At 54.1% G+C, this 458159-nt stretch carries 432 protein-coding genes, 2 tRNA genes, 4 pseudogenes and 2 riboswitches (2 of these 440 cut by a window edge); of the genes and pseudogenes, 209 read left to right on the plus strand and 229 right to left on the minus strand.

Annotation, left to right across the window (positions count from 1 at the left end):
- Positions 1-2522, minus strand: partial view of a DNA translocase FtsK 4TM domain-containing protein gene (locus tag ACUVOF_RS00285; protein WP_447042460.1) — the 5' portion only. 703 nt of this gene lie to the left of the window's left edge; the window shows 2522 of its 3225 coding nt (coding positions 1-2522); it begins with the start codon at positions 2520-2522; the stop codon falls past the left edge of the window.
- Between the two features lie 131 nt (positions 2523-2653).
- Between ACUVOF_RS00285 and aat the strand changes: the two genes are divergently transcribed.
- From aat to infA, 3 genes are all read left to right on the plus strand, one after another.
- Positions 2654-3400: a leucyl/phenylalanyl-tRNA--protein transferase gene (gene aat / locus ACUVOF_RS00290; protein ID WP_447042461.1), complete on the plus strand. Its 747-nt coding sequence runs from the start codon at positions 2654-2656 to the stop codon at positions 3398-3400.
- A gap of 42 nt (positions 3401-3442) precedes the next feature.
- On the plus strand, positions 3443-4177 hold the full coding sequence (locus tag ACUVOF_RS00295) for an arginyltransferase (RefSeq protein ID WP_447042462.1): 735 nt from the start codon (positions 3443-3445) through the stop codon (positions 4175-4177).
- Positions 4178-4308: 131 nt separating this feature from the next.
- Positions 4309-4527: a translation initiation factor IF-1 gene (gene infA / locus ACUVOF_RS00300; protein WP_007111068.1), complete on the plus strand. Its 219-nt coding sequence runs from the start codon at positions 4309-4311 to the stop codon at positions 4525-4527.
- A gap of 123 nt (positions 4528-4650) precedes the next feature.
- Here infA and clpA read toward each other — a convergent pair whose 3' ends face one another.
- From clpA to ACUVOF_RS00315, 3 genes are all read right to left on the minus strand, one after another.
- Entirely contained in the window at positions 4651-6927 is a 2277-nt protein-coding gene (clpA, locus tag ACUVOF_RS00305) for an ATP-dependent Clp protease ATP-binding subunit ClpA (RefSeq protein WP_447042463.1), read from the minus strand.
- Positions 6928-7067: 140 nt separating this feature from the next.
- Positions 7068-7376, minus strand: a complete 309-nt coding sequence (gene clpS / locus ACUVOF_RS00310) for an ATP-dependent Clp protease adapter ClpS (protein ID WP_447042464.1) — start codon at positions 7374-7376, stop codon at positions 7068-7070.
- Between the two features lie 247 nt (positions 7377-7623).
- On the minus strand, positions 7624-9858 hold the full coding sequence (locus tag ACUVOF_RS00315) for an NADP-dependent isocitrate dehydrogenase (RefSeq protein ID WP_447042465.1): 2235 nt from the start codon (positions 9856-9858) through the stop codon (positions 7624-7626).
- Between the two features lie 177 nt (positions 9859-10035).
- Here ACUVOF_RS00315 and ACUVOF_RS00320 point away from each other — a divergent pair, with 177 nt between their 5' ends.
- The 9 genes from ACUVOF_RS00320 (at position 10036) to ACUVOF_RS00360 (ending at position 19024) form a co-directional block, all read left to right on the plus strand.
- Positions 10036-10647, plus strand: coding sequence for a pseudouridine synthase (locus ACUVOF_RS00320; RefSeq protein ID WP_447042466.1), 612 nt, complete (start codon positions 10036-10038; stop codon positions 10645-10647).
- Positions 10644-11084, plus strand: a complete 441-nt coding sequence (locus ACUVOF_RS00325) for an NUDIX hydrolase (protein ID WP_447042467.1) — start codon at positions 10644-10646, stop codon at positions 11082-11084. The genes ACUVOF_RS00320 and ACUVOF_RS00325 overlap by 4 nt, the downstream gene beginning before the upstream one ends.
- 100 nt (positions 11085-11184) lie before the next feature.
- Positions 11185-12330, plus strand: coding sequence for a tRNA 2-thiouridine(34) synthase MnmA (mnmA, locus tag ACUVOF_RS00330; protein WP_447042468.1), 1146 nt, complete (start codon positions 11185-11187; stop codon positions 12328-12330).
- The gene (hflD, locus tag ACUVOF_RS00335; RefSeq protein WP_447042469.1) at positions 12327-12968 is read left to right on the plus strand and encodes a high frequency lysogenization protein HflD; all 642 of its coding nucleotides are present in this window, start codon (positions 12327-12329) and stop codon (positions 12966-12968) included. Before mnmA ends, hflD begins: the two co-directional genes overlap by 4 nt.
- Positions 12969-13090: 122 nt before the next feature.
- The gene (purB, locus tag ACUVOF_RS00340; RefSeq protein WP_447042470.1) at positions 13091-14476 is read left to right on the plus strand and encodes an adenylosuccinate lyase; all 1386 of its coding nucleotides are present in this window, start codon (positions 13091-13093) and stop codon (positions 14474-14476) included.
- A gap of 35 nt (positions 14477-14511) precedes the next feature.
- Positions 14512-15702: a JmjC domain-containing protein gene (locus ACUVOF_RS00345; protein ID WP_447042471.1), complete on the plus strand. Its 1191-nt coding sequence runs from the start codon at positions 14512-14514 to the stop codon at positions 15700-15702.
- The gene (locus tag ACUVOF_RS00350) at positions 15702-16142 is read left to right on the plus strand and encodes a GNAT family N-acetyltransferase (protein ID WP_447042472.1); all 441 of its coding nucleotides are present in this window, start codon (positions 15702-15704) and stop codon (positions 16140-16142) included. The genes ACUVOF_RS00345 and ACUVOF_RS00350 overlap by 1 nt, the downstream gene beginning before the upstream one ends.
- A gap of 507 nt (positions 16143-16649) precedes the next feature.
- Positions 16650-18248: an isocitrate lyase gene (locus tag ACUVOF_RS00355; protein ID WP_447042473.1), complete on the plus strand. Its 1599-nt coding sequence runs from the start codon at positions 16650-16652 to the stop codon at positions 18246-18248.
- A gap of 305 nt (positions 18249-18553) precedes the next feature.
- On the plus strand, positions 18554-19024 hold the full coding sequence (locus tag ACUVOF_RS00360) for an outer membrane lipoprotein (protein ID WP_113270397.1): 471 nt from the start codon (positions 18554-18556) through the stop codon (positions 19022-19024).
- 77 nt (positions 19025-19101) lie between these two features.
- Here ACUVOF_RS00360 and ACUVOF_RS00365 read toward each other — a convergent pair whose 3' ends face one another.
- Positions 19102-19383 carry a hypothetical protein gene (locus ACUVOF_RS00365; protein ID WP_447042474.1) on the minus strand — a complete coding sequence of 94 codons (282 nt, stop codon included), beginning with the start codon at positions 19381-19383 and terminating at the stop codon, positions 19102-19104.
- Positions 19384-19561: 178 nt separating this feature from the next.
- Here ACUVOF_RS00365 and ACUVOF_RS00370 point away from each other — a divergent pair, with 178 nt between their 5' ends.
- Positions 19562-20044 (plus strand): FKBP-type peptidyl-prolyl cis-trans isomerase, encoded by a 483-nt coding sequence (locus tag ACUVOF_RS00370; RefSeq protein WP_447042475.1) that lies wholly within the window; start codon positions 19562-19564, stop codon positions 20042-20044.
- An 83-nt stretch (positions 20045-20127) separates the two neighbouring features.
- Here the strand turns inward: ACUVOF_RS00370 and nikR are convergent, their stop codons facing one another.
- Positions 20128-20529 (minus strand): nickel-responsive transcriptional regulator NikR, encoded by a 402-nt coding sequence (gene nikR / locus ACUVOF_RS00375; RefSeq protein ID WP_447042476.1) that lies wholly within the window; start codon positions 20527-20529, stop codon positions 20128-20130.
- A 132-nt stretch (positions 20530-20661) separates the two neighbouring features.
- Here nikR and ACUVOF_RS00380 point away from each other — a divergent pair, with 132 nt between their 5' ends.
- Genes ACUVOF_RS00380 through ACUVOF_RS00400 form a run of 5 tightly spaced genes read left to right on the plus strand, consistent with a single transcriptional unit; the run spans position 20662 to position 25509 of the window.
- A complete protein-coding gene (locus ACUVOF_RS00380) occupies positions 20662-22266 on the plus strand; it encodes an ABC transporter substrate-binding protein (protein WP_447042477.1) in 1605 nt (534 codons plus the stop codon).
- Entirely contained in the window at positions 22257-23237 is a 981-nt protein-coding gene (locus ACUVOF_RS00385) for an ABC transporter permease (protein ID WP_447042478.1), read from the plus strand. The genes ACUVOF_RS00380 and ACUVOF_RS00385 overlap by 10 nt, the downstream gene beginning before the upstream one ends.
- Positions 23234-24034: an ABC transporter permease gene (locus tag ACUVOF_RS00390; RefSeq protein ID WP_447042479.1), complete on the plus strand. Its 801-nt coding sequence runs from the start codon at positions 23234-23236 to the stop codon at positions 24032-24034. The genes ACUVOF_RS00385 and ACUVOF_RS00390 overlap by 4 nt, the downstream gene beginning before the upstream one ends.
- A gap of 34 nt (positions 24035-24068) precedes the next feature.
- Positions 24069-24902, plus strand: a complete 834-nt coding sequence (locus ACUVOF_RS00395) for an ATP-binding cassette domain-containing protein (protein ID WP_447042480.1) — start codon at positions 24069-24071, stop codon at positions 24900-24902.
- Complete coding sequence (locus ACUVOF_RS00400) at positions 24895-25509, plus strand: ABC transporter ATP-binding protein (RefSeq protein WP_447042481.1); 615 nt, start codon at positions 24895-24897, stop codon at positions 25507-25509. Before ACUVOF_RS00395 ends, ACUVOF_RS00400 begins: the two co-directional genes overlap by 8 nt.
- On the opposite strand, the gene ACUVOF_RS00405 is transcribed toward ACUVOF_RS00400, so the two are convergent.
- From ACUVOF_RS00405 to ACUVOF_RS00420, 4 genes are all read right to left on the minus strand, one after another.
- Positions 25506-26696, minus strand: a complete 1191-nt coding sequence (locus ACUVOF_RS00405; protein ID WP_447042482.1) for an MFS transporter — start codon at positions 26694-26696, stop codon at positions 25506-25508. The genes ACUVOF_RS00400 and ACUVOF_RS00405 overlap by 4 nt on opposite strands.
- Before the next feature lie 35 nt (positions 26697-26731).
- Positions 26732-27256, minus strand: coding sequence for a C40 family peptidase (locus tag ACUVOF_RS00410; protein ID WP_447042483.1), 525 nt, complete (start codon positions 27254-27256; stop codon positions 26732-26734).
- A 199-nt stretch (positions 27257-27455) separates the two neighbouring features.
- Positions 27456-29921, minus strand: a complete 2466-nt coding sequence (locus ACUVOF_RS00415; RefSeq protein ID WP_447042484.1) for a DUF1266 domain-containing protein — start codon at positions 29919-29921, stop codon at positions 27456-27458.
- 167 nt (positions 29922-30088) lie between these two features.
- Positions 30089-30331 (minus strand): GlsB/YeaQ/YmgE family stress response membrane protein, encoded by a 243-nt coding sequence (locus ACUVOF_RS00420; protein ID WP_035555944.1) that lies wholly within the window; start codon positions 30329-30331, stop codon positions 30089-30091.
- 137 nt (positions 30332-30468) lie between these two features.
- Between ACUVOF_RS00420 and ACUVOF_RS00425 the strand changes: the two genes are divergently transcribed.
- The 5 genes from ACUVOF_RS00425 (at position 30469) to ACUVOF_RS00445 (ending at position 35898) form a co-directional block, all read left to right on the plus strand.
- A complete protein-coding gene (locus ACUVOF_RS00425; protein WP_447042485.1) occupies positions 30469-31338 on the plus strand; it encodes a D-hexose-6-phosphate mutarotase in 870 nt (289 codons plus the stop codon).
- A gap of 59 nt (positions 31339-31397) precedes the next feature.
- Complete coding sequence (locus tag ACUVOF_RS00430) at positions 31398-31589, plus strand: hypothetical protein (protein WP_113270384.1); 192 nt, start codon at positions 31398-31400, stop codon at positions 31587-31589.
- Positions 31590-31649: 60 nt separating this feature from the next.
- Entirely contained in the window at positions 31650-33053 is a 1404-nt protein-coding gene (locus ACUVOF_RS00435; protein WP_447042486.1) for a YcjX family protein, read from the plus strand.
- Entirely contained in the window at positions 33050-34096 is a 1047-nt protein-coding gene (locus ACUVOF_RS00440) for a YcjF family protein (protein WP_447042487.1), read from the plus strand. The genes ACUVOF_RS00435 and ACUVOF_RS00440 overlap by 4 nt, the downstream gene beginning before the upstream one ends.
- A 161-nt stretch (positions 34097-34257) precedes the next feature.
- Complete coding sequence (locus ACUVOF_RS00445) at positions 34258-35898, plus strand: BCCT family transporter (protein WP_447042488.1); 1641 nt, start codon at positions 34258-34260, stop codon at positions 35896-35898.
- A 66-nt stretch (positions 35899-35964) separates the two neighbouring features.
- Here ACUVOF_RS00445 and ACUVOF_RS00450 read toward each other — a convergent pair.
- Positions 35965-36214: pseudogene (locus ACUVOF_RS00450) on the minus strand (IS481 family transposase); the annotation flags it as partial.
- A 382-nt stretch (positions 36215-36596) separates the two neighbouring features.
- Here ACUVOF_RS00450 and ACUVOF_RS00455 point away from each other — a divergent pair.
- The gene (locus tag ACUVOF_RS00455; RefSeq protein ID WP_447042489.1) at positions 36597-38240 is read left to right on the plus strand and encodes an L-lactate MFS transporter; all 1644 of its coding nucleotides are present in this window, start codon (positions 36597-36599) and stop codon (positions 38238-38240) included.
- Between the two features lie 133 nt (positions 38241-38373).
- Here ACUVOF_RS00455 and ACUVOF_RS00460 read toward each other — a convergent pair whose 3' ends face one another.
- The 8 genes from ACUVOF_RS00460 to ACUVOF_RS00495 form a co-directional block, all read right to left on the minus strand.
- Entirely contained in the window at positions 38374-39495 is a 1122-nt protein-coding gene (locus tag ACUVOF_RS00460; RefSeq protein ID WP_447042490.1) for an ABC transporter ATP-binding protein, read from the minus strand.
- A gap of 36 nt (positions 39496-39531) precedes the next feature.
- On the minus strand, positions 39532-40410 hold the full coding sequence (locus ACUVOF_RS00465; protein WP_447042491.1) for a carbohydrate ABC transporter permease: 879 nt from the start codon (positions 40408-40410) through the stop codon (positions 39532-39534).
- On the minus strand, positions 40403-41332 hold the full coding sequence (locus ACUVOF_RS00470; protein WP_447042492.1) for a carbohydrate ABC transporter permease: 930 nt from the start codon (positions 41330-41332) through the stop codon (positions 40403-40405). Before ACUVOF_RS00470 ends, ACUVOF_RS00465 begins: the two co-directional genes overlap by 8 nt.
- A gap of 81 nt (positions 41333-41413) precedes the next feature.
- A complete protein-coding gene (locus ACUVOF_RS00475) occupies positions 41414-42691 on the minus strand; it encodes an ABC transporter substrate-binding protein (RefSeq protein WP_447042493.1) in 1278 nt (425 codons plus the stop codon).
- A 119-nt stretch (positions 42692-42810) separates the two neighbouring features.
- Positions 42811-44022, minus strand: a complete 1212-nt coding sequence (locus ACUVOF_RS00480) for an AGE family epimerase/isomerase (RefSeq protein ID WP_447042494.1) — start codon at positions 44020-44022, stop codon at positions 42811-42813.
- Between the two features lie 63 nt (positions 44023-44085).
- A complete protein-coding gene (locus tag ACUVOF_RS00485) occupies positions 44086-45504 on the minus strand; it encodes an ATP-binding protein (RefSeq protein ID WP_447043212.1) in 1419 nt (472 codons plus the stop codon).
- Between the two features lie 92 nt (positions 45505-45596).
- Entirely contained in the window at positions 45597-46322 is a 726-nt protein-coding gene (locus tag ACUVOF_RS00490) for a response regulator (RefSeq protein WP_447042495.1), read from the minus strand.
- A 116-nt stretch (positions 46323-46438) separates the two neighbouring features.
- Positions 46439-47236, minus strand: a complete 798-nt coding sequence (locus ACUVOF_RS00495; protein ID WP_447042496.1) for an HAD family hydrolase — start codon at positions 47234-47236, stop codon at positions 46439-46441.
- A 161-nt stretch (positions 47237-47397) separates the two neighbouring features.
- Between ACUVOF_RS00495 and ACUVOF_RS00500 the strand changes: the two genes are divergently transcribed.
- On the plus strand, positions 47398-49338 hold the full coding sequence (locus tag ACUVOF_RS00500; protein ID WP_447042497.1) for an exoribonuclease II: 1941 nt from the start codon (positions 47398-47400) through the stop codon (positions 49336-49338).
- A 101-nt stretch (positions 49339-49439) separates the two neighbouring features.
- On the opposite strand, the gene ACUVOF_RS00505 is transcribed toward ACUVOF_RS00500, so the two are convergent.
- From ACUVOF_RS00505 to ACUVOF_RS00515, 3 genes are all read right to left on the minus strand, one after another.
- Entirely contained in the window at positions 49440-51065 is a 1626-nt protein-coding gene (locus ACUVOF_RS00505) for a methyl-accepting chemotaxis protein (protein WP_447042498.1), read from the minus strand.
- A gap of 182 nt (positions 51066-51247) precedes the next feature.
- On the minus strand, positions 51248-52366 hold the full coding sequence (locus ACUVOF_RS00510; RefSeq protein ID WP_447042499.1) for an extracellular catalytic domain type 1 short-chain-length polyhydroxyalkanoate depolymerase: 1119 nt from the start codon (positions 52364-52366) through the stop codon (positions 51248-51250).
- Positions 52367-52404: 38 nt separating this feature from the next.
- Entirely contained in the window at positions 52405-52821 is a 417-nt protein-coding gene (locus ACUVOF_RS00515) for a CopG family transcriptional regulator (protein ID WP_447042500.1), read from the minus strand.
- 261 nt (positions 52822-53082) lie between these two features.
- Between ACUVOF_RS00515 and ACUVOF_RS00520 the strand changes: the two genes are divergently transcribed.
- Positions 53083-54201, plus strand: a complete 1119-nt coding sequence (locus ACUVOF_RS00520; protein ID WP_447042501.1) for a glycosyltransferase family 4 protein — start codon at positions 53083-53085, stop codon at positions 54199-54201.
- The gene (locus tag ACUVOF_RS00525) at positions 54179-55204 is read left to right on the plus strand and encodes a lysylphosphatidylglycerol synthase transmembrane domain-containing protein (RefSeq protein ID WP_447042502.1); all 1026 of its coding nucleotides are present in this window, start codon (positions 54179-54181) and stop codon (positions 55202-55204) included. Before ACUVOF_RS00520 ends, ACUVOF_RS00525 begins: the two co-directional genes overlap by 23 nt.
- A gap of 79 nt (positions 55205-55283) precedes the next feature.
- Here the strand turns inward: ACUVOF_RS00525 and sucD are convergent, their stop codons facing one another.
- From sucD to sdhC, 9 genes are all read right to left on the minus strand, one after another.
- A complete protein-coding gene (gene sucD / locus ACUVOF_RS00530; protein WP_113270370.1) occupies positions 55284-56156 on the minus strand; it encodes a succinate--CoA ligase subunit alpha in 873 nt (290 codons plus the stop codon).
- Positions 56156-57322: an ADP-forming succinate--CoA ligase subunit beta gene (gene sucC / locus ACUVOF_RS00535; RefSeq protein WP_113270369.1), complete on the minus strand. Its 1167-nt coding sequence runs from the start codon at positions 57320-57322 to the stop codon at positions 56156-56158. The genes sucD and sucC overlap by 1 nt, the downstream gene beginning before the upstream one ends.
- Before the next feature lie 177 nt (positions 57323-57499).
- Positions 57500-58939 (minus strand): dihydrolipoyl dehydrogenase, encoded by a 1440-nt coding sequence (gene lpdA / locus ACUVOF_RS00540; RefSeq protein WP_447042503.1) that lies wholly within the window; start codon positions 58937-58939, stop codon positions 57500-57502.
- Between the two features lie 122 nt (positions 58940-59061).
- Positions 59062-60654 (minus strand): 2-oxoglutarate dehydrogenase complex dihydrolipoyllysine-residue succinyltransferase, encoded by a 1593-nt coding sequence (odhB, locus tag ACUVOF_RS00545; RefSeq protein ID WP_447042504.1) that lies wholly within the window; start codon positions 60652-60654, stop codon positions 59062-59064.
- A 38-nt stretch (positions 60655-60692) separates the two neighbouring features.
- Complete coding sequence (locus ACUVOF_RS00550; RefSeq protein WP_447043213.1) at positions 60693-63527, minus strand: 2-oxoglutarate dehydrogenase E1 component; 2835 nt, start codon at positions 63525-63527, stop codon at positions 60693-60695.
- A gap of 384 nt (positions 63528-63911) precedes the next feature.
- Positions 63912-64622, minus strand: coding sequence for a succinate dehydrogenase iron-sulfur subunit (locus tag ACUVOF_RS00555; RefSeq protein WP_113270366.1), 711 nt, complete (start codon positions 64620-64622; stop codon positions 63912-63914).
- Positions 64623-64649: 27 nt separating this feature from the next.
- A complete protein-coding gene (gene sdhA / locus ACUVOF_RS00560) occupies positions 64650-66422 on the minus strand; it encodes a succinate dehydrogenase flavoprotein subunit (protein ID WP_447042505.1) in 1773 nt (590 codons plus the stop codon).
- Positions 66423-66426: 4 nt separating this feature from the next.
- Positions 66427-66774: a succinate dehydrogenase, hydrophobic membrane anchor protein gene (gene sdhD, locus ACUVOF_RS00565; protein WP_113270364.1), complete on the minus strand. Its 348-nt coding sequence runs from the start codon at positions 66772-66774 to the stop codon at positions 66427-66429.
- Positions 66768-67145, minus strand: coding sequence for a succinate dehydrogenase, cytochrome b556 subunit (gene sdhC / locus ACUVOF_RS00570; protein WP_447042506.1), 378 nt, complete (start codon positions 67143-67145; stop codon positions 66768-66770). The genes sdhD and sdhC overlap by 7 nt, the downstream gene beginning before the upstream one ends.
- Before the next feature lie 500 nt (positions 67146-67645).
- On the opposite strand from sdhC, the gene gltA reads away from it, so the two are divergent.
- The gene (gltA, locus tag ACUVOF_RS00575) at positions 67646-68932 is read left to right on the plus strand and encodes a citrate synthase (RefSeq protein ID WP_447042507.1); all 1287 of its coding nucleotides are present in this window, start codon (positions 67646-67648) and stop codon (positions 68930-68932) included.
- Positions 68933-69638: 706 nt separating this feature from the next.
- Here gltA and ACUVOF_RS00580 read toward each other — a convergent pair.
- The 3 genes from ACUVOF_RS00580 to gltX all read right to left on the minus strand — a co-directional run bounded on the left by ACUVOF_RS00580 (position 69639) and on the right by gltX (position 71473).
- Positions 69639-69714, minus strand: a tRNA-Glu gene (locus ACUVOF_RS00580).
- A 68-nt stretch (positions 69715-69782) separates the two neighbouring features.
- A tRNA-Ala gene (locus ACUVOF_RS00585) sits at positions 69783-69858 on the minus strand.
- Between the two features lie 133 nt (positions 69859-69991).
- Positions 69992-71473: a glutamate--tRNA ligase gene (gene gltX, locus ACUVOF_RS00590; RefSeq protein ID WP_447042508.1), complete on the minus strand. Its 1482-nt coding sequence runs from the start codon at positions 71471-71473 to the stop codon at positions 69992-69994.
- Between the two features lie 313 nt (positions 71474-71786).
- Here gltX and ACUVOF_RS00595 point away from each other — a divergent pair, with 313 nt between their 5' ends.
- Positions 71787-72311 carry a helix-turn-helix domain-containing protein gene (locus ACUVOF_RS00595; RefSeq protein WP_447042509.1) on the plus strand — a complete coding sequence of 175 codons (525 nt, stop codon included), beginning with the start codon at positions 71787-71789 and terminating at the stop codon, positions 72309-72311.
- A gap of 5 nt (positions 72312-72316) precedes the next feature.
- Here ACUVOF_RS00595 and ACUVOF_RS00600 read toward each other — a convergent pair whose 3' ends face one another.
- Entirely contained in the window at positions 72317-72943 is a 627-nt protein-coding gene (locus ACUVOF_RS00600; protein ID WP_447042510.1) for a hypothetical protein, read from the minus strand.
- A gap of 147 nt (positions 72944-73090) precedes the next feature.
- Here ACUVOF_RS00600 and ACUVOF_RS00605 point away from each other — a divergent pair, with 147 nt between their 5' ends.
- The 3 genes from ACUVOF_RS00605 (at position 73091) to ACUVOF_RS00615 (ending at position 77347) form a co-directional block, all read left to right on the plus strand.
- On the plus strand, positions 73091-73897 hold the full coding sequence (locus ACUVOF_RS00605) for a sulfite exporter TauE/SafE family protein (protein ID WP_447042511.1): 807 nt from the start codon (positions 73091-73093) through the stop codon (positions 73895-73897).
- A 325-nt stretch (positions 73898-74222) separates the two neighbouring features.
- Positions 74223-75746 carry an alpha/beta fold hydrolase gene (locus tag ACUVOF_RS00610; protein WP_447042512.1) on the plus strand — a complete coding sequence of 508 codons (1524 nt, stop codon included), beginning with the start codon at positions 74223-74225 and terminating at the stop codon, positions 75744-75746.
- Positions 75747-77014: 1268 nt separating this feature from the next.
- Positions 77015-77347: a hypothetical protein gene (locus ACUVOF_RS00615; RefSeq protein ID WP_447042513.1), complete on the plus strand. Its 333-nt coding sequence runs from the start codon at positions 77015-77017 to the stop codon at positions 77345-77347.
- A gap of 44 nt (positions 77348-77391) precedes the next feature.
- Here the strand turns inward: ACUVOF_RS00615 and ACUVOF_RS00620 are convergent, their stop codons facing one another.
- Both ACUVOF_RS00620 and ACUVOF_RS00625 read right to left on the minus strand, forming a co-directional pair.
- Complete coding sequence (locus ACUVOF_RS00620; protein ID WP_447042514.1) at positions 77392-78441, minus strand: phage portal protein; 1050 nt, start codon at positions 78439-78441, stop codon at positions 77392-77394.
- Positions 78438-80216, minus strand: coding sequence for a terminase large subunit domain-containing protein (locus ACUVOF_RS00625; RefSeq protein ID WP_447042515.1), 1779 nt, complete (start codon positions 80214-80216; stop codon positions 78438-78440). Before ACUVOF_RS00625 ends, ACUVOF_RS00620 begins: the two co-directional genes overlap by 4 nt.
- 147 nt (positions 80217-80363) lie before the next feature.
- On the opposite strand from ACUVOF_RS00625, the gene ACUVOF_RS00630 reads away from it, so the two are divergent.
- From ACUVOF_RS00630 to ACUVOF_RS00680, 11 genes are all read left to right on the plus strand, one after another.
- On the plus strand, positions 80364-81182 hold the full coding sequence (locus tag ACUVOF_RS00630; protein ID WP_447042516.1) for a GPO family capsid scaffolding protein: 819 nt from the start codon (positions 80364-80366) through the stop codon (positions 81180-81182).
- Positions 81183-81197: 15 nt separating this feature from the next.
- On the plus strand, positions 81198-82214 hold the full coding sequence (locus tag ACUVOF_RS00635) for a phage major capsid protein, P2 family (protein ID WP_447042517.1): 1017 nt from the start codon (positions 81198-81200) through the stop codon (positions 82212-82214).
- 3 nt (positions 82215-82217) lie between these two features.
- Positions 82218-82880 (plus strand): phage terminase small subunit, encoded by a 663-nt coding sequence (gene gpM / locus ACUVOF_RS00640; RefSeq protein WP_447042518.1) that lies wholly within the window; start codon positions 82218-82220, stop codon positions 82878-82880.
- 137 nt (positions 82881-83017) lie between these two features.
- Positions 83018-83491 carry a head completion/stabilization protein gene (locus ACUVOF_RS00645; RefSeq protein WP_447042519.1) on the plus strand — a complete coding sequence of 158 codons (474 nt, stop codon included), beginning with the start codon at positions 83018-83020 and terminating at the stop codon, positions 83489-83491.
- Positions 83488-83700, plus strand: coding sequence for a tail protein X (locus ACUVOF_RS00650; RefSeq protein ID WP_447042520.1), 213 nt, complete (start codon positions 83488-83490; stop codon positions 83698-83700). The genes ACUVOF_RS00645 and ACUVOF_RS00650 overlap by 4 nt, the downstream gene beginning before the upstream one ends.
- Before the next feature lie 45 nt (positions 83701-83745).
- Positions 83746-83949: a hypothetical protein gene (locus ACUVOF_RS00655; RefSeq protein ID WP_447042521.1), complete on the plus strand. Its 204-nt coding sequence runs from the start codon at positions 83746-83748 to the stop codon at positions 83947-83949.
- Complete coding sequence (locus tag ACUVOF_RS00660; protein ID WP_447042522.1) at positions 83939-84424, plus strand: lysozyme; 486 nt, start codon at positions 83939-83941, stop codon at positions 84422-84424. The genes ACUVOF_RS00655 and ACUVOF_RS00660 overlap by 11 nt, the downstream gene beginning before the upstream one ends.
- Positions 84421-84843, plus strand: a complete 423-nt coding sequence (gene lysB, locus ACUVOF_RS00665) for an Rz-like lysis system protein LysB (RefSeq protein WP_447042523.1) — start codon at positions 84421-84423, stop codon at positions 84841-84843. The genes ACUVOF_RS00660 and lysB overlap by 4 nt, the downstream gene beginning before the upstream one ends.
- Positions 84743-84988 carry an Rz1-like lysis system protein LysC gene (gene lysC / locus ACUVOF_RS00670; protein ID WP_447042524.1) on the plus strand — a complete coding sequence of 82 codons (246 nt, stop codon included), beginning with the start codon at positions 84743-84745 and terminating at the stop codon, positions 84986-84988. The genes lysB and lysC overlap by 101 nt, the downstream gene beginning before the upstream one ends.
- On the plus strand, positions 84951-85445 hold the full coding sequence (locus ACUVOF_RS00675) for a phage tail protein (RefSeq protein WP_447042525.1): 495 nt from the start codon (positions 84951-84953) through the stop codon (positions 85443-85445). Before lysC ends, ACUVOF_RS00675 begins: the two co-directional genes overlap by 38 nt.
- The gene (locus tag ACUVOF_RS00680; protein ID WP_447042526.1) at positions 85435-85893 is read left to right on the plus strand and encodes a phage virion morphogenesis protein; all 459 of its coding nucleotides are present in this window, start codon (positions 85435-85437) and stop codon (positions 85891-85893) included. Before ACUVOF_RS00675 ends, ACUVOF_RS00680 begins: the two co-directional genes overlap by 11 nt.
- A gap of 71 nt (positions 85894-85964) precedes the next feature.
- On the opposite strand, the gene ACUVOF_RS00685 is transcribed toward ACUVOF_RS00680, so the two are convergent.
- Both ACUVOF_RS00685 and ACUVOF_RS00690 read right to left on the minus strand, forming a co-directional pair.
- Complete coding sequence (locus ACUVOF_RS00685; protein ID WP_447042527.1) at positions 85965-86327, minus strand: helix-turn-helix domain-containing protein; 363 nt, start codon at positions 86325-86327, stop codon at positions 85965-85967.
- 38 nt (positions 86328-86365) lie between these two features.
- Positions 86366-86623, minus strand: coding sequence for a type II toxin-antitoxin system RelE family toxin (locus tag ACUVOF_RS00690; protein WP_447042528.1), 258 nt, complete (start codon positions 86621-86623; stop codon positions 86366-86368).
- Positions 86624-86772: 149 nt separating this feature from the next.
- Here ACUVOF_RS00690 and ACUVOF_RS00695 point away from each other — a divergent pair, with 149 nt between their 5' ends.
- Genes ACUVOF_RS00695 through ACUVOF_RS00740 form a run of 10 tightly spaced genes read left to right on the plus strand, consistent with a single transcriptional unit; the run spans position 86773 to position 92053 of the window.
- Complete coding sequence (locus ACUVOF_RS00695) at positions 86773-87324, plus strand: phage baseplate assembly protein V (protein WP_447042529.1); 552 nt, start codon at positions 86773-86775, stop codon at positions 87322-87324.
- Positions 87324-87674 (plus strand): GPW/gp25 family protein, encoded by a 351-nt coding sequence (locus ACUVOF_RS00700; RefSeq protein WP_447042530.1) that lies wholly within the window; start codon positions 87324-87326, stop codon positions 87672-87674. The genes ACUVOF_RS00695 and ACUVOF_RS00700 overlap by 1 nt, the downstream gene beginning before the upstream one ends.
- Complete coding sequence (locus ACUVOF_RS00705; protein ID WP_447042531.1) at positions 87671-88567, plus strand: baseplate assembly protein; 897 nt, start codon at positions 87671-87673, stop codon at positions 88565-88567. The genes ACUVOF_RS00700 and ACUVOF_RS00705 overlap by 4 nt, the downstream gene beginning before the upstream one ends.
- Entirely contained in the window at positions 88564-89289 is a 726-nt protein-coding gene (locus ACUVOF_RS00710) for a phage tail protein I (RefSeq protein WP_447042532.1), read from the plus strand. The genes ACUVOF_RS00705 and ACUVOF_RS00710 overlap by 4 nt, the downstream gene beginning before the upstream one ends.
- Complete coding sequence (locus ACUVOF_RS00715) at positions 89286-89813, plus strand: phage tail-collar fiber domain-containing protein (RefSeq protein ID WP_447042533.1); 528 nt, start codon at positions 89286-89288, stop codon at positions 89811-89813. The genes ACUVOF_RS00710 and ACUVOF_RS00715 overlap by 4 nt, the downstream gene beginning before the upstream one ends.
- Entirely contained in the window at positions 89810-90169 is a 360-nt protein-coding gene (locus tag ACUVOF_RS00720; protein ID WP_447042534.1) for a hypothetical protein, read from the plus strand. Before ACUVOF_RS00715 ends, ACUVOF_RS00720 begins: the two co-directional genes overlap by 4 nt.
- Positions 90162-90413 carry a hypothetical protein gene (locus ACUVOF_RS00725; protein WP_447042535.1) on the plus strand — a complete coding sequence of 84 codons (252 nt, stop codon included), beginning with the start codon at positions 90162-90164 and terminating at the stop codon, positions 90411-90413. The genes ACUVOF_RS00720 and ACUVOF_RS00725 overlap by 8 nt, the downstream gene beginning before the upstream one ends.
- Positions 90413-90778 carry a hypothetical protein gene (locus ACUVOF_RS00730; protein WP_447042536.1) on the plus strand — a complete coding sequence of 122 codons (366 nt, stop codon included), beginning with the start codon at positions 90413-90415 and terminating at the stop codon, positions 90776-90778. The genes ACUVOF_RS00725 and ACUVOF_RS00730 overlap by 1 nt, the downstream gene beginning before the upstream one ends.
- A complete protein-coding gene (locus tag ACUVOF_RS00735) occupies positions 90775-91554 on the plus strand; it encodes a hypothetical protein (RefSeq protein ID WP_447042537.1) in 780 nt (259 codons plus the stop codon). Before ACUVOF_RS00730 ends, ACUVOF_RS00735 begins: the two co-directional genes overlap by 4 nt.
- A gap of 19 nt (positions 91555-91573) precedes the next feature.
- Entirely contained in the window at positions 91574-92053 is a 480-nt protein-coding gene (locus ACUVOF_RS00740; protein ID WP_447042538.1) for a hypothetical protein, read from the plus strand.
- 41 nt (positions 92054-92094) lie between these two features.
- On the opposite strand, the gene ACUVOF_RS00745 is transcribed toward ACUVOF_RS00740, so the two are convergent.
- A complete protein-coding gene (locus ACUVOF_RS00745; protein ID WP_447042539.1) occupies positions 92095-92688 on the minus strand; it encodes a hypothetical protein in 594 nt (197 codons plus the stop codon).
- Positions 92689-92957: 269 nt separating this feature from the next.
- Complete coding sequence (locus ACUVOF_RS00750) at positions 92958-93554, minus strand: hypothetical protein (RefSeq protein ID WP_447042540.1); 597 nt, start codon at positions 93552-93554, stop codon at positions 92958-92960.
- A gap of 167 nt (positions 93555-93721) precedes the next feature.
- Here ACUVOF_RS00750 and ACUVOF_RS00755 point away from each other — a divergent pair, with 167 nt between their 5' ends.
- The 5 genes from ACUVOF_RS00755 (at position 93722) to ACUVOF_RS00775 (ending at position 98576) form a co-directional block, all read left to right on the plus strand.
- Positions 93722-94906 carry a phage tail sheath protein gene (locus ACUVOF_RS00755; protein WP_447042541.1) on the plus strand — a complete coding sequence of 395 codons (1185 nt, stop codon included), beginning with the start codon at positions 93722-93724 and terminating at the stop codon, positions 94904-94906.
- 21 nt (positions 94907-94927) lie between these two features.
- Positions 94928-95440: a phage major tail tube protein gene (locus ACUVOF_RS00760; RefSeq protein ID WP_447042542.1), complete on the plus strand. Its 513-nt coding sequence runs from the start codon at positions 94928-94930 to the stop codon at positions 95438-95440.
- A gap of 70 nt (positions 95441-95510) precedes the next feature.
- Entirely contained in the window at positions 95511-95816 is a 306-nt protein-coding gene (locus ACUVOF_RS00765; protein WP_447042543.1) for a phage tail assembly protein, read from the plus strand.
- A gap of 17 nt (positions 95817-95833) precedes the next feature.
- Positions 95834-96004, plus strand: coding sequence for a GpE family phage tail protein (locus tag ACUVOF_RS00770; RefSeq protein ID WP_447042544.1), 171 nt, complete (start codon positions 95834-95836; stop codon positions 96002-96004).
- Positions 95994-98576, plus strand: coding sequence for a phage tail tape measure protein (locus ACUVOF_RS00775; RefSeq protein WP_447042545.1), 2583 nt, complete (start codon positions 95994-95996; stop codon positions 98574-98576). Before ACUVOF_RS00770 ends, ACUVOF_RS00775 begins: the two co-directional genes overlap by 11 nt.
- On the opposite strand, the gene ACUVOF_RS00780 is transcribed toward ACUVOF_RS00775, so the two are convergent.
- On the minus strand, positions 98573-99055 hold the full coding sequence (locus ACUVOF_RS00780) for a hypothetical protein (protein ID WP_447042546.1): 483 nt from the start codon (positions 99053-99055) through the stop codon (positions 98573-98575). The genes ACUVOF_RS00775 and ACUVOF_RS00780 overlap by 4 nt on opposite strands.
- Here ACUVOF_RS00780 and ACUVOF_RS00785 point away from each other — a divergent pair.
- Positions 99054-99497, plus strand: coding sequence for a phage tail protein (locus ACUVOF_RS00785; protein ID WP_447042547.1), 444 nt, complete (start codon positions 99054-99056; stop codon positions 99495-99497). The two genes, ACUVOF_RS00780 and ACUVOF_RS00785, sit on opposite strands and share 2 nt — an antisense overlap.
- Entirely contained in the window at positions 99494-100486 is a 993-nt protein-coding gene (locus ACUVOF_RS00790) for a phage late control D family protein (protein ID WP_447042548.1), read from the plus strand. The genes ACUVOF_RS00785 and ACUVOF_RS00790 overlap by 4 nt, the downstream gene beginning before the upstream one ends.
- Positions 100487-100526: 40 nt before the next feature.
- Here ACUVOF_RS00790 and ACUVOF_RS00795 read toward each other — a convergent pair whose 3' ends face one another.
- From ACUVOF_RS00795 to ACUVOF_RS00805, 3 genes are all read right to left on the minus strand, one after another.
- A complete protein-coding gene (locus ACUVOF_RS00795) occupies positions 100527-101609 on the minus strand; it encodes a ComEC/Rec2 family competence protein (RefSeq protein WP_447042549.1) in 1083 nt (360 codons plus the stop codon).
- Between the two features lie 9 nt (positions 101610-101618).
- A complete protein-coding gene (locus ACUVOF_RS00800; RefSeq protein WP_447042550.1) occupies positions 101619-102230 on the minus strand; it encodes a hypothetical protein in 612 nt (203 codons plus the stop codon).
- A 101-nt stretch (positions 102231-102331) separates the two neighbouring features.
- Positions 102332-102682: a hypothetical protein gene (locus tag ACUVOF_RS00805; protein ID WP_447042551.1), complete on the minus strand. Its 351-nt coding sequence runs from the start codon at positions 102680-102682 to the stop codon at positions 102332-102334.
- 115 nt (positions 102683-102797) lie between these two features.
- Between ACUVOF_RS00805 and ACUVOF_RS00810 the strand changes: the two genes are divergently transcribed.
- Positions 102798-104105 carry a Y-family DNA polymerase gene (locus ACUVOF_RS00810; RefSeq protein WP_447042552.1) on the plus strand — a complete coding sequence of 436 codons (1308 nt, stop codon included), beginning with the start codon at positions 102798-102800 and terminating at the stop codon, positions 104103-104105.
- Positions 104106-104112: 7 nt separating this feature from the next.
- On the opposite strand, the gene ACUVOF_RS00815 is transcribed toward ACUVOF_RS00810, so the two are convergent.
- The 3 genes from ACUVOF_RS00815 to ACUVOF_RS00825 form a co-directional block, all read right to left on the minus strand.
- Entirely contained in the window at positions 104113-105324 is a 1212-nt protein-coding gene (locus tag ACUVOF_RS00815) for an HNH endonuclease (protein ID WP_447042553.1), read from the minus strand.
- Positions 105317-105886 (minus strand): hypothetical protein, encoded by a 570-nt coding sequence (locus ACUVOF_RS00820; RefSeq protein ID WP_447042554.1) that lies wholly within the window; start codon positions 105884-105886, stop codon positions 105317-105319. The genes ACUVOF_RS00815 and ACUVOF_RS00820 overlap by 8 nt, the downstream gene beginning before the upstream one ends.
- Positions 105887-105952: 66 nt before the next feature.
- Entirely contained in the window at positions 105953-106618 is a 666-nt protein-coding gene (locus ACUVOF_RS00825) for an XRE family transcriptional regulator (protein ID WP_447042555.1), read from the minus strand.
- A 93-nt stretch (positions 106619-106711) separates the two neighbouring features.
- Between ACUVOF_RS00825 and ACUVOF_RS00830 the strand changes: the two genes are divergently transcribed.
- From ACUVOF_RS00830 to ACUVOF_RS00885, 12 genes are all read left to right on the plus strand, one after another.
- Complete coding sequence (locus tag ACUVOF_RS00830) at positions 106712-107008, plus strand: hypothetical protein (RefSeq protein WP_447042556.1); 297 nt, start codon at positions 106712-106714, stop codon at positions 107006-107008.
- 57 nt (positions 107009-107065) lie between these two features.
- Positions 107066-107272, plus strand: coding sequence for a hypothetical protein (locus ACUVOF_RS00835; protein WP_447042557.1), 207 nt, complete (start codon positions 107066-107068; stop codon positions 107270-107272).
- 25 nt (positions 107273-107297) lie between these two features.
- Positions 107298-107501 (plus strand): hypothetical protein, encoded by a 204-nt coding sequence (locus ACUVOF_RS00840; protein ID WP_133731170.1) that lies wholly within the window; start codon positions 107298-107300, stop codon positions 107499-107501.
- A gap of 38 nt (positions 107502-107539) precedes the next feature.
- Positions 107540-107743, plus strand: coding sequence for a hypothetical protein (locus ACUVOF_RS00845; protein WP_447042558.1), 204 nt, complete (start codon positions 107540-107542; stop codon positions 107741-107743).
- Positions 107743-108003, plus strand: a complete 261-nt coding sequence (locus tag ACUVOF_RS00850) for an ogr/Delta-like zinc finger family protein (RefSeq protein ID WP_447042559.1) — start codon at positions 107743-107745, stop codon at positions 108001-108003. Before ACUVOF_RS00845 ends, ACUVOF_RS00850 begins: the two co-directional genes overlap by 1 nt.
- A gap of 45 nt (positions 108004-108048) precedes the next feature.
- Positions 108049-110715 carry a toprim domain-containing protein gene (locus ACUVOF_RS00855; protein ID WP_447042560.1) on the plus strand — a complete coding sequence of 889 codons (2667 nt, stop codon included), beginning with the start codon at positions 108049-108051 and terminating at the stop codon, positions 110713-110715.
- 11 nt (positions 110716-110726) lie between these two features.
- Entirely contained in the window at positions 110727-111125 is a 399-nt protein-coding gene (locus ACUVOF_RS00860) for a DUF7673 family protein (RefSeq protein ID WP_447042561.1), read from the plus strand.
- A 3-nt stretch (positions 111126-111128) separates the two neighbouring features.
- Positions 111129-111353 carry a TraR/DksA family transcriptional regulator gene (locus ACUVOF_RS00865; protein ID WP_447042562.1) on the plus strand — a complete coding sequence of 75 codons (225 nt, stop codon included), beginning with the start codon at positions 111129-111131 and terminating at the stop codon, positions 111351-111353.
- Complete coding sequence (locus ACUVOF_RS00870) at positions 111334-111624, plus strand: hypothetical protein (protein ID WP_447042563.1); 291 nt, start codon at positions 111334-111336, stop codon at positions 111622-111624. Before ACUVOF_RS00865 ends, ACUVOF_RS00870 begins: the two co-directional genes overlap by 20 nt.
- Positions 111621-111878 (plus strand): pyocin activator PrtN family protein, encoded by a 258-nt coding sequence (locus tag ACUVOF_RS00875; protein WP_447042564.1) that lies wholly within the window; start codon positions 111621-111623, stop codon positions 111876-111878. The genes ACUVOF_RS00870 and ACUVOF_RS00875 overlap by 4 nt, the downstream gene beginning before the upstream one ends.
- Before the next feature lie 156 nt (positions 111879-112034).
- A complete protein-coding gene (locus tag ACUVOF_RS00880; RefSeq protein WP_447042565.1) occupies positions 112035-112382 on the plus strand; it encodes a nucleotide pyrophosphohydrolase in 348 nt (115 codons plus the stop codon).
- Between the two features lie 3 nt (positions 112383-112385).
- Positions 112386-113477 (plus strand): DUF3883 domain-containing protein, encoded by a 1092-nt coding sequence (locus tag ACUVOF_RS00885; protein ID WP_447042566.1) that lies wholly within the window; start codon positions 112386-112388, stop codon positions 113475-113477.
- 8 nt (positions 113478-113485) lie between these two features.
- On the opposite strand, the gene ACUVOF_RS00890 is transcribed toward ACUVOF_RS00885, so the two are convergent.
- Entirely contained in the window at positions 113486-114544 is a 1059-nt protein-coding gene (locus ACUVOF_RS00890; protein WP_447042567.1) for a tyrosine-type recombinase/integrase, read from the minus strand.
- A gap of 101 nt (positions 114545-114645) precedes the next feature.
- Between ACUVOF_RS00890 and dusA the strand changes: the two genes are divergently transcribed.
- The gene (gene dusA, locus ACUVOF_RS00895; protein WP_447042568.1) at positions 114646-115683 is read left to right on the plus strand and encodes a tRNA dihydrouridine(20/20a) synthase DusA; all 1038 of its coding nucleotides are present in this window, start codon (positions 114646-114648) and stop codon (positions 115681-115683) included.
- 51 nt (positions 115684-115734) lie between these two features.
- Here dusA and ACUVOF_RS00900 read toward each other — a convergent pair whose 3' ends face one another.
- Complete coding sequence (locus ACUVOF_RS00900) at positions 115735-117207, minus strand: catalase (RefSeq protein ID WP_447042569.1); 1473 nt, start codon at positions 117205-117207, stop codon at positions 115735-115737.
- A 205-nt stretch (positions 117208-117412) separates the two neighbouring features.
- The gene (locus ACUVOF_RS00905) at positions 117413-118444 is read right to left on the minus strand and encodes a succinylglutamate desuccinylase/aspartoacylase family protein (protein WP_113270354.1); all 1032 of its coding nucleotides are present in this window, start codon (positions 118442-118444) and stop codon (positions 117413-117415) included.
- Positions 118445-118658: 214 nt separating this feature from the next.
- Here ACUVOF_RS00905 and ACUVOF_RS00910 point away from each other — a divergent pair, with 214 nt between their 5' ends.
- The gene (locus ACUVOF_RS00910) at positions 118659-119270 is read left to right on the plus strand and encodes a TetR family transcriptional regulator (RefSeq protein WP_447042570.1); all 612 of its coding nucleotides are present in this window, start codon (positions 118659-118661) and stop codon (positions 119268-119270) included.
- 75 nt (positions 119271-119345) lie between these two features.
- Positions 119346-120275: an alpha/beta fold hydrolase gene (locus ACUVOF_RS00915; RefSeq protein WP_447042571.1), complete on the plus strand. Its 930-nt coding sequence runs from the start codon at positions 119346-119348 to the stop codon at positions 120273-120275.
- A gap of 96 nt (positions 120276-120371) precedes the next feature.
- Here the strand turns inward: ACUVOF_RS00915 and ACUVOF_RS00920 are convergent, their stop codons facing one another.
- From ACUVOF_RS00920 to ACUVOF_RS00935, 4 genes are all read right to left on the minus strand, one after another.
- Positions 120372-121058 carry a hypothetical protein gene (locus ACUVOF_RS00920; RefSeq protein WP_447042572.1) on the minus strand — a complete coding sequence of 229 codons (687 nt, stop codon included), beginning with the start codon at positions 121056-121058 and terminating at the stop codon, positions 120372-120374.
- Positions 121059-121227: 169 nt separating this feature from the next.
- A complete protein-coding gene (locus ACUVOF_RS00925) occupies positions 121228-124416 on the minus strand; it encodes an efflux RND transporter permease subunit (RefSeq protein WP_447042573.1) in 3189 nt (1062 codons plus the stop codon).
- On the minus strand, positions 124416-125684 hold the full coding sequence (locus tag ACUVOF_RS00930; RefSeq protein ID WP_447042574.1) for an efflux RND transporter periplasmic adaptor subunit: 1269 nt from the start codon (positions 125682-125684) through the stop codon (positions 124416-124418). The genes ACUVOF_RS00925 and ACUVOF_RS00930 overlap by 1 nt, the downstream gene beginning before the upstream one ends.
- A gap of 77 nt (positions 125685-125761) precedes the next feature.
- The gene (locus ACUVOF_RS00935) at positions 125762-127228 is read right to left on the minus strand and encodes a TolC family outer membrane protein (protein WP_447042575.1); all 1467 of its coding nucleotides are present in this window, start codon (positions 127226-127228) and stop codon (positions 125762-125764) included.
- Positions 127229-127568: 340 nt separating this feature from the next.
- Between ACUVOF_RS00935 and ACUVOF_RS00940 the strand changes: the two are divergent.
- Positions 127569-127764, plus strand: a pseudogene (locus ACUVOF_RS00940) (cyanase); the annotation flags it as partial.
- 20 nt (positions 127765-127784) lie between these two features.
- Here ACUVOF_RS00940 and ACUVOF_RS00945 read toward each other — a convergent pair.
- The 12 genes from ACUVOF_RS00945 to ACUVOF_RS01000 all read right to left on the minus strand — a co-directional run bounded on the left by ACUVOF_RS00945 (position 127785) and on the right by ACUVOF_RS01000 (position 140389).
- Positions 127785-128627, minus strand: coding sequence for a fructosamine kinase family protein (locus ACUVOF_RS00945; RefSeq protein ID WP_447042576.1), 843 nt, complete (start codon positions 128625-128627; stop codon positions 127785-127787).
- A gap of 61 nt (positions 128628-128688) precedes the next feature.
- Positions 128689-129642, minus strand: a complete 954-nt coding sequence (gene tal / locus ACUVOF_RS00950; RefSeq protein ID WP_447042577.1) for a transaldolase — start codon at positions 129640-129642, stop codon at positions 128689-128691.
- Between the two features lie 51 nt (positions 129643-129693).
- Positions 129694-131181, minus strand: a complete 1488-nt coding sequence (gene xylB, locus ACUVOF_RS00955) for a xylulokinase (protein ID WP_447042578.1) — start codon at positions 131179-131181, stop codon at positions 129694-129696.
- Positions 131181-132668 carry a mannitol dehydrogenase family protein gene (locus ACUVOF_RS00960; protein WP_447042579.1) on the minus strand — a complete coding sequence of 496 codons (1488 nt, stop codon included), beginning with the start codon at positions 132666-132668 and terminating at the stop codon, positions 131181-131183. The genes xylB and ACUVOF_RS00960 overlap by 1 nt, the downstream gene beginning before the upstream one ends.
- A gap of 72 nt (positions 132669-132740) precedes the next feature.
- Positions 132741-133376: a nucleoside/nucleotide kinase family protein gene (locus ACUVOF_RS00965; RefSeq protein ID WP_447042580.1), complete on the minus strand. Its 636-nt coding sequence runs from the start codon at positions 133374-133376 to the stop codon at positions 132741-132743.
- Positions 133377-133383: 7 nt separating this feature from the next.
- Positions 133384-134169: an L-iditol 2-dehydrogenase gene (locus ACUVOF_RS00970; RefSeq protein ID WP_447042581.1), complete on the minus strand. Its 786-nt coding sequence runs from the start codon at positions 134167-134169 to the stop codon at positions 133384-133386.
- Entirely contained in the window at positions 134166-134882 is a 717-nt protein-coding gene (locus tag ACUVOF_RS00975; protein ID WP_447042582.1) for an HAD family hydrolase, read from the minus strand. The genes ACUVOF_RS00970 and ACUVOF_RS00975 overlap by 4 nt, the downstream gene beginning before the upstream one ends.
- Positions 134879-136030 (minus strand): ABC transporter ATP-binding protein, encoded by a 1152-nt coding sequence (locus ACUVOF_RS00980; protein ID WP_447042583.1) that lies wholly within the window; start codon positions 136028-136030, stop codon positions 134879-134881. The genes ACUVOF_RS00975 and ACUVOF_RS00980 overlap by 4 nt, the downstream gene beginning before the upstream one ends.
- A 12-nt stretch (positions 136031-136042) precedes the next feature.
- A complete protein-coding gene (locus ACUVOF_RS00985; RefSeq protein ID WP_447042584.1) occupies positions 136043-136909 on the minus strand; it encodes a carbohydrate ABC transporter permease in 867 nt (288 codons plus the stop codon).
- 29 nt (positions 136910-136938) lie between these two features.
- The gene (locus ACUVOF_RS00990) at positions 136939-137829 is read right to left on the minus strand and encodes a carbohydrate ABC transporter permease (RefSeq protein ID WP_447042585.1); all 891 of its coding nucleotides are present in this window, start codon (positions 137827-137829) and stop codon (positions 136939-136941) included.
- A gap of 69 nt (positions 137830-137898) precedes the next feature.
- On the minus strand, positions 137899-139218 hold the full coding sequence (locus tag ACUVOF_RS00995; RefSeq protein WP_447042586.1) for an ABC transporter substrate-binding protein: 1320 nt from the start codon (positions 139216-139218) through the stop codon (positions 137899-137901).
- Positions 139219-139438: 220 nt separating this feature from the next.
- Positions 139439-140389 carry a sugar-binding transcriptional regulator gene (locus ACUVOF_RS01000; protein ID WP_447042587.1) on the minus strand — a complete coding sequence of 317 codons (951 nt, stop codon included), beginning with the start codon at positions 140387-140389 and terminating at the stop codon, positions 139439-139441.
- Between the two features lie 127 nt (positions 140390-140516).
- On the opposite strand from ACUVOF_RS01000, the gene ACUVOF_RS01005 reads away from it, so the two are divergent.
- Positions 140517-140828 (plus strand): NGG1p interacting factor NIF3, encoded by a 312-nt coding sequence (locus ACUVOF_RS01005; RefSeq protein ID WP_447042588.1) that lies wholly within the window; start codon positions 140517-140519, stop codon positions 140826-140828.
- A gap of 27 nt (positions 140829-140855) precedes the next feature.
- On the opposite strand, the gene ACUVOF_RS01010 is transcribed toward ACUVOF_RS01005, so the two are convergent.
- Positions 140856-141413, minus strand: coding sequence for an NUDIX hydrolase (locus ACUVOF_RS01010; protein ID WP_113270331.1), 558 nt, complete (start codon positions 141411-141413; stop codon positions 140856-140858).
- 94 nt (positions 141414-141507) lie between these two features.
- Here ACUVOF_RS01010 and ACUVOF_RS01015 point away from each other — a divergent pair, with 94 nt between their 5' ends.
- From ACUVOF_RS01015 to ACUVOF_RS01025, 3 genes are all read left to right on the plus strand, one after another.
- Positions 141508-142179, plus strand: coding sequence for a CoA pyrophosphatase (locus ACUVOF_RS01015; protein WP_447042589.1), 672 nt, complete (start codon positions 141508-141510; stop codon positions 142177-142179).
- Positions 142176-142844 (plus strand): 2OG-Fe(II) oxygenase, encoded by a 669-nt coding sequence (locus tag ACUVOF_RS01020; RefSeq protein ID WP_447042590.1) that lies wholly within the window; start codon positions 142176-142178, stop codon positions 142842-142844. Before ACUVOF_RS01015 ends, ACUVOF_RS01020 begins: the two co-directional genes overlap by 4 nt.
- Before the next feature lie 287 nt (positions 142845-143131).
- Positions 143132-143545: a PRC-barrel domain-containing protein gene (locus tag ACUVOF_RS01025; RefSeq protein WP_447042591.1), complete on the plus strand. Its 414-nt coding sequence runs from the start codon at positions 143132-143134 to the stop codon at positions 143543-143545.
- A gap of 140 nt (positions 143546-143685) precedes the next feature.
- Here ACUVOF_RS01025 and ACUVOF_RS01030 read toward each other — a convergent pair whose 3' ends face one another.
- Positions 143686-144108, minus strand: coding sequence for an OsmC family protein (locus ACUVOF_RS01030; RefSeq protein WP_447042592.1), 423 nt, complete (start codon positions 144106-144108; stop codon positions 143686-143688).
- Positions 144109-144346: 238 nt separating this feature from the next.
- Here ACUVOF_RS01030 and ACUVOF_RS01035 point away from each other — a divergent pair, with 238 nt between their 5' ends.
- Positions 144347-145252 carry a DMT family transporter gene (locus ACUVOF_RS01035; protein WP_447042593.1) on the plus strand — a complete coding sequence of 302 codons (906 nt, stop codon included), beginning with the start codon at positions 144347-144349 and terminating at the stop codon, positions 145250-145252.
- Here the strand turns inward: ACUVOF_RS01035 and ACUVOF_RS01040 are convergent.
- The 6 genes from ACUVOF_RS01040 to ACUVOF_RS01065 form a co-directional block, all read right to left on the minus strand.
- Positions 145206-146054, minus strand: coding sequence for an MOSC domain-containing protein (locus ACUVOF_RS01040; RefSeq protein WP_447043214.1), 849 nt, complete (start codon positions 146052-146054; stop codon positions 145206-145208). The two genes, ACUVOF_RS01035 and ACUVOF_RS01040, sit on opposite strands and share 47 nt — an antisense overlap.
- Before the next feature lie 71 nt (positions 146055-146125).
- Positions 146126-147121: a gluconate operon transcriptional repressor GntR gene (gene gntR, locus ACUVOF_RS01045; protein ID WP_447042594.1), complete on the minus strand. Its 996-nt coding sequence runs from the start codon at positions 147119-147121 to the stop codon at positions 146126-146128.
- A gap of 79 nt (positions 147122-147200) precedes the next feature.
- The gene (locus ACUVOF_RS01050) at positions 147201-147728 is read right to left on the minus strand and encodes a gluconokinase (protein WP_447042595.1); all 528 of its coding nucleotides are present in this window, start codon (positions 147726-147728) and stop codon (positions 147201-147203) included.
- Between the two features lie 13 nt (positions 147729-147741).
- Positions 147742-149022, minus strand: coding sequence for a TRAP transporter large permease (locus ACUVOF_RS01055; RefSeq protein WP_447042596.1), 1281 nt, complete (start codon positions 149020-149022; stop codon positions 147742-147744).
- Positions 149023-149024: 2 nt separating this feature from the next.
- The gene (locus ACUVOF_RS01060; RefSeq protein ID WP_447042597.1) at positions 149025-149627 is read right to left on the minus strand and encodes a TRAP transporter small permease; all 603 of its coding nucleotides are present in this window, start codon (positions 149625-149627) and stop codon (positions 149025-149027) included.
- Positions 149628-149698: 71 nt separating this feature from the next.
- Positions 149699-150772, minus strand: coding sequence for a TRAP transporter substrate-binding protein (locus ACUVOF_RS01065; protein ID WP_447042598.1), 1074 nt, complete (start codon positions 150770-150772; stop codon positions 149699-149701).
- 238 nt (positions 150773-151010) lie between these two features.
- On the opposite strand from ACUVOF_RS01065, the gene ACUVOF_RS01070 reads away from it, so the two are divergent.
- Positions 151011-151454 (plus strand): MarR family winged helix-turn-helix transcriptional regulator, encoded by a 444-nt coding sequence (locus tag ACUVOF_RS01070; protein WP_113270320.1) that lies wholly within the window; start codon positions 151011-151013, stop codon positions 151452-151454.
- A gap of 134 nt (positions 151455-151588) precedes the next feature.
- Positions 151589-152023: an organic hydroperoxide resistance protein gene (locus tag ACUVOF_RS01075; RefSeq protein ID WP_447042599.1), complete on the plus strand. Its 435-nt coding sequence runs from the start codon at positions 151589-151591 to the stop codon at positions 152021-152023.
- A gap of 4 nt (positions 152024-152027) precedes the next feature.
- Here the strand turns inward: ACUVOF_RS01075 and ACUVOF_RS01080 are convergent, their stop codons facing one another.
- Positions 152028-152732, minus strand: a complete 705-nt coding sequence (locus ACUVOF_RS01080; protein ID WP_447042600.1) for an aspartate/glutamate racemase family protein — start codon at positions 152730-152732, stop codon at positions 152028-152030.
- A 151-nt stretch (positions 152733-152883) separates the two neighbouring features.
- Between ACUVOF_RS01080 and yghU the strand changes: the two genes are divergently transcribed.
- A complete protein-coding gene (gene yghU / locus ACUVOF_RS01085; RefSeq protein WP_447042601.1) occupies positions 152884-153756 on the plus strand; it encodes a glutathione-dependent disulfide-bond oxidoreductase in 873 nt (290 codons plus the stop codon).
- Between the two features lie 88 nt (positions 153757-153844).
- On the opposite strand, the gene ACUVOF_RS01090 is transcribed toward yghU, so the two are convergent.
- The 13 genes from ACUVOF_RS01090 to ACUVOF_RS01150 form a co-directional block, all read right to left on the minus strand.
- Positions 153845-154159, minus strand: a complete 315-nt coding sequence (locus ACUVOF_RS01090; RefSeq protein WP_113270316.1) for a DUF6693 family protein — start codon at positions 154157-154159, stop codon at positions 153845-153847.
- Between the two features lie 100 nt (positions 154160-154259).
- Positions 154260-154781 (minus strand): DUF421 domain-containing protein, encoded by a 522-nt coding sequence (locus ACUVOF_RS01095; RefSeq protein WP_447042602.1) that lies wholly within the window; start codon positions 154779-154781, stop codon positions 154260-154262.
- A 98-nt stretch (positions 154782-154879) separates the two neighbouring features.
- A complete protein-coding gene (locus tag ACUVOF_RS01100) occupies positions 154880-155200 on the minus strand; it encodes a hypothetical protein (RefSeq protein ID WP_447042603.1) in 321 nt (106 codons plus the stop codon).
- Positions 155201-155249: 49 nt separating this feature from the next.
- Positions 155250-156254: a lipid A deacylase LpxR family protein gene (locus ACUVOF_RS01105; RefSeq protein ID WP_447042604.1), complete on the minus strand. Its 1005-nt coding sequence runs from the start codon at positions 156252-156254 to the stop codon at positions 155250-155252.
- Between the two features lie 205 nt (positions 156255-156459).
- The gene (locus ACUVOF_RS01110) at positions 156460-156999 is read right to left on the minus strand and encodes a YaeQ family protein (protein ID WP_447042605.1); all 540 of its coding nucleotides are present in this window, start codon (positions 156997-156999) and stop codon (positions 156460-156462) included.
- Positions 157000-157045: 46 nt separating this feature from the next.
- On the minus strand, positions 157046-157756 hold the full coding sequence (locus ACUVOF_RS01115) for a glutathione S-transferase family protein (protein WP_447042606.1): 711 nt from the start codon (positions 157754-157756) through the stop codon (positions 157046-157048).
- A gap of 50 nt (positions 157757-157806) precedes the next feature.
- Positions 157807-158424 (minus strand): LysE family translocator, encoded by a 618-nt coding sequence (locus ACUVOF_RS01120; RefSeq protein ID WP_447042607.1) that lies wholly within the window; start codon positions 158422-158424, stop codon positions 157807-157809.
- Positions 158425-158551: 127 nt separating this feature from the next.
- The gene (locus ACUVOF_RS01125; protein WP_447042608.1) at positions 158552-159325 is read right to left on the minus strand and encodes an enoyl-CoA hydratase-related protein; all 774 of its coding nucleotides are present in this window, start codon (positions 159323-159325) and stop codon (positions 158552-158554) included.
- Positions 159326-159442: 117 nt separating this feature from the next.
- A complete protein-coding gene (locus tag ACUVOF_RS01130; RefSeq protein ID WP_447042609.1) occupies positions 159443-160291 on the minus strand; it encodes a 3-hydroxybutyryl-CoA dehydrogenase in 849 nt (282 codons plus the stop codon).
- A gap of 39 nt (positions 160292-160330) precedes the next feature.
- Positions 160331-161959: an acyl-CoA synthetase gene (locus ACUVOF_RS01135; RefSeq protein WP_447042610.1), complete on the minus strand. Its 1629-nt coding sequence runs from the start codon at positions 161957-161959 to the stop codon at positions 160331-160333.
- A gap of 158 nt (positions 161960-162117) precedes the next feature.
- On the minus strand, positions 162118-163905 hold the full coding sequence (locus tag ACUVOF_RS01140; protein ID WP_447042611.1) for an acyl-CoA dehydrogenase: 1788 nt from the start codon (positions 163903-163905) through the stop codon (positions 162118-162120).
- A gap of 165 nt (positions 163906-164070) precedes the next feature.
- A complete protein-coding gene (locus ACUVOF_RS01145; RefSeq protein ID WP_447042612.1) occupies positions 164071-165444 on the minus strand; it encodes an MFS transporter in 1374 nt (457 codons plus the stop codon).
- A gap of 156 nt (positions 165445-165600) precedes the next feature.
- The gene (locus tag ACUVOF_RS01150; protein ID WP_447042613.1) at positions 165601-166245 is read right to left on the minus strand and encodes a class I SAM-dependent methyltransferase; all 645 of its coding nucleotides are present in this window, start codon (positions 166243-166245) and stop codon (positions 165601-165603) included.
- A 40-nt stretch (positions 166246-166285) separates the two neighbouring features.
- On the opposite strand from ACUVOF_RS01150, the gene ACUVOF_RS01155 reads away from it, so the two are divergent.
- The 4 genes from ACUVOF_RS01155 (at position 166286) to ACUVOF_RS01170 (ending at position 168502) form a co-directional block, all read left to right on the plus strand.
- Positions 166286-166669, plus strand: coding sequence for a VOC family protein (locus ACUVOF_RS01155; RefSeq protein ID WP_113270304.1), 384 nt, complete (start codon positions 166286-166288; stop codon positions 166667-166669).
- A 142-nt stretch (positions 166670-166811) separates the two neighbouring features.
- The gene (locus tag ACUVOF_RS01160) at positions 166812-167201 is read left to right on the plus strand and encodes a DUF4870 family protein (protein WP_447042614.1); all 390 of its coding nucleotides are present in this window, start codon (positions 166812-166814) and stop codon (positions 167199-167201) included.
- Position 167202: 1 nt separating this feature from the next.
- On the plus strand, positions 167203-168138 hold the full coding sequence (locus ACUVOF_RS01165; protein WP_447042615.1) for a lysophospholipid acyltransferase family protein: 936 nt from the start codon (positions 167203-167205) through the stop codon (positions 168136-168138).
- 13 nt (positions 168139-168151) lie between these two features.
- A complete protein-coding gene (locus tag ACUVOF_RS01170) occupies positions 168152-168502 on the plus strand; it encodes a DUF4870 family protein (RefSeq protein WP_447042616.1) in 351 nt (116 codons plus the stop codon).
- A gap of 8 nt (positions 168503-168510) precedes the next feature.
- On the opposite strand, the gene ACUVOF_RS01175 is transcribed toward ACUVOF_RS01170, so the two are convergent.
- Both ACUVOF_RS01175 and ACUVOF_RS01180 read right to left on the minus strand, forming a co-directional pair.
- Positions 168511-169920: a mannose-1-phosphate guanylyltransferase/mannose-6-phosphate isomerase gene (locus tag ACUVOF_RS01175; RefSeq protein ID WP_447042617.1), complete on the minus strand. Its 1410-nt coding sequence runs from the start codon at positions 169918-169920 to the stop codon at positions 168511-168513.
- A gap of 51 nt (positions 169921-169971) precedes the next feature.
- Positions 169972-171543, minus strand: a complete 1572-nt coding sequence (locus ACUVOF_RS01180) for an alkaline phosphatase (RefSeq protein WP_447042618.1) — start codon at positions 171541-171543, stop codon at positions 169972-169974.
- A 223-nt stretch (positions 171544-171766) separates the two neighbouring features.
- On the opposite strand from ACUVOF_RS01180, the gene ACUVOF_RS01185 reads away from it, so the two are divergent.
- From ACUVOF_RS01185 to ACUVOF_RS01195, 3 genes are read left to right on the plus strand one after another with little or no spacing between them, the layout of a single operon-like run.
- A complete protein-coding gene (locus ACUVOF_RS01185; RefSeq protein WP_447042619.1) occupies positions 171767-173374 on the plus strand; it encodes a glucan biosynthesis protein in 1608 nt (535 codons plus the stop codon).
- Entirely contained in the window at positions 173364-174179 is an 816-nt protein-coding gene (locus tag ACUVOF_RS01190; RefSeq protein ID WP_447042620.1) for an FkbM family methyltransferase, read from the plus strand. Before ACUVOF_RS01185 ends, ACUVOF_RS01190 begins: the two co-directional genes overlap by 11 nt.
- Before the next feature lie 31 nt (positions 174180-174210).
- Entirely contained in the window at positions 174211-174984 is a 774-nt protein-coding gene (locus ACUVOF_RS01195) for a creatininase family protein (protein WP_447042621.1), read from the plus strand.
- Between the two features lie 113 nt (positions 174985-175097).
- Here ACUVOF_RS01195 and ribA read toward each other — a convergent pair whose 3' ends face one another.
- Positions 175098-176201, minus strand: coding sequence for a GTP cyclohydrolase II RibA (gene ribA / locus ACUVOF_RS01200; protein WP_447042622.1), 1104 nt, complete (start codon positions 176199-176201; stop codon positions 175098-175100).
- Between the two features lie 332 nt (positions 176202-176533).
- Here ribA and ACUVOF_RS01205 point away from each other — a divergent pair, with 332 nt between their 5' ends.
- Positions 176534-177145 carry a RibD family protein gene (locus ACUVOF_RS01205; RefSeq protein WP_447043215.1) on the plus strand — a complete coding sequence of 204 codons (612 nt, stop codon included), beginning with the start codon at positions 176534-176536 and terminating at the stop codon, positions 177143-177145.
- A 105-nt stretch (positions 177146-177250) separates the two neighbouring features.
- Here ACUVOF_RS01205 and ACUVOF_RS01210 read toward each other — a convergent pair.
- The 4 genes and pseudogenes from ACUVOF_RS01210 to ACUVOF_RS01225 all read right to left on the minus strand — a co-directional run.
- Positions 177251-178138: pseudogene (locus ACUVOF_RS01210) on the minus strand (lysylphosphatidylglycerol synthase transmembrane domain-containing protein); the annotation flags it as partial.
- Positions 178139-178142: 4 nt separating this feature from the next.
- Positions 178143-180107, minus strand: a complete 1965-nt coding sequence (locus tag ACUVOF_RS01215) for a glycosyltransferase (RefSeq protein WP_447042623.1) — start codon at positions 180105-180107, stop codon at positions 178143-178145.
- Entirely contained in the window at positions 180104-180502 is a 399-nt protein-coding gene (locus ACUVOF_RS01220) for a 6-pyruvoyl trahydropterin synthase family protein (RefSeq protein ID WP_447042624.1), read from the minus strand. Before ACUVOF_RS01220 ends, ACUVOF_RS01215 begins: the two co-directional genes overlap by 4 nt.
- A 34-nt stretch (positions 180503-180536) precedes the next feature.
- Positions 180537-181520, minus strand: a complete 984-nt coding sequence (locus tag ACUVOF_RS01225; RefSeq protein ID WP_447042625.1) for a zinc-dependent alcohol dehydrogenase — start codon at positions 181518-181520, stop codon at positions 180537-180539.
- Between the two features lie 361 nt (positions 181521-181881).
- Here ACUVOF_RS01225 and ACUVOF_RS01230 point away from each other — a divergent pair, with 361 nt between their 5' ends.
- From ACUVOF_RS01230 to ACUVOF_RS01240, 3 genes are all read left to right on the plus strand, one after another.
- The gene (locus ACUVOF_RS01230; protein WP_447042626.1) at positions 181882-182610 is read left to right on the plus strand and encodes a CDP-alcohol phosphatidyltransferase family protein; all 729 of its coding nucleotides are present in this window, start codon (positions 181882-181884) and stop codon (positions 182608-182610) included.
- A 158-nt stretch (positions 182611-182768) separates the two neighbouring features.
- On the plus strand, positions 182769-184106 hold the full coding sequence (locus ACUVOF_RS01235; protein WP_447042627.1) for an erythromycin esterase family protein: 1338 nt from the start codon (positions 182769-182771) through the stop codon (positions 184104-184106).
- A 58-nt stretch (positions 184107-184164) separates the two neighbouring features.
- Positions 184165-184818, plus strand: a complete 654-nt coding sequence (locus tag ACUVOF_RS01240; protein ID WP_447042628.1) for a phosphoribosyltransferase — start codon at positions 184165-184167, stop codon at positions 184816-184818.
- A gap of 207 nt (positions 184819-185025) precedes the next feature.
- On the opposite strand, the gene ACUVOF_RS01245 is transcribed toward ACUVOF_RS01240, so the two are convergent.
- The 5 genes from ACUVOF_RS01245 to dctP form a co-directional block, all read right to left on the minus strand.
- The gene (locus ACUVOF_RS01245) at positions 185026-185355 is read right to left on the minus strand and encodes a four-helix bundle copper-binding protein (protein WP_447042629.1); all 330 of its coding nucleotides are present in this window, start codon (positions 185353-185355) and stop codon (positions 185026-185028) included.
- Between the two features lie 200 nt (positions 185356-185555).
- The gene (locus ACUVOF_RS01250) at positions 185556-186026 is read right to left on the minus strand and encodes a GFA family protein (protein ID WP_447042630.1); all 471 of its coding nucleotides are present in this window, start codon (positions 186024-186026) and stop codon (positions 185556-185558) included.
- A 439-nt stretch (positions 186027-186465) separates the two neighbouring features.
- Positions 186466-187785, minus strand: a complete 1320-nt coding sequence (locus ACUVOF_RS01255) for a TRAP transporter large permease (protein WP_447042631.1) — start codon at positions 187783-187785, stop codon at positions 186466-186468.
- A complete protein-coding gene (locus tag ACUVOF_RS01260; RefSeq protein WP_447042632.1) occupies positions 187786-188298 on the minus strand; it encodes a TRAP transporter small permease subunit in 513 nt (170 codons plus the stop codon).
- A gap of 74 nt (positions 188299-188372) precedes the next feature.
- Positions 188373-189437 (minus strand): TRAP transporter substrate-binding protein DctP, encoded by a 1065-nt coding sequence (dctP, locus tag ACUVOF_RS01265; protein ID WP_447042633.1) that lies wholly within the window; start codon positions 189435-189437, stop codon positions 188373-188375.
- 417 nt (positions 189438-189854) lie between these two features.
- On the opposite strand from dctP, the gene ACUVOF_RS01270 reads away from it, so the two are divergent.
- From ACUVOF_RS01270 to ACUVOF_RS01315, 10 genes are all read left to right on the plus strand, one after another.
- Positions 189855-190790, plus strand: a complete 936-nt coding sequence (locus ACUVOF_RS01270) for a 4-hydroxyproline epimerase (RefSeq protein ID WP_447042634.1) — start codon at positions 189855-189857, stop codon at positions 190788-190790.
- A gap of 79 nt (positions 190791-190869) precedes the next feature.
- Positions 190870-191808, plus strand: a complete 939-nt coding sequence (locus ACUVOF_RS01275) for a dihydrodipicolinate synthase family protein (protein ID WP_447042635.1) — start codon at positions 190870-190872, stop codon at positions 191806-191808.
- Between the two features lie 14 nt (positions 191809-191822).
- Entirely contained in the window at positions 191823-193127 is a 1305-nt protein-coding gene (locus tag ACUVOF_RS01280) for an NAD(P)/FAD-dependent oxidoreductase (RefSeq protein ID WP_447042636.1), read from the plus strand.
- A gap of 133 nt (positions 193128-193260) precedes the next feature.
- A complete protein-coding gene (locus tag ACUVOF_RS01285; protein WP_447042637.1) occupies positions 193261-193938 on the plus strand; it encodes a GntR family transcriptional regulator in 678 nt (225 codons plus the stop codon).
- Between the two features lie 346 nt (positions 193939-194284).
- Positions 194285-195097 carry an ABC transporter substrate-binding protein gene (locus ACUVOF_RS01290; RefSeq protein ID WP_447042638.1) on the plus strand — a complete coding sequence of 271 codons (813 nt, stop codon included), beginning with the start codon at positions 194285-194287 and terminating at the stop codon, positions 195095-195097.
- 70 nt (positions 195098-195167) lie between these two features.
- Positions 195168-196946 (plus strand): cis-3-hydroxy-L-proline dehydratase, encoded by a 1779-nt coding sequence (gene lhpI, locus ACUVOF_RS01295; protein WP_447042639.1) that lies wholly within the window; start codon positions 195168-195170, stop codon positions 196944-196946.
- Between the two features lie 3 nt (positions 196947-196949).
- Positions 196950-197615 (plus strand): amino acid ABC transporter permease, encoded by a 666-nt coding sequence (locus tag ACUVOF_RS01300; protein WP_133729941.1) that lies wholly within the window; start codon positions 196950-196952, stop codon positions 197613-197615.
- Positions 197616-197625: 10 nt separating this feature from the next.
- Positions 197626-198291 (plus strand): amino acid ABC transporter permease, encoded by a 666-nt coding sequence (locus ACUVOF_RS01305; RefSeq protein WP_447042640.1) that lies wholly within the window; start codon positions 197626-197628, stop codon positions 198289-198291.
- Positions 198284-199006 (plus strand): amino acid ABC transporter ATP-binding protein, encoded by a 723-nt coding sequence (locus ACUVOF_RS01310; RefSeq protein WP_447042641.1) that lies wholly within the window; start codon positions 198284-198286, stop codon positions 199004-199006. Before ACUVOF_RS01305 ends, ACUVOF_RS01310 begins: the two co-directional genes overlap by 8 nt.
- A gap of 8 nt (positions 199007-199014) precedes the next feature.
- Positions 199015-200043 (plus strand): trans-3-hydroxy-L-proline dehydratase, encoded by a 1029-nt coding sequence (locus tag ACUVOF_RS01315; protein ID WP_447042642.1) that lies wholly within the window; start codon positions 199015-199017, stop codon positions 200041-200043.
- Positions 200044-200203: 160 nt separating this feature from the next.
- Here ACUVOF_RS01315 and ACUVOF_RS01320 read toward each other — a convergent pair whose 3' ends face one another.
- Positions 200204-201163 carry a LysR family transcriptional regulator gene (locus ACUVOF_RS01320; RefSeq protein WP_447042643.1) on the minus strand — a complete coding sequence of 320 codons (960 nt, stop codon included), beginning with the start codon at positions 201161-201163 and terminating at the stop codon, positions 200204-200206.
- 107 nt (positions 201164-201270) lie between these two features.
- On the opposite strand from ACUVOF_RS01320, the gene ACUVOF_RS01325 reads away from it, so the two are divergent.
- Positions 201271-202212: a sodium-dependent bicarbonate transport family permease gene (locus tag ACUVOF_RS01325; protein WP_447042644.1), complete on the plus strand. Its 942-nt coding sequence runs from the start codon at positions 201271-201273 to the stop codon at positions 202210-202212.
- Here ACUVOF_RS01325 and ACUVOF_RS01330 read toward each other — a convergent pair.
- Entirely contained in the window at positions 202185-205367 is a 3183-nt protein-coding gene (locus tag ACUVOF_RS01330; protein WP_447042645.1) for an efflux RND transporter permease subunit, read from the minus strand. The genes ACUVOF_RS01325 and ACUVOF_RS01330 overlap by 28 nt on opposite strands.
- Before the next feature lie 6 nt (positions 205368-205373).
- The gene (locus ACUVOF_RS01335; RefSeq protein WP_447042646.1) at positions 205374-206558 is read right to left on the minus strand and encodes an efflux RND transporter periplasmic adaptor subunit; all 1185 of its coding nucleotides are present in this window, start codon (positions 206556-206558) and stop codon (positions 205374-205376) included.
- 398 nt (positions 206559-206956) lie between these two features.
- Between ACUVOF_RS01335 and ACUVOF_RS01340 the strand changes: the two genes are divergently transcribed.
- Positions 206957-207916 carry an AraC family transcriptional regulator gene (locus ACUVOF_RS01340; RefSeq protein WP_447042647.1) on the plus strand — a complete coding sequence of 320 codons (960 nt, stop codon included), beginning with the start codon at positions 206957-206959 and terminating at the stop codon, positions 207914-207916.
- A 153-nt stretch (positions 207917-208069) separates the two neighbouring features.
- On the opposite strand, the gene katG is transcribed toward ACUVOF_RS01340, so the two are convergent.
- Positions 208070-210271 (minus strand): catalase/peroxidase HPI, encoded by a 2202-nt coding sequence (gene katG, locus ACUVOF_RS01345; protein ID WP_447042648.1) that lies wholly within the window; start codon positions 210269-210271, stop codon positions 208070-208072.
- Between the two features lie 518 nt (positions 210272-210789).
- Between katG and ACUVOF_RS01350 the strand changes: the two genes are divergently transcribed.
- From ACUVOF_RS01350 to ACUVOF_RS01360, 3 genes are all read left to right on the plus strand, one after another.
- Entirely contained in the window at positions 210790-212442 is a 1653-nt protein-coding gene (locus ACUVOF_RS01350; protein WP_447042649.1) for a sodium:solute symporter family protein, read from the plus strand.
- A 72-nt stretch (positions 212443-212514) separates the two neighbouring features.
- Positions 212515-212646, plus strand: a complete 132-nt coding sequence (locus ACUVOF_RS01355) for a putative transporter small subunit (protein WP_447042650.1) — start codon at positions 212515-212517, stop codon at positions 212644-212646.
- A gap of 217 nt (positions 212647-212863) precedes the next feature.
- Positions 212864-213031 (plus strand): CCGSCS motif protein, encoded by a 168-nt coding sequence (locus tag ACUVOF_RS01360; RefSeq protein WP_447042651.1) that lies wholly within the window; start codon positions 212864-212866, stop codon positions 213029-213031.
- Positions 213032-213288: 257 nt separating this feature from the next.
- On the opposite strand, the gene ACUVOF_RS01365 is transcribed toward ACUVOF_RS01360, so the two are convergent.
- From ACUVOF_RS01365 to ACUVOF_RS01410, 10 genes are all read right to left on the minus strand, one after another.
- Positions 213289-213609: a lysozyme inhibitor LprI family protein gene (locus ACUVOF_RS01365; protein WP_447042652.1), complete on the minus strand. Its 321-nt coding sequence runs from the start codon at positions 213607-213609 to the stop codon at positions 213289-213291.
- A 148-nt stretch (positions 213610-213757) separates the two neighbouring features.
- Positions 213758-214177, minus strand: a complete 420-nt coding sequence (locus ACUVOF_RS01370; protein ID WP_447042653.1) for a GFA family protein — start codon at positions 214175-214177, stop codon at positions 213758-213760.
- Between the two features lie 147 nt (positions 214178-214324).
- Positions 214325-214666: a DUF1905 domain-containing protein gene (locus tag ACUVOF_RS01375; RefSeq protein WP_447042654.1), complete on the minus strand. Its 342-nt coding sequence runs from the start codon at positions 214664-214666 to the stop codon at positions 214325-214327.
- A 61-nt stretch (positions 214667-214727) separates the two neighbouring features.
- Positions 214728-215492: an SDR family oxidoreductase gene (locus tag ACUVOF_RS01380; RefSeq protein ID WP_447042655.1), complete on the minus strand. Its 765-nt coding sequence runs from the start codon at positions 215490-215492 to the stop codon at positions 214728-214730.
- Positions 215493-215765: 273 nt separating this feature from the next.
- Positions 215766-216128, minus strand: coding sequence for an iron chaperone (locus ACUVOF_RS01385; RefSeq protein WP_447042656.1), 363 nt, complete (start codon positions 216126-216128; stop codon positions 215766-215768).
- Positions 216129-216193: 65 nt separating this feature from the next.
- Positions 216194-216616 carry an MAPEG family protein gene (locus ACUVOF_RS01390; RefSeq protein ID WP_447042657.1) on the minus strand — a complete coding sequence of 141 codons (423 nt, stop codon included), beginning with the start codon at positions 216614-216616 and terminating at the stop codon, positions 216194-216196.
- A gap of 122 nt (positions 216617-216738) precedes the next feature.
- Complete coding sequence (locus tag ACUVOF_RS01395; RefSeq protein ID WP_447042658.1) at positions 216739-217161, minus strand: VOC family protein; 423 nt, start codon at positions 217159-217161, stop codon at positions 216739-216741.
- Between the two features lie 81 nt (positions 217162-217242).
- Entirely contained in the window at positions 217243-217926 is a 684-nt protein-coding gene (locus tag ACUVOF_RS01400; protein ID WP_447042659.1) for a DUF899 domain-containing protein, read from the minus strand.
- Positions 217927-218075: 149 nt separating this feature from the next.
- Positions 218076-218864, minus strand: a complete 789-nt coding sequence (locus tag ACUVOF_RS01405; RefSeq protein ID WP_447042660.1) for an aminoglycoside adenylyltransferase family protein — start codon at positions 218862-218864, stop codon at positions 218076-218078.
- Positions 218865-218949: 85 nt separating this feature from the next.
- Complete coding sequence (locus tag ACUVOF_RS01410) at positions 218950-219354, minus strand: VOC family protein (protein WP_447042661.1); 405 nt, start codon at positions 219352-219354, stop codon at positions 218950-218952.
- Between the two features lie 325 nt (positions 219355-219679).
- Between ACUVOF_RS01410 and ACUVOF_RS01415 the strand changes: the two genes are divergently transcribed.
- The 6 genes from ACUVOF_RS01415 to ACUVOF_RS01440 all read left to right on the plus strand — a co-directional run bounded on the left by ACUVOF_RS01415 (position 219680) and on the right by ACUVOF_RS01440 (position 224622).
- Positions 219680-220168 carry a TspO/MBR family protein gene (locus ACUVOF_RS01415; protein WP_447042662.1) on the plus strand — a complete coding sequence of 163 codons (489 nt, stop codon included), beginning with the start codon at positions 219680-219682 and terminating at the stop codon, positions 220166-220168.
- 148 nt (positions 220169-220316) lie between these two features.
- Positions 220317-221555 (plus strand): permease, encoded by a 1239-nt coding sequence (locus ACUVOF_RS01420; RefSeq protein ID WP_447042663.1) that lies wholly within the window; start codon positions 220317-220319, stop codon positions 221553-221555.
- 168 nt (positions 221556-221723) lie between these two features.
- On the plus strand, positions 221724-222545 hold the full coding sequence (locus ACUVOF_RS01425) for an aldo/keto reductase (protein WP_447042664.1): 822 nt from the start codon (positions 221724-221726) through the stop codon (positions 222543-222545).
- A gap of 37 nt (positions 222546-222582) precedes the next feature.
- Positions 222583-222996 (plus strand): hypothetical protein, encoded by a 414-nt coding sequence (locus ACUVOF_RS01430; protein ID WP_447042665.1) that lies wholly within the window; start codon positions 222583-222585, stop codon positions 222994-222996.
- Between the two features lie 112 nt (positions 222997-223108).
- The gene (locus ACUVOF_RS01435; protein ID WP_447042666.1) at positions 223109-223942 is read left to right on the plus strand and encodes an aldo/keto reductase; all 834 of its coding nucleotides are present in this window, start codon (positions 223109-223111) and stop codon (positions 223940-223942) included.
- A complete protein-coding gene (locus ACUVOF_RS01440; protein WP_447042667.1) occupies positions 223939-224622 on the plus strand; it encodes an MFS transporter permease in 684 nt (227 codons plus the stop codon). Before ACUVOF_RS01435 ends, ACUVOF_RS01440 begins: the two co-directional genes overlap by 4 nt.
- 469 nt (positions 224623-225091) lie before the next feature.
- Here ACUVOF_RS01440 and ACUVOF_RS01445 read toward each other — a convergent pair whose 3' ends face one another.
- Positions 225092-225988, minus strand: a complete 897-nt coding sequence (locus ACUVOF_RS01445) for a DMT family transporter (RefSeq protein WP_447042668.1) — start codon at positions 225986-225988, stop codon at positions 225092-225094.
- A gap of 167 nt (positions 225989-226155) precedes the next feature.
- Between ACUVOF_RS01445 and ACUVOF_RS01450 the strand changes: the two genes are divergently transcribed.
- The 3 genes from ACUVOF_RS01450 to ACUVOF_RS01460 all read left to right on the plus strand — a co-directional run bounded on the left by ACUVOF_RS01450 (position 226156) and on the right by ACUVOF_RS01460 (position 230089).
- Positions 226156-227037, plus strand: coding sequence for a helix-turn-helix domain-containing protein (locus ACUVOF_RS01450; protein WP_447042669.1), 882 nt, complete (start codon positions 226156-226158; stop codon positions 227035-227037).
- A gap of 164 nt (positions 227038-227201) precedes the next feature.
- Positions 227202-227564: a hypothetical protein gene (locus tag ACUVOF_RS01455; RefSeq protein ID WP_447042670.1), complete on the plus strand. Its 363-nt coding sequence runs from the start codon at positions 227202-227204 to the stop codon at positions 227562-227564.
- A 347-nt stretch (positions 227565-227911) separates the two neighbouring features.
- On the plus strand, positions 227912-230089 hold the full coding sequence (locus ACUVOF_RS01460) for a TonB-dependent siderophore receptor (protein ID WP_447042671.1): 2178 nt from the start codon (positions 227912-227914) through the stop codon (positions 230087-230089).
- 248 nt (positions 230090-230337) lie between these two features.
- Here ACUVOF_RS01460 and ACUVOF_RS01465 read toward each other — a convergent pair whose 3' ends face one another.
- Positions 230338-230883 carry an invasion associated locus B family protein gene (locus ACUVOF_RS01465; RefSeq protein WP_447042672.1) on the minus strand — a complete coding sequence of 182 codons (546 nt, stop codon included), beginning with the start codon at positions 230881-230883 and terminating at the stop codon, positions 230338-230340.
- 112 nt (positions 230884-230995) lie between these two features.
- Positions 230996-242410: an autotransporter-associated beta strand repeat-containing protein gene (locus tag ACUVOF_RS01470; protein ID WP_447042673.1), complete on the minus strand. Its 11415-nt coding sequence runs from the start codon at positions 242408-242410 to the stop codon at positions 230996-230998.
- A 394-nt stretch (positions 242411-242804) separates the two neighbouring features.
- Here ACUVOF_RS01470 and ACUVOF_RS01475 point away from each other — a divergent pair, with 394 nt between their 5' ends.
- The gene (locus tag ACUVOF_RS01475; RefSeq protein ID WP_447043216.1) at positions 242805-242942 is read left to right on the plus strand and encodes an integrase core domain-containing protein; all 138 of its coding nucleotides are present in this window, start codon (positions 242805-242807) and stop codon (positions 242940-242942) included.
- Positions 242943-243295: 353 nt separating this feature from the next.
- Here ACUVOF_RS01475 and ACUVOF_RS01480 read toward each other — a convergent pair whose 3' ends face one another.
- The 3 genes from ACUVOF_RS01480 to ACUVOF_RS01490 form a co-directional block, all read right to left on the minus strand.
- The gene (locus ACUVOF_RS01480; RefSeq protein WP_447042674.1) at positions 243296-244507 is read right to left on the minus strand and encodes a DcaP family trimeric outer membrane transporter; all 1212 of its coding nucleotides are present in this window, start codon (positions 244505-244507) and stop codon (positions 243296-243298) included.
- Between the two features lie 38 nt (positions 244508-244545).
- Positions 244546-245817, minus strand: coding sequence for an Nramp family divalent metal transporter (locus tag ACUVOF_RS01485; protein WP_447042675.1), 1272 nt, complete (start codon positions 245815-245817; stop codon positions 244546-244548).
- A gap of 102 nt (positions 245818-245919) precedes the next feature.
- On the minus strand, positions 245920-246837 hold the full coding sequence (locus ACUVOF_RS01490) for a dihydrodipicolinate synthase family protein (protein ID WP_447042676.1): 918 nt from the start codon (positions 246835-246837) through the stop codon (positions 245920-245922).
- Between the two features lie 269 nt (positions 246838-247106).
- Between ACUVOF_RS01490 and ACUVOF_RS01495 the strand changes: the two genes are divergently transcribed.
- Positions 247107-248111 carry a LacI family DNA-binding transcriptional regulator gene (locus tag ACUVOF_RS01495; protein WP_447042677.1) on the plus strand — a complete coding sequence of 335 codons (1005 nt, stop codon included), beginning with the start codon at positions 247107-247109 and terminating at the stop codon, positions 248109-248111.
- Between the two features lie 168 nt (positions 248112-248279).
- Here the strand turns inward: ACUVOF_RS01495 and ACUVOF_RS01500 are convergent, their stop codons facing one another.
- The 5 genes from ACUVOF_RS01500 to ACUVOF_RS01520 all read right to left on the minus strand — a co-directional run bounded on the left by ACUVOF_RS01500 (position 248280) and on the right by ACUVOF_RS01520 (position 251463).
- Positions 248280-248660, minus strand: a complete 381-nt coding sequence (locus ACUVOF_RS01500) for an Ltp family lipoprotein (RefSeq protein WP_447042678.1) — start codon at positions 248658-248660, stop codon at positions 248280-248282.
- Between the two features lie 268 nt (positions 248661-248928).
- Positions 248929-249294 (minus strand): cupin domain-containing protein, encoded by a 366-nt coding sequence (locus ACUVOF_RS01505; protein WP_447042679.1) that lies wholly within the window; start codon positions 249292-249294, stop codon positions 248929-248931.
- A 51-nt stretch (positions 249295-249345) separates the two neighbouring features.
- The gene (locus ACUVOF_RS01510; protein ID WP_447042680.1) at positions 249346-249858 is read right to left on the minus strand and encodes a hypothetical protein; all 513 of its coding nucleotides are present in this window, start codon (positions 249856-249858) and stop codon (positions 249346-249348) included.
- 88 nt (positions 249859-249946) lie between these two features.
- Positions 249947-250147, minus strand: a complete 201-nt coding sequence (locus tag ACUVOF_RS01515) for a tautomerase family protein (RefSeq protein ID WP_447042681.1) — start codon at positions 250145-250147, stop codon at positions 249947-249949.
- A gap of 202 nt (positions 250148-250349) precedes the next feature.
- Positions 250350-250508: riboswitch (TPP riboswitch) on the plus strand.
- A gap of 316 nt (positions 250509-250824) precedes the next feature.
- A complete protein-coding gene (locus ACUVOF_RS01520; RefSeq protein WP_447042682.1) occupies positions 250825-251463 on the minus strand; it encodes a substrate binding domain-containing protein in 639 nt (212 codons plus the stop codon).
- Positions 251464-251518: 55 nt separating this feature from the next.
- Between ACUVOF_RS01520 and ACUVOF_RS01525 the strand changes: the two genes are divergently transcribed.
- Positions 251519-252247 carry an NADP-dependent oxidoreductase gene (locus tag ACUVOF_RS01525; RefSeq protein ID WP_447042683.1) on the plus strand — a complete coding sequence of 243 codons (729 nt, stop codon included), beginning with the start codon at positions 251519-251521 and terminating at the stop codon, positions 252245-252247.
- On the opposite strand, the gene ACUVOF_RS01530 is transcribed toward ACUVOF_RS01525, so the two are convergent.
- On the minus strand, positions 252214-253191 hold the full coding sequence (locus tag ACUVOF_RS01530; RefSeq protein WP_447042684.1) for a LysR family transcriptional regulator: 978 nt from the start codon (positions 253189-253191) through the stop codon (positions 252214-252216). The two genes, ACUVOF_RS01525 and ACUVOF_RS01530, sit on opposite strands and share 34 nt — an antisense overlap.
- A gap of 118 nt (positions 253192-253309) precedes the next feature.
- Between ACUVOF_RS01530 and ACUVOF_RS01535 the strand changes: the two genes are divergently transcribed.
- Entirely contained in the window at positions 253310-253549 is a 240-nt protein-coding gene (locus tag ACUVOF_RS01535) for a hypothetical protein (RefSeq protein ID WP_447042685.1), read from the plus strand.
- 209 nt (positions 253550-253758) lie between these two features.
- On the opposite strand, the gene ACUVOF_RS01540 is transcribed toward ACUVOF_RS01535, so the two are convergent.
- Complete coding sequence (locus ACUVOF_RS01540) at positions 253759-254790, minus strand: aldo/keto reductase (RefSeq protein ID WP_447042686.1); 1032 nt, start codon at positions 254788-254790, stop codon at positions 253759-253761.
- Between the two features lie 5 nt (positions 254791-254795).
- On the minus strand, positions 254796-256010 hold the full coding sequence (locus ACUVOF_RS01545; protein ID WP_447042687.1) for an MFS transporter: 1215 nt from the start codon (positions 256008-256010) through the stop codon (positions 254796-254798).
- 109 nt (positions 256011-256119) lie between these two features.
- Here ACUVOF_RS01545 and ACUVOF_RS01550 point away from each other — a divergent pair, with 109 nt between their 5' ends.
- Positions 256120-257043 (plus strand): LysR family transcriptional regulator, encoded by a 924-nt coding sequence (locus ACUVOF_RS01550; protein ID WP_447042688.1) that lies wholly within the window; start codon positions 256120-256122, stop codon positions 257041-257043.
- 153 nt (positions 257044-257196) lie between these two features.
- Here ACUVOF_RS01550 and brnA read toward each other — a convergent pair whose 3' ends face one another.
- The 4 genes from brnA to ACUVOF_RS01570 all read right to left on the minus strand — a co-directional run bounded on the left by brnA (position 257197) and on the right by ACUVOF_RS01570 (position 258793).
- On the minus strand, positions 257197-257466 hold the full coding sequence (gene brnA, locus ACUVOF_RS01555; RefSeq protein WP_447042689.1) for a type II toxin-antitoxin system BrnA family antitoxin: 270 nt from the start codon (positions 257464-257466) through the stop codon (positions 257197-257199).
- On the minus strand, positions 257456-257719 hold the full coding sequence (locus ACUVOF_RS01560) for a BrnT family toxin (RefSeq protein WP_447042690.1): 264 nt from the start codon (positions 257717-257719) through the stop codon (positions 257456-257458). Before ACUVOF_RS01560 ends, brnA begins: the two co-directional genes overlap by 11 nt.
- 132 nt (positions 257720-257851) lie before the next feature.
- Positions 257852-258313, minus strand: a complete 462-nt coding sequence (locus tag ACUVOF_RS01565) for a bifunctional diaminohydroxyphosphoribosylaminopyrimidine deaminase/5-amino-6-(5-phosphoribosylamino)uracil reductase RibD (protein WP_447042691.1) — start codon at positions 258311-258313, stop codon at positions 257852-257854.
- Positions 258314-258397: 84 nt separating this feature from the next.
- On the minus strand, positions 258398-258793 hold the full coding sequence (locus ACUVOF_RS01570) for a VOC family protein (protein WP_447042692.1): 396 nt from the start codon (positions 258791-258793) through the stop codon (positions 258398-258400).
- A gap of 278 nt (positions 258794-259071) precedes the next feature.
- Between ACUVOF_RS01570 and ACUVOF_RS01575 the strand changes: the two genes are divergently transcribed.
- Positions 259072-259233 (plus strand): tyrosine-type recombinase/integrase, encoded by a 162-nt coding sequence (locus ACUVOF_RS01575; RefSeq protein ID WP_447043217.1) that lies wholly within the window; start codon positions 259072-259074, stop codon positions 259231-259233.
- Here ACUVOF_RS01575 and ACUVOF_RS01580 read toward each other — a convergent pair.
- Positions 259173-259361 (minus strand): tautomerase family protein, encoded by a 189-nt coding sequence (locus ACUVOF_RS01580; protein WP_447042693.1) that lies wholly within the window; start codon positions 259359-259361, stop codon positions 259173-259175. The two genes, ACUVOF_RS01575 and ACUVOF_RS01580, sit on opposite strands and share 61 nt — an antisense overlap.
- 205 nt (positions 259362-259566) lie before the next feature.
- Positions 259567-259724: riboswitch (TPP riboswitch) on the plus strand.
- A 90-nt stretch (positions 259725-259814) separates the two neighbouring features.
- On the opposite strand from ACUVOF_RS01580, the gene tenA reads away from it, so the two are divergent.
- The 3 genes from tenA to ACUVOF_RS01595 all read left to right on the plus strand — a co-directional run bounded on the left by tenA (position 259815) and on the right by ACUVOF_RS01595 (position 264470).
- On the plus strand, positions 259815-260498 hold the full coding sequence (tenA, locus tag ACUVOF_RS01585) for a thiaminase II (protein ID WP_447042694.1): 684 nt from the start codon (positions 259815-259817) through the stop codon (positions 260496-260498).
- Between the two features lie 28 nt (positions 260499-260526).
- The gene (gene thiC, locus ACUVOF_RS01590) at positions 260527-262437 is read left to right on the plus strand and encodes a phosphomethylpyrimidine synthase ThiC (protein ID WP_447042695.1); all 1911 of its coding nucleotides are present in this window, start codon (positions 260527-260529) and stop codon (positions 262435-262437) included.
- A 323-nt stretch (positions 262438-262760) separates the two neighbouring features.
- A complete protein-coding gene (locus ACUVOF_RS01595) occupies positions 262761-264470 on the plus strand; it encodes a hypothetical protein (protein WP_447042696.1) in 1710 nt (569 codons plus the stop codon).
- A 138-nt stretch (positions 264471-264608) separates the two neighbouring features.
- On the opposite strand, the gene ACUVOF_RS01600 is transcribed toward ACUVOF_RS01595, so the two are convergent.
- The 4 genes from ACUVOF_RS01600 to ACUVOF_RS01615 form a co-directional block, all read right to left on the minus strand.
- The gene (locus tag ACUVOF_RS01600; protein WP_447042697.1) at positions 264609-264794 is read right to left on the minus strand and encodes a CsbD family protein; all 186 of its coding nucleotides are present in this window, start codon (positions 264792-264794) and stop codon (positions 264609-264611) included.
- 135 nt (positions 264795-264929) lie between these two features.
- Positions 264930-266024 (minus strand): DUF2955 domain-containing protein, encoded by a 1095-nt coding sequence (locus ACUVOF_RS01605; protein ID WP_447042698.1) that lies wholly within the window; start codon positions 266022-266024, stop codon positions 264930-264932.
- A 19-nt stretch (positions 266025-266043) separates the two neighbouring features.
- Positions 266044-267105, minus strand: a complete 1062-nt coding sequence (locus ACUVOF_RS01610; RefSeq protein WP_447042699.1) for an HlyD family secretion protein — start codon at positions 267103-267105, stop codon at positions 266044-266046.
- Between the two features lie 189 nt (positions 267106-267294).
- Entirely contained in the window at positions 267295-268215 is a 921-nt protein-coding gene (locus ACUVOF_RS01615; protein ID WP_447042700.1) for an EamA family transporter, read from the minus strand.
- Between the two features lie 215 nt (positions 268216-268430).
- On the opposite strand from ACUVOF_RS01615, the gene ACUVOF_RS01620 reads away from it, so the two are divergent.
- The 5 genes from ACUVOF_RS01620 to ACUVOF_RS01640 all read left to right on the plus strand — a co-directional run bounded on the left by ACUVOF_RS01620 (position 268431) and on the right by ACUVOF_RS01640 (position 273463).
- Positions 268431-269615 carry an acetate/propionate family kinase gene (locus ACUVOF_RS01620; RefSeq protein ID WP_447042701.1) on the plus strand — a complete coding sequence of 395 codons (1185 nt, stop codon included), beginning with the start codon at positions 268431-268433 and terminating at the stop codon, positions 269613-269615.
- Complete coding sequence (gene pta, locus ACUVOF_RS01625; RefSeq protein ID WP_447042702.1) at positions 269612-271792, plus strand: phosphate acetyltransferase; 2181 nt, start codon at positions 269612-269614, stop codon at positions 271790-271792. The genes ACUVOF_RS01620 and pta overlap by 4 nt, the downstream gene beginning before the upstream one ends.
- Positions 271793-272047: 255 nt before the next feature.
- Positions 272048-272362, plus strand: a complete 315-nt coding sequence (locus ACUVOF_RS01630; RefSeq protein ID WP_447042703.1) for a PAAR domain-containing protein — start codon at positions 272048-272050, stop codon at positions 272360-272362.
- 184 nt (positions 272363-272546) lie between these two features.
- Positions 272547-273107, plus strand: a complete 561-nt coding sequence (locus ACUVOF_RS01635; protein ID WP_447042704.1) for a tlde1 domain-containing protein — start codon at positions 272547-272549, stop codon at positions 273105-273107.
- Positions 273104-273463 carry a hypothetical protein gene (locus tag ACUVOF_RS01640; RefSeq protein ID WP_447042705.1) on the plus strand — a complete coding sequence of 120 codons (360 nt, stop codon included), beginning with the start codon at positions 273104-273106 and terminating at the stop codon, positions 273461-273463. Before ACUVOF_RS01635 ends, ACUVOF_RS01640 begins: the two co-directional genes overlap by 4 nt.
- 125 nt (positions 273464-273588) lie before the next feature.
- Here ACUVOF_RS01640 and cyoE read toward each other — a convergent pair whose 3' ends face one another.
- The 6 genes from cyoE to ACUVOF_RS01670 all read right to left on the minus strand — a co-directional run bounded on the left by cyoE (position 273589) and on the right by ACUVOF_RS01670 (position 279602).
- Positions 273589-274512 carry a heme o synthase gene (gene cyoE, locus ACUVOF_RS01645; RefSeq protein ID WP_447042706.1) on the minus strand — a complete coding sequence of 308 codons (924 nt, stop codon included), beginning with the start codon at positions 274510-274512 and terminating at the stop codon, positions 273589-273591.
- The gene (cyoD, locus tag ACUVOF_RS01650; protein ID WP_447042707.1) at positions 274470-274799 is read right to left on the minus strand and encodes a cytochrome o ubiquinol oxidase subunit IV; all 330 of its coding nucleotides are present in this window, start codon (positions 274797-274799) and stop codon (positions 274470-274472) included. Before cyoD ends, cyoE begins: the two co-directional genes overlap by 43 nt.
- Before the next feature lies 1 nt (position 274800).
- Positions 274801-275412, minus strand: a complete 612-nt coding sequence (cyoC, locus tag ACUVOF_RS01655) for a cytochrome o ubiquinol oxidase subunit III (RefSeq protein WP_447042708.1) — start codon at positions 275410-275412, stop codon at positions 274801-274803.
- Positions 275412-277454: a cytochrome o ubiquinol oxidase subunit I gene (gene cyoB / locus ACUVOF_RS01660; RefSeq protein ID WP_447042709.1), complete on the minus strand. Its 2043-nt coding sequence runs from the start codon at positions 277452-277454 to the stop codon at positions 275412-275414. The genes cyoC and cyoB overlap by 1 nt, the downstream gene beginning before the upstream one ends.
- Positions 277455-277457: 3 nt before the next feature.
- Entirely contained in the window at positions 277458-278501 is a 1044-nt protein-coding gene (gene cyoA, locus ACUVOF_RS01665) for a ubiquinol oxidase subunit II (protein WP_447042710.1), read from the minus strand.
- A 333-nt stretch (positions 278502-278834) separates the two neighbouring features.
- Positions 278835-279602 (minus strand): DeoR family transcriptional regulator, encoded by a 768-nt coding sequence (locus ACUVOF_RS01670; protein ID WP_447042711.1) that lies wholly within the window; start codon positions 279600-279602, stop codon positions 278835-278837.
- A gap of 414 nt (positions 279603-280016) precedes the next feature.
- On the opposite strand from ACUVOF_RS01670, the gene ACUVOF_RS01675 reads away from it, so the two are divergent.
- The 8 genes from ACUVOF_RS01675 (at position 280017) to ACUVOF_RS01710 (ending at position 288187) form a co-directional block, all read left to right on the plus strand.
- Positions 280017-280796: an outer membrane protein OmpK gene (locus tag ACUVOF_RS01675; protein WP_447042712.1), complete on the plus strand. Its 780-nt coding sequence runs from the start codon at positions 280017-280019 to the stop codon at positions 280794-280796.
- A gap of 168 nt (positions 280797-280964) precedes the next feature.
- A complete protein-coding gene (locus ACUVOF_RS01680; RefSeq protein ID WP_447042713.1) occupies positions 280965-282248 on the plus strand; it encodes a NupC/NupG family nucleoside CNT transporter in 1284 nt (427 codons plus the stop codon).
- 84 nt (positions 282249-282332) lie between these two features.
- Positions 282333-283130: a deoxyribose-phosphate aldolase gene (deoC, locus tag ACUVOF_RS01685; protein ID WP_447042714.1), complete on the plus strand. Its 798-nt coding sequence runs from the start codon at positions 282333-282335 to the stop codon at positions 283128-283130.
- A complete protein-coding gene (deoA, locus tag ACUVOF_RS01690; RefSeq protein ID WP_447042715.1) occupies positions 283130-284485 on the plus strand; it encodes a thymidine phosphorylase in 1356 nt (451 codons plus the stop codon). Before deoC ends, deoA begins: the two co-directional genes overlap by 1 nt.
- Positions 284482-285726, plus strand: a complete 1245-nt coding sequence (locus ACUVOF_RS01695) for a phosphopentomutase (protein ID WP_447042716.1) — start codon at positions 284482-284484, stop codon at positions 285724-285726. The genes deoA and ACUVOF_RS01695 overlap by 4 nt, the downstream gene beginning before the upstream one ends.
- A gap of 11 nt (positions 285727-285737) precedes the next feature.
- Complete coding sequence (deoD, locus tag ACUVOF_RS01700; protein ID WP_298967901.1) at positions 285738-286463, plus strand: purine-nucleoside phosphorylase; 726 nt, start codon at positions 285738-285740, stop codon at positions 286461-286463.
- A gap of 56 nt (positions 286464-286519) precedes the next feature.
- Positions 286520-286927, plus strand: a complete 408-nt coding sequence (gene cdd / locus ACUVOF_RS01705; RefSeq protein WP_447042717.1) for a cytidine deaminase — start codon at positions 286520-286522, stop codon at positions 286925-286927.
- A gap of 135 nt (positions 286928-287062) precedes the next feature.
- The gene (locus ACUVOF_RS01710; RefSeq protein ID WP_447042718.1) at positions 287063-288187 is read left to right on the plus strand and encodes an aminotransferase class V-fold PLP-dependent enzyme; all 1125 of its coding nucleotides are present in this window, start codon (positions 287063-287065) and stop codon (positions 288185-288187) included.
- 83 nt (positions 288188-288270) lie between these two features.
- Here ACUVOF_RS01710 and ACUVOF_RS01715 read toward each other — a convergent pair whose 3' ends face one another.
- Together ACUVOF_RS01715 and ACUVOF_RS01720 are read right to left on the minus strand one after the other, a co-directional pair.
- Positions 288271-288960 (minus strand): CBS domain-containing protein, encoded by a 690-nt coding sequence (locus ACUVOF_RS01715; protein WP_447042719.1) that lies wholly within the window; start codon positions 288958-288960, stop codon positions 288271-288273.
- A gap of 203 nt (positions 288961-289163) precedes the next feature.
- Positions 289164-290594, minus strand: coding sequence for a hypothetical protein (locus tag ACUVOF_RS01720; RefSeq protein WP_447042720.1), 1431 nt, complete (start codon positions 290592-290594; stop codon positions 289164-289166).
- A 126-nt stretch (positions 290595-290720) separates the two neighbouring features.
- Here ACUVOF_RS01720 and ACUVOF_RS01725 point away from each other — a divergent pair, with 126 nt between their 5' ends.
- Entirely contained in the window at positions 290721-291776 is a 1056-nt protein-coding gene (locus tag ACUVOF_RS01725; protein WP_447042721.1) for a J domain-containing protein, read from the plus strand.
- Positions 291777-291890: 114 nt separating this feature from the next.
- Entirely contained in the window at positions 291891-292322 is a 432-nt protein-coding gene (locus ACUVOF_RS01730) for a hypothetical protein (protein WP_447042722.1), read from the plus strand.
- Here ACUVOF_RS01730 and ACUVOF_RS01735 read toward each other — a convergent pair.
- Positions 292239-294737: a mechanosensitive ion channel domain-containing protein gene (locus ACUVOF_RS01735; RefSeq protein WP_447042723.1), complete on the minus strand. Its 2499-nt coding sequence runs from the start codon at positions 294735-294737 to the stop codon at positions 292239-292241. The genes ACUVOF_RS01730 and ACUVOF_RS01735 overlap by 84 nt on opposite strands.
- Before the next feature lie 143 nt (positions 294738-294880).
- Between ACUVOF_RS01735 and ACUVOF_RS01740 the strand changes: the two genes are divergently transcribed.
- Together ACUVOF_RS01740 and ACUVOF_RS01745 are read left to right on the plus strand one after the other, a co-directional pair.
- Entirely contained in the window at positions 294881-295891 is a 1011-nt protein-coding gene (locus ACUVOF_RS01740) for an amidoligase family protein (RefSeq protein ID WP_447042724.1), read from the plus strand.
- Between the two features lie 42 nt (positions 295892-295933).
- Positions 295934-296614: a gamma-glutamyl-gamma-aminobutyrate hydrolase family protein gene (locus tag ACUVOF_RS01745; protein WP_447042725.1), complete on the plus strand. Its 681-nt coding sequence runs from the start codon at positions 295934-295936 to the stop codon at positions 296612-296614.
- Between the two features lie 26 nt (positions 296615-296640).
- On the opposite strand, the gene tpx is transcribed toward ACUVOF_RS01745, so the two are convergent.
- Positions 296641-297141, minus strand: a complete 501-nt coding sequence (tpx, locus tag ACUVOF_RS01750; RefSeq protein ID WP_447042726.1) for a thiol peroxidase — start codon at positions 297139-297141, stop codon at positions 296641-296643.
- 207 nt (positions 297142-297348) lie between these two features.
- On the opposite strand from tpx, the gene ACUVOF_RS01755 reads away from it, so the two are divergent.
- Positions 297349-298065: a glutamine amidotransferase gene (locus ACUVOF_RS01755; RefSeq protein ID WP_447042727.1), complete on the plus strand. Its 717-nt coding sequence runs from the start codon at positions 297349-297351 to the stop codon at positions 298063-298065.
- 27 nt (positions 298066-298092) lie between these two features.
- Here the strand turns inward: ACUVOF_RS01755 and nfi are convergent, their stop codons facing one another.
- From nfi to ACUVOF_RS01770, 3 genes are all read right to left on the minus strand, one after another.
- On the minus strand, positions 298093-298779 hold the full coding sequence (gene nfi, locus ACUVOF_RS01760) for a deoxyribonuclease V (protein ID WP_113268843.1): 687 nt from the start codon (positions 298777-298779) through the stop codon (positions 298093-298095).
- A gap of 157 nt (positions 298780-298936) precedes the next feature.
- Complete coding sequence (locus ACUVOF_RS01765; RefSeq protein WP_113268842.1) at positions 298937-300652, minus strand: DEAD/DEAH box helicase; 1716 nt, start codon at positions 300650-300652, stop codon at positions 298937-298939.
- Positions 300653-300743: 91 nt separating this feature from the next.
- Complete coding sequence (locus ACUVOF_RS01770; protein WP_113268841.1) at positions 300744-300932, minus strand: hypothetical protein; 189 nt, start codon at positions 300930-300932, stop codon at positions 300744-300746.
- Positions 300933-301184: 252 nt separating this feature from the next.
- Here ACUVOF_RS01770 and ACUVOF_RS01775 point away from each other — a divergent pair, with 252 nt between their 5' ends.
- A complete protein-coding gene (locus ACUVOF_RS01775) occupies positions 301185-301385 on the plus strand; it encodes a CsbD family protein (RefSeq protein ID WP_447042728.1) in 201 nt (66 codons plus the stop codon).
- A 64-nt stretch (positions 301386-301449) separates the two neighbouring features.
- A complete protein-coding gene (locus ACUVOF_RS01780; RefSeq protein ID WP_447042729.1) occupies positions 301450-301938 on the plus strand; it encodes a PRC-barrel domain-containing protein in 489 nt (162 codons plus the stop codon).
- Positions 301939-302098: 160 nt separating this feature from the next.
- On the opposite strand, the gene ACUVOF_RS01785 is transcribed toward ACUVOF_RS01780, so the two are convergent.
- Together ACUVOF_RS01785 and ACUVOF_RS01790 are read right to left on the minus strand one after the other, a co-directional pair.
- Positions 302099-303091 (minus strand): glutathione S-transferase family protein, encoded by a 993-nt coding sequence (locus ACUVOF_RS01785; protein WP_447042730.1) that lies wholly within the window; start codon positions 303089-303091, stop codon positions 302099-302101.
- Between the two features lie 89 nt (positions 303092-303180).
- Positions 303181-304104: a LysR family transcriptional regulator gene (locus ACUVOF_RS01790; RefSeq protein WP_447042731.1), complete on the minus strand. Its 924-nt coding sequence runs from the start codon at positions 304102-304104 to the stop codon at positions 303181-303183.
- A 441-nt stretch (positions 304105-304545) separates the two neighbouring features.
- Between ACUVOF_RS01790 and ACUVOF_RS01795 the strand changes: the two genes are divergently transcribed.
- The gene (locus ACUVOF_RS01795) at positions 304546-306285 is read left to right on the plus strand and encodes a peptidoglycan DD-metalloendopeptidase family protein (RefSeq protein WP_447042732.1); all 1740 of its coding nucleotides are present in this window, start codon (positions 304546-304548) and stop codon (positions 306283-306285) included.
- A gap of 129 nt (positions 306286-306414) precedes the next feature.
- Here the strand turns inward: ACUVOF_RS01795 and ACUVOF_RS01800 are convergent, their stop codons facing one another.
- On the minus strand, positions 306415-308049 hold the full coding sequence (locus ACUVOF_RS01800; protein ID WP_447042733.1) for a L,D-transpeptidase family protein: 1635 nt from the start codon (positions 308047-308049) through the stop codon (positions 306415-306417).
- Positions 308050-308155: 106 nt separating this feature from the next.
- On the opposite strand from ACUVOF_RS01800, the gene ACUVOF_RS01805 reads away from it, so the two are divergent.
- The 8 genes from ACUVOF_RS01805 (at position 308156) to ACUVOF_RS01840 (ending at position 316953) form a co-directional block, all read left to right on the plus strand.
- On the plus strand, positions 308156-308878 hold the full coding sequence (locus ACUVOF_RS01805; protein ID WP_447042734.1) for a murein L,D-transpeptidase catalytic domain family protein: 723 nt from the start codon (positions 308156-308158) through the stop codon (positions 308876-308878).
- 171 nt (positions 308879-309049) lie between these two features.
- Positions 309050-310180, plus strand: coding sequence for a CZB domain-containing protein (locus ACUVOF_RS01810; RefSeq protein WP_447042735.1), 1131 nt, complete (start codon positions 309050-309052; stop codon positions 310178-310180).
- 174 nt (positions 310181-310354) lie between these two features.
- A complete protein-coding gene (locus tag ACUVOF_RS01815) occupies positions 310355-311374 on the plus strand; it encodes a patatin-like phospholipase family protein (RefSeq protein ID WP_447042736.1) in 1020 nt (339 codons plus the stop codon).
- 358 nt (positions 311375-311732) lie between these two features.
- On the plus strand, positions 311733-313085 hold the full coding sequence (locus ACUVOF_RS01820) for an MFS transporter (RefSeq protein ID WP_447042737.1): 1353 nt from the start codon (positions 311733-311735) through the stop codon (positions 313083-313085).
- 82 nt (positions 313086-313167) lie between these two features.
- Complete coding sequence (locus ACUVOF_RS01825) at positions 313168-314448, plus strand: nitrate- and nitrite sensing domain-containing protein (protein ID WP_447042738.1); 1281 nt, start codon at positions 313168-313170, stop codon at positions 314446-314448.
- Positions 314449-314556: 108 nt separating this feature from the next.
- Positions 314557-315243 carry an SDR family oxidoreductase gene (locus tag ACUVOF_RS01830; protein ID WP_447042739.1) on the plus strand — a complete coding sequence of 229 codons (687 nt, stop codon included), beginning with the start codon at positions 314557-314559 and terminating at the stop codon, positions 315241-315243.
- A 154-nt stretch (positions 315244-315397) separates the two neighbouring features.
- Positions 315398-316390 (plus strand): LLM class flavin-dependent oxidoreductase, encoded by a 993-nt coding sequence (locus tag ACUVOF_RS01835; protein ID WP_447042740.1) that lies wholly within the window; start codon positions 315398-315400, stop codon positions 316388-316390.
- 59 nt (positions 316391-316449) lie between these two features.
- The gene (locus ACUVOF_RS01840) at positions 316450-316953 is read left to right on the plus strand and encodes an N-acetyltransferase family protein (protein ID WP_447042741.1); all 504 of its coding nucleotides are present in this window, start codon (positions 316450-316452) and stop codon (positions 316951-316953) included.
- 149 nt (positions 316954-317102) lie between these two features.
- On the opposite strand, the gene ACUVOF_RS01845 is transcribed toward ACUVOF_RS01840, so the two are convergent.
- Positions 317103-317666, minus strand: a complete 564-nt coding sequence (locus tag ACUVOF_RS01845; protein ID WP_447042742.1) for a DUF1415 domain-containing protein — start codon at positions 317664-317666, stop codon at positions 317103-317105.
- Positions 317667-317741: 75 nt separating this feature from the next.
- Positions 317742-318428 carry a GntR family transcriptional regulator gene (locus ACUVOF_RS01850; protein WP_447042743.1) on the minus strand — a complete coding sequence of 229 codons (687 nt, stop codon included), beginning with the start codon at positions 318426-318428 and terminating at the stop codon, positions 317742-317744.
- Between the two features lie 179 nt (positions 318429-318607).
- On the opposite strand from ACUVOF_RS01850, the gene ACUVOF_RS01855 reads away from it, so the two are divergent.
- The 9 genes from ACUVOF_RS01855 (at position 318608) to ACUVOF_RS01895 (ending at position 329726) form a co-directional block, all read left to right on the plus strand.
- Complete coding sequence (locus tag ACUVOF_RS01855) at positions 318608-319192, plus strand: chromate transporter (RefSeq protein ID WP_447042744.1); 585 nt, start codon at positions 318608-318610, stop codon at positions 319190-319192.
- Positions 319189-319719 (plus strand): chromate transporter, encoded by a 531-nt coding sequence (locus ACUVOF_RS01860; protein ID WP_447042745.1) that lies wholly within the window; start codon positions 319189-319191, stop codon positions 319717-319719. The genes ACUVOF_RS01855 and ACUVOF_RS01860 overlap by 4 nt, the downstream gene beginning before the upstream one ends.
- Positions 319720-319842: 123 nt before the next feature.
- The gene (locus ACUVOF_RS01865) at positions 319843-320835 is read left to right on the plus strand and encodes a Bug family tripartite tricarboxylate transporter substrate binding protein (protein WP_447042746.1); all 993 of its coding nucleotides are present in this window, start codon (positions 319843-319845) and stop codon (positions 320833-320835) included.
- A gap of 57 nt (positions 320836-320892) precedes the next feature.
- Positions 320893-321363 carry a tripartite tricarboxylate transporter TctB family protein gene (locus ACUVOF_RS01870; RefSeq protein WP_447042747.1) on the plus strand — a complete coding sequence of 157 codons (471 nt, stop codon included), beginning with the start codon at positions 320893-320895 and terminating at the stop codon, positions 321361-321363.
- 13 nt (positions 321364-321376) lie between these two features.
- Positions 321377-322891: a tripartite tricarboxylate transporter permease gene (locus tag ACUVOF_RS01875; RefSeq protein ID WP_447042748.1), complete on the plus strand. Its 1515-nt coding sequence runs from the start codon at positions 321377-321379 to the stop codon at positions 322889-322891.
- Between the two features lie 46 nt (positions 322892-322937).
- Positions 322938-324545: a gamma-glutamyltransferase family protein gene (locus ACUVOF_RS01880; protein ID WP_447042749.1), complete on the plus strand. Its 1608-nt coding sequence runs from the start codon at positions 322938-322940 to the stop codon at positions 324543-324545.
- Between the two features lie 156 nt (positions 324546-324701).
- On the plus strand, positions 324702-326549 hold the full coding sequence (locus tag ACUVOF_RS01885; RefSeq protein WP_447042750.1) for an ABC transporter ATP-binding protein: 1848 nt from the start codon (positions 324702-324704) through the stop codon (positions 326547-326549).
- Positions 326550-326714: 165 nt separating this feature from the next.
- A complete protein-coding gene (locus ACUVOF_RS01890) occupies positions 326715-328391 on the plus strand; it encodes a methyl-accepting chemotaxis protein (protein WP_447042751.1) in 1677 nt (558 codons plus the stop codon).
- Between the two features lie 138 nt (positions 328392-328529).
- Positions 328530-329726, plus strand: coding sequence for an EAL domain-containing protein (locus ACUVOF_RS01895; RefSeq protein ID WP_447042752.1), 1197 nt, complete (start codon positions 328530-328532; stop codon positions 329724-329726).
- Here ACUVOF_RS01895 and ACUVOF_RS01900 read toward each other — a convergent pair.
- On the minus strand, positions 329687-331948 hold the full coding sequence (locus ACUVOF_RS01900; protein ID WP_447042753.1) for a response regulator: 2262 nt from the start codon (positions 331946-331948) through the stop codon (positions 329687-329689). The genes ACUVOF_RS01895 and ACUVOF_RS01900 overlap by 40 nt on opposite strands.
- 18 nt (positions 331949-331966) lie before the next feature.
- Positions 331967-332482 carry an oxidoreductase gene (locus ACUVOF_RS01905; protein WP_447042754.1) on the minus strand — a complete coding sequence of 172 codons (516 nt, stop codon included), beginning with the start codon at positions 332480-332482 and terminating at the stop codon, positions 331967-331969.
- A 169-nt stretch (positions 332483-332651) separates the two neighbouring features.
- On the opposite strand from ACUVOF_RS01905, the gene ACUVOF_RS01910 reads away from it, so the two are divergent.
- Together ACUVOF_RS01910 and ACUVOF_RS01915 are read left to right on the plus strand one after the other, a co-directional pair.
- Positions 332652-333365, plus strand: a complete 714-nt coding sequence (locus ACUVOF_RS01910; RefSeq protein ID WP_447042755.1) for a response regulator transcription factor — start codon at positions 332652-332654, stop codon at positions 333363-333365.
- A 311-nt stretch (positions 333366-333676) separates the two neighbouring features.
- Positions 333677-333925 (plus strand): hypothetical protein, encoded by a 249-nt coding sequence (locus tag ACUVOF_RS01915; protein WP_447042756.1) that lies wholly within the window; start codon positions 333677-333679, stop codon positions 333923-333925.
- A 51-nt stretch (positions 333926-333976) separates the two neighbouring features.
- Here the strand turns inward: ACUVOF_RS01915 and ACUVOF_RS01920 are convergent, their stop codons facing one another.
- From ACUVOF_RS01920 to rhmD, 7 genes are all read right to left on the minus strand, one after another.
- Positions 333977-334708: an aldehyde dehydrogenase family protein gene (locus tag ACUVOF_RS01920; RefSeq protein ID WP_447042757.1), complete on the minus strand. Its 732-nt coding sequence runs from the start codon at positions 334706-334708 to the stop codon at positions 333977-333979.
- Positions 334669-335412 carry an aldehyde dehydrogenase family protein gene (locus tag ACUVOF_RS01925; protein ID WP_447042758.1) on the minus strand — a complete coding sequence of 248 codons (744 nt, stop codon included), beginning with the start codon at positions 335410-335412 and terminating at the stop codon, positions 334669-334671. The genes ACUVOF_RS01920 and ACUVOF_RS01925 overlap by 40 nt, the downstream gene beginning before the upstream one ends.
- A gap of 105 nt (positions 335413-335517) precedes the next feature.
- Positions 335518-336315 carry an aldolase/citrate lyase family protein gene (locus tag ACUVOF_RS01930; protein WP_447042759.1) on the minus strand — a complete coding sequence of 266 codons (798 nt, stop codon included), beginning with the start codon at positions 336313-336315 and terminating at the stop codon, positions 335518-335520.
- 21 nt (positions 336316-336336) lie between these two features.
- Positions 336337-337620, minus strand: coding sequence for a TRAP transporter large permease (locus ACUVOF_RS01935; protein ID WP_447042760.1), 1284 nt, complete (start codon positions 337618-337620; stop codon positions 336337-336339).
- A complete protein-coding gene (locus tag ACUVOF_RS01940) occupies positions 337617-338096 on the minus strand; it encodes a TRAP transporter small permease (protein ID WP_447042761.1) in 480 nt (159 codons plus the stop codon). Before ACUVOF_RS01940 ends, ACUVOF_RS01935 begins: the two co-directional genes overlap by 4 nt.
- A 49-nt stretch (positions 338097-338145) precedes the next feature.
- A complete protein-coding gene (locus ACUVOF_RS01945) occupies positions 338146-339120 on the minus strand; it encodes a TRAP transporter substrate-binding protein (RefSeq protein WP_447042762.1) in 975 nt (324 codons plus the stop codon).
- A gap of 74 nt (positions 339121-339194) precedes the next feature.
- Positions 339195-340379 (minus strand): L-rhamnonate dehydratase, encoded by a 1185-nt coding sequence (gene rhmD / locus ACUVOF_RS01950; RefSeq protein ID WP_447042763.1) that lies wholly within the window; start codon positions 340377-340379, stop codon positions 339195-339197.
- Between the two features lie 250 nt (positions 340380-340629).
- On the opposite strand from rhmD, the gene ACUVOF_RS01955 reads away from it, so the two are divergent.
- Entirely contained in the window at positions 340630-341565 is a 936-nt protein-coding gene (locus ACUVOF_RS01955) for a LysR family transcriptional regulator (protein ID WP_447042764.1), read from the plus strand.
- Positions 341566-341668: 103 nt separating this feature from the next.
- On the opposite strand, the gene arfA is transcribed toward ACUVOF_RS01955, so the two are convergent.
- On the minus strand, positions 341669-341818 hold the full coding sequence (gene arfA, locus ACUVOF_RS01960) for an alternative ribosome rescue factor ArfA (RefSeq protein ID WP_308338276.1): 150 nt from the start codon (positions 341816-341818) through the stop codon (positions 341669-341671).
- 110 nt (positions 341819-341928) lie between these two features.
- Positions 341929-342747, minus strand: a complete 819-nt coding sequence (gene dkgB / locus ACUVOF_RS01965) for a 2,5-didehydrogluconate reductase DkgB (RefSeq protein ID WP_447042765.1) — start codon at positions 342745-342747, stop codon at positions 341929-341931.
- 93 nt (positions 342748-342840) lie between these two features.
- Between dkgB and ACUVOF_RS01970 the strand changes: the two genes are divergently transcribed.
- Positions 342841-344100: an MFS transporter gene (locus ACUVOF_RS01970; RefSeq protein WP_447042766.1), complete on the plus strand. Its 1260-nt coding sequence runs from the start codon at positions 342841-342843 to the stop codon at positions 344098-344100.
- Between the two features lie 21 nt (positions 344101-344121).
- On the opposite strand, the gene ACUVOF_RS01975 is transcribed toward ACUVOF_RS01970, so the two are convergent.
- The 4 genes from ACUVOF_RS01975 to ACUVOF_RS01990 all read right to left on the minus strand — a co-directional run bounded on the left by ACUVOF_RS01975 (position 344122) and on the right by ACUVOF_RS01990 (position 350334).
- Entirely contained in the window at positions 344122-345843 is a 1722-nt protein-coding gene (locus ACUVOF_RS01975; protein WP_447042767.1) for a protein kinase domain-containing protein, read from the minus strand.
- Positions 345844-345912: 69 nt separating this feature from the next.
- Positions 345913-346722 (minus strand): formate/nitrite transporter family protein, encoded by an 810-nt coding sequence (locus ACUVOF_RS01980; protein ID WP_113268810.1) that lies wholly within the window; start codon positions 346720-346722, stop codon positions 345913-345915.
- A gap of 38 nt (positions 346723-346760) precedes the next feature.
- Complete coding sequence (gene cobA, locus ACUVOF_RS01985; protein WP_447042768.1) at positions 346761-347660, minus strand: uroporphyrinogen-III C-methyltransferase; 900 nt, start codon at positions 347658-347660, stop codon at positions 346761-346763.
- A complete protein-coding gene (locus ACUVOF_RS01990) occupies positions 347620-350334 on the minus strand; it encodes a nitrate reductase (protein ID WP_447042769.1) in 2715 nt (904 codons plus the stop codon). The genes cobA and ACUVOF_RS01990 overlap by 41 nt, the downstream gene beginning before the upstream one ends.
- A gap of 742 nt (positions 350335-351076) precedes the next feature.
- Here ACUVOF_RS01990 and ACUVOF_RS01995 point away from each other — a divergent pair.
- From ACUVOF_RS01995 to nirD, 3 genes are all read left to right on the plus strand, one after another.
- A complete protein-coding gene (locus tag ACUVOF_RS01995) occupies positions 351077-352384 on the plus strand; it encodes an NAD(P)/FAD-dependent oxidoreductase (protein WP_447042770.1) in 1308 nt (435 codons plus the stop codon).
- Between the two features lie 17 nt (positions 352385-352401).
- A complete protein-coding gene (gene nirB, locus ACUVOF_RS02000) occupies positions 352402-354909 on the plus strand; it encodes a nitrite reductase large subunit NirB (protein WP_447043218.1) in 2508 nt (835 codons plus the stop codon).
- A gap of 71 nt (positions 354910-354980) precedes the next feature.
- The gene (gene nirD, locus ACUVOF_RS02005; protein ID WP_447042771.1) at positions 354981-355382 is read left to right on the plus strand and encodes a nitrite reductase small subunit NirD; all 402 of its coding nucleotides are present in this window, start codon (positions 354981-354983) and stop codon (positions 355380-355382) included.
- A gap of 69 nt (positions 355383-355451) precedes the next feature.
- On the opposite strand, the gene ACUVOF_RS02010 is transcribed toward nirD, so the two are convergent.
- A complete protein-coding gene (locus ACUVOF_RS02010; RefSeq protein WP_447042772.1) occupies positions 355452-357242 on the minus strand; it encodes a gamma-glutamyltransferase family protein in 1791 nt (596 codons plus the stop codon).
- Between the two features lie 130 nt (positions 357243-357372).
- Here ACUVOF_RS02010 and ACUVOF_RS02015 point away from each other — a divergent pair, with 130 nt between their 5' ends.
- From ACUVOF_RS02015 to ACUVOF_RS02025, 3 genes are all read left to right on the plus strand, one after another.
- Positions 357373-358155, plus strand: a complete 783-nt coding sequence (locus tag ACUVOF_RS02015) for a GntR family transcriptional regulator (protein ID WP_447042773.1) — start codon at positions 357373-357375, stop codon at positions 358153-358155.
- 75 nt (positions 358156-358230) lie between these two features.
- Positions 358231-359268: a TAXI family TRAP transporter solute-binding subunit gene (locus ACUVOF_RS02020; RefSeq protein ID WP_447042774.1), complete on the plus strand. Its 1038-nt coding sequence runs from the start codon at positions 358231-358233 to the stop codon at positions 359266-359268.
- A gap of 61 nt (positions 359269-359329) precedes the next feature.
- On the plus strand, positions 359330-361270 hold the full coding sequence (locus ACUVOF_RS02025; protein WP_447042775.1) for a TRAP transporter permease: 1941 nt from the start codon (positions 359330-359332) through the stop codon (positions 361268-361270).
- Positions 361271-361359: 89 nt separating this feature from the next.
- On the opposite strand, the gene ACUVOF_RS02030 is transcribed toward ACUVOF_RS02025, so the two are convergent.
- Positions 361360-362196: an alpha/beta fold hydrolase gene (locus ACUVOF_RS02030; protein ID WP_447042776.1), complete on the minus strand. Its 837-nt coding sequence runs from the start codon at positions 362194-362196 to the stop codon at positions 361360-361362.
- 179 nt (positions 362197-362375) lie between these two features.
- Between ACUVOF_RS02030 and ACUVOF_RS02035 the strand changes: the two genes are divergently transcribed.
- Positions 362376-363311, plus strand: a complete 936-nt coding sequence (locus ACUVOF_RS02035; protein WP_447043219.1) for a cation diffusion facilitator family transporter — start codon at positions 362376-362378, stop codon at positions 363309-363311.
- Between the two features lie 22 nt (positions 363312-363333).
- Here ACUVOF_RS02035 and ACUVOF_RS02040 read toward each other — a convergent pair whose 3' ends face one another.
- On the minus strand, positions 363334-364503 hold the full coding sequence (locus ACUVOF_RS02040) for an MFS transporter (protein ID WP_447042777.1): 1170 nt from the start codon (positions 364501-364503) through the stop codon (positions 363334-363336).
- Positions 364504-364640: 137 nt separating this feature from the next.
- Here ACUVOF_RS02040 and ACUVOF_RS02045 point away from each other — a divergent pair, with 137 nt between their 5' ends.
- Positions 364641-366029: an aminotransferase-like domain-containing protein gene (locus tag ACUVOF_RS02045; RefSeq protein WP_447042778.1), complete on the plus strand. Its 1389-nt coding sequence runs from the start codon at positions 364641-364643 to the stop codon at positions 366027-366029.
- Between the two features lie 3 nt (positions 366030-366032).
- On the opposite strand, the gene ACUVOF_RS02050 is transcribed toward ACUVOF_RS02045, so the two are convergent.
- The 3 genes from ACUVOF_RS02050 to ACUVOF_RS02060 all read right to left on the minus strand — a co-directional run bounded on the left by ACUVOF_RS02050 (position 366033) and on the right by ACUVOF_RS02060 (position 370120).
- Positions 366033-367523: an alanine/glycine:cation symporter family protein gene (locus tag ACUVOF_RS02050; protein ID WP_447042779.1), complete on the minus strand. Its 1491-nt coding sequence runs from the start codon at positions 367521-367523 to the stop codon at positions 366033-366035.
- A gap of 191 nt (positions 367524-367714) precedes the next feature.
- A complete protein-coding gene (locus ACUVOF_RS02055; RefSeq protein WP_447042780.1) occupies positions 367715-369292 on the minus strand; it encodes an aldehyde dehydrogenase (NADP(+)) in 1578 nt (525 codons plus the stop codon).
- A gap of 72 nt (positions 369293-369364) precedes the next feature.
- A complete protein-coding gene (locus tag ACUVOF_RS02060; RefSeq protein ID WP_447042781.1) occupies positions 369365-370120 on the minus strand; it encodes a FadR/GntR family transcriptional regulator in 756 nt (251 codons plus the stop codon).
- 628 nt (positions 370121-370748) lie between these two features.
- On the opposite strand from ACUVOF_RS02060, the gene ACUVOF_RS02065 reads away from it, so the two are divergent.
- Complete coding sequence (locus tag ACUVOF_RS02065; protein ID WP_447042782.1) at positions 370749-371066, plus strand: NIPSNAP family protein; 318 nt, start codon at positions 370749-370751, stop codon at positions 371064-371066.
- An 8-nt stretch (positions 371067-371074) separates the two neighbouring features.
- On the opposite strand, the gene ACUVOF_RS02070 is transcribed toward ACUVOF_RS02065, so the two are convergent.
- From ACUVOF_RS02070 to ACUVOF_RS02155, 18 genes are all read right to left on the minus strand, one after another.
- The gene (locus ACUVOF_RS02070) at positions 371075-372757 is read right to left on the minus strand and encodes a thiamine pyrophosphate-binding protein (RefSeq protein WP_447042783.1); all 1683 of its coding nucleotides are present in this window, start codon (positions 372755-372757) and stop codon (positions 371075-371077) included.
- Between the two features lie 101 nt (positions 372758-372858).
- On the minus strand, positions 372859-374376 hold the full coding sequence (locus ACUVOF_RS02075; protein ID WP_447042784.1) for a tripartite tricarboxylate transporter permease: 1518 nt from the start codon (positions 374374-374376) through the stop codon (positions 372859-372861).
- Positions 374376-374846: a tripartite tricarboxylate transporter TctB family protein gene (locus ACUVOF_RS02080; protein ID WP_447042785.1), complete on the minus strand. Its 471-nt coding sequence runs from the start codon at positions 374844-374846 to the stop codon at positions 374376-374378. The genes ACUVOF_RS02075 and ACUVOF_RS02080 overlap by 1 nt, the downstream gene beginning before the upstream one ends.
- Positions 374847-374915: 69 nt before the next feature.
- Entirely contained in the window at positions 374916-375899 is a 984-nt protein-coding gene (locus ACUVOF_RS02085) for a Bug family tripartite tricarboxylate transporter substrate binding protein (RefSeq protein WP_447042786.1), read from the minus strand.
- Between the two features lie 214 nt (positions 375900-376113).
- Positions 376114-377439 (minus strand): enolase C-terminal domain-like protein, encoded by a 1326-nt coding sequence (locus ACUVOF_RS02090; RefSeq protein WP_447042787.1) that lies wholly within the window; start codon positions 377437-377439, stop codon positions 376114-376116.
- A 52-nt stretch (positions 377440-377491) separates the two neighbouring features.
- Positions 377492-379060 carry a galactarate dehydratase gene (garD, locus tag ACUVOF_RS02095; protein WP_447042788.1) on the minus strand — a complete coding sequence of 523 codons (1569 nt, stop codon included), beginning with the start codon at positions 379058-379060 and terminating at the stop codon, positions 377492-377494.
- Positions 379041-380603, minus strand: a complete 1563-nt coding sequence (locus ACUVOF_RS02100; RefSeq protein ID WP_447042789.1) for a tripartite tricarboxylate transporter permease — start codon at positions 380601-380603, stop codon at positions 379041-379043. Before ACUVOF_RS02100 ends, garD begins: the two co-directional genes overlap by 20 nt.
- Before the next feature lie 17 nt (positions 380604-380620).
- Positions 380621-381064, minus strand: a complete 444-nt coding sequence (locus ACUVOF_RS02105; protein ID WP_447042790.1) for a tripartite tricarboxylate transporter TctB family protein — start codon at positions 381062-381064, stop codon at positions 380621-380623.
- 117 nt (positions 381065-381181) lie between these two features.
- A complete protein-coding gene (locus tag ACUVOF_RS02110) occupies positions 381182-382237 on the minus strand; it encodes an ABC transporter substrate-binding protein (RefSeq protein ID WP_447042791.1) in 1056 nt (351 codons plus the stop codon).
- A gap of 95 nt (positions 382238-382332) precedes the next feature.
- Positions 382333-383247 carry a 5-dehydro-4-deoxyglucarate dehydratase gene (gene kdgD / locus ACUVOF_RS02115; RefSeq protein WP_447042792.1) on the minus strand — a complete coding sequence of 305 codons (915 nt, stop codon included), beginning with the start codon at positions 383245-383247 and terminating at the stop codon, positions 382333-382335.
- A 192-nt stretch (positions 383248-383439) separates the two neighbouring features.
- Positions 383440-384450, minus strand: a complete 1011-nt coding sequence (gene yiaK / locus ACUVOF_RS02120) for a 3-dehydro-L-gulonate 2-dehydrogenase (RefSeq protein ID WP_447042793.1) — start codon at positions 384448-384450, stop codon at positions 383440-383442.
- Between the two features lie 80 nt (positions 384451-384530).
- Positions 384531-386039: a tripartite tricarboxylate transporter permease gene (locus tag ACUVOF_RS02125; protein ID WP_447042794.1), complete on the minus strand. Its 1509-nt coding sequence runs from the start codon at positions 386037-386039 to the stop codon at positions 384531-384533.
- A 15-nt stretch (positions 386040-386054) separates the two neighbouring features.
- Entirely contained in the window at positions 386055-386570 is a 516-nt protein-coding gene (locus ACUVOF_RS02130) for a tripartite tricarboxylate transporter TctB family protein (RefSeq protein WP_447042795.1), read from the minus strand.
- Positions 386571-386584: 14 nt separating this feature from the next.
- Positions 386585-387535, minus strand: coding sequence for a tripartite tricarboxylate transporter substrate binding protein (locus ACUVOF_RS02135; RefSeq protein ID WP_447042796.1), 951 nt, complete (start codon positions 387533-387535; stop codon positions 386585-386587).
- A gap of 36 nt (positions 387536-387571) precedes the next feature.
- Positions 387572-388912, minus strand: a complete 1341-nt coding sequence (locus ACUVOF_RS02140; RefSeq protein WP_447042797.1) for an enolase C-terminal domain-like protein — start codon at positions 388910-388912, stop codon at positions 387572-387574.
- A gap of 361 nt (positions 388913-389273) precedes the next feature.
- Positions 389274-390035 carry a metallophosphoesterase gene (locus tag ACUVOF_RS02145; protein WP_447042798.1) on the minus strand — a complete coding sequence of 254 codons (762 nt, stop codon included), beginning with the start codon at positions 390033-390035 and terminating at the stop codon, positions 389274-389276.
- A gap of 719 nt (positions 390036-390754) precedes the next feature.
- On the minus strand, positions 390755-391306 hold the full coding sequence (speG, locus tag ACUVOF_RS02150) for a spermidine N1-acetyltransferase (RefSeq protein ID WP_447042799.1): 552 nt from the start codon (positions 391304-391306) through the stop codon (positions 390755-390757).
- A 75-nt stretch (positions 391307-391381) separates the two neighbouring features.
- Complete coding sequence (locus tag ACUVOF_RS02155; RefSeq protein ID WP_447042800.1) at positions 391382-392593, minus strand: NAD(P)/FAD-dependent oxidoreductase; 1212 nt, start codon at positions 392591-392593, stop codon at positions 391382-391384.
- A 119-nt stretch (positions 392594-392712) separates the two neighbouring features.
- Between ACUVOF_RS02155 and ltaE the strand changes: the two genes are divergently transcribed.
- A complete protein-coding gene (ltaE, locus tag ACUVOF_RS02160) occupies positions 392713-393720 on the plus strand; it encodes a low-specificity L-threonine aldolase (RefSeq protein ID WP_447042801.1) in 1008 nt (335 codons plus the stop codon).
- Here ltaE and ACUVOF_RS02165 read toward each other — a convergent pair.
- Positions 393717-394334: a LysE/ArgO family amino acid transporter gene (locus tag ACUVOF_RS02165; protein ID WP_447042802.1), complete on the minus strand. Its 618-nt coding sequence runs from the start codon at positions 394332-394334 to the stop codon at positions 393717-393719. The two genes, ltaE and ACUVOF_RS02165, sit on opposite strands and share 4 nt — an antisense overlap.
- 132 nt (positions 394335-394466) lie before the next feature.
- On the minus strand, positions 394467-396467 hold the full coding sequence (gene fhuB / locus ACUVOF_RS02170) for a Fe(3+)-hydroxamate ABC transporter permease FhuB (protein WP_447042803.1): 2001 nt from the start codon (positions 396465-396467) through the stop codon (positions 394467-394469).
- 175 nt (positions 396468-396642) lie between these two features.
- On the opposite strand from fhuB, the gene ACUVOF_RS02175 reads away from it, so the two are divergent.
- The 3 genes from ACUVOF_RS02175 to fhuF all read left to right on the plus strand — a co-directional run bounded on the left by ACUVOF_RS02175 (position 396643) and on the right by fhuF (position 399447).
- On the plus strand, positions 396643-397572 hold the full coding sequence (locus ACUVOF_RS02175) for a siderophore-interacting protein (protein WP_447042804.1): 930 nt from the start codon (positions 396643-396645) through the stop codon (positions 397570-397572).
- A 195-nt stretch (positions 397573-397767) separates the two neighbouring features.
- Entirely contained in the window at positions 397768-398535 is a 768-nt protein-coding gene (locus tag ACUVOF_RS02180) for an ABC transporter ATP-binding protein (RefSeq protein WP_447042805.1), read from the plus strand.
- Between the two features lie 123 nt (positions 398536-398658).
- Positions 398659-399447: a siderophore-iron reductase FhuF gene (gene fhuF, locus ACUVOF_RS02185; RefSeq protein WP_447042806.1), complete on the plus strand. Its 789-nt coding sequence runs from the start codon at positions 398659-398661 to the stop codon at positions 399445-399447.
- 6 nt (positions 399448-399453) lie between these two features.
- On the opposite strand, the gene ACUVOF_RS02190 is transcribed toward fhuF, so the two are convergent.
- The 5 genes from ACUVOF_RS02190 to ACUVOF_RS02210 all read right to left on the minus strand — a co-directional run bounded on the left by ACUVOF_RS02190 (position 399454) and on the right by ACUVOF_RS02210 (position 406298).
- A complete protein-coding gene (locus tag ACUVOF_RS02190) occupies positions 399454-401106 on the minus strand; it encodes a multidrug ABC transporter permease/ATP-binding protein (RefSeq protein WP_447042807.1) in 1653 nt (550 codons plus the stop codon).
- Between the two features lie 196 nt (positions 401107-401302).
- Entirely contained in the window at positions 401303-402391 is a 1089-nt protein-coding gene (locus ACUVOF_RS02195; RefSeq protein ID WP_447042808.1) for a DUF1513 domain-containing protein, read from the minus strand.
- Between the two features lie 3 nt (positions 402392-402394).
- Positions 402395-403420 (minus strand): imelysin family protein, encoded by a 1026-nt coding sequence (locus ACUVOF_RS02200; RefSeq protein WP_447042809.1) that lies wholly within the window; start codon positions 403418-403420, stop codon positions 402395-402397.
- Positions 403421-403443: 23 nt separating this feature from the next.
- Positions 403444-404892: a di-heme oxidoreductase family protein gene (locus ACUVOF_RS02205; RefSeq protein WP_447043220.1), complete on the minus strand. Its 1449-nt coding sequence runs from the start codon at positions 404890-404892 to the stop codon at positions 403444-403446.
- A gap of 95 nt (positions 404893-404987) precedes the next feature.
- On the minus strand, positions 404988-406298 hold the full coding sequence (locus tag ACUVOF_RS02210; RefSeq protein WP_447042810.1) for an imelysin family protein: 1311 nt from the start codon (positions 406296-406298) through the stop codon (positions 404988-404990).
- 206 nt (positions 406299-406504) lie between these two features.
- Between ACUVOF_RS02210 and ACUVOF_RS02215 the strand changes: the two genes are divergently transcribed.
- Positions 406505-407368: a LysR family transcriptional regulator ArgP gene (locus ACUVOF_RS02215; protein WP_447042811.1), complete on the plus strand. Its 864-nt coding sequence runs from the start codon at positions 406505-406507 to the stop codon at positions 407366-407368.
- Between the two features lie 249 nt (positions 407369-407617).
- The gene (locus tag ACUVOF_RS02220; protein WP_447042812.1) at positions 407618-409498 is read left to right on the plus strand and encodes a diguanylate cyclase; all 1881 of its coding nucleotides are present in this window, start codon (positions 407618-407620) and stop codon (positions 409496-409498) included.
- Positions 409499-409501: 3 nt separating this feature from the next.
- Here the strand turns inward: ACUVOF_RS02220 and ACUVOF_RS02225 are convergent, their stop codons facing one another.
- Both ACUVOF_RS02225 and ACUVOF_RS02230 read right to left on the minus strand, forming a co-directional pair.
- Entirely contained in the window at positions 409502-410059 is a 558-nt protein-coding gene (locus ACUVOF_RS02225; protein WP_447042813.1) for a cytochrome b, read from the minus strand.
- Positions 410060-410229: 170 nt separating this feature from the next.
- Positions 410230-411102 (minus strand): LysR substrate-binding domain-containing protein, encoded by an 873-nt coding sequence (locus ACUVOF_RS02230; RefSeq protein ID WP_447042814.1) that lies wholly within the window; start codon positions 411100-411102, stop codon positions 410230-410232.
- Positions 411103-411203: 101 nt separating this feature from the next.
- On the opposite strand from ACUVOF_RS02230, the gene ACUVOF_RS02235 reads away from it, so the two are divergent.
- Complete coding sequence (locus ACUVOF_RS02235) at positions 411204-412082, plus strand: DMT family transporter (RefSeq protein WP_447042815.1); 879 nt, start codon at positions 411204-411206, stop codon at positions 412080-412082.
- Here the strand turns inward: ACUVOF_RS02235 and ACUVOF_RS02240 are convergent.
- Positions 412044-412595 (minus strand): NUDIX domain-containing protein, encoded by a 552-nt coding sequence (locus ACUVOF_RS02240; protein ID WP_447042816.1) that lies wholly within the window; start codon positions 412593-412595, stop codon positions 412044-412046. The two genes, ACUVOF_RS02235 and ACUVOF_RS02240, sit on opposite strands and share 39 nt — an antisense overlap.
- A gap of 175 nt (positions 412596-412770) precedes the next feature.
- Complete coding sequence (locus ACUVOF_RS02245) at positions 412771-414216, minus strand: hypothetical protein (protein ID WP_447042817.1); 1446 nt, start codon at positions 414214-414216, stop codon at positions 412771-412773.
- Positions 414217-414536: 320 nt separating this feature from the next.
- On the opposite strand from ACUVOF_RS02245, the gene ACUVOF_RS02250 reads away from it, so the two are divergent.
- Together ACUVOF_RS02250 and ACUVOF_RS02255 are read left to right on the plus strand one after the other, a co-directional pair.
- Complete coding sequence (locus ACUVOF_RS02250) at positions 414537-414917, plus strand: septal ring lytic transglycosylase RlpA family protein (RefSeq protein WP_447042818.1); 381 nt, start codon at positions 414537-414539, stop codon at positions 414915-414917.
- A gap of 228 nt (positions 414918-415145) precedes the next feature.
- Positions 415146-416150 carry an NADP-dependent oxidoreductase gene (locus ACUVOF_RS02255; protein ID WP_447042819.1) on the plus strand — a complete coding sequence of 335 codons (1005 nt, stop codon included), beginning with the start codon at positions 415146-415148 and terminating at the stop codon, positions 416148-416150.
- A 204-nt stretch (positions 416151-416354) separates the two neighbouring features.
- Here ACUVOF_RS02255 and ACUVOF_RS02260 read toward each other — a convergent pair whose 3' ends face one another.
- The gene (locus tag ACUVOF_RS02260) at positions 416355-418409 is read right to left on the minus strand and encodes a TonB-dependent receptor family protein (RefSeq protein WP_447042820.1); all 2055 of its coding nucleotides are present in this window, start codon (positions 418407-418409) and stop codon (positions 416355-416357) included.
- A 152-nt stretch (positions 418410-418561) separates the two neighbouring features.
- Between ACUVOF_RS02260 and ACUVOF_RS02265 the strand changes: the two genes are divergently transcribed.
- Positions 418562-418735 (plus strand): YqaE/Pmp3 family membrane protein, encoded by a 174-nt coding sequence (locus tag ACUVOF_RS02265; protein WP_113268771.1) that lies wholly within the window; start codon positions 418562-418564, stop codon positions 418733-418735.
- A gap of 79 nt (positions 418736-418814) precedes the next feature.
- Here the strand turns inward: ACUVOF_RS02265 and ACUVOF_RS02270 are convergent, their stop codons facing one another.
- Entirely contained in the window at positions 418815-419294 is a 480-nt protein-coding gene (locus tag ACUVOF_RS02270; RefSeq protein WP_447042821.1) for a nucleoside deaminase, read from the minus strand.
- A gap of 48 nt (positions 419295-419342) precedes the next feature.
- Positions 419343-420608, minus strand: coding sequence for a dicarboxylate/amino acid:cation symporter (locus tag ACUVOF_RS02275; RefSeq protein WP_447042822.1), 1266 nt, complete (start codon positions 420606-420608; stop codon positions 419343-419345).
- Positions 420609-420921: 313 nt separating this feature from the next.
- On the opposite strand from ACUVOF_RS02275, the gene ACUVOF_RS02280 reads away from it, so the two are divergent.
- Entirely contained in the window at positions 420922-421299 is a 378-nt protein-coding gene (locus ACUVOF_RS02280; RefSeq protein WP_447042823.1) for an Atu4866 domain-containing protein, read from the plus strand.
- A 71-nt stretch (positions 421300-421370) separates the two neighbouring features.
- On the opposite strand, the gene ACUVOF_RS02285 is transcribed toward ACUVOF_RS02280, so the two are convergent.
- A complete protein-coding gene (locus ACUVOF_RS02285) occupies positions 421371-422276 on the minus strand; it encodes an NAD(P)/FAD-dependent oxidoreductase (protein WP_447042824.1) in 906 nt (301 codons plus the stop codon).
- 471 nt (positions 422277-422747) lie between these two features.
- Here ACUVOF_RS02285 and ACUVOF_RS02290 point away from each other — a divergent pair, with 471 nt between their 5' ends.
- A complete protein-coding gene (locus ACUVOF_RS02290; protein ID WP_007111402.1) occupies positions 422748-422954 on the plus strand; it encodes a cold-shock protein in 207 nt (68 codons plus the stop codon).
- A gap of 144 nt (positions 422955-423098) precedes the next feature.
- On the opposite strand, the gene ACUVOF_RS02295 is transcribed toward ACUVOF_RS02290, so the two are convergent.
- Both ACUVOF_RS02295 and ACUVOF_RS02300 read right to left on the minus strand, forming a co-directional pair.
- Positions 423099-423965: a putative RNA methyltransferase gene (locus ACUVOF_RS02295; protein ID WP_447042825.1), complete on the minus strand. Its 867-nt coding sequence runs from the start codon at positions 423963-423965 to the stop codon at positions 423099-423101.
- 36 nt (positions 423966-424001) lie between these two features.
- Positions 424002-424931, minus strand: a complete 930-nt coding sequence (locus ACUVOF_RS02300; RefSeq protein WP_447042826.1) for a DMT family transporter — start codon at positions 424929-424931, stop codon at positions 424002-424004.
- Between the two features lie 97 nt (positions 424932-425028).
- Between ACUVOF_RS02300 and ACUVOF_RS02305 the strand changes: the two genes are divergently transcribed.
- A complete protein-coding gene (locus ACUVOF_RS02305) occupies positions 425029-425964 on the plus strand; it encodes a LysR substrate-binding domain-containing protein (protein WP_447042827.1) in 936 nt (311 codons plus the stop codon).
- A gap of 326 nt (positions 425965-426290) precedes the next feature.
- Positions 426291-426470 (plus strand): hypothetical protein, encoded by a 180-nt coding sequence (locus ACUVOF_RS02310; protein WP_447042828.1) that lies wholly within the window; start codon positions 426291-426293, stop codon positions 426468-426470.
- Position 426471: 1 nt separating this feature from the next.
- Here ACUVOF_RS02310 and ACUVOF_RS02315 read toward each other — a convergent pair whose 3' ends face one another.
- From ACUVOF_RS02315 to ACUVOF_RS02335, 5 genes are all read right to left on the minus strand, one after another.
- Entirely contained in the window at positions 426472-427215 is a 744-nt protein-coding gene (locus tag ACUVOF_RS02315; RefSeq protein ID WP_447042829.1) for an alpha/beta hydrolase family protein, read from the minus strand.
- A gap of 95 nt (positions 427216-427310) precedes the next feature.
- Positions 427311-429068, minus strand: coding sequence for a mechanosensitive ion channel family protein (locus ACUVOF_RS02320; protein ID WP_447042830.1), 1758 nt, complete (start codon positions 429066-429068; stop codon positions 427311-427313).
- A gap of 188 nt (positions 429069-429256) precedes the next feature.
- Positions 429257-429817 carry a GDYXXLXY domain-containing protein gene (locus ACUVOF_RS02325; RefSeq protein WP_447043221.1) on the minus strand — a complete coding sequence of 187 codons (561 nt, stop codon included), beginning with the start codon at positions 429815-429817 and terminating at the stop codon, positions 429257-429259.
- Positions 429810-430904 (minus strand): DUF4401 domain-containing protein, encoded by a 1095-nt coding sequence (locus ACUVOF_RS02330; protein WP_447042831.1) that lies wholly within the window; start codon positions 430902-430904, stop codon positions 429810-429812. Before ACUVOF_RS02330 ends, ACUVOF_RS02325 begins: the two co-directional genes overlap by 8 nt.
- Positions 430901-431878 (minus strand): DUF2157 domain-containing protein, encoded by a 978-nt coding sequence (locus ACUVOF_RS02335; RefSeq protein WP_447042832.1) that lies wholly within the window; start codon positions 431876-431878, stop codon positions 430901-430903. The genes ACUVOF_RS02330 and ACUVOF_RS02335 overlap by 4 nt, the downstream gene beginning before the upstream one ends.
- Before the next feature lie 258 nt (positions 431879-432136).
- Between ACUVOF_RS02335 and msrP the strand changes: the two genes are divergently transcribed.
- The 3 genes from msrP (at position 432137) to ACUVOF_RS02350 (ending at position 435661) form a co-directional block, all read left to right on the plus strand.
- Positions 432137-433153, plus strand: coding sequence for a protein-methionine-sulfoxide reductase catalytic subunit MsrP (msrP, locus tag ACUVOF_RS02340; RefSeq protein ID WP_447042833.1), 1017 nt, complete (start codon positions 432137-432139; stop codon positions 433151-433153).
- On the plus strand, positions 433153-433770 hold the full coding sequence (msrQ, locus tag ACUVOF_RS02345; protein WP_447042834.1) for a protein-methionine-sulfoxide reductase heme-binding subunit MsrQ: 618 nt from the start codon (positions 433153-433155) through the stop codon (positions 433768-433770). Before msrP ends, msrQ begins: the two co-directional genes overlap by 1 nt.
- A gap of 97 nt (positions 433771-433867) precedes the next feature.
- Positions 433868-435661 carry a S8/S53 family peptidase gene (locus ACUVOF_RS02350; protein WP_447042835.1) on the plus strand — a complete coding sequence of 598 codons (1794 nt, stop codon included), beginning with the start codon at positions 433868-433870 and terminating at the stop codon, positions 435659-435661.
- A 60-nt stretch (positions 435662-435721) separates the two neighbouring features.
- On the opposite strand, the gene ACUVOF_RS02355 is transcribed toward ACUVOF_RS02350, so the two are convergent.
- Positions 435722-436300, minus strand: coding sequence for an NAD(P)H-dependent oxidoreductase (locus tag ACUVOF_RS02355; RefSeq protein ID WP_447042836.1), 579 nt, complete (start codon positions 436298-436300; stop codon positions 435722-435724).
- Between the two features lie 186 nt (positions 436301-436486).
- Between ACUVOF_RS02355 and ACUVOF_RS02360 the strand changes: the two genes are divergently transcribed.
- On the plus strand, positions 436487-437389 hold the full coding sequence (locus ACUVOF_RS02360; RefSeq protein WP_447042837.1) for a LysR substrate-binding domain-containing protein: 903 nt from the start codon (positions 436487-436489) through the stop codon (positions 437387-437389).
- 93 nt (positions 437390-437482) lie between these two features.
- Here ACUVOF_RS02360 and ACUVOF_RS02365 read toward each other — a convergent pair whose 3' ends face one another.
- On the minus strand, positions 437483-438322 hold the full coding sequence (locus tag ACUVOF_RS02365) for a helix-turn-helix transcriptional regulator (protein WP_447042838.1): 840 nt from the start codon (positions 438320-438322) through the stop codon (positions 437483-437485).
- A 140-nt stretch (positions 438323-438462) separates the two neighbouring features.
- On the opposite strand from ACUVOF_RS02365, the gene ACUVOF_RS02370 reads away from it, so the two are divergent.
- Positions 438463-439629: an MFS transporter gene (locus ACUVOF_RS02370; protein WP_447042839.1), complete on the plus strand. Its 1167-nt coding sequence runs from the start codon at positions 438463-438465 to the stop codon at positions 439627-439629.
- A gap of 68 nt (positions 439630-439697) precedes the next feature.
- On the opposite strand, the gene ACUVOF_RS02375 is transcribed toward ACUVOF_RS02370, so the two are convergent.
- The 3 genes from ACUVOF_RS02375 to ACUVOF_RS02385 all read right to left on the minus strand — a co-directional run bounded on the left by ACUVOF_RS02375 (position 439698) and on the right by ACUVOF_RS02385 (position 442260).
- The gene (locus tag ACUVOF_RS02375) at positions 439698-440594 is read right to left on the minus strand and encodes an NAD(P)/FAD-dependent oxidoreductase (RefSeq protein WP_447042840.1); all 897 of its coding nucleotides are present in this window, start codon (positions 440592-440594) and stop codon (positions 439698-439700) included.
- 148 nt (positions 440595-440742) lie between these two features.
- On the minus strand, positions 440743-441192 hold the full coding sequence (locus ACUVOF_RS02380) for an Rrf2 family transcriptional regulator (protein ID WP_035576985.1): 450 nt from the start codon (positions 441190-441192) through the stop codon (positions 440743-440745).
- A 132-nt stretch (positions 441193-441324) separates the two neighbouring features.
- Entirely contained in the window at positions 441325-442260 is a 936-nt protein-coding gene (locus ACUVOF_RS02385; RefSeq protein ID WP_447042841.1) for a LysR family transcriptional regulator, read from the minus strand.
- Positions 442261-442399: 139 nt separating this feature from the next.
- On the opposite strand from ACUVOF_RS02385, the gene ACUVOF_RS02390 reads away from it, so the two are divergent.
- The 4 genes from ACUVOF_RS02390 to ACUVOF_RS02405 all read left to right on the plus strand — a co-directional run bounded on the left by ACUVOF_RS02390 (position 442400) and on the right by ACUVOF_RS02405 (position 445653).
- The gene (locus ACUVOF_RS02390; protein WP_447042842.1) at positions 442400-442792 is read left to right on the plus strand and encodes a RidA family protein; all 393 of its coding nucleotides are present in this window, start codon (positions 442400-442402) and stop codon (positions 442790-442792) included.
- 377 nt (positions 442793-443169) lie between these two features.
- Positions 443170-443913, plus strand: coding sequence for an SDR family oxidoreductase (locus ACUVOF_RS02395; protein ID WP_447042843.1), 744 nt, complete (start codon positions 443170-443172; stop codon positions 443911-443913).
- A 67-nt stretch (positions 443914-443980) separates the two neighbouring features.
- Positions 443981-444508 (plus strand): TetR/AcrR family transcriptional regulator, encoded by a 528-nt coding sequence (locus ACUVOF_RS02400; RefSeq protein WP_447042844.1) that lies wholly within the window; start codon positions 443981-443983, stop codon positions 444506-444508.
- Positions 444505-445653 carry an MFS transporter gene (locus ACUVOF_RS02405; protein WP_447042845.1) on the plus strand — a complete coding sequence of 383 codons (1149 nt, stop codon included), beginning with the start codon at positions 444505-444507 and terminating at the stop codon, positions 445651-445653. The genes ACUVOF_RS02400 and ACUVOF_RS02405 overlap by 4 nt, the downstream gene beginning before the upstream one ends.
- Positions 445654-445787: 134 nt before the next feature.
- Here ACUVOF_RS02405 and ACUVOF_RS02410 read toward each other — a convergent pair whose 3' ends face one another.
- Entirely contained in the window at positions 445788-446681 is an 894-nt protein-coding gene (locus ACUVOF_RS02410) for a LysR family transcriptional regulator (RefSeq protein WP_447042846.1), read from the minus strand.
- A 109-nt stretch (positions 446682-446790) separates the two neighbouring features.
- Between ACUVOF_RS02410 and ACUVOF_RS02415 the strand changes: the two genes are divergently transcribed.
- Positions 446791-447627, plus strand: a complete 837-nt coding sequence (locus ACUVOF_RS02415; protein ID WP_447042847.1) for an SDR family oxidoreductase — start codon at positions 446791-446793, stop codon at positions 447625-447627.
- 75 nt (positions 447628-447702) lie between these two features.
- Here the strand turns inward: ACUVOF_RS02415 and aroQ are convergent, their stop codons facing one another.
- The 4 genes from aroQ to ACUVOF_RS02435 all read right to left on the minus strand — a co-directional run bounded on the left by aroQ (position 447703) and on the right by ACUVOF_RS02435 (position 450890).
- Positions 447703-448326: a gamma subclass chorismate mutase AroQ gene (aroQ, locus tag ACUVOF_RS02420; protein ID WP_447042848.1), complete on the minus strand. Its 624-nt coding sequence runs from the start codon at positions 448324-448326 to the stop codon at positions 447703-447705.
- Positions 448327-448439: 113 nt separating this feature from the next.
- Positions 448440-449363: an AraC family transcriptional regulator N-terminal domain-containing protein gene (locus ACUVOF_RS02425; protein ID WP_447042849.1), complete on the minus strand. Its 924-nt coding sequence runs from the start codon at positions 449361-449363 to the stop codon at positions 448440-448442.
- Between the two features lie 136 nt (positions 449364-449499).
- A complete protein-coding gene (locus ACUVOF_RS02430) occupies positions 449500-450423 on the minus strand; it encodes an NADP-dependent oxidoreductase (protein WP_447042850.1) in 924 nt (307 codons plus the stop codon).
- Complete coding sequence (locus ACUVOF_RS02435) at positions 450420-450890, minus strand: ester cyclase (RefSeq protein WP_447042851.1); 471 nt, start codon at positions 450888-450890, stop codon at positions 450420-450422. The genes ACUVOF_RS02430 and ACUVOF_RS02435 overlap by 4 nt, the downstream gene beginning before the upstream one ends.
- A gap of 104 nt (positions 450891-450994) precedes the next feature.
- Between ACUVOF_RS02435 and ACUVOF_RS02440 the strand changes: the two are divergent.
- Positions 450995-451180: pseudogene (locus tag ACUVOF_RS02440) on the plus strand (LysR family transcriptional regulator); the annotation flags it as partial.
- A gap of 18 nt (positions 451181-451198) precedes the next feature.
- Entirely contained in the window at positions 451199-451900 is a 702-nt protein-coding gene (locus tag ACUVOF_RS02445; RefSeq protein ID WP_447043222.1) for a LysR substrate-binding domain-containing protein, read from the plus strand.
- Positions 451901-452002: 102 nt separating this feature from the next.
- Here ACUVOF_RS02445 and ACUVOF_RS02450 read toward each other — a convergent pair whose 3' ends face one another.
- Positions 452003-452767 (minus strand): SDR family NAD(P)-dependent oxidoreductase, encoded by a 765-nt coding sequence (locus ACUVOF_RS02450; RefSeq protein WP_447042852.1) that lies wholly within the window; start codon positions 452765-452767, stop codon positions 452003-452005.
- Positions 452768-452962: 195 nt separating this feature from the next.
- Here ACUVOF_RS02450 and ACUVOF_RS02455 point away from each other — a divergent pair, with 195 nt between their 5' ends.
- From ACUVOF_RS02455 to ACUVOF_RS02465, 3 genes are all read left to right on the plus strand, one after another.
- Positions 452963-453901 (plus strand): helix-turn-helix domain-containing protein, encoded by a 939-nt coding sequence (locus ACUVOF_RS02455; RefSeq protein ID WP_447042853.1) that lies wholly within the window; start codon positions 452963-452965, stop codon positions 453899-453901.
- A gap of 254 nt (positions 453902-454155) precedes the next feature.
- Complete coding sequence (locus ACUVOF_RS02460; RefSeq protein WP_447042854.1) at positions 454156-454908, plus strand: DeoR/GlpR family DNA-binding transcription regulator; 753 nt, start codon at positions 454156-454158, stop codon at positions 454906-454908.
- Entirely contained in the window at positions 454901-456037 is a 1137-nt protein-coding gene (locus ACUVOF_RS02465) for an MFS transporter (protein WP_447042855.1), read from the plus strand. Before ACUVOF_RS02460 ends, ACUVOF_RS02465 begins: the two co-directional genes overlap by 8 nt.
- 106 nt (positions 456038-456143) lie before the next feature.
- Here the strand turns inward: ACUVOF_RS02465 and ACUVOF_RS02470 are convergent, their stop codons facing one another.
- On the minus strand, positions 456144-458159 hold the 3' portion of the coding sequence (locus ACUVOF_RS02470) for an efflux RND transporter permease subunit (protein WP_447042856.1). Its footprint extends 1038 nt past the window's final position; 2016 of the gene's 3054 nt are visible here — the last part of the coding sequence; its start codon lies beyond the right edge, outside the window — the gene reads right to left on this strand; it ends in the stop codon at positions 456144-456146.

Raw genomic sequence — 458159 nt, forward strand, 5'->3', positions numbered from 1 at the left:
ACTTCCCACGGCTGAGGCTCCCAAAGCGGGTCCGCTACCTGAGCACCGGCGCGCTCGGCTTCATCCAAGCGGCCATTGAAGCCAGCGATATTACGCACCCCCATAGCCGCCATTAGCTTGTAACGGCGCTCCATTTCGGCCACGCACCAGCGCAGGCTGTTAGCCGCCTCTTTCATATCGGTCACCACGGGCGCCAGCAAATGAGGAATGCCGTCGTAGACAGACAGCTCCAACATCTTTGGATCGACCATGATCAACTTCAGCTCGCTGGGCTTCGCTTTGAGCAGCATCGAAATCAACATGGCATTAACACCCACCGATTTACCTGACCCGGTAGTACCAGCCACCAGTAGGTGGGGCATTTTACCCAGGTTGGCCACGACGGGGCTGCCGCCAATATCCTGGCCGAGCGCCATGGTTAGCGGCGACGTTTCCTGCTGGTAACGGTCGGAATCGATGACTTCGCGCAGGCGAATCATGGCGCGATTGGGGTTAGGTATTTCAATCCCTACTGTAGGGCGCCCTGGAATAACCTCCACTACACGCACACTCTTCACCATCAGTGAACGTGCCAAGTCTTTCGCCAGGTTGCTGATTTTTGAAACTTTGACACCCGCAGCAGGCTTAATCTCAAAGCGCGTGATAACCGGCCCAGGCCAGGTATCGACGACTTCGGCTTTGACCCCGTATTCACGCAGCCGCACCTCCAGCAGTTCAGCCATATCGGCCAATTGCTCGTCGGTGTAATTCGGCTGATGTGGCTCTGCAGGCGTTAGTAGTTGCAGGCTCGGCACCTCGCCTTCGGGTTCGTCCATGGTTTCAAAGGCAGGGCGCTGGCTCTGCAAATGCTCCACGGTCCAAAGTGTGGGCCCTTCATCGGCTTCTGACGTGCTCTCATCGGGCGCAAAGGTGGGTTCCTGTCGCGCTGCTGGTGTGGGCGGCGGTGTAGGGATTGAGCGCGCTTCGCCAGCTCGGTCTGCCTGGTATAGCTCGTCGTCCATTTCCTCATCGTACACTTCTTCATCGTCCCAAACGGGCTCAGGGACAACCTCAGCGACACGTTCAGGTTTACGTGCGGGCACTGGCTGAGACACAGATGATTCAGGCTCGCGTATACCGGGGTGTGGCTCGCCGGTAAGTGAAGGCTCACTACGGCGTTCAACCGACGCATCCTGAAGGTACTCTGTCTTAACAGGCGCTTCGGTCTTAACAGGCGCTTCGTCGCTGACAAATTCGTCCCTGACAAAGAAGCTACTACTTGCAGCGGGTGCCGATGACTCTTCTTGGCGTGTTGCACGCAGAGGGAAGGAGGTATCGTGCTCCTTAGGCTCTTCAGTAGGCTCAGGCGTTACCGGCGGTGTGTCAGCCTGCACAAAGGCATTTTCCCGCGGCATAGACGGCGCTACGCTTGCAGTCTCTTCCTCCGGCTTATTGGCTGGCGGCACTGGCGTTTTTTCAGGCGCTTTGATCGATGGCTCGACGTCAGGGGCGGGTGTTTTAGGCGGCACGTGCTTATTGCTTGAAAACGCTGCAGCTTCCCAAGGAATCGAGGTATCGGTAGCTTCGTGACCTTCTACAGTATTGCCTGAGTTATCCATGGCGCTGTCATCAAGCGGCATGGAGAAGCCCGGTTCACGCCGTTCACGCCCACCGCTGTTTTTACTCACCGATTCAGACGCAGGCTGAGCCGCCACCGGTTCCACGTCAGGTTTAACGACAGCGGGTTCGGCTTTAGTTTTAGCATTAGCTTCAGGTGTAGCCTGAGCTTTCGGTGCAGGCTGGGCGGCTTTAGCCGCTGCACGCTGCGCAGCTCGCATCCGCCTGGCTTGCCGACGTGCCGCTAGCCAACCGCCCAGGCGACAAATCCGCTTGCCGATTTCATCCGCCACCTGCAGCCATGACATACCGCTAAAGAGCGGAAAGCCGCTTAGAATCAATGCCGCAGCGATTAGCCCTACGCCACCACTACTTACCAGCGGCCTAAGCGCGCCAACCAACCCTTCTCCTAAAATACCGCCCGAAGCGTAGGGAAGCATGCTATCAGGATGATAAAAGTGCAGCGCGCCTAACATGGTGGTGCCAAAAATAAGCAATACTAACCCACCCGCGTGCACGGCAATCGCAACAGGGTCGAGTTCAAAGCGCACTTGGCGTGAGCGAATCAACCACCAGGCGGCGAAACCAAACATACCCGGCCACCAAAGCGCACTGGCACCAAGCAGCGAATAGAGCACATCTGCTAACCAGGCTCCCACCTGCCCCATCCAGTTACGTATACCTGTTTCCGGCCCCTGGTAAGACCAGCCGGGATCAGAGGGGTGGTAGCTGAATAACGCTAATAATAAAAACACACACAGCGCAAGCAGTATCACCACTACGCCTTCGCGCACGGAGCCTTGTAAGCGCAGGCCAAAACGACGAGCCTTATCCTTCGCGGCGTTAACGCGCGCAGAAGAAGCCGATGATGGTGTTTGACGCGCGCTACGCTGCGTTCGCTTGTTTACTGCTTTAGTCACTTTCAAGCGAGTCTCCCTTTACACCTCAATGGCGTCTTTAATCCACTTGCGAGTTTGCATGATACCGAGCATCCTTTCGCCGTCACAGAGCCTCTCGTTAAGCGCTCAGTACAAGAACGTCGTATCAGGAGCAAATAATGCTACCTTGGCTTTCCTCGCCATATCCTAGCTTTCCATCTACATCTAAGGCCCTGAATTCTCCCAACGGCCTGCTGGCTGCCGGTGGAGAGCTTTCCCCCGCCTGGCTGGTAGAAGCCTACCGGCAAGGAATATTTCCATGGTTCAGCGACGACGACCCCATTTTATGGTGGAGCCCCGACCCGCGCATGATACTCCTACCTGAACAATTTAAGCAGCGTCGTAGTCTAACAAAACGAATTCGCCATGGTGGCTTTCATGTCACCTTGGATCAACACTTCAACCAAGTTATTCAAGCCTGTGCTGCACCACGTGGTGAGGAGGCTGGTACTTGGATAACTGACGAAATGCACGACGCCTACAGCCTGTTACATACGCTGGGCATTGCCCACAGCATTGAAATTCATCAAGACGGTCACTTGGTAGGCGGACTTTATGGCATCGCCATGGGCCCGGTGTTTTTCGGCGAATCCATGTTTTCCCGGGTACCAGATGCTTCTAAGGTGGCACTGGCACACCTAGCCAGAGCCATGCGCGAACATGGCGGTAAACTCATCGACTGCCAAATGCATACCCCCCACTTAGCTAGCCTGGGCGCTATTACAGTCGCCCGCGAGGCATTCATCAACTATCTTAAGGACTGGTTGCCCGACAAGGCGTTCACCTTATCATCCATTGAGGCACCGGCTGTTCCCGCGTCGCTCTGGCTGAATGCGATCGCCGCCGAGGGTAACGCAAAAGGATGAATTCATTCTGTTTCAACCATTTTTACAACGAGGAGGCAAGCTGTGAGCAGTAACACGCCGCGTCGCCCGGTGCGGGATTTGCGCTTCTTCCTTACCGTGCCTCATGCTTGTAGCTACCTACCCGGCAGGGAAGCAACGACGTTGTTTCTCGACCCTCAGGAGTCCCCCGTGCCTGGGGTCTATGACTCGCTGGCCTTGTTAGGGTTTCGGCGCAGCGGGCGCCACCTTTATCGCCCTCACTGTGAAGGCTGCGACGCCTGCAGATCGGTGCGCATTCCGGTTGAACAGTTTGCAGCCAATCGCACTCAGCGTAAAATTTGGCGGCGCAATGCTGATATTAATATCCGCGTCATGCCCGCTCACTTTGCGCCACGTCACTACGCACTTTATGCTGACTATATTCACCAACGCCACGCCGACGGGGATATGTATCCACCCAGCCGTGAGCAGTACCGCACCTTTCTTACCCTTGATGAGCCCTATGCGCATCTTATGGAAATGTACCTCGACGACGACTTGGTCGGGGTAGCTGCTTTTGACCAGCTGGAGCATGGGCTTTCGGCAATCTACACATTTTTTGCCGTTAGTGAAGAGCTGGATAAGCGCTCATTAGGCACCTTTGCTATCCTTCAGCTCATTGAGCTCTGCCGAGAAAATGCGCTGCCGCACCTATATTTAGGGTATTGGATCGAAGAGTGCCGTAAGATGCGCTACAAACAGGCTTTTGCGCCGCTGGAAATGCTCGATGGGCGCCATTGGCGACAGTTAATTCGTTAAACACGTCAGCTTTTTTGCCTTGGCGGCGGGCTTACGGCACAATATAGCGCTGTTTATTGAGCGCTTACCTAGCGGCACTCAAATTCTAACCGATTGTGATATTACTAACTCATCAGTGAGGAAATGCCTATATGGCACGCGAAGATCATATTGAAATGGAAGGCGTCATCGTCGATACCCTTCCGAATACCATGTTTCGTGTTGAGCTGGAAAACGGTCACGTTGTTACCGCTCACATCTCCGGCAAAATGCGCAAAAATTATATCCGCATTCTGACTGGGGATAAGGTAAAAGTAGAGCTGACGCCTTACGATCTCTCCAAAGGCCGTATCGTTTACCGCTCGCGCTAAACACGACCGTACGCGCTAACGTTGCTCTCGCTAAAACAACAACGCCCCGTCGAAGACAGGGCGCTGCGTTTTACGGCAACCACTATAATCAGGTGGTCGGCTCAGGCGGTCTTAGCGCCCTTTTCAGGGCGCATCGGCCATTTCAGCTTCTGTCGAAAGGTGTAATTCCCCCTCTTCCAGGCTGACATGAACAATCCCGCCGTGCTCTGCCAACTCGCCAAACAATATCATCTCGGCTAATGGCTTCTTCAGCTTCTCTTGAATGAGGCGCGCCATTGGGCGTGCACCCATGTCAGGATCGTAGCCTTTGTCGGCCAGCCAATCCCGCGCCATATCGTCCACATCCAGTTGAACACGTTTCTCATCCAGTTGCGCCTGCAGTTCGATCAAGAACTTGTCGACCACATTGCGCACCACAGAGACCGGTAACGCATGGAACTGGATAATGCCATCCAAACGGTTGCGGAACTCGGGCGAGAAGGTGCGACGAATCACTTCCATCGCATCAGTTGAGTGGTCTTGATGCTGGAAACCAATCGAACGGCGCGATGCCTGCTCAGCTCCGGCGTTAGAAGTCATGATGACGATAACGTGACGGAAGTCGGCTTCGCGCCCGTTATTATCCGTCAAGCGACCATGATCCATCACTTGCAACAGCAGGTTAAAGACTTCCGGGTGCGCCTTCTCAATCTCGTCCAACAGCAGCACACAGTGAGGTTGCTTAGTGACCGCTTCAGTTAACAGACCACCCTGGTCATAACCCACGTAACCAGGAGGCGCACCAATCAAACGCGATACGGTGTGACGCTCCATGTACTCGGACATATCAAAGCGTACCAGCTCAATGCCCATGATATGCGCAAGCTGCTTGGCCACTTCGGTTTTACCCACACCTGTCGGCCCGGCAAACAGGAAGCTACCGACGGGTTTGTCAGGCGATTTAAGCCCTGCCCGCGAAAGCTTAATGGCCGCAGAAAGGCTATCAATCGCTTCATCCTGACCAAAGACCAGCATTTTCAGATCACGGTCGAGCTTTTCAAGCAGCTTGCGATCGGAGCTTGAAACACTCTTCGGCGGAATACGCGCAATCGACGCCACCACGGCTTCCACTTGCTCAACGTCGATCGTTTTGGCACGCACTTCCGGCGGCAACAGACGCTGATGAGCACCCGCCTCATCAATCACATCAATCGCCTTGTCGGGCAGGAATCGATCATTGATGTAGCGATCTGCCAAACGCGCCGCACTTTCTAACGCGCCGTCGGTATATTTGAGCTCGTGGTGCTCTTCAAAGCGTGAACGCAAGCCTTTGAGGATCTTAATGGTGTCATCCACAGACGGCGCCAACACATCCACTTTTTGGAAGCGGCGTGCCAGGGCGCGATCTTTCTCGAAGATCCCGCGGAATTCTTGGAACGTTGTCGAGCCAATACAGCGCAGCTCGCCCGAGGAGAGCAGCGGCTTGAGCAGGTTAGACGCATCCATCACACCACCGGAGGCGGCACCGGCACCGATCACAGTATGAATCTCATCAATGAAGAGTACTGCGTTGGGCTGCTTGCGTAGTTCACTCAGCAGGCTCTTAAGGCGTTTTTCAAAATCACCGCGATACTTTGTGCCGGCCAGCAGCGCGCCCATATCCAGCGAGTACACCACCGCATCGGCGATGACATCAGGCACGTCTTCTTCGACAATTCGCTTGGCCAAGCCTTCGGCAATCGCGGTCTTACCCACGCCTGCCTCACCCACCAAGAGCGGGTTATTTTTACGCCGCCGCGCCAAAATTTGTACCACGCGCTCAAGCTCATGATCACGACCAATCAGCGGATCAATTTTTCCTAGCCGCGCCTGTTCATTCAAATTGGTGGCGTAGCCAGTAAGCGGATGCGCAGCGCCTTCACTGCCTCCCTCTTCTGCGTCTTCGCTTTCAGATGAGGACGGGGAAGGTGACGGACCGTGCCCAGCCACTTTAGAAATACCGTGGGCAATATAATTAACCGCATCAACGCGGGCGACACTTTGCTGTTTAAGGAAGTAAACCGCCTGACTCTCCTGCTCGGAGAAGATGGCTACCAGCACATTTGCACCGGATACCTCGCTTTTACCTGATGACTGGACGTGAAATACAGCACGCTGTAAAACGCGTTGGAAACCAAGCGTAGGCTGTGTTTCTCGATCACCCTGGCCTTCTGGGATCAGCGGGGTAGTCGAGTTAATAAAATCCTGCAGATCGGACCGCAGCTTGTCGAGGTTAGCCCCGCAGGCCTTCAGTACGTCTACCGCTGAGGCATTATCCAGCAACGCTAGCAGCAGGTGCTCAACGGTCATAAACTCATGGCGCTTGGAGCGCGCCACGGTAAAGGCCGTGTTCAGGGTCATTTCAAGTTCTTTGCTCAGCATGGCAGTCCCCTTTTCGCTACTACCTAGGGCGTATCGCCACCTAGGGCTTGACGTCGGATCAGTTTAATCGATCAATACTCTCAACATCGGGTACAAATGGCACGGTTGCAAGCCTCACCGCCAATTATTTCTCAACGTTTTTAATTGGCAGCCTCAATATCACTTATTAACGGATGCTCACACTCCCGGGCGTACTCGTTTACCTGATAACTTTTGGTTTCCGCTATATCGCGAGTAAACACGCCGCAAGTGCCCTTTCCTTGGGTATGTACCGCGAGCATGACCTGGACGGCCGTCTCGCTATCCATGTTGAAAAAACCTTGCAGTACTTCAATGACGAATTCCATCGGCGTGTAATCGTCGTTATGAAGCACCACCTTATAAAGTGGCGGCTGCGCCAGCGCTGGTTCCGCCGGCTGCACCGCTATATCATCATCTTCATCGGGCATACCAGGTCGCGTCATTCCCGCGTAAGCAGGCAAGTTGACCCAATATGAACTCTCTAGGTTGGACATAAGCAGCACGGTTGGTTGTCTCAAAGCTGACCGATAAAAGGGCCTAGATAAAAGACTCCTTTCTAAGACGCCCAAGATCAGCAAGGGTTCATGGAAAGTTCAAAATATCACACTGCAAAAGACATAAAACCCCCGCCCGCCAAGCGGACGGGGGTGACAGGGCTCATCAAAGAGTTCGCTGTTAGCCTTTCGCGACCAGTGCCAACGTTTCGTTAAGCGTTTTACTGGGACGCATCACTTTGCCCGTTAACGCATGGTCAGGGTGGTAGTAACCACCAATATCGGTAGGCTGGCCCTGCACACTATTAAGCTCATCGATAATGGTCGCTTCTTTGGCCTGCAACTGCTCAGTTAAGCGTCCAAATAGCGATTTCATCTCGCTATCGTCATTCTGTTCAGCCAAGGCTTCTGCCCAGTATAGCGCTAAATAGAAATGGCTACCGCGATTGTCGATTTCACCAACTTTGCGCGAAGGTGACTTGTTGCTGTCCAGGAACTTACCGTTAGCTTGATCAAGCGCTTTGGCCAGCATTTTCGCACGGGCGTTATCGAAAGTGCTGCCCAGGTGTTCAAGCGAGGCTGCCAAGGCCAGAAACTCCCCCAACGAATCCCAACGCAGGTGGTTCTCTTCCAACAACTGTTGAACGTGCTTGGGCGCTGAACCGCCCGCGCCGGTTTCGAACAGGCCACCGCCATTCATCAACGGTACGATTGAGAGCATTTTGGCGCTGGTGCCGAGCTCCATGATCGGAAACAGGTCGGTCAGATAATCGCGCAGTACGTTACCGGTGACGGAGATGGTGTCTTCGCCCTTACGGATACGCTCAAGCGAGAAACGCATCGCCTCTTCCGGCGCCATGATGCGAATATCCAGGCCATCAGTATCATGATCTTTCAAGTAGCGTTCTACTTTCTTGATCAACTGGGCATCGTGGGCGCGCTGGGCGTCCAGCCAGAAAATAGCAGGCGTGCCACTTTCGCGAGCACGATTCACGGCCAGTTTCACCCAATCGCGAACCGGAGCATCCTTGGTTTGGCACATACGCCAGATGTCGCCCTGCTCAACGCCGTGTTCAAGTACGACGTTGCCGTCTGTATCCGTAACACGCACCGTGCCGTCGGTGGGAATCTGGAACGTTTTATCGTGAGAGCCGTACTCTTCCGCTTTCTGCGCCATCAGGCCAACGTTAGGAACGCTACCCATGGTGGTCGGATCAAAGGCGCCGTGCTGCTTGCAGTCTTCGATCACGGTTTGGTAGATGCCTGCGTAGCAACGATCCGGAATGACCGCTTTGACGTCGTGAAGCTGGTCGTCGGCGCCCCACATTTTGCCGGAGTCGCGGATCATCGCTGGCATGGATGCATCGATAATCACATCGCTGGGTACGTGCAGGTTGGTAATACCCTTATGGGAGTTCACCATCGCCAGACGTGGACGCTCGGCATATAGCGCCTGGACGTCATTTTCAATCTCGGTTTGGCGCTGTTCCGGCAACGACTTAATCGCCGAGTAAAGGTCACCAATACCGTTATTGGGATCAAAGCCCGCCTGCTGCAAATCATCCGCATATTTGCTCAGCACGTCCTGATAAAATTCGCTGACCACCATGCCGAACATAATCGGATCAGAGACTTTCATCATGGTTGCTTTCAGGTGCAGCGAAAACAGCACGTCTTTGGCTTTCGCATCAGCGACTTCATCGGCCACAAAACGACGCAGCGCGTTACGGCTCATCACAGCACCATCGACCACTTCGCCTTCAAGCACAGACGTTTTCTGTTTAAGAACCTGGGTGCTGCCGTCTTTAGCCACCAACTCAATTTTAAGATCAGTGGCTTTTTCAATCAGTGCCGACTTTTCACTACCGTAAAAGTCACCTTCACTCATGTGCGCGACGTGGGATTTAGAATCGCTGCTCCACTCGCCCATACGGTGCGGGTATTTGCGGGCGTAGTTTTTAACCGACAGCGGGGCGCGGCGATCAGAGTTACCTTCCCGCAACACGGGATTAACGGCGCTGCCTTTGGTTTTGTCGTAACGCGCCTGAATGTCTTTCTCTTCATCATTTTTCGGCGCTTCCGGGTAGTCAGGAAGCTTGTAACCTTGCTGCTGTAGCTCTTTGATCACCGCCTTTAACTGGGGCAGTGAGGCACTGATATTGGGTAATTTGATGATATTAGCTTCTGGGGTCTTGGTCAGTTCACCAAGCTCTGCCAGATGATCGCCGATCTGTTGCTCTTCACTCAGGTAGTCGGGGAACTGAGAGATGATCCGAGCGGCCAGAGAAATATCACGCGTCTCTACCTGAATACCTGCAGAATCGGTGAATGCATCAATAATCGGCAACAGGGAGTGTGTCGCGAGCGCAGGGGCTTCGTCGGTGAGCGTGTAGATGATCTTCGGCGTTTTGGTCATTTTTGCGTTAACCTCTCTTGTCACTAAAATTGCAAGGAACCTGATTGCAAGGAATCTTGAGCGGAGCGCGAACTCAGCGATGTGCGCCCCAGCAGCTAGGCCGGAGTATACCAGCGCTGCACTTCATGCGCATGAGGGATGTACCGACACGCCAAGGGCAAAGAGTAACGAGATGTCATGAGCAACCTCTATTTATTGCACAAGCCTTTTCACGTATTGAGCCAGTTTAGTGACCGCGAAGGACGCCAAACGCTGGCTCACTATATTGATGTAAAAGATATTTATCCTGCCGGGCGGCTTGACTACGATTCTGAAGGCCTGCTGCTGCTCAGCGATGACGGCGAATTGATTCACCGCATTTCTCACCCGCGCCACAAGCAGCCCAAAACCTACTGGGCCCAACTCGAAGGACACATAGATGACGCAGCACTAAAGGCGCTGCGCCAGGGCATTGTGCTTAAAGACGGCCCAACACAGCCAGCCAAGGCGCGCAGGATAGCACCACCCGTTACCGCAACGCGCCAACCGGCCATCGACCCCAAGCGGCATCCATCGACCAGTTGGCTGGAGCTAACCATCAGTGAAGGCCGTAACCGCCAAGTAAGGCGCATGACAGCGCATGTCGGCTTTCCCACGCTGCGTTTGATTCGCACGGCGATTGGACCCTGGCGGTTAGATGATTTAATGCCTGGCGAGTGGCGTAAAGAAACATTACACGCCCCCCGGCCTGCCAATACGCACTCCCGTCAACGAGCACGACCCACCGCCAAACGCAGGAAGCCATTATGAACCTTATTCACAGCACGGCGGCCTGTGTTATTCAGCAGGGAGAACGCTACTTAATGGTGGAAGAACAGCGCGGTGGACCCACCAGTGTGTTTAACCAGCCCGCCGGGCATATCGAACCCGGCGAAGGCCCCATTGAGGCTGTTCTGCGTGAGGTTCAAGAAGAGACTGCCTGGCAGGTATCGCTCACCAGTTACCTTGGGCTGTATATTTTTCATACCGTTGGCGGGCAAACGTTCCATAGCCACGGCTTTATTGCCGAGCCACTTACCCCGCTCAACCTCCCTCTTGACCCCGATATCGTCGCCACGCACTGGCTTACACTTGAGCAGATTCGTGCCTTGGATCAACAGGCGCGGCTACGTAGCCCGCTAGTACTCAAACGTATCGAAGATGCTCTCAGCGGGCCTCGTTACCCCCTCAGTGTGATTCGTGAGTGATGTACTCAAAGCAAGCCCCTATCGTGTATAATCACCGCCCAATTGCACGTTGCTTTTTTGCACAGCGTTTTTTTGCACATTACTTCTACTGAGGATGCCTATGCCATCCACTACTGTGCCCAGCACTAACGGCAAAGTGATTGTCGGTATGTCCGGCGGCGTCGACTCATCCGTTTCTGCTCTTCTCCTCATGCAACAAGGCTATGAGGTGGAAGGCCTGTTTATGAAGAACTGGGATGAAGACGACGGCACCGAATACTGTACGGCCAAAGAGGATCTCGCCGACGCCGAGGCCGTTTGCGCCAAACTGGGCATCAAGCTGCACACCGCCAATTTCGCGGCAGAGTACTGGGATAACGTTTTCGAGCACTTTTTAGCCGAATACAAGGCAGGACGCACGCCCAACCCGGACATCCTGTGTAACCGGGAAATCAAGTTCAAGGTCTTCCTTGAGTACGCTGAAATGCTGGGCGCCGATAAAATCGCGACCGGGCATTACGTTCGTCAAGGGCAGGTTAGCCAGGGCGATGACGATGTTCGCCCACGTCTGCTTAAAGGGCTGGATGGCAACAAAGATCAAAGCTATTTCCTGCATGCGGTGCCGGAAGCCGCCATTGCCCGCACGCTGTTCCCCGTGGGTGAACTGGAAAAGCCTGCTGTGCGCGCGCTAGCCGAACAGTACGAGCTAATTACCGCCAAGAAAAAAGATTCCACCGGCATCTGTTTTATCGGCGAACGGCGCTTTCGCGACTTCCTGCAGCAGTACCTGCCCGCCCAGCCCGGCAAAATCGAAACACCTGAAGGAGATGTGATTGGCGATCATATGGGGCTGATGTACTACACCCTGGGCCAGCGCCAGGGGCTAGGCATTGGTGGGCTCGCCAACTACTCGGAAGAACCCTGGTACGTGGCAGCGAAGGATCTTGATCGCAATGTGCTCATCGCCGTGCAGGGTAAGCATGATCAACTGCTCTATTCAGATACGTTGGCGACTGAGGCGATGGATTGGGTGGCTGGCGAGCCGCCGGCTCAACAAGGCCGCTTCACTGCCAAGACACGCTACCGGCAAAGCGACTGCAGCTGTGAGATGCGGGTCCTGCCCGACGGCGGCGTTGAGGTCACGTTTGACGATCCCCAGTGGGCCGTTACCCCCGGTCAATCGTTGGTACTTTACGATGGCGACATTTGTTTAGGCGGCGGCGTGATTCGCGCCACTTGGAAAAAAGCCGCGGAGGCTGCTGCATGAATCCGACGACCCCGATTCATCGCGCCCCCGACTCGCCAGCAGCCCGCCAGGCGCTAGCCCTGGCAGGTGTCTTTCAAGCCGCCAGCCTGGTTGACGAACTCGCCCGCACGGGTCAGGTCGACCCGCGCGCCTGGGAAACACTGATTGAAGCCACGGTGGATACCAACCCCGAAAGCTTTGAAGCTATCTATGGTGGGCATCCCAATAATTTACGCCGCGGTCTGGATACTTTAGAAGCGCTGGTGGGACGTAAGCAGGCGAACCCCGTCGTACTTCGCTACGGTTTTTCGCTACTCCTGCTGATGAATAAGCTACGTACTAATAGCGACATGATGGATTCGCTCGGGCAACAGCTAACCCGTATTCAAGGCCAGGCCGAGCACTTCGGCACCACCCATGAAAATGTGATTGCTAGCCTAGGAGAGGCGTATCAAGAGACGATCTCCACTTTTAAAACCCGAATCGTGGTACAAGGCGACCCATCGCTGCTGCAAAGCCGCATGATGCCCGAGCGCGTGCGAGCCTGTTTAATGGCGGGTATTCGCTTTGGGTTATTGTGGCACCAGCAAGGCGGGCGTCGCTGGAAGCTGGTGTTCCAGCGCAAAGCGCTGCGCCGTGCGCTCGATAGCCTCAGCTAGATGCGCCCGTTCTCTCTCGCCTCATCTTGACCGACATGTTCTGGGCTAGCCTTATGTTGAACAGTCTGTTTTGAACAATCTATTTTGAACCATCTGCTCTCGAACTATCTGGAAACCATGCCATGCAACTCTCTGCTTTGACCGCTCTTTCTCCCGTTGACGGCCGCTACGCATCTAAAGCCGCCGCCCTGCGCGAACATTTCAGTGAATTCGGCCTGATTCGCGCCCGCGTGATTGTGGAAGTTCGCTGGCTGCAGCGTTTGGCCGAGCACAGCCAAATTACCGAAGTGCCGCCCCTCTCCGCGGAAGCCACGGCGTTTCTTGAGCGGTTAATCCGCGAGTTTTCGGTCACCGATGCCGAGCGGATCAAAGAAATCGAGCGCACCACCAATCACGACGTCAAAGCGGTTGAGTACTTCTTAAAAGAGAAGATAGCCGATCAGGCCGAGCTGCATGCGGTCACCGAGTTCATTCACTTTGCCTGCACCAGCGAAGATATCAACAACCTCTCCTACGGCGTGATGCTCAGCGACGGCCTTAACGCCATGCTGCCCACCATGCACGAAGTGGCTGACGAAATTGCCAAGCTGGCGATTGCCCATGCCGCCCAGCCGATGCTGTCGCGCACCCACGGTCAAACGGCTACCCCTACGACCTTGGGCAAGGAAATGGCCAACGTGGCCTATCGCCTCAAGCGACAGCTCAAGCAAATTGAAGCGGTGGAAGTGCTCGGCAAAATCAATGGCGCCGTGGGCAACTACAATGCCCACCTGACCACTTACCCAGAGATCGACTGGGAAGCCAATGCGCGCACCTTTGTGGAAGGCTTGGGGCTTACGTTTAATCCCTACACCACCCAGATTGAGCCCCACGATTATATCGCCGAGCTGTTCGATGCCATTTGCCGTTTCAACACCATTCTGATCGACTTTGATCGCGACGTATGGGGCTATATCTCGCTGGGCTACTTTAAGCAGCGCACGGTTGAGGGCGAGATTGGCTCCTCCACCATGCCGCATAAAGTCAATCCGATCGATTTTGAAAATTCCGAAGGCAACCTGGGTCTGGCCAATGCGGTTCTCAGCCATCTTGCCCAAAAACTGCCTATCTCACGCTGGCAGCGCGACCTGACCGACTCCACTGTGCTGCGCAATTTAGGGGTCGGCTTGGCTTATGGCTTGATTGCCTATCACGCCAGCCTGAAAGGCATCAGCAAGTTAGAAGCCAACCCCGAGCACTTAGACGCTGACCTGGATAATAGCTGGGAAGTGCTTGCCGAGCCGATCCAAACGGTAATGCGCCGCTACGGCATCGAAAAGCCCTATGAAAAACTCAAGCAATTGACCCGTGGCAAGCGCATTGACCAAGCGGGATTTGCTGCATTTATTGATACACTGGAACTGCCCAGCGAAGTCAAAACCGAGTTGAAGGCGCTCTCACCGGCCAACTATATTGGTAATGCCCAAGCGCAAGCCGAAGCACTCACACAACAGCTAAACGCTCTATAATTTCAATTGCTGTGACCACGACACCAGGATACGCCATGAACCATCACGATAAGCCGCTAACCTTGCTGGGCGATCTCACCGCTGCAGACTTCCTGGCCAATTACTGGCAGCAAAAGCCGCTGCTGATTCGTGGCGCAATACCGGATTTCATTAGCCCCATCGAGGCGGATGAGCTGGCGGGGCTCGCTTGCGAACCTGGCGTAGAGGCACGTTTGGTAGAGGAAGAGGGCCCGGATGGCCCTTGGCAGGTCTCCCACGGCCCCTTCGATGAAGCCACCTTCGAGCGGCTACCAGAAACCAACTGGAGCTTACTGGTTCAGGCGGTGGACCATTATGTCCCCTCGGTGGCTGCGCTAATGGATGAGTTTGATTTCCTTCCGCGCTGGCGGCTCGATGACGTAATGATCAGCTATGCACCTCCCGGTGGTAATGTGGGCGCACATATCGACCAATACGATGTCTTTTTACTCCAAGCCAGCGGTCACCGCCGCTGGCAATTGGGGGGCAAACTGACGGAAGATGCACCGATTATCTCAGGCATTGATCTACGTATTCTGAAAGAATTCACTGTCGAGCCTGACTCCGACTGGGTGCTTGACCCCGGCGACATGCTTTATCTTCCCCCCGGCTGGGCGCATCACGGCGTTAGCCAGAGCGATGATTGCATGACCATCTCGGTTGGTTTCCGCGCACCTTCCGCCGACGAAGCTATTACCTCTTACGCGGACTACTTGGGCGAGCAACTTCCTGCCTCAAAGCGTTACAGTGATGCAGGTATGGCGCCTGCTCAGCATACCGGCGAGCTGGATGACGCCGCCGTTGAGCGTATGCGTCAGCTAATTATGTCGACGCTTGATAACCCAACCCAAATCGCCCAGTGGTTTGGCCGGGTAATGACCCAGCCTAAATATGTCGATCAAGTGGTACCACTTGAAACGCCGCTAACCGAAACGGCGCTTGTTGCTCAACTACAAGAGGGCGAACCGCTCTATCATATGCCTGGCTCACGCTTTGCCTGGCGTAGCAACGCCAGCGGCACCACCCTATTCGTCGATGGTGATGGCCACGCCTGCTCGCCTGAACTAGCTCAACGCCTCGCCGACACCGCCCCGCTCTACGCCGACGAGCTGGAACTTGATGGTGCAGCGGCGCTTATTACACAGTTAGTCAATACCGGCAGCTTAGGCTTTATGGGCGATGAAGGTGATGACGACGAGGCGTATTAATGGCGATTACCCACATAAGTGTTGGTGACTGGGAGACACTCGGCCCGGCGGCCAGCGAGATCCGCCGAAAGGTGTTTATCGATGAGCAGAACGTGCCACAGGAAGAGGAGTGGGACGGGCTGGACCCCGAGTGTCTGCACTTTCTGGCCATGCTTGATGGGCAGCCAGTGGGCACCGCGCGCCTGCTGCCCGATGCACATATTGGCCGTGTCGCGGTGCTTGCTAACGCCCGTGGCACTGGCATTGGCGTACTGCTTATGCAAGCCGCCATTGAGGCGGCCCGCCATGCGGGCCATTCCAAGGTGGCCCTCAGCGCGCAGGTGCAAGCGCTGGCGTTTTATGAGCGGCTGGGCTTTGTTGCCCACGGCGATGAGTTTTTGGATGCGGGCATCCCTCACCGAGAAATGACACTTTCGCTTACTCCATTGCAAGTTAACTAAAAGCAGGATCGGAATTAGCTTGAAGCGGGGGTCTTTCGCCATGGATGGCGAAAGTAGCGCCCATGGAAGGGTTCACAGCGCCCCCGCAGAGAGCTGTTCCGATCCGACTGCTCTTAAAACGACATAGCACTGCCCCGGCAGTGCTTTTTTATGCCCCTCTTATAACCCCCTCTGACGAAAAACCACTACACAAACCCACCGATTTCTCCCCTCGCTGTAGTCGGGTTACAACCCCCTGTGACCCGAAGTGTCAATTGTTGAATGCGCCATCCTCGTGGATAGTTATTGCATTGCAGCGTTAAGGCGATTGGGTCGATATACCTAGCCCGCAACGCTGTAGCAGGTATCTCTAGTCATGCTGTGTCTGGGCGCCAAGACGATTGGTTAAGAGACGATAAGGCTAGAGACACAGCCACAGAATTCAATGATGCTAAACACAGCTTCGCAGGTGCAGCATAAGCAAGTGCTGATTTGCGAAACTCACTCCAGACCAAAGAGGGTAAGCTCATGTCAGGACTGCTCGAAGATATCAAAGCCATGGCGCAACTGCGCGAAGCACAAGCTGGCAAATGGGAAGCTATTAAACCTGAATACGCCGCCCGTATGCGCGCTCAAAACCGCTTTCACACCGGCTTGGACATTGCTCGCTACACCGCCAAGGTAATGCGCGAAGACATGGCTGCTTACGATGCTGATACCGCACAGTACACTCAGTCGCTGGGTTGCTGGCATGGCTTTATTGGTCAGCAGAAGCTTATTTCGATTAAAAAGCATTTTGGCACCACTAAACGTAGCTACCTTTATCTTTCTGGCTGGATGGTCGCTGCGCTTCGCTCTGAGTTCGGCCCGCTGCCTGATCAATCAATGCACGAAAAAACCTCTGTCGCCAACCTGATCGAAGAGCTCTACACCTTCTTAAAGCAAGCCGACGCATGGGAGCTTAACCATCTGTTTCGTGCTCTCGATGACGCCAAAGAGGCTGGCGATAGCGGCAAAGAGCAGGAACTGATCAGCAAAATCGATAACTATGAAACCCATATCGTGCCGATTATTGCTGATATTGACGCAGGCTTTGGTAACGCAGAAGCCACTTACTTGCTGGCCAAGAAGTTTATCCAAGCGGGTGCCTGCTGCATCCAGCTGGAAAACCAGGTTTCTGACGAGAAGCAGTGTGGACATCAGGACGGTAAAGTCACCGTACCCCATGAGGACTTCCTGGCCAAAATCAACGCCGTACGTTATGCCTTTCTGGAACTCGGCATTGAAGATGGCGTTATCGTGGCGCGTACCGACTCGCTCGGTGCTGGTTTGACGCAAAAAATTGCCGTCACCAATGAGCCAGGCGATCTGGGCGATCAGTACAACAGCTTCCTGGATGGCGATGTGATTGAAAACGCCGCCGATATCAATAACGGTGACGTGGTCATCAAGCAGAACGGCAAACTGGTTAAACCCAAGCGCCTCGCGTCAGGCTTATACCAGTTCAAACCAGGCACTGGCGAAGACCGCGTGATTCTTGACTGCATCACCAGCCTGCAAAACGGCGCAGACCTGCTGTGGATCGAAACCGAAAAGCCCCACGTTGGCCAAATCGCCAGTATGGTTAACCGAATTCGCGATGTCGTACCGGATGCCAAACTGGTTTATAACAACTCACCGTCGTTCAACTGGACGCTGAACTTCCGTCAGCAGGTGTTCGATGCGTGGCAGGAAGAGGGTAAAGATGTCTCGGCTTACCAGCGTGACAAGCTAATGAGTGCCGAATACGACGACACCGAACTTGGCCAGTTGGCTGACGAATGGACGCGCAATTTCCAGCGCGACTCTTCTCGCGAAGCGGGCATTTTCCACCACTTAATCACCCTGCCGACCTACCATACTGCCGCCCTGTCTACCGACAACCTGGCGAAAGGCTACTTCGGCGACGAAGGAATGCTGGCTTATGTAAAAGGCGTACAGCGCCAGGAAATTCGCCAGGGAATCGCCACGGTACGCCACCAGGATATGGCGGGCTCCAATATCGGTGATGACCATAAAGAGTTTTTCCACGGTGACGCCGCGCTCAAGGCTGGTGGCAAAGATAACACCATGAACCAGTTTGGCTAATGGCTAGGCCTTATAGGGCCTAACACACCTAACCAACTCTGCAACAGGAGGCCTCTCGGCCTCCTGTTTTGCTTGCCTCATATATTTGCACACTGTTTTCTTAATACGCTGTTACACTCTCGGTTAAGCTATTCCTAGCTATTTATTTTGACAGCTTTGATCTTTTCAGACGTTTGCTGGTCAAAAATGTTAACATCAGTTATCTTTAACGAACACCGTTCTATAACTGCTACCGTTCCACTGACTGCCATGCGGATGGCCGTGATGGGAACGACAGTAAACCAATAAATGCCCTGGAGGTTTTAATGAAACGTCTTCTTCTACCGGCTGTAGCCTTAAGCATTCTCACGCTGGCTGGGTGTGCTAACACCTCGGGCTACTCGGGTGATGTCTATCGCGGCAGCCAAGCAAAGACGGGCCAAAGCGTTACTTACGGCACTATCGTGGCGATTCGTCCGGTACAGATTCAAGCTGAAAGCCGTGCTGGTGGCCTGTTGGGCAGTGGCGGCGGCGCCGTTATCGGTGGTCTTTTAGGTAGCCAAGTGGGTGGCGGCTCAGGCCGTCAGCTAGCCACGGTTGCAGGCGCCCTGGGTGGTGCGGTGGCAGGCACAGCAACGGAAGATGCCGCTAACCGCGTCGATGCACTAGAAATGGAAATACGTCGTGATGACGGCACCGATGTGGTCGTTGTTCAGCGTGCAGACCGACAGTTCCAGGCCGGTCAGCGAGTACGCTTGATTGGTAACGGCGCCAGCATGAGCGTAGCGCCGTATTAATTAGCTGTTTGTTAGCGCCTTAATGCAAAAAAGCCCGGTCATTTTATAAATGACCGGGCTTTTTAATAAACATTAATTTAGCGGTGAGTCTTGTTGCCTGCCCAGCTGACCAATGCCATGACGCCCCAGCCAATTAAGCCCAGCAGTAAAACCACCAGTAGCATATCTACCGGCTGAACCAATGTGGTCGCCCCCAATATGGCGAGCGTTATCACCCATAAGTAGCGGTTATTACCATGGCTTTTTAGGAAGCTGGGCAATAGCTTATCCAACCCCTGACTGACCCCACTATTCCAGCGCTGATAAACAAAGTAAGCAATCAGGCAAAACGCGATAAGCCAAATAATCAATACTGTCATAACGAGCTCCCATGGAGGATAGGGCAAAGGGAAAAAATGATGGACGTAGGGTATCTCTGGTCATCCTGGTGCGCAACACCGTCAAAGGTGGTGGATAGGAAAAAGCGCCGCTACCCCCTGACAAGTCGGCAAACACGCGTTACCATATTGGGACATGCACTCACCGAAAGGTTATTCCATGCAAATTGCGCAAAACTCGGTTGTCGCGTTCCACTACACCTTGACTAACGATGAAGGTGAAGTGCTGGACAGTTCTGAAGGCCGTGAGCCGCTAACCTATCTCCATGGTGCCGGTAATATTATCCCGGGCCTTGAGAAAGAGCTGGAAGGCCATGCAGCTGGTGAAAAGTTGAACGTTAGCGTTTCGCCGGAAGAAGGTTATGGCGAGCTGCAAGAGCAGCTAATGCAAGAAGTACCGCGCGATGCGTTCCAAGGCGTTGAAAGCATTGAGCCGGGCATGCAGTTCCAAGCCCAGACTCAAGGTGGCCCGCTGATGGTTACCGTGAAGAAAGTCGAAGGCGATACCGTCGTTGTTGACGGCAATCACCCGCTCGCAGGCCAGAAGCTCAACTTTGATGTTGAGATCGCTGAAGTACGTGAAGCGAGTGCTGAAGAAGTCGAGCACGGCCATGTACACGGCGAAGGCGGCGTTGAGCACTAAGAGGCTCTCGCTACCAACCAGAAAAGGTGACCTACGGGTTACCTTTTTATGCGTTACCGTTTTATGCCCTAACGGTAACGCCCTTACTCATCGGGTATCAGCACTAGCTGCCCATGACGAACGCTTCGCGACGACGTAACTTCAGCGGCAAACTGTTTGAGCGCGTTCCCCTGCCCTTTAAGCAACGCCACTTCCAGGCAGCTATCGGCGTTAATATGCACATGCAAGGTCGAAAGCGTGAGGTCATGATGATCATGTGAGTGACGCGTTAAGCGCTTGGATAGCTCGCGAGCGGCATGATCGTAGACATATACCAGCGCCCCCATGCAAGGCGCCTCCGGTGCAACTTCTTCTCTCACTTGCTTTAAACCACTGCGGGTCAAGTCGCGAATCGCCTCTGAGCGGTTTTGATAGCCACGCTCTTTCATCAACGCATCGACGTCTGCCAATAGCTCTTCATCAAGCGTCACCGTTATGCGCTGCATTCAACCTCCTGTGCTGATTAACTTTCCTGTTCTGTTTAACCTTCATGCGCTGATTAACCTTCATGTGCTGCCTGTACCGCCAGTATGATGTTATTCTAAAAACATCATACTCGTAGCATAAAGGATCAAGCGATGGCTGTGCCAACTCGGCCTATCTTACTGGGTATTGCGCTAAGTTGCTTAGCCAGTAGTTGTCTACTCATCGCTAGCAACGCACAGGCAAAAGAACAGCTAATTTTGGCGATTGGCGGCGAACCCGAACAGGGCTTTGATCCGCTGTTGGGCTGGGGGCAGTACGGCAATCCGCTGTTTCAATCGACATTACTCTCACGAGACAACGATCTTTCACCACAACCAGAGCTGGCCACTGAGTGGTCACTTTCTGAAGATCGCCTCACCTGGACATTGGCCCTGCGCGACGACGCACGCTTTTCCGATGGAACCTCACTGACCGCGGCTGATGTGGCTTACACGTTCAATACAGCGGCGCAGGCGGGTGGTCGTGCAGATCTTAGTGCACTTGCTGAAGCAGCAGCTGTAGATGAAAAGACTGTCACGCTTCGCCTCCACTCCCCGCGCATTACTTTTATTGATCAGTTACTGACCCTTGGCATCGTGCCCCATGCCAAGCGTAAAAACGGCTATAACGATGCCTATGGTCGCCACCCCCTGGGTTCTGGGCCCTACCAGTTGGTCGAGTGGCAGGAAGGCGAGCAGTTAATTGTTGAACGCAACCCATATTTCTATGGCCCTTCCCCCGCTTTTGACCGCCTGGTATTTCTGTTTACCGGCGAAGACGCCACGCTGAGTGCAGCTCATGCCGGTCAGGCAGATATTGCCGCCATTCCACCAGCATTGGCGGCCAATGTGCCGGCACACATGCAGCGCGTAATCATGCAGAGCGTCGATAACCGCGGCATTCTTTTTCCCATACAGCCGAGTAATGGCGAGCATGCGGCCTCTGGCGCGCAGATTGGTAACGATGTCACGGCAGATCCCGCCATCCGTCAGGCGATCAATTTAGCCGTCGATCGCGATATGCTGGTTGACGTGGCCCTGCACGGTTTTGGTCGCCCAGCCTTTGGCCCGGCCGACGGGCTTCCTTGGAGTAGTGATGAAGAGCGCGTAGATGCACCTGATCTTGCCCAAGCGAAGGATATACTCGATACCGCTGGCTGGGAGTTGCACGACGATGGCCTGCGCTATAAGGAGGGCCTGCCCGCTCGCTTTCGGCTTACCTACCCCTCAAGCGATACCACCCGGCAACTGCTCACCGAAGTGAGCGCCGAGATGGTTCGCCCACTGGGCATCGAGATGCAGCCAACGGGCCGCCACTGGGATGACATCCAGCGTCATGCCTTACACCAAGACGCTATTCTATTTGGCTTTGGTAGCCACAGTTCTCAAGAGGTTTACTACCTTTTCCACAGCCAGCACGCCGGCAACGGTTACTACAATAGCGGCTTTTACGCCAACCCCGAGGTGGACGCCCACCTGGATGCCGCCCAGGCAGCGCCTAATACCGAACAGGCCAACCGCCACTGGCAGGCCGCTCAGTGGGACGGCACCACCGGTTACGGCTTGCGAGGAGACGCTAGCTGGGCCTGGCTGGTCAATCTGGAGCATGTCTATTTTGCCGACACTTGCCTGGATGTAGGCGAGCTGGGCGTAGCACCCCACGGCCATGGCTGGCCCATCACGGCCAATCTGCTTGAGTGGCGCTGGACATGCGATTGATACCGAGCATTGCTAAGCGCCTAGGCCGCCTGGTGCTGGTACTGCTGTGCGTCGCGCTGGTGTCGTTTGGGCTCATGATGGTCTCACCCATTGATCCGGTGGATGCCTATTTAGGCCCACAGGTGGCTCAGGTCAGCCCCGAGCAGCGCACGCTGATTGCCGAGCGCTGGGGATTTGATGCGCCTCCCGCCGTACAATTTAGCCACTGGCTGCGTCAATTGGCGAGCGGTGACCTGGGCTGGAGCCATGTGTATAACCAGCCGGTTAGCGAGGTGATCGGCCAGCGTTTTCAACGCTCCATTGTGCTGCTGGCAGGCGCGTGGCTCGTCTCGGCACTGTTGGGGTTTGCACTGGGCGTCATGGCGGGTGCAAAAGAAGGCTCGCCGCTGGATAACGTGATCAGCACCTACGCTTATTTAACCGCTTCCACGCCTGCCTTTTGGCTGGCCATGCTCGCCGTGCTGCTGTTTTCAGTCACGCTGGGGTGGGCACCTACCTGCTGCGCTGGCCCGGCCGGTGTGTTGGATCAAGATGTCACCCTCGCCACACGACTGCATCACTTAGTGCTACCGGTCACCACACTGGCGCTGCTGGGGATCGCCAACATTACCCTGCACACCCGCACCCGAATGCTTGCTCTCATGCGCTCAGACATTGCGATCCACGCCTTCGCCCAAGGCGCCAGCCGATTCGATGTCGCCTGGCGGCACGGCCTCCGTCACGCCAGTTTACCGGCGGTAACGCTAGCGTTCGCAACACTGGGGGAGCTTTTCGGCGGCTCTATTCTGATCGAGCAAGTATTTGCCTACCCTGGCTTGGGGCAAGCCACCGTGGCCGCGGGCCTGCGCAGTGATATTCCGCTGCTGCTGGGGATTGCCCTGTTTACCGCCCTGTTTGTCAGCATCGGCAACCTACTTGCCGATACGCTGTATGGTGTTATCGACCCACGCCTTACGACAGGTGGTTCATGACCGCTGCCCAGCCGCGCCTACGCGCAATGCTCAGCCTGAGCATCACCGCTGTGTTTATCGTAGCGCTTATCGCCAGCCAGTGGCTGTTGGCCGATACCGCTCAACGGATGCAGTTTGACGCTCGCTTGGCCCCGCCGAGCCTTGAACACTGGCTGGGCACCGATGCTCTAGGCCGGGAACTATGGGCGCGCACCCTGGCCGGGTTGGCCCTCAGTTTTTGGGTGGGCTGCCTGGCCGCGCTGCTGAGCACTTTGATTGCGCTGAGCTTGGCGGCGCTAGCCACGCTCTCGGCACGGCTGGATGCGCTGGTGAGCCTACTGATTGATACGCTGCTGAGTGTCCCACATCTGATTCTATTGATGCTGATCGCCTTTGCGCTGGGCGGTGGCACCCAGGCAGTGATCATTGCCGTGGCGGTGACCCACTGGCCAAGCCTTGCCCGAGTGCTGCGCGCCGAACTGTGGCAGTTGCGGCAAGCCCCCTATGTACGCATTTCGCGAGCGCTCGGCAAGTCGCGCTGGTTTTTGCTCCACGGCCACCTACTTCCCCATCTGCTTCCTCACTGTCTGGTGGGTGCCCTGCTGCTGTTCCCCCACGCCATTTTGCACGAAGCCGCCTTGACCTTTCTGGGCTTCGGCTTAAGCCCCAGCCAACCGGCTATTGGCGTACTGCTGGCCGAGGCAATGCGCTACTTGAACGGCGGGTACTGGTGGTTAGGAGTATTTCCGGGTTTAGGTCTGTTACTCATGGTGCTGATGTTCGAGCGCCTTTCCAGCCACCTGCGCCGTGCGCTTTAACGCTATTAAGCAAACCATTGATGGGAGGCAGACCGTGTTCACGATTGACCAGCTATCGCTACAGCTACCCTTGTATGCTTCCTGGTGGAAGCGTGAATGGGCCACCTGCCTGGATGACGTTTCACTGGCGTTTGCCACGGGCGAAGTTCACGCCCTGGTCGGCGCCTCAGGGGCGGGTAAAAGCTTATTGGCTTACGCGATGATGGGCCTATTGCCCGCGCATGCCCGTCTAACGGGACAGCTTTACTATCAGGACACGCTGCTGGATGAGTCACTTCATCGTCGGCTTCGTGGCCGGGAACTGGCGCTTATTCCCCAGGCACTCAGCGCCCTGGACCCATTGGTGCGTACCCAGCGCCAAGTGGCCTGGGCAGCCCAGCGCGCTGGCCACTCATCAGCGCACGCGTGGCAAGCGTCTCAGCAGTCCCTCGATCACTATCAGCTACACGGACGTGCCCAGCAAGCTTATGCCCATGAGCTTTCCGGCGGCATGGCCCGTCGTGTATTAACGGCCATGGCGCATGTGAGCCAGGCCCAGCTAGTGATTGCCGACGAACCCACTGTGGGCCTTGACCCGCACCAGCGCCAGCGTGTTTTGGATGCGCTGCGCGGACTCACTGACCAAGGCAAAACTGTGATATTAATTACCCACGACTTGCGCCACGCCCTGCCAATTGCTGATCGCGTTACCATTATGCGTAACGGCAAGCCAGTCGAGACCGCATCAGCTTCTGCCTTTCAAGGCCAAGGCAGCTCGCTAAGCAGTACTTATTCTCAGGCATTGTGGTTAGCGCTGCCGGACAATAACTTTTCGACCCACGCGGATAGCCAAGTTCAACAGACTGAACAGGAGTCCACCGTTGCTTGAAGCGCGCCAGCTGAATTTTCACTTTGCACCCAAGGTACCGCTACTCCAGGACGTTTCGCTAACGCTTGCTGCAGGTCAGTGGCTGGGGTTAAGTGGCGACTCCGGCGCGGGCAAATCGACGCTGGGCAAACTGCTGGCAGGTTATTTAACACCGCAAGTGGGCGATATCACTCTGGATGGCGCAGCGCTGCCAAAAAACGGCGTGCAGCCGGTACAGTGGCTGCCGCAATCACCGGAACTGGCGGTGAACCCACGCTGGCGAGTCGGTAAGATACTGCGTGAAGGATGGACGCCTTCTGACGCCCAGTGCGAAGCGTTTGGCGTGCACACCCATTGGCTTTCGCGCTTCCCCCATTCACTCTCCGGGGGAGAGCTACAACGAGTGTGCGTAATGAGAGCGCTAGTACCCGGGGTGCGCTTTCTGGTCGCTGATGAAATCTCGACAATGCTCGACCCGATTACTCAGGTTGAGCTTTGGCAGGCGTTAAAACGAGAGGCGGAACAGCGCCAGTTGGGCGTGCTGGTGATTAGCCACGACACCGCTCTGCTGGAACGCCTCTGCCCACAGCGCTACCACTTACGCGAGGGTCAGCTGAAGCGCGTCTAGCTAACCGCTTGGCGACGCTCAAAACGCCACAGCCCGAAGGCAATCATTAGCGTCATGCTAAGCAGCAACCATGATCCAATGCTCACACCCGGCCAGCCGGCCCAGCGCCAGAACGGCTCCAGCCAAAAGCCGCCTAAACTGGCGCCCACGTAATAAAACACCAGATAGAGCGCCGACGCGCTGCCCCGGGCGCCCTGGGCATACCGCCCCACCCAACTGGAGGCTAATGAATGCGCCAGGAAAAAGCCGAACGCATTGACGCTTAAGCCGACGATAATCAGCACGAGAGAATCAAATAGCGTGATGGCCGTGCCCAGCATTAAAATCATCACCCCTATCATCATGCACGCAGCGGGAGAAAACCGCCCCGCCAAACGCCCGGAAATCATTGAACCGAAGGTGCCGCCTAAGTAGGTCAAGAAAATCAGCCCTAAGCCACTCGCGGCCAGTTGATACGGCGCATCTACTAGGCGGAAAGTGATATAGCTGTACTGGTTGATAAAAATCAGAAAGTTGATGCCACCCAAACAGTAGGCCGCGAGTAGGACTGGGCTGCGTATATGACCGAGCAGGTCCCCTACAGCTTTACGCAGCTCGAAGCGCTGGGGAGCAAAGGCACGGCTAGTGGGCAACAGTTGCCAAAACACCACGCAGCCAATCAGCGTTATTAACCCTACCGACAAGAAGGCCGCCGTGGGGCCGCCCACTTCAGCGGCGGCACCGCCCACGATTCGCCCGCTAATACCGCCGAGAGAATTCGCGCCAATATAGAGGCCCACAGCACTTAACAAGGCAGGTTTATCAAACTCATCGCCCATCCAGGCGATAGCTACTGCTGGCAGCCCGCCCAGCACGAAGCCCTGCAGAAGGCGCAGCAGCAGTAAGCTTTCAAAAGTGGGCGCGAATGCCAAGGCAATGGAACAGCCGCCTGCCATCAGCAAGGTAATTCGCATTATGCCTTCACGACCGATGGCATCCGAGAGTGGGCCGAATACCAGTAGCGCCATGGCTAAGGAGAGCGTTGACACTGACATGAGCAGGCTGACGCCCAGGGTTGAAACATCGTAGGTCTCCTTTAACCCTGGCAACAGCGGCTGCGGTGCATACAAATTAATAAAAACAAGAAAAGAGCCAAGGCAAAGCGCCAAGGTGGCGCGCCACCAAGCGCGCGTTTTGGCTTCGATCATGCCATTCCTATCTTTCGTAAGGCCAGGTAGTGCGGCTAGAAAACACGCCTGCTTAGCTGGGCTAAATGGGTTGGCTCCAGGGCACGACGCGCCTGCCAGTAGTAACGCTGCCAGTAACTGTTATCTAAGCGAGAGATAATGACCCCTTTTGAGGTCGAGGCGTGAAGAAAATAGCCATCGCCCATGTAGATGCCTACGTGGTTATAACGACCCGGCGGGCGGAAGAACACCAGATCGCCCGCCTGCAACTCTTGGCGGTCGATCGAGCGTCCCTCGTGTACTTGGCCACGGGTGGAGCGCGGAAGCTCTAAATTAAACGTATCACGATAAACATTGCGAACCAGGGCCGAGCAATCAATCCCTCTTTCTGACGTGCCGCCAATCCGGTAAGGCGTCCCTGCCCAGCGTTGATGCTGTGTCAGCAGCGCCTCTCGAACCACTGTTGGTGGTGGCACTTGCATGCTGCGCAGTTGCGCATTGATGGGATCCATTGGGGACATTTGCGGGTTAGCCCCCATGCCCGGCAATGTCATCGAGAAGTAATTCTCGGGGGCTTGCATATTGCTCTCTCGGGTAGAGCCTGCGCAGCCAGCGACCAATGCAATTAAACAACAAACACTTACAACACGGACAGCGGTCACAGCGGGGCGTGGCAACGCAACCATGCGATTAACCTCGAGACATTGATAAGAGGGCGGTACGACAAAATTATTTTTTCTAATCACGACTATAAGCTAGTTATCCTATGTTTGGCGAGCCTCAATGTAAGGTGCGTTGATCGCCCGGCAATGTATCAATATGTAGCGGCGCAAAGTGGCGTGGTTTATTGCCGGGAAAATCCAGGCTAGCCCACGGCCCAGCCAAGACAGGTGCGCCACATACCCACGCCACCAGCGCCTGACGGAAACCCGCTAAAAAGCTTTCTCTCCCAGGGGTTTCGCCCATAAAAAACGAGAAGCCTGCGTACATCCCCATGGCATACTCCTGCCACCCGGCATAGTGGTCAGCGGCTAACTGGTAAGCGCTATCCAGCACCTTCGCGAAGGCAACGCTATCCAGCCAGCCAAGCTGCCGTGCTGCAATTGCCAGATCGACCAACTGGGCGATATCCCAGGCCGCCATATCTACTTCATTACAGCCATCCTCGTTATCACGTACCCGGCGTAAGCGAAGCAAATGATGGCGTTCGTCTTCAGCGCAGTCGCCGGACTCGAGGATAGCGATCTCGGCGCCTAATCGCTCCTTGTTAAGCGTATAGGGAGCGTAATTAATCTGATACTCCTGGCGATCCCCCGACTCGAGCATATAGGTCAAAAACTCCTGCATATCCTCGGCATTGCTCAAGTGGTAGTGGCTATCGACCCACTCGCGGATCTCGGCGCACTCCCGTGCACTCTCAGGTTGAGGTTCACTCCATACGGCACTGTTCAGCGGCCCTACCAGTGACATGGCGGTGAAGTGGCTCAATGTGGGCCGGTGACCAGGCTCACACCAAGCGTCGTGACGCCAATCCAGCCAGTGAAACAGGCTGCCAGGGTCCTCAATGTGCCAAATAATTTCATTGATGAGCGACGTGTGTTCTGGCTCTGGTAAACAACTTTCCCATGCAAACCATGCGTCAAGCAGGCGCTTTGCATTGGGGTAAAAACGACATAGGCAGCTACGCAGCGCGCTGGCGTACTCCAATAGCGGTGCCCGATCCAGTAGCCCGCTGTCCAGCGACATATGCAGATAGAAGGCAAATTTTTCAGCCATATGGATCGTCGCCGCATGCCGGCTTACACCCTTAATGGCATTGCGCTGCTTAAGCTCTTCCGGGGTCGGCTGGCCAAACCAGCTTTGCGAGGGTGGCAAAACACCGTGTACCGCATCAGCTGCCAATTGATTAAGGTGATGTGCCTGCGCAGGTAGCCAGTAGCGTGCCAGTGCACTGGCCCCCTCGTCCGCATGTAACCCCAGCGACTCCTGTAAGTAGAGCGCCGCGTCGGCACGTTGTTCTTCAGGCAGGGTAGCCAGCGGGTCTATCTGGCGTAGCATCGCATCTGGCTCGCGTACGCTGGCCAGTGCCAACAACCAGTGGTGAGACGTATTACGCCATTGACGAATGCGCGTTTGAGAAGCCTTACGTGTGGCGTTATCTAATAGCTCACCTGGCGGACACATCCAGGGGCTATGTGCACTATGCAGCAGTAGTTGATGCCGCTCACTGGGTGTTTTACCCCGCCGATCGATACCGTCAAACAGGCTCTGCCCCCGTTCGTAGGCGTTAAGGACAGCGTACCAGTCATGGTAGCGGCGACTCATCAAATCAGCAGCGTGCCCTGCCAAGTCATCAGCTTCTTCCTGACTGAGCCAGCCACAGCAGGCACCCGCCCAAGCGAGCTCAACAAGCCGCAACCAGTCCCAGGCCGCCCATTCTAGCGGCTCGCCCTGGGTAACGAACTTAGTTAACACCGGTGCATAGGGCGACTCATTCACCACACTGCGCTGCCATTCCATACGCTGGGCATTGTCCATGTTCAATAGCTCGCGGGCTTCGATATCCCAACGCTGGCGCTCCCCCTGAGCGCCTAACCAGAGCATTACGCCGAGCAGTGCATCACGATCACGAACATCCCATACGTGGGCCAGCCATTCTATGGCCTCTGGCCAGTCAGCCTGGCGGGCAGGATAGACAATAATCGGCCGAAACAATGCGCATAGCCGCCAACTTTGCGCCTGGGGCTGCTGGGGCCATAGCGGGGCGGGGGCAGGAAGCTTCGCTAGGGTATTGCCGAGTGTTTCCCATGTAATGCCTTCGCCATCGGTTTCGAGAGTCGCCAACGCCTGGCAGGCATCGATAAAGCGATCGTCGGCGCCAATTTCCCAGCCGCGGATGCCCAAGGCACGCCGCAAATCCGCCAGCCACGCACGCAAATCGCTATAATCACTGGTGATTCTTCGGGTTACATGGTGCGCCCAACACCGTGCCTGATCGGCCCCTAACCAACCCGCAGCACCGGCCAAAGCAGCCCATTCAAGAGCGCCTAGCAGCCGATCGGCATGGCCTGGGGGTGCCCCTAGCCCGTGAAACAGCTGTTCGGCCAGTTCACCCCGGCTGGTAATCCCCAGTTGCAGCAAGCGTTGTTCCGCTGCGCCTGCATCGACCGCCAGCGGATGAGGAGTAAATGCCCAATCACACAGCACAAGCTGTTGGGCCCACCAGGCATTTAACGCGTCGATCAAGAGGCACCTCGAAAAAGCACAGTATCACCACCAGCTAAGAGCCAGAATAAAGCCGCCTAGTGTAACGGAAAGTTGCGCGAACACCGATAGCCTGAGGCATCCCAAGGCTAAAACGACAACCGCCCGGCCAAGGCCGGGCGGTTGTCATACGGTTAGCGGCTAAACAGCTAGGCTTTTTTAACCTTACTAATCACCCACAAGAGCACCACAGCACCCACTGTCGCAGTGACTAGCGAACCGATAAAGCCACCGGAAGAAAGGCCAAGAAGGCTGAACAAAAAACCACCCACGACCGCACCAACGATACCGACACCGATATTACCCAGGATGCCAAAACCGCCGCCACGCATGATGTTGCCAGCAATCCAACCAGCCAAGCCACCAATGATTAACCATGCAATAAAGCCCATATAGTCTCCTTACTATTTAAATTAGGGTTTTTAGTCACGTGTTTTACCTACCAGTCGTGCTTGTTCTACCATAGCACACAGCGCTACTGTTCGGCGCCTACCGGCATCGATGCTTGGCAACTCTTAAAGGAAAATTCATGATCCCCGACTCGCTCAAACAATTGCTTAAAAGCACTGACGGTCAACAAACGGCCAAGTGGGAAGGCCGTGATGTCGTGCTTTTCAACATGCCTTGGGGCGAATTGGCGATCAGCCTGCAAGGCGCTCAAGTACTGCATTTTTGCCCCCAAGGCGATACTGACTGGCTCTGGCTGACCCCAACGCCCCAGGCGATGCCAGGCGCTATTCGTGGAGGTATCCCCCTTTGCTGGCCGTGGTTTGCCGACGAACGTTATGCCGATGAAAGCCCCAACCGCGATGGTCCCTTTCATGGCGTCGCCCGCCACGCCGAATGGCGCCTGGACGCTGTTGATGAGCATGCCGAAGGAATTGAAGTCCACCTTTCCCCCGAGCAGCGCCTACACACTCAGCTGACTGCACGCTTGGTGATACAAGCCAACGCCCAGCGGTTAAACGTAGAGTTGATTAGCGAAAACATCGGCGAAACGCCGGTCAAAACCAGCGGAGCGCTGCACACCTACTTAGCCGTTGCCGATATTCATCAGTGCCGCCTGGAAGGTCTTTCCGGCGCGCGTTATCTCGACAAACTACGCGATTTTGCGGAAAGCGAACAGCAAGGCACGCTGGCAGTCCAAGGCGCTATTGACCGTATTTACCACACCAATGAAGCGGTACTACTCAGCGATGGGGAGCGCAGCCTGCGCATCGGTAAGCAGTCCAGTGATTCCACGGTGGTATGGCACCCTGACAGCGTATTGCCCAAAGACACACCGGCAGACGCAGCGCGCCACTTTATCTGCGTAGAAGCTGCCAATACGCGTTTGGATCCCGTGTGGCTCGTACCCGGTGCTCAGCACTTGCTAGGCACTACCCTCAGCCGCGGTTAACCTTCGGTTCATCAATGCTTTGTTAATATGCGTTCATTCACAAGCGCTCAGGAGATCCGATGGACCCACAACAATGGTTAGAGGCGGCGACACTGGCTTTTAATTTAATCGGTATGGTGGTGTGCTTGGTTGGCCTTACCCTGGCGCAAAAGATGGCGCGTCGCTGGCCTGGCTATATATTGGCGGGGGTAGGGTTTTTGATTGCCATGCTACCGGTCCTTTCGCAACTAATATTAATGTTACGCCAGTGATGTTCATTCTGCCCTTATCGCTTTAAAGACTGGGACCGGAAACACAGAGGGATCGATAGGATGCGCCAGCCGTTAAGTCGCGAACTGAGCAATTTGTTAGAGAGGGGACGGGATCGCCAATTGCGCTTAGCGGTAACCGGCCTTTCTCAAGCAGGTAAAACCGCTTTTTTAACCTCACTGGTCAACCAGCTACGCCATGCAGGCGTTGAAGCGCGCCTCGACTTACTGCCTGCCGCGCGTGAAGGCCGCCTACTTGGCGCCCAGCGCCTTAACCAGCCCGACCTGGGTGTGCCACGCTTTCCCTACGACCCCGGCATGGCCGCCCTACGCGATACCCCGCCACGCTGGCCGGAACCTACCCGCGGCATTAGCGAACTACGCTTGCAGCTACGCTATCGCCCTGCCCGCAGCGGCTGGCTAACGCCTGAAATTGCCCACCTTACCCTCGATTTGTTCGATTACCCCGGCGAATGGCTGCTCGATTTACCCCTGCTACAGCACGACTTTTACAGCTGGAGCCAAGCCCAGGCGCTCCATGAAGGCGAACAACGCCGAGGTCTGTTTAGCGAGTGGTTAGCGGCGGTGGAACCACTCGACCCCGCGGGCGAGGCCGATGAAGCCCAGCTCGCCACCCTGGCTGAAGATTACGCGCAAGGATTGCGACGCGCCAAGCAAGCCGGTTTTTCCGACCTACAGCCAGGGCGTTTTTTGCTACCCGGCGAGCTGGAAGGCGCACCGGTGCTGCAGTTTTTCCCGCTGCCACAGCTGAATGGCTCTCACCACAGCACCTCGAAAGAAGCGCTGGAAGCACTGCCTGCCAACAGCCTTTACGCCACCCTGGCCGCCCGCTTTCGCTATTACCAACAGCAAGTGGTCAAGCCCTTCTATCGCGATCACTTCCGTCGCTTTGACCGACAGATCGTACTGGTAGATGTGCTCGGGGCACTGAATGCCGGGCCGGAGCGTTTTGAAGATCTTTCCCGTGCACTGCGCCAGCTGATGCACAGCTTCGATTACGGCAAACGCAGCCTGCTGACCCGCCTGTTCGCGCCCAAAATTGATCGCCTTGCGATTGCTGCCACCAAAGCCGATCACGTCACCCCCGACCAGCATGGCAACGTGGTTCAGCTGCTTGAAGCGCTGCTGGCAGAGCCGCTCAAAGACCTGCGCTTTGCCAACGTGCCGGTTAAAGCGCTCTCTCTAGCATCGATTCGTGCCACCGAAGCCCGCGAGGTAACCCACGAAGGTAAGCGTTCACCAGCGCTACGTGGTACCACCCTGGAAGGCGAAGACGTGCTGGTGTACCCAGGCGATGTACCCGCACGGCTTCCCACTGCTGATTTTTGGCAACAACAAGGCTTCGACTTTCCCGGCTTCCGCCCGATGCAAACCACCTCGGAAGCGCTGGATCATATTCGCATGGATGCCGCCATCGACTGGCTGATTGGAGATAAACTGACATGACCACCCCACAGCCACGCCGTCATTTTACGCTGGATGATCAGCAGGAAGCCGCTGACACTGAGACTTCTCTGCGCCATCGCGAAGCCTTTGCGGGCACCAGCGAGCACCAGCCGCTGACGCCCCTTCCAGAAGACAAAGCCTTACCCGCTGCCAGTTTAGGTGCCCCGCGCAAGCGCCGTTGGGGACTACTATTCGCCCTAATAGGCGGTGCCGGATTGGGTACCGCTGAGCTGGTCACCGGCATTCCAGATGCGCTGGCGGAGTCACAGTGGCTCAACATGGCTTGGCAGCTGTTCGGGATCAGCCTGATCGGCCTAGGGGGAATTTCACTACTCAAAGAGCTAGGACGTTTGCGCCGCCTAAAACGTCACGACAAACTACGCGGTGACCTTGCCGAGCTGCCACTGCGCTCGCCTAAGCAGGCCCACGCGATGGCTGAACAGCTTAAGCGCCAGCTCAAACTCGCCGACGATGACCCACACTGGTTGGCCTTTCAGCGCGCCAGTCAGCCTCACCATAGCGGTGAAGAAATCCAGACGCTATTGCGTTACCACCTCCTAGCGCCGCGAGACCGTGAGGCCCAACGCTTGATTACGCGCATGTCGGGGGAAACCGCGATTATGGTAGCCATCAGCCCCTTAACGCTGGTGGATATGGCACTGGTGGCATGGCGCAGTTTGGCAATGGTAGATCGGTTATGCCGCCTTTATGGTCTTGAACTGGGCTATGCCAGCCGCCTGCGACTGTTCCGCAATGTACTGCATAACATGGCGTTTGCCGGTGCCAGTGAACTGGCCGCCGACGCCAGTATGGACATGCTTTCGCTTGATTTGGCTGGACGCCTTTCTGCCCGCGCCGGACAAGGGTTGGCCACCGGGCTGCTTAGCGCACGTCTGGGCCTGCGCGCCCAACGCCTCTGCCGCCCGGTGCCGTTCACGCTCGATGAGCAACCCAAGATCGCCGACTTACGCCAAGACCTATGGCGACAGATCAAGCGACTCGACAAAGAGACGGTCCCTCAGGAACGCGATCATCGACAATAAAAAACTTCATCAGCGTCAACCTAATCAGCCAACGACGAATTTCTGTCGCTAGCGAGTCACTGCCGCTAGAAAATCTCTGCTGGCAGTAAGTTGGGATTCAACGTTAGTTGGCGTCATCATTAGAGACCGACATGGCATCCTCCAATAATGAGAGGTAGTTTATGAACAACCCCAGCGACCCCGAGACGTCCTCCGTGTCTAGCGACATGCAGACCGACTATGTCGTCGGTCAGGACAATATCAAGGGAAATTTTGGTCCCTTCGGTTTTGACATTCATAACCGCGTATTTGTTGTATCAGCCCTTGCTTCGACCCTCTTCATCGTTCTCACGCTATTGTTTCCAGAACGTGCAGGGAGCACTTTCCAATCCATCGTCGCCTTTTCGACAGGAACGCTGGACTGGTATTTCATGATCCTGGTGGATTTTTTCATTCTGTTTTGTTTGGCGTTAGTCATCCTGCCCCATGGATCGGTCAGGCTAGGTGGGCCTGACGCTCGCCCAGAGCACAGTTACCTTTCTTGGTTCGCGCTGTTGTTCACCGCGGGCATAGGCATTGGCTTGTTGTTCTTTGGCGTGCTGGAACCGGTTTATCACGCCAACGTCTCACTTCCCCTTAATGTCACATCCCCGTTCGGCGATAACGGCGAGCTAAATTCAGCGGCTATTCCAGAGGCCAGCGCGATGGGGCTTGCGGGCACCTATCTCCATTGGGGCATCCATGGCTGGGCGGTGTATGTCGTCATGGCGCTAGGGCTGAGCATTTTCACCTATAACAAGGGCCTCCCTTTCTCGATTCGCTCGGCATTTTTCCCCATTCTCGGTGAGCGTGTCTGGGGTTGGTGGGGACATGCGATTGATATTCTCGCAGTGTTTTCCACCCTCTTTGGGCTGGCCACATCGCTCGGGCTTGGTGCACAGCAAGCCAATGCAGGGATGAATTTTGTCTTTGGGCTGGAAGTGAGCACGACCACCCAGGTCATTGTGATTGTGCTGGTGACGGCGGTGGCCCTAGTCTCCGTTTGGCGTGGGCTTGAAGGGGGTGTGAAGAAGCTCTCCGAAATCAATATGGTGCTCGCTGTATTGTTCTTCTTTTTCGTGCTGTTTGCGGGCCCTACGCTGATAGCCCTAACCGGGTTCTGGTCAGGGCTAACAACGTATGTGACTGAGTTCTTACCTTTATCGGCGCCCTTCGGTCGCGATGATGACGCCTATCGCCAGGCCTGGACGATTTTCTATTGGGCTTGGTGGGTCAGTTGGGCACCTTTCGTCGGTATGTTTATCGCCCGGGTATCACGGGGGCGCACGGTACGTGAATTCGTACTCTGCGTGTTGCTGGTTCCCAGCCTGTTTATCTTTATCTGGATGGGCGTCTTCGGGTCAACTGCGCTTGAACAGCTGTATGCTGACCCCGCTGGCAGTCTGGTTAAAGAGTATGTGATCGATAACTATAGACCCGAGCTGTCGCTATTCGGCATGTTAAACGAGCTGCCGTTGACGGGGTTGATGTCGACGCTAGGTATCATTCTGGCGCTGATTTTCTTCGTCACCTCCTCTGATTCCGGTTCTCTGGTGATCGATACCATCACCGCCGGCGGCAAAATCGACGCTCCACGGCCCCAGCGCATGTTTTGGGCGATTGTCGAGGGCCTCATTGCGATTGTGTTGCTTATCGGCGGGGGCCTGACAGCGCTTCAAGCGGGGGTAACCGCGACTGCGATTCCTTTCTCCATTGTACTGTTGCTGATGTGCTACTCGATCATCAAGGCGCTCAATGGCGAGCTGCGGCTTATACGCAGTTGAAATCTCGCCATGCACAGGAAACATCGCCTCGGAAGCGACTCCGAGGCGGATCCCGTTCACCGCTCATCAGACGCGGTATGGACTTGCATGATTAATTACACGTTTCCAACATAATCCGGGTCTATCAGTCAGCCACTGCTCCAGTGCATCAACCAGGGTCTGGTGGTGCAAGGACTTTTGATTGATATGGTGGTTATACAGCCCGTTATAATGTTTAAGCGTGGTTTCCAGATCTCCCGAGAGTCAGTCGAACCGATGCGTGTTGAGTATGTCAGCTTATGCGTCCATTGAAGCGGTCAACCATACCATTCGTTTTATGCACGAGGCGACCTTGCATCTAGCAGGCATCAATACCCACTGAGTTATGGTTTTCCCCACCCATAAAGTCGACTCTTATGGATAGTGGCTGATTGCTGACTCTATCGTCACTTCCATTACCTTATCGATGCTTTTCTTGGTACCCGTTGATTCTCCAAACACACGCTATTCATCGATAGATGTACATCTAACTCAACGACTTATATTTTAAGCGTTAGCTCCAAACTCAATATGCACAATACTTCATATAGCTTTCGGCTACTAGTCGCGCTAAGTTTAAATTAGCTCAGCGAGAGCTTTAAAAAAGTGTGCTTACAATTATGAATAACATTTCATAATTAACAGTAAGTAAAACTAAAACAACAATTAGAGAGTTTAAAATGAGTGACTCCATAGCGCTTACTCGGCGCGCAGGCTTTTTTGATCGCGAAAATACGATTGCCAAGCCAAGCTTTAATCGTTGGCTGGTTCCGACCGCTGCTTTAGCCATTCATTTGTGTATCGGTATGGCTTACGGTTTTTCTGTTTTCTGGCTACCTATGGCTAACCTTATTCCTGCCACAAATATCGCCACAACCTGTAATAACATCAGCATTTTACAAGCTCTCACCACTACATCGTGTAATTGGGCGGTGAGCCATGTTACCTACACCTTCGGCATCTTTATTGCGATGCTGGGCATTTCAGCCGCTCTTTGGGGGGGCTGGCTTGAGCATGCGGGCCCTCGAAAAGCAGGCGCAATTGCCGCTCTATGCTGGGGAGGAGGCATGGTATTGGGTGGCATTGGCGTCATGACACATCAATTATGGCTGCTTTACCTGGGGTGCGGTGTCCTTGGAGGTATCGGACAAGGCCTTGGCTATATAACGCCAGTATCTACCCTGATCAAATGGTTTCCAGATCGTCGCGGCATGGCAACCGGCTTTGCCATTATGGGATATGGCGGCGGCGCCATGGTGGGGGCACCGCTAGCCGTATGGTTGATGGGTATTTTCTCAAGTGAAAATAATCCCGGCGTCGCGCAAACGCTGATCATCATGGGTATTATCTATTTTTTAGTCATGAGCGCTGGGGCAATGGGGTTTCGCGTTCCACCGAATGGCTGGAAGCCACAAGGTTGGGAACCCTCTTCATCACAATCAACCAACTCCATGATCACTCAAGGCCATGTGCATCTGAGTAAAGCTTGGAAGACGAAACAGTTTTGGATGATATGGTGTGTTCTCTTTCTGAATGTGACAGCGGGCATTGCGGTTATCTCTATGGCAAGTCCAATGCTTCAAGATGTTTTCGGTGCGGCCCTACTGGGAGTAGAGGATACTGGTGCGGCCATGAACGCTACTCAGAAAGCAGCGATTGCTGCGGCCGCGGCTGGATTAGTGGGATTAATCAGCCTATTCAACAGTGTCGGGCGCCTTTTCTGGGCATCCCTTTCAGACAAGCTTGGTCGTAAGAATACCTACTATGTTTTCTTTGTGTTAGGAATTGTCACCTATTGCCTACTGCCCACCTGGGGGCATATGGGGCTGGCAGGCATGTTTGTCATTTCGATCTGCTTGATTATCAGCATGTATGGCGGCGGATTTGCCACGGTGCCAGCTTACCTCGCCGATATTTTCGGTACACAAATGGTAGGTGCTATTCATGGCCGACTACTGACTGCCTGGACTGCCGCTGGTCTGATTGGCCCTATCATTATCACGCTGATTCGCGAAGCCCAGCTAGCCGCAGGCGTTGAGCCAGCGCTAGTTTACGACCGCACATTGTATATTATGGCAGGTTTACTGCTTGTGGGTTTGATATGTAATCGTTTGGTCAAACCGGTAGACGAGTCGCTTCACATGACGAAGCAAGAATTAGTCCAGGAACGTGCAATGCAGCGTGACACAGGGGTAGACAACAACGCTCAAGAAGCCGCCCAAGGAAGTTTTGGCATTACGGGTGTATTGGCTTGGCTTGCAGTGGGGGTTCCTTTTTTGATTGGGCTTTACATTGCTTTAACAAAAGCGGCGGCCTTGTTCTAAAAGGTATATTACTGGAGATATGTAGTTTCATCTCCGAAAAGAGTTTCCATGATGTCAACGAGGTTTCCTCACTTTGTGATCGCTCGCTGACATCATTGGTGGGCAGGGACGCTGATACCTATTATTCAAGTGATTAGGCAATACGCTGCTCGGTCTTGGCATCAAACAGGATCGCCCGCCCCATATCGACCCGCAGCGATAAGCGCTCTCCTGCCGCCACCGCGCATTTAGGCCCGACGCGGGCGGTTACTTCCTGCTCTCCCAGCGGTAGGCGCAACAGCATATCCGCCCCGGTAGGTTCTACCACCGCCACATTAGCGCTCAGCAGCGTTCCTTCGGCTTGAGCCGATAAACGCACATCCTCTTCACTGAAGTGCTCTGGGCGTAGGCCAAGAATCACTGGCTGGTTAAGCCGTTCAGCCATCTCTGCAGCGATTCGCTCCTGCGGCCAGGGCAGCACCAAATCATCCTCGCCCGGCGTAGCAATCCGCAGTTGATAACCGCCGTTGTTATCTTCGAGGGTAGCGCGAATAAAGTTCATTGATGGCGACCCCATAAAGCCCGCCACGAACATATCCACCGGGTTGTTGTAAACCTCGTCCGGCGTGCCGAGCTGAAGAATATGGCCGTCGCGCATTACCGCAATGCAGTCGGCCAGGGTCATGGCTTCGACCTGATCGTGTGTCACGTAAACAATGGTAGTGCCCAAGCGCTGGTGGAGCTTTTTGATTTCGGTGCGCATATCCAAGCGCAGTTTGGCATCCAGATTAGAAAGTGGCTCGTCGAACAGATAAACCTTGGGCTCCCGCGCCAACGCCCGCCCCATTGCCACGCGTTGACGCTGCCCGCCGGAAAGCTGGGCGGGCTTGCGATCCAATAGATGGGTAATCTGCAACAAATCTGCAACCCGCTCTACCGCCTGCTCACGCTCGGCTTTGGGCACCTTGCGCATTTCCAGTCCGAAGCTAATGTTCTGGCGCACGGTCATGCTCGGGTAGAGCGCGTAGGACTGAAAAACCATGGCGATATCGCGATCTGCGGGAGTACGCCAGGTCACGTCTTCGCCATCAATGTAGATGTTACCAGAGGTCACCGGCTCTAACCCGGCAATGGCGTTCATCAACGTCGACTTGCCGCAGCCTGAAGGGCCGACCAGAATCAGAAACTCGCCGGAATCGATTGAGATGCTGACGTCTTTGAGCACCTGCTCGCTGCCGAACTCTTTGCGCACGTTGTGGATTTCTAACGCTGCCATAATGTAAATCCTATTTTTGTTAGGCTTTTAAAATAACTAACCTTTAACCGAGCCTGCTGTCAGCCCGCGCACAAAGTATTTTCCCGCCAGCACGTACACCACCAGCGTGGGCAGCGCGGCAATCATCGCCGCCGCCATATCCACGTTGTATTCGCGAACGCCGGTAGAGGTATTCACCAGGTTATTGAGCGCAACGGTGACCGGCTGGGTGTTATGGGCTGAAAACGCCACACCAAACAGGAAGTCATTCCAGATTTGAGTGAACTGCCAAATGACCGAAACCACGATGATGGGTGCGGAAACTGGCAGCAGGATGCGCCAGAAGATGCGAAAAAAGCCCGCGCCATCCAACTTCGCCGCCGATACCAGCTCGTTAGGAATGCCCACGTAGAAGTTGCGGAAAAAGAGCGTGGTAAAGGCGATACCAAAGACCACGTGCACTAGAATCAAACCGGCGCGGGAACTGGAAATCCCCAGCCAGCCGAGGGTTTGCGCCATCGGCAGCAGCACCACCTGGAAAGGAATAAAACAGCCAAACAGCATCAGTGCGAAAACTAATTCAGAGCCTTTAAAGCGCCACTTGGTCAGCGCGTAGCCGTTCAGGGCACCGATAGTAGTTGAGATCAGCACAGCCGGAATGACGATGGCAAAGGAGTTCCAAAAGTAACCCCCTACCCCATCGCAGCGCATTCCCGTGCAGGCTTCACCCCAGGCTTTTGTCCACGGCGCCAAGGTCGGGTTATGTGGTAGCGATAACAGCGTGCCAGCGCTGATTTCGCTCAGCGGTTTCACCGAGGTCATCAGCATTACAACCAGTGGTAAAATATAGAACAAGGCTGCGAGGATCAGCACGCCGTATACCGCCAGTCGACTGACGCGCGCAGCTAGCGTTTGACGACGAATCACATTAGCCATGCCGGCGGCTCCTTAATTCGGAGTAGAGATAAGGAATCAGAATGGCCAATACACCGCCCAGCATTAACATGGCACTGGCAGAACCCAGGCCAATTTGCGAGCGGTTAAAGGCGTATGCATACATGAAGGTAGCGGGGAGATCTGTAGCATAGCCTGGCCCACCGCCGGTTAGCGCGACGACCAGATCAAAACTTTTGATCGCGATATGCGCCAGGATCATCACGGCGCTAAATACTACCGGCCGTAGGCATGGCATCACCACGCGCCAATAAATACGCGGCAAACTGGCACCGTCCAACTGGGCGGCTTTTACAATACTATCGTCAATGCCCCGCAACCCTGCTAGAAACAGCGCCATGACAAACCCCGAGGCTTGCCATACGGCTGCAATCACCAGGGTATAAACCGCCATTTGCGAGTCAACCAACCAATCAAAGCGAAACGATTCAAAGCCCCAACTGCGAACCATCGCCTGAATGCCTAAGCTGGGGTTAAGTAACCATTTCCAGACCACACCGGTAACGATGAACGACAGCGCCATGGGATAGAGGTAAATGGTCCGCAGTGCCCCTTCCTGACGGATTTTCTGGTCAAGCAGCATGGCCAACAGCGCGCCGATCACCAGACAAATCAACACGAACAGCGTGCCAAAAATCATCAGGTTGGTAGATGCCACCCACCAGCGTTCGTTTTGCATCAACCGGGCATACTGACCAAAGCCGACAAAGTCATAGCTGGGCAGCATGCGCGAGTTGGTTAACGAGAGCACGAACGTCCACAGCATGAAGCCGTAAACAAAGAACAGCGAAATGGCAACCGACGGGGCCAGTACAAGCCGCGGCAACCAAGCCTGCAGCCCACCCGAGGTCGCCGCACGCGGGGCGGCATGCCCAACGCGCGGAGGAGTTGCAGTGTTTTTCATGGAGAAACGTCCTCGCCAGAAAGCGGTGGCGCCGCCGACGCGGCGGCGCCTGTCATCGCCTGTAATCGTTGCGAATAAACGTTAGAACGAGGCTGCTTCAGCCGCGTTGACCAGACGCTCAGCGGCTTCTTCCGCCGGCATCTCCTCGTCGTTGAAGTAGTTAGTCACGACATCAAAGATAGCCCCCTGGATGTCGGAACGGACTGCCATATTGTGGGCCAAGCTGGGCACTAGACCACCCTCTTCAGCGGTACGCTGGAAGTCACTGAGCGACTGCTGGGCGCAGCTATCGAACTCGCTCATGTCCAGATCAGGCCGCGCAGGAATGGACCCCTTCACCTTATTGAAGGTCTCCTGAAACTCAGGTTCAAGCATCAGGCGAGCGAGTGTTTGCTGTGCTTCCTGGACGTCTGGCTCAGTGACTCGGAACATCGCAAAGCTATCGATGTTGAACGTAAAGGCATCTTCAGTGCCTGGTGCTGCTACGCAGAGGTAATCTTCCCCGGCGGTCATTCCGGCCGCGGTGAACTCACCCTTGGCCCAGTCCCCCATCAATTGCATGGCCGCATCCCCATTGATGACCATGGACGTAGCGATGTTCCAGTCACGCCCTGACATGCCATCATCCATCAGCTCACGGAGCTGCTTGAAGGTCTCGAGCGCCTCGATCATGGTGTCGCTCTGGATTGCCTCGGCATCGAGTTCGACGAATGCTTGACGGTAAAAGTCACTGCCTCCCAAGCTGAGCACCACGCTTTCGAAAATGGTCGCGTCCTGCCAGGGCTGACCGCCATGAGCAAGTGGAACATAGCCCGCTTCACGCAACTGCTCACCGACTTCAAACATCTCATCCCAAGTGGTGGGAACCTCTACACCAGCATCGGCGAACACCTCAGGATTAGCCCATAACCAGTTGACCCGGTGCACGTTGGCCGGGACTGCCACGTAATTACCCTCGTAACTCATCATGTCGGCAACGACATCCGGCAACAATTCATCCCAGCCGCCTTGCTCAGCCACTTCATCAAGATTACCAAGCAGGCCCAGCTCGCCCCACTCCTGGATGGATGGTCCATTAATCTGCGCTGCCGACGGCGGGTTGCCCGACATTGCGCGTGACTTGAGTACCGTCATGGCGCTATCGCCTGCACCGCCAGCCACCGCAAAATCCTCCCAAGTGTGGCCTTCCGCCTCGACGAGATCCTTCAACACGCCGACGGCCTCAGCTTCACCGCCGGAAGTCCACCAGTGCAACACTTCAACTTTACCTGCCTGTGCCTGAGTTGCAGACATAGCGGTAACAACGGCCAGGCCGAGCAGTGTCTTATGAAACGAAGGGAATGGTATGAATGAACGCATAGAGCGTATCTCCGATGTTGTTAGTATATTGTCGGCCGTACAAGAGACGACCAGAGATAACCATATCCCATTCACTACAAACGCAGGGTTACCTAGTAATGGATAATATTGCGTGGTTATTACAGACTTGAAACATTCCGCAAGGTCGTGATGACGTCGTAGCAAGCTCCCATGGTATGGTAGTCAACTTTCCCCGCTGGGCTCTTCTCATCGGAATAACGTCGATTATCCGGAGTCAGAATGCGATACCAGGCACCGTGGTGGTGATCGATCATATGCGACCAGCTAAATACCCATAGCCGCTCATACCACTGCCAGAATTTCGGTTCACCTGTGCGCTGGCCGAGCATTGCTGCGCAGGCTAGGCTCTCGGCCTGAACCCAGAAATACTTATCCGCGTCGAATATGTTCCCTGTTAGATCCAGGCCATACACCAACCCACCGTGCTCGGGATCCCATCCGGCCTCTACACTGGTAAGAAAGAGTCGGCTGGCGGTGGGCAGTAGCCAAGTATCTGGCGCTCGACGCTCCAACATCAACAGCAGTTTGGCCCACTCGGTCTGATGGCCCACCTGATAGCCCCAGGGGCGGAATAGGTGGCGAGGATTGTCGCGGTTATAATCCATGTCTCGCCGCCACTGTCGATCATAATGCTCCCAGATCCAGCCTCCCTGCTCGGGCTTATTGGCACTTGCTGCGTCGTGCTGCACGGAATCTAGGCAAAAGGCTCTAGCAAGCTGTAGCGCACGCTCAAAAAATACTTGGTCGCCCGTCGCATCGTAAGCGGCAATTAGCGCTTCGCAACTATGCATATTGGCATTCTGGCCACGATAGGCCGACACCTGCCAGTCTCGATCCGCCTCGTCAGCATAGCGCTGCCACTGCGCTTCCCAGAAGCGGCTCGTCTGGAGTTCGTACACGCGATACAGGCCTTCACGCGCCTCTTCTATGCCAGCCTTAAGTGCCGTCGCATAGGCCAGTAGCACAAACGCCAAGCCATAGCAGTGGTTGGTGTCGTCCTCGACGCTCTTTCCGTCAAGCGTCCAAGCGTAGCCATGATAGTCGGGCTGGAAATGGAAGCGTTCGATAAATGTTAGGCCATGTCGCGCCCAGTCTAGATACTCAGGACGATTGAAGTGCTCGGCATAGCGGGCATAGGTAAAGACATAGCGAGCGCTGGAAACCAGATGGCGGTGGCTTCGGTTATAGATCTCGCCATCGTCACGCAGATAATGAAAGAAGCCACCCTTGGAATCGATGGCCCGAGGGTGATAGAACGCCATCGTTTTGCTGATGTGAGCTTGGAGTGAGTCGATATCGTAGAAATCCATATGCTAATCCTTGGAAGCGATAAACTTCTAACCTAACCGATATCTGCAGCCAAGCCATGTTTCCTAATGCTGCAAAGTATTGCCCTGTTCTCGGTGTGGCAGGCTTAGGGAGACAACCAACCCACCTTTAGGATGGTTGGAGAGCTGAATATCGCCGCCGTGGGCACGTGCAATATGCCGAGCAATGCCCAGCCCCAGCCCACTGCCGCCGGTATGTCGGCTGCGCGACGGCTCGAGGCGGACAAAGGGCGAAAACACTCGCCCTAGCTGTTCATTGGGAATTCCAAAGCCATGATCGCGAATACGTAGGGTGATCACGTTGTCCTGGTCAATTAGCTGCACTTCGGCCTGCTTGCCATAGAAAACTGCGTTCTCAAGCAGGTTGGCCAGACAGCGCTTAAGTGCCAACGGTTTAGCGATCAACGGTGCAACTGGATGACGGGTTTTCTCAATAGTTACTCGTCCGCCCTGCAGGCTAAGTTCTTCAACCAGCTCTTCAAGCAGCGCTACCAGGTCGACGGGCGCTGGCTCCTCGTGCAGATCCAATCCCTTCACTGAGGCCAAGGCGCCCTTGACCAGGCTGTCCAGCTCATCCAAAGAAGCGCAAAAGCGCTCGCGCTGGTGGGCATCATCAAGCATCTCGGCGCGCAGGCGCATACGGGTTAAGGGCGTTTTTAAGTCATGGGAAATAGCCGAAAAAAGCCGCTCACGCTCTTCGATTTGCTCACGAATGCGCCGCTGCATTCGATTAAACGCAATCACCGTGGCGGCGACCTCCTTGGGGCCGCTCTCTTTCAGCGGCGGCATATCCAGGTCGTCGCCCAACTGATTCGCCGCTCGGGAAAGCCGCGCCAACGGCCTTGTTACACTGGTAATGCCCCATAGCGAGAGCGCCAGCACGCTAAGGAGCACCAGCAGCCCTACCAGCAAACGCTCCTCAGAGAGCCAGCGATAGCCGCTAAAAATATCCGGCACACCTAGCAGCGTCGCAACGTAAAGCCAAGTGTCCGGAGCAAGCTCTAACTGAACGACTAAAATCGGCGGAGAGAGCGGCTCCATCAGTAAGCTGTGCTGTCCCCAGCGCGGTGGCAAGTCGTAGAGCAGTACTTCATTATTGAGTACCCTGAGGTTTTCAGGGCGAGAAAACTCAACAATTACATCATCGATATTGAGCTGCTGAGTGAGCACCGAGCGCACATTATTCACCACCACCTCTTTTTCCGGACCCGAGCCGATATCGTCGATGGTGAGCCTGCGTTCGTTGACGCTAACAAAAAAGCGCGTACCGCCCATATTACGCAGTTGATCCAATACGATATGGCGGTAGTCAACGGGCAATGAACGGAAAAACTTCATGGTGGAGGCGATGCTAAACGCCATATTGGTGGAGAGCTCATCTAATTGAGCCAAGTGACTGGAACGTACTTGGGACGTCCAAATAGCATAGCTTGCCCCTTGGGCAACCAGCACACCAGCGATCATGATAATCACGAAGCGTCCGCGCAGCGAAGCCGGCAGCCAGCGGGCCACTCGCCTGGATAAGCGTCGTCTGGTCTCAGCCCACACCGTCCGGCTCACGTTAATGCATCGACCTGAGCGGTTAACACGTAACCCGCGCCACGCACCGTTCGAATTAGCTGCGAGTGCTGAGCGTCTTCACCCAACCGTTGGCGCAGACGACAAACATGAACATCAATGGAGCGATCAAGCGGCGGTGCATCGCGTCCTCGGGTAAGCGCGTAGAGATCATCCCGAGTGAGTACCTTCGCCGGGTGCTCTAAAAACACCTGCAATAGCTGAAAATCAGCCCCTGAAAGCGCGGCGCGCTCGCCCTGAAGGTCAATCAGCTCCCGGGTCATGCGGTCGAGCTGCCAATTACCAAAACTGACCCAGCGCGCCTGCCCGGCGGGCAGTGCAGGCGGCGCACTGCGAGTACGGCGCAGTACCGCTTTGATGCGCGCCAGTAATTCACGAGGGTTAAACGGCTTGCCCAGGTAGTCATCGGCACCCAGTTCCAAACCGAGAATACGGTCGGTCTCATCGGCGCTGGCGGTGAGCATAATGATCGGCACATCGCTGTGCTTTCGGACATCGCGGCAGATGGTAAAGCCGTCGTCCCCGGGCAGCATTAAATCGACAATCAACAGATCAGGGGTGTGTTCAGCGCGCAGCAAATGCAGCGCTTGGGCACCGTCCGCCGTAAATACCCGGTAACCGTGGCGCCCCAGGTAGTCGGCGAGCAGTTCACAAATTTCCGGGTCATCATCGACCACGATTAAAGTAGCGGGGGTTGTCGTCATCGCAGCAGGTTTAGCCCTACACTATTGTCGTTATTGGGCTTTGATGATGGTGGAGGCGCTAAATAGTAGCAATACCGCTACGACCAAGGTTGCATTAGCAGCGTGAACTACAGCGCTTAAAGCCCAAACCGCTCGCGCAACAACACAGCCACGGCCGCTTCGCCGTGATGGCCTATCTGGCGCGCGGCACTCAGATGCCCGGCCATCTCTGGATGCGAGTTCAGCATAAAGTGCGGCTCGCCCACTAGGCTCAACATCTCGACATCGTTGAGATTATCGCCAAAAGCCAAACAATGTTCAGGCGCAATCGCAATACGTTTGAGCAGGGCCGACAGCGCCACTCCCTTGTTAACACCCCCCGCCATAATTTCCAGCGAATCGCTGGTTGAGTAGGTTACGTGCAGCGAGCCGTCACTGCTCTCCCGGATCGCAGTCTCGATCTTGAAAAGCGCATCAGGATGCCCGCCGTAAAGAATCTTGCCAATACCCTCGGTAGGCATCTTCTCGGGAGGCACCACCTGATAGACAAAGCCTGTGGCGGCGTGCATTTCCAGGTGGCTCGGCGACTCGGCATCAATGTACCAAGCGTCATCCAGATACAGACTCAAACGCACACTGTCTGGACGTGGCAGTTGAATCAAGGCCGCTGCCTGCTGGGGGTCTACATGGTTGGCATCCAACAACTGATCGTCAGGGTCGTGGGTATAGGCACCATTACTGCTGATCAGATGAGCGGGCACGTCGAGCTGATCCCTGAACACACGCATGTCAGCATAGTGGCGACCCGAGGCGAGCACTAACTGATGCCCGTGGTTCACCAGCGTTCTCAGTACCTCAATAGTGTCTGCGTGTAATCGATGGTCGCTGCCCAGCAACGTGCCATCCAAGTCAGAAACAATCAGGCGGGGTGTCATAGTGCGCTCCATCGGCATGGGTATTTAGCTTAACCGATTCTTTCGAGCGCATGTAAGCCTTTGACGCGCCGTCACCAGCGTCAACTTCCTATAGCGGCAATTGGCGTGGCAAGCGGGAATCCGTATAGTGGCACCCTAACTCTCGCCAACTGATTGAGCTCATGCTTCAGAATAACGCCATGCTTGCCCAGCTCAAGCAACAGATTCGTCAAACCACCCCCCGTGCTGAAGGGGTGATCAAAGCCACCGACAAAGGTTTCGGTTTTCTCGAAACCGACGACGGTGAATCCTATTTCGTGCCGCCGCCCGCCATGAAGCAAGTGCTGCACGGTGACCGTGTGGAAGCGGTTATACACGAAAACGGTGACAAAAAATCGGTTGAGCCTGAAAAGCTGATTGAAGCTGGGCTGGATCGATTTGTTTCCCGCGTTCAGAAGCGCGAAGGTCGTCTGGCCGTGGTGCCGGACCATCCGTCGATTAAAAACGTTATCAAGGCGAGAATTAAGAACAATCTTGATGAAGAGAGCATTGCTGACGGCGATTGGGTCGTTGCACGCTTGGTGCGTCATCCGCTGAAAGCCGATGACCGCGCCTTCTTTGCCCAGATTGATGAACTGGTCGCCAAAAGCGATGACCCGGCAGTGCCGTGGCGCGTCACACTTGCCCGCCATGCGCTGGAGCAAGAGTGCCCCGATGCAGGTACCGATTGGCCGCTGCTGGATGAAGGCCTGACTCGTGAAGACTTAACCGCCACACCCTTCTTCACTATCGACGGTGAGAAGACCCGCGATATGGATGACGCGCTGCACATCGCACCTCGCGCTGAAGGCGGCTGGCAGTTGAGTGTCGCAATTGCCGACCCCACCGCTTATGTGGCAGAGGGCCATGCAGCAGATTTAGAAGCCCGCACTCGCGCCTTTACCGTTTACCTGCCCGGCCAGAACGTCACCATGCTGCCGGAGCAGTTGGCAGATGATCTCTGCTCGCTGTGGGAAGATAAAGAGCGCCCCGCACTAGCGTGTACGCTGGATATCAATGCCGACGGCAGCCTTGGCGAGTATCGCTTTTTTGCGGCGAACGTTAAGTCTCACGCCAAGCTCGTTTACGATAACGTCTCCGATTGGATCGAAGGCCAAGGTGAATGGGCCCCGGCGGATGATATTGCCGAGCAGTTGACTGCGCTGCGTGATTTGACCGAAGCGCGTACCGCTTGGCGCAACGAACACGCGCTGGTGTTTAAAGACCGCCCCGACTATGTATTTGATCTTGATCCTGCTGGCAACGTATTGGCCGTGCGCACCGAAGAGCGCCGCATTGCCAACCGCATGATCGAAGAGTCGATGATTGTGGCTAACGCCTGCTGCGCGGACTTCCTGGCTCAACACATCGGTCACGGTATCTTTAACGTGCACCGCGCGTTCGAGCCAGAGAAAGCCGAAGCTGCCCAGGAATTCCTGGCAGGTCAAGAGATCGTGGTCGAACGCGAAGCGCTGACCGAGCTTGCCCGCTACACCGAGCTGAAGCGTGCACTGGAAAGCCGCGACGACGCCTGGCTGGATGCGCGCCTGCGCCGCTTCCAGGGCTTTACCATGATGTCCGCCCAGCCCGGCCCGCACTTTGGCTTGGGCCTGGCCGCCTACGCGACTTGGACTTCACCGATTCGTAAGTATGGCGATATGGTTAACCACCGCCTGATCAAGCGCGTGCTGAAAGGCGAACAGGCGCCCGCCGAAGCCACCCAGCAGCTCACCGAGCAACTGACGGAGCGTCGCCGCCTGAACCGCATGGCCGAGCGTGACGTGAAAGACTGGCTCTACGTGCGCTACCTAACGCCTGCGGCACAAAACCAAGACACGTTTGAGGCCGAAATTATGGCTATCAATCGTGGTGGTATGCGTGTGCGGTTAGTGGAAAATGGCGCGACGGCCTTTGTACCTGCCCCGTTGATGCACAGCGATCGTAGCAAGGTCGTGATTGACGACAAAGAAGGGCGTATCCAGATCGAAGACGTAGAGCGTTACAAGCTGGGCGATTCGCTTCGTGTCGCATTGACCGAAGCACGCGAAGAGACTCGCTCGCTGGTGGCAAAGCCGGTTGAGTGAAGCCTGCTGGTAAACTGAATCAGCCGGCGGCATAAATAACGCTGGCCGATAAACAACAACGGCGCCCTGGAGGCGCCGTTGTTGTATCTGTCAGTCGCTGATTAAAACGCCGCCTGTACGGTTCTCGAAGGTAAGGCCATGGCGGGCTTGTGTGCCGATAGCTGGTTTAGTTTCGCGTCATCAATTTGAAATGCCGCCACCAGCTCGCGAAGACGCCCAGCCTGCTCCTCGAGGGAAAATGCAGCCGTCGTCGACTGTTGAACCAACGCACTATTCTGCTGCGTCGTTGAGTCCATTTCAGTAATCGCGGTATTAATCTGCTCGATGCCACTGCTTTGCTCGCGAGTAGCTGAAGACACTTCGGCCATCAGCAGGGCGAGGCGCTGGATCATCGTTTCCGTTTCGCCGATCGTGGTTGCCCCTCGCTCCGCTTGATCAGAACACAGCTTTATTTTGCTACGCGTATCATCCAGCATGTTGCGAATCTCGTTAGCTGACGTGGCACTGCGGCTTGCCAGCGAACGTACTTCAGTTGCCACCACCGCAAACCCACGGCCCTTCTCACCCGCACGCGCCGCTTCCACGGAGGCGTTCAGGGCCAGAATATTGGTCTGAAAGGCGATCGCATCGATGGCTTCAACAATCTTGTTCATACTGAGTGAGGCCGCGGTTACTTCACGCATCAAATCCACGCTTCGCGACACCTCTTCACCGCCACTGTGCATCTGCTGTGACGCATTATGGGCCAGCGTATCGGCCTCTTTGGTTGAGTCACTGTTCTGGCGGACCGTAGCCGTCATCTCCTCCATGCTGGAAGCCGTTTCCTGCAAGGCAGCCGCTTGCTGCTCAGTACGAGCGGCGAGCTCCTGCCCCCCTTGGGCAATCTCATTAGCCCCGTTCAAGACATTTTCGCTTGAATCACGTAATGAGGCGACCAGCGTCGTAAGCTCTTGGCTCATATGCGCCATAGAGCTTAATAGCTGCGCGGTTTCATCACGTCCGGTGAATACAATATCGAGGCGTAAATCACCTTCCGCTACACGCTGGGCGACCTCAACAGCTCTGCGTAACGGCAGTACGATACTGCGCGTAATGGCAGTAGCCAACGCCACAGCCATTACCAACGCCACCCCAGCAAAGATACAAAGCTGCCAAAGGGTCGCTCTATACTCTGCGTTTATCGTCTCATTGGCGGTTTTAACACCCGCATCCGCCACTAGACTGATTTCGTCCGCCAATTCTGCCAGCCGATAGATACTTTCTTTATATTCACCAAGCGCCAGGTTGGCCTGGGAAGTATCGGTGATACTGCCACGCTCAATCTGACGGTAAACCGTCATGAAGCCATCAACGTAGCCTCGAAGAACTTCTTGGGCTTGTTGGTACAAAGACGCCAGACTATTTTGTTCGGAAAGCTCTCCTCCCGCCTCAAAGGTCGTCTGAATTTCCTCGATAGTGGTAACCCAACGTTGCTGATAGTCCGCGACCCGCTCAGGACTATCGATATTGATAAAGATATCCTTTTCAAAGCGTCGCGCTTGCAGCGAAAGGCGCTGGATTTCCGCTGCGTTGCTCGCTAACGCTACATCCGTGTCCAAGGTTCTCTGGGCGGTATTTTTAGTAACGGTGATTCCCATCACCCCTGCTATTAAGGTCCCCAGGAGAAATAGCGAGACCAAGCCAAAAGCCAGCGCGAGCCGTGTACCGATCTTGAACCTTGAAAGCATAGCCACATCCTAATAAGTAAGAGAGCTAAGATTTTAGGTAACAAGAATGAAAACTGTAACTCAACCTTTGCAAACTATTGTCAACTTTTACACATAATCAAAGAGTATCTCCTATCCCTGCGCATCTCACTGCGCTAACTTTCTGACAGACTAGACATAACCTGAGCGGATATCAGCCAGTTCTATGACACTACTTGTCGATGCTGACAGAAGAACCGCAGCATTTCCCGGGTAGCGTCAGGTCCTTGAGGGTCGGTATAGCTTCCTTGGGTACTGCCGCCTGACCAAGCGTGGCCCGCTCCGTGAATGCACCACTGCTCTAAGCTTGGCTTACCCGAAGCATCCCGGTGAGTGGTACAAGTGTAGCCGTGGCCATTGGCTACTTTCCCTTTCTCTACCGTCGCCCCTGCTTGGCGCGATGTGCGGTACTGGGCAGCCACACGTTCCGCATTGCTGGGGTGCACGGTGGTGTCGCGGTCGCCATGAAAGATAATCGCTGGCACGTCGGATGCCCAACTAGCGCCTTTTGCTTTACCTCCGCCAAGAGGCCCTGTGCCACCCTGCATGGCACCCAACGCATCGGGAAGGCTCTGCGCCACGCCATGTGGTAGCCCAGAGTGTATGCCCACTGCCGCAAACAGATCTGGATAAGTCATCGCCAACGTGGTCGCCATGGCCGCACCTGCCGATAGCCCTGCTACATAGACTCGGGAGGCATCTAGCTCATGGCTCTCAATGATATGGCGAGTCATACCGGCAAGAATCGCCGGTTCACCGCCCTCGCGCTGCTGGTCTTCGGCTTTGAACCAGTTCCAGCATTTAGAGTGGTTGGCGGACATCGGTTGGGCTGGATAGAGCACGCAACACAGCTGCTCTTCGGCCAGCCGGTTCATATTGGTTCCGGCGGCAAAGTCATCGGGATTCTGCGTACAGCCGTGCAGCATGACCACCAGCGGTAGCGCCTGCCCGTGATAACCGCTGGGAATATACAGCTTGTAGTCACGCGCGCCGGCATGGTTAGAAAAATGTCCGAGAGTGAAGGTACCCGTGCTCGTTTGACGAGCATGGCCAGGCTGAGAAGCTGATGCCTCTGACGCTGGCTTTATTATCGGTTCTTCTTCATCGATGACCTGACAAGTTCCATCGAAAGTTTGGCCACCTCGGTAAGCAGTATCCGGTGCTTCCTCATGCCTTACTTCAGGCATGCCGCCCTGAAGCAAGGCCATGGCTTCTTGTAATCTGCCCGCGCGGGTGAGTCGCGTTGCTTCTTCCATTCGCTTCGACATAGTCGCGTCGATCATGGTCAATGTCCCTATTAAGTAATTCAGTAATGTTTAAGTCAGTGGATGCGATCGGCCAGAGCAGCCTTAACCGCTTTACTAGCGTGCAGCGCACCCAGCACCACTACCGATTCAATGGTGTCACGAGCAAGCTCCGGTGTGACGTCATCGGCAATGCTGGCCATGCCCAAGACTTGTATCTGCAGCATCTCGCCCGCCGACTTGAGAGCTTCCAAGTCCGTACGGCTATAGTGTTCTAGCCCCAGTACAAACGCCTTGCGGGTAACGGTTTCTTTAACGACCTCGGCATGGGTCGACAACTGGTTACGAATAGCAGTGCGGATCAGATCGGTTCGATTGGAATAGAACCCTTCCTGAACCAGCAGATCGATCTGCCCCAGGTCGACCACCCCGAGATTAATGGTGATCTTCTCGCTGGAATCACCGCCCTTACGGCGCATTTCATGCACGCTCATGTGTCTTTCCTCGCTGCGCTTAGTAACCGGGCACCTTTTGATGCGGTTTAAAACATCTTTCAACGCTCATTAAAATATCTGCCAACGCTTATCAAACATCTGAACAGAATCCATATACCATCCATATGGATGTTATATTAATCCAGCTCGGCCAAGAGTCAACAAATAAGCAAAAATAAAAGGCTCGGCTCAACTGTCGCTGAACTGACTTATTTCTCCTTTATGGTGAAACGATGACAGTCTTTATGGTTGGAGATCAGCTTGCACATTGCCGATGTGACGATGTTCCACGCGCCCGCCAGCGGCGGTGTGCGAACCTATCTACAGGCCAAGCACCGCGTTTTTTCACGCCTTCCACAGCTGCGTACCAGCCTGCTGGTGCCGGGAGCGGAACGCGATAGCTTGGGCGACCACCACACCTTACCGGCGTTACATCTACCGTTGGGTCAGGGCTACCGTTTTCCGCTGCGAGGGGCACCATGGCGCGATGCTCTGATTGATTTAAAGCCTGATCTTATTGAAGCTGGTGACCCGTACGTAACCGCTTGGGCCGCACTCGCAGCAGGTCAGCGGCTCGGCGTGCCGGTGGTAGGTTTTTATCACTCCGATCTCCCGCGCTTGATGGGCGATCGCTTTGGTCACTACGTTGAGAAGCGCTTAGCCCGCTATGTGGCGGAACTCTATCGCCAGTTTGATAGTGTACTCGCGCCCTGTAACGCGATGGCCAATCGGTTGCGCGGCTGGGGCGTCGAGAATGTGCGTGTTCAACCCCTTGGTGTTGATTTAACGCAATTTCACCCTCAGCAGCGTGATCCTGCTTTTCGCCAGACAATGGGCATCCCCAGCGATAAAAAGTTACTGACCTTTGTGGGCCGCAACTCACGCGAGAAGAATATTGATGTACTGCTTGCAACGATGCGCAAGCTAGGCAGCGATTATCACTTGCTGCTGATGGGCCCGGGCATGCCCCATCACGTACCCAGCAATGTCACTGTTGTGGATCGCTGCTGTGGTGTCCATGAGGTAGCTAAAGCACTGGCCAGTAGCGATGCCTTGCTGCATGCCGGCACCCGGGAAACCTTTGGTTTAATTGCCCAAGAAGCCATGGCGAGCGGAATCCCAGTGGTCGCCGCTCGCGCTGGGGCGCTGGCAGAAAACGTGCCGCTGGGCGCTGGCATTTTATGCAAGCCCCTGGACCCCGTGGCCATGGCTGACGCGTGTAGAGCGCTATTCAGTAACGATGTCGCCGCCAGTGGGCACTACGCACGTCGTTACGTGGAGCGCCATTTCAATTGGGATAGCGTCATGCACTCACTGCTTGAGCACTATCAATCTCTTTGTCATGGCAGCCAACCCTATGCTCTCCCCCAACATCGCTAATCAGCGGCAGTTGTTAAAGTGGCGGCCAGTGCATGGACTGATGATTGCCCTGGCGCTTATTGCGCCACTGGTGCTCACCGCATGGCTGGGTGGCGATGAGGCACTGCAGCGCGTCAAACACTTCCCGCTCGGGTTGTTACTGTTGATGCTGGTAATGGCCTTCCTGTGTTGGAACCTTAATGCCGCAAGGCTACGTTTGATGCTGAACGGCCGTGCCGGCAGGCTCGGCCAGCGCGGCGCCCTGGGCATTGAGTTGGCGTCCAAGTTTGCACTGTGTGCCACCCCAGGCGGGAGTGGCGGCGCGGCCACCCTACTGTTATTGCTTGCCCAGCGCGGTTTCCCGCCAGCGAAAGGAGCAGCCGTGTTTCTGGTCGATCAAGGCTGCGACTTACTTTTTTTCCTGACCATGCTGAGTGGCCTGGTGCTCTTTTCACTGGTCAGCGATACCCAGTGGCCTCATCAATCATTAGTGCAATGGGCCCTGGTTGGTTTAGCCTTTATGGCAGCACTGGTCAGTGTGGTAATGCACTATTTGCCAAGCCTATTGCGGTCACCCAGTGTAAAAACGGCATGGCCGAGCCGCTATCGGCGCCGCTGGCTCGCGCGGCGCTTATTACGCTGCCGACATGCGTTAAGAGTGACACTTAAGCTGCCGCGTTCGACGCTATTCATGATGCTGCTACTGACCGCTACGCATTGGCTAATGCGCTATAGCTTGCTCTATTTAGCAGTGCTGGGGGTAGGCGGGCACGCAGACTGGATGTGGACATTTTTAACCCAAATGCTGGCGATGGCGGCTAGCCAGTTTAGCTTTTTACCCGGCGGTGCGGGGGCTGCTGAGGTGGGTGTGGGCAGCTTGTTATTGCCTTTAATGGGCCGTGAACAGGCTGCCGCAGCAGTGCTGGTTTGGCGGTTAGTCAGCTACCACCTTTACCTGACGGCAGGCGCACCGCTGTTTTTGCTATATAGCTACCGACTGCCGCATCGCTCACGGACACAATAACCGTTAAGGATGACCGTTTAGAAATGAATAAGGGCGCCCCGAGGGGCGCCCTTATAGCGTGCAGCTAAACGTCAATAGCTTACCAGCCAGTGACTTCTTTCAGCGCATCGCCGATTTCAGCCAAAGAACGTACGGTTTTAACACCGGCGTCTTCCAGGGCAGCAAACTTCTCGTCAGCGGTGCCTTTACCGCCGGAGATGATCGCGCCCGCGTGGCCCATACGCTTGCCAGGAGGTGCAGTCACACCGGCAATGTAGGAAACCACTGGCTTGGAAACATTGGCTTTGATGTAAGCCGCTGCTTCTTCTTCCGCCGTACCACCGATTTCACCGATCATGACGATCGCTTCGGTTTTCGGGTCCTTCTCGAACATCTCAAGGATGTCGATGAAGTTAGAGCCCGGAATCGGGTCACCGCCGATGCCGACACAGGTAGACTGGCCAAAACCGTGATCAGTCGTCTGCTTAACGGCTTCATAGGTCAAGGTACCTGAGCGCGATACGATACCGACGCGGCCCGGCTGGTGAATGTGACCCGGCATGATGCCGATTTTGCATTCACCCGGTGTGATAACACCCGGGCAGTTCGGGCCGATCAGGCGTACGCCCAGCTCGTCACACTTCACTTTAGCTTCGAGCATGTCTAGCGTAGCGATGCCTTCGGTGATGCACACAATCAGCTTGATGCCAGCAAACGCCGCTTCAAGGATTGAGTCTTTACAGAACGGCGCCGGTACGTAGATAACGCTGGCGTCCGCACCGGTTTTCTCTACCGCTTCTTTCACGGTGTTGAAAACGGGCAGACCGAGGTGCTCCTGGCCGCCTTTACCCGGCGTAACACCACCGACCATTTGCGTACCGTAGGCAATCGCCTGCTCGGAGTGGAACGTGCCTTGGCCACCGGTGAAGCCCTGGCAGATGACCTTGGTGTTCTTATCGATCAGGATGCTCATTACTTGCCCTCCGCCGCTTTAACGACCTGCTGAGCCGCGTCGGTCAGACTGGTAGCCGCGATAATATTCAGACCGCTAGACGCTAGTTTTTCAGCACCCAGCTCGGCGTTGTTACCTTCCAGACGTACGACAACCGGTACGTTGACGCCTACTTGCTCAACGGCACCGATAATGCCTTCAGCAATCATGTCGCAACGTACGATACCGCCGAAAATGTTAACCAATACGGCTTTAACATTGTCGTCAGAGAGGATGATTTTGAACGCTTCAGCCACGCGCTCCTTGGTGGCGCCGCCGCCGACGTCCAAGAAGTTAGCAGGCTTGCCACCGCTCAGGTTGACGATGTCCATGGTACCCATGGCCAAGCCAGCGCCGTTCACCATGCAGCCGATGTTGCCATCGAGCGCGACATAGTTGAGTTCCCACTTCGCCGCATCGGCTTCACGCTGGTCTTCTTGCGAAGGATCGCGCATCGCCTGCAGGTCAGGGTGACGGTATAGCGCGTTGCTATCCAGACCCAGCTTGGCGTCGAGGCAGTGCAGATTGCCTTCTTCAGTGACGACCAGCGGATTGATTTCCAGCAAGGCTAGGTCTTTGTCGTGGAACAACTGAGACAGACCTAGGAAAATCTTGGTGAACTGCTTGATCTGGTCGCCTTTCAGGCCCAGCGCAAAGGCCAGTTCACGCGCTTGGTACGGCTGTGCGCCGACCAGCGGATCGATTTCAGCTTTGAGAATCTTTTCCGGCGTCTCTTCTGCAACCGTCTCGATCTCTACACCACCTTCGGTAGAGGCCATGAAGACCACACGACGGGTAGTACGGTCGACCACAGCACCGAGGTACAGCTCATCGGCGATGTCAGTGCACGTTTCAACCAAAATCTTGGCAACCGGCTGACCTTTTTCGTCAGTCTGGAAAGTGACCAAGTTTTTGCCTAACCACTTTTCTGCAAACGCTTTGGCTTCAGCCGGATCTTTAATCAGCTTAACGCCACCCGCTTTACCACGGCCACCGGCGTGCACCTGGGCTTTAACAACCCACATGTCACCACCGATTTTTTTGCAAGCCTCTTCCGCTGCTTCGGGCGTGTCGACGGCAAAGCCTTTAGACACTGGTAAACCATAGTCGGCAAACAGCTGTTTACCTTGATACTCGTGAAGATTCATCGATTCATGCCATTGGTTGCATGTGACTCGAACGATGATCAGTTTTCTTTTAAGAGCAGTCTTACAAGAACGGTCTTAAAAGAACTGGTCATCCCCGTTCTTTCGATCTTTGTGTATTACTACAAAGCCGAAAGTGTTGCGCCACCCATAGGTGGCGCTTCGTTGTTGCTGACTGAATTACTTACGCTTCTTACGGTTGGCCATATGAATCGCGTGGCCTTCCACCGCAAGCGCTGCTTCATGAACAGCTTCCGACATGGTCGGGTGCGCGTAGCAGGTCAAGGCCAAGTCTTCGGCGCTAGAGCCGAACTCCATGGCGATCACACCCTGGGCGATCATCTCGCCAGCGTGTTGGCCTACGATGTGCATGCCGAGAATACGATCAGTTTCCGCATCGGCGATAATTTTGGCACTACCTTCGGTGGCGTTGTTAGCCATCGCGCGGCCACTTGCCGCGAACGGGAAGGTGCCGGTTTTGACTTCGATACCTTTCGCTTTGGCGTCTTGCTCGGTCATACCGACCCACGCCACTTCCGGATAGGTATAGATGACGCTAGGAATAGTATCGTAGTTCATCTCGGCCTTATGGCCAGCGATGATATCAGCCACCATGATGCCTTCTTCAGACGCTTTGTGCGCCAGCATCGGGCCGCGTACACAGTCACCAATGGCGTAAACGCCCGGCACGTTGGTACGGCACTGATCATCGACAAAGATGAAGCCACGCTCGTCCAGCTCAATGCTAACGCCGTCGGCAATCACGCCTTTGGTGTACGGGCGACGACCGACACAAACGATAAGTTTGTCGAAGGTCATCTCCTGCTCACCGTTGGCATCGGTGTACTTAACAATGACTTCTTCACCGTTAGTTTCCGAGCCGGTAACGCGCGCGCCTAGCTTGATATCGAGACCCTGCTTCTTAAGCAGCTTTTGTGTCTCTTTAGCAACGGTGGCGTCGACCATCGGCAGGAAGGAATCCATGGCTTCCAGCACGGTCACTTCAGAACCCAAGCGATTCCATACACTGCCTAGCTCAAGACCGATAATGCCAGCACCAATCACACCCAAACGCTTCGGCGTTTCGGTGAATTCAAGCGCGCCGGTAGAGTCAACGACCAAGCCTTCGGTTAACGGGGTCGGTGGGATTTCCACCGGCACAGAGCCCGCAGCGATAACAATGTTGTCGGCATCATAGGTGGTGGCATTGCCGTCCTGGTCGGTAACTTCGACCTGCTTGCCAGACACCACTTTACCGGTACCTTCGATAGCGGTAACGCCGTTGGCCTTGAACAAGCCTGAGATGCCGCCGGTCAAGTTCTTAACGATCTTGTCCTTGCGTGCCATCATTTTGGTAACGTCCATGGAGACGTCGCCGGCCTGAATACCCATGTCATCGAAGTCGTGCTTGGCTTCGACGAACTTGTGTGACGCTTCAAGCAGTGCTTTAGACGGGATACAACCTACATTCAAGCAGGTACCACCGTGAACAACATTGCCTTCTTTACCAATCCATTTTTCAACACAGGCTGCTTTCAAGCCCATCTGTGCAGCACGGATGGCGGCGACATAACCGCCAGGGCCGGCACCAATAACGATCACATCAAACTTATCAGCCATGTTGGCTCCTTTAGCTTGCTGGCCTCCCCCCATTTTAACGTAAACCGGGCGGGAGGCTGTGTGCGAGTGCAGTTAAATCCTGGTTAAGCAGTAGCGTACTCAATAAAGATGACGCTTATACTTTAGACATCCAGCAGTAAACGTGCCGGGTCTTCCAGCAATTCTTTCAAGGTAACCAAGAATTGGACGGCGTCTTTGCCGTCGATCATACGGTGGTCATAGGAGAGCGCCAGATACATCATCGGGCGAATCTCGACCTTGCCGTTGACTGCCATCGGACGATCCTGGATTTTGTGCATGCCCAGAATGGCGGTTTGCGGCGGATTGATAATCGGTGTCGACATCAAAGAACCAAAGGTACCGCCATTGGTGATGGTGAAGGTACCACCAATCATGTCGTCCATGCCCAGCTTACCGTCACGACCACGCTTGCCGAAATCGACAATTTTGCGTTCGACGTCAGCAATTTTCATGCTGTCCGTGTCACGCAGTACCGGCACGACCAAGCCACGGTCAGTGGAGACAGCAACACCGATATCCTGGTAGCCGTGATAAACGATGTCGGTACCGTCGATAGAGGCGTTGACGTCCGGGAAGCGCTTGAGCCCTTCAGAAGCTGCTTTTACAAAGAAGCCCATAAAGCCCAGCTTGATATCGTGCGCTTTTAAAAACGTTTCTTTGTATTGAGCACGCAGGGCCATGATTTCGGTCATGTCCACTTCGTTGTACGTGGTCAGCATCGCTGCTGTTTGCTGCGCCTGAACCAGACGCTTGGCGATGGTTTGACGCAGACGGCTCATCGGTACGCGCTTCTCGATGCGCTCGCCTTCGGCCGCCGGGGCTGCAGCCGATTTCGCCGGTGCAGCCGATTTGGCTGCTTTCTTGGCGGAACCGTCTTTGACCGCTTTCTGAACGTCTTCTTTCAAGATGCGGCCACCTTTGCCGGTGCCCTCAATCTTGGAAACGTCCAGATCGTGCTCAGCGACCATTTTGCGTGCTGCCGGGGCAAGAATTTTATCGCCCACTTTTTCATCGGCGCCATCGTCACCGGCATCGCTGTTGGATGCGGGAGCTGATGAAGTGTCGCTTGTCTGATCGCTGCCACCACCTTCAACAAAGGTTGCCAGTAGCGCTTCGGATTCTACCTGGCTACCCTCTTCGGCTTTGATTTCAGCCAGGGCGCCATCGGCCGGTGCAACCACTTCCAGCACCACTTTGTCGGTTTCGATGTCGGCCAGCACGTCATCACGCTTGACCGCTTCGCCGACTTTTTTGTGCCAAGTGGCCACGGTGCCTTCCTGGATTGACTCAGGGAAGCTGGGCGCTTTCACGTCGTGCTGCTTGCCGCCACCGTTACCGTTACCGTCACTGGCAGGCTTTTCTTGCTTCTCTTCAGACGCCTTTGCGTCAGGCTTCTCTTCGGTTTTTTCAGCACTGTCATCGCCAGAAGATTTCTCTTCTTTGCTGCCCGCCGCACTGCCTTCGCCGATTTTACCCAGCACCTGCTCAGACTCGACGGTATCGCCCTCTTCGACCATCACGTCGGTCAGGGTACCCGCTTCCGGTGCGACGACTTCCAGCACCACTTTGTCGGTTTCAATTTCAACAATCAGCTCGTCACGCTCAACGCTGTCACCCGGCTTTTTATGCCACGCCGCCACTGTGCCTTCGGCAACGGATTCCGGAAAGGTTGGCGCTTTGATCTCAGTAGCCATGTCGTTTCCCTTATATGTTCTCTAAATCCAGTGGCCGCTTATAAATTGAAAGCGTCTTCCACCAGCTGGCGCTGCTGTTCAGTATGGACGGACATATAGCCAGCTGCTGGTGCAGCAGAGGCAGGACGTCCTGCAAATTTCAACTCACGTCCGAGGCCGTCTTTCAGCATATCGGCCACTGCACGCATATTGTGCTGACTGGAGTACCAGGCGCCCTGATTCAGCGGCTCCTCCTGACACCACACGATATCCTCTACGTTGGCATAGCCTTGCACCGCTTCCAGAAGCTCTTCTTTCGGGAAGGGATATAGCTGCTCAAGACGTAAAATTGCCGTGTCATGGCGCTCATTCTCAGCGCGCCACGCAGCCAGGTCGTAATAGACCTTGCCAGCACAAAGCACCACGCGTGTGACCTTCTCCGGCGCAAGATCCGCTTGGTCAGCAAGCACCATGTGGAACTTACCGTGGGCTAGATCTTCGAGGCTCGACGTCGCTTCTTTATGACGCAGCAGCGATTTAGGTGTCATCACAATAAGCGGCTTACGCAGCGGACGAATCACCTGACGACGCAGTAGATGATAAATCTGCGCAGGTGTGGTCGGTACGCAGACCTGCATATTGTGCTCGGCACACATTTGCAGGAAGCGCTCCAAGCGCGCCGAAGAGTGCTCAGGACCCTGGCCTTCATACCCATGTGGCAATAGCATGGTTAAACCACATACCCGGCCCCACTTGGTCTCACCCGAGGAGATGAACTGATCCACGACGACCTGGGCACCGTTAAAGAAGTCCCCGAACTGGGCTTCCCAGATCACCAGATCATTCGGCGCGGTGGTTGAGTAACCATACTCAAACGCCAGCACGGCTTCTTCCGATAGAAAGGAGTCATGAATGGTGAAACGCGGCTGACCATCGGACATGTTCTGAAGCGGCACATAGGTAGAGCCATCTTTCTGGTTATGCACCACCGCATGGCGGTGGGAGAAAGTGCCGCGCCCCACGTCTTGCCCGGTAATCCGTATCGGATGCCCCTGATCCAGCAGCGTGGCGTAGGCCAACGTTTCAGCAAAACCCCAGTTAAGCGCTAAGCCACCGGCCTGCATTTTACGGCGATCTTCGTAAATCTTGGCTACTTGACGCTGCACATCGACGCCGTCCGGCACTTCACACATGCGAGCGGCCAATTGCTGCAGACGCTTCATATCCATCGTCGTATCGGCGTCGCCGGTCCATTCGTGGCCCAGGTAAGGTGCCCAGTCAACGAATAGAGAGGCATTGGGCTCTTGCACCAATGCGTTGGCAACGTGGTTGCCTGCGACGAGATCATCGCGATAGGTTTCGACCATCGCTTTAGCGGACTCTTCAGAGATCACGCCCTGCTCGACCAGGCGCTGGGCATACAGCGAGCGCGCAGAAGGGTGATCTTTGATCTTGGCGTACATCATCGGCTGTGTGCCTGACGGCTCATCAGCTTCGTTGTGGCCACGACGACGGTAGCAAACAAGATCAATCACTACGTCTTTTTTGAACTGCTGGCGATAGTCGAGAGCCACTTGAGTAGCGTGCAACACTGCATCCGGGTCATCGCCATTGACATGGAAAATAGGCGCTTGAACCATCTTGGCAATGTCAGTGCAGTATTCGGTAGAGCGTGCATCTTGTGGGTGCGATGTGGTGAAACCCACCTGGTTGTTGATCACGATATGAATTGTGCCACCGGTTTTATAGGCACGTGTTTGAGACATCTGGAATGTCTCCATCACCACGCCTTGACCGGCAAACGCCGCATCGCCGTGAACGTTAATCGGCAGCACTTTGCTGCCCTCTTCGTCGTTACGACGGTCCTGACGGGCGCGCACCGAGCCTTCCACGACAGGCGCTACGATTTCCAGGTGCGATGGGTTAAACGACATCGCCAAATGGACTTCGCCACCCGGGGACATGACGTTTGAACTGAACCCCTGGTGGTACTTCACATCGCCTGAGCCGCGCTCAATAACTTTCTTGCCGTCAAACTCATCGATCAAGTCAGCTGGGTTTTTACCCAAAATATTGACCAATAGGTTTAGACGCCCACGGTGCGCCATACCGATGACCACTTCCTTGGTGCCATAACCACCAGCACGTTGGATCAGTTCATCCATCATCGGCACAAATGTTTCACCGCCTTCGAGGCCAAACCGTTTGGTACCTGGGTACTTGGATGCCAGGTAATTCTCCAAACCTTCAGCCGCCGTCAATCGCTCCAGTACGTGTTTACGCACATCGGCGCTGAAATCAGGCGCACTGCGTACCGACTCAAAACGTCGCTGCAACCAGCGCTTCTCTTCGGTATCAACGATATGCATGATTTCGCAACCGATAGAGCGACAATAAGTGCGCTCCAACGCATCAACGATGTCACGCAGAGGCGCTTTGTCGATACCTAAAAAGAAAGAACCGGTTTGGAACTCGGTATCCAAATCAGCTTTTGAGAGCTGATGAAAGGACAGATCGAGGTCGGGGACGGGGGTGGGATTACGCAGTCCTAGCGGGTCGATATTGGCCTTTTGATGGCCACGAAAGCGGTAGGCGTTAATCAGCTGCAGGACTTTCACCTGCTTCTTGTTTTCCCCGCTATCGGCAGCGGCGACTACACGGCCCGGACGACTTTCGCGCCCCAACTGGTAGAACTGATCACGGACTGGGCTTAGTGGAACATCGTGGGAGGCACTGCCCTCGGGGCGCGGCAATTCATCAAAATAGCTGCGCCATTCATTAGGGACAGACTCAGGATCGGCGAGGTACTGCTCGTAAAGCGCTTCCACGTAGTGAACATTACCGCCACTAACGTGTGAGGAACGCCACATCAACTCCATTATGCCTTGTTGCATCTCTCGGTCACCCTGCACTGATGGGGTGGTATCGGTATCGTCGCAAACGTGCGGCGACATCGCTATTGCCCTGCCGGCGGGGCGGGACATTTGCCGGCGGTGCCGGCCAACGGCCGGAAACCCTGTTCGTCTAGCTATTCTTCATCTAACACTTTTCTTCATTAACACTTTATGCCACATCTAGCGGTCATAAGGTGTTTCGTCTTCAGTTCATGCTCGAAAGCCGGTACCCCAGGCACCGGCTTTCAAACTTGTCTGACCAGCGGTGCGACGCGACGCCGCACCACGTGACAAACCCTATGATAACAAGCGAAGCCTCATGATTTAAGTGGCATTATCAACCAACTTAAGTGGCACACGCATTTTTACTAAGATGTCAGCGGCTTAGGTAGCATCAGCGAGTAACATTTCGCGAATTTTACCGATCGCCCGCGTGGGATTGAGCCCTTTTGGACAAACCGCCACACAATTCATGATGCCACGGCAGCGGAATACCGAGAACGGATCTTCCAGGTCGCTCAAACGCTCGCGGGTAGCCGTATCACGAGAATCGGCCAGGAAGCGGTAAGATTGCAGCAGACCCGCCGGACCCACGAATTTCTCCGGGTTCCACCAGAATGACGGGCAAGACGTTGAACAGCATGCACATAGAATACACTCATACAAGCCGTCTAGCTTGTCGCGCTCTTCCGGCGATTGCAGGCGTTCAATGGCCGGCGCTGGCGTATCATTCTGCAAGTAAGGCTGAATACGCTCGTACTGCTTATAGAACAAGCCCATATCAACGACCATATCGCGGATAACCGGCAAGCCCGGCAACGGGCGCAGCACCAGCTTGTTGTTTTTCACAACATCTGACAACGGCGTAATACATGCCAAGCCGTTTTTGCCGTTCATGTTCATGCCGTCTGAACCGCAAACGCCTTCACGGCAGCTGCGGCGAAACGCCAAACCACTGTCTTGTTCTTTCATCATATGAAGAACATCCAGCACCATCACATCGCGGCCTTTGGTATCGACCTGAAACTCCTGCATGTAAGGCGCGGAGTCGGTTTCCGGATTGTAACGGTATACGGATACCTGAAGGTTGGACATTTTGACTCCCTCTCGTCAATGCGGCGTTTAGTAGGTACGAACCTTAGGCTCGAACGTATCAACAGTTTTCGGCTTAAAGTTAACGTCGCGCTTCTTCAATTCTTTCGTTGCTGGGAAGAAGAGCGAGTGCTTGAGCCAGTTGACATCATCACGGTCTGGATAGTCGTAGCGTGAGTGCGCACCACGGCTCTCTTTACGCTCCAGGGCAGCGATCGCCGTCGCTTCTGCCACTTCCATTAGATTATCAAGCTCTAATGCTTCTACACGTGCGGTGTTAAAGGCGTTGGACTTGTCAGGCAAGTGGGCGTTAGCGATACGCTCACGCAGTAGCGCTAGCTTATCGACGCCTTCCAGCATGTTTTTCTCTTCACGGAATACGCCGAAGGAAGTCTGCATGATTTCCTGAAGCTCGGCTTTCAGTTCAGGAATGCTTTCGCCGCCTTCAGACTCGTTCCAGCGCGTGATCCGCTTCATGGCGAATTCGATATCCGACTCAGAAGCATCCAGGTACTCAATGCCTTCGTTCAGCGCGCCTTCGATAAACATGCCAGCGGCACGACCGAATACCACTAGATCCAGCAGTGAGTTACCACCCAAGCGGTTAGCACCGTGCACAGATACACACGCTGCTTCACCACAGGCAAACAGACCGTTAACGATATGGTCGTTGCCGTTTTCGTCCATGGTAATCGCCTGACCGTGAATGTTGGTCGGAATACCGCCCATCATGTAGTGGCAGGTCGGTACGACCGGGATCGGATCCTTGGCCGGGTCAACGTGAGCAAACGTCTTGGAAAGCTCGACGATACCGGGCAGGCGTTTACCAAGCACTTCTTCACCCAAGTGATCGAGTTTCAGGAAGACGTGATCGCCTTTCTCGCCGCAACCACGACCTTCCAGAATTTCCATCACCATCGAACGGGCGACGACGTCACGGCCCGCCAAATCTTTGGCGTTCGGCGCATAGCGCTCCATGAAGCGTTCGCCGTCTTTATTGATCAGATAGCCACCCTCACCGCGACAACCTTCGGTGACCAGCGTGCCCGCACCATAGATACCGGTCGGGTGGAACTGCCACATTTCCATGTCCTGCATCGGAAAGCCAGCACGTAGCGCCATGCCGATACCGTCGCCGGTGTTGATCAAAGCGTTAGTGGTTGAAGCGTAAATACGGCCTGCACCACCGGTCGCCAATACCGTGGCCTTGGATTTAACGTGAACCACTTCACCTGTCTCGATGCACATGGCAATACAACCCACCACGTCACCGCTGGCGTTTTTGACCAAATCAACCGCATACCATTCATTGAGGAACACGGTATTGTTCTTCAAGTTATTCTGATAAAGCGTGTGCAACAGTGCGTGACCGGTCCGGTCAGCCGCCGCACAAGTACGTGCCGCCTGGCCACCTTCACCAAAATTCTTGGACTGACCACCAAACGGGCGCTGATAGATGCGGCCGTTGTCAAAACGCGAGAACGGCAGGCCCATGTGCTCGAGTTCAAATACCGCTTTCGGCCCTTCGGAACACATATACTCAGCCGCATCCTGGTCAGCGATATAATCGCCGCCTTTAACGGTGTCATACATGTGCCAGCGCCAGTCATCATTCGGATCGTCGGAAGCAATCGCACAGGTAATACCACCCTGGGCAGAAACGGTATGCGAGCGGGTCGGGAAAACTTTCGATAACACGGCCGTCTTTTTACCGGACTTCGCCAGTTCCAGTGCGGCTCGCAGGCCAGAGCCACCACCGCCAACGATAATGGCGTCGAACGTCAGGCTACGCAGATTAGACATGTAATCAAGCTCCCCACAAAATTTGAATGCCCCACACCAAGTACACGAAAATGCCCAAAATAATGACAGCTTGGGCACCCACGCGCAGGCGGGTGGACTTGAGATAGTCGGTAGTGACGGTCCACAGGCCAATCCAGGCGTGCGCGGCTAAGGCGATAAAGGCCAATAGCGAGAAAATGCGCATCCACGTCTGGTTGAAAAGGCCACTCCACGCGTAGTAATCGAGGTCTGGATTAAACAGCAGGAAGGCAACGATAAAGACCGTATAAAGCGCCAAAATGACAGCGGATACGCGCTGCATCAGCCAGTCAGAAAGCCCACTACGGCCAAAACTTGTAATGTTGGTTACCATACCCAAACTCCTGCCAAAATAATCAGAACAGCACTGACCACGACGGTGATTTGCGCTTTTTGCACGCCGCCTTCAAGGGTTACGCCAATGTCAGCATCCATCAGCATGTGTTTAACACCTGCTACAAAGTGGAATGCCAAGGCGGACAACAGACCCCAAGCAATGAGCTTAGCCAAAAAATTATTGGCCAACGCATCGCTAACAGCGTCGAAGCCCGCCGGAGATGACAAGGATTTACCCAGCGCCCAAAAAGCGAAAATCAAGCCAACGAACAGGATGACACCCGTGATGCGGTGTGTGATCGACGTCAGCGCCGGCAGTGGGAAATGTATTGTAGAAAGATCTAGGTTTACGGGTCGTTTGCTATTCACGGCTTTGTACACACTCTCTTGGCCCGCTCTGCGACAGGTCGGGCATGGCCCGAGCGGACGGTGGTTGCTGGAAGGGGCTCGGCCGTTGCCAAGTCGGGCACGACCACCTATCTGCCGGTCGCGCGCCGTGGATTATAAGAACCTTCGCCCTCGCTTACAAACCGAACTCAGGCCTAACACGACTATGGTGCAAGAAAATTGTCGTCATACTGAGTCGATTTTGCGCTGCAGCATAGCTATAGTAGAAGTAGACCAGCAATTTGATAAGCCTGTTAACATATTATGTTAGCCTATCGACAATTTTTAAGCATGCTTCCATCAGGTAGGCTTTCACATCATATACAAAACCACTCATAACAAAAATATCTGTACAACTTGCAGCTAGCGATTAGGCTAATTGACAAAATGTCGCACACTTCTATAGTGGGCAAGCCTTTTCGCCGGCGCGGTATGCGCAGCAACGACTTTACGTCCCAACCCGAATTCGAAAGGAGGCCAGCATGGCTGACAGGAAAGCGACATTGACGGTAGACGGTCTGGATAAACCGATCGAGCTACCCATGTATTCCGGCACACTTGGCCCCGACGTCATCGACGTACGCGGCTTAGGCGCTGAAGGCCTGTTCACCTACGATCCCGGCTTTATGGCCACCTCTTCCTGCCAGTCTGCCATCACTTATATTGATGGTGGCAAGGGCGTGCTGCTACACCGCGGCTATCCCATCGACCAGCTGGCCAAAGAGTCTAATTTCGTAGAAGTGTGCTACACCCTGCTGTTTGGTGAGCTACCTAACGACGAACAGTACGCCGACTTTGAATCGCGTATTCGTAACCACACCATGGTTCACGATCAAATTAATAACTTCTTTAAAGGGTTCCGCCGCGATGCGCACCCGATGTCCATTTTATGCGGCGTAGTGGGTGGCTTAGCGGCCTTCTACCATGACCACATGGACATTACTCAGGAAGAAGATCGTGTTATCAGTGCTATTCGCCTGATTGCCAAGATGCCGACACTGGCGGCGATGTCGCATAAATATAATGTGGGCCAGCCCTTCAACTATCCGCGCAACGACCTGAGCTATGCAGAGAACTTCCTCTACATGATGTTCAGCAACCCGTGCGAAGAGTACAAAATCAATCCGGTATACGCGAAAGCTATGGACCGCATCTTTATGCTGCATGCGGACCACGAGCAGAACGCCTCAACATCGACCGTACGCCTGGCAGGTTCGACGGGCGCCAACCCATTCGCCTGTATCAGCGCAGGTATCGCGGCACTTTGGGGCCCCGCTCACGGCGGTGCTAACGAAGCCGTACTCGCCATGCTTGACGAAATCGGCGAAGATTCGGAAGAAAATATCCAGCGCTTTGTCGATAAAGCCAAGGATAAAGACGACCCGTTCAAGCTAATGGGTTTTGGTCACCGCGTTTATCGAAACTTTGATCCGCGCGCCAAGGTAATGAAAGAGACCTGTGATGAAGTGCTTGCAGAGCTCGGCATGGCCGACGATCCGCAGCTTAAAATTGCCAAACGTCTTGAGCAAATTGCCTTGGAAGATGAATACTTCATCGAGCGCAAGCTCTACCCGAACGTTGATTTCTATTCGGGTATCATTCTAAAAGCGATGGGTATCCCCACCAATATGTTTACCGTGATTTTTGCGGTATCGCGCACCATTGGCTGGATCTCTCACTGGAACGAAATGCTCAGCGAAAGCTACAAAATCGGTCGTCCGCGTCAGCTCTATGTGGGCCACGACCAACGTGACTATCCGACAAAATAAAATCAACGGCAGCATGGTTGATTGCATTTCAAGAGGCCGCCTACGGGCGGCCTTTTGCGTAGAGGCTGTTCAACGTAAAACCATTAAAGCCTCAATGCGTCGATACACGCCTTAACGATCTTATCAACACCCAAGGATGCCTTGCGTAAGAGTGCCTCGCAGAAAGCCTCTTTACGTCCGCTCTGCCGACAGCCAGATGGCTCTGTTGAATAGCTCAATAGCTCCGTTGAACAGCCCTGTTAAATAGCTCTGCTGAATAGTGCCTTTAACAAGCCTTTTTTAGCTTAGCCCTAGACTATATGGCTATCATCAAAACGCCTGAGCAGGTCCTAATAACGCTTGACTTTTTTGCTTCCCGGCCTGGATCAGGGTTTTCCACACTATCTGTGGATAACCCTGTTCACAACCACTTCAAAACGTCCCGTAATCGCCATGGACAGTGGGCCAGCCTTAAATTGGTCATTTTTTGATCTAACGTAAACCATTGTTTTTAAACGATTTAAGTTCTGTTCAAGATTTTTTGCGTCAACAACAAAGGGTTGTGCACAACCTCAAGGCCGGAGTGGCAAAAGTGGACAAGTCAAGCATAAAATCGTCTAGAAAATGGCGATTTGTAGCTTTTCTGTAAATGGCAGGAATGCGAAAAAACTAGCAAATGAGAAATCTCATTACTAGAAAATCAAACGGGAAAGGAATCACTAAATGATGGCGTCCCATAGGGGGTTCGAACCCCTGTTACCGCCGTGAAAGGGCGGTGTCCTAGACCACTAGACGAATGGGACGTATGAAAATCAATCACAAGCGCGGCTTCACGAACAACGACTCACAAGCTTTCAATCGCTATGCGAATTGGTGGAGCCTAGCGGGATCGAACCGCTGACCTCAACACTGCCAGTGTTGCGCTCTCCCAGCTGAGCTAAGGCCCCACATGTCGCGAAGACGGAGCGTATAATACTGATTGTGCTGATCTTCGTCAATAAAAAAAGCGCCTATTTACACTACAAACTGCCTAGAGAAAATAGACGCTTTTGTAATCGCTAGCGCTTCGGTAAACCGCGTTTACGCAATTTCACGAAATTCCTTCTCAAAGCGCTTAGCCTGCTTTTTGGAAACACCGCCCAATACCTCTACAGCACTTCGCAATCGTGCTCGGGTGACATCAGAGCCAAGAATCGCCATCGCATCCATTACTGAGGTGCTAGACGTACTACCGGTAATGGCAATAAACACTGGCGCCAGAAACGTCTTCATTTTTAAATCAAAGTGCTCAGCCAGGAGCTTTACTTCATGTAAAAGCGCGTCTTTATTCCAAGCCGAAACACCTTCAAATCGCCAGACCAGGAACTGGAGCAGCTTTACCAACTCATCTTCTTCAAGCTTCACGCTATCAAAGGACTCTTTTGTCAGCACTGGTAAGCCCGAGAAAAAATGCCCTGCCAACGGCATGACCTGGGAGAGCGTTTCTACCCGTGGCCGTACCTGTGGCAATATCTGCTTAACGTAGGCGTCATTGAAGGCCCACTCCCGCAGCGCGCTCAACAGCGCACCGTCATCCAAATCTTCACGAATATAGACGCCGTTCAGCCAAGTCAGTTTTTCCAAGTCAAACACAGGCCCACCTAACGAGACACGCTGAACATCAAATTCAGCCATCATTTCTTGTAGGCTAAATTTTTCGCGCTCATCGGGCATCGACCACCCCATTCGCCCCAAATAGTTGGTCACGGCCTGGGGCAAAAAACCCATCCGCCGGTAGTAATTGATGGAAGTTGGGTTCTTGCGCTTCGAAAGTTTGGATTTATCCGGATTGCGCAGCAGCGGCATATGGCAAAGTTGCGGCATTTGCCAACCAAAATATTCATACAGCAGTTGGTGCTTAGGTGCCGAGTTAATCCACTCTTCGCCACGCAGTACGTGGGTAATAGCCATCAGGTGATCGTCAACCACATTGGCTAAATGGTAGGTAGGCATGCCGTCCGATTTAAGCAGAATTTGTGCATCGACCTGTGCCCACTCCACTTCAATCGTGCCGCGTAGCATGTCGTTAACCACACAAACACCCTCGGCAGGCACGTTCATACGCACCACGTAAGGCCAGCCTTCTTGCTCACGGCGAGCTTGTTCCTGCTCATCAAGCGACAAGTCTGCGGGCTTCAAAGCCAGCTGCAACCCCGCTGCTTTGCGTGCCTCACGCAGCTCATCCAACTCTTCACTGGTGCGATAACACTTAAATGCATATCCGTTATCAAGCAGTTGCTGGGCATATTGGGCATAAATATCGCCACGCTCGCTTTGCCGATAAGGGCCATGCGGCCCACCCACATCGGGACCTTCATCCCACTCAAGTCCCAGCCAACGCAGCGAATCGAGAATCATCTGCTCCGACTCAGGCGTAGAGCGCACCCGATCAGTGTCTTCTATACGGAGGATAAATTGGCCGCCATGCTGACGCGCAAAACATAGATTAAAAAGCGCGATGTAAGCCGTACCAACGTGGGGGTCCCCTGTCGGAGAAGGTGCGATGCGAGTACGTACGGTCATGAAAACGTCCTATTGGCAAAAATGCATGGCGATATTATACGCACCTTAAGCGTAACCAACAGCGCCATACAGGGAACAACTTCTGCTAGAAAGCGTCAGAGAAATTAGCTCAACGTTATTTTGTCCAACAATGCGCGCTAAAGCACAATCGCTTAATATGGCTCTGCAACATCACCTTGGGGGCATACCCCATGATCGAGCCAAACGAAAATTGCATGTTCAAAGAGCCACTATCCTATACTGGAAGAAATTCTATAATGTCTATAGTGGAAGTCATTCACGAGCTCTTTAGCTCATTCATCAGGAAGACGAAATGGAATCGCTAGGCTCACGTATCAAGCAACTCCGGCTTAGGGCCAAGCTCAACAAAGCTGCCCTTGCTCGCAAAGTTGGCGTGTCAGATGTCACCATTTCCTATTGGGAATCCGGAGCGATCAAACAGATCGGTCATGAACGCCTCGTTGCGCTCGCTGACGCCCTCGACTGTTCCCTAGCCACACTATTGGAAGGTGATAGCGCCCCAGAGCTATTAACGTTGACCCATGCCGGCCCCCTCCCGTGGGAACAGGTACAGGCAACAACCATTAAAGTGCCCAGTCATTTACCGCTGAACATTGACTGGAAAGCGCCATGCGTAATGGCAACACCCGGAAAAGGCACTGACTTTTCGCCCATTAGCGCAGGTGACTTACTGCTGCTTGGGCCAACGCTCGTGTTTCACAAAGCGGGCCATTATCTAGTGCAACGCGACGATCGCTTCGTGATTGAGCACTTGACTAAAGCCCCAAGCGACACCGCTATTCATGCAGTACTGTTAGCCCATTGGCATCCTGCCTAAAGCGTCTACCTCCCCGGACTCTCTAGCACCTCCACCTGGTCACGCGTTTGTCTTGGCTCACTCCCAACCAAGAAACGCCGTGAGTAGGTGGCCACTTGGCCCAGCCCATGGCGGGATTGGCTTACCAGCTCTCCCGCCAGATGCTGGCCTTTGTGGCCAATACGCGCTTGCACGGCTTCCGGCTGCACGCTTCCTTCGGAAACCTCAACCTGCACGACATAGCCACCATCTGGTAAACCACTGCCCGGGCCAAAGGGCCCCGCTGCGAACATGCCATCCTCTATACGTGTCCGCTCGCGCCAACGCACGCTACTAATCTCACGCTCGACTATAATTTGCACTAATGTCTCGTCGGGTAAGTTACTTTCGCCCTCTACCATTAGGCGCCGATCACTACGTAGCGATACGTGTGCCGATATCTCGACAGCAAGTGGCGCGACTTCTTCCGCTTCCTCAACTTCCACCTCCTCAACGTCTGCTTGATCAGCTGCTGTTTCAGCAACCGAAGGTTCAGAGGCTGGCGCTTGCTCGGTGGTTGATGCCGGCCCACTCGACTCCTGTGTTTCACCACAGCCTGCCAGTAGCGCAACGGACAACGTCAACACCCCAACACGACTTATTACTTTGCGCATACATACTCCAGAACGTTACCTGATCTGCAGCTTACCACTGCATAGCCGCCGCCACAGTGGAATACTCTTCTTCTGCCCCGCCACGCCCCCCACTTCCGGTACAATGTGGTTATCATGCTAACAACACATTTTTAGAGGGTAGCGACTTTGGATATCATTTGGTGGTTGGCGTATATAGCACTGGGCGGCTTTGTTGGACTGATGGCAGGCTTACTGGGGATCGGCGGTGGCGGCATCATGGTGCCAATTTTAACGTCACTTTTCGTACTACAAGGTGTTCCCCACGAGCACCTAGCCCACTTGGCCTTGGGGACGGCTATGGCAGCGATCATTCCCGCCTCCACCGCCAGCCTGTTTTCCCACCATCGGCACGGAGCGGTTCGTTGGGACATTGTTCGATTTATTACCCCCGGCATTTTAGTGGGCACGTTTTTGGCCACCTTTATCGCCGCGCTAATCCCCACCCGAGGCCTAGCCATCTTTTTTGCCTGCTTTATGGTGTTAATGTCGCTTCAAATGCTGGCAAATATTAAGCCCAAACCGAGCCGTGGCCTACCTGGCCCAGTGGGCGTAAGCGGTGTGGGCCTGGGCATTGGCGGTATTTCAGCACTCGTGGCCATTGGCGGCGGCTCACTGACAGTGCCCTTCTTAACGTGGTGCAACGTAAAGCTTCCCCGCGCGATCGGTACCTCGGCAGCCGTAGGGCTACCGATTGCTGTCGCCGGGGCGCTGGGCTACGTGATCAACGGCTGGTCTACCGAAGGCCTGCCCAGCACAGCGCTCGGCTACGTTTACCTACCTGCCCTACTGCTAATGGCGCCCTTCAGTATCCTAACCGCCCCCATCGGCGCAAAGCTCGCCCACAAGCTGCCTGTCGCCCTACTCAAGCGAGTATTCGCGTTTATGTTGATGGGGTTGGCACTACAAATGGTGTATGCGGTGTTTACGGCGTGAGGGTGGCGAGCAAGGGTCACAAGGCCTTCGGACTAGCCAGTGCACGTTAAATGAAAGGCTCAAATGAGATCGTTTAACTTAAATGCAGTGCTGGAACGATACGCTGGAGCACACTTCGCGAGCCGGTCAAATCAGGGGTTTGATAAGGCGATAGCGAGTATAAAAGTTACTTTAAAAAAGCGAGCAAACTGTCGAATGGCGTCCCTCCACAGCAACAGAGTAAAATGGGTCAAGCGCCATGATTTAATTATTCCTATAGTGAACCTACGGTACAGCTTTTGCCGTCTTTCTCGCCAACAAATTCAACTGTGAGTGGAGAGATGTTATGCGCCCAAAAAAGCAAACTGCATACGTTAGCCTATGCTTTATGGCTGTCCTAGGCGCTGGTGTTGCTCATGCAGAAACCAGTGATGATTCCATACCTCGGTTGGAAAGCGCCTCCTGTGCCACACAAGCGCTTGAAGACCTCAATGCCAGTTGCTACACCTTCTATGGTCAAGAAAACTGGAACGCCCCAAACGGGAATACGATTGAGCTTCCCGTAGGTGTCATCGAACCAGAGACTGAAAATGATGCCGATGAAGAAAGCGATCCTGTGGTCTTTTTTCCCGGCGGCCCGGGGTACTCTATTCTCGGCAATGCTGATTACATTGAGCAACTGCGTAAGGATATTGGCAACCGCTCGTTAGTCGTGTTTGATCCTCGCGGCTTTAAGCATGCCACCCCTTCATTGGAGTGCCCTGACTACGCAGCCGTATCCCCGTACCACAATATTATTCACACACCGGCGCTAACAGCGTCGCTTGATCCTATGGAGCGGATGCAACACATCACCAGCGAAGTGTCCGACTGCTACCAAAAGCTTGAAGATGAAGGCATTGAAATAGCCCAATATACAGAAAGCGCAACTGCACGAGACGTTGAAGAGATCCGTAGTCTGCTTGATTACGATAACGTAAATATTTTCGGCTCCTCTACCGGGAGTGGCACAGCGCTGTCTTATGTTCGCTATTATCCTGATAGTGTGAGAGCCGCTATTCTTGGTTGGCCCTGGTACACCAGCCTTCGCAATAGAGCACCGTTAGATGAATTCTATACACTAAAAAGCAAGTTTACTGATGTTTTAGCCATGTGCGTTGAAGACAGCGAAGCTTGCCGAGAACAGATCCCAGCATGGTTCTTGGCCATTGATAGGGCGCGCCGCGCACTGGACGACAGGCCTTACATTGCCCAGGTTGAATCAGACGGCGAGCAGAAAACCCTATATTTTGACGGTGCTGCTTTCCTCGACACCCTCTACCTAATGCTGCCGCAATACTATGATGAACTGCCTCGCATTGTTTCCGAAGTGCGTGAGGGGGACTACTCATCGCTACATGATTTCTTCATGATTGATGATTACAACCCGGTTACCGAAGCACCCAACTATGCCATGGGCGCGTTCCTGGCTCAGGCCTGTAACGACATGGGGACAAACCGCCCAACGCCACAAGACTCAATAGCTGCCGTGCAACGTGAACCCGCCATTATCGGCTTTGAGCCAATTTGGCTCTGCGCATGGTGGGGCGTAGATGGCGACGTGCCACCCGAGCATAACGACATTGTATCGGCTGAAACGCCCGCACTGGCGATACATGGCCAGATGGACCCTTGCTGCGGTACGCGCTGGAGCGAAGCGCTATCCGATACGATGCCTAATCTCCAGGCCATCGAGATGCAGGCCATGGGGCATAGCCCGGTCAATGAGTGTCGATCCACCGTGATTAACGAATTTCTTGGCGACCCACTCGCACAAGTGGACACCAGCTGCAAAAACGAAGTACCGCTAGCCGAATGGCAGTTGGAGTAGTTCACGCACTTTGCGCCTCATACGAACCTAAAGAAATGCTCACAGCCCGCTTCGGCGGGCTGTTTTATGGCTTACCACACCCTGAAATGTAAACCTCCCCTCAGCGCCGCTAACACTCTGCCATCAGTCCCGCACGCTATATGCGTAAATTCACCTCTTCTGTGAACGTGCACAGGTATCACTATGGCACTAGAACAATACCATCAGGGCTGACGTGTTGCGGAAGTCAATGAGGGTCACGCTCCTTACTTTCTCTGCAGACTGTTGGTCTGGGCTGAAAGGCCTTTTTTGCGTACAATTGCGCATCAATAAACTCTCGCTTCTATTACGTCTTCACAGTGGGTTACTTTCACTTATTTCAAGACATAACTCATACCGCATCTATAAATTGCAAGTGATTGATATGACAAATCAAAGCCCCGCAAATGCGGCTCGCCGGTTTTCGGTTGCACCGATGATGGATTAGACCGAAACCCCGCCGTTAAGCCTCTCGTTAAGAATAAGTACCAAATTTGTGCCAACTAAATAGCGCTTTTGTTCTGTTTCCCTTTTGCTTACAGATCCGCGAGTGACGCGTGTGCGTGCGCATCATGCGTGAAGGTGCGCCAGAATGTTTGGGGGTCTCGGAAAAAGGTAATAAAGGTAACCAATCTCGAAAATACACAGTAAGCCACTGAAATATATATAATTAAAACAGTCGTTCAAAAGGTAATAAAAAGGTGATCAATAGGTAACCACATTACCTTTTAAATAGGTAAATTCTTATTTTTATAAATCCTATTATTTTCAGTCACTTACTTTAATATTACCTTTTAGTCACCTTTTATTACCTTTTAGAGGTAATCTTAAAATAAGTAAAAACATAAACTTATAGACGAATATCGGCCAAATTACCTAGATTACCTTTTTCCGAGACCCCCATGCTTTCTGAGAGATTTTCCCGTGGCCTCCTTGTCCGGGATTACTACATTGATTTCGCAAGATTCCGCATGAGAAAGCTCCCCTGTAACAGGGCTATAAAGCCCAGTACCGGCGCGGCTTGGTAGCTAGTGCATGGGTGCATAAAAACACACAGGTTTAGCGCGCAGGCGGGGCGGGGAGTCGACGGCGCGACAAGCGATAACATACAACACCTTTCAACACTCACATCGACCTATGCGAAAGCTGGGGAGTTGTGCTCTTGAGGAATTGCAAGGAAGGCACTATATGTTAAATAGGTGCCGTCGGCGGGCGGTGTAACGTGGGCATAGCAAGAAAAGGGGTTTTGCATGGACGAAGTGACAAAGGATGGGAAAGTTACATCGAAGGGCAACTCTGTGCACCTTCATAACCTTTCTGAAACCGATAGGCTTGTTGATGACTGGGGATCTGAGGGCGCTGCGGCCATTCTTGGTAAAACCGTACGTGATAATTACGATTCCAGCTTCACCAATGAACACGCTGAAGGTGTGATTCGATTTTCTCGGTTTAGCCGTAAACATGACATGAAAGCTGCAATTGAGTCTACAGAGGCTTATGCGGCTAATCAGGCTAACATTGTGATTGAAGAAAGTGGGCTGGATTTTAACATCAATGAATCTACTGCATCCGATAAGGAGTAGTTTGGTGAAACTTGGGGCTCACAGAGCCCCATTAGAAAGGCCTGTTAAACGATTCCTAGCTCATACCCCTTGAACCGAATCACCTCCTCCCCCAACACATCATTGATTTCACTAAACACCGCCTGCACCGGCTCTAGCTCATTAGTCACGAACACCTTGGCGGCTTTCTCCACGTCGCCAAAGCCACCGGTGTTGTTGGGGATGATGCCCATCAGCTGCGGGGGGATGCGGTGGCCGGCTAGCTGGTCATCGCGGGTGATATTTTTGATCGCCGCGAAGTCATCTTTGGCGGCAACCTCGCTGATCGGGATGATCTGGATGCCGTCTTTCTTGCCGTTGGGGCTATACAAAAACAGGTTGCGGAAGTTGCCCACGCCCTTCGACTCTTTTAGCGCCGTGCGCATGGCGTCGATATCTTCCTGGTTGTGGGCAGCGTCGGAGACGTACATCACGAAGCCCGCATGGGAGCCGTTGAGGTAATACTTGCGGCGGAACAGCGTGGCGTTTTCGTTGAGGTAGATCGACTGCAGCGCGCCCAGGTAATCCGGCACGCCGTAAACCTCCTGGTTGATGTCCGGTTCCAGCAAGTGAATGATGCTGCCCTCGTCGAACTCACTGCGATCGGACCAGTTAGGCACCCAGAAGTAGCGGCTAAGATCCGCCCCTCGGCGCACGTACTTGGCCCGCGCTGGTTTGAGTGCCAACAACCGGCCCAGTCGGCCAAAGATCCGCTCCAGGTAGCAGTTACCAAACACAAAGTAGTCAGTGGCCAGCGCGCTAAACGCCTGACGGCTGAGTAGCGGATGAGGAATAAAGGAGCGCACCAGGATATTGCGCTTCACTTGTATAGCCGAACCATGGTGCGCCGTGGCGCGGTAGGTCTGGGCCAGCGCGGGGAAATCCACCGGCGGCTCGTACCACTCATTGCCCAGCATCCAGCAGCCGGTGTAGAAAAAATCATAGCCATCGATCACCGGCGTCGGCTCGCCAAAGCTAAATGCCTCGGCTTTGGCAGGCGCGGCCGTGGTGTCGCTGTTTTTCACGTAAGCGGGCACTCGCACCCGCGGCTTTGGCGCTGCTGCCGCTTCGCTCATCCGTACATCTCCATTAGGGAACGGCCCGTGCCATGATCGACCGGGCCATCGAGTGGCTCATTGTGTAAGGCGTGCATGGTTGCCCACGCCAGGTCAGCGTGGCCGGTCTGGTTGTTGCGCCCGGCGGTGTAGGTCATCTGGCGTCCGGAAGCCGTCAGCTCCCGGCGGATCGCCATAAAGGACTGGGCGAGATCCACCCAACCAGCATCGAATTCAAGGCGCCCTTTATTGATGATCTGCTGCGCCTGCATCACCAGGCGCGACTTCATTTCCGGGGTATAGCGGTAACGGGTGACGGTGGGGAAGAACTTCGCCACCAGCTGGGCCACGGCTTCACCCAGGCCCGAGGTGTCGATGCCGATGAACGTCACGTTATAGCGCCGCGTCACGCTGCGAATAAACTCCGCCTGGGCCTCATAGTCGCGGCCCTTGATCCGGTGGCGTTCCAAAATACGGTGCTTGCTGTCGGTGGTTTTCGGCGGAGCCACCACCACCAAGCCAGCCCCATCACCATCTTCACCATCACCGGCTGGGTCGTACCCCACCCACACCGGGTGATCGCCATACGGCCGAGGCGCGAAGGGTTTTAGATCCCGCCAGGCATCCCAGCTATCCACCATGCAGCGCTGCATCATCGCCAGCGGGAAGGCGCTTTGCGTATCGTCCACGAACTCACACATCAGCAGGTTCGCAAACTCATCATCAGAGTACTCCAGGCGCAGCTGATCGATGTCGAAAAGGTCACAGCCCCCGGCAATGGCATCTTCAATAGTAACGATCTGCCGCCACTGGCCATCCGGCCCCCGCGCCCCGTTCTTCAAGGCCGCGTGGCTGACTTCGATCTTCACCCGGTCGGCTTTCTTCTGGCGTTTGTTGAACCGGTCACCGGTCCAGAACGGGTACGCCTCATGCGCCACGGAGGAAGGCGTGCTGAAATAGGTCTGCTTCCACTTCTTATGCATCGCCATGCCCGACGTCACCTTGCGGAACGTCTCGAAGCCATGAATCCAGAAGTATTCGTCTAAGTAGGTATCGCCGTGGTAGCCCTGGGCCGTTTTGGCGTTGGTACCCAAAAAATGCAGTTCGGCGCCGTTGGCGAGAATGATCGGATCGCCCTTCAACTCAACCCCGGTTACCTCCTTCACAAACTGCACGATGTAATGCCGGAAAATATGTGCCTGGGCCTTGCTCGCGCTCATGAAGATTTTGTTCTTGCCGGTCTCCATGGCATCGGCAATCGCTTCCCGGGCGAAGTACCAGGTCGCGCCAATTTGTCTCGACTTCAGTAGGTTACGAATACGCTCATGCTGACCGGCGCGGTACCAGCCACGCTGGTAATCAAACAGCGAGGCCTCAAACGCCTCAACAATCTGAATCACCCCCTCATCGCCCACATCGTTACGGGCCGGCTTTTTCTTCGGCCCCTCATTGCGGCGTTCGATGTTGGGGTTCAGGTCGGCTTCCTTACCGCTGCCCTGGTACTTATGCACCCGGGCAAGCCGCTCGATCTGGCGGACCAGCAGGTCGATCTCCTTAAAATCCTTGCCCTCTTTCTGATCCTTCCAAATCAGCTGCACCAAGCGCGCTTCCAGCGCCCCCTCTACCCGCTGGGTCGGCGTGGCGTCGTCCCAGGCGTCGCGTTTTTTCCAGCTATCAATCGTCGCCCGGGGAATTTCCAGAAACTCGGCAATGCGCGCAATCCGCCACCCCATCCAAAAAAGATGGCGGGCAGAGAGGCGGTAGTGATCGTCGTCGATATTGGCTTGAGGCGTCATGCCGCCAGCGTACCCGCGCAGCCGCAGCCACGATTGTCCCGCCCGGTGTAAGTCACGCCACTTACACCCAGCCCTCATTGAGCCAAGCCGCGTGTGCGGGGAACCTGACCGCAGCCAAACGCCCAACCCACACACCGAGGCCCGACCATGCCCTGGCACCGCATTGCAAAAGAAGGCGCAACTACTGATGGCCGCACCATCAGCGCCGAATGGCTCACTCAAATGGCCGCCAACTTCGACCCCGACAACTACGGCTGCCGGGTCAATATGGAGCACATCAAAGGGCTGCTGCCGGAAGGCCCCTTCAAAGCCTATGGCGATGTCACCGCACTCAAAACCGAAGAAGGTGAAGACGGAAAGCTCGGCTTATACGCCGAGATCGACCCGACCGATGAGCTCAAAGCCATGGTCGAGAAACGCCAGAAGATTTACACCTCCATGGAGATCGACCTCGACTTTGCCGATTCCGGCGAGGCGTATCTGGTCGGCCTGGCCGTCACCGACTCCCCCGCCTCTCTTGGCACTTCCATGCTCAAATTCAGCGCTTCCGAGGGCAAAAACTCCCCACTAGCCGCTCGCAAGCAACGTCCGGAAAACCTCTTCTCTGAAGCCATCGAAACCGAGTTCTCATTCAGCGAGGAAGATGAACAGGAAGAGAAAGGCCCCACACTTGCCGAGCGCGTTAAGGCACTGTTCAAAAAGCAGGACGCCAAAACGGAAGCTGGCTTCGCTGCCTTTCGCGCCGATCTGGAAGAAACCCTTGGCCTGTTTGTGGAAAAACACCAGGCACTCAGCGAAGCGCTTAAAAAGCGCCCCACCCAGGCCGCCTTTGCTGAGCTCAAAAGCGCCCACGACACGCTGAAAAAAGAGTTCGACGCGCTCTATTCCCAGATCGACAACACCCCCAGCCGCCCGTCGCGCAAGCCTGCCACCGGCAACGACGGCTCCATCGAAACCGACTGCTAAGAGACGCCATTAACTATGCGTACAGAAACTCGAAAGCTCTTCAATAAATACGGCCAACGCCTTGCTCGACTTAATGGTGCTGAAAATGCGTACTCTTCATTCGATATTGAACCGAGCGTGCAGCAAACGCTGGAAACCAAGATCCAGGATTCCAGCGATTTTCTCAGTCGAGTCAATGTGATTGGTGTGCGCGATCTTGTCGGCCAAAAGCTTGGCCTAGGCATCAACGGGCCTATTGCCGCCCGTACCGATGTCACTCAGCGAGATCGTAGTCCTATTGATTCCACCACCATGGATAACCATGAGTACCGTTGTGAATCCACCGAATACGATACCTATCTGACCTGGGCCAAACTCGACGCCTGGGCCAAGTTCCCGGATTTTCAGGCACGTATTCGCGACGCCATCATCAAGCAGCAGGCACTCGACCGCTTAATGATCGGCTTTAACGGTAAAACAGCGGCCAAACAGACAGATCGAGCGACCAACCCACTGCTACAAGACGTCAACATTGGCTGGCTGCAGAAATACCGTAACCACTCACCCGCACGGGTAACCAGCGGGCACGTCATTGGCAAAGATCGAGAATTTAAAAATCTAGATGCCCTGGTGCTTGAAGCAGTCAATTCCATGATTGAGCCCTGGTACCGAGACTCTACCGACCTTGTCGCCATTGTCGGCCGTACTTTGATGACTGAAGAGTACCTGCCAAAGGTCAACCAGTATGAGCAGCCGACTGAAAGCCGTGCGCTGGACATGATCATGGCGGCAAAACGCATTGGAGGCTTAAACAGCTACCAAGCCCCCTTCATGCTGGAAAAAGGAATCTTCATCACCTCCTTTGAGAACTTGTCACTTTACTGGCAGGAAGGTTCTCGTCGTCGCTACCTCAAGGACAAGCCCGAACGTAAGCGGATTGAAAACTATGAATCAAGCAATGATGCCTATGTCATCGAAGACTACGGGTTTGGTTGCTTGCTCGAAGACGTTACGCGTGAGGACGCCCCCACAGAAGCACCGGCGGGAGAGTAACCAATGGTCAGTTCTATCCGCCGCCACTTTGAACGCGTCAGCGCCGCCCAGGCCGCCGCTAACGCGGGTGAAGCACCCATGCAGGGTGAAGCCTTCGAGCTCATGCAAGCCGCGCTATTTGAAGACTATCGCCTGCTTAAATCCACACAATCCATGGAGCGCAAAGCCGAGATCAAGCGCGAGATCCTGCCCAAGTACGCCGAGTACATCGAGGGAGTGCTGGAGGCGGGCCAAGGCGCCCAGGACGACGTACTGATGCGCATCATGCTCTGGCGTATAGATGCCGGCGACCTCGCCGGGGCTATTGCGATCGCCAAATACGCTATCAAACACAGCCTCACCCCGCCGGATCAATTCGAGCGCGGTACCGCCGCCATCATTGCTGAAGAAGTCGCCGACCAGGCGTTAAAGCAGCTGGATGAAGAGGGAGCCGATACCACCTCCCTCCTGGTTCACCTGATCGATGTAGAGCGGCTCACTAGCGACGCTGACATGCACGATCAGATCCGCGCCAAGTTGCACAAAGCGCTGGGTTACGCCTGCCGGGCCACCGGCCAGTTGGAAGAAGCCCAGGTCAATCTTGAGCGCGCCCTAGCGCTCAACGATCGCATAGGCGTGAAGAAAGATCTTGAGCGCCTGGAACGCGAGCTGAAACATCGTACGTAAAGAACAGCGCTGCCCAGCCAAAGGCTGACAGCTAACCGAGTCGACCGCCGACGTCAGGGGGCGCGACGTAAGAGCTAGGCGTTTAACGCTGCCGCTCGAACGCCGCCCACCCCCTTTTAATGAATTGAGGTAACCCGATGAGCAGCTTTATCTCGGCAGGCACGGCATCCAGCGACACGGCTGAACAGGCAATCGAAAACAATGGCTTCTGGCCGGACATTGAGCCCAGCGCTTTCCGTGAACGCCACCGGCTGGATAGCACCATTACCCATGCGCGCATTGAAAGCGCACTGCAGGCAGCGATGGCCACGGTCAACCGCGTTTTACGCCACTGGCAAGCCGCCAAAGTGGAAGCGGGTTATCAAACGATGGACTCGCTGCCCATTCCCGTCTGGCAAGCGCCGGAAGTGTTTAACGTGCTCTACCTGCGCGCCGTGTACTCCACCGCCCACGCCAGCCTGCTGGAACGCTACGCGGATTATGACGCCACCAACAGCGGCCGGGAGCGTGGCGAACGCCTGCAAGATCCCGCCGACGGTTACCGCCGCGATGCCGCCTGGGCGATCAGCGAGATCGAAGGACGGCCGCACAGCACGGTGGAACTGATATGACTAGCACCATTCGCGCCCAGCAAAACGACACCCTGGATGCCATCTGCTACCGCGCCTATGGCACCACCCAGGGCGTCACCGAGCAGGTGCTAGCCGCCAACCCAGGGCTGGCGGAACTGGGGCCGCTACTGCCCCACGGTACGCCGGTCACGCTGCCCACGGTAACCCAACCACCCAGCCGCGCCCCCACCGTGCAACTGTGGGATTAACGCTTTAGCGCCCGCTACCGCGCATGGTCAACCATTGAGGCCCGCATGAGCCACTCCTTCGAAATCACCACTGAAAGCGCCAAGGTCGCCCCGCCAGCCGTCGTCTCGCTGCTGCATGTCGGTGGCATGACGCCTGCCGATTGGGTCACGGTGCTAACGCTGCTCTACCTCGCGCTGCAGATCGGCCTTTTGGTACCGCGTTACCTAAAACGCATCCGCGACTATTGGGGGCGCCGCCATGGGTCTTAAACGCCGCATTGCCATCGGGGCCACTGCAGGGGCGCTCAGTATTGCCACCGCCGTGGTCTCCTATTACGAAGGGTATGAACCCGCCGCCTACCGCGACCCCGTGGGCATCGCCACCATTTGCTATGGCCACACCGCCACGGCACGCATGGGGCAAACCCTTAGCCAAGCAGAATGCACGGATCTGCTGCAGTCGGATTTGGGCACTGCCTTTGCCGCGGTCGACCGTCGCGCCCAGGTAGATCTACCACCCCCCACCCGCGCTGCGTTGGCATCGTTCGTTTACAACGTGGGGGAAGGCAACTTTGCCCGCTCGACACTACTGAGAAAACTCAACACAGGCGATTTACGCGGCGCCTGCCATGAGCTCTCCCGCTGGGTCTATGCCGGAGGAAAACGCCTCAACGGCCTTGTCAAACGCCGCGCTACCGAGCGTGAATTGTGTCTGGAGGGCATTAATGAGGAACAAATACCATGAACCGCCTACTCGCCGCGGTGGTGATTTTAGCGCTGGTCATCACCGTTACCTGGGCACTCTGGCAACGCACCAACGCCGCCGAGGCCCGCGCCGATCTGGCCGAACAGCAGCTGGCTGATTCCCTAAAGCGTGAGCAACAACATCAGGTCGTGATTAATGCCCTATGGGATAACACCCTTCGCCAAGCCAATCAGCGCCGCGCCCTGGCCCAACAGCAGGCGGCGCTGGCCCGCACCGCCTCCAACCGCCTCACCACCATCGAGGAGCTACACCGTGAAAATGAAACGCTTCGCGCTTGGGCTACCGCTCGCCTTCCTGATGCTATTAGCCGGATGCGCAAACGCCCCGCCGTCACCGGCGCCGCTGCTTATCACCAATCAGTGCGCAACCCCGAGCCCCTGCACGCTCCCCGCCAGTAACCCGCAAACCAATGGCGAGCTCGACCTGCAGTTAGAACGCACCGAAGCCGCCTGGGCCCAGTGCGCCGCCGAGGTCGATGCCGTTATTGCCTGTCATGAGGCCCCTGATGAAAAAGCTCCACCTGCTACGCGCTCACCTGATTAACGCCGTACCGACACTCGCCAACGACCCCGAACGGCTGCTCACCTTTGTGGAAGAAGGCAGCATCGAATTTCGCCGGGGCCCCAACCTCACCCATGAATACCAGTTCACCGCCCAACTGGTGCTCACCGACTTCAGCGCGGATCTCGACACCATCATCGTGCCGCTACTGAAATGGCTGGCCGAATACCAGCCGGATGTTGATCCAACGGAAGCCATCAGCTTTGAAGCCGAGATCCTCAGTCACAAATCGGTGGATGTGGCCCTACGGGTCAAACTCACCGAACGGGTGATGGCCAAGGTGGATTGCGACACCGGGGAAATTAAAGTGGATCACGCCCTGCCCCGTTTCGAGCCAACCGGCTGCCCGGCCCCCCGCTGGCAATTATTGATTCGTGATAGCGAGATAGACGCCGACTACACCCTGGCAGCCGAATGGGGCGAGCCCCATGGCGGATAATATGGAAGCGCTTGAAGAGTGGGTCGGCCCGCTGCTGGCCCAGCTGGATGTAAAGCAGCGCCGGGCGCTGGCCCGCAACGTGGCGCGGGATCTCCGCCGCCGGCAGCGGGAACGCATCCGCGCCCAAACCAACCCGGATGGCACGCCCTTCGCCCCGCGTAAGCCGCAGTCATTTCGGGCCAAACAGGGCAGCATTCGCCGCCGCACCATGTTCACCAAACTCGCCACCGCTAAATGGCTAAAGGCCACTAACCAGGGTGATACCGCCGTAGTCGGCTTCTTCGGCAACGTGGCCCGGTTGGCCATTACTCACCAGCGCGGCCTTACCGATCGCGTCAGCCGCGACGGCCCCCGCGTCGAGTACGCCCAGCGAGAGCTGCTGGGTTTTACTGCGCTGGATAGCGAGATGATTATGGATTCTGTGCTTGCCCACCTGGACGCACGTTAGACGCGCCAAAAAATACGCCCTACCGTCAAAGGCAGGGCGCTGATCATGTCATCCAGGAATAAATGTAGCCGTTAGGTGAGGTCGCTTAGCTCGACGTCCAGCGCGTTGGCAATGCGCGTTAGCACACTCAATGAGCCGCTTTTTTTACCTGCCTCAATTTCAGAAAGGTAACCCTGGCTAATCCCAACGTTTGCCGCCAGTTCCCCCGCACGTAGGCCACGGTATTCGCGGTACACCTTCACGGGTGCCACGCCGTCCAGCAGCGCATCCACAACCGCTTCGGGAAACGACTCTTCACCGCGAGCCACCACCGCGTTGGCAGCGTCGATATCATCCTGATCCTCCAACCGTGCAAGCAACGCCTGGTACTCCTGCTCGGGCAGTACCACCAACCGCTCGCCGGTGGGCGTTTGAATAATCTGAGGTACGCTCATGTAGCCTCCTGTTAAGTTACTGGTGCGCTATGGGTGCTTTATTGATAAACGCCGCCACGGGCACCGATGTTAATGATGTCCAACACATCGCCGCGTTCATCGATGATCACCCGCCAGTCGCCTACCCGCAGACGAATATAATCGCTCCCCTTCAACGCCTTCACATTATTGCGTTGGCTTTCCGGGTCTTCCGCGTAGGCTTTGATTTTGCCTTGAATGCGCTTCGACTCTGGCCGGGGCATTCTCTGCAGCACCTTTAATGCGCTTTTACGGTAAGTGATCGTCTTCATCACCATTATTATAGCTAACAGCAAACAAATATCGACTATTTTTAGCTATCAGCTAAATCTTAGTAGTACCCTCCCTCTGCCGTCACAGTGTAAATCACCCCATTCACACCCGCCGTCGCTTCGCCTGCGTGTAAAGCCGCCGCAGGATAGCGGCTATGAACATTCCCGAACTCCTCCGCCTGCTGCACAACCTGATCCGCCTCGGCACCATCGCCGAGGTGGATCATCGCGCTGCCCGCGTGCGCGTTAAAACCGGCGAGCTATTAACGGATTGGCTGCCGTGGGTCGAAAGTCGCGCAGGCACCACGCGGGACTGGGATCCGCCCACGAAGGGCGAGCAGGTCATCATCTTTTCACCCGGTGGCGATCCTGCTGCCGGGGTCGTGCTTACTGGCTTATTTTCCAACGCCCACCCGGCCACGACCAACAGCGCTGATCTATGGCGCAGGCTGTTCCCGGATGAAGGGCTCTTCGAGTACGACCACGCCAACAGCGTGCTGCGTATTCATCTACCCGGCGCAATCGAGATCGTCGCCCCCGGCGGCACCACCTGGCAGGGCAACATCAAGCACACCGGCGAGCTCAACCGCGAAGGCGGCTACGCCCAGCAAGGTGGTGGGCTACGTCACAACGGTAAAAACGTCGGCCATGATCACGCTCACAGCGGTGTTCGAAGCGGCGATAGCAACACCCAGGGGCCAGTGTAATGGCAGGCATGAACGCACACACCGGCCGCCGGTTAGATTCGCTGGCCCATATCCAGCAGTCAGTGAACGACATCCTCACCACCCCGATTGGCTCTCGGATTATGCGTCGGGATTACGGCTCGCTGCTGCCGGAACTGATCGACCAGCCACTAAATGGCCCCACGGCGCTACGGGCCTATTCCGCCACGGTGGTGGCCTTGATGAAGTGGGAACCGCGCATTCGCGTGCAGCAGATTACCCGCCAAGTCTCAACCCAACGCCCTGGCCGCTTTGATCTGATTATTACCGCCCGGCGGATGGATAACGGCGAAAGCGTCAGCCTGGCTTTGCCGCTAAGGGGGAACGCATGAATAACGCCATCGATCTCTCCCAGCTTCCCGCGCCCAACATTATCGAACCGCTGGACTTTGAAACCATCCTCGCCGCACGTAAGGCGCGGCTGATTTCGCTCTACCCCGAAGAAGAGCGAGAGGCGATCACCGAGCTTCTCACGCTGGAATCCGAACCGCTGGTCAAGCTGTTGGAAGAGAACGCCTACCGCGAACTACTGCTTCGCCAACGCATTAACGAGGCTGCGCTGGCGGTGATGATCGCGTTTGCCAACGATGAAGATCTCGACCAGCTAGGTGCCAACCTCAACGTCCAACGCCTGGTGCTGGATGAAGGTGACCCCGACGCCATTCCGCCGGTACCGCCCACTCTGGAAAACAACCGTGACTACCGCGAGCGTATCCAGCTCGCGTTCGAGGGGCTGTCGGTGGCCGGGCCTGTCGGCGCCTATGAATTTCAGGCCAAAAGCGCCCACCCGGATGTGCTCGATGTCTCGGTGGAAAGCCCTGAACCGGTTGATGTGGTAATCACCATTCTCTCCCGCGAAGCCGGTGGTCAACCCAGCCAGGCGGTACTGGATGCCGTTCGTTTGCGAATCGATGAGCGCCGTCCCTTAACTGATCGCGTCACCGTGCAAGCAGCCACCCTGTTGCCCTACACCATTAGCGCCGCACTGACATTACGTGTTGGCCCCGACCCGGCCGTTATCCGGGATGAGGCCCGCAAGCGTTTAGAGAGCTATACCGAGTCCCGCCACCGCCTGGGCGCCTGGATTACCCGCTCGGGCATTCATGCTGCCTTGACCGTGGAAGGTGTCGAACGCATCACGCTTAACGATTTTGACGAGATCATCGCCGCCAAACACCAGGCGCCGCACTGCACCGGCATTTCACTCGTAACGGAGGCAGTGTGAGCGACTTACTACCACCTAACCGCACCTCGCTGGAAGCCCGCCTGGCAGCCTCACACCCGCTTAATCTGCCGGTACCGCTGCGCACGCTCTGGAACCCAGCTACCTGCCCGGTGCAGTTCCTGCCGTTCCTGGCCTGGGCATTTTCAGTCGACCAGTGGCACGAAACCTGGCCAGAAAGCGTCAAGCGCCGGGTGATTGCCAACAGCGCTGAACTGCACCGCATCAAAGGCACCCGCCCCGCGGTGGAACTGGCCATGGAATCGCTGGGCGTCAGCGTGGAGTTAACCGAATGGTTTGAGGCCTCGCCGCCGCTGCCCCGGGGCACATTCAGCGCCGTACTTTACGTGAATGAAAACCTCAACCCAGAAGCGCCCGCGCTGCTCAGCGACACTCTTTACACCCAGCTACGCCAGGCAATCGACAATGCCAAGAACGTGCGCAGCCACTACACCTTCAAGGCCGGTGCCAAGTACGCATCAACCATAGGCGCTGCCAGCGCCCTAAAAAGCGCCGCCGTTCGTCGTGACACCGCTAACGCGGTGACCCCACCACTGGAAGCAAAAAGCCGCATAGGCGTGGCAGCAGCACAGCGCACCGCCGCCGTTACCCGCCAAACCGCCACGGCCAGCCAAGATGCCACCCTATCCACCATCCCGCTTGCCGTGGCCTGCACCTACCGTGCCACGGCAGTGGCACGTTACACATTGGAGGCCCAACCATGACGGCCCTGGTACCCACGCTAACCCTCGCCGGGCTTAATGCGGTGTTTAATGCTGAAGGCGACGGCCTGCAGGCAAAGCTTACCCACATTGTGCTGGGCGATCAGGGACGCACGCCCAGCCCATCGCACACCAAATTAGGCAACCAGCGCCGCCGCATTGCCATTGCCGATGGTCAGAAAACCGCCGACCGCCAACTGCACGTTACCGGCGTAGTGGATGGCGACGGTGACGAATTCTGGGTACGCGAAGTTGGTTTCCAGTTGGAGGACGGCACGCTACTGGCGATCTGGTCAGCTGAGCAGCCGCTGGCCTACGTCTCGAATAACGTACCGTTGCTGTTGGCGTTCGATTTACGCCTGGATGCGCTACCGACCGACGCTGTCACCATCGTGACCACCGGCGCCAATCTGTCACTGGCCGCCTGGGGCGAGCAGTACACCGCCAACGCTGCCGCCATCGTCGACAACATGGCCCGTCAGGTCGATCTGCTGTTTCGCGTTCAGGCACTTGAGAAGCGCCCATGAGTACCCAGGCCCCCACGCTCACGATGGTTGCCGGTACCACTTACCGCTTCAGTGCGAATTGGGCCAGCGACGACGCCAACGCCACGCCGGTGGATCTCACCGGCTGCGAAGCCATCTTTATGGTGGCCAGCTATCAAGGCGAGACGCTGCTGACCTGCGAAACCAGCAGCGGTATAGAGCTGGAACCAGAACAGGGCGGCATCCACCTGCACATAGGCCCCGAACAAACCGCCGGGCCGATTGCGCCCCACTGGGCCGGGGCGCGTTACGAGCTGCGCATTACGTTTCCCAACGGCGATGTATTCAGCCTGCTGCAAGGGCGCTTTCAGCTGAAACCGGGGGTGATCCATGGCTAACGCCACGCGCCTCACCATCACCATGCCTGCCCGTTCGGTCACGGTTTATCTGCCAGCGCCGCCGCGCTTTCAGGTGATAAGCCACGGGCTGCAGGGGCCGCCCGGCACGCTTTCGGCGGAGATCCTTCAACAGGTAAGCGAAGCCCGCCACGCCACCCAACAGCTCGGCAGCATGATGACCGCGCTCACTCAGGAATTTACCTACTACGGCGGCACCATCGCCGCCCAGGAGGAGGCCAAATAATGAGCTTTGATGAGAATCTAACCGCACTACGCCAGGCCGTGACCCACACCCTTGGGGTGATCGACGGCAAGCTGCGCAATAAAGCCAACAAATCGGATGTGCTGACCGGCGAGCAGGTCGACCAGCGCATTCAAACGCTGATCGGCGCGGCCCCGGAAACGCTGGACACCCTGGCCGAAATCGCCGAGGCCCTGGGCAATAACCCCAACTTCGCCACCACCATCACCGAGCAGCTCGGCACCAAGGCCACCAAAACCCAACACGCCGCGCTGGAAACCCAGCTTAGCGATGCCCTCACCGCGCTTACTGACGCCTTCGCCGAAGGCGCCGCCAACATTCAAAACGCCACCCAGGAGGTAACATGAGCTTAGAAAGCCAAATCGCCGCGCTCGTCAGCGCCGCTAACAGCCTTACCAGCCAAGTGGCTGGGAAGATGTCTGGCATTGACTCAGCAGTACAAGCGGCTGTGCAGGGAATCCCGCAAGCCATTGAAGATAAAATGAACCGCATTGTTCATGTAGACCAGCTTAATGGTAATGACAATAACTCCGGAACAAGCACAAATCCCATAAAAACAATCCGTAAAGCGGCGCAGGATACCCCTTCTGGTGCGGCTGTGACGATCACTCTCATGTCGGATTATGAATTTTATGACTTGACCGATTCTGCTGATTTTATTAATGCCTATGTGAGAATTCGGTCACTCGATGTTAGTGATCACAAGAAAATTAAATTTAACCGTTATAACAATGATGGAAAAGAGCGCGTAGCGGGATTTGGCTCTCGTCGCGGAGGCCTATTTAATTTTTATAACGTAAAACTAGAGTTGCCTGATATGCCAGCAAACCCTGGTTCCTTCGGCTTTAATAGTTGCGTTATCACTACGCATGCTGGTGATGACATGGGGGTTCCGCTGTCATTACAAATGAACGATGTGGATATCACCGTTCCTGATCCTTCAACAAACGGCTTTTACTTCATAGGCAACCATAACGGCATCACGATGGCGTCGGTTCTCAACTTCTCCGCTGATCAAGCCTGGCTTGATCGCGATAAGTTTTTTCATGGAAGCACCGATACAGATGGTGTGCTCTTAGGCAAACGCATTGTTTCAAATGCTGGCATCCTTCCTTCCGCATAGTATAAGTGAGGCAACTAAAATGTTTCTGAACATTAATTACAACGGCAAAATGTATTCTGAATGGGAGCCAGATAAACTTGTTAACTCTGGCGTCCCGGCTGGCCTAGTGGTAAGCAAAGCCCGTGAGAGTCTGTCAGCCCATATCGATACCGCCGCTGGAAACGCCCGCGCCGCATTCGTCAGCCCAGGTAGCTACATTGATCAAGAGTATCTTTTAGCAAAGCAGGAGGCCACTGAGTGGCTAGCGGGAGGCAAAGACGCAACGGCGATCCCATCCAGCGTTAATGACCACATGGCTATGTTTGAAGTCGGTGCCGAAGCCGCCGCCCTGGAGATCGTAGCCACCGCCGAGGCCTGGGAAACCGCACTACGCGAGATCCGCCAGCTACGGCTGGGGGGCAAAGCCGCGGTGCATCAGGCGGAGACGATTGAGGAGGCGGAGGAAGTGGCACAGCAAGCTATTGAACAGCTTAATCGGTATCGACCGCCAAAGGCATGAGCATTCATTCTGGACGAACTAAGCCCGCCGGGAGGTGGGCTTCATGTTGTCAGCCTTTTTGCATAATCAATATATCTAAACAAGTCCCGAGCGAGGGGAGTTAGGCGACTCGTGTTATACGCAATGACTCCCCCCATTCCGCTGGCAGGAGGTGAAACAAGACCAGTTCTTGCCAACCCACTAACAATGGCATTTAAAAGATGTATATCAATTTTAAGCTCTTTTTCTGCTTTAACATAAAAAGCTTTCAACTGTTTCTGTCCGTCTACCGTATGCTTTTTTTCAAGATATATTTGATGCATGTGCATAAAACATAAAATATCTAGCTCTATTCTTGTTACTCCTGATAAAGAAGAAACCGCCATCTGCACAAAATCAGGCCGCTTATCGGCATCACCACACTGAATCCCACCAATCATAGCATCAGCAATATAGTCGACCACCTCACGCTCAGAGCAAATTTCAAAGGCTCTACCCACACGCATGAACAGAGCGAACCGTTGATCGCTGTTGCAAATCTCTTCTTCGGTCATACCATGCGCTTCTGCTTTCTGGAGTAGCCGTTCAAACTTCCATGCCATGTAGCCTCGGTATGCCATTCCAAAGCTTTTCAATATCAACTCTGTTCCGTTCATCCCTATCCTTTTAATATTTTTATGAACGAGGCTGTCATTCGATGTTTTCCGCTCATTGCTGAACCCAAAGAGGCCTATCGGCACGAGTTCCTTTAGTTCAAACTTGACGTCATATCCTCATTTTAACTGATTAGCAATGATCAAAAGACTTAAAAGAAATACAGCAAGCTATCGAACAGCTCAAAAGGCACAAGCCAAAGAACATTTCATCACTTACACTTAACGATAAAGCCAACCACTGGTTGCGCTTTATTACTTAACTTATATCTCTATTCCATATATCGCAACTCATTACACAAACTTATTATTTTATTATATTCGTCTCTTGCTTTCGAAAAGCTACCACTCCCCAAACATCCCTCCTTTTTATCCATTAAAGCATTAAAAAACAAGACATCCGCCTTCTTTAGATCAATTAACAATACGCTGTAACGTTTCATTAAAATCTCATCTAACGACAATAAAAAGCTTAACCTTTCATCATTAACTCTTAATATATCTTTTTTTTCACTCGCAGTCATAACACTTGGGACCTTTAAATCATCAAGGATATCATCCACATCTAACACTCGATCCTTATCGATGGCTATAACACGGGATGCACAATAAGCCATTATGTCGGCAAGCTCCCTAATCAGTATAAAATGTGCTGCACTCTCTATTCTTTTACGTTCCTTTAATTCTCTTTCTTGCTTATTAAGTTCTATTTTTGTTGGCACGTAAACGGCTACTAGAATGGCAATAACCGATCCTATCGCTTGTACCCATGCAGCACTCCAAAACTTTCCACTTATTGGAGAAAAAACTACATAGGAGAGCAAACATGACGCCCCCCCTATCAATGAAAATTTAACCCACGTTTTCATCCCTACATTCCCTTAGTAGTCACTTTCACGCACCTTACCACACCCCACGGTGTAAACCGCCCCACTCACACCCAGCACCGCTACCACCCTCCCCCAAGCCCCCGCACGATACCTGCGTGAATTCACCCTTTTCGTTACCCGAACAGTGAACCTGCGCAGGAGCCACCATGGCACTCGATCAATACCACCACGGCGTGCGCGTTGCGGAAGTCAACGACGGCACGCGCACCATCCGCACCGTCTCCACTGCCGTTATTGGCGTGGTCTGCACCGCATCCGATGCGGATGTCACAACCTTCCCCCTTAACCAGCCCGCCCTGGTCACCAATGTGGATACCGCCATTGGTAAAGCGGGCATTCAGGGCACGCTGAAAGACACCCTCACCGCCATCAGCCAGCAGGCCAAGCCCATCATCGTCGTGGTGCGCGTGGCCGAAGGCGAAGATGCCGAGGAAACCACAGCCAACCTCATCGGCACCACTACCGAGCTAGGCCAGCGCACTGGGCTGCAGGCGCTGCTGACCGCTAAACAGAAGCTGGGCGTGACGCCGCGCATTATCGGCGTGCCCTATCTGGATACCCAGCCGGTGGCCACCGCTCTGGTTTCGGTGCTGCAGCAATTGCGCGCCTTTGGCTATGTGTACGCCCACGGGTGCGACACCATTACTGAGGTCACCGCCTACCGCGACCAGTTTGGCGCCCGCGAGCTAATGGTGATTTGGCCCCAGTGGCAAGCGTTTGATACCGACGACGCTGACACGGTGGATATCAGCCCCGTGGCGATCGCATTGGGCCTGCGCGCCAAGCTGGACCAAACCGTGGGCTGGCACAAAACACTGAGTAACGTGGTGGTCAATGGCGTCACCGGTATCAATAAGGATGTGTTCTGGGATCTACAAAGCCCCAACACCGATGCCGGCATGCTCAACGCGGCCGATGTCACCACCCTGGTCAACCAGAGCGGCTACCGCTTCTGGGGCTCGCGCACCTGCGCCGGGCCGGAAAGCCTCTTCCCGTTCGAGAACTACACCCGTACCGCGCAGATCCTCGCCGACACCGTGGCGGAAGCGCACCTGTGGGCGGTGGATCTGCCCCTGCACGCCTCACTAGCGCGAGACATTATCGAAGGCCTCAACGCCAAATTCCGCGAGTTAAAAACCCTGGGGCTGATTGTGGATGGCAGCGCCTGGCTGAACGAGGAGCTCAACACCCAGACCTCCCTCAAGGCCGGCAAGTTACGCATCGACTACGACTACACGCCGGTGCCGCCGCTGGAGGATCTCGGCTTCCAGCAACGCATCACCGACACCTACCTGGCTGACTTCGCCGAGCGCGTCGCAGCCACCGCCTGAACTGACTAGCGAGAGAACCTCATGGCACTCCCCAAAAAGCTCAAAGACCTCAACCTGTTCAGCAACGGCGAAAGCTGGCAGGGCATCGTCCAGTCGATCACCTTGCCCACCCTCACCCGCAAGATCGAAGAGTGGCGCGGCGGCGGCATGGACGGCGCCGTGGGTATCGATATGGGTCAGGACGGCCTGCTCACCGTTCAGTGGACGGTCGGCGGCCTAGTCGAAAGCCTGTTCGACAACTTCGGCACCGCCCGCATCGATGCCGACATGCTGCGCATGACCGGCAGCTACGAGCGCGACGATATCGAAGACGCCTCCGCCGTCGAAGTCGTCATGCGCGGCCGCCACACCGAGATCGATATGGGTGATGCCCAAACCGGCGAGAACACAGAGCACCAGGTCACCAGCACGCTCAGCTACTACAAGCTGACCATCGACGGCTCAACCAAGATCGAGATCGATCTGGTCAACGGCGTGTTCAAGGTCAACGGCGTCGATCGCCTCGCTGGCCGCCGCCAACGCCTGGGTATTTAAAGACAGGCCTTTAAGGACAGGTATTTAACCCCACTCCTTTTCCCTTTAATCAAGCACCAGGAACACCACCATGACCAAAGCCAACACTGCCATCGCCACCGATCCGATCGAACTAGACGAACCCATCAAACGCGGCGAACAGACTATCGACAGCATCACGCTGCGCAAGCCCAAGTCCGGCGAACTGCGCGGTATCTCGCTGGCCGATGTGCTGCAAATGCAGACCGATGCATTGATCACCCTAATCCCGCGCCTCTCCAACCCTTCACTCACCGCCGCCGAAGTGCGCCAGATGGACCCGGCGGACCTAGTGCAATGCGGCGGTGAAATCGCCGGTTTTTTGCTGACGAAGCGGGCCAAGGGCGAGACCGACTAGGCCGGTCTTCGGGGCCTGTGATAGCCCTACCGGGCCAGGTAGAAGATGCGATGGCGGATCTCGCCATCGTCTTCCACTGGTCGCCGGAAGACTGCGCCGACTTCAGCTTGCGGGAGCTAATGGAGTGGCGCGAACGGGCGCGAAAGCGCAGCACACCCACAGAAAGCAGGAGCAAGCGTGGCGCGTAATCTAAAGCTTGAGGTGATTCTCAACGCCGTTGACCGGGCCACCCGCCCGCTACGGGCGATTGATCGCGCCTCTCAGGGCGCCTCTCAAGCGATGCGCGAAAACCGCGACCGCTTAAAGCAGCTCCAGGCCACCCAGAAAGACGTCAGCTCCTTTCGCACCCTCACCCGGCAATCCACCGACACCACCACCGCCCTGCGTGAACAGCAGGAGCGTATCCGCCGCCTTTCGCAACAAATGCAATCCAACCAGGGCGACACCGCCGCCCTGGTCGCCGAGCGTAAAAAGGCCATTATTCAGGCCCGCAGGCTAACCCAACGCTACGATGAAGAGCGCCAAACGCTGCACCGCTTGCGCACCACGCTGAACAATAACGGCGTGAGCACCGGCCACCTCTCCCGCGACCAACGCCGCCTTGCCAGCGAAATACAGCGCGCCAATACCGCGGTAGATGAACAGCGGCAACGCTTAAAACGGCTGGCGGAACAGCAGCGCAACGCCGCACAGGCCCGTGGTCGATACGACCGCGCCATGAGCATGCGTAACAACATGGCCGGTACCGGTGCGGGCATGGCGGCCAGTGGCGGCGCCGCGCTGTACGCCGGGGCACGCCTGCTGGCCCCCGGTGTGGAGTACGGGGAGTCGATGTCGCGGGTGCAGGCGCTCACCCGTATGGAAGCCGAAGACGAACGCTTCCAGGCCCTTAAACGGCAAGCGCGGGAGCTGGGAGCCACCACCGCCTTTAGTGCCGGGCAATCTGCCGATGCCCAAGGCTACCTGGCCATGGCAGGCTTTGATCCGGATGCCATTCAAGCCGCCATGCCGGATATGCTCAACCTGGCACTGGCCAACCGTACCGATCTCGGCCGCACGGCGGATATATCCTCCAACATTCTCTCCGGCTTCGGGCTAGACCCCGCCGAGATGGGCCGCGTGGGTGATGTGCTTACCGCCACCACCACCCGGGCCAATGTTGACCTGCAGATGCTTGGCGAGTCGATGAAGTACGTGGCGCCCCAGGCCCGGGCCATGAATATGTCACTTGAGCAATCCGCCGCCATGGCCGGGCTGCTGGGCAACGTGGGTATTCAAGGCAGCCAGGCAGGCACCACCCTGCGCGCCATGGTCACCCGCTTGGCCGCCCCCACCGGGGCCGCCGCCGGGGCGCTGGCAGATCTAGGCGTCAACGCCAAGGATGCCCAAGGCAACCTGCGGGACATTCCCCGCATTCTCACCGATGTGGCCCGTGCCACCGAAGAGATGGGCAACGCCGACCGCGCCGCCTACCTGAAGGATATTTTCGGTGAAGAACCCGGCGCAGGCATGGCGGAACTGATCGCCCAGCAAGGCAGCGCGGGCATTGAGCAGTTTGTGGAGATCCTCACCAACGCCGCTGGCGAAAACGCCCGTGTGGCCAAAACCATGGCGGACAACATCGGCGGCGACCTCAAATCGCTCAGCAGCGCCTGGGATGAAGTGGGCATCTCCATCACCGAGACCAACAACGGCCCGCTGCGCGATCTTATTCAGAACGTCACCGCCATTACCCGTGGCGTGAGCAGCTGGATCAATGAAAACCCACGGCTGGCCGGTACCATCGCCAAAGTGGCCGCCATTCTCACCGTGCTGGTCACCGCAGGCGGCATGCTCACGTTAATGCTCGCCTCCATCCTTGGCCCTATCGCCATGGTGCGCTATGGCATGGCGTTAGTCGGCCCGCAAATCCTTATGGCCGGTAAGGCTTTCCTGTGGCTGGGCGGCGTGTTCCGCACCGTTTCCATGTTCCTGCTCGCCAACCCCATTGGCGTGGCCATCGCCGCGATCGCTGCCGCGGCTTACCTGATCTACCGCCACTGGGAACCGATCAAAGCCTTTTTCCAAGGGCTGTGGCAGCAGGTTAATACCGCGTTCAGTAACGGCATAAGTGGCGTGGCGCAGCTGCTCATAAACTGGTCACCGCTGGGCCTGCTTTATCGGGGAATCACCACCGCGCTTTCAGCGCTGGGGGTCGAGATCCCCGAACGGTTCAGCTCCCTGGGCAGCGCCATGGTGGAAGGCCTGATCGGTGGCCTTACGGGCAAACTCAGCGCGCTACGCGACCGCGTGACCGGCATGGCCGGCAACGTGCGTGGCTGGTTCGCCGATGTGCTGGATATCAACAGCCCCTCCCGGGTGTTCACCCAATTGGGCGGCTACACGGTGGATGGCCTGAACAGAGGGCTGGATGCCCAGCGGGATGAACCCGCCAAACGCATTAGCGACATCGCCCGCCGCGTGACCCGAGCAGGCGCCGGGCTAGCACTGGGCGCCGCAACCCTGCCTGCCGCCGCGATGCCCAGCATCGAGCAGCAATCGCCGATTCAGTTTGATAACCGGCCGCCGCTTAGCGCGCCCAGCTCACAAGCAGGCGGTGGTTTCTCCATGGGCGACATCAATATCAACGTCACCCCTGCCCCCGGCATGAACGAACAACAGCTCGCCCAGTACGTGGCGCAGGAAGTGCAGCGCGCCCTGGCCAACGCCCGACGCGACGCCCAGGCACGGCAGCGTTCTTCAATGAGGGATATTGATTAAGGCTCTGCAGTTTTATTTTCAACCGATTTAAAGACCATTACGGCCAGATTAAAGGTAATACATAACAAGGAGATGAACATTAACGAAATTGGCCAGTAGATAGCTGACCGACGATTAAAATCACTCCCAACTACAATATCTACTGGGATTAGAGTTACCAGTTGAGAAGAGACAGCCATTAATAGGCAAAATAAAGCCGCCAATGCTAAAGGAGAATTTCTTTCCTTTTTAAACTTTAGATAACCAAGCATACCAGTCGCAATAGCTAAATACATGGAAACATCAAGCCCTTTAATCATAGTCATAAAAAGCTCAGTGCTTGGATGGAAATGCTTAGCAAGAAAGGTTATGAAAATTCCATACATTAAAAATGCTGCAAAAAATTGCAAGATGAAAAATGATCCAAGTTGGAATTTAGGAAATTGCTTTTTTTTATTTTCACTCGACCACTTAAGATAATTTTTAAGGAGATTTTTCATGCTAATGGCTCTTGGTATGTTTGTATTCGAGACCCGTACAGTTCCCTATCAAGAGCTGAAACGGGTCACTGAATGGCGTCACGCGAGCCAATCTCGCGTAGGGGAACGCCCTGCGTATCAATTCATCGGCCAAGGGACTGATACCATTAACCTTTCTGGCACTTTACTACCCACCTTCACCGGCGGCCGCTTTAGCCTGGATGAGATCCGCGAGATGGCCAACCAGGGTAACGCCTGGCCGCTGGTCGAAGGCACTGGCCGCCAGTACGGCTTGTGGGTAGTCACCCGCGTGGAAGAAACCAGCACCCACTTCTTCCGCGACGGCGCCGCTGAAAAAATCGAGTTCAACCTCACGCTCGAGCACGTCGACGACGAACGCACCGACCTGATCGGCCGCTTGGCCTTGCCCGCCGTGGCACGCCTGGCTGGTGGCTACGTATGAACGCTTACCCAAAGCCTGGCTATCGCATCACGCTGGATGGCACCGACATCACCCCACGCATTAACGGCCGCCTAATCAGTTTGACGCTACGCGAGCAGTGCGGCCTGGAAGCTGACCAACTGGATATCACTCTGGCGGATCACGATGGCCAGCTCGCCATTCCCCCACGCGGCGCAGAGCTGCAGGTAGCTTTTGGCTGGCTGGATGAAGGGCTGATCGACAAGGGCCGCTTTACGGTGGATGAAGTGCAGCACAGCGGCACGCCGGATCAGCTCACTATCCGTGCTCGTTCGGCGGATATGCGCAGCCAATTGCCCGGCAAACGCACCCAGAGCTGGCACGATGTAACGCTGGGTGAGATCGTTAACACCATCGCCGGCCGCAACAATTTGGAGCCAGTGGTGGCCGCCGCACTTAACAGCATTCGCATTGGCCATATCGACCAAACGGAAGAATCAGACCTTAATTTTCTCACCCGCCTGGGCGAACGTTTTGATGCCATTGCCGCCATTAAAGCCGGGCACATGCTGTTTTCTGTTGCAGGCGAAGGGCTAACCGCCAGCGGTAAAGCCATGCCCACCATTACCCTCACCCGCCGTGATGGTGACCAACACCGCTACAGCGTCACCGACCGCGACGCCTATAGCGGCGTGAAAGCCTACTGGAATGACACAAGAAGCGCAGAGCGCAAAACGGTACTGGCAGGCACCGAAGAAAACGCCAAACAGCTACGCCCAACCTACGCCACGGAAGATGATGCCCTCGCCGCCGCCCGCGCTGAATGGCAGCGCATCCAACGCGGCTTAGCAGAGTTTGAGCTAACGCTTGCACTGGGGCGGGCAGATATATTGCCGGAGTCGCCGTTAACGCTCAGCGGTTACAAGCCTGAGATTGACGCCACCGCCTGGCTGGTGAGCGAGGTCACACACTCGCTGAATGATGGGGGGTTAGGGACGCAAGTTAGGTGTGAGGTGCAAAGCAATAGTTGACTTCTGATAGTGACTCTCTGGCGTTTCCCTATAAAAAATATTAATCAGATTCTTGTTCAGTTGGATACGGCACACCGTCCACTGGTGACCAACCTGCTCTTTCTGGAGCATTTCTGTTAATTTGAACCACTCCATTTTCTGTTGTAATGACTTTAGCCCCCCTGTGATGAAATGCACGAATCACGCTTTTTCTAGGATGTTTTTCATCCTCTTTAGAAGCACTAATAATGGCTACAAAACTCTTATCATCAGCTTCATGAAGAGCTTTCTTTTCACCTAAAATTTTATCAAGAATCTCAGACGAAACGTTACGCCTAGAGCCATGATGAGGGACTTGGACAAAGTCAACACCTGGAAGCTCTATTCCCGACATGTAGAAATTATTTATCGATTCGTCTAATGATCGTCTCCCAGCATCCCCGGTAAGCAAAATAGATTTCTCGCATATCACTGCGGCTTGAACAATGCTCATTTCGTTTTCACAGCTTGTTAGCTCATTAGAAAATATTTCCTCACCCCACTCAGACAGCTTCAACTTAAGAGCATCATAGACTCCTTTTAAAAAGCCTCTCTCTTCATTTGCAACAACTCTTTCTTGCTTGACATCAGGAGATCTTTCAGACTCAACAACCAAATCCAGATATAGCTCTTTCGAAGGTGCTAAAACTTTAAAAGACCCAATTTCGGCCCCTGCAAAAGGCGTACGTATTGGCACCCCCATATCATTTGCTATGTCTTCTAAAAACTTAATATTAGGAAACTTCTCTTTCAGCCTCTTTGATAGATTTTCATGATTACTAAATCTACTGAACCTGTGAATTATCTCGTTTGAATAGTCCCAAGGCTTGAGCATCCAAAGATTACGAACCTCTATCTTGGATAATACCTCTCTTAAACCTCCAGCATGATCGCCATCATGATGTGTTAATACCATATGATCGATAACTACATTCTCGCCGTAGTATTTCAAGATATGTTCTATTACACTTTCTCCAGTATGTTGATAACCGCTATCAATCACATGAATGACTGTTTCGCCATCTTCATTAACATATCTTGCAGTGATAGCGTCTCCACTTTTTGTGCTATTTACCGGCAAAAAATCTATCTCAAAAAATTCCATCATTTTCTCCTATGAATGTTCCGCTAAAACGTTCCTAACCAAGCTTACTGCGCTATTTCTTGCAGCTATAGCTAAGATTTGCCAGTAACACAATGCAGCCAACGAATAATAAAGCACCGCTTCATGACTGGCCTTTAAGTAGACTGCATATAGTATATAAAAGGTCGAAGTCACTACTATCAAGCAAGCAGAGTCTCTAAACAAAAGATAACGTTTATTAGCTTCAATTACTGAGCCAACCTCTCTAACAGTTTTATAAAGAGAGTACCATGCTTTATTTTGCCTATTTGGCTCTTCAGGGAAGCCACCAATTTTTTCAGAGATCTTCTCTTCATTGACTCGAGAGTCATTTCCCATATGTAAAGAAAACGCCCTAAAGCCCGGTAGCCTATCTTTGGCTCTAAAAAAGACCAAAAACTCTTTGACATGATTTCCGAACAGCGAGCCAGTGAGAACAAGGCCAAATAGCAAAACGCCAGAGAGCTTCAAATATTCTTCATAGCTTTGATAAAAAACATTTACCTCACCGCCCAGCACTAGCACCCAAAACAGGAAGTAATTGATAAAAAAAGCCACAACCTGCATGGGTAGGTTTTGAGCTTTTAAAGTTAATGCAGCCATTATTTTTCCCATATTTTTAGGTGAGGTGTATCTAAGTCCACTATGTCAAATATACTTAACAAATGATGTAAGACTTTTGCCATACAGTTGTAAGCCATCTCCTACACCGCCCAGCACCGCGCTTGCCTCACCACCACACCCTTGAACTGCTGCACGGTCACAAAGCAGCCCTGACCACCGTTCGTTGGCAGCAACCGGCAACGGCTGCCCACGCGGTGGGCTTTGAATAATCGATAAACGCCTTCCACTTCTGCCACTACCAGATCGGCGTGGCCAAATGATCGCGCTTCATCCACCACCAGCACATCGCCCTCCATCCACGGCCCGCCTGGGCGTGCCTCCTCACTTATCTCCACCAGAAAGCAGCTAGGTGAAAATTTTCGCCTGTCCATTTCTGCCACGGCTGGGTGCTCCACGCCCACCATTGCTGGTCCCAAGTAGTTCACTCGCATGTTGTTGTCCTGTGCTTGCTCCACATTAAGCGACGTATATTAGAATCTGCCTGTCGCTTTCCCTGTGCCTAATACTGTATAAATTAACAGCCTTACACAAGCAGGGATGCAAATTATGATTGGGTTAGTGGACTGTAACAACTTCTACGTCAGCTGCGAGCGGGTGTTCAACCCCAAGCTAGAAGGCCGGCCGGTGGGCATTATGTCCAACAACGACGGTTGTATTATCGCCCGCTCGAACGAGCTAAAAGCGCTGGGTATCGAGATGGGCACCCCTGCCCACCAGGTGCGCCACCTGGTCGAGCGGGGCGAGATCGTGTTGCACTCCTCTAACTACGAGCTTTACGGCGATATGTCCCACCGGGTGCAAGGCATCCTGGAGCAGGAAACCGCCGGTGTGGAGCCTTACTCCATTGATGAGATGTTCGTGCGCATGGATGGCTTCGAGCCGGAAGCACTGCTGGAGCATGCCAAATCGCTGCGCAAGAAGATCCGCCGTAAAACCGGCATTCCCGTATGCGTCGGCGTTGCCGCTACCCATACCCTGGCGAAGCTGGCCAACCGCATTGCCAAGAAGCACCCCGGCTACCCCGGCGTGTGCATCCTTCACGCGGAAAGCGAGGAAGCCAGGCACCTGTTGCAGCAAATTGAGGTGAGCGATGTCTGGGGCGTGGGCCGCCGGCTAAACGAACGCCTGCAAGTTCTCGGCATCAACACCGCCTGGGACCTACGCGAAGCGGACGCCAAGCGCCTCCGGCGTAAGTTCTCAGTGAATATGGAACGCACCGTGCTGGAACTGCGCGGCATCAGTTGCCTGGAGATGAACGACTTTAACGAACCACGCCAACGCATCATGACCAGCCGATCGTTCGGCCGCCCCACTTCCCAGCTCTACGACCTGCAAGGCGCTATTCGCCAACACGCTCAACGGGGCGCCGAAAAGCTACGCGAGCAAAACAGCCTCGCCCGCGCCGTGCTGGTGTTTCTCAAAACCGATCGCTTCCGGCCCGATCTGCCCCAGTACTCCCCCAGCTTAGCCGTAGAAATGGAACGACCCAGCCAGGACACCCGCGACATACTCCACGCCGCCCAGGAGGCGCTGCGTAAGATCTACCGCCCCAAATACGGCTACAAGAAAGCAGGCGTGATGCTGATCGACCTCACCGACGAGAACCGCCAACAACTCAGCCTGATGGATACGCCACAAACAGAAGAGCAACGCCAGCGCAGCCAAAAGCTAATGGCCACCATGGACGCGCTTAACGAGAAGATGGGAAAGGGAACGGTACGCCTGGGCCTTCCGGAAAAGAACGCCCCCTGGCACCTACGCTGCGCGAACCGAAGCCCGCGCTATACGACGAATTGGGATGAGTTGATGGTGGCGTATACTGATGAGGATGCGGCTAGGAGAAATAATCCTTAATATAAAGTCAGTTACTTCTATTATGATGAAGCAAAAATGGCTTCATTTTCTCCATCGTCAAATCTATGATTTCTTGCATTTGACTAGGCTCAGTAATATATCCTTCTTGAATGCTGCAATTTTCAAAAGCATATTCAAGAGCCTCATTGATAACACGATTTTTTTCAGCTTCAAAACTATTAGCCATAGCTCGTTCAACAATATTTTCAAATATCTCTTTCTGCAGAGAGAAGTCTACTTTCTTATAGTCATAAATATCCAGGATCTCACTGTAAGTAAAACTTAAATCTATAGAAAGATCAACGAGATCACCGGTCACCGGGTCGATTGCGTACAAGTTACTAAATGCTTCCCCAGTATAGCAATCAGACAGACAAGCAACCATTCTATAACAACCAAAGTACTCTATATAAGCTGTTATCAGGCCACTGACACTATCACCTTTTACATATACACAATGATAAGAGAGACCTTTCTCTCTATTTAAAACCAAATCAGTAACATTATAATATCCCCAACAACACTGATCATCCGTTCCATTTAAATAAGAAAAAGCCAGGTTGCAAAACCTAGTATCTATACCGCTGCAATATACTAGACAAAGTGCAGATTTAATTAAAGACCTACCAGTCAGATGCCCTCCAAAGTTTAAATTTATCTCTAATGGATCACTAGAATAAACAGACTCGACTTTCGCTTGAGTCAAAATTTTCTCAACATCAATGTTAGGATGTTTTTTTAATTGCCCTTTCAGTATACTCCTGGCTTCTTTTATGTCTCTAGCTACGATATTTATATTGAAACCTTCATTAGTCTCAATTTTAGAAAATGTCGGCTTCGAAGGTTTATAGCTTCCATTTGCATTCCACTCAAGTGAGGCTCCACCCACGGTTTGAAATACCTGGGAAGGAGGAGGTTTTCTTTCCCTTCTCACTCTACAAAGTAGGTTTAGCGGATTTAAACTATCCGCTAAATCAAAATCCCATTTATCCCCTGACTCACTGTTGCATTTCCTGCATATAAAGCCCTTTACTTTTAACCTTCCCCCGATAGATTGAGGAATTAAATGCTCACGAGTGTCATTATTTTTATCTATTGAACAGCCACATATATTACATAAGTTACAGTAAACATAGATTAAAGCTTTATTTCCTGCAGAGGGGGCATAATTAAATCTTCCACAAACTATGTTTTCTCCGAAATTTAAAAAGTCAATCACAACTCCCCCTACAATTTATTAAAAGGTTAGAAATTAAAGAATCTAGCCCTGGCTGCTCACTTTCATAATAAACACTATTGAAATCATCTGACCACTGGTAACCATATTCTGTGGCTTCTTTAACATCGCTCAGCGAGCCAATATCAATCAAGCTTGCCAACGCGTCATAAGCTTCTTCACGGCTTATTTGTAGAGTAATTGACTGATTTTCAAGCAATTTCGATTGATCCCTGTTCATCAAATTTTCAAATTCCAAAGGTATCGCCGTAACAGTGACTTCCTCTATAGAAGTGTGGGCAAACACGTTATAAACACCATATATAGCAGCACGCCAATTTTCGTAATACACCACGTCCTCTAAATCGTTTGTCACGGTGATTTTAGAGAGGCGATAATGCGGCTTATCGGCATCCAACATCTCAAATGTATTGTTGAAAGAGTCATAATCTTGGTGGGCATACATCAACTCTTCAACGGTATCGTACTGCTCACTAAGTTCCGCTAATGCACCAGAGGAAAAAACAACGGCACTCAATGCGACCAATACTTTCAAAACCTTCATTCCCTAACTCCCTGTGTTAATTACTGGCTGTCTCAAAACCTCATTGCTGCCTTTACGGTTTTACAGTCACACAACCCGCCCAATCCGAATCTCACACCGCCCCAGAATCTCCACATCATGCATATCCTGCGGCTTGATCATTTCCGGCTGGTAGTGGTCATTATCGCTGATCAGGTACAGCGCGCCGCCCGCCAGGCGCTGCAACCGTTTAATTCTTCGCTCGCCGCTCACCAACAGCAAAAAAACACCTTCCTGCTTAGGGTCGCGGTTGCTGCGATCCACAAGCACCCAGTCGCCATCGGCTAGGGTGCCATCCATCGAATCGCCACGCACTTTAATGCCCACCACCTGCGCAGGGTCTAGCCCCTGTTCCGCCAGTTCGGCGCTGGAGAAATACAGCGTGGTTTTAACCGGCTCGCCTTCAAAGCTGCGACCAGCGCCCGCTGCCGCTTCAATGTCGTACATCTTCACCGGCGAGAGATCCAGCGATGGTTCACTTAGCGGAACCCCAAGAGGTTGAGCAGTTGCCGATCCTGACCGTTGGCCTTTGAGCACATAAAAAATATCAACGCCTTCATCAGAAACCGCCGAAAGGTAAGCAGAGTCGGGACTACTAGCGCCTTTTTCGTATTTGATCTGAGTCGTTTTTCCGACACCACCAATCTGGGCCAGAGCCGTTTGGCTCAGCCCAAGTCGCTCGCGTTCTTCTTTTAAGCGCTCACCAATGACCATTTTTATGAACCATCCTTATTGACAGGTTCATTTTTATGAACCAATCTATTCATGTCTTTCACTCTACAACACTACGTAAAGGGAGCCACTGCCATGGCCACACCTGCTGCTCAATCTATCCTGCTGTTTCGCGGTCTCGAGGTCGAACTGGACCGCTGCTCACCCGCCACTCGTCAAGCCATTACGGCCGAGATTGGCGACAGTAATCCGCTGTCGGATCTTGAAGCCTTGGAAGAACGCACCACCGCCGAGGCCGTGGGCCAACTCGCTGCCACGATGCTGGCCAGCCATACCCCCGCGGTAGACATCGAAGACGCCCTGGCCGAACTGCGTGCCCACCTGGATGAACACTTTCTGCATCGCAAGCTGGTGCGCCTTTACGAGCGCTAAATTCGCCGCTCGGCCGTCCCTTTTAAAGTCTTTCACTCTATTAAGGAAGCCTAACCCATGGCCACCGCTAACACCATTACCCCAAAGCCAATTTATGCCCCTAAGGGGTGTAACTGCCCCGTCATGATTCACCTCACCGAAAGCGAACGGGAAGAGCTGAAGTGTATTCAAGAGCTGGAAGTGCGCTCGATGTCGGCCACTGGTCGCATGTTGCTGCTCCGCGGCATCGCCGAGTACGACCAAGACACCCTGAACGCCGAATGACCTTGCCTGCATAAGGATGTTTGCCATGTACCAGGACCCCAAACGTGTGCGCTCTCGTTACGCCGCTCTCAATTTGGATCAGTACGAGGCCCAACTGATCGATGCGTTGGTGGATTACACCGGCATCGAGCGGGCGTCGCTGCTGCGTCAACTGGTGCTGAAAGAAGCACTGGAGACGCTAGGCGTTGCTGATCTCTCCGTTAGCACTATGCCCCAGCAGGCGTCGTAAACGCAGGCCCTTTTGAGGACCTCAAGGAGCACTGACGTATGGCTGACCAACCCGCCCGCAGCGATTGTCGCCTTCCGCTGGATGAACAGTTGGAGACGGTGCTGCAGCAGGTATGTGAACAGCAGGATTTGCAAAGCCTGGACGACGCCGCCGAGTGGCTACTCCGCCGGCGTTTGCGCAAAGGCACCCAAGGACTCACCGGCCGCAGCCGCGCCCTTTACCCCATTGAGAGAAAACGCTGATGACAATGACCAGCAAACACCGCCTTCCGTGCCCGCACTGTTGCCAGAACCTGCGCATCCGCAAAAGCCAGGGGCTGACGCCGGTGTACCGCGAGTTGGTGGTGGAATGCCGTAATGAAGACTGTGGGTTTCGGGGCAAAGCGCACATCGAGGTGTGCAACACGCTGACGCCCAGCGACAGCCCCAACCCCATGGTGGATCTGCCGTTTACGCCCAGATTGCTTCAACAAGCGATCAAGCAGGCGCAAAGGAAATCGTAAACGCCTAACCGGCCCCGCTACTGACTGTGACATAAGGAGGCGAGCGTGAATATATCGCTGCGCCAGGACATTGTTGCGCGCTTAATCAGCGATTTTGAGGCGATTGAGCGCGGCCCCTACCTGCAACGGGTGCGCTGCCCCGAGTGCGGTAAGCGCGAAGCGTACATCAACGCCGATGCGCCGTGGATGCTGAAGTGCGGGCGGGAAAACAACTGTGGTGCACAAATCCACGTCAAAGCGCTGTTCCCGGATCTGTTCCGTTCCTGGAGCGAGCGCTACAGCACCCAGGTGGGCGAAAAGCCCACCTCTCAAACACCGGTGGCGGATGGCTACCTGCGTGACGGCCGCGGCTTTGAGCTTTCCCGCATTCAGGGCTGGTACACCCAGGAGAGCTACTGGAAACCGGAGATAGGTGGCACCGCCACCGTCCGCTTCGCCCTGCCCGGCGGCGCTTACTGGGAGCGCCTGCTGGATAACCCGGAGCGCTTCGGCAAGCAGAAGGCCAATTTCGTTGGCCGCTATAAAGGCCAGTGGTGGTGCCCGCCTGCACTCACCGCGGCGGATCTGGTCGCCGCCGGTGAAGTGTGGATTGTAGAGGGCATCTTCGATGCGATCGCTCTTTACCACCACGGCATCGCGGCGGTGTCCGCCATGAGCTGCGGCAACTACCCCGATAAAGCGCTGCAAGCCCTTTCGGATGCCACCCACAAAGCGGGCACCTGCCGCCCCACCTTGGTGTGGGCGCTGGATAACAACCGCGCTGGCCACAACGCCATTCACAAGCATGTAAGGCGTGCTCGTGCGGCAGGCTGGGATTGTGACGCCGCGCAGATCCCCAACGGTGGTCACGACTGGAACGATGCCCACCAGCGCGGCGAGCTTTCTGAAAAGCACCTGGACACCTACCGCTACCACGGCGACTTGCTGTTAGCCCCTACCGCCATGGCCAAAGCGCTGTTGATCTACAAGCGCCGCGAACAGCGGGAGTTCTGGTTCGAGTTCAAACGCCAGCTGTGGTGGTGGAAGCTGGATATGGATGCCTTCGACCGCGCCCTGCGCGCCGATGGGTTAGATGGCGAAGACCAGCGGCAGATCGACCCCGCCCTGCGCGATGCGGCCCTGGAGCAATCCGGCAGCGTGAAGCGGATCTGCACCTGTTACCCCACAGCGCTCTACTACCAGGCGAACGCGGTCACTGATGAGAGCTGGTACTACTACCGTGTGGAATTCCCCGATGGCCGCCCGCCGATCAAGAACACCTTTAGCGGTGGCCAACTGGCGTCGGCGTCTGAGTATAAAAAGCGCCTGCTGGGCGTTGCGCCAGGCGCAGTGTGGACGGGTACCAGCCAACAGCTGGACAGCCTGCTGCAGGATCAAATCGGCAACATCAAAACCGTCGAGACCATCGACTTTATCGGCTACAGCAAAGATCACGGCGCCTATGTGTTCGGCGATCTTGCCGTAGCCGGTGGCCGTGTGGTGCCAATCAACAGCGAAGACTTTTTCGAGCTTGGCCCCCGCCGCCAGTTAAAGACGCTCAGCCAGTCGGTAGCGCTGCACATCAACGACGACCGCAAAGCCTTCCAGCGCGAATGGACAGAGCAGCTGCTGGGCGCGTTTGGCACCCGCGGCGTGATTGCGCTGGGCTACTGGCTGGGCAGCCTGCTGGCCGAGCAGATCCGCGCCGAGATGGGCAGCTTCCCGTTTTTGGAGATCGTCGGCGAAGCCGGCGCGGGTAAATCCACGCTGATTGAGTTCCTGTGGAAGCTGTGCGGCCGCCGCGACTATGAAGGCTTCGACCCCAGCAAAGCCACCATGCCCGCCCGCTCACGCAACTTCGCCCAGGTGAGCAACCTGCCGGTGGTGTTGATCGAGTCCGACCGCGAGCAGGAAGGCGGTTTGAAACAGAAGCAGTTTGATTGGGATGAGCTCAAAACCGCTTTCAACGGCCGCTCGATCCGCGCCCGCGGCGTGAAGAACAGCGGCAACGATACTTACGAGCCGCCCTTTCGCGGCAGCATCGTGATCAGCCAGAACGCCCCGGTGCAGGCAGGTGAAGCGATCCAAACGCGGATCTGCCACCTGCACTTCACGCGGGAAGGCCAGAACAAAAACACCAAGGCTATGGCCGAGGCGCTGGAACGTACCGAGATCGAGCACGTTAGCCAGTTTGCCCTGGAAGTGGCCCAACGCGAGGCCGCGTTGCTTTCGTTAATCACCCAGCGCGCCCGCCACTACGCCGACCACCTGGCCGACGATCCGGAAATCAAAGTGCTGCGCATCGCCAAGTGCCACGGCCAGCTGATGGCCCTGGTGGAGTGCCTGGGGCCGGAAGGCTTGGATCTCTTCGACCAGCAAACTGTTGATATGGCCCTTGGCCATGTGAAGCAGATGGCCCGGGAACGCCAGAAATCCATCAACGCCGACCACCCCGTGGTTGCTGAGTTCTGGGAAGCCTTCGACTACATCGAGGGCCTGCGCGACGACCCCATGCTGAACCACTACGGCAAGGGCAGCGACCTGATCGCGATCAACCTTAAAGACTTCGAGCGCACCTGCGCCGAATACAAGCTGCGCACCCCGGAGGTGCGCGAGCTGAAGCGTTACCTGAAAAGCAGCAAGACCCGCAAGTTTATCGATTCCAACCGCACCGTGAACTCCCGTGTCCGCCTCAACGGCGGCAGCGTGAAGTGCTGGGTGTTTCAAGCATGAAGGAGCCCGTGATGACCACTAAAAACGCAATGCCACTGGTGACCCAGCGCCTACGCGAACGCAACCGCCAAGCACTAGAGACAATGCTCGCCGCCGAGGCCAACGCCGCCCATTACCGCGATCAAGTTGCCGAGTGCGGTCTGTCCGCCCTTAAACGCCTGGTAAAGGTGGGCAGGGGTAATAGCCACCAGCCGCAGCACTGCCGCCGCGTGCTACTGGCCGTTTACAACAGCTACGCCTGGCCCCTGAACCTGACCAGCCTACGGGTGCTGGATGACGACCTCCGCCGAGCCGCCCTAGCGGTAATCGAGTGGTCGGCCGTGAGCGATCGCGAGCTTCACGAATACCTACCGGATGGCCAAAAACTCATGCAGCGCTTTGCTGCCATCGAAAAACTAGAGGAGCAGTAACCCATGGCAGATAACGCCGACATCGCCACCGAACTCATGGAACGCCGCATGGAGGCCGCCTTGAACAACCGGCTATCTCTCTACATTCCCAACCCAGACCCAGAATGCGAAGACTGCGGCTGCGAGATCCCTCAGGCACGCCGCGATGCCCTGCCTTGGGCAACCACGTGCATCGAGTGCCAAGGGATTCGTGAACAACGGGGGCGGCATGTGCGGACAACACGCTAAAGGCGGCCGCCTAGCACGGCAAGCCGCCATGCTCTGCCAGGACAGCGCCTTTCAGCTCTACCTGGACCGACGCCGGCGCGCCAAACACAACATGACTGAGTTCCAGCTACCCGATGGTACTCACAACACAGAAGACGCCCGGGACTGGCTCTGCGCCGCCTGCCAGATCCAAAGCCGGGCTGAGTTAGACCATAACCCAAACGCAGCGGCCACGTTCCGCCGCATTCGCCAATGCTTCATGAAGTGGAAGCAGCAAGGGAGGCAACAATGAACACTTACTTTGGCTTACTCGCTGAATTCAACGGCCGCACAGAACTACCGCTGGAAGAAGTCGCCCCGCGCTTCTTCGGCATCAGCCCCCGCACCGCCGCCTTCCGCGCCGGTGCCCAAGCCCTACCGGTACCGGCTTACCGTGCTGGAGACTCGCAAAAAAGCCCTTGGCTGGTCAGCGCGATCGACCTGGCGCAGTACATTGATGAGAAGCGAGCTGAGGCGCGGGAGCAGTGGAAGATGATGAATGAGTGATCAATAGGCTAATTCGGCAAGCACAATTCTGTGCGCAACACTCAATTTGTGAAAACAAAATACAATATGTGGCTCATTACAGGCTGTTTCTTCCAGCTGAGTGTTGTGTTCACGATGCGTGATTGAGTATCGTAATTGAAAAATAGGGAGTTATTTATGGACGTAAAAAAATTACAGGCAGAGCTACAAACGTTTAGTTCGGATAGAGATTGGGATCAGTTCCATACCCCCAAAAATTTAGCGATGGCCCTTTCGGTTGAGTGCTCAGAATTAGTAGAAGAGTTTCAGTGGCTAACCGCTGAGGAATCCCTAGCGGTAATGAAAAATCCAGAATCTGCGGCACGGGTAAGAAATGAAATAGCAGACATTGCAGCTTACCTACTTAGAATCACAGATAAATTAGACATCGACATCGAGGAAGCCTTATCAGAAAAGATGAATATTAATGAAAAAAAATATCCAGTTGCAGAATTCAAAGGCAGTGCAAGAAAATACAACAGGTAATTTATGAACAGTATTTGGATAGTACCAGCATCTGATGGACCAGCCACTGAAAATCTACCTCGCTCATTGGCCGAAGGATTTGCTTCGGACATAAAAGCCAGTGCCATCAATAAAGGCTTTGATTCAGATTACGCATGGGGAGCAAAGCTTGGCAGTGGAAAAAATAAAACTTTTCACAATCAAATGCAGAAAGGGGACTTGTGTCTGTTTTACACTGCCGACCAGCAATCCCCAGATGAGAAAAAAAAGGCTTACCGTTGGTTAGCGAAAATAGAGGATAAAACTGACGATCCTGAGCTAGCAGAGGCTATCTGGAAACCAGGTAAAAGCGGAGAAAATTTTTCGCTAATATATTTTTTAACCAAGCCTTTAAAAATATATCTTGAAACTGATCAACTTAGCGCCCTTTTAACCACAAACAATAGTGCGTACTACGATGCCCCTAAAGGGCTTGCCCCAATCAAAAGGAATGAAGTAATTGAATACATTGGGGATCAATACGGCTCCTTCGATGGTTTCGCTAATCACATAGCAAAAAACTACGCACTTGAGTCACCTGACGAGGAGATTTACCCGCAATTTTACAACGCTTCTAGCAGCTTAGAACCAAGCACCAATAATTATACAATCACAAATGATCTGCTTAAGGCTATCTTCAAAGAGGGTACCAATGAAAGAAAAGCAGCCTACTCAACAAGAAGGTCAAGTGAATCCAAAAAAATTGGCGATGAGGCCGAATTATTTGTTTACAACTTATTAAAAGACGGAAAAATAGATCTCGTCAAAACAGAAACTGTGAAAAATGTTGCGAGTGAAAAAGTCGGCTGGGACATCCAATACGAAAACGAATCAGGGGATCTAGTTAAAGTTGAAGTCAAAGGCACCGTTGGAAAGCAATTCTTAAATTTTGAAATCACTCAAAACGAGTTAGAAAAGCTTAGCGACCCAGCAAATTTATATCACATCTACTTAGTGGCAGGCTGTAGAAATGATAACAAAAAAATACAAATCATATACAACATTAGAGATCTGATATCTACGGGCCAAGTAACTTGCACCCCACTCACCCATCGGCTTGAGCTAATTGGCTCGTAGAAATCACTTCATGATCTAAGTTTGAGCATCTCTGGTCTCAAGTGCGTATACCGCTTTAGTACATCCCAGCTTTCGTGGAGCGTGAACTGCTGCACCTCCACGATCTCATACCCTGCCTCAAACAGCCGCGACGTAGCTTCATGACGGAGATCGTGAAAGCGCAGATCCTCAATGCCTTTGGATTCCGTCGCTGCTCTCCACCGAGTACCAATCGATTTCGCCCAATAGGGGAAGATCCGCGGTTCATCTTTTTTACGCGGCTGCCGCTGGATGATGGCCATCGCCTCATGGGTGAGCTTAAAGCGCTTATGGTTGCCCCACTTCTGACGTGGGTGCTTGGCATCGCGCACCCAACAGGTCATCGCCTCTGTATCCAAATCGTCCCAAGTGATCCGGGTAATCTCTTCCTGCCGGCGCGCTGAAGCGATCGCAAAATCCATGATGTCTTCCATGGGTATAAGCGCACTGGGCCGGATCTTCTGAGAGCGAACGAAGTAAGCCCGTAGCCGCTCGATTTCATCGGCTGTTGGCCGCCGATCCCTTGATGCTGGCCGGCTAATCAGTCCTTTGCTTTTCAGTAGTAACTTAGCCGATTCAAACTCATTCAGATCCACCGGCATACGCCAGGCGGCTACGGCTGTTTTTAAGATAATGCCCAACCAGGTAATATCCTGCGACGTCGTGGACGGTTTTATACCACTTCGCTTACGCATCTGAGCATGATCAATAATCTGCTCGCTGCTAAGTTCAGTGATTTTGACGCGAGCGATCGGGAAGCGCCGAAGCTGCTCAATGGTGGCACGCTTGCTGCGACCTGCCCCATCGGCAAATTCATGCAGGTAGCGTTCGATCGCATCGTGTAAAGTAACGCCTTTCCATTTCGCAGTCAGCACGCCACCTGGTGTGGCCAGCTCTAACTCTCGGCGCTTCGCCCACTCTTCTGCCATTGCCTTTTTAGGGAATGTTTTCGTTTCAGAGTGGTCTGGTTGACCACGCCGGGCAATGCGAATTTGCACCATGTATGAGAAACTGCCGTCCTTTTTACGGCGCTTGCGAATCGTTGCCATGCTTGCCTCTCAGATGTACCAAATCAAAAGCGGCTCACGTACCAAATATGTACCAACGAACCATGTAAAACGCCGCTCAACCACTGTAAATATGAACAGTTATGAATGATACCACAACCGCGCCAACCCGCATGAAGTCTGGCATTGCCCGCCCGGCGCTGGACAGAACTTTCTCCGTCGCGCCCATGATGGATTGGACGACCCGCGATTTTAGGGCATTTGCACGCACGTTAACCAAGCGGGCGTTGCTGTATACCGAGATGGTCACTACCGGTGCGATTTTGCACGGAACGCCCCGTGAGCGCTTTTTGGGCTATAGCGAGGTTGAGCATCCACTAGCGCTACAGCTAGGCGGCAGCGATGCCGGAGAGCTTGCTGAGTGCGCGGCGATTGCCGAGGCGTGGGGCTATGATGAAGTGAACCTGAACGTGGGTTGCCCGAGCGACCGCGTGCAGAACAATCTGATTGGCGCGTGCTTGATGGGTTACCCCGAAAAGGTAGCCGATGCTGTGCGGGCGATGCAGACAGCGGTGTCTATTCCGGTCACCGTAAAATGCCGTATTGGCATTGATGATCAGGACGAAGACTCCGATCTTGAGCGGTTTATCGTGATCGTTGCTGACGCTGGCTGCGAGGTGTTCACGGTGCACGCACGTAAAGCATGGCTACAGGGTCTGTCACCCAAGCAGAATCGCGATGTGCCGCCGCTTATTTACCCCCGCGTACATCGCTTGAAGCAGAGCCGGCCCGAGTTACATATCGGCATTAACGGCGGGATTAAAACGCTCGCAGAGTGCCAGGAACAGCTGACCCATGTGGATAGCGTGATGGTCGGGCGCGAAGCGTATCAAAACCCATGGCTACTCTCCGGTGTTGATGAGCAGTTGTTTGGTGAGCAAGGCCCGGCGACGAGCCGCTTGGAGGCTGCGAACGCGTTTCGGCCCTATATTCAGCAGCGTTTGGATGAAGGGGCGAAACTGAATCACATTACCCGTCATCTGCTAGGTCTGTTCCAGGGTTGCCCTGGCGGCAGGCGCTTTCGTCGTCATTTGTCAGAACACGCCCATAAAGAAGGCGCAGGATTACGCCTATTTGATGACGCGCTTAGCTTGGTGAACGAACCTGAATGCGTCGCATAAAAAAACCCGCTACACGCAGTGTAGCGGGTTCGTTTTCATAACAGCGTAACCTTACAGCGCTTTTTCGCGGCGGTTCGCCATCACGCCCTGCTCGACACGCTCGCCGATTGTCTGATCGACGTTTTTCCAGTACTCAAATACTCGCGACAGCACCGGCTCTTCAACGCCGTCGGAAACGTGGCCCACAATGTTGTTGACCAGTCGGTCACGGGCAGCATCATCCATTACCTTATTGACTAGATCATTGGCTTGGTTGAAGTCGCCATCGCCTGGGCGCAGCGTGTACGCGGCGCGAACCAACTCGCCATCCGTCTCCCATACCGCCTCTTCCGGGTACCTTTCCGGGTTGGCGTGCGCGCCCCCTTTGCTATTAGGTGCGTACACCGGGTCGGTGGAGTGGTTAATACGCATCCGACCACCCTGGGTGTAGCTGTTCACCGGGGTCTTGGGTGCGTTAACGGGGATATGTTGGTAGTTCACCCCCAAACGCGCGCGGTGCGCATCAGCATAGGAGATTACCCGTGCCAACAGCATTTTATCCGGCGAGAAACCGGTGCCCGGTACCGAGTTGCTGGGCTGAAACGCGGCCTGTTCGATTTGGCTGTGGAAATCGACGGGGTTGCGATCCAACGTCATCTTACCGACTTCATGCAGTGGGTAGTCGCCGTGCGGCCACACCTTGGTCAAATCGAAGGGGTTGATGTGGTAGGTCTTGGCATCTTCAAACGGCATAATCTGAACTTTCAGCGTCCAGGTGGGATGATCCCCGCGTTTGATGGCATCGAACAGGTCGCGGCGATGGTAGTCGGCATCCGCACCTGCCATCTTATCAGCCTGTTCCTGGGTCATGCACTTAATGCCCTGGTCCGTCTTGAAGTGGTATTTCACCCAAAAGCGCTCGCCTTCAGCGTTTACCCACATATAGGTATGGCTGGAATAGCCGTTCATATGGCGCCAGCTGGCGGGGATGCCCCGATCGCCCATTAGCCAAGTGACTTGGTGGGCAGATTGCGGAGAAAGCGTCCAGAAGTCCCACTGCATATCATGATCACGCAAGCCGTTATCCGCTCGACGCTTTTGTGAGTGGATAAAGTGCTGGAATTTGAGCGGATCGCGCACGAAGAACACAGGGGTATTATTACCCACCATGTCGAAGTTGCCCTCTTCGGTGTAGAACTTCAGCGAGAAGCCACGGGGATCGCGCCAAGTGTCCGGGCTACCAGACTCACCGGCCACCGTCGAAAAGCGAGCCAACATCTCTGTGTGCTTACCCGGCTGGAGAAAATCCGCCTTGGTGTATTGGCTGACATCGTGTGTTACTTGGAAGTGACCAAAGGCGCCGCTCCCTTTCGCATGGGGCTGACGATCCGGAATCATTTCCCGGTTAAAGGCAGCCATCTGCTCCATCAAGTAGTGATCATGTAGAACGATCGGCCCATCGGGGCCTACTGAAAGTGAGTGTTCATCACTGCTGACCGGTATGCCCGCATCCGTTGTAGTGTGTTTAGTTTTATCGCTCGTCATCGCTTTTCCTCCATGTCACGGTAAAAGTGGCATTGACACACCACATGCTTGAGCACGATGAAAGCTTGGCTATTTTATTCTTTTGTTTTCATTTAGGTAGCCGCTTACAAAGCCCATCATAGGTATAGTCAAACAAAAACAAACATGCCATTCATGGAGGCTATAAGGCGACTATAACTGCGATAGCTTTTTATCATGGTTAAAACTAGTAGAACGAATCCGGGGGCGGAACCAAACTTGAGTTAAAGCTTTCGACAGCCGTTTCGGCCTCCTCAATTTCGTCAAAACGAGCGATATGAAACAACGCCTCGCCTTCGTTGGCCAACGGCAAACGGCTCATACCAATGACGATACCATCCGCGACGGAGCGAACTTCGCCTTCATCGTTACCAAAGGGGTCAGCTACTTTACCCAGCACCTCGCCTTTGGCAACGCGCGCGCCCAGGCGCACCTTAGGGCGCAAAATGCCATCAATAGGCGCACGCGCCCAACTTGACCCATTGGCCAGTTCGGCAGGCGCCGGCGTGCGGCGACGCTGTTCACCGGTCAGCATGCCCAAGCGCCGCATGACCCGTAATACACCTCGTACTCCCGGTGCTATCGCCCATTCATCAAAGCGCAAGGCTTCGCCTGCTTCATAGGTTAATACCGGAATACCGCGCCGCTGAGCGTAGTGACGCAAGCTGCCTTCACGCAGTTCAGCGTTAAGCACCACGGGGGCACCAAAGGCATTCGCCATACGCTCGGTTTCACTGCCCGGCTGCAGTTGGGCACGGATTTGGGGCAGGTTGGTGCGGTGAATAGCCCCCGTGTGTAAATCAATAATATGCGTGGCGTAATCGACAATCTGTTCGCGGAACAGCGCGGCAACCCGCCCGCCTAAGGAACCCGACTCACTGCCCGGAAAGCAACGGTTGAGATCGCGCCGGTCAGGTAAATAGCGCGTTTGCTGTAAGAAGCCAAACACATTCACCACCGGCACAGCAATCAACGTACCGCGAATGCTGTTAATCGCCTTTGAGCGCAGCACCCGGCGGACAATTTCCACACCGTTGATTTCATCACCATGGATACCACCACACACCAGCATCACCGGGCCATCCTTACGCCCATGGACTACCTCGACAGGGATATGCAGTGGTGTATGGGTGTAAAGACGTGCCACCGGCACATCCACTTGTAAGCGTTGGCCGGGCATAATCGTATGTTGACCTAGTTGAAAAGGAGCTCGTGCCATACTTTATATCCTGTTTCCTAATCAATTATATTCACGTCGTTAGTGCGGTTCGAATCAGCGTCATTGCCTTTTTATACGCCTTGAATAGCAAAATGACGAATTTGTTAACTCACGTTATGGGCTGAATCATTTATCCATACAGTTTTGAATGTAAATACTCGCTAGCTTAGGTTAAAATGTGACCATTCCGTGTCGATAATGAGGTTGCGTTTCCATGGCAAGAAAGACCAAAGCTGAAGCTGCTGCTACCCGCGAAGCACTGCTTGAAGCTGCAGAAGAGGTATTTTTTGCCAAAGGAGTGGCACGCACATCGCTTGAGCAAATTGCGCGCCATGCAGGCCTCACTCGAGGTGCCGTTTACTGGCACTTTAAAAACAAAGGCGACTTGTTCATGGCCCTGGTCGAACAGGTGCGCATGCCCTTTCAGTCGCTGATGGACGAGGTCGGCAAAGCTGACACCGAACTATCACCACTCGAAGCAATACGCTTAGCCTGCCATGCGGGTTTGGTACGCCTCGAGCAGCCTTCGTATCAGCGGATACTCTCGATCTTATTGCATCGCTGCGAGTTCTTCAGCGATATCAACCCGCTCGATATGCAGGAGAAGATCGGTAACGAGTGCTTTGATGAAATGCTGAACGTGTTTAGGCTCGCTCAGGAACAACAATTGCTTCGTGAAGACCTAAGCCCAGAAATTGCCACCCGACTCATGCAATCCATGCTAGGTGGACTGTTTCACGACTGGCTACGTAACCCCGACGCTTTTTCAATTCGCGAACGGGGCGGCGAGCTGATCGATACCTCAATTCGCATGATGCATCGTTAATCAAACCGTCCCGCTCTCGCTGCATCGCAGCAATTATGCTAATACTGGCTATATCATTAGCCGTGTGAGCACACTATGGATGCCTTGGAGTTTATCCGCGTACGCGAATTAGAAGTAGCTGTACGCATCTGGAACCCTACCGCCCCCCGCACCCTTATCGCTTGGCATGGCCTTGCTCGCCACGGCGGCGACTTCAGCGCACTGGCGCGCGAGCTAGGCAGCGGTTGGCGTGTTCTCGCACCGGACACACCAGGCCGAGGTTTATCCAGCTGGTCGCTGTTCCCTGCGCATGACTACCTTTATAGCCATTACATGACAGTCGCTATCGCGCTACTGGATCACTTTCAACTCGAGCAGGTTGACTGGCTGGGCACGTCGATGGGTGGCCTGTTAGGCATGTTGATTGCGGCGGATCCGCAGCATAGCCAGCGTATTTCTCGGTTAATCCTTAATGACATTGGGCCTGAGCTGAATAAACAAGGGCTTATTGGTCTTTCCAGCTATTTTGGGGTGACCCACCGTTTTTCTTCGTTTAGTGAATTTCAGCAAGAACTCACCCAGCACTATGCTAGCTTCGGTATCACAAGTGAGTCAGCTTGGCGCGAACTGGCGCTCAACAGCTCCCGTCGGCTACCCGATGGGAGTTGGTCTTATCACTATGACCCGCGTATCGGCGAGCAGTTTGTGCACGATACACCACGCGACACCTGGGCCGATTGGGCGAATATTCGCTGCCCGGTGATGGTCATTCGTGGTGAAGATTCGACGCTATTAGATGCAGAAACACTGCCGCGTATGAAAGAAAAGCAACCTCACCTTGTGACCTTGAGTATACCTAACTGCGGCCATGCCCCGATGTTAGATAGACCCGAACAGGTTGCTCCTATCCAGCACTTTTTAAATCGCCCCGCAGCGCTTCACTCAACGCCTCACAACCAAAAGCAAACCGCCACCGGCTGGCAGCATAGGTTTCAGTGGCTGATACAGCGGTGGCGGCGGTGGTAGAAATAAGCCGGGCCTAGCGAAAATGTTAAGCTTCCCGGCGTCTCTCTCCAAAGGCATGGTCAGTTAATAAAAATAGCTCGTTAGTAAAACAAGTCGTTAGTGAGAGGTTGAGTAATGAGCTGAATGGCGGTTTTTTTGCTTTAGGCGCAGTTTATTCAACCGGACACGTGTTTCCAGATACACCTGCTCAGAAACACTACGATAAGCCCCCTCGTCAGGTAAGTACTTCACCAGTACCCGACGCTCCCCTAACTCAGGCAGCCCATCTCGTTTGCTAAGCAGCTTTACTGAACTGCTGGGCTCCTTATCTATCTTCGCAAAAGCCACTTCACCTGCATCCTGTCGTTCAATCACTACCACCCTTTTCCCCAACAGGCACCGCCGGGTAAAGGGGCGATAGCGATGCAACCCACGGTGTAAGGCTTGGCACAACATTGCCGCTAATGGGGAGGCCACTACCAGCGTGCCCCATAGCACCAGCACCCCTACCGGAATACGTATCAAGCCGAGCGGTAACCAACGCAACACCAGCAATTCAATCGTCAGCGTGAGCGCCCCCGCAATACTCAGGATGACCGTTAATGCCAGCGTAGCAGGCACCCCGGCAAAACCTAACGAGACCAACGTACTGGCGAGATGATCCTCTTTTAAGCTGTCGCGCTCAAACAGCTCAATGGGGGCTAGGCGAATAATGACTAATAGCCAGTAGAGCGCTAATAGTCCAAGTAGAAGCGTAAACACAACGCTCGGAAATTGTGTCGCTGCGTGCAGTACCTCGTTCATGGCGTCCTCCTCTACCGGTACTTAGCCGGCGATGTTTTATGCTTTTAAGCTTAGTCCAGGTTAGCTTTAGGGCGCCAGTGCTGTATTGACCCCGGTCATGGGGATAAAAAAAACGGGTACCTCCCAAAGGAGATACCCGTCTGTTTTCACCTTTCATTACCGCTAAAGGTTAGAGCCGATCCTGCTCTAGCGCCAGTGACGAGGAGTACCGCTTATCCCCTTTCACCTTACGCCCCAGCCAGTCAGAGGCTGTCGCAATCATGGCGTAGAAGCTGGGAATAAACAGGCTACCCAAGGTCGCCACAGCGAACATACCCATCGCAACCGTGGTACCAATGTGATGACTGCTCACGTCGCTAGCGCCGGTCGCTAAGGCCAACGGTAACGTACCGAAGATAAACGCCAGAGAGGTCATCACAATAGGGCGGAAACGCAGTTCTGCTGCAATAATCGCCGCTTCGCGGATGTTTTTCCCCTGCTCTTTACGCTGAAGTTCGGCGAACTCGACGATCAGAATAGCGTTTTTCGCAGCCAGCCCAACCACCACCAGCATACCAATTTGCACATAGACACTGGTGTCCAGCCCACGCAGAACGATCCCGCCAATACCGCCCAGAAACGCAAAGGGCGTCGCGGTCAAAACGGCTAACGGTAATGACCAACTTTCATACTGAGCCGCTAGAATCAAAAAGACCATCAGCAGCCCGAAGACGATAGCCAGAGTGGCAGCGCTTCCCAGATTGGCCTCCTGATATGCCGTACCGGTCCAGCCCATGCCCCAGTTGGAGCCCAACGTCTCCTGAACGACCTCCTCCATCGCTTCAATCGCCTGCGTAGAGCTATAACCGGGGGCAGGGTTACCCTGGAACTGAGCACCGGCGTACACCCCGAAGCGTGATACCACGGACGGTCCGGTTTGACGTTCAAGCTCAACAAACTCAGAAAGCGGTATCCGCTCGCCGTTACCCGCGCGCACATAAACATTGCTCACGTCTTCCGGCGTTTTACGAAATTCATCTTCGTTTTGCAGATACACCTGGAAATTACGGTTTTGATAGCTGAAGTAGTTCACAAAGCCATTACCAAACGTATTGGCTAGGGCTGAGTTAATATTCTCCAGCGCCACGCCGTAACTCAGCGCTTTCTGTTGGTCGATGTTAGCCCGGTAAGAAGGCACATTAACGTTGAAGGTGGTGAAAACCCGACTCAATGCAGGGTGCTGGTTAGCCTGCTGCATAATTTGCAGTGACGCTTCGTACAGCTCACGTGGCGTTGCTCCCTCAAAAGACTGCAAATAACCCGTAAAGCCACCGGTCGTTGAGAGCCCCATGATGGGCGGCACGTTAAAGGCCATTGCAGAACCACCATCAATACTGGCGCCTAACCCCATAATACGTCCAACAAGTTCACTGGCAGTTAACTCACGCTCTGACCAAGGGTGCATATTGACGAACATGATCCCGCGAGCTGTATTCACGGCACTTGAAAGAATGTCGTAACCCGCCACGGCGGAGGAGTACTGAACCCCAGGAATATCCTCAATGGCCGCGCTAAGTTTCTCCATGTAGCGCTGGGTGCGATCAAGTGATGCTGCGTCTGGCAGCGACACACTTACCAGCACAATACCCTGGTCGGTTTCTGGCACCAACGTTGAAGGCGTATTGGCATAGAGCCAGTAAGAACCCACACCCGTCGCCATCGTTAGCGCAAGCGCCAGCACCCAAAAACGCACTAGGCCTTTTACTAGCCACATGTAAGCCGCAGTGATGCCTGCAAACAAGCGATCAAACAGGCGTAACGGTGTGTGTAGGGCACGCTTAAATTTGGACTGCCCGGTACCGGCGATTTTGTGTTTGATAAAGATCGCTGAAAGCGCGGGCGTAAAGGTCAATGCCATCAACGCTGAGATCGCTACCGAAATCGCCACGGTAATCGCAAACTGCTGGTAAATTTGCCCGGTAAAGCCACCCAGGAAAGCAACAGGAATAAACACGGCTGCCATAATCAGCGAGGTCGCGATAACCGGCCCGCCAACCTCTTTCATGGCACGGATGGTGGCATCCCTTACGCTAATATCATCCTCTTCACTCAGCACACGCTCAACGTTCTCCACCACCAGGATGGCATCGTCGACCACTATCCCTATCGACAACACCAGCGCAAACAGCGTCAACAGGTTGATCGAGAAGCCAAACACGTAGAAGCCTGCAAAAGTGCCCACTACGGCCACCGGTACCACCGACATGGCAATCACAGTAAAGCGCCAGTTCTGTAGGAAGATAAACAGAATGACGATAACGATCAGGAAGGCTTCGATAAAGGTATGCAGAACCGTCTCAACCGAGGCATCAATAAACAAAGTGGTATCGTAAGGGGCGACATACTCAAGCCCCGGTGGGAACCGACTCGCTAACTCATCCATGGTTGCCCGAACGGCATCTGCGGTTTCCAGAGCGTTTGCACCAGGCTGCTGGTTGATAATGATTGGCGTCATGGTCGAGCCGTTCAACCGTGCATCGACCCCATAGAAAGACGCCCCGAGCTCAATGCGTGCCACATCTTCCAGACGCAACGATGATCCATCAGGATTAGTGCGTAGGTAAATGTTGCGGAAGTCGTCGACATTATTCAGACGCCCCCCAGCGGTAATCGTATAGGTGTAAGCACGTGGATCGCTCTGGGGTGTAGCAGCCAGGCTACCCGCAGGGATTTCGGTATTTTGCACTCTAATCGCACTCGCAACTTCGCTGGGCGTTAGGTCATATTGGGCTAGCTTATCCGGATCCATCCAGATACGCATGGCAAACTCGCCCCCCCCCAAGACCTCAGCGCTACCCACCCCAGGCACCTGACGTAATTCATCAAGCACGTTAAGAGTGGCGTAGTTCTGCATGAAGATTTTGCTGTAATCGCCGCCCGGAGAGGTCAAGGCGATCAACATCAAGATGGAGTCTGAGCGCAGCTCAACGGTGACACCTTGCGACTGCACCGCTTCAGGTAGCTGTGAGAGCGCCCCTTGAACACGGTTATTGACATTAATGGTATTGATATCGCCGTCAGTGCCGATATTAAACGCCACACTTAGGCTCATGGTACCGTTATCAGCGCTGTTTGAGGTCATGTAGAGCATGTCCTCAACGCCGTTAATGGCTTCTGCGATGGGTGCAGCGACCGTTTGCGCCACGGTTTCCGCATCTGCGCCGGGGAACTGCGCTTGCACGGATACCGTCGGCGGCACCACGCTGGGGTACTGTTCAATGGGCAACACACGCATTGACATCACGCCCACCAGCGTCACGATAATCGCCAGTACAGTGGCAAATATCGGACGGCTGATAAAGAAGTTAGAGAAGTTCATTATTGCGCACCCTCTTCCCCTTCAGCGGCCGGGCCTTCGGCCGTCCCTTCCAGCGCTTGCGCCTGTTCAGCCTGCTCTTGAGCCTCTTCTTGCTCAATCCTTTCCACCATCGCCTCCGCATTGCCACTAAACGGCTGCGGATCAATCGCCCTGCCCGGCTCTAAGCCAGCAGGATCACCAACCACTACCCGGTCGCCTGGTTCAAGGCCATCTTGAATAATCAGCCAAGGGCCCGCTAATTCGCCTAACGTGACCGTGCGCTCGCGCGCTTTGTTTTCGTCATCCAATACATATACCTGAGGGCCCATTAAGCCTTGCGTCACGGCAATTTCCGGCACTGCCATCACGTCAAAGCGCTTTAAACCTTCGATTTGTACACGTACAAACTGGCCAGGCAGAACAGTGGCGTCTGGATTCTCAAATGTCGCGGATGCCTGAACGGTACTGGTATCCCGATCAACGCTTGAGCCCAGAAAGTCCAAGTGGCCTTCCAGCTCGGCACCCCCACCACCGCTGACACCGGGAATACTTAGTCGGGCGCGGATATCCGATGCCTCAGTTCCCTGGCTCAGTTGGCGGCGCAGCTCAAAGGCATCCCGCTGGGGTAGTTGAAAACGCACTTCTAAAGGATCAAGCGGCGTGATCGTTGCCAGCTCCGTTCCGGAAGTAACAAAATTACCGACGTTGACTTGGCTTAAGCTGATCATGCCCGACACCGGAGCAGTCACTTGGGAGTAACCTAAATCTAGATTAGCGCTGGTCAGCGCTGCTTCCGCCTGAGCAACGTTCGCTTGAGCGACTCGCTGGTCAGCCAAGGCCTGGTCATACTGTTGACGACTGACCGAGTTTTGGCTGAGCAACTGCTCAAAACGCTGTGCATCTCGCTGGGCGCGGGAAAGCTCGGCACGCGCGCTTTGCAAATCAGCTTCACGCTGATTAACGGTTGCCTGGTAAAGGTCGGGTTCAATGGTGTAAAGGCGGTCGCCCTTTTCTACCATTTGGCCCGGCTCGAAATGACGCGCTTCCAGTGCACCACTGACGCGGGCCACTAAGGTGACCTCATCATCACTACGCAACAGTGAGGGGTACGATTTATCCAGCGCTATATCCTGACGAGCCATTTCTACGACGGCAATCTCATGCGGCGGGGGTTCTTGCTCGGCGCCCTGCTGGGGCGCCTCGGTTTGCTCTTGACCACAGGCCGCGAGTGCCAGCGCGGCTAAAAGCGTTACAAGACTCGCTCGGCGTGAGTGAATCATCTTCTTCATACGTTGAGTTCCCATGTATCTTTTAAGAGTCGACTGATAGCACTTGCTGCACCTGGGTCATTTCCAATCGGCGTTAATTACATGCCCGGCTGGGGTGGTGCTCCGATGTCGAGCGCGCTCTCATAGCGGTCGTTACCGCCACTTTCTGGCAAGGTAAAATTCACCTCATCGCCGGTTAGCCACGCATTGACTTCATCGATAGCTTCTACGTCCAGGCGCCCGGCCTGCTGACGCAGCGAGAGTAAATTCACCACATAGTCGTAGCGAGCTTCCGCATAGTTGGCGATAGCGTTGTAGAGGTTCTGCTCAGCGTTCAACACGTCCACGATGTTACGAGTACCCACTTCGTAACCGGCGCGGGTGGCTTCTAAAGCGCTCCGATTGGAGACGATGGCCTGCTGGCGAGCTTCTACGGTTTCCACATCGTTGCTCACTTGGGTATACAGCGAACGTACCTGCTGAATGGAGGAGCGGCGCTGGGACTCGAAGTCGTACTGGCTACTTTCCAGTTGATAGGTTCCTTGACGGATACTGGCACTGGTACGCCCACCGGTGTAAATAGGCAAATTAGCGCTTAAGCCCACCTGGCTTGAGGAGTCTTCTCCGGTGGTATTATCAATATCACTGTCCCCGTATTGATAATTACCAAACGCTTGTAGCGTAGGTAAACGACCCGCTCGGGCAATGGCTACGCCGCTGCGTGCTACATCAATACCGGCCTGCTGAGCTAACACCAAGGGGTTACGTTCAATGGCTTGTTCTACCCAGTAGTCGCGGCTACTCGGCTCAGGGAGGTCTACCGGCATACTGTCGCCCAATGCTTCAATACTGGCGTAACGCTGGCCGGTAAGCTGCTCCAATGCTTCAAAAGCCACTTGCAGATTGCTTTCTGCCGCAATGCGATCAGCACGAGACTGGTCAAACGTCGCGCGCGCTTCTTCGACTTCAGTAATCGCAATCAAACCAACTTCAAACTGCTCGCCTGCCTGCTCAAGCTGACGACCAATGGCGCGCTCCTGAGCAAGACGCGCTTCTAAAATTTCGTAAGCACGCAAAATATCAAAATAGGCACTGGCGACATCGATCAATAGCTGTTGTTCGGTGGCCGCTAGCAAGTAAACCTGCTGATCAATCTGGTTGGCAGCCTGAGTGACTTCTCGGCGCGTTACTTCATCATAGAGGGCCTGAGTGGCTTCAAGCGACAGCGATACGGTGTTGTAACGGTCATCACCCGAGCTTGCGTTGCCTGATCCAGCTCCTTCAGCAGGAAGACGAGATGAGGTCTGGCTTTCATACTGCTCATTATGAGTCACATTGCCTGACGCATTTATCTGAGGCAATAACCCGGCCTTTGCAATATCTTTGGCTGCTTCTACGGCCAAGTATTCAGAACGCGCCGAAGCAAGCTCAGCGTTATTGTCTAACGCATCACGGGTAATCGTAATGAGGTCGGCTGCCTGAGCAGGCAACACAAAAGAAGCTGTGAATACCGCTAACAGTAAGGGTCGTAAAGGGGCATTGACTGCCCAGTGTGCCAGTCGCATGGGGGTTGCCTCTAGGTATCAGCATCAGGATGGCGAACGAACTAAGCGTCTCATCTTACACAGCCACGCAGTGCGTTAAGTCACGCAGCGCATTAAGCCACTCAGTAAGATGAGCATTATAGTTACATTCATGTATGTATGCTAGCCTTGAACAATCTAAAAATGTGTGTACAGCTTATTGTCAAGCTGCTACCAGATTACCTTAGTCCAAAGCATGATGCGGTGACGACAAACACGGCTTTTTTTACGAAAATCACACGCGTCGATGCCCCATTTATTGAGACGTGAAGCTAACGTTGTTGGCTTAATGCCTAGCAACTCCGCTGCGCCCCACACACACCCGATACTTTACCGCCTGTACGAAGTGGTCGGCGTTTACGGCGAAACCCAGGAGGAACGTGGTACAAGAGAAATTTGGCGATGGCATTATGAGCGCGATCGACTTCACCATGGAGGTCGACAAAATCGAAGACCTCAAAGGCGACCGAGTACTGTTGACCCTGAACGGCAAATTTTTGCCTTATAAGTCCTGGTGATACATAGGCCTTGATAAGGCTCAAGTGAAAGATTCGAGCCTCGCCACACTGCGTTCAACCGCCGAACGGTAACCCGCACCGAACAGCAGCAGGTGATTCAGCAGCGGGTAGAGTTGAAACAGCGCTTCACGCCTCGGCCAGTCGGCCGGGGCGTCACCGTTCCAGTAAGCGTCAAAAAATGCCTCGCCCGGTGAGCCAAACAGGGTCAACATCGCCACATCCACTTCGGGATAATGGCGATACACGGCTGGATCGATAACAGCTGGTCCCTTATTGGTGAAGAGCACATTCCCCGACCATAGATCACCGTGCAATAAGCTGGGCGGTGTGTCGGATAACCAATGCTCTAAATCCTGAGCCAGCCGCTCGATACGCTCACGCAACGGGTTATCCAAGAGCCCGTGCTGGTGGCATGCCTCACATAGGGGCAATAAACGGCGTTCGCGCTGAAAAGCCCGCCCGTCACTGAGTGGCGCATTTGGCTGAGGCGTAAGCCCACAGGCATTATCTTGATGCCAGCCGTGGGCAACACCACTGACATCGTGCAAGCCGCGCAACCCTTCGCCTAGCGCGGCCTCACTCTGTGGCCCGGCGGGCACGGTGTCCAACGACTCAATGACCAGCCAGCCCTCAGACAGACCTAGCACCTCTGGTACTATCAGCTTTGCGTTGGCTCTGAGCAGCGCACGCAGCCCTTCGGCCTCGCCACGCAGCCGTGCCGCATCGTCGTGCTTAATAACTACCGCCCCCTGGTGCGTCTCAAGACGATACACAGCTGCGATGTCGCCCCCACTAAGCGGCTGCAAATCGCCGGTGGGGGCAAGCTCGATAGATTCCAACCACTGACGCAGCTTAGCGTCCATACTACTCTCCAAGAGGCCAAATACGTCTCCAAGAGGTCAAATGCGCTCTTAGATTATTAGCTTAGCCCAGCCGTTTATCGATCAGGCTTTCCAACTCCAACTGATCATCGTGGAAGCGGCGGATGCCTTCGGCCAGCTTGTCGTTAGCCATGGCGTCCTGGTTATGGCCCCAACGAAACGCTGGCTCGCTCATTGGCTCCGGCTTCTTGCCACTGCCTTTTCCAGCACTGATCTGCGCGGCAACGCTGCCTTCAGTGGCCTCCAGCTCTTCCAGCAAAGCGGGTGAAATGGTCAACCGCGGGCAACCTGCCAAGGCCAGCACCTGTCCGGTGGTACGGAAGCTCGCTCCCATCACCACAGTATCAAAACCACCCTGGTTGGCCCGCTCGCAAACGCCTCGCACAAATTGAACGCCCGGGTCATTTTCAGGCGTGTAGTCACTGCCCGTCTCTTTTTTGTACCAATCGGTGACGCGGCCAACAAACGGCGAGATCAAGAACACCCCGGCATCAAAGCATGCCTGGGCCTGGGCATCGCTGAACAGCAGTGTCAGGTTGCACTGGATGCCTTCGCGTTCGAGCACTTCGGCGGCGCGGATACCTTCCCAGGTCGAGGCCAGCTTGATCAACACGCGGTCTCGCGCTACACCACGCGCGTCGTAAAGCTCGATTAATTCATGGGCTTTGGCAATGCTTGCCTGGGTATCGAACGACAGCCGGGCAGCGACTTCGGTAGAGACTCGCCCTGGCACAACGGCGGAAATTTCGCTGCCCATCGCTACCGCAAGGCGGTCAACGGCATGGGTTATCTGTTCTTCACGGCTGCCGCCGGACGCTTTGACACTCTTCAGCTCTTCATCAATCAGCGCTTGATAACCGGACAAACTAAACGCCTTGAGCAGCAGTGACGGATTGGTCGTGGCATCGTGCGGCTGGTAACGGCGAATAGCGTCAAGATCACCGGTGTCAGCGACGACGAGCGAGTGTTGCTTCAACTGTTGCAGTTGGCTGGTCATATTCTCTCCTTAAAATTTGTCCAATCCTGGCGCTTCTATTCAATGCTTTATTTAAACGCCGCCATGACGTTGTTCAAGGGCGGCATAATAGCGTGCATATACCGGCTGGTAGGCTGCGACGCGATCCGGATGTGGGTCGGCTAGCGACTGTGCGTCCAGATGAACCAACCGTTCACACAACGCTTCAAGCGTTACGCCGTGGGCGCGCTGGTCGCACCATGCCGCCTGTATTGCTGCGCCTAGTGCTGCGGCATCGGTAATCTCAGGGCAAATCACCTGAGTATTGGTAATATCGGCCACCATCTGCCGCCAGACGGGGCTATTAGCGCCGCCACCGATCAGCCGAATCTGGCTGGCGCCAGCCGTGATATCACCGAGTAATTCCAACCCATAGCGTAGCCCGAACGTGGCTCCTTCCACCACGGCCCGACACATGTTTGCCTGGGTGGTGTTCAGGCTGGTCAAGCCCAGGAAGTCCGCCGAAGCATCCGGCAGCATGGGCACCCGTTCGCCATTAAAGAAAGGCAATACGGTGATGCCTTCAGCCCCTACCGGCGCGCTGGCCACTTTCTCGCCAAAGGCTGCCAGGTCCAAGCCAAACAGCTCTCTTACCCGCGTAGTGGCTGACGTGACGTTCATGGTACAGATCAGCGGCAGCCAGCCACCGGTACTTGAACAGAAATTGGCTACCATGGCGTTGTCGCATTCCACTGGCGTCGACGAGTAAGCGCAGACGGTGCCGGACGTGCCCAAGCTTAGCGTAATCAGCCCCGGGGTAATGTTGCCGGTGCCAATAGCACCCAGCATATTATCGCCGCCCCCAGAGGAAACTACCACCTGATCGCCAAGCCCCAACTCGCGAGCCACCACCGAGCGTACAAAACCTACCGGTTCGTGGGCGTCGAGCACGCGTGGCAACACTTTTTCAGGGTCCAATTCAGGTGCTATCTGGTCAAACACTTCAAGCTGCCAGCAGCGCTTTCGCGTATCGAAGTAGCCGGTACCCGAGGCGTCGCCCGCATCGGTGACACGCTCGCCAGTTAGCCAGAAATTGAGGTAGTCATGGGGCAGCAGCAAGGTTTCGATACGCTGATATGCAGTCGGATGCTGCTCGCGCAGCCAAGCAACCTTGGAGGCGGTATAGCCAGTTTGAAGTACCAGCCCCAGCTTATCCAGGCAGCCCGCCTCGCCGCCCAAGCGAGCGACCAAATCAGCGTTCTGTACACTGGTTTCAGTGTCGCACCACAGCTTGGCGGGGTAGACCGGCACTCCATCCGCATCGAGGGCCACCATGCCGTGCTGCTGGCCCGACACTCCAATACCGCGTACCTGACTGGCTGACACGCCAGCGTTATCCAACGCGGCAAAAAAAGCGCCTTTCAAGGCCGCCAGCCACTCGGAGGGCGCCTGCTCACGCCGGCCGTGTTCACCTTCATCCAAACGATGAGGTCGGCTGGCCTCTGCCAGGATCATTCCTTTCTCAACGTCGACCACTACTACCTTGGTACTCTGGGTACCGCAATCTACCCCGATATACATCACAACGATCCTTTGGACGACACCAGGCCCTCTAGCGTAGTGCGAGCGCCATGGTCGTGCAGTGAATTGAGCGCCGTTAAGTAAGCCTCAACAAAGCGAGTGCTGCCGACTAAATCACCAAACAACTCGCGATTTTCGATAAATGCGGTGGGCCGGGTACGGTTTTCGGCCGCAATAGTCATGAGCGGCGCCTTTAATCGATCGACGATCTCAATAGGCTCACCTTGCTCGTCCACGCCTTCAGCGTAGCGCGCCCAACTGGCCACCACGGCAGCGCTGCGAACTATCTCGCCGCCCTGGGCTAACTGCTGACGAATCACCGGCACTAGCCATTTAGGAATACGGTCAGAGCTTTCAGCGCATAGCCTGGCCAGGGTATCTCTGATTTGCGGATTAGCGAAGCGCTCAATCAGGGTTAAGCGGTAGGTTTCCAAATCAACCCCTGGCACCGGCGCCAAGGTGGGCGTGCCCTCTTCGCGCATATAACCCAGCAAAAAATCGACGAACAGCGGATCTTGGCACACTTCATGAGCGTAGCGATATCCGGCTAAATAACCAAAATAGGTCAGCGCTTGGTGGCTGGCATTGAGCAGGCGCAGTTTCATCAGTTCGTAAGGTTCGACATCCTCCACCACTTGAACACCCACTTTTTCAAACGCCGGGCGGCCAAGAGGAAAATGGTCTTCCAACACCCACTGAGTGAACGGTTCGCAGACCACCGGCCAGGCGTCCTCGACACCAAAGCGCTGAGCAAGCTCGTTAATATCATTGGGCGACGTCACCGGTGTAATGCGATCCACCATAGCGTTGGGAAACGCCACCTCGGTCTTCAGCCAAGCGCCTAACTCGACATCTCGCGCCTGGGCATAGGCGCCGAACATACGCTTGGCGACATCGCCGTTGCCTTGAATATTATCGCAGGACATCACGGTGAACGGGGCGATGCCCTGCGCGCGGCGGCGGGCAAGCGCTTCTACCACGAGCCCAAAGCTGGTAGAGGGCTGAGTGGGGTTGGCAAGATCGGCACGCACCTGGGGATTATCCAGATCGAATTCGCCGCTCACCGGGTGAAAATTGTAGCCGCCTTCGGTGACCGTCAGCGACACAATGCGAATCGCCGGATCGGCCATTTGCTCGATCACTGCCTCGGTATTTTCTGGCGCAAACAGGTAATCCACCATGCTGCCAATGACCCGCGGCTCGTATTGGCCATCGGGGTGCTTGACCACCAGGGTGTAGAGATAATCCTGCGCTTCGAGTGCCTGCTGCATGCGTTTGTCACCAGGCATTACACCCACGCCAACAATGCCCCAATCCAGCGCCTCGCCCAGATTCATTAATGCATCTAGATACATCGCCTGATGGGCGCGGTGAAAGCCACCTACCCCGATATGCACAATACCGGGCGTAAGCGCGCTACGGTCATAGCTGGGTGTGGCAACATCGGCGGTCAGATTGCCCAGGTTGTGATTGTTAAGTCGGGTCATGGGTGCTCTCCAGCCAAGGCCTACTTGGCGCGATGGGGGTAAATGAAAGTGGCTAAAGCGGCATGAAAGGCGCTAGCGCCAGCGCTGGTCGGACGGTAAACAGCAATTTTTTACTAATTGAGCGTTGAGCATATCTTTGTGATGGGTGCGCGCCAGCGCCCCGGCGCGATCCTGACCCATCTCAAGCCAGCGATCGATCAGCCGCTCGACCAGCACTGCGTCGTCGATCTCTAGAAATAGTGTCCAATCAAACAGCGGTCGCAGTTCGCGCCAGGGGGAGCGATCAAGCAGCAGGTAATTGCCTTCGACAATCACGATGCGTTGCTCCAGGGCAATCAACCGCCCTCCAGCACGCGCTAGATCCAGCGGGCGATCAAATACCGGCACCGCTACCGAGTGGCGAGCTTGGCGAATGCGTTCAAGGTCACAACGCAGCCCCTCAACATCAAAGGTGTGCGGTGCGCCTTTGAGCGGCAGTTGCTGTTCGCCCAGCACGGCATTATCGAAGTGGTAGCCATCCATCGGCACCAGCCCGGCTTGACCCGGCAGGCGCTGATTAATGGCAGTGCAGAGCTGGGCACTACGATACGATTTGCCAGCGCCAGGCGGACCTGCCAAGGCCACTAGATAGCGGGAGGCACCTTCGGCGGCGCGAATAATCTGCTCAGCTAACGTATCAAGATCAGGCGTATAAATATCAGGCGTCATGGCGACCTCAACTCATCCAGTTGCCACCATCGACATTGAGGGTCTGGGCGACCATATAGTCGCTATCCTGGCTAGCCAAAAACACTGCGGCACCGGTATGGTCTTCCGGCAGGCCCATACGCCCGAACGGCACCGCTTCGCCTACCAAGCGCTTCTTTTCGCCTAGCGGGCGGTTCTCATAACGGGCAAACAGCGCGTCGACTTCCTCCCACATCGGCGTATCCACCACGCCAGGGGCGATACCGTTAACGTTGATACCGTGCTTAATGAGATCCAATCCGCTGGACTGAGTCAGGCTGATGACGGCGGCTTTGCTGGCGCAGTACACGCTGACTAACGCCTCACCGCGGCGCCCCGCCTGGGAAGCCATGTTAATAATTTTGCCCCCCTGACCGCGTGCCACCATCGAACGCGCAACCGCCTGCAGGGTAAAAAACATGCCTTTAGTATTGACCGCGAATTGTTTATCAAAGCTCGCTTCGGTCACCTCGAGCACCGGCGCCATATCGAAGACCGCGGCGTTATTGACCAAAATATCGATACCGCCAAAGCGCTGTGTCACCTCCTCTACCATGGCGTCAATCGAGCTCTGATCGCAGACATTGAGTGCCACACCCATCACCTTCTCGGCGAGCCCCAGCTTTTGCAGTGTCGCTACGGCCTCGTCGATGGCGGCACGATCAATATCCGCCACCACGACACTGGCACCTTCTGAAAGGTAGCGCTGAGCAATGGCCAAGCCGATACCGCGAGCGCCACCGGTAATCACAGCGGTTTTATCGATCAGTTTCATAGCGATCCTTGATTAGTGCGTGACGCCGTTAATGTTTGGAAAGCAGGGCCACTGGTTTGCCATTCTTCCACCAAGGCTGCCAAACCGTGCATGTGCTCTAATACCCGCCAAGCGCCAGCTTGAATAAGTCGTGCCGATTGCCCAGCATCCACGTGGCTCGCACCGACAAAACCTATTACGCACATACCGGCAGCATGAGCGGCAGTCACGCCAGCAACGCTGTCTTCCACCACTAGGCAGTCCCTAGGCACTTGCCCTAACTGGGACGCCGCCAACCGATAGAGCGCGGGGTCAGGCTTGGGTTTAGCCACTTGGTCAGCGGTAAAAATAGGCACCTCGCCAAAGGCCTCCGCCAATCGCGTACTCTCCAGCGACGCTAATACGCGGCTACGCCGACTGTTAGAGACAACCGCCTTATCCAAGGCAATACCACGAATCGCCTTATCGGCACCCTCAATTGCTTTAAGCTCCCGTGCCAAGCGCGCTTCAATGGCGGTATCTACCTGCTCGGTGGCATCTAAAGGCAGTGAGTGAGCGCTTAATGCTTCAAGATGACGCAAGATATCTGCCGTGGTCATCCCTAGTGCCTGGCTAAGCACCTGTGAAATATTCAAATCAGGCAGCCAGCGGGAGAGGTATTCCACCAGCGTGCCTTCAGCAAGGGCTTCGCTGTCGACCAGCACGCCATCACAATCAAAGATCAGCGTCCTCATGCAGTCTCCTCTGAAGGCGAATCAGAGGCGCGGTTATCATGGCGGGTTAGCCCCGCCAGCGGATGTTGCTGCAAACTCGGCAGGGCTAGCCCGTCAGCATCAAACAAGTGAGCGCATTTAGGGTTAAAGCCAAAACGCACCGTGTCGTGCACTCGATGCGCCACATCGCCATCGGCCATGATCGTGACTAGCGTGTCGTTCATCCTTACGTAGAGCGAGGTTTGGCCACCGAGGCGCTCAAGCACTTCGATCTGCCCGCTCAGCGGCCCCTGTTCTTCGAGTACCAGATGTTCAGGGCGAATACCCAGTTCAAGCGTGGCGTTACTATCCAGGTGCTGGCCATCGACCGGCACGCTTCGCTCACCGCCGCCCGGCAAGCGAATACCCACCCCATCGGGTGCCACGCCGGTCAGTGTTACCGGTAGAAAGTTCATTTTCGGCGAGCCAATAAAACCTGCCACAAAGCGATTGCGCGGGTGATGGTAAAGGGCCATTGGTGAGCCCACCTGTTCGACCACACCGTCATGAAGCACGACGATTTTATCCGCCATGGTCATCGCTTCGATCTGGTCGTGGGTCACGTAGATCATGGTGGCGTCCAGCTCGTCATGCAGTCGCGCTAATTCAATACGCATCTGCACCCGCAACGCGGCATCCAGATTGGAAAGTGGCTCATCGAACAGGAAGATGCTCGGGTTACGCACAATCGCCCGGCCAATCGCCACCCGCTGGCGCTGGCCACCAGAAAGCGCTTTGGGCTTACGATCCAAGAGTGGCTCAAGTTGGAGAATCTTGGCCGCTTCCAGCACTTTGGCACGCCGTTTCTCTTTGGATACACCGGCCAGGCGCATACTGAAGCCCATATTGTCTTCTACCGTCATGTGCGGATAAAGCGCATAACTTTGAAATACCATGGCGAGGCCGCGATCTGCTGGGCCGACATCATTGATACGTTGTCCATCGATCAAAATATCGCCGTCGGTGGCGCTTTCCAGCCCAGCAATCATGCGCATCAACGTTGATTTACCGCAGCCCGAGGGGCCAACGAAGACCACGAACTCGCGGTCATTGACCTCAAGGTCGATGCCCTTGATCACCTCGGTGTCGCCAAAACGCTTAGTAATATTGTGTAATTGTAGTGTTGCCATGAGGAAGATCCTTTACTTGACGGCACCAAAGGTCAGGCCACGTACCATCTGTTTTTGCGTCATCCAACCGAGTATCAAAATCGGCGCAATGGCCATGGTGGAAGCGGCAGACAGTTTGGCCCAGAACAGCCCCTCAGGGCTTGAGAATGAGGCGATATAGGCCGTTAACGGTGCGGCTTTTGAGGTGGTCAAGTTGAGACTCCAAAATGCCTCGTTCCAACTTAAAATGACCGACAGCAGGCCTGTTGAAGCGATGCCTGGCAGCGTTAACGGCAGCAGTAAATAGAACACTTCCTGGAACGTCGAGGCGCCATCCATACGACCCGCTTCAAGAATATCTTTGGGCATATCCTTAAAGAAGGTGTAAAGCATCCATACCACGATCGGCAGGTTCATCAGCGTGTAGACGATAATTAGCCCCGTGCGGGTGTCTAACAGCCCAACGTCGCGGAAGATTAGGTAGATCGGCACCAACACACCTACTGAAGGCAGCATTTTGGTGGAGAGCATCCACAGCAAGGTGCCTTTGGTGCGCTTAGTGGGCAAAAAGGCCATGGCGTAGGCGGATGGAATCGCAATTAGCAGCGCTAAGAACGTAGAACCAAACGCTACCGCGACGCTGTTAAGGGCAAATCGTGCGTAGCCTGATCGCTCTTGCACCGCCTGGTAACTCTCCAAGGTGGGCGAAAAAATCAACGTGGGATCGGCAATCGCCGCTGATTCGGTTTTAAAACCGGTCAGGATCATCCAGAAAATTGGAAAGAAGATCACCAGCGCAACCGACCATCCCAAGACCGTCAGAAAGGCGCGCTTGGTTTGTGCTGACCGCCACCCCGATACCGAACGGGGCGACGCCGTTTTGGAAACTAATGTTGTCATCGAAGTACTCCCACGACACAGGTGCCGGTCTAGTCTTCCAGGTTTTTGGCCACCATACGGACCAGGAAGATCGCCACGATATTGGCAAGAATGATCGCAATCACCCCACCGGCAGACGCAGTACCGACGTCAAAATCCAGCAGCGCACGAATGTAAATTAAGTAGGCCAAGTTGGTGGTCGCCAAGCCAGGCCCACCAGAGGTGGTCACAAAAATCTCGGCAAAGATGGTCAGTAGGAAGATCATTTCGATCATGACCACCACGCTGATCGCACGCTTAAGGTGCGGTAGGGTGATAAAGAAGAAAATTGCAATTGGCCCCGCACCGTCCATGCGTGCAGCTTCTACTTGATCCTCATCCAGCGACTGCATCGCGGTGAGCAAAATAAGCAGCGCAAAGGGAAGCCACTGCCACGCCACGATGATGACGATCGATGTTAACGGCAGCGACGAAAACCAATCGACAGCGGGCAGGCCAATAGACTCGGCCAACCACGACAGCACCCCGTTAGACGGATGCATCATCATGTTCTTCCACACCAGCGCACTGACGGTAGGCATGACGAAAAACGGCGAGATCGCCAGCACGCGAGCAATTCCGCGCCCTGAGAACTCCTGCTGAAATAGCACCGCGAGCAAAGTACCGCCAATCACGGTAATCGCCAGCACCCAACCCACCAGTAACAACGTATTGCCCATGGCGGCCCAAAGGGCTGGGTCGGTGAGAAGGTATTCATAGTTTTCCAACCCGGCAAAGCCGGTCATGCCGGGCATTAGCAGGTTGTAATATTGGAAGGAGAACCATAGCGTCATGCCTAACGGCACAATCATCCATAGCAACAGCAGCGTTACGGCTGGCGCTTGCAGTAACAGCGTTCTCAACCCTCCGACGGTGCGGCCGGAGGCACGGGTTCTATTCATGGGAGCACCTACAAAAACACTGGAGGGGAGCAACGCCTGCCTTGGTGTCCAAGGCAGGCGAGACTGTCATCAGTCGAGGTAACCGGCACGCTGCATAGTGCGTTCAGTGGCACGCTGGGCACTCTCGAGCGCCTGCTCTACCGTGGTATCACCAGTTAGCGCCGCGGCAATCGTTTGGCCGACTTGGGTACCGATTGACTGAAACTCAGGAATGCCCACGAACTGAACCCCGACATAAGGATTGGGTTCCAGCGTTGAATCGGTTGGGTCGGCGTCCTGAATAGCCTTTAACACGAAGTCAGCAAAGGGAGCTGCTTCAGTGTACTGCTCGTTGGCGTAGGTTGACTCACGAGTACCCGGCGGCACGCTGGTCCAGCCTTCGGTTTCGCCAACCAGCTCGATGTACTCTTGCGAGGTGGCCCAGGTAATAAACTCACGCGCCGCTTCCTGGTTCTCTGAAGACGCCGGAATAGCTAGCGCCCACGACCATAACCAATGAGAGCCTTTCGGTGTTTCGGCCACTGGCGCCGGAGCAAAGCCTAGGCTGTCCGCCACATCGGACTCATTGGCGTCATACAATTTGCCTGCCGCGGAAGTGGCGTCGACCCACATGGCACAGTTGCCACGGGAGAACAGCGCTAGGTTCTCGTTGAAGCCGTTGGAGCTTGCGCCTGGTGGGCCGTAATCGTTGAGCAAATCGACATAAAACTGGATAGCGTTCATCCACTCCTCAGAGTTGAGTTCTGGATTCCACTCCTCATCGAACCAGCGACCACCGTAGGTGTTTACCAAGGTAGAAACAAAGGCCATGTTTTCGCCCCAGCCGGGTTTACCGCGTAAACAAATACCGGCCAAGTCCTCTTCACTGCCGTGCAATTCACCTGCCCACTCGCGAACTTCTTCCCAAGTAGGCTGATCACTCATTTCAATACCCGCTTTATCAAACAGGTCTTGGCGGTAGTACATCATCGAGCTTTCCGCATAAAACGGCAGCGCATGAAGCGTGCCGTCCAGACTCAAACCATCGCGGACTGAGGCCAGCAGATCGTCTTCGTTGTAGTCGTCAGGCAGGTTATCCAGCGGTGACAGCCAGCCGCGTTCCGCCCAAATAGGCACTTCATAAGTACCAATGGTCATGACGTCAAATTGGCCGCCGCCGGTAGCAATGTCGGTGGTCATTCGCTGACGTAGCACATTTTCCTCAAGTACTACCCAATCCAGGGTAATGTCGGGATGCGCTTCTTCGAAAGCCTCAGTGAGGCTCTGCATGATAACCATATCGTTATTGTTGACGGTGGCCACGGTAATTTCGGTTTGCGCTTGAGCTTGGCCGGACATGGCGATGGCGGCCGCTAGCGCGGTGACGGGCAAGTGACGTGCGAGTCGCATATAGCACTCCTATGGGCATGTATTGGCATTGTTGTTGCCTTGATCATATTGATCACCGAACGAACAAATGATCTTACGTAAGCCAAAAAAAAGCAAAGCCGATTGGCTTAGACTTTACGCTAACTTATCACTTTTGATGCATATTGCAGCGCACTCACCTGGTTTTAAGGACGGGTTTTAAGGACTGGTTCCTTTAAGGTCTGGGATAGATTTGAAAGCCCTAGAGCGCCTCAACAATCTGCCGAGCAGCCACTTCGTCGGTGACCAACCCTTTTAGCCAACCACCACGCAATGCGGCATGAATCGCCGGGGCTTTTTCGTGCCCCCCCGCTATTGCTACCATGTGGTGCTTACCAAAACGCTCCAGAGGAAGACTTGTCACCCGCCGCGTAATAGAGCAATCGATCACTTCACCATTTCTGTCCAACGGCCAGCCAAGCAGCTCGCCTACCGCCGCCAAGCCCAGCAGTTCATCCAGTTCGCTTTCACTAATAAAATGATCTTGAAACAGAGTGGCCTGACGGTCGATGCGACCGATACCGATAAAAGCAGCTTCGGACTCCCTTGCTACATCGGCAATCGCCTTGAATAAACGCTGCACCAGCATTGCCTGTTTTTCGGCGAGCGATTCGGCCACCACCGGCGCGGGTAGTAAAAAACGCTCTCCTCCGGTTTTATCCGCCATCACCATGACGGCATCGTAGCGGTTGGCCGAGCCGTCCCGGGCAACATTACCTACCAAGGATACAAAGCGATGCTGGGGGCGTTCAACGCGGCTGAGTGCTTCTACCGCCGCACGTACCGAGCGCCCGGTACCAAGTGACAGCGTCAATGGCTCGCTACGCTCTACCAATTGAGCAATGCGCTCAGCCGCGGCTATCGCTAGATAGCTGGCAGCGCTTTCGGCGGCGTGGTTATCGGCAGGGACAACGTCGCAGTAAGTCAGCTCAAAGTGATCACGTAGCGTCTTCCCTAGTGCCATACAATTAGAGATAGGGTGATCGATATGTACTTTTACCAAGCCCTCTTGCCGCGCCAACGCCAGTAAGCGCTGTACCCCTGGCCTTGAAACCCCCAATTGATTGGCAATCTCATCCTGTGTCATTCCGCCCACGTAGGACATCCAAGCGGCTCTGGCCGCCTGATCCAGCTTTACTTCAAATTTATCCATTGGGCGGCTCTCAAAACAGTCATAAAAGCATCATCATACAAAGCTTAGTCCGCGACCTGTAGTCGTCTATCCGCTAACATACCCAGAGCTTAATGTTTTTCATGGACCGATCGCAGGGAGATATAGCATGTATAAGCTCGCTTTTTTTGTTCCTATAGAAGATGCGGAAAGCGTCAAGCAAGCAGTGTTCGAAGCCGGTGCAGGCCGTATTGGCAACTATGACCATGCCTGCTTTCAAACCCTAGGCACGGGCCAATTTCGCCCCACGGAAGAAGCCAACCCGCATATCGGCTCGATTGGCAGCTTGGAGAAGGTGGAAGAGTTCAAAGTCGAGTTGCTGTGCGATGAAGCGCATATCCACGGCGCCATTGCCGCCTTGAAACTTGCTCACCCCTACGAAGAAGTCGCGTATGATGTTTGGCAGTTGGCCGACCTTTAAGCACATACACGTAGTACTACTGAAGACTCATGCACTACCAAAATAGCGCTCGCGGTCTTCAGGGGTCACCATGCTGATATGCAGCGGAAACGCATTGAGGGGTCGATCCGCGTAAAAGTGCCTAAGCGTGCGCTCAATCGTCATAAAGGCAAGCTCATCCCAGGGGATCTCGTGTTCTTCAAATAACGCGACTTCCGTGCTCTCTGGTCCCGCACTGAAACCACCGACTAGCTCAGCGCGAAAAATCATATACACCTGATTAATATGTGGTAGATCAATGAGCGTATACAGGTTAGCTAATTCGACCTCGGCACAAGCCTCTTCGCGGGTCTCTCGAACCGCGGCTTGCTGCGTCGATTCGGCATTTTCCATGTAGCCAGCCGGTAGCGTCCAATAGCCTTTACGCGGGGCAATCGCGCGCTTACAGAGCAGTACTTTGCTGCCACTAACCGGCAAAGTACCCGCCACAATGCGGGGATTCTGGTAGTGGATCGTGCCGCAGACATCGCACAAGTAACGTGGGCGGTCGTCGCCTTCAGGAATGGCAAAACGTACTTTATCACCACACTGGCTGCAAAAATTCATCGCATATTCTCAACGGCTGGTGGATAGAAGCCTCAACGCGCTTGACGTTAACGACCGCTGCTGGGTAAAAGAGAACAAAGTAACGGGATGCCCCATGTTAGAGAAACTGCGTAAACAGCTGCAACAGCTTACTCCTCAACGCTTGGACCACATCGTGATGCCCGAGGCCGCGGTACTGTTGCCGATTGTTGAGCGCCCTGCGCCTACCTTGCTGTTTACTCGCCGCGCCAGCCATTTAGCCACACACAGTGGTCAAGTGGCATTTCCAGGTGGCAAGCGCGAGCCTTTTGATACGGATCTTTACGCCACAGCGCTACGCGAGGCTGAAGAGGAGATTGCCCTTGACCCCGGTCTAGTGCAACCCCTGGGACGTCTGTCAGATGTCATTTCACTGCATGGAATACGCGTGACTCCCTGGGTAGGTATTATTCCGCCTGATTTACCTTTGGTCGCTGACCCAGGGGAGTTAGATGCTATTTTTGAAGTCCCGTTAAGCCATTTTCTCGACGACCACCGCACACATACCGATGTAATTACGGTGGATGGGGTTGCCCACTATGTTCCCAGCTATCATGTCGATGGCCATGTCATCTGGGGGTTATCGGCAATGATGCTAGTGGAACTACTGACTGAAGGTTTTGGTATGCCGATCGATTTGTATCAACGCCCCCTCGGCCTGCTTCGCCACCACCCTGAACGTAACAGCCGTCTCTCTCAATCCTCCAAGAGCGCTTCCCACCCAGCGTCAACGAGGTCCAACAAATGACCCCTTCTGTTGCTACCTTGTCATCTGCGCTGCACCCAGCAACGCCAGCCAACCTTGTCGATGCGCTGGTTGAACAGGGCTGGTATGTCGGACGAGAGGTAATTGATCTTGCACTTTGTGATGCACTGAATCACGAAATTTTGCATCGAGCGGCCTATCAAGGCTTAGACGAAGCGGGCATTGGCCGAGGCCAGCAGCACCTGCTACGTAAAGATATTCGAGGCGATGCGATCCACTGGCTTGATCGTGAAAGCGCTGCCCAGCGGCGCTATTTAGACGCCATGAGCGAATTACAGCAGGCGCTTAATCACGCGCTGTTTTTGGGTTTATTTGAGTACGAAGCTCACTTTGCCCACTACCCCCCTGGGGCTTTTTATCAGCGTCATCTGGATAGTTTTCGCGGGCGCGCTAACCGCGTCATCTCCACTGTCGGTTATTTAACCCCCCACTGGCCAAGCGACGGTGGTGGGGAGATGGTCATCTATCACCCAGATGATCCAAGCCAGGAGGTTGCCCGCGTAGTGCCAGAGGCAGGTACGTTTGCCTGCTTCCTTTCAGAGTCCATTCCCCATGAAGTGCTGCCCACACGTTACCCCCGGACCAGCATAGCAGGCTGGTTTAGACGCAATGCGTCACTGGGTGGCGTGCTTGATCCAGCGCGCTAGCGACACGATTTTCAACTACTTTCAGCTACTTTCAACTACGCTAAATTAATTAAACACAAATAGTTAAGAAGTTGCATTTTTGAACACAGCGACTAATCTATGTTTGTATTTGCGAAGAAAGGCGCAATACGGCGTTAATTACTTAATCGTAATTAACACAATCAGGAGTAATAGTGCAGGTGTTGCCATCACTTATTTAATCGGCAACTAATACCGACGCTATTGATTTATTCGGGCTGTTACGCGGAATCGTTAAGGCCCAATAAAATCGCAAGGAGCAAGTAAAAATGAAAATGATCAAACCCGCTATTCTAGGTTCTCTCATGGTGCCGGCTGTTATGTTTGCTGCAGGCGCGGTAAATGCCGAAGAGAATACCACCACCATGGAAGCGACTTACCTGACGGATACGCCAGAAGGCACTTTCCATTCAGATGCTCTGACCGGTAACCAAGTCAAAAGCAGCGTCGAAGATGACGAAGATATTGGCACCATCACTGACCTTGTCATTGATGAAGATGGGCAAATCAATGCCGTTGTTGTAGGTGTTGGTGGCTTCCTAGGAATGGGCGAGAAAAACGTCGCCATCGAATGGGATTCACTTGAACTGACCAAACATGAAAATGGCGAAGACTACGTCATTACCGTTAACGCTTCACAAGATGCGCTTGAAGCAGCTGAAGCATATAACCGCGAACAATGAGCGTCGGCTAGCTATATAAAAGATTAGCTGCATAAAAGCCTTGGCATTTGCCAAGGCTTTTTTATTACCTTCAATTCACCACTTAAAATCAATAAAGATCCACACATAATGGCTATATGTGGACCCGTGTATTAATTAAATCAGGCTTTTAATTTAGCGGTCATGCTAATCTCAGCATTAAGAACTTTGGAAACGGGGCAATTAGCTTTGGCCGTTTCTGCCGCCTCCTGGAAAGCAGCTTCGTCGGCGCCACTGATCGCAGCGACAACGTCCAGATGAATTTTCGAAATATCAAACCCTGCATCGCTCTGGGAAAGAGTCACCTTGGCGCTGGTTTCGATAGAATCGGCGGTATAGCCTTTATCACCCAAAATCATTGAGAGCGCCATTGAGAAACAGCTGGCGTGCGCTGCACCAATCAGCTCCTCAGGGTTAGTGCCTTTTTCATCCTCAAAGCGCTTGCTGAAGGAGTACTTGGCATCTAAAACGCCACTTTCGGTTGAAACGGTGCCTTTACCATCCTTAAGACCACCTTCCCAACGTGCGCTAGCTGTACGATCCATAACAACTCCTTGTGTGCAAATAACCTTGTATGCCAATAAACCTAGACGTGTTGTCAAACCCTAGGCGTGATGTCAAACATAGCCTAGCGGCAATTGCCGTCCAGACCCTTAACCAGCGTAGCTGATTTTCTTTCGTTCTGCCGAGCCAACACACTCTAAAGCTTCCATCGACCTCAGTTCAGCCGTAAGCTAACGGGCTTCCTCGTTATCATACTTATTAGCCCTTAAGGACCCCACCATGTCGTCGGCTGACACGCTGCGCTTGATACTGCTCTCTTCACTCTGGGGCTTGTCGTTTATTTTTATGCGCGTGGCCGCCCCCGAATTTGGCGCGGTGCCGTTAGTGCTGGTGCGCATGGGAATTGGCGCACTACTGCTAACGCCACTGCTTATGAGCCTGCACTATCTGCGACTCATCTGGCAGCATAAGGGACCGCTATTATTCTTGGGCATAGTTAATCATGTACTGCCTTTTTCGTTACTTGCGCTCGCTACCACGCGCCTTGAAGCGGGCTTTACGTCATTGATTAACGCTACGACGCCGATTTTTACCGCACTGATTGGCGCCCTATTTTTCGCGACCGCCATCCAGCGCCAGCAATACTTAGGCCTCGCCCTGGCACTAGTAGGTGTTTATGTGCTCTCTGCGGATCGACTTGATTTTGCGCTGGGTGGCGATGGCTGGTTTATTTTAGCCGTCTTAGCAGCAACCTTTTGCTATGGGATTGCGGGCAACTATTCCAAAACACGCCTCGGCCATCTGCCAACGCGTGTGCTAGCCGCTGGCAGTAGTGCCATGTCGGCGCTGGTGCTGCTGATTCCCGGTATTTTGCTATGGCCAAGCGATCCCATCAGCCCTTTAGCGTGGGGAAACGCTCTGGCACTCGCCGCACTCAGCACCACACTTGCCTTTCTACTCTACTTTGGCTTACTCGCCAGCGCGGGCGCTACCGCAACGTCAACAGTGACTTTTTTGGTGCCGGTGAGCGCACTTATCTGGGGTTACCTGCTGCTCGGCGAAACACTCAACCTGCAAATTATTGTCGGCATGGTAATTACGCTGATCGGCACGGCTATTGCGACAAAATTACTGCGCGTTAAACGCCGCGGGACGCTGCCACCAGCCTATCCCCCACACGAATAACACTGCCAACGCCAGCAATTAACGTGGCATTTTGACCAAAATACGCACCTTTCAAGGAGGGCTGTGTATTGAGTTCAACTAAGGTCTTTAACGGTTCCGCAGGGGCAGGCACTGCCGCCGTGTGCTGGTCAATCGTCGTGATCTTGCACCGCTTACAGGGCTTACGCAGCGCGAGCTGAAAAGCGCCGTTTTGCTCATTGAGCGTTACCCAGCGGTCTTCAGCCCATGCCTCGTTGCTCTCAACGACAATATTGGGTCGAAAGCGGTTCATAGGCACAGGGGTTTGCCCTTTTGCCACTAACGCTTGATTCAGTGCATCTAACGAACCCGTGGTAGCAATTAAAAAAGGATAGCCATCAGCAAAATAGGTATGTGCCGAACCGCCATCAAGAAAATCTTGTTCCACCGCCCGGGTAAACTCGGTGGCAAAGCGCACCAAGCTTAACCCTTGAGCCTGTTCGCCCAATGCAGCCTCTAGCCAACGCGTTACGTTTTTACCTTCAGGCAACGCTTTACAGTGGTCATCCCATACGCTGACGAGGCGCAGATTCCCTTGAGGCTCAGCCAACGGAATGCTTAGCGGTTCGACATCATGATGCGACAGGACTAGGGATTCCTCAGTCAGCGCAACCTCAATAGTGGCAAGCGCCGGCAGTTGACGCTGGGTCACAAAACGCTGATGGGTGTCCACAAGCATCCAACGACGATCCCAAGCAAGACCGTGCTCTTGCAGCTCACTGCGGGTAACGCTGATGCCTTTTAATGATTTAACGGGATAGATGTTAAGTTGAGTAATCTGCACGGCGGCCTCGCGATAAATGTAAAAGGCTACTTTAGTCATTTACGCCGCTAGCGGCTACTCGATAACATGCTCTATAGCGTCATGCCTGTTTCGATACGATAGCCCAAGTCAATTACTGTTTGGTTCAGCGACTCACCGCGAAGTCGCGCCAACAGCTCCCCCGCTGCCGCTTCACCGATGGCTTGACGCGGGGTAACCACGCTGGCTAGTCGTGGCGTCATCACATGGCCTACATCGTGGCCATGAAAGCCCGCCAAGGCCATGCGCCCAGGCACATCAATGTTGCGTCGCTGGCACTCAAAGTAAGCACCTACCGCCACATCATCATTGGTGCAGAATAGGCCATCCGCGGCGGGGTAATCCGTTATTACCTGCTGAAGTAAAGCGGCCCCCACGCTGTATGACGAGCGCTGGGTGCTTTGCAGGGTAACGGGGGTTAAGCCGTGCTCTTCCATCGCGCGGCGGTAGCCCAGTTCGCGCTGCCGGGTACGCTCATCCAAACGCACCGCCAGATAAATCACCTGGCGTCGCCCGCGTATGATCATCTCGCTCACCATGTCGTAGGCGGCTTGAACGTTGTCGTAACCCACCGCCTGCTGTAGCGGAGGGCGGTGGGTGTCCATGATCTCCACAATCGGAATACCGGCGGTTTCCAGCATACGCAGGCTGCGTGGCGTATGGTCGCGGTCAGAAAGGATGACCCCATCAACGTTATAGGAAAGCAACGAGGCCAAGCTGCGCTCTTCAAGCTCGGGACTATAACCATAGTGAGAGAGCATCAGGTGATAACCGGCCGGCTCCGTTAGCGTCTCGATCCCTACAATTACATCGGCAAATACTTGGTTAGTGAGCGACGGCACCAGCACGCCTATCGAATGGCTGGTCGCCCTGGAGAGTAAATCAGGCGCGCGATTGGGGATATAGCCTATCTGTTCGGCAATCGAGAAGATGCGTTCACGTAGACCTTCCGAGACCGTTTCTGGGTCGCGCAGACAGCGGCTTACCGTCATCTTGGTAGCCCCTACGTGGTCGGCAATATCCTGTAAGGTAGGGCGTTTTTTCTTCAAGAGAGTGACTGCCTTGTGCAACGAGGGTGCATTGAGGCCTACCCTACCCAATGGGTGGCCCCCATGCCTACTCCTTTCTTTAACGTAGCGTACGGCTGGTTAATCGCAGCGTGGCAGCAAATTGATTAACGATTTGGTTAGGCGACAAGGTAATGGAGGCGTTAAACGCCTCCTCTTCACCGGGGGGTTCCAAGTCGGCCAGTTGGCTGGCTAACATGGTATCGCCCTTAAAGAAGTGGCCTGCCCGGGCCTCTAGGCGCTGCAGCAGAAGCTCGCGTGTGCCCTCTAAATAGAGAATATTCAGTGCTGGGTCACCTTGGCGAAGCTGCTCTCGGTAACGTTTTTTTAATCCAGAGCAAGCAATCACCAACGACGCATCCCGTGCTCGGTACTCGGCGAATAGTGCCGCCAGCGTATCCAGCCACTCGCGCCGGTCGTCATCATTGAGCGGAGTGCCACTCGCCATCTTGGCCACATTGGCGGGCGAGTGATGATCATCGCCATCGATAAATGTCGCCCCCATGGTGAGCGCCAGTTGCCGGCCAATATGCGACTTTCCTGAACCGGACACGCCCATCACTAAAATACGATGCGAGAGGGTCTTCACAGAGGCTCTCCTATTAATTGCCGCGTACAGCGGTGAGGTCCGGCAGCCAAGTGACAATGCCTGGGAAGGCAATCAAAATCACTAATACCACCAACAGCGCCGCGTAGTAAGGCAGCATGGCTTTGACCAACGACTCCATAGAGACCTTACCCACCCCGCAGCCGACATAAAGACAGGTACCCACAGGCGGTGTTAACAACCCAATGCCCAATACAAACGCCATCAGCACACCGAAGTATGCCGCATCAACACCCACCGAGGTGACAATGGGTGCCAGCATCGGCGCCATAATGACCATCGCTGGGGTCAAGTCCATCACAAACCCCACCAACAGCAACAAGAAGGCCACGATCAATAGCAGCAGGAAGGGATCCTGAGTGATCGCCTGCACTTGGCTGACCAAGGTTTGCGGCACCATATTGATGGTAAGGAACCAGGCAATTACCGTCGCAAACGCTAGCAGCATCATCACCATACCGGTCAAACGCGCTGTGCGAATTAGCATACCGCCCAGCTCTTTAAGCTTGAATTCGCGATAGACCACCAGCGAAATAGCCAGCGCATAGAGCAATGCCGCTACGGCCGCTTCGGTCGCGGTAAAAACACCGCCGATAATGCCGCCAATCACAATCACCGGTAACACCAGCGCAAGCCAGGCATCTTTGAAGGCTTTCCAGAGGCGATCCCAGCGGAACTGACGTACGCCGCCACCATTCTTTTTGGCAAGAATATAGGTCGTCACCATGAGTGCAAAGCCAATCAAAAGGCCCGGAATAATGCCCGCGATAAACAGGCGACTAATCGAAGTTTCGGTAACGATGCCGTAGAGAATCAGAGGAATTGACGGCGGAATAATGATCCCGATCACCGAGGACACGGTATTAATCGCAGTGGCATTGGCTGCGGTATAGCCCTGTTCTTTCATGGAGGGAATCATCATTGCACCGGTGGCAGCCGTATCAGCAACTGCCGAACCACTAATGCCGCCGAAGAACATAGAGCCGGTGATAGCAACCTGCCCTAGCCCGCCGCGCATAAAGCCGACTAGCGCGCCCGCCAGTTCCATCAAGCGACGAGCGATACCGCCATTGCTCATCACCTCACCGACTAAAATAAAGAACGGAATCGCCAGCAATGGAAAGCTGTTTACCCCGCGGATGGACTGCTCGATCATTATCGATAGCGGAATATCCGAGAGCACTGCCATCACTAACGCTGCAACGCCTAGGCCAAAGGCGATGGGCAGCCCAATAATGATAGAGACCAACAAAATAACCAGGAAAATCCATAGCATGATTAGCGCTCCCGCTCAGGGTGGCGAATAACATTTAGGCTGACCCACATCCGCCAAGTCGATACTGCCGCAATAAAGATAACGCATAGCACTAGCGAAAGACTGATAAAGCTCAGCGGCACATCCATAATCGCCGAACGCCCACTAGAGCGCGCCAGCACTTGGTATCCACCCCAAATCATTACCCCCATCAAGCAGATAATAATCAGGTGCTGCAGCATATAAAGCATATGCGCCAAGCGCAGCGGCAGGCGCCGCACCAGCGCATCAACCGCAATGTGCTCGTAGCGGGAAAACGCCGCCGCAGCGCCGATAAATACCAGCCAAATAAACAGCATGCGTGCTAGCTCATCCGCCCATGGCAGCGAATGATTAAAGAGCGCACGCCCCACCACGTTGCAGGAAACAGACACAATCAACGCAACTAAAATAGCCCCGATCAAATACTCCATACCTAAAGTAAGCCAGCGGAACAGCGCCGGGCCTTGGCGGGTATCGGTATCGATCTCTAATAGCTTGCGGTTGGGGTCGTCAAGATACACCGATGGGTCTTCAATCGGCGTGGGCTTATGAGAGGGATTAGGCGGTGTAGAGGAGAGTGACATAAGAACTCCAGGGGCACTGACACGTCGGGCAGGCGCGAAGGCCTGCCCGACGGTGGCGCTAAACGTAAGGTTTAGTTGCTGCTCTCTTCAACAATTTGCTGAATGTCGGCGATCAAGTCTTCGCCAATACGCGGCGCCCACTCGTCATATACCGGCTGAACAGCCTCTTGGAAAGCGGCTAACTGTTCGTCGTCCAAGCGGGTAATTTCCATACCGCGCTCTGCTAGCTGGTCGCGTGACCAATCATCGTACTCAGCGGACAGCTGAATTTCGTATTCAGCAGACTGACGCGCAGCTTCTAGTACAAGCTCCTGATACTCAGGCGCCATACGCTCCCAGGTACGCTCGGAAAGCATCATGATGAACGGCGTGTAGACGTGACGTGTTTCGGTGCCGTAATCCTGCACTTCGTGGAAGTTAGAAGTCAGAATGGTGCTCCAAGGGTTTTCCTGGCCATCAACGACACCCTGCTCCATCGCAGAGAACAGTTCACCGAATGCCATCGGCGTAGGGTTGGCGCCGAGGGCTTCCCATATCGCTAGGTGCACCGGGTTTTCCATGGTGCGCACGCTTAAACCACGCACGTCCATTCCTGCAACATCCTCAGGACTAGCCACCGGGCGAGCGCTGTTAGAAAGCTGACGATAGCCATTTTCAGAGAAGGCCAAGGCTTTTAGACCGGTACCATCAAAGGCGTCCAGCATGTTCTGAGCCACATCGCTTTGCATTACAGCAACGGCTGCTTCACGACTAGGCAGCAGGAATGGCAGGTCGAAAGCAGCCAGCTCTTCAACGTAGCCAGTGGTCGCGGAGCTAGACGGGTAGGTCATATCCAGCGTGCCGGTTTGCAGCATTTCCATCATCTGCACGTCGTCGCCTAACTGGCTGTTAGGGAACACATTAACGGTAATACGGCCGTCGGTCCGCTGCTCCAGGATTTCACCAAAGTATTGGCTGGATAGGTACTGTGGCGAACTTTCAGCAAGGCCAATGCCCATGCGTAGGGTATGTGAGCCATGGTCTCCCACCACCTCACCTTCAATTTCCGGTGGGTCAGAAAGTTCAGGACTTTGAGCATGAGCCATACCCAATGTCAGCGTGGTCGCGCCGACTAAGGTCAGTGTGTTGCGCCAAATAGGTGTCATAGCGTTATCTCCAAATACTCATTGTTGTAAATGACTGGGTTGTTAATAGCTGAGTCGTTAGTGGCTGCTTCAATGAACGGCAAATTGTTACCGGTAACATTCAATAAGCGAAGGCTATCGACCTGTCTGAAGCGTGTCAAAACAAAACTGCCAATTTACGACCAACGTCTAGATCTAGCCACTGACACGTCATCACGCTACATTAGCCTACGTATTTCGTTTTGGAGCACCCCTACTTGTGCAACCATCTTGCAGTGAACTAGAACTCGATCAACAGCTCTGCTTTGCGCTCTATTCAACGTCGTTGATGATGACCAAGGTGTATAAACCGCTACTTAAGGAGTTGGGGCTTACTTACCCGCAATACCTTGCCATGCTGGTATTGTGGCAAAATGACGGCATTACAGTTGGGGCAATGAGTAAGCGTTTACTGACCGATCCAGGTTCGCTTACGCCGCTGCTTAAACGCCTTGAAGCCGATCAATTATTGAATCGTAAACGCAGTCACCAGGACGAACGTGTCGTAGAGCTTTACCTTACCGATAAAGGAAAAGCGTTGCGTGAACAGGCCTATCACATCCCTAGCTGCGTAGTGCATGCCAGCGAGCAGTCAATCGAGGCGCTGACGACGCTGAAAGAGGATCTAGTCCGACTACGCGATAGCTTGCAAAAAAGTCAGTAGCCCTTCGCTTTGTTGCAAAGGGGTTCACATTTAATTACCTATTTATATTGCGCACAAAATAAAGCTGCGCTAAATTTAAAGCGCAAACACATGATTAACAGCATTGAATTAAAAACACTGACAGGAGATATGACATGACGACAACCACTATCGAGAAAGTCATTTATCGCGCCCATGCTACCGCTACAGGTGGCCGCGAAGGCCAAGCTAAATCATCTGATGGCGCACTGGATGTAAAACTCAGCACACCAAAAGAGCTGGGGGGCGCGGGCGGTGATGGCACTAACCCAGAGCAGCTCTTCGCGGCGGGCTACTCGGCCTGCTTTTTAGGGGCTCTTAAGCACGTGGCAAGCCAGGAAAAAGTAAAGCTTCCCCCCGAGACAAAAATCGATGGCCATGTCGGTATCGGCGCCATTCCTACTGGATTCGGTATCGAGGTCGAACTAAAAATCAGCCTTCCCGGCCTGGAGCAAGATGTCGCTCAGCAGCTGGTTGATAAAGCCCATACCGTTTGCCCCTACTCCAACGCCACCCGTGGCAATATTAATGTCACCCTGACGCTGGTCTAGCCCATTAACTAGACGAATCAGTTAGTGCCCACGCCACCGCTTTCTGTGCATGCAACGCGGTGGTGTCATATAGCGGCACAGCGGTATCTTGTTGGCTTACTAGCATGGCGATTTCGGTACAGCCTAGAATCACCGCCTGAGCACCTTGAGCATAGAGAGAATCAATGATCGCCAAATAGCGCTGGCGGGAGCCCTCTTCAATGCGCCCCTGGCAGAGTTCCTCGAAAATCACCCGGTGAACAATGTCGCGCTCAGCCCGGTCGGGCACGACCACCTCAATGCTGAATTGCTCTTCTAGCCGACCAATATAAAAGTCCTGCTCCATGGTGAAGCGTGTACCTAATAGGCCCACCCGAGTGATCCCATCGGCCTTTAGTTGCTCAGCAGTGGCATCAGCAATATGCAGTAGCGGAATCGCAATAGCCTGCTCAACAGCGGGCGCCACTTTATGCATAGTGTTAGTGGCAATTAGCAGGCACTCAGCACCCGCACGCTCCACACGTTGGGCGGCGCGGGCCAGCAGATCACCGGCTGCCTGCCAATCTCCCTGCTGTTGCATCGCCTCAATCTCGGCAAAATCAACACTCACCATCACAATATTGGCCGAATGAAAGCCGCCTAGCGCTGCTTTAACGCCTTCGTTTAAAGCTCGGTAATACCCTTGAGTCGACTCCCAACTCATGCCACCCAGTATGCCAATTACACGCATCCGACACCCCCTATGGAAAATGAACTACTTTATTAACAGGCTAATCTCCAGCCTACCCTTGCAGCTCCTTTTCATCATCCCCATAACCATAGAATAGCCGCACAAAAGCTAGGATTACCTCAATACTGTTAACCGTAATAGCGAGGAAACAATGAGCGACAACACCTATACCCCACCCAGTGTTTGGAAATGGGAGCCTGGCAATGGCGGTAAATTTGCCAATATCAATCGCCCGATTGCGGGCCCTACCCATGACAAAACACTGCCGGTAGGCAAACATCCTCTGCAACTTTACTCCCTTGCCACGCCCAATGGTGTCAAAGCGACCGTGATGCTCGAAGAGCTGTTGGAAAAAGGAATAGCAGGCGCCGAGTACGATGCGCATTTGATCCAAATTGGCGAAGGCGATCAATTCGGCAGTGGTTTTGTAGCGGTAAACCCTAACTCCAAAATTCCCGCGCTGATGGATCATTCAGTCAATCCGCCACAACGGGTATTTGAATCCGGCGCCATCCTGCTTTACCTAGCAGAAAAATTTGACGCTTTCTTACCCAGCGAGCCAGCGAAGCGCACGGAGTGCCTCTCCTGGCTGTTCTGGCAAATGGGCAGTGCACCCATGCTGGGTGGCGGTTTTGGTCATTTTTACGCCTACGCGCCGGAAAAGTATCAGTATCCGATTGATCGCTACACCATGGAAGTAAAGCGCCAGCTGGATGTGCTTGATCGTCACTTGGCAGAAAACCGCTATATGGCAGGCGATGAGTACACTATTGCCGATATGGCCATTCACCCCTGGTACGGCGCGCTGGTAAAAAACCGCGTTTACGAAGCGGCCGAGTTCTTGGAAGCCCATACTTATAAGAACGTCCTACGCTGGACCGAAGAGATAGATGAACGTCCCGCCGTAAAACGCGGCCGTATGGTGAATCGTACCTGGGGCGAGCCTCACGAGCAGTTGCATGAGCGCCACGACGCTAGCGACTTTACGAATAAAACCCAGGATAAGCTGGCTGATGGTGAGTAAGTAGCCCAAAAAAAAGAGCCTACGCTTAATCTCTCAGCGTAGGCTCTTGGTAGCTTCCAGCTTCCAGCTTACAGCTTACAGGCTAAGGCTACTCAACCCGTGAGTTATTCAAAGCATAGTTCCATACTCGGTAGAAGTAGAAAATATACCCCAGCCCAAAGGTGATCAGCGAAATCAGCATCCAGAGAATAATATGACCGATGTTACTGAACAGGTTGATATCACAAACCATTTTTCGCTCTACCCCAGCAGCATCCACTACCGAAGTACGGTTAATCACAAACCGCGAAAACGAATAAGGGAAGAAAAATAGCGCTATACCAAAAGTAACGATGCTGAGTACCACCCAAATAATCAGATGGCCAATAATATCGAGGATGGAAAGATCAGCTTTGATATTCACGTTGCGTCCTTAAAATTAGCAGTGGCGAAGAATACCACCGCCAGGCACAAACGTGAACGTTAAAATTAATATTACTTAGGCATATGAGCTATGAGCTGCATCAACGGGGACCACGAACACCCTCTAAACTCGAATGGCTGCTCTCTGCATTCTGCTTGATAACACTTATGGAACCATCCGTTTCCAGTACCACGGCTTCCACAGCCTTCACATCAGCAATACCACTGCCACGAATAGCTGACTGAACTTCATCCTGAGTAACCCGTGCTTTTCGCATGGAGGTGGTAATAAATTCCCCACGATAAAGCAGCATCAGTGGCTCGCCGGTCACTAACCTACGTACCCAGGCGGTTCGTACGCTGAACCAAGTAATGATGAACTGAAGAGTAATCAGTAGCGCCATCGCCACAGCGCCCTCAGATAATGCTACGTTTTTAGATAAGAGAACCGTGGCCAGGGTTGAACCAAGGGCTACCGTTACAATCAAATCGAAAGCGTTCATCTTCGAAAGCGTGCGATTGCCCGATATTCGCAAGAAAAAAATGAGGGCCGCGTAAGCCAGTATCCCTACAACGATAACACGGAGTAAATTTCCCCAACCATTAAAAAAATACGCTTCCATGTGCTCATACTCCCTTAAACGCCAGCATTATTTAAACATAACATACCTCACTGCCTAGGCTAGCAGCCCTGATCCTGTTGTATACGGAAGGAGGATACTTAATGCTGGCTTTCCCACCACTCAGCGTAAGTACTATTAGAGGGGGCAAGGCCGCCTTCATCGGGGGCTTCATCATCCCACCATACCGGACCACGCTCCCCTAGCGCCTCTTTAGCGGTTTGTACCGCGTCGCGGGCTTGACGAAGTACGTCACCATCACCTTGCTGCTGGGCTGTTCTCACTGATCGGCGGGCCTTCATTAGCGCCTTGATATAAAAGCGCTTCTCATCTTCACTTAAATGTGGGTTTGTACAGCGCCAGAGCCGATTTTTGGCAACGAAATAGCGCCCATCGGGAGTGTGAGGGTGTTTATTTGTCATCACGACACTCCTCCCGAAAGACGCACACTCTCAAATCCCTCTTAATTAGTTAGAAACGCTTGGATAGCGTTAAGGCACCAAATTTATCCTGCTCTTCCTGGCCGTCGAATTCACGTGAGCGCTGTACAGCGGCGTAAGTGACCTGCCAATCTTCCCAGGCTAATGCCAGTCCTGCTGAAACATCGCCTACCCATTCTTTCCGATCAACCGAGTGGCTATCCCTAAAGGTATTACCATCTAGCGTCAGGTTTTGTGCCATATAATAGCCTTCTACGCTCGCAAACAGATACCACTGCCACCCCTCTTTGCCTGTCATATAGTGGCGGCTACCAGGATTTGGGGTCAGCGTAGGGATTCCCGGGGCTTCGTCGCCCCAGCGTATGCTATACCCCGCGCTTGCATAGGTGTAGAGGTTGCCCAACGCGGCACTTACGCTAGGGCCGTGAGCGAACTGCTTACCAATAAATGGGGAGCTATGCCACCATTGGCGCCCCATGGTTACATTCACTATCGCTTCATCGCCAAGCTGGTTATCCCACCCGTTCGGGCGATCACTATCTGTGATGCGATGCACTTCGCGCTGAATACTGTCGGCAAGCGACGATGGCCCAACCAAACCAATATCTAAATGCAGATCGGTCGCTTGGCGCCAATTACCCACTGGCACGTCTTCATAAAGCGAAAGGCCGCCGTAAACGATCCCTGCATAGGGGCGATCATTTTCAATTAACGCACGCTCTTCGATGTTGTTGGGCGTATAAATCTGGTGTACCAACCGGAAAGCTGCCATATCGGCGCTGCCGATAATGCTATCAGGCATAGCCGTGGCCAAGCGCTGTGTCCAGCTTTTCGCTTCGGGCTCAAAAGCCCAATTAAGTTCAAAACCACTGGTAAAGTGGCCATCATCACTGCTGGCCATACCATCATTTTCGAGCTTAATTGTGAGTACGCTATCGTCTGCTTGTGCCACTGTTGGCAACAAACTAGTTAATACCAGACTAATAGCGGCTACCAGCGGGAACAGCTGGTATCGTAGACGGGAGTTACCTTTCATTGCTCATTCCTTGAGATTGTCCTTGAGGTTATTTAGAGATCGCCAACAATAATGATCTTCAACAAACATTGTTGATTGTATGTAATTGTGCAAAAAAATAGCAAGCAAACTTTAAAAAAATAAAGGGATGACCCATCGGCCATCCCATTGTCTGTCTATCGCTTATGTTGCTAGCTTAACAGGGTAGACGAAAGTCTCATAATTACTAGCGATCGCGCAACAGCCACTGCGGTGTAATCTCATGTTGGCCATTTTCATCGGTAAGAAACAGCGACCCTTCACTGATCATAATGGCCCAATTAATAGCTCTCGGCAGATCTTTAGCAATGGTCACTAGGGCCTCTTGTGGTAGCCCCGCCACATGGACGTTTTTCAGTGACGTCACATTGGGCAGCACTTTGCTTTCCCATAGATCTACTCGGCCATAGGCGAGCAGCGATACACGCTCCGCCCGACGTGAGCACCATGTAATGCGCTCGGCGTCTGGCAGACCTACTTCGATCCAGTGCAGCAAGCGCCCATCTAAGCTTTTTTCCCATAACGCCGGCTCGTCTACATCGGAAAGTCCGCGCCCAAAGGCCAACGATTCGCTATACCACAGCACATAGGCAAGCAAGCGTGCAGTCATGCGCTCTTCCGTCTCAGACGGGTGACGAGCCACGGTAAAGCGCAGCGTTTCATATACTCCGCGATCCAGGTCGGTCAGGTTAATATCCACTTTATAAGGCGTTGCGCTAAGAGCCATGGGTACTTCCAAAAGAAAATTTGCGCCAGTGTACCTGATGCGGCGGTTAGGTGGATGAGGATGTTCGGTAATCAGCCTTGAGGGTGCCGCATTTAAGCGTTTCAACCTCGTGCATTGGCTCACGCCATGTTTCTTTTAGCGCAGCTTGATACCATTCCTGCATCGCAGGCATCTCTAGCAAGCGTTCCACATACGCCCATGAGGCTTCACTGACCGGCAAGTTAAAGGTCTGCACACGAAACGCCACCGGGGCATAAAACGCATCTACCGCGGAGAAGTGCTCCCCCGCCAAAAACGGACCACCAAAGCGCTCAATCCCTTGCTGCCACAGTGTGTCTAAGCGAGCGATGTCGGCACTGAGCTTGCCTGATATAGCCTTCAGCTCAACTCGCACGCCGCAGTTCATGGAACACTCATCACGCAAAGCTCCAAAGCCGCTGTGCATCTCAGCGGTGGCTGAACGCGCCCAGGCACGCGCGATCTTATCCGCAGGCCACACATTAGTGTGCTGTTCGGCCAGATACTCGGTAATGGCTAATGAGTCCCACACCGCCACCCCATCGCCGACCGCTTTATCCACTAGGCAGGGCACTAAGCCTGAGGGTGAAAAGTGAATAAAAGTGTCATGGCTTGCGCCGAAACCACCTTCAAATGGCATAAAACGTTCGTTAAACGGAATTTCCAACGCTTTCATCAACACCCATGGGCGCAGTGACCAAGAAGAGTAGTTTTTATTGGCAATATAGAGGTCAAACATGCAGCGCTCCTAATATGAGGGATAAAATTAGTCGATGTAGGCAGTATTGCTTAGCGTGTCGCCTGAGCCAGCGTATTACCGCCTAAACCCATTAATACGCCGCCACCCATGCGCTGAATGAGCCGGGAGGAGCCATGGGATTTTTGTAACCATTCGCGCAACGGGCTGGCCAGCAGCACCACCATAATATCCGCTGAAGAGAACAGCATATTGGTAGCAATACCTAGCCAAAGCAGTTGCCAGGCAATCGGCATAGCGCTTTCAGGCTGCACAAACTGGGGTAGGAACGCGACAAAGAAAAGTGCAGTTTTAGGATTGAGCATTTCCACCAGGAAGCTGTCACGCAGTACGCGTTTAGTGGTCGCCAGGGGCACTTCTTCGCCATGGGCCCGAATACCCTGCTTCCAAAGTTGCAGACCCATCCAGAGCAGGTAAAGCCCGCCAACAACTTTCATAGCAATATAGGCAGGCGGAATGGCCGCAAACAGCAACGCCAACCCCATTGCAGCGGCAATAACGTGGATGTAACCCCCCATATGTACACCGATGACCGCCAACCATCCTGCTCGTCGACCGCGACCCAAGGTTTGTGCGGCGGTATACAGCATGGCAGGCCCAGGTAAATAGGCAAAACCAAGTGCGGCGAGAATAAACGCGGCCCATTGCATCGTGGCGATTCCAATGAAGTTGATGGTTAGATTTCGAGAATAAAACGGGGGTGACGCAAGCGCCACCCCCTAAATAAGCAAAAACGGAATAAATTAAACCCTAGAAGCTCGGTGCTAGCGCCTTATGTTAAAAGTTTGGCTTACGCTTCTCGACAAAGGCCGCCATGCCCTCTTTCTGCTCGTCACCGGCAAAGCAGAAGGCGAACAGGCTGGTTTCCAACGCCAGGGCGCTATCCAGATCCTGGCCCATTCCGTCGTGAACCGCCTGTTTGGCACCGCGCACCGACTGAGGGCCGTTGCCTTTAAGCTGCTTGGTGAGCTCTTCAACGTAGTTTTCCAGCTCCGCTTGCGGCATAACTCGGTTCACCAGGCCAATACGTAGCGCCTCTTGAGCGTCGATTTTGCGCCCAGTGGTGACCAGATCAATCGCCATGGCTGGCCCAACGCGACGTGGCAAGCGTTGTGTACCGCCAAAACCGGGAATCACCCCCAACAGTACTTCCGGTTGCCCAAATACAGCGTTGTCGCTGGCTACTGCCCAGTCGCAGGCCAGCGCCAATTCGCAGCCACCGCCAAGGCAAAACCCGTTCACCAGCGCGACCACCGGCACGGGCAGTGTTTCTAGGCGCTTAATAGTACGCAGCGCTTGGCTGGCGAAAGCCCGCGCCTCTTCGGGTGTTTTTTCACGCATTTCGGTGATATCGGCACCGGCCACAAAAGACTTCTCGCCCGCGCCAGTAATCAGCACGGCGCGTAGGTTCGGGTGAGCCTCAAGCTCAACCAAATGGGCTTCCAGCGCGGCTAATACCTCACTGTTTAGAGCATTCAATGCTTTAGGACGGTTGATGGTCAGCCGCACCATCCCATCGTTATCTACTTTTTCGATCACAGCTTCGCTCATGGCGGACTCCTTATTCGATTTGTTATTGAACATGAAAGTGAACACCACTCAACCCTAGCGAACGCTTGGTTGAGTGGCAATGACTTCTTTATGCCGCGCTCTTATCGTCAGTGCAAGCTAGTCGTAGTGATAAAAGCCGCGTCCGCTCTTACGGCCTAAATAACCGGCTGCCACCATGCGCTTGAGCAGCGGACAGGGGCGATATTTGGGATCGCCAAAGCCCTCTTGGAGTACCTCCATAATTGCTAAGCACACATCCAGCCCGATCAAATCCGCCAGTGCTAGCGGGCCCATTGGGTGAGCCGCCCCTAACTTCATGGCGTTATCAATAGATTCGGGCGTTGCGGTACCCTCTTGAACAATAAATGCCGCTTCGTTAATCATCGGCACTAGCAGGCGATTCACCGCGAAACCAGGGGCATCACCTACCGGCACAGCCGTTTTACCCAGCGACTTCGCAAGGGTTTCAATCTCAGCCACAGTTGCGTCAGAGGTCTGCTCGGCGCGAATCACCTCCACCAGCTTGAGCACCGGCACCGGGTTAAAGAAGTGCATGCCCACTACCCGCTCGGGGTGCTCGCACACCGCCGCCAGACGTGTCAGCGAGAGCGACGAGGTATTGGAAGCTAGAATGGCCGTACTGCTTAAACGACTTAAGTCGCGGAACAGCTTCTCTTTGAGTTCCGGCTGTTCGGGGGCCGCTTCGATGATCACCGTGCAGTCGCTCAGCGTGTCGAGTGCTGTAGTGGTAGAGAGACGCGATAAGGCCGCACTTTTATCCGCCTCGCTGATTTTGTCTTTAGCCACCAGCTTGCCCAAGCCTTGGTCGATATTCGCCTTGGCACGGCTTAGCTGTTCCTCAGCCACATCAAAGAGCCGAACATTGAAACCGCTGGAGGCAACCACTTGGGCGATCCCCTGCCCCATGGTGCCGGCTCCTACAACGCCGATATTTTTGTCGCTCATGCACGCTCTCCCCTATCAGTTGTCAATGTTTTGAGATTTTCAATGCTGCTTGGCTTCTTCACGCAGTACGAACTTTTGAATCTTGCCCGTGGAGGTTTTGGGCAGTTCACTGAAAATGACCGTTTTGGGGACTTTGTAGCCCGCCAAATGCTCGCGACAGTGGGCGATAATATCCGCCTCGGTGACTTCACCGTACCCCACTTTAAGCTTTACAAACGCACAGGGCGTCTCGCCCCACTTCTCATCAGGTTTAGCCACCACCGCGGCTTCTTCAACCGCGGGGTGGCCGTAAATCGCGTCTTCCACTTCGATGGTCGAAATATTCTCACCACCGGAAATAATAATGTCCTTGGAGCGGTCTTTGATCTCGATATAGCCATCCGAGTGCCACACAGCCAAGTCACCTGTGTGATACCAACCGCCCTCTAGTGCTTGCTCAGTGGCCTCAGGGTTCTTTAAATACCCTTTCATAACGTTATTGCCACGCATCATTATCTCCCCCATGGTTTGGCCATCCTTGGGTACTGGCTCCATGGTCAGCGGGTCGGCCACACACAATGCTTCGAGCATGTGATAACGCACACCCTGGCGGGCTTTGATCTTGGCGCGAGCTTCGATGGGAAGCTCATCCCATGCCTCACGCCAAGCACACACGGTTACCGGCCCGTACACTTCGGTGAGGCCATAGACGTGGGTGACTTCGATGCCCAGCTTCTCTACCCCAGAAATCACCGAAGCTGGCGGGGCGGCACCGGCGGTAGTGACTTTCACCGGGTGATCGAACTCGCGCTTATCTTCCGCGGGCAGATTCACCAAGCCATTGAGAATAATGGGCGCGCCGCTGAAGTGAGTGACTTTCTCATCGCTAATCAATTGCATAATTTTCTTCGGGTCGACGCGGCGCAGGCAGACGTTCACCCCCGCGTTAGCGGCAATCGTCCAGGGAAAACACCAGCCGTTGCAGTGGAACATTGGCAACGTCCACAAATAGACCGGATGGTGGGGCATCGCCCATTCCATGATATTACTCACCGCATTGAGATACGCACCGCGATGGTGATAAACCACGCCTTTGGGTTTGCCGGTGGTGCCGGAGGTGTAATTAAGCGAGATCGCCTCCCACTCATCCGCAGGCAGTTGATAGGCGAAATCGGCGTCGCCCTCTTTTAGCAGCGCTTCGTACTCAATGTCCCCAATGCCCTGGGCATCGCCCAGAAACTCAACATCGGCCACATCGATGATCAGTGGTTTATGCGCAAGCTTGGCAACGGCTTGCTCGATGACATCGGCAAACTCGGGGTCGACCAAAATGGCTTTGGCCTCGCCGTGCTCGAGCATATAGCTGATCGCCTCGGCATCCAGGCGAATATTTAAGGTATTCAACACGCAGCCTGCTAACGGTATGCCGAAGTGCGCTTCAAACATCGCGGGGATATTGGGCAGCATGGCCGCCACCGTTTGGCCCGGCTGAATGCCCCGTTGCTTAAGCGCAGAGGCAAGCTGGCGACAGCGTCCCCAGGTTTGGCCCCAGGTGCGCCGCGTGCTGCCATGTATCACGGCAGGATAGTCAGGATAGATCGACGCCGAGCGCTCAATAAACGTCAGCGGTGAAAGCGGCACGTGGTTGGCAGCGGTTTTGGGTAAGCCCTGCTCAAAGATAGCGGTCATGGTCGTCTCCTGGTCTTATTATTAAGCGTGTTGTTGAGTCTGTTTTTGAGAACAGCCTGAAAGCGTTCGTTTTAATAGATCGTTTTAAATGTCTGTTTTGATTACCTAGAAACAACACCGCCGCCCTTAGGGCGGCGGTGCGAAGCTAAAAATTAGCGTTAACGAACCTCAAAGTCGCGTAAACACTCACTGCCCGCCTCGATCACCGCGCGCTGGGCACGGCCTACCGGTAGCCATTGAGTGATGGCAAATTCGGCGCTGCGTAACTTGGAAGTATAGAAGGGATCATCACTGCCGTTATTAAGCGCGGCCTGGGCGCTTAGCGCGGCTAGGCCCATTTGCCATGCGCACAGCACGTGGCCCGCCAAGTTAAGAAACGGGGTGGCATAGGCCTGCACCGCATCTGCACCCTTGTCAGGGTCGGTACCTTGCTCTAGTACAATCGCCTGGGCGGCTTTTAGGTCTTCTAAGCCAGCAGCCAAGCCACTGCCCAAGGAAGCCAGGTTCGGGTCGGCATTAAGCTGTTTCACGGTGACGGCAACGTCGCTCAGTAATGCGGTTAGCGCTTCACCGTTATCGCGTTGAAGTTTACGACCCGCCAAATCAAGCGCCTGAATACCGTTAGTGCCTTCGTAAATGGGGGCAATTCGCGCATCGCGGAGTAGCTGTGCAGCGCCGGTCTCTTCCACATAGCCCATACCGCCGTGTACTTGAATACCCATCGAGGCAATATCTACCGCCTGGTCGGTGGAGAAACTCTTAATGATAGGGATTAAAATGTCGGCGCGCGCCTGGGCGGCTTGGCGGACGTCACTACTTTCCGCATGGCGGGCGGCGTCCAGTTCAGCAGCGCAATACAACGCCAGTGCGCGCAGCGCATCGGTACGCGCGCGCATCGAAAGCAGCATGCGTCGCACGTCTAAATGATCGCTGATGCTGCACTCGGCACCGCCGCGTGTTTTCGGGGCACGTCCCTGTCGACGTTCAAGCGCATAGGCAAACGCATGCTGGCAAGCGCGCTCGGCCACGCCGATGCCCTGAATACCGACTTTGTGACGCGCCTCGTTCATCATGGTGAACATGTGATTAAGGCCACGCCCCTCTTCTCCCACCAAATAGCCAATCGCACCGCCGTTTTCACCAAAGCTCAAGGTACAGGTGGGTGAGCCGTGAATGCCCAGCTTGTGCTCAATGGAGGCGCAGGTCACATCATTGTGTTCACCCAGAGAGCCGTCTTCATTGACCAGGAACTTGGGCACCAGAAACAGCGAAATGCCTTTATTGCCTTCCGGTGCATCAGGCTTACGGGCCAGTACCAAGTGAATAATGTTTTCGGCGGCGTCGTGTTCGCCCCAGGTAATGTAGATCTTCTGGCCGCTGATACGGTAGTGGTCGTTTTCAGGTACGGCGCGAGTGCGCACTTGGGAGAGATCCGACCCCGCTTGGGGTTCGGTAAGGTTCATGGTGCCCGTCCAGGTGCCTTCCACCAACTTGGGCAAGTAAGTCGCTTTTAAGTCATCGCTGCCATGATGGGCCAACGCCTCAATAGCACCAGCCGTTAGCATAGGGCAGAGACCCAGCGCCATATTGGCGCCGTGAAGCATCTCTTGTACTGCGCTGGCAACTACTTCCGGCAGGTTCTGCCCACCCAGTGCCTCGGAGACGCCAATGCCGTTCCAACCACCCTCGACATACGCCTGATAAGCCGCCGCGAAACCTTCCGGCGTGGTGACACTGCCATCTGTGTGGCGCTTGGCCCCTTGGCGATCGCCGCTAGCATTGAGCGGCCCCCAGACGTCAACAGCGAGTTTTGCCGCCTCTTCGAGTACCGCCTCAACCAAATCGGGCGTGGCCTCTTCAAAGCCCGGTAGGCTAAGCGAGCGGTGCGCTAGTAGCTCTTCGAGCACAAAGCGCAAATCGCGTATCGGCGCGGCGTAAACATTCATGGCGAACCTCGGGCTGAAAAATGAAACAAATGTTTGAAAGGCTAAGGTGGATAGTAGTAATACTCACCCGCCTACACCATTAGCCCAAGGTATCAGCCGCTACCGATAACGTCTTCATCCTTTCTTACTTACGCCACACGACTTACCCACACTGCTTACACTCCCCTACTTGCGTGCCCCTACTTGCTCCACATCGTCATAGTAGGTGATATGGCTTTCATCTTCTGGTGGCGGCCCCACTACCGGCTCGGCGGCATCGACATCCCACACTGCGCCAGATAGGTCTTCAAGATGCTCATGCTCCAATGCGCCCTGCATTAACTCTTCCGTTACCACCAGTTCAGCACCGGCAGCCGTCATGGGCGTAGTGGGTGTAAAAGGTGCCACCGGCAACGGCGCGGGACGCACATGGCGACGCCAGGAGAAGAACATAACAAAGAATAGGCTCATCGAACCGAAAGACCAGAACAGACCCGCATCACCCATCGCGGTCATGACCGGGGAAATCAACAGCGGGCTGATGGTCGCACCAATCGAGTTGATTAACAGCAGACCCTGGCTCATGCGCACCAGTGCCCCTGCGGGCGCACGGTCTGCGGCGTGACTCACTGCCACCGGGTAGAGCGCAAACACACCGCCGCCGAGCAGGAACAGTAATACCGCCAACAATGGTGTAGAAAGGGGTAGCCACAACATGGCTGCAGAGATCAGGACACAGAAACCGCTAATACCAATCAGCACCATTTGTCGGTCGTGACGATCCGACCAGCGGCCAATCGGGTACTGCAGCAGCATGGCACCCATGATAACCACCGCCATCATCTGCCCCACCTGGCTCACGCTCATGCCATTACGTTGAAGATAAAGCGGCAGGAGCGTGTACGCCGCCGCCACTACCATGCCGGAGCCCAAGCTGCCCATCACACCGGTAGGCGTCAGGGTAATTAAGCGATGCGGTGGAAGCGGCTCGGCTTGCTCTATTATCGGCGATACGCGAGGAATCATTGCCATGGGCAGCACGGAGAGCGAGGCCAGCAGTCCAATCACCATAAAGGGAGCGGTCACACCCATGGCATTGGTCACCCCCAATAGCAATTGCCCTAACACCCCGGCGGCGTACAGCGAAATCATATACAGCGCCAGCAGGCGGCCGCGGACTTTCTGGTCGCCTGACGTTAACAGCCAGCTTTCAATCACCAGATAAACCCCTACAGTGGCCCAGCCGCCAATCAAGCGCAGTACAAACCAGGCCCAGGGGTCAAAGAATAATCCTTGTAGTAGCACCGTGACGGCCACTAACGAGGCAAAACTACCGTAGGCCCGGATGTGGCCGATGCGCAGTAACAGGCGGTCATTCACCATCGCGCCTAACGCCAGGCCAATAAAGTAAGCCGACGAGACAATACCGATCACCGTGGCCGACTCGCCGGCGGCGTCCAGGCGCACGGTAATTAAGGTGGCAAGAAAACCGTTGCCAATCCCGAGAATGAATAGCCCTAAAAGGGGCGCCAGCGCCATGGCCAGCAGTTGCCGCGACATGAAAAACCTCACCTTGCCTGTAGAAGTAAAAACCATTGCCAAACGAGAGCAAAAAAACCGTCATCTCACCTGGCACATCGAGTCAGGCAGGGATATCGGCGCGCAATTATTGCCCCCAAGGGAACAAAGTCAATGCTTTTCTAATGTTACAATTGTTCACGTTAGCGTTTTATATAGAATAACCGTATCTGGCCCAGGAAATTCCACTACTAAACTATGCTTTCGAGCCCACCAACGAAAGGTCTCTTCACTAAAAAAGCTGATATGCGTAGGGTCACTAATATAGTGCCAGCGGGCAAAGGCTTCAGGGGAGGTAACCCGTTTCGTCATCAACCCCAGATAACCGCCAGGGGCGAGCTGCGCCGCCAACTGAGTCAGGACTTGGCCAGGCTGTGACAAGTGTTCGACGACTTCTGTTGCGGTGATAAAATCAAACGTTTGGGTAAGCACTGAGGCATCAGGCGCATAGAATGGATCGTATATCGCCATCGGGTAGCCTTGCTCTGCGAACATCACCGATAGCGTCGGCCCAGGCCCTGAACCAAAATCAAGACCGCGGGCGCTGGGTTCGAGCTTAGCTAACAGCGGGATAAATAAACGCCCTAAAAAGCGCCGGTATCCCGTATCATGCGGCGAGTTTCGATGTTTATCATATTCAGCTTTTTCAGCAGCAGCGCTCAAATGCTGCGCAAAGGGGACAAATACCAGCTTGCACGTGGCACACTGGTAGTAGTCACGACGCCGATCACGGTGGTAGAGCGCAGTGGTGGATTCCGCGCATAGCGGGCAGCGGCGCATCATCGTATTCTCTGGCTTATCGTTTTGTATTAAGGAAGGTGGCATGCTATCAGGTCTGGATCATCTTGTTGTAACAGTGACCGATATGGGTCGCGCCGTCGATTTTTACTCACGCGTTTTAGGGTTAGATGTACGTTACCGCGATGCCCAACGAGTCGATTTAATGCTCGGTGATACCGCATTGCGCCTACATCAAACCGACACCGACATTGCGCCTATCTCCGCGACACCCACCCCCGGCAGTTTGGATTTATGCTTGCGTTGCCAACTGCCGCTGGATGAATTCAAGCAGCACCTGGATGCGCTGGCGATTGACGTAGAGCTAGGCCCCGTGGCCCGTCAAGGCGCCAATGGGCCTATCGAGTCGATCTACCTACGCGACCCAGACGGCAACCTGTTAGAGATTTGCCGCCCGGCCTCGCGTTAGTGCCCCGTTTTCGTTAGTGATAAGGCAAATCGCACACGGTATCATATTGCTCTTAGCAGCACCGCTGCGATGCGTTAGCAAGTGCTGATCCTTTCAGTCGCTACCATTCAGCTTTTATACGGATTTATCGAAAGGAAACGTTATGCGTGAAGATGCCAATGATGCGCCCCTTAAAGGCGAAGTCATCAGCGAAGAGCAGCGCCATCCGCCTGACACCACGATGGCAATGGTAATCTATGCACTCTATTTGGCTAGTTTCTTCCTCGGTTTTACGTCGCTTATCGGTGTGGTCATCGCCTATGTCTACAAAGGCAAAGGCCCCGCGTGGCTAGACGAACACTACCGCTACCAGATTCGTACGTTCTGGATAGGGCTGCTGTACGGTGTGGTCTTTTCGATCTTGACCCTGGTAGTGATTGGTTTCCCGCTGCTGCTAGCGCTCGCTGTTTGGCTAATCATCCGCTGCGTTAAAGGCTTCAAAGGGCTGCAAGAGAAACGCGCCCCTTCCAACGTAGACACCTGGCTGTTTTAAAATGGCGCAACAAACAGGTGATACCAGTGAGCGCTTTTCCAAAGCCAGTGCGATTAGTTGGCTATGGTGTCGGCTTTCACGCTGGCCTCTAAGGTGGCTATGGCGCATGGCTTCGCTGCTGGCTCCGCTAGTTTACCGCTTCAATAAGCGCGAGCGGGAGGTAACCGAGCGCAACCTGACGACTGTTTATCCCGACCTCTCTAACACTGAACGTCAAACCCTTGCCCGGCAGAGTTTGCGACACTCAACCGCTACGATGCTGGAACTGGGCCACGCCTGGATGGCGGAACCGAGTAAAGTTGAAGCCAGTATTTTAACGGTGCAGGGTCGCGAAAAACTCGATAATGCTCGGAACGAAGGACGGGGCGTGATCGTACTCGCCCCGCATTTTGGCAATTGGGAAGTGCTTAACTTTTGGCTATCGAGCCATTTTCCTTTTACCGCCATGTACGAGCCACCCAAAATCACCGCCCTTGACCCGGTGATCCGACATGGCCGTGAGCGCATGGGAGCAAGCCTCGTTCCTACTAATCCGCGCGGCGTCGCCGCGTTGCTTAAAGCGCTTAAGCGCAGCGAGGCCATCGGCATACTACCCGACCAGGAACCCGATTGGGGCAGCGGCGTTTTCGCGCCGTTCTTTGGCCGCGACGCCTACACCGCCACTTTGCTGCCAAAACTGGTGGCGCGCACCCAGGCGCGCGTGGTCACCGGGGTCGCGTTACGTATTCCTGGTAAAGGGTTTGCCATTCATTTTCTAGATGCCGATGAGCGTGTTTACAGCCCCGATGACCAAACATCGGCCACCGGCGTCAATGCCAGCGTGGAAGCCGCAATAGACTTGGAGCCTGCGCAGTATCAGTGGGAGTACAAGCGCTACCGTAAAGTGGTTCAAGAACAGCAAAAGCTAGCTAATTACCGCGACTATCGGCTTTATTAACAAGAGCTTACTCATGACACAAAACGACCTATCTCGGGATGAGATACGCCCGCTGCAGATTATTTACGCGCTCTACCTGGCGGGTATCGTGACCGCCAATATCACCCTGCTGATAGGCGTGATCATTGCGTATGTTTACCGTAAAGATGCCGCGCTGTGGCTACAGCCGCACTACCGTTACCTGATTCGTACCTTCTGGATCGGCACCCTATATGCCTGCATCGCCTTTTTGCTCAGCATTGTCATGGTCGGCACCCTCCTCTGGCCGCTGCTTGCGGTGTGGCTAGGCGTGCGCTGCGTGCTGGGGTGGATCGATGTGCGCAAAGGCCGGCCCCCGGCACGCCCCGCGAGCTGGCTTTGGTAAGCCCACCCTCACTCATTGTTATCCCGGGCGTAAACATCGTCCAAGCGTTCGATATCGTCTTCACCCAGGTAGCTTCCCGACTGCACTTCGATCAGTTCAAGAGGAATTTTACCGGTATTTTCCAGACGATGTAGCGCACCGATGGGGATATAGGTGGATTGATTTTCACTCACCAAAAAGCTGCGCTCTCCAAGCGTTACCCGCGCAGTGCCCTTCACCACAATCCAATGTTCAGCGCGGTGATGATGGCGCTGCAGTGAGAGCCGGCCGCCGGGCTTTACGGTAATGTGTTTGACTTGATAGCGTTCGCCGCTATCCATCGCTTGAAAGCTGCCCCAGGGGCGCTGTACCTGGGGGGCAGAGCAAGGTTCGCTGCGTCCCGCCTGAGAAAGCGACGCCACCAGCTGTTTAATCTGCTGCGCTTGATTACGGTGGGCTACCAGCACGCTATCCGATGTCTCCACGACAATCAGATCCTGCACGCCTAATGTCGTGACCAAGCGATGTTCGGCAAACACCAGCGAACCCTGCGTATCGGTTAACCATGTATCGCCTTTGGTGGCATTGCCCGCCACGTCAGGTTCAACAGTTGCCCAAAGCGCATCGAAACTACCGATATCACTCCATTCGGCGGCCAGGGGCACCACGGCGGCCCGGTCACAATGCTCCATTACCGCATAATCGATGGAATCCGCCGGACAACTAAGAAACGCCGCTTCGCCCAAGCGCAGGAAATCCAAATCACGATGCGCAGCGCTCACCGCCTGCTCGCAGGCCGCTAACATATCCGGCTGCAGCCGTTGTAACTGGTCTAAATAGCTTGAGGCACGCAGCAGAAACATGCCGCTGTTCCATAAGTAATCACCGCTTTCGACCAATTCAGCGGCACGCTGAGCATTGGGCTTTTCAATAAAGGCCGCAAGGTGATGGCCACCTTCCAGCGGCTCACCACAGGCAATATAACCGTAACCGATTTCAGGCTGTGTCGGCACGACCCCAAAGGTGACGAGATAGCCTGCCTCCGCTAGCGGCGCGGCAAGTGAAACGCTGTGTTGGAACGCTTGCACATCACCGATCACATGGTCTGCAGGCAGTACCAGCAATAACGGATCATCGCCAGCATGGCGTGCCAGCAGCGCCGCACAAGCGATCGCGGGCGCAGTATTGCGCCCTTCCGGCTCGAGCACCACGGTGGCAGCTTGGTCCATTTCGCGCAGCTGTTCGGCCATTAAAAAGCGGTGGCTGTGGTGGCCCATTAGCATTGGCACAGCGACGGTTAGCCCGTCTAAACGACTAAGCGTTTGTTGCAACATACTTTTCGACGAGGTTAAACGCAAAAACTGTTTCGGCATCTGCTCACGAGAAAGCGGCCAAAGCCGCGTACCGCTACCGCCACTTAGAATTACCGGCTGAATCATTGCTGCGTCCTTGTGGTCGTCCTTGTATTAGAGAGTGGCTGCATCATCCGTTCACTCACCAAAATCATCCTGCAGCCAGTGGCGCAGTTGGCTCATGCGGGGCACATCGTTTGCTTCTTCGAGCGCAGGCAACGTGCCGGGCAAAAAGCCACGCTTTAGAAAAGGTGCTAATAATGCACGATCGCCGCTGATAATATGCACGGGCACCGCCGCACTAGCGTCATCACCAGTGATCAGCGGCGCGGCCTGATGGTCACCCAACACGATCATCAACGTATTGTCATCCACCACGCGCTCGGCCCAGCGACCGGTGACTTTAACAGCGTAGTCCACCGACCAGGCATAGTGATCGCGGATACGCTCAATGTCCTGCCACAACACCTCCGGCGGGTCACCAGCACTCTCCCAAGGCGCAAAAATACGTCCGTCGCCAATGGATGACCAATCATCCAATACCGGCAAAATCGGTGTCCAGGGTGCATGGCTAGAAATTAAGGCCAACTGAGCAAACACCGGCGTATCGCCGAGCAAGTGACGCTGAGTGTAGTCGAGGGTGAACTGATCGGGCATGGTCACCCAATTGAGCGCAGGCCCGGCGTAACCGATATCTTTCGCCGCAGCAATTTCATCGAAACCATAAGCCTCGCCTTCCGGCCATGCCATCGTGATGGCGGGCATCACAGCCAGCGAACGCTGCCCCGTTGCACGAAAATCATCGATCAACGTGGAATGCCCACTGCTCAACATCAGCTGATACCACAGCTGATTGTCGATCCATCGGCCGCTGAGCGTTGTTGCATGGGCTAGCCAGGATTGCCCACCACGAATTGGTGACGCCAGCAGTCCAGACACTACGTGGAGGTCATGCTCGCCTAGGCGTTGCTGCATGTCGGCCAGGGTGGGAAGCAGAGCGTCTGCATAACGCGGGGTAGTCAGCGCCGACACACCATAGGACTCGATAAAGGTCAGCAGTACATTGCGCCCTGCCAACCCCGGCAGCGGCTGTTTTTCCAGCGGCGTAGCTTCCAACTGTTCCGTAAAGGCAACACGCGCGGCATGGGTATCGGTAATTTGCTGCCACTGAAACCGTGTATTGTTCAACAATGGCAAGTGTGCACTGTCCACCAACCGCACCCCGTTAAGCGCCAGTGCCGCTCCGCTGGTGGCAGCAACGAGCAGCGTTAATGCGACTGCTCCGGGTAGCCGTTTAATCGAGTAGCCGACCGGTGGAAGCAACGACCGCGCTAAGCCCACGCTGATGCCCAGCAGCACGGCGAGCCCCGCCAGCATAGCGCAAACTGCCAACAACTGGCCTACATTACCTACTAACAAATGATAGACGGAGCGCAGCAGGGGTAAGTCAAGGTAGAGATTGATTGGCCGGGCAAACGCCATTTGGGTGGCCGCCATCCCCAGATTGGCGGCGGTTGCCAGCATCATCCAACCGACTAACCCAATACCCACTAAGCGGCGGGCCTGGCCAACAGGAAGCAATAGCATAAGCGGCACAATGATAAGTGCCTCCCAAGCGACCAAATACTCATTAATCTCACCAAAACGCCACCACAGTGGCGCGATAAGTAAGAAATTTAGTATCAGGACCAGTATTAGTAATCGACTCATCGCATTCTCATTTATGCCTGCTTTAGATTAAAGTGTTGAAAATATGCCCTTTCAACGATAGATCTCGGCGAAAGACTAGATGAGGAGCAGAGTAAAAGGCTGCTGAAAAACGCACCAATAATGTACTATCTCTATAACTCGTATAGCTATTGTGTAAAATTTTAATGTATTGTTTGGCTCAACTCCATGCATTTTGCGGCCTTCAACCGAAAGGATTTCGTCCATGCGTTGTAACTATTTTTCTAGATGCCCGATTTCTTGGCGGCAGGTTCGTAGATGGCAAGGCGACAGATGGCATGTCGGTAGGTGGTTAGTTAGTAGGTGGTTCGTGTTAATCGGCTGTACGCTAGCCTTACCGGCCTTAGCCGAAGACAATAAACATTTCACTGCGGTCATTGAACAGGCCCAGCAACTGGCTGCAGAGGCCTACCACCCCCCCGAAGAGTCACTGCCAAAGGTATTACGTGAGCTCGACTACGATACCTACCGACAAATTCGCTTTGATCCCGCCCACGCCTATTGGCAGGGCGAAAGCCCCTTTAGCTTACAGCTGTTTCACAGCGGTTTTCTCTTCCCAACTCCAATCACCCTGAATGTCATTGAAAACGACACGGTCACCCCGCTGCCCTTTTCGGCAGAGGATTTCTCTTACGACGGCAATGCCGCAAAGCTAAAAGAGCACGATTTAACCGGTAGCGGCCACGCGGGCTTTCGTCTTCACTATCCCCTGAATAGCGAAGAATATGACGACGAGTTTGCCGTTTTTCTCGGTGCTAGCTACTTCCGAATCGTGGGGCGCAACCAAGCTTACGGGTTATCGACCCGTGGGCTAGCGATCGATACAGCCTCAACCGCTGGCGAGGAATTTCCGGCGTTTCGTGAGTTTTGGATGTACAAGCCCGACGCAGATGCCGAGCAGATTGAGCTATTAGCGTTAATGGATAGCCCCTCCATCAGTGGCGCCTATCGGTTTGTCATCCAGCCCGGTGAAAATACCCAAGTAGAGGTCGAAGCGGCACTATTTGCTCGCAGCGATATCGAAAAGCTGGGCGTAGCGCCGCTCACCAGCATGTTCACTTATGGAGAGGCAAGCCGTGAGCGTCCCGACGACTTCCGCCCTCAGGTGCATGACTCTGACGGTCTGCTGATGCAAACCGGTAACGGTGAATGGATATGGCGCCCACTGACCAACCCCGAGCATCTGCGCATCTCGACATTTATGGATAGTGCACCTCAAGGGTTTGGCTTGATGCAGCGAGAGCGTGACTTTAACCGTTATTTGGATATCGAAGCCCAGTATCATCGTCGACCCAGCCAGTGGGTTATGCCGCTAGATGACTGGGGACCCGGGCGGGTAGAGTTGGTCGAAATTCCAACGCCTGATGAAACCCACGACAATATCGTCGCCTACTGGGTAGCGGACGACACGTTGGAGGCTGGCGAGTCCCGCCGCCTCCATTACCTAACCCATACGCTCAACACACAGCCAAAAGCGCATAGCCTTGGGCGTGCAATCCGTACCCGCCATGGCCGCGCAAGCGTACCGGGACAAGCGGATTCGGCGTTGCAAGGGCAGCGCCAGTTTATCGTCGATTTCCAAGGGGGCGTGTTAGATGATATCGCTGCCGACCAACCCGTCGAGTTAGTTATCAACGCCCAGCAAGGCGAAGTACTACTGCCTCAGGTCACCCCGCTCCCTAACAAAGGCTGGCGCGCTAGCTTCAGGCTGCCCGATAGCCATCAACCCAGCGATGTTCGCCTCAGGCTGACCCTAAATGACGAATCGATAAGCGAAACCTGGAATTACGTGTGGTATCCCAATGCCCAATGAAGATATTCAGGGACCCCAACGAATGCGGCGCTTGGCGCTGCAACGGCTAAGTAGCGCAGGCGGGCTTATCCGCTCGCTGTTTATTTATTGGCGGCCAGGGCGCCAACGCGGGCTACAGCGTCTTTACCAACCGTTTATTCAGCCCGGCGCCGTCGCTTTCGATATCGGTGCTCACCTAGGCGACCGCAGTGCGGCCTTTCATGCACTAGGCGCCAAGGTAGTGGCACTTGAACCTCAGCCTGATCTCGCTAAGTGGTTTAAGCGTTTGGTAAGGCCGCCGAGCATTACGCTGTTACCGCTTGCGGCTGGCCCGACGGCGGGGTTTGCTGAGATTGCAATCAGCCCCGGCAACCCTACTCTTTCTACCCTTGCCTCCGATTGGCGCGAGCAGATCGGCGAACGTAACGCCAGCTTTAGTCATGTTCGCTGGGAGCAACGCTTACAGGTACCGGTCACCACACTGGATACGTTAATTGAAGAGTATGGCGAACCCAGTTTTATTAAAATTGACGTAGAGGGCTTTGAGGCGGAGGTGCTAGCGGGGCTCAGTTGTCCGGTGGCAGCGCTTTCAGTGGAGTTCGTTGTCGGTGCACTAGAGGTTAGCCACGACTGCATCCACCATCTAAACCGTCTTGGCGACTATCGCTACAACGCGGTAGCGGGCGAACAGCGCCATTTTCGCTGGAACGAATGGCAAACCCCGCAGGCCATGACCGAGTGGCTAAGGGCTGGGGCCGAGGGGATACCCTCTGGCGACCTTTACGCCTGCCGCTCAGATCACCCGCTACTAGGGGGCTCTCCCTGATCCTTTTACAACTCAATAGGCATATCACTTAATGATACATCACTGGCAAACGCTCACCGCCCCGCAATTAGCCGACTTCGCCCAACGCGACCCGGTGGCGGTGCTGGTACTCGGCGCCATTGAGCAGCACGGCTCCCATCTTCCTTTAGCCACCGACCTGACCATTGGCGAAGGCCTGCAGGCGGCTATGCTGGCGCAGCTTGATCCCGCAATGAATGTTATCTGCCTGCCGCCCATAGCGGTGGGTGCCAGCGATGAGCACGCCAACTTTCCCGGCACACTCAGCCTGCCGGCGCCATTGGCGATTGCCACACTTGAAGCGTATGGCGACAGCCTAGCCAAGGCAGGCATTCGTCGCCTGGTACTGCTGAATAGCCATGGCGGCAATAAATCGGTCATGGATTTAGCAGGGCTCACCCTGCGGCGACGGCATGGCATGCGTGTCGTAAAAGCCACCTATACTCGACTGCCGCCGTTAGCAGACGCCATAGCTTTTGAAGAGTTACGCTACGGCTTGCACGGAGGATTACTCGAAACCGCGATGATGTGCTATTTAGCGCCAACGCTGGTCCAGTTGGAGGATTACCAAGCCACACCGCCCTCAGCGCCCTTAGGCGATGCCCTCGTGAGTGCAGAGGGTGCGGCCGCGTATTCCTGGTTAGCGGAAGACTTAAGCGCTCAAGGCGTGGCCGGGGATGCCAGCCACGCCAGCGCCGCATTAGGCGAGCGGCTAGTGAAGCACTATGCCCGCCAGTTAGCGATAGTGGTAACCGAAACCGCCCAGCTGCCACCGCTAACCAACTAACATTGCTCATTAACTAAAATTGCTAATTAACTAAAACTGCTCGCTCAATAAAACTGCTCACTCAATAAAACTGCTTCACCAGCGCGAGGCTCCTTGGCCCGCGACGTTTGGGTTTAGCGCTGGCCGCTTAAGACATCTTCCAACAGGTGTCCACCTCGGGTTGCCTTGGCATTGAGATAACGTTGATTGTGGTCAGTGACACTGCCATACAGTGCCTGGCGTGACACCACCTCGATACCGCCTTGGCGCAGCGCCTCTATTTTTAACGGGTTGTTGGTCAGCAGCTGCACTTGGCCAATGTTGAGCGCGTTAAGCATATCCACCGCCACCGCGTACTGGCGCTCATCGTCTCCAAAACCGAGCACTTGATCCGCATCCACGGTGTCGAGGCCACCATCTTGTAAGGTATAGGCGCGCAGCTTGTTGGCCAAGCCAATACCCCTCCCCTCTTGTGCCAAATAAAGCAGCACGCCGCCGCCCATGGATTGTATATCTGCCACCGCATTGCGTAGCTGCTCGCCGCAGTCACAGCGCAAGCTGCCGAAAAGATCACCCGTTAAGCACGCCGAGTGCATGCGCAGGGGCACCGCACCTTCCCAGTGCTCCGGTTTACCAATCACCACAGCAACGTGTTCGCGCAGGCCGTCCGGCTCCCGGAAAAGCACAAAGCGGCTGTCAGCAGCATCCTCAAGAGGAATATTCGCTTCGCTTACACGCTTAAGCATACCCTGCGCCCCAGCTAAGCACTGCTCAGCCTCTTTTGCATCGACTTCCAGCAGCCGCCCTTCTGCCACTTGTTGTTCAATCTCCTCCGCCGCTTCTTCGCTGACAAAAGCGCATAGCGCTGCGGGGATTAGCAGCGCACGGCGCATTAGCGTAATGGCGCCAAGTTCGGCCAGACCCGCTGGTTTTAAGCCACTGAGCAAACCACCTGCGGGCTGCGGAAGCATTTCCGCCGAGGCCAAGCCATGCAATTCTTTGGTATTGATGTTTGTCGCTAAAGGCACGCTTGCCGCCTCAGCGGTGAAGGTCATTCCCATCGCCGCCAGGCGGTGGCGGGTAAGCACTAACGAAGGCCGTTCGCCAGCTAACTGGGCAAGTGCCTCTACCGACTCACTGCCTTCCAGCGCTTGCACTAGCAAACGCTGCTCACCGGCATTCACCACCACTGGCAATCCACGACGAATATCGAAAATAGCGCGTTCAATCTTGTACATAGAGGCCTCCTGGCTTCCTAGCGTGGGGGATATTATGTGTTTGCTCTGGACCAACTTGCTCTGAAACAAGTAAGTCCCGCATGATGAAGCGAATGTTTTAGCGCGGAGGCGTCATGCCTAACTCCCCTATCAACACTATTGCACTGGCCGATGCCTGGGAATGGCTGCTGGGGCTGCGTCATCAGCGTCCTTGCGATGTAGCAATCACCTTGACGCCTAACGGCGAATGGCAGACCTTCCAGGCGGTCAGCGCTGAGACGCGAGAGCTGCTCGACTGTCTGACCCCGCTGGCCAGTCGCCCGGCTTGGGTCCTGGCTCAGCTGGGGCAGAGCATGGATGGCCGCATTGCGACGGAAAGCGGCCACTCCCACTACATCAACGGTCATGAAAGCTTGGTTCACCTGCACCGCCTGCGCGCACTTGTTGACGCAGTGGTGGTTGGCGCCGGTACCGCTAGTGCCGACAATCCGCAACTGACCGTGCGCCACGTTAGTGGCACCCACCCGACCCGGGTGGTGCTGGACCCGCGAGGGCGTATACCGAATGACTTGATGCTGCTGCGCAGCGATACCGCCCCGACGCTTCTTATTGTAGGAACGGGGGCCGCAGAAAAGGTCACTCCTGCTCATGTTCAGCGCTGCGTGCTGCCGCTGAATGCCAGCGGGCATTTCAACCCTCACGATGTCATCGCCCTGCTCGCTGATAAAGGCTTGCCTCGGGTATTGGTAGAGGGCGGCGGCGTTACTGTTTCTCAGTTTATCGAAGCGGGGGCCGTTGACCGGCTGCACCTGCTGGTCGCCCCGTTGCTGATCGGCTCCGGCAGGCCGGGGCTTAAAATGACGCCCATCAAGACGCTCGAGAGTGCGTTGCGCCCGCCCACGCGAACCTTCCGCTGTGGTGACGACACGCTGTTCGACATGCGATTGAGGGATACCCCCGCCTGAGGGTTGCGCTTTTTGACGACGGTTAAGCGCCACCCAAATACCCGGCAGGCTAGCCAGCAAGACCAGAACACCATAGGCCATCGACACCGCCACTCCTTGGGCAGGCGATAAGCCTACCAACATCCAGACACCGGCAGCGGTGCCTTCACGTAGCCCCCAGCCAGCGACTGAAAACGGAATCAGCATCGCCAGTAGCAACACCGGTGCGAGTGCGAGCACCTCGAGTGCCGGGAGAGCAACGCCAATCGCCCGCGCCGCGCACACCATCACTAAGCCGTAACTCAGCACAATCATCAGTGACGACAACAACTGCCGGGGCCACACGCTGCGTCGTAACAAGGCGCGCTTTATATCGCCAGCCAAGGCTTGGCTCCAGTGCGGCATCCGTGACAATCCATTGCTCAAGCGCTGACGCTGAAGCAGGCCGATGGCGACTATCATCGTAAGCCCGACCACGCTTAGACCTACCGCCGCAAGCGCTGTTACACCCAGAGCGTTATGCCACAGAGGTGAAAGCAGCAGCGCCGTTAGCGTTAGCAAAGCGACAGCCACCTGCCCTGACGCGCGCTCGATAATGACCGCCCGCCACGCACGGCCACGTGACTGTGCCTGGCTGGCATGACGGTGCGCCCGCCCTGCATCGCCTAACACCCCACCGGGCAAGAGCTGATTGACTAGCAGCGCCAGGTAATACTCACGAAGGGCGTAGAAAAACCGTAGCGGCACACCAATAAGCCCGGCGGTAAACTGCCAGCGCCAGGCACACAGCAGAATCTGTAGCGTACTTATAGCTAACGCCAACGCGACCCACCCGGCGGAGAGGCGTTGTACCTCGGCCACGATGGCCTTGGGTTCAACCCACAGCAACACGGCACCCAGCAAGGCGATACTAATGACCAAACGCCGTAGCCATGGGCTTTGCAGGCATCGTCTTTGCAGGCATGGACGGATATACGCGCCTAGCCGAGTGCACAACGTCTGAGCAACCCCCATAGGCTTATGCCTTTTCCTTGGGTATAGAGGATCCCTTGGGCATAGCGAACAGATCTCGGTGGCCTACCCAAATACCCAGTTCACCGTTTGCTACCGCCTGTTGGCGCTGCTGTAACCAAGCAGCAATACGCGATGCGGCTTCAGGGGCTTGCTCGGTGGCCGCTTCGGCCCAGCCTTCTAGCAACGCCATCATTAACGGTTGCTGATCGTGACCACCGGCGGCAAGCTGCCAAGGTGTGTCGGCTTGCTCAATCTGGTAACCGGCTCGCTCTAACGCAGCAACTAACGCCCCGTGGGCCTGACCACCCAACGCCTCGCCCAAGCCTTTATCGCGCTGTTGGTGGGCACTAAACATGGCCAGCAACCAGTGATCTTCGTCGTCCAGCACTGGGTCGCCTTGCGTGTCGATAAAATGCCATTCGCCGGTCACGCTCAGCGCTATCAGTAGCGCTTGCTGCTGCTTGGCACAGCGACTCACCAATGTGTCAATCCATTGCTGGGAGACTAGGTCCAATAGCGCTGATGCGGTCACCAAGTGGGCATCGCCCACCGGTACAGCGTTAAATGGCTGCAACGATACGCAGTGAGCTTCAACCGCCACGGGCTGCCCCTGGCTATCTCTTAATCCGACCGCTCGCTGATACGCTTGTGCTAATAAGGTGGCATCGTGATCGATCAGTTTCCAGCGCTGGCGACCATTCAGACGCGGGGCCAAAAAGCGCATATTGCTGCCCCGACCGCAGCCAATATCCACTATCAAGGGCGTTGGGGTCTGCGCGCTCAACCACTCAGACGCGAACTGAGCCAGGCGTTGGCTACGTGAGGCGAAGTCGGCTGCTTCTCGCAGGGTCAGCCAATCGGATTCAAACTGGCTACCGGCACGCAAGGTAGGCGCAGCGCTTGAATCACTCGGCGCGGTTAAAGCCGCCGCAAACGCCTCACCCGCCGCCTGCCAATCACTTAACTGGCCGCGCGCCTGTACAGCCCCGTCGCGCAATTGGTGTTGCAGTTCGGCATCGTTGCAAAAGCGGTTCAAGGCATCCTGAAGTGCTGCACTATCGCCCGGCTCAACGCTCAACCCGGCGCCTTCAGGCAAGGTGTCGCGTAACGCGCCACCGGTGGTCGTAATTACCGGCAGCCCGTGGGCCAAGGCTTCGGTGACCACCATGCCATAACCTTCGTACCAGGAGGGAAGCACCAGCGCATGGGCGTGCCGGTAGGCCGCTTCCAGCGTCTCGCTATCGCACTCGCCGTGCAGGCGTACTTTCTGCTGCAAGCCGTGCTGTTCGATCAGTTGTTGCACACGTTGCGTAAACGCAGCGTCGCGTGCCCCGCCATAGCAGTCACATTGCCAGTGGTCACCCGTCACTTCCGCCAACGCTTGGACAAGGATATCCTGCCCTTTACGCGGCGTTAGCGTGGCCACACATAACAAGCGCAGTGCCTCTCCAGGTGCTGCCGCAGGGCTGATGGGCGCTTCTGCAACGCCCGGCTCAACGACCGAGACTGTAGCGCTAAGCGGGATGGCGTAGTGGGCTGACAGCGCCGGTAAACGGCGGGCGGTAAAATGGCTGGTGACAATAATCCGCGCCACAGGAGCAAGCGCGTTCAACTCGCTGCGGTGAAAACGCTGCTGATCGGCCTCATTAAGGCCAAGCTCATCGCCTAGGGGATGGTGCAGTAACGCGCTAATATCCAGCCGCTGGGCGTGCTGAGCAACCACGTCGGGTAATGCGCCCATAGCCAATCCATCGATAACTACCGCTGAATGATCGGGTAAATTCTCAAGCGCCAGGGCCAGCGCGGTGGCCGCCTCGGCGTCTGCATCGGGAAAGGTACCTTCAAGGCCCACAACGTCGATTTCCCAATCCTGATCACGTAAGGCAGCAACAATATGTGCATCGTAGAGGTAGCCGCCGGTGCGCTGGTCGGGGTCGCCCGCCACTATTAAGGTAAAACGCTGGCTCATAGCGCGCCTTCGAAGCTAGCCCAGGCCACATGGGATTCGTGTAGTTTAACCTCCATATGGGTAATATCCTGGGCGGTAGTGCCCATTTCGCCTTCGTCAATTGCTTTGGCTAGCTGATCAAAGATCACTTTGGCCATAAACTCGGTAGTGGTGTTCTTACCGTTAAATTCGCTTATCTCATCCAGGTTTTGGAAGTTATAGCCCGCCAATACCGCTTTCACGGTTTCGCTTGCAAGGCCGATGTCGATGACTAAACCATCCTCATCCAGCTCAGGGCGCTGAAAGACAACATCCACGACATAGGTGGCCCCATGGGTACGCTGGGCAGGACCAAAGATTTCACCGTTAAAACTGTGGGCGATCATAAAGTGGTCACGAACACATAAACGAAACATAAAAACTCCTGATCAAATAGTTAACAGCGTAATACTATTGGGGATATCTCAGCCGGTGACAAAGCTCGACGCTGCTACGACCAAACAGCGTATTGGCAAGCGTGGGGAAGTCCTCAAAATCGCTTTCCCCGCTGATCAATGCATCCAATCGTTTATCCACTAATAAGCTTAGCGCTAATCGAAGGCGGCGCTGGTAGTTCCAGCGAGGACGCAGCTTCATTGGCAGTTGGCCTACCTGGCTGGCCTTGATCGTGAGCCGTTGGGAGTGGAACGCGCCACCTAGCGGAATCGAGATATCCCCTTCGCCAAACCAGCTCATTTCGATAATGCGCCCTTCACTGCCAACCCATTCAAGGGCTTGGCGTAAGCCTGCAGAATGGCCGCTAGCGTGGATGACACAGTCCTGGTCATGCGGGACTTGTTCAGGGGTAGCAAATGCCACGCCTAGCTGTTCGGCTAGCTGGAGACGCTCTGGGTTAATATCAATCAATTGCACGTTAACGCCGGGCACTTGTGCGCATAGGTAAGCGACCAGTGTGCCTACGACACCTGCACCAATGACACAAATACGCTCGCCCAGCATAGGCTCGGCATCCCAAACGCCGTTAATAGCCGTTTCCATATTGGCGGCCAATACAGCGCGCTTGGCGGGTACGTCGTCGGGCACTTCTAGTACCGCCGAAGCAGGCACAACGTAGTGGTCTTGGTGGGGATACAAACAAAAAACAGTTTTATTTAATAACGCGTCAGGCCCCTGCTCAACGCGACCAACGCTGCAGTAGCCGTACTTAACCGGGGCAGGAAATTCTCCCGACTGGAAGGGCGCACGCATACGCGAAAATTCACTTTCGGGCACGCGGCCGTTGAACACCAGCGATTCAGTGCCACGGCTGACACCACTGTACAAGGTGCGTATGCGCACCTCATCGTGGGCGGGAGGCATTAGTTTTTCACGCCGCAGCTCACCTTTCGCAGGGTTTACTACCCAGAAGGCCGTTGCGGTTTCAGGCGCCGACATGAGCATTCCTTTTCGTTTGGAGCCCATGTATTTTGAGCTCTTTTTCAATCCTTTGAATGTGGCGTGGCACTATGGCGTTGCGAACTATTAATAAAATGCACATCAAGCATCTTGGCGCAGACGCACACTGGGTCGTCACGTACTGAATGGCCTCATACAGTAAAGTTTTCAATGACTCACCTATTTCAGCGTAGCGGTTGAAAAGAAAATATTCGATTAACTTTTGGAACACCGGGAAACTAACTAGCCTATTTTCTTGTTCTCATAGACAACCCTACCTTCTTCTACAAGAATGGTACATATAAAATTATTTGCATCATTTATTTCAACTGCGGACAACGACGCCGCTTCGTGAGCCACCATGCCGCCTTTTTCCGACGCCTCGTTGTACACCCTGACCAAACGGCTCTACAGCGCTGTAGAGCTATTGTTAGGGGGGTTGCTGTTAATGGCACTGGGCAAAAGCCTGCCATTATTAATAGCTGACCCGGCTAACGGGTGGATTGCTGCTGGCTTATACACGTGCATATCTTTCTTAGTCATCACTTTCTGGCCCTACGGCTCACTGGGCTGGGCAAACAGAGTCACACTGCTGCGTGCCGTACTGGTTTCACTTATGGCCGGCGCACTCGCCGCCAATGCGTTCGTAGCGGCCATATGGCAATGGCTGGCTCTTGCGGTGATCGCTCTGCTGCTAGATGGCGTCGATGGCTGGATTGCGAGGCGCACCAAAAGTCATACGATATTCGGCGCTCGTTTTGATATGGAACTGGATGCTCTGCTGATTTTGCTGCTTTGTGCGGGATTGCTGCGGCTGGAGTCCCTGGGCCTGTGGGTGCTACTGATTGGCGGTATGCGCTACCTGTTCGTGGCGGCCAGTTGGTGGGTCTCATGGCTCTCGAAACCGTTGTTTGATAGCTTCCGTCGTAAAGCCATTTGTGTCTGGCAGGTGGTCGCGCTGCTACTGGCGCTAACGCCCCTCACCTCTCACCTCATGTCCAGCCTGCTTGCCATCAGCGCGTTGCTCTCATTGCTGTACTCGTTTGGGTTTGACGTTTGGTGGCTGTACCGGCAGGCAAAACGTATCTAGAGCACTGCAGTTCTAACGATCCGCGCTGCGGGACCACTACACAATGTGCAGGGAGGCGGTGCGGCGTTTAGTCACTCGGGTAATACGAGCTTGAATAAGCCAGTTCCTCTTTACTATAGTAATTTTCAAGCTATCCCTACGCGTTCCGGGAGATTCACATGGATCACTCGACAACTTCCTCGTTCCCTTCCGCCCAGCAAACAGCCCAAGCCATTGCTGATGCTTGCGAACCCCTGCCAAGCTTGGAAGAGGAAGAAGCATTCGGCGCTCACTTCGATCGTTTCGGTGAGGCCAACATCGTATTACTAGGCGAGGCGTCCCACGGCACCTCAGAATTCTATCGCGCACGTGCCGCTATTACGCGTCGACTCATCGAGCGACATAACTTCAATATTGTGGCGGTTGAAGCGGACTGGCCCGACGCCTCTCAAATCGATCGGCATGTCAGACATCGTCCTGCAGACAGTAATCAACAGCAGGCGTTTACTCGATTTCCTTCCTGGATGTGGCACAACATTGAAGTAGATACCTTTACTGAATGGTTGCGCCAACATAATGCAGGGCTGCCCTTCAACCAACGCACCAGTTTTCACGGTCTGGATATCTATTCATTGCGTGCCTCTCTTTTTGCGGTGCTTGATTACCTGGACCAAACCGACCCTGAGGCCGCTAAGGTTGCCCGTCAGCGTTATGGTTGTTTAACACCCTGGCATAGCGAACCGGCCATGTACGGTCACGCCGTATTACGAGGTGAGCGAGATGCTTGTGAAGAGGCGGTGGTTGAGCAGCTCCAGGCGCTACTGGATCACCGGCTCGAATACATGGCTAAGGACAACAAAGAAAACTATTTCGATGCGACCCAGAATGCCCGCGTAGTGAGAGCCGCCGAACAGTATTACCGGCTTATGTACCGTGGTTCCACCCAGTCTTGGAACCTGCGAGACCGGCACATGTTCGATACGCTGCAGCAGCTCCTCGAGGCAAAAGGGCCCAACGCCAAGGCAGTGGTCTGGGCGCATAATTCCCATATCGGCGATGCGTCTGCCACTGAAATGGGTTGGAAGGGACAATTCAATATCGGCGAATTATGCCGTACCGCCTATGGCGATAAAGCAGTGCTTATCGGTTTCGGCACACACACGGGGAGCGTGGCGGCGGCCGACGATTGGGACTCTCCTATGCGAATCAAGCAGGTCGTACCGTCACGTGCAGATTCCTTTGAACGGATATTCCATGAAACGCAGCTGCCACGTGCCTTAATTGAATTGAGCAAACCCCCACATTCGGATGCTCAGGAACATCTAAGTCAAACACGCCTGGAGCGTGCTATTGGTGTTATCTATCGCCCCGAAAGTGAATATTTCAGCCATTACTTCCAGGCGTCTCTAGCGGAGCAGTTTGATGCCTATGTGTGGTTCGATGAGACCACCGCCGTAACGCCATTGCCGAGTGCAAAACCCCACGGCGTACCCGACACGTATCCTTTTGGGGTCTAGGCTTTTTGGTATTTAGGCCGTTTGGGGTTTAGGCAGCTTGGAAGTAGGAGCGAAACATATGCACAAGCGTTCAGAGCTTTACGAGAATCGGCGGGATGCAGGACGCCAGCTTGCCCACGCCTTATCCAGTGATAGTTATGACGTGGTGCTGTCTCTACCCCGTGGGGGAGTGCCGGTCGCTTACGAAGTAGCTACCCACCTTAAACTTCCGCTTGATGTCGTGATCGTGCGCAAGATCGGCGCTCCAGGACAACCCGAGTTTGGGTTAGGCGCGGTGGTCGATGGCGAGCCACCACAGGTAGTGTGGAATCAGGAGACACTAAAGATTTTCCAACCATCTGAAAGCTACCTTGAAGAGGAAATACAACGACAACTAAGCGAGTTAACCCGTCGACGCCACGTTTACATTGGTAGCCGTGCGCCGATGAACATTAGCGAAAGGCGCGTTCTGCTGGTGGATGATGGTATCGCCACAGGCGGAACCGCCAAAGCGGCTGCCAGAGCACTTCGCCAAGCCAATGCCACCACTGTCACCCTGGCTGTGCCTGTTGCCCCGCAGTCGACACTGGATGAATTAGCCACCGAAGTCGATGATTTGATCTGTCTAGCCACTCCCGAACCTTTTATCGCTGTTGGTATGCACTACCAGGACTTTACTCAAACCAGCGATGAGGAGGTGATCAGCCTGCTGCAGAATGAGTACTCTTTTTAAACTAACGCTTTTTAACCTGCCTTTTTAAGCTATCGCTTTTTTAATCTATCGTTATTAATTTTGCGTTTAATGCAGATTAAAAATAACGAAAGTTTAAATTAAATAATACTTGGGGCAACCATAACAAAATAAATTAAAAGAGCCAGCTTTTAACGTGTATAAAAGCTGGCTCTATTAAAGCCGTTAGACTTAGTTTTCTAAGCGCTTTCAGGAAGCCATAGCAGCGCACTCATCGGCGCAACGATGACACGCTTTGGCGCACTCCTGGCAATGTTGGGCATCGTGCTTGGCGCATTCATCGCCGCATGCCTTACAAATATCAGCACATATCCGGCAGATATCCTTGGCATATTCACTTCCCTGGGCCATGAAAGATGCTGCTAAACGGCATATTTGCGCACATTGACGATCCAAACGGATACACTCAGCCATCATTTTTACATCGTCTTCTTGCAAGCAGGCAGTCGCGCAAGAGTCACAGTAAACCGCACAAATATTACACGCTTCTATGCACGACTTATATTTTTCAAATTCCATCTTTACACCCTCCTTTTCATAGTATGGCTGTACAACTTGGTATAGCTGAACATTTCCACAATAAGCTATGTATTAAAAGCTGTACTTAAGCGTTAAAACCTGTATTTAGAGCCGCTATAGAACTCACTTAGAAAGATAGAACAATTACTCCCCAGGGCAAGCGAAACAAGCCGCATTGCTTAACGATTAACGCTTCAACCCTAGCGCTCTAACCCCAGACGCTGATGCCATTCAGCAAGGCTTTCATCGGGGTATTCATCGAAGCATTTATCTTGAAACTGTGCGTTTATCTCGACCCATGGCGCCCTGCTTCCCAACATCATATGTGTCCGTCTGGGAGGCGTAGGCAAGGCAGTGTCGATCGCTGAGGCGAAAGGATGGACAAGCTCAGGCCATTCGGGATCATAAAGCCATAGCGATGAAGAGCAGTGCTTGCAGAAATTCCTTTCCCCCGTACTCCGCTCGCCTTTGATAAGGGCACGGTAGATGGTGATGTGCTCCTCTCCACTGACTTTAAGCGTCCTGCTATCTCCGCTAAGATTAATGGTGTAACCACCACCGCCCGCCGTTTTACGACAAATTGAGCAGTAACAGCGGTTGAATGGGTAGGGGTGATGGGATTTCACACTGAACGTAACTGCCTGGCAATGGCATGATCCCTCAAGCAGCATAGTTGCCTCCTTTTGCGGCGATCACCAAAGACATGTGTCAACGTGTAACCGCATAAGCTGGGTACTCTACTAACTATAGCCAAATCAGCGTTATTCCCTAGCTTTTCTGCAACTTGTTTTCTGCAATGCGGCTTCAAAGCCCAGCTCCTTACGCATAGGATCGGACTCTAAAATGTAGCGCTACTCAATCAGGGGTGACGTCGGTGGGAATGCCTTGATCAGGAGTTGCCATAGCAACAGAGCATTTATCTCTATCAAGAATCAGTGGTTTCAAGTTCCCCGCGGGTGACTTTCTTCTTGTCCTAATGTGCAGTCTGAGCAAACGATATCTTCTTTATAGGAACGCTCTTTCAGACTGTGGAAAAACACATTTAACCCCACCCGGCGATGCTCAGGCAGCTACGGCAGCATATATGCTGTGTTTTCTTAGCTCTTGATTTTAAAAACCCACTATCTTGTCAGGCAGCCATGTAGCCATTGCAGGGAATAACGCCACTACCGCCAACGTTAGCAATTGCACCGCGATAAATGGCAAGACACCTCTACACATTTGCCCATAGGTAATATCGCTGGGTGCAATCGACTTTAAATAGAAGATTGACGATGCCATAGGCGGCGTCAGGTAGCTGGTTTGGATAGTTACCAACACGAGCGTGGCAAACCAAATAGGATCAATACCCAGCTGTTTGATGATAGGGGTGAATATTGGTACGCAGATTAAAACAATCGATGTCCAGTCAAGTACGAAACCCAGTAAGAATGTGACGGCTAGAAAAAATAGGATGACGCCTGTTGTACCGCCACCCAAACCACTAGCTATTGCAGATACCATCTCGCCGCCACCGTTGACTGCGAAGATGCCGGTAAACATCGTGCCCCCGGCCACAATAAGCAGAATCATAGCTGTAATGCGCACCGTTAGTGATAGAGAATCAACCAATGAAGGCATGGTGATTCCACCATTGATGACCGCTAGGATCAATGCGCCAGCAACACCAACGGCAGCAGCTTCTGTGGGTGATGCGATACCACCCAACAGCGACCCAAGTACCGCAAACATTAATAGCAAAGGTGGCACTAAGGCTCTAAGCGTAATGCTGATTTTAATGCTAAGGGGTTTATCATCATTAACGGCCATAGCGGCAGGGCCATCTTGAGGCCGCAACCAACAGCGCCCAATGATATAAAGAGCGAAAAAAGACAGCATCAAGATGCCGGGAAAAATAATCGCAGCGAAAAGTGCACCTATGGATAGTTGAGCGAGCGCCGCATAGACAACAACAATAACCGTAGGTGGAATGATTGTGCCTAAAGAGCCGCCCGCACAAATAGTCCCCGCAATCAGCGAATTGTTATAGCGGTAAGCTCGCATGGCAGGGATAGCCATTAATCCAATCATTATCTCTACCGCGCCAACGACGCCAGAGGCAGCCGCAAATATTGCCGCCATGGCAATAGTGGTGAGTGCCAACCCGCCAGGTAGTCGACCAATCCACATCTGAATAGCATCGAAGAGATTTTTGGCTATGCCCGATTTCTCAAGTATTGCGCCCATAAGCACAAAGAGTGGAATTGAGGAGAGAACGTAATTAGATGAAGCGCTATAAATACTGCCGTAAAGTTGCTGAAAGATAATAGGCCCAAAGGCGAACCAGCCAGCCACCAATGAGACGGTAATCAGTGAGAAAGCAACAGGAATACCCATAAAGATTAATAAGAACAGTCCTGGGAACATCAGGGCAGCCGTCATGGTATCCATTTAGTTGGCCCTACTATGATGGGTATTATCAATAAACGAACGCAGCCCAATCACCAGAACTTGTAGCGCAAGAAGCGTCAAGCCGAAGGCAATACAGGTGTAAAACGGCCACATTTTAGGTGCCCATGTACTGACCATTTCAACTTCATTGGTTGTGAAGGCTGAGAGCGATTTTTTCCAGCCAAACCAAGCAACAAGTGAAAGGGTGGGAAACAACACAAAGGTATAAGCCACTCCCGTTATAATACGTGAGATGCGCTCTGGCATAATACTACTCAGAACATCTACTTTGACGTGACCATCCACCTGCGCTGTCCAGGCGACACCCAGCATAAAGGCAACACCTGTGGCCATGTAGGAAATATCAAAAGCCCATATGGTGGAGGCATTAAAAACGTAGCGCGCTATTACTTCGTATAGCATCGCACCCGCTAAGATGATGAGCGCCAACTTACTTAGCCAAGCCGATATTTTAGATAGCTGATCCACTAAATTAAAAAACATAATAGACATCACTCATATCGGTACATTGCCCATATGTATAACTCCCTGGGAAGGCTTAGGTGCCTTCCCCTGGCAGGTTTATATTAATCGGTGATGAGATAGTCTTTCTGAGCATTCCAGCGCGCTTGATAGGCTTGGTAATCTTCTAAAATTTCTTCCATGGCTGGATTACCAGCATCACTCTCTGCCGCTGCCCGGGCAGCGATCCAAGCACGACCATTCTCCGAGAGCTCTTCAACAAAGGCATCGTCCAAGCTAATCACTTCGTTTCTACCGGCACGGTAATCTTCCATGGCGATTAGGTCGTTATGGTAGAAATTGCTAAGGCCTTCGTAGGTCGTCAATTTGGCAGCTGACTCAATAAGCTGCTTTAGATCGTCTGGCACTTGATCCCATGTATCCTGACGAACAACGACTTCCCATAGAAATGTGGGTTGATGCACGCCGGGCACGATGATGTAACGGGCTGCTTCATGAAAACCTTCAGGATAATTGCTGGAAGGGGTTGCCCATTCAATGGCGTCAACGCCTTTACGTTGTAATAACGTATAGATATCGCCGGGCGGCACAACGGTAGGTACCGCATTGTAATACTCCCGCACAACTTCAGCCCACGGTCCGGAAGTACGGTACTTTAAGCCGTCAAGGTCATCAGGCCCGTTAATGGGCACGTTGGAGTGAGCAAATATTTCTGTAGAACCAATTCCCACGATCAGTGAGTGCAGCCCTTCGCTAGCGCGAATTTCTTGCAGCGCTTGTTGACCGCCTCCTTCGTAAATCCAGTTGATATAAGACTGTGATCCCATACCGCCAGGAAACCCAGCAAAAATAGCGTTAATCGGATTTTGGTTAACTAAGTAACTCGGAGTGGAGTGGCCAGCCTCTACGGTGCCTTCTTTTACCGCATCATAGACCTGCAATGCAGGCACAATCACACCAGCGCCGAAAGGGCTAATAACAACTCTCCCTGCAGTAAGCAACTCTGCATTGTCAGCGAACCGCTGAAGAAAGTTTTCATAAAACGGTGAGCCTCCCGGTACTGAAGTGGGCACTCGCCACTCAACGTCGGCTGCATAAACGGGAGAAGAAAGCGCTATTGTTGCTATAACGCAAGAAAGCCACTGCTTTGTATTTAAATCTATTTTCATAATCGCTCACCTTTCTAAGCATTAGTTTTTAGTTATAACTCCCTGAGAAAGGCTTATCGCGCTACCCAAAATGGGTAAGTCACGAACTCACTAAGTCCTGTGATTAGTTTCCGCCTCTTCTTTTTGTATAAGATATACAAAAATTCATTGCAAGAATTTCTTGACATAAAAATTAAAATTTTAATTAACAAGCTTTAAATTCAATTACTTATTAATAATAGAGGCGTTTATCGCCGATTTTTGCTGGACTATCCATCTAGCCGAGGCCATGCCATTGCCTCCCGGCCTGGGCTTCACAACAAATTCTGGATATTGTATAAGATATAAAAAACAGCGAATAGAAAGGTAAGCTGCTATCTTCACCATTAATCACCTATATCCAAAAACCACAGGTGATTCAAAGACCACAGGTGCCCCATGAAACGCATACGTGTGATTGATTCCCATACGGCGGGTGAACCGACAAGGCTAGTCATGGAGGGGTTTCCTTTACTGCCTGGTACCACTATGGCGGAAAAGCGTGACGCTCTGCGCGCATCCCATGATCAGTGGCGGCGAGCCTGCATGTTAGAGCCTCGCGGGCACGACGTGCTGGTTGGGGCGCTTTACTGTGCACCTGAATCGCCGGATGTGACCTGCGGGGTCATCTTCTTCAACAATACCGGGTATCTGGGCATGTGCGGCCACGGCACCATAGGGTTGGTGGCCTCCCTGCATCACCTGGGTTTGATATCCCCTGGCGATCACAAAATCGACACGCCGGTTGGCCCGATCAGTGCAACCCTGCATGAAGACGGCGCCGTTACCGTGCGCAATGTGCCCGCCTATCGCTATCGCCAGCAGGTGCCCGTTGAGGTACCCGGCTATGGTCGGGTACACGGCGATATTGCCTGGGGTGGCAACTGGTTTTTCCTGATTAGCGACCATGGTCAATCACTGACGCTCGACAACGTTGAAGTGCTAACTAACTTCACCTGGGCCGTTCGTCAGGCGCTGGAGGCTGCGGCCATCACTGGCGAGGACGGCGGTCTGATCGATCATATCGAACTGTTTGCCGATGACACCGTGGCTGATAGCCGTAATTTCGTGCTCTGCCCTGGCAAGGCATATGACCGCTCCCCATGTGGCACCGGCACCAGCGCCAAGCTGGCGTGCCTAGCGGCGGATGGCAAGCTGTCGCCCGGCACAGCCTGGGTGCAGGCAAGTATCTGTGACAGCCAGTTTGAGGGGTACTACGAATGGGAGGGTGATCGCATTCGCCCCTACATTAAGGGTCGCGCCTACCTGAGCGCCGACACCACTCTTTTAATTGATGAGCAAGACCCGTTCGCTTGGGGAATCACTGCCTCGTAATCATTGACCACCGGCGGCCCCGCTTTCGAACCCAGCGCCAACTCCTATAGCTGATAACACCAAACGAAAAGGAACAACGATGAGCGATAACATTTTTACTGGCTGCATACCGGCGTTAATGACCCCTTGCAGCGCTGACCGCCAACCCGATTTCGATGCCCTGGTGGCTAAAGGCCGTGAACTGGTGGATCTGGGAATGAGCGGCGTGGTGTATTGCGGCTCCATGGGTGACTGGCCGTTACTGAGCGAAGCGCAGCGCCAGGAGGGTGTCGCGCGCTTGGTTGAGGCAGGCGTTCCCACCATTGTGGGTACCGGTGCAATCAACACTCTTGAGGCAGTCTCCCATGCGGCTCACGCAGCTAAAGTTGGCGCCCAAGGGCTGATGGTGATTCCCCGCGTGCTTTCACGAGGCACCTCGGCGGCTGCACAGAAGTCACACTTTTCGGCCATTTTGGATGCGGCGCCCAAGCTACCTGCGGTGATTTATAATAGCCCCTATTACGGCTTCGCCACACGTGCAGACTTATTCTTTGAACTACGTCACAAATACCCGAACCTAATTGGCTTCAAAGAGTTTGGCGGCGCCGAGGACCTCCGCTATGCGGCGGAAAATATTACCTCTCAAGACGAAGATGTCACTCTGATGGTCGGTGTCGACACCACTGTCTACCACGGCTTCGTCAACTGTGGTGCCACGGGTGCTATTACCGGTATTGGCAATGCGCTTCCCCGAGAAGTATTGCAGCTTGTCTCGCTCAGCCAACAGGCCGCCAAAGGAGACGTCAAAGCACGGCGTTTAGCCATGGAGCTAGAGGAAGCACTAGGTGTGCTCTCCTCTTTCGACGAAGGCGGCGACCTAGTTCTCTACTACAAGCACCTGATGGTGCTCAACGGCGATGCTGAATACGCCCTGCATTTTAATGAAACCGATGCGCTCAGCGATTCACAGCGTCACTATGTGGAATCACAGTACGCGCTGTTCCGTACTTGGTATGCGAGCTGGTCTGCCTCGCTATGAAACCAGGAATTGCCATGGACGCCCCCCCACAGGCAACCAGCGATCCAAATGTGGAGGCTGATATCGTCGTTATCGGTGCCGGCATCATTGGCACAGCTTGCGCCCTGTCGTTAAGCCAACAAGGGTGGCGCGTCATGGTACTGGATAGTCAGCCACCCGGCATGGGTGCTTCTTATGGGAACGCCGGACATATGGCAACGGAACAGGTATTCCCCATTGCCGATGTCAGCATTGTGAAACGGCTGCCCAAAATGCTGCTTGACCCCATGGGCCCACTGCGACTGGATTGGCGTTATCTGCCTAAAGCGCTGCCTTGGTTCACTCGGCTACTCTGGAACCTGCGTCAAGCCCCCTATCAAGCTAGCGTAGCCGGTATTCGTGCGCTTAATGAGCAGAGTTTGGCTGCCTGGCAACGACTACTCGACAGCATCGATGGCAGGCAATTACTCAAAGAGGAGGGCTCTTTCCTGGTATACGAAAAACCCGACAATGCCGACGAGCTGGAGGCGCTGCGGGCACGTATGGCCGAGCAGCAAGTCGCGGTGGAACGCTGGTCAGGCAATGCCATTCGCGACGTTGCCCCTCAGTTGTCGGATAACATTCAAGGGGGCCTATTTTTCCCAGGCACCGCCCATGTCATCAATACCTGGCAAGTGGTTAACTCACTGGTTCAGGCCGCCAAAGCGAACGGCGTGCAATTCCGGCAGGTAACCGTGATGTCAGGGAGTGTGAGTGATCACTGCGTTAGCTTGCAGACGGATAGTTCAACTACCCTGACAGCCCCCAAAGTGCTGATCGCCTGCGGGGCTCACTCAGCTAAACTTACCACCGCGCTGACGGGCACCAGTATTCCGCTGGATACTGAGCGGGGCTACCATCTAATGCTTCCCCATGAGCGGGAACGGCTACCGGTAGCGATTACGTCATTGGAGCGCCGCTTTATCATGACACCAATGGAAGAGGGGTTACGCTTGGCAGGTACCGTTGAATTTGCGGGCCTTCAGAGGCCAGCCAATATGCAGCGTGCCTGGCAGCTACATAAACTCAGCCAAGGGTTATTTAGAAGTGAGCTGGATATTACTGACGCCAAACCCTGGATGGGCTTTCGCCCCTCCCTACCCGACTCTTTGCCGATTATTGACAGTGTCAAAGGCGGTAGAGTCTTGCTGGCCTTCGGGCACCACCACCTTGGCCTGACCCAAGCGGCACTGACAGCAGAAATCATCGCCGACCTAGCGACACAAGGAGAGCGTCACCCTAGCGCAGCCAATCATGCCGTGGCCGACTTATCACCTTATCGAATAAGCCGATTTACCTGATTGGAAAACGATCGCTGGTATTCCAAAAAGCGTCAGTGTTTATCTGCGTCTTCGCGACGTAAAAAATAAATTGCAAAATGCCAGGTTGGTATACAGTATCTCGTATATTTCTCTCACCTACGGATTTTCATCGTTGCCACTTACTATGTTTAACGCACCTAATCTTGGCATTACTCCCTCGGCATCTGAGGTGATCGTAAAGCACCTGCGCGAAGCCATTATTGCTGGCCAACTCGAAGAGGGTGAGCCAATACGCCAGGATGATATTGCCAATAAATTCAATGTCAGCAAAATTCCTGTACGGGAGGCTCTGAAGCGCTTGGAAGCGGAGGGTTTGGTGCTTTTCCAGCGTAACAAGGGCGCCGTTGTGACGAAGATCTCTGAACCCGAGCTGGCCCAGATGTTTGAAGTTCGTGTCCTGTTAGAGGTAGAAGCCATTCGTCTCGCCGTCCCTAATATGGGCCAAGCCACCTTCGACAATGCCGAGCGCATTTGCGACGAGTTCAATAATGAGGACAATGTGAGCCGCTGGGCCGCACTGAACTGGGAGCTCCATGCCTGTCTCTACGAGCCTGCGCAACGCCCCTTCATGATGAGCCTGATACGCTCTATCCATGACAAAGTGGAGCGCTACCTCCGATTACAGTTGAGCTTGTCCAAAGGCAAGGCACGCGCCGACAAAGAGCACCGCGCTATTATCGCCGCTTGCCGCAAAGGCGACGCCGACGAAGCAGCTGCGCTGGTTGAACGCCATATTATTGGTGTGTGTCGAACACTCTACGATCATCTACCTAACCGGCTTGCTGAGTAGCCATTGACTTTTCAGAAAGGATTTAGATCACTAAAACTTGCCCTCTTTATCCGTCGGGTAGCGGTGTTCGAATCGCTACCCAACGTCCCAGTATCTGTTGTTTGATTCTTGCGTGATCTGTTTCAACGCTGAGGCTCCAAAACGCTGATATAGCGCTTTTTGCCTGCACTCTTATTAACATTCCAGCTCGTACCGTCACTTAATTATTTTATTTAAATCAATTAAAACAAAAACTTAAATTTAAATTTCAATTAACACCCTCAAAACTTGCAAATCGTATCCGAAATAATAAATACTAAGTTTGCTGTCTCTAGCAGCCAAGCAAAGCCCACCTAGGAGGTCAAAAATGATAAACAAGACCGCTCCCTTAGCGCTTTCCGCTATCTTGAGTGTATCCGTCATCGGTCAGGCACAGGCTGACAAGCTCGATGAAATAATTAGCTCAGGCACCCTACGTTGTGCCGTCACCCTCGATTTTCCCCCCATGGGGTTTCGCGACGATAACAACCAACCTGTCGGTTTCGATGTCGACTACTGTAACGACTTGGCCGATGTCCTCGAAGTCGATGCTGAAATCGTTGAAACACCTTTCCCCGATCGTATTCCTGCGCTGGTTTCTGGCCGCGCCGACGTGATCGTCGCCTCCACCTCTGACACCCTGGGGCGTGCCAAAACCGTTGGCATGACCATCCCCTACTTCGCCTTCCAGATGGTCGTTCTGACCCGGGAAGACACTGGTATCGAGCAGTACGATGATCTGCAGGGTCGTCCTGTGGGCAATACCAGTGGCACTTACGAAGCAATGGCGCTGGAAGAAGATGTAGATGAGTGGGGTGACGGCAGTTTTCGCGCTTATCAAACTCAGAACGACACCATTCTGGCCGTCGCCCAAGGGCACATTGATGCGACCGTCGTTACTAACACCGTCGCCTCCTCGACTCTCGAATCCGGCAAATATGAGGGGCTGAAAATTGCTGGCGAAGCACCCTATGTTATTGATTACGTCTCCCTTGCAGCTAACCGCACCGAGTATGGCCTTCTGAATTACCTAAATTTATTCGTTAACCAGCAGGTGCGCACCGGACGTTATGCGGAACTCTACGACAAATGGGTAGGCGGTGAACCAGTCGATCTCACCGTACCTAACGTTTATTACTAATTGCTGAATAATAACAATGTATCGCGCGCCGCTCTGGTGGCGCGTTCTTCCCAACGAAAGAGATGACACTATGTCTGATGTTTCGCTCACCGGTCGTAGTCTGGTGCGTGGTTCAGCGCAGGGTGAATTACTGTATACCGACGTTGGCTTAAGCTTTTGGGGTGGTGTCGACCCGTTCAGCGGCGAGATAATTGACTGTCACCATCCGTTAAAGGGCCAGTACCTTGCCGGACGCATACTCGCCCTACCTAGTGGACGCGGCTCATGTACCGGCAGCAGCGTGCTGCTTGAGTTGCTTACCGGTCAAAACGCGCCCTCTGCCTTGATATTTGCCGAACAAGAAGAGATTTTGACCCTCGGTGTGATCATCGCCGAAACGCTATTTGAAGCCTCTATTCCGGTGCTGTTCGTCGGCCCCGAGGCATTTGCCACACTGCGGCTAGGACAATATGCATGTATTGAAAATGAAAAAATACACCTTTCCGATACGCCTCCCCAAGATCACTCAGCAGCAGAGGCTACCACCCGCTATTCTCAGCTATCCACCCTAGCCCCCTCCAGCCTAACGCTCAGCGATGATGACCAAGCGCTACTCGCAGGCCACTACGGTAAGGCTGCCCAGGAGGCTATGCGAATCGTACTGCGAGTGGCAGAGCTCCAAGGAGCCGAGCAACTGATTGACATCAGCCAAGCGCATATTGATGGCTGCATTTATACCGGCCCAGCCAGTTTGCGTTTCGCTGAGCAGTTAGTGGAATGGGGCGCCCAAGTGCGCGTTCCCACTACACTCAATTCTATATCGGTTGATCAGTGCCGCTGGCGGGCGCAGGGCATCGACCCCGCTTTCGGCGAGCCTGCCAGTGCATTAGGCAACGCCTATATGGCCATGGGCGCGCAGCTCAGTTACACCTGTGCACCCTATCTACTCGACAGCGCTCCCAAAGCTGGCGAGCAAATCGTGTGGGCCGAGTCTAACGCCGTTGTATACGCCAATAGTGTGCTGGCGGCCCGAACGCTGAAATATCCGGACTATCTGGATATTTGCATCGCGTTGACGGGGCGTGCGCCCTTTATAGGGGCACATAGAGATCAGGGGCGTTTTGCCACGTTGCGTATTGACGTTAAGCCTCTCGATTCCCTGGATGACGCTTTCTGGCCATTACTTGGGTATCACGTGGGGTTGCGTTGCGGCAGCGAGATTCCCGTACTTTGCGGCCTGGAGGACACAGCACCCAGTCGCGATGATCTCAAAGCATTCTGTGCAGCCTTCGCAACCACCTCCGCCGCGCCGATGTTCCATATTAGCCAGATTACTCCAGAAGCGATGCGTGAATCCCAGGCCCTTGGCGACCTCCCCCCTTCACGTCACCTAACCATCGAGCCCGCTGACCTACTCGCCAGTTGGTACGAGCTGAATCATGCTGAAGCATCCCAGGTAGACCTTATCTCTTTGGGCAACCCCCACTTCTCGTTGAGCGAATGTGAGGCGCTGGCAGCGCTCTGTTCAGGACGTCGCAAACATCCGGATGTCGCCATGGCGGTCACACTGGGGCGAGCGGTGTATGACGACGCCAGCGCGGCCGGATACATCACCACCCTGGAGCGCTTCGGAGCACAGCTTATCAACGATACCTGCTGGTGCATGCTGGGTGAACCCGTGGTACCACCAACGGCGCGCACACTGATGACCAATTCGGGCAAATATGCTCACTACGCCCCAGGGCTAGTGGGTCGCCAGGTGCACTTCGGCAATCTTGCCGAGTGCGTCGAGACCGCCTGCAGTGGAGAGGCCAGCGGTCGCCTACCCACTTGGCTGATGGCCGTTGCGACTCGTCAAGGAGCACACTAAGCCATGTTTGATTATACCTTCCAATGGCGAACTGCCTTTAGGGCCCTGCCGGATATGCTCGAGGGCGCTGTTGTCACCTTTGAGACCGCAGCGCTATCGATGATCTTCGGCATCTTAATCGCCCTGGCGCTATTGGCGATGCGGGAGGCTCCTAATCCCGCCACGCGAGCAGTGGCTGGCACTTGGGTCTCAATCGCCCGTAATACGCCTGCGCTGTTCCAGATCTATATCGTCTATTTCGGTCTTGGCGCTATCGGTATGCACGTCAGCTCCTGGGCAGCCCTGTTAGCGGGTATTACCTTTAATAACGCGGGCTATTTGGCTGAAAACTTTCGCGGCGGCCTTAAAGCGATACCCGATACCCAAGTTCGCGCAGCCCGCTCCTTGGGGATGAGTAGCTTCCAGGCCTATCGATTGGTGGTGGTACCGCAACTACTGCGCATCGTCTTTTACCCGATCACCAATCAGATGGTGTGGGCGGTATTAATGACATCGCTGGGCGTTATCGTTGGCCTGAATAACGATCTCACCGGCGTGACTCAGGATTACAACGTTAGAACATTCCGCACCTTTGAGTTATTTGCGCTGGCAGCGGTGCTCTATTACCTGATCGCCAAACTGATTGTAGTGATAGCCCGGCTGCTGGCTTGGCGGCTATTCCGCTATTGAGGGCCTGACTATGTTTTTAACTAACTTGTTTTCAACTAGCTTCACCTGGAACGACCTGCTGTTTCTGCTTCAAGGGGCCTGGGTCACTCTATTACTGACGTTTTGGTCGATGCTGCTCGGGACCGTTATGGGCGTCTCTTGCGGGCTACTACGTGCCCTGCTGCCCCGTGCAACCATCCCGCTGGGGTGGTTTCTGGATATCTTTCGCAGCGTGCCGCTGCTTATCCAGTTTGTGCTGTTCAACTCGCTCAAGAGCATTGTCGGTTTGGACTGGAGCGCCTTTACCGTTGGCTGTGTCGTACTTGGCGTCTATGTAGCCGCCTTCTGCACCGAGATTGTTCGCAGCGGCGTGCTGTCGGTGCCTCAGAATCTGCGTTTGGCCAGCCGTTCACTTGGCATGACCTACTGGCAAGATCTGCGCTACGTGGTGATGCCATTAGCAACGCGTGTTGCTTTTCCCGGCTGGCTGAATCTCTCCCTCTCAGCCATGAAAGACACCGCGTTAGTGATGTGGATCGGCATCATTGAATTACTCCGTGCCTCCCAGGCCATCGTCACACGCATTCAAGAGCCATTGCTGGTGCTGTGCATCGCAGGGTTCATCTATTACCTCATCAGCTTGGTGGTTTCCCGCCTAGGCGCCCAAGTGGAAAAAAGGTGGCAGCAGAATGATTGAGATCGAAAAAGTACACAAATCGTTTAAAGATCTGGAAGTGATCAAAGGCGTTGATCTAACGGTGGAAAAGGGCGAAGTGGTTTCCATTATTGGTGGATCCGGCTCGGGGAAGTCAACTTTGTTAATGTGTATCAACGGGCTGGAAAATATCCAGGGCGGATCGATCAGGGTTGACGGCACAGAGGTACATGCCAAGGGCACCGACATTAATAAGCTGCGGCAGAAGATTGGTATTGTTTTCCAGCAATGGAACGCCTTCCCGCACTTGAATGTGCTGGAGAATACTATGCTCGCGCCACGCAAAGTGCTGGGCAAGAGTCGAGCGGAAGCTGAAGAATTGGCAGTTAAGCAACTCACCCATGTGGGCCTTGCCGATAAACTCAAGGTATTTCCCGGTAAGCTCTCTGGTGGCCAGCAGCAGCGTATGGCAATTGCCCGCGCGCTGGCCATGTCACCGGACTATATGCTTTTCGATGAAGCCACCTCGGCACTTGACCCTCAGTTGGTAGGGGAAGTGCTGGATACCATGCGCCTATTGGCCGAAGACGGCATGACCATGATTCTGGTCACCCACGAGATCCCTTTCGCCCGTGACGTATCCGACCGCGTGGCCTTTTTCCGCGAAGGTCTCATTCATGAGATCGGCTCTCCCGATCAAGTGATCGATAACCCGCAGAAGCCGGAAACAGCCGCCTTTCTCAAGTCAGTGGTCTAGAGGTTTACATGCGTTCAAGCAAAGTCATCCATGTTGTCAGCTGTCATGCCGAGGGAGAAGTCGGAGACGTCATCGTAGGAGGCGTCGCACCCCCACCTGGCGATACGTTATGGGAGCAATCACGCTGGATTGCACACGATGAAACCCTGCGCAACTTCATGCTCAATGAGCCACGCGGGGGCGTATTTCGACACGTCAATCTACTGGTACCGTCAAAAGACCCTCGTGCCCAGATGGCGTGGATTATCATGGAACCCGCCGACACACCACCGATGTCCGGTTCTAATTCGCTCTGTGTCGCGACTGTGCTGCTCGATAGCGGCATTCTGCCTATGACGGAGCCTGCCACCCATTTGGTACTGGAAGCGCCAGGGGGGCTGATTGAGATTACCGCGCAGTGCCGAGACGGCAAGGCCGAGAAAGTTGAAGTGCGTAACGTACCGTCCTTTGCCGACAAAATTGACCGCTGGATCGAGGTTGAAGGGATAGGATCGCTGCAAGTCGATACCGCCTACGGGGGCGATAGTTTCGTCATCGCCGATGCCCAACAGCTGGGGTTTTCACTGCATGCTGATGAAGCAGCCGATCTAGTCACCGCCGGTCTTAAGATCACCCATTCTGCCAATGAACAGCTGGGGTTTACGCATCCATTGAATCCAGAATGGTCACATATATCTTTTTGCCAGATAGCCGCACCAGTCAGCCGTGAAAGCGGTGTAGCAACCGCCACAAATGCGGTGGTGATTCGTCCTGGTAAGATTGATCGTTCCCCTTGCGGCACAGGCTGTTCTGCACGCATGGCGGTGCTGCACGCAAAGGGCCTATTAAAAGCTGGGGAGACCTTTATCGGCCGATCTATTATCGGCTCCGAGTTTGAATGCCGAATCGTAAGCCAATGCGATATAGCGGGTCGTCCAGCAATTATTCCTAGTCTAGCCGGACGCGCCTGGATTACAGGGACTCACCAACATTTACTCGACCCTAGCGACCCATGGCCGGAGGGATATCGGCTTTCAGACACTTGGCCGACTGATTAAGCACAGACTGAAACATCCGAGAATTATTAGTCATTCACTCGCCCACTACCTGCGGCATCCGCAGACAGAGGGTACTCATTACAAGGGATGTGTTAGTTCGGGATAGCTCTTTCCAACTATATTTTACAGTGCCAATCACGCTGCATGATTCACCGTAGCGTCACCGTTCTGCCTTCAAAGCTTGAAGCAGTTTCGCAACGGCTATTTCCCCTTCCGGCTCGTCAAATGCCTGGACCAGCGAACCTTGAACGAAACTTAAAAAGCGATAGGCGGCGGGCGGCAATCTTCGTTCTCGCCGCACCACAAAGTGCCAGCGGCTTTGCAGTGGGAAACTCTGCAACGGCAACTCTTGAACGCCTTTGGGTGAATCCGCGATCACGTGTCGCGACAGCACCGCCAAACCCATCCCTGATGCCACCGCCAAGCGGATCGCCTCGTTACTGGCAATCTGCTGGGTTGAGCGCAACTCAATACCTTCACTATAAAGCCAAGCATCAAACGTATGCCGAGTCGCGGAACCCGGCTCTCGCAGCAGAAATCGCTCCTCTTTGAGCGCTTCTATCGTGACGCCGTCCACATCGGCCCAGCGACAATTCTCAGGACCTACGACGACCAGAGGATTGCTTAAAAAAGGCGCTGCCAACACGTCGTCGTCTGCGGGAGGATGACTAAACACATAAATATCGTCTTCATGACGCTCAAACCGATTGAGCATCTGCTGACGATTACCAACCTCCACTGTGATATCTACCTGTGGATTAGCCTGACTAAATGGCCCCAGAAGCCGAGTTAAAACATACTGCGCTGTATTCACCAAGCCAATACTAAAATGACCTCGTCCGCCGCTGTTGTATTCGTCAAGGTACTGGCTAAACACATCGGCCCGGCTGAGCAAGTCTTGGCTTAGCTGATAAAGCGCCTGACCGACCTCAGTGGGCACGATGCGTCCCTGTTCCTGGCGCACAATAGGCTCGCCGACGATTTCCCGCAGTCTTTTTAACTGCTGGGAAACGGTTGGCTGGGTCAGGTGGAGTCGATTTGCCGTGGCGGTAATAGAGCCTGTGCGTACGACGTCGGCATAAACTTGCAGCAAGCGAAATGTAAGCTGGCGTACTTTCATCACTAGCACCATAGATAATTATCTATAACAGTATAAATTCTATTTGTTTTAATCAATCTCTTTGAGTCGCTAAAGTAACCGCTTTAAAACCCATTAGGAGATTTTCCGTGCCGGATATTGTGGTGATGTTCTTTGTGTTGGGTGTGGTGGCCGGTGTGGTGCGCTCCGATCTCAGTATTCCCAAAGCCGCTTACGATATATTAAGCCTGCTGCTAATGCTGACCATTGGCCTTAAAGGCGGCATGGCCCTGCACGGCAGTTTAAATACTGCACTGCTTATTGAACTGGCCGGGGTCACCCTGCTGGGGATCATGATCCCTTTGGTTATCTTCCCGGTCGTTCGCTATCTGGTGCGGCTCTCCCTGGCGGATAGCGCTAGTCTCACAGCACACTACGGCTCGGTTAGCGCCGGGACCTTTGCGGTCGCTCTGGCTTATACAGAGGCACATAACCTGGTTACTGGTGGCCAAGTCACGCTTTATTTAGTGCTGCTTGAGCTGCCCGCTATCATGCTGGGGCTTATGCTCTACCGGCGGCTCAGCCGTAATGGCACCGCTGCCGCAACGTCGGGGCTGTGGCACGAGACGTTAACTAATCGCGGTGTCATTCTATTGGTAGGCGGGGTACTGATTGGCTGGCTTTACGGCCCTGATGCCGGTGAATCGGTTACCGGTCTGTATACCAACGCCTTCCACGGCATCCTGGCCATCTTCCTGTTGGAAATGGGTTTGGTCGCAGCGGAAACCCTGCGAAGCCTGCGTTGGGGGCACAGCCGCCTGATTATATTCGCGCTAGCGGCACCTATCGTGCTTTCCTGCTTTGGCCTACTAATGGCGTACTGGCTGGGGCTGCCCGCTGGTTCAGCGGTTATTTTGGCCAGCCTTACTGCCAGTGCCTCTTACATTGCCGCCCCCGTTGCCGTTCGGGCCGCCATTCCAGATGCCAACATTGGCCTTGCCATGCTGGCATCTTTAGGGCTCACCTTCCCCTTCAACGTCCTGATCGGCATCCCGCTCTATCATCAACTCTGGGCATGGCTGGCAGGTTGAGAGGGAATATCCAACGTAGCGCTGTGATGGCTAACCAGGGGGCCTGACAGCTTGCGCAGCGCCACGTAGAACACCGGCGTGAGGAACAGGCCAAACAGGGTGACACCGATCATGCCGGCAAACACTGCGGTACCCAGTGCCGCCCTAACCTCGGCACCTGCGCCGGTGGCAATAACCGAAGGCAACACCGCCGCCGTGAAGGCAATCGAGGTCATGATAATGGGCCTTAGCCGCAACCGGCAGGCTTCCAGGGCCGCTTCCACCACGCCCTTACCCTGCAGTTCCAGCTCACGGGCAAACTCCACAATCAGGATAGCGTTCTTGCACGCCAGGCCAATCAGCACTACCAGCCCCACCTGAACAAAGACATTGTTATCACCCCCGCCAAACCAGACACCGATCAGCGCCGCCAGCATCGACATGGGCACGATCAGAATCACCGCCAGCGGGAGCGTCCAGCTCTCATAAAGCGCCGCCAGCACCAGGAATACCAGCAGAATCGACAGCGGAAAAACCAACAGCGCGGCGTTACCCTGAGTAGACTGCTGGTAGCTCAGGTCGGTCCACTCCAGCGCCATGCCCGGGGGCAGCACCTCTTCCGCCAGCGCGTTAATGGCGTCCATTGCCTGCGCGGAAGAGAGCACGCGGGGGTCGAACTCGCCGGCCAAATCCGCCGCCGGATAGCCGTTGTAGCGCAACACAGGGTCCGGGCCGAAGGTTTGCCTGATATCCACCATCGTACCAATCGGCACCATTTCCCCCTGATCATTACGGGTACGCAGCCGAGCAATATCTTCAATGCTGCTCCGGTAAGGGGCGTCCGCCTGGGCGATTACCTGCCAGGTTCGGCCAAATCGATTGAAGTCATTCACATAGGTCGAGCCAAGATACGTTTGTAGAGTGTCAAACAGCTCAGTCAGAGGCACGCCTTGTGCTTTGGCTCTCAGCCGGTCCACTTCGGCATCCAACTGGGGCACGTTAGACTGATAGCTGCTGATCGGAAAGCCCATACCCGGTGTTTGCGCAATCGCGCCCTGGAGTTGGTTAAGCGCCTCCTGCAATGCTCCATAGCCAAGGTTGCCGCGATCCTCAATAAACAGTTGAAAGCCTGAACCATTGCCCAGCCCGAGAATCGGGGGCGGCATAAAGGAGAACGCAAATCCCTCTTTCAAACCGCTAATGCCCTGATTGATGCGGGCGTTTATCTCTGCAGCGCTCAGGCTACGCTCACCAAAAGCGCTGAGGGTGAGAAAGGACAACCCAGTATTGGAAGTGTTGGTGAACTGCAGCGCATTCAAGCCAGGAAAGGCAATGGCATGCTCCACACCTTCGGTCTCCATGGCAATGTCCACCACATCCTGGAGCATCTGATCGGTTCTCTCCAGAGAGGCTCCTTCCGGCAGGATGACGCCTGCAATCAAGTAAAGCTTGTCCTGCACCGGAATAAAGCCAGGCGGCACCGCCTTGAACATTACGCCGGTGCCCAGCAGCAACAGCGCGTAGACCACAAACACCGCGCCACGATGCTTTAGGGAGCGGGCCACGCCGCCCTGGTACTTGTTGGAACTGGCGTTAAAGAAACGGTTAAAGGGACGAAAAATCCAGCCGAACAGCTTATCGATTATGCGGGTGAGACGATCTTTAGGCGCGTTATGCGGCTTGAGCAGCATCGCCGCCAGCGCAGGTGACAGGGTCAGCGAGTTAATGGTGGAAATGACGGTTGAGATAGCAATCGTTACCGCGAACTGCCGATAGAATTGACCGGTGACCCCAGAAAGGAAAGCCATCGGGATAAACACCGCACACAGCACCAGCCCCACGGCAATGATAGGGCCGGAGACTTCTCGCATAGCCTGATGAGCGGCTGCTTGCGGCTTTAGGCCTTCCTCAATGTTCCGCTCCACGTTTTCCACCACCACGATAGCGTCGTCCACCACGATACCGATGGCGAGCACCAGACCAAACAGGGTCAGCGTGTTGATGGAGTAACCCAACAGGTAGAGCGCGCCAAAGGTGCCGATCACCGAGACCGGTACCGCCAGCAACGGAATAATAGATGCACGCCAGGTCTGCAGGAACAGCGTGACGACCAGCACCACCAGCAGCACGGCTTCCAGCAGGGTGGCGATCACTGACTTGATGGAGTCATTCACGAAGATGGTGGTGTCATAGACCGCTTCATACTCAACGCCTTCCGGGAACTGCTCGGAAAGCTCATCCATGGTGGCGATCACCTGCTCGCGAATCTCTAGCGCATTGGCACCCGGTGCCTGGAAGATCCCCACACCCACCGCGCTATTGCTATCCAGCTGTGAGCGCAGCGTATAGTCCCCGGCGCCCATTTCCAGCCGCGCCACATCGGAAAGCCTGAGGATTTCGCCGCTGTCGCCACGCTTTAGTACGATGTCGCCAAACTCCTCCACCGTTTCCAGCCGCCCACGGGCATTGATCAACGTTAGGAAGTCACTCTCCTCAATGGGTTCGGCGCCTAACTGCCCGGCGGAGACCTGCACGTTCTGTTCACGCATGGCCCCCACTACATCGCTGGCTGTTAGGCCGCGGGCGGCTATGCGGTCGGGATCAAGCCACGCACGCATGGCGTAATCCCCGCCTCCGAATATTTGCGCATCACCGATCCCTTCGAGCCGGGCCAGGCGGTCACGGACATTCAGCCGCACATAGTTGCGCAGGTAGAGGGTGTCGTATTCACCGCTGGGCGAGGTCAAATGAACGACCATCAGAAACGTCGGCGACTGCTTCTGGGTAGTAACACCTTGTCGACGCACGGCTTCCGGCAGCCGAGCCTCGGCCTGGCTAACGCGGTTCTGCACCCGGACAGCGGCCTGCTCAGCATCGGTGCCGGGGCGGAAGGTGACGGTCATCTGCAGCACGCCGTCAGAGCCCGCCACGGACTTGAGGTACATCATGTCCTCGACGCCATTGATGGATTCTTCCAACGGCGTAGCGACTGTTTCGGCGATCTCCTTCGGGTTGGCGCCAGGGTAAACCGTACGCACCACCACAGAGGGCGGCACCACGTCCGGGTATTCGCTAATCGGCAGGTTGGGAATGGAGATCAGCCCCACCGCTAGAATAATAATCGACAACACCGCCGCAAAGATCGGTCGGTCCACGAAGAAACGGGAGAAGTTCATGGCGGTTTAGTCCTCCCTGGCAGCAATGGTGGGTTGGTCGTCAGCCGCCGGGGTGGCAGCTACGCTTTGCGGGCTCACTTCCATTCCGGGGAAGAACACTTTTTGCACACCGTTAACAATGACTCGATCACCCGCGTTAAGCCCCTCGGTGATGACCGTTCGCTCTGCCACCTGGCGTCCTGTCGTTACCTGGCGCCGCTCGGCTAAGTTGTTCTCATCGACGACATAGACATAGCGGCGATCCTGGTTGGTCAACACTGCCTTGCGGTCCACCAACACCGCCTGTTCTAAACGCGCGACAGGCATGTCGACCCGGGCAAACTCCCCAGGGCGAATGCGCCCATCCGGGTTGGCCAGCACCGCCCGGAATTGCAGGGTGCCTGTATTGGGGTTTAAGCGGTTGTCGATAAAGTCCAGGGTGCCTTTGTACTGGCGTTGCGGGTCGCCGCCCAGCTCGATCGTCAGGCTGTTCGGCGCGTCACCGGTCAATAGTGTCTGGCTGGCAAACGCGGCCTGCTCATCGGCTTCAAAGTAAACGTGAACCGGATCAATGCTCACAAGGGTAGTCAGCAGGCTCTGATCGGCGTTCGCCAGATTGCCCAGCGTCACCATGGCCCGACCGACGCGGCCACTAACTGGCGCCGTAATACGGGTGTACTCAAGGTCCAGCTCGGCAGACTCTAACGCTGCTTGCGCGGCATCCACCATGGCGCGTGCATTGTTCAGGGTCGATTGACGCTGGTCATGCACTTCCTGGGAAATGGCCTGGCGCCCCAGTAACACGCGGGCGCGCTCGGCTTCGCTTCCCGCTTGGGCCAGTTGGCTCCTGGCTTGGGCAAGATCCGCCTGGGCAGCGCCGACCCGGGCCTGGTAAGGCCGCTGGTCGATCAGGAACAATAGAGCCCCTTGCTCTACCAGCTCGCCCTCTTCAAACGCTACCTCCTGGATATAGCCGCTGACCCGAGGCCTTAATTCAACCGTTTCTGCGGCTTCTACCCGCCCGGTAAACGATTCACTTAACACCACCGGCTGAGCGACGATTTGCGCTACGTCGACTTCCGGCGGCGGCGAGGAAGGCGCTGCCGCCTCCTCGCTCTTGGCCTCGCAACCAGCCAGTAAGGTCATTATTAGCAAAAACGGAATCACCCCTCGGCTGCTTGCAAAGCGGGCTCTTTGAGACAAACTTCCCATGATGACTTGCTCCCATGGCTATCGGCATTCGATAGCAGCGTTCGTTATTTAGATGGGTATCGCGTTGGCAGTTATGTAGTCGGTTAAGCAGCGCCGGATTCGACCAGGGACCAAGCACCGACCGGATATCAGCTAACATAGGTGAAGAGAGAAGGTGGGAGGTATCAGGTTCCTACGGGAAAATTGCCCAATCCTGTCGAGGCAGGGACAGCGTTAAACAGGCTGGCTAGTCGAGATGTCAGCTGATTGCCATGCCTAGGCATAATGACAACTTGATGACACGCGGTTGGCATTGTCGGTTTCTACGGGGTACTTGCCTGATTCTGCAAAACCAGATGAAAAAGCCACCGATTCATGAAACGGAGGCCTATACTGCTAGGTGTTAAGGAGGAGAGCCCGTGACCGTTATCGCACCTGAGCAGATCACCCATTGTAGCGGCAGCCTGCCGCAGCAATTGAGCAAAATCGCCCGTCGCTGGGCGCCGTTGGAAGCGCTTCAGGACACGGCGATTGCCGAGGTCCAACTGATTCGCGCTGACGCCGCCACTAGCTTTCATTGTGCCGTGTATGAACCCTGCCTGTGCTTTGTCATCCAGGGTAGTAAGACCGTGCAACTGGGTGATAAAGAAATCGCCTACAGCGGCCTCAGTTATATGGCAAGCGCCGTTCATCTACCCATGCTCGGTAGAGTTGACCATGCGACACCTGAGCAGCCTTACCTTGCGGTAAAAGTCTCGGTGGATCCCCAGGAGGTGGCCGGGCTGATACTGGAGCTCGGCGATAAGGCACCGCCAGCAGGCACTGACTCCATCTGCTCCGAGATGGACTGCGGGCTTATTTCGGCGCCCATGGATGACCGCATGCAGGGCGCGCTCTATCGGCTGCTGGGCCTGCTCGATACACCGGAAGACATTCCGGTGCTTTCTCCTCTGGCCCGGCGGGAGTTGATCTACCGAGCGCTGATGGGGGAAATAGGGCCACGGATGCGTCGTTTCACCGCCACCGATTCCCAGGCCCACCGCATTGCGCGGGTCATCTATTCCCTTAAAGAGCGCTACGCCCAGCCGCTAAAAATCCGCGAGCTGGCAGCCGCCGCCAACATGAGCGAATCCACCCTGTATCACAGTTTCCGGCAAGTCACGCGAATGTCACCGCTACAATATCAAAAGAAACTACGCCTGCTTGAGGCCCGACGGCTAATGCTGGCCGAGGGGCTGGAAGCGGCCACCGCCAGTTACCGAGTGGGTTATGAAAGCCCTTCCCACTTCAGCCGCGAATATAGCCGTATGTTCGGCGCCCCGCCTCGGGCGGATGTCAGCCAACTGCGGGGGTTCGCTGTGGCGTCAGAGAGCGCCTAGTAAATACTCAGTCTAATAAATACTCAGTATTGCCAACCTTTCTTCATAAAAAAGCACTCCGACATAAAACAAAACACCCCGACGCTGGATGGTTATCCAACGCCGGGGTGTCTTTCACCAGCGACATCCGCGTTTTTGCCGCGGGGCTGTCACTCAGCGGTGCAGGTCGAACCTATCGTTCTCCATTACTTTTACCCAACCAGACACGAACTTATCGATCATGTAGCGCTCGCCTCCTGCCGCGGCGTACTCTTCCGCAATGGCACGTAGCTGAGAATTCGAGCCGTAAACGAGGTCGACACGCGAAGCAGTCCATTTGGTCTCACCGGATTTACGGTCCCTTCCCACAAAGCGCTCCTCGTTCTCATCGATCGGCTCCCAAACAGTGCCCATGTCGATGAGATTGACAAAGAAATCATTCGTCAGTTGGCCCGGACGGTTGGTGAGGATACCGTCGGTGTTATCCTCATCGGCGTTGGCACCGATGGCACGCATACCGCCCACAAGCGCAGCCATCTGCGGTGCGCTTAGGTTCAGCATAAACGCCCGGTCGATCATCAGATGCTCGGCAGGAATGCCCGTCGACTGCGCCTGCATATAGTTGCGAAACGCATCATGCCTCGGTTCCAGGTAGGCATGTGTGTCGACCTCGGTCATCTCCTGGGTCGCATCGGTACGGCCCGGGATAAACCGAACAGTGAGGTCGTACCCGGCCGCTTTAACAGCCTTCTCAACCCCCACGTTCCCGCCGAGGACGATCATATCCGCCAGGGAAATGTTGGCGTCGGAGTCGTTCTTGATCTTCTCGAGTTGATCAATCACATCCGCCACGCCGGAGCGCACATTGATATCCCAGCCGACCTGCGGCTCAAGACGAATACGTGCGCCGTTGGCGCCACCGCGATGGTCGGTCTGGCGGTAAGTACAGGCTGAAGCCCAGGCGGTACTGACCAACTGCTTGGCGGTCAGCCCGGTGTTAGCGATTGCCTGTTTTAGGTCAGTGATCTGCTCGTCATTAACCAACGGTCCTTCGTGCTCAGGTACCGGGTCCTGCCAGACGAGAACCTCGTTGGGCACCTGCGGACCAAGGTAGCGGGCACGCGGTCCCATATCGCGGTGCAACAGCTTGTACCAAGCGCGGGCGAACTCGTCGGCAAGCACGTCCGGATTCTCGCGGTACTCTTTGGATATCTTGAGATAGTCCGGATCGACAATCATCGCCATATCGGCGGCGTTCATCACCGGTGGATTCTTTTTGCCTTCGACGTGAGCATCGGGCACCCAGAACCCTTCCTTGACCTCTACCGGCTCCCACTGGTTTGCCCCAGCGGGTGACTTCTTGACCTCCCACTCGTGAGAGAAAATCGTCTCCAGGTAGGTGTTATCCCACTTGGTCGGCGTGGGGGTCCAGGCGCCTTCAAGCCCTGAGGTAATGGTGTACTCACCCAGGCCGGTCTCGTGTTTGTTTGCCCAGCCGACCCCCATCTCGTGGAGCTTGGCCTCTTCAGGCGCGCCGCCGACGGCATCCGCTGGCCCGTTGCCGTGCATCTTACCGAAGGTGTGCCCCCCCACGGTCAACGCCACGGTTTCACGATCGTTCATCCCCATCCGGGCGAAGGTTTCACGTACATCCATCGCCGACTTCGCCGCGTCCGGCACGCCGTTAGGACCTTCAGGGTTAACGTAGATCAGCCCCATCTGAACCGCGGCGAGCGGGTTGTCGAGAACCCGGCTGCCGTCCTCGAAGCTGCCGGTATAACGCTCGTCTTGAGTCCCGAGCCACTCGGCCTCGGGGCCCCAATAGATATCATCCTCCGGTGCCCAGATATCAGAACGGCCAAAGCCAAAACCGAACGTCTTAAAGCCCATGGTTTCAAGTGCACGGTTACCAGCGAAGACCAACAGATCGGCCCAGGAAAGTTTCTCGCCGTATTTCTGTTTGATCGGCCACAGCAGGCGGCGCGCCTTATCCAGGTTGCCGTTATCCGGCCAGCTGTTGAGCGGGGCGAAGCGCTGCGCGCCGGTGCCGCCGCCACCGCGGCCATCAAGCGCCCGGTAGGTGCCCGCCGCGTGCCATGACATGCGGATGAAGAACGGGCCGTAATGCCCCCAGTCGGCAGGCCACCACTCCTGGGAATCGGTCATCAACGCATCGACATCGGCACTCAGTTCGTCGACGTCAAGCTGCGCAAATGCCTCACCATAGCGAAAGCCTTCGCCGAAAGGGTTGGCGTCTGGGTGTTTCTGGTGCAAAACGTTAAGGTTGAGCTGGTCGGGCCACCAGTGCTCGTTGCCTTGCAGACGCGGGGTCGTGCGTGCCCCCCACTCTTGGCGTGTAGGCTTTTGTTCAGACACGTTATTCTCCTCGGCTAAACGATGGTCTCAAAAGCAGTCTAGACGATAACGCTGGATCGCGTTAAGTATCAAAAGCTCTCCCAATGGCTATAAGTACCATTGGGAAAATTTATTAGTTGCTCAAGAGCCATTGAAGAATTCGACTTTGTAGATTTCAAGCCGGTGAATGTACTTCAGTTAAGCAGGAATACTCTAAAAGCCAATAAACTTCCTCTATGATCACGTCGTACCAGCGCACTCTACCTGTACTGTTCAACCATTAGCGAGTAGGGTAGCTATCTGGATCGACTCTCCCAGCGCTTTGTTGTAGCTCGCTGTGTGCGTTTATCCGCCTCCCTATTAAGGCGCTTCCAACGCCTGACTTTTGCACTACTAGGCTGCCAACCGCAGTCTCACCTCGCTACAGACATACCTAGAAAGATGTTCTGTTTTTTGCTTACGTCCTGTCGCGGCCACCCCGTAAAGGGAACTGTGGTTGCTATTTAGGATGCTAGGGCTGCAAAGCCTATGGGTATTCAATGAACGAAGAAAATTTCTATCAATTCTCGACTCTAACCGTGCTCGCCTTGCTTGTAGCCTTTTACGGCGGCACTTACCTGCTGACCTTGCTGATCAAGAAGAAAAAGGAAAATACCGACGCCTTCATGGTGTCCAATCATCAGATCGGTTTCGGTCTTGGCGCAGCCAGCATGACCGCTACCTGGATCTGGGCAGCCTCGTTCTACGGCGCCGCCACCTCAGGATATACCTACGGCATTTCCGGCCCCTTGCATTACGGGCTGTGGGGCGCCTTGATGATCCTGTTTATCTATCCCTTTGGCAGACGCTTTCGCAAACTGGCGCCCAACGCGCATACGCTGGGTGAGCTTATCCACGCCCGCCATGGTTCTTCCAGCCAGCTGATTCTAGCCTCCTCCAACATCTTGGGCAGCATCATCAGCCTGATGGTTAACTTCACGGCTTCCGGTGCACTGGTCTCGGTACTTTCGCCACTCTCCTTCCAGGCCGGTGTCGTCATCGCCGGGGTCGGGGTGCTCTGCTATACGCTGTGGTCGGGCTTCCGCGCCTCGGTGCTGACTGACTTTGCCCAGTTAATGGCGATGATGGCCGTTGCCATCCTGATTATTCCAGCGGTGATGTTCGCACTCGGCGGCCCGCAAACACTCTCGGATGGCATGAGTCTCCTCACGCCAGAGCAGGCGAACCTTTTTTCAATGGACGCCATTCTCAATCAGGGAGCTCCCTTCTTCGTGGCGGTGCTGGCTTACGCCATTGGTAACCAGACCATCTCCCAGCGGCTATTTGCCGTGCGTGAAGACCACATTAAACCGACCTTTATTACCGCCACCATTGGTTACGGCGCGATCGTAATCGGCCTGGGTATGATTGGTTTGATGGCACTAATGACCGGCATGGAGCCGATCAATGGCGACATGAATAACCTGATCCCGCAGATGGTATCAATGTACCTCTCGCCGATGTTCATCGGGCTGTTCTTTATCCTGGTCATTGGCTCGCTCTCTTCGACTGCCGATTCGGACCTTTCCGCTATGTCCGCGATCGTAATGGCCGATGTGTACGGCAAGAACATCGCTAAAAACAAGCCCGACCCGACCAAGATGCTATTCATCGGCAGGCTGACCATGATTGTCGCGACGTTAATCGGGGTAATTCTCGCCAGCTTCTCGATGGATATTCTGATCATGCTGGTCTTCGTTGGCGCGCTGTGGGGCGCGATTGTATTCCCGGTCATCGCCAGCTGTTTCTGGAGCCGGGTAACCAATGCGGCCTTCACCTCGGCAGTGATTGCGGGCTTGCTGATGTTCTGCGTCGCGCGCTTTGAGCTGCTGCCCATGGCCGGTGTGATCGCCGGGCTGTTTGAGTTACTCGCCGCCGTAGGCGGTGGTGTGGTGCTCGGCCTGATGGCCTTCGGCTTCTGCGGGCGCCGGGTCGGTTTAATCGTGGGTGCACTCAGCGCTATCGTGCTGGCCTACTTCTTTATCGGCTTCCTGCAAGACTACACGGTACTGATGGCCTCCTTAATGGCCTATGGCGTCAGCACCATTGTCTGCATCGGTGTCAGCCTGATGAGTTCCAGCAAATTCGACTTCTCGCAAATTGATCAGCGCGTTATCAACTACGACCCTGCCAAGCCAGCTACCCAGGCCTAAACCCTGCGTCGCACTAAAGCCACTCCATCTACTGGTGCGCCATCGCGCACCAGCCAGACAATAGGAAAGCACATGCAAACCTTTATATTGGCATTATATGTACTGATCTGGCCGTTGGCCTCACTCGCTATCTTCGCGATTATCGGCATCGCCACTGTAAAAGACATTCGCGTTGCGCGACGCGAGAAGCGTGAGTTGGTGTGAAGTAGCTAGTAATCGCGAGATAGTAGCAATACAAACAGAAAGGAGACTGGAAGCGGCAAAGGATTGCCGTGATTGCACTGGTTAGTGGCAAGCTAGCGATGGCATCTAAGCGATGTCGATCACTGGATAGCTCGACAAAAATATCTGTGCAAAATGCAGACAAGAGTATAAGATTCAATTTAAATGAATCTTAAATAACTATCAAAGAGGAACTCTCATGCCCTTGCCCTCCCAGAACACCTTCAAGAAAGAAAATATGGAAACAGAATCTAACCTTGCTCAAGCGGCCGACTCAAAGGAGAACACCCAGGCGAAGCAGGAAGACATTCAGACAAAGAAAAAAGACGGGCACGGTGAGGATTTCTGCTGTGGCTCCTGTTCGTAACCAAACCAGCACTGAGGCGAAAGCACGTCGACACTCCCTGCGTACCTAAGCATCGGTTCCCAATAGAACCATAGCTGTTCGAGGGGGGTGTTTAACACCGCGTGCGCCAGCACAATTTCCCGTACTTCCAGTAGCCTCAGGTTTCATAATGCTCCTCAGGAGCACTTTAAAATACTGTCCTGGGTTGGAAAGCAACTACAGTTCGTGAAGCGGAGCAAGTTAGGTTTGAACGAATTCTTAGGCCGTACTCTGGCAGCCTAATTGAAAATTTTTTGAAGCTCTGAGTTACGTTGCAAAGCGTGGTCAGCCAAGCATTTCAAAGTCGCTGGGATTCGAACAGAGCCACCTACATTTAGGAGAAATACAACGTCGCAGTCTGCCTCGCGAAATTCTATCCACTCGTTTTGAGCGGTAACCAACTGTTCTTTTGCGTCCGTTGCGCCCGGTTCCCCTTCTGAAGTAAGTCGATCTAGCTTAGTAAGTACTGCTTTGTATGTATCACTCAAGGCAGATTCTGCTCGGTCACGCTCCTGTGACGCACACTCGATAATATCCTGTTCGGAAACCGCATTCTCCATACACTTTTCCTCAGCGAGTGACAAAATCGGAAGAAGCAAGAGAAAGCTAGCTGAGAGACTTTTCATATGGGGCCTAACGCCATTGGTAGAGGCGCGACATCGAGAACGTCCCTTGACCGCATTTGTCATGCACGTTTATCGCGACTTATTAGCCGGAATACTGATCGAAAACCTCTTTCCCAGTCAGGTTCTTTGTTTTTTCGGCAAACGAATAGAATGGAGGCTTTTGTTCAATGAAGATTTGTTCAACAAATTTCCACCCGTTGCTTCCCTCAAAGAGACCTACAGGAATTGCATAATGCCCCTGCTCCTTTAACCGATAAAATAAATGGGTACCGCATTTCTGACAAAAACCGCGCTCGGCCCAATCTGACGACTCGAAGATAGATATATTATCTGCGCCTTTAAAGTCCACTTTGTTTTCACACTCCACCGCAAGTAACGGACCACCACCCCATGTCCGGCACAAAGAGCAATGGCAAGCACCAATGCCTTTACTCTTCGGAGTGGCAGTAACACGGACTGCACCGCAAAGGCATTTACCTTGAAGCTCTGATACAAGTTCCATAGTGTCCTCCTACCGATGCATAACACCCGCGTTTGTGCCTGGTTTGGAGCCTAGCGGAGAACCAGTCCGGCCACATGCGCTTGTAATATGCAGCCTTGATCGCCCAAATTTTACCTATATAGGCCTGAAATGCCCGGACATCAAATCTTAAATTCTTAATAAACCGTTTTGTAGAAGCAGGCACCTAACTATTGAACTTACCCACAACCAATGGCTCAATTGGCCGTCCGGTTCAAGAGTAGCCTGGAAGGCATAAGTATTGAGGGTGCCCTCTACCGTTGTCCTGCCTCGCCGTGGGAGCTTCTCACTCACGCTTTTGGGCAGCACAACAAAAGCCCATGAATTATCGCTATCCTGCTTGGCCGGACGAAGAAGCGTTGCTTTAAACTGAGATGTCATAGCTCTTTGTGTCCTATTTTTAATGTGGCTATTAACAGCACTCCAATCAAAAGGGGCAGCCTTTCCTCCAGAGCGGGCTGCCTGTGACATGGTGCTGCTGCATAGCTCATGGCCTCCTAATCCTGATTATAGTCAGAGTGAGGCTCTATCTTCAGACGCGATTTATTGATACTCCGCCATCTGCCAACAGTGCCGTTCCGGTCGTAAAGCTTGATGCATCTGAAGCCAGGTAGAGTGCGGATTGAGCAATTTCTTCAGGCTTTGCCGTCCGCTTCATTGCATGTAGGTTGGCTACGAACGCTAACGCTTCGGGAGTGGTGGCAAACTCCCTGGCTGCAGCAGTATCCGTGCCGCCCGGTAGTAACGCATTCACCCGAATGTTATCAGGGCCATATTCGCAAGCGAGTACCTGCGTCAGCCCGATTAGCCCCGATTTACTGGCCGCATAAGCCGCCATGCCGGGCATGCCTGCGCTATAGCCTACAAATGTTGAGGTGAAAATTAACGAGCCACCGCCACTCGTCAGCATGGCTGGCAGTTGATACTTAGCTGCCAGAAAGGCGCTTGTTAGATTGGTCGTGATCACCTGATTCCAATCGGCCAATGACATCTCGGGCACCGACCCCATCGCCCCCAAAATTCCTGCGTTATTAAAAGCTACGTCTAGCTGGCCAAACCGCGCCAGTGTCTCGTCAACGAGCTTTCTGGCGAAATACTCATCACCTACGTCGCCAGCAACTGCCAACGCTTGGCCACCCTCCTCCTTTATAGCGTCGACCAATGCATCCAGCTCTGCCTCTCTTCTGGCCGCTACCACTACAGTAGCCCCCTCCTTAGCGAATAGCCGCGCAGTCGCTCTGCCAATACCTGCGCTGGCACCAGTAACAATGGCGACTTTATTTTCGAGTGCTCTCATCTTTGTGACCTCCATCACTGTTCAAAGAAGGGGAATTCCCCCACCAACAGCGAAGATCATAAGAAGCCATTTACCTGGTGCCGACCCGAATCTTGCTACACTTCGCTGGTACGATAATGCTGATTACACCGGTGGTCTTTTGCGGCGGTACTTATCGGTTGCTTCTTTGAATTACGCGTTGAAAGGCGCCGGGTCGGTTTTATTTTCGGCACTGCCTGCACTTGATTAGAAACTGTTTAGAAGCAGTTGCTTTAGACAAAAGCTGAGCCGAAGTTAGCCCAGCCCAGCAAGCCGAGCCATTACCAAGTCACTTAATAAGTTTTCATCCGGTTCCCAGTCATTTGGGACCTGAAATAAGTTCTTCTTAACAATATACCCATCACTTTCAAGTTTTCTTTTGAAGTCCTCAATTACCTTGGCGCTCCAAGGGGCAAGCGCGAGATGATTTTTCAGCGCTGATACGCCAAATACGTAATCACTGCCTCTACAAATCTGCGGGACGTTCCAAGCCAGCTTGCAATCCAAATCAGGAAAATTTTTGAGGATAATGTCAATGACACCCCGGAGTGTATTTTCTTGCTTAGAGCCCAATGATCCCAAGTACTCATCCACTGAACTAATCTTGTTTGAACTCATATTATTAGTCTCTTAGACGCAGTTGACTACCGCCATCATTATATCGGCATCTCGTTGACCGTCTGTTAAACAAGTGCAGTCAGAATCAGAACGCACATCACCAACATACACACCACGCCAATGGCATACGCCACCGTTCGCCAAGGCTGAAGCGCTGCCAAGTAGCAGGCGGTGTGCATATAACGGGCGCCCGTGAAAGCCATAAAGAGCCAGTCCGCCAGGCCAGGCGCAGCGCCGACCCATACGTAAGCTACGCCCAACCCCAGAAAGATGGGAATATTTTCAACGTCGTTTGACCAGGCCTGGGCCGCGCGCTGCACCTGCGGCAGCTCTTCTTTCGCAGCTTCCTTGCCGACGAAAGCGGCATCTTCCGGGGTCTTGAAGGTCATCTTGCCAATACGATGAAAGCCCTGATACACCGCAATGGCGAGCATTTTAAAGAACAGCAGCACCGCCGCCAGCGCGTACCAATACGTTGCCTCTTCCATGGTAACTCCTTAAATTGGTCTCCATGCAGTCGGTTATGATGATTAACGCTGCGTCGACAAAGCATCGCGGCACGCAATCTCCCCTTGTAGAGAAATGCCGATGATCATCGAATAGCCTTACATCACTCTTCGGGAATTAGATGAGGATTCCATACAATTTCCCACAGGTGTTGATCGGGATCTTGAAAGTAGCCTGCGTAACCGCCCCAGAAAGTATCATGCGCCTCTTTCACAATGTTGGCGCCAGCGGCTTGGGCCTGCATCATCACTGCATCCACTTCTTCCTTCGAGATGACGTTGTGGCCGATGCTAAACTCTGTTGGTGATATTTCTCCCTTCGGCAAACCGGCATCATGAGAGATGCTTTCCCTTGGCCAAAGCGCCAACTTCAATCCATCGCTCAGATCAAAAAAGGCAACAGCTCCGTATTCAAACTCCATACCTATGATTCCATCGGTTTTCAACCCCAGGCCGTCCCTGTAGAACGCCATGGATTTCTCTAAATCATCGACACCCAAGGTAATCACTGAGATTCGTGGCTTCACAGTGTGCTTCCTCATTTTTATCGCCACTAGCATAGGCGGTTTATTAGTAGCGGCTAAAGCGCAGCGAAAAAGCTATCATCATTAAATGTCATACTCGTCGTGGCGCCGGTTCCACACATACGGCTTCGTCTGTGGCCAACCTTCCGGTGAGTCCTCCCAGTTTTCCTGGCGGCCGTATGGCGTCAAGTCCAGATACGTCCAGTGGCTACCTAGATATTCGACCCCACGCGCCCCTGTAAAGTAGGTGCGATATATGTCGTCACCATCGCGAAGAAATACGCTGGCACCATGCTTTTCGCCCTCCGCTGTTGTTGCGACGATATCCTCGTTAAAGTCGCTTTCATAAGACGAATACCAGGGAATCGTCCAGCCCATACGGGTTTTGTACTGCTGGAGTTTCTCTAACGGCGCGCGTGACACCATGACCAGTGAGGTATCACGCGCATGGAGATGGGCCGGGTGAGTCATAGCATCAGCAACCCACGAACATCCGTCGCACCCCGCTTCCCAATCAGGTGCGTACATAAAGTGATAAACAATGAGTTGACGGCGTCCACTGAACAATTCGAGAAAGGAGATGGTGCCGTTGTCACCATGAAATTTGTAGCTCTTTTCTACCTTCACCATGGGTAACTTTCTACGCTCAGCGTTCAAAGCATCACGCGCCCGGGTGAGTTCCTTCTCCTTAATGAGCAACTGGTTGAGAGACGCTTTCCATTTCTCATAAGAAACGACTTGCGGTAAGGGGGGCTTAGTTGCCGACATATTGGGGCCTTCTTATTTTAATGTCTTATACGACTCTGGAACGTACACAGAGTTTAATAGTGGGCTAGCGCCAACAGCCCATACGGCGTTGAAATAGCGCCTTAGGCACTACAGAACAACAATTACCGTTTCAGTAATAGTCAGGGCTTCTATGGCAGTGGGATATCAAGGCACACTTCAATGAATTGGCGCATATCACTGATGAGCGCCTTGAAATCCCCCTGCTTCTCCTCCCATCGATCCTCAACCTGACCGAGATAGCCTTGCTTAGCGTAGTCCAATAAAGCCGCGTGTTCCTTTGCTAACTGCCCTTTGGCCCACTCTGCCGCCTCGTCTTTTGGCGCAATATCCCCCGTTGCTGCCGTCATCCACATACGAGACAAGGTCAAGACGACATTGCGTTCATCCCCAGCTGTATTTGCCAGCAGCGCGGGCAAAGAATCACGAATCGCCCTTTGGATATCTTCCATTGACACTGGCTCAAACACCTCGGAGGCGTTGGCACCATAAAGCGGCAGGCTGTTATCAATTACTTTTTTTAGAACAATCGTAAGATCAGGGTCATGGGCTGGATTCGGCACGCCTCCTGCCTCGTACTCTTCTCGCAACCACTCGCCGTATACAAATTCCGCCCGAGGCGGAAACCTCCAGGGCATAACCTCAGAATTTTTGATAACCGTCAGCTCTACTGGCCTGAGAGATCTAACATTACCAATCGTCCCGGAGACCATCATTAGTTGAGCAACCAGGGCTTCCCTCTGCTTCTGTGTTGGCGAATTGTTAACGGCCACCAGAATATCGACATCGCTATTACGTTTTAAGCCGCCGACAACAGCAGAACCGAAAAGATAAATACCCACAATCGACTCACCAAGCACGTTTTCAACGATGGACTGCGCTTGTCTTGCTTCGTCTGGAATAAGTATGTTGGCTGACATTTGAACTTAACGTCCTAAATACAGGGGCAACCGACCTCGTGATGCCCAATGAAAGACGGTGGCAGCTGCGGCCATTTGCAGGGGATTATTCAGTATGATCGTAACCCCCTTCAGCAAATTCCAGAAGACAGAACCCGTTACCGAACGGATCGCTCATTGTTGCAAGTTTTCCCCAGGCGAACGGTTTTATTTCCCCTTCTAGGACAGCACCCGCCGAAACCGTCTGGTTGACTGTCATGTCGATATCTTCAACCAAAAAATCCAGATGGACTGGCGTCCAATGGCGCTTGTAGTCGCGCCGGATAGAGGTGCGAGGGGCAACAGCGCTCGCATCAGGCTGCTCAATTAAGTAAATGGGGGCAGGCCCTCCGCCCATCTCTGCAACCGTATCGCCAAATAGTCGCCGAATGAGTTGCAAACCGAGCCCGCGCTCGTAGAAGGAAATTGCCTTGTTAATATCTTGCACATCAATGTTGACGATAAATTGCATAACATGTCCTCTAATGTCTGCTCAGCGCCAATAGCAGAAGCGACATCGCCCCGTTCTCAAGCAACCACCCTGCCAATCGAATAACATCACTTCAGTCTTTTGGGCGGAATGATTTGGTCCTGAGGAAATACTAGTGTGTTGGTCACCACGCAAAAGTAGCGTTTAACGCCGCGCGCACCGGCACAATTTCGTAAGTGCCCAGTAACCTCAGGCTGCTTAGTGCTCTTGATGTCATCCAGACATCGCGACCGTCAACCTTCATGGCCGAGTTCACCACCCTGCACTACCCTTGTAGCATTTTTCACAAACCTAGCTAGGAACATTCATGCGTGAGCTCTCCCGCAGTCAACAGACCAAAGGCCTCATCGGTTGGCTGGTGCTGGCCTACCTCGCCGCCGCCATTGGCGCTATCGCCTCTGTCAATGCGGCCGCCTTCTACGAAACGCTCCAGCAGCCCGCCTGGGCGCCGCCGGCCTGGCTATTCGGGCCGATGTGGACAACGCTTTATGGGCTGATGGGCATCGCCGCCTGGCTTGCTTGGCGCGAGCCAAATGCGCGGCCAGCGTTGATAGTATTTGTAGTGCAACTGGCACTAAATGCGTTATGGAGCTGGCTCTACTTCGTCTGGCAGTTGGGTGCTATTGCCTTTCTCGGCACGGTGGTGCTGTGGGCGTTGATACTGATTACTTTGATGATGTTCTGGCGCCTCAAACCACTGGCTGGCGTTTTGCTTGCGCCTTACCTCGCCTGGGTGAGCCTGGCCTGCGCTCTCACCTGGAGTACCTGGCAGCTCAATCCGCAGATTTTGGGGTAAGAGCCTAAACGCACTCAATTGATGGGATATGAGCCGGGATGAAGGCCCTCTGAAGAAAACGTTGCAAGCGGTAGGCGCCTTTGTTGACTCCGCGAATCCCTGCTAGCTTTTCTAGTACCTCGTCTGCGTTTAACCCACCGGAGCTAATATGGAATTTTTCAGTCTCTGGCACCAGGCAGCGCTGACCAGCACCGGTTTTTTCTGGATGGCCCTTTGGGCATTCGTGCTGGGTTATATCATCAGCAGCCTGATACAAGTGCTTGTAACGAAGGAACGTATGCAAAAAGCCATGGGTAAAACCGGCCCGCGCAGTATGGCGCTAGGTACCTTCTTTGGTTTTATCTCGAGTTCTTGCAGCTTTGCCGCATTGGCCACCACGCGCAGCCTGTTCCAGAAAGGGGCCGGGTTAGCGCCTTCCATTGCGTTTCTTCTCGCCTCCACCAATCTGGTGATTGAGCTGGGTATCGTCATTTCGATCTTCCTTGCTTGGCAGTTCGTGGTGGCTGAATATATTGGCGGTATCTTATTGATACTGTTTGGCTGGCTTTTCATTCGAGTCACCAATCCCAAAAAGCTTATCCAACAGGCCAGAGATCGGCTTGATAAGAATGATGAAGAACATCAGCATGGCGGTGAACAGAAGAGCTGGAAGTCTAAACTGACCAGCAGTGAGGGTTGGCAGCAGATCGGCATGACCTATGTCATGGAATGGCAGATGGTATGGAAGGATGTATTGATCGGTTTTACCGTTGCTGGCGTGATTGCCGCCTTCGTGCCTGAAAGCTTCTTCCATGGGCTTTTCCCCGGTGCAGGCCAGACAGAAGGTGATCCGGGCTTTCTCTCTCTGCTGGCTCAGACCTTAATCGGCCCTTTTGCTGCCTTTTTCACTTTTATCGGTTCCATGGGAAATATCCCTTTAGCGGCGGTGCTATTTGGTAACGGCGTTAGCTTCGCGGGCGTCATGGCCTTTATTTTTTCGGATTTGGTGGTACTGCCGGTTCTGAGAATTAATGCGCAATATTATGGCTGGAAGATGTCGCTGTATATTCTAGCGTTGCTACTTAGCGGACTGGTATTTGCTTCCCTGATTATGCATTACGGCTTCGCAGCATTTGGCATGCTGCCGGATGCAGGCACGGTGCAAACGGCCACGGAACGCGACCATTTCAAGGTGGACTACGGTTTTATACTCAACCTGATATTCCTGGCGATATCCGCGGTTCTGGTGTTTTTCTGGTATCGCGCCAAGCATGCTGATTCGGGGCATGAACATCATCATGACCATGGCGGCGGCGCAGGGGCCGGCACTTGGGTACTACGAGGTTTTGTCGTTATTGCGACGGTATGGCTGGCTGGAGGTCTGCTTGTGGCGCCGCTAATGGCATGACCTACTCGCTCTGATGGACCCACGTGCTGGTACTGGTCGGTTTTGGTGCGCTGCTTTATGTTGCCCAGATGGCGATTGATTCGGTAAGACGGCTGTTGGTGGCAGGGCTGGTATTGCCTGCGTTTAATGAACCTGAGTCGGAACAGCCTCGCAACAGGAGAGTGAGACATGCAGACGATCGAACTAGGCGGCGAAAGCGTACCCCGTATCGGCCAGGGCACCTGGCATATGGGCGAGAACGCCGGGCAACGGCAGGCAGAGGTGCGCGCGCTGCGTGAAGGGCTGGACCTGGGCATGACGCTGATCGATACCGCCGAGATGTATGCCGAGGGCGGCGCTGAAGAAATTGTTGGCCAAGCGATTCATGACCGGCGCGATGAGGTATATCTCGTCAGCAAGGTCTATCCGCACAACGCCAGCGCCAAGGGTGTACAAGCCGCCTGCGAGCGCAGCCTACGCCGATTAGGCACCGAGACTATCGATCTTTACCTGCTGCACTGGCGCGGCCAGTACCCGCTGAGCGAAACAGTGGAAGCGTTTGAGCGGCTGCGCGAACAAGGCAAGATCCTGCGCTGGGGCGTGTCGAACTTTGACCTTGACGACTTGGCAGAGCTTGACGCGCCCGCTTGCGCCACCAATCAGGTGCTCTATAACCCTGAAGCGCGCGGCATTGAATACGACGTGCTGCCCTGGCAGGCACAACAACACATGCCGCTCATGGCTTATTGCCCCATAGGTCAAGGCGGCGCGCTACTGCATGACGCCGCTCTGCAACGTATCGCCGACAAACACAGCGCCACCACCGCGCAAGTCGCCCTCGCCTGGGCACTGCGTCACCCCGGCGTGATAGTTATTCCTAAAGCCGTGAATCTGGAGCATCTCAAACAGAACTTTGATGCAGATAAGGTCAGACTCGACGAAGATGACCTAGCACAAATCGACGCCGCCTATCCCCCGCCAACGCGCAAGCAGTCTTTGAAGATGGTATGAGGAGGCGCCATTAACGGCCCAGCACTGGAGCGATGTCATGTTACTGCCCGCCCCACAACCAAACGGCTGGATCCGCTTTCTTGCCCACCTGCTGTTTATCCTCGCTGCGTGGACGCTGTTTATCAAATACTTGTTTCCCATTGGCTACGCGCTGGCATACGGAGAGCCCTGGGCACGCTATATCTATTGGGATCTATGGCCGCTGGCACACATCTGGCTAGGCTGGGCGCTGCTCGCACGGCCCCGCTATACACGGGCATTGGCGGTGGGCATGTCCGTCATTGAGATTCTCATCATCGGCACGTTGTTCGTGCGTTTTCTCGCCGACCCTGAGTGGTCGATCTGGCGTACCAACTGGTTTGTGAATAAGGTATTTGTGCTGACCTGCTTTGTGCTGGTATTGGCAGCCACGGTGCCGGTGCAAAAGAACCTGAAGGAACGTCCGCTATGAACCCTCGCATCAAGCATCGCATCACGCGCAGACAAAGCCTTACGCTCATCGGTGCCACGCTCGCCGCCATGGCGCTCCCAACCATGCCGCGCTTTTTGCCAACACGGGCGGGATGCGTCAGAAGGCATTTGCGGGCACGGACAAAAAGCTGCCCGTGATTGGCATGGGCACTTGGCGCACGTTCAATGTCGGCAACGACCCTGAGTTGCTCGATGCCCGCACTGAGGTGGTCAAGGCATTCTTTGAGCATGGCGGCGGCCTGATTGACTCTTCGCCCATGTATGGCTCGGCGCCGGACGTGATGGGCTATGCCCTACAGCAGTTGGGCACGCCCGAGAGCCTGTTTGCCGCTGAGAAGGTCTGGAGCCCCGCCGGTGGTTCCGCCCGCGAGCAGGTGGCCGAGCTGAAAGAGCGCTGGAAGGTGGAGCAGTTCGATCTGGTGCAGGTACACAACCTGACCGACTGGCGCGAGCACCTGGCAGCGCTGCAGGAAATGAAAGCTGAAGGCATCATCCGCCATGTCGGCATTACCACCTCGCACGGGCGCCGCCACAGCGAGATCGAGCAGATCATGACATCAGCAGATATCGACTTCGTTCAGCTCACCTACAACATCACCCACCGCGAGGCCGAAAACCGGCTACTGCCCTTGGCAGAAGAGCGGGGCATCGGCGTGATCGCCAATCGACCTTACGATGGCGGCAGCCTGTTCAAGAACCTCAAGCGCCGTGACGTGCCATTGCCCGAATGGGCGCAGACGGAGTGCGGCTGCACAACCTGGGCGGACTTCCTGCTGAAGTTTATCGTCAGCCACCCAGCGATAACGTGTGCGATACCCGCCACCACCCAGGTCGAGCATATGCGCGAGAACATGCGCGCTGGCCACTCCCCCATGCCCTCGCCCAATGCCAGGCAGCGGATGACCGCGTATATCGAGTCGCTATGAACGAGTGGACGAGCTACCAGTTGCAGGACTTTATTCCTTTCACGGCAGATGTTTACTTTCGCCTGCTGGAGCGCATGGGCGAAACCTTCTGGCCGCTGCATCTGCTGACCCTCGCACTCGGCGCTGCCATCCTTGTGCTGGCGCTGAAACACCGCATGCGAATCGCCTGCCTGCTACCCGCCCCGCTCTGGGCCTTCGTCGCCGTCGCGTTTTTCATGCAGCGCTATGCAGAACTCAACTGGGCCGGGGGCTATGTTGGCGACGCGTTCATCGCCCAGGCCGTGCTGCTGGTGTTGATGGCGCTAACCGGATGGGGAATGGATAACGCACCACGCGCAACACACCCGCCGGTTGTTATAGGTATAGCCATCACCCTCTTCGGCCTGATATTCATGCCACTGCTAATGCCGCTGATGGCGCCGCTAAGCGGCGGCGCCTGGTATCAAGCAGAAGTGTTCGGCATACATGCCGACCCCACAGCGGTGACCACGCTGGGCCTAGTGCTTATCATACTCCGGGGGTTCGGCCTATGGATTGCCGCCATTATTCCAGCGCTCTGGCTGGTCGTTTCAGGCCTAACGTTGCAGGTATTGGATTCCACAGGCGCCGCCGTGCTGTTCGCCGTATTGGTGATTGCGCTGGCTGGGCTGGTTTGGAAAAGCATCAGCGCTCAGCGATAACGTCGCAGCACCGGTGCCGTTGACGCGAAGGCAAATAGGCTGCGTACCACGCTTAGCCTAGCTCCTCGCTATGTTTCGACTGAAGATAATCGCACATCCCCTGGACTCTTTCTTTGAGTAATTTGATGAGTTCGGGCTGCATAAATTCATAGTGAGCGAGAATATCCTGACAGACTAGCCGACTCCCCTTCAGTAGCTCTTCTCCATCACCAGGACGATGTCAGCCCACTTAATTAAGTCCCAAGAAACAAGGGTTTTAGTATCCGCCCCCATGCCCACCCCGATTGATTGAATACCGGGATAAGCTGAGAAGGCACTTTCAGCAGTCGGGCTAAGTAGCCTATTTTCGCTGCATATAAATAGAAGGCCCACAGTTCCTTCCTGGGATCCGGCTTTGAGGCATACCTGAAGCACAGTGTCGTAACATCCAACCACAGCAACTGAAATGCAGTGCCCTCTTTATTAGCCACTAAACAGGCTGCCGCCACCGCCAGACCAAACGATGGGCATTAAACATCAGCAGGTTGCCACTCACAATCATTGCTAACCCTATAAGTGTATCCGCATGCCACTGGTAACCCTCGAATACTGTTGATAGTGCCAGCGCAACCAAAGGAAACAGTACGGTAGCGTAGGCCGCTTTACTGGCACCAATACGGCCAACCAGCATAAAGTAGGCACCAAAGCCTCCCACCGATCCTATTACTGCTAAATAAACCAGGGCACCTAGATATATCGGTTCCGCTGGCAAGCTGAAACTGGCTCCCTGAGCCCAGGCAATCAACCCCATCAACATCCCCCCATACAGCATGGCAAAGGCGTTGGTGGTATTGATTTGCAGACCGCATCTCTGGTGCCTGACAGACACCATGTTACCCAGCGAAAACCCGTAGGTACCCAGCAACGTCAATCCAATGGCGCCCAGCAGTTCCAACGTAGCCTCAACTGTGACCAGATCCTGCCAGAAAATCAGCGCCATGCCCGGCAGAGCAAGGGCCAAAGCCAAGTAAAATACCCGAGGAATTGGTGTACGAAAGAACAGGTAGCCATTGGCCGCATTAAACAGTATCGACATCGAAAACAGGATGGCAATCAGGCCACTGGGTAGATAACCCGCAGCGGTATAGAAGCAGTAGAAATTCAGACCAAACACACAGCCACCCTGCAACAGGCAAAAAAGATGATCTCTAACTGACAGAGCCTGACGCCTGCGAAACAGCGCAAGCCCGGCCAACAACACCAGCGCGGCGATGAGAAAACGATAGAATACAGAGACCGGCACCGCCACGCCGCCCACTTGCCAGGCAATAGCCAGCCAGGTCGAGCCCCAGATCAGAACCGTTGAGATATACAAAAAGCTATTCATGACTTGCCATTCCCAGAGTCGTTAGTGCCAAGCATAGTGTCGGCTCACTCCGGTCGGCTGGCTTGCCCGCAATTGCGCAGTTTGTCTATTCTTGCGGTTGAATGGTTCGCTGGATTGAGTTTCGTGCTGAGCCTGAGTACTGTTAATGCAGTTCCCAGGAGCCGCCCATGTTCACCGATACTTTGTGCCACTACCCCAGGATGAAACAGACGCAGGCGCGTCTAGTGAGTAGCACCCAGCTAAAAAATGGCATGGCGCTGGCTCGTTGGAGTAATCACGAAGATCGTATTGAGAGAATTCACTCAAACCACCACACTCTGAGCGTTTATCTGAACGGCGCGGAGAACTCCCTACGCAGGCAGGGATCACAAACCATTGCCAGCGAGACCAGCAATAGCGTGTGTTTAATGCCCGCCAACATGGTCACCAGTTGGGACGTGCATGGGCCTATCTCACTAATGCATTTCTATTTCAGCGACACTCACCTGAGTCAGTTGATCGAACAGGTATGGGATAAAGATGGCCGAAGCGTGCAACTGGACGAAATCGACTTTGCCCAGGATGCCCTGCTCACTCAGCTGTTTTGCACCACCCTTGGCCAGAGCAACTGGCAAGACCCGCTAGATCAACTAGCGCTGGATTCCGCCACCCAAACGGCATTAATACACACCCTACGCCACTATAGCCAGCGCCGACTGCCAACTCTGCGCCCAACCGGTGGGCTGCCTACGTGGCAATTAAAACGAGTGGTGGAGTTCATTGAGCATCACCTGAACCAACCTCTCACGCTGACAGGCATGGCGGGCGTCACTGGCCTTAGTGATTACCACTTCTCCCGGATGTTCAAACAGACCACTGGTTACCCACCACATCGTTATGTGTTGCACCGTCGTCTTATCCGGGCGCAATACTTGCTGACGGAGACATTACTTAATATGACCGAGATCGCACTACGCTGCGGTTTTGGATCCAGCAGCCATTTCAGCAACCGCTTTCGTGCAGAGACAGGTGTCAGTCCTACTGAGTATCGGACGCAACAACGTAGCTAGGATTCTTACGAAGACTGCCTGCTACCCGTCCCGCTTTGGGCCTTTGTTGCCTCGCATTTTTCATTCAGCGCTATACAGAGCTCAACTGGTCCGGGGGCTATGTTGGCGACGCGTTCATCGCCCAGGCCGTGCTGCTGGTGTTGATGGCGCTAACCGGATGGGGAATGGATAACGCACCACGCGCAACACACCCGCCGGTTGTTATAGGTATAGCCATCACCCTCTTCGGCCTGATATTCATGCCACTGCTAATGCCGCTGATGGCGCCGCTAAGCGGCGGCGCCTGGTATCAAGCAGAAGTGTTCGGCATACATGCCGACCCCACAGCGGTGACCACGCTGGGCCTAGTGCTTATCATACTCCGGGGGTTCGGCCTATGGATTGCCGCCATTATTCCAGCGCTCTGGCTGGTCGTTTCGGGCCTGACCCTGCAGGTGCTGGATTCGACGGGCGCCGCCGTGCTGTTCGCCGTATTGGTGATTACGCTGGCTGGGCTGGTTTGGAAAAGCATCGAATCCAAGCGATAACGCCTCAGTGCCGTTGGTGCGGAGGCAAGGGCACTGGGTGCCGCGCTTGGTTAACGGTTTTGTTCGATATTTAAGCGGCGTTTGGTGGCGACCTTTTCTTATAAAAAACCGCTCGAGTCTTTTCCTGACTGTAACCCAAGATCTCATAGAACGCGTGCGACTGCTCTCTCAACGCATGGGCCTGCCCACAGATAACACTGACGTTACCTGATAGTCATTTTTTTAAATATTCCAACCCCTTTTAAAAGAAATGTTATAACATAATCAAAAATAAGAAAATAACACCACTTTTAACACCTTCCTGATTACCGAACTAAGGCCCCAATGTCATGAAAAAAAGAGCCCTCGTGCATAGCGACTCGACCTATAGTCTTTTGTTAACCAAGTCACCATCGTCAAGCGTGCCCAAGCTGTCATTCATCGGCACCGCATTAGGTTTTGTTTGCTGGGCTGGCGCCGCCAAAGCCGACCCAGACGAATCCAGTCGTGTTTCCAACGCCTTGCCGCCCATTACGGTAAACGCTTACAGAGAAGCCACTACAGAAGGAAGCGGCCGCTACACCGCGCCGGTGCTAACGGTAGGCGGCAAGAGCGCCGTGCCTGCCATGGAAATACCCTATTCGGTGAGTGTGATTACCCAGCAAAGGATCGAAGATCAAAACCTGCAAAGCGTCGAAGAGGCGCTGGAACAGGTCACTGGCGTGACGGTGACTCCCTGGGACGGCGCCACATCTCAGATCAGGTCACGCGGCTATTTTCTAGAGCCAAGCTACGACGGCGTGCCCGCCTTTGGCGGGTTGAACGCCACCCAACAATACGACTTGGCGATGTTTGATCGCGTAGAGGTTCTGCGTGGGCCAGCGGGCTTGTTTCAAGGCTCGGGCCAGCCCGGCGGCACCGTCAATTTTGTTCGCAAGCGAGCGCCCAGTGAAGCGCAGGCTAACGCGGCGCTAACGTATGGCTCATGGGCGAATCAACGGGCCGAGCTGGACGTTGGCGCGCCGCTTGATGCGGCAGGTGATCTGAGAGGTCGAATCGTGGTCTCAGGCCAAGATCGTGAATTTTTCTACGACGGTGCTGATGCCCAAAAGTACTTTTTCTACGGCACGTTGGATTATGATATTACCCCGTCAACGACTCTCTCGTTTTATGCGGCCACCCAAGACAGTGAGACCAGCCCTTTCTCCGGGCTGCCCGCTTATACCGATGGCCGACTCCTTGATGTCCCCAGATCCACCAATCCCACACCCTCCTGGGCCACCTACGATACCCAAATGACCACCTTCGGCCTTGAGGGGGCACACTACCTAAGCAACGGTTGGACTCTCAAGGCGTTAGTGGGCCATTCCCAAAGTGACTGGTATCTAAATGATGCCTACCCGAGCACTGGCGTCGATCCCGATACAGGCAATATAGACAGTTACACACGTAGGGGGTGGGATGACGAATCACAGCGAGAGTCGCTGGATATCTTCGCCACTGGCCCGTTTGCTCTATTGGGAAGAAACCACGAAGCAACGATTGGTTTCAACTACGAGCGCTATAGTGGCAAAACGCTTTATGGCGCCTACTCCACCGTTGAAGATATTCCGCTTGGGCGGCCCGACCTAGTGCCTGAAAACAGTGTCAGGCCCTACAATATGGGCTGGGGATATGAAACTGAACAACAGGGTATTTACTCTCAATTGCGGCTTTCGCCCATTGATCGTCTTACCGTCGTGATAGGCGGCCGACTCAGTAACTTTACCGACTCTGGTCGATATGTTTCTCCTTCAACGCCCACGGAATGGGAAACAAGCGGCCGCGAAAGAGATACCTTCACCCCCTCAGGCGGTCTGATCTATCAAATCACTCCACAACTTGTTGCCTACACCAGTTATGCCGACATCTTTATGCCCCAGTCTCAAACCAAGGTTACCGGAGAGACGCTGGAGCCACGCGTAGGTAAGCAAGTTGAGCTGGGAATCAAAGGTCAATTGAATGAATCCCAACTACGGTATAGTGCTGCGGTTTTTCGTACTCAGGACGTGAATCGCGCCTACCGTGACCTCGACAACCCTGGCTCATTTCTGGCAGCGGGCGAAGTCGTTGTGGAAGGGGCCGAGATTGAAATCAGCGGCAGCCCGATGGAGAACCTCAACCTGACAGCTGGTTACACGTACCTGACCAGCCAGTACGAAGTCGACCAGAACAGGAACGGTGAACAGTTCTCACTGTTCGAGCCAGAGCACTCACTTAAACTGTACAGCACTTACCGCCCAGGCGGCTCGCCCTGGCGAATCAGTACTGGCATGATCGCCAACTCAGCGATTGACGGTACCGGCGAGGAAGGTGTCCGAGAAGGCAGTGGTTACGCTATTTTTAATGCCCAACTGGGCTATGATTTGTCCGCTAATACCAGCGTGGCACTAGCGGTAAACAACCTAACAGACCGCCGTTACTACGCCCGAATTGGCGGGCTAAACAGTTACAATACCTATGGCGATCCCCGTAGTGTAGCAGTCAGTTTAAGGACCAAGTTTTAGAACATTTTTCTGGGTGTGGTCGATCTTGCCATGGTTCACCTCAACGTAGCGTATTACCTTCTGAAGGTGCCCATTGTTACTGGACAGGATCACCGTGCCGCGGCCAAACATCATAACCCCTATGATCTTCGCCGACTGCTGGCGCTGCTCCTCGTTCTCCTGGGTAAGGTGCCCCACCGGGATTGCTCAGGCAAAACTCCAGTGGGGGTTGTACAGCGCTGCCCTAATAAGGCAGGTGATTTGTTTGCTCAGACGCTTTCTGTGAGCTCAATCAGCCGCTGATAGGCGGCCGAGAAGCCTTCGAGTGAGACATCGGTTACTACTTCTTGACCGGAAATAGCTGTCATGACAACACTTGCCACGTCAGTGCCTTCCAGTTCTCCAATGACCTCATCGCTGAGTTCGAATTCCGCCACACAGCCAGCCGGTAAGCACGTACGATAGTCAGCGCCCAGTATCTCGTTTTCGGCGATCTTCACACGAACCCCCTCTGAAAGAAGCAAACCGAACGGCAGAACAAGAGTCGCCTTTGTAGCGGCCTCCGCCTTGCCGATGGCAAAGCTCAGTATTCGTTGCCCGGTATCCTGCTGCCACAATTTCTGTGACATTTGGCATACTCGCAGCATACTCTCCCCTTGCTGTTGATTGGCACATTGCACTGTCCAGCTGTCATATGTTTCAGATAGAGAGGTGGGCCTCTGCTTTTGGGTATCTTCTTGGGCAGTTGTAGTTGCAGATGGCAGAATGCCGATTAAAGCGACCAAAAGATAACGCATGAGATTTTCCTGTTTCATTTTTTAATGCTCGTTGAAGCGCAAGGGAATGCCTTATTGTTACACCCCTTGTGCGTGACTTGCGGTTCCATCACAGAGCTTCGTAGTAGCACGATGGCGGATATAATTAAGTTCACCAGCGCATCCGTACTCCGAATGTGCCGCTTATCATATTGCTGTCTCCGAAGTTCTCCATACTAGTGTTCACACGAGCCTCACCATAGATTGAGTACTTATCGTCATCCCAGCTTATTGCGCCACCCATGCCGATGCTGCCATGGAGAGAGTCGCTTGCTTGAGAAAACGTGACGTCCGACACCTTAATATCTGACGTCCCATCGGATTCATAAAGTAGATCCGATATGCCATAGACATTGACCCGGTTCGTACTGCCATTTTCACCCTGCCATTTGACATCGTAATTGGCAGCGACGCCAATTCGGCTGGTGAGACTTTCGCTACTATCTAACGAGACATCTGCTCCGAATTTATCCTCGAAGTCATCGAAACGAACCGAGTTATAGGTAAGTTGCAGCTGTGGAGTCAATGACCAGTTCTCACTGACCTCGATCCGTTGGCCTGCCTCAATGCTAAGGCCATAACTGTCTCCGCCGTTACCTTCGGCCAGCTCGATTCCTGCTGTCGAAGATCGAAGATCGCTGTCAGACCATGTCAGCTGTGCCTGCCCGTCCGCGTAGAAGCCGTTGTCGCCATACCAGGTAAGGGTCGTACCCAGGCCATAGACGGTCGAATCGATGCTTCCGTAACCGTATGGTGAGGCGATGCTAGATGAGATCGTGCCGTATTGGGCGAATACTCCACCCACGAACTGGCCAGCTTCATATTTCCCAACCACCCCATCGACACCTGCCTGAATTTTCCAAGTATCGATATCGCCAACCGCCTGGCTGGTAGACGCCTTAGGATCAAGGTCAGACTGCGTTGCCTCGATGCGTACCCACATGCCATCACCATCCAAAGGAGTGGCGTCTGAAGTCCCGACCTGGGGCGCCCCCCACATACGGTTACCGACACGCTGTTGCAACGTGTTGAAACGATTGAACTGCTGCAAGGTCGCTGCGTAGCTTTCGTAGATTGGAACGCCCGGTTGGTAGAGAGGGCGTCCAGAATCGGCACCATCCAGCAGAGCGGACCGAAGATACCAATTGCCATCAGTTGGGGAGGACACGCCGCCCTTGTAGAGCCGATAGGCATAGGCACCGCCAACCACAGCTGGTTGTCCTTCAAACACGTAGTCACCCAGCAACTCAAACGTGCCTTCCGACTTGCCGCCAACCTCGACGATGTTGATGCCGTCATCGGTTTGCGCGCCGGTATCATCAAGCGTAATAACATGCACCTTGGTCATACCCGAGGTGTCGCCGCCAACGATCAGTCGGTCGGCAGGACTTCCGTCCTCACCGAGCTCTGCTTCAATTTCAAGCGTCCCACCCGACCCTTCATAGTCGCCCGTCACGGTTAACGTACCAATGCTTTCGCCTGGCGCGACGATGCCGCCCTCCTCATTGTGAAGCTCACAGACGGTTCCGTTACCCCCTAGGCGCCCACCACTCTCGACCACGGTCGTCCCACACAGGTTCGTTGCAACGTTGACCGTGCCGCCGGTGATGCCAAATGTGCCCGAGAAGTCGTTGTTGGCGCCCGAGATTTTCAGCGTACCATCACCCAGCTTCGATAGCTCTCCCGAGCCGGTGAACACCCCTCCCCAGTCGAGAGAGGTTTCACCATCAGTTAAGATACCACCGTTGCTGGCCACCACAAGCTGCCTGTCCGTGGCAAAACTGGAGGTAGTTTTCAGGGTGCCGCCTTCAAGGCTCAGGCTGCCATCGGCCGCACCGAGATTTTCATCCGAGGAAATCGACAAGATTCCGTTGTTAATCGCCGTGTCACCGGAGTAGGTGTTGTTACCCGTCAGGATCAGCGTGCCAAGGTCAGATTTTACTAGCCCTATGCTCCCCTTAAGAACCGCCGCGATGGTCGCAGTGATGTTGGCACCGTCCTCGGTCGCATCCCCCACACGGATCACTGCCGGAGACATACCCGCCAAACTCAGGCTGTCGCCGTCAATCACGTAGCCATCCGTCAGGAACTGCATACCGGCCACTTCGACCTGGCCATAGTCATTGCTGACGCTGACGACTCCCTTCTCGCCGCCGAAGACAGCGAAGGCCCCGTTCGAAAAACCGGCATTCAGAGCTCCGTCACTATCGGTCCAGCTTTCTTCTCCAGGCGCCATATGCCAGACGCCGCTCCCGCCTCCGATGGAGCCGTCGAAACCCGGAGTAGAACCATCCCAGAAGTTGAACGCTATACCATCCGACACGACCAGGTTTACTTGATTGTCAATAGCCGTCTGCACGCGAACATCGGACGCGGGAAGAGCTCCCAGCGTTAGGCCGTTATTCGTCAGCCCACCAGCGTAGTTGAAAAGCCGATAAATGCCCGGCCCGAACACGCCGCCATCCGTCTCGGTGACATCGATCGTTCCATCCAAAGTCAGATCGCCCTTGACGTGTGTCAAGTCATTTAGCGAACCGCCGACAGTATTGGCGGCTCCCAGGTCATAGGTCAGTCGCGCCCCCTGGGCCATTGTCAGGTCACCCTCAACCGTCAGCGTTCCGGCCTCGCCCATTGCGGCGCCCGGTGCTAATGTGGCTCCGCCAAGAAGTGCGAGATCCCCACCAATTGTTCCGACACCGCCAATGGTCGCGCCATTCTGGATGAGCGTCTCACCGGTTACCGTCGTCTGGTCACCGTTGATAATCAACGTGCCGTCACTGACATTCGTCGCGCCGCCATAGCTGTTGTCAGCGGACAGGAACAACGTTCCTGCACCCGCCTTCACGAGATCACCGTCACCGGAAATCATCCCAGCGTGGTGCAGGTTCGCCTCCACCGTGATCGTGCCGCCAAGGCCGGCTAGGGTCGTCGTCCGTCTGGTTTCCATATTCGCCGTTGTCCGCAGAGTGGCACCGTTCAGAAGAACACCACCATCAGAGGCCCCCAGATTGGCATCCGACGACACTGACAGTGTGCCGCCATTGATCGTCGTTCCACCGCTATAGCTGTTATTGCCACCAAGAATCAGCGAGCCGAGATCGGTTTTGACTAGCGTAGCGTCACCGCCAAGACCGGCATTGAGTGTCGCTGTGAATTCCGCTCCCTCAAGCGTGCCATCGCCGACCCGGATGACCGCCTCCGTGCCATCAAGGGTTAGGCCATCGCCCCGAATGGTATAGCCATCCGTCGCAAACTGTAGCCCCGCGGCATGAATTTCGCCCGAGTCATCATTCGTCTCGACATCACCGGCACGACCGGCGAAGACGGCGAAGGAACCGTTATAGTACTGACCGTTGAGATCTCCAGTCGATTCGCTCCAGTTCGGATCGCCAACAAGCCGCCATACACCATCGCCGCCATCAATCGCACTGTTGTCGCGCTCGGGCACAACCGAGCCATCCCAGTATCGCAGTTGCAGCCCGCCTGTGCTGACTAGGTTGATCTGGCTCGCAATACTGCTCTGGACATGGTGATCCGGGGAGGAGGTTGTTAGACCATTGTCAGTTAGCGCCCCATCATAGCTGACCACGCGGTAGATCCCCGGACCGAAATCACCACCAGACGACCGAACCACCTGGATGTCACCGTCGAGGACAAGATCACCCGCAACCACCGTGTGATCGTTATAGGCACCGCCCACGACACCGGCCTGGCCGAAGCTGTATGAGAGGCTCGCTAACGGATCAAGGCGCAAGTCACCACCGATATGCAGCGTCCCTGGCTGGTCAGACATGCCACCGGGCGCCAGCGAACCGCCGCTGTCCACCAATACGTCGCCGCCGGTCGTTCCCATGCCGCCCAACGTAGCGCCGCCGAATACGGTAGTGGTACCGGTCGCCGAAGATTGATCGCCGTTGACGAAGAGCTGTCCGCCCAGAACATCTGTCGCACCGCCATAGTCGTTATCTGCCGTTAGAACCACGGCGCCGGCGCCGGATTGCTCTAACGCACCCGCGCCCGAAACCAGCCCAGCGAATACCAAGTCATCGGAGCGGTTGAACGCTAGCACACCGTCATTCAAAACATCGCCGGAAACCATCCCGCCAGTTCCGCCGGCGCCCAGTTGCAGCCTGCCTCCCTGAATTGCTGTGCCACCAATATGTGCACTATCGGCTAACAGCGTCAGATCGCCCGTGCCGGTCTTCGTCAGCGCGCCTGCCCCTTCAAGGGCCGATGTCAGGAACAGATCCGCCTGCGTATCCAGCGTTCCGCCGCCAGCGCCCAGCGAAACCACGCGGCCAGAGCTGAATGCACCCGTTGCGCGTAGGGTCGAGCCATCTAGCGACACACTGGTTCCGGCGGCCCCGAGGTTCGCGTCCTGCGCAACAGACACCACACCATCGCCAATCTCGGTTCCACCGCTATAGCTATTAGTGCTGCTCAAAGTCAGCGTTCCAGCCCCCCTCTTCCGAAGGGTGGCCACCCCCGAAACGGTGCCCGTAAGGAAAAGATCGGCCTGTGCGTCGAATGTAGCCTCCGTCCCCTTCAGCACCATGCCGCGTGCTGTCGAGATCGCTCCCGTGTTTCGAAGAGTCGCATCCTCAACTTCCACGCCAGTACCACCGGCCCCCAGATTTTCATCTCTGGAAATCTGTACCGTCCCGCCGTTAATCGTCGTACCACCTGTGTAGGTGTTCGCACCATCCAAAACTAGTGTCCCGAGGTCCGTCTTCACGAGTTCGCCCATACCGGCCAGGTTAGCCGCGATGGTCGCGCTATAATCCGCACCAGCCGCCGATCCATCGCCAACACGGATATTTGCTGCGCTGTTCAGGGAGATCTCGTCGCCCTCAAACCGGTAGCCATCGGTCGCCACCTGCATACCCGCGATCATGACCGCGCCACCAGTGTTGTCCACAGTGACGGTTCCCGCGTTACCTGCGAAGATCGCGAAACTGCCATTGTCGAAACCAGCACTGTACAGGCCCGTCTCATCGGTCCAGTTGCGGCCGGTCGCGGCCAGCCATGTCCCGTCACCGCCGTCGATCTGCTCGTTCGCGTGCGGGCCCACATCTCCGTCCCAGTAGCTCAGCGCGAGTCCATCGGAGCTCACTAGATTGACCTGATTAGCAACGGAGGTTTGCACCGAATAGTCGGGCGAGGCCACGTTTAGTCCGTTATCCGTCAGCGTCTCGCCGTAACTCAGCAGCCGGTAGATGCCCGGCCCAAAAGTTCCGCCGGGTGTTTCGGTTACATCGAGATTGCCATCGAGAGTCAGATCGCCGCCGATCACGACGTGATCGTTAAACGCCCCCCCGACCACCCCCGCCTGGCCGAAGTTAAAAGCAAGCATCGTGCCCGATGCCAGCTCAAGATCGCCATTGATTTTCAGGGTTCCCGTGTTTGCCGCGTCTGCACCGGGGGCCAGTGTCGCACCGGACAGCACCGCGACATCGCCACCGATGGTGCCCGAACCGCCCAGCAGTGCGCCATTGGCGACAGTAGTCGCACCGGTCGCGTCGCTCTGGTCGCCCATGACGAACAGCGACCCGGATGCCACATTCGTCACGCCATCGTACGAATTGGTCCCGTTCAAGATGAGCTTGCCGCTCCCGAACTGCATGACCGCCCCGATTCCGGAAACGTCGCCGGCGAGGGATGTATCTGCCGCTTGGCTGAACACGAGTTCACCGTCGTTCATCACATCACCAGCAAGGGAGGCCCACTGGGCATCATCACCTACCTGCAGAACACCGGCCCGAACCGTTACGCCGTCCACGTAGTCGTGCGCGCCCAAAAGGGTCATGGTCCCTGACAGGTCTTTGGATAGCGCTTCGAAATCTGCAAAATCCGTCTCGCTCAGAGACATAGCGCCAGAATTCGATATATCCAGAAGATCAGAGCCGTCACCACCACTGAAGCCCAGCGCTGCCGCGCCGTTATCCAGCACCGCGCCGTCGGCGATCCGCAGAACGTCATCGCCCGCGCCCAGTGTCGCCGTGCTGCCGATGGCGATCTCCATGCGGCCCTGGACATCAAGGAGATCGTTGCCACCGCCTAGGCCAACCGAGGCATGTAGCACGCCGCCCGGATTGATCGTGACGGTACTGCCCCCCATATCGCCGGTCAGAACCGTGGCGTCGCCACCAGGGGCCCCGACCGTGCCATTAATGACCAGCGCCGAGTCGCCCTGCATATCGACCGAGGCGGTTAGCAACTCGTTCTCAACCTGCAGCGTGCCCGCCTCGACCCGCGCCGCGCCGATGTTGTTGCTGACGGCTGTCAGGAGCGTGGTTCCCTGTCCGATTTGAGCAATGGTCCCCGGTCCACTGATCGCGCCCTCAAAGGAGAAGGCATCGCCACGGTTGAAGGACAGGATCGAACTAGGCGCGTTGACGATAACATTGCCCGCACCTGCATTCCCGGTCGTGCCGCCATCACCGACGACCAAGTTGCCATCGTTGATCACGGTATTGCCAGTATAGGTGTTGCTCCCGGTCAGCACCCAGGTGCCGGAACCGCTCTTGCCGAGCGTAGTGGCCCCGCCAGGACCATCAGTGATCTGGCCGCCTAGGGTGTTCATTCCGTTGCTCGTGCCGCCAAGCCCAACGGTGCGCGAACCACTACCGGAATAGGAGATGGGATCAGTATTAGTGAAATGAATGGCGCCGGTTCCCGACGACTCGATCGAGGTCGTCCCTTCGGAAAGCGTGAACAGCCGGTCGGTACTATCGCCCGCGCCGGTATAGCGCAGGACTGAGTTGTTACCGATCAACAGATTGGAGGCGTCGTTCGACGAAGCCCCGATGCTGCTGGCCTGACCGCCGTTAGAGAGCTTGTCAACGCCGAGAACGCCGCCGCTGATGGTCGTCACACCAGAATAGAGGCTGTTAGAGTTGCGCAGAATCCACGTACTGGCTCCACTCTTGGTGAACGATGTCACACCGCCGACTGCGTCGTTGATCTGCGCGGCAAGACTGTTGTCGTCGCTGCTCGTCCCCGCTAGGGTCAGCATGCGACTCGCACTGGTTCCGATGAATTCCATCGCGCCGGTATTGGTGAACGTGATGGGGCCAGTTCCGTTAGCGAGCAGCACGCCGCCGCCAGAGCCCAATGTGAACAGCCGGTCGGTCGTGCCACCGTTGCCGTTGTATTCCAGCAGGCCGTTGTCAAGGATGAGATTCGCGGCGTCCGAAGACGAGGCCCCGATGCCACTGTTCTGGCCACCATCAGCCAGACAATCCACCCTGATCCGCCCATTACTCTGCATGCGGGTCACGCCGGTATAGCTGTTGTCGCACCCACTGAGGGCCTGCCCTCTAAAACCGCCGTGCTCTTTAGTGATGCCACCGGTACCGCTTATTGTACCGGAAAAGGTATTCCACCAGATGCTGTTTGTAGTCAGTGTGGCATCACCGAGATGAATATCGCCGGCGCCTTCAAATCCGGCAACCGTTGAGTCGTATCCGTTCAGATCCAGCGTCGCTAGATTCGAAATGCGCGCAGTTCCTGAGCCAAGCGCGCTCTCCGACTCCGCACGCAACGTCCCGTTGTAAATTAAAGTGTTTCCGCTAAACGTATTGTTCCCGGACAGGACCAGCGTGCCAGCCCCCTCCTTGATCAAGCCATTGGTACCGACGATGGCACCCGAAAACTCCAGGTCCGTGTCTGCTTGTGCGACGTCGACCGTGCCAGCGCCCCCAGTCAACGTCATGCCGCGATCAGTGGTGGCATCTGCTCCAGTATAGGTTAGCCGTCCACCGTCAAGAACCAGATTAGAGGAGGCGTTACTGGACGCACCAATGCTGCTCGATTCACCCCCATCCGCGATGCAGTCAACGGATAGGTTGCTGCGGACGGTCGTGACACCAGTGTAGTCGCTGGCGCAGCCGTTGAGCGTCTGTGCCCAGCTGTCGATGGTCAAGGCGCCGTCGCCAGTGATCGCGCCCGTAAATGTACCGCCCCGGGTAGTTTTCAGCTCGGCACCGGCCAGTTGGACTGTTCCGGCACCGCGCAGCCCGCCAACCTCATTATCGAACCCGTTGAGATCCAGCGTGCCCGCCGCGCCAATCTCCATGTACCCAAGAAAACTGCCCGCTGTACCAAAGACTTCGGAGGTGCCAGCACGCAGGGTGCCAGCATTGATTTGCGTACCGGTGCTGTACTGGTTCTTTCCGGCCAGTGTCAGGGTGCCCGCACCCTCTTTGATCAGCGTACCCGGCCCAGTTCCTACACCGCTCAGCGTGAGGTTGGTTGCGGCATCACTAACATCGAAGCCGCCATTACCCTGGGACAGTAGGAAGCCCCGATCGCTGCTCGTCGTGGCGCCTGTATATTGCAGCATACCGCCACTTTGCAGTTGCAGGTTCGAGGCATCGCTACTGGAAGCCCCGATGCCGCTGGCCTGCCCACCATCCGCAAGCGTGCCGACCGAAAGCGTGCCGCTGGTGATCAAGGTCTGGCCGGTATAGTCATTGGCCGCGTTGGTCAGTGCCAGCGTCCCGCTGCCGTATTTTGTCAGGCTGGCATCTTCGGCGCCTGTCACCAGCCCCGAGAATTCGAGCTGGGTAGAGCCATTGACCTGAATCGTGCGCTCTGCCCCCCCATTAACAAGCGTAAAGCCGCGATCTGAGCTGGAATCGCTGCCGTCGTAGATCAACTTGCCGCTTTCCAGTACGAGGTTCGTGGCATCCGCCGACGCCGCCCCGATGCTGCTGGCTTGGCCTGCATCAGCGACATATTGGATACGCAGCGTCCCACCGCTCAGAACCGTTGCGCCGGTGTATGTATTATCCCCCGTAAGCCGCACTTCGCCAGTACCGGCCTTGGTGAATCCGACGGCGCCACTGTTATCGGTGATGTCGGATTGGATGACGAAGTTGCCGGCGCCGTTGTGAAGAACGCCAAGCGACCCGCCGCCTGCGGGGCCGGTCAGCGACCCGCCGGTAATCCAGTGATGGGTCGTACCGGTCGTATCCGCGACGATGATCGTGCCGTCGACGCCAAGGGTCGCCGAATTGTCGATCGTTACGGTACTGGTATTGGCGACAGTGTATTTCAGCCCACCCAGATCGGTGTCGGTCGAAACAGTCCCGAAATATTCGGTTCCAGGCACGCCGCCTTCATCGGACACGACGTCGCCATCGACCCAGGTTCCGGCGTCGTCTTTGTTAGCGTAGACGGTCCTTGCCACGATTTCGCCACCCGAAACCTGGGCATAGTCGGTTCCGTTCACCGTGGCCCACCCGCCCAGGGCGGTGGTACTTGTGAGGATCGAGCCGGTGCTGGGTAAGGCGAAGTCGATCAGACCGCCGGAATGGATGATATTGCCAAGATCGAGATTGGCAGCGCCGCCAGTGCCGGAAGAAACCTGGATCCGGTTGCTACCCGCCGCGATTTGGGTATCCGCGAAACGCTGGTTGTTGGTTTCGCCATCTGCGCCACTGACCTGCAAGCCGCCACCGCGCATGACCAGCGTTGAGGCGGAAGACGCGATATCGTTTTGAGGGGCCGCCGCATCAGCAAAATCGAGCGCCAGATTTCCTCCGTTTACCACCGTGTCCCCGGTTGTCGTGCTCTCGCCGGTCAGGGTCAGCGTCCCGGTCCCGGTCTTCACCAGATCGCCGGAGCCGTTGAAATCGCCCGCGAAGGTCGTCGAACTATCACTGTCCACGGTCAACGCAGAGACGCCGCTCAACGAGATGCTTCCGCCGGCCCCTGAAAGGGCACTCACCGTTGTCGACACACCGCTCAGGTTCAGCGTGCCACCGTTTACCGTAAGATCTTGGGACCTCAACCCAAGCGCTTCAGCATGCTCAAGGCGGAGCGTGCCGCCCTCGATTGTCGTGGCACCAGTGAAATTGTTAGAGGCCTGCAGGATCCAGGTCGAGCCTGCGGCGCCATCCATTACGAGGTCGCCGGTACCTTCGATCGAGCCCGAGAGCATGTTCATACCAGCATAACTGCCGCCCAGGGTCAGTTGGTTGCCACCACCGGTAAAGGTCATATCTCCGGCCAGATCCAGTCCGCCGCTACCTGCATTGCTCAGGCCAACTGTTCCCGAGAGTGCGACCGCTCGATCACTGCTGTCACCGCTTCCGGTATAGACCAAGTTGCCATTGGTGATCGAAAGATCACCATCCGCGCCGGTCCCGAGCGCGCTGTTCTGGCCCGTGTTCGAAAGCTTGTCGGCCTCGACTGTCACATCTCTGATCGCCACGCCGCCAGAGAAGGTGTTCACGCCCGACAGAATGATGGTGCGGTCCGTGTCTGTGCCCTCGAAATAGACGCTCCGGTCGTTTGAACTGCTGATGACGCCCGATAGGTCAAGATCCCCGCTATTTGCCTGAAAACGCATAAGCGCGGTACCGGTGCCAGTGCCGGCGATATCGCCACTCAGGCTAAGGGTACCGCTACCGTTATTACGCAGAATCCCGGCACCCTGACCGCCCGGGCGCAGTTCCCAGTTGCGGTTCGACGAGGCACCACCCCCGATGTAGCTGGCAACACCCGCGCTTCCGCCAGCGGCGGATACGACGACAGTGCCGTTTGCGATCGTATTAGCGGCACCAAGCGCGCTTTGAACGCCTAGGTCGCCAATCGAGGTGAAACTGCCGCCCCCGACGAAGAACACCTGACCGGTGAAGTCGTTGGCGTCGTTGGTCAGGCTGGTCTGCCGGGCCCGCAAATCCCCAGCCCCGGAAAACATGGCGGACCCGGCACCGTCCTGGATGGTTACCAATCCGTCCCCGAGCGTGACGTTACGCGACGCGGAAAGATTGTCGATACTCTGCAATGTCGTCCCGCCAGCCATCGCGACCCCGTTACCCGCATCCCCCAGTGCCGCATCATTGTTCACCAGCAGGGACCCGGCACCGATATTGATACTTCCCGAAAGCGTGTTGGCCCCGTTGAGAAAAAGCGTCCCGTCTCCAGATTTCGACAGGCCATTATTGCCGGCAAGAACCGACTGAATTTCACCCTGCCCCGTTGCCACGTCGACTGTGGAACTGCCAACAAGGGTTAGAGTGCCGTCGGTCACCACATAGCCCGACGTCTGAAAGCTCAGGCCTTCCGCAGCAATATCGTTGCCTAGGGTGATGGTGCCGGATGTTCCCCCCAAAATCGCCGTATCGCCCGCCGCGTTGTCCCAGAAAGTGTAGGGGCCGCTGACTCCGTCGTCGTTAGGACTCCATGCAAGATTGCCGGTGCCCGTGCTCCAGGTGCCGGTCCCTCCGTATCCAGGAGCCGTACCGTTCACGTCCCAATAACGATCTTCGGCCGACGCCGACGAGGCTAGAGTGGCGAGAGCCACTACTGCTGCCACTTCAGGCGCACGAACTGGGATACAGAACAGCCCGGGTGCGCAGCTTGCCGCTCGCCCTTTCCATTTCGTCAGCCGCCCTCCGCGACAGAAGCGCCGCCAAGCTACCTTATCGTTATCGTTATCGTTATCGTTGCCGTTGCCGTTGCCGTTGCCGTAAACATTCTTTCTGGGAGCGGCACGAAGAAAAGGTGATAACTGCATCAGAGTTGTCCTTTACTGCGTCTGTCCTAGTGGGTTTGTTCTTGGGAACGCTGAAGCAGCATTCTAAAGAGACGCATTTATAGTTTTCGTTAGAGACTTATGCCTGATGCTGCTGAAGGAGTCTGCACCTTGCTGAATTGGTGATAGACTTCTAGTAATACAGTATTAGGCTTACTTAGATCTTATTGTATCTAATTTAGATTTGCCACTTAACCACTCGGTGTCTCGCTGAACCCCAGTTTTCGGCAGTGGCATTAATGCGATGTCTCCCCGCGATTGGGGTCATTTGGCTTTATAAAGTGGCCTACCTAGCGCAATTCGTATGGGAAGGATTTCTGCGCGCGCCATGCTGTTTTGGGCTCATCTAAGGGGTATTGCACTGTTTTAATCGAACCTGCAAAACTATCAAAGCGCCTACATCGAATCGTTCAATGGACGTTTTCGAGATGGGCTTCTGAATAAGCAATGGTTCACCAGCCTGCATCGCGCCAGAATCGTCATCGAAGCGCAGCGGCTGGAATACAACGAGTAAAAACTAAAGAAGGGGCGGGAGGATTAAAGCACTCTGCCTATGCCGAGCAGTTAGTGGTAAAACACGATAACATCACTTCGGCCTCTAAACCCGGCTACTACTGAAGATAGGGTGACGTCGTCGACGCTGGTGTATTCTTTTGGCGTAGATGTTAGATATTTATATCAACGCAGTGCTCCTTTTTAAAGATTTTTCTAGCCCATTTAGCTAAAAAAAAGCGTTAGCAAAAGTGCTAACGCTAAAAACAACCTTACGATGCAGCCAGGTTCAGTTCATTATCCGTAATAGTTTAAACTCAACTAGCCATAGCTATATAATTAAATATAACTGCTCACTCAGACCTAAACCGCAGGTTAAAACCGATAGATAACACTTCCTTGTAGGCGATCAATACTTCCACTACGGCCATCCACAGTATGCCGTGCAGCATGAGCCAACTCAATTCCGTAGGTTATGTTATGACCAGGGTTCCATTGGTAATTAATATGCACAAGCTCACGCTCTTCATCATAAGCGCTTATGAACTCATTTGAACTACCAGTATTAACAAGAGACACGCCATCGCGCTCGGCATCATCCCAATCTGCATTAACAAGTGAGTATGAAACGTTAAAAGCACCGGGGCCTATATCATGGCTAATGCCAATCGTTCCCCCCCATGCAAAGATGGTTTCTAGCTCGTTGCCTGCTCGATAAGCTGAGGGTGCGGGGTTTACTTTCATGTAAGCCCCAATGCCCTCACCGCCGGTAATCTGACCACGCAACGTCGTATTTGACGTAAGCGCGTAACTAGCTGCGACAAAAGCTCCCCACCCGATTTTTGAGTCTTTTGCTGCACCATCGTCAAAGGCCACTTCTCGAATCATGGCAGCTGATGCCCAACGTAATGCACCAGCCAATGATTCGTACCGAAGCGTAATGTCTGGCAAGCCATCTTTACGATCAACATCAGTACCAGCAATGGATCTACCACCGGTTACTGCATCGTAGCCTCCGTCAAAAGAGTTGCCAGACATGGCACCACTCGGATCCTCAATAGCAACATGAAAATTACCTACTGAATACCTCAACTGTGCTTGTCGAAGGAATGCATCGCGACCTGCGGGGCCAGTAAAATCAAGCGTAGGAGTGGTGCTGAGAAAGGTGTGAAAATTGCTCCACGTTTGCCCTGCCGTAATACCGTTCCATGAGCCATAGGCCTGGCGCAGCCGGAGATTACCGAAGAAAAAATCGCCCTCGATATTGGTAATCAAGTCACCTTTCTCTGTTGGTGTTGTAGTGCGGATACCTAGGCGTGACTCATTCGCATGCAGATTCGAATGCCCACTTGTGCTTGGTTGGCCATCCACAGCAATTTTAGAGAAGTTCACACTATCGCCCATACCATTGCTATTTCCGGCCTTAACTTCGCCACTGTCATACATCACATCAAGCTTAGCGTAACCGTATAAAGAAACGTTGGTTCCATTCACATCATAATCAATTGCAAATACAGAAGGAGTAACGAATAGAAAAGAATATACCAAGAAAAGAAGTACTCTGCGCCACAACAAAAACTTATTCATATCTTTATCTCTATATTTTTAATACTTTTATTTTCAACTTAACTCAGGAGCCTAAAGACAAGCTGAGAAGACATTGCGAAAATGGTCACCAAACCCAGTAGAGCAAGCGTGGTTTGCAAAGGGCCATTTTTTAGGTCCCCCATCACATCTTCACGTCTTGTCAAAAGAAAAAGAATAATTCCCAAAAAAGGTGCCACTAGAACGGTTAAGGCTTGAGCGATGATAATTAGCTCAATGGGAGAACCTTTCGCCACCACAGCAACCGTAGCTCCCCAAGCCAACACCCCATATACAAGCGGCTTGACTCTCCATCCGGATAAACTGCTGTTCCAGCCCAAAGCATCAGCTAATAGAGTTCCTCCTGCGGAAGCATTTGCCGCCATTGATGAGAAGGCTGCGGCAAAGAACCCAAGGCTGAACAGTACCGCACCCACCTTTCCAGCCAGTGGCTCCAATACGCTTGCCAGCTGTGGGAAAGTCGTAGCAACAGTACCAGTGGAGTGAAGTACCGCTGAGGCTACAATGATGATGAGCATTGCCATAAATGCGGTAGCCACATTTCCCGGCAGAGTGTCCATTAACGTAATGGCTCGGTAGTGCTGCCGGTTCAGCTTTCTTTCATGGATGGCATAGCCAGTATAAAACGCTGAATTAATTGAGAAATTTGTACCGATCAAAGCAATTAAAAGAACGCTAGCTTCAGCAGGAAATTTGGGTATAAGGCCTTGCGCAGCAGCGGCCCAATCTGGGTCACTCAGTATGGTTGATGCTAAAAAACCTACTGACATAAGCCCAATCAAAGCGACCAACAAGCGCTCCATCGCCTTATAAGTATTACGCATGGCTATTAATAAACTTACCGCTACTGTGCTAGCGAGCGTCCAGCCTACTACCGAACCTCCTAAAAGCAGGCTTAGCGCTAAACCAGAGCCAACGGCATTGCCTACAGCAAACATCAAAGTGATAGAGAACACACCTAAACCAGCCATTACCCCGACTGGACGACCAAGCTTATGCTTAGTTACTTTGATAATAGAGTCGCCTGACGCAAGCCCCAGCCGAACGGCCATATCGTTAAACACAAACATTAGCACTGCAGACACAAGGATTACCCAAAGCAGCATGTAGCCATATTGGCTGCCTGCCTGAACAGCGGATGTCAGCGCACCGGGTCCGAAACGCCAAGCGCCAGCAACAAACGCAGGCCCCATTAACGCAAGCATTTGTGGCAACGTCAGATAGAACCGAGATTGATCGTTGTTTGTCGCAGGGGGAAATGGCCTTGAATCATGTTTGGTATTCATACTCATCCTACGCTCCTATTAAATTTATTATTTAGGATGCATTACGGTGATGCTTAATTGGCATCACCGTTCGGGGACGCCCAGCGCCTAAGGATTCGTCAATCCCGGTTAGGCTAACCCGGCTTGTTTCATAGCAGCAGCAATTTCACGATCTGCGCCTTCGGCTAGCGGACGAAGCGGAGAGCGCACAGTAGCGTGATCAAGAATACCCCGGGCTACCAGTGCCCATTTTAGAGCCACAGTCCCTTCCATATGCGAACCACGGTGATAGACATTCTTGGTAACTGGAAGGAGGCGATCATGCAATTCGCGTGCCTTGGCATAATTCTTGGCTTTTCCTGCTTTGATCAGTTCGATCAGAGGCTCCGGTGCAATACTGCCATAGCCAACTAGCGCACCATCGACATCAAACATGGTGTGAAGCAGGTACTCATCATGACAGGTCAGAATTTGTAGATCCGGGTGCTCAGCGCGAATGACAGGAATTTCAGTATCCCAGCGCTTCATATTGCGAACACCATTTTTCATCGCAAACACACCAGGTTGAGCCGCAATATCAAGCTGCGTCTGGAGGTTGTAAGTGGCTTTCGTGTTGTCCGGATACTGGAAAAGAATCAGCGGTAGCCCACTTTCCTCATGAATGCGGCGATAGCGCTCTTGAGGCGCTCCTTCCTGATAACCAAACCTTAGCCAGCCATGAGATGGGTAGACTAGACCAGCAGATGCGCCCGCCTCGACAGCACGCTTTGCTTCTTCGGCTGCAACATAGTCGCCTTCGCGAGTGATGCCCGCAATAATCGGGATCTCACCTTTTACCGATTCAACAAATGCCTCAATAACGCGCGTCTGCTCGTCAGAGGTCATGAATGTACCCTCACCAGCGTGGCCAAGAACAACGAGACCTTTAACGCCGTCGATGCCGCCCAACCAAGAGCCAAGCTTCTTGATTGCTGCAAAATCAACCTCGCCATCGCGAGTGAAGGGGGTAACCGGTGCGGGGGTCAAACCTCGGAGATCGAGAGACATGATGATTCCTCTTGTATGGTCGTGTTATCGTTCCTGGGAACGATTGCAATCCTTTCACCAAATACACCACATCGAAAATTAGACGTTAGTCTACGACTCACAAATGATGTGTGGCTACGGAAAGCAAACTAATAGTAAATCAGTGGGGTTAGCGTCATATCGCTTATAAGATCGCTGTAAAACCGATAGAATGGTTCGCCTAAATGCCTGTTTATGCGAGCCACCACAGAGGTTCAGTAAGCCACCTCACGTCATGGAATAATATATTCATGAACGGTAAGCCTATAACTATGCAAGACGTTGCCAAAGCCGCGGGCGTCAGCACGTCTACAGTCTCTCGCGTTCTTGATGAGCGCCTTCCGCCTACCAATAGCCCAGCCGCTCAACGGGTTAAAAAAATGGCGGAAGAACTCGGCTATAAGCGTGACATTCTTGCCTCCAGCTTAAGGCGAGGTGGTACAGGCACTATCGGTGTACTGGTGCCCCGACTGAGCGATACAGTCATGGCTCTTATCTACGAAGCGATCTCTAAAGTTGCTCAAGAACGTCACTATTTCGCTATCGTAGCAACCAGTGGTGACGATCCTGAAAGTGAGCGTCAAGCGGTTGAATTGCTTCTTAATCGACGTGTGGATGGCCTAATTTTGGCTACCAGCCGACTTGATGACCAGTTGCCATCTCAACTGCGTGACAGGGGAGTTCCTCACTCATTGGTGCTTCGTACCGATGGTAAAAGCCCTTCTGCCTTGGGTGACGATATTCAAGGTGGATACCTTGCTACGCGGCACCTCATCGACCTGGGGCACCGTGACATTGGCCTTGTTGCAGGGCCTAGCTTTACCTCTAGCGCTCGCGATCGACAAAAAGGCTTTCGCAAAGCAATGAGCGAATCAGGGATTCCTGTGCGTGAGCCATGGATTATCGAGTCAGGCTATGGAATCGAAGCTGGCGAGGAAGCAGGGCTGGCTCTGCTCTCACAGGATGAGAGGCCAACAGCCATTTTTGCAGTCAACGATAACCTCGCTATTGGCGTGATGGCTGCTGCACATAGACTTGGCATTGAGGTGGGCAAAACGCTTTCATTAGTCGGATATAATGATATCCCTCTTGCCAGTCGCCTTCCAGTGCCGCTCACGTCTGTATACATACCTTTTGACTATATTGCACAACAGGCTGTCGACTTACTGCTAAGCGATAAACACTCTGGCTCGTCGATCAATAGAGTGGCTATGCCTAGCTTGATCCCAAGATCATCATCAGTCCGACATATATAAAAAATAATGAATACGCAGTATTAAGTCATTATTCTGAGAGCCCTCCCAATGCTAATTTAAATTATTGCTGAGGGCTATTCATTAGTAAAACTCTGGTATCACTACTGATTTAACGTTACGTTTGGCCGCGCGTCGATCCTTGAGCATTTTGTGCGGACTCTCTATTGGTTATTCGCAAGCACCCGCTTGTCGTGCCCCGTAGGTGGCTTGGCTCTCGGTGTACCCATCGCCTGCACTGGATGAAAGTTGCTCAATAAGACCTTGGCAAGAGAAGCCCATCATATTGAGGTACTGCTTCGCAGACTTCACTGCTTGCTTGTTCCAATCAATATCGAGACTATCCACAGCTGCGGTAGCGTCAGCAACCTCATAACCATCGCCAAAGTCTGATGAGAGCTGCTGAATAAGTCCGCTCTGGGAAAAGCCCTGCATACTGAGATACAGGTTCGCAGATCTCACGGCATTATTCTGGGGCCCTGTAAGGTTTTCCGCCCATGTAGGCGTGGCAGCAAACAAGGCAACAATCATCGCTAATTTCAAGATTTTCATTGTCATTTTTCCATTTGTTAATCGTGTGGCCCGTACCTTTAGTTTACTCACGGCGCGCCAGCAAGAGCCCAACGCCAGCACCACCAAGCAATCCGGCACAAACTCTATTGAACCGGAGCTCTCAGATCTCGTCTCTCTCTAAGTCGGAACGCGCTGCGCTGGCTCGATAGCTCAAAATGAGCCTCGACAGCCCCCATGACGATTCTGTTGAGCAATCCTGGTCCGGTGAAATTATTCGGCGGGAAGCCAAGGTCAATAGCGATAAGGCCTATACCCAGACATCATTCTTCGCCTGAAACTCATCGCCTGTGTCTCCGGTATTAACGACGCCTCGTGGCTCAATTAGGAGAACATGGCATTCACTTTCAGCGAAGGGCCTATGCCCAACACCTTTGGGAACTACATACATTTCACCTTCGGATAAGTGAACAACATCATCCCGAAGCTCAATGCCCATTTTTCCCTTGATCACCAGGAAAACCTCGTCCGTATCCTTGTGATCATGCCAAACAAAACCGCCCTGAAACTTTGCCTGCTTGACCTGATAGTCGTTCATTTCAGCGACTACGCGTGGCGACCAGCACTCAGAAAACTTACTGAATTTTTCGGCCATATTAACTACGTCTGATTGCATTAGAGGGCTCCTTCCTTATTCTCACTTACGCTTGCTCAATGAGATTAGATTTCACCGATTGCACTTTGATATTTCGCCGCGAACCTGTGCAAGTTGAACATTAAGATTCCCCGAGTAAGCTCTAAACTCTTGAACTCGAGCACGGTCAGCGTTCAGTCGATCCTCAGATTTCTTGGAGTAGCCCATGTATGGCGACAAGAGCGCCTGTATATCAGACTCAACGCGCTGCTGCTCTATTATCAAGTTGTTCGCCTCCGTGGCGAATCTCTGACACACGGATGTGGACATCTCCGACTGGGACAACCTGAGCCGCTCCACCTCACTACGCAGAGAGTCGTTCTCTGACTTTATGCTATTGATCTCCTCTGTAGCAGCACTGAAGCGTTGCAATGGCACGTACGACGATTCAAGCTCTGATTTGTATACATACGCTCCCTTAAGCACTACGTCTGCGTTGAAGAACCCGGCACCATACTTGAACACACCCAATCCAACCACGAAACCAACAACAAAGAACACAACGGCAACGCCGGGATGCTGTTTAACGTCATTGAGAAAAAACATTTCCGTTCTCCATCCAACTCGCTGTTATAAAGCCTAACCATTCAACTTTTTTCGATGTGCGGAGCATGGTGGATAAATGCTTCTTAGATTAGGCGCTCCCATCAGGAACGCTCAGAATGTAGCTTCCCACATTTGGCCCAATGCTCGTCGTCAAAATCTTGCAAGAATATTGTGACTGCCTCAGGCTTGTTCCATATGCTTCTGAAAATGCTTCGGTTATCCGCTGCACTAAGAGCTCACTTTGCTCTTTAGACCTGCCTGAAGACTGCTGAACGGTTACGATTGGCATATAGCTCTCCTAAAAAATCAAAGGTATATAGGTTTAAATGAAGCACGCTGGGCAAGCTTATTACACCTGACGGCTCTTCCTTTGAAGTTCTATTAACTCTATCTTGACTCTACTTCACTCTCTCACAACCAAGCAAAGCCTAATTCGGCAGTATCAACCTCCCCTTGCATCTCCCCCACCGGCCTCCTCCACTCCACCGACGAACAGCTTGATGGGGTGCCGGTGAATCCGGCTGAGATGGCGCAGGGCGTAGCAATGTTGCTGCCAAGCGCTCTGGTTCCGCTGAACCTGATCCGGCTAATGCGCTGCTCATATAACGAGCGGCGCGGGTACCGGCGTAGGGATCAAGCGATGGCCATGGCTAGCTCTCTCTCGCGATCGCACGCCACCTTTCCGCGCCATTTCCTCGATCTTATTCGCCTGCCTTCCGGATCATTACCACCGGAGGCATCATGGGCTACCGCTTTACTGATCTCATCACCTCCTGCCAGCTAGATTCGTGCGCCTTTACTGAGCACGATGTTGGACTGTTGCGAAGCACTGAAACACTGTCGGAAGCACTGCCAAGTCCTACTTAACACAAGCACTATTGAGCTGTATGTATGTCAGTTATGCTAAACGATGTAAAACTGCTGTTCGCTGATTCCAGAGGTTTGTGTGTATCAAGTGTTAGGTATTCAAAGTCTTTCGATCAACATATCGATAAAGGCGCGTACGGCAGGGTTGGTGCGACGATTCTGCGGCCATAGTGCAACGATATTATGCCGCTCTACGTCGAAGTCGGGCAGGATTGGTACCAGTTCCTTTCGCCTAACCCGCGGGACAGCCATGAAACTTGCAGCCATTCCGATGCCTGCACTCGCCGTCATAGCAGCTATGACGGCTTCGCTTGAATCAACGATGACTGGGGAAGATGGCACTATCTCGATCTCCTTCTCGCCGATCTGGAACGGCCAGCGAAACATTTGCCCCGTACTTTGGTAGCGCAAATTGATCGTTTCTTGCTCCACCAGTTCATCTGGATGCTCGGGAGCACCATACCTCGCCAGGTAATCTGGCGAAGCGTAGCAAGAGAGCCTGTAAGGTGAGAGTCGCCTGGACAAAAGTGACGAATCCGCAAGGTCACCGATCCGCACTGCAAGATCAATGCTCTCTTCAACCATACCGACGATGTGGTCGCTCAGCCGCAGGTCGATCGTTACCTTCGGGTAGCGTGTTCGAAAATCCGTAATAGCAGGAGCAATCAGATGCAGAGCCAGTGGAAGTGATGTCGCAATTCGTAATGTGCCTGCGGGCTCGGAACGAGCAGTCTTCACTGCTGCCGTAAGCGACGATATTTTCAAGGTCAGCGTAGGTGACCACGTCTTTGCAATGGTGCGTTTCCCCGAAGACCTGATGACGGGCAGCGGCGCCTATGCCGAATATGTCTGCGTTCCTGAAAGCCAACTAGCGTTGAAGCCAAAGGGCATCTCTCATATCGAGGCAGCAGGCGCCCCGATGTCACTGCTTACTGCCTGGCAATTTTTGGTTGACCTTGGCCACGACCGGCTCAACCCATTCCAGGCATTTCGGCATGTGCCTGTCCCGCTCGAAGGCAAGACCGTCTTGATCAATGGGGCTGGCGGTGGCGTGGGGCATCTAGCGGTTCAAGTCGCCAAATGGAAAGGGGCGCGTGTGATCGCGGTTGCCTCAGGCAAGCATGAAGGGCTGCTTCGCGAGCTGGGTGCTGACGACTTCATTGATTACACCAAGACAGCCGCCGAAACGATCGCACTTGACGTGGATCTGGTGCTTAACGCTGTGGGTGGACCTAACATGGAACGCTTACTCAGCATTATTAAACCAGGCGGCTCGCTCTTTCTGGTCAACCCTTTGGGCTTTTCTGGCAAAGATGAAGCCGACAGGCTCGGAATTACGGTTTCCTCTCTACAAGTGCACTCAAACGGAATGCTGCTGGCGCAGGCCGGTCGCTTGCTTGACGACCATACCATCCGGATCGTGATCGACAGTACCTATTCGTTGGCAGAAGCATCAGCTGCGCATCAGAGAGCTATGCAAGGCGGCGTTCAAGGTAAGGTTGTGCTTGTCATTAAACAGTAACCGGCCAAGCGTTGTTTCTGAGCGCGAACCACTTCTGTTAGAAAATCCATCAGGGCATGAATCCTCACTACGCCTCGTAGATCCGGGTGCATCAGAAACCATAATCCGTATTCCAGCTCGGGGATGGGATCAGTGAGCTGGATAACGTCTGGGTCTTCGGCAGCAAGATAGCAGGGCAGAACGGCCAACCCCATACCGCAGCGAACAGCGCTGAGTATATTGACCAGAGTATCGACACGGTAGACGCAGGCCGCTTTCAGCGCGTTATTGCCCATCCACTGGTCAAGAGCTGAATCTTGCAATCGCGGTCCGGCACCAATCCAGGGTTGGCTAGCCAGGGCCTCGATGGAAGCCCCCGGAGTCAGATTGAGGCTTCGATGTCCGTAGACCGCCTGCCCAATAGCCGTCAGCGGCCGCCCAATCAAATTTTCAGGCGGAGCGTTGGACGGACGGATAGCTACGTCCGCTTCTCTGCGCGTCAGATTGAACAACTGGTTGGAGACGGCGACATCCAGCAGAATGCCTGGATATGTATGCTGAAACTGCGTGAACAGAGGAGAAAGCAGCCCCATCAACAAGGAATCCGTTGTGGTGACCCAGATTTCCCCTCTCGGCGCCAAGTCGCGCCCGGCGACTTTACGTTCGGCGGCCAAGGCTGCTTCGTCCATTATTCTGGCGGTGCTGGCGAGTTCTTCTCCAGCAAGCGTTGGCCGGTAGCCGGTTCGGCTTCTTTCAAAAAGAGAGACACCCAGGCGCTGTTCGATATCACCCAGCCGTCGGAAAACCGTGGCGTGACTGACGCCCAGAGCGCGTGAAGCACCAGACAAAGAGCCTGCGGTCGCGATTGCCAGGACGACTTCAAAGTCATTCCAAGCAAGATGGCTCCTTGTTTTCTGTGAAATGGCAGAGGGTGGCCGGAGATCTTCGCTTGTTCGTTTTTGCAAAGTTAATACTCACTTTTATGGAATACCTTGCAGTTTAGAACAAGACTAGCATGAACCTGAACCTATGAGACCACGTAATTATCCCGTCACAAGGAATGACGCAATGGAGGTCAGGAACATGCTGAACTCAAGAAAAGAGCAGAACTTTCAAATCCGCGTCTCGTTACCCCGCAGCGATAACGATGACATGCCAAAAGGAAGTGCCGACGACTCGCTCAAGGAAAGCATCCCTTCCAGATATCGCGATGGGCGGGGAGGCATTGATCTTGAGCGTGTGCGGCTGGATCAGCACGAAGCTCGGCGACAGCTAATCCAGGCAATGATACGACGTATTGAAAAGCTATGGCGTCGGCGATGAGTCACCGCTTGAGCGAATTCCAATGCGACTAACACGCGTAGTTTAGCCATGGAGCTGGGCCACAATGAGAGGCCATCGCTGTGACTACGCTGACTAGGCTCTTAAAGCCCCCCAAACATTATTTTTTTGAAACACCAAAGCATTAATGGCACATCAATACTCGGGCAGGGCGCCGGAGCACCCCCTTTCTCAATTTCCGTGAATATCAGTCATACCGGTGGTGGATTACGCTCAGCAAACTGGCCGTTCCAATAGGGATAATAGGGATACGGCGGTGTCACCGCGCTCGCCACGTCTAACCGTGCAACCTGAGACTCATCAAGGCACCAGCCAACCGCACCGAGGTTCTGCCGCAACTGGGTTTCGTCCCTGGCCCCCATCAGAACCGATGACACCGTCGGACGGCGCAGCAACCAGTTAATCGCTACCTGAGGCACGCTCTTGCCGACTTCGTCAGCGATCTCGAATAGCACGTCCAGTACTCGGTACAGTCTTTCGTTCGGTACCGGTGGCGCGAATCCTTCGGTCTCGTGAAGACGGCTCCCGGCGGGCAGTGGTTGGCCGCGCCGAATCTTACCGGTTAGGCGGCCCCAGCCCAGCGGGCTCCACACCAGAGCGCCCAGGCCTTGATCCTGCCCCAGCGGCATCAGTTCCCACTCGTAATCCCTGCCCACCAGGGAGTAATACGTCTGGTTCGCCACGAAGCGCGCATAGCCATAACGCTCGGCAACGCTCTGGGACTTCATCAACTGCCAACCAGAGAAATTGGACGCCCCCAGGTAGCGCACCTTGCCAGCCCGCACCAGATCATCCAGCGCCGACATCACGTCCTCCACCGGGGTCATGGCATCGAAGTGATGTAGTTGCAACACATCGATATAATCGGTTCCCAGCCTTTTTAGTGCGCGCTCGGTGGCGCGGATCAAGTGGTGTCGAGAGCTACCCACGTCATTGGCGTCCTCCCCGCTGCGTAGTGACAGCTTCGTGGACACGATCACCCGGTCACGACGGCCTTTGATCGCCGCACCAAGGATCGCTTCCGAGGCTCCGTCGGAATAAACATCAGCGGAGTCGAACAGATTGACTCCAGCGTCTAGACATATATCGATCAGCCGCTTCGCTTGCTCCACGTCGGTATTGCCCCAGGCACTGAACAGCGGCCCCTTGCCACCAAAAGTGCCGGCCCCAAAACCCAATGCAGGCACCTTGAAACCAGATCGCCCTAGATAACGATATTCCATCACACTCACTCCTGTTCGCAGTAAATTGCCGGGGCGGGTTCAAGGGACTCGCCATGCTCACGTTTGATGGCCCAAACGGCCACCGCCAGCCCGGTAAGAGCAACCAGTGCGGCGGCGCCAGGCACGGCGGTAAAGCTGCCACTGCGCTCGATCACCACACCGCCCAAGCCCGCACCAATGGCATTGCCCAGATTGAACGCACCGATATTGAAGCTGGACGCTAGGCTGGCCGCGCCCTCCGCCCGGTTAAGTACCCACAGTTGCAAGGGCGCCACCGTAGCGAAACCGGCCATGCCCAGCAGGCCGACGAAGACCACCGTTGTCCACTGATAGTCGAGCGCAAAAGGAAACAGACCCAGCACCGCCGCCAGAACTGCCAATGTGATTATCAGGGCCGGTGCCAGCCCCCGATCCGCGAGACGCCCGCCGAGCAGGTTACCGACGATCATGCCGACGCCGAATACCAGCAGAATCAGCGACACCGCCTCCTGGGAGAAACCGGCGATGCCGGTCAGCATCGGCTGGATATAGGTAAACACGGTGAACACCCCGGCGATGCCAAGCGCTGTCATCAGCAGTCCCAGCAACACTGTGGGTCGACCGATCGACGCTAGACTCTTGCGCCAACCCAATGCCTCTCCGTCACCGCTTTCACGAGGCACCATAAGGGCGATCACCAGGGTCGCCAGTACGCCCACGCCGGTAATTGCCCAGAAGGTGGTGCGCCAGCCATATTCGTGCCCCAGCCAAGCGCCAGCGGGCACGCCCAGTAGCGTCGCCACGGTCAGGCCGGTGAACATCGTGGCGATAGCACTGGCCCGTTTGTCCGGCGCCACCAGGCCGGTGGCAACCACCGAACCGACGCCGAAAAAAGTGCCGTGTGCTAGGGAAGTCACCACCCGGGCAACCATCAGCATCGAGTAGTTCGGCGCCAGCGCGCAGGCCAGGTTGCCGAGGGTAAAAATAACCATCAACGCCACCAATACCTTCTTGCGAGGCCAGCGGGCACTCGCAATGGTGAGCAGCGGCGCGCCCACGAACACACCCAGGGCATAGCCAGAGATCAGCAGACCCGCTTGGCGGATACTGACATCCAGATCAGCGGCCACTTGCTCCAGCACGCCCATGATTACGAACTCGGTGGTGCCGATGCCGAAGGCACCAATGGTCAAAGCGTAGAGCGCCCAGGGGATCGGGCGCGAAGAGGGCGAAGTCATCATCAAAACGTCCATCAGGGAATGATGAGACGAATGCTAGACCCGCATCACCCTCCTTGATACCTTTAGGATATGTAATGACTTTCAAGTTTTTATTGATAATGAGGCCATCATGGATCGCCTGAGCGATATCGCCCTCTTTCTTCGCGTGGTGGATCTGGGCACGATCAGCGCCGCCGCCCGCAGCCTTGACCTCTCGGTGGCCGTGGCCAGCCAGCGTCTGCAGCGGTTGGAAAAGGGCCTCAATGTACGGCTGCTGCACCGCACAACCCGACGCCTTCATCCCACCCCCGAGGGGCTGGCGCTGGCGGAACAGGGTCGTGATCTGGTGGAGGGTCTGGAAACACTCACCCAGAATCTACGCGGCAGCGCCGACAACGTCACCGGCACCCTGCGCGTCACCCTACCCCACTCCTTCGGGCGTCAGTACATTTCACCGCTGTTACCCGAGTTCCTTAACCGCTACCCCCGCTTGAACCTGGATGTCAGCCTGACGGATCAAGTGGTCGATCTGGTCGGCGAGGGCTATGACCTGGGCATTCGTATCGGCATTCTGGAAGATTCCAGCCTGGTGGCCCGGCGACTGGCCGACGACGAGCGGGTGCTGTGCGCCTCTCCCAGCTACTTAGCCCGCCACGGCAGCCCACAACGCCCCAGCGACCTGATTGATTACCAATGCCTGGTGCTTTCCAGCAATCGGCGTCGGCAGGACATCTGGCATCTCACCGACAAACAAGGGCAGAGCGAGGCAGTACAGGTAGGCGGTCGCATACGCAGCAATCAGGGAGAAATGCTCACTGAGGCGGTACTCGGCGGCTTGGGCATCGCACAGCACTCGGTGTGGCATATCCACCAATACCTGTGCAGCGGTCAGTTGAGCGTGGTATTGCCGGATTACCGGTTAACGGAAACCGGCATCTACGCGGTGATGCCACAGCGTCAGTTGGTGCCACCTCGAGTACGGGCGTTTGCGGCGTTTTTGGAAGAGCGGCTCGCTGAACATCCTGTCTGGGCGTTGCGGCGGGAAGATCAGTAAGCGTCAATTACATCTAGATCGAGATGGATCCATCGATCTGCGCTGTCGTCGTCTCCAGGACGCTATCAATTACCGCTGCGCCACGCTCCACGCCACGTCAAGATGGCGAGGTCTTCCAGTCATTGGACTACCGGTTCGACGGCTAACACACCGCTAATGTGCGCTGCCTGCGGGGTCACTATTGAGCGGTTTGTTAGCGGACTCTGCTTGAAGTCGCTCCACCAACCACACCTTGATGATCGATTGGCGGGTAACGCCTATACGCGCTGCCTCACGATCCAACGAATCTACCACCCAAGCCGGAAAGTCGACGTTGATTCGCTTTTGTTCTTGATTGACGCGGCGAGCCGAAGAAAGATCAAGGTCATCAATGATATCTTCCTGACCTTCCTCAAATTTTTTATCGAAATCTTTAGCTTTCATAAAGCTCAACCTCCTTCTTGCGAGAACGCCTGACTGAAATCAGACGGATACGACCTTCCCTGTATGTGACGACAGCCGACCAGTGCTTTTCTCCAATCTTACCAATCAGTAAGAACCTTTGTTCGTCTTCTGATTTAGCCTGAATTTCAAGCAGGTACGGATCTTTCCATAGCGTTTGAGCAGCCACGAAATCAATACCGTGCTTATCCTGATTGGCCTTGCTTTTGGTGTCGTCGAATTCAAAGTCATCCATGAGTATAAATTATGCCTTTTTTACTCAAGCCGCAAGGTGAGAAGGGTTGTGTAACGGCTAAAGCCTGCAGCAGGAGCGGCTTTGAAATGGAGCTAAAGTCATAGTGAAAAGCCGTCGGCGTATCTGGTCTAACTAACCACCTCCCAAGTACGGCTCCAAAAACTCACGAACATCGTTTGCACACATCCCCTCAACTGTCTCAATGCCAGCTTTGCGGAGCTTTTCCAGACCTCGACCATTGTTTCTTGAATCAGGATCAATCAATGCAACAATTACTCGTTCGACGCCATGAGCAATTAATGCATCCGCACATGAAGGCGTTCTGCCATGGAAAGAACAGGGCTCTAAAGTCACATAGGCGGTCAGCTCCGATAACGGCCCTGAGTAATTTGCTAAGGCATCTGCCTCAGCATGATATTCACCTGGGGCTCTAGTATGCCCAATAGATACGACCACACCATCTCTAACCAACACGCACCCAACAGGTGGATTAGGTAAGCATCCTGGTAGCGCCTTTTTGGACTCAGATAGAGCAAGTGCCATAAAATTTTCGTGTGATAACAAATTATCACCTGTAGTGAATGCCCAGCTCACCGAGCAAGTTATGGATAGGGGGCTTTATACGTATTTTTGCACAATAGGTAATATGGGAGTTTTCTCATGTGCAGCAGCCATTTGTTAAGTATTAATCTGTTGTAAGAAACCAGCTTCATCCCGAACTCCAACTCGGTTTCCATCGGGATCGCTTATATTGATGGTTCTGCCCCAAGCGTTTTCTGTGATGCTAGCTTGAATGCCCCAAGACCTGATTTCCGTCAGCGCTTCTTCCATATCGTCAACATTGAAGCGCAATTTAAAACTACCTTCTTCTGGCGTTTTGACTCCCTTCTTGGCCTTACCGCCCTCCTCAACCATCAAATATCCATTGCCGAATTCTAGGCAAGTAAGCTTAAAACCGTCTTCGTCTCTCTCGAATAACTGACGCAAACCAAATAGATCTCGGTAGAAAGCTACGCATTCCACGTAGTTCTCAGTGTTCAGAATTATTCCATAGCGGGCTATATTCGTGTTCATAGTCTCTCCTGCTGCGTAACGAATAGCGATCCTCGCTCCGCTAAGGCATCAAGCCTAGAGTACCTGGCGATAGAAAGACATGTTGCCGCGGCAACATAGAATCAAGCGCTGAATGCCATCGTATTTCTGTATCGGGGTGCACTTGAGCAACCGCTAGATGAAATTGGTACTTTTAGCCGAGCTAAACGCCCCAATGATTGGCGGTGGTGCTTTTCCACAGTGAGATTATGGGTGTGTTCGAGCATCTATCAGGCTCCATGCACCTGATTGCTTCACTGATGTACGGCTCAGGGTTACGCGTTTCCGAAGCTTGCCAGTTACGCGTAAAGGACCTCGATTTTTCCCGACACGTCATCACTACCCTCTCGGATGAAGCTAGTCAGGAACGATCAACGTGCAATTTCCCGCCTTTGGCCCAATGGTCATCATCAAAATTTTGAAGAAATATTGTCACTGCCTCAGGGCTTGTTCCATATGCTTCTGAAAATGCTACGGTTATCCGCTTCACTAAGAGCGCGCGTTGCTCTTTAGTCCGACCAGGAGACTGCTGAATTGTGACAATAGGCATATAAATTCCCCCTCATAAAGTCGAAGTATATAAAAGTGTTTATGCATCCAGTTGTATAACCTTAATAAACCTAACCACTCTCTCATTGAGGTTATGTAAATTCCTCGTTTGACTCTACCCCACTCTCATATACAGGCAAGGCTTAATTCGGCAATCATCAACGCCCCCTTGCATCTCCCCCATCCGCCTCCTACACTTCGCTGGATACTGCTTGACGGGGTGCCGGTGATATCCGGCTGAGATGGCGCAGGGCGAGCATTTTTTGCTGCCGAGCGCTGGTCCCGCTGAACCTGATCCGGCTAATGCGCTGCTTTTATGAATTGCGGCGCGGGTACCGGCGTAGGGATCAAGCGATGGCCATGGCTAGCTCTCTCTTACGATCGCACGCCACCTTTCCGCGCCATTTCCTCGATCTTCTCGCCTGCCCTCCGGATCATTACCACCGGAGGATGTATGGGCTACCGCTTTACTGATCTCACCACCGCTTGCCAGCAAGATTGGCGCGCCTATATTGAGCACGATTTTGCGCGCCAGTTGGGCACCGCTGCCCTTTCTGAAGAATCGTTTCGCCACTATCTAAAGCAGGATTATCTGTTTTTGATCCACTTCGCCCGCGCCTATGCGCTGGCGGCCTATAAAAGCCCCACCCTGGCGGATTTACGCCAGGCCCATGAAGGCTTAAAAGCCATCGTGGATGTGGAGCTGGGCCTGCACGTGGGATTTTGCCGCGAATGGGGCATCAGTGAAGAAGACCTGGCAAAGCTTCCCGAAGCCAAGGCGACACTTGCCTACACCCGCTACGTATTGGATACCGGCAGCCGTGGCGATCTGCTCGATTTGCACGTCGCACTCGCCCCCTGCCTTGTCGGCTACGGCGAAATCGCCAACTGGCTGAACGACCAGCCTTCTACCCTGCGCGGCGCGCAAAACCCTTATGACGCCTGGATTGCGATGTACGAAAGCAAGGAGTTTCAGGCCGCCATGCAGGCGGAGCTTGAGTGGCTCAATACCCGTTTGGCCGATGTCACCCCTGCCCGTTTTAAAGAGCTTGCCAAGATATTTCGTGAGGCCACCCGCCTGGAAATCGACTTTTGGCAAATGGGCTTAAGCCTTACTGATGCTGAGCTTTCTCGCTAACCCCAACAACAACCAAGGATGAACAGCCATGACCAAGACCGTTAAGAGTAAAACCAGCCACTTTCTCGCCGAAACCGCTCAGGTAGACGCTGCCGCCATTGCGCCTTTGCCCGCTTCGCACAAGGTATACGTTGAAGGCTCACGGCCGGATATTCGCGTGCCGTTTCGGGAAATTACTCTGTCGCCCACCAAAACCAGCAGCATAGACGAAGAGAACCCGCCGCTGCTGGTGTACGACACCTCCGGCCCCTACACCGACCCCAACGCCCAGATTGATCTTCGCCAGGGCCTGCCAGCCCTGCGCCGGGCGTGGATTGAAGAGCGCAACGACACCGAATTTTTAGCCGGGCCGACCAGCCAGTACGGTCAGCGCCGAGCCAACGACCCAACGCTTGCCCAGCTGCGCTTTGATTTAACCCGCACACCACGTAGAGCCAAGCCTGGAAAAAACGTGACCCAGATGTACTACGCCCGCCAGGGCATCGTGACGCCGGAAATGGAGTTTATCGCCCTACGCGAAAACCAGCGCCGCCAGACGTTGGGCACCGCTGAAGTGGAGCGCATCCTGGACCATCAGCACCGCGGCCAGAACTTTGGCGCCAGCATTCCGGACGAGATTACGCCAGAGTTCGTGCGTGATGAAGTTGCCCGCGGCCGGGCGATCATTCCCAATAACATCAATCACCCGGAAAGCGAGCCGATGATTATTGGCCGCAACTTTCTGGTCAAGATCAACGGCAACCTGGGCAACTCGGCGGTCACCTCTTCCATTGAAGAGGAAGTGGACAAGATGACCTGGGGCATCCGCTGGGGCGCGGACACCATCATGGACCTGTCCACTGGGCAAAATATTCATGAAACCCGCGAGTGGATTATTCGCAATTCGCCGGTGCCGATCGGCACGGTGCCGATCTATCAGGCGCTGGAGAAGGTTAACGGCGTGGCTGAGAACCTCACTTGGGAAGTCTTCCGCGACACGCTCATCGAGCAGGCCGAACAGGGTGTGGACTACTTCACCATTCATGCAGGCGTGTTATTGCGCTATGTGCCGCTGACCGCTAACCGGGTAACCGGCATTGTCAGCCGGGGCGGCTCGATTATGGCCAAGTGGTGTTTGTTCCACCATCAGGAGAGCTTTCTTTACACCCACTTCGAGGAGATCTGCGAGATCTGCAAGCAGTACGATGTGGCGTTCTCACTGGGTGACGGCCTGCGCCCCGGCTCCATTGCCGATGCCAACGATGAAGCGCAAATGGCGGAGCTAAAAACCTTGGGTGAGCTGACTCATATTGCTTGGAAGCACGATGTCCAGGTGATGATCGAAGGCCCCGGCCATGTGCCCATGCACCTGGTAAAAGAGAACATGGATAAGCAGCTGGAATACTGCGATGAAGCGCCTTTCTACACCCTCGGGCCGCTGGTCACGGATATCGCCCCCGGCTACGACCACATTACCTCCGGCATTGGCGCTGCCATGATCGGCTGGTTTGGCTGCGCGATGCTCTGCTATGTAACGCCTAAAGAGCACCTTGGCCTACCCAACAAGGATGATGTAAAAACCGGCATTATCACCTACAAGATTGCCGCCCACGCAGCGGACTTGGCCAAGGGCCACCCGGCGTCTCAACGGCGCGATAACGCGCTCTCCAAGGCGCGCTTTGAGTTTCGCTGGGAAGATCAGTTCAACCTGGGGCTGGACCCGGATACGGCACGTGAATACCACGACGAAACCCTGCCCAAGGACTCCGCCAAGGTGGCACACTTCTGTTCCATGTGCGGGCCAAAGTTCTGCTCGATGAAGATTAGCCAGGAGGTGCGTGATACCTACCGAGACCGTGCACCGGAAAGTGCTAGCGAGGCCGAGGCGGTGAAGCGCGGCATGGAAGAGCAGGCGGAGAAGTTTCGTCAAACAGGTAGTCAGCTGTATCAGGAAGTTTAAAACTGGAAGCCACTGAGCGATTTAACCGCTGAACATTTTAATCACTGAGCGATTTAACTACTGAATGGGCCCTTGCGTATTAGGAAAACGCAAGGGCCCTTTTGATGATAATGCTGGCAGCATCTGGCAGTCTAGCCTCCGCAATCGTTACAGCTATCCGGTTCAATGCGGGTAAGGGTTTACTCAATCAACACTGTGAAATAAAAAAAATTCTCATTTAAGTAGCAGGCCATTTTATATAAACTATGTATAGTTAGCATTAGGGGAGCAATCTGCTCAAAATGGCTTACTTAAAGCCAACACCTTCAAAGAACTGATTCCATATGAAAACCAAACTTTCCTTGGCGGTATCCATTGCCCTGCTTAGCGCTGGCATGCTAAGCGGCTGCAGTGATGATAAAGAACCAACGGCAGCAGCTTCACAGCAGGAAGCGCCGAAAAATAACGTAGCGCCGATGCTGCAATATATCCCAGCAGATTCCCCCTACTTTATGGCCACGCGTGAATCAATGCCTGAACAAGAGGCTTTTGATCTTTATCGGCGCATGCAGCCTCAGGGCAGCCTTGAATCCAACCTGGATGAATTGCGTCGCACACTGCCCGAGATAGACGATGACGTGCAGCACTCACTGGTGACGTTGTTAATCGCTATGGGTGAAGAGCTAGACAGCGTTGAAACATTGGATGATGCACATACGCTGGGCCTCAAAATGGGACCCCAGGCCGCCCTGTATGGGCTGGGCATCCTGCCTGTATGGCGCATGCAGCTACACGATGAAGATGCCTTTCGCGAAACACTTCAGCGCATCCTGGCCAAGGCAGACCTCAACCCGAGCACGGCCACCACCAACGGCACCGACTACTGGGTGCTGACGCCTGAGGGGCCGATCAATGCGATCCTAGCCATTATTGACCAGCAACTGCTGTTGTCTCTCGTGCCACAAGATGCCAGCGACGAACTGCTAGCTCAGGTCCTGGGTAGCACCCCGCCCGACAGCAACATCGGTGATACCGGCGCACTGGCGGAGCTTGAACAGCGTCATGGCTTTACCCCTTACGGGGCCGGGCAAATTAACGCCTCACGCCTGCTTAGTGAACTGAGCACACCCACTCATCCAGGCACTCAGGCGCTCATGGACGCCGTTGAGGCAGAGCAGCTGGATCTATCCGCCTGTCAGGCCGATATTGACCGCATCACTAGCCGCTTCCCCGGCCTTGTAATGGGCATGCGTGAGTACAGCCTTGACGGTCTGGAGATGAACCTAATCCTGGAAACCGATGAAGGTATTGTCAGCGACCTGCAAGCTCTGACCACTCAGGTGCCGGGGCTGGGTAGCACAGAAGGCATGGCCAGCTTGGGAATGGGCCTGAATTTACCGGTACTGCTTCAGACCGTTCAAAAATATGCTGGGGAAGTGCGACAAAATCCCTTCAGCTGTGATGAGTTACAGGATCTAAATAACGCCTGGACCGAGATCAACGTGGCGATGAATAACCCTGCTACGATGATGATCGGGTCAGCGCTATCCGGTTTGAGAGCCCGTATCGACAGCCTGACAATGAACGACGGTGAACCCACCGGTACTGGCATTCTGACGATCGCCTCGCAAAACCCGTTGGGACTGCTGTCTACCGTAAGCGCCTTCGCGCCTGAGCTAGGGGCGCTTGGGCTTGAACCCGGCGGAGAAACCAAGAAAATCAAAAGCATGCTGCTACCACCAGACATGCCAACGCTCTATGCCGCCATGTCGGATACAGCCATTGTGCTGGGCACAGGCCTCAGTGATTCAGACGCACTGCAAGACGAGCTGAAAGCGCCTGCGTCAGAGCGTGACCTGCTGCTTCATGGCCACATGACAGGCGAGTTTTATCATTCGCTGGCCGATGTCATGGAGCAGGTACCATCCGATGAAGTATCAGCGTCCGATATTGAATTGTTCAGACAGTATGCTGAGATCTACGAGAACATGGAGTACGGGGTCAGAGTGGACGATGCTGGCGTTGAGATGAATTTCTCGCTGGAATTGAACTGAGGTTAGACTGAGCTAGCAATAATGGCCCCTACCTGAAGTAGCGATGTGTAATACACGCTTGGGTAGGCAGCAGTTTAAGGCCATTAAACGCCAACAGGAGGCCGAAGCCCCCTGTTGGCGTTTATATTGAATTGAGTATTAATGCTTTTTCTTTTGACTGTCCTTGGCCTCGCCTTTGCCTTTTTGAACTTCGCCTTTGCCCTGCTGAGCTTTACCTTTGGCTTCTGTTTTGGCGTTATTAGTCGCCTTGCCTGCCGCTTCTTTGGCTTTACCGGCGGCTTTGTTGCCTGCGCCTTTTGCTTTATCTTGTGTACCCGTTGCCATGACAACACCTCTAATCCGTTAGTAGGGAAAATGCCGTGTATGAAGGTGCCTTTGGCACTGCAATCACACGTGGACACATCCTCAGATTAGCCTTTATTAAAAAAGTTGCTCTAATTTTTTTAATGGCAGGTTTATTTATATTAAGCGTGTTGGCGCCCAGCGGTTTAATAAAAAATGCAGGCAAGCCATAACCAATAATGTGAGCGTCAGGGCCACACTCATTGAGGAGAACCGGTAGAGCGCGCTGTAAACCAGGTCTTGCTGCGGGCCGAGCGATTGACCAAACAGAATCCCCAAGGTGGTTAACCCACCAAAACCGACCCCCGATCCACCACCTTCATGGATATGCTCCCGGCTAAAGAGCATTAATCCCAGCCAGTAGAGCAGTATCACGAGTAGGAAGTGGTGGCTTTGGGTATAGAGCAGCAATTGCATCAGTAGCGCTAAATTACACCCTAACAACGTTCCTATGGCTCGCTTGGCTGCTGATATGCGTGCTCCAGCATACCCCAAGGTAAATAAAACCAGAATGGTCGCCATCTGAGCGGAAAGCGACCCCTGTAAGTCGAACACCTGAAATACCACAAAAGAGAGCGTGGCGGTTACACCACCGATTAGGGTTTCATGGCGGATTTGTGAGGATGGCTTGGTAGCCCGCGGTGGCGGTTTTCTTGGTTCAACATCGGGAAAAAGGCTATGCATCAGCATGGCAATAAACACGGCCAACCCGCTGGCGGCAAGATTGCAGGCCAATAGGTCGCTCAAGTCGACATTGGGATAGCTGGCGAAGTGGAGCAAAATACTTAACGTCAGCACGCCGTTGGCGCCAAACAAAAACAGCGCCCCTTTCGCCATCAGATTAAAGCGAAATAGGAACATGGCCAGCACTACCAGCGTCATCACCACCGGCATATGCTTGAGCAGTCCCACCACCAGGCTCACCTCAAGCACGTTGAGCGAGACGTTGGCTAAGAACTGGCGAATAATGTTGCCATTTAGGATCGGCACCATGCCCAGTAAGAACATGGGAAAAACGGTAAAAAACACCCCGTAATTCCAGCCCATTAACTGGCTAACGACAAATCCTAAGCTGCCGCCGCCCGCCACGCGTAAGCACTGACGCAAACCATTTTGGGTTAATGCCGGCCGAAAAGCACCATGAGCACTAGACGCACCGCGCTTACCCCACCCACCTGGCAGCGGCTTCTTAAGCCCGCTTTTAGTAAACATGCTTTTATTAAATCTGTTTCTAATATACATAGTGCAGCCAACTGATCAGATGCGCCTGCAGCCACACAAAGGGTTTAGCCAAGGCAGCATCGCCAGGTTGAAGTTGCACCGTTGCGCGAGCACCGCTGGCGAGGGAGTTGGCTATTGGTTCTTTTAGTGCTATGTGTACGCGCATACGTTGGGCATCGCGTACCCAGCGGTCGGTGGTGGGAATATCCGCCAGTTGGCCATCTGCAGCCAGTTGCCCTTCCCGTACCCCAGCATCCATGGCAAGCACTGTTGCATCAACTACCTGGCCCGGCCATGCATCAAATACCACCTGGGCTGCATCGCCCGGCGCCACATGACGCAGGCTCTTTTCGCGAAAGTCGGCGATGATATCGATTTCGTCCGCCACCACCGCCACAGCGGGCTGGCCTGCTTGCACGTAGTCGCCTATGTCCAACTGCAGGTTCGTAACGTTTCCCGCCTGGGCGGCGCGTACCTGAGTATGAGCAAATGCCAGTTGGGCCTGGGCGAGCGCGTTATTCGCTTGGCGCAAGCGTAGGTTGCTCTCGCCTGAATCGCCTAATTGTACTTCCAGGCTAACGATTTTGGCTTTGGCTGCCGCCACGCTGGCCTGCGCAGTGCGCTCGGCGGCGACCTGCTGTTCGTACTGTTGGCGCGATACGCTCTGCCTTGCCATCAATGCTTCCGCACGTTCAAGCTCGCCTCGCCGCTCGGCAGCCGTCGCCTCCGCCGATGTAAGTTCTGCTTGTGCAGAGGTTAATTCCGCTTCCAAGCGAGCATTCTCTTGCTCGGCCTGCTCGCGATTAAGCTGCGCCTGCTCAACCGCTAATCGAAACGGCGCCGGGTCTATCTGAAACAGCACATCGCCTTTGGCAACGTGCTGATGATCATTCACCAATACGTCACTTACCGGACCGCTAAGCTCAGGTGCAATCCGTGTTACCGGGCGAATTACCCTCGCCTCTGGCGTCATGGGCATAAAGCTGTCGGCAATCAGAAAATAGATAAATAGCAGCACGAAAGCAGCAATCGCTACTTTCACCCAGCGGGCAAATGTTTGGTCGGGGGTCATGCAGAACTCACTTGTTAGCCACCAGGCAACCACCTGGCCAACGCCTCTTATCGGACGCGCATTGTTTGGGGAATGCGTAAGAGACTTTAGTCTAACAACTAATTAGCTTGCTAACAATAATGACATTAAAAAGCCCCATGTGTAAACGAACATGAGGCTGGACGATATTAAGATAACTAGAGGCGCGCCCTAGCGCCCCTTGGACAGACTAAGCACCACAATGCCACCGACTACCACGGCGCCCCCCACTAGCTGGCCGGGGCTAAGCATTTGGCCTAGCACGAAATAGCCCAGCACCAGGGAGGCCACCGGCTCGATATTCATAACCGGTGCGTTGCGCGCCATGTCGAGTCGCGGAACAAAAATAAATAACGTGGAAAACGCCGAGCCATAAAGAAGCCCTAATAGCGTAAGCCCAAGCCACCCTTCGCTATTATCTGGCAGGCTCATGCCTCCTGGCACGACACCAGCAATGCCGCCGATGATCATCACGATAAATACCGTTTGCATGGTCAGCAGGCTTCGCAGCGTACTGCCCACTCCGGCCAAGCGGTGCTCCGTTATCCACAGCGCGCAGGCGAAGACAAAGGCTGCCATTAGGCCGAAACCAATCCCCGCTATCCAGCCGGGGCCCATGCCATCAGCACTGGCAAGCCACGAAGGAATATCCAGCACCACCAGCAGGCCGATTAAAATGGTACCCATGATCAGACAGCTGCGCAGGGTTGGGCGCGGACCGCCTAGCGCCCAGCTCAATAGCGCTAACTGAATCGGGAAGGTATTCACCAATAACAGCGCAATCACTACGGGCAGTCTCGCCACTGCCGAGTAAAGGCTGACGCTTTGGATCGCAATCAACAGCCCTACGGTGAGTTGCCACGGCCATGAGCCAGCGGGCAGCCATAGCCGTTTTCGTTGCACGATTACAAGAACTGCTAATATTAAGCAAGCGACCCCAGAGCGAGTTAACACGGCTAGCAACAGGCCCGTACCATTATCAAACGCCAGCCGTGCAGAAACGTGGTTGGCGGCAAACATGGTGGCCACGGTCATCATTAACAAAATAGCCAAATGGCGCGGCAATAGTTTAGGCAAGGAGGACGCTGACATAGGAACGAAATGGCTCATCAAAGGAGAATGGAGAAAAGAGGCAGCAGGCATAGCGCTATGACCGACATCGCACTATTAGTAAGTAAGCATGTAATAGGTAAGCATGCCGTGCTTCTGCGTAGAAGGCTAAACGAAATACAAGCTCTAATTTTCTGCTACCTTGCATGTTAAACTAAAGTCTAGCTCTTTTCCCCATGAGTTATTAAAAGGTGGTTATGAACGCACCGGTGCTGGTTATCAATTGTGGTTCTTCGTCTATTAAATACGCATTGATTGATTCAGACCCCCAGGCACCCCGCTTAGCAGGTTTGGCGGAACGCTTAGGTGGCAACGATGCGCTTTTGAAAGGCAAAAACAGTGACGGTGAAAGCTTCACACAGCCGTTACCCAATGCGGATCATACGCAGGCCCTTAACGCCATTTTAGAGCGTTTGGAAGGCCGGCTACCGGTTGCTGTTGGCCACCGGATCGTGCACGGCGGCGAACACTTCACCCAAGCTGCCTTGATTGACGATAGCGTGATCGAAGCCATCGAAACCACCGCTGCGCTCGCACCACTGCACAACCCAGCGAATTTAGCCGGCATTGCGGCAACCCAAAAAGTCTTCTCTACCCTGCCTCAGGTAGCCGTATTCGATACCGCTTTCCACCAAACGCTCCCGCCCAGAGCTTACCGATACGCACTGCCTGAAACGCTATATACCGAGCATCGAATTCGGCGCTATGGATTTCATGGTACCAGTCACGCGTACGTCAGCCAGCGCGCAAGCGAACTAAGTAGTCGTGGCTCAGGCGGTTGGTTAACGGCTCACCTGGGCAACGGCTGCTCTACCAGCGCCGTATGGAACAACCAAAGCCAGGATACCAGCATGGGCTTAACGCCCCTGGAAGGTTTGGTGATGGGAACGCGCAGCGGTGATGTCGACCCCGGTTTACACGCCCACCTACACCGGCAACTGGGCTGGTCGTTAGACCAAATCGACACCGTGCTCAACAAGGAGAGTGGCTTGTTGGGCCTATCTGGATTGACTAACGACATGCGCGAAATTGAAACGCAGGCACTATCCGGGCACGCAGGCGCCAAGCTCGCCCTTGAAGTGTTCTGCTATCGCATTGCTAAATCACTGGCGGCGCTGTCCTGCGCGCTTCCCCAACTCGATGGGATTATTTTTACCGGTGGGATCGGCGAGAACTCGCCCACGGTACGCCACCGCGTTCTCAACTTGTTGCCGCATTTCGGCTTTGCATTGGATGGTGATGCTAACGAAGCCACCACTCGCGGCAAAGAGGGCAAGCTAGATAGCGCCAACCATACCGGCCCCGAGGTATGGGTGATTCCCACCGACGAAGAAGGACGTATCGCCATGGAAACCCGCCACTGCGTGGAGGCGCTTACATGAATAGCCCAACCCAGCCTCAAGCCATTCTGCTTGTTCCCACCAGTGTCGGCGCCGGCCTAACGTCGGCCTGCTTGGGTTTAATCCAAGCCCTCGACACCATTGGGCTGAAAGCTGGCTTCTTGAAGCCTTTTATGCAGAACGAACTGAATGGCCCAGGGCTTGATCGCTCGACTGCGCTGGTATCCCGAACACTCAATCAGCGCCCTCCGTCGCCGATTTCCCAAGCCCGGTTGGAACGTCTGCTGCGTGATGATCAGACCGATGAGCTGATGGAAAATGTGGTCGAGCTTTACGAGCAAGTGAATCAGCAGGAGAGCCATGATGTCGCCTCACTAGACCTTATTGTGGTTGAGGGCGTGGTGCCTACCCAACACACCACCTATGCAACACAAACCAATGCACAGTTAGCCCATGCGCTTAATGCAAGGATTATTCTCGTCGGAACTGGCGACTTAAATGAGCCGCAGGCCTTGGCTGACCAGCTTGATATGCACGCGCGCAGCTTTGGAGGGCTCAGTTCCAGCCGCACCCTGGGCGGCATTTTGATGCGCATGAAGAATCTCCCCTACGGCCAGGAAGATGATCTTTCCGCCGCCCCCGGTACGATTAAACCGCAATTGGAAGAATCAGTGCTCGCAGAGCTGCGGCAATACTCCCCTGCGCTGGCTACCGACAGTTTTCATTTAATAGGTGTCGTGCCTTATAGCAACACCCTGAGCGCGCCCCGCACGCTGGATGTGGCGCGTGCGCTAAACGCCAAATTGCTTAACGAAGGGGAGGCGTCAAGCCGCCGGGTGCTTTCCACTAGCCTATGCGCCCGTAGCGCCACCAACGCGCTGCATATTTTCAAACCGGGCAGCTTAGTGGTTGCCTCGGGTGACCGTGACGATGTGGTGTTGGCCTCTGCTTTGGCCACCATGAATGGCACACAGCTTGCCGGCGTGCTACTAACAAACGGCTTTATACCCAACGAGAATATGATCGAAATGTGCCGCCCTGCGCTAAAGACAGGTCTACCGGTACTGGTTGTGGAAACCGACAGTCTGACCACCGCTCAAAACTTAAGCCAGTTAAGCAGCGAAATTCCGATGGACGACTTTGAGCGCGCCGAGCAAGTCGCCCGTTATGTGGCCGCTCATATGGATTTAGATTGGCTGAAAAGCAAGCTCAGCCATGGCTATACACGCCGGTTATCGCCTTCCGCGTTTCGTTATCAGCTGGTTAAACTCGCCCAACAGGTTAAAAAGCGTGTGGTACTGCCCGAAGGGGACGAGCCACGCACGGTCGAGGCCGCGATTATTTGCCAGCGACGGGGCATTGCCGACTGTGTGCTGCTCGGCAAGCGCGACGATATCGAGAACGTGGCGCGTAATCGCGGGCTGACTCTCCCTGACGGGCTGACCATTATCGACCCAGAAAGTACCCGTGCTCGTTATATTGACCCCATGGTGGAGCGCCGCCGCGGTAAACTCAACGAGCTTACCGCCGAAGGACAGCTGCACGACAACGTGGTACTGGGCACCATGATGCTGCAGTTGGACGAGGTGGATGGACTCGTATCGGGCGCCGTGCACACGACGGCTAATACCGTGCGCCCCGCGTTTCAATTGATCAAAACAGCGCCGCAATACAACCAGGTGTCTTCGATCTTCTTTATGCTGCTGCCCGAACAGGTGGTGGTTTACGGCGACTGTGCGGTTAACCCAGACCCAGACGCCGAAACGCTGGCTGAAATCGCGCTGCAAAGCGCCCGCTCCGCTGAAGCCTTTGGCATTGAGCCTAGAGTAGCCATGATCAGCTACTCCACCGGCGACTCAGGCTCTGGCGTGGATGTAGAAAAAGTACGCGAAGCCACGCGCATCGCCAAACAGCGAGCACCCCACTTAGCGATCGATGGCCCCCTTCAGTACGATGCAGCGGCCATCGAGAGTGTCGGCAAGCAGAAAGCGCCCGACTCCCCCGTGGCCGGTAAAGCGACGGTGTTTATCTTCCCCGACCTCAATACGGGTAACACGACTTACAAGGCCGTTCAGCGTAGCGCCCGCGTCGTCAGCGTCGGTCCTATGCTGCAAGGCTTGAATAAGCCGGTGAATGATCTTTCCCGTGGCGCGTTAGTAGACGATATCGTTTACACCATTGCGCTGACCGCAATTCAGGCCAGCCAGCGCGAAGCCTAAGCAGCCATCAACCCTCTTCCCAAAAACAAACGCCCCGAGCAACCATATGCTCAGGGCGTTTGGTCAATAGCCTGTAGCCCTACTTTCCAAGTTGCTAAATGCAATTAACGACCAGACGACTCCAAGAACCTGAAGCAGATTTATATTTTACTGCTTTAGAAAACTCTGGACTGCATAGCTTTTTTGATTAATTTTAATTTATACTGATAAGCTTCGTGTGTATTTAAACATTGACACTGCGAAAGGAGAGTACCTTTGGATCAAGCAAAGGCAGGTGACTCAGTAGCATGTAGCTGCAAAGGGGGTCCTCATACAGTTATTGAGGGAACCTCTTTGAGCATCCTGGATGGTATGCCAGTAGCTAGAGTAGGAGATAAATGTTCGTGCGGCGCTACTATTACATCAGGTTTAGGTTGGTTTCTTATTGACGGTCAGCCTGCAGCTATAGATGGCAGCACCACATCTTGCGGTGGGAAAGTCATCGCCAACTCTAGCAGTAAGACTGGCGCACCTGTTTATAGTGCTACGGGCTCACTTTCAAATTTAAATAGACTACCAAAATACAAGTAAAACGAAAAACTGGAATTCTTGATCCCCGCGGCTCTCCTTTTTCATATCAAAAATATGTCATTGTTCGTCAAGATGGAACAAAAGAACACGGGCAAACTAATGACGAAGGCTTAACACATTTAGTTCAAGATCATAATTTTCCTGAGGAAATAAAAGTATTATTGGTCATGGAAGGATAAATGTTATGGAAGATATAGAACTGCCACTAACAGATATTGAACTGACAACAGAGATAGGTGAGCTAGTCACAACGAGCAATGAAAATATTCAGCCAGTCGAGATTGTGGCAGAACATACTGTTAGGCTAGAATTCCATATCTCGATAGGCAATTTATTTATTGTCACTCCTAGCTTTTCAATGACTATAGATGCAACAACTGGTAATGGAAGTTGTTTAAATAACAGCTCAATTGAGTGTCAGAGTGCTGCTTGGGAAGGCCCCTTGCCCGTGGGAAGCTACGTAATTAGGAAAGAAGATTTAAGTGATCCTGGGTTAATGAGGGGAGCTTACCGAAATTTAAGGCACGGAGATTGGGGTGACTGGAGGATTAGGCTGTATCCTAAAGAAGGAGCTGAATTCGATTTATATGAAAGAGATAATTTTTTCCTTCATGGTGGCTCTCTCCCTGGTTCTGCAGGCTGTATTGATATAGGTGGAGGGTTGCTGGGAAGCAAGAACACAGACACTATAAAAACAATTATCAGGATGTCAAGAGAATCGATTCCTGTCGAGGTTCTCCCATGAAGCTATTAATTTTTCTTATAAGTTTATTTTTTGCATCCTCAGTACATGCTGAAGTTTTAGACAAAGTAACAACACTTAAAACCAGCCTATTAATACTAGCCTTTTTGTTTTTTTCTTTTTTAATAGTGATCAAGCTTAGAAAAAGCTGGATTTTTTGGCCATATGTCGTAGTTCTTTCTTTTCTTATCCTAGGAAATGCTGACTTTATCCTTAATGATGAAGCATTCCACATGGCTAGCCGTGAATATGGTAGCCCAGGTTACATGGCATATTTTTACTTTGAATTATTTTTTAATATTTCACTGTTAATCTTTTCCTTTATTCTTTATTTTAAGAAAAATAGAAGTAAAGGCTGAAAGGCTTTAACACCATAGTAAGCCAGCGAACACCTTAAACGACTATAATTTAACATAGCCATAAAAACGGCCCGAGCAGATAATTGCTCGGGCCGTTTTATTAACTGCTTAACGGTATTTGAGGGCTAGACCCATATAGGCACCATCGCTTCCAGCACCATCACCAAACTCATCGCCGTGATGGTCAGGATAGAAACACCGAATACTTTCTTGGCCCAGCGGACATCATCGTCTAACCGATAACCGCGTAGCGCCAGGTAAAGCCAGTAGCCACCCATGGTCAGCGCTACGCACAGGTATCCTGCGCCCGCTTGGCTGGCCAACCCCAGCGCCAGCGAGGCGGGAATAAACGCCACTATGTAGCCCAGGATATGGTGCTTGGCCATTTTGACCCCGCGCACCACCGGCAGCACCGGGATCGATGCGCGGCGATAGTCGGCGTAGCGGAAGATCGCGATGGCATAGGAGTGTGGCATCTGCCACAGGCAGAAAATCACCAGCAGCATCATGGCGCCGCTATCGAACTGCCCTGCCACTGCGCAGTAACCCACGACCGGCGGCATGGCACCCGAAAGACTGCCTACCAACGTGCCGTACTCCGAGCGGCGCTTCATATACAGGCTATAAAGCCCTACATACACGCCCCAGCCAATCACCGCTAAAGCAACGGTTAATCCGTTGGTACCCAGCGCCAGACACACCACGCCCGACACACCCAGCAGCGCCGAAACGCCCAACGCCTGGGTGATGGAGATGCTGCCCCTTACCAACGGGCGATGGCGCGTACGCGCCATTAATGCATCAATATCGCGGTCGATGACATTGTTACACGCACAGCCCGACGCGATGATTAATGCAATCCCCACCATGACCGAGACAAAGCTGAGCCACTCGAACTGCCCCTGCGCGGCAAGAAAGTAACCGCCCAGCGTGGCAATCAAGTTCCCCCCGATAATGCCGGGCTTGGTCAGTTCGAGCAGATCCCGCCAACGGCTAGGCGCCGTGATCAGCCGATCATCATGTTGAGATGCAGATGCTGCATGATCCACAGCGAGCCTCCTACCACTAAGACGAGAATCGTCAGTGTGAAGACGAAGGACATCACATTCCAGCCTTCGTCGGCTTTGGTATTCATATGCATGAACATGACCAGTTGCACCAATATCTGCAATACCGCGGTCACGGCCACCACGATGACAATCGTGAGTACGCTAAGCGTGCCACTCATCACCACCCCAAAGGGGATAATGGTCAGTATCAGCGACAATACCAGTCCTGTCACATACGACTTTACGCTGCCATGGTGATTAGTGGGGTTAGTCGGAGAATGACTCATCTCACAGCACTCCCATCAGATAGACGAATGAGAAGACACAGATCCAGACGATATCAAGGAAGTGCCAGAACAGACTTAGGCACAGAATCCTTGGCCGGGTCATGTCGTTCAAGCCCTTGGTAGAGAGCTGAATCAGCATGACCAAAATCCAGATCAGACCAAAGGTAACGTGCAGGCCGTGGGTGCCCACTAGGGTAAAGAACGACGATAGAAAGGCGCTTTTATCGGGGCCATAACCCTCATGGATCAAGTGCTGGAATTCGTAGATTTCCATGCCCACGAATGCCGCGCCCAGCAAGAACGTAATGCCCAACCATGCTTTCACCTGACCTAGACGTTCGGCATTCATCGCCAGCACGCCCATGCCAAAGGTAAAACTACTGAACAACAGCAGGAACGTCTCGACCAGTACAAACGGTAGTTCAAAGATCTCAGCCGCGGTGGGCCCACCTGCCGTGCCTTTCATCAGCACGGCGTAGGTGGCGAAGAGTGACCCGAAGATCACCAAATCGCTCATTAAGTAGACCCAAAAACCAAACAGCTTGGTGCCCGTTGCATCGTGATGCTCATGATGCACGACCGATCCTTCGTGATGTAACGTATCCGTTGCCATTACGCATTCACCTCCACGTAGCGTTGCTTACCTTCGCGTCCTTCAACCTCAGCAGACGGCTTGTAGGGATCGGAGTTTTTAACGCGTTGCTGGTGCGCGCGCTCGATGCGCTCTACTTCTTCAGCAGAGACGTAGTAGTCGATATCGTCGTTAAAGACCCGCGCCATAAAGCTGACAAAGACACCGATGGCGCCTACCCCGGCCAGCCACCAGATGTGCCATACCAAGGCAAAACCGATGACCAGCGCAAAAAAGCTGATGACAGGGCCAGCAACGGTGTTGCGCGGCATATGAATATCGGTGTAAGGCGCTTCTTCCAGCTCTTCGTTACTGCGCTCTTTCTGCGACCAGAAACTGTCGATGTCTCCCACTTCCGGCAAACGCGCGAAGTTGTAGAACGGCGCGGGTGAAGAAGTTGACCACTCCAAGGTACGGCCATCCCAAGGGTCACCGGTCACATCAGCGTTCAGCTTGCGGTCGCGGATGCTCACCCAGAACTGGATCACGGTGCAGGCGATACCCATCATGATGATCACCGCGCCTACCCAGGCCAGAATCATCCACGGCTGCCACTCAGGGTTCGCGTAGGACTGCATGCGGCGCACGGCACCAAAGAAGGCCAACACGTACAGCGGCATAAAGGCGACATAGAAGCCAATAAACCAGCACCAGAACGAACGCTTGCCCCATTTTTCGCTCAGCGTGAAGCCAAACGCTTTGGGGAACCAGAAGGTCAGGCCTGCCATCATGCCGAACACGACACCGCCGATAATGACGTTATGGAAGTGAGCGATAACAAACAGGCTGTTATGCAGCACGAAGTTAGCGGCTGGCACGGCGAGCATCACACCGGTCATACCGCCCAGCGTAAAGGTGATAATAAAGCCCAGGGTCCAGAGTACCGGCGACGTCAGCTCCAAACTGCCGCGGAACATCGTGAACAGCCAGTTGAAGACTTTGACCCCGGTGGGAATGGCGATGATCATCGTCATAATGCCAAAGAAGGCATTAACGTTGGCGCCCGCCCCCATGGTGAAGAAGTGGTGCAGCCAGACGATAAACGACAGCAGGGTGATCGCAATCGTCGCCCATACCATGGTCATGTAACCAAACAGCCGCTTACGGGCAAACGTCGAAATGACTTCCGAGAACACGCCGAAGGCAGGCAGAATCAGGATATAAACTTCCGGATGGCCCCACGCCCAGATGAGATTGACGTACATCATCATGTTGCCGCCAAAATCATTGGTGAAGAAGTGCATGCCGAAGTAACGATCCAGCGTTAGCAGCGCAATCGTCGCGGTCAGAATCGGGAACGAGGCGATGATCAACACGTTGGCGCACAGCGATGTCCAGGTGAAGATCGGCATGCGGAACATGGTCATGCCTTTGGTGCGCATCTTCAGAATCGTCACGAAGAAGTTGATACCGGTGAGCGTCGTGCCTATCCCGGATATCTGTAATGCCCATATCCAGTAATCGACCCCCACCCCGGGACTAAACTCGATCCCCGATAAGGGCGCATAAGCTAGCCAGCCGGTTTTGGCGAACTCCCCCACCACCAGCGAGATATTGACCAATATCGCGGCGACGGCAAACAGCCAGAAACTCAAGTTATTCAGGAAGGGAAAAGCGACGTCGCGGGCGCCAATTTGCAGCGGCACCACTAGGTTCATCAAACCGATGACCATGGGCATGGCGACAAAAAAGATCATGATCACGCCGTGGGCGGTAAAGATCTGATCGTAGTGTTCGGGCGGTAAATAACCCGCGGCGCCCCCAGCGGCCATGGCCTGTTGGGTACGCATCATAATCGCATCAGAGAAGCCGCGTAGCAGCATCACCAGCGCAACGATAAAGTACATAATGCCGAGCTTTTTGTGGTCAACGGAGGTAAACCACTCGTTCCACAGCCAGCTCCACTTGCGGTAGTATGTTAACGCGCCTAACAGCGCGATCCCACCAATGGCCATAAAGGCCGCGACGACCATAATGATCGGTTCGTGATAGGGAATTGCTTCTAAAGTGAGTTTTCCAAACACAGCTTAACCCCCTGCTTCAACGCTAGAGGGATGGCTGCGCATGGCATGATCCTGACTAGCATGGTTGTTGATGTGGTGACCGGATGCGACCGCTTCTGGGGTGGCATGGGCATTATCGCCATCGGAAGAGTCAGCATGGTCGCTACTCATTTGATGATCGCTCTCCATTGGGTGATCGCCGTCCATCGTGTGCTCACCACCGGTATGGAAGCTTTTCAGGATGCTTTCATATAGCGATGGCGAAATCGCAGAGTAGTACTCAACCGGGTGCGACTCAGTGGGCTCAGCCAACGCTTCATAGCCCTCGGGGTAGATCAGCGCTTCAGAGGCACCACGCACGGTTTCAACCCAGTCATCAAACTCGCCGGGGGTGGTCACCTTGGCTTCAAAGGTCATGCCGGAGAAACCCGCGCCACTGTAGTTGGTGGAGCGCCCAGGGTAGTTGCCAATTTCATCGGCAATGAGATGCAGGTCGTTATCCATGCCTGCCATTGCGTAGATCTGGCTACCTAAGTGCGGAATGAAAAAGGCATTCATCACCGAGCCGGAGCTAACCCGAAAACGCACCGGCGTATCTACCGGGAAGGCCACTTCGTTAACACTGGCCACGCCCTGCTCGGGATAGATAAACAGCCATTTCCAATCCAGCGCGACTGCCTGAATTTCCATCGGCGCTACGTCGCTTTCCAGCGGTTTATGCGGATCAAGACTATGCGAGGTTTTCCAGGTCAGCAGTGCAAGCACGGCGATAATCGCGCAAGGCACGATCCAGATCACGGCTTCAATCGCATTGGAGTGTGCCCAGTCGGGCAAGTATTTAGCCATACTGTTACTACGCCGATAGCGCCAGCCAAACAGCAGCGTCATGGCAATAACAGGAATAACCACAATCAACATCAGGCCAAAGGAGGTCATAATCAGCGTGCGCTGCTCAGCGCCAACTTGGCCTTTGGGATCTAACAGAGCTGAACTACAGCCTGCTAGTAACAGACACAACGCAAGGAGCACTAGTGTGCCTCGCCTGCGCCATAGGGAGCGTCGTTGCATGGTGTGATCTCGTCTAAGGTTTAAAACCGGTTTCAAAAACCAACTGGTTCAATAAAACACTAGCCAGCTAAATAGCATGCTAACTATCACCCCATACTCTTCCCAAAACATGCTCATAGAGCATACGCACAAGAACATGCGTCGTGCACTGAGCGCCATTGCTCCGGGAAAAATATACGCCGCCAAATGGGAATTGGCGTCGGGTCTCGTTCGCCCGAGTATTACGAGCTTAAGCAGCTAAGACTAAAGTATTTTCTCTTGATCGAGATCATCTAAGAAGTGGCGCATTGCCGCACCCTAGATATTGACAGTGATAGACAACTGGCAAAACGCTTACGCCACTGTCACCGCAGGCACACTTCGGTCGTGACCCTCCAACAGTTGCGGTGCGCCCTGATCATCGGTGACCACCACATCAAAATCATCTAGCGAAGCGAAATAGGCCGGCCGGATCACACCAAATTTGCTGGCATCGACTACCAACAAGCGCTGCATCGCCGTAGCAATCGCGGCTTGTTTAGGTGCTACTTCGTGGAAGTGGAAGCAGCTCACCCCGCGCTCAAGGTCCACTCCCGCCGCTGAAATCAGCGCTTTATTGATGCCTAACCGTTCGATAGCGGCGGTCATATTATCGCTGCCAAACGACTGAGAGGCAGCATAAAAAAGCCCGCCCAATAGCACTAAGCGTACGTTGGGCAGTGCTGCGACAGCATTAGCAACGTTGAGCGCGTAGGTGACCACCGTGAGTTCTTGGAAATGGCTGAGCTGGCTCAACAATGGAATGAGCGTCGAACCACAGTCGATAAACAGCGTATCGCCCTCTTCGATAAACGTGAGTGCACGCTGGCATAACCGATACTTCGCTTGGTAATGGCTAGCCTGCTGTTCGGTTAAATCGTAAATCGGCGTTACACCCGGATAGTTCGCCATGACTAAGCGTCCACCCAACAGGCTAATGGCTGTCGCCTGGGTGGTGAGGTCGCGGCGAATGGTCATTTCTGAGACATTGCATAGCTCTGCGGCATCACGCAGATGAAGAGTGCCGCCACTGGCAAGCGCTTCCTGAAGTTTGGCAAGGCGCAGCGCGCTACGGCCATTCATGGTGGGCATCCTCTTGTAAAACCTCGTGTTGTGATGAGCGCAATATAACCATTCAGTTGTTTCAATTTTTATTTCTATTTTTTGTTTCTATGCTGAGCGAGCGGCGTCGGAATTTCCACTGTGACGACGGCTAGTAGCGCAAATAGTGATGCTTACGAAAGATATATGACATTTAAATAGCGTTGATGTGACAATGCTTGCAAATAAACGTTAGAAAAATAACACTAAATGTTATAATTTTAACATTAACGCCAGCCCGCACGACTATAACCACGGATAGCCACACCCAAAGGCTCCGCGACAACCCTTGTTGAGGCTCTCATGACTGCTCGCACCCACTGTTTTAAACTCTCTCGTACACTTTCCCGTACTTCGTCTCTTATCGCACTTGGCGCTGGCGTATTAGGCGCGAGCATGGCTATGCCCTTGATGGCAGATGATGTTCAGCCCCATCCGCTTGATCGTCTGTGGTCATTCGCCAATATTTCGGTTAACTACTTGGACTGGTCAAACGGTACCGAAGAGCGCACCGCTTCTAACGCGGCGAAAAGCGACTTTATGTTTCTCGAAATTGAAGGCGGCGCGGGCTTTAGCTGGGGTGAGTTTTACGGTTTCTTTGATTTCGAGAACCCCACCAACGACCAGTTCGACGAGTCCAGCGGTGGTAAAGACAACTTCCGCACCGCGGGTAAAGTGACCTCTCACATTTATCTGGGTGACAGCCCACTGTCGATCTATGCTCACCTTTATGACTTCCGGGATTATGGTTTTGAAAGCCGCGAGCAGGATCAAATTTTGGGCCTGGGTTACCGCACTACCTTTGATAACGGTTTATGGTTCAAGCCGTTCATTGGCGCCGCGCGAGTGCAAAGTAACAGCTATACCGGCATGAACGGCTATATGGCTGGCTGGGTCGCGGGTTATGATTTCGCTGCGCTCAATCAAAACTTCAGCGTTACCAACTGGCACGAGCAGACCTTTGGCCGTGACGATGAGTACCTAGAAGAGAACTATGTGGGCGAGGTGGGCGAAAAAGCAGGCAGTGTGGGTACCAACGGTGCGCTGAGCCTGTGGTGGCATCCGAGCGATTTGATCACCACCGGCGTTCAGTATCGCTACTCTGACAATAAGTTGGGCACACCCAATAATTATCAGAACGCGATGATCTACTCCGTCAAGCTCAACTTACTATAATCGCTTTAGGAGCCTCTGATTAACGTAATGAGCGCAGTCTAGACAAGGCAAAAATCAACGAAAAAGCGGAGTTTACGAGCTGTAAATGAGCATTTTGAGGCGATTTTTAACGCCGTATAGGCAAGCGCAATAGTTAATCAGAGGTTCCCGGACTCGAAGGATCTCCATATGACACTCCTTATGAGCTTGGTGGGTATGGTCACTCTAGTGACCATCGCCCTGATCTTCTCTTACGACCGTAAGTCTATCCGGCTACGCACCGTGTTAGGCGCGTTTGCTATTCAAGCCGGTATTGGTGCCTTTGTACTCTATGTGCCGTTTGGCCAGGCGGTGCTGCAAGCCATATCAGCGGGCGTTAGCCAAATATTGGTATATGCCGACGACGGTATCGGCTTTCTGTTCGGCGGCTTAGCGGATGTGGAGAACAGCGGCTTTATCTTTGCGATTAAAGTGCTGCCGGTCATTATCTTCTTCTCCTCGTTAATCGCCGTGCTTTACTACATCGGCATTATGCAGTGGGTGATTCGTATCCTCGGTGGCGCCCTGCAAAAAGCCCTGGGCACCTCACGGACTGAATCGCTCTCTGCAACGGCGAATATCTTCGTCGGCCAGACCGAAGCGCCGCTGGTGGTGCGTCCGTTTATCGCCCGCATGACGCCTTCGCAGCTGTTTGCCGTTATGTGTGGTGGTTTGGCATCTGTGGCGGGCTCGGTGTTGGCGGGCTATGCCGCGCTGGGTATTCCCATGGAATACTTGGTAGCGGCCTCCTTTATGGCGGCACCGGGCGGGTTGCTGTTCGCCAAGCTGATCATGCCGGAAACCCAAGACGTTACCGACAGCGACAGCGTTTCCAAAGTGGAAGAAGAGATTGACGCCCTGGAAGATAAACCTGCCAACGTACTGGACGCTGCGGCATCGGGCGCTACCTCGGGCCTAATGCTGGCCGCCAACGTGGGCGCCATGCTACTCGCCTTTATCGCCCTGATTGCGTTGATCAACGGCATCTTAGGCGGCGTTGGCGGCTGGGTGGGCTTTGAATCGCTGAGCCTGGAACTGATCTTAGGTTGGCTGTTTGCCCCGCTGGCCTTCCTGTTGGGTGTACCCTGGGAAGAAGCAACGCTGGCAGGCTCGTTCATTGGCCAAAAATTAGTGGTCAACGAGTTTGTCGCCTACATCAATCTAGCGCCTTACATTGATGGGGAACAGGTGGTGGCTGCGACGGGTCAGATAATGACACCGCACACCATGGCGATCCTCTCTTTTGCGCTGTGTGGCTTTGCGAACCTCTCCTCCATTGCGATTCTGCTGGGTGGCCTGGGTAGCATTGCCCCTACCCGCCGCAAAGAGATTGCTCGTTTTGGCGTCAAAGCCGTATTGGCCGGTACACTGTCCAACTTGATGTCGGCCTCGATTGCTGGCTTCTTTATCGCCCTAAGTAACGCTACTGCTTAACGCAGCGGGCTTGCTGACGGTGACGGGCACTGCGGCTTTATCCGCAGTGCCCGTTTTTATCTTTTACTGATTTGTGAGAACTCCATGACTGCGACAGCCCCTCCCCATATCGTCCAAGCCGCCCGCCAAGCACTCACCCTCATGGACCTGACGAGTCTGAACGATAGCGATACTGACAGCAGCATTGAAGCGCTCTGTCAGCAGGTAAAAACGCCCTTTGGCACGCCTGCCGCGGTGTGTGTTTACCCACAGTTTATTGTCACTGCCCAGCGTGCGTTGACCGCTCACACCCTCAATGACCAAGTGAAGATTGCCACGGTCACCAATTTCCCCAACGGTGGCGACGACATTATGGCCGCCGCCCGCGAAACCCGCGATGCCGTTGCCTCCGGTGCCCATGAAGTCGATGTCGTGTTCCCCTACCGCGCCCTGATGGCTGGCGATGAAGAAACCGGCCTTGAATTGGTGGAGATGTGCAAAGCGGCCTGCGCTGGCCAAGCATTGCTCAAAGTGATTATTGAATCCGGCGAACTCAAAGAGCCTACGCTGATCAAACGCGCCAGCGAACTTGCCATTGAAGGTGGCGCTGATTTTATTAAAACGTCGACCGGTAAAGTAGCCGTTAACGCAACGCTGGAAGCCGCTGAGGTTATGCTCACAGCGATCAAGGCCAGTGGCAAAGACGTTGGTTTTAAAGCAGCGGGTGGCGTTAAAACCGCTGAGGACGCAGCGGAATATCTGGCCCTTGCCAACAATATTATGGGCCCAGGCTGGGTGACACCTGCGCACTTCCGCTTTGGTGCTTCCAGCCTGCTGGGCAACCTACTGGCGACGCTGAGCGGCAACACCAACGCGGCACCCCAAGGCCAAGGAGGTTACTAATGTCTGCCAATCCAAAACAACACACACTGCTTCCCCAGGAGCTGATTCGCCTAAAGCGTGACGGTCAGCCACTGCCTTTCGATGAGATCAAAGGCTTCGTGCAAGGCATTGCCGATGATCGCATCAGCGATGCCCAGATTGGCGCCTTCACCATGGCGGTGTTTCTTAACGGCATGAGCCGTGAAGAAGTGGTTGCGCTGACCACCGCCACCCGCGATTCCGGCCACGTGATGCAGTGGAGCGATCTCAACCTGCCCGGCCCGATTGTGGATAAGCACTCTACTGGCGGCGTCGGCGATTTAGTCTCACTGGTACTTGGCCCTTGGGTCGCTGCCTGCGGTGCCTTTGTGCCGATGATCTCTGGTCGTGGCCTAGGCCACACCGGCGGCACCCTGGATAAACTCGAATCGATCCCCGGCTACGATCCCTACCCCGCCCCTGAACGCTTCCGCGAGGTGGTGAAATCTACCGGTGTGGCAATTATCGGCCAGACCGGTGATTTGGCACCTGCTGACAAGCGTATCTACGGCGTGCGCGATGTGACCGCCACCGTGGAATCGATTCCGCTGATTACCGCTTCTATCCTGGGTAAGAAGTTGGCCTCCGGCCTGGATGCGCTGGTGATGGACGTTAAAGTCGGCAGCGGCGCCTTTATGCCCACGCCGGAAAAATCCCGCGAGCTGGCCAAAAGCATTGCCAATGTCGCGACTCAAGCAGGCACACCGACGACCGCGCTGCTCACCGACATGAGCCAGCCGCTGGCACCCTGCGCCGGTAACGCCGTGGAAATCGTCGAAACCCTGGCGCTGCTGCGCGGCGACCGCCCCAACAGCCGCGTGATGCAAGTCACCCGTGAACTGGCAGTGGAAATGCTGATTGCCGGCAAGCTCGCGGGCTCCCGTGAAGAAGCGCTCACTAAGCTTGAGAAGGCGCTAACCTCTGGCGCAGCTGCCGAAGTATTCGCCCGCATGGTGCGTGAACTCGGCGGCCCCAGCGACTTTATGGAGCGCTCGGAGCACTACCTGGCCAAAGCTGAAGTGATTAAGCCGGTGTATGCCGAGCAATCAGGTGTGGTCCAGCGTATTGATACCCGCGCCGTGGGTATGAGCGTGGTGGAACTGGGCGGTGGTCGCCTGCGCAACGATGCCAGCGTCGATCACAGCGTCGGCTTTACCGATATCGTCGAAATCGGCGAGAGCGTGGACAGCCAACGCCCCATCGCCATGGTTCACGCCCGCAGTGAAGCCGCCGCCGAGCGCGCCGCCGAGCAGCTACGTGCGGCATTCACGCTTGGTGAAGGCGCTGCCAGCGCCGATACGCTGCTACAAGACACTTTCCGAGGAGAAGCCTTATGAGCCGCGCGATTTTACTCGTACTTGACTCCTTCGGGATTGGCGCCGCCCCAGATGCCGTTTCTTTTGGCGACGAGGGGGCGGATACGCTGGGTCATATCGCCGCCGCCTGCGCACGCGGCGAAGCCGATAATGCGGAACGCTCTGGTCCGCTCAAGCTGCCCAACATGGCCAAGCTGGGGCTGTTTCATGCCCACCGCGATGCCACGGGTAACGTCGCTGAAGGCGTCACACTACCAGACAACCTGGAAGGTGCTTACGCCCACGCCAAGGAAATTTCCAGCGGTAAAGACACCCCCTCCGGCCACTGGGAAATTGCCGGTGTACCGGTGCGCTTTGACTGGGGCTACTTTCTCGACAAGACCGATAGCTTCCCGTTGGAGTTACTCGATGCCATCGTTCAGGAAGCCGACCTTACCGGCGTAATTGGCAACTGCCACGCCTCGGGTACCGAGATTATCGCCCGCCTGGGTGAAGAGCACATTGCAACAGGCAAGCCGATTGTTTACACCTCAGCTGATTCAGTCTTTCAGATTGCCGCCCATGAAGAGCACTTTGGTCTGGAGCGACTGTACGCGCTCTGCGAAATCGTGCGCGAGCTGCTCGAGCCTTACAACATTGGCCGCGTGATCGCCCGTCCGTTTATTGGAGAAGACAGCACCACTTTCGCCCGCACCGGCAACCGCCGCGACTATAGCGTTGAACCGCCCTCGCCCACCGTGCTGCAAAAGCTCGCCGATGCCGGCGGCGAAGTGGTCTCGATTGGTAAAATTGCCGATATCTACGCCCACTGCGGCATTACCCACAAGGTAAAAGCCAGCGGCCACGACGCGCTGATGGACGCTACACTTAATGAGATTGAAAGAACCCGCGACCGCGACACCGGCGAGCGCGCCATGATCATGACCAACTTTGTCGATTTCGACTCGGTCTATGGCCACCGTCGAGACATACCGGGCTATGCCGCGGCACTTGAAGATTTCGATGCCAAGTTGCCTAAGCTGCTGGCGGCGCTCAGCGAAGATGATCTGCTGATTCTCACCGCCGACCACGGCTGCGACCCCAGCTGGCATGGCACCGAGCACACCCGCGAGTACATCCCGATTCTGGTTCACGGTCCCGGCTTTACCCCCGGCCCGCTGGGCGAGCGCGGCACCTTTGCCGATATTGGCCAAACCCTGGCCGACTTTTTCCTACTCTCGGCCATGGCCGATGGCAAAAGCTTTCTTCCTGAAGCCACTTAAGGAGATATTTGATGGCTACTCCCCATATTAACGCTGCCCCCGGCGATTTCGCTGATACCGTCCTGATGCCCGGCGACCCACTGCGCGCCAAATATATCGCCGACACTTACCTGGAGAACGTGCGCCAGGTCAACGACGTTCGCAATATGTTCGGCTACACCGGCACCTACAAAGGCCGCGAGATTTCCGTGATGGGCCATGGCATGGGGATTCCGTCGGTCTCCATCTACGCCAAAGAGCTGATCACCGACTACGGCGTTAAATCGCTGATTCGCGTCGGTTCTTGTGGCGCAGTACGCGACGATGTCAACGTGCGCGATGTAGTCATCGGCATGGGCGCCAGCACTGACTCAAAAGTCAACCGCATGCGCTTTAACGACCACGACTTCGCTGCCATTGCCGATTTTGAACTGACCCAGCACGCGGTGGCTGCCGCCAAGGCCAAGAACGTGCCGGTGAAGGTAGGCAACATCTTCTCAGCCGACCTGTTCTACAACCCGCAAACCGACATGGCTGAAATGCTCAAGCGCTACGGCATTGTTGGCGTCGAGATGGAAGCTGCCGGCCTTTACGGCGTCGCCGCCGAATTTGGCGCCCGCGCCATGACCATCTGCACGGTTTCAGATCACATCCTGAAAGGCGATTCGCTTTCCAGTGCCGATCGTCAAACCACCTTCGACGACATGATGCTGATTGCACTCGACACCGTGTTGCGCGACGACGCTGCCCGCGCCTAGAACGTTAAAGTGAGATCGTTGCAAAGAGCGCGTTGAAGTAGCCAAAAGGAAAAATGATGGATCAGGTATCAGAAGAGATCGTTCAAAAGCTGTTTAGCGCGCGGGCTAACGCCTATGTGCCTTATTCTGCGCACCCGGTGGCGTCATTGATGGTCACCCCCGATGGTCAGCAGTTTGCGGGCACCAACGTGGAAGTGGCGCACTACAAAGGCCTCTGCGCCGAAGCATCGGCCATTTCCGCCATGATCACTGCCGGGCAACGCCAGTTGGCGACGGTCTACGTGATGGGCCCTGGCGATCACCTTTGCACACCCTGCGGCGACTGCCGCCAGCGAATTCGCGAATTCGCCACACCAGAAACCCAAATCCAGGTGCTTTCAGGTAGTGGCGAATTGATGAAAACCTACACTATGGAAACACTACTGCCCGACGCCTTTGGGCCCGAGCAGCTGCCGCCACGTTAAACCAGCCTGTTTGGCAATCAAAGCCAGCCCCCACTTGGGCTGGTTTTGTGCATTTTTTGCTCGTACTCTTAATAGCCACCGTATGCCTTTGATGAAGTGTGCCGATGAGAGCACAGCACTTATTTGGAGAACGCCATGGCTGGTTTACTGCCCAACGTCGACCCCGACGGTTTGCTTGAATACTCAGTGGTCTACACGGATCGCTCGCTGAACCATATGTCGCAACAGTTTCAATCGGTGATGCGCGATATTTCCGCCACGCTGAAAGAGGTTTATAACGCCCACGCAGCGGTGATTGTGCCCGGCAGTGGTACCTTTGGCATGGAAGCAGTGGCGCGCCAGTTTGCCGTTGATCAGAAAACCCTGGTTATTCGCAACGGTTGGTTCAGCTACCGCTGGACGCAAATTATTGAGATGGGCCGTTTAACCGATCAGCACACGGTGCTTAAAGCGCGGCGCCTTAATCCCGATGACCCCCGCTCGCCATTTCAGCCGGTTCCCATTGACGATGCCGTCGCACAGATTCGTCGCGAAAAGCCCGCCGTGGTGTTCGCGCCGCAAGTTGAAACCTCAGCGGGGTTGCTTCTCCCCGATAGCTATATTCAAGCGCTTGCCGAAGCGACCCACGCGGTAGGCGGCTTGTTGGTGCTGGACGCCATTGCGGCAGGCACCCTGTGGGTGGATATGCAGGCATTGGGCATTGACGTAGTAGTAAGTGCACCACAAAAAGGCTGGAGCGGCTCGCCCTGCTGCGCTATGGTCATGCTATCAGAGCGCGCCACGCAGCGTTTGAGCGAGACCCAGAGCAATAGCTTTGCCTGCGACCTGGGCAAGTGGCACAGCATTATGCAGGCTTATGAAAACGGCGGGCACGCTTATCACGCCACCATGCCCACGGACGCTTTACGGCAGCTGCGCGATATCATGCAGGAAACCCGTGCCTACGGCTTTGCCAAGGTAAAAGAGGAGCAGCAAGCCATTGGTCGAGGTGTACGCGCGATGCTTAAACGCCACGGTTTTGTCAGCGTTGCTGCTGAAGGCTTTGAAGCGCCGGGGGTCGTGGTGTGTTACAGCGACGATAGCGGCCTGGTAGGCAAACTTGCCCAGGCGGGGGTGCAGGTAGCCGGCGGTGTACCGCTGATGTGCGATGAAGGCGACAACTTCCAAACCTTCCGGGTCGGCTTGTTTGGCTTGGATAAGCTGCACCACACAGAACGCAGCGTGGGTAAACTAGAGCAGGCGATTCAGGCAGTCGTATAGGAAGGCAGCGGTATAAGAAAGCAGTCATGCAAGTAGCAAAATGCCCGCTATTAAATAGCGGGCATGTTAAATTCTCATTACGGTTACATATAGCCTACGCCCCGCGGCATCATACCTAGATGATTTTCCACGCGGGTAACCCCTGACACGTTTTCAGCGGCCACTGTCACCGCCTGCTTCTGCTCAAGCGATTCGACCAGCCCCCAAATTTCCACAACCCCACCGTCCACAATCAAACTAATGTTTTCAGTGTGTGCACCGGTGTTGTGCTCAACTTCATTTAGAATGGCTTCCCGAATTTGTCGATCATCTGTTGGTGATTGTGTCGGTGCCACTGCCGCATTGGCAATCCCTTGCAGCAAGTTAGCGCGGCTGACGATCCCCACCAGCTTGCCTTCACGCACGACGGGCACACGTTTGATATGGTGCTTTTCCAGCATTCGAGCAATGCTATGCAGCGGCGTGTTCTCTTCCACGGTCAGTGGATCCGGCGTCATGACTTCGTGGGCTTTACGGCCATGAGACTTAACGTAGTCGCCTGCATCTTTACCGCCAGCAAACAACGATAACCACCAGGAGTCGCGATGGTCACTGTCATCTTTAACCCGGCGCATTAAATCACCTTCACTGACAATGCCGATCACCCGGTGCTCGCCATCCACCACGGGTACAGCGCTAATTCGGTTCTTGAGCAGCAGTTGTGCAATGTCACGTACTTCAGCATCGGGCCCTACACTCACCACTTTGGGTGTCATGATATCGATAGCCTGCATGGCTCTCCTCCTAGCGTTTAGCTCTTAAGTCAGCCCCTTAAAGGCTGAGTCCTTTATGAAGAAGTCCTTAAATAAAAAGCTGCAGGCTGCCGTGCCCATTCTTTAAGCCTAGCTCGCTACTAGCAATTTGCCTATGCTGGCTGGCTATCTTAAAGAACGCATTGAGACTGTTTTGATCTAGCGCAGTTTATTGGTCCGCTTGCTTAAGTATTCTCTTTAGCGGCACTGCTCTCTTCAACTTTCTCAACGTCGACAATGCCTGAGCGACTCACCACGACTTTCCAGCGCGCGAGATAGGGCGTGTCTTCACTACCCGTTTCACGAATGACAAGATTGAAAAGATGTCGACGCTCGACGCCCTCGCGAACCGCCTGACCATCTTTAAGACGATAGATGTGATGTTTGCCTTTGCTCATTAGCCGCGCCAGCATGGAGATATCCAGATTTAGTGTTTCGCGGGTATGCTCGTAGCCGCTTAAAAAGCGCGTGGGCGACATGCGGGAACTTGAACGATAATGCAGCACCACCTCTTCACGTTGGGCCACCTTACGTCGACGCATCTGCTTAATAGCGTTATCCAACGAGGCAAATCGTTTGTAATCAAACCACTCCAGTTGGCGGCCCACAACGGCATTTTGCGTAGGGTCTAAATACTGGCGGCGCCATTTGGGGCGGCCTTTACGTAGCCAGCGCCAAAGCGTATTGCGCAAATCATCCTTAAATACCTCACGCATGGCGTAGAGTAACGCCATGGCTAAAACAAACAAGGCAGAAAGGTCCCCTAGTGCGCTACGCAATTGCAATACACCTAACGTCACAAACCCCATTACCACCGCTGTGGCTAATGCTTTAACTGCTCTCTGTTCGCCGCTGCCAAGCTCAAGAGACTGTTGCTTCAAAGTAATAGGGTGCTCAATCAAGCGGCGCAGCAGGCGCATTTTGTTCGACATTCGCGTGGGGTCGACCCTTACCCTTTCGGCGTTATACTTCTGTTCGCTGCGGTGCTCATCCTCCCGGTGGCACACGCTGATAAAGCGTCTGCGGATGTCGGTAAATTCACCGCCACGGGGCATATGGGCGACCAGTGCCAGCAGTTGCTGTTCGGTAAACCAGGAAAGGTAATTATCAATATTGGCAAAGTATTTTTTGAGGCTTTCATCATCAGGTTGATTACGTCGCAACCGTTTGAGGATTCCGTCACTCAGATCAATCATTTCATGCAGTTGATCGCATAAGGCAACAGCACTTTCTTGCACCTCACTGTTTTCTTCCCGCAGTTCTTGACGGGCATGGCGTAATTTATTGGCACTCACTAACATCGTTTGAGTGGTGCGCTCCATCGCCTCCACGTATTGGTAAGCGTAAAGGCTCAAACTCAAACGATACGAATCGCTACCGAGTCGGTTACGGCTGGCAAGACGACTATGCACCAGTGGCAGGAGATATTCGTCACTGTAGTAGGTGCGCGAGACATGGATGGCGGCATGATAAAAAGCCTCTTCTGAGATCAGTTGGGTGCTTAATCCCAACTCGCCAGGCACAAAAAGGTAGACGTCGAGGTTATGCGATGTTTCTTCCTTGAGCCGTCGGGTAAGGCGCAACTGAAAGCTGTTTTTACGATCAACGTTGATCAACTCACCAATCTCCTACTCCCTTCACTAACGTGATGATATACCATGGCTGAAATGTTCATGGCGCTGTCCGGAAAACTGTTGCCAGATCACGCCCACTGTTCACCTCTTTATCTGTGGAGCTAGGAAATGTCCATTGCCCGTTTTTCACCCTTTGAGCTGTTGCTATTAAAGAGCCGCAGCCAAGTGGATACGGCAACTCTGCTGCTGCTGGGCTGGGTGCTGGTGCACCGCCAACACGTCTCGGAGGGCCAGCGACGACGTCGCTTGGCCCAGGTAACTGCGCAGTTTCGCCACGGGCATGAGCTAGGTCCGGTCATGAGTATTGCCCATAGCCAAGACCTCCAAGCCATCCAATTAGCCGCAGAGGTAGTCCGCAAAGAGTGTGGCACAGAGCGCAGCCAGAGCATTATTCATCAAGCCATTACTGTCGCTACCGATGACGGCGAGCTGTCATTGGCCAACCATTATATTTTGCGCTTTTTAGCGGACTTGCTAAGCGTTGCACCGATGACCTTAAATATTCTGTTTAAGGAGCTGACGGGCATCCCATTGGTCACTCCCGAAGATCCCAGCCGAGATGCCTATTGGCAAGTTCACGACCCAGATTATCATGCCCGCAAAGCACGTGAGGCCGAGGCGGCTGAGCAGAAACAACAACAGACCAACGCCCGGGCAGAACAGCAGCAACGGCAGAAAGAGCAACGCCACCAACAGAAGCAACAAAAACAGCAGGAAAAGCAACGCCGCCAAGAGGAGGCCCGCCAAGCGCGGGAACAAGAACAGCAGCGTCAGCAAGAGCAAGCTCGCCAGCAGGAACGCCAGCGACAGCGCGAGCGAACCGAACGGGAACAACAGCGCTCTCGTCAGCAAGACTCGCACCGACAAGGCTCCCACCAGCAAGACTATCGCCAACAAGAGTATCGTCAACAAGAGCAACGCAATAATCACTCCCGCCAGCAGCGTACCGCGCCACCGCCGCCCGACCGCACTACCCGGGCGCTTTCGATACTGGGGCTTACCCCCGGCGCTAGCCGTATTGAAGTTCGTCATGCCTACCGGCGAATGGCACAGCTCCACCATCCAGACCGCTTCTACTCTGAAAGCGAACATCAGGTCGCTCTGGCTTCCGCGCGTTTTCAACGTATCAAAAATGCCTACGATTACTTAATGCAAACTTACTGAGACCATGTAACGCTAGACGTTGCGCACTATGCCCAAGCCCACGATAATCGAAAGCTCCACGAGAATCGAAAGCTCCAAGCGAAATGGTTGCCCCAAGAGAAACGATAGCCCCCTATGCGCGATTTGTACCAGCGCCTCGCGGTTTCCCCTGAGGCCAACGACCAAGAGATCAAACGAGCCGTCGCTAACTGCCAGCATAGCGCGCTGCGCCAAGATGCCGAGGCGGTTTTTTCCGTTGCCGAACGCCGCGAAGCCTACGATACGCTTCACGACACCGTGAGCGATATTGGCAGGCTACGAGCGCGACTAGGACTCAGCCACAGCGCACACTGGCAGGGTGACGTGGCAAACGACTTTTCACTACCGCCCGATCATGCCATTTCGCGCCATGATGAACTGGTAGATCGCGTTAGCCACGCAGTCTCGCTGTATAACCGTTGGCGTCGCTTACGCGGGCCGTGGTTATTCATCGCCGTGTTCACCGCCGGTGCTGGCATAGGTGCCTGCCTGGGGCTTGCCTTGTGCTGGGGGCTTTTGCCGATGTGACGCCGCTCGATCAGCCGTCTTATCATACTTGCGCTCTTGCTCGTCGCGACGAATTTCTGCTTTTGTCGGGCGCGGTGCAGGTTTTGGCGGTGCGGGTCTTTTGTGGTCGTCTGTGTCCGTTTCTTGCTCCGCGTCTGAAGTCCTCTGATCGCTGGCTGGCGCATCATCGTCAAGCGCGAATGAAGTGCCTGCGGTGGCCTCCATGCGATCTTCTGAGCGCGCTTCCATACTGACACTAAGACGCGGTACGCCCAGGTCAATCTCTTGGGCTTCCATACGCTGTTTGAGTAGCAGGTTAAACGCCCTGGATACATCCCACTGCATCTCTGGTGCCGTGCGAAAACGCATACGCAGGATAGGGCATCCATCTTCAAATCCCTGAACACCCTGCATTTCCAACGGTGACCAGATGTAGTGGCGCATCATCGGGTCGCGACGCAACTCCTGCGCGGTCTCCTGCATCAGCGTAATCGCGTCGTCGATTTTCATATCAAATGGAATACGGATACGCATCAGCGCGATGCCGAACTGGCGAGACATGTTATGAATCGACTCAATGCGGCTAAACGTGATGATGTGCACGATCCCATCCAAGTCGCGAAGACGTACGGTGCGCAGCGTCAGCCCTTCGACAGTCCCCATATGGTTATTGATCTGCACAAAGTCATCGACCGCCAGTGAATCTTCGATCAAAATAAAGATGCCGGTAATTAAATCCTGCACTAACGTTTGGGCACCAAAACCAATCGCCAGACCGATCACACCGGCACCGGCTAGCAGCGGCGTCACGTTGACACCCAAATTAGCCAACCCGGCGATGACAGCAATAATTAAAATAGTCACGAAGATGACATTGCGAATCATGGGGGTGATGGTTTGTGCCCGGGCTTGATTGACCCGCCGCCCCCGCGAACGCGCTGATGACATCAATGCACGCTGGATAGCCGTGTCGGCAAAGATCCACACCAGCCAGGCCAATAGCACGGTGGCGCCCAGGCTGAACAGCGCTTGTCCTATGCGGGCACTGGCCACGGCTTGCTGACCAAGGCCAAAGAACGAACTTCCCCACACCTGCATCGAGAGCTCAGCAAACACCATCCATGCGAAAATATGCGCGAGGACAAAGCCGAAGCGCTCTAAGCGTTTGCGATATTGACTCTGGCGATGACGGTGACGGCGCTTGCCAATCCGTTCCGCCTGACGGCGCAGTAGCCCAGTCACCACCAGCGTAAGCACCAGCAGGCTGGCGGATATAATCGAGCGCGCCAGTGCGGTGCCCACATCGCCCACCGTGATAAAAATGGCCAGCAGTGAACCACTGACCAGAAGCAGCGCGGGTATGTGCCATAACCCACCCAGCGAGCGAATCATTTCGACGGCAGTACTGGCATCACGGCGCTGCTTGAAGGGTCGGTTACAAATCAAATGACGCACGGGGCGTTTGAATTTAATAATAAACCGCGCTGCCAGCAGCGCTGCCAGCATATTGGAGAGAACCGAGACCAAGCTTGAAAGTTCGCTACCAAGCAGTTCAACCAAGCGAGTGGAGTTGACCGCATCGCCAAGCGCAATCAAGGCACCAATCACAAACATGCCACGCAGGGCACGCTGTTGAAGCAGTTGAACTGCCGTAAACCGATGGCCGCGGCTAAAGAAGGCGATGACCGTTTCGAATACCACCGAAAGCGCCCGACCACACAGGCAGATATAGGCCACTACCAGCACTAAGGTACGCCCAGGGCTATCAGGTAGTACTTGGCCAATCCCAAGCGTAATAGCAAACGACAACGCCCAAGGCAGCATACGGCGTAAAAAATGCACCGCCATTAGCCAGGCTTTGGGATCCCGAGGCAAATCCAGCGGCCATTCTCGGCGCGTAGCCACCATCCGCCCAAAGGCAATCATTATCACCAACAGCACGCCCCAAATCAGGGCCAGTATGGCTCCCTCGGCAACCGCTCGTATCGCCTCGCCTTGGTCGGCATCATCATTTAGCGCACGTAAATCCTCAGCCCCCTGTACGAGTTGACGTGCCCACTGGTCAACCGGTGAATCGCCTGCTTGAGCCTGGTCGCCAAGATCGCTTAACGTATCGGCGAGTGCACCCAACAACCCCTGCCGCACTACGCCCTCTTCCTCACTGGCAGCGTCGGCGGTCACTTGCAGTTCACGAAGCGATTTAAGCAGCTCGGTGCGCCGCTCCTCGTTTTCAAGCATGGTAATGACGTCATTCAACGACGCCTGAAACTCTTCTCCGCTGACTTCGGCAGTTTCCTCCTCAGAACCGCCGCCCAAACTGGGTAGCGATACGGTTTGCGCCTGGGCCTGCGTTATCGTCATGCTTGTCATTACTAGGCTTGCCAATACAAACAAGGCAACGCCTATTAGCGAGTTAATCAACCAGTGCTGTCGCACGCCTTACTCCTGAAAATTTGCTTAGATGGCGCCCTGCTTATCGTCTGCCGGCCTTATGGTTTACTGGACCCGGTAATACGCTCAGTCTCATTGCGTGACTATGATAGGCTGGATACTTAAACGTTCACCTCAAGGATGCCGAGATGACGCTGCAAGCTCCACTTAACCGCTTAAACAGTCACGGAAAAATCCGGCAAGTAGGCGTCGAAATTGAATTTGCTGGCCTACCTCCCCGTGACACGGCAATGCTTGTACGCGAGCTGTTTGGCGGGGAGCTTAACGTGGTAAGCCCTCATCGGCTACTAGTAGAAAATACCCGCTGGGGCGAATTTGGCATTGAACTTGACACCCAGTATGCCCATCCCGACAAATCCCTGCTCGACGATCCTCATACAGAAGACAGCGAGTGGGCACGCCATCAGCACCAGCGACGGATCGAATTTCACCAAAAAACCCGTGAATTAATTGGCGACATGGTCATCGGCTTAGTGCCTACCGAAATCGTTTGCCCACCGGTGCCTTGGAATGAACTGGAAGATTTAGATGCACTGTTTGAAGCCCTACGTGAGCACGGCGCCAAGGGAACCGATGCCAGCTTGATGTATGGCTTTGGGTTGCATCTAAACCCTGAAGTAGAGAGCTTTGACGCTGACTATTTGCTCGCCATGCTGCGCGCTTACTTACTGCTTGCCGGCTGGCTGCGCGATGAAATTAAAGTCGATATTACCCGCGAGATGCTGCCCCACGCCAACCCGTTCCACAAAGCCTACGCGTTAAAAGTACTCGATAGCCGCTACGCGCCTGATCTTGACACCTTGATTGACGACTATCTGCACTACAACCCCACACGCAATCGCGAGCTCGATATGTTGCCGCTTTTTGCCTATCTGCGTCCCGACCATCGTCATGAATTGCTGCATACCCAGCTCACTAAGCCCCGACCCACTTTTCACTATCGCTTACCCAATGCCCAGCTTTCTCAGCCTGGTTGGGGCTCGACGATCGAGTGGAATCGCTGGGTGGAAGTCGAGAAACTTGCCGCTAACACTGACGTCTTACTCGCTCGCTGTGCTGAATATATCGCTGATCATAACCGCCCCCTACTAACCCGGGTTAAAGACAAGCTGGGTCGCTGGCTGAGGCGTAAGCACTAATTTTTCCCATTTCATTTTCTGCAACAGTGAGCAACCACCCGCATGACTCGGCCACTAATCGGAATTACTACCTCTGACCAAAAAAGCCACTTAGCGTGGTGGTTTGATTGGTTTGCCGTCTGGCGACACGGCGGCAAGCCGCTGCGTTTATCGCCTTCTCGTCCGCGGCCTGAACGCCTGGATGGATTGATCATTGGCGGTGGGGACGATATTCAGGCCCACCTATACGGTGGGGAGGTACAGTTAGATGTACGCCTTGACCCCGCCCGAGATGAGCTGGAGCTCGCGCTGCTCGAACGCTTTATTCCGCTGCATACGCCAGTGCTGGGCATTTGTCGAGGAGCGCAACTAATCAACGTTCATCTAGGCGGCACCTTGGATCCCGATATCTATACCACCCATGAAGGTTTAAAACGTCGACGTACGGTACTGCCGCGCAAAACCGTCGATATTGTCGGAGCAAGTAAGCTGCACCGCTTGCTAGGCGTAACGTGGTGCCGCGTTAACAGCCTTCACCACCAAGCCGTGCATGAAGCGGGTAAAGGAATTGAGATTGTCGCTCGCGACCGAGATGGTTTGGTGCAAGGCATAGAATCCCGCGAACACGATTTTCTGATTGGCGTGCAATGGCACCCCGAGTGGCTGGTTTTCAACCGTCCCCAGCAGCGCTTAATTCGCGCACTGGTGACGGCATCAAAACGCCACGCTAGGCGGCGTGCTTAACCTTACGATCTATTTAACACGAGGCGCTAGTTTAATGCCGCCAAGGCAGCATCGTAGTCGGGCTCGTTTTTCAACTCGCTCACTAGCTCACTGTGCAGCACGCGATTATCGGTATCCAACACCACTACCGCACGGGCACACAACCCCTCCATCGGGTTATTACACAATGCCACGCCCCAGGTTTCACGAAACTCTGGATGACGGAAAGTAGACAGTGTTTCAACATCATCCAGCCCTTCTGCGCCACAAAAGCGTTTAGCGGCGAAAGGTAAGTCCGCAGAGACAACTAAGACCACTGTGTCCGTCAGTTTTGACGCCATTTCATTGAATCGCCGTGTCGACATGGCGCAGGTGGGCGTATCCACACTGGGAATAATATTGAATACTTTACGCTTGCCTGCATACGTATCGAGCGTGACATCCTGCAGTTCGGTATTAGTTAGCGTCATCGCGGGCGCTGCTTGCCCGGCACTGGGCAGTGTGCCAGCGACATCCAGTGGTTCGCCTGCACGGGTAATCTGTTGCATTGCCTACTCCTTATTACATTAATCATTAATGCGTTCTTAACGCCTGAGAAGCCATGGTAGGCTATCTCCCTCGTTTTGAAGACATTGTTTTGAAGACATTGTTTTGAAGATATAGTTTTGAGGACATGGCTTTGAGGACATCACATTGCGGACTCGACGCGAAAGCCTCAGCTCAACGTTTGCGTTTCATTTCACCGAGGGAGTGATATGGCCTGTGTATTGATCGTTAAAACTGGCGATGCGTATCCAGAAGTTGTTGACCAATATGGTGATTTTGAAACGTTATTTGAAAAGCAGCTTAGCACTGCCCTGCCAGCACACTTAGATCTGCAGGTGTGGGATGCACAACGAAACCCCACTGCACCTGCGCTTGATAGCTTGGCAGGCATTATCATCACTGGCTCGCACAGCATGGTTAGTGATGCCGAACCCTGGAGCGAAGCGCTTAAGCCGTGGCTAAAAGCAGCACTGGCCAACAATACGCCTATGTTAGGCGTTTGCTATGGCCACCAGCTAATGGCCGACGCGTTTGGCGGTGTTAGCGACTACCACCCTGCGGGACGCGAGTCCGGCACTCATACAGTGCGGTTGACTCAAGCGGGCCAGCAAGATCCCCTGTTTAGCCAACTTCCCGAAGGATTTGCAGCTCATCTCACTCATGCGCAATCAGTCATGCAAGCGCCTCAAGGGAGCACCGTGCTGGCCCATAACAGCCATGACGCCCATCAAGCGCTGCGCTATGGCCCCCGCCAGTGGAGCGTACAGTTCCATCCTGAATTCACCGCCCCAGTGATGTGTGCCTACCTGAAACGTCAACAGGCCGCACTGCGCGACCAGGGCGAAAAGCCCGACACTCTGCTGGCGAACGTTATTGACTGCAGTGAAGCCTCAAGCCTACTGCGGCGTTTTTTAGCCTTTGTATAACCGTTTACATCACTCTTTTTTACGCCATCACTTGCGCTGGTCTCGCCGCGACGCTAAGCGATCAGCGAGCCTTGTTGGTTCCGGCAGCTTGGTACGTCCTAAACACTGCATCACCCACGTAAGTGACGTCTCCAGCGTGATACGGTGACCGGGTGACACGAACACCGGTTTGACCTTCGCGCGAGAGCGCAACACGGCCCCAATCGTCTCTTTTCCCGCATAAAGTGGTGTCCAATCGCCACGCTGCTCACCTACCTCAGCGTGTTTGCCATACAGACGTGATTTAGCAATGCCAATAGTGGGCAAATCCAGCCACAGCCCCAAGTGAGCCGCCACCCCTAACCGACGCGGGTGCGCAATCCCTTGGCCATCGACCATCACCAGTTCGGGCAAAACGCTGAGTTTTTCGAACGCGCCCAGCGCCGCGGGGATTTCACGAAAAGATAGCAGCCCGGGAATATAGGGCATACGGGTGGGTTCACGGTTAACCACTTGCTCAACCACGCTTAACTCTGGTGCAGTAGCAGGGTCCCATTTCAGCACCACCACGGCCGCCCGGGTCGTTTCGCCGCCATCTTCAAAACCGATATCCACCCCGGCGATATGCGTTACCGGAGCCAAGCGGTCGGACATTTCTAGCTGCGTTGCCAACTGCGATTGCAGCGCCATCGCCTCCCTAGGCGCAAGGTTCCATTCGTGTAGCGATGCTGACATATCATCCTCCCTGAAGACCTACCTGAAGAATAAACACTCTAATGTTTGGTGCATAAGGTAGCAAAAAAACGCCCCCGCACCTGTGAAGGTGCGGGGGCGATCGGAATGCTCAGTTGCCGCTAAGCGGTAGCTGATTAATCCTTACATTGATGAAAGCTTAGGCGCGTTCGCGACGACGAACCGGCGCATCGCCTTCATCACGACGACGGCGCGGTGCGCGTTCAGCCGGTGCGCTGTCTTCGCTGATTTCCAGCGGACGACCGGCCACACGGGCACGTGCCATCTTGGTCAGAATCGTCGAGGGCAAGCCGCTCGGCAGTTCCACGACAGAGAAAGCGTTGCGAATATCGATACGGCCGATACGTGCGCCTTCGATGCCACCTTCATTGGCGAGAGCACCGACTAACTGGCCCGGCTTGACACCATCTTTGTGACCTACGGAAACGCGATAGCGCGTCATACCTTCAGTCGGACCGCTAGTGCGTTCACGGCGTGCACCCGGCTTACCGGCAGGAGCGCCATCACGTGAGGGCTTCTCTTTACGCGGTGCCTGTAAGCGACCAATCGGTGCTTCATCAGCGCGCGCCATCGCGGCAAACGCACAGGTTAGCTCGATCGGGTCGTGGCCTTCTTCGATCAGACGTTCAATCAGCGCGCGTTGCTCTTCTGCACCTTTGGTTAAAGAGGCAGTTACACGCTGATGGAAGACTTCATCACGATGGGCACGAATAGCGGCTTCGTCAGGCAGCGCCATTTCGGTCATTTTTTGACCGGTTGCTTGCTCCATCCAGCCGACTTTGCGGCCTTCACGGAAGCCAGCAAAGGTGATTGCAATACCACTGCGACCAGCACGACCAGTACGGCCGATACGGTGCGTGTAGGCTTCCGCATCTTGGGGCAGGTCGTAATTAATGACGTGGGTGATACGCGACACGTCAAGACCACGAGCAGCCACATCCGTGGCGATCAATACGTCGACTTTGCCACGCTTCAAGCGCGTAATGGTACGCTCACGCAAGCTTTGGTCGAGATCACCCGACAGGCCAGCAGCGTTAACACCACGGGCAGTCAACTGCTCAACTAGCGTGGTACAGGCCGCACGTGTACGTACAAAGACGATGGCACCATCGACCGGTTCGACTTCAAGAATACGGGATAGGGCTTCAAGCTTAGCGCCGCCATCAACACGGACAATGCGCTGCTCAATATTTTCGCCGGTCGTGGTACTAGATTCAATGGCGACTTTCACAGGGTTAACCAAGTAGCGGTTAACAATGCGTTCGATTTCAGCCGGCAACGTGGCCGAGAAGAACACACGCTGAGCATCTTTCGGGGTATCGGCAACCACGCGTTTTACGTCGTCGATAAAGCCCATGCGCAGCATTTCGTCGGCTTCGTCCAGCACCAGCGCAGAGAGGCCATCAAGCTTGAGGCTACCGCGATCCAGGTGGTCGATAATACGGCCGGGGGTACCCACAACCACTTGTGCGCCACGCTTAAGGGCGCCAAGCTGTTCACGGTACTCTTGACCACCACAAAGGGTCGCTACTTCGAGACCTTTGAGGTTTTGGCCATACTTACTAAACGAGGCAGCTACTTGCTGAGCTAGCTCGCGGGTCGGCGCCATTACTAGCACTTGCGGTTCGCGGCGAGTCAGTTCTAAACGTGACAGTAACGGTAATGCAAACGCTGCGGTTTTGCCGGTACCCGTCTGGGCCTGGCCCAGCATATCGCGGCCTTCAAGCAGCGCAGGGATGGTTTGCGCCTGAATCGGCGAGGGAACGAGGTAGCCCTGTGATTCAACAGCAGACAAAACGGCAGGCAAAAGAGCCAGATCGCCGAAGCTCGGCGAGGCGACAGAAGTCGAGGTCATTAATCACACCTTGGTAGGCCGGTAAGTACCGGCAAAAAAACATCGTGAGCGTCCCTGACTCTGTTATCGCTAAACGACATGAATGTAGTCGTTATCGAAAACAGGCACCGCCGAAGCGGTCAAAGCCATCAATGGAGTCGGAGACGCCGGTCGCACCTAGCATCCGGTTGGCAAGCACCGCTTTAGCGGGCCAACCGTTGTGGCGACCTTCTGCGCCGATTTCACCCGTGTGGTGAAATACTGGAGGCGCGCCATCTTCACAGCAATGAACATCTAGCAATTGGCGAGATGTTCCCGCAAGCGACACTGCTAATAACTATTAATATTACTTATTAATAACTACCGCAGATAAACGCTTATCGTCGTGATGGAGGGGTCAACACATGCGAGGAGCGCGCATCCTAGCATTGTATTTTGCCTCTGACCAGCCTTTTTAACTTGAACCATACTGAATCAGGGACTTGCACTCATACACATATGGTCTAACCTAAGAGGTGTCTAATCAAGTTCACGAATCTCAAGGAGTGATGCAATGAACTGGGATCAAATCGAAGGTAAATGGACAGAAATGAAAGGCAAAGCACGCGCTAGCTGGGGTGAGCTTTCCGACGATGAACTGGATCAGATCGGTGGTAAGAAAGATCAGTTAGTGGGTAAGCTGCAGCAGAAGTATGGTTTTGAACGCGAGGAAGCCGAGCGTCAAGCTGATGATTGGGCTGATCGTCAGCAATAGCTATCAAGCCATTTTTTACTATATCCAGTCTTTACTATTTATCGTAGCCACATGGAGAGATGCTATGCGTAAGACAATTCTGACAACCGCGATTAGTGCCACCCTACTAGGTAGCTTTGCAATGGGTGCCCATGCGTCTAATGAACCACAAGGCATGTACTCTGCTGATGACATTCTTGACGCGGAAGTCTACTTTGCTGGCGGCTCCGGTGATGAGATCGGCGAAGTCGATGACATCTTGTTTGACGAAGAGATGCGTATTAGCGCGATTGTAATCGAAAGCGGTGACGTGCTTGGCTTAGGTGGGCGTGAGATCGTAGTGGATACCGATTACTTCACTCTCGAAACTGATACCGAAGACGATGGCGATACTGAACATCGCATTATGGTCGAAGCCAGCCAGGAAGAAGTAGAAGCCCTGCCTGCCTATAATAATGATTGGTGGGAACAGACCAAGGCCAATGCTCGTGATGCTTGGCAAACAACCCAAGAAGGTGCGGAAAGCGCTTGGCAACGCACTCGTGAAGCTATCGATGTCGACGATAACGGCTAATAACGCTTAACTAGGGCAAATGTTTTTCGCAGTCTTATTTTGGCTGTGCTAATAGAGAAATCTAACGTACCGAAATTTACGGTATGGAAAAGGGCCGCTCACAGAGACGGCCCTTTTTGATGGTGACACTATAGCGAATGGCCATCTAACCATGTGCTGGCTATTTACGCCGTACGCCTTTACCTGGCAAACGGTCCCGATCGTGAGGCCGCTGAAATTCGAGCAGCGGGCCAGCAGGAACGATACGGGTTGGGTTTATCGTATCGTGGCTATAGTAGTAGTGGCGTTTGATGTGATCCATATTGACCGTTTCAGCAATGCCGGGCCACTGGTAGAGTTCTCTGACGTAATTGGACAGATTGGGATAATCTTCAATACGCTTAAAATTGCACTTGAAATGACTATAATAAACTGCGTCAAACCGAATCAGCGTCGTAAACAGACGAATATCTGCCTCAGTCAGCCACTCCCCTGCTAAATACCGCTGCTCGCTTAAGCGCGCTTCCACCCGATCCAACGCATCAAACAGCGCTTTTACATGCTTCTCATAGACGGCTTGCTCAGTGGCAAAGCCGGTTTTATAAACCCCGTTATTGATATGGTCGTACACATCGGCGTTGATTTCATCAATCACGCTGCGAAGATCATCGGGGTAAAAGTCCAAATCGTTGCCGGTGAGTTCGTCGAACGCGTGATTAAGCATACGCAGTAGATCAGCAGATTCATTATTAACAATGGCACTGCGTTGCTTATCCCATAGCACAGGCACTGTGACTCGACCGGTATAGTGTGGGTCGGTCATGGTATAAAGCTGATGGTGAAATTCCACGCCGTTAACCGGGTCACCGCTGGAACCTTCATCCTCACGATAGGTCCAGCCTTGGTCGAGCATCAACGGGCTGACATGAGACGTGCCCACCAGCGGCTCCAGCCCTTTGAGCTTACGCATTATCAATGTGCGGTGCGCCCAAGGGCAGGCTAGCGATACATATAAATGGTAGCGGTCTTTCTCTGCGGGGTAACAATCACCGTTTGTCTCAGGCTGGGTACCGACCCAGTCGCGTAGCTGGGCTGATTCCCGCACGAACTCGCCGCCGTGCTTTTTTGTGTCATACCACTGGTCTTGCCATTGACCATTTACAAGCAGTCCCATGGGGCGTCTCCTGAAAAGTCTTATGGTGTGCTGGTTATTGCTTAATATTTCCAGCATACGCCCGCAGTGTGGATGCTCAAGCGGATGTTTTACGTGCTTTCATTCGAGTGAATCGAATCATGCAGCGCACACTCGCTAACAACGGCTTTTTTTAGCGCTTCAGCCATCGCATGAGCCGCAGGCCCTGCGCGGTCTCGATCGCGAAAGATCATTTGGATAGGCACTTCACGAATACCGCCTGCAGGCAACGGCAATGCCTTTAATTGGCCGTTTTTTAACTCTTCGCCAATACGCGTTTCGGGCATCCAAGCAAACCCCAAACCACGCCGCAGCATATCAAGTGACGTATTTAGATGAGTAACGGTCCAGCGTTGTTCGGCTTTTAACCAACCTGCGTTTGTCGATTGCCGCAGGGCTGAGTCACGCACAACCAACTGCCGGTGCTGAGCCAAGTCGCGTAAATCCAGTGAGCGACCCAACTGATGCAGGGCATGCCGAGGATGCGCTACCGCCACAAAACGTACCGTTACCAGCGGCTCACCTAAGAACCCCTGCGCCTCAATGCCAGAAACCACTAGGTCTGCGCGGCCATCGTAAAGCATCTCAATGCCTCCATTGAGTACACTTTCGTGCAACTGAACACGTACTTGGGGGTACGTTTCAGAGAAGCGCTCCAGCGCTTTGGCTTGCGCAGCGGCAGGAAAAATCTGGTCGATTGCCACTACCACTTCTGCTTCTAATCCAGCGGCAAGGCGCGTAGCCACATCCTCAAGCGAGGCTGCACTCTCAATTAACTGGCGTGCACGCCGAAGCAGCAATTCCCCCGCTTCGGTCAAACGTACTTGGCGGCCAATAGGCTCCAACACTTGAACCCCTAGCTGCTCTTCTAGTTTATGCACAGCATGGTTTAACGTAGAGGGACTTTTATGTACGGCTTCAGCCGCACGCGCAAACCCACCATGGTCAACCACGGCGGCTAACATTTGCCATTGTGAAAGTGTTACCCGTGACATTTCGATTTCCTCAACGCAATACAGCGAAATAATGCGCTTAATATTCGAAAAAAACATGTCTAGAATGCCAGGAAATGAGCATCAGTTCTGCCAGTGCTTTTAAAATGCTTGCGAGTAGCCAATTGGCGATGATCAAAAATGTAGCCAGCGACTGACCTGACGAGGGGCTAAATTCTGAACTTTTGTTATATTTGAACTTTAATAAACTTAGTTTTCGCCTATGTTAATTCAGGTTATTTAATTATTCGGCTTTGTTCGTTACATTTGTTAGCAAACAGTGTTTATTAATAGTAATATCGACTTTTAATTGCCTTATTTTTCTTTAATTATGCTTTATGTATAGATGTACAGTCTATGCACCCCTGTCCTCATGGGGTAAGGTTTCCGGGTTTATGCGTTTAATAGTTACTTTTAATCACGAACTCGGCGGTCTATTTACCCATGTTGCGAATCCTCCATTCGCTGCCCCGCACGCACAAATTATTACTGTTACCTGTGGCCACTATGGTTACTGTGCTGGGCGCACAAAAGTTACTGACAACATACCAAGATTTAAACCAACCACATACACCACTTGAAAGCGTGCTGGTACCGCTTCCGAGTGACTCAACCCCGGGCGTACCTTCTTTGCGTCAAGAGCGCACCCCGGTGGCTGAAGCGATCGACCGCGCCTCTCGCGCCATCGACGCCACCCGCGACAATATTCCTCTTAGTGAACTAACAGCGTCCGAGATCATTGATCTTGATGTCATCGCCACCGCTGACGCCGATATAGCGTCCCAAGCTGCCCTGGATGATGATGTAACAGTGCTTAATGCCGCCTCACTTGATGCCCCGGCGCTTGAAGCTACGCCTGCATTTAATACGGCAGCGCTGGGCATCGCCGAGCTTGATGATGGCGCACTGCATATGGCGATTGTGCTGGGCACACTGACCAGCGGCATGCTGGATGCCGATAATTCTTCTTCAGTTGAAATTGCCGATGCTACTTCTTATGAAGATTACGGCGTTGAGCTTTTTGATGACATCTCGTTTCTGGACATAGAACTGGCAGCAGAAGAGCCGTTTGTGCCCGAATGGGAAACTCACATTGTTGAGTCCGGCGAAACCTTCGCCGTACTGGCGCAAAATGAATTAGGCCTTGGCTACAGCGAAGTAATGGCCCTGCTTGAAGATTTACCCGATCAACGCATGCTCACCCACTGGCGCGCCGGACACAGCTTTGATTACCAACTGGGTGAAGATGGGCGTTTATTATCACTACGCATGATGAAAAATACGCGTGATGGCATATTACTGGAAAGGGATTCAGACCAGTTCGCCATTACCACTATTGAACGACAGGGTGAGCCCGTTCAGCGCCTTTATGCAGGTAGCGTCAGCGGTAGTTTTGCACGCTCAGCACAGGCGACAGGTTTAAACAGTGGTTCGGTAACGGAACTGACGAAGCTACTTGAAAAAAAGCTCGATTTTCGACGTGATAGCCGCCGCGGTGACCGCTTCCAGGTATTGGTCGAGTCGGACATGATTGATGGGGAGACACTTGATTCGCGCGTATTAGCAGTTCAATACGACGGTGAGCGCATGGATTTAACCGTGGTACGTAATGCCACCGATGATAATTTTTACACTCCTGAGGGCGGTAGCCTTGACCCGGCCTTTGCACGTCATCCATTCGAAGGCAGCTACCGTTTAAGCTCCAATTTTAACCCACGGCGTAAACACCCGGTCACTGGTCGTATCAGCCCGCATAATGGCACCGACTTTGCCATGCCCATCGGCACGCCGGTGACAGCCCCTGCCAATGGTGTCGTGGAGCGTGTAAGCAACCATCATGCGGCAGGGCGCTACATCATCGTCCGTCACGACAACGGTTACCGTACGCGCTATTTACACCTTTCACGCCCGCTAGTTAAGCAAGGTGAACGTGTGACGATGGGCGAGCGCATTGCGTTGTCAGGCAACACAGGTCGCAGCACTGGCCCTCACTTGCATTATGAAGTCATCGTTAATAACTCACCGGTGAATGCGATGACGGTACCCCTACCCGAAAATACCAGTTTAAGCGGCGATACGCTTATTGCGTTCCAGAACCAAGCGGCGCCTATTCTAGCCACATTGGAAAGCGGCGAAACAGGCCCGACTAGCGTGGCTAATTATCAACAGGAAAGCGACGACTGACGGCTCTTATTAAGTAAACGTTTAAACTGCAAAACACCGCCAAATTGGCGGTGTTTTGCGTTAGGTTGCTTTGTTTCTATGCTTCCAGCATGTTCTTCAACAGCGGTCTTCAACATTGGCTTTCAACCATTAGACAGAACGCTGTAACGCTGCCAACAGCGTTGCATCACGGCGGTAGATGTCGGGCCTGAACTCCACTTCACCTTGTGCATTTGGCCACGCGGTTAAATAGTGAAGCGCCACGGGAATACGCTGAGTTAGGCGTACATTGAGATCGCTCCCCCCACTCAATAAAGTGCTCATTTGATAACGACTGCCGGTATCTTGCAGCAGCATTTGCGCTAGCTCAGCCACGCCTTCAACGCGAACGCAGCCTGAACTGAGTGCCCGCCGGTCACGCTGAAATAAGCCGCGTGCGGGGGTATCGTGCAAATAGATCATGTCATCGTTAGGAAACCGGACAACAACGCGCCCCAGCGGGTTACCCACACCCGCCACTTGGCGCAGCATAATGCCACCAGGGCGTTGCCAATCGATCTCTTCTGCAACCAGCGGTTCACCAGAGGGGCTTATGACCTGGATATTCTGTTGCGCCAAGTAATCGATATCCGCCCGCACACGAGGCAACACATCTTCGCGCATAATTGTTGGTGGTATTGTCCAGGATGGGTTAATCGTTAAATGGCTGATGGTAGAGTGGATAATGGGCGTTTCACGACGTGGCGACCCTACGACCACCCGAGCATCCCAATGTTGGCCGTTAGGGCGCACGTAATGCATCCGATAGCCAGCAATATCGACCCACACCCGTGGCTCAGCAGACTGCATAGGACCGATCCATCGTGCACGTTCCAAATTCACCCGTAGCTGGTCAATGCGTGTCGACACCGAGGCATTGAGGGCTAGACGGGTCTGTTCGCCCACTACACCATCTTCTTGTAACAAATGACGTCGTTGGAAGCGCTTGACAGCCGCTTCTAGCGAGGCATCAAAGGTCCGCCGGTTAGGTGCCGACTGCACACCGATAAGCGGATAAGCGCTGCTGTCGGCTACCAATACATCGGCATCCCCCCACAGTGCCAAGCGTTGGCGCAGCACGCTAACATCATCGGCTTCGTCCCCTGGCCGAAGTGATTCATCCCGTGCAGCCAAGTAAGGCGGACTACCCAGGTTAGCCAGCTGATAATGCTGTTTCAAGGCATCGCGCAGCTGTTGATATTCGGATGATGAGGGTCGGGCCAGCGCAATAGCGTTATCAATCGAACTATCTTCAACAGCATGCACAACACGTCGCAGCGAGTAGCCACGCTCAGGACGCGGCGCTTCCCAATTGGGCTCGACATCCCGTGGGTTCACCTTACCGCGCTCTAAATGGTCCAGCGCCAGCAGCAGGGATTGAGTGGCTTTAATATCAAATGATGCCTGGGCATCATCGCCGCTTACCTGGCTACGCTGAAATTCAGCGAGCAGCGTATCAGCGTGATAATCCTCTGGCACCAAGCCATCGTGTTCCAGGCTGTTGAGCGCCGCCACCAATGATTCAACCGCTTCCGCTGCCTGCCAGGCAAGCTGCCCCTTACGCAGTTGATAGAATTCAGCAACAGGTAAACGGTGCGGTTCCACCGTGCTTAATTGCTGAACTAACGCCTGCTCCAGCGGTACTGATTCCGCATACGCATTGCTGATGCCTAAAGGACTATGGCTAAGCGTTAAACACAGAGCGGCCCCTATCGCCCATCGTCTTAGTGGCTGTATCTCGTTCATCGCCCTCTCCTTGCGTTACTATAGCCTTCCACTTTGGCCGACCCTGTTTTTTATATTAGCCGGCTACTTTTCATCATGACTGATAATGCTTGTAGGATCGACTTTTATGGCTCTTCGTTTAAACGTTGCCACGTTATTATTTTCACTACCTTTTACGTTATTTACGTTACCGTTACACGCCGATAGCTTCTTTTCTCAAGTTAATTCTGCACCCCCTTCCGGTGTGCTGCCTTTACATCATCAGCTACTTCAGCTGGCCCCCCAGGCGAGCCCTGACGCACTGCGGCTAGCCGCACAGGCGCTTAACTGTGCAGAGCCCAATGCCGAGCGCCTTGCAGTGATCGATTACTCACTGCCTTCTACCGAACCACGCCTCTGGGTATTCGATTTACGCCAGCATAAGCTACTTTTCGAAGAGTTGGTTTCTCATGGTCAAGGATCGGGTGACGCCCAAGCCGAAACGTTTTCCAACACCCCCGATAGCCATCAATCCAGCATTGGCCTGTTTCGTACCATGAACAGTTATTACGGGCGCAATGGTTACTCGTTGCGCTTGGAAGGCCTTGAACCTAACGTCAACGACTTGGCGTTTGAGCGCGCTATCGTGATCCATGGTGCCGATTATGTAAGCGACGCGTTCATTACCCAAACAGGAAGGTTGGGGCGCAGCCATGGCTGCCCGGCGGTACGTGTAGAGGTAACTTACCCACTGATTGACAGCTTAAAAGAGGATCAATATGTCTTCGCTTATTATCCTGATGCAGAGTGGCTTGCCAGCTCTACGTTTCTAGGCTGCACGGCAGCCCCCGCACAGCTAGCCCGGCGCTAACACTCTCTAGGTTCCTGCAAGGAGGAACATTAACAAACTCAGTCTTAAAGACGGTCAATAGTTGAATTTTTTCGTCTTCAGCCGCTAAAACAGGCGTTCAAGGGAACCCTCTGCAATACTTTGTGACAAATCAACACAATTTTTTTGCTTTCTGCCGTAGGTGTCTCTGACATGTTCACCTTTATGCACCCTTACCAAAAAATTCGCCGCCTGGAACAGGAGATTGCTGACTTACGCGCTCAGCTTGAAGCCGCTACCCCCTCCCCCAGTCGCCGTCTGTTAAGCCTAATGAAACCGGCGCAATCAACCAGCATATTACAAGCGAGAGGGGCCGATATGCTGGCCTCTCTAAATAACGGTGTTCAAGAGTACGCCGACCAGCTTGCCGGTGAACGCTCCACCTTAACGGAGACGTTTAACCTGATTGTTAATGCCGAGCAAGCGGTCAATACTCTTCTTCAGCGATGCCATGACACTGAACATACCGAAGCGTTAGCCGCCTCGCCGTTAGTAATGACGAGCACCCTTCAAGCACTGGAACAACTGCAGGTTGCCCTCGCTCGTAATGCGGACAGCGCCCAAGCGTTAGCCGTTAGTACAGCGCTAGAAACGGCCCATAGCCAAGGTCTTCTTGAGTCGGCTGACTCAGCGAGCCAGCAGCCACCAGGACTAGCAACCATCGCGGATGACACACACCGCTTAGCACTTGATACGCACCAATTGAGCCACCAGCTCAGCGTGCTGATGGAGCAAGTGAACTCTCAAGTAAAAGAACACTCGCATGCCATAGCTAAAAAGCGTCAGGCTGACGATGAGATTGCCCACTCAGCGCATGCAGCCAAGCAGGCATTGCATCAGCTTGCTGATCAAACACAGCATATGCACAAAGTGATTCATAACAGCGCCACCGCTGCATTTTTACACTCTGCAAAGCTAGACCATGCGGTGTGGAAATGTCGGCTTTATAAGCAGTTGTTGTCTGCAAATACGCACATCCCACTGGAAGACTATCATCAATGTCGTTTAGGCCGCTGGCACCAGCATGGTGAAGGCCACCAACGCTACGCACGTTCCGAAGCTTATCGAGCGCTGGCGGCGCCGCATCGTCGGATGCATGAGAGCGGCGCAGAGGCACTTAAGTTTGCCCGCCTGGGAGATCACAACGGTCAGTTAGCCGCCTTAGGTGTGATGGAAGAAGCCAGCCAACAGCTTGCTCTTCAATTGGATAATCTAATGGAACACGCTATCTACGAGGTACCTTACTCGTCCAGTCACCACTCACCGCTCGCGGGGGCACCTTAACGAAGACAAGAATATTTAAACGCCCCTTAGCTTAAGAACAACTCCCCGGGAGCTGGCTTTTGCATGCCTATCGCAGAGGAACCAGCTAACTAGTTTTTCGTTTTCTTTGACCGCCTATGCCATGCTGGTTTCACTGCAATCAGTCTTCTCACCAGTGGTAATGGGAAAAAGTACATGACACAGGTCAAAAAGCTGGACCTCGCATTGCAAGGCGGCGGTGCCCACGGTGCCTATACCTGGGGCGTCATTGATCGCCTTTTGGCGGATGAGCGAATTGAAATTGAGGGTATCAGCGGTACCAGTGCCGGGGCCATGAACGGTGTAGTGATGGCCGATGCGCTAACAAGGGGAGATAAAGACACGGCTCGGCAAGCGCTGCATGATTTTTGGCAAGCCGTTAGCCGAGCGGGTATGGCAAGCCCGATCCGCCGCACGCCCATGGATATATTGACGGGCAACTGGAGCCTGGATCACTCCCCCGGCTTTATTGCCATGGACCTGTTAAGCCGCGTGGTCTCCCCCTATCAACTCAATCCGCTCAACGTTAATCCGCTTCGCGATATCGTCGCCAGCCATATCGATTTCGAGCGCGTGCGCCAATGTGAACAACTTAAGCTGTTTGTAGCCGCGACAAATGTGCGAACAGGTAAACAGCGCGTTTTCCGGCGCGAGGAAATGAGTGTCGATGCTGTCATGGCCTCTGCCTGTTTGCCCTTTCTATTCCAGGCTGTAGAAATCGACGGCGAAGCTTATTGGGACGGCGGCTATATGGGCAACCCGGCATTATTCCCTCTGATGGAAGAGTGCAGCGCACGGGACATTTTACTCATACAAATTAACCCCATCAGCCGTAAAGAGGTGCCCACATCAGCATCGGCTATCATGAACCGCCTCAACGAGATCACCTTTAACTCGGCGCTTATTAAAGAGATCCGCATGATTGCACTGCTTAAAAACGCGCTCGATGAACAAGGCATTATCAACTGCTACCAACAGGCGCTTTTTCACCGTATTAGCGGTGAGCTGGCGCTTGAAGGTCTTTCCGTCTCCAGTAAATCCAATTCGGAATGGCCTTTTTTATGCCATTTATTTGAACAAGGCCAAGCCGCTGCTGAACGCTGGTTAAGTGAACACTTCGATGCCATAGGCCACCACTCTACGCTCGATATTGATACCGTTTACCTGCATGAATAACGCGCTAAGCGTGGCGTCATCGTTCAATGTTTCACCGGACCTTTCTGATTAGCACCAAGATGCCGCAGAACATGTTCTGCATGCCCAATTATGCAGCATATTCACGACATCCATTAACTTCAAAAAAACTCAACAACAAATTAACATTATGATTTTTAAAAACAAATAATCAACTGGCAAACTACCTGCATGACGCTTACCAGTGGTGGTAGGCGTGGACCAGGCCCAATGGGGTACGAGTGCGTCGAGCCTGACCTTCAACGATGAAGGCATGTTCTCGTCAATTGCTGGCGCGACACGCTAATTTCCTGCGTTTTGCGTAGCGCTCAACTCGTTTTATGACCCGTGAGGCCATCCCATGGACATACGCAATAAAGCAAACCGCATTCGGTTATTTAACTTTTCCACCCCTCAAATGCGCGCTTTCCATTTTTCGTGGTTTGCGTTTCATATCTGCTTCTTCGGCTGGTTTGGCATCGCCCCTCTAATGGCGATTGTTCGTGAAGACCTTTCGCTTACCCAAACACAAATCGGTAATACGATTATCGCGTCGGTGGCTATCACGGTAATTGTGCGCCTTGCGATTGGCGTGCTATGCGACCGCATTGGTCCGCGTAAAACCTATACCGGCTTACTGTTATTAGGCGCCCTCCCCGTAATGGGCATTGGCTTAGCGGATAGCGTTGAAACCTTTCTACTGGCGCGTTTAGCCATTGGCGCTATTGGCGCCTCCTTCGTGATTACTCAATACCATACCTCTATGATGTTTGCCCCCAATGTAGTCGGCACCGCCAACGCTACCAGCGCCGGGTGGGGTAACCTGGGTGGGGGTACGACACAAATCCTAATGCCACTGATTTTCTCAGGCATGCTGATGCTAGGTGTTAACGAAGCCTTTGGCTGGCGGCTGGCAATGATGGTACCTGGCGTGGTTATGTTCTTTACCGGTATTGGTTACTGGCTTTTCACCCAAGACGCGCCTAACGGAAATTTCAGCGAGCTGCGCGCCCGGGGTGAGTTGCCTGAAGCAAACGGCGAAAATGGTGCCAAGCAGAGCTTTCTAGCCGCCGCTAAGGATATTCGCGTTTGGGCATTGTTCGTTGTATATGGTCTCTGCTTTGGGGTGGAACTGACGATCAACAATATTGCAGCCATCTACTTTTTTGATAAGTTTGATCTTACCCTGGCCACGGCAGGCCTCATCGCGGGCTTATTTGGCCTAATGAATATTTTTGCGCGCACCCTGGGCGGCGTCTTCTCGGATCTTTTCGCCAAGCAGGGCGGCTTAAAAGGACGTGTGCGCTGGCTTTTCATTGCCTTGATTTGCGAGGGCATCGCCTTGGTAGCGTTTTCGCAAATGCATGTGCTCAGCCTCGCGATTGGCATCATGTTGGTGTTCAGCCTGTTTGTGCAGATGGCAGAAGGCGCCACGTTTGGGGTCGTCCCGTTCATCAATAAAAAAGCGCTGGGCGCTGTCGCCGGTATTGTAGGCGCTGGAGGCAATGTGGGCGCCGTCGGCGCGGCATTTCTATTCCGCAGCGAAAGCCTGAGCTACCAGCAGGGCTTGTTCTATCTAGGGCTAACGGTGCTTGTGTTGGCATCCTGTGTTCTGCTGGTTCGCTTTAGCGATGCCACCGAAGCCGTGGAGGCTAAAGCCTACCATGATGCGATTGGTGACGATGTTGGGGCGGGCGCACTTTCATTACGTTAAGCTTACGACTAGGCGCTCCCATGTAGCTGATTAGCCAAAGGGAGTGCTTACTTTTGGGCGGCGAGTTATTGAGGAAATATGTATGTCTTCAGCGCAGCAACTGCTCTTAACCGCCATCCGTTGCGATATCGACAACCTTACGCATCTTGCCACTGCCGCCGATATTGTCGGTGATATCAGCCACTTTATTCATATGCTCCAGCGTGAACGGGGCGCATCGACGATCTATCTGGTGTCTCACGGCCAACGCTTCAAAACCCGCCGAGACACCTACCGGCAGCATAGCCAACAGGCCGAAACGTTAATGCGCCAAAGGCTGGAAGCACTCAGCCAAGAGGCTCGGCCCCAGGCAGCCGCTCGCTTACTACGTCGTATTGCCGCCGTTTGGTATGCCCTCGACGAGCTTGGCGGGCTTCGCCAAGCCATCGATACCTTTGCAATCACACCCGATGCAGCGACCCAGGCGTTTAACCAGCTGACCAGTGGATTGCTGGCGATTGTATTTGAGGCCGCAGACACCTCTATCGATCCCGATATTACCCGCACGTTAGTGGCGATTTTCCACTTAATGCAAGGCAAAGAACTGGCTGGCCAGGAGCGCGCCTGTGGCGCATTTGGCTTTACCCACGGCCACTTCGATGAACCCCACCGCGCCCTGCTCAACCAACTGATGACGGATCAGCAGCGCTGCTTTGACACTTTTGTGGAGTTTGCTACCTCGGAGGCGCAACTGTCATGGCAAAAAGAACTTTCACCGCGCACACTCGCAGGCATTTGCCACCTGCGCGACATCGCCTGCCAGCGTCCTTCTGCAGCGCAATCGCCACCCAGAGAAACGCCTGATACGCTGGGTGAAACTTGGTACGAACTGACGACGCTGCGTATCGACTCGATAAAAACGGTTGAGGAGGCGCTTATCACACAGTTGAGTGCGCTTTGCCATCACAAAATCAACCAGGCAGAGGACGCTTTAAAAAAAGCCCAGGCGGAGCCCTGCCGCCCTACGCCCGCTCCCTGCGAGCAACTACTGGCGTTGAACGGTGCGCCACTCGGCGATCTGACCGCCAACGCACTCACCTCGCCGTTAGGTCGCTCACTTATTGAACTCACCCAAGCCCAGGCCAGCCGTTTACAAGGGCTTAGCGATGAGCTGGAAAACACCCGCAAGGCGCTGCGTGAACGTAAACTGATTGAGCGCGCCAAGGGGCTTATCATGGCCCACCAAGATATGAGCGAAGAGGAGGCCTATCGTTTCTTGCGTAAAACCTCAATGGACCAAAGCAAAAGCATGGCGGATATGGCCCAGGCGATTCTCGATCTCTCTTCAATGTTAAAACGCAAAGAGGAGACACATTCCCGCTAGCGGAAATCAGCAAAGCGTTACTAAGCTGGTTAGGCGTATGTTTGCAGGATGCCAACACCTTAGCCATGCTAAAGGCCTACCTCAATAAACGAGCAAGGAGTGCTATCTATGCATCATGGCGTGCTATTGATTACCGGCGCATCCAGCGGAATCGGTGCAGCTACCGCCCGAGCTGCCTCACGAGAAGGTTATAAATTGGTTTTGGCTGCCCGTTCGAAAGATAAACTCAACGCGTTAGCTCAAGAACTCGGCCCCGAAAACGTACTGGCTTGTGAGCTGGATGTCGCCAATTTTGAGCAGCAGCAGGCCATGGTAGAACATGCGCTTGAGACCTTTGGTCGCCTGGATGCTATCTTTGCCAACGCTGGACGCGGCGGCTCCCCCGGCGGTTTTAGTAGCGCCGACCACGACGCATGGCGTGAGATGATCCTTACTAATATTTACGGTGTCGGCCTTACTATTCAGGCCTGTTTGCCCGCCCTTAAACGCAGTAAAGGTCATGTCTTATTGACGGGATCAGCGGCAGGCCGCACGACCATCCCAGGCTCGATGTATAGCGCTACCAAGTGGGCAGTGACTGGCATTGGCTATAATCTTCGTGAAGAGCTACGCGGCACGGGCATGCGCGTGACGCTTATCGAACCAGGGATGGTCGACACTCCCTTTTTTGATGAACCGCCGGAGTATGCGTTAGAAGATCGCGATATCGCTAATGCAGTGGTGTATGCGCTTTCACAGCCTGCCCATGTGGATATCAATGAAATTCTTATTCGCCCAACCCCACCGCTTGAGTAAGCGGTAAGCGCCATGCGGACCAGCACTTGCAACGTTCCCACCTGTGTAACCTACACCTTGTAATTCATCTACGCTGGCCGCATAACGTGATATTACCAAGCGCGCTAAGTAATTAATGATGCTACGCGCCCACGAATTAACTTGCAGGTGAACCATGAGCCAACTCGCTTCCACGGCGCTTTCAGTCCTTGATCTGGCCCCTATCCGCCAGGGTGGTAGCGCCGCTGACACTTTTCGCGACAGCGTTTCACTGGCGCAGTTAACAGAGCAGCTAGGTTATACCCGTTACTGGCTAGCCGAGCACCATAATATTGCGGGTATTGCCAGCGCCGCAACCGCCGTACTCATCGGCCATATTGCCGGCCAAACAACCACACTCCGCGTGGGCAGTGGCGGCATTATGCTGCCTAATCATCCGCCACTGGTGATCGCCGAGCAGTTCGGCACCCTGGAAACGCTCTACCCTGGCCGTATCGATTTGGGCTTGGGTCGTGCGCCCGGCTCAGACGGCGCCACCATGCAGGCTATGCGTCGCAACGCTCATGCCGGGGTAGATGATTTCCCACAGCTACTTAATGAGTTGCGCAGCTACTTAGCCGATGAAACTCCTCATCAGCGTGTGAAAGCAGTGCCTGGCCAAGGTACTCATGTGCCTATTTGGTTGCTGGGCTCCAGTGGCTACAGCGCGCAGTTGGCAGCCAAGTTAGGCTTGCCCTTTGCGTTTGCTGCCCAGTTTGCGCCCGGTTATTTGTTTGAAGCACTCCGTTTATACCGCGATAATTTCCGTCCCTCAGAACATCTGGATAAGCCCTATGCCATGGTTGGCCTGCCAGTGATGGCTGCAGAAAGTGATGCAATGGCGCATTACTTAGCCACCACCGCACAACAGAAGTTTCTAAACCTTATTCGAGGTAAGCCGACTCAGTCTCAACCACCCGTTGAACAACTGGACTGGTCGCCGGTCGAGCAGGCTCAAGTCAGTCAGTTTTTGGGCGCTGCGATTATCGGCGGACCGGATACGGTTAAAGCAGGACTCGAGGAGTTCCAAGCACAAACCGGCGCCGATGAGCTAATGATAAACAGTGATTTTTATAATCACGCTGATCGGCTGCGCAGCTACGAGATTGTGGCTGAAGTCGCTCGCTAGGACGCAATGAGACGCTCAAGAGCCGCTTTGAAGTTGTTCACAAGTATCGCTGGGAATTTATGACCACACTAACCTTTACTCCGATGTCAGACGACGACTTCGCCAGTTTTTGGCCCACGTTCCAAGCCATTGTCGCGGCACAAGAAACCTATGCGATTGATCCGGCTATCAGCTTCGAAGCCGCCCGGAAGCTATGGTGTGTAACACCTAATGCAAGCTTCACGGCCAAGGATGAAAGTGGCCAATTGCTGGGGGCTTATTACTTAAAAGCCAATGCAGCAGGCCCAGGCAACCATATATGTAATTGTGGTTATATGGTATCTCCGGCCGCGCGCGGAAGAGGAGTAGCACGCGCTATGTGCGAGCACTCTCAACAGCAAGCTAGAGAATTAGGATTTACGGCCATGCAGTACAACGCCGTGGTGGCGACGAATGAAATTGCGGTTGCGCTATGGCTAAAGCTGGGCTTTAGCATTGTGGGTACCGTCCCTAATGCCTACCGCCACGCTCGTCTTGGCCTTGTTGATGTCCATGTAATGTACAAGTCGCTTAATGAAATCTAATCACGTTGCCTTCCCCTCGTTTAAACACTGGCCAACTAAGGAGTTTTAGCGTTGTATAAACGTCGAGCAGCTTCACAGTTTTAAAACAAAGCCCGAGCATCTTGGAATGCTCACTCATGAGATCAGCAGGGGCTTGCTCAACTCGTTATTCACTCTTCTTCACTACCCACTACAAAACAGCGCTGAAGTTGCTGTTCAGCGGTGACGCTGCCCATCGCTGTTAACTTGGCAATATTGCGCTCGGGAATAGCGTCGGTATCACCGTAAAACTCGATTGCCTTTTCGACACTCTCTTCACGCAACAGATGAACCATGGCGTAGGGAGAACGGTTGGTATAGTTGGACGCATCATCCGGCTCAGCCCCGTCAAAACAGTAGTCGGGATGAAAGGTAGCTAGCTGATAGATCCCTTCATAACCCTGATCAACCAAAATACTTTCGGCTAGCTCAACAAAGTCTAGATAATGGTCAAAGCTTTTAAACAGCGTTGGAAATACCAATAGCGTCGTTTCAGTGTCGGGATGCTCATCCAGCCACTGCACTTCAACCATCAGTTCTTCCAGCGCCACTTCGATTTTTTTAGAGCGTACCACTTCCACACGAATCGTTTCACGCGCCAACTCCCGCTGCGCAAACGGGCAAATATCATGCGCCACAATGAAAGTGCGCACCCAGTTCAGCGTTTGCGCAATTACTTGGTTATCCGCGTGCATAGCACCCTCTTTACTTATTAGGTCGGCAATACCCGACACACTGTGCTAGGCAGTTTATCAACTGTTAATAACGAACTACACGTGCTCTTGGTAGCGCTTCAGGGCAACTTCATAAGATTTATGAATATGATCGTCCATTAACTCACGTGCCGCCTGAGCATTCCGCTGTAGGGCCAACTCCACGAGTTGATGATGCTGCTCGTCCAGCTCTTGACGAATCGTCGGCATTTTTGGCCCCAGACGACGATAACGATCGAACTGGTCATGCAATTGCTCAATAAAGCGTAACAGCCAAACTGAACCACACGGCGCCACTAAGGTGCGGTGAAATTGGGTATGCAAATGTTCCCATTCCTCCCCTTTGTCTAAGGTGATATCGGCCCGCTTCAGACGGTGCGCTGCAGCTAATAAATCAGCCTCCCAGAGCGAGTCACCATGAGCAATTGCCCGCTCAAGCGCCATCCCCTCCATTTCCACACGCATCTGGGCAATATCATCCAATTCATCCCGGGATAGCTTCGGCACACGAAAACCGCGTTGGCTTTCTTGAACCAATAGTCCATAAGCCGCCAATTTATTAAGCGCTTCCCGTAATGGACTCAAACCGACTTGGTAGTGCTCTTTAAGCGAATTAATAGCGAGCTTCTCGCCGGCGACAAAGCGCCCCCCGACCAAGTCCTTGCGTAAATGATCAAACACACGACTCGATGCCGTACCAGTTGACCCGGCTGGCGTTGCTGTCTTAGGTACAGAACTACTCATGACCATGTCCTTTTTTCATCTCAATTTTTACTATCCATTCTATTTGTCAGTGTTGACGTCGGACCAGGCACTACCTATATTCTATTTTAGACAAAATAATCGATTTTTTAACCTACAAACGATAAATAAGGTCTAGGCATGCTTCTGATTTCCGCATTGGCTTGGTGGGATACGCGTCCATGAAAATACGGGGCGTCTCCTGGCAACTGTTTTGGGCTTTTTTCCGTGTAGGCATCTTTGGTTTTGGTGGCGGCCCCGCCATGATTCCCTTAGTGCATGCAGAAGTTGTCACCCGCCATCACTGGCTAACCGATGAAGAGTTCGCCGATGTACTGGCAATTGGCAATACATTACCTGGCCCGATTGCCACGAAAATGCCAGGCTACATTGGCTACCGCGTTGGGGGAGTAACGGGTTGTATCGCCGCGGTTATTGCCATCATCTTCCCAATGATAGTGGCGATGATTGTCATGTTAGGCATTTTTAGCCGATACCGCGATATCGCGTGGATTCGCGGCATGGGCCAAGCGGTAGTGCCTGTGGTGATGGTAATGATGGCACAACTCACCTGGGACTTTTTTGATAAATCCAAGGCCGCGCTTGGCTGGTGGGTCAGTATTGCCATGGCCGTTATCGCCGCTGGCCTCATTTACTGGCTCGGCATCCACCCAGGGTGGGTCATCGGCGCCATTCTCGTTGCCGCCCTGCTACGCCCTTCAGGCACGAAACCGACGGGTGCTAAGAAAGCGGAGGGTAACGTGTGATTTATTGGGAACTCTTCTTAGCTTTTTTCATTCCGAACATTATCGGTTATGGCGGTGGACCCGCCATTATTCCGCTGATTGAAGCCGAAGTCGTTGGTCGATATGACTGGATGACCGCACAGACATTTGCAGAAACGCTTGCGTTAGGCAACGCCCTTCCAAGCCCTATCGCGACCAAGATGGCGGGCTATGTGGGCTATGAAGTCGCTGGCATTGGCGGCGCTTTCATCGCTGTGGCCGCTACGGTTATCCCCACGTTGCTTTTGATGCTGGGCGCGTTAGGACTGCTATACCGCCATCGCGATTCCCCCCGGGTTAAGCGCATGAGCCAATGGGTTCGTCCGGTCATTGCCATGATGATGGCTTGGTTAACCTTGGGCTTTTTGCTCGAGAGCCTTAACTCAAGCGGGGCTATTCACACCCTGATTATTGGGTTAATAGCTGCCATTGCATTGATTCGCTTCAAAACGCATCCCGCGTTTGTGGTCATGGGAGCCCTGGCTTATGGAGGACTCTTTCTCGGTTGATACACACTTGCAGAAGCTCTTGTAAGACAACAAAAACCCGATAACGGGACCACGCGCTCACCACGCCGCTGCAGTTAGGGCGGCATCCCACAACACCAACTCAATCAATAAAGGTGTATAAGAATGACGCGTTCAACATTGACTCTAAGTACTACGCTAAAAACTACCCTCGCCGCCATCGGACTTGCGTCTGGTTTGGCAATGACGACGACCGCTCAAGCTGACTATCCCGAACAGGATATCCGTTTGATTATCCCCTACGGCCCGGGCGGCGCAACGGACATCCTGTTCCGGCTGATTTCCCAGGAGGCCGAGAAGACGCTGGGAGAATCTATCGTGCCCGTCAACATGGCGGGTGCAGGCGCAACACTAGGTTCACGTAATGTGAAGGATGCCGACCCCGATGGCTACACGCTGCTTGGCAGCCACGACACCATTGCGCTGTCAAAGCTAGCAGGCACCGTCGACTACTCCTTTGATGCCTTCGAACCTATCGCGCTGCTCACCCAAACCATCAACATTCCCACTACGCATTCCAATCACGCGGTACAGAGCGCAGATGAAATCGCTGACTACGTAAGCGAGAACCCAGGCCAAGTACGCTTCAGTATGATCCCGAGCTCCACGGACCACTTCTTCTGGGCACAGTTCTTCCAGGAAGCGGGGATTGATATGGCCGATGTGCGCTTGGTCGGCTACCCCGACACCGGCGAGCAGGTATCAGCCTTGATGGCTGAAGAAGTCGATTTCGCTATGTTCAACTTGCCTTCTGGCGGTGCCTTCTATGAAGACGGCACTTTCCGAGCCCTCGGTATTGCCCATCCTGAGCGCCTCGACAGCATGCCGGATGTCGCCACCTTACGTGAGCAAGGCATTGAGATGGATCACTCCACCAGCCGTGGCATTTTTGCGCCTAAAGGCACACCACAAGAAGTCCTCGATACTATCGCTAATGCTTACGAACAGGCCCTGGAAAACGAAGAAGTACAGAGCCGTATCGAAAACGAGTTTGGCTCGGTAGTGAGATTTCTAGCAGGCGATGACTATCGAGCGTTCTTGGATGAAAACGAAGCGGCGCTAAGTGCGGCTGCCGAAAACATCGATTTCCAGAACTGAGGACGCATCCCCTAGCCCTCGTATGCACGCGGGCTAGGGTCGCCGGAGACATCGCTAATGCTAACGCTAACGAAAGACCGCGCTTTGGCGCTGGCGCTGCTTTTGATTGTGGCTGTCATGTGGGTGGAATCAGGCAGTATTGCCCCGCCTACCAGTTGGCAACCTTACGGGTCAGCGCTGTTCCCACGCATTTTATTGGTGGTGATTGGCATTTTTTCATTGCTGATTTTGGTGCGCTCGCTGCTGGTAAAAGTGCCGGAGCGACCAGGCGCAAAACAGCTCATTGGTGAGTGGTTTCAAAGCCGACGCACCATACTCGCGCTGTTTTTACTCTTTGGGCTGTATGCAGCGCTACTGCCTGTGGTGGGCTATATCGCCGCGACCATTGGCTTTCTTGTTACCTCGCTCGCGCTGCTGATGGGGTTTGACTCGGGACGCAAATGGCTGATCAACCTAACGCTGAGCTGCTCTTTGGCGATCATCATCTTTGTGGTTTTCCGCTATGGCCTGAATGTTTGGCTGCCTTAACCTGGAGTAAATAATGACGAATTTTTTCCTCCAAGCGCTCGCTGAGGTCGGCACACCATCGGTATTGGGCTTGATCGTTATTGGCGTTTTGTTTGGGATTATTGGCGGCAGTATCCCTGGCTTTACCGTCACCATGGCCATTCTGGTGGTCTTCCCTTTCACCTTTGCTATGGACCCGGTGAGTGGTGTCTCATTGATGGTCGGTGTTTTCGTGGGAGGGTACTCAGGCGGGATAGTATCGGGCGTTATGTTAGGGATACCCGGCACACCCTCTTCAATCACCACCGTTTATGACGGCTACCCAATGGCACAGAAAGGTGAGCCTGGTCGCGCACTGGGCATTGGCGTCGCCTCATCGTTTCTGGGCACCATTATCAGCGTCGCAGTACTGGTTTTTTTCGGCCCTTTGATCGCCAATTTCAGCATGAACTTCCGCCCCTGGGAGATCACCGCGCTGATTGTTTTCGCCTTGACACTGGTGGCAGGTCTTTCCAGTGGCGCTCTGCTCAAAGGCTTAATGGCAGCGGCGCTCGGACTTTTAATTACGACCGTGGGTTATGACCGCAACAGCAATCTTCGCTTTGATTTTGGCTTACCTGCTATGGGCTCTGGGTTTGAAATCCTTCCCGTGATGATCGGTATATTTGCTTTCTCTCAACTGCTCGGAAACATTGAAAAACTCAAAGATGAGAAAAGCGAAACCAAAAAAATCGATACTAATGTGACGATTCCCTACGGCCAAATCATCAAAGATATGGCAGGGCAAAAGCTTAACACGCTGCGCTCTTCATTAATTGGCAGCTTAGTGGGCGCGCTGCCCGGAACGGGCGGCACCGTGGCAAATTTCTTGAGTTACGATCAAGCGAAGAAATTCTCTCGTCGCCCGGAAGAGTTTGGTACTGGCACCCCGAGCGGTATCGTGGCTTCTGAAGCCTCTAATAGCGCAGTGGCGGGTGGCGCGTTCGTGCCCACGCTGGCACTAGGGATACCGGGCGATCTGCCTATGGCGATCATGATGGGCGTGCTGATTTTGCACGGTATAACGCCGGGGCCGATGATGTTTGAGCAAAATCCGCTACTTGTAGGTGCCATTTACGCCAGCCTGCTGATCGGCGCGGTAGTCATGGTGCTTTGTAACCTGCTGCTGGTGCGCTGGTTCGCCAAAATATCGCTGATTCCTCAACAGATACTCGTGCCCGTCGTGCTCATGCTATGTGCCATTGGCGCTTATGCCCTGAATAACAACCTGTTCGATATTTGGGTGCTGTTCATCTTCGGGATTATCGGCTATCTGCTTTGGAAAGCTGAAGTACCGCTAACGCCACTGATACTCGGCGTAGTGCTCGGCGACAACCTTGAGCGCCAGCTATTCCGAGCCCTTGAGCTTAATGAAAGCTGGCTGACGTTTTTAACTCGACCACTCTCTGCGCTTTTTCTGGCACTCGCCGTCGCTTCGATACTGTTTTCGCTCTATCAGGATCGCAAGATCCAGCGTTTAAGAACTGCAGCTCAGCGAGAAAATGTATAGCTCATCAATAGCTTATATCAAAAACACCGCTCATAAGGATTCTGGCATGCAACACGATGCTCTTTATTACCCCAGCGCCTCACGCCGCATGGCAACGTTTGGTAAGCGTGGCATGGTCGCCACTTCGCAGCCGTTAGCGGCGCAGGTGGGTATCCGTATTTTGCAACTAGGGGGAAATGCGATTGACGCCGCGATTGCTACCGCGGCTGCGTTAACGGTGGTCGAACCTACCTCGAATGGGATCGGCAGCGACGCTTTTGCGATTGTCTGGGTCGACGGCAAACTTCATGGCCTCAATGCCAGCGGCCCAGCACCACAAGCAGCGACCATTGAAGCTCTAAAAGCGCTCGGCCATGAGGCGATGCCCAACCACGGCATGTTGCCTGTCACCGTGCCCGGCGCCCCCGCTGCCTGGGCGGCACTTTCCGAGCGCTTTGGCAAATTGCCGTTCGCCGAATTGCTGGCCCCGGCGATTGCGCTAGCCGATGAAGGTTTCCCCGTCTCTCCCGTTATTCATCAAATGTGGAAGGAGGCCTTCACTACTTATTCGGCCTATAGCGAGGCTTCCTTCAAGCCCTGGTTTGATACGTTCGCCCCCGGAGGCCGAGTACCGGAAGCTGGTGAACTATGGCGCTCGCAAGGCCATGCTAAAAGCCTAAAAGCGATTGCCAACACACACGCCAAGGCCTTTTATGAAGGCGAATTGGCCGAGGCTATCGACGCTTTTTCCCGCGAGCATGGCGGTCTGTTGCGCAAAGAAGACTTACAAGCGTACCACCCAGAATGGGTCGACCCGATTAGTGTGCGCTACAAAGGCCATGATATTTGGGAAATCCCCCCCAACGGTAGTGGCATGATTGTACTGCAAGCGCTGGGTATGCTTGAACGGTTGGGCGAACAAGGGTGTAACGCGGTTGAAACCCTGCACCGTCGTATTGAAGCCACCAAACTGGCTTACGTTGATGGCTTTGCGCACGTTACCGATCTTGAGGCCATGCGCCCCACTATTGAGCAGATGCTGGATGACGATTACTTAACATCACGTGCCGCCCTGATCGGTGAACAAGCGGTTGATCCGGCACACGGTAATCCCATCCAGGGCGGTACCGTTTATCTCGCCACGGCTGACAGCGATGGCAATATGGTGTCGCTGATTCAGAGCAACTTTAAAGGCTTTGGCTCGGGCATGGTGGTGCCCGGCACCGGTATCAGCCTGCAAAACCGTGGTTGGTCCTTCTCCCTCGACCCGCAGCATCCCAATGCGCTTGCTCCCGGCAAACGCACCTACCACACCATTATCCCGGGCTTCATCACCAAAGATAACCAAGCCGTTGGGCCCTTTGGCGTGATGGGTGGCTACATGCAGCCCCAAGGGCATGTGCAGGTGGTAACGGCCATGCTTGAGGATCAATTGAACCCTCAAGCGGCGCTCGATATGCCACGCTGGAAGTGGACCAAAGGCAAAACCATCGAAGTCGAAGCCAATTTCCCCAATCACTTAGCGCTGGCGCTGGCCCGCCGCGGGCATGACATCGTCAAGGTCGCCGACTCCATCAGCTTTGGCCGTGGCCAGATCATTCTACGTGCCCCTAAAACCGGCGTACTGCAAGGCGGTACTGAGCCGCGTACCGATGGGGCAGTCCTTCCTTGGTAACTTGCTGCCCTGGTAAGCCACGACGCCGATAAGCTGCAATTCATCCACTCCTCTCCGCCGCGTTGCCGTTGAAGGCAACCGGCGGTTGAGCTGGCTATCCACGTTCAACCACCGCATCATGGCACTTCTTTTTGTGAGACCTCTGCCAAGTTACCTATGCCCCCACCCGCTTCTGAAACCTCCTCGTCGCCGTTAAGCGGCTTCTTTGGTGTCTTCCGTTATAGCCGCCGAGCGCTTGGCCTAGTGTGGGAAACCTCCCGCTGGATGATGCTTGGGTTAGCGCTCTGCACCCTGGTTGCTGGGGTACTCCCTGCAGTGGCGGCTTGGGTTGGCCAGCTGATTGTGGATGGCGTGGTGAACGCCATGGAGACTTACCAAGCGGCTTCAGATCCCAATCTGCTTGTGTCTATTACACCGGTACTGCAGTTGGTGGGCATAGAAGCCTTAATCATTGCGTTAATCGCCCTGGCCCAGCGTGGCCTTTCGGCCCAGCAATCGTTACTGCGAGCCCTGTTAGGGCAAAAGGTCAATGTGATGATACTGGAGAAGGCAGGCACACTATCACTCAGTCAGTTTGAAGACTCCGAGCTATACGACCAGCTCACACGTGCACGGCGCGAAGCCTCCACGCGCCCGCTGGCGCTGGTGAATAAAACGTTTGGTCTGCTGCAAAACGCTATCTCACTGGGCAGCTTTAGCGTGCTTCTGGTGCAGTTTTCCCCTTGGGCACTGATGATTCTTGTGGTGGGTGCCTTACCGGTATTTATATCGGAAGCTAAATTCTCAGGGGATGCTTTTCGTCTGTTTCGTTGGCGTTCGCCACAAACTCGCATGCAGATCTATCTAGAGACAGTACTCGCTAGAGAGGACAGCATTAAAGAGGTCAAGCTGTTTGGTCTTGAAGGGCTGTTTCTCAAGCGTTACCGCGATATTTTTACCCAGCTGTTTGCCGAAGATCGCCGCCTCACACTGCGTCGTGAAAGCTGGGGATTTCTGCTGGGTTTGCTCGGCACCCTCACGTTTTATTTAGCCTATAGTTGGGTCGTAATTGAAACGATCGCCGGGACACTGACACTCGGCCAAATGACGATGTATTTAATGGTTTTCAAGCAGGGTCAGGCCGCGCTCTCCGCCAGTCTTACCGCTATTAGCGGGATGTACGAAGACAACTTGTACCTCTCCAACCTTTATGAGTATCTTGAGCAACCCGTAGAAGCCGAGACAGGCACTCTGACCCAGGGCGCACTGCCTGGCGACGGGCTGCGCTTTGAGCACGTCAGTTTCTCTTATCCTGGCGGCGCTGATGTTCTGCATGATATTTCCCTGCATCTCTCCCCTGGCCAGAGCCTAGCGTTAGTCGGAGAGAATGGTTCAGGCAAGACTACCCTGATCAAACTATTGACCCGGCTCTACCACCCCACTTGTGGCCGGATTATATTAGACGGCAGCGACTTACGTGACTGGAGCACTCAAGCCTTACGTGAGCGTACGGGAGTCATTTTTCAGGACTTCGTGCGCTACCAGCTGCAGGTCGGTGAAAATCTGGGCGTTGGCGATACCCACGCCTTTAACGATGAGCAGCGTTGGCAGCAAGCGGCGCGTCACGGCATGGCGGATGACTTTATTTCGCGCATGGCTAGTGGCTATCAAACCCAGCTTGGCCGTTGGTTTAAAAATGGCCAGGAGCTTTCCGGCGGACAGTGGCAAAAAATTGCCCTCTCCCGTGCCTATATGCGCGAAAACGCCGATATCATTGTGCTGGATGAGCCCACCGCAGCAATGGATGCCGCAGCAGAAGCAGATGTCTTCGCCCGTTTCCGCGAACATAGCTATAACAAAATGGCCATTTTGATCTCCCACCGTTTCTCAACAGTGCGCAGCGCTGATCTCATTCTTGTTATTGATCAAGGACATATTATCGAGCGCGGCACCCATGATGAGCTGCTTGCTGAGAATGGCCGTTATGCGAAGCTATTTCAACTGCAAGCAGCAGGTTATAAATAAACACTTAAACATAAACAATTCTTATTAAAATTATGATTAAATCGTTACACCGCTAATTAAAACCTGGAACGTGAACAAAGGTGACAAGTGCCATAAAGCCATCGACCCTGCTAATACTTTAACGGTAATGTGCACTCATTACTTTCCACTACAGGATTGGCACCTATGAACCGCCTCCAACAGATAAAAGTTAAATATGCTCTTGCTTTCATTAGTGTTGCATTAGCGCTATTAATCATAGTCGTTGCAGACGCACTGCTCGTTAACATGGTAAAAAAACGTTTAGATACGTTTATTACTAACTATATTCCGGCTATTTCAGCCACATTGAACGGTGACCGTGATCTTTACCAAGCCCGGGTTGCAGAAATCGAGTATTTGTTATCTGGCCCCAACAGCGAGCGCGCATCGGCACTTATCGCCGAGTTTGAAGAAAATGCCCAACAGGCTTATGACCGTATGGGTATCTATGCCGAGTTAATGCAGAACTACCCAGAACTTACCACTCAACTAGCTGGTTTTGAAACACTCTACAATGACTGGAAGCAAGAAGCAGAGCGAGTTTTTGAGCTCCATCAAAACGGCGAGACTGCTGAAGCATTAAGCATGCTATCTGGCTCTTCATTAGACCGCTTTAATGCCCTGCGAGATATCTACGATATTTCAGGAATAAATATCGAAACCGCTACTTATCAAGCAGAAGCAGCGGTTGCAGATAGGATTCAACTGCAACAAACCACTACTATCATTATCTCTCTTATTGTTTTTGTGATTGCAATACTCATTGCTTTATTAGGCCCGTTAATGATGTCTCGAGCCATTCGTCAGATTACCGGGCGTATTAAAGAGATTACCGAAGGCGATGGCGATTTAACCGCTCGTATCGAGAGTAGTCGCCGCGATGAGATTGGTGACCTCGCCCAACAGTTTAACGCCTTTATTAAGCGCATTGACGATACGCTGCAGTCGGTTAGCAGCAGTACCGTTAGCCTTCAGCATGCTTCCACTGAAATTGCCAAAGGCAGCCAAGAGCTTGCGGCACGCACTGAACAAGCCGCGGCCAACCTGCAGCAAACCTCTGCCTCCATGGAGGAAATCGCCGCGGTGGTCAACAACGCCTCAGATTCTGCTCAGCAAGCTGATCAATTGGCGCTTTCAACCCGCGACCTGGCTCAGCAGGGCTTACACTCCATGCAAAGTGTTGAGCAGACCATGGATACCATTAACGACTCTTCGTCTGAAATCAGCAGCATCGTTAGCATGATTGAGAGTATCGCTTTTCAAACCAATATATTAGCGCTGAATGCGTCCGTTGAGGCTGCACGAGCAGGCGAGCATGGTCGTGGCTTTGCAGTGGTAGCCCAAGAAGTACGTATATTAGCCAGTCGTTCAAGCGATGCGTCAAAGGGTATTGCCACCCTCATCAATACGTCGTTAAGCCGAACAAAATCGGGTGTCGAGCAGGTGAAGAAAACCGGCGCTACGATGCAAGAGATGGTAAAAAGCATTGAGCGTGTGGCTGACGTTATTGCTGAAATCAGCGCAGGTGCCAAAGAGCAGAGTGTCGGCATAGGTCAGGTGAATGACGCCGTGAACGAACTGGATAGCATGACACAGCACAATGCGTCCATGGTGGAGGAGTCTAGTGCTGCTGCTGCGGAGCTAAGAGAGCAGGCCGACCGACTGAGCGTACTAGTGGGCGCCTTCAAACTTAGCAATACACAGCATGATCCACTTGCATCGAACAAAGTAGCACTTCCCTCAGGCCGCAGACCGTCACCTAGTGCCGCTACACCGCGCCGTTTAGCAGGTGCACAGCAACCCGAGTGGGAGTCGTTCTAAGCAACTCCGTTAGCCCTCTCCTCTTCCTTGGGTTTCCAGGCCCAGGGAAGATTAACTACTTGTTTATGAGTGTTGTCTTACTCACTGCCGCACAGATGATAACGAATAACTAATAGTATGGGTCATCAGGGAACTTCTATGCTGTCGAATGCCTTAATTATTGATGATAATCTTGATGTTCAACTGCTGGTCAAAATGCTGCTTCGCCAACACGGCTACAATGTGCAGACGGCAAGTAGTTTTGGGGAGCTGGCGCGCCAACCCAGCCTACTCAGCACCGAGTTGATCTTACTGGATCTTGGGCTGGGGGACTTCACCGGCCTGGATATACTCGACTATTTGTATGATTTACGGTTAAACGCTTCGATACTGCTAATCAGCAGTTACGCTAAAGAGACCGCAGCTGATGTGATTGCAATCGGCGAAGCCAAAGGCTTACGTATGACTGGCTTTATACCAAAAACCAGTCTGCTTACCGATCTTAAAACTTTCCTTGAGACTTTGAAAAAGACCCCGAAAGCTCCCACCCAAGAGGAACTGGCAAGCGCTATACGTAGTAAGCATTTTTTTTTAATGTACCAGCCTAAACAAGATCTTAAGCAGTGCCAGGTCATCGGGGTTGAAGCGCTGGTGCGTTGGCAAGACCCTGAACGTGGTGTACTTTCTCCTGATAGTTTTATTCCTCTGGCAGAGCAGAGCGGTCTAATGGTTCCGCTCACTTGGCTCGTTCTTGAGCTAGCGCTAGCACAGCAGGCTGAATGGCAAGCGCGTGGGTGGTGCCTAAACGTAGCGATTAATATATCGGCAGCCTTTATCCAAGCAGAGGGCATGCTGGAAGCGTTTGATCGACTTACCCAACAACATGGTGCTTTGCTTTCCAATATCACGCTGGAACTCACCGAATCTGTCGGCGTTGAGTGTTTAGGCTACGCTTGCCATGTATTAAAAGCATTGCAGCAGCGTGGCTGCCAACTGTCATTAGATGATTTTGGCACTGGCTATTCGTCTTTAATCCAACTCCATCGGCTACCGTTTAATGAACTCAAAATTGACAGGAGTTTTGTCTCAAGCATCGACCAGGACAAAGATGCTCTTGCCATAACAGCGTCTATCATCGACTTAGGCAAGCGCCTGGGGCTTAAGATTGTCGCCGAAGGGATCGAAACAATGGCGCAGCACACCCTTTTGGTTGAAGCGGGTTGTGCCGTAGGGCAAGGATACTATTTTGCTCGCCCGTTAAAAGCCTCCGATTTCGATGCTTGGTTTAGTAAATACTTACCTACCGCACCGACATCTCAGCAACAGAGCATGCTTTCTTGCTGCAGGGCCTTCTGACTAGCAACCCTTAGCACCACTAACCGCTCTAAATGGAAGGCCAGTTCGCTTAACGATGCGACTGGCGCCCTGAGCTCTAGCTGGCTAGCTTGCTCAGCAATCGCAACACAGCCTAACGAGGAAGCGGCTCCCTTAAGTGAGTGTGCTTCTTGGCACAAGGCTTCGCGATCCTGGCACTGTAAGTAGGCGTTAAGCCGGGCGTAACGATCGTCAAACCGAGTTAAAAAAGTCGTCATCAATGCATCCAATGCGCTCGGTTCGAAGGTCTCTTTCAATTCTTCACAGATACACTCATCAAGCAGCTGAACTGCCTCTTCTTTTTCGACCAATAGCTTGAGAGTACCAGCCGTCTGTGGATGAGCGAGGTTAGTCGTGCTTTCTAAGGTTTCATCAGCCGATAGCTCATCAGGAGATAGATAGCGACCGATCACTTGATATAGCTCATCACGAGTAAAGGGTTTGTGAATCATATCGTCCATGCCACTCTGCATGCAGCGCTCACGATGTTCAGTCATCACATTGGCGGTCATCGCGATAATAGGCAGACGGGGCAACTCATGGAGTACTTCAAAAGTGCGCCAGCGTTGGGTGGTCTCGGTGCCATCAAGCTTAGGCATCTGCATATCCATTAACACCAAGTCGAACCTACCCTGGTTGGCTGTCAGTTGGTCGAGCGCCTCCTGGCCATTCTCTGCAACTGTCACCTGTTGGCCAAGGCGTTCAAGCATCACCTGCGCCACCGTTTGGTTCAGCGGGTTATCTTCTACCACCAAGATATGGTGATGGGAGGGTATTGCTGGCGGGTGTTCGCCGCTTTGATAAATGGCCAAAGGTTCGGTTTCCGGCAGGCTGACGGTGAACCAAAATCGGCTGCCGAGCCCCTGCTGGCTGTTAACACCTATCTCGCCCTGCATGGCATCGACCAACCGCTTACAGATTGCGAGCCCAAGCCCTGTTCCTTCATGGCGACGCGCCATTGAGGTATCCACTTGCGAGAACGCCGAGAAGAGCTGCGCTTTGTCCGCTTCCGCGACACCACAGCCAGTATCGTGCACCTCCACTAAAATATTATCGTCCCCAAGAGGTTTTACTTGGCACTTAACGAAGCCCTCTTCCGTGAACTTCAGGGCATTATTGATTAAGTTCATCATGACTTGGCGTAGCCGCGCGATGTCTCCCAGCACATAGCGGGGCAGTGCCGGGTCGATAGCGCAACTAAAGGTGACCTTCGCCTTTGGTTCGCGGAGGGTGTAGCTTTCACAGAGCTGGTCGATGCATTGGTGGAGATCAAATGGCTGGATATCCAGGTCGAGGCGTCCCGACTCAATTTTGGTGTAATCGAGAATATCGTTGATCACCGCGCGTAGGCTCTCTGCACTGCGCTTAAGCGCCGCTAGATAAGTCTTCGCACTTGTTGTTTTAACCTCCTCGCTTAACAAATCCGCCATACCTACGACGCCATTTAACGGGGTTCTAATTTCATGGCTCATCACCGCCATGAACTCAGATTTTGCCAGGCTCGCTTTCTCTGCTTGCTTGGCGGCCTCGTTCAGCTCTTTACCCTTTGCTTCTAATGCCTGTGCCTTTTGATCACTTGAACGGCTTTCCAGAATCAGCGCGCGAACCAGCATGCCACCTGAAAACATTAACAGGACAATAAGCAACAGCACCAATCCGTAGAGACGCGTCAATGCGCGGTGTTCTTCACTATGTAGACGGGAAACATGGGCGTTGGTTTTGATCAAAATGTTACCGGTGAGCTGCTGTAGCTCAGCCGTTTGCTGCAGGAGGGTAGCCGTTAACTCGCTATTTAACTGGGAAGGGCTGTCCCATAACGTTTCGAGTAGGGTATCCATCTCTAAAATGCGGATTTGAGTTTGTTGAATGACCGCCTCAATATCCTCAAGTTTCACGACGATTTTTCCTATTTCACCTTGAAAAAAAAGTGACTGCCGGCTGAAGAGAATTTCAAAACGCAGCAACACGTCATCAACCGTAGCGTTCCCTGCACTCGTTTCGAATAGCGAGAGGCGCAATTCGCGCACCTCTCGATCAAACTGATACCCGGCCCATAACAAGTTTTCGAGCAGGCGATTCTCCAGCGCATGCTGACGGTTATAAATAACCCCACCGGTGGTTAGCGCTGAAAGAAAAAAAAGGATCGCTGAGAATGTAGCGACCCTGGTGCTGCGGGAAAAATAGAACTTCAATAAGGCCAGCATGGCAATTGTCCGATTATTTTATTCGACGGCGATGCGCGCCACCTGCCACACAGAGCGCGAAAATATCTCTTCATCTAGCAGCTCGGGGTGCTGGTCAAAAGGGTAAATGACAAACAGCGGCCCCTGATCACGAATTCGCAGCGCTTTACCGTTTGCCTGCATGGCAAGAATGACATCGTAATTCTCAAAATCACTGATGGGCACTGTCGCGGAGTACTCATTCAACGCTATCACACGAATATCCTCCCCCTCAGCATCGACGGCTTCCAGAATAACTCGCACCAAGGGGCCAGAGAAGCCAATCACGCCGTCGTGCCAGGGCGTATGGGTAATCGTTTCGTGCTGCCCTAAGCTTTCTAACATCGCTTTATCAAAATGGGCTTCGTCACCCACATTAGTCTGCCCCACCTTTCCACTCACTACCAATATCACCGGGCCTTCAGGCGCTTCCAAGGCAATAGCCTGGGATGACACCAAGGCAATACCCATCGCTACGATGCCCTTCCTGAATTTAAGAACCAAAGAACGACGCATTGGGCTGCACCTCGGTATAAGCGATTAATAGTGCGATGAGTATATATCGGCCATCTGCGGATAAACTGTGAACCTTTGTGTCAACGCATCATCATCAACTAAACTTAACGTATGAGCTTACCGCTTCTACGGGTGTGACGTTTGTAAGACGATAATACGGGAAACCAGCATGCATATTGGCGTACTTGAAGATGACCTCGACCAGCAGGCTTTTATTGAGCAGTGTCTACTTACGGCAGAACACCAAGTTTTGCTGTTTAGTCGCTCCAGCGAGCTTCGCCGCGCGACGCAGCAGCACACCTTTGACCTGCTTATTATCGATTGGCGCCTCCCCGACAGCGACGGTATGGATGTCGTTGCCCACCTGCGCCAACACGACAATTGGCGCGGCCCAATCCTATTTATTACCGCCAGCCAAGGCGAAGACGACGTCGTTAAAGCACTCGAACAGGGCGCAGACGATTTTCTCGCTAAGCCCCTTCGCCCCAGTGAGCTCATTGCCAGGGTAAGCGCACTAGGTAGACGGTCCGGGTATGCCACACCGCGCCCAGCATCGACTTGCCCCGAGACCTTTACACTGCATACCGAAGAGCACTATATCAGCGTCGCGGGCAACGCCATTGATTTAACCGAGCGAGAGTATCGGCTAGCCACCCTCTTCTTCTCAAAAATTGGTGAGCTAATTACCCGTGCCCACTTACTAGAGCTGGTGTGGGGTATTAAAGGGGATGTTTCGACGCGTACCGTTGACACCCACGTTAGCCGCCTACGCCGCAAGCTGGAACTGGATGGCCGTCATGGCCTGCGTCTACGCAGCGTTTACCAATCGGGGTATCGCATGGAGACCTGCCAAACTTCCCACCTACGACAAGTCGCCGAATAGGTTGACGCTCATATAAGCATTGGTTAAAAGATAAGAGCTGCCTTGAAAAGGTAGTTTTGTTTGATTCACGAGACGTTCTTAAAGTAAGACTTTTTTAGAGATCTCATCATGCGCTGGCAAATCCCCGCGACACGAATGAATAAGCTGCATCGCATTATTAATAATGCGGTATCAGCTTATTATTGTCGCGCGCCAGAGATGTAGAGAGAAAATTGGCCGCGGCAAGTATCGCGGCCATGTTGTTTTATCGTTACCTTTGAGACTCCCTGATCGCGATATTGCCCGGCCTCCTAACCCAGGAGACCGACCCCATGGCAATCGCAACCATTACCCGCAAGCTACTCAGCGCTTTCACCCACTATCGTACCCAGCGGCGTTTTTACGAAGATCCGCGTTTTCATGACCCGCACCTGTTAAAAGATATCGGCTTACGCTGGGAGCAGGGCCAGTTGGTATCTATTCACGGCGTAGAGGAACCAAGCCAGCGCAACCAACGCCATCAGGCTGAAATCCGCGACACCTACGAAACTTGTCCGCACTGCGGGAGCAGTTTGGCATAGCCAACGCCCCGGCCACAGGAAGCGGCCGGGGCGTATCGTTGCAAGCCATTATTAGCCTTCTAGATACACCACATGGCTATGGGTATATTCATAAAGACCGTGCTTACCATCCGCCCCGCCGATACCTGACTTTCGTACGCCAGCGTGGAAGCCTTGCATTGCTTCAAAGTTCTCTCGGTTGATATAGGTCTCACCAAAATCAAGCTCACGACAGGCCTGCATGGCGTTATTAAGGCTCCGGGTATAAATCGATGAGGTAAGGCCATATTCACAGTCATTGGCCAGTGCTATAGCTTCATCAAGGTTATCGATGATTTGAATGGGCAGAACCGGGCCAAAAATCTCCTGGCGCATAATGGCCATGTCTTGGCGACAGCCCGCCAGCACCGTCGGCTGATAGTGGAATCCGGCCCCCAGATCGGCCACATTTCCGCCGGCAATCAACTCAGCCCCATTCCCACGAGCGGTTTCTACCATTTGGGCCACTTTATCCAGGCCCGCTCGGTTGATCATGGGCCCCATCTCAACATCGCTGTCCGCTAGCGGATCACCGTAGCGGGTGGCTTCCATCGCTTTAGCAATACGCGCAATAAATTCATCTGCGACACCACGCTGAACGTAAACGCGTTCGGCGCAATTACACACCTGGCCGGTATTGATAATCCGTGAGCTGCGAATCGCATTCACCGCTAGGTCGAGATTCGCATCATCCAGCACAATAGCAGGGGCTTTACCACCCAACTCTAGGTTGAGCTTGGTAATATTGTTAGCGGCATTGGCCATAATGCGTGAACCCTTTCAACGCTACCCGTAAAGCTGATCATATCGACCTGCTGGCTAGCAGTAAGCGCGTTACCCGCTTCAGCGCCTGTGCCGCTGACCACGTTGAAAACACCTTTTGGCAAGCCAACTTCATCGAGCAAGCGGGCGAACTCAAAACAATTATTAGGCGTTTCTTCGCTGGGCTTAATCACGATGGTATTACCCGTGACTAATGCCGGTGCCATCTTGCGTGCGATCAGGAAAAACGGAAAGTTCCAAGGCAAAATACCCGCCACCACCCCAAGCGGCTTACGGAAAAGGAAAATATTCTCCTTAGGGCGATCGCTTTGAATGATTTCACCTTCAATGCGGCGCCCCCATTCGGCCATATAATCCAAATAGTCGGCAGTAAAGTTAACTTCAACTTCCGCCAACCCACTGATTTTTCCCTGCTCTTCCGTAATGGTACGTGCCAAATGGGCAACGTTATCACGCAGCTTATTGGCTAAACGATGTAGAAAAGCCGCACGCTCAACGGCAGGCGTCGCTGCCCAGCTCTTTTGTGCTGCACGCGCCGCATCTACTGCTCGTTCGACATCGTCAGCACTGGAGGCGGGAACACGCGACAGTAATGTCTGGTTGGCAGGGTTAAATACTTCCAGGTGCTGCTGGGCCTCTTCAAATGCGCCGTTGATATAGTTTTGATAAATGGTTGGCTGTGTCATCTTAGTACTCCTATTGTCATTATATTGGCCTCGATGAGACCACCTGCTGGTAAGAGCTAAAGTGATAAGTGCTGGGTTAAGAAGTGCTTATTAACAAACACTGAGTTAATAAGTACTGGAAGACTGGTTCGCGACTTGCCCCTTGTAACGCGCAACGGTTGCAAGCGCGCCTTGACGGAGCAAGCTAATATCGATCCCCACCGCAATAAACTGGCAGCCAAGCGCCTGGTAGCGGCGTGCGTCATCTTCAAGCGGCGCAAGAATCCCCACCGGCTTACCCGCCGCCTGCACCGTTTTAATCACCTTTTCAATTGTTTTTTGAACGTCTGGATGCCCCGGATTGCCTGGATGCCCCATTCCCACTGAGAGGTCGGCTGGGCCAATAAAGACCGCATCAACGCCATCCGTTGTCGCAATCGCTTCGGCCTGCTCAACGCCCTTGGGTGATTCAACCTGTACGATTAGGCACAGCGACTCATGCGCCTTATGTAGGTAGTCATCCACGCCATCCCAGCGGGTTGCACGTACTAAGCCGCCGCCGACGCCGCGTATGCCATGGGGTGGGTAGCGAGTAGCACGCACCAGGGCCGCAGCTTGCTCACCGCTTTCCACCATGGGCACCATCAGTGTCTGAACGCCAATGTCGAGTAGTTGTTTGATCAACGCAGAATCCTGGTTAACGCTGCGTACTACCGGCGCTGCTGAATAAGGTGCCACTGCCTGTAGTTGAGCCAAAATAGTCGGCACCGTATTGGGGGCATGCTCACCATCAATCAGCAGCCAATCAAAGCCAGTGCTCGCCACAATTTCAGCGGCATAACCAGTCGCAAAACCAGCCCAGCAACCCCAAATGGAATCACTTTTAGCCAGTGCGCTTTTAAATGTATTAACGGGCATTTCCATCGTCGTTACACTCCAGTGGTACTAGTCAAAAGCCCCAAGCAGGCTAGGTAGCCCAAGGGTTAAGAAGGGTAAATACATGATGCATAGCAGCCCAATGACGAGAACCATGAAAAAAGGCACGAGTGGACGCATGGTCTTCATATAATCAACCTCCGCGATCTTGCAGCCCAATAGGACGATTAGAGCCACTGGTGGTGTCAGTGAACCTAAAAGCAGGGCAATAATGACCACGACTGAGAAGTGAATCATGTCGAACCCGAACATTTGGGCAATCGGTGTCAATATCGGCACCATCAAGATCAGCGCTGAAATTGTTTCGATAAACATGCCGACTAGGATCAGTACCAACACAATCAGCAGCAGCACAACGGCAGGCTCGCTGGTCATACTGGAAAGCCAAGTAGCTAATGTTGCGGGCACGCCCTCTCGAGCAATAATCCAACTGAACAAAGCAGCACTGCCGAGGATGATCAGAATACTCGCGGAGGTGACTACCGACTGAAGTGCGAAGCGGTAGGTATTCCTGACATTCAGGCGATGAGAAAGTAGGCCAAACCCGAGCCCATAGGCGACGGCCACAATGCCTGCCTCGGTAGGTGTGAATAAACCGCTCTGGATACCACCTACAATGATCACTGGCATCACCATCGCGGGTGCTGCTTTCAAAAACACCTTGCCGGTTTCGCCTAAACTGGCTCTACGGTGACGAGGCGCGCCGATCTCATCAGCTTTCCAGTAAACCAGCGCCATCATGATCATGGCGAGAAACAGACCTGGAACGATACCGGCCAAAAACAGCGTGCCAATGGAAAGCCCCGTCATGGCTCCATAGATCACCATGAGCAGGCTAGGCGGAATAATGGGACCCAAGATTGCCGAAGCAGCGGTAATCACTACTGCCCATTCTGGCTTGTAGCCCTCCTTTTTCATCGCCGGAATCATCATCCCTCCGACCGCAGCCACATCTGCCGAAGCCGAACCGGAGATACCCGAGAACAGCACACTCGTCATGATATTCACCTGGCCTAATCCGCCCCGTATATGGCCCACTAAGGAACGGGAAAAACCAACGATTGACGAGGTGATACCACCGTAGTTCATTAGATTCCCGGCGAAGATGTAGAGCGGGATGGCCAGCAAGGGGAAGCTATCCAAAGAGCTGAAAAAGCGCTGAGGCAACACCAGAAGTGGTACCCCGCCATCAATGACCAGGACGGTAACGGCACTAAGCCCCATGGCGAAGGCGATGGGCACACCAAGAGCGAGAAGAGCTGTAAATAATCCAAACATCAAGGCAACGATCATAGTAGCTCCTCTACGTCTGATGTTTTTTTCACTTCATCACGACGAACAATGAAAGCAAGGATCGTCAGCACGCCCCCAATCGGGATGGGTGCATACAGCCAGGCTCTAGAAATACCCAACGAGGGTTGCATAGTGCCCAAAGCGCGTAGTGTGAATAGGTACCCCCAGTAGGCTAAAACGGCACAGAAAACAATTGAGATAGCTGCCACTGCGAAACGCCTCACCTTTTCAAAGCGGTCGTTGTTAAACCGAAACAGCTCCACCTTTATTTCATCGCATTTGTAAACCACCACAGGGGTTCCCATAAGTACTAACCAAACCAGCAGCATCCTCACCACTTCTTCTGTCCAGAAAAGTGGCAACCCCAGGAGAAACCGGTTGATGACCTGTATGAAAATCAACGCCATGATCGCCGCAAAGATGACGACGGTCATGGCACCAAGGGTGGCAAATGCAGTATCCAGATAACGACGCATTTGCGAGCTCCTTTTCAGAGTCACTGCTGCCCAATGGACTCAAGGAGTTCTACGGCGCCAATATTGGTAGCAAACTCCCGCGGAAGCCTGCCAGTGCTTCTTGGAAAGGCACTGGATCCACCTCATTAATGGCGATTCCCTCTTCTTCTAGCTGGCTAAACCAGGACTGCTCACGCTCAAACCACTCACTGCGCTGCATTTCAGCCGCTTCCCAGGCGGCCCGGTTGACTGCTTCACGGTCGCTATCAGAAAGGTTGTTGTAAAAGGACTCGTTGATGGCAAAACTACCATCGAAAAGAATATGGCGTGTTTTGGACAGCGACTCGGCAACCTCAAATATGCGGAAGGTATAACCAACTTCCGGAGTGCCTTCCATGGCATCGACCACACCTGCCTGTAACGCGGTATAGACTTCCGGCATGGGTACAGGCGTCGGCTGAGCTTCCAGTGCAGAGAAAGTGCCCACAAACACAGGAGACTCCGGTACGCGAATCTTCAAGTTTTTGAAATCATCAGGGCCTTCAATTTGCCCTTCGGCTAGATAGGTATCTCGATAGCCTGCCAGAATCCAGTTAAGCGGCCTGATCCCGGAAGTGGTAACCAATTGTTCAATCAACTGGTCGCCTATTTCACCTGTCACCACGTTTTCCCAATGATCAACGTCTCGATAAAGATAAGGTAGCGTCAGCAGGCCAAATTCGGGTACGTAGTTGGCATAGAGGCCCGATTCGCCATATCCCATCTCCAGTACACCAAACTCGACAGACTCAATAATTTCTCGTTGTCCTCCCATTTGTCCGGCGGGAAAGATTTCCACCTGGACTTCACCGTCACTGTATTCAACTGCTAGATCGCGAAATCTTTCAGCCGCTAGATGCTGCTCGGAATCAGTCGAAATATGGTGTGCGAAACGAATTTTAGTTTCAGCATAAGCAGTGCCAAAGGGCATCATGAAGAGCAGCCCTGCGGCACCAATTATGGTCAATTTAGAGATTAAAAGACCTGAGGTGTTATTCATTTTCATTGTAGTTTCCTCTGATATTACTTGGTTTAAGTTCCCTACTTTTTAGCGGAAACAATGCTTATCAGGCCATAATTTTAATGTTGATAAGGCCTAGAAAGTTCGCAGTCAGGATTAAGGCGTACGCCAAACCCTGGCTTGTCGAGCTTGGAAGCGGCCATGCGACCGTTTTCAGGCACCGGCTCATCCAGCAACAGCGGATTAAACATGGGCACGACTTCATCGGCTTTCGGCGCCATCATCAAGAACTCAGCGAACGGGCTGTTATGGCGTGTAATCACAAAGTGGTAGCTGTAGACCGATGAGCCATGGGGTACTACCAGCTTGTTATGCGCATCGGCCAGCGCTGAAATCTTAATCAGCTCTGTAATACCACCGCACCACCCCACATCCGGTTGGATAACGTGGCAGCACTCCATTTCCAGCAGCATACGGAAGCCCCAACGGGTGGCCTCGTGCTCACCGGTATTTACCAGCATGCCTTTGGGTACATCACGCTTGAGCTGCGCGTAGCCCCAGTAGTCATCGGGCGGCAGCGCCTCTTCGATCCATTTCAGGTCGTACGCCTGGGCTCTTTGAGCTAGCCGAGTGGCGTAGTTGACATCAAGGCTCATCCAGCAGTCATACATCAACCAGAAGTCATCGCCGACGGCACTACGCATCTTCGCTAGGTGCTCTAAGTTCTTTCTCAGCCCTTCATCGCCTTCAGCTGGCCCATGAACGAGGGGCATTTTGCCGCCAATAAAGCCCATTTTCTTGGCGAGGTCAGGGCGTGCGCCAGTGGCATAAAACACCAGCTCATCGCGAACCGGGCCACCTAATAGCTGATGCACCGGCAGTTGCCGCACCTTACCCAGCAGATCCCAAAGCGCAAGATCAACGCAGGAAATCGTATTAATCACCACCCCTTTACGACCGTAATAGAGCGTGGCGTTAAACATCTGATCCCAAATTTTTTCGATTTCAGCTACCTGTTTACCCTCAATGAAGCGAGCAAGATGCTTCTCGACAATCCAAGCACCAATTTCCCCACCGGTGGTTACAGCAAACCCTACGGTTCCATCGCTTGCCTCCACCTCGACCACCAGGGTACCCAGAACATTGAGCCCGAAGCTTCGGCGTGTCATGCGGTACTCTAGGTACTTGCTCATGGGTGTGGCGATTTGGGAATCGATCCAGTGCCCCTCGGCTTGGTCATGGTAGTCAGCACCGCCACCCCGGACGGTATAGGCGCGCACCTGTTTGATGGTGGGTTCGCTCATAAACACTCCTCGTTATGCTTGTTAACGTGATCTTGTTGAGGAAGTTCTAAGTAAAAGCGAGCAAGGTAGCTAATGATTATCTGGCTCGCCTCGATACCTTTAAGTTATCAGTAAGCGCTAAGCCAGCAATAGCGCCAGCTTGCGCAAAACCGCTTAATAATAAGAATCCAAATCACTAGACTAATGTCGAACAGCCAACTGAAGCGCAAACACCATACCGTGTGGGTATCAACTCAACAGAGAGATGAGAATGGAAAGCTTTCAATTGCTTGTGGCAAGGCTTCGTTATAAGCACCTTCTTATGCTCTCGACATTAGGCAAAGTGGGCAACCTACACCAGACTGCCGTGGCCATGCATATGTCACAGCCTGCCGCGACACGTATGTTGAGTGAAATTGAACGGATGTTTGCGTGCCAGTTATTCGAACGTATGGCAAAGGGAATGCGCCCAACCAAAGTGGGCGAAATGCTGGTGGAATTTGCTGATAACGCGCTAACTCGGTTAGATCGATGCGCCGAAGAGGTTCACCGCTACCAACTGGGTGGGCGCGGACAATTAACCGTTGGCGCCATTATGGGGGCTGCACCAGACTTGGTGGCTCAAGCTATCATTGAGATGAAACGCCAGCGTCCCATGTTACAAATTCGTTTGATGGGTGAGACTAGCGATCAACTAGTGGCACTACTCGAACAGGGTAAAGTAGATATTGCCATCGCTCGTTATGCGACCTCTATTCAGCATAATCAATTCGATTTTGAGCCACTGGGCAACGAAAATATGGTCACTGTGGTACGCCATGGCCACCCATTAACCGATGCCCCTTTGCCGCCACTGGAGCAGTTGCTAGAACACTGGCCCTGGATACTTCAACCAATTACAACGCCAGCACGCCAAGCGCTAGAGAAAGAGCTGGAGATGGAAGGATTAATGTCGCCACGCGATATCATCGAATGCGGTTCAATTTTTGCCGCCTTACAGCTAGTGCAAAAAAGCGATGCACTGTTAGTAATGGCTGAATCCGTTCTTAGAGACCATCTCAATATAGGGCTAATTGAGATGCTGCCACTGACCCTTGGACGAACGCTTTCACCGTTTGGGTTATTGACCCGAAAAGATACGTTTTATGGTGAACCGGTAACCGGCTTTTGCGACATTTTGCGCCGTAATGCCGTGCAGTGGGCGTAAAGAAAAAAGCCGATCCATTGGATCGGCCAAGCTGATGGGATATTGCACAGCATGGGGGATACTGCGCAGAGATGCCTGGGGAAGGCATCGCAAAAACGCCAGATTAAGCGGCTTGGCGATGCCCTCTCAGAGAGTTGTGTCCTTTACGGGAGTAGCTACCTTTGCCTTTTTTCGGGGTTTGCTGCTGCATTTTAAACATCGGCGTTCGCAATTGCGCTTTTAACGCATTGTCTTTGATTTTACGCTGTTTCATCGTTCTCTCCGTTCTTTTAAAGATGCCTGCCTAGGCAGGCATCCACTACGACACATACTATTAACTGAAGTTCGTCGTTTAGCGTTTCAAGCCCTGATTATTCATTCCTCTTATTCATCCCAGGCAGGCGCAAAGTCAGGGTTAGCAATACGCTCCTGGCGATCCAACATGGCAATATCAGCCATTTCACTGTCGCTTAGTACTAAATCAAACGCGGCAATGTTGCTTTGAATATTACGCGCCTTGGTCGATGAAGGAATCGTCACCATATTGCGCTGTTTTACCCACGCTAAGGCAATTTGCGCAGGCGTTACGCCATGGGCGTCGGCAATTTTCTGAAGAGTTGGATCGTCCATTACCTTACCCACCGCCAGCGGCATAAAGGCGGTGATCTGAATACCTTGCTGCTCGCAGTGCTCAACCAGCCTATGGTTCTGAAGGAAAGGGTGAACTTCGATCTGATTGGTCAGAATTTCATTCTTACCCAGAATACTGATCGCCTCGTCCACTTGATCGCAGGTGAAATTAGAAATACCAATATGGCGTGTTTTGCCTTCCGCTTTGACTTCCTTCAGGGCCGTCAAATAATCCGCCATCGGTACTTCATCATTAGGCGATGGCCAGTGAATCAACAGCAGATCAACGTAACCTGTGCTCAGTTTCTGGAGACTTTCGTCTACGCTGGCCTTCAGCGTGGCAGGCTCCAGGTTGTCAAACCATACCTTGGTGGTGAGAAAAATATCGCTGCGGTGCACGTCGCTGTCATGAATCGCGGCACCAACATCCGCTTCATTGCCATAAAACTGCGCCGTGTCGATATGGCGATACCCCGCCTCAAGCGCTGCATGAATGCTCTGCTTGAGCGTATCGCCTTCCAGGCGAAAAGTACCGAAACCGGGGTTAGGTATCACTTGTTGCATCATTAACATCCTTTTCTATTGATAGCGTGTTAACTAACATGGGGTGGTGATTGCTTCACTTCAACCCCAGTGCCTTGAAACGCCGCTAACCATGAAGACGCTATGACAACCGCTACCAACGCACCTTGCAGCGCTAATGAGCCTTTACTGCCGCTTCACCGCCAATCGGGGTTTTTAAGCTTTTTGCTGTCGCGCTTAGCCGCGGTATTTGCCATGCAGATTCAAGCCATCGTGGTGGCTTGGCAGGTTTACGACATCACCCGCGACCCCATGGCCCTGGCGTATGTGGGGTTGGCGCAGTTTCTGCCCATGGTGCTGCTTCTGCTGCCCGCGGGGGATGTCGTTGACCGCTTTTCACGCAAACGTATTTTGCAACTTAGCTGGATGGTACAAGGACTATGTAGCGCCTTGCTGCTCACGCTTTCGCTGAACGAGAGCCACAACGTGACCGGCTTTTACGCAGTATTGGCACTGTTTGGAGCGGCGCGTGCCTTCACTGGCCCTGCGCTACAAAGTTTGCTGCCCAACATCGTTCCCCGCGCTCAGCTTGCATCGGCCATTGCATTGAACAGTTCCATCATGAAGGTTGCCGTCATTGCTGGCCCTCTATTGGGCGGTATTCTTTATGGTATTGGGGGTGGCAGCCTCGCATACAGCGTTTGCTTAGGGTGCTTTACTATCGCGCTGGTGTTACTGCTCCCTGTACCAATTCGCTACGCTGAAGCAGCTAAAACGCTAGAAAGCACAGCGGTAAAGCGGTTTACGGCGGGAATTCGCTATATCCGCTATCAGCCGATTATTTTGGGGGCCATTTCCCTGGACCTGTTTGCGGTGTTATTAGGGGGTGTTGTCGCGCTGCTGCCTATTTATGCGCAGGAGGTGCTGCACGTTGGGCCAGAAGGATTAGGTGCATTACGCAGCGCAATTGCTGTCGGTGCACTGCTCATGGGGCTGTACTTAGGCATGCGTGGAATCAAGCGCCGCGCTGGTTGGGTCATGTTTGTGGCGGTAGCCGTTTTCGGCGTTGCCAACCTGGTGTTCGCCTTTTCGACGATTTTTTGGGTTTCGCTGATAGCCATGTTTGTGGCGGGTGCCGCCGATATGATTAGTGTATATGTACGCATGTCACTGATTCAGCTTGCTACTCCCGATGAAATGCGTGGGCGTGTGAATGCGGTCAACATGCTGTTTATCGGCTCCAGCAATGAGTTAGGCGAGTTTCGCGCGGGCAGCATGGCGGCCTGGTTTGGTGCCGTACCCGCAGCCATCATTGGCGGTGTCGGTACACTAGCAGTGGTCGGCGCCTGGATAAGGCTTTTCCCAACCTTACGCCGGGTCGACCGCTTCGACGATGCGCGCTGATAGCAGCAATCATGGCTATCCTTACCGCACTAATAGGGCAATAACGATAATAGCCAATGCCAGCGACACACCCTTCCAGAAAAGCACCGGGTCACGTTCTAACAATGGTAACTGTGCGCGCTTAAGCAACCCTGGACTTGGTGAGTTCAGTTCAAAAACAAACTCCGAAAGCGCCGGATAGCGGTTGTAGGGGCTAGGGTGCAGCGCCCTTTTAAGCACTTCATCCACCCAAGCAGGCAGTTCACGGTTTTCGTTGAGCGCTGATTGATACGCCAGCTTATGTTGCGCCGCCCTTGTGCGTGTTTTAGCCACGTTGGTGCCGTAGGGCAGCGTGCCGGTCAACATCTGATAGGTGATAACGGCCAGGGAGTACTGGTCTGCCTGGGGAGTACCCCCTTCACCTAAAAAATACTCCGGCGCGGTGTACTGTGCGGTGCCTAGGATATCTTCGCTAACGTGGTCTTGGCTCTCCGCTTCGGCAATTCCCGCCACCTTGGCTGCGCCAAAATCGATCAGCTTCACCGTACCGTGGTGATCAATCATAACGTTATCAGGACGCAGGTCCTGATGGAGCATTTCCAGACGATGAAAGGCGCGAAGCCCTTTGGCAATCTGCTCGACAACGGGACGGACACTGGCTAATCCGGCATTGGGGTGATCGCGCATCCATTGGGTCAGCGTTTGCCCTTCGATATAGGCCAGTACGGTATAAAGATAATGCCGGGGGCGCTCTTGCACAGGAGCTTTAAGTACATGTTGATTATCAATGCGTCGTGCAATCCACTCTTCACGCACAAACCGCTCAATGCTCGCCGGGTCTTGGCTTAGCTCGGTTGAAAGCGTTTTCAACGCTACCTTATCGCCACTAGCGATATCTTCCGCCAAATAGACATGGCTGCGACTGCTGGCATGCAATTGACGCACAATGCGATAGCCGTCCAGTTCGCTGCCCGCGCGCAGTTCTGGTGGCTGTGGTAACACACGCATTGCAGCATAAAGTTCATCGGCGTGATGCTCGGGCAGCGTATCAATGCGCACAATCTGCACCGTCAGGTTATCGTCGCTGCCGTTCCCAAGAGCGGCATCAACCAGCGCCTTAGCGGCCATATCAAGATCGCCCCAGTGAGCATGAATCAGCGCGACCATTTCAGCGCTGGTTAACCACTCGTAAACGCCATCGGTGGTAAGTACAAACAGATCGTCGGCGCTGAGCGATACGGCGCGATAATCCAGCTCCAGGTGCTGGCTGGCCCCCATGGCGCGGCTTAAATGGCTGACTTCCCGCGATGCCCAAAAGCGATGATCCTCGGTTAGCACCTCCAGCGTATTGCCGGTAAGCTGATAGATACGGCTATCGCCGACATGAAACAGGTGTGCGGTGGTGGACTTAAGCACCATCGCGCTCAGGGTACATACATAGCCGCGGTCCAGGTTATAACGGTACTGGCTTTGCCGGGTTTGGGCATAAAGCCACGCGTTAGTCGCTTGCAGTACCCGCTGGGCTGACGTTTTGACCGTCCAAGTGGCCGGGGTGGCATAATAATCGCTCAGAAATCCACCCACCGCCGCCTCACTTGCCTCGCGGCTGACATCACTGCTGCTGATCCCATCTGCTAACGCGATCGCAATGCCTTTGTTTACGCGCAGGGAGTCGTTGGGCAAATAGGCACCATAAAAATCCTGGTTGCTTGGCTTGCGCCCTTTATCCGAGTACTGGCCGAGCGAAATGGTCAGCGCTGCCATTATGCTTCCCCTAAAAAAGCCTTCGCCGGAGCGAAGGCTTATGGTTCTTCAAAGTTCGCTATGCAGCACTTATAACGCTTTCTGTGGCGCGGTACGCACATGGGTGGTGTAGAGGGTGAGCCCCGTCAATGCCAAACCACCAATTAAGTTACCCAGTACCACAGGAATCTCGTTCCAGATCAGATAATCCATCATCGAAAAATTACCCCCCATCATCAGCCCGGATGGGAATAGAAACATATTGACCACCGAGTGCTCGAATCCCATGCCGAAGAACAGCATAATCGGCATCCACATGGCAATGACCTTGCCGCTGACCGTGGTCGAAATCATCGCGCCCACTACGCCCAGTGAGACCATCCAGTTGCACAATATGCCACGGATAAAAATCGTTGCCATGCCGCCAGCACCGTACTCTTTATAGCCCACCGTGCGCCCTTCGCCTACTTCACCAATGACTCGGCCCACCTCGCTAGGTTCGGTGCTAAAGCCGTAGGTAAAGACAATCGCCATTAGAAAAGCGACCGTTAATGCCCCGGCAAAATTACCAGTAAATACAATACCCCAGTGCTTAAGAATACGATTAATCGTAACGCCGGGCCGCTTATCCAGCCATGCCAGCGGTGTTAACACAAACACCCCGGTCAACAGATCAAAGCCCATTAGATAAAGTATCGAAAAGCCCACCGGAAACAGGATGGCGCCGATAATCGGATAGCCGGTTTGCACCGCTACGGTCACCGCAAATACTGCAGCAATGGCCAAAATAGCCCCCGCCATAAAGGCGCGAATCAAAGCATCACGGGTAGACATGTGCAGCTTGGCTTCACCAGCATCGACCATCTTAGTGGCAAATTCAGCAGGCAATAAGTAGGACATAAAGGCGTTTCCTTAGCAGCAGGTTCAAAGGTCAAAAGTTAAAGGTCAGAGGAGTAAGGCTGAGCAATGTCGGTGGTTTTTAAAGCAGGCGAAGTGGCGACTCTTTGCACCACGCTGCCCACCACAATCAAGCGGGGTGACGGCAACGGAGTTGCGGCGAGTTGCTCGGGCATGTCAGCAAGCGAGCCCACCAGCGACTGCTGTTCGGGCTGGCTGGCGTTAGCCACCAGCATGATCGGCCACTCATCCGGCAGGCCTGCCTGGCGCAGGCCGTGGCAAATGGCACTCACTTTTGAAAGCCCCATATAAAACACCAGGGTTTCATCCTTGCGCGCCAGCGACGCCCAATCCGGCGAACCGTCTTCGCGACATAGCTGGGCAGTCACAAAACGTAGCTGCTGCGCATGACCACGATCGGTGAGCGGGATACCCATACAGGCAGCGGCGGCAGAGGCCGCGGTAATCCCGGGCACAATGACAGCGGGGATCTCAGCGGCGGCCAAAGCGTCCAGCTCTTCGCCCATCCTTGCAAACACCGCCGGGTCGCCGCCTTTCAAGCGCACCACCGATTTACCTTCCCGGGCGAGTTTTACCATCAGCGCGCCGATCTCAGCTTGCGGTACGCTGTGATGGCCGCGTGCTTTACCCACGTAGTAGCGCTCGCTGCCACCTGGGATCAGTGCCAGCACGTCATCGCCCACCAAGCGGTCATACACCACGGCGTCGGCCTGCATAAGTAAGCGCGCGGCCTTGAGGGTTAACAGCTCTGCATCGCCGCTACCTGCGCCGACCAGGTAAACCTGTCCGGCGCGGCACTCACCACGCAGTGGCAAACGTATGTCAGCAGCATGCTGAACCCACGGAGACAGCGCGCGTTGCGACAGCCGCATAAAGGCGTTAAACCACTTCAGTAGCAAGGGATTGCTTAGTGCGGGCATGGGGCCGCTCCTCTTCAATAAGTGATTTCAATTCGGGAATACAGCTGCCGCACTGGGTGCCGCAGGCGAGCCTGGCGCCCAACGCTTCTACGCTGGTGTCACCCTCGCGGATGGCATTAACGATGGTGGTTTGGCCCACTTGGTGGCAGCTGCAGACCACTGGGCCGGTATCCGCAGCGCCGTCGTCGCAGCCTGCTAATAAACGTCGGCGATGGGTATCGCTGAGTCTTTCATCGTTAAAACGCGCTTCCAGCCACGCCAACCCTGGCAACTCGTTGGGCGGGCCGACCATCAGCCACCAGCGCAACTGACCGTTTTCCACGCAGGCGGCGCGCAGGCGTCCGTTAGTCGGGTCTTGGCTGACGACCGATACGTCGCCGGGCAGCCACGTTTTCAGCTGCGCTAACCAGTCATTCACCGACTGAGTATTGGCAAGCTGCCAGCGCTGGCAGCTGCGCATGGGAATACGTGTCCAGTAGGCACTGGTGCACCAGGGTGTTGACTCCGTTACCCCTTCGGCGACCAGCAGGGTGGCCTGCCATTCGGTAGCAAGCGGCGACAGCGCCACAGCGCCGTGTTTCGATTCAGGCTGCCCAGAGAGCGGGTCCGTAATGCTGTCTATCAGCGCGCTGCTTCTGGCCTGCTGAGTGAAGCAGTCAGTCCAATGGATAGGTACGAAGACCTCACCGCGGCGCTGGGCATTAGAGACCCGCACCCGAGCGCGATATTCACCTTTCGCGGCGGTTAACACCGCCAGCCCTTGATCGCTCACACCGGCGGTATCGGCGTCGTCGGGGTGCACATCCATAAAGGGTTCGGCGCGGTGGTTCATTAACCGCGGTGAGCGCGCGGTGCGGGTCATGGTGTGCCACTGGTCACGAATCCGGCCGGTATTAAGCCGAAGCGGATAGGCTGCACTCAGCGACTGCTCAGGCCCTTGAGGATGGATCGCCAGCAGCTTGGCGCGGCCATTAGCGGTGGCAAACTCGCCCTCCTCAAATAGCCGTGCCGTGCCGTGGGGCGCTTGAACAGTCACCGGCCACTGGATCGGCGCCAGGGTGTCGTACCCCTCTTGACCCAGCCCTACCAGCCCTGAAATATCGAACACTCGTTTCGGACTTCCCTCAATGCCGTTTTCAAACGCCGAGAGCCGAGCGTGCTCGTCGAAAATCTCCCAAGGGTGCGCGTAGTTAAACGCCTCGGCATACCCCAACCGTTTTGCTACCTCGCAGATTATCCACCAATCGTGGCGGGCCTCTCCGGGGGGCGGTAGCATCCCCCGCTGGCGAGAAATACGCCGCTCGGAGTTAGTCACGGTGCCATCTTTTTCCGACCATCCCGAGGCTGGCAGCACAATGTCGGCATACGGCAGCAGGTCGGTATGGGCAGCGCACTCGGAAACAATCACCAGTGGGCACTTTTCCAACGCAGCACGTACCCGCGCAGCATCAGGCAGGCTAATGGCGGGATTGGTGGCCATCACCCATAACGCTTTTATCTCACCACGCTCAATGGCTTCAAATAGCTCCACGGCTTTATAACCGGGCCCTTCCGGCAGGCTCGGCGTCAGGCTGTCGGTAGCCCAAAAGCGGCAGACCAGATCAAGGGCGTCAGGGGTGTGGTAATCCATATGCGCGGCTAACTGGTTGGCCAGCCCACCTACTTCACGGCCCCCCATGGCGTTGGGCTGGCCGGTAATCGAGAACGGCCCCGCACCCGGCAAGCCTATTTTGCCGCCAGCCAAGTGACAGTTAATAATCGCGTTGCACTTATCGGTACCGCTTGAGGATTGGTTAACGCCTTGAGAGTAAAGCGTGACCACATGCAGTTGGCTGGCGAACCAGTAGTAGAAGGTTTCCAGTCGCTCGGGGTCGACATCGCAAGCTGCCGCTACCTCCGCCACCGAGCCCGCGGTTTGTTGTGCTGCCGCCAGAGCCTCTTCAACGCCTTCGGTGTGGCGTTCAAGGTAGAGAGTATCGAGCTTACGGCGCTTTGCCATCCACGCCAGCAGGCCGTTAAACAGGTAAGCATCGCTGCCTGGTTTAATCCCCAGGTAGAGGTCAGCGATTTCACAACTGTCTGTCAAGCGGGGGTCGATCACCACCAGGCGCATCAGCGGGTTGCGCTCTTTCGCCACTTTAATGCGCTGGTAAAGCACCGGATGATTCCAGGCCAGGTTAGAGCCCACCAACACGACCAGCTCCGCCTCCTCCAGATCTTCGTAGTTGCACGGTACCGCATCCGCCCCGAAGGCACGTTTATAGCCAGCGACCGCAGAGGCCATACACAGTCGCGAATTGGTATCTAAATGGGGGGTGCCCAAAAAGCCTTTAAACAACTTATTGGCCACGTAGTAATCTTCCGTCAGCAGCTGGCCGGAAAGGTACGCCGCCACACTATGGTTGCCATGCTCAGCCCGCAGGATGTTTAAGCGTTCGGCAGTAGTGCTTAGGGCAGTGTCCCAGGAGACCTCAACACCATCAACGCGAGGATGAGTCAGCCGCCCCTGAGGTCCCAAGGTTTCATGTAGCGCAGACCCTTTGACACACAGCCGCCCGTAGTTCGCTGGATGCTCGCGGTCGCCCTCTACAGCGCTCAGCGTGCCCGCGTCAACGGTTGCCGTTACGCCACAGCCGACGCCGCAGTAGGGGCATGTGGTTTTGGCCTGAGTCATAGCTACTCCTCGGATTCCTCATTAGCGCCAGGCATAAAAAAAACGCCCAGTCCCGTTCTCTAATGCGCTATATAAACGCATTAAGAGAAGAGGGCTGGACGTCGTTGCCACAGCGCACCTTCATCGGTGCAATACACTCTTCAAACTATTTTTAAAACACTCTTCAAACAGATGAAGATTGTCTAACAGCTACACATTCGGCTACTTATTTTTCTAACGGCTTTGGAGTTGTTCGCTGCCATCGCCTAGCAATGAGCGCTTATAACTTGTTAACTAGCTTGTTGCCTAGATAGCTGCAAAAGCCAAGCCCAGAACCAACCATTTTAAAAATTACTTCTTATAAACAATAATTTAAAAAAAGATAGATGACTACGCAACGCTCTTTGTCGCACTGTACACACGCTAAATGATGTTTGAGAGTGCACGCTACCGCCCCTTTCGCACCATCACCGTGCAGTCTATCCGAGGAGCCTTGCCACAACTTACCCATAACCTACACATAAGCAGCTGAAGTAATTTAAAAAAAAATTCTACACGGCCAGTTGGCTAGCTCCTTGCTTATTACAGAGTAAGGTTTTTAATCAGTTGGCAGCCAATGGCGGTTGTCGCGCGTTTAAAAAGACGCTATCGGGCAACGACGCCCCTGTTACGCACGCTTTTGCGATTCTTTGCAAAGCGGTGCGCGACAGGGGCGTTTTTTGTTTGGTGCTCAAGCATCCGTAACGACACAGAGGAGCTACCCATGGAAACCATTTCCCGGTGCTCACCCAGCGACCATCTAGTCATTATTGGTAGTGGTATGGCCAGCCACCGTCTGATTGAGGCGCTGGTGAAATCACCTACGCGCCCCCAGCGCATCACGGTAATTGGCGCTGAACCAACCCCCGCGTATAACCGTATCCTGCTTTCGCCACTGCTGGCCGGTGAGATGCAGCAAGACGCCCTCACTCTGCGCAATGCCCAGTGGTACGCGAACCAGGGCGTCACTCTGATTCTCGGCGAAAAGGTCGAAAGGCTGCATCGTGATCGCCGTACGGTAATCACCGACACCGGCCGCACACTGCATTACGACCGCTTGGCCATCGCCACCGGCTCGCGCCCAGCGCTGCCCGACATCCCAGGTATTGACCTTGCGGGCGTACATGGCTTTCGCGACTTGCAGGACGCTGATGCACTTACCGACATCGCTCAACAGGGCGGTGATGCAGTGGTGATTGGCGGTGGCCTGCTGGGCCTCGAAGCTGCTGAAGGACTGCGTAAGCGCGGCAATGATATCAGCGTCAGTGTGCTCCAGCGCAGCGAGCAGCTAATGAACCGCCAGCTGGATACCACCGCCGCGCACCTGCTTGAAAACGAACTTTCCCAGCGTGGTTTAAAGATCATCACCGGCGCCCAGTTAACACAGCTAGAGGGCGATACTCATGGGCGCGTAGCCAAGGTACATCTTGCCGATGGCCGTCAGTTAAACGCCTCTAGCGTGATTATTGCCGCGGGCATTACCCCTAATGCGGAACTTGGCCATCAGGCAGGTCTGCGCACTGATCGAGCTATTGTGGTTGACGAATGGCTCACCACCTCAGACCCAGCCATTTCCGCCCTGGGTGAATGCTGCCAATTTGATGGCACCACCTATGGCTTGGTGGAACCGATCTGGCGTCAGGTAGAGGTGCTCGCCGCGACGCTGTGCGGCACAAATACTCAAGGCTACGCAGACGCCCCCAGCGCTACCAAACTCAAAATCAGCGGTGTTGCGCTCTACGCCTTTGGCCCCATCGACGCCAGCGCCGAGCATGAAGTACTTAGCTACCACGACATTGAGCGCGGCGATTACCGTCGACTGTTACTTCGCAACGGCCAGATTGAAGGCGCGGTGCTTTACGGCGACACCAGCCAAGGCCCTTGGTACTTCGAACAAGCACTCGCAGGCACGAACCTTAACGACTACCGTCATGCACTCCTGTTTGGTGCTGCTGATGTAGCAGTGCTCCAAACCATTGCGGCTGACCAGCACAACGATACTCCCCATTTATCGACCTTAGAGGCGGCATAGCTATGTCTATCGAAAACATGTCCACTACACAGCAATTAATCATTATTGGTAACGGCATGGTCGGCCACCACTTGGTCGAGCAACTGGTCGATAACGGCGCACTAGTGCGTTATCAAGTCACCGTGTTTGGCGAAGAGCGCCATCGCGCCTACGACCGGGTGCATTTGTCTGAATATTTCAGCGGCCGCGATGCTGACTCCCTGGCGCTTTGCGAGGCGGATTATTACGCCGTCAGCGGCGTAGAACTGCGTACTGGCGAGGCCGTGATCGAGATCGATCGCAGTGCGCAAGAAGTGGTCACCGACCAGGGCCGCTACCCATATGACCGCTTGGTGCTAGCCACCGGCTCCTTCCCCTTTGTGCCGCCGATACCCGGTAACGACCGCGATGGCTGCCTGGTGTACCGCACCCTGGACGACCTGGATGCCATCCAAGCCGCCGCCGAAAATGCCACCACCGGCGTGGTGGTGGGCGGTGGCCTGCTGGGTTTAGAAGCAGCTAATGCCCTGCGGGGATTAAACCTGGACACTGCCGTTGTTGAATTTGCTTCGCGGCTGATGCCGATGCAGGTAGATAACGAAGGCGGTGAACTGCTGCGCGAAAAAATTGAAGCCTTGGGCGTACAGGTGCTCACCGAGCGCGCCACCCAGCGTATTGAAGATGGCGAGGCGAGCCGTCACCGCATGGTCTTTCAAGACGACAAAGTCCTTGAAACCGATCTCGTCGTTTTCTCAGCAGGCATTCGTCCCCGCGACCAGCTAGCTCGCGACTGCGGCCTGGAGATTGGTGAACGCGGCGGCGTGGTTGTCGATAACCAGTGCCTTACCAGCGACCCGGCTATCCTCGCGATTGGCGAAGTCGCGCTCTGGAACCAGAGCATTTTTGGCTTGGTGGCGCCGGGCTACCAAATGGCCAAAACCGCGCTATCCACGCTGACCGGTGGAGACACATACTTTGGCGGCGCCGATATGAGCACCAAGCTCAAGCTGCTGGGCGTGGACGTGGGTTCGATTGGTGACGCTCACGGCAACCAAAACCCCAGCGCACGCATGTTCCGCTACCTGGATCCTATCAAGCAGGAGTACCGCAAGCTGGTGGTCTCCAGCGACGGTAAAAAACTGCTCGGCGCCATGTTGGTGGGCAACAACGGCGTTTACGACACCCTGTTACAATACTATTCCAACGGCATTGAGCTGCCCGATGAACCTGCTTCACTGATTCTGCCACAAAGCAGCGGTGCCGCTCCTACTCTCGGCCCCGGGGCGCTGCCAGAAACCGCTTCCATATGCTCTTGTCATAACGTCACCAAGGGTGATATTTGCGCCACTATTGACGCTGGCGCGGTAGATCTAGGGGGTGTCAAAGCGGCCACCAAAGCCAGCACCGGCTGCGGCGGCTGTACTGCGCTGCTCAAAAGCGTGGTGGATCACGAGCTGGAAGCCCGTGGCGTCGAAGTCGATAAATCGATTTGCGAGCACTTCGCCCATACCCGCCAAGGGCTTTACGTTATTGTGCGCGTCGAAGGCATCAAAACCTTCACCGACCTGATTGAAAAACACGGCAACCCCGACACCCACCGCCTGGGCTGCGATATCTGCAAGCCCGCCGTAGCGTCCATTTTGGCCTCCTGCTTTAACGAGCCGATCACCGATGCGGCGCATATCCCATTGCAGGATACCAACGATACGTTCATGGCCAACATGCAGAAGAACGGCACCTACTCGGTAGTACCACGCGTGGCCGGTGGCGAAATCACCCCTGATAAACTGATTGCCCTGGGCGAAGTGGCTAAAAAGTATAGCCTCTACTCCAAAGTGACCGGTGGACAGCGTATCGACCTGTTCGGCGCCCGCCTGGAAGACCTGCCGGATATCTGGGGCGAGCTGATTGCCGCAGGCTTCGAGACCGGCCATGCCTACGGTAAATCGCTGCGCACGGTGAAATCCTGCGTGGGCAGCACTTGGTGCCGCTATGGCGTGCAGGACAGTGTTGGCATGGCGATTCAACTGGAGAACCGCTACAAGGGCCTGCGTTCACCTCACAAGATCAAATTCGGCGTTTCCGGCTGTACCCGTGAGTGTGCCGAAGCGCAAAGCAAAGATATCGGCATTATCGCTACCGAAAACGGCTGGAACTTATACGTGTGTGGTAATGGCGGCATGCGCCCACGCCACGCCGAACTGTTTGCCACGGATCTTAACGACGATCAGCTCTACCGCACCATTGATCGCTTCCTAATGTTTTACGTGCGAACCGCTGATCGTCTGCAGCGCACCTCAGTATGGCGCGAAAACCTCGATGGCGGCCTGGAATACCTCAAAGAGGTGATTCTGGAAGACAGCTTAGGCATCAACGCTGAACTGGAGCGTCAGATGCAAACAGTGGTGGATACCTATCAGTGTGAATGGGCCGACGCCATCAGTGATCCAGAAAAACTCAAACGCTTCCGCAGCTTCGTCAACGACGACCGCCCGGATCCGTCAATCATTATGACCTCCGAGCGCGGCCAACTGCGCCCCGCTTAAGCGACGCTGGGCCCTGACACTGACAACGACACTGACACTAACACTGACACTGAATAGAAAAGAGGCAACCAATGACCGCAACTGCATTGAAAAACGAGATGGATACCATGGCGCTTCAGAAGGCAAAGTCGTGGCAGAAAGTCTGTACCAAGGCCGATCTAGTCGCGTTTTCTGGCATCGCCGCCTGGCTGGAAACCGCCGACGGCCCCGCCCAGGTCGCTATTTTCTACTTGCCCGGAGTGCAGGGACAGGGTGATGAGCTCTACGCTCTTGATCATCATGATCCTTTCTCGAACGCAAACGTGATCGCTCGGGGCATCGTCGGCGATCTTAAAGGTGCGGCGGTCGTCGCCTCGCCTATCTACAAGCAGCACTTCCGCCTTGAAGACGGTCAGTGTTTAGAGGATGAAAGCGTGAAGCTCCGCATATGGAAAATCGAGTTTAAGGGGGAAGAGGTTTGGATTGAGGGGTAAGCGGTACTCTTACACCGCTAGTAGGGCGGTCAGTTCAGGCTGCCCTACTAGCCCCTTTCAATCATCACCTTAACGACCAACAGCGTAACCTTGCATATGTCGAGCTGAAGCACCCGCATGCACCATTCCACTATGGCTTGCCACGGCACAGACTCGCCCTAATGCCCAATCCCCTTGTAACGCCATGTCATGCCCCCTCTCGCGCAACGTTGCTAAGGTAGATTCTGGGAACCGCTTCTCAATCAATAAACGACCTAATACGCTCTCCCGCGGATGAAAAGATGCAGGGAAGTGACGTATTTGAAATAGTGGGGCATCTATCGCTCGCTGAAGGTCAAAACCGTAATGCACCATGCGTAAAAAAGTGGTCAAACTCCATTGATCTTGTTGGTCTCCGCCTGGAGAGCCTAAAGCAAGATAAGGCCTACCATCTCGAGTAACCATCGTGGGCGTCAGCGTCGTTCTCGGACGGCAACCAGGCTGAAGCGTGCTAGCCAAGCCAGGTGTTAGCCACGTCATTTGCGCACGGGTAGAGATAGAAAATCCTAAACCAGGCACACTCGGAGAACTCTGCAGCCAGCCCCCACTCGGGGTAGCTGAGACCATGTTGCCAAATCGGTCGACGATATCTAAATGTACGGTATCCCCTTCAATACTTGGCAAAGGCGCGAATGTTGGCTCTCCACCTCCGGGCCCTACCGTTGGCTCACTGCCTGCTAACGACATAATCGATGCAATACGATCATCTCCCCCCGGTAACCCAGGACGCATTTCAAAAGAAGCTCTTTCACTTATTAGCTTGCGACGCGAGATGTTGTAATCGTCACTTAACAATAAAGCGAGCGGAACATCCGTTGTTGCCGCATCACCGTACCAAGCCTCACGGTCTGCAAAAGCAAGCTTGGCCGCCTCTGCAATATAGTGGACAAATTCGGGGCTCTCGGGGCCAAAAGCTGAAAAGTCTATGCCTTTTAGTAGTGCTAGCTGCTGCAAGAACACAGGCCCCTGACTCCAAGGGCCTGCTTTATGAACCTCATATCCTTCGTACTCATAACTTACGGTGCTCTCTTCCGTTGCTGACCAACGTGAAAGATCATCACCGTTCAATACACCAGCGTGCCGTTCGCCCGTGCTATCTCTTAGTGGCTGGCGATAAAAAGCATCAATAGCATCGGCAACAAACCCTTCATAAAAAGTTGTTCGTGCTCGCTCAATTTGCGCTTCGCGCCCAGCACCTGCAAGTTTAGCCTCATTCAATATCCGTCTATATGTAGACGCTATATCGGGCGAGCGGAAAAGAGTATCCGGCTTTGGTGCTTGCCCACTTTTGAGCCATTGTTTAGCAGAGCTGGGCCACTCTTTCTGGAAAAAATCCACAACGGGAATAATCGATGACACCGCTCTGGATAAAAGCGGGAACCCTTTTTCTGCATAACCAATAGCAGGCTCCAGCACATCATCAAGTGCCATGGTGCCGTAATCGCGAAGTAACAGCATCCAGGCATCGAAAGCGCCTGGCACTACAGCAGGTAACAACCCTGTTCCAGGCACTGTTTTGAGTCCTAGCTGCTTAAAATGCTCCAGAGTCGCTCCTGCTGGCGTTACACCCTGTCCACAAATAACTCGCGGCGTTTCATCATCATGTCGCATTGCAATGATGGGTACTTCTCCGCCCGGGCCATTCAAGTGGGGCTCAACAATCTGTAAGACAAAGCCTACTGCCACTGCCGCGTCAAATGCATTTCCCCCTTTTTCAAGTATTGCCATGCCAACACTTGAGGCGAGCCAATGGGTAGTCGATACAGCACCAAACGTGCCCTTAATTTCGGGACGTGTTGTGAACGGAGGCGTAGTTGGCATTGCTGAATGTGTCCTTAATTTGAAAAATTGGCTCAAAGGGTGCTTGAAAATAACATGTATTGCAGGCAGGATCATTAAAGCTATATAGCTATTAAGAAATCAACATGAGCTCCATCTTACGGTGACTCGCATGACATTAGATAAAATAGTTGAAGCCTGCCTGCCACATTTTGAGAATGATCATCTCGGCGTTCCAAAATATGCACGCTTCTACAATGCGATTAAAGAAGCCGTTCATGCTGGAAAGTTGATTCCTGGCGATAAGTTACCTTCAGAACAAGAACTCTCTTCACGATTACCAGCAAGCCTTGGGACCTTGCAAAAAGCATTAAAAGCCCTTTCAGATGACGGTATTGTGATACGCGAGCATGGGCGAGGAACGTTCATACGAGACCAGGAAGTAAAGTTCGAGGATATTCGTGTGTTTCGATTTCTCGATCAAGGTCGGCCACTTGGGCTTTCACTACAAGGGTTGGGTATTCGCGAAGTGGACGTTGACGCTGAAATTGCCCATTTTTTTGGCTCTCAGCACCGTTGCGCAGTCGTACAACGTTTGATTCAAGTAGAGGGTGAGCCCTGGACCTTTAACGAATTTTATATGCCACTGAATTTTGCCAGTGAGCTTATGGATAAACTGCCCAGCGAATTCGACGGCTTATCGTTACACGAGTACCTGTTCCAGAGCCGCAAAATTCTTACCTCTCGGTTCGTTCACAAATTAGGGGTCGGCTCTTTTTCTGCCGACGCTCGCTCCTCTCTCTCTCTTTCAAATGATGTGACCCACGGGATGATCTGGCGTGTACGTGGCTATTCCCGCGACGGACTCCCCACCACGTTTCAACGCTTTGAGCTTCAGCCAGGTCACCGAGATATAGAAATAAGCACCCAAGCAGGTCAAGGCAATAGCACTTAATTAAGCGCTAATAAAGCCATATAAGAGCAGCACTTGAACTTAGTGGACACTTTCACCAATAAGAAAGGTACCAACATGACAGAGAAACTAACCCACACCTCCCCATCAATCATTGATATTCGCCGTCGCCAATTACTAAAGGCTGGTGCTCTAGGTATCGGCGTTGCAATGTTTCCAGGCATTCTAGCGGCTGCACCAAAACGTGAATTACGCTGGGGATCAGCAAGCCTTGGATCAACTGGCTACATTATTATCGAAGCGTTAGCACAAACGGTGCAACGTAATAGCGACCTACGCTCAACTACCCTAGCAACGTCCGGGGGTGCTGAGAACATGGTAATGGCTAGCCGTAGCGAGATTGACTTTGGACAAACTACGTCGACCGACTGGCCCCCCGCCACCAAAGGCGAACGTCCATTTCGTGAGCCCATAGATGCGCGGCAAATGTTTGCCTATACCGTTTGGAATATTCCGCTAATCGTGCGCAAGGATTCAGATATCCACTCACTTGCTGATTTGGCTGGCAAGCGAGTGATGCCCTCTACTGCGGGTGGCGCCACCGCCATTATGCATCAGACAATTCTACAAGCCGCTGGCGTAGCGGATGAAGTAGATTGGACTTATGGTTCATGGAACGACACTTTTAGTGCCTTTCAGTCTGGGGCCGTTGATGCAATTCCCTCCACCTTAACGAACGGGCGTCCTTCTCCCGCACTGGCTGAGATAGATAGCACTGTCGAATTCAGAGTTTTGCCGATTGAGCCAGAAGTTTTAAAACGCGCTCAGGAAATTAATTCGGGACTGCTTGCAACCACTGTTACAGCTGAGCAGTGGGACAAGGTAGAGGACGAAATGCTCATGCCCGCTATTTCTGGTTTATTAGCGACACATTCTGGGGTAACAGACGAAGATGCCTATGCAGTTTGTAAGGCTATCTTCGACAACTCAGAGCAAGTTCGCCGAATTGGTTCACAGCTACAAGATGTCGACCTGGCCTTTGCGGTAGAGTACTTGCTTCAGGATTACCCTGTTAATGCAGGTGCTGCGCGCTACTTTCAGGAGCAAGGAGTATGGCGCGATGAATTAATCGTTGCTGACTCTGTTACAGCCTGAGCCCGATATGTGCCATGCCTCAGTGGTATGGCACTTTTCTTACCTAGCGAAGTAAGCCACCATGTCTCCTAAGCTCCTTGATAAAAAGCGTGGGTATTTCAACACCGCAAATTTAGTGCTGTTTCTCACTCTCGTAATGGTAGCAACTCATTTAGCACAGGTATTTAAGTACTACTTACCTTCAGGCCAATTCAAAGTACTTCATCTCGGTCTCGCATTATTAATTATTTTTGCCTCTGCAGCCGGCGACTCATCACGTTGGGTTATGCGCCTAAGTTATGGAGTCTTTTTTGCCATCGCATGTTACACAACTGGCTATGTTTTACTCGAGTATCAGGGGCTAATCACGGATCGTGTATTTGGCCCAAATCCAATGGATGTTGTAATAGGTTGCTTGCTAATTGCCATCAGTTTAATAGCCGCGTGGCAACAATGGGGATTAACAATACCGCTTATTGGGATTATTGGGCTTTTATATGGTTACTTTGGCAACATTATGCCCACCGAATTGTTCTACCATGGCGGGATGGCATTTGAACGTCTTGTTTCTTATGCTTCAATTCCTAATTTCCAGGGAATTCTAGGCTCCCTAACCGAGTTATCTGCAGGCACTATTTTTGTCTTTATGGTCTTCGCTGGTTTACTAAAATCAACAGGCGGTATCGACTTTATTATGGGATTTGCAACTAAGTTGGCGGGGAATTCAAGAGGTGGGCAAGCCAAAATTGCGGTTCTTGCCAGCGCCTTCATGGGCATGATTTCTGGCAGTACTGTAGCCAATATTGCTAGTACAGGCACCATGACTATTCCGACTATGAAACGAACGGGATTCAAGGCACCTTTTGCTGGCGCCGTCGAAGCAGTAGCTTCCACTGGCGGGCAGATGACGCCACCCGTGATGGGGCTGACTGCATTCCTAATGGTCGGAGTAACAGGTCTCGGCTATGACCAAGTTATCCTAGCAGCCGCTATTCCTGCCGCCCTCTATTATTTTTATTTGCTTTTAGCCGTTCACCTACAAGCCGCTCGAGACGGTATAGAGCCTACCCAATCACTGACAAGCGATGGAGCTCAGGCGCTACCAGCCAAAATGCTACTTATTCGTTATGGTCACTTATTAATCGCTATAGGCATACTGGTTTATTTATTAGTAAGCCGAATGCCACCCTCGTATGCCGCTGCCTATGGATGTTTAGCGATTATTGTTTTTGAACTTATCAGTAGCGTAGCGCGTCATTATCGCCAACCTTTCCAGGCGTTAAGAATTGCAGCTTCACGCCTTATTGACGGCCTACGTGACGGCGGTTTTAGCGGCGCCACAATTGCCGTTATCGTTGCGGTTATTGGGATTTTTGTAGAAGTACTTACCGCTACTGGCTTTGCACAAAAACTCTCTTACTTAATGCTTGGCCTCGCTGATGGAAACCTTGGTGTTTTGCTTCTGATTGCCGCTATCGCATGCCTCATTTTTGGCCTAGGACTACCTACGTCTGCAGCCTATATTCTGGTGGCATTATTAACTGCCCCCGCGCTCATAGATATGGGTGTAAGTATGATGGCAGCCCATATGTTTGTACTTTATTTCGCAGTTTTTTCAGCACTGACTCCCCCCGTAGCTGTTGCATCGCTGATTGCAGCACGGATTGCTGAAGCTCCCTATTTCACGACTGCAATTCAAGCGGTAAAAATCGGTCTGCCAGGTTTTTTCCTACCTTTCTTGTTCGTTGCGAGACCAGAACTATTGATGTTAGAAGGCACTTGGTTTGACCAATTAATAGTAATGGCGATAAGCGCGCTAGCGCTGGCTGCTCTCAATGTATCAATGGTTGGGCAAGGATTTATACGCACTGCATGGCCAATTCGACTGTTACTTTTAGTGGCGGCAGTACTTACGTTAGTACCCGGCACCTACGGAACTTTATTAGGCTGCAGCATCATTATAGCGATACTCTTATTTCAATATCGCATGAAAGCTAAACACATATCACTTCTGAAAACATGATGATAACTTAAGCAAGGGTGTTATTTAGAAGAAAACTTGATAGCGCCACCCCATTGGGCGGCGCTATCAAGTTATAGGAACCATTTAAGTCAGCTATCCAAAAAGGTAATCAGCGCCCGATTAAACGCTTCAGGGTGCGTAGCATTAAGCCCGTGTGGCCCGCCCTTGATCACTTCCGTTTGCGCATTGGGCAGTAACTCTTGCGCCCGCTTGCCGCTGACCTCAAAGGGTACGATGCCATCTGAATCCCCATGCAATACCAGGGTGGGTATATCGATATTGGACAGATCTTTTCGGAAATCAGTATAGCTAAACGCTTTGATGCAGTCATAGGTCGCTTGCGGGGACGCAAACGCCGCAATGTTGCAATGATACTGGCGGTTCGGCTCGCTGATTAAATCGCTGCGCTCACCCGCGGTGAAAAAGTTCTTCGTGAAGTCTTCTAGGAAGGCAAGACGGTCGCCTTTTACACCTTCAAGGAATTGGTTGATGGTGGCATCATCCAGACCACCTTCAGGATTGTCATCTGATTTATAGAGGTAAGGGGGAACCGCTGCAGCAAATACGGCTTTATTGACTCGCCCAGTCCCGTAACTGGAAAGGTAACGCGCTACTTCGCCGCCACCCATCGAAAAGCCCACCAGGGTGGCATCGTTTAGGTCCAAAGTGTCGATCAGTTTCTTAAGATCTGATGCCAGCGTATCGTAGTCATAGCCACCATCTGCCTGGGTAGACCAGCCAAAACCACGGCGGTCATACGTCACGACTTTATAGCCTGCCTCCACCAGCGCTGGCACCTGCTTCTCCCATGAGCGGCCACTTAATGGCCATCCATGGATCAGCACCACTGGTTTGCCCGCCCCGTGTACCTCGTAGTACAGCTCTACCGGCGTGCCTTGTTCCGTTCCTACGCTTAGCATTGGCATCGTCTAACCCTCCTATTTGGTTTAACGTGAATCAAATAAATGCCTCCTAAGATTAGTAGAACTAACGAGGCTGTCCAAAGCATCGTTTTGAGCAGACGACCGGCATTCGATATGTCACCAGCAAAGTTGCTATGCTTATCGACTATTTTGACGATGTACACTCTGGAGCAGAAACGTTAGTGAAGACAGAATCGAGAACCTTGGCATTTTCCGCCTTGATGGCGCTGCTTATTGGCTGTGCAGGCATTGTTGCTACGTTAGCCTCTAACTCGCAGGCGATCCTGCTGGATGGTCTATTTAATCTTATTTATTTCAGCATCGCCCTCGTCACTATTAAGGTCAGCAAGCTTGCCAGTCGCCCGGACAGCGAGTCGTACCCCTTTGGTTACAGCTACTTTGAGTCGCTTGTGAATCTGTGCAAAGGGCTGCTTATTTTAGGCGTGTCTATTTTCGCCCTGGTCGACGCTATTGCCGCCCTGCTCATGGGTGGCCGCGAAATAGCGGCTGGCTTGGCGGTAATTTATGCACTCTTTGCCACCGTTTCCTGTTCGTTGACGGCCTGGGTGATGCACCGTAGCCAGCGTCATGTGAGCAGCCCATTGGTGGCGGCAGATAAACTAAATTGGCTAGTGAACAGCGTTATTTCCGCCGCGGTATTAGCAGCCTTTTGCCTGGTGATGTTGTTTGAGCGACTGGGCTGGTTGGCCATACTGCCCTATGTAGATTCGATGCTCGTGATTGCAGTGGTGGTGCTCTGTCTGGGTGTGCCTGTGCGCATGGCCTCCCAAGCACTGAAGGAATTGCTTAATAAAACGCCAGAAGAATCTATCGCGGAACCTGTTCGCCAAGCCGTCGCGAATGCCCTGGCTAACACTGACACCCAGCAAGTGCGCGTTCGCATGGTACGCCCAGGCCGCCTGCTGTATGTCATGGTGCATGTGGTATTACCTGAGGCATCCCGTCTCTCCATCACCAACCAAGATGCCCTGCGCGCTCGGATTGACGACGAGGTGCGTCGCTACTACTCCCCCGTGGTGTGCGATGTCGTGTTTACCGCCGACACTCGTTGGGCGGCGCCTTCTTGCGGGCTACTGGTAGAGAAGCATCGCTCATGACATCGTGAACGCTCGGGGCTGGCTATTGTGCCTTACGCAGCAAAATGATCGCCATGATAACGCCGCCCAATAGTGCGAGACCAAACAGCGTTAACGCAAGCGTATGTCCTACCGCATCAATCAGTACCCCGGTGACGATTACAGGGATACTGAAGCCCAAGTAGGCCATCAGAAAATAGCCCGCGCTGGCTTGGGTGGCTTGTTGGCTAGCCGAGGCATCCGCACTCACCAACACACCACTTAACCCTCCCAGGTAGATAAACCCATAGCAAGCGCTACTGGCTGCTACCGTGCCCAGCAGCACCGCCACAAGATTTCCGTGGACAGCGCCCCAAGCGATCAACCCATAGGCAATCGGCAAAATCACCAGACCCAGTCGGGTAGCGCTGCGCGGCGTAAGCCTTCTCGCCCAGGGCTGAAACAGCACCCCGCAGCTGCAGATACCGAAGGTGGCGAAGCCGCTCCAGGCGGATAAACCGTGCAGGCTTAGTGCTGAAGGCAGAATCGCAATCACCAACCCCACCGTCGCCCAGGCCAACAAAATTGCCAATCCATAGGCGAAAGTTCCTTTTGGATAGCTGGGAAGACGTAGCATAGGCGTTTTAGTAGCGCTCGGTGAGCTATCCTTAAGCGTGGTGACCACTACCAACGCTAGCAAAGCGGCAGCGATATAAAGCCACAGACTGGGTGGCGATATGCTTGGGGTGTGGAAAACAAACAGGCTAGTCACCGCCGCCCCCAGGCCAAACCCAAGCGCGGTACTGGCCGTCACATAATTGGTCGCCACACGCTTATCCTCTTCCCCCAATAGTAGTTGCATATAAGCGGGAGCCACCGCTGACATTAGCCCCGTACTGATACCCAGCAGAAAGCGAGCCACACCCAGCGCCGGCAAACCGGGCGCTATCAGGGTGATCCCGGTCGCCAAGAGACATAACAGCAGAGCACTCATTATTAATGGCTTGCGCCCAACCCGATCGGCCAGGCCATTTAATCCCAGCAACACCGATATAATGCCTAACACATAGCAGGCAAAGGCGATGCTGGTGGCGCCAACCCCCAAGTCATCCCGCGCCGCCAGTGCATCATAGAGTGGCGCCTGTAAATTAACCGCCGTGGTAATCGTACATAGCGCAAACGCCAGGCAGGCGGCACTCCTTCTATTGATAGCGCGATTGGCAGTGCGGCTCATAGCGAAGTCCTAAATAAGTAAGTCATTGAACCGCTACCCTCCCACGCTTACCACGCAACGGTAAGGTACACTTAACTCCCACTTTCCAGACACTGTTCTGCCCTTTTAGCGAACAGTTGAAAGCCATAGGGCACGTTATGAAACTAGAGGTTAATCGGCACGCCACGACTCCCATCACCCAGCAGCTCGAAGCGGGTATTCGCGCTTGGATTGCCGCGCACGGTGCAGGCGGTGGCCGTCGTTTACCCTCTATTCGTCGCTTAGCCGCCACCCACCACATCAGCCGTAATGCGGTGATCGAGGCCTATGAACGACTTGTCGCTTCTGGCTTAGTGCGCTCACGACCCGGATCAGGTTTTTATGTGGCGGATAGCGCAGCAGCGCTGGTATCACAACCAGCAGCTATGAGCGGATTGGAAGAGGTCACCAACGGGCTATGGGGGCTTTTCAGTGCCAATGAGCACACGCTCAAGCTGGGCTGCGGCTGGCTGCCAAGCGTCTGGCGCGAAGGCGATGACCTAACTCACGCCATTCGCCAAGTGGCACGTAAAAGCCGTTCGGGAATTTTCGAGTACAGTACCCCGCAAGGGCCGCAGGATTTACGCGGTTTAATCCAGGAACGCCTGCGCCCGCTGGCGATTACTGCGGACGCCCAGCAGATCGTGATGACCGGGGGCGGCAGCCATTCGCTGGATCTACTGGTGCGGATGCTGCTTGAGCCTGGCGATGTGGTCTTCGTGGAATCACCGGGCTATTACAATCTGTTCGGCCTGCTGCACTTACAGCGAATCCGCGTGATTGGCGTGCCGCGATTAGCCGATGGGCCTGATATCGAACGCTTGGAGGTGTTGTTGGCCGAGCACCGACCAAAGCTGTTCTACATCAATAGCGTTTTTCACAACCCCACGGGCAGCACGCTCACCCCGGCGGTAGCGCACCGAGTGTTACAGCTTGCCGAACAACACGATTTTCAGATTATTGAAGACGATATCTACGCGGATTTTCAGCACACCCCCACCACCCGTTTGGCAGCGCTAGACGGTTTGAGCCGGGTGTTCTACCTGGGTAGCTTTTCGAAAAGCCTCTCCTCTTCACTGCGAGTAGGCTTTGTCGCTGCGCCCGTGGCTTGGGTGCAACGCCTTGTGGATATCAAGATGTTGACCAGCATCTCCGCTTCGCGATTTGCCGAGCAGGTGGTCATCACGATGCTGCAAAACGGCAGCTACCGGAAGCTTACCGAACGGCTGCGCATCAAGCTCGCCAATCAAATGGCAGTGGCACTAATGATGCTAAAAAATGCCGGCTGGGAGGTGTATACCCAACCGGCTGGCGGGATGTTTGTATGGGCAAAACCACCGGCAGCCATCGCCCCTGAAACTCTGCGTGAACTGGCTAGCCGGTGGGAAATCACGTTATCGCCGGGGCATCTGTTTTTTGCCGATCACCAGCCAACGCCCTGGCTTCGGCTCAACGTCGCCTATATACAAGACCCAAGGGCGAAAGCGTTTATCGAAGCAGGGAGTTAACCCCTACTCCTCTTTTGCCTCTTTTACGGGCCATACATCGGCATCTACTAATTCCGGACGTTTTAATATGGCGGGGTCAAAGAGTGGCTCTTCAATACCTGCTCGGCGTTGGCGCTCGTAATCCTTCAATACGGCAACTGCAATGGGCGCCATAAACAGAATGGAAAACAGGTTCGTCGTGGCCATTAACCCCATCGCCAGGTCGGCAAAGTCCCAGACCACGCTTAGCTCTGCCACCGAACCGAGCAGTACCATCGCTAGAATGATCACCTTGAACACGTTGACCGCTTTTTTAGCGTGGCGGCGGAACAGAAATTCGATATTAACCGACGAGAATGAGAAGTTGGCCAAGATGGAGGTAAAAGCAAAAAACAGTATCGCTAACGCAATGAATATCTCGCCAAAGCCACCTAGATGATCAACCATGGCATCTTGGGTAAGCTGTATCCCTTCGATGCTCTCCCCTGGCGACTCCGACATCAGCCGTTCATAAACGCCAGAGAGCAGGATCACCACAGCGGTACAACTGCAAATCACGATGGTGTCGACGAACACCCCAAAGGATTGCACCAAGCCCTGGGCCGCGGGATGTTTGACGGTGGCCTGGGCAGCCGCGTTAGGTGTCGAGCCCATGCCCGCTTCGTTGGAAAATAAGCCACGCTTGATGCCATTTTCCATGGCCGCTTTAATCGCATAGCCTGCTGCGCCGCCCACCGCTGGCCCAAGACCAAAAGCACTCATCACAATCAGCGAGAGCATATCAGGGACGGCGGAGAGGTTAGCAAACAGAATCCATAACGCGACCAGTAAGTAAGCAATGGCCATGATCGGCACGATTTTTTCGGCAGTTCGTGCCACCGACTTGAGGCCGCCATAAATCACAAAGCCTGCCAAAATGGCGATTACTATGCCCGTCAGCCAGTTAGGAATGCCAAAGGCACCGCTCATGCCCTGGGCAATCGTGTTGGATTGTGCAGCGTTAAACGCCAGTCCATAGGCGATAATCAAAAATATCGCGAACAGTGATCCTAACCAGCGCCAGCCTAGGCAACGTTCGATATAAAACGCAGGGCCGCCGCGGAATACGCCATCCTCGTTACGATGCTTATACACTTGCGCCAGCGTCGATTCGATAAAGGAAGTTGCAAAACCGAGCAACGCTGTCACCCACATCCAAAAAATGGCCCCTGGGCCACCAATCCATAGCGCCAGGGCCACACCGGCTAGGTTGCCGGTCCCCACCCGCGCCGCCATGGAAGTCGCAAAGGCCTGAAAGCCGCTAATGCCATCCCCAGCGCCCCGGGCGGTAAACGTCACATAGGCCATATGCCTGAACAGACGAAACTGCATCCCGCGAGTCATAAAGGTAAACAGCAGGCCAGCACCTAAGAGTAGATAAACAAGAATGTAGCTCCAGATAAAGTTACTGACAGGCATCATGATGGTATAGAGCCCATCGCGCAGCGGGGCAATGATTAATTCAAGGGTCTCCATGGGCATATTCTCCAAGTAATCTCATGTTTACACGTGAGTATGTGCCCTGACCCGACGTGCTATGTTGGCCCGCTTAGCAAGCGAAGCATGACATTAGTCTAGACAGTTTTTCTGCCTGCCCACAAACAAAGGACATAAAAAAGCGGCCCTTAGGCCGCTAGAAAAACTAAAGCTTGTTTGTTGCGTTATTTCTATAGTTCGCGCTTACCATCTACCAGTCGGCTAACCTTCAACGGATTAGCTTCATGTAGGGCGTCGGGCAGCAACGCCTCAGGTAGCGATTGGTAGCATACCGGGCGCAAGAAGCGTTTGATGGCGGCAGTACCAACCGATGTGGTACGGCTATCCGAAGTAGAAGGATAAGGCCCGCCGTGAACCATGGCATGGCAGACCTCAACGCCTGTTGGCCAACCATTGGCCAGGATACGCCCCGCTTTACGCTCCAGCGTAGGCATCAAACCCTTCGCCGCCTCTACATCTGCGTCGTTCATATGTAACGTGGCCGTTAGCTGCCCTTCCAACTGCTCGGCAACTTTTTTAACGTCGGCCATATCCTGGCACTCGATAATTAGCGAGCTTGCGCCAAAGACTTCTTCCTGAAGCACTTTGGAAGCGAGAAAGTCATTGGCACTAACGGCAAACAACCCCGTTTGGCACTGGTAACTGCCGCTGCCGGTTTCTCCACGAGCAACTTCACGCACATTAGCTTCACTGCTTAGCGCAGAAACGCCTTTTTCATAAGCACTGTGAATACCCGGTGTCAGCATGGTTTGCGCGCCGCTAGCTTCCACGGCTTTTTGCGCTGACTGAATAAACGACTCCAGGTCGGCACCTTTAACCGCAATCACCAAGCCTGGGCTTGTGCAGAACTGACCAGCGCCCATATTCAGTGAGCCAACAAAGGCTTCCCCCAGCGCTTGGCTGTTTGCTTTCAGTGCTTCTGGTAGTAGAAAAACGGGGTTAATGCTGCTCATTTCGGCATAGACCGGGATCGGCTGAGGCCTAGCCTGAGCGGACTGTATTAATGCATTACCACCACTGCGCGACCCGGTAAAGCCAACCGCCTGAATGCGCGGGTCAGTGACAAGCGCCTGGCCAATTTCATTGCCCGCCCCAAAGAGAAGCGAGAAGACACCTTCAGGCAGGTTGCAGGTTTTCACCGCTTTTTGAATCGCACGGCCCACCAGCTCTGAGGTACCAGGATGGGCAGAGTGGCCTTTCACTATTACGGGACAGCCAGCAGCCAGGGCTGAAGCGGTATCGCCACCCGCCACCGAAAATGCCAGTGGGAAGTTGCTGGCACCAAACACCGCGACAGGACCTAGTGCGATATGACGCTGGCGCAGATCAGCACGCGGCAGCGGCTGACGCTCCGGCAGTGCGGGGTCGATACGCACGTCGAGCCATTCCCCCGCGCGCACCACTGAAGCGAACAAGCGTAACTGACCGCAGGTTCTACCGCGCTCGCCTTCTAGACGCGCCTGCGGTAAACCGGATTCTTCCATGGCGCGCTCAATGAGCTCACTGCCAATCGCTTCGATCTCATTGGCGATAGTCTCAAGAAAGGTGGCTCGCGCTTCTAGCGAGGTTTCGCGATAGGTATCAAACGCTTCCCAGGCAAGCGAGCTTGCCTGCTCAACGTGAGCTCGACTGCCACCAATATAAACAGGCGCTAGTTTTTCGCCAGTGGCAGGATTAACCGCTTGAATATTGGCTTGGGTACCGGTCACTGCTTGTTGACCGATTAGCATTTCGCCTCGAATCGTCATAGGTTGCTCCTTATAGGGGTCAGTGGTATCACTGTTCGCGATATTCCTCGTCGCACTAAACCGGCCGCGATGCTACTGGTCGCGATACTGGGCGTACATATTGCGCGCCCGGTTAAGGTGTTGGTACATGGTTTCGCGGGCTGCTTGAGCATCACGAGAAAGAATAGCTTCGAGAATGTAGGTGTGTTCTTCCTGAACGCGCTCTAAGTAACGCTCGGAGGAGATGGGGTTGATATCAATACTCAGCAGCTTGGCGCGGGGAATGACGCTCTGACTCCACTGCTTGTAAAAAGATTGAAAAAAGGGGTTTTTAGTCGCCGTGGCAATCGCAAAGTGGAACAGGTAATCCTCTTCACGGGCTTGGGTTTTGGCAGTATAAGCATTACTAAAGGCTATATGCTGCGCTTCTAACCGCTGACGATCTTCATCGTCATGGCGTAAGGCGGCTAGTTCAGCCGCTGCAGGTTCTAAGGTTAACCGCAGCTCCAGCAGATGGAGAATATCTTCCACCGTGGTGGGGTTGATACGCTCGGCGGGCCGCGCCTCCACCGTAGAAGAGCGCAACACGGAGGTACCTACACCGCGACGAGTTTCGACTAGCCCCAGCGACTTAAGATGCGTAATCGCCTCGCGTATCACCGTGCGGCTAACACCGAAGGAGTCACAAAGGCTATTCTCGGTGGGCAGCTTTTCTCCAACCGCAACTTTCCCTTGGGTAATCAACGCTTCCAATTGGTCGGCCACGTGCACGGACAAACTTCCCTGCTGCGTCACTTTACTAATTTGAAGCGGTTTTAGGGCAGATGCCGTTGCGCTGGTTTTGACCATGGAAGCTATCCTTCATTAATAAACAATTTGTATTATATCGTACAACCGTGGTCTTGTGAGTGCCACTAAACGTGGCCTAGGCGGTGTACCATGTAACAGGCTTTGATTGAACAATGCCTTAACCCAGTTGCTAATTCTGATATCACAAAATGTACAAAATAACTCCACGAGCATCAAACATAATACATCATACAAGATGTAAAATAGGTCTCGCTGCCTTGCAAAGCAAGCAGAACTCAAGAAATTCAAACCAAAGTTGCAGTAGCATACTGATGAAAATCTGCTCGATCAAACCAAGCCCTTGATCATAGCGTTATTTGAGACATTTTTTTGTTGAAGTTTTGTATGATGTAATACAACCTATCTTTTATGAAAGATAAGGAAGGCAATGAGATCACAACGAAATATAACGTACCCCCTCATGTCGGCAAGACGCCACAAGATTATTGGCTTGCATAGCATTGAGGCGCCACGCCGCACTTGCAGCCTTTAATTTATTGCTTCAGTTGGCCTTGTTCGCCAAGCCTACCGCTCCAAATCAGCATTCGTTAACACTCTGGATTTCCCAACAGCCTTGCTGAACCACCCATCTTTCACTGAGGCTGTCTAATCACCTAGGAGTAACACCATGTTATATGATCACCGCACTTATACCTGCACACCTGGCACGCTGAAGAAGCAAATGGCGCTTTACGAAGAGCATGGCTGGCCGATCCAAAGACGCCACCTGGGGGAGCCTCTACTTTATGGGCCGGTCGAAACCGGCAATGTGAATTCATATGTGCATATTTGGGTGTTTAAAGACGCCGCTGACCGTAGCCAAAAGCGCGCCGCCATGCAAAGCGACCCCGAGTGGGCCGACTATCTCAAGAAAAGTGCCGAGGCGGGTTACCTCATCAGTCAGGAAAATAAGATCGTTATTCCCGCCCCTTTCTTCAAAGATTAACGCCGTCATTAACTGGCTTTTGCGGAACGCAGCGCCGAAACGGTGGTGCGTGTCGAAATCCGCTCAGGGTCGGTCACTAGCTCAATCACGGCGGGGCGACCCGACGCTATAGCCCGCTCCAGGGCGGGCTTAAAGCTACCCGTATCACTGACTCGCTCGAAATGGGCTCCCAGCCCCTCGGCCAGTTGGCCGAAATCCGGATTCACCAAGTCGGTTCCCGACACACGGTTTGGGTGTTCACGCTCCTGGTGCATGCGAATCGTACCGTAAGTACCATTATTGAATAGCAACACAATAGGTCTAGCGCCATGCTGCACGGCAGTCGCGATCTCGACACCGCTCATCATGAAGCCACCATCGCCGACAAACGCTAGCACACTCTTATCGGGGTCACGCAAAGAGGCAGCGACGGCGGCAGGTACCGAATAACCCATTGCGCCGCAGGTCGAACCAATAATCCGTCCGGGACGCTGATAGGCCAGAAAGCGCTGCGCCCATCCGGTATGGTTTCCAGCATCCAGAGTCACAATACAGTCCTTCGGTAGGCTATCGCGCACTTCATGCATCGCCGCCCCCATATCGAGCGGGTAGTCATGCACCGGAGGTAAAGTATCAGCAAGATATTCGTCGCGCAGTGCCTTGCGCCAATCACGCCAGCGCTTGCGCTGCTGCCAATCGCAGGTTGATAACGCTGCGGCCAGCTTATCAGGGGCCGAAACAACGCCCAGCGCCGGGCTAAATACACGGCCTATTTCATCGGGGTCGATATGCACATGGACCAGCGTCTGGCTGGGATTGGGGGCAGTCAGCGTAGTGTAGGTCCGAGTGGTCATCTCACCGAGCCGGGCACCGACGACGAATAGCAGGTCTGCCTCGGCAAGGCGCTTAATCAGTGATGGCACCACGGCGGTGCCAAAATCACCGACATAGCATTCAGAGGCGTTGTCCAAAATGTCCTGACGTCGAAACGAGCAAGCCACTGGAATGCCGTTAGTTTCAGCGAAGGTGCGTAACTGCACACAGGACTCATCCGTCCATCCCGCCCCACCTACCAATATCATGGGACGCTCGGCACGCGCGATCCGGGCTGCGATTTCCTCGATGTCTTCCACAGCGACGCCCGGTCGCGAGGCTGTATAGGGCGGGGCATCATCGACTTCGACGATATCGGTCAACATGTCCTCGGGCAGCGCCAGCACCACCGGACCTGGGCGGCCAGAGGTAGCAACCCGAAAGGCACGTGCCATGTATTCGGGGATTCGGCGAGCATCCTCAATCTGGGCGACCCATTTGGCTACTCCACCAAACATGGTCCGGTAATCAATTTCCTGGAATGCTTCCCGATCCATTGAGCCTCGATCGACCTGACCGACCAAAAGAATCATTGGCGTCGAATCTTGCTGGGCGATATGGACACCAATAGCGGCATGGCAGGCGCCAGGGCCTCTCGTCACCAGACAAATACCGGGGCGCCCCGTCAGCTTGCCATAGGCTTCGGCCATGTTCGCCGCGCCCGCCTCATGACGCGCGTTATAGAGGGTAAAATGCTCGCGCTGATCATAAAGGGCATCGAGCACTTCCAAATAGCTCTCCCCTGGCACGCAATAGCCGCTATCAGCACCGTGTATGAGAAGTTGGTCAACTAGTACTTTTCCCCCGGTACGCGGTAAGGGGCGAGTTTTTGTTGTCATGTTGGCATCCTAATGGCTGAGATGAGCGCCTCCAGCTGTTCGTAATGATCAGTACGAGAGGCGCCTATCGAATAAGAGAACCCAATTCTGTTGCTTGCAAGCTAGGGAATGGCATCAAGCTTTGGCTTCTTGCGCAGAATCAGATAAGCAAAGACGACAGTCAGCGCCAGAAAAGCCAAACTGTCCAGACTCGTCAAAAAGACAATCGGGTTACCGTCATTAAACGACAAGGATCGGCGCAGATACTGCTCCAGATCAGGCCCTAGGATAAAGCCCAGCAGCATGGCGACTACCGAGTAATTATGTTTGCGCAGGAAGAAAGCCAGTACACCGAACATCAGTGCCAGAAACATCTGGAAAATAGAGTAAGTTGCCACGTAGCTGCCAACGAGCGCCACCACAGCAATGGAGCTGTAGAGTAGGCCGCGAGAGATCGAGACGATACGAATAAAGTACGGCCCGAACAGGAACAGCGTCAGCGGGATAAGAATCAACGCGCTCACAAACAACGAGGCAAACATCGGTGCAATCAGGTCGGCCTGCTGTTCAATAAGGCGTGGCCCTGGCTGTAAGCCGTTGATCACCAAAACGCCAAGCACAATAGCCGTGGTTGGATCGCCCGGAATCCCGAACATCAACATCGGCACAAAGGCACCACCGCACATGGAGTTGTTAGCCGATTCAGCCGCCGCAATACCTTCGCGGCTGCCGTTGCCATACTCCTCGGGCTTCTTCGAACCGCGCTTGGCATCGGCATAGGCCACGAAAGCGGCCATCGAGCCACCCGCGCCAGGCAGGATGCCAATGGCATAGCCAATAAAAGCACTCTTAATATAGGTAAAGAAGCCCACCTCACGGATTTCCGACCAGGGGGGAATAAAATCGCGCCGACGAATTTTTAAGCCTTTCGCCCGCTTCAGAGTATTTTCCAGAGAAAGGTTCCAGTTCTGCGCTTGTACCAGTAGCTCACTGATCGCGAACGCGCCAATCACCACCGGCATTAAACCGATACCTTCGACCAGCAGTTCAGTGCCAAACTCAAAGCGTGGAATCGGCTGGAGTACATCGATCCCGACGGTGGCCAGCATGATACCCAGCGTGGTGGCGACAATCCCTTTGGCAATGGCCCCCTTATCGACAATGATGATCACCACCAGAGCGAAGAGCACAAGCGAAAACTTCCCAGGGGTGCGAATCAAGAGTGCCAGCTCGCCTGCGATCGGCATGAACGCCATCAGCAATAACGCGCCAATTGAGCCACCAATCATCGAGCCTAGTGCCGCGTGGCCTAGCGCATTGGCGCCATGACCTTTTAACATCAAGGCGTTGCCTTCCACGGCGGTCATCATTGAGGAAGGTGCACCTGGAATATTGATGGTGGTGGCCGTGATACTGCCGGAGTACATCCCCGCCATGAAGATCGAGGCACACATGACCAGGGCTGGGACAACGTCAATCGTGTAAGTAATGGGTAATAACAGAGCGATCGCCAATACGGAGGTAAGACCCGGCATCGCACCGAAAAAAGTACCAATCAAGAACCCGGCAATCATGAAGCCAAGCACTTGCCAGCTCAGCAATGCTTCAAAACCGCCCAGAAAACTAACGAAGGTCTCCATCAGAATCCTCCTAACACGGGAGGCAGACGCACCCCAAAAATACCGGCAAATAGTCCGTAAAAAAGCGCTGTAACGGCGATCACATAAAATATAAAGAAGGCGGGGCGATGTTTCTCGAAGTCAAAGATCAGAAAGAGCGCTACCACAAAACAAAGCGTAGCGGGTATATATCCCAAGGGACGAAACACGCTGATATAAAGACCTGTCGCCACCACAATCAGTAGTGGCCTTAACAAAGAGCCACCGACGGCCGCCTCGGCTTCTTTGCGCCACTCCCCTACTATCACAACAATCAGCGCCGCATACATGATGAGCGCCATCAGGATAGGCATGAAGCGCGGCCCCACAATGGTGTCACCACCGAATTGCGAGCGTATGGTCAAGGCTTCCGCCAGATAGATCGTAGTCAATATCAGCAAGAAGGCTGGAAACAGCACTGCCGACCTTTTGAAGCGTTCGACGTTGTTCATTGACTCAAAATCCTCTAATTGAGTTAGCCGTGGCACCGGTAACCGGCGCCACGCCCTTTGAGCTGCGAATTACTTGGACATCACGCCTGCTTCAACCAGCGCATCCATTTCACTGAACAGCGACTCGGCCGTTTCATCAGCCCAGGCAGTTACCTCATCGGTACCCAGCCAATTCGGCGTTACCCCTACATTAGCCACCCACTCTTGAAACTCATCGCTGTCATACGCTGTTTTATAAGCGTTTTCTAACGTAGCAATGGCTTCTTCGGGGGTATCTGCAGGTGCTGCGAAAACGATAAAGCTGCCAATTTGGAGATCGATCCCCTCGTCAGCCGTGGTGGGCACATCGGGGTACGTCGGGTTTTGCGTATCTGAGAACTCAACGAGACCGCGCACGGTGCCATCTTCTAACAGATTGGAAAAGTCGCCCAGGCTGGTGAGTGCAACATCGACCTCATCGGACAAAATGGCTTCTTTCTGTGGAGCTGCTCCGCCAGGATAAGAGACGATTCTGAACTCCGTATCGGTCAATTCTTGCAACTGTAGAATCGCTAGATGGATGCGCCCGCCCAGGTTCTGAATGGCAACGCGAATCTCACCCGGATTTTCCTTAGCCGCCTCGATAAGGTCATGAATCGTTTGATAGTCGGAATCGGCGTCAACGACGATGGCGTCAGGCTCGCTGGTCACCCGTGCAATCAGCTTCAACTTATCAATATCGTAACTGGGCAGCATGTCTTGCCAAGGCACGGTTACCAGGCTGTCATAGGTCAACGCGCCAATGGTGTAACCATCGGGCCGGGCGCTCATGAGCTGGCCAATACCGGTGGCGCTAACGCCACCCTCGATGTTTTCTGCATACATGGAAACATCGAGATTTTCTTCCGCGATGGTGGTCAGCTTACGAACGATGCCATCGGTGCCACCACCGGCTCCCCATGGCACGATAACGCGGATATCGCGTTCAGGGTAGTCAGCGAGCGCTGCTCCAGTCATTGAGGTCAAGGCGATAGCGCCAGCTAGCGTTAGTATGGATTTCTTATTTTTGTACATTGTGTACTCCTTGGTTTAAAACGGTTTAAAACCTATCAGCAGCCTACTTTTCATAATCAAGTCATACATCATACAACTTGAAACTTAGTGTGTTCTGGTTAGCACTACAATAGAGAGATGTAAAAACTAGACCAAAGTCGATCGTTTACCCTTTTGGACTCATCTCTCTATTGGTGGCACGCCTGACTTATCCTACCTTCAATGAGAAAGCGCTCTAGCGAATGAGCGCGGGGCGCTTTGGATCAAACTCCCATCCAGGAATTAAAAACTGCATGGCAATGGCGTCATTGCGCTGTGTGGTATCCAACGACTTATAAAGACTGTGTGCCTCCATCAGCTTGTCTTCGTCAAGCTCAACTCCCAGCCCTGGTGTGGTGGACACTTTGAGCTTGCCATCGCGGATGAGCAAGGGGTTTTTCGTGATACGTTGCCCATCTTGCCAAATCCAGTGGGTGTCAATCGCGGTAATCTCACCCGGGCAAGCCGCCGCCACGTGGGTCATCATGGCGAGCGAAATATCGAAGTGGTTATTGCTGTGCGATCCCCAGGTCATGCCCCACTCATTGCAAAGCTCACCCACCTTCACCGCGCCTTGCATGGTCCAGAAATGACAGTCTGCTAAAGGTATGTCAACAGAATTAAGCTGGACGGCATACTGCAGCTGTTTAAAATCTGTCGCGATCATATTAGTAGCCGTGGGTAGACCGGTGCGCCTCTTAAACTCGGCCATGGTCTCGCGCCCAGAATAGCTTTCTTCCTGGCCACAGGGATCTTCGGCATAGCTGAGCAGGTGCTTGATCGGCTCCAGCACCCGTACCGCTTCATCAAGTTTCCAGGCACCGTTGGGGTCAAGGGTTAGGCGGGCCTCTGGGAATGCGTCATGGAGCGCGCGAATGCAATCGGCTTCCTCTTCGCCGCGCAGCACACCGCCTTTCAATTTAAAGTCTTTAAACCCATAACGCTCGTAGGCGGCTTTGGCTAAATTGGCCACAGCGTCGGGTGTCAGGGCTTCCTGGTAGCGAATTTCGTCCCAGGTATCCTGAGGATTACTTACTGTTGGATACGGCAGGTTGGTCTTCGCCGGGTCACCCAATAAAAACAGGTAGCCCAATGCCTCGACTTCATCACGCTGGCGGCCGTACTGACCCAGCAGGTCGGCGACGGGCATGTTTAGCGCCTGGCCATAGAGATCCAATAGCGCCGATTCAATGCCCGTGATCACATGCACTGCCACTCGCAGATCAAACGTCTGACGGCCACGCTCTTCGCGGCCGTTCTGCGCTAACCGCAAGCGAACCTGATTGAGAGTGTGCTTAATATTATTGATTTGCGAACCTTCTACCAACGCGCGGCACTGCTCTAAACCTTTAAGAATACCGTCACTGGAAGGAATCTCGCCAACACCCTGGTTACCGGCGTCATCTTCAAGAATGACCACACAGCGGATAAACCAGGGCGCATGACCGCCACTAAGATTCAGCAGAAAGCCGTCGTAGCCAGCGACAGGCACCACTTTCATTGATTTAATTTTCGGAAACATAGTGCGTCTACCTCTTTTAACAATCATCTAACTTGAAAAATTCGTTCGGAAATCAAGTCACCGGCGCAGGGTTAAACAGCACCAAATCATTATGAATACCCAGCCGATCCGCGGCAGCCTGTTGACGCCCACTTGCTACGTCAAGAATAAGATGGAAAAGCTCCCAGCCCACCTCCTCGATGCTGGCATTGCCGGTCGCGATACGTCCCGCATCCAGGTCAATAATGTCGTGCCAGCGTTTGCCTAGCGTGGAGTTAGTGGCAACCTTCAGCACCGGCACCATAGCGAGCCCATACGGTGTGCCGCGCCCTGTGGTAAACACCTGTAAGTTCATTCCCGCGGCTAATTGAAGGGTGCCGCAGATAAAATCGCTGGCGGGGGTGGCGGCAAACGTCAGCCCCTTGCGGCGTAGCCGTTCACCGGGGCCAATAACATCAACAATTGGCGCACTACCTGACTTAATCACCGAGCCCAGCGCCTTCTCGACCACGTTGCTGAGCCCGCCTTTCTTATTGCCTGGCGAAGGATTGGCACTACGATCCGCCTGCCCTTGAGATAGGTAGTCGTCGTACCAGGCCATTTGCTCGATCAACGCCCTACCCACTTGCTCATCAACCGCCCTGGGTGTCAGCAGATGAATAGCATCACGGACTTCGGTGACCTCAGAGAACATCACGCTGCCGCCCGCCCGTACGATCAAGTCGGTCGCAAAGCCCACCGCTGGGTTAGCCGTCACCCCGGAAAAAGCGTCGCTGCCGCCACACTGCATACCGACCACTAGCTCAGACGCCGGGCAAGTTTCACGCTGACGTCGATTGAGCCGCTCAAGATGGCGTTCGGCCATGGCCAAAATACCTTCGACCATCTCACCGAAGCCTTGGAAGGAGTCATCTTGAAGACTTAGCACGTTGGCTTCAGGATCGGCTGCCTCGGTGTTTTCGTAAATTTTCACCGGGCGATCATCAAGCAGCGTGGACGGTTGCAGCTTCTCGCAACCCAAACCAATCACCATTATCTCGTTGCCGAAGTTAGGATTCAGGGCGATATTTTTAAGCGTCCGAATCGGCACAATGGCAGCGGGGGCATTAATAGCCACACCACAGCCATACGAATGGTTAAGTCCTACGACATCGTCAACGTTGGGAAAGCGTGGCAGCAGTTCGCGCTTGATCCGCTGCACAACAAAATCGACGGTGCCGGCGACACACTGAACGCTGGTAGTGATACCCAGCACGTTCTTGGTACCCACGCTGCCATCAGGATTGCGAAAGCCTTCAAAGATATAACCCTCCAGAGGCTCCAATGCGGGTACCTCACGCGTCGCCAAGGGTAATTCATCCAGTGCTGGCGCGATGGGCAGGCGTATATTCGTCTCGTTTACGTGACCGCCGCACGAAATGGCCGTTAATGCTTGGCCGATAACCTCGCCATAACGAACGACCGGCTCGCCTTCAGAGATGTCTACTAGCGCCACTTTGTGGCCCTGCGGGACAGCCATGCGGGTAGTGATGCCTCCCTCAATGACCGTACCTTCAGCCAGGCCGCCCTGCTCGACCACAATGGCGACATTATCATCAGGGTGTACGCGGATCACACGCGCATTAGTGGTTGTCTGTGTCATGACCCTTTCCTGAGGCTGTGTGTGTACTGCCCGTCACCTGAGTCAGCTCCATTTTTTGCTTGGTGCGGGACTTAAAGCTCATGATGACCGCAAATATTAGTGAGGCAGCAATCAGCCCCCATAGCACCATAGCGATGGGGCTCTTGGTGAAAAAGATCGAGTAGGTGCCAAACGATTCCAAGCTCTTGACGAAGTAGACTTCTGCTTGGCTTCCCAAGATAAAACCAATAATGAGCGGGGCAACTTCGAGGCCAATTTTTTGCACCAGATAGCCTAAAACACCGAAAATAAGTAGCGTCCAGACATCGAACATAATTCCGTAGTTAATGGCATAAGCACCAACCACACACATCATCACAATGATGGGGAAGAGAATATGCTTGGGCACCATTACCACTTTGGCGATGTACTTAATGGCATAAAACATTAAGAAGAACATCACGATATTGGCGAATACCAGGGCCGTCATCATGACGTACCAAGTATCGGTGTTTTCAGGAATAAATAGCGGCCCGACCTGGATACCCTGTAGCGTGAACGCACCAATCAAAACAGCGGTGGTCGAGTCGCCGGGAATACCGAGTGATAGCAATGGAATTAACGCACCACCGGTTAAAGCATTATTGGCGGACTCCGAGGCGATCAGCCCCTGAGGCGCCCCTTTACCCATTTGTGACGAATCCCGCGTTAAGTTTTTCTCTTGGGTATACGCCAATACAGAGGCAGCGCTGCCTCCGACCCCAGGCAGCATGCCAACGAAAGTGCCGATAAAGGACGAACGCACCAAGTTGGTCAGACGCCCGCTGAAAATTGAAAGCGAGAAGACGGCTCCCTTACTGAGCTTGATGCGCTCGTTGACCAGTCCGCTCTTTGCCCCTTTTTCCGCCTCCAGCAGGATGGTAGAAATACCAAACACACCGATCAGCACCGGCAGCAGCGAAAACCCTTCAAATAAGTAGGGTTCCATGAAGTCGAACATCAGTCGGGTTTTGCCATTGCCGCCATCAGAGATACTGTAGTCACCAATCAAGCTCAACCAGATCCCAATAACGCCGCTAAAGATGCCAATCAGCATGCTGCTGGACAGTGAAGCAATGACACTTAACGCTAACAAAATGATCAAAAACTTCTCCACGTAGGAGAATTTGATCGAAAAGTCAGCCAACAGCGGCGCAAATAAGAACAGTACAGCGGCGCTAATAAGCCCGCCGATAACGGAAGCAACGACACAAATCTTTAACGCTTTCTCACCCTCACCCTTTTGAGCCATTGGATAGCCGTCAAAGGTGGTGGTGATAGAAGAAGGCGTGCCGGGGATATTGAGCAGAACGGCTGGCACCATGCCGCCTGAGATGCCACCTACATAAAGACCAAGCAACAGCGCCAGACCATGATTTAAGCCTAGGGCATAGGTCAGCGGCAGACAAACCGCGACCGCCATGGTAGCTGTCATGCCGGGAATAGCACCGAAGATGATGCCGATCAGAGCACCGAACCCCGCGAGTAAAAAGAAGGTTATATCGAGAAGTGAGAGGAATTCCATGGTGGCACTCGCTCCGGTCACGGTAAGGTGATAGTGAACAGCTTGGCGAGAACGAACCAGGCTAGGCTAGGCGCGACGATGGCATTGACTATCACGATGGTAATGGCCTTTTTCGTCCAATCATGCAAATAGAGCAGTGACATAAGGAACACGAAAGCGATCGAAACAATCAGGAAGCCATAGCCCGTATAGGGAAACATGTCACCCACCACCGCCATGAAATAAAAATAGGCCGCGATTAAGACGAGGGTGCCAAAGAAACGGAAACTATCCCTGGCTTCGCCAATAATGGGCATTGTGCGCTCTCCCCGCTTCACTGCGGCCATGAAAGGCATTACCTTCATTACCAAAATCAAGGCAAATAGAATCGCCATAATCCAGTGAATAATTGTTGGGAAGAACAAGTGGGAGGTCTCGAAATCTATTGAGACACTGAGCAGACTTGACAGACCTGATTCCATAACGGCTCCGGGCATAAGCAGCAGGGTGCCCTGCTTACCATAGTTCTTTCTATAGCGGTTCTATAGCGGCTCACACATAAGTGGGGCACCCGCCACACACAGCGGGCGCCCTACCTTTTACTTGATGTTGCTGATAATTTCTTCGTAGCGCGCCATTTTATCGGCGAGATACTCCGAGGCTTCATCAGAAGGCTTGAAGTTGGGGATAAAGAAGGCGTTCTTCTGAATTTCCTGGATTTCACCTTCTTCGTAGATCTCCGCTAGCGCTTCATCGATTTGCTCAACGATCGCCGGATCCATTTCTTTGTTGTAGAGGAAAAAGAACTCTTTATCGAAAGTGAAACTCTCGTCATCCCCCATAGTGACGTGCACGTTTGGCTCTACATATTCCAACAACTGCTCGCGAGACGTCTGTCCAAGTCCCTCTTCAGGGGCCTGTTCAATAGTATCTTCGCGCGCCGTCAACCAGACAAAACGCATCGCTTTCTGATCATCTTCAGGCAAACGGGTGTACTGCTCATTCGCCTGTACAGTGCCGTTAATCACGTCAGCCTGGCCGTCGAACAGTTGCTGGTTTTTATCGGATTGAGAGCCGGTGTTAACAGCGACCAGATTATCTTCCTGACCAGGGTGCTCAATGGAGATGGCATTCTTTAAAGCACTGAAACCAATCTCCGAGACGCCGCCCGGCTGGATCGCGACACGCACGGTCTCGCCATCGCCGACGGCGGCGATAATGTCGTCAAGCGTTTCGTAAGGAGAGTCTTTCGGCACCAGGTAAGCATTGCCTGGATTGATGGCGACAGTCGGTCCAACGGTATATTTTTCAAAAATATCGTCGTAACCCTCTACCCCATACAGGTGACCAAGATAGGCCTGATCGTGAAAGATCATTAGCGTGTTGCCGCGAGAATCTCGGTCAAGGGTGCGAAAAGCCGAGCTGGCGCCAACGGCATCCACTTTCATGTTGAGGTCCAGCTTTTCAGCTAGCTGGTCCACTACTATAGTAGAGTTCTGATAAGTGTCGCCACCGGTAGACGTTGAGCCGATAACTACACGGATATTGCCGCGCAGCGGGCCATCCTGTGCCATTGCCACGCCAGCGCTGATGCTCAATGCTGTCATCAGCGCTGCGGTGCCTACACTTGTCATTAACTTATTGGAAACGATCATACTTCACCTCTTTTGCTCGTTGTAAAATTGTTATAGCTCAGCGGTTTAATGAGTTAGCGACTTAACGAGTTAGTAACTTAGTGATAAGTGGCTTATCACTCCTTAACGCTATCAATCAGCTTTTTAAGCTCCTGACACTCCTCCTGGGTTGGCATTACAAGCGGCGCCCGCACACTGCCCGCAGGACGGCCAACAATGTCAGCGCCTGCTTTGATTAGGCTAACGGCATAGCCCGCTTTGCGATCTCTGAGGTCCACGAAAGGAATGAAAAAGTCGTTGGTGATCTGTTTTACAACGTCTTTATTTCCTTGGCGTAACGCTTTGTAGAATTTCACCGCCATTTCCGGCACGAAGTTGAAAACGGCCGAAGAGTAGGTATTCACGCCAATGGAGACATAGGCCTCGGCAAAAATTTCAGCCGTGGGCACACCACCGATATAAACCAAACGGTCACCGACGGTTTTGACGATTTTATTTAACGCTTGGATATCACCTTTGCCATCTTTCAGCCCCACCAAGTTAGGGCACTGATCGGCCAATTGCTGAACCGATGAGGCATTCAAAATACCGTTGCCGCGGTTGTAATAAATCACGTTGACGGCGGTGGCATCGCAAATCTGGCGGGCATATTCCACCAAGCCATCCTGCGGGCACTCGGTGAGGTACGGAGGCATCAATAGAATGCCATCGGCGCCCGCTTCTTCCGCTGCTTTTGCAAAGTCTTTGCCCGCCTCAATACTCAAGCCTGCGCTGGCGATTACCGGCAAACGTCCATCAATCACTTCAACAGCAACGCGGACAATCTCGCGATACTCTTCAAGTGAGAGGTTAAAAAATTCCCCCGTGCCACCGGCGACGAAGACCGCCGATATCTCATGACTGATGAACCACTCAAGCCGCTTGCGGTAACTCGCTTCATCGAAACGACCCTGGCTATCGAAGTCCGTAATCGGGAACGACAGTAGGCCATCGCCGATGGCTTTTGTTACAGCTTCTCTTGAAAATGTCACGTTGCGCCCTCTTGTAGAATGTGTTGACCACTCAGTGAATAGATACCATTAGTTAGCCAACAGGCTTATGTCATACATCATACAACCTAGAAGATATGTATCCCGCTTGCAGGGTGCAAGCAGAACTATCAAAATTTAAACCAAAGTAGCAGTCATGCCCTGTATACCTGTTAAGGTTTATAGCGCCGTTAACTAGTCCCCTGCGAGCTCACACACAGACCGCCATAGCATGTCATCGATAACAATCGGGCCCTCTCCATATCGTTGGGCAGCGGTCGACTCCCCCGGCCAGCGCACTGTACGGCCCGGTTCGGCAGGAAGAGTAGCGGCCAAGTGAGCCTGGATACCTTCGACAACGCTATCGCAAGCGTCCCGCCCACCGAGTTGTTCTGGGTCAAACACCATAAACACTTGGCAGCAACCGCCGCCACTGCCGCGCTGGACCTTATCAATGGCATGGCTAGGGCGCCCTTGAGCGAGCAGCGACGCCAACGCGTCCAACAGGATCGCCAACCCTGAGCCTTTCCAATAACCTGTTGGCAGCAAACGGCGCGTCGCAGCGATCGCCGCAGGATCACGGCTCAACTCGCCATGCTCATCGAAACCGCCGTCGACGGGTAAATGCTCGCCCTTCAATTGAGTTGTCTGCAGTTTCCCGTAGGAGAATTGCGACATCGCCATATCGAGCACCAGAGGCCCGGAGTTATGCGGTACGGCCATCACCAACGGATTATTGCCAATCGATTGGGAAGCACCACCCCAGGCAGGCATGCACGACTCGGTATTGGTCCACATAATCGTAGCGAACCCCTGCTCAACCGCATGCCAGCCATAGCTTCCGCCCCGCATCCAGTGGGTTGTATCGCGTAACGCCACCAGCCCCATACCATGCTCACGCGCCAACGCCATGGCACGCTCTGTGGCATGAAGTGCATTGACCACACCTATTCCAAAACCTCCATCAAGCACCTCAATCGCGCCCAATCGTTGGACAAGGCTTGGCTTAGCGTCGATATCGACCCAGCCTTTCCCGACGTACTCAATGAAACGCGGAACCCGCCCGATACCATGCGAATGTACGCCGTCGCGGGTACTTTCAGCATGAATTTGCGCGCAGGTCTCAGCATCAGCGGGCTTTAGCCCCGCTTTCAACAGTGATTTTTCAATCGTACTGCGCAACGTCTCAAAATCGATGTTAGCCATCACTTGCCCCCACCATTAAAAAAGCCCACTCCGCGAGTGGGCTCCAACACCCCAGCCGCCTCGCATGGCGGCCATGGACTTCAAGCAGCGTCAGACGCCGTGTCTTGTTGACGAGTACGGTAGTTCTGCCACAGTGTCAGCGCCAGCAACCCTAAGGCGATGACTAAAAAGGTAACGCTGATGGGCCGGGTGAAAAACGGTGTCCAATCACCACCGAAAGTCTGCAGCCCCCGTCTCAAGTTAGATTCCGCTATAGGCCCCAGAATTAAACCCAGTATTACCGGAGCGGTTCCAAAGCCATATCGGTTGAGAAAATAGCCAAGCAACCCAAAAGCCAGCATTATGTAGAGGTTAAACACATCCCCATCAACGCCATAAACACCGATAAAGCAGAAAACAATGATAGCCGATATCAACTGTTTTCTTGGAACTTGAAGTACACGAACAAACAGCTTGATGCCTAAACACATGATGATAAGCATGAAGAAGTTAGCGACTAAGTACGCTAGAAATATCCCGTAAATGATGCCGCCCTGGCTTTCAAATAGCATCGGTCCCGGCGTAACGCCTTGAATCATTAAACCACCCAAGAGGACGGCGGTCGCTGCCTCGCCAGGGATGCCCAGCGCAAGCGTAGGAATTAACGCCCCACCTAACAAAGCATTGTTTGCACTCTCAACTGAGACAATGCCAGCACTATGCCCCTTACCAAACTTCTCAGGTGTTTTAGAAAAACGACGTGCTTGGTCATAGGCTACCAGCGAGGCGATACTGCCTCCAGCACCAGGCACTGGGCCCACGACAGAGCCGGACACGATACCAACGAGAAGAGCACGCCAATTTCGCAGCGTTTCAATAAAACGCGGACGCGCAATATCAACTTTGTGGGCGCTGCTCTGAAGCTTACTGGAGGGATCATATTCAAAGGCATCCTTGAGTACTTGCGATACAGCAAATAACCCAATTAGCGCCGGTAACAGGTTGATTCCAGTCAATAAAGAAAGTTGCCCAAACGTAAAACGGTCGACCCCCGCAATAGGATCCGTACCGATCGTGGAGCAAAAGAAACCTATCAGACCTGCAATCAAACCTTTAAGAAGAGACTTGCCCGCAACAGAAGCAATAATGACTAGCCCGAAAATACTCAGTGAAAAATACTCTGCAGCACCAAATCGCAATGCAAACTCAGCAATGGGTGGTGCGAGAAGACTTAACACCACCATGCTAGCGACACCGCCAAAGAAAGAGGCAACAATGGCCAGTCCTAGGGCTCTCCCCGCTTCACCCTTTTGAGCCATTGGAAAACCATCGAACGTCGTCGCGACCGAGGATGGCGTGCCTGGAATATTCAACAATATGGCGGGTATTGAGCCACTGGCGCCAGCACCACACAGGGTACCAAGCAGCATACCAATACCCATTACAGGCGGCATTCCAAACGTTACCGGCAACAATAAGGCTATCGCCATGGCCGATGTTAAGCCAGGCAATACCCCCATAATAATACCCAGGAAAGTACCACCCGCAATCGCCAATAAGGTACCCAACTGGAAGACCAGTCCCAAACCATCAATATAACCCGTTAGCATCTCACTTCTCCTTCTTCAATCCGGTAGCGGGATATTGAATAGCTCGGTAAACACATAATAGATAACCAATGATAAAGCGAGCGCGAAAACTGTATACGCTGCTAGGCTTCGAAGTTTTCGACGATTGCTTAATTTTTGAAATTCACCGCTAGTCATGACCAGACAAACGACATTTAAAAAGCAAAATATCGCTGTACTTGCGATATACCCAAGCCGCTCGAAAAAGTTGATATAAACAATAATCAAAGCCACGATGGTCAGCCACTGCAGTATGCCTTTCTTAGAAGGAGTGGCATTAAGAATTGTTTTCTCTTCTCGCATTCGCCTTGCAGCAAGCCATTCGTAATAATCACGTATTAAGCAGGGCACGGCACAGACAAAAATCAAACCAGAAATCAACTTTGGAAAAGTAGCGGGGGTAAGCCCCCCCGCCATGCTGACTGCTGGCAGCGTAGTGGCCATATAAAACCCAATTGCCGATGCCACCACAAGAAACAGATCAAAGATCGGTTTACCTATATCCTTTGCCATCAGTCATTAACTCCTCAATTCTCTTCAACTGCCAAATCTCCAGCACTTTCTTTCATCACTTCTGCAGATTCAGCGATAAACGCCTCTAGCTCATCCCCATACAGCGGAACAATATCCAAGCCCAGGTTTGAGGCAGTCTCTTCGAAGGATCCTTCTTCCACAATCTCTTTAATGGCGTTAACCCACGCTTCCTTAGCCTCTTCCGGTAGGCCATCCGGGCCCGCAATACCGCGAAATACTGTCAAGGACAGATCGTAGCCTTCCTCTTGGAAAGTAGGCACATCGGGCAGCGACTCGCTACGCTCTTTGTAAGACATACCCAAGGCTTTTAGACGACCTGACTCTAGCGCCGAGCGAAGTTCCGCCCCTCCCAGTACCACGGCATCTACATGCCCTCCCATAGCAGCGGAGATAGTCTCAGAACCGCCGGGGTAGGGGATGAAGTTGAAATCGACTCCAGCGGTATCAGCAAATGCCACTGCCGCGATGTGAGCTGATGACCCTACACCCGAAACCCCCACTTGCACCGAGGTGCCTTCCTTCGCAGCCTCGACCATGGCGTCCAGGTCATCGTATTCGCTGTCGCCACCGACGGCGATGACGTAGGGCTCTTCAAGGATCTTGGCGATAAAATCAAAATCTTCGTAGGTAAAGTCAACATTACCCAACGCTTCCAAGGTCAGTAATGCATTACTGGCGGCGGCTAAAGTATAGCCATCTGCTTCTGATGCCTGAGCGCGCGTCAGCCCCACGGCTCCGCCACCGCCAGAGATATTGCGAATGACCAAATTGGTATCGAGTTTTTCTTCAAGAAGCGGCTGTAGTGCGCGGACGAAGGTGTCGTTGCCGCCACCGGCTGAGAAAGGAACGATCATATCGATGTTTTTCTCAGGATATTCAGCAAATGCACCAGTACTGGCCATCATTGCTGTTGCTACAGATAAGTTTAGCGCTAACTTTTTCATTGTAGTGTCCTTCTTTGTCGCGTTTAGGGTGTTCACTCAGCGCACTAACGCTGGCTTTTTCGGATCAAACTTCCAGTCATCTATCAAATACTGCATTGCCATCGCATCATTTCGAGCACCAGCTGGCAGTGAAAGATAGAGCTTATTCGCCTCCTCTATGGTCTTCATGTCGATGTCGACCCCAAGCCCCGGCGCGTCGGTGACGGCCACTTTGCCACCCACGATCTCCGGTGGATTGCGGGTCAGGCGAGCGTCGCCCTCCTGCCATATCCAGTGGGTATCAAGCGCGGTTGTGCGCCCCACGGCGGCGGCACCCACCTGAGCGAACATAGCGAGAGAAATATCGAAATGATTATTGGAGTGTGAACCCCAGGTCATACCATGATCCTGGCAGAGCTGAGAGACACGGACGGCACCGGAAAGCGTCCAGAAATGCGGGTCAGCCAAGGGGATATCGACCGAACGCAGCATCAGTGCGTGGGCCATTTCTCGCCAGTTAGTGGCTACCATGTTGGTTGCGACAGGCAACCCGGTGGCATGGCGAAACTCAGCTAAAATCTCGCGGCCAGAAAAACCTTGTTCCGCCCCGCAAGGATCCTCTGCGTAGGCGATCACGCCGTGGAGATCCTTGCACAGCCGGATCGCCTCTTCGAGCGACCAAGCCCCGTTAGGATCAATGGTCGTGCGCGCATCTGGAAACGCATTGTGCAGCGCCGTGACGGCCTCGATTTCCTGCTCGCCAGCCAGGGCCCCGCCTTTTAATTTAAAGTCTTTGAAACCGTATCGATCATGCGCCGCCTGAGCTAATCCAACAATGTTCTGGGGGGTCATGGCCGCCTCGTCACGCAAACGGTACCAGTCGTGATCCAAGCCCCCGGTGCCACGGCGGAAATCCAACGGCGTAGCGTGCCCATCACCGATAAAGAACAAGTATCCCAACACGTCAACGCTGTCACGCTGCTTGCCGTTGCCTAGGAGCTCTGCCACCGGCACTCCCAGAAATTTCCCCATCAAATCAAGTAACGCCGCTTCAAGCGCGGCAACTGCATTGATGCGAAGCTCGAATGTCCAGGATCCTTTACCGAAATCTTCAAAATCGGCACTCCGTCCAGCATTGTGCAACGACGCAATCATGGAGCGCATTTTTCCGATCGACTGACCGACCACCATCTCTCGCGACTGCTCAAGAGACGTTTGAATCGTCTCGCCACCGGGTGCTTCTCCAACCCCCACATTACCGTGACTATCTCTGAGAATAACCAGGTTGCGCGTAAAGTACGGCGAGTGCGCTCCACCGATATTGAGTAACATGCTATCGCGTCCTGCGACAGGAATGACCTGCATCTCGGTTATCGTGGGAGTGTCGTGGCTCGACATAAATAATTCTCCATTAGACGGTGTTAGCACGCTGATCAGCATCCCGCTTATTGCTGCTCAAATTTGATCAGGACGGAAAAACACAGCCCTTATTGATCACATGAAGGCTTTTCAACAACGCTGAATATCAATCAATTATAAAAAAACGAGTTACTTTGCCCGCAAGCGCACCCATCACTGTTTCAGCTAGCTAAATCTATTAGCCAACTCAATATGTCATACATCATACAAACAAGAAGATATGTAGCATGGCTTTCAGGCGCAAGCGACAACGGTAAAAATTAAACCAAAGTAGCAATTACCGACATCACCACCCGCGATTCACGAGCAGTGAATTAAAAACTATAAATAATTGATTTATTTATATCTCAACCACCCAATCAGGCTTAAACAACGCTGGCGTAAACTCATTCGGGTAACCGCCAGGGTTGGCGATAACGCGGGTGCCGTTACGCAGTAGATCAACAGGCTCGTGGACATGCCCATGCACCCAAATATCCATCTTGCCCATTAAATGAGGTAGGTTAGAAGCAAACGCAGGAGATAACGCATCGCCCAAGTATTGGCCGGGAATGCAGTCATGCAGCGGGGCATGGTGACTAACCACTACCTTAGGGCCATTAAACGGCCGGGACAGCTCTTTTTCGAGCCAAGTGAGTGCTTCAGCGTGTACCTGCTGGCTCGCCTGAGGTGTAAACGTCTCCCCTGGCGCGGTTTGAACGATTTTAAAATCGGGCATGTAGCGCAGCGCCTTAGACTCAGTATCGGCGGGATTTTGGGTTGGGTCACCGGCATAAAGCGCAAAGTCAGTCCATAGGGTAGTGCCGTAAAAACGTACGCCATTAAGGGTGACGGCACGATTATCCAGAAGCTCAATACCTAGTTGCTCGGCATTGAGCGCCAGCTCATCACGCAACTGCGGCATGCAAGTACCGTAGAACTCATGGTTACCAGGCACGTAGATAATCGGCATATCAGGGAAGCGATCGCGAGCCCAGGCTAAGCCTTCGCTTTTGCGATGGATATCGCCAGCCAGAATCACCACATCAGCCTCCACTTCTGGCAGTTCGCGGTTCCCCTCAAAAAATTCCAAGTGAAGATCAGACAAAATACGCAGACGCATAGGGCTCCTTATAGAGGACATTTAATAATTACAATGCTGCACCGCAACAAAGATGCGTTATACTCTAGGTGTCGTCCCACTAGGAGGACCGCTCAATGACTTTTTTGATCATCACCCCTGCACACGATAATGAAGTTCTGGAATTCTGGAGCTTGAACGCCCAATGGCATTGTGCCGCAGTCGAGGCTCTGAGAGCCTATTTAGGTTAATTCAGGCGCTTTTGCCTCTTAAGACCAAAAGATAGTGACCGAAGCCGGGGTAATAACCGGCTTTTTTATGCTTATGAAAATCTTTTCCATTCAAAGGCATACATCGTTAGCTCGCTATTTGTAAGCTTAAGCTTACAAAAATGGTCAATCGCCTACATCGTTTGGGCTACCCCTAACCTGTAAAAGCCCTTATTATCTTGCTCGACAGTGACAATGCTGCTTTGCACAACTCAATTTGTGTATAAAAAATTGTCTTCTGTATAACAATACCTTTCACGTATCCCCTGAAAAAAGGAGTGGCCGCCATGCAGTATTCAGCTAACCACAGACAGACGATGGAAGCCGACATCATGGAAGTGTGGGCAGAACGCGCTCAGCAGCAACGTGCAGCTAATGACGCCATTAAGGCCTACTTGGGCTAATAGCAGGAAATGCTTAGCACTATGCGAAATCAGCGCCTTCCCACGCCTCGTATCTACGAGGCGTTCTTAGGCCGTTTTATTAGAACGATTACAGCCAGTTAGACTCAGGCGCTTCGATCGTATTCAGCTGCCCAAGATAGGTACCCTGTAGGATATACATGCGCTTCACATCCCTGTATTTTCCGTTAATAAAGAACTCCTTTACTAGGTGCCCCTCTTCAATAAAACCGCTCTCTTCGTAGAGATGGATCGCTTTGACGTTCTCCACCGCTACAATCAGATATACCTTGTGTAGGTTTAAAATCGTGAACGAGTAGTGCAAGGCTTGGCGGATCAACGAACGGGCAAATCCTTTGCCCTGGTGAGCTGGGGCAATGATGATTTGAAACTCGGCGCTGCGGTGGATGTAGTCGATCTCAATCAACTCTACCAAACCAATGGCATTACCATGGCTGTCCTCAGCAACAAATCGCCGCTCGGCATTGTCATGGATGTGCTTGTTATATAACTCTTCCAACTCATCGAATGACTCGTAAGGCTCTTCAAACCAATACGACATAATGCTCTGGTTATTATTGAGCTCGTGGACAAAGCGCAAATCGTTACGCTCAAGTGCACGTAAGTAAAGTGTCAGCTCCATCGTCCTCTATCCTTATGAATATTTGAATAAGGATACTCGCTTTAAACAGGCTCGCCATCATGATTTATACGGCTACTACATTAGCCGACGGAACGAAAAAAGCTCTGCCAAGGGATGCGATTTACCTTCAATAAGTGCCCGCAGTAGCTTTGCGCCAATCATGCTATAGCTAATACCATTGCCGCCGTAGGCCATGGCGAAATGTACACGTGGACCGTGCGCCTCATGAGGGCCGAAAAATGGCAAGCCGTCTTCTGTTTCCGCAAAGGTGCCGCCCCAGGAAAAAGTGGGGTTAATATCGAGTGTCGGCCAAAGCGCCTCTACCTTACGCGTTAATCCCCTGGCTTTTTCCTCGACCCGTGCATCACGTCGTGCGGGAATATCGTTCTCATCATCATCGCCACCCACCAACAGGCGGCCATCGCCAGTGGTTCGCATATAAAGGTAGGGGCGCGCCGATTCCCACAACATTGTGTGACGTAGCTTACCCAACGTTTCTAGTGACAGTGGATCGGTGATAAATGCGTAGCTGCTCCGATTAACGGCAACCGGTTTAGGCAACCATATTTGTGACTCATAACCCGCCGCCATCACCACATATTGGCAACGCAACGTAGCGCCATTGGTTAGCGTTAACGTGACGCCCTGCTCATCTGGTGCCATTGTCTCCATTTGAGTTCGGTCATAGACTTCTCCGCCCCGTTCAATCACCTTGGCAAATAGCTGATAAGCCATACGATACGGATCGACACTGGCTGCTAACTTAGTGAGGATCGCCCCAGGTGCAGCAAAACCGTACTCTGCTAAAATAGCCTCGGAGTCAAGCCACTCGGCCTCAAATCCATGCTTTTGGCGCAGCGCCAACTCTTCTTTGAGGGGCGCCACATGCCCTTCGTCACTGGCATAATAAAGGCTGTGCTGACGTTCAAAATCGACATCACCCATGCCTGCCGCTAAGGTTTCAAGTTCACCGATGGCATCAGCGCAAGCTTGGTAAGCAAGTAATGCATCGGTTTCCCCGTATCGCTTGGCTAAGTGAGACATATGGGTGTCAATTTCGTACTGTAGCAAGCCCGTGCTGGCAGCAGAGCTTCCCCACCCTACATCACGCCGTTCAAGCACCACGACATGATGTCCGTGACGGCTCAGCTCATTGGCGATCAGTGCCCCGGTAATCCCGCCCCCAACCACCACAACGTCACTTCGGTGATCGTGGGTAAGCTGTGGGAAGGCAGACAGCAAACCATTTTTTATTGCCCAGAAGGGATAGCCGCTTTTTAGATCCATCAGGTTACCTATGCTGGTTTAACATGCATTATGCTGGCAACCATAGATAATGGCTAACAACTTACTTAGTTGAGCGCCCTTAAGCATTTGTCCTGACTAATAAAAAGGAGCTCCTAACGATGATTGATTTACGCAGTGATACGGTGACCCGCCCCACTCCCGCCATGCTGGAAGCCATGATGGCCGCTCCATTAGGTGATGACGTATGGGGTGATGATCCAACGGTCAACGCCTTTCAAGCAAACCTGGCTGAGCAAGCAGGCAAAGAAGCCGCACTGCTTTTTCCTAGCGGTACGCAAAGTAATTTAGTGGGGCTAATGGCGCACTGCGAACGCGGCGATGAGTACATTGTTGGTCAGGCGGCGCATACCTACCGCTATGAAGGCGGCGGTGCGGCAGTCTTAGGAAGCATTCAACCCCAGCCGCTTGAAAATGCCGCTGATGGTAGCCTTCCATTAGAGAAAATAAGCGCTGCTATCAAAGCCGACGACTTTCACTTTGCCCGCAGCAAACTGTTGGCGCTGGAAAATACCATTGGCGGCAAAGTACTGCCCGCAGACTATGTATTAAAAGCAACCGAACTGGCCCGCGAACGAGGGTTGGCAACGCACTTAGACGGCGCGCGTCTGTTTAATGCAGCGGTAGCCACGGATACCTCACTCAAGCAGCTTTGCCTACCGTTTGATAGCGTGTCGTTATGCTTTTCAAAAGGTCTAGGCACACCCATCGGCTCGGCACTGGTGGGCTCGCAAACATTGATCGACCGTGCCCGCCGTTGGCGTAAAGTTGTCGGAGGCGGTATGCGCCAAGCGGGTATTATTGCCGCTGCTTGCCAGCATGCCCTGGATCACCATGTAGCTGATTTAAAGAATGACCATCGCCGTGCAGCACGTCTGGCAGAGGGCTTGGCGAAGCTGCCTGGGGTCGAAATCACCTCACAGGCAACCAATATGGTGTTCGCGCATTTCCCCGACGCTCATGTTCAACCACTTTCCATTTGGCTAAAAGAGCACGGCATATTGATTGAGCTGCTTTACGCTACCCGCTTCGTTGTTCATCGTGATATTAATGATGCGGATATTGATGAAGTCATTACAGTGATGGAGACCTACTTTAGTCGGCACTAAGTATTGAGTGATGACGCCCCGAGGGCAAGATGCACGGCAATACCCGCCATCATCAAGCCAATCAGGCCGTCGATGATGCGCCATGCGATAGGTTTTGAAAGCCAAGGCGAAAGGGCGGCGCCGCCCCACGCCAACAGGCTAAACCAGAGTATGGAAGCCGTGGAGGCTCCCGCCACAAAAACGCCGGCACTCTCCTGCTGGGCGCCAATGGCGGGTATCAGCAGCAGTGTATCCAGATACACCTGAGGGTTGAGTACGGTGACGGCCAGCGTGGCTAAAATCACTTTCGTTAAGCTACGCGCTTTACCCGCTTCGGCGCTCAACCCTTGCCGACCGTTAACGGCCCTGAATAATGCCTGCGCCGCCAACCAGCTTAAAAACAGTACGCCCATCCAGCGCATCGCTTCCAACGCGCTGGGTATCGTCAGCAGAAAAGCACTCACCCCAAACATCCCCGCCGTGAGCAGAATAATATCGGCACTCATGCATAGCCCCGCCGACCACCAGTGGTACTCGCGGCGAATGGCCAGCCCTAGGATGTAGGCGTTTTGCGCCCCGATCGCCATGATGATTCCGCCGCACACTACTAAGCCGGTGATATAGCTTTCCCACATTGCCCTGCCCCCAGACCAGAATAAGTGTCGCGTTAACACATCGCTCTCTTAAAACATCGCACTAAGGTAACGGGTAATTTGGATAACTAAAAATCATCCTGCTAATACCATATTAAGCTTTCTTATAATCGCTTACAGCTTACGCAGTCTCCACATAAAGTAGGCACCGCCGATTAGGGAGGCGACCAGGCCTGCTGGTATCTCGTAGGGAAATATAACCTGACGCCCCACCCAGTCCGCCAGCACCATCAAAAGCATGCCGATCAAGGCCGCCCCCATCAGATGCTGCCCTGCACGGGAGAAGCCGAACAAGCGCGCCATATGAGGCGCCAGAAGACCAATAAACGAAAGCGGCCCCACCACCAAAGTGGCACAGGCGGTTAACAGCGCCACCAGTAGAAGCAACACTAAACGGGCACGATTGAGCTTTACTCCAAGCGCCTTGGCCGTCGGTGCGCCTAAGGGCAAGATATCCAGCCAGCGGGTGAAAGGCAGCGTCACCAGCGCCAGCACGGCAGCAATCCCGCCGACCACCACCGCATTATTGACATCTACGTAATATGTAGAGCCCGCCAACCAAGCAATCACCTGCTGGCCACGAGGATCACCGCCTGCCAGCATCACGCTGCGCACCGCGTCAAACAAGGCACTGACCGCCACCCCGGTGAGCAGCAAACGTTCAGGGAGATAACCGCTCTTACGGTTGATACCCACTAATACCAGTAGCGTCGCGAAAGCCCCCAGGGTGCCCACACCAATCAGCATCATATTGGTGGGCGCGGGCAGCAGGAAAATCCCCAGAATCAGCGCAATGGCGCAACCACCACTGATACCCAATACTTCAGGGCTGGCCATTGGATTGGCTGAAAGACGCTGAAGAATCGTTCCCGCAATCGCTAGCATCAACCCACTGGCTGCGGCCGCCATCACCCGGGGCATGCGCCACTGCATGACATTCCAGTTATCAGGCGCCAGCCAATACCAGCCGTCTACACCCTGGCCGAAGAGCAGGCCAAGCACTGTTGCCCCCAGTAGCGCTAGTAGTAAGCCAACAGCCAGGCGTGAAGGCGCAGGATGACGATGGGCGAAAACACCCGCCCCTTGCGGCGGCCGGTCGCCCTGTAATTTCAAGCGAGGAATCAGCCACATTAACAGCGGCGCCCCCAGGGCGCCGGTAATCGCCCCGGTAGGAACAAAGGCAGCGGCCATGCCAGAAAACTGCTGCAACAATAAGTCCGTCGTGGCCAGCAGTACTGCTCCTAATAGCGTTGACCAAAGCAACCGTGGTCCTAAACGACGCGCACCCGCCATGCGCACAATATTGGGCGCCGCCAAACCGATAAAACCAATGATGCCCACCACGCTGACAATACTGCCGGTAATAAACACCGCCAGCCCCATTCCTGCAAAGCGCAAATAGGCAAGCGAAACTCCCAGGCTTTTGGCACTGGCGTCATCCAGCTCCAGCACCGCCAAAGGACGCAGCAAAAACCACGCGGCCACACAGCTAATCGCCAGCCGAGGCCAGAGTATTGCAACGCCGTCCCAACCGTTTTGCGCCAGCGAGCCAGCGCCCCAGATCAACAGCCCCGAGAGCGCCTCGTGGTTGAACAGCAGCAGCGCCGTCGACAGCGCTCCCAGGTACAGATTGACCACCAGGCCCGCCAACACCACCACGATCGGCGCCAGCCCGCGCCGCCAGGAGAGCAGGAAAACCAACCCAACGGCGAGCGCGCCGCCCAATAAGGCGACCCATTCGCGCCCGGCTATCAGCAGGCCCGGCGCCAACAAGGTGGCAGTCATCAGTGCCAGATTAGCGCCCGATGCCACCCCAAGTGTGGTGGGCGAGGCTAGCGGGTTGCGCAGCACCTGCTGCATCAGCACGCCTGCCAACCCCAGCCCACCCCCAGCCAGCAGGGCAATAGAGAGGCGCGGCCACCAAGCGTAATAAAGTAGCAGCTCGTCAACGTTTTCAAAGGAGGGGGCCACAAGGGACTGTAGACCCAGCGCAAAACCGCCTTGGCCCTGCAACCCCACCCAAAACAGCACTACCATCGGCAGGCTAAGCAACAGGCAGGCTTTCGCTGGCGACATCCCCCCCATTCGCTGGGTGAATTGAGCAGCACCTAACATAGCGAGCCATCCCCTTTAATAAACGAGGAACTTGCCGCAGGGGCGGCGATAGGCAGCAGCGTCATTTTTTAGCCTTAATCGTGTCTGGAAGTTAGTCATTGAATAATAAGTATCGATTCTAAATGATAACGATTAGCACTACAATTGACTCCTTATATATAAAGGAGACACCACTATGGCAGCCAAACCGAGCTACCAGCTATTCGATATCACCCTTGCTCGGCGCACCCAAGTCAGCGCCTCATTAGTCAGGTTTACTTTCACTGGCCCGGAAGTCAGCCAAATGGCGACCTACGCCCCGGATCAGCGCGTCAAGCTGTTCTTCCCCGAAGGCGGTGGTAGTCTCGACCCGCTGTTTGAAATTGCCAAGCTGGAAGAACACGACTGGTACGGCGCCTACCAAGCACTGCCGGATGCCCAGCGCCCCGCTGCGCGTACCTACACCATCCGCGCCCTTCGTCCGGAAAAAGCCGAGGTAGATGTAGAGTTTGTACTCCACGGCGACAATGGCCCTGCATCTCGTTGGGCCATGCACGCGCGCCCCGGTGACCGCCTAGCCATGACAGCTCCCGCTGCCAATGCGGAAGGCCCAAAGCTGGGTTACGAGTGGAAGCCACCACAAGGCGTACACCGTATTTTGATTATCGCTGATGAAACCGCCCTTCCCGCCGCCGCTGGTATTCTGGAAACCCTTGATGACTTGCCTCTTAAACCCAGGGTTGAAGCGCTATTCGAAGTGCCTCGCAGCGACGATGCTCAGCCATTACCCCAGGCCGGCAAGCTGAGCTGGTTGGCGCGCGATGCCGAACCCGGCTGCCAGCACGGTGAGTTACTGATGAGAGCGCTGCGCGATATCGATTTGCAGCAAGAGATTATTGCGCTGGGAGGTAAACCCTCGACCGCGACCAGTGATGTCAGCGAGGATGAAAACGCTCCGCTCTGGGAACCAGCCACCTTGGACGACAGCGCGCCCTTCTACGCCTGGATTGCCGCTGAAACCAAGGTTGCCATGAAGCTGCGCCGCTACCTGGTCAATGAGTGCGGTCTTCCTAAGCAGTACGTTACCAGCATGGGCTACTGGCGCCAGGGCAAGGCTAACAGTTAATAAACCAATAGAGAGCTGCCTGTACATAGTGAGAGCGGCAGAATAAATAAAGCATCCAAGCCCAGCTTTACAGAAAAAGCTGCTCTACAAGACACAAGCTTTCAGCGAAAAATCTTTTTTATTTTTTTGTTAAAAATGAGAACCATTAGCACTAGAATAAGACAATATCGATCACCCCATTGCCAGGAGTCATTCATGTTCGAGGTCAAAGGCGCCACCTTTGAAATCAATGGCAAGTCAATTCTCAAACCCATTGAGCATAACTTTTATGAGGGTAAAGTTTACGGATTGATTGGCCACAACGGCTCGGGGAAATCGACTCTGATCAAGCTGATGGCACAGCAACAGTCGATTAGTGGTGGGGAAATTGAGTTTGATCAGCGCCCACTGAAGGATTGGGGCAACCGTGAATTTGCTCGCCAAGTCGCTTATTTGCCCCAACATTTACCCAGCGCTGAGAACCTGACCGGCCGCGAGTTAGTCGCCTTTGGTCGCTACCCATGGCATGGGCTACTGGGCCGTCACACCCAGAAAGACAAAGACGCCGTCGAGCGCGCCATCGCATTGACCCACACCGAGGCCTTTGCCGACCGCTTGGTCGACACTCTCTCCGGCGGCGAGCGCCAGCGGGTGTGGCTAGCCATGCTACTCGCCCAGGGCAGCCGCTTTCTGCTGCTGGATGAACCGCTAGCGGCGCTGGATATCGCGCATCAAATGGAAGTATTAGCGCTGATCCGCAAGCTATGTGATGAGTTGAGCCTTGGCGTGATTATCGTGCTACACGATATCAACATGGCATCGCGTTACTGCGACGAGTTGATGGCGCTGCACAGCGGTCGCCTATTGGCTCATGGCAGCCCTGGTGAATTAATGAGCTGTAGTACCTTAGAGGCGATTTATGGCCTTCCGATGCAGGTCATGAAGCACCCCAACAGAGAGCATAATATTGCCGTGGCGCAATAACGTTAACGCTTGAGCCGTTATTTAAAGCGCACTCATTCTCAACAAATATCTTTAATTGATAGTCATTACCGTTTAACCTGAGCAACTGTTTATTTCACTTGCGCCCAGTGTTGGAGTTCGGTTATGCCCCTTGCCTTACGTCAGCCACAACTGTTCGAGCCTTCGTTGGCCGCCTGTTACACCGGGCCGTTGGCAAACTTTACGCCGCCCTTAATAGGTGGCACGCCGCCATTGGAAGCATTTAAAACAGCCCGCTGGCGGGATACCGACTGGCTAAAACAGGATCTCGCCCGCTTCGCTGAGCAGTACCCAGGCGGTGACCAACGGGCGGTGGTATCGATTTGGTCGAAGTGGCATTTCAGTGCCCTGACGGTTCCTGCGTTAACAGCGAACCTGTTACTGAACCGGGACTTGCCGATGGGGTTGGATGACCTACAGGTTACCTTTAACGAAAAAGGCGCCACCTCACGATTATGGTTGCTCCACGAAGGCACAACGCTAACCACCCACGACCCGTTTGAACGTTTTGCGACTCTCATTCAGCAGCATTGGGCGCCGCTGATTGAGCAGTTAGCGGCGATCTCGGGGGCCGCTCAGCGGGTATTCTGGAGCAATGCTGGTGGCTACCTGGACTTTTACGTCAACGCACTGGGCGAACATCTGCTTGCCAATCGACAGGCGTTTGAGGCCGCCAAGGCGCTGCTGGAAGCGCGCAACCTGCCCAACGGCAGGCGCAACCCTCTGTTTCAGCCGGTGCGTTACTTTACGCCCAAGGGGAGTGAAGAAGTTAAGCGAGTGCGCAAGCTCTGCTGCCTGCGCTATTTATTGGAAGAGTTCGATACGTGTGGTACTTGTCCGCTAGAGGGCTGCGACCTGGAAGCACGCAAGCGCGCCAAACAAGCCGCTAGTTGATATTCCTTACATATTAATTTGCGCCACCGCATCCTGACTCGCCCGCACACGCTGCTCGCCTTTCAGTTCGCTTAATTGCCCCTTCGACATCTCCAGCAACCGATCAGCGTGGATGAAATAGCTGTCGTCATGGCTGATAGCAAACACGGTTTTGCCCATCGCTTTTAAGTGCGGTAACAATTCACGATAGAACAGCCGCCGGAACTGTGGGTCTTGATCCGCCGCCCACTCATCAAGCAGTAAGATATCGCGTTTTTCAGCAATCGCTAGCAGCAGCGCCAAGCGTTTACGCTGCCCTTGGGAAAGCTGAGTATTAACGACCCGATCGCCCTCCCACTGCAACTTATGCTGCATCTGCAGCCGTTCGAGCCAGGTATCAATAACTTGCGGGTCAGCAGATAGGCCTTCAGGGCCCATGGCCTGATCAAACTGATGGAAGTCGGTAAACACGCTGGCGAAGCGGGCGCGAAAGGCCTCCCACTGGTCGGCATTAATCACTTGGCCATCGATCTTAATTGAACCGCTCTGCGGGCGGTATAACCCCGAGAGCAGCCTTGCCAGGGTCGACTTACCGCTGCCATTACCGCCAATCAGAAATACCTGTTCACCGCGCTCAAGGGTCATACTGAGAGGCCCTACTTGGAAACCCTCGCCCTGGGCAGTATCCGGGTAGTGGTAGGTGACCTCCTCTAGTTCAAGGCGCTGCCAATCGGTCAGCGTATCGTCTACCGCAAAGCTTGGCTGGTATTCGGCTAGTTCCAAACTGCTCAATTTATCGAAGGCAACTTGTGCGCTAATCAAGGTTGGCCAAGCCCCCACTGCCTGAATTAGCGGCGTGCGCAGAAACAGTAGTGTCAGCGCAAAGGTGGAAGCCACGGTGGTGTTCGCCCAACCCAGGCCATTGGAGAGGAAAAACACGACGCCGATAGCGCCTAACATCATAATGTTAGACCAGTTATTGGCACTGAGGTGGTAGGTATCGGCGCGGATGATGTGGTAACGGTAGTCGCGGGCATTGGCGGTATAGCGCTCATCAAAAAAGCGCCGCGCACGGTCTCGGTTCAGCGCCAACTCTTTGCGCCCTTCAATGGCCGACTGGAAATCCTTATAGAGACTGTCTTCGCTTTCGCGTACCAGGTGAAAATGACGATATACCTTAGAGACCAACCACCAACCCACGCCCATGGTAAACGCGATCCATAGCACGGTGATCACTACCATCTGCGGCGAGAGCCAGGCCAGATAAGCCACCGAGGCAAGCGTTAGCACCACGCCCTGAATCAACTCGGGTAGGCGCACAAAGCCAATGGTGATGTTGCGCACATCGCTGGACAAGCTGGCCAGCAGCGTGGCGTTGCCCAACTGCTCCAAGCGCTCAATGTCGGTGTCGAGAATACGCTTTACCAGCCGTGAGCGCAGATCAAACACAAAGTGATGCCCCAGCACGGTTAGCGCTAATTGCGTACTTAGCGTGACCACCAATAGCACCGCCAGCAGACTTAGAAATTGCGGCAGCGCCGCCATACTGCCTACTTCTATAAGCCGCTGGTTGATAAACGCAATCACCCCTACCCCTAAGCCAGCGCTTAATAGGCTCAGAGCAATGGCGCCTAAAAAGGGCCAGCGGTAATGATGAAATACTAAGCGCAGCAGTTCCATGGGGTTCCTTGTCTTCCTGCCTGTAAAGAGCGCTGAAGTCTAACAGCAGCGTCGCTCACCAAGAAGGCGTCATTCATGTTGGCTTCAAACGTCTAGCCTAGCAGCTTGTGCCAGAAGACGATTTCAAAGGCCTGTTTTAAAGGTCTGTTTCAAAGTTCTATATATAAGTTCTATACCAACGCTTTATTTCAAAACGTTATGTCAGATGGTTATCCCAGCGAAGTTCCAGGCTGGCAAGCAGTTCGGGCATCGCCAAGTCAGGGGCTATACGATAGAGCCCGCCCTGACCGGAGGAGACTAGAAAGCCGCCGTTGCCATCGCAACGCGCACCAGCAGCGTCGGGCAGCGCTAGATTAGCAACAAGATTGCCGTGCACGGCATCCAGAAGCAGCACCCGGTTGCCGCGAGGAGCCGTCACCAGGACATTGCCAGAGACACGGCTAAAGGCAACGCTGGCGATGTAGTGGTTCAAGCTGGCAGTCAGCTCATCGTCAAACGTCAGCTCAGAGAAACGTCCATCCGTATCCAGGCGACAGATTAGCGAATGGCTCCCCCACTCGGGGCCTTCAAACTGGTAGCCAGCAATCACCGTGCCGTCCGCCGCCACGTCAAGATGACGGCAACTTAGCTGATGGTGTGAAGGTTCGTGGCGGGCTAGCATCTTGCCGTCATGGCGATTCATCAGCAACAGCGCCGGGGCCATGGTGTCCAGATTAAGCTTAACCCGACCGTAGTCTGGGTGCGTCTGGATGCCCCCCAAACCAATCACCAGGGTGTCGCCATCGGGCATCAGCCTAAGCTCATGAGGCCCAATACCGTCCAGCGGCATATCGCGCATATGGGTGTAGGCGTTTTCAGCATCGTAAACCCGCACAAGCCCGGCGCTATCCTCAAGACGATTGGCGGTGACATACAGGTAGCGCCCACTCAGATCAAACACCCCGTGCCCGTAGAAGTGATAACCCTCCCCGGCCGCAAGGGTGTGAACTAATTGGCGGCTGTCGCCATCAATCACATACATCCGCGTGCCCGGGCGCCGGGCAAACAATACCGCCTGGCGTGAACCAGGTCGTAAGCAGCCGCCGTGGCAGCGCTCAGGCACCTCAATCATAAAGCGGGTCTGGCCATCCAACGCCACCCCAGCGATGAAATGTTCTCCACTGGGGTCATCCACCGCGCTGAACAACCAAGCGGCCTCCTCCCGAGCGGGTAGTGCCCAGCTCAGCGGGGTTAGCGCCATGGCCACACTTCCCAGCCCCACTTTAAGTACCTGCCGTCGATGCATGGCTTAATCTCCGTCGCTGGAATTAAAACCACGCACCAACCCCAATTCACCTGCAATCTCATTTCCCAGCAGGTGTCGTAGCTGACTGATGTCGAGGTAGAGCGACTGCAGACCGCGAAACGCCTCTTCGTCGTCAAGAGCAGGCGCCAAGCCCGGCGGCAGTTCGCTGGCCTGAAGGAGCGTCTTATCCAACTGATCACGAAACGCCTCGGCGAGCGGCAGCGCATCGGCCCCGCGCAACAGCGCAGTGAGCCCCGGCAAGAAGCCGGTACGCAGGCCCTCCAGGCTGCTCTCTACCAATCGAACCGTTTGTCCGCTACGCCACGCTTCGGCCAAGTAGCCGTTGGCGGGTGCACCTTTCAACCCCATAGGTTCACCAAGACGCTTGTCTTCAAGTAGCTCGAGGGCCTGGATCGCGCTGGCCAGTGTGGTTTCGGTGTAATTAGCAGTATCAAGATAGTGCTCGCCAAAGGCTTGCCAATCGCGATGCAGCGCATTTGTGGTATCCGCGAGTTGGGTGGTAATAGCCTGCATCAGCGAACAGGCGTTGGGGTCACTCAGGACCTGTTCGCCCATGGCGTCGTCATAGAGCAAGTACTCAAGAGCGGGAAAGCCCTGGATCGCCACGCTGTCACCAGCGATGTCCTGGGCATCCGGGGCGTCGGTTGCTTTCAGCCACACGCCCACCTTGCGGCCCACCAGATTTTTGCGATCCGGCCAGAACTGCAGCTGCCAGCCCCGGCTGTTCTGCTCGACCGGGCCAAACTGGATAAAACGTACTGCCTGCCAAGCTTGATAGGCGCTCAGCCAGTCATTTTCCAGCCGCTGCCTGAGTACTTCGTCTGGGCTTTTGCAAAAGTGCGCGACGCTGGTCTCCAAACGCTCGGTGGCGGTACTCAGCTCGGCATACTGCAATTCCACCGCGCCGTGCCACATTTCCCGCGGCGTAGGGTTGTCCGTAGCAAAAGAGAGCGGCGTCGCGAGTAGCGCGCAGGCCAGCAGACTCAGGCGGCGAAGGGAAGCGATCACATCAACTCCTTAACAACAATGATTTACAGGGACTCAAGAAAACGGATAAGTTCATCTCGCTGGTCGGCGGGCAATGCACGATAGCCCTGGGTGACGCTTTCTGCTTCACCACCGTGCCAGAGAATCGCCTCTTCCAGGGTGCGTGCTCGGCCGTCGTGAAGAAAGCCCGCTCGGGGATTCACCGTTTGCGCCAAGCCAATCCCCCACAGCGGCGGAGTGCGCCATTCGCGGCCATCGGCCTTGAACTCGCTACGGTGGTCGGCCAGCGCCTCGCCCAGGTCGTGGAGCAGCAGGTCACTATAGGGCCATATTTCCTGCCCCGCCAAGGCCGGGCGGGGGGCGTCTGCGGCGGTATGCTGGCGCGGCGTATGGCAGCTTGCGCAGCCTAGGGCATTAAATCTCTCAGCACCCCGTTTCACTGCAGGGTCACCCATATTGCGTCGCATCGGCACTGCCAAGCTGGAGGCATAGAAAGTGACAAAGTCGGCCACGTCATCGCTAACTTCAGGCGTACCTCCGTTGGGGAAGTCATCGCAGCCCTGGCTCGCCATACAGTCGGTGTGAGGCACCAAACTGGAGGTTAGCCCCATGTCGCCAGCAAAGGCGTGCAGGCCTTGCTGCTCAACACTGGGCTCACCGGCTTTCCAGCCAAAACGCCCTACTACCGTGGTGCCACTGCGCATGTCCCACACCTGATTGGCGCGGCCGGAAATACCGTCCCCATCAGCGTCGTCGGGGTCAGCGGCAGCGATCAGGTCAGCCTCGGGAATTGCCTCCAGCAGGCCCAGGCCAATCATCGGCGGTGCCAGCCGCGGCGAGGTTTGCAGAGCGTCGGGCAGCTCTCCGTAGGCGGGCTCGGCAATCGAGTAGATCGGCTCCTGTAGGATGACACGATGACCATCGGAAAAACTGATCTCCCGTGGTCGATAGTCGATTACCAGCTTGCCTTCCGGCTGGGCGCCGGAAATCGCCGCGGTTTGTAGCTGCAGGCCATAGTTAGGCACCGGCTGTGCGCCCCGCTGTTCCAACGTCGCCGAATCTTCCTGGCTAGCGGGCAGCGAGAGACGCAGAAACAGCGCGATAGGATTTTCATCTTCTGTCGGCGGGTGGCCGCGCCCATCCTTTAGATGGCACCCCTGGCAGCTATTGGTGTTGAGCAGCGGGCCCAGGCCATCGCGAGCCTCGGTGCTGGCGGGAGCCGCCACCCAAGGGTTGCGAAAGAAGCTATTCCCGACGCTGAAATCCAGGCGCTTGGTCATGGCCATATTGCCCAGCGGCAGCGAATAGGCGTTATGGTCAAACTGCTCCACCGAGCCGTCGCCGCCACTCATAGGCGTCGTTTGGATGGGATGATCTTGGGTAGTTGAGTCGGCTGCCTGCAAGGGCGCCATTAGCAGGGCCAGCAATAGGCTACTTAGAGAAAGCCAGCTTAGAGAAAACCGGCTTAGAGAAACACGGATTAAGCGGTACATGGTGATACCTTGAGAAGGACGAGCCATTCGACAAAAACCAACAGAGCCGCTCGATAGCAACACTATCGGCGGCTCATGATAGACGCTAGACGAGGCTAGAAACGATGACCGGCGTCATCAGGCTGCAGGGAGGTAACGCCCAGCTCGCCTGCGGCCTGTTCGATTGACCCTGTTTGCGCTACCAGTGTGAGAATTGCTTCGTTGATCAATTCACTGCCCTGCTCGTTACCCGGCGCGATCATCATATCAAACGCCATCGGCGAGCTCTCAGCTTCTGCCGCTTGCTTGATAGCATCAAGGCGCGCCATGGTGGCCTCAAGCTGTTGGCGTAGATTATCGGCAAGCTCACTATCTTCCTGAGACAGCAGATCTTGCAGCGAAGGCCCCTCTACCACACTGCCATCAAGGCGCTGATAGCTGCCGGTATAGATATTCTGAATACCCTTGCCGTTGTAGTAGTGGGAGTTGTGGGTATTGTCGCTGAAGCAGTCGTGCTCATCCTCATAAGAGTTGGCTTCAAGGGCTACCTTTAAGCGCTCCCCCGCCAGCTCGCCCAGGGACAGCGAGCCCATACCGAACAGCATACGGCGCAGGCCCTCCTGATCGCTTTCCGCCAGCAACACTTGGCGATAGTTACCCTCAGTTTCCGGCGCCCACTGGGCCACCATCCACTCAAGATCATCGACGAGTAGGTCGGACACTGCGTCCAGATAGCTGCGGCGGCGATCGCAGTGGCCATGGGTGCAGTCGTCGCCGGTTTGGAAATCACTGACCGGTCGCTCGCCGCTGCCTGCGTCAAAACCATGCAGATCCTGCCCCCAGAGTAGAAACTCAATGGCGTGGTAGCCGCTGGCGACGTTGGCTTCCGAGCCACCGATTTCATTCAGGTCGGCCAGGAGCGCTGGGGTGATCTCACTGACATCCAGGGATTCGCCGCCGACAGTGATTTGCTCATTGGCAATGATATTAGCGGTGGCGCCTTCATTGCCCAGCTCATGCTGGTAGTCGTCGCCCTCGACATAATCGATCATGCCTTCGTCAAGGGGCCAGGCGTTTAGCTGCCCTTCCCAGTCGTCTACCACGGCATTGCCGAAACGAAATACTTCGCTCTGCTGATAAGGCACCCGCGCCTGCAGCCAGGCTTGCTTGGCTGCGCTCAGGGTCTCGGCAGTAGGATTGGCGAGCAATTCGTCGATACGCTCGTTCAATGCTTGGGCAGCATTCAGCGCATCGGCGTAATTGGCATGCGCCAGATCGGCGTAGTGTTTAACCACGGCGTCAGCGCTAACGGTGTCGTCTGCAGCGGTGTCAGCAGCAGCGGTGTCGACAGCAACTGGGGCAAAAGGCATCAGCGCGCTAAGCGCAACGATGCCAGCAAGAGGGCGACGGAGCATGATGGCGGGCATTACAGTGTCCTTTAGGCTGTGGCGTAACAGGAGCTACTCACATAAAGTGCTAGGCATCTCATTGAGGGCGATGCTCTAGCTTAACTGAAATGTAATTCATTGCCTTATGCGATTCAATCCCATTTGATCATCTAAAAAGAACGATACGCCGCTTAATCATCATTTTTTTGTTTTATGTCACTTTTTACTGCCTTGGGAAAACCGCCATGCTGGATTACAAATTGCTTCATGCCTTGGCGACCGTGGTCGAGTGTGACGGGTTCGAACGTGCAGGCGATGTGTTAGGGCTTTCACAGTCGGCCGTGTCCCAGCGCATTAAGGCTTTGGAAATCCGTCTTGGTCAGCCAGTACTGGTACGTCATCCGCATTTAGCACCGACCTCTGCGGGCCAGCGGCTGTTGACTCATTACCAGCAGGTGCAGCTGTTAGAGCGCGACCTACGTGGCTCGCTCCCTACGCTGGACGATCAGTCTCCACGCCTTCGTATCGCCATCAATGCGGATAGCTTGGTCACTTGGTGGGCCGAAGCCGTCGCCGCTATTTGCCAAGAGGAAGGTGTATTGCTGGATCTGGTCATTGAAGATCAGGATGTTGGCCTCAAACGCTTGCGCGATGGGGATGTGGCGGCCTGCCTATGTGCTACGCCACAGCCGATTGCCGGTGCACGCTGCGTCGCGCTGGGAGAAATGCACTACCACCCGCTAGCGACACCGACCTATATCCAACGCTACTTTCCACAAGGGCCAACGGTTGAGAGCTTTCGGCGTGCGCCGGCCATTGTTTTCGGCCCTCATGATCAGTTGCAACACCGCTTTCTTGCCCAGTGTGGTTTCCACGGGCACTTTCCTTACCACCTCTGCCCTTCCTCAGAAGGGTTTGTGCGTTTAGCCACAGCGGGTATCGGCTACGGCATGGTGCCGCAGCTGCAAGTCGGTGAATTAATGGCCAGCGGTCAACTGGCTAGCGTCGCCCCTCAGCACTTTCTGACCGTGCCATTGTACTGGCATTTTTGGCGTCACAGCGGGCAACTCATACAACGGCTTACACAACACTTAAGTCCTATCTTTTAAGTCATATCATTTATTAATAATGAGAGATTTAAACGTTACGATTTTAAAACTACGTCTACACTAAAAGTGCTTACCGCGTGGCACAGAGTATTTTGCTTAAAGCATTGTTCCACTGCCGCGCTAGTACTGGAAAGCTTGCTAAGTCACTGATACACCTAAACACTGTAAGCTGATTGGTGGCAATCCGGTACAAGCAAGGGAACCCAGGGAATAAAGCACGGGGTTAAAAAACTAATAAAGCGGTACCCTATGCAACTAAAACGTTTAACGGTAGGTATTTATACCGGCTTATTACTGCTGCTTGCGGTTTTTTATATCCCTTGTGTGCAGGCAAACACTCTTCTAGCTGCGTCGCCAAGCCAAGCGAGTTATTCGCTTGCACCCTATACCGAATTTTGGCACGCAGACGAACAGCCTGTAACGCTTAACGATTTAATTTCCCAACCTCGTCGTTTTGAACAAGCGCAACAGGCTGAAGACTTAAATTTCGGCTATACCCCGCACGATGTGTGGCTGCGTACCCAGGTGCATAATAACTCGACGGAAGCCCAGCGCTGGATAGTCCAGTTTGAATATCCATTTTTAGATTACGTTACTCTTTTCACGCTACGCTTACAGGGCAGCGATGTGCAGCAAAGCGGTAGCGCAGTACCCGTTGAGCAGCGCGCACTCGCCCATCGTCAGGCTGTCTTCCCACTGGAACTAGCCCCCCATGAAACCGTCACGTTGTATACCCATGTGGCTGCCCCGGGCAGCAAGATGCTCAGCTACCACCTAATAACCCCCGAGGCCTTTTACGCCCAAAACGATCGCCATAATTTTTGGCTGGCCACCTATTTTGGCATGCTGCTGGCGTTGGGTTTATATAACTTATTGCTATTTTTTGGTTTAAAAGAGCGCGTTTTTCTTTACTACTCGCTCTTTGTTGGCGGCTTTGGGGTAGCTATTCTGTCGTTCAACGGTATCGGGACACTAATGTTTTGGAGTTTTTTGGGTGAAAATACGGCACGTCTCGTGGCGCTGGGTTTCACCTTTGCTTCGGCCATGGCGACGCTGTTTGCGCAGAGCTTCCTTAACACAAAGGCTTATTGCCCTCGCTGGCATCATCTACTTAGCACTTATCGCAGTTACTGCTGGTTGGTCGTAATTGGCACACTAGTACTGCCCATTCCCTTGGCGCTTCACCTAATGGATGTCACGGGCTTTATGGCGGCTTTCTTGCTCCTGCTATGCGGCAGCTATTGCAGCCTTCGGCGTGTACCGAGTGCCCGACTGTTCGTCCTTGCATGGTCGCTTTTTTTGCTAGGCGCAGGGGTCTTTGCGCTGCGCAACTTGGGTATCCTTCCGGCTAATTTTATTACTCTGCACGGTATTCAAATTGGTTCAGCTCTAGAAATGCTGCTGCTCTCGTTTGCCCTGGCATCGCGCTTCAACGAACTTAAGCGGCAAAAAGAACAGGCGCAAACGGCGATGGTCGCTGCGCTCAAAAAACAGGAAGCCTTACTGGAACAAAAAGTTGCCGCCCGCACCGAAGCGTTGGAGCAGTTAGCCAACAGCGATGTACTGACCGGTTTGTTAAATCGCCATGGTTTGAAGCGCTGTGCGGAAAGTGCACTGCAACGTAATCGTCAGCACGGTAATCGCCTGGCGCTACTGATGCTCGACCTGGATCGTTTCAAACCTATTAACGATAGCTACGGCCATGAAGCGGGCGATTTTGTATTACAGAAAGTCGCTAAACGGATTGTTCACTTGGCCCGCACGGGTGACCACTGTGCGCGATTTGGCGGCGATGAATTCATCATCCTCATGGAGAATATTGAGCCCCGAGATTCGCTAGCAACTACTGATTCGCTAGCAACCCCTGATTCGTTAACAGCCATTGATTCGTTAACAGCCATTGATTCGTTAAAAACCATTGTGGCGCGCATTGATCAAGCCATTCGCTCACCAATCAAACTTCCCTGTGGTGCACGAGTCAGCGTTAGCGTAAGTATCGGAGTAAGTACTTGCCAGGGAGCAGAAGATGCCACCCTTGAAAGCTTACTGCGTGAAGCTGATAGCCATATGTACGCCGTCAAGTCACACCAAGCAGCTGTTTGCTATCGCTACGGCTCGGCGAGTTCTTAATGATTAATCAAACAAGCTCATGCGTTTCATAACGTTATCGCGCTTGATTTTCCAATGGAACATCGCGCCAGCAACGTGCAGTACTATTAAGCCTAAAATGGTCCAGCCTAGCCGTTCATGCCACATGAAGAGCTGCTCAGAGAGCTGTTCGCGTTCATCAATGATTGCCGGCAAATGCCAGTGGAAAAACTCAACGGGGAAGCCACCACTTGCCGTGGCAGCCCACCCTAGTAAAGGCATTATAATTAGCGCTAAATAGAGCAAATGGTGGACACTGGTGCTAACGACCCGTTCGAACGCATTCAAGGGCGGTTCGTGATCAGGCACCACAAATGCCAAACGGGTAATGATGCGTAGTGTCATTAGCATAAGAATCAGTACGCCCAGCGTCTTATGGCTGGTATAAAGCAGGTTCGTGACCGTATTGCCTACTATCTCAACGGTGCGCTCATACCCCAGAAAGCCTAGCGTTAAACCAATGGCCAGAGAGAGCAATACTGCACCAGCCACCAGCCAGTGCAGCACTCGGTGAGGGTAGATATAGTGATCAAGTTCGTGCATGTAGTACTCCTAACAGCAAATTCATTGACTCTTCATTCTAGTCAGTAACATCCCCTTGCGTTGATTAAAGCACTGCGCCGCCGTCAACGCTAAGTGTTACTTATGCCATGTGCTCTATTGCATGGTCACCGCCTTCGCCCAGGCGCGCCCTTAACCTCATGGAAAACACCTTATAGCGCTAGCGTAGGCGCTGCTAGCTGCTCGCGTATTAACTCCCCTAGCCGGCGCGCGGGCTCTGAAGGGCGGTGAGGTGCCCTGTGCAGCGCCAGCTCGATCATCGGCAGCGCAGGCAGCCCACTACTGTCATCTAAAGGCCTCAACGCCGGAGTGAGCATGCTGCGGGTCACTACCACGATGGCAAGCCCAGCGGTAACGATCGGTGCCAACCCCGCCATGGATTGGCTGGTATACGCCACCCGCCAGCTACGCCCTGCTGATTGCAGCGCCTGCTCGGCCACTTCACGAAATACATCGGCCCCCGGCGAGTAAAGCGCCAGCGGCAGCGGGTCGTTAAGCAATGGCTGTTGATTGATCCCCACGGCCCACACCAATGGCTCACGGCGAATCACATCGCCCCCCGGCGAGTTGCGCTGCCGTGTTACCAGGGCAAGATCGATTTCTTTAGCCTTAACCTGTTCAACAAGATGCGCGCTGGTGCCACAAATCACTTTAAGCCCTACTGCAGGGTAAAGCTGATGAAAGTAAGCAAAGACCGAGGGCAAAAGCGAGGCGTAATCTTCTGGTATACCTAGCGTAAGGTCGCCGGTGACCTGACGCGCCTGCATATCGCCCCACGCTTCGTCGTTAAGCGCTAATAGCCGCCGGGCGTGGTTGAGTAACCGCTCGCCTTCAGACGTAAAACGTATCCGTCGCCCCTCCCGCTCGTGCAGTGTGAGCGATAACTGCGCTTCTAACCGTTGTAGTTGCATGCTCACAGTAGACTGTGTGTACGCCAACCGTTTTGCCGCCGCGGTCACACTGCCAGTATCCGCAATCGCTACCAGAGTGCGCAGCAGGGTTAGGTCTAAGGTAGGTGCGCGCATATATCACCATCGATGATAAAAACGATCATAAAAGATCGATATTGTGATGCTTTGATGAGAAGTATGCTGCTCGGCACCTGCTTAAATCAAGGAGATCCAATATGCATCGCGTTCACTCCCCCGCCCTATTTCCACGTTGGTACAGTGTTAGTGCGGCACTGGTGGCCGTCATACTTTGGAGTGCAGCACCGCTCTTGGCAGAATTTGCCAAAGCAACACCGCCCTTGCAGCTGACCGCCGTTACCTTGTTAGCGGGGTCATTGGCGACACTGCCCTTAAGCCGCCGTGTTAACGTCGCCACCTGTGGCGCGGGTTGGCAGGTCAGCGTTTGGATAGGTATTCCGCTTCTCATTTTTGGCGCCGTAAGCACCTACTTTATTGGTATGCGGTTAGCGCCTGCTGCCGAAGCTGCCCTCATCACCTATACGTGGCCCGTACTGTTTGTGCTGCTCAGTCAGTGGAGCCGCTTTGGTCGCTTGCGCATCGCAGGGGTTGTCGGCGCACTGATTGCATTTTCAGGCGCAGCGCTGTTGCTGATTCCTCAAGCCATCAATGGGGGCTTGGGAGGTGCCACCACAGGTTATGCGCTAGCGCTGCTGGCCGCTTGCTGCTGGGCGATCTACTCATGGCTAAGCCAATCAGCACCGGTGGCGTTAGCACCGCTGCTGCCTAGGCTGCTACTTATTGCATGTGCTATCTCCGTGGCGGCCAGCTTGGTACTGGAAGGCAACCTCGCCCTCCCCAGCGGTGAAGCCCTACTCGCGGGCATTGCACTGGGGTTGGGGCCTTACGGAGTGGCCATGGTGGCATGGGACAAAGCACTACGCTGGGGGCACGCCAGCCTGGTCGGCAGCCTGGCATATGGCGTACCGATTTTTGCCGCTCTGCTGCTGGTATTGGCAGGCATGAGCGTGCTCGACTGGCGTTTACCTGCGGCGGCATTATTGGTGGTGGTTGGCTGCCTCAAAGCCGGTCGCTAATCTTTTTGAAAACAGGCTACGTTCTTCCAAGTACAGCGCTGGCTCGCTGTGCAGGATCTCGTTGAGCAACTCAGGCAACCAGGTAGGTTTAAAAAGCGCGGGGTCGGCTTCGCGCATCTCTTCCAACGCCCACCAGTGCCAAGCCTGAATAGTAGGCTGCTCTTCATCGCTCAACGGCGCATCGTTTCTTGACTGATTAGTGACAACCTCAGCCGTTACCGGGCAACGCACCAGAATGTAACGCTCCAACCAGCGCTCGGGCGTGGATCGCGCCGCGGTAGAAAGTTCATTGACCTCGCGCAGTAACGGGCCGATAGGACACGTTAGCCCCGCTTTTTCTTTCAGTACTCGCATGGCGGCACTGGGATAATCTTCTCCTTCTTGCAGTTCTCCGCCAATGGTGGCCCAAAGGGAGAGCTGTGGTTCCTCATGATAGCGAAATAACAGCAATCGGCCTTCAGGGTCGACCACCATTAAGCGTGCTGACTGGCGTAACTCACGTTGCTGATTCATAAGCGTTCCATGCCTATTATTGACGTAAAAAGGCAGCGTTGAACGCGACAACATCCGGCGCTATCAACACTGCCTTTTAGCCTAGCTGGTTTGTGCAACTTTACAGCGAAAAAAACGCGTTTGTCGCTATAAGCGATAAACGCGTTTAGAAGAGCGTAAAAAATGTGGGTAACGTTTACAGATCTGGGGGAATATCCGTCGGTTCCATTTCGAGACTTAATTCAAATAAGCCGCTGCCAGTAGCGCTAAAACCACGCGCACTTACCGTATAAGTACCCGGCAACAATGGCTCTTGAAGGCGTGAGTCGGTGCCACCTGCACCATCATCGTCGCTGGCTGCAACGCCTTGCCCACTAATCTCTATAAAAGTATCAAAATCTGCAGAGCGCATTTCCAGCGTCACTAGCGAACTCTCTGTCACCTCTAATTGATAGTTGAGTGGCTCGCCACTATACCAACCGTTGAGGGGCTCTCCTGGCATGATTGCCCCTTCATTGCGCAGCTCTACATCAGGCATGTCATGGGGCTTCATGGAAAGCGTAAACATACCGCTGCTTTCGCCATAAGCAGTACGTGCCGTTAGCTCATAGACGCCGGGAGCAAGGAAATCAGCAATGCTCGCGTTCAGATCACCGGCACTATCGTCATCTTCACGGTAGTAGCCGTTAGGCCCTTCAAGCACTAGATAGGAATCGATATCGCTAGCAGTCATTTCAATCTCATACATGCCAGCTTCTTCAATTTCCACTTGATAACTTAATGCTTGCCCACTGTACCAGCCGTTGAGTGATTCATCCGCGGTGAGTGACCCGTCATTTCGCAGTTCACCATCCCCAGGTAGCTCATGCGGTTCTACGCTAAGCGTGTACACACCATTGCCATCACTGTAGGCACTTCGAGCCGTCAGCGTGTATTCGCCGGCCTCTAGAAAATCGGCAATGCGTGCGTCCAAATCGCCAGCGCTATCGTCGTCTTCACGCGCATAGCCATTCGGCCCTGCTAACTCTAGGTAAGGGTCGAAGTCATCAGAACGCATTTCCAGTTGATAAAGGCCCGCCTCTTCTATGTTTAACGTAATTTCACGGGCATCACCTTGCAGCCAGCTATCGATGGGCTCACCCACTGTCACTGTATCGGCATCTGTCAGTTCAACGGTACGGCTGTCGACAGTAAACGGGCCGTAGCTATGGGCATCAGCGCCACTAATGACCACTATATAGTCGCCGCTTTCTTCAACGCGGTGACGAACCACCGGTGCATGATCAAGCAACTGGAGCTGGTCATCATAGAGCGCTACAACGCCTTGCAAGGCACCGCGTAGCGAAATTTCGACGATCTCACCCTCTTCCAGTGAGGTTGCATAGCGCGTAAAGCGGCTACCATCGTTGCCGTTTAGCTCACTGGCTGAGGTTATTTCTCCACGCAATTGCTCATCAAGGGTGATCTGATCCAAGCCTACAATAGCCTCGGCGCGTGATTGCTGATCACTCACTTCAGCGTGTTCAGCGGACTCTTTATCAATGTCTTGTCCCTGCAAAGGAATAACTTGAGCAACAAGAAAGCCAACGGCTGCGCCGCCAGCGGCCACCAACACAAACGCAAGTGAAGAAGATCTAGCCATGATCGGTTCCCTGTTCAGTCGAAATGGCAAATATTAATTAAGCAATTGGGATTATAGAGTGATTGACTCATTAAAGTGAGCGTTTCATAAAAATAGTGCGTTCACTGCAGTTTATTCTTTACTAACCTCATGCTTGAACCGATAAGCCACTAACAATCAAAGGCGCAAGAGTAACGATTAAAAAATCTTGAAACTGAACCTAATTGCGTCGATCTTCTCAAAGGTTGATGAACCGGAGTGACAAGGGTAGTATCGGCAGGTCTACTCGGTATTTCATCAACGAATGCGAGATACGCACTACGCAAAACTGAGGCACTCCCATGGGAGCTCAAAAACGACTGATCCGAACGATTTGCTTGGCAGCGGTAATAGTAAGTAGCGCTGCCAATAGTGCTTTTGCACATCAGACAGAAACACAGGAAGGTGTCGCCTCCTTTTACAGTGACCGCTTTCAAGGGGCAACCACTGCCAGCGGGGAACCCTTCGATCAACAGGCACTGACTGCCGCCCACCCAAGTTTGCCGTTCGGCACTAAGGTGTTGGTGACACGCCCAGACACAGGGCAAGAAGTGGAAGTACTGATCAATGACCGCGGCCCCTTCATTCAAGGCCGCATTATTGATTTGTCCAAACGCGCGGCAGCGAAACTTGGCATGATTCGTCGCGGCACGGCTCCAGTGATGGTAACGCTGTTGGATTAACGGATAACACATCCTTGATTTTAGTGTGATACCCCTTAGCCTAATCAATGCGACAGCACCCGAAGCATCGTTAATACAGAAAGCAACCTACAAACAGGGCGACCAGCAATGGATCGCCCTGTTTTTTATGCGCATACGCATGTCTGCTATGGTGAGACGAACTTGCCAGCAGGCTAATGGTCTCTATGCTACAAGGAGTTTTCACGTTATTTATTGCAGGAGGCACCCATGCAGACGCGCTTTTATACGCTGACCGATTACCCCACTGGCCTACCCGACCGCGCCCTGTTCAAATTAGAATCGCAAACCCTACCCGAACTGGTCGAAGGCGAAGTACGTATTCGCAATAGCTGGCTCTCCGTAGATCCTTACATGCGTGGTCGTATGAGCGGCATTCACACCTACGTAGCACCGTTTGAACTGGGCAAGCTCATGGAAGGTGCCGCCATTGGCGAAGTGATTGAATCAAATGACGCGCGACTCAACGTGGGCGATAAAGTCAGCCACATGGGTGGCTGGCGTGATATTGCCCAATTGCCCGCACAAGAAGTCACGCCGCTACCCGACATCGATGTTCCTGAGCAGGCATATCTGGGTGTTTTAGGAATGCCCGGGATGACCGCCTGGACCGGCCTCAATTTGATCGCTGAATGTAGGCCTGGCGATAACGTTTTAGTCAGTGCGGCCAGTGGTGCGGTTGGTTCCATGGTCGTGCAACTAGCCAAAGCAAAAGGCTGCCATGTCGTGGGCATTGCTGGCGCAGCCCATAAATTGGCATGGCTGGAATCGCTCAGCGTGGAACCCGTCAGCTATCGCGATAGAAATTCCCACGAACTAAGTGATGCCATACGCCTAGCCAGCCCCAACGGAATCGACGTGTACTACGAAAATGTCGGTGGCATTTGCCTTGAAGCTGCCCTCAGCCAATTAAACGAAGGCGCGCGGATCGCGGTTTGCGGCATGATCAACGACTACAACGCCGAAGAACCTACACCAGGCCCCAGCAACCTTGCACAGCTGATCATGCGAAAAGCCAAAATGCAGGGCTTTATCGTTGCAGATTATTGGGAACATTACCCCGAATTCTTGAAAGAGGTAGCGCCTCAAGTCAGTGCTGGGAAAATTGATTATAAAGAAACCGTGAAAGAGGGTTTAGAGAACACCCCCGAGGCTTTTTTGGCGCTATTTGAGGGCGGCAATACCGGTAAGATGCTGGTTAAATTAGATAGCTGAGCATTGCCCTCGATTAACGTTAACCACACTTCCCAATCCTACCTTGAAAGCCGCGCTACATTGATAGTGCGGCTTTTTAGTTAGCCATCCATAATAGCAACCCAGAAAATCATCAGATCAAAAGCGAATTCGACGTCACCAAAGAGAACGAGCGGCCCACATGATGGGCCGCCCGTTTTTTCAACTGCATTATTCACCTGCCGCTTAGAAACTCACCTCTAACCCGCCATACACACTGCGTCCTGGGGCGGGTTCATAAAAACGACCAAAGGTACCGTTCAAGCGCACGTTGGCGTAGTGTTCTTCATCAAACAGGTTGCGGACGCCAACATATGCATTTAGCCGCGTATCGCTGCCCAGCTGCCAACCATCTCCCACGCGCAGATTCACCAGCCAGTAGCTATCAACCTCTGTCTCGTTGGCGTTGTCTGCGACCATATCGCCCACGTACTGGGTCTCCAGCGTCGCAAAGCGCTCATCAATCCCCTCCCAGGTTAACAAATTAACCCAGGTTTGCTCGGGCAGGCCGGGGATACGATTACCACCAAAGCTCTCCGTCGGTGTGGCAAATTCATCAAACTCGTAGCGCGCCAGCGTTAGGGCGCTATCCAACCGCCACTGATCGGCGAGCTGCCAACCTAGCGCCAGCTCAATGCCGTCTCGGTCGGTATCCCCCGCATTTTGGTAGAAAGTGCGTCCACCACCTTCCTCTTCGTAAGGCACCAGCTCATCGCGCACGCGTACTGAAAACAGCGCCAAGTCGTAATCCATAGCCAACGGCTCAACATAACCGCGCACCCCTACTTCACGGTTCCACGCTTTTTGTGGCTCAACCGTTGGGTTAAAACCGCCGCCCTCTGGGTTTGCAAACTCTGAGAACGTAGGGGTTTCAAATGCCGTGCCAGTATTAATATAAGCCTGATGCTGCGGGCGATAACGGTAACTCAGGCCTGCCGAGCCACTCCACTCTTCAAAGGTTTGCTCACCGCTTTGATCGCCATCGTCCAGATAACGATCCTCCACTTCTAATTCCACCCGATCAAAGCGTGCGCCAAGCGAGAGCGTTACTTGATCGGTCAAGGACAAATCGCCCTGGGCAAAGACCCCAGCCGAGGTTGCAGTTTGGGTCTCTTCAGCCACCTGCTCGCCGACAACGCCTTGACCGCTTACATTGTTACGAAAGCGCTCATCGTCTTGGTGGGCCACATCAACACCCGTGATATAACTCAGCGGCAGGCTGCCTAGGCTGACTTCATGATGGTACTCAGCGCTCGCACCAAGGTAATCACGCTGGTAGCCGATGTGGCTATCGCCTTCATAGGGCAGCTGTTGTTCAAAATCGCGCTGGGCAACAAAGCCTTTTAGGTAAAGCTCGCCAGGACCAACGGATAAATCTTCGTACTGCAAACCAAGCAGCTGTTGATCGACATTTTGCCCTGCGTCTAGGGCGAGCGAGTAAGGCGCGGCTTGATCACGCCCTGCGGCCACTTCACTCGCTTTCAGCGCACCGGGATCTTCAGAACGAGGATTCTCAAGCAGATTGATAATCGCGGTTAAGGCTCTGTCGCTACCTAATTCGCGGCGCAGCTTGGCATTCAATAGATACTTCTCTGTGGAGCTCTGCTCCCGATAGCCATCCACATTGAGCGCTGAGACGCTTACATGATGCGACCAATCCCCTTGGGCGCCCCCGGTTTGTACGACCGCCTTGCGATAGCCATCGCTTCCTACTCCGGCACGTACGCTAGTGCCAGGGTTATCGCGCCCATCCGCAGTGGTGATGTCAATTACCCCGCCCGCCGCATTACCATAGAGCACCGAAGAAGGCCCACGAATGACTTCAATACGCTCAGCACTGTCCAGGTCGATAGCATCTAACTGCGCCTGGCCATCGGGCAGCGTGTAAGGAATACCATCGACCATCACGGTAATACCGCGCACGCCAAACGGCGCCCGCGCGCCAAAGCCGCGGATAGAGATTCGCTGGCCTTGGGCAAAGTTGTCACGGTTTTGAAGGAACACGCCTGGTACCCGCACCAGCGACTCATCCAGCCGTGTACGCTGCTGGCCTCGCGCAATCGCTTCACGGTCGAGTGTAGAAACTGCGGCTGGGGTGGCGTAAAGCTCTCGCGACAAACGCGGCGCTGTCACTTCCAGCGTAGCCAGGGTGTTGTCGTTCACCGGACTCTCCTGAGCCCAGCTTTGAGTTGACACAAAGCAGCATATTAAACAAAGAGATGTATTAGATACTTTTAACATGGGGTCCCTCCCGGATGGTCTATGCGGAAATAATAGCGGAATTGAACGATTTTATAGTTGGCGAGTCTCAGTTAGTTCGCCAAGGCATGGAAAATTATTTTGGCAGTGCCTACACTTGTACAAGTTAAACACCTGAAAGCAAAGGAGGCTTCATGGCGTTCACAGCGACTGATCCAATCAAGATGATTTTTGCCGTTATCCTTCCCCCACTCGGCGTATTTTTCGAAGTTGGTTTTAAAGGACATTTTTGGCTGAATATTCTCCTCACACTATTTGGCTTCATACCGGGCATCATTCATGCGTTTTATGTGATTTTGAAGCACTAGCGGTTAATGAAATAGAAGCTGCTGAATTAGTGGTACGAAAAGCCGCCTAGGTAAATAACTAGGCGGCTTTTTTGTGCCACTAGCCCCGTCCAGTGTGTCGACGCTGATGCAGCGCGTGAACCCTTGCGTCTAACCCTTCTACCGGACCATCTACCTTTAGCCCTGGCACGACCTGCTGAATAGGCAGTGTGGCGACCGGTGGTGGCGCCACACCTAACGCTGAGAGCCAACAACTTAACTGCTCAGACGAGCTAACGTAGACAATTCGGCCCAGACCTACCCAACCATGGGCAGCAGCACACATCGGACAGTGCTCGCCTGAGGTATAGACAGTCGCTTTCGCACGCGCCTCCGGCGTCATATGCTGTGCCGACCAGCGCGCGAGGGCAAACTCAGGATGCTGAGTAGCGTCACCGCCAGCAATGCGGTTCCGGTCCTCTGCCAACACGTCCCCTTCCGCACTGACTAGCACACTACCAAAAGGCTCATCGCCCGCTTCGAGGGCCTCTTCGGCCAGTTCGATGGCACGGGTCAAATAGGTGAGTTCTTGATCATTCATTATGAGAGCTCCCGGATAAATCGATGATGCTTGCTCGCTACTCTCTTATTATGGCGGTGTTCCCCGTGACGGGGCGTCTTCCAGAGTGGTCTCTCTCAACTCTTCGCCCTCGCTTCGAGCAATGACCGAGGTACCGACCAGGTCGCCTGTCACGTTCAATGCGGTGGCCCCCATTCCTACCAGCGCATCAATGGCCGTCAACAGCGCAACGGTCTCGATTGGCAGGCCGACTTGGGCAAATACGGTCGCGATCATAATGATCCCAGCCCCTGGCACCCCGGCCGTGCCCACTGACACCAGCGTCCCTATCAGCACTATCTGCACCATGCTGATGAAATCCAACGGCGCCCCTATTACGTTGGCCGCAAAAACCGCCGAAATGGCGATGCGAATCGCCGCTCCATCCATATTCAAGGTAGCCCCAAGTGGCAGGCTAAAGCCATAAATGCTTTTGGAAATTCCCAGGCGATGAGCGGCATTAATAGTGAGGGGCAGCGTGCCTGAACTACTCTGGGTGGCAAACGCCGTTGCCATGGGGGTTCTTGCCTCACGGAAGAAGGTGCGAAGCTTGACGCCAAATAGCCGCATAATGCCGCAATAAATCAGCAAATGCGTGGCCAGTGCGATATACAGCACGACCACCATATCACCCAACGACAGCAGCGTTTCCAACCCCTGCTGACTTACCGTTTCGGCGACAATCGCAAACACACCGATGGGCACATAATGAAGGACCCCCGACATCACCTTTAAGGTGACTTCATTGAGTGCTTCAATCACGCCAAAAAGCCGTTCACCCATAGCCTGCTGGCGTTCCGATTGACGCATCTTCAGCAGTGCAATCCCAAACACCAGCGCCGTGAAAATAATGCCCAGCATATTGAGGTCGGCAAACGCACCGATAATGTTATTGGGCACTATGTTGAGCAGCGCATCCACAACGCCAGGATTGTCTGGCACTGAGAAACTGGCTTCCTCATCCAGTCGCATTCCGCTACCGGGGTTAAACAGTGTTGCGATGGTCAAACCCACCATGATCGCCAATGCCGATGAGGCCAAATAGTAGCCAACTACTTTGCCGCCAACACGGCCTGCACTGCCCTCCCGTGACTGGTTAACCCCCACCATCAGCGTAAACAGCACAATAGGAACAATCAGAAATGTGAGCAGCCGAAGGAGTAAATCCCCCAACGGCGCCAACCAAATCGCTACCGGCTCACCACCAACCAGCCCAACCACAACGCCCAGCACCAGAGCGATGGTGACGCGTAAAATCAATGACGCCTGAGAGTAGGCCTTCCATATCCGTGTCATTTAAGTCCCTAGGGTTCGATGTAAAAACGTACTTTGCCATCTGGGCAGTGTTGTACCAGCTTGCCGCATGCTGCGCTCTTCCGTCGCCGATGGACGTAAATCCTGTTGTTTAACCCTAGATCACCCCGCCCTGCTCTACACACGACTGGATTAGGCAAACATGTAGCAGGATTGCGTCTATTGGCTTTTGCTGCCACTGGTTAATCTTCCTCACTAGTCATAAACAGAAGGATTATTACATGGCGACTGTAACTCCGCATGCATCACGCTCGAGTGACTTGTCGAGCATGACGCTTAGAACGAGGCATTAAACATGCAAGAGACTAACCTTCCCATCTACTGGAAACGTGAGCTGGTCATCGCTGGCATAATCACCCTGTCGCCAATAATCACAGATGCGCAAACACTTCCTGATACAGGAGATAATGCGATGGCTGAGCATCCCTACGTGGGCATATGGATAACCAAAGATGGCCGAATTCGCCATGAGCTATTGCCCAATAACCGATACGACGAGGCGCGCGGCGAACGCAAAAGCGCTTACCAAGGGCGCTATCGGGTAACCGATAACTATATCGAATACTGGGATGACACCGGCTTTACCGCTGATGGCGAATTTATAGATGACGTGCTCTATCACGGCGGCATGGTGCTATATCGCCAGGAGCCATCTCTCACTTCGCCCCGCTAAAGCCACGACGATGATGTAAGGCAGCGCAATCACCGCTGATCACACGGGTGGATGAACAAAGGCTCTCACGCTTAATGTCCGAAGACCAGTGAGTGATGGGCTGCCTGTCCGGCTAACGCACCGTCACTGACCGCTAACGACACATTGCCCACGGGTCGAGCTATATCACCACACGCGAACACACCAGGTACCGATGTCGCCTTGGAAGCATTGATTTTTACCACCCGTCCCAATGGCGTCACTTCAAGCTCGCACCCTAACCGAATCGCCAATTGGCTGGGATCGGTTTCAGTAACAATAAACAGGCCCGCTAACGGAAACACCCTGCCATCTGCCATTACCAACCCCACGCTCTCAACTTCATCAGTTAACCGTTTAACGGCGCCCCGCTCAATATGGGTGCTACGTTCATTGAGCTTTTCCAACTGAGCCATATTGGGCTCAAAAGCGTCGTTCAGAAAAAGGGTTGTTTCTCCCCAGTCGGGCAGCAGTACTGCCAAGTGCATTGCGAACTCGGAGGTGGCCAGTACGCCAATTTGCCCGCTGTTCAGGTCAAAACCATGGCAGTAAGGACAATGGAAAACACGAGCCCCCCATAATTCGGCTATTCCCGGTATGTTGGGAAGCTGATCGCCGACACCCGCTGCGAGAATAATACGCCTTGCGTAGATACGCTCATTCACCCCCTGCGGGCTGGCCAGCAATAGTGCAAAATCGTCCTTTTGGCCGGTAATCGTTTCGACATGGCCTTTGCGCCATTCAACCGTTGAGTACTGCGCTAACTCTGCATAGCCTGCAGCTGCTATTTCTCGAGGCGGCTTGCCATCCTGGGTTAAAAACCCCCGCGAATGTGAAGCAAAACGATTACGAGGCTGCCCGGCGTCAACCACTACCACCTTCCGGCGTGTCTGCGCTAACTGTAGTCCAGCTGCCATGCCTGCGTAGCTTCCGCCCACTATGGCCACATCATAAGTCATTGTTTGCCCTCTAATCCTTGAGTGCGTAGCGTCCATGCCGGTTAATTAGGCAATGCTTCGTGACTAAGAAGTGTAGATCAACCCGTAAGCGATGCCGTATTGCTCTGATAAATAGAACATAAGTTGTCTAGGCTAGTGGGTCTCGCTATTTTTCCCTGCCGGTAAGGCTTCGTTAAAGCCCCTGCATAAAATTCGCCTTGGAAAGAAATGAGTATTAGAAGGGTCTATAACCGCGGCTTTAGAAAACAAACAACAAAAGCATTGACGAGCGATACAATTCGTGACATTGTAGGGTCAGTTGGTTAGCAAGCAGCATGGTTTCAGAAGTGTACGAAAAAGATTTAGAAATGTACGAGATAGATGTGTACGAGATCTTTCGGCAAGCCTGTAATTGTATTCCTTGTTTTATCCGCTATTAATCTGGGTGATACCAGGAACTTTACAAAGCGCTTTGCGCGAAAGGATTTTACTATGTCTACTGGCACAGTTAAGTGGTTCAACGATACTAAAGGCTTCGGTTTCATTGCTCCTTCTGACGGCGGCGATGACCTGTTTGCCCATTTCTCTGAAATTCAAGCAGACGGCTTCAAAACCCTGCAAGAAGGCGCTAACGTCTCTTTTGACGTTACCCAGGGTAAGAAAGGCCTTCAAGCTTCAAACATCAAGCAAATCTCCTAAGTCCAAGCCTCTTAAGGCTTAGCGCTTTAGAATTTGCTCGAACCTTTCGAGGTTCGGATAACAAGGCCCGCTTATGCGGGCCTTGTTGCGTTTGGCTGTACAAAAGTTGCGCCAGCAGTGTATGAACGCTGGGCTTGAAAGCGACTAGAGGCGTCGCCACTGCACCACCCGCACATCCACCGTCACCACCAGCATTTCAAGCGCCGCTGCACGAGCACGCCCTTCAGCGCTGGCCCGGTAAAGATGCGGCGTCATCGCCAACAGATCGGCAATTTCGTCACTTCCGTTTAGAGCAAGCGAGTAGCTGACTCTCTCGCTGCTATGGTGAATAAAGCCTTCCGGCACCTCTGTCTCAGTCGAGCGTTCGGGCTTTAACGTGGGATAGATAACCTCCCGCAGCTCCCGTAGGTGATTGGGCCCCGCCTCAACCTGCAGTAGCACGCCTCCTGTTTTCAGCACACGAGCAAACTCGCTTACCACTGGAAAGCCAAACATACACAGCACGCTATCCAGCGTTCCCGTCTGCACCGGCAAGTGCGCATTACTGCCCACGACCCAGCTACCTAGCGGTGCCTTCTTAGCATCCTGTTTTGCTGCGGCCAATACCGCCCATTTAGAGATATCCAGCCCCATCAGTGAAAGTGGCTGCGCGTTAGTCGCCGCGTCAGCTAATTGGCGAAGGTAGTAACCTTCACCGCAACCCGCATCCAGGCAGCTCAACGGCAGGCTGCCTACCGCTTGAACCTCGGCATGGCGCAACACGGCATGACTGACTGCCTCCGCAACGGGTTGATAGTGCCCAGCACCAAGAAAACGCTGGCGAGCGGCCACCATCGTTTTGCTATCACCCGGGTCGTGGGAGCGCTTCTGCTGTACAGGCAGTAAATTAACGTAGCCCTGCTTGGCAATATCAAAGCTGTGCCCCTCGGAGCAGCGCCAAGCGCCATCCGACCGAGTGAGTGGTTTTCCATCTAGCGGGCAGGCCAGCGCTTGAAAAGGGGTAATGCTCATATCGGTGTCTTCGCAGAGGTAGATAGGTGCATGCGTTTAGCGAGTCACCAGAATGATGCCAACTAAAATAACGCCGCCGCCGATTATAAAATTAATACTCAGCGGCTCATTGAGCAGCAGTGTACCAAACAGAATACCTAAAAGCGGCGCCAAGAAAGAAAACACGCCTAACTGCGAAGCGCGGTAGCGGCGCAGCAAGGTAAACCATAACAGCAACGCAGCAAACGAAATGATCAGCGTCTGAAAACCGAGGCTGGCTATCGCCACCGGGGTAAACTGCGCGCTCATTAGCTGCCCGGATATAGCCGCCACCGGCAGGAGCAACAACGCCGTCACGCTCAGTTGATAGCTCAGAGTGAGTTCTGCTGGCGCTTCGGAAAGCGATGTCCTGCGGATCACGATGGTCGTGGCCGCCCAAGCGAGCCCTGCCAGCAAGCCCAGTGCATCACCGATTAGAATCTCGATGCTATAAGCACCGCTTGGCGCCATGGCAACCACCATTCCCAGGAATGCCAAGCCAACGCCACACCACTGGCGAATGGAGAGCTGCTCACCGGGTACCCAAAGATGCAAACCCAGAGCAGCGAAGATGGGCGCAGTATACAGAAAGACCGACATGTGGGACGCCAAGGTGTAGGTTAGCCCCCACGCAACAAAACCGAATTCAGCAGCAAAACCGATACCAACCAACACCCCTGGGGCCCAGTGGTGACCCGCATCCGCCCAGCTAATACCGCGCCAATAGGCCAATAACCCTACGAGGCATCCTGCCATTGCGGATCGCAGCGCCATTTGCGCCACGGGTGAGATATCCTCAGCCACACCCTTAATCGCTACCTGCTGAAAACCCAACACTAGGCAAAATAGCAGCATCAACGATGCTGCCGTTGCGTCCACTGACTTTCGTTGTGATCGACCAACCATGCAGGCAGTATGGTTGTTGGAGACTATTCTTTGATTACTCATTGTGGGCTCCTATAACATATAGGTGCCCATTGCAGCAGTAAGGGCAATGGCTTACAAACGATTAGTTATCGGGTCTAGGCTTAGGAAATCTCACGCAATGAGAATAGAAAGGCTACCACTGAATGCACTGCGCGCGTTTGCCGAGGCCGTCCGAGAAAATAGCTTCAAAGCCGCCGCTTATCGCCTCGGGGTGACGCCCGGTGCCGTTAGCCGACAGGTCAAACAGTTGGAAGATCACTTAGGCGTGGTATTGTTTGAACGTCATGCCAATGGGGTTTTCGCCACTGAAGCAGGCCGGGTATTGGCTGAAGATGTACAAGTGGGCCTTTTGCGTATCGCCAGCGGCATACAGAACATCACCGAGCGCTCGGAAGAGGCCTTTCGATTGCTACTGAGTGCACCGCCCTCGTTCCTACAACTCTGGCTACTCCCCCGCTTACCCCGCTTTGAAGCTAATGAACGAGAAATAGAAGTCTCTCTGGATGCCGAGGCGCGCTTAACGCCACCGCTATGGTTGCCCAATAGGGCACGCTTATCGCTGCGCTACGGCCGGGGACCTTGGCCCGGTGTCACCAGCCTGCGGCTGTTTGAAGACACACTATTTCCGGTTTGCTCGCCCTCCCTATTAGCGCAGGCAAGCATACAAACCCCCAAGGATTTGCTGGCACAGACACTGCTCACCGTGGAGTGGTGCAGCCACGCAGGCCACCCCATTCCAAGCTGGAGCGATTGGTTTAAAAGCGCCGGGGTAACGTTAAACAAGATGCCCAACCAACGACAATACTCGCTTTACAGCCTGGCTCTGGATCAGGCCATTGCTGGGCAAGGAGTGGTACTCGCCAGCTACCCGCTGGTAGCTGACCGGCTGGAGAGCGGTGTTTTGGTACGCCCCTTTGCGGAGCAGTATCCCCTTAACTCTCCGTTCGCCTACGACCTGATTCTGCCAAGTGAGGGGGAAGCGCCACCGGCGGTAGCTCGCTTTATAGAGTGGTTAACGCAAGAAGCTACACACTTTCGTGACACATCGCTTTAGCTTCTAAGTCTTGACTAGCGATTTCGCTGTCGCCACCACACAGGGGCTGACGACTACTTAACTTTCTGCCAGACACTACAACTTAAGCGCCACTTGACCTCAACTTAACTTTAGGTTTTAAGCTGACTTAGTCGGAGCAAAAAACCACTGGAGATCTTATGCGCTTATTCAGAGTCGTTAGTAAAACTATTTGGGATCAAACTCTGCAACTTGGCTATGTACCTCGCTGCGGAAACGATCATAAGCTCGACTGCGTTCATTTGAATGTTGAAGAAGCTGTTCTTTTTATCGCCAACTAATACTTCATCTACGCAGAAGCACCGTTGGTGTTAGAGATTGATGATGCGCTATTTAACGACCGCATTGAGTGGTTGCCACCCAGCGACGAGCAGCCCTGGCTGCAACCGAGAGCGTATATCGACAACCTGCCCCAAGCAGCCATTATCAACGCTACACCTCTTAGCTACCGAGATAGGCTTTTCGGATGGGAAAATGATGAACAGTGACTTACAGGTGTTTTGAAAAGAACTCCAGGAGTAGCTCGTAGTGCTTATTCTGCCCAGAGCTACTAGGTATATGGTCCTCCCCCTCATAATAATGTATCTCAGGGTGGCGACCATGCTCGCGCAGGCGTTCTTCCAGGCGTTTAGTCATTTCCACCGACCACATCCGGTCTTTGGTGCCATGGGAAAGCAGTAACGGCCCAGGGTAGCGTTCGATTTCGATCGGCGTGGTCGGCAGCAAACCTGCGTGACTATCACGCCATATCCAAGCGCGTTTGCTAGCATAGCCTGGATCCCCTCCATCGCGAAAACTACGTGCGTCAAAGGCCCCGCACACGACGTCTGGAGGGCTATGAGCAGCGATAGCATCGGGCATACCTGCTACGTTATCTCTGGCCATCAGTGAGGCGAGCAATAACACGTGCTCGGCACCGCGTGAGACACCATAAAGCCCAACCCGCTCACCAACGAACTGGAAACTCCTTAAGGCTTTAAACGCCTCTACGCTGCGATCCAGTGGGTAATCGATAATATGCCCCGCGTTCCAGGCATTACCGCCGTTAGAGTAGCCATAGGGAAACGCCAAAAAGCCATGGGCGGCGAATAGCATCGCGTCACGATGGCTCCACCCTGCCCATGCGCCTTCAGAACCGTGCAACAACATAATGGCTGGAAAAGGGCCATCACCAGGAGGGGCATAAGTAACGCCCCAACCGGGCAATAAGCGCTGAACTACTTGTAGCGCCATAATAAGAAGCTTCCTGACTTCGCAAGCAGAAACAAAGACTATTTTATCGGTTGAATACCCAAACAGTGGACTTTCTTCAACCCAAGCGTCTTCTACTATTCAGATGAATTTACCTCAGAACTGTTCGCTTCAGAACTATCCGTCTCAACACTATCCCCTTTCTCCGAGCGCTTAGCCTGCTCGCCGCGGGCGATATCGTGATGGCTAATCACCACGATCTCCCTGGGCCACCATTCGGGATGGTTATCACGAATAAAAGTCATTAGCTTCTCGCGAACGTTCATTTCTGCTGCCCAGCCGGCCAATGGATCTGAGGTCATCAGGTAACAGGAGACGGTCTGCGCCGTACCGGTTTGGCCGGTCACGTAGCACAGCAGTTTATGATGCTCGATAACGTTGCTTTCTTCTTTAGCGAATTCGATGAATTTATCCCTAACGAGACCAATATCAGCGCTTAAATGGAGGGTGAGCTCCAAAAACCGATACATCTTGGTGCTCTTGACGGATAGATTCTCGAAAGGCTTCGACGTAAAGTAGGTAACGGGCACTATCACACGACGCTCATCCCATGACCTTAATCGAATAAAGGTATAAAAAATGCCCTCTACGTAGCACCACTGGCCTTCAAAAATCACCAGATCGCCAATACGAATAGGCTTGGCAAATGACAGCTGGAACGACGCCAGGATATTCCCTAGCACCGCTTGACCTGCGACACCTACCAGCACCGCCAACACGCTGGCAGATGCCAGAATAGAAAGGCCAAGTGATTCAAAGAGCTGAATCTGGCCCAGTATGTAAATAGAAACGCCGGTCACTGTAATCAGAATAATGACCCGACGCAGCGCATAGAGTGAGGTTAGTAGCCGACGTTCGTCGCGGGGTTTCGTATCATCGATTTCGCCCACTAATCGGCGCGTCATCCGCAGCATGATGATATCCACCAGGCGAAGTGCGATCGTACCGGCCCCCCAAGCCAAGATACTGATTAATAAAACCCGAAAAGTCGTCGTAGCGACTGCTGAAAACGATACTACATAATCCAGCAGCATCTGGGTGATCAACGACATCGCAATTAGTGCCGCAGGCAAGCCAATTTGACTGGCAAAAATGGTCGATACGCCCGCAGGCAGCCATTTCGACATCAACCCGATTAGGCGATGAACGCCCCAACCGACCATACCTACGAACAGCAAAAAGACCGGAATGGCGATCCATTCCCAAATCCTCAGGAGGCCAAACGACGATTGGAAGCGTTCAGGAATATAATTTTCCAACATTGATGGACCGTACTGCTCATACAGCACCGGGATATACGACACGCTGACGGGCATGATCAGCCAGACCGGTTCCTGATCACCCACCCGGTATCGGCCCAGTCGAATATCGTAGGTTTCCCCGTCCGCTTTTAAGGAGGACACCTCGATATTGCGGCGGGGCTCGCCGACGCGGGGGTTTTGGCCCGTAGAATCTTCAATAACAGCGTCCTCTCTACCTGGCAGATCAGAAACACTCAGCCATTCACCGCGCTGGAAAATCTCGGCTAACTTCCGGGCCAGCTCACGCCCCTGTTCTCGCTGTTCCCCTTCTGAAAGGTCAGAGAGATTGAGCATATGGGCAGCGGCTTCATACTCTTCTTGGTTGGTAAGGTCTAAAAAGCTTCTAATCGATTCACGCGGTGTCACCCGATTCGCTTCTTCAGGCGGTTCACCCAACCCCTCGTTTAACGCATCGACGGTAAACCATCGATGATTCTCGCTCTCTCCTCCTTGAGTTTGCGCCACGCATAGGCTGGAAACTGTCAGCGCCAGTACTAACAAACCCCATGCGAGCCACGAGCTGATTACTTTCATACATACCTTATTAGTTGAGATGGGCCACTTTCTTACCAACGAAAAGCCGTTAACTTAGCCAGCCCGCTGGTTAAAACAGGCCATCCTTGTCAGTAAGAGGACAAATTACAGCCTACCTTTCTTAACGTTGCAAGGCGAAGCCAGGGGTAATGAACAGTCAGCAAACAGCAAACCATAATCAATAAATACTACTTAACCGCCTCGTCCAATGGTTTAAGCGCACCATCATATAAAGCAACCAATAATGGCTCGCCCTTGGCATTCACCCGAAACTGGCCGTAGCGGGCAGACTCATATCGCTCAGCGTGACCTTCCTGAAAAAAGAAAGCATCGGTAGCGAAGCGCACTTGACCATTGCGCAACCGATAGTGCAGCCGTCGTTCGTCATTCTTAAGTGCGCTTTGGCCATCTGCCAAGCGCTGAAAATGGCCAATGCCTTGTTCGTCCAAGCGCACAACGGCGTGGCCATCACGTGCCTTGAGGGTGTCGCCGTCATGGCGGCTTTGAAGCGCACGCTGAATATCGTTACTCAGTTCAAAATTGAGCGCCATGTAGTCTCCCTGCATTAACGAGCGCGGGTCGACCGGCGCCAGCTCTAGGTAGACGACCTCTCCCTCCGATAGTTGACGCTCTTTCTGCCAAATCGCTCCGTTCACCACCGCCAAGATCAACAACATGGTCGCAACGATAACGACCCGGCTCCACTTAGCACTACGCATCATGGCACTAAGCATCACGGCACTATGCATCACGGTCTAAGCTCCTGTCGCCTTGCGTGGCCATCTTTGTATTTAGCCACTGGCGTAACGCCCAACGCAGTAACAAGAGCAGTCCTCCTATTACCAGTAGCGTGAGTGACTTCATCAGCAACGTGGAATCCAGCCAGTAGTAATAGCTGCCAATACCCAGCAGCAGCGACAATACACCTGCGCCAACCAGTACACGATGACCAATGGTAAAGCCTAATAACATCACCACCACGCCCTGCCCAACACTCGGTAGATGGAATGACACAATAAGCAATACAGCAGCGCCAGCGTAAGCCGCCCAGCGCCCCTTGAATGAAATAAGGTTCTGGAAAACCCCATGAAAAACCAGCAGCAGAGCGAGCGCTATTAAGGCAACGCTTAACCACGGCAGTAATTCCCTCCAAGCACTACCTGCCATGCCATCAACAAACAACACCGATTGGCCGGTATGGGCTAATCCCTGAATGGCCAGCATGCCCACCAATAAGCCGTAACCCCACGCCTGCACGTGGTTTATGTGCGTTGGCCAGCGAAACTCATGAGCCCAAAGTGCGGTAAGTGCCAGCAGCGCCATGCCACTGGCGACTGGCCCCATGGCGTTCGCTGCCAACGCCATATATAGCGCCACGCATGCAGCAAAGGCAGAAAATCCACGATGCGCCTGACTCGGCATTACCAGTGCCAGTGCGCACTGTAAGCCAAACAGCGACCATCCCAGCAGCGACCAAAATGGGTAAGTAAAAGCCTCCCAAAGCGCAGCCAATGCCCAGGCGATCAGTAGTTGCCCGGAGAAGCTAATCGCCAAACCCAAATGTTCGAGTAGATCACTTTGTGCCTTGCGAAATAGCCCAAAAGCGGCGCTGATCATAACAAGCCCTACGGTCAGTGACGCCGCTGAGCTTTCCACTAAAAACACCATGCCCATTGCGATAAAACCAAGCAGAAACAGCGCTGCCAGCCAGCCAGAAAACGCCTGTAGCAGGCGCACAAACCAAGGTGTTCCCAACTGCGTAGAGGTGGTCGGCTCGTTTATAATAATGCCCGCTTGGCTCAGTCGAGCTTTTAAATCATCGGCATTGCGCGTCATTGGGAAGCCTCTTGGTGTAGTCGCTTCAGCCACACGACGGCCCCGGCGCCCATCGCCAATACCGCAATAGCAATCATCAATAAACTCCCCTCCTGCCAATCCCCTTCCCATAGCAAGAGTCTGGCCAGCAGTAGCGCCACAACGCTGATTGCCGACACACATCCGCCCGCTATCAGCAGCACATCAGAACGCCAGTGTCGATAAACGCCATACAACGCCATCAACCATAGGGGATATACCACCAGCACTGGTGCAAAAGACGGCGTGGTATCGACGACATAAATCATCATTAATAGCGTGATAGAAACGCCGCTTCCCAACGCCAAGATGCGTAGGGACCAAGGGCTTACGTGCCAATTTCGACACTTCCCTCCCCATTCCCACACGGCAAGAGCGATGGTATTGAGCATAAATAGCCACCCGAAAACAGCCTCGCTGCTCGCAAACCAAACATTCATCACCCCGCCCCAAGTGTGAAAATAAAGCCCTATCGCCGCGTTAAGTAACCCAAGCCACAATAACCAAAGCGGCTCAAAACGAACGATATACACCCAAGGCAGGATCAACAGGGCCCAGATGAAAAACAGCTGCCACGGATCGGCTCCGGTTTGGTACGTTTGGCCAAATAACGCCAGCAAAACGCCCACCAACAGCGATGCGGCCGTTAGTGCGACCTTGGCACCCACTCGGCTGGTGTTACCCCACACGGCAACCCCTACCACTAATACCAGCGCGCCCTGAACCACGCCAAAGCGTAACCAGCGGCCCATCTCAGCCCAGTTATAGGCCACAAAAAACAGTACCGCGAAAGCTAGCGCCAAACCTCCCAGCCATAGTAAAAGCCGATCGACAAATACGGCCCATTCACGTGGTGAAGGTTGCAGTCCGGCAACCTTGACAGCTCGCGACACCTGTTCAGGTGGTATGGCATTGCGTTCAATTAATGCCATCAGTTCACGGCGTGTAGAAGCCATGGTGTTCCTTGTCGATAGAGGAGAGACATTAGGCCTAAAAACGTGTCTATAGTAGAGGGATTAAGCCAGCCATTCCTATCATTCGTAAGGCAGGCTTCTACGGCAAGCAAAAAAGATTCATCACTTCTTGTGTTTAGATACTATTTCTTACAAGTTGTGTATAACTTTTTACTTGTTCCAGCATCGAAATGACACTCGTTAAAACGATGTTATAGATTGGCTATAGCCCGCCCGGCCTAACCCAGCAGGAGGCACCTCATGCTCATAAAGATTGCCAAACCGAGTGACTTACATGAGTCAGATGTCACGCCGGAATCTATCTACCTCTCCCGTCGTCGTTTCATGGGGGGTATGGCAGGCTTAGGTGCGGGGCTGGCTCTTGCCGGCCACGCCCAAGCGAATGCCGACTACTCAGACGTCCCTGATGGCAATGCGCCAGCGTGGCTAAAGGAGAAAATCAGCGAGACCCAGTGGGAAGCCGTCACCCCTAGCAACCCCGAAAAAGACAAAATCGCCCCCTTTGAGGACGCCAGCGGCTACAACAACTTCTACGAGTTTGGCTCTGGCAAAACCGACCCCGCCCGCCATGCAGGCAGCCTGGAAACCCAGCCTTGGAGCGTGGTAGTTGATGGTGAAGTCAATAACGGTGGGCGCTTTGCACTAGAGGACTTCGCCAAACCATCACAGTTTGAAGAACGCATTTACCGCCTACGCTGTGTTGAGGCCTGGTCGATGGTGATTCCCTGGCTAGGCATTCCCCTTGCAGAGGTCATCAAGCGCGCCGACCCCACCAGCAAAGCCAAATACGTTCGCTTTGAAACCCTGGTCGACCCAGAGCAGATGCCGGGGCAGCGATCATCGTTTGCACTGATCGACTGGCCCTACGTGGAAGGACTGCGCCTGGACGAAGCCATGAACCCGCTAACGCTACTGGCCATGGGAATGTATGGCCGCGAGTTGCCCAACCAAAACGGTGCGCCCTTGCGGTTAGTAGTGCCTTGGAAATACGGCTTCAAGAGCATTAAGTCGATTGTGCGTATATCGCTGGTGGAAGAGCAGCCGGTCAACTCCTGGCAGCAAATCGCCCCTGATGAGTACGGCTTCTACGCTAACGTGAACCCAGAGGTGGATCACCCCCGCTGGAGCCAAGCCACCGAGCGCCGGTTGCCCAACAGTCTGTTCAATCCGAATACCATTGATACCCTGATGTTTAACGGCTATGCCGATGAAGTCGCCGATATGTATGCGGGGTTAGATTTGAGAGCTAACTACTAATGGCAACACAGCGCACATGGCTACTCTGGCGCGTGAGCGTTTTTTTAGCGGCGCTAGCGCCGCTGGTATTCTGGGGCTGGCAGGTGGCGAACAACGCTGCAGGCCCCGAACCGGGGCGTTACCTACTGCTGAACATCGGCATCGGCGCGCTTTGGTTGCTGCTGTTTACCCTTAGCCTTACGCCCCTTACCAAGCTCACCCGCTGGAAAGGCTTTGCGTTAATCCGGCGGCAGTTGGGTCTATGGACGCTCGCCTATGCGACCCTGCATATGCTTAGCTACGCCCTGTTTATCCTGGGGTTGAACTGGGCGCTGCTGGGTAGTGAACTGGTAAAACGGCCCTATATTGTAGTCGGCATGATCGCGTTGATCGGCCTTGCCGTGCTAGGAGCTACCTCCAACCGCTGGGCGATGAAGCGCCTCGGCAAACGCTGGAAGCCGTTGCATAAATTTTCCTACGCCATTTTGGGCCTGGTTCTACTGCACTTTTTCTGGGTAGTGCGCGCCGATATGCAAGAGTGGGCGATGTACGCGGCGATTGCTGCGCTTATCATGGCGACCCGCCTACCCCCGATTGCCCGTACACTGCCTAAACTCCGTTATCGTTTTAGCCGTTAAACATAAACCCATCCCCTTTTACTGAACGGTTCATGTTCTGTTCAGCCAATACGTTTATGCTGCATGCAGTCAATCGGATACCGTTTGGAGTAGTCATATGGCAGTAACGTATTTACGCACTGTTCGGCTGATTTGGGTGTTGGCATTAATGTTGACCGGAACTGCTGCGGTTGCCGAGCAGTCTGAACACGGCGAACAACCTTTGCGAGTCAAACAACTGCAACGCTGCGGCAATCTGCTTCAGATGGATACCCAAGAATTCTGCTTGCATGTCAGCGGCCTTGATAGCAGCGACTTTCAGGTGAAGTTAAACGGTACACCACTCCCAGCAGAAGACCTCACCCACAACAATAACCGAGTGCGTGTACGTCTCAGGAGCGCCGATGCAGAAAGCGGGCCATTGTGGGTTGAGCAGCAAGAGCAGTCTAGCAATCCAGTTTGGATCAGCCTCAAGGGCAGTCATGTGGTAGCGGCCACTGATCAAGAAGTAGCAAAAAACATGGATGGTTTGACTACCTACGTCGACCTGATCAGCCTGATTATTGAAGAGAGCCATGACGGTGCCCAAGAAGCCCAGCGTTTAGCAGAAAAGTACGGCGCCGAGATGGTCGGCATGATTCCACCACTTAACACCTATCAGCTTCGCCTACCCGCCAGTAACCTGGAGCAACGCGACGCAATGGTGCTAAGGCTGGGTAGCGAAGTGAGTGTGGATGCAGTGGTGGTCGAAGAGTCGGGGGCAGAAGAGAGCATTGAGAACGAGACGAACAGACCACCCAACGCTGATGATCAGGAGTGGGCGTCTAACCGTTTTCTGGATGCCGTCAATTTTTACCAGCGACGGCTTTCACCCCAGGGCCAGGGCGGGAATATCGAGCTACAGCCCATACGCATTGGCGTCATTGAACGGGAAGTCGACTTTGACGCACCGGATTTTGCCGATTACCTGGGTGACTGCCGTACTGACTCGACGAGAACCTGTGTTTATGCCCGCGATGCCGCCGAGCCCAACGGCCATGGCACAACGGTCGCCGGTGTATTTGCCGCGGCATGGAATGAAGGGGGCAACAGTGGCTTTCTGCGTGGGCTGGACGAGGTAGGCCCGGGCTTCGATGTGATTGTGGATCGTAATTCGGATGCGGGCATTACCGCCAACGTTGCCGCTTCGGTGAACCTGGTGGAAGACGGCGTACGCGTACTCAACTGGAGTTGGGGCATTCATCGCGTCGGAGCAATCGACATTAACGGGGAAGAAGTCGATTCACTGGTGCGTTCAGGTATCGCCATGAGTGGTTACGAGGAACTGCTTGAAGAGTTCTTCCTGTGGCTTCGCGAGGAGCATCCCGATGTGGTGGTCGTCAATTCAGCGGGCAACGCGTCCTCCTTTTCGGGAAGCGACGATTATCGTTTGCCCTCTTCTTTCGTAACCGACCAACTGTTCGTGGTCGGTGGCCATGAGCGCAGCGATCAGGATGTGGACGTTGATGATCCCCGTTACGTGGTCAAACGGCGCGCGTCTAATATCGATATGCGTGTGGATATAACGGCAGCGGCCTGTGTTCGAGGGTCCTCTCTCAAAGAAGGTGAGCAAGGCCCGGCTCACTGCGGAACCTCCTATTCGACACCGCTGGTTGGCGGCCTGCTGGCGGCCATGATGTCAATTGACCCCAAGCTTACACCGGCGCAGTTACGCATGCTGCTGCGCCGTAGCGCCATGACCATCGGTGAAGAGTATGATTTCGAGCCGACTGACGCGGATGACCTGACTGCCCCAATATTGCCCTCCGAACGAGCCAACGAGCTGAATCACCCGGATATCGGCCTTTCAGCCCGGCTGGATATGTACAAGGCGCTGGATCTGACGGTGCAAAGCTTGGATCGAGATCGCTAAGTCAAATAATATAGCCCAAAAAGCCCACCTCACAGGGCGGGCATTTCTTAACCGAGTGCCTTAGCCAAGCACTTTACGCAGGTGGTTACGGTAAGCCTCCGTATCGCGCTCCACATTCGGTACTTTCATCACATCGTTGGCAATAAAAGTAGGCAGCGCCTTTAGGCCGATAAATTCCTGAGACTTGTGGAACGGGAAGTAGACACCATCCACACCACGCCCTTCGAAAAAGTTGCCCGGCTCCCCAAACGCTTCCGAAGGGGCGTTCCAGGTTAACGAGAGCATGTAGCGGCGGCCTTGCAGCAAGCCGCCGCTTCCGTACTGCTTGGTCGGGTCTTGGCGGCTGCGGCCATCACTGGCGTAGAGCGCCCCGTGGCCTTCTGTGAACACCTCATCAATGTAGCGTTTAACAATCCAGGGCGCGCCCATCCACCAGCCAGGCATTTGATACACAATGGTGTCCGCCCACAGGTAATTCTGCACCTCGGCATTCAGATCATAGCCTTGATCAACCACCGTCTCGCGTACCTGATAGCCCATTTCCTGCAGAGTGCTCACCGCCACGCTGTGCAGCGTATTATTGAGTTCACCTCCAGAGTGAGCAAACGCTTTACTGCCGTTAATCAGCAAAACCTTCATTAACAAAACCTCTCATGATAGCCTGACATCCATGCTTATATTCTTTGGCATGGCGTTTAATGAGCGGTATTGTGGATTCAAAGCATGCTAAAAAATAGCAACGCTTCAGCAATACACTTTTGACTTAAAATCAACAATAATGGTGTTTGCCATTCAGGCAGCCGATAACGTTATGAAAAGCACTCAATGAAAAGCACCCTTGAAGAGCAGCAGGCCTTTGTGACGGTAGTCGATAGCGGCTCCATCACCGGTGCCGCCGAACGGCTTGGTATTACCGTTTCTGGGGTTAGCCGTGCGCTCAACCGCCTGGAGCAAAAACTCGGCGCTAACCTGCTACGTAGAACCACGCGTCGCCTGGAGCTGACTGAGGAGGGAGAAACATTCCTAAATCATTGCCGCCGTATTCTCGCCGCCGTGGAAGAGGCCGAAGAGGCGATGCTGGATCGCCACAATCAGCCTCATGGCAGGTTACGGATCAACGCCGCCCCCAGCTTTATGCAGTTCGTGATAGTGCCGGTGATTAGTGAGTTCCGTGCCCGCTACCCAGGCATTACGCTGGAACTCGACACTCATGACCGTTTTGTCGACTTGCTGGAGCAGCGTGCTGATCTGGCCATCCGCATCGGCAAACTAGAGGACTCATCGCTTCACGCTCGCCTGCTCGGCTACAGTCCGCTGCGCCTTCTGGCCAGTCCTGCTTATCTTAAACGCCACGGCACCCCGCAAAGCATCGACGATCTTCAACAGCACAGTTTGCTAGGCTTCAGTCAGCTCGATCATCTCAACCGCTGGCCGCTGTGCTGCGCCGATGGTAAACCTTTACACATTACCCCAACGCTGGCGGCCTCTAGCGGCAGCACGTTGATAGAACTCGCCATTGCGGGAGAAGGCATTGCTTGCCTGGCCGACTTTATGACCATCACTCCCCGTCGCAACGGCACACTGGTGGATGTACTACCCGGCTGTACAGAAATGCAGACCCAAGCTGTGAACGCCGTGTATTACCGCCAAACCACGCTTTCCCAGCGCACCCGACTGTTTATGGAGTTTCTGGCAGCACGGTTGCCTGGGGCGTATTTACAGGGGTAATGGGTTGGCGATAGGTATGCCTTACCGAGATGCAACGGTCGCTAAAAAAGACAACAGAAAAAGGCCTTTACTTTGGCTTGTTACCAGAGCAGATCAGTCCAACACCCACTCATTGAAGGTACTCTCCTTGGCTTCGCTTCCCTTATGCGCATAATAAACCAACCGTAGATGGCGCTCTTCATCGACGGTTAACGTCGTGTGCTCGAACGCTACTTCGCCCAACTCCTCAAGGTAAAGATGGCGTACTCCCTGGCAAGGGGCGTTGACCTCCTGGGTTTTCCACAACTGCTTAAACTCAGGCGATACCTTGGTTAACTCTTCGACAAGCTCATCAATGGTGGGGTCTTGCGCCGCTCGGGCAAAGTCGCGCCGAAAACTGGATAGCATTTGGCTGACCTGCGCTTCCCAGGGTGATAAGCGCTGACGCATGGCAGGGTCGGTAAATAACAACCACAGCATATTGCGGCGCTCTGGTGCATGGTAAGAAAAGTTGAACAGCTTATCGGCCGCCCCGTTCCACGCCAGCACATCCCAGCGCAAGTTCAGGATATACGCAGGTCGCGTAGGCAGGTCGTCCATCAACGTTTGAACCAGCGGCGGCACACTGCACCAGGTTTTACCTAGCTCAGAAGGTAGCCGCTGATGGGCAAGCAAGAATAGATGTCGGCGCTCAGCCGCATCCAGCTTGAGCGCTTTGGATAGATTGTCTAGAAAGGTCGCCGATACGCTAATATCGCGGCCCTGCTCCAACCAGGTATACCAAGTCAGCCCCACACCTGCTAAAGCGGCGACTTCTTCACGCCTTAACCCTGGCGTGCGCCGCCGTCTTCCGGGAGGCAGCCCCACCTCTTCCGGCGCAATTTTTTCGCGATGCGTGCGTAGAAACTCAGCCAAGTCTTCTCGCGTTCGTGTAAGCGTCCGGACAGCGATCATCTCATTACCTCTAATAACTTATCACTTTTAGTAATAGCATAAACAGTTAAATTGTACCCCTTTTAAAGCCTCTCCAGAATAGCCTCTCACTGGCAGAACTACCGGTGATTTTACGATCCTTATCTAACATGGAGAGCGTGATGGCTGATCAACCTCGTTTATCGGTTTATTTAATAGCCCTGGGTGCATTTGCGTTGGGGATGGCCTCTTATGTGACTGCGGGGCTTATTCCACTTATCGAAGACGCCTTTAGTGTCTCTGCTGCAACGGCTGCTCAGTTAGTCACGGCATTCACCTTAGCCTATGGCTTAGGCTCGCCTGTCGTCGTTGCCCTGTTGCCTGGTAATCAACAACGCCTGGGGTTACTAGTGGCACTGGCCGTTTTTATTCTCGCCAATATCGCGAGCGCGCTGGCCACAAGCTTTACCTCCCTCGCTCTATGGCGAGCCATCGCAGGCATTGGCGCTGGGGTCTATCTGGCCATGGGGATTGCCGCCTCAGCCGCCATAACGCATGAGGATCATCGCGGTAAAGCGATTGCCATCATTATGGGTGGCATGGCGAGCGGCACGGTGCTGGGGGTGCCTATCAGCCTGTTACTGGCGGAGCGTTTAGGCTGGGAGTCAGCGATGTGGCTTATTTCAGCACTTGGGTTAATCGCCTACGCGGGGCTACAGGTAAAACTACCTGCGCTTCCATCCGCCCCAACGCTTTCACTTGTTCGCAAGCTTGCTATTTTGCGAAGCCCTCATGCCATGGCTATTCTGGCGGTTTCCTTATTGGGCGCTGTGGCCAGTTTGGGCATGTATACCTTTATCGCGCCCTTCATGGCGGCCAGCGAGTCAGGCGCTGTTCAGTCGATTACCGGCTATTTATGGGTGTGGGGGATTGGCGGCGTCGTGGGCAGTTTTCTGATTGGGCCTCTGGTAGACAGGTTTATCGGCCCTGTGATTACCCTGGCGATTATGTTCCTGCTCTTTTTGGCGCTCATTACTCTGCCTTTCACGGCGTCCATCCACCCATTGCTGACGTTACTTCCGATTGCGCTTTGGGGGGCTGTGGGCTGGGCGCTGCAAGTGCCACAAAACAACGAACTCGTTCGTACGCGCCAAGCCCACGGCGACGGTAACCTGGCGGTCGCGCTCAATGAATCAGCGCTCTATTTAGGCAGTGCGATAGGTGCAGCGAGCGGGGGCATTTTGCTTGCCCTCCACCTTCCCGTTGCGACATTAGCGCTTGGTGCGGGGGTTATCGCCGCTGTAGGTACGGCAACACAGCTACTCATCGTCATGCGCACGAAACGCTAGCTCAGTTCTTGCACGCCAAGGGGCACTCTTCATGCCCCTTGGCGGTTCTGCATAGGTCAGCCTTTTGCTTAACACCCAAACATCAGCGACCGGTGTGTAGAGAGCCCCGCCATGGCGCCATCGGCCACGGCAAAGGTGACCGACCCTGCGGCGCGGGCCACATCACCGCAGGCGAAAACACCGGGGATTGTAGTGGCCTGCATTGCATCGGTTTTAACGATGCTGCCCATGGGAGACTCCTCTAGCTCGCATCCCAATTGAGCCGCTAACGGGCTAAGGTGAATGCGCGGCGCGACGAATAAGCCCACCAGCGGAAACACTCGACCATCCTGCATTACCAGCTCAACGCCAACCTCCGTTTGCGGCACAAGGCGTTCTGCTGCGCCATATTCGATATGGGTACCGCGCGCCTTAAGCTGAGCCAGTTGCTCGACACTGGGTTCAAAGGCATCGTTAACAAACAGCGTGGTTGCGCCCCAGTCGGGCAGCATCAAACCATGGTGCATCGCGAGTTCTGAGGTTGCCAGCACACCAATACCCTCTTTGCCCAGCTCATAGCCGTGGCAGTACGGGCAGTGGAAAACGCATTTTCCCCACAGCTCGGCTAGCCCCGGTAAGCCTGGAAGCTCATCGGTAACACCCGCGGCCAGAATAATGCGCCGTGCTTGATAGGTGCTGCCATCGGCCAGCGCCACCAAGAAGTTATCAGCGGCCCCCGTTACCGCTTCCACCCGCCCCGTACGCCACTCAACCGTTGGATACTCCATCAGTTGGCTACGGGCCTCTGCTGCTATCTCTGCGGGTGGCGCACCATCCTGGGTTAAAAAACCATGGGAGTGAGAAGCAAAACGGTTGCGGGGTTGTCCTGCATCTACCAGCAATACTCTCCTCCTTGCCCTGGCTAGCTGTAGCCCTGCCGCCATGCCTGCGTAGCTGCCACCGATAATCACTGCATCAAAACTCATTGCCCTTCCTCCGTGTACACCCAGCCTTTTAAGCCCATGGTGAATAAACTCATTTCATGTATCTTTTATTGATACATTAAAAAGCGCACAGAGGTCAATGGCAATGTTGAGAATGCCGATTAACGTTAATCGGGTAGGTGGTGAAGTATTAAGGCGTCGGCAGTTGGTAGCCTTTGCGCGTCGCAATATCGTCAAACTGAGTGGCTAGTTCCGCCAGCGTGATCGCTCCCAAACGGGCGATCAGTAGCGCTTCCGCTTCGCGCATGGCATCAAAAAGCGCCGCATTAACCACCTGCTCTACCGCACAGTCCGGGTTATCACGGTCGGTGCCAATAGCGAAAATGCGCGGCCCGCCCACGGCGTTGTGTATATCCAGCAGCGTCACACTGTGCAAATCACAGGCGATGCGCCAGCCACCGTTGTGACCCTTCTCAGACTTTACATAGCCTGCCTTACGAAGGCCCGCCATAGTGCGCCGCACCACGGCAGCATTGGTACCCAGCATGGCTCCAATCTGCTCTGAAGTAATCGGTTGGGATTCCCGCGCGATGTGCAGCAACACATGCAGCATACGGGAGAGGCGGCTATCTGTTCTCACGGGCAACAGTCAACTCTTCGGTGTAACAACAAAGGAGCATTAAGAAGGTCAACACCTTAGCATATGTATGCGTGGTGGAAACCGGCTTGTTGAGCCGAGCAGCAAAACAGTTGGCGCCCAGCCGCCCCATCATTAGTTAGGCTTGTTCTCCCCTCGATCAACTATGAGCGCATGCTGAGCCATCAACTCGACGACCCAATCGATAAACACACGCAGCTTGGCGCTGACGTGCCGATTCGGTGGAAAAGCGATGTACATCGGCATCGGTTCCAGGTGCCAATCATCAAACAGGCGAACCAGCTCCCCCCGAGATATGTGCTCACTGGCCATATAGTCTGGAAGCCAGACTACGCCGAGCCCCGCCAGGCCAGCCGCAAGGCCGGCATTCCCGTCGTCGACCGAGATGACATAGCGCCCTTGCACGGAAACACGCTCTCCATCGCGGCACATGGCATAGAGAAAAGCCGAACCCGCACGTGCCCATCTCAACCCGACAATGTAGTGAGGCGGGAGTGACAGCGCTTGTGGATGCGAAGGCCAGCCAGCCCTTTCCAGATAGCTTGGCGCGGCGTAAACACCGAGCGTCAGATCACCCACGCGACGTGCCACTAAAGATAAATCCGTGAGCTCCCCGCCGCGCACTACGCAGTCCACGCTCTCACCGATCAGATCCACCATGCGATCGCTCACACCCAAATCAAGCTGAATATCGGGATAGCGGGCGTGGAAGGCAGGCAAGGCGGGAATCAAGATCATGCGCGCGAAAGGGCTGGGCACGTCCACTCTCAGTCGGCCGCGTGGCTGCACAGAGGCATTGGAAAGGCTGGTGTCGGCATCATCCATATCGGCCAGAAGCTTAATGACACGCTCATAATAGGCGGCACCGTCAGCCGTGACATTAACCTTACGTGTGGTGCGGTTGAGCAGCTTTACACGCAGGCGCGCCTCTAATTGTTGCACCAGTTGCGTCACGCTGGTCTTGCTCATGTGAAGTGTTTCAGCGGCCTTGGTAAAGCTGCCCGTCTCCACGACCCGAGCAAATGCCTGCATGGCGTTAAAGCGATCCATGGCTATACCATCCCTCGTGATTGTTTGAAATATACAAACAATGTTGAACAGAATTCGCCGTTTATCCACCAAAGATGGGGGCTTAAAGTGACTTCACCGTAAACAACGGGTCGGTTTCGACCTACTGATGGAGATTCACATGGCTAAGCGTGACGTTATTTTTCCCTCGGGCCGCCAGGCTCTTTATGAGCAGAACACCTATTCCGCCGCCGTACGCTCGGGCGACTTTCTGTTTGTATCGGGCCAAGTCGGCAGTCGTGAAGACGGCTCGCCCGAGCCAGATTTTGCCGCTCAGGTGCAGCTTGCTTTCGACAACCTACAGAGAGTACTGGAAGCAGCGGGCGCAAGCTTCGACGATATCGTCGATGTGACGAGCTTCCATACCGACCCGGAAGCCCAATTCCCCATCTGGTTGGAAGCCAAGGCGCGAGCGTTTCCAGAAAAACCCTACCCAAACTGGACAGCGGTCGGCGTGACATGGCTGGCGGGTTTCGACTTTGAAATCAAGGTCATTGCAAGACTACCCGAGTAATCAAGTGCCATACGGTGCAAGCGCCTATTCGCTGCGACGTCGCTGCATGGTTACTGCCTGCCTCGATAGTTTTTTGATAGCGCAGCCTGTTTTAGCTGCGCTTGGCATACGTCGAGACGGTCTGTTTGAGTGAATTCATCTGATTTTCTCCCGCCTTTCAACTCAACGTTAGCAAGATGCTGAAGGTATTTACCCGCCCCCACAGGATCAGGCAAGTTTTACGCAAGGGTTGGCAAGCCCTGCCGCCGTGGAATTGTTAAAAAGTAAAGGTCAGCGCAGCCATTCAGGAGCCACGCCAACGAAGCGGTTCGAGCAGCGCGACTATCGATGTCCATATTGATGGCATTGAATCCTAATGATAGGCGGAGTGTAAAACAGTGAAAACATCAGGAAACACCATTCTCATCACCGGCGGTGGCTCCGGCATTGGCCGTGAGCTTGCTCTACGCTTCAACGCACTGGGCAATACCGTCATCGTCGCTGGACGGCGCATGGAAACGCTGGAGGAAACCATTACTGGCCAGCGCGACATGCACGCGATGGTCATCGATGTCGAGGATTCAGAGGACATCGCTGCCTTTGCGAAGCGCGTCGTCGCTGAGCACCCCAACCTCAACGTGCTGATCAATAATGCGGGCATCATGCGCCGCGAGGACTTGACCAGTACGCATGACCTCATTGATGCCGAACAAACGGTCGTCACCAATCTGCTAGGGCCTATCCGGCTGACCAACGCACTGACCGACCACTTGGTAAGCCAGCCAGACGCGACGATCGTGAACGTATCCTCGGGGTTGGCGTTTGTGCCGTTAAGCGGCACGCCCACCTACAACGCCACCAAAGCGGCCATTCATTCCTATACAATCTCGCTCCGCGAACAGCTCAAGCGCAAGGTCGAGCTCATCGAGCTGGCGCCTCCCGCCGTGCAGACGGAACTGACACCCGGCCAGTCGACCCGCGAAGGCTATATGCCGCTCGATGACTTTATCGACGAAGTCATGACGCTGTTCCACGAAAAACCCACGCCCAAGGAAATTCTGGTAGAAAACGTCAACTTCCTGCGCTGGGCGGAGCGCGACGGACACTTCGATGAAGCGGTGGAAATGCTCAACAAGATGTGAGCTCTTCTTATTTCATCACAAGTAGGTGGCAATTGACGATGTAAAATGATCGTTTTACACTATTCGCATGGATACCAAAACAAAGCTGATTTCAGCAGCAGAACAGCTTTTCGACCGGCACGGCTTTACCGCCACAGGGATGGACAAGCTAACCAAGGCGGCGGGCATGTCGAGCCGAACGCTCTACAAGCATGCGGGTAGTAAAACGGCGCTGATAACGGAGGTGCTCAAAGAGCGCCATCGACGCTTCCAGCCGCACATCGAAGTGGACAGCGTTGATGCGCTCTTCGACGCGCTGGAAGAATGGATAAGGAGCGAGAGCGCAAGAGGATGCCTTTTTCTGCGCGCTTACGGCGAAACTGGCGGTGACACGCCGGCAATCAACGATGCCGTGCTGGCTCACAAGGCAAGGCTTTATGACAAAATCCAGGACATTGTCGCGATAGAGACCGATGACCAGGAGATGCCAGAACTCACCGAGCAGATCCTTATCCTGTACGAAGGCGCCACCGCGGCCGCGATTTACCGTGGCCCGGAGGCAGTAGTCTCGGCACACAAAGCCGCATTAGCACTGCTCAAGCAGGCACAATCATGAGCCCCAGCGTGTACCTCGGTGCGGCGGGGTTTGGCTTAATCGCAGTGTGCTATGGTTTTGCGCGCTTCGCCTTCGGGCTCTTTCTGCCCCAGATCGACACTGACCTTGCTCTATCGCCCACCTTGAGTGGTTTCATATCGGGCGGTTCATTCCTGGGCTACTGTATCGCCATCATCCTATCGGCCTACCTGACCGAACGCATCGGCGCCCGCGCCGTCGCCATTGGAGCAGCACTGGTCGCGGCAGTCGGCATGGCAGGCATCGCCATAGCGCCCTCCCCACTATTGCTCGCCAGCGCGGTCATGCTGGCTGGCTCAAGCACCGGGCTGGCCTCTCCGCCCATGGCAGCAGCGGTGGCCGCCGCCGTCCGCCCTAAACGGCAAAGTGCCACCAACACGATCATTAATGCCGGAACGAGTGCCGGTGTGGTGCTTTCAGGGCCGGTCGCGTTACTGATGGGAGGTCAATGGCGGCTGGCTTTCGCTTGTTTTGCCGCGGCCGCTTTTGTGATGGCGGTAGTCGCCGCGATCAGCGTACCCAGCGGCACCAAGGCGACCCAGTCCTCGGGCGGCTTGCCGCCCTTTAACAGCGTTATTATGCGCTTGATCGCGGCTGCTTTTCTGATGGGCGCGTCCAGCACCGCTATTTGGTCTTTCGGCGGCAAACTCGTCGCGCTGCAGCTTGGCTGGGGCAATACCGGCGCGGGGCTGCTTTGGATCGCCATCGGCGCCGCCGGTATTGTGGGCGCAGGCGCAGGCACGTTAGTAGCGCGCTTCGGGATCGACCGGGTGCATTGGCTCTTTCTGGGGGCATTGGCGGCAGGCATTCTTTTGGTTGGTACCAGTGCCTCCACTCCCCTACTGGCAATCGTCGGTGGCATGCTGTTCGGCGCGGCTTACATCATGGTGACAGGTGTCTATCTGGTATGGGGCGTCACGGCATTGCCCGACCGGCCCGCCACAGGCCTGATGATCGGCTTCCTAACCATCGCGATCGGCCAGACGGCTGGCGCCCCACTCTTTGGCTTTTTGATGGATCGGCTGTCCCCCGACTACGCTGTGCTGGTCTTCGCATGTCTTGCCTTTACCGCGGGGCTGGCCAGGGCCGGCAGCGCCATACCCAAGCCGGCCCCAAAAGCCACCTAGTCAGCACAAGAGGTAAGTCACCTAATAGCGGAGTTATTGGCCATACAGCGGCAATGGTGCGTGGCAACTGCAGCGAGACTGAAGCGGTCCAGACGCCCGCTGCGCTTATTCAAGGTGGGTTGCACTAATAGAGACTAAGCTCGCAACTCTCGCAGCAGATCGATAAAAGCCCGCAGGCTGGGCGGTACATGACGGTTATTGGGGTAGTAAAGACACAGCCCAGGGATGCGGGGACACCACTCATCGAGCACGGTGACCAGCCTCCCATCCCTTAAATAGGCGTGGGCATAGGACTCTGGCACGTAGGCGATGCCTAAACCATCGGCTGCGGCTTCCACCATTAGTTGGCTACTGTCCAAGGTCAGCGCACCTGGCACATCAACCGCGATGTCCTGGCCGTGCTGCTGAAACTCCCAGCGGTAGAGTTTACCGCTCGGCAGCCTTTGCCTTATGCACTGGTGAGAAGCCAGGTCGTCCGGGGTCTTTGGTGCCGCTCGGCCGTGCAGGTAGTCAGGGGAGGCAACGGCAAGAAAACGCAGTTCCTGCCCTACAGGGATGGCGACCATATCCTGAGGAACCGCCTCTCTAAGCCTTACGCCCGCATCAAATCCCTGCTCGACAATATCAACCAGCCGCCCTTCTGCCACGAGATCAAGCTCAACGCCATCATGAAGGGCAAGAAAACGCGGCACCACGGTTTGCAACAACAGACGCACGGCCCCTTCGCTACCATTGATACGCAACCGCCCCGTGATCTTTCCTTCAGCGCTGGAAGCATCCTCCAGGATCGTCTCCAGGTCGCTCATTAACGGGCTCAAACGCAAGAGCAGCCGCTCGCCGCTCTCGGTCAGAGAGACGCTACGTGTGGTTCGGTGCAGCAGCCTAGTTCCCAACCTTTGTTCCAGCGTGCGCACGGTATGGCTGAGTGAAGAGCGGCTAACCCCCATTAAGTCAGCTGCTCGGCGAAAGCTGCGATGTTCCGCCACGGCCTGAAACGCCTTCAGGTCGGTTAACGTTGGCTTACTCATTGGTGAATTACTTTCACCTCCTCGTGCCAATTGATGAGTATTCTCTTACCAGTGTTACTGCCCTAGCCTTTGTCTTGCAACACTTGATGAATGACTTAGGAGATACCTCATGGCTACAACCTGGCTTATCACAGGCACATCCACCGGCCTTGGCCGACTACTCACTGAACGGCTGCTTGAACGCGGCGACCGCGTTATAGCAACGATACGCCGCAAGGGTTCGCTGGACGACTTGCTCGCCTTGCATGGTGATCGCTTGCAGATACTGACCTTCGACGTGACGGATACACAGACGATGAGAGATACCGTTTCGCAAGCGTTCACGACGTTCGATCGAATCGATGTGGTCGTCAGCAATGCGGGGTATGGACTCTTTGGCGCTGCCGAAGAAGCCAGCGATGAACAGATTGAGCGGCAAATCGCGACTAACCTCACAGGCTCCATCCAGTTCATTCGCGCCGTACTGCCGCATCTACGCGAGCAAGGAGGTGGCCGCATCGTTCAGGTATCGTCAGAGGGCGGTCAGATAGCCTATCCAAGCTTCAGCCTTTACCACGCCACGAAGTGGGGCATCGAGGGGTTCGTCGAATCCGTGGCGAAGGAAGTCGCACCTTTCGGTATTGATTTCATTATCGCCGAGCCGGGGCCCACTGCTACCCACTTTGCTGAAGGGCTGGATCGTACACCCACGACGCCGGTCTATGAAGATACCCCAGCAGGCGAGCTGCGTAGAGCACTGGCGTCAGGCGCCCTGGCTATTAAAGGCGATGCAGGCAATACCGTTGATGCCATCATTAAAACAACGGACATGCCGAACCCGCCATTACGCCTTACGTTGGGCAGCACTGCCTATGACTCTATTAGCCATGCGCTTAAAGAGCGGCTTGAGTCGCTCGAAGCGTACAAGGAGGTGGCGCTATCTGCGGACAGGGATGAAGCAAGTTGATAAGCGTAGCACCATAGGATTCAGCCAAGCCGAATCCAACGTAGATACACGCCCCTTTCTTGCCTAACGCTGAGTTTATTGCACGTCCACATTTGCAGTGTCGGTGGCTTCGTAAAGTGGGCGTAATGCCTCTTCCCGGGCTACACCGCCTACACCGTCATTCACCAAGGTTTCGGCATTATTTTCAAGATATTGTCTAACGCCTTCGCTTTCAGCAACACGCTGAAAGTCGCGAAGTGAAGCCATCAGTTGTGGTGTCAATTGGTCAAGTTGGGGGCGAATATCGTCGGCAAGGTCTGGCGGAGATTCAAAGGGAGGCTGCTCTGTTTGCCTCCATTGTTCATGTAGACGGTGCTGGATAACCTTGCTTGCTTCAAACTGATGTTTGAAAAACGTCTGAGCAAAGGCCTCATTGATACCCGCCCGCGTGGCTTCAGCCACAACCCTCTCTAGAATTTGCGCTTCTCGTGCTGGCGCATCAATAGGAGCACCAGAGTTCCATTTAGCCTTCGCGACATCGGGTGCGATAGCCAGCCGCTCATCAATCAGCCGAAGCAACTGATCCACCGTCTGCCTCGCGTCATTGGAAGGTTCAGCGGCGCTGGCCTGATATCCAACACCGAATACCAGCGCCACCAGTAGAATGGCGCACAACATGACACGCAGGCAAGCAAGAGAGATCGTTCTTGGAGTGTCCATCATGACCGTCCATAGCTAGTTAAAGTGAATACAATTTTTCTGTTTGCGACGCGCCAAAGTTTAGCAAAAGGCATACTGGCCAACACGCTCACGGATTAAATGGGACGCAAAGGTCACGCTGTGGTAACCGTTAACGGCGGTACTCTATGTTCGATAGATCTCCGAGCTCGCAGAGCATCTTGTTTCGGCGGCTTCTGAAACAACCGCCCATATTCGCGGGTAAACTGGGGCACGCTCTCGTAGCCCACTTCAAAAGCAGCGCTGCTCGCAGAGAACCCTTCATTGAGCATCAAGCGGCGCGCTTCAATCAGGCGAAGTCGCTTCTGGTACTGCCCCGGCGTGAGCGACGTCATGTGCTTAAAGTGCTTATGAAACGAGGTGCTACTCATTCCCGCTTCTGCCGCAAGTCGCTCAACGGGCACACGCGACTGGTACTCAGCTCTGAGTACCGTAATGGCGGCGGCAAGACGGCTCGCATGGCTATCCGGGTCTGCCAGCACCCGCAATGCATCACTGTGAGGCCCAGACAGAAGCCAGTAGTGCAGTTCCCGCATGATTCCCGGGCTCAAGAGCGGCGCCGCTTCCGGGCGATCCAACAGGTGCATCAGCCGTGATGCGCAATCGAGCAGTGCGGCTTCGGTGTCGACGGCGAATAGCGTAGGCATCTCTGAAGAGCGCTGCGGGCGGGGGGTATCGATATGGGCCGTGAGCTCGCGCAAGAGCGCCACCTCCAGTTCGACGGCGATCGCCAGATAGGGCTCGCTCTGGCTTGCTTGCACGACCCGTCCGATGACCGGCATGTCAGCACTAACGAGGGCGGACTGCCCAGTAGAAAAAACCCGTTCCTCATTCCCCACTATCAAGCGCTTCGCACCCTGCAAAACCAGGCATATCAGCGGCCTGTAAACCGAATGCAGGTCGCCAGATGGCGCCTTGAGGCACATCATTCGTAAACCCGGCACCGGGGTTAGCGCCATACCACGGTTGTCGGCGTAGCGGCTGGTATAAGCCTGGACAGCCTGTTTGAGCGAGTTCATAGGATTTCCTCGCGGATTTTGGTTTCACCCACTTCAAAATTGCTAATGTAGCCCCGATCAGGTTGAGCGGACGGCAGCGTTGCATGCAGCTGGCTGGAGCATTATAGTCAATGCGGATCAGGCACTGCGGTCAAACTCAATCGAATGTGATGATGATTTTGCCCCGTGCATGCCCTGAGGCCAGGTGTTGAAATGCGGCAATGAATTCTGTAAACGGCACTGTCCGGTCCACCAGGACCCGCAGACCGTGTTGGTCGATAGTATTCGATACTCTCGCCAAGCGCTGACCGTCGGAAGCATGGAATACGAAACCTGCAGTGACGTTATAGGCGGCTGCCAAAGTGTCATCAGCCGGCATGACGGTAGACAATAAATGACCACCTGTCCGCAGCACGTCGAAAGAGCGTTGCTGAGTTTCGCCACCCATCGTATCGAGTACGACGTCAATGTCGGATACCTTCCGGACGAAATCCTCGCGACGATAATCGATCCCCCTATCGGCACCGAGTAGACGGACGATATCTAAACCGCTACCCGAGGCCGTTGCGATGACCTTTGCCCCGGCACGATGGGCGAACTGAATGGCAAAGCTTCCGACGCCACCCGTGCCGGCATGGATCAATACCTTCTGGTCCTCAGTAAGCTCGAAGGACTCGAACAAGGCCTGCCAAGCAGTACTGGCGGCTGTCGGAATGCCGGCCGCTTCCTTGAGCGATAAGGTACTAGGCGCCTTCGCAAGGTACTCCACCGGTACCAAGGCGTATTCTGCAAAAGCCCCCCCGGCGGTCGGATCGGTCCTGGCGACGATTTGATCACCTAAAGCCCAGCCGTCGACATCCGGCCCCAATTGCTCGATGACACCGGCGAGATCGGTGCCTAGCGTGTAGGGAAAGGTCAGAGGAAAGAACTGTTCCATGTAGCCGCGTTGCAGCTTGACGTCGAGCGGATTGAGACTGGCGGCTCGGACTCGGACCACTACCTGACCGCTAGCTGGCACTGGTTTGGCGACGTCATCGAGGTTCGACTCGGCCTCATAACCGGCGATACGGATGGCTTTCATCGTGTACTCTCCTGCTGAGTCGCGGGCCAGGCACCGATCTGATTGAGCCATCCAAACCAGTCTTCAAGGTGCCAGGTGTGGGTCAATTTGCCATTAGAGATATGGTGGAATTCGTGAATCGCGAGCTGGCAGGGCTTGCCGGTCGGTGCAATGCCGAACCACTCACCTTCATGTGTGCCTGAGATCATGGCTCGCACGGCGGCACGGCCCGGCGTGCTTATGATCTCGTGGATTGTAACTTTTGCATCAGGAAACGCAGCTCCGAATTCGGCAATGAGTGGTTTCATTCCTTCTCGGCCTGCTGTCTGTCCAGGAGCAAGCGGTATATCCTGCCAATCGGCCGCGACAGCTTCGTCGAGCAGTTCCGGCATGCCTTCGAAGGCACGATAGAATGTTTCGATGGCCTTGAGCTCTTCAGCGGGTAGACCCGCTACTTTGGCCTTACGCTGAGTGGTGGAATCAATCATGAGGGGTTCTCGCTGTGAAGGTTCTCGTGGTGAGGGTTTTCATAGCGTAGGGCTGCGATGAACATACTTGAAATCGATTTTTGATATGCATTAACATCCATCTCATGAATCTACACGGGATAGACCTCAATCTGCTTGTCGCTTTCGATGCCCTAATGGTGGAACGAAGCGTCACGCGTGCAGGGATACGGATCGGACGCACCCAACCAGCAATGAGCGCTGCACTCTCAAGGCTTCGTGCTCTGCTCCGGGATGAGTTATTCGTACGCGGACCCAACGGTCTACAGCCGACCCCACGGGCTCTCGACTTGGCCGAACCGCTTAGCCATGCGCTGGCGGAAATCCAGCGCACGCTGGATTTCACTCAAGAGTTCGATCCTTCTTCATCCACCGCCGCTCTATCTATCGGTCTGTCCGATCACCCGGCGTTCAGGTTTTTGCCGCGGCTGGTTGCGAAGCTTCGCGAGACAGCACCGGGCATAACGCTAGCTGTACGGAATTTCACTGGCCGGGATGATGCCATCTCGATGCTCGATACTGGGGAAGTGGAAATGACCATCGGCGTCCCGCCCACATCCACTGGCCGCATTCTTAGCGTTCCCCTGTTTGAAGAGCGCTTCGTCTGCATCCTGCGTAGAGATCACCCGGCCATTTGTCAGGGCCTGGACCTCGCAACATTCCTGTCCCTGACGCATCTTCTCGTCTCTCCCGAGAACGATCGTTTCGGCGTCGTGGATACAGCCCTGGCAAAACAGGGGCTGAAGCGGCAACTCGCTTTGACCCTGCCGCAGCTCTACGCCGCTCCTGCTCTTGTCGCCTCGTCGGATATGATCGCGACGATTCTGGAAGGGGTAGTGGAAGCTTCCGGCCAAGCAGAAAATCTCTACTTGGGGAACCCGCCTATCGAACTCGACCCGGTTCCTTTCACGCTTTCCTGGCATCGCCGCAACGATACTCATCCTGCGCAGCGCTGGTTCCGTGACCGGGTCATCGAGGTATTTAGTGTCTGAACTTGCTCAAGCGATACCACCATTCGCTCGTAACCATGAGCATTCAGCGTCAGCGTGTTGCTGGAAAGGTTGATAATACGGCCTGCATCGCAAAGCCTCCGCTCAGCCTGCAGTGACGGTCATGCCGCCATCGGCCATGACGACAGCGCCGACCATGAAGCTCGCACGCTCCGACGCCAGGAAGGCGGCCACTTCGGCGACCTCTTCCGGTTGCGCCGCGCGACCAATGGGCGCGCCCTCACCGTGTTGGGCCAGAAAGCCAGGGCCATCTTCCATGACATCGTTAAGGATATTGGTGACCACATCGCCTACCCCAATGGCGTTTACGCGAATACCGTGTTCGATGACTTCAAGCGCCAGCGTGCGGGTCAGTTGAGCTAGCGCACCCTTCGATGCGGTATAGGCCGCAATGGTCGGGAAGGCAAAGTAAGAAGCATATGAGGCGATATTGACGATCGCGCCAGACTTGTTGGGCATCATCGCCTTCACGGCTTCGCGGCAATGCAGAAACGCCGACGTCGAGTTCACGGCCTGCACGCGTTCCCAGTCCTCCCGTGTCATGTCCAGCACCAGCTTGTTGATGATGATGCCTGCGCAGTTCACCAGGATGTCGAACCGGCCGAACTGCTCTACCGCCAGGGCAACGGCACGCTCAGCAGCGCCGTCTTGGGTGATGTCGGCCACTAGCGGCACCAACCCTGGCCGGGCCAGTTCTTTAACAGAGGGGTTGATATCCTCTGCGACGACCTTGGCGCCGCGTGCATTCAGCAGCAGAGCAATGGCATTGCCGATGCCGCTGGCAGCGCCCGTTACCAGCGCGACCTTGCCTTCAACTTCATGTGGCACAACGTTTATGTTGTCCGTCATGGTTCTTCTCCAGTGTCGGGGCCAAGCGAGGTATTCGCCGGCCAGCTCCCATAGGGGGGCTTTCGTTGATGACGGAGTGACTATCGCGCAGGCAGGCGGAAGCGGCTTTAGGAGGCTTGCGCCGGCTATCGCAGTTTTGCGCTAAGCTGTCGATTGTCGCCCTCACCCGAGAGCATCGCTGATGGATAGAACTTCGTGACTAAGCCCGAGCCTATCGTTGCGCCTGGGGACACTCTGCGAATCCCAGCAGAGGCCATGTTGGAGTGCATGCCGAGCGAGCAGGTGGCACTGCCGCAGCGAGCTGAGCTACAGGATGTGGTACTGCAACTATTCACGCATCACAGCATCACGGAACCGGTGCTGGTTCCAGCCGTGGCCGAACCGCTCATGGTGATGGTGCTGTCCGGTTCAGCCATCGTCGAGGAACGCTCTTTGGGCGGCGAGTGGGAAATGGCGCAGGTGCAGACGGGAGACTTCTACCTGACCACCACTGCGTTGCCGTATGAAATGCGCTGGCAGGCCAGAGAAGGCGACACTTTCGAAGTGATGCACCTATATCTCGCCCATTCGCTGGTCGACCACGCATCTCGCCATCTGCTAGGCAGCCAGGCTGACCCGATCAGCTTTCTCGACATCTCCGGCGGACGAGACGATCTGGTGCGGATGCTGCTTGAGAAGATACGGCTGGAACTAGCCGAACGGCGCGAGCCTAGTTCACTTTTCGTCCGCAGTCTTGCCCAGGCACTGGCTGTTCATCTTGTCCGGACTTACCGCGACCCAAAGGTCATGGGCAGGCGTAACAACGCGCTGCAAGCCTACAAACTGCGTCGCGTCATCGACTTTATGAATCAACACTTGGCCGAAGCCTTCTCCCTGGCGGACTTGGCTGAATCGGCGCAGTTGAGCGAATACCATTTCAGTCGGCTGTTTAAGCAGGCAACGGGGCTATCGCCATCACAATACTTCATCCGTCTGCGCATGGACCGAGCGCGTCAACTGTTATCGCACACCGACCACAGCATCATTGATATCGGGATGGAGGTGGGTTATTCGAACCCCAGCCACTTCTCGCAGGTATTCCGCCACAAAGTCGGTATCCCCCCAAGCGCCTATCGCAACCCAGTGCACAGCTAACCGCCCGGAAGAGCACATAACCAAACAAGCCAAAAGCTTCTTCAGCGTAGCAAGCAACAAGGATGTGACAGGCTACCTGACCATCCCCCTCCTTCTGCCGTACTTGACCGAAAAATAAACTGTTGTTGACTCCGGAAAGCTGAATGCACTCCTCGTGCAAATAATGCTATTCAAGCCTCTAGCGCCTCATGCATAAAAATGCTAAAAAACGCACAACATTGCATAAAAATGCAAAACAACGCACAGGAGGCTTTATGCTTAACGTTCCAGAGACCCGGCAGCAGCAGCTATTGGCCAAGCTTGCCAGTGGCGAACAGCTGATCGCGCAAGACCTTGCGGTGGAGTTCGATGTATCACTGGACACCATTCGTCGAGATATCATTGCTCTTGAACAACAGGGCAAAGCGCAACGGGTTCGAGGCGGAGCGGTTGCTACTGCGCCAGCTTCACCTCCCTTGCAGTATCGGGTTCCGGCCCAATCACAGGCCATTGATGCCATAGCCGCCCGGGCTTCGCGTTTCATTAGCCACGCCGACACCCTCTTGCTTGATGGAGGAGCCACAGTACTCGCGCTCGCCGAGAGGCTACAACCGAAACCGGGGCTGCTGGTCATGACACCTTCCCCCTGGGTCGCGGTGGCATGTCAGAAAAATGGCGTCGACGTTTTCATGCTAGGAGGACAGTTAGGCGTGCGCGGTGGTGTCAATGTTGGTGACACTGCACTGCTTGCCACTGCCAACCTCTATGCGGACATCGCCGTTCTCGGCGTCTGCGGTCTTGATGCCGAATTTGGGCTCAGTGCTGACGACCTGCAGGAGGCGTACCTCAAACACGCCATGTCCCGGGCGGCGAAGTGCACCCTGGTGCTGGCCTCACGTGAGAAGATGGGGCGACGCGCGCGACATAGAGCGGTCGCTACCGAAGATATTGATTGTCTGATCACTGATGCTGAGGCGGTAGAAGTGGAGGAATTTGGTAGCTCGGCCATGGAGGTTGTGCATGCCTAGTCCTCGAAGAGTCTGGCTCGCTGTCGCCGCTATGTTCTTTCTCAACGGCGGCCTGTTCGGCACCTGGGCTTCGCGCATTCCCACTGTGGCGGCACACCACGACCTGGATGGCGGCTGGCTCGGCCTACTGCTGCTCGTGCTTGCTTCCGGCGCTCTGATCTCGTTTCCGCTGGCTGGCAGAGCGTCGGATACTTTCGGCGCCGCTCGCGCAACACTCGCCATTGCGGTCGCCTATACCCTTGCGTTAGTGATGATCGCTTGCGCTTTCAATCTGTGGTTGACTGCTGCTGCGCTGTTTCTCTTTGGTGCCGGCCATGGTGCCATGGATGTCACCATGAACAGTTGGGCCGGCGAGGCGGAGCGCTTCATCGGAAAGCCGGTCATGTCATCGTTTCATGCCATGTGGAGCCTAGGAGCAGGCGTCGGTGCTGCTGCTGGCTATATGGCAGTGAGTCTGGAGCTGTCGCTACTTACGCACTTTTCGCTCATCGGCATCACGATGTACGTGAGCATGATCTTGCTGGGAAGCATCGACTGGCAGTCTGAAACGAGGCCGCGCGCGGCGGGTGCGAAGCGCTTCCCGCTCCCCCATGGGGTTCTACTTTGGGTCGGAATCATCGCCCTTTGTGCCTCTCTCGGCGAAGGCGCCATTGCCGATTGGAGTGCTCTGTTTCTGGTCACCGTCACATCGGCGACCACAGCCCAGGGAGCGATAGGATACGCCGTATTCTCGATGGCGATGGTCATCATGCGCTTGATCGGCGGCAGCGTGATTTCCCGGCTAGGCCCGGCGACCGCTGCACGCTTCGCAGGGTGTTCGGCTACCCTTGGCGTACTGCTTGCCGTGCTCCCCGCCAATTTCATGGCAGCGCTGCTTGGCTTCTTCTTCCTCGGTATCGGCTACGCACTCATCATGCCACTGGCCTTTTCGCGCGCAGCCAACGACCCCGACACCCCACCCGGCGTTGCTATCGCCAGTGTGGCGACCTTGGGCTATGGCGGCATGTTGCTCGGGCCGCCGTTGATCGGCTTTACCGCCCACTTTGTCACGCTGCACTATGCCTTCGGGATACTTGGCCTCCTGGCACTGCTTATCGTGTTCATTGCCTCATCACTCGAACACTATTAGTAAATGCTGTCAGCAGACGCTGGCTTGCAGTTGAGTGCACAAACGGCCAACAACCTTCAATCCTCATTCAATGAATCAATGCAAGCTAACAGAGTAACAACCGTACTTAGGCGCCCATTGTGTATGTGCCCCGTTTCGCACCACGGCGCAGCCAATTCACAAGGTCATCTGCACAGCTATAGACAACAGGAATCACCAGCAGGCTCAGCAGCGTCGACGTGATCAACCCGCCAATGACAACAAAGGCCATGGGGGCCCGGAAGCTGGGATCGCCAGCCCATCCTAGGGCGATCGGCATCATGCCTGCCCCCATGGCAATGGTGGTCATTACGATGGGCCTGACACGTTTTGTGCAGGCATCAAGAATGGCGTCTACGCGTTCCAACCCCTGCACCCGACGGGCGATGATGATGTAGTCCACCAGCAGGATCGAGTTCTTGGTGGCAATCCCCATTAGCATAATCAATCCGATCATGGCAGGCAGCGACACGGGCGTCTGCGTGAGGAACAACGCAAGGAAAGCCCCAGGGATGGAGAGAACCAGTGCCACCAGAATAGTGACCGGCTGCATGAAATCCTTGAGCAGCAGCACCAACACCATGTAGATACACAGCACGCCGGTCAGCATGGCAATCCCGAAGCTTGAGGCAAGCTCCGCCATTTCCTCTGCATCGCCTTCTGCTGTCTGAAACACGCCGCGCGGCAACTGACGTAAACTGGGCAGTGCCTGCACCGCCTGTTCGATTTCTCCCAAAGGCCGCCCTTGCAGGCTCACCTCGAAATTGACGTTGCGCAGACGATCATGCCGGGTGATTTCCGAAGGACCGCTGCTCCACTCAACGTTAGCCACGCTCTCCAGCGGCACTGGCCCGTTCGCACCAGGCACGGGTAGCCGTTTAAGGGTCGCTATATCCTCCCGAGCGGCATCCGCCAGCCGCACCATCACCGGCACCTGACGCGAGCTGAAGTTCAACTTAGGAAGGTCCTCGGCGTTATCGCCCACTGTCGCGATGCGCAGCGTATCGGCGATGGCCAGAGCCGAGACCCCAAGGTCGGCGGCGCGGGCAACATCAGGGCGTACAATGAGTTCAGGCCTGACCAGGCTGGCCGTCGAACTCACCGCGCCGATGCCGGGAATGGCGCGCATCTCCCGGTCGACTTGGCGAGCATGTAGTTCAAGCACCCGGCTATCCTCACCGGCGAGCACCAACTCATAGCCATCCCCCTCGTCGCCTACGCGAGTTCTCACGCCGGGAAGCGTGGCGAGTGCAATGCGTAACTGCTGCTCTATGTCTTGCTGCGTAACACCCGCGCGGGTTGCGCGATCCGCCAAACCAACAGTCAGCTCAACCGAGGTCACACCGCTGTCACTGCTGCCGGAGTTCTCACCGACGGCCGCAAAGACGCTCGTGACATACCGTTGCGTCGCCAGTCGTGAGCGTGCCTGCTCGGCAAGCGCCTCCGCTTCAGATAAAGTGCTGCCGGGCGGCAAGGTGAGCGTCGCCTGCGTCTGGGAATTATCATCGGGGGGTATGAAGGTGCCCGGCAGGGTCGAGGCCAGCCAGATACCTCCCGCAAAGCAGGCCGCCGCCGCGAGGAGCGTTGTCTTACGGTGGCGCAGGCACCAACGGGCGACGGCCAGATAGTAGCTAATCCACGCTGGGTCACGATGCTGCTGATGGGGTTTGCGCAACAGATACGCCGCCAGCATGGGCGTGAGTAGGCGCGCCACCAACAACGAGAACAGCACCGCCACAGAGGCCGTCCAACCGAACTGAACGAAGAATTGTCCGACGGTGCCGCTCATAAATGCCGTGGGCAGAAAAACGGCAATCAACGTAAAGGTGGTGGCGACCACGGCCAAGCCGATTTCTGCCGCAGCATCCATGGCGGCCCGGCGCGGGGGCTTGCCCATTAACAGATGCCGTTCGATATTCTCAATCTCGACAATGGCATCATCCACCAACACCCCGATCACCAGCGAGAGCGCCAACAACGTCACCACATTGAGCGAGAAGCCCATCAGGTGCATGAAAGCGAAGGTGGGAATGATCGACAGCGGCAGCGTAACCGCCGCAATCAGTGTCGCCCGCCAATTACGCAGGAAGCAGAACACCACCAG

The organism is Vreelandella sp. H-I2, assembly GCF_052959335.1.

What these genes read in the sequence shown, in the direction of transcription:
- ACUVOF_RS00505 (WP_447042498.1), bottom strand. Translation starts at nt 51,065, where the DNA reads ATGCTTTCAAGGTTCAAGATCGGTACACGGCTCGCGCTGGCTTTTGGC.
- ACUVOF_RS01420 (WP_447042663.1), top strand. Translation starts at nt 220,317, where the DNA reads ATGGAATTTTTCAGTCTCTGGCACCAGGCAGCGCTGACCAGCACCGGT.
- ACUVOF_RS01780 (WP_447042729.1), top strand. Translation starts at nt 301,450, where the DNA reads ATGCGTAAGACAATTCTGACAACCGCGATTAGTGCCACCCTACTAGGT.
- ACUVOF_RS01870 (WP_447042747.1), top strand. Translation starts at nt 320,893, where the DNA reads ATGCTAACGCTAACGAAAGACCGCGCTTTGGCGCTGGCGCTGCTTTTG.
- dusA (WP_447042568.1), top strand. Translation starts at nt 114,646, where the DNA reads ATGAATGATACCACAACCGCGCCAACCCGCATGAAGTCTGGCATTGCC.
- cobA (WP_447042768.1), bottom strand. Translation starts at nt 347,660, where the DNA reads ATGCCCGCACTAAGCAATCCCTTGCTACTGAAGTGGTTTAACGCCTTT.
- ACUVOF_RS01405 (WP_447042660.1), bottom strand. Translation starts at nt 218,864, where the DNA reads ATGTCAGCCAACATACTTATTCCAGACGAAGCAAGACAAGCGCAGTCC.
- ACUVOF_RS01195 (WP_447042621.1), top strand. Translation starts at nt 174,211, where the DNA reads ATGATACATCACTGGCAAACGCTCACCGCCCCGCAATTAGCCGACTTC.
- ACUVOF_RS01740 (WP_447042724.1), top strand. Translation starts at nt 294,881, where the DNA reads ATGACGCTGCAAGCTCCACTTAACCGCTTAAACAGTCACGGAAAAATC.
- ACUVOF_RS02105 (WP_447042790.1), bottom strand. Translation starts at nt 381,064, where the DNA reads ATGGAATCAGGTCTGTCAAGTCTGCTCAGTGTCTCAATAGATTTCGAG.
- ACUVOF_RS02020 (WP_447042774.1), top strand. Translation starts at nt 358,231, where the DNA reads ATGACAGAGAAACTAACCCACACCTCCCCATCAATCATTGATATTCGC.
- ACUVOF_RS00970 (WP_447042581.1), bottom strand. Translation starts at nt 134,169, where the DNA reads ATGAAACTGATCGATAAAACCGCTGTGATTACCGGTGGCGCTCGCGGT.
- ACUVOF_RS02290 (WP_007111402.1), top strand. Translation starts at nt 422,748, where the DNA reads ATGTCTACTGGCACAGTTAAGTGGTTCAACGATACTAAAGGCTTCGGT.
- lhpI (WP_447042639.1), top strand. Translation starts at nt 195,168, where the DNA reads ATGTCTGATGTTTCGCTCACCGGTCGTAGTCTGGTGCGTGGTTCAGCG.
- ACUVOF_RS02190 (WP_447042807.1), bottom strand. Translation starts at nt 401,106, where the DNA reads ATGGAACTGCTGCGCTTAGTATTTCATCATTACCGCTGGCCCTTTTTA.
- aat (WP_447042461.1), top strand. Translation starts at nt 2,654, where the DNA reads ATGCTACCTTGGCTTTCCTCGCCATATCCTAGCTTTCCATCTACATCT.
- ACUVOF_RS02400 (WP_447042844.1), top strand. Translation starts at nt 443,981, where the DNA reads ATGGATACCAAAACAAAGCTGATTTCAGCAGCAGAACAGCTTTTCGAC.
- ACUVOF_RS01875 (WP_447042748.1), top strand. Translation starts at nt 321,377, where the DNA reads ATGACGAATTTTTTCCTCCAAGCGCTCGCTGAGGTCGGCACACCATCG.
- yghU (WP_447042601.1), top strand. Translation starts at nt 152,884, where the DNA reads ATGAGCGACAACACCTATACCCCACCCAGTGTTTGGAAATGGGAGCCT.
- ACUVOF_RS00685 (WP_447042527.1), bottom strand. Translation starts at nt 86,327, where the DNA reads ATGAGCGTACCTCAGATTATTCAAACGCCCACCGGCGAGCGGTTGGTG.
- ACUVOF_RS01280 (WP_447042636.1), top strand. Translation starts at nt 191,823, where the DNA reads ATGGACGCCCCCCCACAGGCAACCAGCGATCCAAATGTGGAGGCTGAT.
- ACUVOF_RS01300 (WP_133729941.1), top strand. Translation starts at nt 196,950, where the DNA reads ATGTTTGATTATACCTTCCAATGGCGAACTGCCTTTAGGGCCCTGCCG.
- ACUVOF_RS01975 (WP_447042767.1), bottom strand. Translation starts at nt 345,843, where the DNA reads ATGGCAGCGCTGACCATTTCGCTCGGCCAGTACTCGGATAAAGGGCGC.
- ACUVOF_RS01550 (WP_447042688.1), top strand. Translation starts at nt 256,120, where the DNA reads ATGGATCGCCTGAGCGATATCGCCCTCTTTCTTCGCGTGGTGGATCTG.
- ACUVOF_RS00480 (WP_447042494.1), bottom strand. Translation starts at nt 44,022, where the DNA reads ATGGATTTCTACGATATCGACTCACTCCAAGCTCACATCAGCAAAACG.
- ACUVOF_RS01790 (WP_447042731.1), bottom strand. Translation starts at nt 304,104, where the DNA reads ATGTCACGGGTAACACTTTCACAATGGCAAATGTTAGCCGCCGTGGTT.
- ACUVOF_RS01380 (WP_447042655.1), bottom strand. Translation starts at nt 215,492, where the DNA reads ATGAGAGCACTCGAAAATAAAGTCGCCATTGTTACTGGTGCCAGCGCA.
- ACUVOF_RS01620 (WP_447042701.1), top strand. Translation starts at nt 268,431, where the DNA reads ATGAACGCACCGGTGCTGGTTATCAATTGTGGTTCTTCGTCTATTAAA.
- ACUVOF_RS01440 (WP_447042667.1), top strand. Translation starts at nt 223,939, where the DNA reads ATGAACGAGTGGACGAGCTACCAGTTGCAGGACTTTATTCCTTTCACG.
- ACUVOF_RS02360 (WP_447042837.1), top strand. Translation starts at nt 436,487, where the DNA reads ATGAAAAGCACCCTTGAAGAGCAGCAGGCCTTTGTGACGGTAGTCGAT.
- ACUVOF_RS00435 (WP_447042486.1), top strand. Translation starts at nt 31,650, where the DNA reads ATGCGCCAGCCGTTAAGTCGCGAACTGAGCAATTTGTTAGAGAGGGGA.
- ACUVOF_RS02195 (WP_447042808.1), bottom strand. Translation starts at nt 402,391, where the DNA reads ATGCATCGACGGCAGGTACTTAAAGTGGGGCTGGGAAGTGTGGCCATG.
- ACUVOF_RS01710 (WP_447042718.1), top strand. Translation starts at nt 287,063, where the DNA reads ATGGCTGGTTTACTGCCCAACGTCGACCCCGACGGTTTGCTTGAATAC.
- ltaE (WP_447042801.1), top strand. Translation starts at nt 392,713, where the DNA reads ATGATTGATTTACGCAGTGATACGGTGACCCGCCCCACTCCCGCCATG.
- ACUVOF_RS01525 (WP_447042683.1), top strand. Translation starts at nt 251,519, where the DNA reads ATGGTGCGTTTCCCCGAAGACCTGATGACGGGCAGCGGCGCCTATGCC.
- ACUVOF_RS01510 (WP_447042680.1), bottom strand. Translation starts at nt 249,858, where the DNA reads ATGTTTTTTCTCAATGACGTTAAACAGCATCCCGGCGTTGCCGTTGTG.
- ACUVOF_RS00490 (WP_447042495.1), bottom strand. Translation starts at nt 46,322, where the DNA reads ATGACGACAACCCCCGCTACTTTAATCGTGGTCGATGATGACCCGGAA.
- cdd (WP_447042717.1), top strand. Translation starts at nt 286,520, where the DNA reads ATGGATCAGGTATCAGAAGAGATCGTTCAAAAGCTGTTTAGCGCGCGG.
- ACUVOF_RS02050 (WP_447042779.1), bottom strand. Translation starts at nt 367,523, where the DNA reads ATGGAGACCCTTGAATTAATCATTGCCCCGCTGCGCGATGGGCTCTAT.
- ACUVOF_RS00470 (WP_447042492.1), bottom strand. Translation starts at nt 41,332, where the DNA reads ATGAAAAACACTGCAACTCCTCCGCGCGTTGGGCATGCCGCCCCGCGT.
- ACUVOF_RS01485 (WP_447042675.1), bottom strand. Translation starts at nt 245,817, where the DNA reads ATGAGTATGAATACCAAACATGATTCAAGGCCATTTCCCCCTGCGACA.
- ACUVOF_RS01330 (WP_447042645.1), bottom strand. Translation starts at nt 205,367, where the DNA reads ATGAACTTCTCCCGTTTCTTCGTGGACCGACCGATCTTTGCGGCGGTG.
- ACUVOF_RS01140 (WP_447042611.1), bottom strand. Translation starts at nt 163,905, where the DNA reads ATGAATGTTTACGCCGCGCCGATACGCGATTTGCGCTTTGTGCTCGAA.
- ACUVOF_RS00465 (WP_447042491.1), bottom strand. Translation starts at nt 40,410, where the DNA reads ATGGCTAATGTGATTCGTCGTCAAACGCTAGCTGCGCGCGTCAGTCGA.
- ACUVOF_RS01270 (WP_447042634.1), top strand. Translation starts at nt 189,855, where the DNA reads ATGAAACGCATACGTGTGATTGATTCCCATACGGCGGGTGAACCGACA.
- ACUVOF_RS02375 (WP_447042840.1), bottom strand. Translation starts at nt 440,594, where the DNA reads ATGAGTTTTGATGCAGTGATTATCGGTGGCAGCTACGCAGGCATGGCG.
- ACUVOF_RS01215 (WP_447042623.1), bottom strand. Translation starts at nt 180,107, where the DNA reads ATGAGCCAGCGTTTTACCTTAATAGTGGCGGGCGACCCCGACCAGCGC.
- ACUVOF_RS00740 (WP_447042538.1), top strand. Translation starts at nt 91,574, where the DNA reads ATGTTTCTGAACATTAATTACAACGGCAAAATGTATTCTGAATGGGAG.
- ACUVOF_RS02270 (WP_447042821.1), bottom strand. Translation starts at nt 419,294, where the DNA reads ATGAATGATCAAGAACTCACCTATTTGACCCGTGCCATCGAACTGGCC.
- ACUVOF_RS02415 (WP_447042847.1), top strand. Translation starts at nt 446,791, where the DNA reads ATGGCTACAACCTGGCTTATCACAGGCACATCCACCGGCCTTGGCCGA.
- ACUVOF_RS01145 (WP_447042612.1), bottom strand. Translation starts at nt 165,444, where the DNA reads ATGTCGCGGCAACTGCTGGCCATGGCGCTGGCGCCCCTTTTAGGGCTA.
- lysC (WP_447042524.1), top strand. Translation starts at nt 84,743, where the DNA reads ATGCTATTAGCCGGATGCGCAAACGCCCCGCCGTCACCGGCGCCGCTG.
- ACUVOF_RS01820 (WP_447042737.1), top strand. Translation starts at nt 311,733, where the DNA reads ATGGACATACGCAATAAAGCAAACCGCATTCGGTTATTTAACTTTTCC.
- ACUVOF_RS00675 (WP_447042525.1), top strand. Translation starts at nt 84,951, where the DNA reads ATGAAAAAGCTCCACCTGCTACGCGCTCACCTGATTAACGCCGTACCG.
- ACUVOF_RS01775 (WP_447042728.1), top strand. Translation starts at nt 301,185, where the DNA reads ATGAACTGGGATCAAATCGAAGGTAAATGGACAGAAATGAAAGGCAAA.
- ACUVOF_RS01855 (WP_447042744.1), top strand. Translation starts at nt 318,608, where the DNA reads ATGAAAATACGGGGCGTCTCCTGGCAACTGTTTTGGGCTTTTTTCCGT.
- ACUVOF_RS02065 (WP_447042782.1), top strand. Translation starts at nt 370,749, where the DNA reads ATGTTATATGATCACCGCACTTATACCTGCACACCTGGCACGCTGAAG.
- ACUVOF_RS01180 (WP_447042618.1), bottom strand. Translation starts at nt 171,543, where the DNA reads ATGAGTCGATTACTAATACTGGTCCTGATACTAAATTTCTTACTTATC.
- ACUVOF_RS01220 (WP_447042624.1), bottom strand. Translation starts at nt 180,502, where the DNA reads ATGTTTCGTTTATGTGTTCGTGACCACTTTATGATCGCCCACAGTTTT.
- ACUVOF_RS02285 (WP_447042824.1), bottom strand. Translation starts at nt 422,276, where the DNA reads ATGACTTATGATGTGGCCATAGTGGGCGGAAGCTACGCAGGCATGGCA.
- ACUVOF_RS00725 (WP_447042535.1), top strand. Translation starts at nt 90,162, where the DNA reads ATGGCTAACGCCACGCGCCTCACCATCACCATGCCTGCCCGTTCGGTC.
- ACUVOF_RS02260 (WP_447042820.1), bottom strand. Translation starts at nt 418,409, where the DNA reads ATGTTAAAAGTATCTAATACATCTCTTTGTTTAATATGCTGCTTTGTG.
- ACUVOF_RS02055 (WP_447042780.1), bottom strand. Translation starts at nt 369,292, where the DNA reads ATGACGATTCGAGGCGAAATGCTAATCGGTCAACAAGCAGTGACCGGT.
- ACUVOF_RS00920 (WP_447042572.1), bottom strand. Translation starts at nt 121,058, where the DNA reads ATGAACGAGGTACTGCACGCAGCGACACAATTTCCGAGCGTTGTGTTT.
- ACUVOF_RS00700 (WP_447042530.1), top strand. Translation starts at nt 87,324, where the DNA reads ATGGCAGGCATGAACGCACACACCGGCCGCCGGTTAGATTCGCTGGCC.
- ACUVOF_RS00555 (WP_113270366.1), bottom strand. Translation starts at nt 64,622, where the DNA reads ATGTCCAACCTTCAGGTATCCGTATACCGTTACAATCCGGAAACCGAC.
- ACUVOF_RS00750 (WP_447042540.1), bottom strand. Translation starts at nt 93,554, where the DNA reads ATGAAAACGTGGGTTAAATTTTCATTGATAGGGGGGGCGTCATGTTTG.
- ACUVOF_RS02405 (WP_447042845.1), top strand. Translation starts at nt 444,505, where the DNA reads ATGAGCCCCAGCGTGTACCTCGGTGCGGCGGGGTTTGGCTTAATCGCA.
- ACUVOF_RS00515 (WP_447042500.1), bottom strand. Translation starts at nt 52,821, where the DNA reads ATGAGCGTGCATGAAATGCGCCGTAAGGGCGGTGATTCCAGCGAGAAG.
- ACUVOF_RS01275 (WP_447042635.1), top strand. Translation starts at nt 190,870, where the DNA reads ATGAGCGATAACATTTTTACTGGCTGCATACCGGCGTTAATGACCCCT.
- ACUVOF_RS00930 (WP_447042574.1), bottom strand. Translation starts at nt 125,684, where the DNA reads ATGAAGAAGATGATTCACTCACGCCGAGCGAGTCTTGTAACGCTTTTA.
- ACUVOF_RS00625 (WP_447042515.1), bottom strand. Translation starts at nt 80,216, where the DNA reads ATGACGCCTCAAGCCAATATCGACGACGATCACTACCGCCTCTCTGCC.
- ACUVOF_RS02010 (WP_447042772.1), bottom strand. Translation starts at nt 357,242, where the DNA reads ATGCCAACTACGCCTCCGTTCACAACACGTCCCGAAATTAAGGGCACG.
- dctP (WP_447042633.1), bottom strand. Translation starts at nt 189,437, where the DNA reads ATGAAAATAGATTTAAATACAAAGCAGTGGCTTTCTTGCGTTATAGCA.
- ACUVOF_RS01205 (WP_447043215.1), top strand. Translation starts at nt 176,534, where the DNA reads ATGGATGGCCGCATTGCGACGGAAAGCGGCCACTCCCACTACATCAAC.
- ACUVOF_RS01540 (WP_447042686.1), bottom strand. Translation starts at nt 254,790, where the DNA reads ATGGAATATCGTTATCTAGGGCGATCTGGTTTCAAGGTGCCTGCATTG.
- ACUVOF_RS00380 (WP_447042477.1), top strand. Translation starts at nt 20,662, where the DNA reads ATGGCTGTGCCAACTCGGCCTATCTTACTGGGTATTGCGCTAAGTTGC.
- ACUVOF_RS01865 (WP_447042746.1), top strand. Translation starts at nt 319,843, where the DNA reads ATGACGCGTTCAACATTGACTCTAAGTACTACGCTAAAAACTACCCTC.
- ACUVOF_RS01095 (WP_447042602.1), bottom strand. Translation starts at nt 154,781, where the DNA reads ATGGAAGCGTATTTTTTTAATGGTTGGGGAAATTTACTCCGTGTTATC.
- ACUVOF_RS01815 (WP_447042736.1), top strand. Translation starts at nt 310,355, where the DNA reads ATGACACAGGTCAAAAAGCTGGACCTCGCATTGCAAGGCGGCGGTGCC.
- ACUVOF_RS01255 (WP_447042631.1), bottom strand. Translation starts at nt 187,785, where the DNA reads ATGGATACCATGACGGCTGCCCTGATGTTCCCAGGACTGTTCTTATTA.
- deoC (WP_447042714.1), top strand. Translation starts at nt 282,333, where the DNA reads ATGACTGCGACAGCCCCTCCCCATATCGTCCAAGCCGCCCGCCAAGCA.
- ACUVOF_RS01515 (WP_447042681.1), bottom strand. Translation starts at nt 250,147, where the DNA reads ATGCCAATCGTAACCGTTCAGCAGTCTTCAGGCAGGTCTAAAGAGCAA.
- lysB (WP_447042523.1), top strand. Translation starts at nt 84,421, where the DNA reads ATGAACCGCCTACTCGCCGCGGTGGTGATTTTAGCGCTGGTCATCACC.
- ACUVOF_RS00495 (WP_447042496.1), bottom strand. Translation starts at nt 47,236, where the DNA reads ATGACACCCCGCCTGATTGTTTCTGACTTGGATGGCACGTTGCTGGGC.
- ACUVOF_RS01955 (WP_447042764.1), top strand. Translation starts at nt 340,630, where the DNA reads ATGGAAAGCTTTCAATTGCTTGTGGCAAGGCTTCGTTATAAGCACCTT.
- ACUVOF_RS00915 (WP_447042571.1), top strand. Translation starts at nt 119,346, where the DNA reads ATGGATGCCTTGGAGTTTATCCGCGTACGCGAATTAGAAGTAGCTGTA.
- ACUVOF_RS00760 (WP_447042542.1), top strand. Translation starts at nt 94,928, where the DNA reads ATGGCACTCCCCAAAAAGCTCAAAGACCTCAACCTGTTCAGCAACGGC.
- ACUVOF_RS02090 (WP_447042787.1), bottom strand. Translation starts at nt 377,439, where the DNA reads ATGTTTCCGAAAATTAAATCAATGAAAGTGGTGCCTGTCGCTGGCTAC.
- purB (WP_447042470.1), top strand. Translation starts at nt 13,091, where the DNA reads ATGCAACTCTCTGCTTTGACCGCTCTTTCTCCCGTTGACGGCCGCTAC.
- ACUVOF_RS00615 (WP_447042513.1), top strand. Translation starts at nt 77,015, where the DNA reads ATGGACGAAGTGACAAAGGATGGGAAAGTTACATCGAAGGGCAACTCT.
- pta (WP_447042702.1), top strand. Translation starts at nt 269,612, where the DNA reads ATGAATAGCCCAACCCAGCCTCAAGCCATTCTGCTTGTTCCCACCAGT.
- ACUVOF_RS01065 (WP_447042598.1), bottom strand. Translation starts at nt 150,772, where the DNA reads ATGACACCTATTTGGCGCAACACACTGACCTTAGTCGGCGCGACCACG.
- cyoD (WP_447042707.1), bottom strand. Translation starts at nt 274,799, where the DNA reads ATGAGTCATTCTCCGACTAACCCCACTAATCACCATGGCAGCGTAAAG.
- ACUVOF_RS02435 (WP_447042851.1), bottom strand. Translation starts at nt 450,890, where the DNA reads ATGATTGATTCCACCACTCAGCGTAAGGCCAAAGTAGCGGGTCTACCC.
- ACUVOF_RS00745 (WP_447042539.1), bottom strand. Translation starts at nt 92,688, where the DNA reads ATGAACGGAACAGAGTTGATATTGAAAAGCTTTGGAATGGCATACCGA.
- tpx (WP_447042726.1), bottom strand. Translation starts at nt 297,141, where the DNA reads ATGCAACAGATTACCCGTGCAGGCGAACCACTGGATGTCGCTGGCACA.
- ACUVOF_RS01940 (WP_447042761.1), bottom strand. Translation starts at nt 338,096, where the DNA reads ATGCGTCGTTATCTGGATACTGCATTTGCCACCCTTGGTGCCATGACC.
- ACUVOF_RS00620 (WP_447042514.1), bottom strand. Translation starts at nt 78,441, where the DNA reads ATGAGCGAAGCGGCAGCAGCGCCAAAGCCGCGGGTGCGAGTGCCCGCT.
- ACUVOF_RS00835 (WP_447042557.1), top strand. Translation starts at nt 107,066, where the DNA reads ATGGCCACCGCTAACACCATTACCCCAAAGCCAATTTATGCCCCTAAG.
- deoD (WP_298967901.1), top strand. Translation starts at nt 285,738, where the DNA reads ATGGCTACTCCCCATATTAACGCTGCCCCCGGCGATTTCGCTGATACC.
- ACUVOF_RS01800 (WP_447042733.1), bottom strand. Translation starts at nt 308,049, where the DNA reads ATGAACGAGATACAGCCACTAAGACGATGGGCGATAGGGGCCGCTCTG.
- ACUVOF_RS02430 (WP_447042850.1), bottom strand. Translation starts at nt 450,423, where the DNA reads ATGAAAGCCATCCGTATCGCCGGTTATGAGGCCGAGTCGAACCTCGAT.
- ACUVOF_RS00475 (WP_447042493.1), bottom strand. Translation starts at nt 42,691, where the DNA reads ATGCGTTCATTCATACCATTCCCTTCGTTTCATAAGACACTGCTCGGC.
- ACUVOF_RS01605 (WP_447042698.1), bottom strand. Translation starts at nt 266,024, where the DNA reads ATGTTTACTAAAAGCGGGCTTAAGAAGCCGCTGCCAGGTGGGTGGGGT.
- ACUVOF_RS00440 (WP_447042487.1), top strand. Translation starts at nt 33,050, where the DNA reads ATGACCACCCCACAGCCACGCCGTCATTTTACGCTGGATGATCAGCAG.
- sucC (WP_113270369.1), bottom strand. Translation starts at nt 57,322, where the DNA reads ATGAATCTTCACGAGTATCAAGGTAAACAGCTGTTTGCCGACTATGGT.
- ACUVOF_RS01715 (WP_447042719.1), bottom strand. Translation starts at nt 288,960, where the DNA reads ATGCAGGCTATCGATATCATGACACCCAAAGTGGTGAGTGTAGGGCCC.
- ACUVOF_RS00500 (WP_447042497.1), top strand. Translation starts at nt 47,398, where the DNA reads ATGCTTCAGAATAACGCCATGCTTGCCCAGCTCAAGCAACAGATTCGT.
- ACUVOF_RS02305 (WP_447042827.1), top strand. Translation starts at nt 425,029, where the DNA reads ATGAGAATAGAAAGGCTACCACTGAATGCACTGCGCGCGTTTGCCGAG.
- tenA (WP_447042694.1), top strand. Translation starts at nt 259,815, where the DNA reads ATGGGCTACCGCTTTACTGATCTCACCACCGCTTGCCAGCAAGATTGG.
- ACUVOF_RS00890 (WP_447042567.1), bottom strand. Translation starts at nt 114,544, where the DNA reads ATGGCAACGATTCGCAAGCGCCGTAAAAAGGACGGCAGTTTCTCATAC.
- ACUVOF_RS02060 (WP_447042781.1), bottom strand. Translation starts at nt 370,120, where the DNA reads ATGGTCAAAACCAGCGCAACGGCATCTGCCCTAAAACCGCTTCAAATT.
- ACUVOF_RS01000 (WP_447042587.1), bottom strand. Translation starts at nt 140,389, where the DNA reads ATGGATAAATTTGAAGTAAAGCTGGATCAGGCGGCCAGAGCCGCTTGG.
- ACUVOF_RS02280 (WP_447042823.1), top strand. Translation starts at nt 420,922, where the DNA reads ATGCAAGAGACTAACCTTCCCATCTACTGGAAACGTGAGCTGGTCATC.
- ACUVOF_RS00840 (WP_133731170.1), top strand. Translation starts at nt 107,298, where the DNA reads ATGTACCAGGACCCCAAACGTGTGCGCTCTCGTTACGCCGCTCTCAAT.
- ACUVOF_RS01730 (WP_447042722.1), top strand. Translation starts at nt 291,891, where the DNA reads ATGCGCGATTTGTACCAGCGCCTCGCGGTTTCCCCTGAGGCCAACGAC.
- ACUVOF_RS01355 (WP_447042650.1), top strand. Translation starts at nt 212,515, where the DNA reads ATGCAAACCTTTATATTGGCATTATATGTACTGATCTGGCCGTTGGCC.
- gltX (WP_447042508.1), bottom strand. Translation starts at nt 71,473, where the DNA reads ATGACCGTACGTACTCGCATCGCACCTTCTCCGACAGGGGACCCCCAC.
- ACUVOF_RS01135 (WP_447042610.1), bottom strand. Translation starts at nt 161,959, where the DNA reads ATGACCGCTATCTTTGAGCAGGGCTTACCCAAAACCGCTGCCAACCAC.
- ACUVOF_RS01935 (WP_447042760.1), bottom strand. Translation starts at nt 337,620, where the DNA reads ATGATCGTTGCCTTGATGTTTGGATTATTTACAGCTCTTCTCGCTCTT.
- sdhD (WP_113270364.1), bottom strand. Translation starts at nt 66,774, where the DNA reads ATGGTAACCAACATTACAAGTTTTGGCCGTAGTGGGCTTTCTGACTGG.
- ACUVOF_RS01125 (WP_447042608.1), bottom strand. Translation starts at nt 159,325, where the DNA reads ATGAGCGAAGCTGTGATCGAAAAAGTAGATAACGATGGGATGGTGCGG.
- ACUVOF_RS01320 (WP_447042643.1), bottom strand. Translation starts at nt 201,163, where the DNA reads ATGAAAGTACGCCAGCTTACATTTCGCTTGCTGCAAGTTTATGCCGAC.
- ACUVOF_RS00600 (WP_447042510.1), bottom strand. Translation starts at nt 72,943, where the DNA reads ATGCGCAAAGTAATAAGTCGTGTTGGGGTGTTGACGTTGTCCGTTGCG.
- ACUVOF_RS02080 (WP_447042785.1), bottom strand. Translation starts at nt 374,846, where the DNA reads ATGAACAACGTCGAACGCTTCAAAAGGTCGGCAGTGCTGTTTCCAGCC.
- ACUVOF_RS01130 (WP_447042609.1), bottom strand. Translation starts at nt 160,291, where the DNA reads ATGAGCGACAAAAATATCGGCGTTGTAGGAGCCGGCACCATGGGGCAG.
- ACUVOF_RS02335 (WP_447042832.1), bottom strand. Translation starts at nt 431,878, where the DNA reads ATGGCTTCTACACGCCGTGAACTGATGGCATTAATTGAACGCAATGCC.
- ACUVOF_RS02220 (WP_447042812.1), top strand. Translation starts at nt 407,618, where the DNA reads ATGCAACTAAAACGTTTAACGGTAGGTATTTATACCGGCTTATTACTG.
- nirB (WP_447043218.1), top strand. Translation starts at nt 352,402, where the DNA reads ATGTCCACTACACAGCAATTAATCATTATTGGTAACGGCATGGTCGGC.
- ACUVOF_RS02100 (WP_447042789.1), bottom strand. Translation starts at nt 380,603, where the DNA reads ATGGAATTCCTCTCACTTCTCGATATAACCTTCTTTTTACTCGCGGGG.
- ACUVOF_RS02295 (WP_447042825.1), bottom strand. Translation starts at nt 423,965, where the DNA reads ATGAGCATTACCCCTTTTCAAGCGCTGGCCTGCCCGCTAGATGGAAAA.
- ACUVOF_RS00650 (WP_447042520.1), top strand. Translation starts at nt 83,488, where the DNA reads ATGACTAGCACCATTCGCGCCCAGCAAAACGACACCCTGGATGCCATC.
- ACUVOF_RS00785 (WP_447042547.1), top strand. Translation starts at nt 99,054, where the DNA reads ATGCTAATGGCTCTTGGTATGTTTGTATTCGAGACCCGTACAGTTCCC.
- ACUVOF_RS02370 (WP_447042839.1), top strand. Translation starts at nt 438,463, where the DNA reads ATGGCTGATCAACCTCGTTTATCGGTTTATTTAATAGCCCTGGGTGCA.
- ACUVOF_RS02230 (WP_447042814.1), bottom strand. Translation starts at nt 411,102, where the DNA reads ATGCGCGCACCTACCTTAGACCTAACCCTGCTGCGCACTCTGGTAGCG.
- speG (WP_447042799.1), bottom strand. Translation starts at nt 391,306, where the DNA reads ATGGAGCTGACACTTTACTTACGTGCACTTGAGCGTAACGATTTGCGC.
- ACUVOF_RS02165 (WP_447042802.1), bottom strand. Translation starts at nt 394,334, where the DNA reads ATGTGGGAAAGCTATATCACCGGCTTAGTAGTGTGCGGCGGAATCATC.
- ACUVOF_RS01370 (WP_447042653.1), bottom strand. Translation starts at nt 214,177, where the DNA reads ATGGAACTTGTATCAGAGCTTCAAGGTAAATGCCTTTGCGGTGCAGTC.
- ACUVOF_RS00510 (WP_447042499.1), bottom strand. Translation starts at nt 52,366, where the DNA reads ATGATCGACGCGACTATGTCGAAGCGAATGGAAGAAGCAACGCGACTC.
- ACUVOF_RS00960 (WP_447042579.1), bottom strand. Translation starts at nt 132,668, where the DNA reads ATGACCCGACTTAACAATCACAACCTGGGCAATCTGACCGCCGATGTT.
- ACUVOF_RS01245 (WP_447042629.1), bottom strand. Translation starts at nt 185,355, where the DNA reads ATGGAATTTGAAAAATATAAGTCGTGCATAGAAGCGTGTAATATTTGT.
- gpM (WP_447042518.1), top strand. Translation starts at nt 82,218, where the DNA reads ATGGTCAGTTCTATCCGCCGCCACTTTGAACGCGTCAGCGCCGCCCAG.
- arfA (WP_308338276.1), bottom strand. Translation starts at nt 341,818, where the DNA reads ATGAAACAGCGTAAAATCAAAGACAATGCGTTAAAAGCGCAATTGCGA.
- ACUVOF_RS00425 (WP_447042485.1), top strand. Translation starts at nt 30,469, where the DNA reads ATGATCCCCGACTCGCTCAAACAATTGCTTAAAAGCACTGACGGTCAA.
- ACUVOF_RS02465 (WP_447042855.1), top strand. Translation starts at nt 454,901, where the DNA reads ATGCCTAGTCCTCGAAGAGTCTGGCTCGCTGTCGCCGCTATGTTCTTT.
- ACUVOF_RS02330 (WP_447042831.1), bottom strand. Translation starts at nt 430,904, where the DNA reads ATGACGCGCAATGCCGATGATTTAAAAGCTCGACTGAGCCAAGCGGGC.
- ACUVOF_RS00420 (WP_035555944.1), bottom strand. Translation starts at nt 30,331, where the DNA reads ATGGGCTTTATTGCATGGTTAATCATTGGTGGCTTGGCTGGTTGGATT.
- ACUVOF_RS02205 (WP_447043220.1), bottom strand. Translation starts at nt 404,892, where the DNA reads ATGTACCGCTTAATCCGTGTTTCTCTAAGCCGGTTTTCTCTAAGCTGG.
- ACUVOF_RS00405 (WP_447042482.1), bottom strand. Translation starts at nt 26,696, where the DNA reads ATGATCGAAGCCAAAACGCGCGCTTGGTGGCGCGCCACCTTGGCGCTT.
- ACUVOF_RS02075 (WP_447042784.1), bottom strand. Translation starts at nt 374,376, where the DNA reads ATGGAGACCTTCGTTAGTTTTCTGGGCGGTTTTGAAGCATTGCTGAGC.
- ACUVOF_RS02145 (WP_447042798.1), bottom strand. Translation starts at nt 390,035, where the DNA reads ATGCGTCTGCGTATTTTGTCTGATCTTCACTTGGAATTTTTTGAGGGG.
- tal (WP_447042577.1), bottom strand. Translation starts at nt 129,642, where the DNA reads ATGACCAGCCAACTGCAACAGTTGAAGCAACACTCGCTCGTCGTCGCT.
- ACUVOF_RS00610 (WP_447042512.1), top strand. Translation starts at nt 74,223, where the DNA reads ATGCGCCCAAAAAAGCAAACTGCATACGTTAGCCTATGCTTTATGGCT.
- msrQ (WP_447042834.1), top strand. Translation starts at nt 433,153, where the DNA reads ATGGCAACACAGCGCACATGGCTACTCTGGCGCGTGAGCGTTTTTTTA.
- ACUVOF_RS01885 (WP_447042750.1), top strand. Translation starts at nt 324,702, where the DNA reads ATGCCCCCACCCGCTTCTGAAACCTCCTCGTCGCCGTTAAGCGGCTTC.
- ACUVOF_RS00910 (WP_447042570.1), top strand. Translation starts at nt 118,659, where the DNA reads ATGGCAAGAAAGACCAAAGCTGAAGCTGCTGCTACCCGCGAAGCACTG.
- lpdA (WP_447042503.1), bottom strand. Translation starts at nt 58,939, where the DNA reads ATGGCTGATAAGTTTGATGTGATCGTTATTGGTGCCGGCCCTGGCGGT.
- ACUVOF_RS02110 (WP_447042791.1), bottom strand. Translation starts at nt 382,237, where the DNA reads ATGATCGTTTCCAATAAGTTAATGACAAGTGTAGGCACCGCAGCGCTG.
- ACUVOF_RS01435 (WP_447042666.1), top strand. Translation starts at nt 223,109, where the DNA reads ATGCGTCAGAAGGCATTTGCGGGCACGGACAAAAAGCTGCCCGTGATT.
- ACUVOF_RS01025 (WP_447042591.1), top strand. Translation starts at nt 143,132, where the DNA reads ATGAAAATGATCAAACCCGCTATTCTAGGTTCTCTCATGGTGCCGGCT.
- ACUVOF_RS02215 (WP_447042811.1), top strand. Translation starts at nt 406,505, where the DNA reads ATGCTGGATTACAAATTGCTTCATGCCTTGGCGACCGTGGTCGAGTGT.
- ACUVOF_RS00460 (WP_447042490.1), bottom strand. Translation starts at nt 39,495, where the DNA reads ATGGCAGCGTTAGAAATCCACAACGTGCGCAAAGAGTTCGGCAGCGAG.
- ACUVOF_RS02425 (WP_447042849.1), bottom strand. Translation starts at nt 449,363, where the DNA reads ATGAACTCGCTCAAACAGGCTGTCCAGGCTTATACCAGCCGCTACGCC.
- sucD (WP_113270370.1), bottom strand. Translation starts at nt 56,156, where the DNA reads ATGAGCATCCTGATCGATAAGAACACCAAGGTCATCTGCCAGGGCTTC.
- ACUVOF_RS00995 (WP_447042586.1), bottom strand. Translation starts at nt 139,218, where the DNA reads ATGCGACTCGCACGTCACTTGCCCGTCACCGCGCTAGCGGCCGCCATC.
- ACUVOF_RS00315 (WP_447042465.1), bottom strand. Translation starts at nt 9,858, where the DNA reads ATGACCAAAACGCCGAAGATCATCTACACGCTCACCGACGAAGCCCCT.
- ACUVOF_RS02245 (WP_447042817.1), bottom strand. Translation starts at nt 414,216, where the DNA reads ATGGCTAGATCTTCTTCACTTGCGTTTGTGTTGGTGGCCGCTGGCGGC.
- ACUVOF_RS00820 (WP_447042554.1), bottom strand. Translation starts at nt 105,886, where the DNA reads ATGAAGGTTTTGAAAGTATTGGTCGCATTGAGTGCCGTTGTTTTTTCC.
- ACUVOF_RS02450 (WP_447042852.1), bottom strand. Translation starts at nt 452,767, where the DNA reads ATGACGGACAACATAAACGTTGTGCCACATGAAGTTGAAGGCAAGGTC.
- ACUVOF_RS00830 (WP_447042556.1), top strand. Translation starts at nt 106,712, where the DNA reads ATGGCCACACCTGCTGCTCAATCTATCCTGCTGTTTCGCGGTCTCGAG.
- ACUVOF_RS01825 (WP_447042738.1), top strand. Translation starts at nt 313,168, where the DNA reads ATGTCTTCAGCGCAGCAACTGCTCTTAACCGCCATCCGTTGCGATATC.
- ACUVOF_RS01560 (WP_447042690.1), bottom strand. Translation starts at nt 257,719, where the DNA reads ATGGATGACTTTGAATTCGACGACACCAAAAGCAAGGCCAATCAGGAT.
- ACUVOF_RS00550 (WP_447043213.1), bottom strand. Translation starts at nt 63,527, where the DNA reads ATGCAACAAGGCATAATGGAGTTGATGTGGCGTTCCTCACACGTTAGT.
- ACUVOF_RS01315 (WP_447042642.1), top strand. Translation starts at nt 199,015, where the DNA reads ATGCGTTCAAGCAAAGTCATCCATGTTGTCAGCTGTCATGCCGAGGGA.
- ACUVOF_RS00655 (WP_447042521.1), top strand. Translation starts at nt 83,746, where the DNA reads ATGAGCCACTCCTTCGAAATCACCACTGAAAGCGCCAAGGTCGCCCCG.
- ACUVOF_RS01365 (WP_447042652.1), bottom strand. Translation starts at nt 213,609, where the DNA reads ATGGAGAATGCGGTTTCCGAACAGGATATTATCGAGTGTGCGTCACAG.
- ACUVOF_RS01980 (WP_113268810.1), bottom strand. Translation starts at nt 346,722, where the DNA reads ATGTCCTACTTATTGCCTGCTGAATTTGCCACTAAGATGGTCGATGCT.
- ACUVOF_RS01970 (WP_447042766.1), top strand. Translation starts at nt 342,841, where the DNA reads ATGACAACCGCTACCAACGCACCTTGCAGCGCTAATGAGCCTTTACTG.
- ACUVOF_RS02365 (WP_447042838.1), bottom strand. Translation starts at nt 438,322, where the DNA reads ATGATCGCTGTCCGGACGCTTACACGAACGCGAGAAGACTTGGCTGAG.
- ACUVOF_RS00325 (WP_447042467.1), top strand. Translation starts at nt 10,644, where the DNA reads ATGAACCTTATTCACAGCACGGCGGCCTGTGTTATTCAGCAGGGAGAA.
- ACUVOF_RS01945 (WP_447042762.1), bottom strand. Translation starts at nt 339,120, where the DNA reads ATGAAAATGAATAACACCTCAGGTCTTTTAATCTCTAAATTGACCATA.
- ACUVOF_RS00990 (WP_447042585.1), bottom strand. Translation starts at nt 137,829, where the DNA reads ATGAATAGAACCCGTGCCTCCGGCCGCACCGTCGGAGGGTTGAGAACG.
- ACUVOF_RS01310 (WP_447042641.1), top strand. Translation starts at nt 198,284, where the DNA reads ATGATTGAGATCGAAAAAGTACACAAATCGTTTAAAGATCTGGAAGTG.
- ACUVOF_RS01150 (WP_447042613.1), bottom strand. Translation starts at nt 166,245, where the DNA reads ATGATGCGCCGCTGCCCGCTATGCGCGGAATCCACCACTGCGCTCTAC.
- ACUVOF_RS01725 (WP_447042721.1), top strand. Translation starts at nt 290,721, where the DNA reads ATGTCCATTGCCCGTTTTTCACCCTTTGAGCTGTTGCTATTAAAGAGC.
- fhuF (WP_447042806.1), top strand. Translation starts at nt 398,659, where the DNA reads ATGCCCCTTGCCTTACGTCAGCCACAACTGTTCGAGCCTTCGTTGGCC.
- ACUVOF_RS02350 (WP_447042835.1), top strand. Translation starts at nt 433,868, where the DNA reads ATGGCAGTAACGTATTTACGCACTGTTCGGCTGATTTGGGTGTTGGCA.
- ACUVOF_RS01060 (WP_447042597.1), bottom strand. Translation starts at nt 149,627, where the DNA reads ATGTCACTCTCCTCTACACCGCCTAATCCCTCTCATAAGCCCACGCCG.
- odhB (WP_447042504.1), bottom strand. Translation starts at nt 60,654, where the DNA reads ATGGCTACTGAGATCAAAGCGCCAACCTTTCCGGAATCCGTTGCCGAA.
- aroQ (WP_447042848.1), bottom strand. Translation starts at nt 448,326, where the DNA reads ATGGACACTCCAAGAACGATCTCTCTTGCTTGCCTGCGTGTCATGTTG.
- ACUVOF_RS01105 (WP_447042604.1), bottom strand. Translation starts at nt 156,254, where the DNA reads ATGAAAGGTAACTCCCGTCTACGATACCAGCTGTTCCCGCTGGTAGCC.
- ACUVOF_RS01160 (WP_447042614.1), top strand. Translation starts at nt 166,812, where the DNA reads ATGCGTGAAGATGCCAATGATGCGCCCCTTAAAGGCGAAGTCATCAGC.
- ACUVOF_RS00410 (WP_447042483.1), bottom strand. Translation starts at nt 27,256, where the DNA reads ATGCAAGCCCCCGAGAATTACTTCTCGATGACATTGCCGGGCATGGGG.
- ACUVOF_RS02320 (WP_447042830.1), bottom strand. Translation starts at nt 429,068, where the DNA reads ATGAAAGTAATCAGCTCGTGGCTCGCATGGGGTTTGTTAGTACTGGCG.
- ACUVOF_RS00875 (WP_447042564.1), top strand. Translation starts at nt 111,621, where the DNA reads ATGAACACTTACTTTGGCTTACTCGCTGAATTCAACGGCCGCACAGAA.
- ACUVOF_RS01840 (WP_447042741.1), top strand. Translation starts at nt 316,450, where the DNA reads ATGACCACACTAACCTTTACTCCGATGTCAGACGACGACTTCGCCAGT.
- clpS (WP_447042464.1), bottom strand. Translation starts at nt 7,376, where the DNA reads ATGCCCGATGAAGATGATGATATAGCGGTGCAGCCGGCGGAACCAGCG.
- ACUVOF_RS00945 (WP_447042576.1), bottom strand. Translation starts at nt 128,627, where the DNA reads ATGGACGCTAAGCTGCGTCAGTGGTTGGAATCTATCGAGCTTGCCCCC.
- ACUVOF_RS00905 (WP_113270354.1), bottom strand. Translation starts at nt 118,444, where the DNA reads ATGGCACGAGCTCCTTTTCAACTAGGTCAACATACGATTATGCCCGGC.
- ACUVOF_RS02255 (WP_447042819.1), top strand. Translation starts at nt 415,146, where the DNA reads ATGCAGACGCGCTTTTATACGCTGACCGATTACCCCACTGGCCTACCC.
- ACUVOF_RS01385 (WP_447042656.1), bottom strand. Translation starts at nt 216,128, where the DNA reads ATGAGTTCAAACAAGATTAGTTCAGTGGATGAGTACTTGGGATCATTG.
- ACUVOF_RS00365 (WP_447042474.1), bottom strand. Translation starts at nt 19,383, where the DNA reads ATGACAGTATTGATTATTTGGCTTATCGCGTTTTGCCTGATTGCTTAC.
- ACUVOF_RS02250 (WP_447042818.1), top strand. Translation starts at nt 414,537, where the DNA reads ATGGGAGCTCAAAAACGACTGATCCGAACGATTTGCTTGGCAGCGGTA.
- nfi (WP_113268843.1), bottom strand. Translation starts at nt 298,779, where the DNA reads ATGTCAGCATCGCTACACGAATGGAACCTTGCGCCTAGGGAGGCGATG.
- ACUVOF_RS01795 (WP_447042732.1), top strand. Translation starts at nt 304,546, where the DNA reads ATGTTGCGAATCCTCCATTCGCTGCCCCGCACGCACAAATTATTACTG.
- ACUVOF_RS00985 (WP_447042584.1), bottom strand. Translation starts at nt 136,909, where the DNA reads ATGACAACATTAGTTTCCAAAACGGCGTCGCCCCGTTCGGTATCGGGG.
- ACUVOF_RS00965 (WP_447042580.1), bottom strand. Translation starts at nt 133,376, where the DNA reads ATGACGCCTGATATTTATACGCCTGATCTTGATACGTTAGCTGAGCAG.
- ACUVOF_RS00690 (WP_447042528.1), bottom strand. Translation starts at nt 86,623, where the DNA reads ATGGTGATGAAGACGATCACTTACCGTAAAAGCGCATTAAAGGTGCTG.
- ACUVOF_RS01080 (WP_447042600.1), bottom strand. Translation starts at nt 152,732, where the DNA reads ATGCGTGTAATTGGCATACTGGGTGGCATGAGTTGGGAGTCGACTCAA.
- ACUVOF_RS00870 (WP_447042563.1), top strand. Translation starts at nt 111,334, where the DNA reads ATGTGCGGACAACACGCTAAAGGCGGCCGCCTAGCACGGCAAGCCGCC.
- ACUVOF_RS02030 (WP_447042776.1), bottom strand. Translation starts at nt 362,196, where the DNA reads ATGCCAATGCTAAGCGTAGGAACGGAACAAGGCACGCCGGTAGAGCTG.
- ACUVOF_RS01810 (WP_447042735.1), top strand. Translation starts at nt 309,050, where the DNA reads ATGTTCACCTTTATGCACCCTTACCAAAAAATTCGCCGCCTGGAACAG.
- ACUVOF_RS01850 (WP_447042743.1), bottom strand. Translation starts at nt 318,428, where the DNA reads ATGAGTAGTTCTGTACCTAAGACAGCAACGCCAGCCGGGTCAACTGGT.
- ACUVOF_RS01495 (WP_447042677.1), top strand. Translation starts at nt 247,107, where the DNA reads ATGAACGGTAAGCCTATAACTATGCAAGACGTTGCCAAAGCCGCGGGC.
- ACUVOF_RS02125 (WP_447042794.1), bottom strand. Translation starts at nt 386,039, where the DNA reads ATGCTAACGGGTTATATTGATGGTTTGGGACTGGTCTTCCAGTTGGGT.
- cyoA (WP_447042710.1), bottom strand. Translation starts at nt 278,501, where the DNA reads ATGCAACGACGCTCCCTATGGCGCAGGCGAGGCACACTAGTGCTCCTT.
- ACUVOF_RS02015 (WP_447042773.1), top strand. Translation starts at nt 357,373, where the DNA reads ATGACATTAGATAAAATAGTTGAAGCCTGCCTGCCACATTTTGAGAAT.
- ACUVOF_RS01155 (WP_113270304.1), top strand. Translation starts at nt 166,286, where the DNA reads ATGCTATCAGGTCTGGATCATCTTGTTGTAACAGTGACCGATATGGGT.
- ACUVOF_RS01535 (WP_447042685.1), top strand. Translation starts at nt 253,310, where the DNA reads ATGCTGAACTCAAGAAAAGAGCAGAACTTTCAAATCCGCGTCTCGTTA.
- ACUVOF_RS01765 (WP_113268842.1), bottom strand. Translation starts at nt 300,652, where the DNA reads ATGACCTCGACTTCTGTCGCCTCGCCGAGCTTCGGCGATCTGGCTCTT.
- ACUVOF_RS00860 (WP_447042561.1), top strand. Translation starts at nt 110,727, where the DNA reads ATGACCACTAAAAACGCAATGCCACTGGTGACCCAGCGCCTACGCGAA.
- ACUVOF_RS00800 (WP_447042550.1), bottom strand. Translation starts at nt 102,230, where the DNA reads ATGGCTGCATTAACTTTAAAAGCTCAAAACCTACCCATGCAGGTTGTG.
- ACUVOF_RS01175 (WP_447042617.1), bottom strand. Translation starts at nt 169,920, where the DNA reads ATGATTCAGCCGGTAATTCTAAGTGGCGGTAGCGGTACGCGGCTTTGG.
- deoA (WP_447042715.1), top strand. Translation starts at nt 283,130, where the DNA reads ATGTCTGCCAATCCAAAACAACACACACTGCTTCCCCAGGAGCTGATT.
- ACUVOF_RS01115 (WP_447042606.1), bottom strand. Translation starts at nt 157,756, where the DNA reads ATGTTTGACCTCTATATTGCCAATAAAAACTACTCTTCTTGGTCACTG.
- ACUVOF_RS01410 (WP_447042661.1), bottom strand. Translation starts at nt 219,354, where the DNA reads ATGCAATTTATCGTCAACATTGATGTGCAAGATATTAACAAGGCAATT.
- ACUVOF_RS01995 (WP_447042770.1), top strand. Translation starts at nt 351,077, where the DNA reads ATGGAAACCATTTCCCGGTGCTCACCCAGCGACCATCTAGTCATTATT.
- ACUVOF_RS01415 (WP_447042662.1), top strand. Translation starts at nt 219,680, where the DNA reads ATGCGTGAGCTCTCCCGCAGTCAACAGACCAAAGGCCTCATCGGTTGG.
- ACUVOF_RS01350 (WP_447042649.1), top strand. Translation starts at nt 210,790, where the DNA reads ATGAACGAAGAAAATTTCTATCAATTCTCGACTCTAACCGTGCTCGCC.
- ACUVOF_RS02045 (WP_447042778.1), top strand. Translation starts at nt 364,641, where the DNA reads ATGAAACTAGAGGTTAATCGGCACGCCACGACTCCCATCACCCAGCAG.
- ACUVOF_RS01465 (WP_447042672.1), bottom strand. Translation starts at nt 230,883, where the DNA reads ATGAAACAGGAAAATCTCATGCGTTATCTTTTGGTCGCTTTAATCGGC.
- ACUVOF_RS01640 (WP_447042705.1), top strand. Translation starts at nt 273,104, where the DNA reads ATGAAGCTATTAATTTTTCTTATAAGTTTATTTTTTGCATCCTCAGTA.
- ACUVOF_RS01880 (WP_447042749.1), top strand. Translation starts at nt 322,938, where the DNA reads ATGCAACACGATGCTCTTTATTACCCCAGCGCCTCACGCCGCATGGCA.
- ACUVOF_RS01360 (WP_447042651.1), top strand. Translation starts at nt 212,864, where the DNA reads ATGCCCTTGCCCTCCCAGAACACCTTCAAGAAAGAAAATATGGAAACA.
- ACUVOF_RS01610 (WP_447042699.1), bottom strand. Translation starts at nt 267,105, where the DNA reads ATGACCCCCGACCAAACATTTGCCCGCTGGGTGAAAGTAGCGATTGCT.
- ACUVOF_RS00825 (WP_447042555.1), bottom strand. Translation starts at nt 106,618, where the DNA reads ATGGTCATTGGTGAGCGCTTAAAAGAAGAACGCGAGCGACTTGGGCTG.
- ACUVOF_RS02460 (WP_447042854.1), top strand. Translation starts at nt 454,156, where the DNA reads ATGCTTAACGTTCCAGAGACCCGGCAGCAGCAGCTATTGGCCAAGCTT.
- ACUVOF_RS01445 (WP_447042668.1), bottom strand. Translation starts at nt 225,988, where the DNA reads ATGAATAGCTTTTTGTATATCTCAACGGTTCTGATCTGGGGCTCGACC.
- ACUVOF_RS02240 (WP_447042816.1), bottom strand. Translation starts at nt 412,595, where the DNA reads ATGAATCAGCAACGTGAGTTACGCCAGTCAGCACGCTTAATGGTGGTC.
- yiaK (WP_447042793.1), bottom strand. Translation starts at nt 384,450, where the DNA reads ATGGCTAACATCGATTTTGAGACGTTGCGCAGTACGATTGAAAAATCA.
- ACUVOF_RS01490 (WP_447042676.1), bottom strand. Translation starts at nt 246,837, where the DNA reads ATGTCTCTCGATCTCCGAGGTTTGACCCCCGCACCGGTTACCCCCTTC.
- ACUVOF_RS00810 (WP_447042552.1), top strand. Translation starts at nt 102,798, where the DNA reads ATGATTGGGTTAGTGGACTGTAACAACTTCTACGTCAGCTGCGAGCGG.
- ACUVOF_RS00645 (WP_447042519.1), top strand. Translation starts at nt 83,018, where the DNA reads ATGAGCAGCTTTATCTCGGCAGGCACGGCATCCAGCGACACGGCTGAA.
- ACUVOF_RS02155 (WP_447042800.1), bottom strand. Translation starts at nt 392,593, where the DNA reads ATGGATCTAAAAAGCGGCTATCCCTTCTGGGCAATAAAAAATGGTTTG.
- ACUVOF_RS02235 (WP_447042815.1), top strand. Translation starts at nt 411,204, where the DNA reads ATGCATCGCGTTCACTCCCCCGCCCTATTTCCACGTTGGTACAGTGTT.
- ACUVOF_RS00735 (WP_447042537.1), top strand. Translation starts at nt 90,775, where the DNA reads ATGAGCTTAGAAAGCCAAATCGCCGCGCTCGTCAGCGCCGCTAACAGC.
- ACUVOF_RS02210 (WP_447042810.1), bottom strand. Translation starts at nt 406,298, where the DNA reads ATGCCCGCCATCATGCTCCGTCGCCCTCTTGCTGGCATCGTTGCGCTT.
- ACUVOF_RS01930 (WP_447042759.1), bottom strand. Translation starts at nt 336,315, where the DNA reads ATGGAAATGCCCGTTAATACATTTAAAAGCGCACTGGCTAAAAGTGAT.
- ACUVOF_RS01165 (WP_447042615.1), top strand. Translation starts at nt 167,203, where the DNA reads ATGGCGCAACAAACAGGTGATACCAGTGAGCGCTTTTCCAAAGCCAGT.
- ACUVOF_RS00730 (WP_447042536.1), top strand. Translation starts at nt 90,413, where the DNA reads ATGAGCTTTGATGAGAATCTAACCGCACTACGCCAGGCCGTGACCCAC.
- xylB (WP_447042578.1), bottom strand. Translation starts at nt 131,181, where the DNA reads ATGTATATCGGGGTAGATTGCGGTACCCAGAGTACCAAGGTAGTAGTG.
- garD (WP_447042788.1), bottom strand. Translation starts at nt 379,060, where the DNA reads ATGACACAGACAACCACTAATGCGCGTGTGATCCGCGTACACCCTGAT.
- ACUVOF_RS00865 (WP_447042562.1), top strand. Translation starts at nt 111,129, where the DNA reads ATGGCAGATAACGCCGACATCGCCACCGAACTCATGGAACGCCGCATG.
- ACUVOF_RS01805 (WP_447042734.1), top strand. Translation starts at nt 308,156, where the DNA reads ATGGCTCTTCGTTTAAACGTTGCCACGTTATTATTTTCACTACCTTTT.
- ACUVOF_RS02315 (WP_447042829.1), bottom strand. Translation starts at nt 427,215, where the DNA reads ATGGCGCTACAAGTAGTTCAGCGCTTATTGCCCGGTTGGGGCGTTACT.
- ACUVOF_RS01915 (WP_447042756.1), top strand. Translation starts at nt 333,677, where the DNA reads ATGGCAATCGCAACCATTACCCGCAAGCTACTCAGCGCTTTCACCCAC.
- ACUVOF_RS00430 (WP_113270384.1), top strand. Translation starts at nt 31,398, where the DNA reads ATGGACCCACAACAATGGTTAGAGGCGGCGACACTGGCTTTTAATTTA.
- ACUVOF_RS02390 (WP_447042842.1), top strand. Translation starts at nt 442,400, where the DNA reads ATGGCTAAGCGTGACGTTATTTTTCCCTCGGGCCGCCAGGCTCTTTAT.
- ACUVOF_RS00755 (WP_447042541.1), top strand. Translation starts at nt 93,722, where the DNA reads ATGGCACTCGATCAATACCACCACGGCGTGCGCGTTGCGGAAGTCAAC.
- ACUVOF_RS01635 (WP_447042704.1), top strand. Translation starts at nt 272,547, where the DNA reads ATGGAAGATATAGAACTGCCACTAACAGATATTGAACTGACAACAGAG.
- ACUVOF_RS01230 (WP_447042626.1), top strand. Translation starts at nt 181,882, where the DNA reads ATGCCGCCTTTTTCCGACGCCTCGTTGTACACCCTGACCAAACGGCTC.
- ACUVOF_RS01545 (WP_447042687.1), bottom strand. Translation starts at nt 256,010, where the DNA reads ATGATGACTTCGCCCTCTTCGCGCCCGATCCCCTGGGCGCTCTACGCT.
- ACUVOF_RS01695 (WP_447042716.1), top strand. Translation starts at nt 284,482, where the DNA reads ATGAGCCGCGCGATTTTACTCGTACTTGACTCCTTCGGGATTGGCGCC.
- ACUVOF_RS01035 (WP_447042593.1), top strand. Translation starts at nt 144,347, where the DNA reads ATGTCGTCGGCTGACACGCTGCGCTTGATACTGCTCTCTTCACTCTGG.
- ACUVOF_RS00715 (WP_447042533.1), top strand. Translation starts at nt 89,286, where the DNA reads ATGACGGCCCTGGTACCCACGCTAACCCTCGCCGGGCTTAATGCGGTG.
- ACUVOF_RS00595 (WP_447042509.1), top strand. Translation starts at nt 71,787, where the DNA reads ATGGAATCGCTAGGCTCACGTATCAAGCAACTCCGGCTTAGGGCCAAG.
- ACUVOF_RS01480 (WP_447042674.1), bottom strand. Translation starts at nt 244,507, where the DNA reads ATGAATAAGTTTTTGTTGTGGCGCAGAGTACTTCTTTTCTTGGTATAT.
- ACUVOF_RS02140 (WP_447042797.1), bottom strand. Translation starts at nt 388,912, where the DNA reads ATGTCGAGCCACGACACTCCCACGATAACCGAGATGCAGGTCATTCCT.
- ACUVOF_RS01010 (WP_113270331.1), bottom strand. Translation starts at nt 141,413, where the DNA reads ATGAATTTTTGCAGCCAGTGTGGTGATAAAGTACGTTTTGCCATTCCT.
- ACUVOF_RS01400 (WP_447042659.1), bottom strand. Translation starts at nt 217,926, where the DNA reads ATGTCGGCAACTAAGCCCCCCTTACCGCAAGTCGTTTCTTATGAGAAA.
- sdhA (WP_447042505.1), bottom strand. Translation starts at nt 66,422, where the DNA reads ATGTCTAATCTGCGTAGCCTGACGTTCGACGCCATTATCGTTGGCGGT.
- ACUVOF_RS01925 (WP_447042758.1), bottom strand. Translation starts at nt 335,412, where the DNA reads ATGACACAGCCAACCATTTATCAAAACTATATCAACGGCGCATTTGAA.
- ACUVOF_RS02175 (WP_447042804.1), top strand. Translation starts at nt 396,643, where the DNA reads ATGGCAGCCAAACCGAGCTACCAGCTATTCGATATCACCCTTGCTCGG.
- ACUVOF_RS01745 (WP_447042725.1), top strand. Translation starts at nt 295,934, where the DNA reads ATGACTCGGCCACTAATCGGAATTACTACCTCTGACCAAAAAAGCCAC.
- ACUVOF_RS01390 (WP_447042657.1), bottom strand. Translation starts at nt 216,616, where the DNA reads ATGGAAGAGGCAACGTATTGGTACGCGCTGGCGGCGGTGCTGCTGTTC.
- ACUVOF_RS01895 (WP_447042752.1), top strand. Translation starts at nt 328,530, where the DNA reads ATGCTGTCGAATGCCTTAATTATTGATGATAATCTTGATGTTCAACTG.
- rhmD (WP_447042763.1), bottom strand. Translation starts at nt 340,379, where the DNA reads ATGAGCGAACCCACCATCAAACAGGTGCGCGCCTATACCGTCCGGGGT.
- ACUVOF_RS01290 (WP_447042638.1), top strand. Translation starts at nt 194,285, where the DNA reads ATGATAAACAAGACCGCTCCCTTAGCGCTTTCCGCTATCTTGAGTGTA.
- ACUVOF_RS01020 (WP_447042590.1), top strand. Translation starts at nt 142,176, where the DNA reads ATGACCCCTTCTGTTGCTACCTTGTCATCTGCGCTGCACCCAGCAACG.
- ACUVOF_RS01595 (WP_447042696.1), top strand. Translation starts at nt 262,761, where the DNA reads ATGAAAACCAAACTTTCCTTGGCGGTATCCATTGCCCTGCTTAGCGCT.
- ACUVOF_RS00885 (WP_447042566.1), top strand. Translation starts at nt 112,386, where the DNA reads ATGAACAGTATTTGGATAGTACCAGCATCTGATGGACCAGCCACTGAA.
- ACUVOF_RS00900 (WP_447042569.1), bottom strand. Translation starts at nt 117,207, where the DNA reads ATGACGAGCGATAAAACTAAACACACTACAACGGATGCGGGCATACCG.
- ACUVOF_RS00850 (WP_447042559.1), top strand. Translation starts at nt 107,743, where the DNA reads ATGACAATGACCAGCAAACACCGCCTTCCGTGCCCGCACTGTTGCCAG.
- ACUVOF_RS00780 (WP_447042546.1), bottom strand. Translation starts at nt 99,055, where the DNA reads ATGAAAAATCTCCTTAAAAATTATCTTAAGTGGTCGAGTGAAAATAAA.
- brnA (WP_447042689.1), bottom strand. Translation starts at nt 257,466, where the DNA reads ATGAAAGCTAAAGATTTCGATAAAAAATTTGAGGAAGGTCAGGAAGAT.
- thiC (WP_447042695.1), top strand. Translation starts at nt 260,527, where the DNA reads ATGACCAAGACCGTTAAGAGTAAAACCAGCCACTTTCTCGCCGAAACC.
- ACUVOF_RS01900 (WP_447042753.1), bottom strand. Translation starts at nt 331,948, where the DNA reads ATGCTGGCCTTATTGAAGTTCTATTTTTCCCGCAGCACCAGGGTCGCT.
- ACUVOF_RS01600 (WP_447042697.1), bottom strand. Translation starts at nt 264,794, where the DNA reads ATGGCAACGGGTACACAAGATAAAGCAAAAGGCGCAGGCAACAAAGCC.
- ACUVOF_RS00445 (WP_447042488.1), top strand. Translation starts at nt 34,258, where the DNA reads ATGAACAACCCCAGCGACCCCGAGACGTCCTCCGTGTCTAGCGACATG.
- mnmA (WP_447042468.1), top strand. Translation starts at nt 11,185, where the DNA reads ATGCCATCCACTACTGTGCCCAGCACTAACGGCAAAGTGATTGTCGGT.
- ACUVOF_RS00525 (WP_447042502.1), top strand. Translation starts at nt 54,179, where the DNA reads ATGCTCTCCCCCAACATCGCTAATCAGCGGCAGTTGTTAAAGTGGCGG.
- ACUVOF_RS01305 (WP_447042640.1), top strand. Translation starts at nt 197,626, where the DNA reads ATGTTTTTAACTAACTTGTTTTCAACTAGCTTCACCTGGAACGACCTG.
- ACUVOF_RS02180 (WP_447042805.1), top strand. Translation starts at nt 397,768, where the DNA reads ATGTTCGAGGTCAAAGGCGCCACCTTTGAAATCAATGGCAAGTCAATT.
- ACUVOF_RS01430 (WP_447042665.1), top strand. Translation starts at nt 222,583, where the DNA reads ATGTTACTGCCCGCCCCACAACCAAACGGCTGGATCCGCTTTCTTGCC.
- ACUVOF_RS01240 (WP_447042628.1), top strand. Translation starts at nt 184,165, where the DNA reads ATGCACAAGCGTTCAGAGCTTTACGAGAATCGGCGGGATGCAGGACGC.
- ACUVOF_RS01250 (WP_447042630.1), bottom strand. Translation starts at nt 186,026, where the DNA reads ATGCTGCTTGAGGGATCATGCCATTGCCAGGCAGTTACGTTCAGTGTG.
- ACUVOF_RS01615 (WP_447042700.1), bottom strand. Translation starts at nt 268,215, where the DNA reads ATGTCAGCGTCCTCCTTGCCTAAACTATTGCCGCGCCATTTGGCTATT.
- ACUVOF_RS02025 (WP_447042775.1), top strand. Translation starts at nt 359,330, where the DNA reads ATGTCTCCTAAGCTCCTTGATAAAAAGCGTGGGTATTTCAACACCGCA.
- ACUVOF_RS01990 (WP_447042769.1), bottom strand. Translation starts at nt 350,334, where the DNA reads ATGACTCAGGCCAAAACCACATGCCCCTACTGCGGCGTCGGCTGTGGC.
- ACUVOF_RS01375 (WP_447042654.1), bottom strand. Translation starts at nt 214,666, where the DNA reads ATGTCACAGGCAGCCCGCTCTGGAGGAAAGGCTGCCCCTTTTGATTGG.
- ACUVOF_RS01910 (WP_447042755.1), top strand. Translation starts at nt 332,652, where the DNA reads ATGCATATTGGCGTACTTGAAGATGACCTCGACCAGCAGGCTTTTATT.
- ACUVOF_RS01845 (WP_447042742.1), bottom strand. Translation starts at nt 317,666, where the DNA reads ATGCACGCGGATAACCAAGTAATTGCGCAAACGCTGAACTGGGTGCGC.
- nikR (WP_447042476.1), bottom strand. Translation starts at nt 20,529, where the DNA reads ATGCAGCGCATAACGGTGACGCTTGATGAAGAGCTATTGGCAGACGTC.
- ACUVOF_RS01335 (WP_447042646.1), bottom strand. Translation starts at nt 206,558, where the DNA reads ATGGGAAGTTTGTCTCAAAGAGCCCGCTTTGCAAGCAGCCGAGGGGTG.
- ACUVOF_RS01905 (WP_447042754.1), bottom strand. Translation starts at nt 332,482, where the DNA reads ATGCGTCGTTCTTTGGTTCTTAAATTCAGGAAGGGCATCGTAGCGATG.
- ACUVOF_RS00705 (WP_447042531.1), top strand. Translation starts at nt 87,671, where the DNA reads ATGAATAACGCCATCGATCTCTCCCAGCTTCCCGCGCCCAACATTATC.
- ACUVOF_RS01260 (WP_447042632.1), bottom strand. Translation starts at nt 188,298, where the DNA reads ATGTCTATTATGTTTTTTAATTTAGTGGATCAGCTATCTAAAATATCG.
- ACUVOF_RS00635 (WP_447042517.1), top strand. Translation starts at nt 81,198, where the DNA reads ATGCGTACAGAAACTCGAAAGCTCTTCAATAAATACGGCCAACGCCTT.
- ACUVOF_RS00845 (WP_447042558.1), top strand. Translation starts at nt 107,540, where the DNA reads ATGGCTGACCAACCCGCCCGCAGCGATTGTCGCCTTCCGCTGGATGAA.
- ACUVOF_RS00455 (WP_447042489.1), top strand. Translation starts at nt 36,597, where the DNA reads ATGAGTGACTCCATAGCGCTTACTCGGCGCGCAGGCTTTTTTGATCGC.
- ACUVOF_RS01785 (WP_447042730.1), bottom strand. Translation starts at nt 303,091, where the DNA reads ATGGGACTGCTTGTAAATGGTCAATGGCAAGACCAGTGGTATGACACA.
- ACUVOF_RS01680 (WP_447042713.1), top strand. Translation starts at nt 280,965, where the DNA reads ATGACACTCCTTATGAGCTTGGTGGGTATGGTCACTCTAGTGACCATC.
- ACUVOF_RS00935 (WP_447042575.1), bottom strand. Translation starts at nt 127,228, where the DNA reads ATGCGACTGGCACACTGGGCAGTCAATGCCCCTTTACGACCCTTACTG.
- ACUVOF_RS01470 (WP_447042673.1), bottom strand. Translation starts at nt 242,410, where the DNA reads ATGCAGTTATCACCTTTTCTTCGTGCCGCTCCCAGAAAGAATGTTTAC.
- ACUVOF_RS00925 (WP_447042573.1), bottom strand. Translation starts at nt 124,416, where the DNA reads ATGAACTTCTCTAACTTCTTTATCAGCCGTCCGATATTTGCCACTGTA.
- ACUVOF_RS01675 (WP_447042712.1), top strand. Translation starts at nt 280,017, where the DNA reads ATGGCTATGCCCTTGATGGCAGATGATGTTCAGCCCCATCCGCTTGAT.
- ACUVOF_RS00765 (WP_447042543.1), top strand. Translation starts at nt 95,511, where the DNA reads ATGACCAAAGCCAACACTGCCATCGCCACCGATCCGATCGAACTAGAC.
- ACUVOF_RS00350 (WP_447042472.1), top strand. Translation starts at nt 15,702, where the DNA reads ATGGCGATTACCCACATAAGTGTTGGTGACTGGGAGACACTCGGCCCG.
- ACUVOF_RS00790 (WP_447042548.1), top strand. Translation starts at nt 99,494, where the DNA reads ATGAACGCTTACCCAAAGCCTGGCTATCGCATCACGCTGGATGGCACC.
- ACUVOF_RS00720 (WP_447042534.1), top strand. Translation starts at nt 89,810, where the DNA reads ATGAGTACCCAGGCCCCCACGCTCACGATGGTTGCCGGTACCACTTAC.
- ACUVOF_RS01015 (WP_447042589.1), top strand. Translation starts at nt 141,508, where the DNA reads ATGTTAGAGAAACTGCGTAAACAGCTGCAACAGCTTACTCCTCAACGC.
- ACUVOF_RS01920 (WP_447042757.1), bottom strand. Translation starts at nt 334,708, where the DNA reads ATGGCCAATGCCGCTAACAATATTACCAAGCTCAACCTAGAGTTGGGT.
- ACUVOF_RS00485 (WP_447043212.1), bottom strand. Translation starts at nt 45,504, where the DNA reads ATGATCGCTGGTGTGCTGGTTGCCCAAGGGGCAAGCTATGCTATTTGG.
- ACUVOF_RS00680 (WP_447042526.1), top strand. Translation starts at nt 85,435, where the DNA reads ATGGCGGATAATATGGAAGCGCTTGAAGAGTGGGTCGGCCCGCTGCTG.
- ACUVOF_RS02275 (WP_447042822.1), bottom strand. Translation starts at nt 420,608, where the DNA reads ATGACACGGATATGGAAGGCCTACTCTCAGGCGTCATTGATTTTACGC.
- ACUVOF_RS02410 (WP_447042846.1), bottom strand. Translation starts at nt 446,681, where the DNA reads ATGAGTAAGCCAACGTTAACCGACCTGAAGGCGTTTCAGGCCGTGGCG.
- ACUVOF_RS01670 (WP_447042711.1), bottom strand. Translation starts at nt 279,602, where the DNA reads ATGAATGGCCGTAGCGCGCTGCGCCTTGCCAAACTTCAGGAAGCGCTT.
- ACUVOF_RS00660 (WP_447042522.1), top strand. Translation starts at nt 83,939, where the DNA reads ATGGGTCTTAAACGCCGCATTGCCATCGGGGCCACTGCAGGGGCGCTC.
- ACUVOF_RS00975 (WP_447042582.1), bottom strand. Translation starts at nt 134,882, where the DNA reads ATGAGGACGCTGATCTTTGATTGTGATGGCGTGCTGGTCGACAGCGAA.
- ACUVOF_RS01185 (WP_447042619.1), top strand. Translation starts at nt 171,767, where the DNA reads ATGCGTTGTAACTATTTTTCTAGATGCCCGATTTCTTGGCGGCAGGTT.
- ACUVOF_RS01580 (WP_447042693.1), bottom strand. Translation starts at nt 259,361, where the DNA reads ATGCCTATTGTCACAATTCAGCAGTCTCCTGGTCGGACTAAAGAGCAA.
- ACUVOF_RS02040 (WP_447042777.1), bottom strand. Translation starts at nt 364,503, where the DNA reads ATGAGCCGCACTGCCAATCGCGCTATCAATAGAAGGAGTGCCGCCTGC.
- msrP (WP_447042833.1), top strand. Translation starts at nt 432,137, where the DNA reads ATGCTCATAAAGATTGCCAAACCGAGTGACTTACATGAGTCAGATGTC.
- ACUVOF_RS02325 (WP_447043221.1), bottom strand. Translation starts at nt 429,817, where the DNA reads ATGCATAGTGCCGTGATGCTTAGTGCCATGATGCGTAGTGCTAAGTGG.
- fhuB (WP_447042803.1), bottom strand. Translation starts at nt 396,467, where the DNA reads ATGTTAGGTGCTGCTCAATTCACCCAGCGAATGGGGGGGATGTCGCCA.
- dkgB (WP_447042765.1), bottom strand. Translation starts at nt 342,747, where the DNA reads ATGTTAATGATGCAACAAGTGATACCTAACCCCGGTTTCGGTACTTTT.
- ACUVOF_RS01835 (WP_447042740.1), top strand. Translation starts at nt 315,398, where the DNA reads ATGAGCCAACTCGCTTCCACGGCGCTTTCAGTCCTTGATCTGGCCCCT.
- ACUVOF_RS01830 (WP_447042739.1), top strand. Translation starts at nt 314,557, where the DNA reads ATGCATCATGGCGTGCTATTGATTACCGGCGCATCCAGCGGAATCGGT.
- ACUVOF_RS02130 (WP_447042795.1), bottom strand. Translation starts at nt 386,570, where the DNA reads ATGGCAAAGGATATAGGTAAACCGATCTTTGATCTGTTTCTTGTGGTG.
- ACUVOF_RS01455 (WP_447042670.1), top strand. Translation starts at nt 227,202, where the DNA reads ATGGATAACGCACCACGCGCAACACACCCGCCGGTTGTTATAGGTATA.
- ACUVOF_RS00345 (WP_447042471.1), top strand. Translation starts at nt 14,512, where the DNA reads ATGAACCATCACGATAAGCCGCTAACCTTGCTGGGCGATCTCACCGCT.
- ACUVOF_RS01005 (WP_447042588.1), top strand. Translation starts at nt 140,517, where the DNA reads ATGTATAAGCTCGCTTTTTTTGTTCCTATAGAAGATGCGGAAAGCGTC.
- ACUVOF_RS01225 (WP_447042625.1), bottom strand. Translation starts at nt 181,520, where the DNA reads ATGTCGGCGCCTGAAACCGCAACGGCCTTCTGGGTAGTAAACCCTGCG.
- ACUVOF_RS02265 (WP_113268771.1), top strand. Translation starts at nt 418,562, where the DNA reads ATGGCGTTCACAGCGACTGATCCAATCAAGATGATTTTTGCCGTTATC.
- ACUVOF_RS00355 (WP_447042473.1), top strand. Translation starts at nt 16,650, where the DNA reads ATGTCAGGACTGCTCGAAGATATCAAAGCCATGGCGCAACTGCGCGAA.
- ACUVOF_RS00385 (WP_447042478.1), top strand. Translation starts at nt 22,257, where the DNA reads ATGCGATTGATACCGAGCATTGCTAAGCGCCTAGGCCGCCTGGTGCTG.
- hflD (WP_447042469.1), top strand. Translation starts at nt 12,327, where the DNA reads ATGAATCCGACGACCCCGATTCATCGCGCCCCCGACTCGCCAGCAGCC.
- ACUVOF_RS02085 (WP_447042786.1), bottom strand. Translation starts at nt 375,899, where the DNA reads ATGTACAAAAATAAGAAATCCATACTAACGCTAGCTGGCGCTATCGCC.
- ACUVOF_RS01500 (WP_447042678.1), bottom strand. Translation starts at nt 248,660, where the DNA reads ATGAAAATCTTGAAATTAGCGATGATTGTTGCCTTGTTTGCTGCCACG.
- ACUVOF_RS02070 (WP_447042783.1), bottom strand. Translation starts at nt 372,757, where the DNA reads ATGACAACAAAAACTCGCCCCTTACCGCGTACCGGGGGAAAAGTACTA.
- clpA (WP_447042463.1), bottom strand. Translation starts at nt 6,927, where the DNA reads ATGCTGAGCAAAGAACTTGAAATGACCCTGAACACGGCCTTTACCGTG.
- ACUVOF_RS00360 (WP_113270397.1), top strand. Translation starts at nt 18,554, where the DNA reads ATGAAACGTCTTCTTCTACCGGCTGTAGCCTTAAGCATTCTCACGCTG.
- ACUVOF_RS00390 (WP_447042479.1), top strand. Translation starts at nt 23,234, where the DNA reads ATGACCGCTGCCCAGCCGCGCCTACGCGCAATGCTCAGCCTGAGCATC.
- ACUVOF_RS01075 (WP_447042599.1), top strand. Translation starts at nt 151,589, where the DNA reads ATGACGACAACCACTATCGAGAAAGTCATTTATCGCGCCCATGCTACC.
- ACUVOF_RS00630 (WP_447042516.1), top strand. Translation starts at nt 80,364, where the DNA reads ATGCCCTGGCACCGCATTGCAAAAGAAGGCGCAACTACTGATGGCCGC.
- ACUVOF_RS02300 (WP_447042826.1), bottom strand. Translation starts at nt 424,931, where the DNA reads ATGAGTAATCAAAGAATAGTCTCCAACAACCATACTGCCTGCATGGTT.
- ACUVOF_RS01505 (WP_447042679.1), bottom strand. Translation starts at nt 249,294, where the DNA reads ATGCAATCAGACGTAGTTAATATGGCCGAAAAATTCAGTAAGTTTTCT.
- ACUVOF_RS02135 (WP_447042796.1), bottom strand. Translation starts at nt 387,535, where the DNA reads ATGAAAAAGTTAGCGCTAAACTTATCTGTAGCAACAGCAATGATGGCC.
- ACUVOF_RS01110 (WP_447042605.1), bottom strand. Translation starts at nt 156,999, where the DNA reads ATGGCTCTTAGCGCAACGCCTTATAAAGTGGATATTAACCTGACCGAC.
- cyoC (WP_447042708.1), bottom strand. Translation starts at nt 275,412, where the DNA reads ATGGCAACGGATACGTTACATCACGAAGGATCGGTCGTGCATCATGAG.
- ACUVOF_RS00695 (WP_447042529.1), top strand. Translation starts at nt 86,773, where the DNA reads ATGAACATTCCCGAACTCCTCCGCCTGCTGCACAACCTGATCCGCCTC.
- ACUVOF_RS00320 (WP_447042466.1), top strand. Translation starts at nt 10,036, where the DNA reads ATGAGCAACCTCTATTTATTGCACAAGCCTTTTCACGTATTGAGCCAG.
- ACUVOF_RS01755 (WP_447042727.1), top strand. Translation starts at nt 297,349, where the DNA reads ATGGCCTGTGTATTGATCGTTAAAACTGGCGATGCGTATCCAGAAGTT.
- gltA (WP_447042507.1), top strand. Translation starts at nt 67,646, where the DNA reads ATGGCTGACAGGAAAGCGACATTGACGGTAGACGGTCTGGATAAACCG.
- ACUVOF_RS02355 (WP_447042836.1), bottom strand. Translation starts at nt 436,300, where the DNA reads ATGAAGGTTTTGCTGATTAACGGCAGTAAAGCGTTTGCTCACTCTGGA.
- ACUVOF_RS00795 (WP_447042549.1), bottom strand. Translation starts at nt 101,609, where the DNA reads ATGGAATTTTTTGAGATAGATTTTTTGCCGGTAAATAGCACAAAAAGT.
- ACUVOF_RS01425 (WP_447042664.1), top strand. Translation starts at nt 221,724, where the DNA reads ATGCAGACGATCGAACTAGGCGGCGAAAGCGTACCCCGTATCGGCCAG.
- ACUVOF_RS01890 (WP_447042751.1), top strand. Translation starts at nt 326,715, where the DNA reads ATGAACCGCCTCCAACAGATAAAAGTTAAATATGCTCTTGCTTTCATT.
- ACUVOF_RS01450 (WP_447042669.1), top strand. Translation starts at nt 226,156, where the DNA reads ATGTTCACCGATACTTTGTGCCACTACCCCAGGATGAAACAGACGCAG.
- ribA (WP_447042622.1), bottom strand. Translation starts at nt 176,201, where the DNA reads ATGTACAAGATTGAACGCGCTATTTTCGATATTCGTCGTGGATTGCCA.
- ACUVOF_RS01570 (WP_447042692.1), bottom strand. Translation starts at nt 258,793, where the DNA reads ATGAACACGAATATAGCCCGCTATGGAATAATTCTGAACACTGAGAAC.
- ACUVOF_RS01170 (WP_447042616.1), top strand. Translation starts at nt 168,152, where the DNA reads ATGACACAAAACGACCTATCTCGGGATGAGATACGCCCGCTGCAGATT.
- nirD (WP_447042771.1), top strand. Translation starts at nt 354,981, where the DNA reads ATGACCGCAACTGCATTGAAAAACGAGATGGATACCATGGCGCTTCAG.
- ACUVOF_RS01190 (WP_447042620.1), top strand. Translation starts at nt 173,364, where the DNA reads ATGCCCAATGAAGATATTCAGGGACCCCAACGAATGCGGCGCTTGGCG.
- ACUVOF_RS00370 (WP_447042475.1), top strand. Translation starts at nt 19,562, where the DNA reads ATGCAAATTGCGCAAAACTCGGTTGTCGCGTTCCACTACACCTTGACT.
- ACUVOF_RS01100 (WP_447042603.1), bottom strand. Translation starts at nt 155,200, where the DNA reads ATGACAAATAAACACCCTCACACTCCCGATGGGCGCTATTTCGTTGCC.
- ACUVOF_RS02225 (WP_447042813.1), bottom strand. Translation starts at nt 410,059, where the DNA reads ATGCACGAACTTGATCACTATATCTACCCTCACCGAGTGCTGCACTGG.
- ACUVOF_RS01055 (WP_447042596.1), bottom strand. Translation starts at nt 149,022, where the DNA reads ATGCTATGGATTTTCCTGGTTATTTTGTTGGTCTCTATCATTATTGGG.
- ACUVOF_RS01120 (WP_447042607.1), bottom strand. Translation starts at nt 158,424, where the DNA reads ATGCAATGGGCCGCGTTTATTCTCGCCGCACTTGGTTTTGCCTATTTA.
- ACUVOF_RS00880 (WP_447042565.1), top strand. Translation starts at nt 112,035, where the DNA reads ATGGACGTAAAAAAATTACAGGCAGAGCTACAAACGTTTAGTTCGGAT.
- ACUVOF_RS02385 (WP_447042841.1), bottom strand. Translation starts at nt 442,260, where the DNA reads ATGGATCGCTTTAACGCCATGCAGGCATTTGCTCGGGTCGTGGAGACG.
- ACUVOF_RS01575 (WP_447043217.1), top strand. Translation starts at nt 259,072, where the DNA reads ATGTACGGCTCAGGGTTACGCGTTTCCGAAGCTTGCCAGTTACGCGTA.
- ACUVOF_RS00980 (WP_447042583.1), bottom strand. Translation starts at nt 136,030, where the DNA reads ATGGCAACACTACAATTACACAATATTACTAAGCGTTTTGGCGACACC.
- infA (WP_007111068.1), top strand. Translation starts at nt 4,309, where the DNA reads ATGGCACGCGAAGATCATATTGAAATGGAAGGCGTCATCGTCGATACC.
- ACUVOF_RS00805 (WP_447042551.1), bottom strand. Translation starts at nt 102,682, where the DNA reads ATGCGAGTGAACTACTTGGGACCAGCAATGGTGGGCGTGGAGCACCCA.
- ACUVOF_RS01030 (WP_447042592.1), bottom strand. Translation starts at nt 144,108, where the DNA reads ATGGATCGTACAGCTAGCGCACGTTGGGAAGGTGGTCTTAAGGATGGT.
- ACUVOF_RS01235 (WP_447042627.1), top strand. Translation starts at nt 182,769, where the DNA reads ATGGATCACTCGACAACTTCCTCGTTCCCTTCCGCCCAGCAAACAGCC.